Origin of the sequence: Streptococcus pluranimalium (assembly GCF_002953735.1) — a bacterium.
Taxonomy (GTDB): domain Bacteria; phylum Bacillota; class Bacilli; order Lactobacillales; family Streptococcaceae; genus Streptococcus; species Streptococcus pluranimalium.
On record NZ_CP025536.1, the window covers coordinates 1,341,101 to 1,802,473 of the forward strand.

434 protein-coding genes, 13 tRNA genes, 3 rRNA genes, 1 other RNA gene, 22 pseudogenes and 2 riboswitches (1 of these 475 running past the window's edge) are annotated in these 461,373 nt (G+C 38.3%); of the genes and pseudogenes, 99 read left to right on the plus strand and 374 right to left on the minus strand.

What is annotated here, in order from left to right; translation table 11 throughout:
* Nucleotides 1-82: 82 nt before the first annotated feature.
* The 3 genes from C0J00_RS06800 to C0J00_RS06810 form a co-directional block, all read right to left on the minus strand.
* Complete coding sequence (locus tag C0J00_RS06800; protein WP_104968161.1) at nt 83-1,264, minus strand: pyridoxal phosphate-dependent aminotransferase; 1,182 nt, start codon at nt 1,262-1,264, stop codon at nt 83-85.
* 94 nt (nt 1,265-1,358) lie between these two features.
* Nucleotides 1,359-3,806, minus strand: coding sequence for a bifunctional DnaQ family exonuclease/ATP-dependent helicase (locus tag C0J00_RS06805; RefSeq protein WP_104968162.1), 2,448 nt, complete (start codon nt 3,804-3,806; stop codon nt 1,359-1,361).
* 62 nt (nt 3,807-3,868) lie between these two features.
* Nucleotides 3,869-4,156, minus strand: coding sequence for a rhodanese-like domain-containing protein (locus C0J00_RS06810; RefSeq protein ID WP_104968163.1), 288 nt, complete (start codon nt 4,154-4,156; stop codon nt 3,869-3,871).
* 147 nt (nt 4,157-4,303) lie between these two features.
* On the opposite strand from C0J00_RS06810, the gene C0J00_RS06815 reads away from it, so the two are divergent.
* Nucleotides 4,304-5,137, plus strand: coding sequence for an alpha/beta hydrolase (locus C0J00_RS06815; protein WP_104968164.1), 834 nt, complete (start codon nt 4,304-4,306; stop codon nt 5,135-5,137).
* Between the two features lie 110 nt (nt 5,138-5,247).
* Here the strand turns inward: C0J00_RS06815 and C0J00_RS06820 are convergent, their stop codons facing one another.
* From C0J00_RS06820 to C0J00_RS06830, 3 genes are all read right to left on the minus strand, one after another.
* Nucleotides 5,248-6,204 carry an NAD(P)-dependent oxidoreductase gene (locus C0J00_RS06820; RefSeq protein WP_104968165.1) on the minus strand — a complete coding sequence of 319 codons (957 nt, stop codon included), beginning with the start codon at nt 6,202-6,204 and terminating at the stop codon, nt 5,248-5,250.
* 81 nt (nt 6,205-6,285) lie between these two features.
* Nucleotides 6,286-7,041, minus strand: coding sequence for an esterase family protein (locus C0J00_RS06825; protein ID WP_104968166.1), 756 nt, complete (start codon nt 7,039-7,041; stop codon nt 6,286-6,288).
* Between the two features lie 324 nt (nt 7,042-7,365).
* The gene (locus tag C0J00_RS06830; protein ID WP_104968167.1) at nt 7,366-8,544 is read right to left on the minus strand and encodes an ATP-grasp domain-containing protein; all 1,179 of its coding nucleotides are present in this window, start codon (nt 8,542-8,544) and stop codon (nt 7,366-7,368) included.
* 149 nt (nt 8,545-8,693) lie between these two features.
* Here C0J00_RS06830 and C0J00_RS06835 point away from each other — a divergent pair, with 149 nt between their 5' ends.
* Nucleotides 8,694-9,329, plus strand: coding sequence for an MBL fold metallo-hydrolase (locus C0J00_RS06835; RefSeq protein WP_104968168.1), 636 nt, complete (start codon nt 8,694-8,696; stop codon nt 9,327-9,329).
* A gap of 68 nt (nt 9,330-9,397) precedes the next feature.
* Nucleotides 9,398-9,619: a hypothetical protein gene (locus C0J00_RS06840; protein WP_158667321.1), complete on the plus strand. Its 222-nt coding sequence runs from the start codon at nt 9,398-9,400 to the stop codon at nt 9,617-9,619.
* A gap of 172 nt (nt 9,620-9,791) precedes the next feature.
* On the opposite strand, the gene C0J00_RS06845 is transcribed toward C0J00_RS06840, so the two are convergent.
* The 9 genes from C0J00_RS06845 to queG all read right to left on the minus strand — a co-directional run bounded on the left by C0J00_RS06845 (nt 9,792) and on the right by queG (nt 18,546).
* Nucleotides 9,792-11,159, minus strand: a complete 1,368-nt coding sequence (locus tag C0J00_RS06845; protein ID WP_104968170.1) for a sensor histidine kinase — start codon at nt 11,157-11,159, stop codon at nt 9,792-9,794.
* A complete protein-coding gene (locus tag C0J00_RS06850; RefSeq protein WP_104968171.1) occupies nt 11,150-11,809 on the minus strand; it encodes a response regulator transcription factor in 660 nt (219 codons plus the stop codon). Before C0J00_RS06850 ends, C0J00_RS06845 begins: the two co-directional genes overlap by 10 nt.
* Nucleotides 11,810-11,865: 56 nt before the next feature.
* Complete coding sequence (locus tag C0J00_RS06855) at nt 11,866-12,606, minus strand: lantibiotic immunity ABC transporter MutG family permease subunit (RefSeq protein WP_104968172.1); 741 nt, start codon at nt 12,604-12,606, stop codon at nt 11,866-11,868.
* Nucleotides 12,603-13,346, minus strand: a complete 744-nt coding sequence (locus C0J00_RS06860) for a lantibiotic immunity ABC transporter MutE/EpiE family permease subunit (protein WP_104968173.1) — start codon at nt 13,344-13,346, stop codon at nt 12,603-12,605. The genes C0J00_RS06855 and C0J00_RS06860 overlap by 4 nt, the downstream gene beginning before the upstream one ends.
* A 4-nt stretch (nt 13,347-13,350) precedes the next feature.
* Entirely contained in the window at nt 13,351-14,052 is a 702-nt protein-coding gene (locus C0J00_RS06865; protein ID WP_104968174.1) for a lantibiotic protection ABC transporter ATP-binding protein, read from the minus strand.
* Between the two features lie 291 nt (nt 14,053-14,343).
* Nucleotides 14,344-15,276: a permease-like cell division protein FtsX gene (gene ftsX / locus C0J00_RS06870; RefSeq protein WP_104968175.1), complete on the minus strand. Its 933-nt coding sequence runs from the start codon at nt 15,274-15,276 to the stop codon at nt 14,344-14,346.
* A complete protein-coding gene (gene ftsE / locus C0J00_RS06875) occupies nt 15,269-15,961 on the minus strand; it encodes a cell division ATP-binding protein FtsE (protein WP_104968176.1) in 693 nt (230 codons plus the stop codon). The genes ftsX and ftsE overlap by 8 nt, the downstream gene beginning before the upstream one ends.
* A 321-nt stretch (nt 15,962-16,282) precedes the next feature.
* Nucleotides 16,283-17,378, minus strand: a protein-coding gene (gene prfB, locus C0J00_RS06880; RefSeq protein WP_104968177.1) for a peptide chain release factor 2 whose coding sequence is annotated in 2 segments (ribosomal slippage) — nt 16,283-17,305 and nt 17,307-17,378 — 1,095 coding nt in all. Because the reading frame shifts where the segments join, the coding sequence is not laid out codon by codon here.
* Nucleotides 17,379-17,427: 49 nt separating this feature from the next.
* Nucleotides 17,428-18,546 (minus strand): tRNA epoxyqueuosine(34) reductase QueG, encoded by a 1,119-nt coding sequence (queG, locus tag C0J00_RS06885; RefSeq protein WP_104968178.1) that lies wholly within the window; start codon nt 18,544-18,546, stop codon nt 17,428-17,430.
* A 90-nt stretch (nt 18,547-18,636) separates the two neighbouring features.
* Between queG and C0J00_RS06890 the strand changes: the two genes are divergently transcribed.
* Nucleotides 18,637-19,494: a metallophosphoesterase family protein gene (locus C0J00_RS06890; protein WP_104968179.1), complete on the plus strand. Its 858-nt coding sequence runs from the start codon at nt 18,637-18,639 to the stop codon at nt 19,492-19,494.
* A 432-nt stretch (nt 19,495-19,926) separates the two neighbouring features.
* Here C0J00_RS06890 and C0J00_RS06895 read toward each other — a convergent pair whose 3' ends face one another.
* Nucleotides 19,927-22,611, minus strand: coding sequence for a cation-translocating P-type ATPase (locus C0J00_RS06895; protein WP_104968180.1), 2,685 nt, complete (start codon nt 22,609-22,611; stop codon nt 19,927-19,929).
* A 226-nt stretch (nt 22,612-22,837) separates the two neighbouring features.
* On the minus strand, nt 22,838-23,230 hold the full coding sequence (locus C0J00_RS06900) for a DUF1934 domain-containing protein (protein ID WP_104968181.1): 393 nt from the start codon (nt 23,228-23,230) through the stop codon (nt 22,838-22,840).
* A 101-nt stretch (nt 23,231-23,331) separates the two neighbouring features.
* Between C0J00_RS06900 and C0J00_RS06905 the strand changes: the two genes are divergently transcribed.
* The 4 genes from C0J00_RS06905 (at nt 23,332) to C0J00_RS06920 (ending at nt 27,976) form a co-directional block, all read left to right on the plus strand.
* A complete protein-coding gene (locus tag C0J00_RS06905; RefSeq protein ID WP_104968182.1) occupies nt 23,332-24,633 on the plus strand; it encodes an HD domain-containing protein in 1,302 nt (433 codons plus the stop codon).
* Nucleotides 24,634-24,712: 79 nt separating this feature from the next.
* Entirely contained in the window at nt 24,713-25,522 is an 810-nt protein-coding gene (gene yidA, locus C0J00_RS06910) for a sugar-phosphatase (RefSeq protein ID WP_104968183.1), read from the plus strand.
* A complete protein-coding gene (locus C0J00_RS06915) occupies nt 25,522-26,742 on the plus strand; it encodes an aminoacyltransferase (RefSeq protein WP_104968184.1) in 1,221 nt (406 codons plus the stop codon). Before yidA ends, C0J00_RS06915 begins: the two co-directional genes overlap by 1 nt.
* Nucleotide 26,743: 1 nt before the next feature.
* Entirely contained in the window at nt 26,744-27,976 is a 1,233-nt protein-coding gene (locus C0J00_RS06920) for an aminoacyltransferase (RefSeq protein ID WP_104968185.1), read from the plus strand.
* A gap of 138 nt (nt 27,977-28,114) precedes the next feature.
* On the opposite strand, the gene tpiA is transcribed toward C0J00_RS06920, so the two are convergent.
* From tpiA to ppc, 4 genes are all read right to left on the minus strand, one after another.
* The gene (tpiA, locus tag C0J00_RS06925; protein WP_104968186.1) at nt 28,115-28,864 is read right to left on the minus strand and encodes a triose-phosphate isomerase; all 750 of its coding nucleotides are present in this window, start codon (nt 28,862-28,864) and stop codon (nt 28,115-28,117) included.
* 302 nt (nt 28,865-29,166) lie between these two features.
* Nucleotides 29,167-30,363, minus strand: a complete 1,197-nt coding sequence (tuf, locus tag C0J00_RS06930) for an elongation factor Tu (RefSeq protein ID WP_104968187.1) — start codon at nt 30,361-30,363, stop codon at nt 29,167-29,169.
* A 322-nt stretch (nt 30,364-30,685) separates the two neighbouring features.
* Nucleotides 30,686-31,915 carry a cell division peptidoglycan polymerase FtsW gene (gene ftsW / locus C0J00_RS06935; RefSeq protein ID WP_104968188.1) on the minus strand — a complete coding sequence of 410 codons (1,230 nt, stop codon included), beginning with the start codon at nt 31,913-31,915 and terminating at the stop codon, nt 30,686-30,688.
* A gap of 464 nt (nt 31,916-32,379) precedes the next feature.
* Complete coding sequence (gene ppc, locus C0J00_RS06940) at nt 32,380-35,169, minus strand: phosphoenolpyruvate carboxylase (protein ID WP_104968189.1); 2,790 nt, start codon at nt 35,167-35,169, stop codon at nt 32,380-32,382.
* 165 nt (nt 35,170-35,334) lie between these two features.
* Here ppc and pepF point away from each other — a divergent pair, with 165 nt between their 5' ends.
* Nucleotides 35,335-37,134 carry an oligoendopeptidase F gene (pepF, locus tag C0J00_RS06945; RefSeq protein WP_104968190.1) on the plus strand — a complete coding sequence of 600 codons (1,800 nt, stop codon included), beginning with the start codon at nt 35,335-35,337 and terminating at the stop codon, nt 37,132-37,134.
* Nucleotides 37,135-37,357: 223 nt separating this feature from the next.
* Here pepF and C0J00_RS06950 read toward each other — a convergent pair whose 3' ends face one another.
* The 3 genes from C0J00_RS06950 to C0J00_RS06960 all read right to left on the minus strand — a co-directional run bounded on the left by C0J00_RS06950 (nt 37,358) and on the right by C0J00_RS06960 (nt 39,656).
* Complete coding sequence (locus tag C0J00_RS06950; protein WP_104968191.1) at nt 37,358-37,735, minus strand: DUF4430 domain-containing protein; 378 nt, start codon at nt 37,733-37,735, stop codon at nt 37,358-37,360.
* Between the two features lies 1 nt (nt 37,736).
* Nucleotides 37,737-38,216 (minus strand): ECF transporter S component, encoded by a 480-nt coding sequence (locus C0J00_RS06955; protein WP_104968192.1) that lies wholly within the window; start codon nt 38,214-38,216, stop codon nt 37,737-37,739.
* 306 nt (nt 38,217-38,522) lie between these two features.
* Nucleotides 38,523-39,656, minus strand: coding sequence for a 5-methyltetrahydropteroyltriglutamate--homocysteine S-methyltransferase (locus C0J00_RS06960; protein ID WP_104968193.1), 1,134 nt, complete (start codon nt 39,654-39,656; stop codon nt 38,523-38,525).
* A 193-nt stretch (nt 39,657-39,849) separates the two neighbouring features.
* Here C0J00_RS06960 and C0J00_RS06965 point away from each other — a divergent pair, with 193 nt between their 5' ends.
* The 7 genes from C0J00_RS06965 (at nt 39,850) to C0J00_RS06995 (ending at nt 44,855) form a co-directional block, all read left to right on the plus strand.
* Entirely contained in the window at nt 39,850-40,761 is a 912-nt protein-coding gene (locus C0J00_RS06965) for a glycoside hydrolase family 25 protein (RefSeq protein ID WP_104968194.1), read from the plus strand.
* 47 nt (nt 40,762-40,808) lie between these two features.
* Nucleotides 40,809-40,910, plus strand: a riboswitch (TPP riboswitch).
* A 37-nt stretch (nt 40,911-40,947) separates the two neighbouring features.
* Nucleotides 40,948-41,505, plus strand: coding sequence for an energy-coupled thiamine transporter ThiT (thiT, locus tag C0J00_RS06970; protein WP_104968195.1), 558 nt, complete (start codon nt 40,948-40,950; stop codon nt 41,503-41,505).
* A gap of 42 nt (nt 41,506-41,547) precedes the next feature.
* Nucleotides 41,548-42,492, plus strand: a complete 945-nt coding sequence (locus tag C0J00_RS06975) for a peptidoglycan recognition protein family protein (protein ID WP_104968196.1) — start codon at nt 41,548-41,550, stop codon at nt 42,490-42,492.
* A 53-nt stretch (nt 42,493-42,545) separates the two neighbouring features.
* Nucleotides 42,546-43,391, plus strand: coding sequence for a DUF368 domain-containing protein (locus C0J00_RS06980; RefSeq protein WP_104968197.1), 846 nt, complete (start codon nt 42,546-42,548; stop codon nt 43,389-43,391).
* The gene (locus tag C0J00_RS06985) at nt 43,388-43,861 is read left to right on the plus strand and encodes a YbaK/EbsC family protein (protein WP_104968198.1); all 474 of its coding nucleotides are present in this window, start codon (nt 43,388-43,390) and stop codon (nt 43,859-43,861) included. The genes C0J00_RS06980 and C0J00_RS06985 overlap by 4 nt, the downstream gene beginning before the upstream one ends.
* A 2-nt stretch (nt 43,862-43,863) precedes the next feature.
* Entirely contained in the window at nt 43,864-44,229 is a 366-nt protein-coding gene (locus C0J00_RS06990) for a YccF domain-containing protein (RefSeq protein WP_104968199.1), read from the plus strand.
* 2 nt (nt 44,230-44,231) lie between these two features.
* Nucleotides 44,232-44,855 (plus strand): histidine phosphatase family protein, encoded by a 624-nt coding sequence (locus C0J00_RS06995; protein WP_104968200.1) that lies wholly within the window; start codon nt 44,232-44,234, stop codon nt 44,853-44,855.
* A gap of 30 nt (nt 44,856-44,885) precedes the next feature.
* On the opposite strand, the gene C0J00_RS07000 is transcribed toward C0J00_RS06995, so the two are convergent.
* On the minus strand, nt 44,886-45,788 hold the full coding sequence (locus C0J00_RS07000) for an HAD family hydrolase (RefSeq protein WP_104968201.1): 903 nt from the start codon (nt 45,786-45,788) through the stop codon (nt 44,886-44,888).
* A 139-nt stretch (nt 45,789-45,927) separates the two neighbouring features.
* Here C0J00_RS07000 and lysS point away from each other — a divergent pair, with 139 nt between their 5' ends.
* Nucleotides 45,928-47,418, plus strand: coding sequence for a lysine--tRNA ligase (gene lysS, locus C0J00_RS07005; RefSeq protein WP_104968202.1), 1,491 nt, complete (start codon nt 45,928-45,930; stop codon nt 47,416-47,418).
* A 240-nt stretch (nt 47,419-47,658) separates the two neighbouring features.
* Nucleotides 47,659-47,811, plus strand: a complete 153-nt coding sequence (locus C0J00_RS10495; RefSeq protein WP_199773959.1) for a hypothetical protein — start codon at nt 47,659-47,661, stop codon at nt 47,809-47,811.
* A 16-nt stretch (nt 47,812-47,827) separates the two neighbouring features.
* Here C0J00_RS10495 and C0J00_RS07010 read toward each other — a convergent pair whose 3' ends face one another.
* A complete protein-coding gene (locus C0J00_RS07010) occupies nt 47,828-48,040 on the minus strand; it encodes a YdbC family protein (RefSeq protein ID WP_104968203.1) in 213 nt (70 codons plus the stop codon).
* Between the two features lie 216 nt (nt 48,041-48,256).
* On the opposite strand from C0J00_RS07010, the gene C0J00_RS07015 reads away from it, so the two are divergent.
* Nucleotides 48,257-48,547: a DUF3270 family protein gene (locus C0J00_RS07015; protein ID WP_104968204.1), complete on the plus strand. Its 291-nt coding sequence runs from the start codon at nt 48,257-48,259 to the stop codon at nt 48,545-48,547.
* A 188-nt stretch (nt 48,548-48,735) separates the two neighbouring features.
* Here the strand turns inward: C0J00_RS07015 and C0J00_RS07020 are convergent, their stop codons facing one another.
* From C0J00_RS07020 to C0J00_RS07095, 16 genes are all read right to left on the minus strand, one after another.
* The gene (locus C0J00_RS07020) at nt 48,736-49,161 is read right to left on the minus strand and encodes a YtxH domain-containing protein (RefSeq protein WP_104968205.1); all 426 of its coding nucleotides are present in this window, start codon (nt 49,159-49,161) and stop codon (nt 48,736-48,738) included.
* A gap of 24 nt (nt 49,162-49,185) precedes the next feature.
* Nucleotides 49,186-49,584 carry a DUF948 domain-containing protein gene (locus C0J00_RS07025; protein WP_104968206.1) on the minus strand — a complete coding sequence of 133 codons (399 nt, stop codon included), beginning with the start codon at nt 49,582-49,584 and terminating at the stop codon, nt 49,186-49,188.
* A 15-nt stretch (nt 49,585-49,599) separates the two neighbouring features.
* Entirely contained in the window at nt 49,600-50,388 is a 789-nt protein-coding gene (gene lgt / locus C0J00_RS07030; protein WP_104968207.1) for a prolipoprotein diacylglyceryl transferase, read from the minus strand.
* Complete coding sequence (gene hprK, locus C0J00_RS07035) at nt 50,381-51,316, minus strand: HPr(Ser) kinase/phosphatase (RefSeq protein ID WP_104968208.1); 936 nt, start codon at nt 51,314-51,316, stop codon at nt 50,381-50,383. Before hprK ends, lgt begins: the two co-directional genes overlap by 8 nt.
* 214 nt (nt 51,317-51,530) lie before the next feature.
* The gene (locus tag C0J00_RS07040) at nt 51,531-51,800 is read right to left on the minus strand and encodes a PspC domain-containing protein (protein ID WP_104968209.1); all 270 of its coding nucleotides are present in this window, start codon (nt 51,798-51,800) and stop codon (nt 51,531-51,533) included.
* 82 nt (nt 51,801-51,882) lie between these two features.
* Nucleotides 51,883-52,329, minus strand: a complete 447-nt coding sequence (locus tag C0J00_RS07045; protein ID WP_104968210.1) for a SprT family protein — start codon at nt 52,327-52,329, stop codon at nt 51,883-51,885.
* The gene (locus C0J00_RS07050; protein ID WP_104968211.1) at nt 52,316-54,448 is read right to left on the minus strand and encodes a Tex family protein; all 2,133 of its coding nucleotides are present in this window, start codon (nt 54,446-54,448) and stop codon (nt 52,316-52,318) included. Before C0J00_RS07050 ends, C0J00_RS07045 begins: the two co-directional genes overlap by 14 nt.
* A gap of 75 nt (nt 54,449-54,523) precedes the next feature.
* Nucleotides 54,524-55,870: a branched-chain amino acid transport system II carrier protein gene (brnQ, locus tag C0J00_RS07055; protein WP_104968212.1), complete on the minus strand. Its 1,347-nt coding sequence runs from the start codon at nt 55,868-55,870 to the stop codon at nt 54,524-54,526.
* A gap of 137 nt (nt 55,871-56,007) precedes the next feature.
* Entirely contained in the window at nt 56,008-56,661 is a 654-nt protein-coding gene (gene phoU, locus C0J00_RS07060) for a phosphate signaling complex protein PhoU (RefSeq protein ID WP_104968213.1), read from the minus strand.
* A gap of 19 nt (nt 56,662-56,680) precedes the next feature.
* Nucleotides 56,681-57,433 carry a phosphate ABC transporter ATP-binding protein PstB gene (gene pstB, locus C0J00_RS07065; RefSeq protein ID WP_104968214.1) on the minus strand — a complete coding sequence of 251 codons (753 nt, stop codon included), beginning with the start codon at nt 57,431-57,433 and terminating at the stop codon, nt 56,681-56,683.
* A gap of 1 nt (nt 57,434) precedes the next feature.
* Nucleotides 57,435-58,250 carry a phosphate ABC transporter permease PstA gene (gene pstA / locus C0J00_RS07070; RefSeq protein WP_104968215.1) on the minus strand — a complete coding sequence of 272 codons (816 nt, stop codon included), beginning with the start codon at nt 58,248-58,250 and terminating at the stop codon, nt 57,435-57,437.
* Nucleotides 58,243-59,103 carry a phosphate ABC transporter permease subunit PstC gene (gene pstC / locus C0J00_RS07075; protein WP_104968216.1) on the minus strand — a complete coding sequence of 287 codons (861 nt, stop codon included), beginning with the start codon at nt 59,101-59,103 and terminating at the stop codon, nt 58,243-58,245. The genes pstA and pstC overlap by 8 nt, the downstream gene beginning before the upstream one ends.
* 278 nt (nt 59,104-59,381) lie before the next feature.
* A complete protein-coding gene (locus C0J00_RS07080; protein ID WP_104968217.1) occupies nt 59,382-60,263 on the minus strand; it encodes a substrate-binding domain-containing protein in 882 nt (293 codons plus the stop codon).
* A gap of 214 nt (nt 60,264-60,477) precedes the next feature.
* Nucleotides 60,478-61,818: a two-component system histidine kinase PnpS gene (gene pnpS, locus C0J00_RS07085; protein WP_104968218.1), complete on the minus strand. Its 1,341-nt coding sequence runs from the start codon at nt 61,816-61,818 to the stop codon at nt 60,478-60,480.
* Complete coding sequence (locus tag C0J00_RS07090) at nt 61,818-62,534, minus strand: response regulator transcription factor (protein ID WP_104968219.1); 717 nt, start codon at nt 62,532-62,534, stop codon at nt 61,818-61,820. The genes pnpS and C0J00_RS07090 overlap by 1 nt, the downstream gene beginning before the upstream one ends.
* Before the next feature lie 136 nt (nt 62,535-62,670).
* On the minus strand, nt 62,671-63,519 hold the full coding sequence (locus C0J00_RS07095; RefSeq protein ID WP_104968220.1) for an aldo/keto reductase: 849 nt from the start codon (nt 63,517-63,519) through the stop codon (nt 62,671-62,673).
* Between the two features lie 341 nt (nt 63,520-63,860).
* Here C0J00_RS07095 and C0J00_RS07100 point away from each other — a divergent pair, with 341 nt between their 5' ends.
* The 3 genes from C0J00_RS07100 (at nt 63,861) to C0J00_RS07110 (ending at nt 66,102) form a co-directional block, all read left to right on the plus strand.
* Nucleotides 63,861-64,376, plus strand: coding sequence for an RNA polymerase sigma factor (locus tag C0J00_RS07100; RefSeq protein WP_104968221.1), 516 nt, complete (start codon nt 63,861-63,863; stop codon nt 64,374-64,376).
* Nucleotides 64,354-65,325: an anti sigma factor C-terminal domain-containing protein gene (locus C0J00_RS07105; protein WP_104968222.1), complete on the plus strand. Its 972-nt coding sequence runs from the start codon at nt 64,354-64,356 to the stop codon at nt 65,323-65,325. The genes C0J00_RS07100 and C0J00_RS07105 overlap by 23 nt, the downstream gene beginning before the upstream one ends.
* 579 nt (nt 65,326-65,904) lie before the next feature.
* Nucleotides 65,905-66,102, plus strand: coding sequence for a hypothetical protein (locus C0J00_RS07110; RefSeq protein ID WP_104968223.1), 198 nt, complete (start codon nt 65,905-65,907; stop codon nt 66,100-66,102).
* A gap of 135 nt (nt 66,103-66,237) precedes the next feature.
* On the opposite strand, the gene C0J00_RS07115 is transcribed toward C0J00_RS07110, so the two are convergent.
* The 6 genes from C0J00_RS07115 to C0J00_RS07140 all read right to left on the minus strand — a co-directional run bounded on the left by C0J00_RS07115 (nt 66,238) and on the right by C0J00_RS07140 (nt 69,700).
* The gene (locus C0J00_RS07115; protein ID WP_104968224.1) at nt 66,238-67,284 is read right to left on the minus strand and encodes an LLM class flavin-dependent oxidoreductase; all 1,047 of its coding nucleotides are present in this window, start codon (nt 67,282-67,284) and stop codon (nt 66,238-66,240) included.
* Between the two features lie 446 nt (nt 67,285-67,730).
* Nucleotides 67,731-68,147 (minus strand): hypothetical protein, encoded by a 417-nt coding sequence (locus tag C0J00_RS07120; RefSeq protein ID WP_104968225.1) that lies wholly within the window; start codon nt 68,145-68,147, stop codon nt 67,731-67,733.
* A 49-nt stretch (nt 68,148-68,196) separates the two neighbouring features.
* On the minus strand, nt 68,197-68,517 hold the full coding sequence (locus C0J00_RS10645) for a bacteriocin immunity protein (RefSeq protein WP_104968226.1): 321 nt from the start codon (nt 68,515-68,517) through the stop codon (nt 68,197-68,199).
* Between the two features lie 13 nt (nt 68,518-68,530).
* Complete coding sequence (locus tag C0J00_RS07130; RefSeq protein WP_104968227.1) at nt 68,531-68,842, minus strand: role in replication; 312 nt, start codon at nt 68,840-68,842, stop codon at nt 68,531-68,533.
* Nucleotides 68,843-68,999: 157 nt separating this feature from the next.
* Nucleotides 69,000-69,164 carry a bacteriocin immunity protein gene (locus C0J00_RS07135; protein ID WP_104968228.1) on the minus strand — a complete coding sequence of 55 codons (165 nt, stop codon included), beginning with the start codon at nt 69,162-69,164 and terminating at the stop codon, nt 69,000-69,002.
* Nucleotides 69,165-69,403: 239 nt separating this feature from the next.
* Nucleotides 69,404-69,700, minus strand: a complete 297-nt coding sequence (locus tag C0J00_RS07140; protein WP_104968229.1) for a bacteriocin immunity protein — start codon at nt 69,698-69,700, stop codon at nt 69,404-69,406.
* Nucleotides 69,701-69,902: 202 nt separating this feature from the next.
* Between C0J00_RS07140 and C0J00_RS07145 the strand changes: the two genes are divergently transcribed.
* Both C0J00_RS07145 and C0J00_RS07150 read left to right on the plus strand, forming a co-directional pair.
* The gene (locus tag C0J00_RS07145) at nt 69,903-70,049 is read left to right on the plus strand and encodes a bacteriocin class II family protein (RefSeq protein WP_104968230.1); all 147 of its coding nucleotides are present in this window, start codon (nt 69,903-69,905) and stop codon (nt 70,047-70,049) included.
* An 88-nt stretch (nt 70,050-70,137) separates the two neighbouring features.
* Nucleotides 70,138-71,483, plus strand: a protein-coding gene (locus C0J00_RS07150) for an IS3 family transposase (RefSeq protein WP_199773958.1) whose coding sequence is annotated in 2 segments (ribosomal slippage) — nt 70,138-70,579 and nt 70,579-71,483 — 1,347 coding nt in all. Because the reading frame shifts where the segments join, the coding sequence is not laid out codon by codon here.
* 356 nt (nt 71,484-71,839) lie between these two features.
* Here C0J00_RS07150 and traF read toward each other — a convergent pair.
* From traF to C0J00_RS07175, 5 genes are all read right to left on the minus strand, one after another.
* Nucleotides 71,840-73,027: a conjugal transfer protein TraF gene (gene traF / locus C0J00_RS07155; protein WP_104968231.1), complete on the minus strand. Its 1,188-nt coding sequence runs from the start codon at nt 73,025-73,027 to the stop codon at nt 71,840-71,842.
* Between the two features lie 554 nt (nt 73,028-73,581).
* Nucleotides 73,582-73,878 (minus strand): bacteriocin immunity protein, encoded by a 297-nt coding sequence (locus C0J00_RS07160; protein WP_104968232.1) that lies wholly within the window; start codon nt 73,876-73,878, stop codon nt 73,582-73,584.
* 243 nt (nt 73,879-74,121) lie between these two features.
* Nucleotides 74,122-74,496 (minus strand): hypothetical protein, encoded by a 375-nt coding sequence (locus tag C0J00_RS07165; RefSeq protein ID WP_104968233.1) that lies wholly within the window; start codon nt 74,494-74,496, stop codon nt 74,122-74,124.
* Between the two features lie 31 nt (nt 74,497-74,527).
* Nucleotides 74,528-74,725, minus strand: a complete 198-nt coding sequence (locus C0J00_RS07170) for a Blp family class II bacteriocin (RefSeq protein ID WP_104968234.1) — start codon at nt 74,723-74,725, stop codon at nt 74,528-74,530.
* 8 nt (nt 74,726-74,733) lie between these two features.
* Nucleotides 74,734-74,946, minus strand: coding sequence for a Blp family class II bacteriocin (locus tag C0J00_RS07175; protein ID WP_104968235.1), 213 nt, complete (start codon nt 74,944-74,946; stop codon nt 74,734-74,736).
* Between the two features lie 306 nt (nt 74,947-75,252).
* On the opposite strand from C0J00_RS07175, the gene C0J00_RS07180 reads away from it, so the two are divergent.
* From C0J00_RS07180 to C0J00_RS10450, 3 genes are all read left to right on the plus strand, one after another.
* Nucleotides 75,253-77,403 carry a peptide cleavage/export ABC transporter gene (locus C0J00_RS07180; protein WP_104968236.1) on the plus strand — a complete coding sequence of 717 codons (2,151 nt, stop codon included), beginning with the start codon at nt 75,253-75,255 and terminating at the stop codon, nt 77,401-77,403.
* Nucleotides 77,404-77,412: 9 nt separating this feature from the next.
* Nucleotides 77,413-78,738, plus strand: coding sequence for a bacteriocin secretion accessory protein (locus C0J00_RS07185; RefSeq protein WP_104968237.1), 1,326 nt, complete (start codon nt 77,413-77,415; stop codon nt 78,736-78,738).
* 148 nt (nt 78,739-78,886) lie between these two features.
* On the plus strand, nt 78,887-79,024 hold the full coding sequence (locus C0J00_RS10450; RefSeq protein ID WP_158667322.1) for a bacteriocin: 138 nt from the start codon (nt 78,887-78,889) through the stop codon (nt 79,022-79,024).
* Between the two features lie 80 nt (nt 79,025-79,104).
* On the opposite strand, the gene C0J00_RS07190 is transcribed toward C0J00_RS10450, so the two are convergent.
* Nucleotides 79,105-80,412 (minus strand): GHKL domain-containing protein, encoded by a 1,308-nt coding sequence (locus tag C0J00_RS07190; protein ID WP_104968238.1) that lies wholly within the window; start codon nt 80,410-80,412, stop codon nt 79,105-79,107.
* A complete protein-coding gene (locus C0J00_RS07195; protein ID WP_104968239.1) occupies nt 80,409-81,152 on the minus strand; it encodes a LytR/AlgR family response regulator transcription factor in 744 nt (247 codons plus the stop codon). The genes C0J00_RS07190 and C0J00_RS07195 overlap by 4 nt, the downstream gene beginning before the upstream one ends.
* Before the next feature lie 448 nt (nt 81,153-81,600).
* Between C0J00_RS07195 and C0J00_RS07200 the strand changes: the two genes are divergently transcribed.
* Entirely contained in the window at nt 81,601-81,825 is a 225-nt protein-coding gene (locus tag C0J00_RS07200) for a hypothetical protein (RefSeq protein ID WP_158667323.1), read from the plus strand.
* 707 nt (nt 81,826-82,532) lie between these two features.
* Here C0J00_RS07200 and C0J00_RS07205 read toward each other — a convergent pair.
* From C0J00_RS07205 to C0J00_RS07220, 4 genes are all read right to left on the minus strand, one after another.
* On the minus strand, nt 82,533-83,336 hold the full coding sequence (locus C0J00_RS07205; protein ID WP_104968241.1) for a Cof-type HAD-IIB family hydrolase: 804 nt from the start codon (nt 83,334-83,336) through the stop codon (nt 82,533-82,535).
* 12 nt (nt 83,337-83,348) lie between these two features.
* Entirely contained in the window at nt 83,349-83,957 is a 609-nt protein-coding gene (locus C0J00_RS07210; RefSeq protein WP_104968242.1) for a DUF1349 domain-containing protein, read from the minus strand.
* A 15-nt stretch (nt 83,958-83,972) separates the two neighbouring features.
* Nucleotides 83,973-84,356 (minus strand): VOC family protein, encoded by a 384-nt coding sequence (locus tag C0J00_RS07215; protein ID WP_104968243.1) that lies wholly within the window; start codon nt 84,354-84,356, stop codon nt 83,973-83,975.
* 191 nt (nt 84,357-84,547) lie between these two features.
* Nucleotides 84,548-85,516 (minus strand): magnesium transporter CorA family protein, encoded by a 969-nt coding sequence (locus C0J00_RS07220; protein WP_104968244.1) that lies wholly within the window; start codon nt 85,514-85,516, stop codon nt 84,548-84,550.
* Nucleotides 85,517-85,630: 114 nt separating this feature from the next.
* Between C0J00_RS07220 and C0J00_RS07225 the strand changes: the two genes are divergently transcribed.
* The 4 genes from C0J00_RS07225 to C0J00_RS07245 all read left to right on the plus strand — a co-directional run bounded on the left by C0J00_RS07225 (nt 85,631) and on the right by C0J00_RS07245 (nt 89,468).
* Entirely contained in the window at nt 85,631-85,762 is a 132-nt protein-coding gene (locus C0J00_RS07225; protein ID WP_104968245.1) for an SPJ_0845 family protein, read from the plus strand.
* Nucleotides 85,763-85,933: 171 nt separating this feature from the next.
* The gene (locus tag C0J00_RS07235) at nt 85,934-86,839 is read left to right on the plus strand and encodes a permease (protein WP_104968247.1); all 906 of its coding nucleotides are present in this window, start codon (nt 85,934-85,936) and stop codon (nt 86,837-86,839) included.
* Complete coding sequence (locus C0J00_RS07240; protein ID WP_104968248.1) at nt 86,836-87,651, plus strand: TIGR03943 family putative permease subunit; 816 nt, start codon at nt 86,836-86,838, stop codon at nt 87,649-87,651. The genes C0J00_RS07235 and C0J00_RS07240 overlap by 4 nt, the downstream gene beginning before the upstream one ends.
* A 467-nt stretch (nt 87,652-88,118) precedes the next feature.
* A complete protein-coding gene (locus C0J00_RS07245) occupies nt 88,119-89,468 on the plus strand; it encodes an APC family permease (protein WP_104968249.1) in 1,350 nt (449 codons plus the stop codon).
* A gap of 59 nt (nt 89,469-89,527) precedes the next feature.
* Here the strand turns inward: C0J00_RS07245 and ftsY are convergent, their stop codons facing one another.
* The 8 genes from ftsY to yycF all read right to left on the minus strand — a co-directional run bounded on the left by ftsY (nt 89,528) and on the right by yycF (nt 100,539).
* On the minus strand, nt 89,528-91,132 hold the full coding sequence (gene ftsY, locus C0J00_RS07250; RefSeq protein WP_407697203.1) for a signal recognition particle-docking protein FtsY: 1,605 nt from the start codon (nt 91,130-91,132) through the stop codon (nt 89,528-89,530).
* A gap of 100 nt (nt 91,133-91,232) precedes the next feature.
* Nucleotides 91,233-92,054, minus strand: a complete 822-nt coding sequence (locus C0J00_RS07255) for a Cof-type HAD-IIB family hydrolase (RefSeq protein ID WP_104968250.1) — start codon at nt 92,052-92,054, stop codon at nt 91,233-91,235.
* Between the two features lies 1 nt (nt 92,055).
* A complete protein-coding gene (locus C0J00_RS07260; RefSeq protein WP_233995831.1) occupies nt 92,056-92,844 on the minus strand; it encodes an HAD family hydrolase in 789 nt (262 codons plus the stop codon).
* A gap of 355 nt (nt 92,845-93,199) precedes the next feature.
* Nucleotides 93,200-96,745: a chromosome segregation protein SMC gene (smc, locus tag C0J00_RS07265; RefSeq protein WP_104968251.1), complete on the minus strand. Its 3,546-nt coding sequence runs from the start codon at nt 96,743-96,745 to the stop codon at nt 93,200-93,202.
* A gap of 1 nt (nt 96,746) precedes the next feature.
* Complete coding sequence (rnc, locus tag C0J00_RS07270; protein ID WP_104968252.1) at nt 96,747-97,448, minus strand: ribonuclease III; 702 nt, start codon at nt 97,446-97,448, stop codon at nt 96,747-96,749.
* 233 nt (nt 97,449-97,681) lie between these two features.
* Nucleotides 97,682-98,491 (minus strand): MBL fold metallo-hydrolase, encoded by an 810-nt coding sequence (locus C0J00_RS07275; RefSeq protein ID WP_104968253.1) that lies wholly within the window; start codon nt 98,489-98,491, stop codon nt 97,682-97,684.
* Between the two features lies 1 nt (nt 98,492).
* Nucleotides 98,493-99,839 carry a cell wall metabolism sensor histidine kinase VicK gene (gene vicK, locus C0J00_RS07280; RefSeq protein WP_104968254.1) on the minus strand — a complete coding sequence of 449 codons (1,347 nt, stop codon included), beginning with the start codon at nt 99,837-99,839 and terminating at the stop codon, nt 98,493-98,495.
* On the minus strand, nt 99,832-100,539 hold the full coding sequence (yycF, locus tag C0J00_RS07285) for a response regulator YycF (RefSeq protein ID WP_104968255.1): 708 nt from the start codon (nt 100,537-100,539) through the stop codon (nt 99,832-99,834). Before yycF ends, vicK begins: the two co-directional genes overlap by 8 nt.
* A 238-nt stretch (nt 100,540-100,777) precedes the next feature.
* On the opposite strand from yycF, the gene C0J00_RS07290 reads away from it, so the two are divergent.
* Genes C0J00_RS07290 through C0J00_RS07305 form a run of 4 tightly spaced genes read left to right on the plus strand, consistent with a single transcriptional unit; the run spans nt 100,778 to nt 103,774 of the window.
* A complete protein-coding gene (locus tag C0J00_RS07290) occupies nt 100,778-101,563 on the plus strand; it encodes an amino acid ABC transporter ATP-binding protein (RefSeq protein ID WP_104968256.1) in 786 nt (261 codons plus the stop codon).
* A 10-nt stretch (nt 101,564-101,573) separates the two neighbouring features.
* Nucleotides 101,574-102,401 (plus strand): transporter substrate-binding domain-containing protein, encoded by an 828-nt coding sequence (locus tag C0J00_RS07295; protein ID WP_104968257.1) that lies wholly within the window; start codon nt 101,574-101,576, stop codon nt 102,399-102,401.
* Between the two features lie 18 nt (nt 102,402-102,419).
* Entirely contained in the window at nt 102,420-103,115 is a 696-nt protein-coding gene (locus tag C0J00_RS07300; RefSeq protein ID WP_104968258.1) for an amino acid ABC transporter permease, read from the plus strand.
* A gap of 8 nt (nt 103,116-103,123) precedes the next feature.
* Nucleotides 103,124-103,774, plus strand: a complete 651-nt coding sequence (locus C0J00_RS07305; protein ID WP_104968259.1) for an amino acid ABC transporter permease — start codon at nt 103,124-103,126, stop codon at nt 103,772-103,774.
* Between the two features lie 89 nt (nt 103,775-103,863).
* Here C0J00_RS07305 and C0J00_RS07310 read toward each other — a convergent pair whose 3' ends face one another.
* From C0J00_RS07310 to C0J00_RS07345, 8 genes are all read right to left on the minus strand, one after another.
* Nucleotides 103,864-104,463: a response regulator transcription factor gene (locus C0J00_RS07310; RefSeq protein ID WP_104968260.1), complete on the minus strand. Its 600-nt coding sequence runs from the start codon at nt 104,461-104,463 to the stop codon at nt 103,864-103,866.
* Complete coding sequence (locus tag C0J00_RS07315; RefSeq protein ID WP_104968261.1) at nt 104,460-105,551, minus strand: sensor histidine kinase; 1,092 nt, start codon at nt 105,549-105,551, stop codon at nt 104,460-104,462. Before C0J00_RS07315 ends, C0J00_RS07310 begins: the two co-directional genes overlap by 4 nt.
* On the minus strand, nt 105,551-106,282 hold the full coding sequence (locus C0J00_RS07320; RefSeq protein ID WP_104968262.1) for an ABC transporter permease: 732 nt from the start codon (nt 106,280-106,282) through the stop codon (nt 105,551-105,553). Before C0J00_RS07320 ends, C0J00_RS07315 begins: the two co-directional genes overlap by 1 nt.
* Complete coding sequence (locus tag C0J00_RS07325; protein WP_104968263.1) at nt 106,266-107,162, minus strand: ABC transporter ATP-binding protein; 897 nt, start codon at nt 107,160-107,162, stop codon at nt 106,266-106,268. Before C0J00_RS07325 ends, C0J00_RS07320 begins: the two co-directional genes overlap by 17 nt.
* Before the next feature lie 250 nt (nt 107,163-107,412).
* Nucleotides 107,413-108,948, minus strand: coding sequence for an AMP-binding protein (locus C0J00_RS07330; RefSeq protein ID WP_104968264.1), 1,536 nt, complete (start codon nt 108,946-108,948; stop codon nt 107,413-107,415).
* A 122-nt stretch (nt 108,949-109,070) separates the two neighbouring features.
* Nucleotides 109,071-111,287 carry a DNA internalization-related competence protein ComEC/Rec2 gene (locus C0J00_RS07335; protein ID WP_104968861.1) on the minus strand — a complete coding sequence of 739 codons (2,217 nt, stop codon included), beginning with the start codon at nt 111,285-111,287 and terminating at the stop codon, nt 109,071-109,073.
* 7 nt (nt 111,288-111,294) lie between these two features.
* Nucleotides 111,295-111,966, minus strand: a complete 672-nt coding sequence (locus C0J00_RS07340) for a helix-hairpin-helix domain-containing protein (protein ID WP_104968265.1) — start codon at nt 111,964-111,966, stop codon at nt 111,295-111,297.
* Nucleotides 111,967-112,036: 70 nt separating this feature from the next.
* Nucleotides 112,037-112,786: a lysophospholipid acyltransferase family protein gene (locus tag C0J00_RS07345; protein ID WP_104968266.1), complete on the minus strand. Its 750-nt coding sequence runs from the start codon at nt 112,784-112,786 to the stop codon at nt 112,037-112,039.
* 161 nt (nt 112,787-112,947) lie between these two features.
* Here C0J00_RS07345 and C0J00_RS07350 point away from each other — a divergent pair, with 161 nt between their 5' ends.
* Nucleotides 112,948-113,136, plus strand: a complete 189-nt coding sequence (locus tag C0J00_RS07350) for a hypothetical protein (RefSeq protein WP_104968267.1) — start codon at nt 112,948-112,950, stop codon at nt 113,134-113,136.
* Between the two features lie 355 nt (nt 113,137-113,491).
* Here C0J00_RS07350 and C0J00_RS07355 read toward each other — a convergent pair whose 3' ends face one another.
* Entirely contained in the window at nt 113,492-114,025 is a 534-nt protein-coding gene (locus tag C0J00_RS07355; RefSeq protein ID WP_158667324.1) for an isoprenylcysteine carboxyl methyltransferase family protein, read from the minus strand.
* A 256-nt stretch (nt 114,026-114,281) separates the two neighbouring features.
* Between C0J00_RS07355 and C0J00_RS07360 the strand changes: the two genes are divergently transcribed.
* Together C0J00_RS07360 and C0J00_RS07365 are read left to right on the plus strand one after the other, a co-directional pair.
* Entirely contained in the window at nt 114,282-115,040 is a 759-nt protein-coding gene (locus tag C0J00_RS07360; RefSeq protein ID WP_104968268.1) for a tRNA1(Val) (adenine(37)-N6)-methyltransferase, read from the plus strand.
* Entirely contained in the window at nt 115,037-115,297 is a 261-nt protein-coding gene (locus C0J00_RS07365) for a GIY-YIG nuclease family protein (RefSeq protein WP_104968269.1), read from the plus strand. Before C0J00_RS07360 ends, C0J00_RS07365 begins: the two co-directional genes overlap by 4 nt.
* Before the next feature lie 148 nt (nt 115,298-115,445).
* On the opposite strand, the gene C0J00_RS07370 is transcribed toward C0J00_RS07365, so the two are convergent.
* The 6 genes from C0J00_RS07370 to C0J00_RS07400 form a co-directional block, all read right to left on the minus strand.
* Nucleotides 115,446-117,047, minus strand: coding sequence for a DEAD/DEAH box helicase (locus C0J00_RS07370; protein ID WP_104968270.1), 1,602 nt, complete (start codon nt 117,045-117,047; stop codon nt 115,446-115,448).
* Between the two features lie 944 nt (nt 117,048-117,991).
* Nucleotides 117,992-118,372, minus strand: a complete 381-nt coding sequence (locus C0J00_RS07380; protein WP_104968272.1) for a PH domain-containing protein — start codon at nt 118,370-118,372, stop codon at nt 117,992-117,994.
* 280 nt (nt 118,373-118,652) lie between these two features.
* On the minus strand, nt 118,653-119,681 hold the full coding sequence (locus tag C0J00_RS07385) for an alpha/beta hydrolase (protein WP_104968273.1): 1,029 nt from the start codon (nt 119,679-119,681) through the stop codon (nt 118,653-118,655).
* Between the two features lie 106 nt (nt 119,682-119,787).
* Nucleotides 119,788-121,332, minus strand: coding sequence for a peptide chain release factor 3 (locus C0J00_RS07390; RefSeq protein WP_104968274.1), 1,545 nt, complete (start codon nt 121,330-121,332; stop codon nt 119,788-119,790).
* 136 nt (nt 121,333-121,468) lie between these two features.
* Complete coding sequence (locus tag C0J00_RS07395; protein ID WP_233995832.1) at nt 121,469-122,143, minus strand: YwaF family protein; 675 nt, start codon at nt 122,141-122,143, stop codon at nt 121,469-121,471.
* Nucleotides 122,144-122,161: 18 nt separating this feature from the next.
* A complete protein-coding gene (locus C0J00_RS07400; protein WP_104968276.1) occupies nt 122,162-123,532 on the minus strand; it encodes a UDP-N-acetylmuramoyl-tripeptide--D-alanyl-D-alanine ligase in 1,371 nt (456 codons plus the stop codon).
* A gap of 165 nt (nt 123,533-123,697) precedes the next feature.
* Nucleotides 123,698-123,788: riboswitch (THF riboswitch) on the plus strand.
* A 78-nt stretch (nt 123,789-123,866) separates the two neighbouring features.
* Here C0J00_RS07400 and C0J00_RS07405 point away from each other — a divergent pair.
* Nucleotides 123,867-124,433 (plus strand): folate family ECF transporter S component, encoded by a 567-nt coding sequence (locus tag C0J00_RS07405; RefSeq protein WP_104968277.1) that lies wholly within the window; start codon nt 123,867-123,869, stop codon nt 124,431-124,433.
* Nucleotides 124,434-124,502: 69 nt separating this feature from the next.
* Here the strand turns inward: C0J00_RS07405 and C0J00_RS07410 are convergent, their stop codons facing one another.
* The 4 genes from C0J00_RS07410 to C0J00_RS07425 form a co-directional block, all read right to left on the minus strand.
* Nucleotides 124,503-125,549, minus strand: coding sequence for a D-alanine--D-alanine ligase (locus tag C0J00_RS07410; protein WP_104968278.1), 1,047 nt, complete (start codon nt 125,547-125,549; stop codon nt 124,503-124,505).
* A gap of 424 nt (nt 125,550-125,973) precedes the next feature.
* Nucleotides 125,974-126,570: a recombination mediator RecR gene (recR, locus tag C0J00_RS07415; RefSeq protein WP_104968279.1), complete on the minus strand. Its 597-nt coding sequence runs from the start codon at nt 126,568-126,570 to the stop codon at nt 125,974-125,976.
* Nucleotides 126,571-126,591: 21 nt separating this feature from the next.
* The gene (gene pbp2b, locus C0J00_RS07420; RefSeq protein ID WP_407697204.1) at nt 126,592-128,733 is read right to left on the minus strand and encodes a penicillin-binding protein PBP2B; all 2,142 of its coding nucleotides are present in this window, start codon (nt 128,731-128,733) and stop codon (nt 126,592-126,594) included.
* A gap of 637 nt (nt 128,734-129,370) precedes the next feature.
* Nucleotides 129,371-130,066: a phosphoglycerate mutase gene (locus tag C0J00_RS07425; protein ID WP_104968281.1), complete on the minus strand. Its 696-nt coding sequence runs from the start codon at nt 130,064-130,066 to the stop codon at nt 129,371-129,373.
* Nucleotides 130,067-130,360: 294 nt separating this feature from the next.
* Here C0J00_RS07425 and C0J00_RS07430 point away from each other — a divergent pair, with 294 nt between their 5' ends.
* Entirely contained in the window at nt 130,361-131,296 is a 936-nt protein-coding gene (locus tag C0J00_RS07430; RefSeq protein WP_104968282.1) for a dihydroorotate oxidase, read from the plus strand.
* 290 nt (nt 131,297-131,586) lie between these two features.
* Here the strand turns inward: C0J00_RS07430 and C0J00_RS10455 are convergent, their stop codons facing one another.
* From C0J00_RS10455 to C0J00_RS07440, 3 genes are all read right to left on the minus strand, one after another.
* Complete coding sequence (locus C0J00_RS10455) at nt 131,587-131,772, minus strand: hypothetical protein (protein WP_158667325.1); 186 nt, start codon at nt 131,770-131,772, stop codon at nt 131,587-131,589.
* A 5-nt stretch (nt 131,773-131,777) separates the two neighbouring features.
* Complete coding sequence (locus tag C0J00_RS07435; protein WP_104968283.1) at nt 131,778-132,239, minus strand: Fur family transcriptional regulator; 462 nt, start codon at nt 132,237-132,239, stop codon at nt 131,778-131,780.
* Nucleotides 132,240-132,487: 248 nt separating this feature from the next.
* A complete protein-coding gene (locus C0J00_RS07440; RefSeq protein ID WP_104968284.1) occupies nt 132,488-134,257 on the minus strand; it encodes a hypothetical protein in 1,770 nt (589 codons plus the stop codon).
* A gap of 283 nt (nt 134,258-134,540) precedes the next feature.
* On the opposite strand from C0J00_RS07440, the pseudogene C0J00_RS10675 reads away from it, so the two are divergent.
* Nucleotides 134,541-134,695, plus strand: a pseudogene (locus C0J00_RS10675) (tyrosine-type recombinase/integrase); the annotation flags it as partial.
* 86 nt (nt 134,696-134,781) lie between these two features.
* Here the strand turns inward: C0J00_RS10675 and C0J00_RS07450 are convergent.
* The 17 genes from C0J00_RS07450 to C0J00_RS07530 form a co-directional block, all read right to left on the minus strand.
* Complete coding sequence (locus C0J00_RS07450; protein ID WP_017769711.1) at nt 134,782-135,057, minus strand: HU family DNA-binding protein; 276 nt, start codon at nt 135,055-135,057, stop codon at nt 134,782-134,784.
* A gap of 124 nt (nt 135,058-135,181) precedes the next feature.
* On the minus strand, nt 135,182-135,772 hold the full coding sequence (locus C0J00_RS07455; protein ID WP_104968285.1) for a YpmS family protein: 591 nt from the start codon (nt 135,770-135,772) through the stop codon (nt 135,182-135,184).
* Nucleotides 135,759-136,592: an SGNH/GDSL hydrolase family protein gene (locus C0J00_RS07460; RefSeq protein WP_104968286.1), complete on the minus strand. Its 834-nt coding sequence runs from the start codon at nt 136,590-136,592 to the stop codon at nt 135,759-135,761. Before C0J00_RS07460 ends, C0J00_RS07455 begins: the two co-directional genes overlap by 14 nt.
* Nucleotides 136,585-137,424: a DegV family protein gene (locus tag C0J00_RS07465; protein WP_104968287.1), complete on the minus strand. Its 840-nt coding sequence runs from the start codon at nt 137,422-137,424 to the stop codon at nt 136,585-136,587. Before C0J00_RS07465 ends, C0J00_RS07460 begins: the two co-directional genes overlap by 8 nt.
* Nucleotides 137,425-137,536: 112 nt before the next feature.
* A complete protein-coding gene (recN, locus tag C0J00_RS07470; protein ID WP_104968288.1) occupies nt 137,537-139,195 on the minus strand; it encodes a DNA repair protein RecN in 1,659 nt (552 codons plus the stop codon).
* A gap of 15 nt (nt 139,196-139,210) precedes the next feature.
* The gene (locus tag C0J00_RS07475) at nt 139,211-139,678 is read right to left on the minus strand and encodes an arginine repressor (protein ID WP_104968289.1); all 468 of its coding nucleotides are present in this window, start codon (nt 139,676-139,678) and stop codon (nt 139,211-139,213) included.
* Nucleotides 139,665-140,492 carry a TlyA family RNA methyltransferase gene (locus C0J00_RS07480; RefSeq protein ID WP_104968290.1) on the minus strand — a complete coding sequence of 276 codons (828 nt, stop codon included), beginning with the start codon at nt 140,490-140,492 and terminating at the stop codon, nt 139,665-139,667. Before C0J00_RS07480 ends, C0J00_RS07475 begins: the two co-directional genes overlap by 14 nt.
* Entirely contained in the window at nt 140,485-141,354 is an 870-nt protein-coding gene (locus tag C0J00_RS07485; protein WP_104968291.1) for a polyprenyl synthetase family protein, read from the minus strand. Before C0J00_RS07485 ends, C0J00_RS07480 begins: the two co-directional genes overlap by 8 nt.
* Nucleotides 141,354-141,572, minus strand: coding sequence for an exodeoxyribonuclease VII small subunit (locus C0J00_RS07490; protein ID WP_104968292.1), 219 nt, complete (start codon nt 141,570-141,572; stop codon nt 141,354-141,356). The genes C0J00_RS07485 and C0J00_RS07490 overlap by 1 nt, the downstream gene beginning before the upstream one ends.
* Nucleotides 141,562-142,890, minus strand: coding sequence for an exodeoxyribonuclease VII large subunit (gene xseA / locus C0J00_RS07495; protein WP_104968293.1), 1,329 nt, complete (start codon nt 142,888-142,890; stop codon nt 141,562-141,564). The genes C0J00_RS07490 and xseA overlap by 11 nt, the downstream gene beginning before the upstream one ends.
* A 160-nt stretch (nt 142,891-143,050) precedes the next feature.
* Nucleotides 143,051-144,037, minus strand: coding sequence for an aldo/keto reductase (locus C0J00_RS07500; RefSeq protein ID WP_104968294.1), 987 nt, complete (start codon nt 144,035-144,037; stop codon nt 143,051-143,053).
* 211 nt (nt 144,038-144,248) lie between these two features.
* A complete protein-coding gene (trhA, locus tag C0J00_RS07505) occupies nt 144,249-144,899 on the minus strand; it encodes a PAQR family membrane homeostasis protein TrhA (RefSeq protein ID WP_104968295.1) in 651 nt (216 codons plus the stop codon).
* Nucleotides 144,883-145,362 carry a DUF1836 domain-containing protein gene (locus C0J00_RS07510; protein WP_104968296.1) on the minus strand — a complete coding sequence of 160 codons (480 nt, stop codon included), beginning with the start codon at nt 145,360-145,362 and terminating at the stop codon, nt 144,883-144,885. The genes trhA and C0J00_RS07510 overlap by 17 nt, the downstream gene beginning before the upstream one ends.
* Nucleotides 145,363-145,437: 75 nt before the next feature.
* Nucleotides 145,438-146,289 (minus strand): bifunctional methylenetetrahydrofolate dehydrogenase/methenyltetrahydrofolate cyclohydrolase, encoded by an 852-nt coding sequence (locus C0J00_RS07515; RefSeq protein ID WP_104968297.1) that lies wholly within the window; start codon nt 146,287-146,289, stop codon nt 145,438-145,440.
* Nucleotides 146,290-146,525: 236 nt separating this feature from the next.
* Entirely contained in the window at nt 146,526-147,260 is a 735-nt protein-coding gene (locus C0J00_RS07520) for an amino acid ABC transporter ATP-binding protein (protein ID WP_104968298.1), read from the minus strand.
* Nucleotides 147,260-147,946, minus strand: a complete 687-nt coding sequence (locus tag C0J00_RS07525) for an amino acid ABC transporter permease (protein WP_104968299.1) — start codon at nt 147,944-147,946, stop codon at nt 147,260-147,262. Before C0J00_RS07525 ends, C0J00_RS07520 begins: the two co-directional genes overlap by 1 nt.
* A 277-nt stretch (nt 147,947-148,223) precedes the next feature.
* Nucleotides 148,224-148,454 (minus strand): YkuJ family protein, encoded by a 231-nt coding sequence (locus C0J00_RS07530; protein ID WP_104968300.1) that lies wholly within the window; start codon nt 148,452-148,454, stop codon nt 148,224-148,226.
* A gap of 289 nt (nt 148,455-148,743) precedes the next feature.
* Between C0J00_RS07530 and C0J00_RS07535 the strand changes: the two genes are divergently transcribed.
* Both C0J00_RS07535 and C0J00_RS07540 read left to right on the plus strand, forming a co-directional pair.
* The gene (locus tag C0J00_RS07535) at nt 148,744-151,002 is read left to right on the plus strand and encodes an ATP-dependent Clp protease ATP-binding subunit (RefSeq protein WP_104968301.1); all 2,259 of its coding nucleotides are present in this window, start codon (nt 148,744-148,746) and stop codon (nt 151,000-151,002) included.
* A gap of 79 nt (nt 151,003-151,081) precedes the next feature.
* Nucleotides 151,082-152,427, plus strand: a protein-coding gene (locus C0J00_RS07540; protein WP_199773958.1) for an IS3 family transposase whose coding sequence is annotated in 2 segments (ribosomal slippage) — nt 151,082-151,523 and nt 151,523-152,427 — 1,347 coding nt in all. Because the reading frame shifts where the segments join, the coding sequence is not laid out codon by codon here.
* A gap of 57 nt (nt 152,428-152,484) precedes the next feature.
* Here the strand turns inward: C0J00_RS07540 and C0J00_RS07545 are convergent.
* On the minus strand, nt 152,485-152,991 hold the full coding sequence (locus tag C0J00_RS07545) for an ECF transporter S component (RefSeq protein WP_104968302.1): 507 nt from the start codon (nt 152,989-152,991) through the stop codon (nt 152,485-152,487).
* A gap of 137 nt (nt 152,992-153,128) precedes the next feature.
* Between C0J00_RS07545 and C0J00_RS07550 the strand changes: the two genes are divergently transcribed.
* Both C0J00_RS07550 and C0J00_RS07555 read left to right on the plus strand, forming a co-directional pair.
* Nucleotides 153,129-153,578 carry an NUDIX hydrolase gene (locus tag C0J00_RS07550; protein ID WP_104968303.1) on the plus strand — a complete coding sequence of 150 codons (450 nt, stop codon included), beginning with the start codon at nt 153,129-153,131 and terminating at the stop codon, nt 153,576-153,578.
* 59 nt (nt 153,579-153,637) lie between these two features.
* Nucleotides 153,638-153,940 carry a DUF1827 family protein gene (locus tag C0J00_RS07555; protein ID WP_104968304.1) on the plus strand — a complete coding sequence of 101 codons (303 nt, stop codon included), beginning with the start codon at nt 153,638-153,640 and terminating at the stop codon, nt 153,938-153,940.
* A 447-nt stretch (nt 153,941-154,387) separates the two neighbouring features.
* Here the strand turns inward: C0J00_RS07555 and ileS are convergent, their stop codons facing one another.
* The 20 genes and pseudogenes from ileS to C0J00_RS07650 all read right to left on the minus strand — a co-directional run bounded on the left by ileS (nt 154,388) and on the right by C0J00_RS07650 (nt 173,697).
* On the minus strand, nt 154,388-157,186 hold the full coding sequence (ileS, locus tag C0J00_RS07560) for an isoleucine--tRNA ligase (protein WP_104968305.1): 2,799 nt from the start codon (nt 157,184-157,186) through the stop codon (nt 154,388-154,390).
* 272 nt (nt 157,187-157,458) lie between these two features.
* Nucleotides 157,459-158,373 carry a DivIVA domain-containing protein gene (locus C0J00_RS07565; RefSeq protein WP_104968306.1) on the minus strand — a complete coding sequence of 305 codons (915 nt, stop codon included), beginning with the start codon at nt 158,371-158,373 and terminating at the stop codon, nt 157,459-157,461.
* A gap of 11 nt (nt 158,374-158,384) precedes the next feature.
* Nucleotides 158,385-159,179 carry a YlmH family RNA-binding protein gene (locus C0J00_RS07570; protein WP_104968307.1) on the minus strand — a complete coding sequence of 265 codons (795 nt, stop codon included), beginning with the start codon at nt 159,177-159,179 and terminating at the stop codon, nt 158,385-158,387.
* A complete protein-coding gene (locus tag C0J00_RS07575; protein ID WP_104968308.1) occupies nt 159,179-159,436 on the minus strand; it encodes a YggT family protein in 258 nt (85 codons plus the stop codon). Before C0J00_RS07575 ends, C0J00_RS07570 begins: the two co-directional genes overlap by 1 nt.
* Before the next feature lies 1 nt (nt 159,437).
* A complete protein-coding gene (locus C0J00_RS07580) occupies nt 159,438-160,061 on the minus strand; it encodes a cell division protein SepF (RefSeq protein ID WP_104968309.1) in 624 nt (207 codons plus the stop codon).
* 11 nt (nt 160,062-160,072) lie between these two features.
* Entirely contained in the window at nt 160,073-160,741 is a 669-nt protein-coding gene (locus tag C0J00_RS07585) for a YggS family pyridoxal phosphate-dependent enzyme (RefSeq protein WP_104968310.1), read from the minus strand.
* An 8-nt stretch (nt 160,742-160,749) separates the two neighbouring features.
* Nucleotides 160,750-162,071 (minus strand): annotated as a pseudogene (gene ftsZ, locus C0J00_RS07590) (cell division protein FtsZ).
* A 16-nt stretch (nt 162,072-162,087) separates the two neighbouring features.
* A complete protein-coding gene (gene ftsA / locus C0J00_RS07595) occupies nt 162,088-163,458 on the minus strand; it encodes a cell division protein FtsA (RefSeq protein ID WP_104968311.1) in 1,371 nt (456 codons plus the stop codon).
* Between the two features lie 155 nt (nt 163,459-163,613).
* A complete protein-coding gene (locus C0J00_RS07600; RefSeq protein WP_104968312.1) occupies nt 163,614-164,711 on the minus strand; it encodes a cell division protein FtsQ/DivIB in 1,098 nt (365 codons plus the stop codon).
* Between the two features lie 3 nt (nt 164,712-164,714).
* Nucleotides 164,715-165,791: a UDP-N-acetylglucosamine--N-acetylmuramyl-(pentapeptide) pyrophosphoryl-undecaprenol N-acetylglucosamine transferase gene (locus tag C0J00_RS07605; RefSeq protein WP_104968313.1), complete on the minus strand. Its 1,077-nt coding sequence runs from the start codon at nt 165,789-165,791 to the stop codon at nt 164,715-164,717.
* Nucleotides 165,784-167,148: a UDP-N-acetylmuramoyl-L-alanine--D-glutamate ligase gene (murD, locus tag C0J00_RS07610; protein WP_104968314.1), complete on the minus strand. Its 1,365-nt coding sequence runs from the start codon at nt 167,146-167,148 to the stop codon at nt 165,784-165,786. Before murD ends, C0J00_RS07605 begins: the two co-directional genes overlap by 8 nt.
* 173 nt (nt 167,149-167,321) lie before the next feature.
* Entirely contained in the window at nt 167,322-167,585 is a 264-nt protein-coding gene (locus C0J00_RS07615; RefSeq protein ID WP_104968315.1) for a DUF3165 family protein, read from the minus strand.
* Between the two features lie 36 nt (nt 167,586-167,621).
* Nucleotides 167,622-169,463 carry a translational GTPase TypA gene (gene typA / locus C0J00_RS07620; RefSeq protein ID WP_104968316.1) on the minus strand — a complete coding sequence of 614 codons (1,842 nt, stop codon included), beginning with the start codon at nt 169,461-169,463 and terminating at the stop codon, nt 167,622-167,624.
* Nucleotides 169,464-169,622: 159 nt separating this feature from the next.
* On the minus strand, nt 169,623-170,615 hold the full coding sequence (gene asnA, locus C0J00_RS07625; protein ID WP_104968317.1) for an aspartate--ammonia ligase: 993 nt from the start codon (nt 170,613-170,615) through the stop codon (nt 169,623-169,625).
* A 242-nt stretch (nt 170,616-170,857) separates the two neighbouring features.
* On the minus strand, nt 170,858-171,163 hold the full coding sequence (locus C0J00_RS10460) for a hypothetical protein (protein ID WP_158667326.1): 306 nt from the start codon (nt 171,161-171,163) through the stop codon (nt 170,858-170,860).
* An 8-nt stretch (nt 171,164-171,171) separates the two neighbouring features.
* A complete protein-coding gene (locus tag C0J00_RS10650) occupies nt 171,172-171,300 on the minus strand; it encodes a hypothetical protein (RefSeq protein ID WP_267894043.1) in 129 nt (42 codons plus the stop codon).
* 131 nt (nt 171,301-171,431) lie between these two features.
* Nucleotides 171,432-171,806: a rhodanese-like domain-containing protein gene (locus C0J00_RS07635; protein WP_104968319.1), complete on the minus strand. Its 375-nt coding sequence runs from the start codon at nt 171,804-171,806 to the stop codon at nt 171,432-171,434.
* Between the two features lie 16 nt (nt 171,807-171,822).
* Nucleotides 171,823-172,788 (minus strand): ROK family glucokinase, encoded by a 966-nt coding sequence (locus C0J00_RS07640; RefSeq protein WP_104968320.1) that lies wholly within the window; start codon nt 172,786-172,788, stop codon nt 171,823-171,825.
* A complete protein-coding gene (locus C0J00_RS07645) occupies nt 172,781-172,993 on the minus strand; it encodes a YqgQ family protein (protein ID WP_104968321.1) in 213 nt (70 codons plus the stop codon). Before C0J00_RS07645 ends, C0J00_RS07640 begins: the two co-directional genes overlap by 8 nt.
* Before the next feature lie 242 nt (nt 172,994-173,235).
* Nucleotides 173,236-173,697: a Dps family protein gene (locus C0J00_RS07650; RefSeq protein ID WP_199773961.1), complete on the minus strand. Its 462-nt coding sequence runs from the start codon at nt 173,695-173,697 to the stop codon at nt 173,236-173,238.
* Between the two features lie 91 nt (nt 173,698-173,788).
* Here C0J00_RS07650 and C0J00_RS07655 point away from each other — a divergent pair, with 91 nt between their 5' ends.
* On the plus strand, nt 173,789-174,442 hold the full coding sequence (locus C0J00_RS07655) for a prepilin peptidase (RefSeq protein ID WP_104968323.1): 654 nt from the start codon (nt 173,789-173,791) through the stop codon (nt 174,440-174,442).
* Here the strand turns inward: C0J00_RS07655 and C0J00_RS07660 are convergent.
* The 5 genes from C0J00_RS07660 to C0J00_RS07680 all read right to left on the minus strand — a co-directional run bounded on the left by C0J00_RS07660 (nt 174,416) and on the right by C0J00_RS07680 (nt 180,782).
* The gene (locus tag C0J00_RS07660; RefSeq protein ID WP_104968324.1) at nt 174,416-176,161 is read right to left on the minus strand and encodes an ABC transporter ATP-binding protein; all 1,746 of its coding nucleotides are present in this window, start codon (nt 176,159-176,161) and stop codon (nt 174,416-174,418) included. The genes C0J00_RS07655 and C0J00_RS07660 overlap by 27 nt on opposite strands.
* Complete coding sequence (locus C0J00_RS07665) at nt 176,151-177,941, minus strand: ABC transporter ATP-binding protein (RefSeq protein ID WP_104968325.1); 1,791 nt, start codon at nt 177,939-177,941, stop codon at nt 176,151-176,153. The genes C0J00_RS07660 and C0J00_RS07665 overlap by 11 nt, the downstream gene beginning before the upstream one ends.
* Before the next feature lie 258 nt (nt 177,942-178,199).
* The gene (locus tag C0J00_RS07670; protein ID WP_233995834.1) at nt 178,200-178,727 is read right to left on the minus strand and encodes a VanZ family protein; all 528 of its coding nucleotides are present in this window, start codon (nt 178,725-178,727) and stop codon (nt 178,200-178,202) included.
* Nucleotides 178,728-178,736: 9 nt separating this feature from the next.
* The gene (locus tag C0J00_RS07675) at nt 178,737-179,396 is read right to left on the minus strand and encodes a YutD family protein (RefSeq protein ID WP_104968326.1); all 660 of its coding nucleotides are present in this window, start codon (nt 179,394-179,396) and stop codon (nt 178,737-178,739) included.
* Between the two features lie 147 nt (nt 179,397-179,543).
* The gene (locus tag C0J00_RS07680; protein ID WP_104968327.1) at nt 179,544-180,782 is read right to left on the minus strand and encodes a hypothetical protein; all 1,239 of its coding nucleotides are present in this window, start codon (nt 180,780-180,782) and stop codon (nt 179,544-179,546) included.
* Nucleotides 180,783-180,912: 130 nt separating this feature from the next.
* On the opposite strand from C0J00_RS07680, the gene C0J00_RS07685 reads away from it, so the two are divergent.
* Nucleotides 180,913-181,707 (plus strand): peptidylprolyl isomerase, encoded by a 795-nt coding sequence (locus tag C0J00_RS07685; protein WP_104968328.1) that lies wholly within the window; start codon nt 180,913-180,915, stop codon nt 181,705-181,707.
* 57 nt (nt 181,708-181,764) lie between these two features.
* Here the strand turns inward: C0J00_RS07685 and C0J00_RS07690 are convergent, their stop codons facing one another.
* From C0J00_RS07690 to C0J00_RS07705, 4 genes are all read right to left on the minus strand, one after another.
* On the minus strand, nt 181,765-182,586 hold the full coding sequence (locus tag C0J00_RS07690; protein ID WP_407697205.1) for a metal ABC transporter permease: 822 nt from the start codon (nt 182,584-182,586) through the stop codon (nt 181,765-181,767).
* Nucleotides 182,587-182,599: 13 nt separating this feature from the next.
* Nucleotides 182,600-183,460 (minus strand): metal ABC transporter permease, encoded by an 861-nt coding sequence (locus C0J00_RS07695; RefSeq protein WP_104968330.1) that lies wholly within the window; start codon nt 183,458-183,460, stop codon nt 182,600-182,602.
* A gap of 1 nt (nt 183,461) precedes the next feature.
* Nucleotides 183,462-184,220: a metal ABC transporter ATP-binding protein gene (locus tag C0J00_RS07700; protein WP_104968331.1), complete on the minus strand. Its 759-nt coding sequence runs from the start codon at nt 184,218-184,220 to the stop codon at nt 183,462-183,464.
* A gap of 156 nt (nt 184,221-184,376) precedes the next feature.
* On the minus strand, nt 184,377-185,315 hold the full coding sequence (locus tag C0J00_RS07705; protein ID WP_104968332.1) for a metal ABC transporter solute-binding protein, Zn/Mn family: 939 nt from the start codon (nt 185,313-185,315) through the stop codon (nt 184,377-184,379).
* A 144-nt stretch (nt 185,316-185,459) separates the two neighbouring features.
* On the opposite strand from C0J00_RS07705, the gene C0J00_RS07710 reads away from it, so the two are divergent.
* Nucleotides 185,460-186,119 carry a metal-dependent transcriptional regulator gene (locus tag C0J00_RS07710; RefSeq protein WP_104968333.1) on the plus strand — a complete coding sequence of 220 codons (660 nt, stop codon included), beginning with the start codon at nt 185,460-185,462 and terminating at the stop codon, nt 186,117-186,119.
* A gap of 232 nt (nt 186,120-186,351) precedes the next feature.
* On the opposite strand, the gene C0J00_RS07715 is transcribed toward C0J00_RS07710, so the two are convergent.
* From C0J00_RS07715 to lctO, 19 genes and pseudogenes are all read right to left on the minus strand, one after another.
* Nucleotides 186,352-187,041 (minus strand): 5'-methylthioadenosine/adenosylhomocysteine nucleosidase, encoded by a 690-nt coding sequence (locus tag C0J00_RS07715; protein ID WP_104968334.1) that lies wholly within the window; start codon nt 187,039-187,041, stop codon nt 186,352-186,354.
* Nucleotides 187,042-187,050: 9 nt separating this feature from the next.
* The gene (gene macP / locus C0J00_RS07720) at nt 187,051-187,347 is read right to left on the minus strand and encodes a cell wall synthase accessory phosphoprotein MacP (RefSeq protein ID WP_104968335.1); all 297 of its coding nucleotides are present in this window, start codon (nt 187,345-187,347) and stop codon (nt 187,051-187,053) included.
* 2 nt (nt 187,348-187,349) lie between these two features.
* Nucleotides 187,350-187,901, minus strand: coding sequence for an NUDIX domain-containing protein (locus C0J00_RS07725; protein ID WP_104968336.1), 552 nt, complete (start codon nt 187,899-187,901; stop codon nt 187,350-187,352).
* Between the two features lie 28 nt (nt 187,902-187,929).
* Complete coding sequence (gene glmU / locus C0J00_RS07730; protein WP_104968864.1) at nt 187,930-189,309, minus strand: bifunctional UDP-N-acetylglucosamine diphosphorylase/glucosamine-1-phosphate N-acetyltransferase GlmU; 1,380 nt, start codon at nt 189,307-189,309, stop codon at nt 187,930-187,932.
* Between the two features lie 130 nt (nt 189,310-189,439).
* Nucleotides 189,440-190,408: a Gfo/Idh/MocA family protein gene (locus C0J00_RS07735; protein ID WP_104968337.1), complete on the minus strand. Its 969-nt coding sequence runs from the start codon at nt 190,406-190,408 to the stop codon at nt 189,440-189,442.
* Between the two features lie 133 nt (nt 190,409-190,541).
* Nucleotides 190,542-190,994 (minus strand): ASCH domain-containing protein, encoded by a 453-nt coding sequence (locus C0J00_RS07740; RefSeq protein ID WP_104968338.1) that lies wholly within the window; start codon nt 190,992-190,994, stop codon nt 190,542-190,544.
* Nucleotides 190,954-191,094 carry a hypothetical protein gene (locus tag C0J00_RS10465; RefSeq protein ID WP_158667327.1) on the minus strand — a complete coding sequence of 47 codons (141 nt, stop codon included), beginning with the start codon at nt 191,092-191,094 and terminating at the stop codon, nt 190,954-190,956. Before C0J00_RS10465 ends, C0J00_RS07740 begins: the two co-directional genes overlap by 41 nt.
* Nucleotides 191,095-191,351: 257 nt before the next feature.
* Nucleotides 191,352-192,053 (minus strand): 3-oxoacyl-ACP reductase, encoded by a 702-nt coding sequence (locus C0J00_RS07745; protein WP_104968339.1) that lies wholly within the window; start codon nt 192,051-192,053, stop codon nt 191,352-191,354.
* Complete coding sequence (locus tag C0J00_RS07750) at nt 192,046-192,282, minus strand: DUF2829 domain-containing protein (protein ID WP_104968340.1); 237 nt, start codon at nt 192,280-192,282, stop codon at nt 192,046-192,048. The genes C0J00_RS07745 and C0J00_RS07750 overlap by 8 nt, the downstream gene beginning before the upstream one ends.
* A gap of 415 nt (nt 192,283-192,697) precedes the next feature.
* Nucleotides 192,698-193,426, minus strand: a complete 729-nt coding sequence (locus C0J00_RS07755) for a hypothetical protein (RefSeq protein WP_233995835.1) — start codon at nt 193,424-193,426, stop codon at nt 192,698-192,700.
* 99 nt (nt 193,427-193,525) lie between these two features.
* The gene (locus C0J00_RS07760; RefSeq protein WP_104968866.1) at nt 193,526-193,849 is read right to left on the minus strand and encodes a PadR family transcriptional regulator; all 324 of its coding nucleotides are present in this window, start codon (nt 193,847-193,849) and stop codon (nt 193,526-193,528) included.
* Between the two features lie 15 nt (nt 193,850-193,864).
* Nucleotides 193,865-194,017, minus strand: coding sequence for a hypothetical protein (locus tag C0J00_RS10500; RefSeq protein WP_199773962.1), 153 nt, complete (start codon nt 194,015-194,017; stop codon nt 193,865-193,867).
* 124 nt (nt 194,018-194,141) lie between these two features.
* Nucleotides 194,142-195,377: an aminoacyltransferase gene (locus tag C0J00_RS07765; RefSeq protein ID WP_104968341.1), complete on the minus strand. Its 1,236-nt coding sequence runs from the start codon at nt 195,375-195,377 to the stop codon at nt 194,142-194,144.
* Nucleotides 195,378-196,068: 691 nt separating this feature from the next.
* Nucleotides 196,069-196,580, minus strand: a pseudogene (gene tnpA / locus C0J00_RS07780) (IS200/IS605 family transposase).
* A 182-nt stretch (nt 196,581-196,762) separates the two neighbouring features.
* The gene (metG, locus tag C0J00_RS07785; RefSeq protein ID WP_104968343.1) at nt 196,763-198,820 is read right to left on the minus strand and encodes a methionine--tRNA ligase; all 2,058 of its coding nucleotides are present in this window, start codon (nt 198,818-198,820) and stop codon (nt 196,763-196,765) included.
* A 390-nt stretch (nt 198,821-199,210) separates the two neighbouring features.
* On the minus strand, nt 199,211-200,875 hold the full coding sequence (locus C0J00_RS07790; protein ID WP_104968344.1) for a hypothetical protein: 1,665 nt from the start codon (nt 200,873-200,875) through the stop codon (nt 199,211-199,213).
* Nucleotides 200,876-201,023: 148 nt separating this feature from the next.
* Nucleotides 201,024-201,731: a YoaK family protein gene (locus C0J00_RS07795; RefSeq protein ID WP_104968345.1), complete on the minus strand. Its 708-nt coding sequence runs from the start codon at nt 201,729-201,731 to the stop codon at nt 201,024-201,026.
* Nucleotides 201,732-201,752: 21 nt separating this feature from the next.
* Nucleotides 201,753-201,842 (minus strand) — tRNA-Ser (locus tag C0J00_RS07800).
* A 129-nt stretch (nt 201,843-201,971) separates the two neighbouring features.
* Entirely contained in the window at nt 201,972-203,108 is a 1,137-nt protein-coding gene (gene lctO / locus C0J00_RS07805) for an L-lactate oxidase (protein WP_104968346.1), read from the minus strand.
* 245 nt (nt 203,109-203,353) lie between these two features.
* Between lctO and C0J00_RS07810 the strand changes: the two genes are divergently transcribed.
* Together C0J00_RS07810 and C0J00_RS07815 are read left to right on the plus strand one after the other, a co-directional pair.
* Nucleotides 203,354-204,181, plus strand: coding sequence for an exodeoxyribonuclease III (locus C0J00_RS07810; protein ID WP_104968347.1), 828 nt, complete (start codon nt 203,354-203,356; stop codon nt 204,179-204,181).
* Between the two features lie 75 nt (nt 204,182-204,256).
* Nucleotides 204,257-205,015: an alpha/beta fold hydrolase gene (locus C0J00_RS07815; RefSeq protein ID WP_104968348.1), complete on the plus strand. Its 759-nt coding sequence runs from the start codon at nt 204,257-204,259 to the stop codon at nt 205,013-205,015.
* Between the two features lie 881 nt (nt 205,016-205,896).
* Here C0J00_RS07815 and C0J00_RS07825 read toward each other — a convergent pair.
* From C0J00_RS07825 to C0J00_RS07905, 17 genes are all read right to left on the minus strand, one after another.
* Complete coding sequence (locus C0J00_RS07825) at nt 205,897-206,547, minus strand: HD domain-containing protein (protein WP_104968350.1); 651 nt, start codon at nt 206,545-206,547, stop codon at nt 205,897-205,899.
* 11 nt (nt 206,548-206,558) lie between these two features.
* Nucleotides 206,559-206,813: a DUF1912 family protein gene (locus C0J00_RS07830; RefSeq protein ID WP_104968351.1), complete on the minus strand. Its 255-nt coding sequence runs from the start codon at nt 206,811-206,813 to the stop codon at nt 206,559-206,561.
* A gap of 383 nt (nt 206,814-207,196) precedes the next feature.
* Nucleotides 207,197-207,267: transfer RNA gene (locus C0J00_RS07835), tRNA-Thr, on the minus strand.
* Between the two features lie 43 nt (nt 207,268-207,310).
* Nucleotides 207,311-207,382 (minus strand) — tRNA-Glu (locus C0J00_RS07840).
* Nucleotides 207,383-207,392: 10 nt separating this feature from the next.
* Nucleotides 207,393-207,466, minus strand: a tRNA-Ile gene (locus C0J00_RS07845).
* A gap of 22 nt (nt 207,467-207,488) precedes the next feature.
* Nucleotides 207,489-207,561, minus strand: a tRNA-Thr gene (locus C0J00_RS07850).
* A gap of 11 nt (nt 207,562-207,572) precedes the next feature.
* Nucleotides 207,573-207,654, minus strand: a tRNA-Leu gene (locus tag C0J00_RS07855).
* Between the two features lie 5 nt (nt 207,655-207,659).
* Nucleotides 207,660-207,732: transfer RNA gene (locus C0J00_RS07860), tRNA-Lys, on the minus strand.
* Nucleotides 207,733-207,813: 81 nt separating this feature from the next.
* Nucleotides 207,814-207,886: transfer RNA gene (locus C0J00_RS07865), tRNA-Asp, on the minus strand.
* Between the two features lie 21 nt (nt 207,887-207,907).
* Nucleotides 207,908-207,980: transfer RNA gene (locus C0J00_RS07870), tRNA-Val, on the minus strand.
* Between the two features lie 5 nt (nt 207,981-207,985).
* Nucleotides 207,986-208,101, minus strand: a 5S ribosomal RNA gene (rrf, locus tag C0J00_RS07875).
* Nucleotides 208,102-208,190: 89 nt separating this feature from the next.
* Nucleotides 208,191-211,093 (minus strand): 23S ribosomal RNA (locus C0J00_RS07880).
* 152 nt (nt 211,094-211,245) lie between these two features.
* Nucleotides 211,246-211,318 (minus strand) — tRNA-Ala (locus C0J00_RS07885).
* A gap of 55 nt (nt 211,319-211,373) precedes the next feature.
* Nucleotides 211,374-212,932 (minus strand): 16S ribosomal RNA (locus C0J00_RS07890).
* Together the 16S, 23S and 5S rRNA genes with 9 tRNA genes alongside form the textbook arrangement of a ribosomal RNA operon.
* 331 nt (nt 212,933-213,263) lie before the next feature.
* Nucleotides 213,264-213,812, minus strand: coding sequence for a ribosome hibernation-promoting factor, HPF/YfiA family (gene hpf, locus C0J00_RS07895; protein WP_104968352.1), 549 nt, complete (start codon nt 213,810-213,812; stop codon nt 213,264-213,266).
* A gap of 80 nt (nt 213,813-213,892) precedes the next feature.
* Nucleotides 213,893-214,555 (minus strand): ComF family protein, encoded by a 663-nt coding sequence (locus tag C0J00_RS07900; protein WP_104968353.1) that lies wholly within the window; start codon nt 214,553-214,555, stop codon nt 213,893-213,895.
* Entirely contained in the window at nt 214,552-215,853 is a 1,302-nt protein-coding gene (locus tag C0J00_RS07905) for a DEAD/DEAH box helicase (protein WP_104968354.1), read from the minus strand. Before C0J00_RS07905 ends, C0J00_RS07900 begins: the two co-directional genes overlap by 4 nt.
* A gap of 46 nt (nt 215,854-215,899) precedes the next feature.
* On the opposite strand from C0J00_RS07905, the gene C0J00_RS07910 reads away from it, so the two are divergent.
* Nucleotides 215,900-216,529, plus strand: coding sequence for a YigZ family protein (locus tag C0J00_RS07910; protein ID WP_104968355.1), 630 nt, complete (start codon nt 215,900-215,902; stop codon nt 216,527-216,529).
* Between the two features lie 97 nt (nt 216,530-216,626).
* Complete coding sequence (cysK, locus tag C0J00_RS07915) at nt 216,627-217,556, plus strand: cysteine synthase A (RefSeq protein WP_104968356.1); 930 nt, start codon at nt 216,627-216,629, stop codon at nt 217,554-217,556.
* 152 nt (nt 217,557-217,708) lie between these two features.
* Here the strand turns inward: cysK and tnpA (C0J00_RS07925) are convergent.
* From tnpA (C0J00_RS07925) to C0J00_RS07990, 14 genes and pseudogenes are all read right to left on the minus strand, one after another.
* Nucleotides 217,709-218,220, minus strand: a pseudogene (tnpA, locus tag C0J00_RS07925) (IS200/IS605 family transposase).
* 163 nt (nt 218,221-218,383) lie between these two features.
* On the minus strand, nt 218,384-218,743 hold the full coding sequence (locus tag C0J00_RS07930; protein WP_104968357.1) for a S1 RNA-binding domain-containing protein: 360 nt from the start codon (nt 218,741-218,743) through the stop codon (nt 218,384-218,386).
* Nucleotides 218,743-220,143, minus strand: coding sequence for a Cof-type HAD-IIB family hydrolase (locus C0J00_RS10680; RefSeq protein WP_104968358.1), 1,401 nt, complete (start codon nt 220,141-220,143; stop codon nt 218,743-218,745). The genes C0J00_RS07930 and C0J00_RS10680 overlap by 1 nt, the downstream gene beginning before the upstream one ends.
* 47 nt (nt 220,144-220,190) lie before the next feature.
* The gene (locus tag C0J00_RS07940; RefSeq protein ID WP_104968359.1) at nt 220,191-220,829 is read right to left on the minus strand and encodes a response regulator transcription factor; all 639 of its coding nucleotides are present in this window, start codon (nt 220,827-220,829) and stop codon (nt 220,191-220,193) included.
* Nucleotides 220,822-221,820, minus strand: coding sequence for an envelope stress sensor histidine kinase LiaS (locus tag C0J00_RS07945; protein WP_104968360.1), 999 nt, complete (start codon nt 221,818-221,820; stop codon nt 220,822-220,824). Before C0J00_RS07945 ends, C0J00_RS07940 begins: the two co-directional genes overlap by 8 nt.
* Nucleotides 221,817-222,515, minus strand: a complete 699-nt coding sequence (gene liaF, locus C0J00_RS07950) for a cell wall-active antibiotics response protein LiaF (protein WP_104968361.1) — start codon at nt 222,513-222,515, stop codon at nt 221,817-221,819. Before liaF ends, C0J00_RS07945 begins: the two co-directional genes overlap by 4 nt.
* A 164-nt stretch (nt 222,516-222,679) precedes the next feature.
* Nucleotides 222,680-224,563, minus strand: a complete 1,884-nt coding sequence (gene pknB / locus C0J00_RS07955; RefSeq protein WP_104968362.1) for a Stk1 family PASTA domain-containing Ser/Thr kinase — start codon at nt 224,561-224,563, stop codon at nt 222,680-222,682.
* Nucleotides 224,563-225,300, minus strand: coding sequence for a Stp1/IreP family PP2C-type Ser/Thr phosphatase (locus tag C0J00_RS07960; RefSeq protein ID WP_104968867.1), 738 nt, complete (start codon nt 225,298-225,300; stop codon nt 224,563-224,565). The genes pknB and C0J00_RS07960 overlap by 1 nt, the downstream gene beginning before the upstream one ends.
* Before the next feature lie 48 nt (nt 225,301-225,348).
* Entirely contained in the window at nt 225,349-226,671 is a 1,323-nt protein-coding gene (rsmB, locus tag C0J00_RS07965) for a 16S rRNA (cytosine(967)-C(5))-methyltransferase RsmB (RefSeq protein ID WP_104968363.1), read from the minus strand.
* Nucleotides 226,661-227,602 (minus strand): methionyl-tRNA formyltransferase, encoded by a 942-nt coding sequence (gene fmt / locus C0J00_RS07970; protein ID WP_104968364.1) that lies wholly within the window; start codon nt 227,600-227,602, stop codon nt 226,661-226,663. Before fmt ends, rsmB begins: the two co-directional genes overlap by 11 nt.
* Nucleotides 227,603-227,876: 274 nt before the next feature.
* On the minus strand, nt 227,877-230,267 hold the full coding sequence (locus tag C0J00_RS07975; RefSeq protein ID WP_104968365.1) for a primosomal protein N': 2,391 nt from the start codon (nt 230,265-230,267) through the stop codon (nt 227,877-227,879).
* 87 nt (nt 230,268-230,354) lie between these two features.
* Nucleotides 230,355-230,672: a DNA-directed RNA polymerase subunit omega gene (gene rpoZ, locus C0J00_RS07980; protein ID WP_018381389.1), complete on the minus strand. Its 318-nt coding sequence runs from the start codon at nt 230,670-230,672 to the stop codon at nt 230,355-230,357.
* Between the two features lie 25 nt (nt 230,673-230,697).
* A complete protein-coding gene (gene gmk, locus C0J00_RS07985; RefSeq protein WP_104968366.1) occupies nt 230,698-231,324 on the minus strand; it encodes a guanylate kinase in 627 nt (208 codons plus the stop codon).
* Nucleotides 231,325-231,447: 123 nt separating this feature from the next.
* Nucleotides 231,448-233,055, minus strand: coding sequence for a ribonuclease Y (locus C0J00_RS07990; RefSeq protein WP_104968367.1), 1,608 nt, complete (start codon nt 233,053-233,055; stop codon nt 231,448-231,450).
* A 421-nt stretch (nt 233,056-233,476) separates the two neighbouring features.
* Between C0J00_RS07990 and C0J00_RS07995 the strand changes: the two genes are divergently transcribed.
* Nucleotides 233,477-233,959, plus strand: coding sequence for an S-ribosylhomocysteine lyase (locus tag C0J00_RS07995; RefSeq protein ID WP_104968368.1), 483 nt, complete (start codon nt 233,477-233,479; stop codon nt 233,957-233,959).
* A gap of 28 nt (nt 233,960-233,987) precedes the next feature.
* Here C0J00_RS07995 and C0J00_RS08000 read toward each other — a convergent pair whose 3' ends face one another.
* The 5 genes from C0J00_RS08000 to C0J00_RS08020 all read right to left on the minus strand — a co-directional run bounded on the left by C0J00_RS08000 (nt 233,988) and on the right by C0J00_RS08020 (nt 238,077).
* Nucleotides 233,988-235,475 carry a cell division site-positioning protein MapZ family protein gene (locus tag C0J00_RS08000; protein ID WP_104968369.1) on the minus strand — a complete coding sequence of 496 codons (1,488 nt, stop codon included), beginning with the start codon at nt 235,473-235,475 and terminating at the stop codon, nt 233,988-233,990.
* 11 nt (nt 235,476-235,486) lie between these two features.
* On the minus strand, nt 235,487-236,644 hold the full coding sequence (locus C0J00_RS08005) for a THUMP domain-containing class I SAM-dependent RNA methyltransferase (protein ID WP_104968370.1): 1,158 nt from the start codon (nt 236,642-236,644) through the stop codon (nt 235,487-235,489).
* A gap of 68 nt (nt 236,645-236,712) precedes the next feature.
* Nucleotides 236,713-237,082, minus strand: an RNA gene (rnpB, locus tag C0J00_RS08010) — RNase P RNA component class B.
* Nucleotides 237,083-237,096: 14 nt separating this feature from the next.
* Nucleotides 237,097-237,444: a cell division regulator GpsB gene (gene gpsB / locus C0J00_RS08015; protein WP_104968371.1), complete on the minus strand. Its 348-nt coding sequence runs from the start codon at nt 237,442-237,444 to the stop codon at nt 237,097-237,099.
* A 114-nt stretch (nt 237,445-237,558) separates the two neighbouring features.
* Complete coding sequence (locus C0J00_RS08020; protein WP_104968372.1) at nt 237,559-238,077, minus strand: DUF1273 domain-containing protein; 519 nt, start codon at nt 238,075-238,077, stop codon at nt 237,559-237,561.
* Nucleotides 238,078-238,155: 78 nt separating this feature from the next.
* Here C0J00_RS08020 and recU point away from each other — a divergent pair, with 78 nt between their 5' ends.
* Nucleotides 238,156-238,755: a Holliday junction resolvase RecU gene (recU, locus tag C0J00_RS08025; protein ID WP_104968373.1), complete on the plus strand. Its 600-nt coding sequence runs from the start codon at nt 238,156-238,158 to the stop codon at nt 238,753-238,755.
* A 1-nt stretch (nt 238,756) separates the two neighbouring features.
* Nucleotides 238,757-240,976, plus strand: coding sequence for a penicillin-binding protein PBP1A (gene pbp1a / locus C0J00_RS08030; protein WP_104968374.1), 2,220 nt, complete (start codon nt 238,757-238,759; stop codon nt 240,974-240,976).
* Nucleotides 240,977-241,455: 479 nt separating this feature from the next.
* On the opposite strand, the gene C0J00_RS08035 is transcribed toward pbp1a, so the two are convergent.
* The 20 genes and pseudogenes from C0J00_RS08035 to lacA all read right to left on the minus strand — a co-directional run bounded on the left by C0J00_RS08035 (nt 241,456) and on the right by lacA (nt 257,212).
* A complete protein-coding gene (locus C0J00_RS08035; protein ID WP_104968375.1) occupies nt 241,456-242,343 on the minus strand; it encodes a transporter substrate-binding domain-containing protein in 888 nt (295 codons plus the stop codon).
* Nucleotides 242,344-242,685: 342 nt separating this feature from the next.
* Nucleotides 242,686-242,916 (minus strand): annotated as a pseudogene (locus C0J00_RS08040) (amino acid ABC transporter substrate-binding protein); the annotation flags it as partial.
* A 139-nt stretch (nt 242,917-243,055) separates the two neighbouring features.
* Nucleotides 243,056-243,772 (minus strand): YebC/PmpR family DNA-binding transcriptional regulator, encoded by a 717-nt coding sequence (locus C0J00_RS08045; RefSeq protein ID WP_104968376.1) that lies wholly within the window; start codon nt 243,770-243,772, stop codon nt 243,056-243,058.
* Nucleotides 243,773-243,872: 100 nt separating this feature from the next.
* The gene (locus tag C0J00_RS08050) at nt 243,873-244,973 is read right to left on the minus strand and encodes a nucleotidyltransferase (protein WP_104968868.1); all 1,101 of its coding nucleotides are present in this window, start codon (nt 244,971-244,973) and stop codon (nt 243,873-243,875) included.
* A gap of 10 nt (nt 244,974-244,983) precedes the next feature.
* Nucleotides 244,984-245,727, minus strand: coding sequence for a class I SAM-dependent DNA methyltransferase (locus tag C0J00_RS08055; RefSeq protein WP_104968377.1), 744 nt, complete (start codon nt 245,725-245,727; stop codon nt 244,984-244,986).
* Nucleotides 245,728-245,921: 194 nt separating this feature from the next.
* A complete protein-coding gene (gene rsfS / locus C0J00_RS08060) occupies nt 245,922-246,275 on the minus strand; it encodes a ribosome silencing factor (protein WP_104968378.1) in 354 nt (117 codons plus the stop codon).
* Nucleotides 246,275-246,790, minus strand: coding sequence for a cysteine hydrolase family protein (locus C0J00_RS08065; RefSeq protein WP_104968379.1), 516 nt, complete (start codon nt 246,788-246,790; stop codon nt 246,275-246,277). Before C0J00_RS08065 ends, rsfS begins: the two co-directional genes overlap by 1 nt.
* Before the next feature lie 2 nt (nt 246,791-246,792).
* On the minus strand, nt 246,793-247,386 hold the full coding sequence (gene yqeK, locus C0J00_RS08070; RefSeq protein ID WP_104968380.1) for a bis(5'-nucleosyl)-tetraphosphatase (symmetrical) YqeK: 594 nt from the start codon (nt 247,384-247,386) through the stop codon (nt 246,793-246,795).
* A complete protein-coding gene (locus tag C0J00_RS08075) occupies nt 247,383-248,015 on the minus strand; it encodes a nicotinate-nucleotide adenylyltransferase (protein WP_104968381.1) in 633 nt (210 codons plus the stop codon). Before C0J00_RS08075 ends, yqeK begins: the two co-directional genes overlap by 4 nt.
* A 35-nt stretch (nt 248,016-248,050) precedes the next feature.
* Nucleotides 248,051-248,371, minus strand: coding sequence for a ribosome assembly RNA-binding protein YhbY (gene yhbY / locus C0J00_RS08080; RefSeq protein WP_104968382.1), 321 nt, complete (start codon nt 248,369-248,371; stop codon nt 248,051-248,053).
* A gap of 21 nt (nt 248,372-248,392) precedes the next feature.
* Nucleotides 248,393-249,511 (minus strand): ribosome biogenesis GTPase YqeH, encoded by a 1,119-nt coding sequence (gene yqeH / locus C0J00_RS08085; protein ID WP_104968383.1) that lies wholly within the window; start codon nt 249,509-249,511, stop codon nt 248,393-248,395.
* The gene (locus C0J00_RS08090) at nt 249,511-250,038 is read right to left on the minus strand and encodes a YqeG family HAD IIIA-type phosphatase (protein ID WP_237451021.1); all 528 of its coding nucleotides are present in this window, start codon (nt 250,036-250,038) and stop codon (nt 249,511-249,513) included. Before C0J00_RS08090 ends, yqeH begins: the two co-directional genes overlap by 1 nt.
* Nucleotides 250,039-250,542: 504 nt before the next feature.
* Nucleotides 250,543-250,653 (minus strand): annotated as a pseudogene (locus C0J00_RS10740) (IS982 family transposase); the annotation flags it as partial.
* 108 nt (nt 250,654-250,761) lie between these two features.
* Nucleotides 250,762-252,168, minus strand: coding sequence for a 6-phospho-beta-galactosidase (lacG, locus tag C0J00_RS08105; RefSeq protein ID WP_104968385.1), 1,407 nt, complete (start codon nt 252,166-252,168; stop codon nt 250,762-250,764).
* A 72-nt stretch (nt 252,169-252,240) separates the two neighbouring features.
* Complete coding sequence (locus C0J00_RS08110; RefSeq protein WP_104968386.1) at nt 252,241-253,929, minus strand: lactose-specific PTS transporter subunit EIIC; 1,689 nt, start codon at nt 253,927-253,929, stop codon at nt 252,241-252,243.
* Entirely contained in the window at nt 253,929-254,246 is a 318-nt protein-coding gene (locus C0J00_RS08115) for a PTS lactose/cellobiose transporter subunit IIA (RefSeq protein ID WP_104968387.1), read from the minus strand. Before C0J00_RS08115 ends, C0J00_RS08110 begins: the two co-directional genes overlap by 1 nt.
* A 23-nt stretch (nt 254,247-254,269) precedes the next feature.
* Complete coding sequence (gene lacD / locus C0J00_RS08120; RefSeq protein WP_104968388.1) at nt 254,270-255,253, minus strand: tagatose-bisphosphate aldolase; 984 nt, start codon at nt 255,251-255,253, stop codon at nt 254,270-254,272.
* Nucleotides 255,254-255,256: 3 nt separating this feature from the next.
* A complete protein-coding gene (locus C0J00_RS08125; protein WP_104968389.1) occupies nt 255,257-256,186 on the minus strand; it encodes a tagatose-6-phosphate kinase in 930 nt (309 codons plus the stop codon).
* 47 nt (nt 256,187-256,233) lie between these two features.
* On the minus strand, nt 256,234-256,749 hold the full coding sequence (lacB, locus tag C0J00_RS08130) for a galactose-6-phosphate isomerase subunit LacB (protein WP_104968390.1): 516 nt from the start codon (nt 256,747-256,749) through the stop codon (nt 256,234-256,236).
* Nucleotides 256,750-256,783: 34 nt separating this feature from the next.
* Nucleotides 256,784-257,212 carry a galactose-6-phosphate isomerase subunit LacA gene (lacA, locus tag C0J00_RS08135; RefSeq protein ID WP_003104037.1) on the minus strand — a complete coding sequence of 143 codons (429 nt, stop codon included), beginning with the start codon at nt 257,210-257,212 and terminating at the stop codon, nt 256,784-256,786.
* 443 nt (nt 257,213-257,655) lie between these two features.
* On the opposite strand from lacA, the gene C0J00_RS08140 reads away from it, so the two are divergent.
* The gene (locus C0J00_RS08140; protein ID WP_104968391.1) at nt 257,656-258,429 is read left to right on the plus strand and encodes a DeoR/GlpR family DNA-binding transcription regulator; all 774 of its coding nucleotides are present in this window, start codon (nt 257,656-257,658) and stop codon (nt 258,427-258,429) included.
* A 203-nt stretch (nt 258,430-258,632) separates the two neighbouring features.
* Nucleotides 258,633-260,184: pseudogene (locus C0J00_RS08145) on the plus strand (IS1182 family transposase).
* A gap of 135 nt (nt 260,185-260,319) precedes the next feature.
* On the opposite strand, the gene C0J00_RS08150 reads toward C0J00_RS08145, so the two are convergent.
* The 7 genes from C0J00_RS08150 to C0J00_RS08180 all read right to left on the minus strand — a co-directional run bounded on the left by C0J00_RS08150 (nt 260,320) and on the right by C0J00_RS08180 (nt 268,097).
* The gene (locus tag C0J00_RS08150; protein WP_104968392.1) at nt 260,320-261,345 is read right to left on the minus strand and encodes a hypothetical protein; all 1,026 of its coding nucleotides are present in this window, start codon (nt 261,343-261,345) and stop codon (nt 260,320-260,322) included.
* Between the two features lie 691 nt (nt 261,346-262,036).
* Nucleotides 262,037-263,476, minus strand: a complete 1,440-nt coding sequence (gene gatB, locus C0J00_RS08155; RefSeq protein WP_104968393.1) for an Asp-tRNA(Asn)/Glu-tRNA(Gln) amidotransferase subunit GatB — start codon at nt 263,474-263,476, stop codon at nt 262,037-262,039.
* On the minus strand, nt 263,476-264,942 hold the full coding sequence (gatA, locus tag C0J00_RS08160) for an Asp-tRNA(Asn)/Glu-tRNA(Gln) amidotransferase subunit GatA (protein WP_104968394.1): 1,467 nt from the start codon (nt 264,940-264,942) through the stop codon (nt 263,476-263,478). The genes gatB and gatA overlap by 1 nt, the downstream gene beginning before the upstream one ends.
* Nucleotides 264,942-265,244 (minus strand): Asp-tRNA(Asn)/Glu-tRNA(Gln) amidotransferase subunit GatC, encoded by a 303-nt coding sequence (gene gatC / locus C0J00_RS08165; RefSeq protein ID WP_104968395.1) that lies wholly within the window; start codon nt 265,242-265,244, stop codon nt 264,942-264,944. The genes gatA and gatC overlap by 1 nt, the downstream gene beginning before the upstream one ends.
* 152 nt (nt 265,245-265,396) lie before the next feature.
* Nucleotides 265,397-265,948 (minus strand): cysteine hydrolase family protein, encoded by a 552-nt coding sequence (locus tag C0J00_RS08170; protein WP_104968396.1) that lies wholly within the window; start codon nt 265,946-265,948, stop codon nt 265,397-265,399.
* Nucleotides 265,948-266,733: a GTP-sensing pleiotropic transcriptional regulator CodY gene (gene codY / locus C0J00_RS08175; RefSeq protein WP_104968397.1), complete on the minus strand. Its 786-nt coding sequence runs from the start codon at nt 266,731-266,733 to the stop codon at nt 265,948-265,950. The genes C0J00_RS08170 and codY overlap by 1 nt, the downstream gene beginning before the upstream one ends.
* 149 nt (nt 266,734-266,882) lie before the next feature.
* Nucleotides 266,883-268,097 carry a pyridoxal phosphate-dependent aminotransferase gene (locus C0J00_RS08180; RefSeq protein WP_104968398.1) on the minus strand — a complete coding sequence of 405 codons (1,215 nt, stop codon included), beginning with the start codon at nt 268,095-268,097 and terminating at the stop codon, nt 266,883-266,885.
* Between the two features lie 175 nt (nt 268,098-268,272).
* Between C0J00_RS08180 and C0J00_RS08185 the strand changes: the two genes are divergently transcribed.
* Nucleotides 268,273-268,725, plus strand: a complete 453-nt coding sequence (locus tag C0J00_RS08185) for a universal stress protein (protein WP_104968399.1) — start codon at nt 268,273-268,275, stop codon at nt 268,723-268,725.
* A gap of 39 nt (nt 268,726-268,764) precedes the next feature.
* Here C0J00_RS08185 and C0J00_RS08190 read toward each other — a convergent pair whose 3' ends face one another.
* On the minus strand, nt 268,765-270,150 hold the full coding sequence (locus C0J00_RS08190) for a Cof-type HAD-IIB family hydrolase (RefSeq protein ID WP_104968400.1): 1,386 nt from the start codon (nt 270,148-270,150) through the stop codon (nt 268,765-268,767).
* Nucleotides 270,151-270,218: 68 nt separating this feature from the next.
* On the opposite strand from C0J00_RS08190, the gene C0J00_RS08195 reads away from it, so the two are divergent.
* Nucleotides 270,219-271,181 (plus strand): asparaginase, encoded by a 963-nt coding sequence (locus C0J00_RS08195; RefSeq protein WP_104968401.1) that lies wholly within the window; start codon nt 270,219-270,221, stop codon nt 271,179-271,181.
* Between the two features lie 555 nt (nt 271,182-271,736).
* On the opposite strand, the gene C0J00_RS08205 is transcribed toward C0J00_RS08195, so the two are convergent.
* Nucleotides 271,737-272,651, minus strand: coding sequence for an aldo/keto reductase (locus C0J00_RS08205; RefSeq protein WP_104968403.1), 915 nt, complete (start codon nt 272,649-272,651; stop codon nt 271,737-271,739).
* Between the two features lie 257 nt (nt 272,652-272,908).
* On the opposite strand from C0J00_RS08205, the gene C0J00_RS08210 reads away from it, so the two are divergent.
* Nucleotides 272,909-274,963 carry a surface-anchored 5'-nucleotidase gene (locus C0J00_RS08210; protein ID WP_104968404.1) on the plus strand — a complete coding sequence of 685 codons (2,055 nt, stop codon included), beginning with the start codon at nt 272,909-272,911 and terminating at the stop codon, nt 274,961-274,963.
* Nucleotides 274,964-275,035: 72 nt separating this feature from the next.
* Here C0J00_RS08210 and C0J00_RS08215 read toward each other — a convergent pair whose 3' ends face one another.
* The 14 genes and pseudogenes from C0J00_RS08215 to C0J00_RS08275 all read right to left on the minus strand — a co-directional run bounded on the left by C0J00_RS08215 (nt 275,036) and on the right by C0J00_RS08275 (nt 285,968).
* Nucleotides 275,036-275,461, minus strand: coding sequence for a CopY/TcrY family copper transport repressor (locus C0J00_RS08215; protein ID WP_104968405.1), 426 nt, complete (start codon nt 275,459-275,461; stop codon nt 275,036-275,038).
* Between the two features lie 603 nt (nt 275,462-276,064).
* Nucleotides 276,065-276,409, minus strand: a complete 345-nt coding sequence (rbfA, locus tag C0J00_RS08220) for a 30S ribosome-binding factor RbfA (protein WP_104968406.1) — start codon at nt 276,407-276,409, stop codon at nt 276,065-276,067.
* 247 nt (nt 276,410-276,656) lie between these two features.
* Nucleotides 276,657-278,633 (minus strand): annotated as a pseudogene (gene infB / locus C0J00_RS08225) (translation initiation factor IF-2); the annotation flags it as partial.
* 506 nt (nt 278,634-279,139) lie between these two features.
* Nucleotides 279,140-279,533: pseudogene (locus C0J00_RS10720) on the minus strand (translation initiation factor IF-2 N-terminal domain-containing protein); the annotation flags it as partial.
* Between the two features lie 18 nt (nt 279,534-279,551).
* On the minus strand, nt 279,552-279,854 hold the full coding sequence (locus C0J00_RS08230; protein WP_104968408.1) for a YlxQ-related RNA-binding protein: 303 nt from the start codon (nt 279,852-279,854) through the stop codon (nt 279,552-279,554).
* Nucleotides 279,847-280,143 (minus strand): RNase P modulator RnpM, encoded by a 297-nt coding sequence (rnpM, locus tag C0J00_RS08235; protein WP_104968409.1) that lies wholly within the window; start codon nt 280,141-280,143, stop codon nt 279,847-279,849. The genes C0J00_RS08230 and rnpM overlap by 8 nt, the downstream gene beginning before the upstream one ends.
* Before the next feature lie 15 nt (nt 280,144-280,158).
* The gene (gene nusA, locus C0J00_RS08240; RefSeq protein WP_104968410.1) at nt 280,159-281,358 is read right to left on the minus strand and encodes a transcription termination factor NusA; all 1,200 of its coding nucleotides are present in this window, start codon (nt 281,356-281,358) and stop codon (nt 280,159-280,161) included.
* A 53-nt stretch (nt 281,359-281,411) separates the two neighbouring features.
* A complete protein-coding gene (gene rimP / locus C0J00_RS08245; RefSeq protein WP_407697168.1) occupies nt 281,412-281,900 on the minus strand; it encodes a ribosome maturation factor RimP in 489 nt (162 codons plus the stop codon).
* Between the two features lie 113 nt (nt 281,901-282,013).
* On the minus strand, nt 282,014-282,460 hold the full coding sequence (locus C0J00_RS08250) for a pyridoxamine 5'-phosphate oxidase family protein (RefSeq protein ID WP_104968411.1): 447 nt from the start codon (nt 282,458-282,460) through the stop codon (nt 282,014-282,016).
* A gap of 163 nt (nt 282,461-282,623) precedes the next feature.
* A tRNA-Ser gene (locus tag C0J00_RS08255) sits at nt 282,624-282,710 on the minus strand.
* 29 nt (nt 282,711-282,739) lie between these two features.
* Complete coding sequence (gene trmB, locus C0J00_RS08260) at nt 282,740-283,375, minus strand: tRNA (guanosine(46)-N7)-methyltransferase TrmB (RefSeq protein WP_104968412.1); 636 nt, start codon at nt 283,373-283,375, stop codon at nt 282,740-282,742.
* Entirely contained in the window at nt 283,372-284,157 is a 786-nt protein-coding gene (gene ccrZ / locus C0J00_RS08265; protein WP_104968870.1) for a cell cycle regulator CcrZ, read from the minus strand. The genes trmB and ccrZ overlap by 4 nt, the downstream gene beginning before the upstream one ends.
* Nucleotides 284,158-284,212: 55 nt before the next feature.
* Nucleotides 284,213-285,247 (minus strand): ABC transporter permease, encoded by a 1,035-nt coding sequence (locus C0J00_RS08270; RefSeq protein WP_104968413.1) that lies wholly within the window; start codon nt 285,245-285,247, stop codon nt 284,213-284,215.
* Between the two features lies 1 nt (nt 285,248).
* On the minus strand, nt 285,249-285,968 hold the full coding sequence (locus tag C0J00_RS08275) for an ABC transporter ATP-binding protein (protein WP_104968414.1): 720 nt from the start codon (nt 285,966-285,968) through the stop codon (nt 285,249-285,251).
* Between the two features lie 70 nt (nt 285,969-286,038).
* On the opposite strand from C0J00_RS08275, the gene C0J00_RS08280 reads away from it, so the two are divergent.
* Nucleotides 286,039-286,455, plus strand: coding sequence for an HIT family protein (locus C0J00_RS08280; RefSeq protein WP_104968415.1), 417 nt, complete (start codon nt 286,039-286,041; stop codon nt 286,453-286,455).
* Nucleotides 286,455-286,757 (plus strand): hypothetical protein, encoded by a 303-nt coding sequence (locus C0J00_RS08285; RefSeq protein ID WP_104968416.1) that lies wholly within the window; start codon nt 286,455-286,457, stop codon nt 286,755-286,757. Before C0J00_RS08280 ends, C0J00_RS08285 begins: the two co-directional genes overlap by 1 nt.
* A gap of 139 nt (nt 286,758-286,896) precedes the next feature.
* Here C0J00_RS08285 and C0J00_RS08290 read toward each other — a convergent pair whose 3' ends face one another.
* Both C0J00_RS08290 and trmL read right to left on the minus strand, forming a co-directional pair.
* Nucleotides 286,897-289,407, minus strand: coding sequence for a GBS Bsp-like repeat-containing protein (locus tag C0J00_RS08290; RefSeq protein ID WP_104968417.1), 2,511 nt, complete (start codon nt 289,405-289,407; stop codon nt 286,897-286,899).
* Nucleotides 289,408-289,487: 80 nt separating this feature from the next.
* On the minus strand, nt 289,488-290,024 hold the full coding sequence (gene trmL / locus C0J00_RS08295) for a tRNA (uridine(34)/cytosine(34)/5-carboxymethylaminomethyluridine(34)-2'-O)-methyltransferase TrmL (RefSeq protein ID WP_199773995.1): 537 nt from the start codon (nt 290,022-290,024) through the stop codon (nt 289,488-289,490).
* A gap of 263 nt (nt 290,025-290,287) precedes the next feature.
* On the opposite strand from trmL, the gene trkA reads away from it, so the two are divergent.
* Nucleotides 290,288-291,652, plus strand: a complete 1,365-nt coding sequence (trkA, locus tag C0J00_RS08300) for a Trk system potassium transporter TrkA (protein ID WP_104968419.1) — start codon at nt 290,288-290,290, stop codon at nt 291,650-291,652.
* On the plus strand, nt 291,645-293,087 hold the full coding sequence (locus C0J00_RS08305) for a TrkH family potassium uptake protein (RefSeq protein WP_104968420.1): 1,443 nt from the start codon (nt 291,645-291,647) through the stop codon (nt 293,085-293,087). The genes trkA and C0J00_RS08305 overlap by 8 nt, the downstream gene beginning before the upstream one ends.
* Nucleotides 293,088-293,433: 346 nt before the next feature.
* On the opposite strand, the gene C0J00_RS08310 is transcribed toward C0J00_RS08305, so the two are convergent.
* Nucleotides 293,434-294,279: a DegV family protein gene (locus tag C0J00_RS08310; protein WP_104968421.1), complete on the minus strand. Its 846-nt coding sequence runs from the start codon at nt 294,277-294,279 to the stop codon at nt 293,434-293,436.
* Between the two features lie 119 nt (nt 294,280-294,398).
* Between C0J00_RS08310 and C0J00_RS08315 the strand changes: the two genes are divergently transcribed.
* Nucleotides 294,399-294,956: a TetR/AcrR family transcriptional regulator gene (locus C0J00_RS08315; protein WP_104968422.1), complete on the plus strand. Its 558-nt coding sequence runs from the start codon at nt 294,399-294,401 to the stop codon at nt 294,954-294,956.
* A 38-nt stretch (nt 294,957-294,994) separates the two neighbouring features.
* Here the strand turns inward: C0J00_RS08315 and C0J00_RS08320 are convergent, their stop codons facing one another.
* The 11 genes and pseudogenes from C0J00_RS08320 to C0J00_RS08365 all read right to left on the minus strand — a co-directional run.
* Nucleotides 294,995-295,831 carry a Cof-type HAD-IIB family hydrolase gene (locus tag C0J00_RS08320; protein ID WP_104968423.1) on the minus strand — a complete coding sequence of 279 codons (837 nt, stop codon included), beginning with the start codon at nt 295,829-295,831 and terminating at the stop codon, nt 294,995-294,997.
* On the minus strand, nt 295,800-296,615 hold the full coding sequence (locus C0J00_RS08325) for a Cof-type HAD-IIB family hydrolase (protein WP_104968424.1): 816 nt from the start codon (nt 296,613-296,615) through the stop codon (nt 295,800-295,802). The genes C0J00_RS08320 and C0J00_RS08325 overlap by 32 nt, the downstream gene beginning before the upstream one ends.
* Before the next feature lie 109 nt (nt 296,616-296,724).
* Nucleotides 296,725-298,740: an ATP-dependent DNA helicase RecG gene (gene recG / locus C0J00_RS08330; RefSeq protein WP_104968425.1), complete on the minus strand. Its 2,016-nt coding sequence runs from the start codon at nt 298,738-298,740 to the stop codon at nt 296,725-296,727.
* An 88-nt stretch (nt 298,741-298,828) separates the two neighbouring features.
* A complete protein-coding gene (gene alr, locus C0J00_RS08335) occupies nt 298,829-299,929 on the minus strand; it encodes an alanine racemase (protein WP_104968426.1) in 1,101 nt (366 codons plus the stop codon).
* The gene (gene acpS / locus C0J00_RS08340; protein WP_104968427.1) at nt 299,919-300,317 is read right to left on the minus strand and encodes a holo-ACP synthase; all 399 of its coding nucleotides are present in this window, start codon (nt 300,315-300,317) and stop codon (nt 299,919-299,921) included. The genes alr and acpS overlap by 11 nt, the downstream gene beginning before the upstream one ends.
* A 90-nt stretch (nt 300,318-300,407) precedes the next feature.
* Nucleotides 300,408-302,942 carry a preprotein translocase subunit SecA gene (gene secA / locus C0J00_RS08345; protein ID WP_104968428.1) on the minus strand — a complete coding sequence of 845 codons (2,535 nt, stop codon included), beginning with the start codon at nt 302,940-302,942 and terminating at the stop codon, nt 300,408-300,410.
* Nucleotides 302,943-303,483: 541 nt separating this feature from the next.
* Nucleotides 303,484-303,804 (minus strand): hypothetical protein, encoded by a 321-nt coding sequence (locus C0J00_RS08350; protein ID WP_104968429.1) that lies wholly within the window; start codon nt 303,802-303,804, stop codon nt 303,484-303,486.
* A gap of 2 nt (nt 303,805-303,806) precedes the next feature.
* Nucleotides 303,807-304,754: a mannose-6-phosphate isomerase, class I gene (gene manA, locus C0J00_RS08355; protein ID WP_104968430.1), complete on the minus strand. Its 948-nt coding sequence runs from the start codon at nt 304,752-304,754 to the stop codon at nt 303,807-303,809.
* Nucleotides 304,755-304,913: 159 nt separating this feature from the next.
* Nucleotides 304,914-305,816 (minus strand): fructokinase ScrK, encoded by a 903-nt coding sequence (gene scrK / locus C0J00_RS08360; protein WP_104968431.1) that lies wholly within the window; start codon nt 305,814-305,816, stop codon nt 304,914-304,916.
* Nucleotides 305,817-305,950: 134 nt separating this feature from the next.
* Nucleotides 305,951-306,400: pseudogene (locus C0J00_RS10725) on the minus strand (PTS sugar transporter subunit IIA); the annotation flags it as partial.
* Nucleotides 306,401-306,501: 101 nt separating this feature from the next.
* Nucleotides 306,502-307,879, minus strand: a pseudogene (locus tag C0J00_RS08365) (sucrose-specific PTS transporter subunit IIBC); the annotation flags it as partial.
* Nucleotides 307,880-308,184: 305 nt separating this feature from the next.
* Between C0J00_RS08365 and C0J00_RS08370 the strand changes: the two are divergent.
* Together C0J00_RS08370 and C0J00_RS08375 are read left to right on the plus strand one after the other, a co-directional pair.
* On the plus strand, nt 308,185-309,624 hold the full coding sequence (locus C0J00_RS08370; protein WP_104968433.1) for a sucrose-6-phosphate hydrolase: 1,440 nt from the start codon (nt 308,185-308,187) through the stop codon (nt 309,622-309,624).
* Nucleotides 309,625-309,626: 2 nt separating this feature from the next.
* Nucleotides 309,627-310,592 carry a LacI family DNA-binding transcriptional regulator gene (locus C0J00_RS08375; protein ID WP_104968434.1) on the plus strand — a complete coding sequence of 322 codons (966 nt, stop codon included), beginning with the start codon at nt 309,627-309,629 and terminating at the stop codon, nt 310,590-310,592.
* 435 nt (nt 310,593-311,027) lie between these two features.
* Here the strand turns inward: C0J00_RS08375 and nusB are convergent, their stop codons facing one another.
* From nusB to C0J00_RS08580, 41 genes and pseudogenes are all read right to left on the minus strand, one after another.
* Nucleotides 311,028-311,462: a transcription antitermination factor NusB gene (gene nusB / locus C0J00_RS08380; RefSeq protein WP_104968435.1), complete on the minus strand. Its 435-nt coding sequence runs from the start codon at nt 311,460-311,462 to the stop codon at nt 311,028-311,030.
* A complete protein-coding gene (locus C0J00_RS08385) occupies nt 311,449-311,844 on the minus strand; it encodes an Asp23/Gls24 family envelope stress response protein (RefSeq protein WP_104968436.1) in 396 nt (131 codons plus the stop codon). Before C0J00_RS08385 ends, nusB begins: the two co-directional genes overlap by 14 nt.
* Before the next feature lie 80 nt (nt 311,845-311,924).
* Nucleotides 311,925-312,485, minus strand: a complete 561-nt coding sequence (gene efp, locus C0J00_RS08390) for an elongation factor P (RefSeq protein WP_018379861.1) — start codon at nt 312,483-312,485, stop codon at nt 311,925-311,927.
* Between the two features lie 414 nt (nt 312,486-312,899).
* Nucleotides 312,900-314,234: an ISLre2 family transposase gene (locus tag C0J00_RS08395; protein WP_104968437.1), complete on the minus strand. Its 1,335-nt coding sequence runs from the start codon at nt 314,232-314,234 to the stop codon at nt 312,900-312,902.
* A 124-nt stretch (nt 314,235-314,358) separates the two neighbouring features.
* Entirely contained in the window at nt 314,359-314,628 is a 270-nt protein-coding gene (locus C0J00_RS08400; RefSeq protein ID WP_104968438.1) for a hypothetical protein, read from the minus strand.
* Nucleotides 314,612-314,971 (minus strand): hypothetical protein, encoded by a 360-nt coding sequence (locus C0J00_RS08405; protein ID WP_104968439.1) that lies wholly within the window; start codon nt 314,969-314,971, stop codon nt 314,612-314,614. The genes C0J00_RS08400 and C0J00_RS08405 overlap by 17 nt, the downstream gene beginning before the upstream one ends.
* Before the next feature lie 3 nt (nt 314,972-314,974).
* Nucleotides 314,975-315,358 (minus strand): replication initiator protein A, encoded by a 384-nt coding sequence (locus C0J00_RS08410; protein WP_104968440.1) that lies wholly within the window; start codon nt 315,356-315,358, stop codon nt 314,975-314,977.
* Nucleotides 315,359-315,377: 19 nt separating this feature from the next.
* A complete protein-coding gene (locus C0J00_RS08415; RefSeq protein ID WP_000184016.1) occupies nt 315,378-315,647 on the minus strand; it encodes a hypothetical protein in 270 nt (89 codons plus the stop codon).
* A complete protein-coding gene (locus tag C0J00_RS08420) occupies nt 315,647-316,465 on the minus strand; it encodes a ParA family protein (RefSeq protein WP_104968441.1) in 819 nt (272 codons plus the stop codon). The genes C0J00_RS08415 and C0J00_RS08420 overlap by 1 nt, the downstream gene beginning before the upstream one ends.
* Before the next feature lie 142 nt (nt 316,466-316,607).
* On the minus strand, nt 316,608-317,192 hold the full coding sequence (locus tag C0J00_RS08425; RefSeq protein WP_104968871.1) for a hypothetical protein: 585 nt from the start codon (nt 317,190-317,192) through the stop codon (nt 316,608-316,610).
* A gap of 19 nt (nt 317,193-317,211) precedes the next feature.
* Complete coding sequence (locus C0J00_RS08430) at nt 317,212-318,525, minus strand: CHAP domain-containing protein (protein WP_104968442.1); 1,314 nt, start codon at nt 318,523-318,525, stop codon at nt 317,212-317,214.
* A 10-nt stretch (nt 318,526-318,535) separates the two neighbouring features.
* The gene (locus C0J00_RS08435) at nt 318,536-318,799 is read right to left on the minus strand and encodes a hypothetical protein (RefSeq protein WP_104968443.1); all 264 of its coding nucleotides are present in this window, start codon (nt 318,797-318,799) and stop codon (nt 318,536-318,538) included.
* 19 nt (nt 318,800-318,818) lie between these two features.
* Entirely contained in the window at nt 318,819-320,768 is a 1,950-nt protein-coding gene (locus tag C0J00_RS08440; RefSeq protein ID WP_104968444.1) for a virulence factor, read from the minus strand.
* A gap of 15 nt (nt 320,769-320,783) precedes the next feature.
* Nucleotides 320,784-321,425 carry a hypothetical protein gene (locus C0J00_RS08445; RefSeq protein ID WP_104968445.1) on the minus strand — a complete coding sequence of 214 codons (642 nt, stop codon included), beginning with the start codon at nt 321,423-321,425 and terminating at the stop codon, nt 320,784-320,786.
* Entirely contained in the window at nt 321,425-321,730 is a 306-nt protein-coding gene (locus C0J00_RS08450) for a hypothetical protein (RefSeq protein ID WP_104968446.1), read from the minus strand. The genes C0J00_RS08445 and C0J00_RS08450 overlap by 1 nt, the downstream gene beginning before the upstream one ends.
* Nucleotides 321,731-321,891: 161 nt before the next feature.
* Nucleotides 321,892-323,025: a helix-turn-helix domain-containing protein gene (locus C0J00_RS08455; protein ID WP_104968447.1), complete on the minus strand. Its 1,134-nt coding sequence runs from the start codon at nt 323,023-323,025 to the stop codon at nt 321,892-321,894.
* Complete coding sequence (locus C0J00_RS08460) at nt 323,006-323,677, minus strand: hypothetical protein (RefSeq protein WP_104968448.1); 672 nt, start codon at nt 323,675-323,677, stop codon at nt 323,006-323,008. Before C0J00_RS08460 ends, C0J00_RS08455 begins: the two co-directional genes overlap by 20 nt.
* Before the next feature lie 102 nt (nt 323,678-323,779).
* Entirely contained in the window at nt 323,780-324,064 is a 285-nt protein-coding gene (locus C0J00_RS08465) for a BRCT domain-containing protein (protein WP_104968449.1), read from the minus strand.
* 5 nt (nt 324,065-324,069) lie between these two features.
* A complete protein-coding gene (locus C0J00_RS08470; protein WP_104968450.1) occupies nt 324,070-326,253 on the minus strand; it encodes a pLS20_p028 family conjugation system transmembrane protein in 2,184 nt (727 codons plus the stop codon).
* Nucleotides 326,254-326,373: 120 nt separating this feature from the next.
* Nucleotides 326,374-326,853 carry a hypothetical protein gene (locus C0J00_RS08475; RefSeq protein WP_017768581.1) on the minus strand — a complete coding sequence of 160 codons (480 nt, stop codon included), beginning with the start codon at nt 326,851-326,853 and terminating at the stop codon, nt 326,374-326,376.
* 100 nt (nt 326,854-326,953) lie between these two features.
* Nucleotides 326,954-330,091, minus strand: a complete 3,138-nt coding sequence (locus C0J00_RS08480) for a VirD4-like conjugal transfer protein, CD1115 family (protein ID WP_104968451.1) — start codon at nt 330,089-330,091, stop codon at nt 326,954-326,956.
* The gene (locus tag C0J00_RS08485; protein ID WP_104968452.1) at nt 330,084-330,341 is read right to left on the minus strand and encodes a hypothetical protein; all 258 of its coding nucleotides are present in this window, start codon (nt 330,339-330,341) and stop codon (nt 330,084-330,086) included. The genes C0J00_RS08480 and C0J00_RS08485 overlap by 8 nt, the downstream gene beginning before the upstream one ends.
* Nucleotides 330,342-330,581: 240 nt before the next feature.
* Nucleotides 330,582-331,016, minus strand: a complete 435-nt coding sequence (locus C0J00_RS08490; protein WP_104968453.1) for a single-stranded DNA-binding protein — start codon at nt 331,014-331,016, stop codon at nt 330,582-330,584.
* A gap of 151 nt (nt 331,017-331,167) precedes the next feature.
* Complete coding sequence (locus C0J00_RS08495; RefSeq protein ID WP_104968454.1) at nt 331,168-333,828, minus strand: SspB-related isopeptide-forming adhesin; 2,661 nt, start codon at nt 333,826-333,828, stop codon at nt 331,168-331,170.
* Nucleotides 333,829-333,900: 72 nt separating this feature from the next.
* Nucleotides 333,901-336,132: a C39 family peptidase gene (locus tag C0J00_RS08500; protein WP_104968455.1), complete on the minus strand. Its 2,232-nt coding sequence runs from the start codon at nt 336,130-336,132 to the stop codon at nt 333,901-333,903.
* Nucleotides 336,133-336,212: 80 nt separating this feature from the next.
* Entirely contained in the window at nt 336,213-336,932 is a 720-nt protein-coding gene (locus C0J00_RS08505) for an LPXTG cell wall anchor domain-containing protein (RefSeq protein ID WP_104968456.1), read from the minus strand.
* An 18-nt stretch (nt 336,933-336,950) separates the two neighbouring features.
* Entirely contained in the window at nt 336,951-338,030 is a 1,080-nt protein-coding gene (locus C0J00_RS08510) for a hypothetical protein (RefSeq protein ID WP_104968457.1), read from the minus strand.
* A gap of 10 nt (nt 338,031-338,040) precedes the next feature.
* Nucleotides 338,041-338,388, minus strand: coding sequence for a TrbC/VirB2 family protein (locus C0J00_RS08515; protein WP_104968458.1), 348 nt, complete (start codon nt 338,386-338,388; stop codon nt 338,041-338,043).
* Nucleotides 338,389-338,467: 79 nt separating this feature from the next.
* The gene (locus C0J00_RS08520) at nt 338,468-340,312 is read right to left on the minus strand and encodes an AAA family ATPase (protein ID WP_199773964.1); all 1,845 of its coding nucleotides are present in this window, start codon (nt 340,310-340,312) and stop codon (nt 338,468-338,470) included.
* A 1-nt stretch (nt 340,313) separates the two neighbouring features.
* The gene (locus C0J00_RS08525; protein WP_104968460.1) at nt 340,314-342,062 is read right to left on the minus strand and encodes a type IA DNA topoisomerase; all 1,749 of its coding nucleotides are present in this window, start codon (nt 342,060-342,062) and stop codon (nt 340,314-340,316) included.
* A 157-nt stretch (nt 342,063-342,219) separates the two neighbouring features.
* A complete protein-coding gene (locus C0J00_RS08530; protein ID WP_104968461.1) occupies nt 342,220-346,653 on the minus strand; it encodes a PBECR4 domain-containing protein in 4,434 nt (1,477 codons plus the stop codon).
* A gap of 18 nt (nt 346,654-346,671) precedes the next feature.
* Nucleotides 346,672-346,929 carry a hypothetical protein gene (locus C0J00_RS08535; protein ID WP_000902211.1) on the minus strand — a complete coding sequence of 86 codons (258 nt, stop codon included), beginning with the start codon at nt 346,927-346,929 and terminating at the stop codon, nt 346,672-346,674.
* Between the two features lie 123 nt (nt 346,930-347,052).
* Nucleotides 347,053-349,416 (minus strand): annotated as a pseudogene (mobP2, locus tag C0J00_RS08540) (MobP2 family relaxase).
* 147 nt (nt 349,417-349,563) lie between these two features.
* Nucleotides 349,564-350,019 carry a hypothetical protein gene (locus C0J00_RS08545; protein WP_104968462.1) on the minus strand — a complete coding sequence of 152 codons (456 nt, stop codon included), beginning with the start codon at nt 350,017-350,019 and terminating at the stop codon, nt 349,564-349,566.
* Between the two features lie 12 nt (nt 350,020-350,031).
* Nucleotides 350,032-350,820, minus strand: a complete 789-nt coding sequence (locus C0J00_RS08550; protein WP_104968463.1) for a DNA/RNA non-specific endonuclease — start codon at nt 350,818-350,820, stop codon at nt 350,032-350,034.
* Nucleotides 350,820-351,167 (minus strand): hypothetical protein, encoded by a 348-nt coding sequence (locus C0J00_RS08555; protein WP_104968464.1) that lies wholly within the window; start codon nt 351,165-351,167, stop codon nt 350,820-350,822. The genes C0J00_RS08550 and C0J00_RS08555 overlap by 1 nt, the downstream gene beginning before the upstream one ends.
* Entirely contained in the window at nt 351,160-351,477 is a 318-nt protein-coding gene (locus tag C0J00_RS08560; protein WP_104968465.1) for a hypothetical protein, read from the minus strand. Before C0J00_RS08560 ends, C0J00_RS08555 begins: the two co-directional genes overlap by 8 nt.
* Nucleotides 351,478-351,884: 407 nt before the next feature.
* Nucleotides 351,885-352,160: a hypothetical protein gene (locus C0J00_RS08565; RefSeq protein WP_104968466.1), complete on the minus strand. Its 276-nt coding sequence runs from the start codon at nt 352,158-352,160 to the stop codon at nt 351,885-351,887.
* A 119-nt stretch (nt 352,161-352,279) separates the two neighbouring features.
* Nucleotides 352,280-353,122, minus strand: a complete 843-nt coding sequence (locus C0J00_RS08570) for a hypothetical protein (RefSeq protein WP_104968467.1) — start codon at nt 353,120-353,122, stop codon at nt 352,280-352,282.
* 88 nt (nt 353,123-353,210) lie between these two features.
* Nucleotides 353,211-353,585, minus strand: coding sequence for a hypothetical protein (locus tag C0J00_RS08575; RefSeq protein ID WP_104968468.1), 375 nt, complete (start codon nt 353,583-353,585; stop codon nt 353,211-353,213).
* 16 nt (nt 353,586-353,601) lie between these two features.
* Nucleotides 353,602-354,606 (minus strand): hypothetical protein, encoded by a 1,005-nt coding sequence (locus C0J00_RS08580; RefSeq protein ID WP_104968469.1) that lies wholly within the window; start codon nt 354,604-354,606, stop codon nt 353,602-353,604.
* A 78-nt stretch (nt 354,607-354,684) separates the two neighbouring features.
* Here C0J00_RS08580 and C0J00_RS08585 point away from each other — a divergent pair, with 78 nt between their 5' ends.
* Nucleotides 354,685-355,641, plus strand: coding sequence for a hypothetical protein (locus tag C0J00_RS08585; RefSeq protein ID WP_104968470.1), 957 nt, complete (start codon nt 354,685-354,687; stop codon nt 355,639-355,641).
* Here C0J00_RS08585 and C0J00_RS08590 read toward each other — a convergent pair.
* From C0J00_RS08590 to uvrA, 15 genes and pseudogenes are all read right to left on the minus strand, one after another.
* A complete protein-coding gene (locus C0J00_RS08590) occupies nt 355,634-355,882 on the minus strand; it encodes a hypothetical protein (RefSeq protein ID WP_104968471.1) in 249 nt (82 codons plus the stop codon). The two genes, C0J00_RS08585 and C0J00_RS08590, sit on opposite strands and share 8 nt — an antisense overlap.
* A gap of 9 nt (nt 355,883-355,891) precedes the next feature.
* Nucleotides 355,892-356,122 (minus strand): hypothetical protein, encoded by a 231-nt coding sequence (locus C0J00_RS08595; RefSeq protein WP_104968472.1) that lies wholly within the window; start codon nt 356,120-356,122, stop codon nt 355,892-355,894.
* Nucleotides 356,115-356,561, minus strand: a complete 447-nt coding sequence (locus C0J00_RS08600) for a thioredoxin (protein ID WP_104968473.1) — start codon at nt 356,559-356,561, stop codon at nt 356,115-356,117. Before C0J00_RS08600 ends, C0J00_RS08595 begins: the two co-directional genes overlap by 8 nt.
* On the minus strand, nt 356,561-356,971 hold the full coding sequence (locus tag C0J00_RS08605; protein WP_199773965.1) for a hypothetical protein: 411 nt from the start codon (nt 356,969-356,971) through the stop codon (nt 356,561-356,563). Before C0J00_RS08605 ends, C0J00_RS08600 begins: the two co-directional genes overlap by 1 nt.
* Nucleotides 356,964-357,143, minus strand: coding sequence for a hypothetical protein (locus C0J00_RS08610; RefSeq protein WP_407697169.1), 180 nt, complete (start codon nt 357,141-357,143; stop codon nt 356,964-356,966). Before C0J00_RS08610 ends, C0J00_RS08605 begins: the two co-directional genes overlap by 8 nt.
* A gap of 16 nt (nt 357,144-357,159) precedes the next feature.
* Complete coding sequence (locus tag C0J00_RS08615) at nt 357,160-357,363, minus strand: hypothetical protein (protein ID WP_104968475.1); 204 nt, start codon at nt 357,361-357,363, stop codon at nt 357,160-357,162.
* A gap of 251 nt (nt 357,364-357,614) precedes the next feature.
* On the minus strand, nt 357,615-359,108 hold the full coding sequence (locus C0J00_RS08620) for a primase C-terminal domain-containing protein (RefSeq protein WP_104968476.1): 1,494 nt from the start codon (nt 359,106-359,108) through the stop codon (nt 357,615-357,617).
* Nucleotides 359,109-359,245: 137 nt separating this feature from the next.
* On the minus strand, nt 359,246-359,443 hold the full coding sequence (locus C0J00_RS08625) for a hypothetical protein (protein WP_104968477.1): 198 nt from the start codon (nt 359,441-359,443) through the stop codon (nt 359,246-359,248).
* On the minus strand, nt 359,440-359,655 hold the full coding sequence (locus tag C0J00_RS08630) for a hypothetical protein (RefSeq protein ID WP_104968478.1): 216 nt from the start codon (nt 359,653-359,655) through the stop codon (nt 359,440-359,442). Before C0J00_RS08630 ends, C0J00_RS08625 begins: the two co-directional genes overlap by 4 nt.
* A gap of 10 nt (nt 359,656-359,665) precedes the next feature.
* Nucleotides 359,666-360,160, minus strand: coding sequence for a modification methylase Sau96I (locus C0J00_RS08635; protein WP_104968479.1), 495 nt, complete (start codon nt 360,158-360,160; stop codon nt 359,666-359,668).
* A gap of 46 nt (nt 360,161-360,206) precedes the next feature.
* Nucleotides 360,207-360,395, minus strand: a complete 189-nt coding sequence (locus C0J00_RS08640) for a hypothetical protein (protein ID WP_104968480.1) — start codon at nt 360,393-360,395, stop codon at nt 360,207-360,209.
* Nucleotides 360,396-360,535: 140 nt separating this feature from the next.
* Entirely contained in the window at nt 360,536-360,991 is a 456-nt protein-coding gene (locus C0J00_RS08645; RefSeq protein WP_104968481.1) for a deoxycytidylate deaminase, read from the minus strand.
* 9 nt (nt 360,992-361,000) lie between these two features.
* Nucleotides 361,001-362,065: a M24 family metallopeptidase gene (locus C0J00_RS08650; protein WP_104968482.1), complete on the minus strand. Its 1,065-nt coding sequence runs from the start codon at nt 362,063-362,065 to the stop codon at nt 361,001-361,003.
* A gap of 109 nt (nt 362,066-362,174) precedes the next feature.
* A pseudogene (locus C0J00_RS08655) lies at nt 362,175-363,253 on the minus strand (PTS sugar transporter subunit IIC).
* 469 nt (nt 363,254-363,722) lie between these two features.
* Nucleotides 363,723-366,545 (minus strand): excinuclease ABC subunit UvrA, encoded by a 2,823-nt coding sequence (gene uvrA / locus C0J00_RS08660; protein ID WP_104968483.1) that lies wholly within the window; start codon nt 366,543-366,545, stop codon nt 363,723-363,725.
* Nucleotides 366,546-366,856: 311 nt separating this feature from the next.
* Here uvrA and C0J00_RS08665 point away from each other — a divergent pair, with 311 nt between their 5' ends.
* Together C0J00_RS08665 and C0J00_RS08670 are read left to right on the plus strand one after the other, a co-directional pair.
* Nucleotides 366,857-367,801, plus strand: coding sequence for a magnesium transporter CorA family protein (locus tag C0J00_RS08665; RefSeq protein ID WP_104968484.1), 945 nt, complete (start codon nt 366,857-366,859; stop codon nt 367,799-367,801).
* A 173-nt stretch (nt 367,802-367,974) separates the two neighbouring features.
* Complete coding sequence (locus tag C0J00_RS08670; RefSeq protein WP_104968485.1) at nt 367,975-368,646, plus strand: DUF1129 domain-containing protein; 672 nt, start codon at nt 367,975-367,977, stop codon at nt 368,644-368,646.
* A 145-nt stretch (nt 368,647-368,791) separates the two neighbouring features.
* Here C0J00_RS08670 and C0J00_RS08675 read toward each other — a convergent pair whose 3' ends face one another.
* The 6 genes from C0J00_RS08675 to C0J00_RS08700 all read right to left on the minus strand — a co-directional run bounded on the left by C0J00_RS08675 (nt 368,792) and on the right by C0J00_RS08700 (nt 373,054).
* Nucleotides 368,792-370,084, minus strand: coding sequence for a CitMHS family transporter (locus C0J00_RS08675; protein ID WP_104968486.1), 1,293 nt, complete (start codon nt 370,082-370,084; stop codon nt 368,792-368,794).
* Between the two features lie 9 nt (nt 370,085-370,093).
* Complete coding sequence (locus C0J00_RS08680) at nt 370,094-371,095, minus strand: isocitrate/isopropylmalate dehydrogenase family protein (protein ID WP_104968487.1); 1,002 nt, start codon at nt 371,093-371,095, stop codon at nt 370,094-370,096.
* A gap of 551 nt (nt 371,096-371,646) precedes the next feature.
* On the minus strand, nt 371,647-371,886 hold the full coding sequence (gene rpsR / locus C0J00_RS08685) for a 30S ribosomal protein S18 (protein WP_000068665.1): 240 nt from the start codon (nt 371,884-371,886) through the stop codon (nt 371,647-371,649).
* Nucleotides 371,887-371,923: 37 nt separating this feature from the next.
* A complete protein-coding gene (locus C0J00_RS08690; protein ID WP_104968488.1) occupies nt 371,924-372,412 on the minus strand; it encodes a single-stranded DNA-binding protein in 489 nt (162 codons plus the stop codon).
* 11 nt (nt 372,413-372,423) lie between these two features.
* Nucleotides 372,424-372,714, minus strand: a complete 291-nt coding sequence (gene rpsF, locus C0J00_RS08695; protein ID WP_104968489.1) for a 30S ribosomal protein S6 — start codon at nt 372,712-372,714, stop codon at nt 372,424-372,426.
* 267 nt (nt 372,715-372,981) lie between these two features.
* Nucleotides 372,982-373,054 (minus strand) — tRNA-Thr (locus tag C0J00_RS08700).
* A 1,107-nt stretch (nt 373,055-374,161) separates the two neighbouring features.
* Between C0J00_RS08700 and C0J00_RS08705 the strand changes: the two genes are divergently transcribed.
* Entirely contained in the window at nt 374,162-374,587 is a 426-nt protein-coding gene (locus C0J00_RS08705; RefSeq protein WP_158667329.1) for a LemA family protein, read from the plus strand.
* Between the two features lie 55 nt (nt 374,588-374,642).
* Nucleotides 374,643-375,791: an A/G-specific adenine glycosylase gene (gene mutY / locus C0J00_RS08710; RefSeq protein ID WP_104968491.1), complete on the plus strand. Its 1,149-nt coding sequence runs from the start codon at nt 374,643-374,645 to the stop codon at nt 375,789-375,791.
* Between the two features lie 32 nt (nt 375,792-375,823).
* Here the strand turns inward: mutY and C0J00_RS08715 are convergent, their stop codons facing one another.
* The 12 genes and pseudogenes from C0J00_RS08715 to C0J00_RS08770 form a co-directional block, all read right to left on the minus strand.
* Nucleotides 375,824-376,468: an HAD family hydrolase gene (locus C0J00_RS08715; RefSeq protein WP_199773966.1), complete on the minus strand. Its 645-nt coding sequence runs from the start codon at nt 376,466-376,468 to the stop codon at nt 375,824-375,826.
* A gap of 157 nt (nt 376,469-376,625) precedes the next feature.
* Nucleotides 376,626-377,417, minus strand: a pseudogene (locus tag C0J00_RS08720) (aldo/keto reductase).
* A gap of 77 nt (nt 377,418-377,494) precedes the next feature.
* Nucleotides 377,495-378,553 (minus strand): zinc-binding dehydrogenase, encoded by a 1,059-nt coding sequence (locus C0J00_RS08725; protein WP_104968493.1) that lies wholly within the window; start codon nt 378,551-378,553, stop codon nt 377,495-377,497.
* A gap of 19 nt (nt 378,554-378,572) precedes the next feature.
* Nucleotides 378,573-378,926 (minus strand): GFA family protein, encoded by a 354-nt coding sequence (locus tag C0J00_RS08730; protein ID WP_456154324.1) that lies wholly within the window; start codon nt 378,924-378,926, stop codon nt 378,573-378,575.
* A gap of 21 nt (nt 378,927-378,947) precedes the next feature.
* The gene (gene nmlR, locus C0J00_RS08735; RefSeq protein ID WP_104968494.1) at nt 378,948-379,301 is read right to left on the minus strand and encodes a stress response transcriptional regulator NmlR; all 354 of its coding nucleotides are present in this window, start codon (nt 379,299-379,301) and stop codon (nt 378,948-378,950) included.
* 61 nt (nt 379,302-379,362) lie between these two features.
* Nucleotides 379,363-379,923, minus strand: a complete 561-nt coding sequence (locus tag C0J00_RS08740) for a sugar O-acetyltransferase (RefSeq protein WP_104968495.1) — start codon at nt 379,921-379,923, stop codon at nt 379,363-379,365.
* Between the two features lie 220 nt (nt 379,924-380,143).
* Nucleotides 380,144-380,977, minus strand: coding sequence for an SDR family oxidoreductase (locus C0J00_RS08745; RefSeq protein WP_104968496.1), 834 nt, complete (start codon nt 380,975-380,977; stop codon nt 380,144-380,146).
* Nucleotides 380,978-380,993: 16 nt separating this feature from the next.
* Complete coding sequence (locus C0J00_RS08750) at nt 380,994-381,515, minus strand: DinB family protein (RefSeq protein ID WP_104968497.1); 522 nt, start codon at nt 381,513-381,515, stop codon at nt 380,994-380,996.
* Between the two features lie 21 nt (nt 381,516-381,536).
* Nucleotides 381,537-383,063: an ABC transporter permease/substrate-binding protein gene (locus tag C0J00_RS08755; protein WP_104968498.1), complete on the minus strand. Its 1,527-nt coding sequence runs from the start codon at nt 383,061-383,063 to the stop codon at nt 381,537-381,539.
* A complete protein-coding gene (locus C0J00_RS08760; RefSeq protein WP_104968499.1) occupies nt 383,056-383,784 on the minus strand; it encodes an ATP-binding cassette domain-containing protein in 729 nt (242 codons plus the stop codon). The genes C0J00_RS08755 and C0J00_RS08760 overlap by 8 nt, the downstream gene beginning before the upstream one ends.
* Nucleotides 383,771-384,223, minus strand: coding sequence for a MarR family winged helix-turn-helix transcriptional regulator (locus C0J00_RS08765; RefSeq protein WP_104968500.1), 453 nt, complete (start codon nt 384,221-384,223; stop codon nt 383,771-383,773). The genes C0J00_RS08760 and C0J00_RS08765 overlap by 14 nt, the downstream gene beginning before the upstream one ends.
* A gap of 3 nt (nt 384,224-384,226) precedes the next feature.
* Nucleotides 384,227-385,186, minus strand: coding sequence for a zinc-binding dehydrogenase (locus C0J00_RS08770; RefSeq protein WP_104968501.1), 960 nt, complete (start codon nt 385,184-385,186; stop codon nt 384,227-384,229).
* A gap of 504 nt (nt 385,187-385,690) precedes the next feature.
* On the opposite strand from C0J00_RS08770, the gene C0J00_RS08775 reads away from it, so the two are divergent.
* Nucleotides 385,691-386,347, plus strand: a complete 657-nt coding sequence (locus C0J00_RS08775) for an MIP/aquaporin family protein (protein ID WP_104968502.1) — start codon at nt 385,691-385,693, stop codon at nt 386,345-386,347.
* A gap of 217 nt (nt 386,348-386,564) precedes the next feature.
* On the opposite strand, the gene trxA is transcribed toward C0J00_RS08775, so the two are convergent.
* From trxA to C0J00_RS08805, 6 genes and pseudogenes are all read right to left on the minus strand, one after another.
* Nucleotides 386,565-386,882 carry a thioredoxin gene (gene trxA, locus C0J00_RS08780; protein WP_104968503.1) on the minus strand — a complete coding sequence of 106 codons (318 nt, stop codon included), beginning with the start codon at nt 386,880-386,882 and terminating at the stop codon, nt 386,565-386,567.
* A 105-nt stretch (nt 386,883-386,987) separates the two neighbouring features.
* Nucleotides 386,988-388,025 (minus strand): oxidoreductase, encoded by a 1,038-nt coding sequence (locus tag C0J00_RS08785; protein WP_104968504.1) that lies wholly within the window; start codon nt 388,023-388,025, stop codon nt 386,988-386,990.
* 97 nt (nt 388,026-388,122) lie between these two features.
* Nucleotides 388,123-388,600 (minus strand): annotated as a pseudogene (locus C0J00_RS08790) (phage tail protein).
* A gap of 6 nt (nt 388,601-388,606) precedes the next feature.
* On the minus strand, nt 388,607-388,978 hold the full coding sequence (locus C0J00_RS08795; protein WP_104968505.1) for a VOC family protein: 372 nt from the start codon (nt 388,976-388,978) through the stop codon (nt 388,607-388,609).
* A 9-nt stretch (nt 388,979-388,987) separates the two neighbouring features.
* Nucleotides 388,988-389,428, minus strand: coding sequence for a VOC family protein (locus C0J00_RS08800; protein ID WP_104968506.1), 441 nt, complete (start codon nt 389,426-389,428; stop codon nt 388,988-388,990).
* A 98-nt stretch (nt 389,429-389,526) separates the two neighbouring features.
* Complete coding sequence (locus C0J00_RS08805; RefSeq protein ID WP_104968507.1) at nt 389,527-390,372, minus strand: undecaprenyl-diphosphate phosphatase; 846 nt, start codon at nt 390,370-390,372, stop codon at nt 389,527-389,529.
* Nucleotides 390,373-390,556: 184 nt separating this feature from the next.
* On the opposite strand from C0J00_RS08805, the gene C0J00_RS08810 reads away from it, so the two are divergent.
* The 3 genes from C0J00_RS08810 to C0J00_RS08820 all read left to right on the plus strand — a co-directional run bounded on the left by C0J00_RS08810 (nt 390,557) and on the right by C0J00_RS08820 (nt 393,342).
* The gene (locus C0J00_RS08810) at nt 390,557-392,125 is read left to right on the plus strand and encodes an ABC transporter substrate-binding protein/permease (RefSeq protein ID WP_104968508.1); all 1,569 of its coding nucleotides are present in this window, start codon (nt 390,557-390,559) and stop codon (nt 392,123-392,125) included.
* Nucleotides 392,118-392,858: an amino acid ABC transporter ATP-binding protein gene (locus C0J00_RS08815; RefSeq protein ID WP_104968509.1), complete on the plus strand. Its 741-nt coding sequence runs from the start codon at nt 392,118-392,120 to the stop codon at nt 392,856-392,858. The genes C0J00_RS08810 and C0J00_RS08815 overlap by 8 nt, the downstream gene beginning before the upstream one ends.
* Nucleotides 392,859-393,222: 364 nt before the next feature.
* Nucleotides 393,223-393,342: a putative metal homeostasis protein gene (locus tag C0J00_RS08820; RefSeq protein ID WP_017768991.1), complete on the plus strand. Its 120-nt coding sequence runs from the start codon at nt 393,223-393,225 to the stop codon at nt 393,340-393,342.
* 148 nt (nt 393,343-393,490) lie between these two features.
* Here the strand turns inward: C0J00_RS08820 and C0J00_RS08825 are convergent, their stop codons facing one another.
* From C0J00_RS08825 to C0J00_RS08870, 10 genes are all read right to left on the minus strand, one after another.
* Entirely contained in the window at nt 393,491-394,378 is an 888-nt protein-coding gene (locus C0J00_RS08825) for an SPFH domain-containing protein (protein ID WP_104968510.1), read from the minus strand.
* Between the two features lie 140 nt (nt 394,379-394,518).
* A complete protein-coding gene (locus C0J00_RS08830) occupies nt 394,519-396,189 on the minus strand; it encodes a DAK2 domain-containing protein (protein WP_104968511.1) in 1,671 nt (556 codons plus the stop codon).
* Nucleotides 396,189-396,554 carry an Asp23/Gls24 family envelope stress response protein gene (locus C0J00_RS08835; protein ID WP_018380012.1) on the minus strand — a complete coding sequence of 122 codons (366 nt, stop codon included), beginning with the start codon at nt 396,552-396,554 and terminating at the stop codon, nt 396,189-396,191. The genes C0J00_RS08830 and C0J00_RS08835 overlap by 1 nt, the downstream gene beginning before the upstream one ends.
* A gap of 120 nt (nt 396,555-396,674) precedes the next feature.
* Entirely contained in the window at nt 396,675-396,863 is a 189-nt protein-coding gene (gene rpmB, locus C0J00_RS08840; RefSeq protein ID WP_062711650.1) for a 50S ribosomal protein L28, read from the minus strand.
* Between the two features lie 245 nt (nt 396,864-397,108).
* On the minus strand, nt 397,109-397,990 hold the full coding sequence (locus C0J00_RS08845) for a class II fructose-bisphosphate aldolase (RefSeq protein ID WP_104968512.1): 882 nt from the start codon (nt 397,988-397,990) through the stop codon (nt 397,109-397,111).
* 238 nt (nt 397,991-398,228) lie between these two features.
* A tRNA-Leu gene (locus C0J00_RS08850) sits at nt 398,229-398,314 on the minus strand.
* 51 nt (nt 398,315-398,365) lie between these two features.
* Nucleotides 398,366-399,286 (minus strand): alpha/beta hydrolase, encoded by a 921-nt coding sequence (locus C0J00_RS08855; RefSeq protein WP_104968513.1) that lies wholly within the window; start codon nt 399,284-399,286, stop codon nt 398,366-398,368.
* 60 nt (nt 399,287-399,346) lie between these two features.
* Nucleotides 399,347-400,951 (minus strand): CTP synthase, encoded by a 1,605-nt coding sequence (locus C0J00_RS08860; RefSeq protein ID WP_104968514.1) that lies wholly within the window; start codon nt 400,949-400,951, stop codon nt 399,347-399,349.
* A 262-nt stretch (nt 400,952-401,213) separates the two neighbouring features.
* Nucleotides 401,214-401,795: a DNA-directed RNA polymerase subunit delta gene (gene rpoE / locus C0J00_RS08865; protein WP_104968515.1), complete on the minus strand. Its 582-nt coding sequence runs from the start codon at nt 401,793-401,795 to the stop codon at nt 401,214-401,216.
* 172 nt (nt 401,796-401,967) lie between these two features.
* Entirely contained in the window at nt 401,968-403,065 is a 1,098-nt protein-coding gene (locus C0J00_RS08870; protein ID WP_104968516.1) for an iron-containing alcohol dehydrogenase family protein, read from the minus strand.
* A 263-nt stretch (nt 403,066-403,328) separates the two neighbouring features.
* Between C0J00_RS08870 and C0J00_RS08875 the strand changes: the two genes are divergently transcribed.
* On the plus strand, nt 403,329-404,591 hold the full coding sequence (locus tag C0J00_RS08875; RefSeq protein ID WP_104968517.1) for a threonine/serine exporter family protein: 1,263 nt from the start codon (nt 403,329-403,331) through the stop codon (nt 404,589-404,591).
* A 27-nt stretch (nt 404,592-404,618) separates the two neighbouring features.
* On the opposite strand, the gene C0J00_RS08880 is transcribed toward C0J00_RS08875, so the two are convergent.
* Nucleotides 404,619-405,746 (minus strand): NAD(P)/FAD-dependent oxidoreductase, encoded by a 1,128-nt coding sequence (locus C0J00_RS08880; protein ID WP_104968518.1) that lies wholly within the window; start codon nt 405,744-405,746, stop codon nt 404,619-404,621.
* Between the two features lie 93 nt (nt 405,747-405,839).
* Here C0J00_RS08880 and C0J00_RS08885 point away from each other — a divergent pair, with 93 nt between their 5' ends.
* From C0J00_RS08885 to C0J00_RS08895, 3 genes are all read left to right on the plus strand, one after another.
* Complete coding sequence (locus C0J00_RS08885) at nt 405,840-406,859, plus strand: ammonium transporter (RefSeq protein WP_104968519.1); 1,020 nt, start codon at nt 405,840-405,842, stop codon at nt 406,857-406,859.
* Between the two features lie 382 nt (nt 406,860-407,241).
* The gene (locus C0J00_RS08890; protein WP_001100856.1) at nt 407,242-407,463 is read left to right on the plus strand and encodes an AbrB/MazE/SpoVT family DNA-binding domain-containing protein; all 222 of its coding nucleotides are present in this window, start codon (nt 407,242-407,244) and stop codon (nt 407,461-407,463) included.
* Nucleotides 407,460-407,867, plus strand: coding sequence for a type II toxin-antitoxin system death-on-curing family toxin (locus C0J00_RS08895; protein WP_104968520.1), 408 nt, complete (start codon nt 407,460-407,462; stop codon nt 407,865-407,867). The genes C0J00_RS08890 and C0J00_RS08895 overlap by 4 nt, the downstream gene beginning before the upstream one ends.
* A 244-nt stretch (nt 407,868-408,111) precedes the next feature.
* On the opposite strand, the pseudogene C0J00_RS08900 reads toward C0J00_RS08895, so the two are convergent.
* The 8 genes and pseudogenes from C0J00_RS08900 to C0J00_RS10745 all read right to left on the minus strand — a co-directional run.
* Nucleotides 408,112-409,546 (minus strand): annotated as a pseudogene (locus C0J00_RS08900) (ATP-binding protein).
* Nucleotides 409,547-409,591: 45 nt separating this feature from the next.
* Nucleotides 409,592-410,749, minus strand: a complete 1,158-nt coding sequence (locus C0J00_RS08905) for a helix-turn-helix domain-containing protein (RefSeq protein WP_104968521.1) — start codon at nt 410,747-410,749, stop codon at nt 409,592-409,594.
* On the minus strand, nt 410,749-410,982 hold the full coding sequence (locus C0J00_RS10585) for a hypothetical protein (protein ID WP_233995838.1): 234 nt from the start codon (nt 410,980-410,982) through the stop codon (nt 410,749-410,751). The genes C0J00_RS08905 and C0J00_RS10585 overlap by 1 nt, the downstream gene beginning before the upstream one ends.
* A 4-nt stretch (nt 410,983-410,986) precedes the next feature.
* Nucleotides 410,987-411,454 (minus strand): DUF5986 family protein, encoded by a 468-nt coding sequence (locus tag C0J00_RS08910; protein WP_233995839.1) that lies wholly within the window; start codon nt 411,452-411,454, stop codon nt 410,987-410,989.
* A gap of 246 nt (nt 411,455-411,700) precedes the next feature.
* Nucleotides 411,701-416,065, minus strand: coding sequence for an Eco57I restriction-modification methylase domain-containing protein (locus tag C0J00_RS08915; RefSeq protein WP_104968522.1), 4,365 nt, complete (start codon nt 416,063-416,065; stop codon nt 411,701-411,703).
* Nucleotides 416,066-416,068: 3 nt separating this feature from the next.
* On the minus strand, nt 416,069-416,764 hold the full coding sequence (locus tag C0J00_RS08920; RefSeq protein WP_104968523.1) for a DNA methyltransferase family protein: 696 nt from the start codon (nt 416,762-416,764) through the stop codon (nt 416,069-416,071).
* A 319-nt stretch (nt 416,765-417,083) separates the two neighbouring features.
* Nucleotides 417,084-417,380 (minus strand): annotated as a pseudogene (locus C0J00_RS08925) (transposase); the annotation flags it as partial.
* A pseudogene (locus C0J00_RS10745) lies at nt 417,377-417,484 on the minus strand (phage replisome organizer N-terminal domain-containing protein); the annotation flags it as partial. The pseudogenes C0J00_RS08925 and C0J00_RS10745, both read right to left, overlap by 4 nt.
* Here C0J00_RS10745 and C0J00_RS08930 point away from each other — a divergent pair.
* Nucleotides 417,474-417,887, plus strand: a pseudogene (locus C0J00_RS08930) (tyrosine-type recombinase/integrase); the annotation flags it as partial. The pseudogenes C0J00_RS10745 and C0J00_RS08930 sit on opposite strands and share 11 nt — an antisense overlap.
* A gap of 140 nt (nt 417,888-418,027) precedes the next feature.
* Here C0J00_RS08930 and rpsI read toward each other — a convergent pair.
* The 5 genes from rpsI to rlmB all read right to left on the minus strand — a co-directional run bounded on the left by rpsI (nt 418,028) and on the right by rlmB (nt 421,325).
* The gene (gene rpsI, locus C0J00_RS08935; protein WP_017769585.1) at nt 418,028-418,420 is read right to left on the minus strand and encodes a 30S ribosomal protein S9; all 393 of its coding nucleotides are present in this window, start codon (nt 418,418-418,420) and stop codon (nt 418,028-418,030) included.
* Nucleotides 418,421-418,446: 26 nt separating this feature from the next.
* Nucleotides 418,447-418,893, minus strand: a complete 447-nt coding sequence (rplM, locus tag C0J00_RS08940; protein ID WP_018380541.1) for a 50S ribosomal protein L13 — start codon at nt 418,891-418,893, stop codon at nt 418,447-418,449.
* A gap of 173 nt (nt 418,894-419,066) precedes the next feature.
* Nucleotides 419,067-419,927, minus strand: coding sequence for a DegV family protein (locus C0J00_RS08945; protein ID WP_104968524.1), 861 nt, complete (start codon nt 419,925-419,927; stop codon nt 419,067-419,069).
* 113 nt (nt 419,928-420,040) lie between these two features.
* Complete coding sequence (locus C0J00_RS08950; RefSeq protein WP_104968525.1) at nt 420,041-420,556, minus strand: NYN domain-containing protein; 516 nt, start codon at nt 420,554-420,556, stop codon at nt 420,041-420,043.
* Between the two features lie 19 nt (nt 420,557-420,575).
* Nucleotides 420,576-421,325, minus strand: coding sequence for a 23S rRNA (guanosine(2251)-2'-O)-methyltransferase RlmB (gene rlmB / locus C0J00_RS08955; RefSeq protein ID WP_104968874.1), 750 nt, complete (start codon nt 421,323-421,325; stop codon nt 420,576-420,578).
* Between the two features lie 135 nt (nt 421,326-421,460).
* On the opposite strand from rlmB, the gene C0J00_RS08960 reads away from it, so the two are divergent.
* Nucleotides 421,461-422,186, plus strand: a complete 726-nt coding sequence (locus C0J00_RS08960) for a MerR family transcriptional regulator (protein ID WP_104968526.1) — start codon at nt 421,461-421,463, stop codon at nt 422,184-422,186.
* 60 nt (nt 422,187-422,246) lie between these two features.
* Here C0J00_RS08960 and radA read toward each other — a convergent pair whose 3' ends face one another.
* The 5 genes and pseudogenes from radA to C0J00_RS08985 form a co-directional block, all read right to left on the minus strand.
* A complete protein-coding gene (gene radA, locus C0J00_RS08965; protein ID WP_104968527.1) occupies nt 422,247-423,608 on the minus strand; it encodes a DNA repair protein RadA in 1,362 nt (453 codons plus the stop codon).
* Nucleotides 423,609-423,623: 15 nt separating this feature from the next.
* Entirely contained in the window at nt 423,624-424,073 is a 450-nt protein-coding gene (locus C0J00_RS08970; protein ID WP_104968528.1) for a dUTP diphosphatase, read from the minus strand.
* Nucleotides 424,074-424,143: 70 nt separating this feature from the next.
* Nucleotides 424,144-424,533, minus strand: a pseudogene (locus C0J00_RS08975) (S41 family peptidase); the annotation flags it as partial.
* Nucleotides 424,532-424,867 carry a MurR/RpiR family transcriptional regulator gene (locus C0J00_RS08980; protein WP_104968530.1) on the minus strand — a complete coding sequence of 112 codons (336 nt, stop codon included), beginning with the start codon at nt 424,865-424,867 and terminating at the stop codon, nt 424,532-424,534. The pseudogene C0J00_RS08975 and the gene C0J00_RS08980, both read right to left, overlap by 2 nt.
* 101 nt (nt 424,868-424,968) lie before the next feature.
* The gene (locus C0J00_RS08985) at nt 424,969-425,328 is read right to left on the minus strand and encodes a YbaN family protein (RefSeq protein WP_104968531.1); all 360 of its coding nucleotides are present in this window, start codon (nt 425,326-425,328) and stop codon (nt 424,969-424,971) included.
* Between the two features lie 194 nt (nt 425,329-425,522).
* On the opposite strand from C0J00_RS08985, the gene C0J00_RS08990 reads away from it, so the two are divergent.
* The 6 genes from C0J00_RS08990 to recD2 all read left to right on the plus strand — a co-directional run bounded on the left by C0J00_RS08990 (nt 425,523) and on the right by recD2 (nt 432,420).
* On the plus strand, nt 425,523-426,128 hold the full coding sequence (locus C0J00_RS08990; RefSeq protein WP_104968532.1) for an NADPH-dependent FMN reductase: 606 nt from the start codon (nt 425,523-425,525) through the stop codon (nt 426,126-426,128).
* Nucleotides 426,129-426,148: 20 nt separating this feature from the next.
* Nucleotides 426,149-427,390, plus strand: a complete 1,242-nt coding sequence (locus C0J00_RS08995; RefSeq protein WP_104968533.1) for an NAD(P)H-dependent oxidoreductase — start codon at nt 426,149-426,151, stop codon at nt 427,388-427,390.
* Between the two features lie 80 nt (nt 427,391-427,470).
* Entirely contained in the window at nt 427,471-428,259 is a 789-nt protein-coding gene (locus tag C0J00_RS09000) for a formate/nitrite transporter family protein (RefSeq protein ID WP_104968534.1), read from the plus strand.
* A gap of 78 nt (nt 428,260-428,337) precedes the next feature.
* Complete coding sequence (gene rnhC, locus C0J00_RS09005) at nt 428,338-429,252, plus strand: ribonuclease HIII (protein WP_104968875.1); 915 nt, start codon at nt 428,338-428,340, stop codon at nt 429,250-429,252.
* 10 nt (nt 429,253-429,262) lie between these two features.
* A complete protein-coding gene (lepB, locus tag C0J00_RS09010) occupies nt 429,263-429,856 on the plus strand; it encodes a signal peptidase I (protein ID WP_104968535.1) in 594 nt (197 codons plus the stop codon).
* A 62-nt stretch (nt 429,857-429,918) separates the two neighbouring features.
* On the plus strand, nt 429,919-432,420 hold the full coding sequence (recD2, locus tag C0J00_RS09015; protein ID WP_104968536.1) for an SF1B family DNA helicase RecD2: 2,502 nt from the start codon (nt 429,919-429,921) through the stop codon (nt 432,418-432,420).
* Between the two features lie 402 nt (nt 432,421-432,822).
* On the opposite strand, the gene dinB is transcribed toward recD2, so the two are convergent.
* Entirely contained in the window at nt 432,823-433,917 is a 1,095-nt protein-coding gene (gene dinB, locus C0J00_RS09020; RefSeq protein WP_104968537.1) for a DNA polymerase IV, read from the minus strand.
* 239 nt (nt 433,918-434,156) lie between these two features.
* Here dinB and pflB point away from each other — a divergent pair, with 239 nt between their 5' ends.
* Nucleotides 434,157-436,469, plus strand: coding sequence for a formate C-acetyltransferase (gene pflB, locus C0J00_RS09025; protein WP_104968538.1), 2,313 nt, complete (start codon nt 434,157-434,159; stop codon nt 436,467-436,469).
* A gap of 144 nt (nt 436,470-436,613) precedes the next feature.
* Here the strand turns inward: pflB and C0J00_RS09030 are convergent, their stop codons facing one another.
* Together C0J00_RS09030 and C0J00_RS09035 are read right to left on the minus strand one after the other, a co-directional pair.
* Nucleotides 436,614-437,549 (minus strand): serine hydrolase domain-containing protein, encoded by a 936-nt coding sequence (locus tag C0J00_RS09030; RefSeq protein ID WP_104968539.1) that lies wholly within the window; start codon nt 437,547-437,549, stop codon nt 436,614-436,616.
* Between the two features lie 6 nt (nt 437,550-437,555).
* The gene (locus C0J00_RS09035) at nt 437,556-438,305 is read right to left on the minus strand and encodes a CppA N-terminal domain-containing protein (protein WP_104968540.1); all 750 of its coding nucleotides are present in this window, start codon (nt 438,303-438,305) and stop codon (nt 437,556-437,558) included.
* A 123-nt stretch (nt 438,306-438,428) separates the two neighbouring features.
* Here C0J00_RS09035 and C0J00_RS09040 point away from each other — a divergent pair, with 123 nt between their 5' ends.
* The gene (locus tag C0J00_RS09040; protein ID WP_104968541.1) at nt 438,429-439,334 is read left to right on the plus strand and encodes a sulfite exporter TauE/SafE family protein; all 906 of its coding nucleotides are present in this window, start codon (nt 438,429-438,431) and stop codon (nt 439,332-439,334) included.
* Nucleotides 439,335-439,443: 109 nt separating this feature from the next.
* On the opposite strand, the gene gla is transcribed toward C0J00_RS09040, so the two are convergent.
* On the minus strand, nt 439,444-440,295 hold the full coding sequence (gene gla, locus C0J00_RS09045; RefSeq protein ID WP_104968542.1) for an aquaglyceroporin Gla: 852 nt from the start codon (nt 440,293-440,295) through the stop codon (nt 439,444-439,446).
* Between the two features lie 122 nt (nt 440,296-440,417).
* Here gla and C0J00_RS09050 point away from each other — a divergent pair, with 122 nt between their 5' ends.
* Complete coding sequence (locus C0J00_RS09050; RefSeq protein WP_104968543.1) at nt 440,418-442,697, plus strand: Xaa-Pro dipeptidyl-peptidase; 2,280 nt, start codon at nt 440,418-440,420, stop codon at nt 442,695-442,697.
* Between the two features lie 214 nt (nt 442,698-442,911).
* On the opposite strand, the gene C0J00_RS09055 is transcribed toward C0J00_RS09050, so the two are convergent.
* The 4 genes from C0J00_RS09055 to C0J00_RS09070 form a co-directional block, all read right to left on the minus strand.
* Nucleotides 442,912-444,573, minus strand: coding sequence for a peptide ABC transporter substrate-binding protein (locus C0J00_RS09055; protein ID WP_104968544.1), 1,662 nt, complete (start codon nt 444,571-444,573; stop codon nt 442,912-442,914).
* A 1,011-nt stretch (nt 444,574-445,584) separates the two neighbouring features.
* On the minus strand, nt 445,585-446,220 hold the full coding sequence (locus C0J00_RS09060) for an ABC transporter ATP-binding protein (RefSeq protein ID WP_104968545.1): 636 nt from the start codon (nt 446,218-446,220) through the stop codon (nt 445,585-445,587).
* The gene (locus C0J00_RS09065) at nt 446,217-448,304 is read right to left on the minus strand and encodes a hypothetical protein (protein ID WP_104968546.1); all 2,088 of its coding nucleotides are present in this window, start codon (nt 448,302-448,304) and stop codon (nt 446,217-446,219) included. The genes C0J00_RS09060 and C0J00_RS09065 overlap by 4 nt, the downstream gene beginning before the upstream one ends.
* 57 nt (nt 448,305-448,361) lie before the next feature.
* Nucleotides 448,362-448,646 (minus strand): lactococcin 972 family bacteriocin, encoded by a 285-nt coding sequence (locus C0J00_RS09070; RefSeq protein WP_233995894.1) that lies wholly within the window; start codon nt 448,644-448,646, stop codon nt 448,362-448,364.
* Nucleotides 448,647-449,048: 402 nt separating this feature from the next.
* Between C0J00_RS09070 and C0J00_RS09075 the strand changes: the two genes are divergently transcribed.
* Nucleotides 449,049-449,432, plus strand: coding sequence for a helix-turn-helix domain-containing protein (locus C0J00_RS09075; protein WP_104968548.1), 384 nt, complete (start codon nt 449,049-449,051; stop codon nt 449,430-449,432).
* A gap of 229 nt (nt 449,433-449,661) precedes the next feature.
* Here C0J00_RS09075 and C0J00_RS09080 read toward each other — a convergent pair whose 3' ends face one another.
* Complete coding sequence (locus C0J00_RS09080; RefSeq protein WP_104968549.1) at nt 449,662-450,990, minus strand: ATP-dependent nuclease; 1,329 nt, start codon at nt 450,988-450,990, stop codon at nt 449,662-449,664.
* A 170-nt stretch (nt 450,991-451,160) separates the two neighbouring features.
* Here C0J00_RS09080 and C0J00_RS09085 point away from each other — a divergent pair, with 170 nt between their 5' ends.
* Together C0J00_RS09085 and C0J00_RS09090 are read left to right on the plus strand one after the other, a co-directional pair.
* Complete coding sequence (locus C0J00_RS09085) at nt 451,161-451,820, plus strand: CPBP family intramembrane glutamic endopeptidase (RefSeq protein WP_104968550.1); 660 nt, start codon at nt 451,161-451,163, stop codon at nt 451,818-451,820.
* A 283-nt stretch (nt 451,821-452,103) separates the two neighbouring features.
* Nucleotides 452,104-452,528, plus strand: a pseudogene (locus C0J00_RS09090) (transposase); the annotation flags it as partial.
* Nucleotides 452,529-452,606: 78 nt separating this feature from the next.
* On the opposite strand, the gene C0J00_RS09095 reads toward C0J00_RS09090, so the two are convergent.
* Nucleotides 452,607-453,347 carry a MerR family transcriptional regulator gene (locus C0J00_RS09095; RefSeq protein WP_104968551.1) on the minus strand — a complete coding sequence of 247 codons (741 nt, stop codon included), beginning with the start codon at nt 453,345-453,347 and terminating at the stop codon, nt 452,607-452,609.
* A gap of 91 nt (nt 453,348-453,438) precedes the next feature.
* On the opposite strand from C0J00_RS09095, the gene C0J00_RS09100 reads away from it, so the two are divergent.
* Together C0J00_RS09100 and C0J00_RS09105 are read left to right on the plus strand one after the other, a co-directional pair.
* Nucleotides 453,439-454,332 carry a DUF2268 domain-containing protein gene (locus C0J00_RS09100; RefSeq protein ID WP_104968552.1) on the plus strand — a complete coding sequence of 298 codons (894 nt, stop codon included), beginning with the start codon at nt 453,439-453,441 and terminating at the stop codon, nt 454,330-454,332.
* Between the two features lie 186 nt (nt 454,333-454,518).
* Nucleotides 454,519-454,818 carry a YbaB/EbfC family nucleoid-associated protein gene (locus C0J00_RS09105; RefSeq protein WP_104968553.1) on the plus strand — a complete coding sequence of 100 codons (300 nt, stop codon included), beginning with the start codon at nt 454,519-454,521 and terminating at the stop codon, nt 454,816-454,818.
* Nucleotides 454,819-454,860: 42 nt separating this feature from the next.
* On the opposite strand, the pseudogene C0J00_RS09110 reads toward C0J00_RS09105, so the two are convergent.
* From C0J00_RS09110 to C0J00_RS09120, 3 genes and pseudogenes are all read right to left on the minus strand, one after another.
* Nucleotides 454,861-455,634, minus strand: a pseudogene (locus tag C0J00_RS09110) (MerR family transcriptional regulator).
* A gap of 319 nt (nt 455,635-455,953) precedes the next feature.
* A complete protein-coding gene (locus tag C0J00_RS09115) occupies nt 455,954-456,541 on the minus strand; it encodes a 3'-5' exonuclease (RefSeq protein WP_104968554.1) in 588 nt (195 codons plus the stop codon).
* A gap of 46 nt (nt 456,542-456,587) precedes the next feature.
* On the minus strand, nt 456,588-457,130 hold the full coding sequence (locus C0J00_RS09120) for a DUF536 domain-containing protein (protein WP_104968555.1): 543 nt from the start codon (nt 457,128-457,130) through the stop codon (nt 456,588-456,590).
* A gap of 131 nt (nt 457,131-457,261) precedes the next feature.
* Here C0J00_RS09120 and C0J00_RS09125 point away from each other — a divergent pair, with 131 nt between their 5' ends.
* Entirely contained in the window at nt 457,262-458,434 is a 1,173-nt protein-coding gene (locus tag C0J00_RS09125) for a BaiN/RdsA family NAD(P)/FAD-dependent oxidoreductase (RefSeq protein ID WP_104968556.1), read from the plus strand.
* 93 nt (nt 458,435-458,527) lie between these two features.
* Nucleotides 458,528-458,797, plus strand: coding sequence for a 30S ribosomal protein S14 (gene rpsN, locus C0J00_RS09130; protein ID WP_104968557.1), 270 nt, complete (start codon nt 458,528-458,530; stop codon nt 458,795-458,797).
* 136 nt (nt 458,798-458,933) lie between these two features.
* Here the strand turns inward: rpsN and C0J00_RS09135 are convergent, their stop codons facing one another.
* The 4 genes from C0J00_RS09135 to tsaD form a co-directional block, all read right to left on the minus strand.
* Nucleotides 458,934-459,959 (minus strand): threonine aldolase family protein, encoded by a 1,026-nt coding sequence (locus C0J00_RS09135; RefSeq protein WP_104968558.1) that lies wholly within the window; start codon nt 459,957-459,959, stop codon nt 458,934-458,936.
* Between the two features lie 40 nt (nt 459,960-459,999).
* Complete coding sequence (locus C0J00_RS09140; protein ID WP_104968559.1) at nt 460,000-460,323, minus strand: AzlD domain-containing protein; 324 nt, start codon at nt 460,321-460,323, stop codon at nt 460,000-460,002.
* Nucleotides 460,313-461,011: an AzlC family ABC transporter permease gene (locus C0J00_RS09145; protein WP_104968560.1), complete on the minus strand. Its 699-nt coding sequence runs from the start codon at nt 461,009-461,011 to the stop codon at nt 460,313-460,315. Before C0J00_RS09145 ends, C0J00_RS09140 begins: the two co-directional genes overlap by 11 nt.
* Nucleotides 461,012-461,092: 81 nt before the next feature.
* Nucleotides 461,093-461,373, minus strand: the end of a protein-coding gene (tsaD, locus tag C0J00_RS09150; protein WP_104968561.1) for a tRNA (adenosine(37)-N6)-threonylcarbamoyltransferase complex transferase subunit TsaD. Its footprint extends 733 nt past the window's final position; 281 of the gene's 1,014 nt are visible here — the last part of the coding sequence; its start codon lies beyond the right edge, outside the window; it ends in the stop codon at nt 461,093-461,095.

Genomic DNA, 461,373 nt, shown 5'->3' on the forward strand with positions numbered 1-461,373 from the left:
ATTATCCTTAACCAGAGCTTTTCTATGCTCTTTTAGAAATCCTTTCACTAGTCAAACCATGAAAGGATTCTTTGGTTTTTTGTTATTTTTCAGACATATAGTGATTGAGACGCTTAATCGCTTCTTTTAATGTTGCTAAATCTGTAGCGTAACTCATTCGGAGACTATAAGGAGCTCCAAATCCTGCACCTGTAACAAGAGCAACTTCTGCCTTTTCCAAAATATCATTGGTAAAGTCAGTAACATCATCAAAGCCTTTCATGGCCATTGCTTCCTTAACATTTGGGAAGAAATAGAAAGCACCTTGTGGTTTTACCAATTTAAACCCTGGGATTGCATTAATGAGTGGTTCAATGATATTTAAGCGCTTTTCAAAAGCTTGACGCATTTCCTCAACAGGATCTTGCGAACCAGTCAAAGCCTCAATAGCAGCATACTGAGCCACTGTTGTTAGGTTAGATGTTGTCTGACTCAAGATTTTAGACATTCCAGCAATGATTTCTGGATTACCAACCGCAAAACCAACACGCCACCCTGTCATTGAGTATGTTTTAGCAACACCATTAATGACCATCGTTTGTTGACGAAGCGCTTCTGATAAGGTTGAGATTGGTACAAACGTATTGCCATTATAAACCAGACGACCATAGATATCATCAGATAAAATCAAGATATCATGTTCAAGTGCCCAGTTTCCAATCGCTAAGAGTTCCTCTTTGGTGTAAATCATTCCTGTCGGATTTGATGGTGAATTGAGTAAAAAAACTTTAGTCTTACCAGTTCTAGCCGCTTCTAATTGTTCGAGAGTTACTTTAAAATGGTTCTCTTCCTTAGCTTCTACAAAAACAGGAACCCCTTCTGCCAATTCTACTTGATCAGAATAGGATACCCAATAAGGAGTTGGGATAATAACCTCATCACCTTGGTCCAAAACTGTCATAAAGTAGGCATAAAGGACAAATTTTGCTCCAGTGGCAGCTAGAATCTGATTGTGGGTGACCGTATAACCATAGAAATTTTCCATGTAAGTCGCAATGGCATCCTTCAACTCTGGCAAACCACTAGCTGGAGTATAGAAACTAACTCGATTATTCTCGATAGCTTCTATAGCTTTTTGATTGATATGTTCTGGAGTTTGGAAATCGGGTTGACCAAGCGTCAAATTTAAGATATCACGTCCTTGTGCCTTGAGCTCCTTGGCACGCGCGCCTGACGCCAAAGTCACACTTTCTTGCATCTTTAATATCCGATTAGATAATTTCATCTTGCCTCCCCGTTTCTACTCCCTCAATATGTTAACAGCATGATTAAAAGCAATCAAAAAACACATGAAAAAAGTCTTTCTTCAATACCACCTATTATAGCAGAAAATCAAGTATATCTGATAGGATTTTATCATTTTTTTCAATCCAAACCTGATGTGTCTTTCTCAAAATTTCCAAACTAGATGGACCGTAGGACTTCTCAAGGAGACGCGTGTCTAAAATAAGTGCTGCTGACTTCTGATTAGGACGTCTGCTTGTACGACCTAACGCTTGTTTTAAGCGCATCATCATGACTGGTAAACTATAGGCCGTAAAAGGATTTTTCCCTTCTTGAGATAAGCGATTAGTCATCTTTTGATTAAGAAAATCTTGAGGATTTTCAAAAGGAAGTCTCGTAATGACAAGGAGTAACTGATCATGATTGGTAAAATCAACTCCTTCCCAAAAACTTCCTGTTCCCAATAAAATAGCTGATTCTTCCGCTTCAAATCGGCGCTTCATCTGGTGGCTGCTTCCATTCTTGCCCTGGGCTAAATGCGAAAGTCCAGCTTCTTGCAAATGATTTGACACCTGCTCCAAGGTGTCTTTAGAAGTAAAAAGCACCAAAGTCGGTAGATTTAGCTGACTAAGCCGGTAGATCTTGTTGGCTAGCTCCCGATGGTAATCCTCGCCAGACAAAGCAGGAGGTACTCCTTGCGAATCAATCCAGATAGCTTGATCTACATTTTTAGAGTCTTCGATAATGGTTTCTTGATAATCCGAAAAGCCCAATAGTTGTGGCAATGACACTTGTGGGCTGATACTCAAAGTAGCAGATACAAAACTAGTCTTTTGATTTTCCGGTAAAAACGGCGAAAAATCTAAGAGAAGCTGACTAGCTCCTTTCAAATAGACACTGCGCTTTTCATTTTCCTGCCGACTATCAATCCAAATAGAATCATAGCGCCTATCCGCAATCTTATTTAATGCCTCTAAATCTGGATGGTTTAGTTCCACAATATCACGACGAATCTTCTGCCACTTATCATTTGGAACAAGCTCTTCCTTAGATTGGTGATAATCCACCACTAAATGGCTCAATTCAAATTGAAGACTCTCGATTAAACGGCGAGTCAAGAGTTGATCCGTTTCCTCTAACATGCTTTCCAACTGCGTCAAAGTTTCTAAGAGATTGACCTTGGCATGCGAAAAATCTTCTAGGGTTAAAAAGAATTTCTGTGCCTCATCAATAACCAAATGTCCTCCTTCAATCAAGCTGGGATCATCTTCCAAACGGGTTAAAAGATAAGCATGATTCGTGATTAGCAGACGGCTTGACTTAGCCTTTTCATAAGACCTAAGCCAAAAATCATCTTGAGCAAAGAGAGAGTGGGCACTGAGTTCCCCATCATGTTGGAGACTATCAAAATACCATTGCAGACGCTGTTGTTGCTTGATTTCGTTGAGGTCACCATCTTGGGTTTCCAAAAGCCATACCAAGAGCTGCATCTTATAACGATTAAGCAGACGATTGTCATCATCTTGGTCTAAGGAAGCTTTAAAAGCGTCCAATTTTAAGTAATTGGCTGGTCCTTTCAAACTCTGATAAGCAGTCCCAAAAACTTCATGGATTTTCTTAGCTTCTTGGGTCACGATTTGATCTTGGAGCAACTTTGTTGGCACAGAAATAATGAGTCTTTGCTTTTCATTCTTAGCCAACAAGGGAACTAGATAACCATAAGTTTTTCCGATACCTGCTTGAGCCTGGATAAAATGAATCTCTTTTTCCTCTTGTAAAATAGCTTGTGCAAACAGTTCTTGTTTGGGACGGCTATCAAGACCTAAGAGAGCCATGTTGGTTGTGAAATCTTGCGAAAATTTTTTCTCTTCCTCTTCAAGCTGAGGTTTTCTTATCAAGATACCTGCTACTTCTTGATAAAGAGAATGGTCATAATCCTTATCCAAAGCAACCTCATCAATCAAAAGTCGCGATTCAAAAATGAGGTGGTCAGCGTAAGACTTGATTTTTTCAAGGGTTAAGCTAGGAAGGCTAGCCATTTTATCACGAATCTTGAAAAAGAGTTGAGCAGTCGCTTGAGCATCTGCGATAGCTGTATGGGCATCCTCTAAAGGAATATCCAAAGCCCTAGTCAATTCTCCCAAAGAATACTTTTCCATGCTAGGGAAAAAGACCTGGGCTAGCTCAACCGTATCAACCCTCGGTGGACGTAATTCAAAGCCTTCCATGAAGAGTTGTTCTGATAAAAGATTGGCATCAAACTTGACATTGTGCGCCACAAAAACACAGTCCTCAATCAGCTCATAAATCTCACGTGCCACCTGTGAAAAATCAGGAGCCTTTGCCAACTGCTGGTCTGTAATACCGGTTAATTGAACAATATGTTCCGATAGCGGTTCATGCGGATTAACATCGGTTTGATAAGTCTCAATAATCTTATCCCCCTGAATAATCACAATCCCCACTTGAATAATTTGCGCCATGATGGAAGCACCAGTAGCTTCCAAATCAATCACGGCATATTTCTGCTTGGACTTAGTCATAACAGTAAAATTATACCAAAAAAGAAGCTAGTAATGGAAACTAACTTCTTTTATTTCATCATTCAAGATTCACTTCTTAATCCCAGAGCCTCTACTGCCTCTAATGTTTTGAGATTGTGTACATCTGTGTAGCCCGCCGCTTTAAGGGCTGCTTCAGCTCGGTCAGCCCGTGGCCCTAACTTGCAGTGGAGATAGATTTTCTGATCTTTTGGTAAATCAAGCTGACCTGCCTCAATCTGATCTACAGGTAAATTTTGGGCACCTTTAATGTGCTTTTCAGCAAATTCATCTCTACCACGAACGTCAATTAAAAGGGCATTGCCTTTTACAATATCATCTTTAACGGTCATTCATTTCCCCTTTCTTTCTTATCATTGTAACAAATAGATCATCTCTTTTAAAATCCTAACTAACCATTAAATAAATAATTTTAAAACCCTTTTCAACTTGAAATGTGGTATAATCAATTTCAAGATAATTCTGAAAAAGAGGATATTATGGCAAAAAGAACCCGACTTAACAATTACTATCTGGAAATGGTGGAACATCATCTTCATGTGCCTTACTACGATGAAGAGCGGCGCATCCGTGTGCTTCTCCCTAAAGATTACCACAAAGAAGATTGGGCGTCTTATCCTGTTTTATACATGCACGATGGGCAAAATGTCTTCTATAGTAAAGAATCTTTTTCTGGCTACTCTTGGAAGGTTATTCCTACCATCAAATATCATAAAGAGCTACCTAAAATGATTATCGTAGGGATAGATAATGCTGGTGATAACCGTCTTAACGAATATGCACCTTGGATGACCGATGTTGGCACAACTCCTGAAACAGCTAGTGTTGGTGGAGACGGCATGGCTTATGGTGAGTGGGTGGTTAACACCGTTAAACCCTTTATTGATAAGACTTATCGTACCTTGACTGATCCTGAGCACACGCTCCTAGCTGGGTCCTCTATGGGAGGGATTATCACAGCCTATATGGGTGCAGCCTACCCTGACGTTTTTGGTAATCTCGGGGTTTTCTCACTAGCCTCTTGGTTCAGCGAACGAGATTTTTTACGGTTTTGTGACCATCATCCATTAGCCAAATCCAGCAGGGTTTATATCCAAGTTGGGACTCTTGAAGGGGATGAAGTTGATGAAACCTTCGCTTCTAACATGAACCAACGCTACATAGACTGTACGCTTCATTACTACCAATCGCTCCTTAAATCTGGAAGCAGCATGGACAATGTCAAACTCAAAATCATGGCTAATGAAATCCACCACGAAAAACACTGGGCCGACCACTTCCTAGAATTCTTACAATTCACTTTAAAAGATTAAGTATCATCATATTTGCCACTTCCTTAACAATTTGTTAAGGAAGTTTTTTGAGCATTGACCACTGAAAAAACCGCCCTAAGTTTAATCTTTGGACGGTCTTTCTAATCTCATTAAGCATTGACTTGATTGATGATTTTTCCGTCGTGAAGATAGGAAATGATATTTTGAGCTGTTTCACGAGATAGTTTAATACGAGCATCCCAAGTGGCTGAACCAGAATGCGGAGTCATGACTACATTATCTAGTTTGATTAAGTCTGGGTGTGATCGTCCTTCTACCTCATAAACGTCTAGGCCTGCACCGGCTAATTGACCAGATTTAAGGGCAGTAATCATGGCTTCCTCATCAACTAAGGCACCACGAGCGGTATTAACTAAAAAGGCACCTTCTTTCATCTTGCTAAAGACTTCTTCATCAAAGAGACCTTTTGTGTCAGCTGTTGCTGGCGCGTGCAAACTGATAACATCTGCTTCTCTGACTAAATCATCGAAATCACGGTAGGACACCTGTAGTTCCTCTTCCTGATCCTTTGCTAAGGGATGACGTTTGTTGTAAATCACAGTAGCACCAAAAACCTGAACCATTTTAGCCACTTCTTGACCGATGCGACCAAACCCAAAAATACCGACGGTTTTACCGTTTAATCCCTGACTAAGGCCACTCGGTAAAGTGGTGTTAACCCATTCCCCATCACGGAGACGACGATCTAGAAAGGCAACATGACGCATGATTGATAGCATCAAGGTCACAGCCAATTCTGCTGTCGGTATCATGACGGCTTCAGGTGAATTAGATACCACTATACCCTTTTCTTCAGCATAGTCAATATCAATATGATCAAATCCAACACTGTGTGTTGAAATGATTTTGAGATTTTCACCTGCATCAATCATCTCCTTATCAACTGGTAATTGAGTCGTATAAAGGGCATCATAATCTGCTAAATGTTCTAAAAGCCAGTCTCTCGTATTTTCTAAAGGTGCTTGATCAACTTGAAAAACCTCTTTTAACTCAGACAAACCTTCTTCTAAGGGTTGTCCTAAAATCAGAACTTTTGCTTTTTCCATGTCAAAACCTCACTTTCTCCTCATTATTGTATCAAAATAAAAAGGGCTTCCAAAATGGAAACCCTCATTTTTCAGTTAACCCTAGCCCAGGCGACCTTCTTCTTCTAGTTTACCCATAAAGAATGGCATTTGCTTGCGCCACCATTCCCAATCATGGGCAACATCATGACCCCAATAATCAAACCAAGCTGGAAGCTCTTTTGTAGTAAAAACTTCTTCTAACCGTTTCGTATCATAGACATGAGGCTCTTCCCAAGCCCCCTGACCAACAGCAACAATCATACGATTGTTACGGTAGCGATCCAAAAACCAAGGATCATTTTGCTGCCATAAGTAGTCCAGTGGCGAATTAAAATAAATCGCCTGATCATCACCGAATTCACCAGTGAAGAATCGCGCATCATAGACACCAGACAGGGCAACAGATACATCAAATAAATCAGGGTGTTTCAAAGCAAAATTAACCGTATGGAAGCCACCCATAGAGCATCCCGTTGCTACCAGGCCACCTTGCCAGCCAGTTTCATGGCGAATTAGTGGTACTAGTTCATTAACAATATAGCGATCATAGGCATCGTGAGCAAGTGCCATATCGTGACCAGACTTACCTAGGTTCAACCATGATTCTGAATCATAAGAATCAGGCGTAAAAAACTGAACCAAGCCACGATCAATCCAAGGTTGACAAGCTTCAATCATACCAAAATCAGCATACTCATCATGGCTACCACCAGATGATGGAAAGACGACAACTGGCTTTCCAGCATGCCCATAAACATTAAAAGACATTTCGCGACCAAGTTCCCCTGACCACTGACTACGACGTTCAAATTTCATATAACAACTTTCTAATTTGTGGATAAGAGTGGGACAAAAATCGGTCATTCGCCAGAATTCGATTCCCCCTCACCTCCCTAATTTTTCAGATCCACCTCCGCACAGCTCAAACAGTCACTTCCTGACTGTTTGAGGTTGGAAATAAGGGAAGCCAAGGCTTATCTCGTTCGTTAGGGCTGTATAAGCTGATGACATCAGTAAATTAGAGCCCACCACTGCGTCTTGCTTGACTATCTAGAATGAATTGAGAGATTGGGCTTTTGTCCCAGCCTCCTAAATAACAAAGCGTTCTCGCAACAAAGAACTTCCATTTCCCGAGGAATCCTAAACCTTTTCTTGAGCATAACGGATCAAATCTCGCATGGTTTCGCGCTCAGGACAACGCCCAATAATACCGTCCTGACCCATAATCTCTGAAAAGATTCCTGGCACCGATACTATAGATACCAAATGTTGACCAAAGTATTGTCGAATATCCTCTAAACTGTGACGATATTCCTTATCCCCTCGACGGGAGATGTAAAAAACATGATAAGGACGTTTGCTTTCGGATTTAAAGTGATTTTCCTTGACCACATTGGCGTATTCTTTGAAAATATCGAAATCGTTGGCGTAGTTCCACATATCAATAGTCATCCCACCTGGTGGGCGGCAGTTCACTTCAAGTGGAATAATCTCGCCTGTTTCCTTGATACGGAAAAATTCAAAATGGAAAAAGCGCTCTTTGATATTAAAAGCTGAAACACACTTTTCTCCCAGAGTAACCAACTCAGGATTAATCTCTCTTGGTAAGAAATAATACATGTCCGTACCATTAGCAACCGTATCTAAAACAGCCTCTGAATGTTCTAAACTAGAATAGAAAACAATCTTACCATCATGATCAGCTAAACCATCAAAGGTGATAATATCTCCATCCATAAACTCTTCCATGATGTAATCCACCTGAGAAGAGCGATTGGCCAAGAAATGATCCAATTCATCACTTGTCTTTAATTTATAAGTATCAGAAGCCCCGACACCCGAATTTGGCTTAACGATAATAGGAAATCCTAGTTTTTTAGCTAACTTCTTAGCTTCCTTGTCCGTTTTAAAGGTATCCCCTGCCGCTACTTTCAGACCTTGATTACGAAAAACTTCTTTCATTTGACGTTTGGTTTTTATAGCCAACATGTCTTCGTTCTTAAAGCCAAAAACGTTAAAATCAGTACGTAATTTAGCATCCAGTTCCAACCAAAATTCATTATGCGATTCAACACGATCAATACGACCGTATTTATGGGCAAAATAAGCAACTGCTCGATAAACTTGGTCATAGTCTTGCATATCATCCACACGATAATACTCGGTCAGATGTTGTCGAAGACCTTCCGACAATTGATCATAAGGCACATCAGCGATTCCTAAAGTGTTCATTCCACTTTCATATAAACGATGGGCAAAGGTTTCAAAATTCGTCGGAAAATGCGGTGAAATCATTACAAAATTCAATTTATCTGTCATAATAACTCCTCTTAAACGGTATTAGAGTTATTTTAGCATAGTCATATCGAAAAATCCATATAGTTTTCAGAAAATAAAGAAAATAGAGAAAACAACAAAAATAATAGTCGAAAATACCCTTCAACTTATTTTTTTGATACACTAAGACTATGAAAACACATAAAATTTATAATACCGTAGCCGGCGAAAACACCTATTTATTAGAATCCGAAACAGGACTCCTGGTCATTGACCCAGGCAGTGACTGGTCAAAAATTGAAAAGCGTATCAAAGATCTAGACAAACCTGTCCTTGCCATTCTCTTGACCCATACCCACTATGACCATATCTTGAGCGTCGAAGCTGTCCGCAAACACTTCAATCAGCCCCCACTTTATGTTTCTGAAAAAGAAGCTTCTTGGTTGCAATCTCCGGTGGACAACCTATCAGGTCTCCCACGACATGACGATATGGATGACGTCATTGTAGCGCCAGCTGAGCATATCTTTGAGCTCCGTAAACACTATGTTATCGGCGATTTCAACTATACAGTTGTGCCAACTCCGGGACATTCTTGGGGCAGTGTTTCCTTCATTTTCACTGAAGAGGAAGTTATTTTTTCTGGTGATGCCCTCTTTAAAGAAACCATTGGACGAACCGATCTGCCGACAGGAAATTTTGATGACCTCATTTCAGGCATTCGTCAAGAACTTTTCACCCAGCCAAATCATTTTACCGTTCATCCAGGTCATGGCCAAAGCACAACCATCGCCCACGAAAAAAACGTTAACCCCTACTTTCAATGAGACCCTTTAAGAAAATTCTCCTAAGCTTATCCCTACTAATCTTGATAGCTATATCTGATCTCTTGATTGTGGTCAAAACTAAAACTTATCAGGCTAGCGCTAATGCTGAGAACATTCCCCAAGAGTCTAAGTCGCTTGACCACAGTCTTTACTTCAAGACAGAAGGGAACAATGATTTTCTATCAGAAGGCACACTAGTTGAGGAAGAAGCCTATGCATCCTTGGCTGTTTCTTTAAGTCAAAAAGCCAAAAGTCGCTTAACTAACAATACCACTTATGTAACAATCTAAGGTGGCAGTCATGCTGGATTTGGAGATTATGGCAGACAGGCTAAAGACGGCTAATCAAGCATGTCCAAAACCCAACAACGCCAAGAATTAGTTCAGATGATTAACAACTTTATCAAAACACACGAAAACGACACCCATTAAGGTGCCGTTTTTTAGTGAGCTCGGAGGAAGATTACAACAATGGAAATACCAATGTGACTTTCGCTCCATCTTTAGCAAGATTATTTTCTAATATTAATTCGCCGCTATGGAATGTCATAATCTGAAACGCTATGTATAACCCTAAACCGTAGTTATCCGATGAATGCCTACTTTTATCACCACGATAAAATTGTTGTACCCCATGTGCCAAATCTTCTAAAGAAAATCCCGAACCCTGATCAATTACAGATAGGTACAATTTATTTGTAGCAGTTTCTATCATTATTTCAATAGGAGCATTATCTGGAGAATATTGAATGGCATTATTTAACAGATTTTGAAAAGCTCTTTCAAAAAGCACTAAATTAATCAATAGAATATTATTGCCAACATCAATATCTTCTTTCAATAACCTTTCGTTAATTTCTACTATCTCACTTGCGATAAGCCTTACTCTTTCAATAAAATCTGTCATTGAGACTTTTTCTAGTGAAAAATCCAACTCTTTAATGGATTGATTTACCGTCATTAAAGTTTTGGTATATTCTGAAATACGGTTCATGTTTTTAATAATAAAAGAAACATACTCTGACTGCTCTTCGGTTAAATCAGTTTCACTTAATAATTCAGCATTACCTTTCACAATAGCTGTAGGCGTTTTGAGGTCATGTGTTAATGCTGATATTTGATTTCTTTTTTCCTCCTCTTGAAGCCAATTTTCTTTTAACGATAGACTCAAAGCCCGTTTCATGTTGTCAATACTATTCAAAACATCATTAAACTCTCTAATTTTTGAAAAACTAATCTCAATATCAAGATTTTGTTGAGCTATTTTCTGTGATGCTTCCATCATAGGGATTAATTGCTTTGTCATGTACTTAGCCCAGAAAAGAGTGACTAAAAAAGTGCTGATAAAACAGAAAACGATTAGTAAACTGGCAAATAAAAAGTTAATTTTAGGAAAATAATCATTCATCCAATTAATTGAATAATGCGGCTCAAGTTGATAATTGATAATAATGTAACCATCAGGTCTCTTATATTCTATAAATGATGATTTGGGCGTTGAGATTTCTTCTCTATTGTGAAAATGGATTGCCTTAATTTCATTTTCTTTAGTCATATTAGACTGAAGAATTTCACCGTCTAAATTCAGATAAATATAGCTTGCTTTATCAGGAATTAAACTATCATCAAATTTCTTTTGGTGTAAAATTGCTGTTTTATTGTCTATTATTTGATTTTCCGTTTCATTTGCAGGAATGATTAATCCCGTTTGATAAAAAGTAATAAAGCTAAGTAATGAAACTCCTATAGCTATGACTAAGCCGATCCCAACACTCCCTAAATATTTGAGAAAAATGACTTTCAGAGTTTGTCCTTTTTTATTTAATGCCATTTATAACCAATTCCCCAAACTGTCTCAATAGGATATTCTTCGTATTTTTGAAATTTAGCTCTTATATTTTTAATATGTTCCGAAATAGTAGAAGAATTACCGGTACTATCAAATCCAAAAATAGTTTCATAGATTTGTTCTCTAGAAAAAACCTGACCTTTTCGTCTAGCTAACAATTCTAAAATACGATACTCAGCCTTTGTTAGTTTGATTTTTTCATTATTCACAAATACTTCATTAGAAGATAAATTAAAGTGAATTCTACCTAAGTTTAAATTCAAATGTTTTTCTCTTTTCTCCCTTCGTAGATGTGCTTCAACTCTTGCCAATAATTCATGGACACCAAATGGCTTTGTGATATAATCATCTCCTCCATTTAATAGCCCTTCTACAATATCCTCTTCCATTGTCTTAGCTGTTAAAAAGAGGATAGGGCAGTCCACTTTGCTACGGATTTTTTTACAAAGACTAAAACCATCAATCCCTGGCATCATAACATCAAGTAAAATTAAATCAAATTTGGTCAAAGTATCGGTATTTAGGTCTAAAGGATTTTGCAAGATTTCAACAAGATGATTATTCTTTTTTAAAATATTTTTCACAAGAACCAATAAATCGTATTCATCATCAACAACTAAAATATTTGCCACTAAAACTCCTCCTAAAGCGCTATCAATTTATTATACTACATTTTCTATTTGACTCATCAATCAATAAAAGGATTTCCATCCCAATAATTAACCCATTTTACTGATCCCCAAAAAATAATCAGAGTCAAAGGAAGAGACACATAAAGCCAAGTATTTAATTCTCTATATAAATAAGTTTGATCACTAAAATTGGTGCCGACAATATAAGTAGCAGCTAATCTTGATGACCAAGTACATGGCAAAAAATACCAAATGTCATCACCAATAGCGGTCATTGAAAGTAAAGCAAGCAATGTCTCTACAAACCCTAGTCCAATTGAGACTCCGCTCCCGAAGTTCACCGATACCAATAGATGAATCATATAAATTGTTGTGGCTCCACCGGTAAGACATAACACTTCAATGAGACAGTTTATTGGAGACTGATGTCCAAAAAGCAAAGAAAAGACTGTAATGGAAAGACTGACAGAGATTAATAAATTAACCAATAACACTATTAATTTTCCGATATAAGGTTTACTCCGAGATTTTGTAGTAGATAGGATGACTTGAAATCGACCTGCATTTGCTTCCATATCTATAACTTTAGATGTTATAACGCCACAAATGATTGGAAGAACTACTCCAAGAAGGACTAAATAATTTTCTATGATAACGTCATTACCAAAATTTTTTAAACTCGTAAACTGGCTTGCCACATAGAAAATCAGAGCATATAAAATTGGTAAAAATATATGAGCTTCTAAAATCCAGGTATGCTTTAATTTTAAAAATTCTGACTTTACTATATTCATCATGATGTCACCTCCTGCTTTGAAAACCAATTTGCAGTTGAAATTGTCAATATATAAAACAGACATATTGATAAGAGACAAGGTAGCCATAATGACGTACTGGTAATCATTGGGTTTGATAGGTCTGTTGGAACACCATTTGGAAGAATATGTAAAACTGGTACCATCAGCCTAAGTCCCCAAGAATAAGGACAATACAGCCACATAGAAGTATCAGACACTAAAATTCCTAGCCCTAAACCTATGATAGCATTTCCAACAATACTAACGACAAGACCAAATTTTTTAGCTAAAAAGAAGCACCATGGTATCTGCCAAAGGTTTGTTAAAAGTAACAGTAAACTTGCAAAAAATAAAGTTACAATGCTATAGTCAGGAGACAATTCTCTTCCAACAAACCATTGAAAAATTAAGACATATAGTAAATGACATAGTGTTGCAAGACCCATATAAGTAAAAGTTATTACAATTTTTGCCACCCAAACTTTTTTTAAATTAACATTCAAAGGGAAAATGGCTCTGTAATTGAGTTTTTTATCTTCTTTTCTGTGCATCAAAGCAGGTATTAAAGCAAACGTCGCGGGCATTAAAATGACATACCACCAATTGTATGCATTAACTGTAAAATAAAAAGGCATTAATACAAAGGCATGTAGAACAGCAATGATAGGAGCAATTAAAGGTAATTTTATCAAAAAAGTACGTTTATTCTTTAAATTTTCAGCATGAATATAGCGCTTCATTAATTTACACCTCACTCTCATTAGCGATAACAGTCATAAAGAGCTCTTCTAAATTGCTGTCATGATGGATACGATCTTGATATTTTAATTCTCCCTCATGAATAATCCCTATATGTTCGGCAATATGTTCTACTTCTGCTAAGATGTGACTAGATAAGATGACTGTTATCCCTTTTTTAGGAAAACTCCTTATTAAATCACGTAATTCTTGAATACCAAGCGGATCTAGTCCGTTTGTAGGTTCATCTAATATCAGTAATTTAGGATGGTTTAACAAGGCTATAGCTATACCTAATCTTTGTTTCATTCCTAAAGAAAATTGACCACTCTTCTTTTTTCCAGTATTTTTTAAATCAACTATTGCCAGCACTTCATCGATTCTTTTATCAGGTAATCCAAGTAAAAGAGCTCTTACTTTTAAATTTTCTCTAGCTGTTAAATTCTCATACAATGCTGGCATCTCTATCAATGCTCCAATATCCGACAAATCATTTCGGCTCCAACTGTGTCCTTCAAACTGTATTTCGCCAGACGTTTTGTGAAGCATACCTGTAAGCATCTTTAAAAGTGTTGATTTTCCAGCACCATTAGGACCAAGTAAACCATAAACTGTATTTTCTTCAATTTTTATAGATATGTTATTAACAGCTCTTTGTTTTCCAAAAACCTTGCTCAAGCCTTGAGTCTCTAAAATATATCTTTCCATTTTGAAATATCTCCTTTTTTGACTTTAGTATAAAAAAGAAGTTTAAGGATTTTATCAAGAAAATAAAAAAAAACAGACAAATATTACTTTGTCTGCTTTACTCATATTTAGTTGTGTCATTTCTCATCCTCAAACCGCTTCTGATACTCATCTTCAATGATGGCATCACCTTTGTTACGCATTCATGACCTGCTAAAAGGGCTTAGGAGAGGCGCCAAAACAGCGATCGGTAGGAAAATGGTAAGGTTATCAGTAAATCTGATGGTGAGATGTCCATAAGGTCACACTTTCTTAGATTTTCAAGAAGCGTCTCATTGATAGCACTGATCCTAGTGATCCGATGATGATTCCGATAGCAACCATTGCGACCACGCCAACTGGAATAGCTAAGTCCGGTTTGTAGAGACTAAGATTTTGTTGCACAAGGCCTTTCATCAGGTAGTTATAGGCAATGATGTAGAGATAAGAACTCAAGGCTGCTGGAAGGATGGAACCAAGCAAGCCAATCCAAGCACCCTCAAAGAAGAATGGTCCACGGATGTAAGAATTCTTAGCACCTACCAAGCGCATGATTTCAATATCTCGGCTACGTGAGAAAATCGTAACACGAATAGTGTTCGAAATAAGGAAGATGGCCACTAAAATCAGGATGGCAGTTCCTACAAGTCCCCAAATACGTACCATTTTCGCTAGATTGAAAATACGGTCAGTATCAGCTCCACCATACTCAACCGAATCGATGCCACCTAGCTGTTCTGCTGCACGCGCTACTTTCTTAACATCTTCAGGTGATTTGGTCTTCACATAGTAAACATCATAAAGTGGGTTAGCGTCATCATCAAAGACTTCTGAGAAGGAATCCCCCATCTTAGCTTTCAAATCTTCTAACTGCTCATCTTTACTTGAATAATCAATAGCTTTTACACCCTCAATATCTTTCAATTGATTGTAAATCTTATGATAGTCCTTGTTGACAATTGTCTTTCCTGAACTATCTTTGACAATTTCCTGGGCATCTGTCGAATCCACATTCAAGAAAACATTGACTTGAATATTGTCCTCGATACCTGAAGCTAATTTTTCTGTATTAAGAAGAACACCTGCAAAAAGACCAACTAAAATCAAGGTAATAGATACTGTTGACATAGCTGCAAAAGTCATCCAACCATTACGTTTTAAACTCTTGATGGATGTCCATAAATGTCTGAAAAAATTTCTAATCATTATAGCCGTACTCTCCTTCCTCTTCATCACGAACAATTTTTCCATCTTCAATGGCAATGACACGATGACGCAAACTGTTAACAATTTGCGAATTATGAGTCGCCATCAAAACAGTTGTTCCCTGAAGATTGATACGCTCAAGCACCTGCATAATTTCCATAGAAATTTCGGGATCCAAGTTACCCGTTGGTTCATCTGCAATCAAGACTTTGGGATTGTTGACAATGGCACGTGCAATAGCAACACGCTGCTGCTCACCACCCGATAACTGATTTGGGAAAGAACGCATTTTATGTTTAAGACCAACAAGTTCTAAGACTTCTGTCACACGCTTCTTGATATGCTTGCGCTTTTCACCAATAACTTCCATGGCGAAAGCAACATTTTCATAGACAGTCTTACGTTCCAAAAGTTTATAATCCTGGAAAACCACACCAATAGAGCGACGCAAAAGTGGCACTTGACGTTTTTTCATTTTAGCCAAGTTAAATTCTCCAACTTTGAGAGATCCGCTAGATAATTTTTCCTCACGGTACAATAGTTTGATAAATGTTGATTTACCAGCTCCAGAAGGACCAACGATGTACACAAATTCTCCTTGATTAACAGAGACACTGACATGACGAAGGGCCGTTGTAGAGCGACGATATTTCTTAGAAACATCCTTTAATTCAATTAAAGCCATAAATTAAGATACTAAGAGCGTTAAAAGCAGACGAAAAATAGGAGCGTGACGACATATGCCTGCATATGAGGAAGGCTATCTTTTTTCACTAGCTTTTAGCTCGAGTTCATTTACATGAACCCGCATCCTTTCCTTTCTATAAGTTGTAGGAATAATGAGACAAGCCTAAGGGCTGTGCTCGATTCCTTTCGTAAGATACAAAGGGACAATTCGACTTGTCGAAAACTTCCGATGAAAAATAGGAAAACAGACGATGACTTGCAAAGTCGAGGAAGTTTTATCTTTTTTCAAGAGAAGTTAGTCCCATCTTCATATTAATCATTAATCCATACGCCACTTGAGGTAAGCGTCGATAAAGCCTTCAATATCACCATCCATGACCTTATCAACTTGGGCTACTTCAAAATTAGTACGGTGATCTTTTACCATAGTATAAGGTGTGAAAACATAAGAGCGAATTTGACTTCCCCAAGTGATTTCTTTCTTATCACCTTTGAGAGCATCCACTTCTTGCGCTTTCTTCTCCTGCTCCATTTGGTAAAGTTTAGCCTGCAACATCTTCATAGCACGGTCGCGGTTACCATATTGGGTACGATCAACTGTTGATGCTACAACGATACCAGTTGGAATGTGGGTCAAACGAACACCCGTGGACACTTTATTGACGTTCTGACCACCAGCACCACCTGAACGGAAAGTGTCCATTTTGATGTCATCATCACGAATCTCAACTTCAATTGTATCATCCAACTCAGGCATAACCTCTACGGAAGTAAAGGATGTATGACGACGTTTAGCTGAGTCAAACGGCGAAATACGCACTAAGCGATGAACACCCATCTCAGATTTCAGAAAACCATAGGCATTAGGTCCTTCAAAAGAAAGGGTGACAGACTTGATACCCGCTTCATCTCCGGCTTGATAGTCAAGCGTTTCAACCTTGTAGCCCTTGGCATTTCCAAAGCGCGTATACATACGGAAAAGCATCTCCGCCCAATCTTGTGCCTCGGTTCCGCCAGAACCTGGGTGAATTTCCATGATAGCATTGTTAGAATCGTACGGTTCCGACAAGAGAAGCGTCATCTCGTAACTAGCCATTATCTTAGCTAGCTTTTCAAGATTATCTTCCAATTCTTCTTGAACAGAGTCATCCTCTTCTAACATTTCCAAATAGAGTTCTGTCTCCTCAGACAGCTCCTCCATATTGTGGAAAGTTTCATATGTTTGCTTAAGCTCATTCAACTCTTGCGACGTCTTTTGAGCAGCAATATTATCATTCCAGAAGTCTGGCTCAGTCATTCGGTTTTCAAGAAGCGCAATGTCCTCCTCCAAACGATCTAAGTCAAAGAGACCTCCTGAAGCTAGTCAACTTCTCTTTGTTTTCTACTATTTTTTGACGCATTTCAGCGATTTCCATGATAAACTCCTTATCTGAATATAATCTTATCCATTCTAGCATAAAGCCCTTAAAATTGCCATTTCTGACGAACCAATTCTAACTCTTTGAGGCTATCTTCTTCTTTTAGAGAAAGGCTGCGCATAAAATCAAGCATAGCCTCATCTGGTTTTTTAATAATCTCACCCAGTGCCCAAATGGCTGTCGCAGTATGAATGGGATTATTATTCTTATCAATAATCTCCACAAGTTTCACCACCGCACTACGGTCATGAGCATTAGCTAAAGCAATAATAGCATTACGCTGCAAAATATTTTTCCCACGCCAGGAACCTGCAATCATGCCGAATTGTTCTTTGAAGGATTTGTTAGTCAACTCCAAAAATGGAATCAACTCAGGATGAGCTAGTTCTGGATCAATCTCACTAGCCAGAGGATTATCAATCCCACGATTATAAGGACAACAAATCTGACAAATATCACAACCATAAATAACTGTCTTAATTTTCTTACGAAACTCCATGTCCATCATGCCCTTATCTTGAGTTTGGAAAGACAAACAACGACGAGCATTCATAGTCCCATCACCGATGAGACAGGAAGTCGGGCAAGCTTCTAAGCAACGGGTGCAGTCACCACAACCATAGTCCACTTCTTGATCGGGCTCAATCTCTAAGTTGGTAATCAACTCCCCTAAGTACATATAAGAGCCAAATTCCTTAGAAATCACCAGGCCATTTTTACCGATAAAACCAATACCAGCACGTTTAGCTACTGCTGTATCCACCAGAGCACCAGTGTCGACCATGCCTTTGTATTCAAAATTCTCCGTCAACTCTTCAATCCCTTTAGCCAAGCGATTGAGTTTATCTTGAAGAACATAGTGATAATCTAAGCCCCATGAATTAGGTGTAATTTTTCCACGTTTATACTGGGTTTTAGGTGGTTTAACGGGCAGTTTATTAGGATAAGCAACGGCGATTGAGATAATGGTCTTAGCGGATTCTAAAGACAACTTGGGCTTAATGCGCTCCTCAATGACCTTGTGTTCAAAACCAGTCGTCCGGCCCTCCTCAACACCAGCTCTTAAGGTTTTCTCCAAATAACCAAAATCATCGGCAGTCGTAAACCCAATCTTTGAAATGCCAATTTCCTTGGCAAGTTTTTGAATTTCAACCTTAATATCCATACTACTATTTTAAGGAAAAATCATGTTGATAGCAAGTCAGATCAGTAACAAGTTTGTGTCAAATCGCCTTAAAAAAGATACAATAGAGACATGACAACATTAGCTTTCATGAGTGACCTCCACATTGACCTCAACAACTTTACTGACTTTGAAACCAATACCCTTATCGACTTTCTCAAAGAAGAAAGAATTGACCACCTTCATATCGCAGGCGACATCTCCAATCATCACTACCAAGTTTCTCAGCCTTTTCTAGAAACACTCAAACAGCATTTCTCTGTCACCTATAATCTTGGCAATCATGATATGTTAGATCTGACTGAAACTGATATTGAGCATTTAGACTTCAAGATTCATGAGATCAATACCAAAAAATTCCTAGCCTTCCATGGCTGGTATGATTACAGTTTTCATCCAGAGAAAACAGAAGAACAAAACCTAGCCTTCAAAAACCAATTCTGGTTTGACAGACGATTAGATAGACATACTTCTGACAGCAAGCTTACCGAAGAAACATTATCACGACTAGATGATACCCTTACGCATTATCCCGAAATTGATTTAGTGTCTATGCACTTTGTACCACACCAAAACTTTCTCATGACCCATCCAAAGTTCATCCCATTCAATGCCTTTTTGGGAAGCCAAGCCTTCCATGATGTATTCGTCAAACACCACATCAAGGACGTTATTTTCGGACACGCGCACCGTTCCTATGGCAGCCAAATGATTGACGGTATTAACTACCATTCTAGACCTCTTGGCTACAGAAGAGAGTGGGACTTAACCATCGATTATGTCAATCAACACCCTGAACTTAATCCTACAGGCACATGGAACCTATCCAAACGCTATCATTTAGTCAAAAGATTGCCAGACTACCAGAACTACACTAAAAAACAGCTCAAAGAAGAATTTCGCAAATCTGTAACTGTCTTTGATTTCTAACCTTCTGATCGTTTCTTCACCATAAAAGACACATTGGAGAATAGACTTGTGATAATGACTATAATGCCTACCCCCATAAAATCAACTAACTACTATTGTTCTTGTCATCTTCAAAAATCTAGGACCAGACAAAGAAGTTCAAACAGACCCTTATTTTCCAAGAAAATATCACTTTTCAAATGTTAAACCTATACCAAAAACCATTCAAGATAAGCCTCATGAAGTCTCTACAGACATTATCGGGAGACGACAATAGACTATCTCTTTTCCTTGTCACAATTAGCAATAGCGTAACTCTGAAAACCACGACTTTCCTCTTTAAAAGAGTTCCGTCTACTCTTGAAAATTGACTCAGCTCCAGTTATGAATTTGTTATGACTCCAATAAAAAAATCAGATTCGTCATTGAATCTGATTTTTCTATTTCTATTGATTAGATAGCATTTTTATCCATTCCCAAGGCACGTTGAACAGCTTTAACAATTTCAACAAGCACAAGCATAGCAAAACTACCAATTAAAACAACAATCCACTGTGATAATTCCAAATGCGTCACATGGAAAATCTTCTCAAGGAATGGTACTGTCAGAGTCATAACTAAGAGTACCAATGATCCAAGAATAGCCCAGTTAAAGGTTTTGTTTTTAAATGGTCCAACTGTGAAAATAGATTGGTAAACAGACTTAACATTAAAGGCATGTACCAACTGAATCATTCCAAGAGTTGCATAAGCCATAGTGAGGGCGTCTGCGTGAATTTCATGATAAGTATCATGGGCTGGATTAATGATTCCATAACCATAGACACCTAGAACGAGAGCAGCTTGGAAGAGACCTTGATAAACAACTGCTCCCAGAACACCACCTGAGAAGAAGCTTGAATTACGTCCACGAGGTTTGTGACTCATGACACCTGGTTCAGCAGGTTCCATACCAAGCGCAATCGCTGGAAGGGTATCTGTTACCAAGTTAATCCAAAGAAGGTGAACTGGCTCCAAAACATCCCATCCAAATAGAGTAGCTAAGAAGATAGACAATACTTCAGCAATGTTAGCCGATAGAAGGTATTGAACTGTTTTCTGAATATTAGAGAAGACCTTACGCCCTTCTTCAACGGCGACAATGATTGTTGCAAAGTTATCATCCGCAAGAACCATATCAGAAGCACCTTTAGAAACTTCTGTACCAGTAATACCCATACCGATACCAATATCCGCTGTTTTAAGCGATGGTGCATCATTAACACCATCACCAGTCATGGCCACAACCTTACCTTCATTTTGCCAAGCTTTCACGATACGAACCTTATGTTCAGGTGATACACGAGCATAAACAGAATATTGTTGGAAGACTTTTTGGAATTCTTCATCTGACAATTCATTTAGCTCAGCACCTGTAAAGACATGATCTTCTGTATCGTTAGGATCAATAATACCAAGACGTTTAGCGATAGCTTCTGCTGTATCTTGGTGGTCACCAGTAATCATGATGGGACGAATACCAGCTTCTTTAGCCACTTTAACCGCCGCTGCAGCTTCTGGACGTTCAGGGTCAATCATACCAACAAGACCTGAGAATACTAAATTATTTTCAACAACTTCAGTTTCTAAAGTTGGAACATTATCTTCATACTTGTAAGCCATCATAAGGACACGAAGTGCTTGCTTAGCTAACGTTTTGTTAGTAGCCAGAATAGCATCTTTATCAGCTTCAGTAATCGGACGAATCGTTCCATTCTCTTCAATTTGTGTCACACGCTTAAGCAACTGATCGGGAGCACCTTTAACAGCCACCAAATGTTTGCCATCTGCTAGACGGTGAATGGTTGACATCAACTTACGATCTGAATCAAATGGAAGTTCGCCAACACGTGGCTCTTCTTTCAACACATCACGGACATCAAAGTTATGATCCAAACCAAATTGCACAAGCGCTGTCTCTGTTGGATCACCAATCAATTTACCAGATTGATCAACTTTCGTATCATTAGCAAAGTTCATGATACGAAGCGTCATATTTGAATGTTCCAAATCATCTGTCGCATCTTGCAACTGACCATTAGTATAAATTTTTTCAACGGTCATCTGATTCATGGTTAGGGTACCAGTTTTATCAGAAGCAATAATTTCAGTTGAACCAAGAGTCTCAACAGCTGGTAATTGTCTAATGATCGCATTACGTTTTGCAAGGACTTGTGTTCCCATAGAAAGAACAACCGTTACAACCGCAGGGAGACCTTCTGGAATCGCAGCAACCGCCAATGCAACAGCAGTCATCAATGAATTCAACGGAGCTTCTCCACGGACAAAAACAGATACGATAAATGTAATCGCTGCAATAACCAAAATGGCAAATGTCAACACCTTAGAAAGATGATGTAAGTTTTGCTTCAACGGTGTATCTGATTCATCAGCGTTTTGAAGCATGTTGGCAATATGACCAACTTCTGTAAACATCCCTGTATTGGTAACCACGCCAAGTCCACGACCATAAGTAACGTTAGAGTTTTGATAACCCATATTGACACGATCACCAATACCAGCATCTTCTGCCAATTCAACAGATAGATTTTTTTCAACTGGTACTGATTCCCCTGTCAAAGCAGCTTCCTCAATTTTTAAAGAACTTGCTTCTAGTAGGCGCATATCAGCAGGTACAACATCCCCTGCTTCGAGCAAGACGACATCACCAGGAACCAATTCCTTAGAATCAACTTCTTTAACATGACCATCGCGACGAACTCGAGCTAATGGGCTTGACATAGATTTAAGCGCATCAATTGCAGCTTCTGCCTGACCTTCTTGGTAAACACCGAAAGCTGCGTTAAGCACTACGACTAACAAGATAATTAAAGCATCTGTCAAACCATGCATACCTTCTGTCAAAACTGATAGAGCTGCAGCTACTAACAAGATAATAATCATCAAATCTTTGAACTGATCCAAGAATTTTTGAAGAAGAGTACGCTTTTCAGCTTCTTCTAATTCATTACGACCGAATTCAGCTAAACGTTGCTCCACTTGTGCACTAGTTAAACCTTTTTTGCTGGTCTCTAGAGCTTCTAGAACAGCGTCTTCAGATTGAGTATAAAACGCTTGACGTTTCTGTTCTTTTGACACTTTTTTCCTCCTTGGTCTTTTACTAATAGAAAAAGACCTGTTTATTTTTTAAACAAGTCTCGCAAATTAAGACTATGCCGGAAACAACTGTTTCGAAATGACGACATAATCACGACTGTAATATCTCACAAAAGCAAGATAACAATCGTCGGCTACTCCCTTGATATAGCGTTATTATACAGAAAAAACATTAAAAAAACAAGGAATAGAGAAACAAATTCTAAAACTAGGCTTCCCACCTCAACCTCATCTGATAATCAGCTAGGGCTTCTTCTGCTTCTGGATGGGATAAAAGTTGATAATGGAGGATTAATTCTTGATCGCCCTGATTTAATGCAAACTGTGTGGTTTTGGTAACCAATCGTTGCAAGCCAACCGGCGAAGGGATTTGTGCTGGTGCAAAGGTATCTTTTTCAAATTTCATCATACTCTGAGGTTTGCTAAACCGTGTAACAGTCAATTCACTCGCATTAAATTTCAAAATAACACGCTCTTTTTCCGAATTAGTATAAATGAGATAAGAAAAATCCCCCTTCTCCTTATACTCTCCATGAGCTTCTTCGTGAACCATATCGATGTCCTGATCCATCATAATTTTGTTATCAATGATAATTTTCATAATGTCTTCCTTCATTTTGCTCTTATCATTGTACCAATTTATGAGCTTTCCAGCAATTTTTGCTATAATAAAATCAACATATGCCATTGAAAGGAAATGCTATGAAAGAAAAAGTTTTCCGCGATCCCATTCACAATTACATCCACGTCAAGGAACCTATTATCGCTCAACTGATCGATACCAAAGAATTTCAGCGTCTCCGTCGCATCAAACAAGTCCCTACAACCTCTTATACTTTTCACGGTGCTGAACATAATCGCTTTTCACACTGCCTTGGTGTCTATGATATTGCCCGTCGTATCACAGAGATTTTTGAAGCACAATACCCTCAACAATGGAATCCCGCAGAATCATTAATAACAATGGTAGCCGGCCTCCTTCATGACATTGGTCACGGTGCCTACTCTCATACTTTTGAGAGACTCTTTGAAACAGACCACGAAGCCTACACTCAGGAAATCATCACCAATTCTGAAACCGAAGTTAATGCCGTTCTTCGACAGGTGTCACCTGATTTTCCAGAGCAAGTTGCTAGTGTCATCAACCACACTTACCCCAACAAACAAGTCGTACAACTCATTTCTAGTCAAATTGACTGTGACCGTATGGATTATTTACTTCGTGATTCCTACTACACTGGTACATCCTATGGACAGTTTGATTTAACAAGAATTCTACGTGTTATCCAGCCTGTTGAAAATGGTATTGTCTTTGCTAAAAATGGCATGCACGCTGTCGAGGACTATCTAATCGGCCGTTATCAAATGTACATGCAAGTCTATTTTCACCCATCCAGTCGTGCCATGGAAGTTCTCCTACAAAATCTTCTCAAAAGAGCTAAAACGCTCTATCAAACAACACCCAACTATTTTCAACAAACAGCGCCAAATCTCATTCCTTTCTTTGAAAAGCAGTCAAGCCTATCAGACTATCTCTCCTTAGATGATGGCGTTATGAACACCTATTTTCAGGCTTGGATGACGAGTGAAGACAGTATCCTCAAAGACTTGGCTAGCCGTTTCATCAATCGTAAACTCTTAACTTCCATCAGTTTTGACACGGAAAATCAGTCGCAGTTGATTGAAATGACAAACTTGGTGAAACAGACCGGATTTGATCCCGATTATTATACAGGAGTTCATATCAATCTCGATTTGCCCTACGATGTTTATAAACCTGAAAGCGATAAACCTAGGACGCAAATAGACATCGCCGAAAAAGATGGCAGTAAACAAGAGTTATCATCGCTATCAACGCTGGTAGGAGCACTATCCGGAAATATTCACGGAGATCGTCGCTTCTACTTCCCAAAAGAAATGTTGCAAACAGATGATCTGTTCACCCAAGACAAGATCACATTTCAAAAAAATATCACTAATGGTCACCTAACCACCACCCTATAACCTAAGCTCTGCCATGACAAAATGGCAGTTTTTTAGTAAACTAGATAGGAAGCACTTTTTACGAAAAAAGGAGACGACTATGTCTATCAAACTAGTTGCTATCGATATTGATGGTACTTTATTAAACGACAATCGAGAAATCACACCTGAAGTTTTTCAGGCTATTCAAGATGCCAAAGCAGCCGGTGTCAAAATTATTATCACTACAGGACGCCCTATCGCAGGTGTTACCTCAATGCTAGATGACCTTAATCTACGTGACAAGGGCGATTATGTCATCACCTTCAATGGTGGCTTAGTTCAAGAAACTGACACAGGTTCTGATATCGTCAAAGTCCCTCTCTCCTATGAGGAATACCTTGATATCGAATTGATGGCTAGAAAACTTGGTGTTCATATGCATGCCATCACTAAAGATGGTATTTACACAGCCAACCGTAATATCGGCAAATACACTATCCACGAGGCGACACTGGTAGACATGCCAGTCTATTACCGTACCCCTGAAGAAATGGCTGATAAGGAAATCGTTAAAATCATGTTCATTGATGAACCAGATATTCTTGATGAAGCTATTGCAAACATTCCCGAAGATTTTGCCAATCGTTTCATGCTAGTCAAATCAAAGCCTTTTTATCTTGAAGTGGTTGATAAAAATGTTAGTAAAGGAAATGCTATTAAAGCACTTGCTGAACAACTAGGTATTTCTATGGAAGAGACCATGGCAATCGGTGACGAGGAAAATGACCGTGCCATGCTTGAAGTTGTTGGTACGCCAGTTGTCATGGAAAACGGTGTACCAGAGCTCAAAAAAATTGCCAAGTACATCACCAAATCAAATGAAGAATCTGGTGTTGCATATGCTATTAGAGAGTGGGTATTGAAGTAATGACATATTCTGTAAAAATTGGTATCTCTCCCGAAGAGCACGACCAGTTTGTCATCCATCATCCCTTAACAAACCTACTGCAATCTAGTTCTTGGGCTAAGGTTAAAGATAGTTGGGGAAACGATCGCATAGGGTTTTACGATAATGGGCAGCTAGTTGCTGTTGCTTCTGTCTTGGTTCAACCACTGCCGCTGGGCTTTACCATGATTTATATCCCTCGCGGACCTGTTATGGACTATGGCAATAAAGAGCTTCTAACATTTGTTCTTGAACAGTTAAAAAAATATGGTAAGCAGAAAAAAGCCCTCTTTATCAAATGCGATCCATTCATCCTCTTAGCCGATCATCACGTCAATGAAGAATTAAATGAGAAACTATTCGGTCACGATGTTATCAACAATCTAACCGATGCTGGTGCTGAATGGACAGGACGAACAGAGGATTTAGCTCAAAATATCCAACCACGTTTTCAAGCCAATATCTATGCAGAAGGTTTCTCAGAAGCAGCTCTACCTAAAAAAATCCGTCAAAGTATTCGTACTTCGCGTAATAAAGGTGTTGACATTGTTTTTGGAAGTGTAGATCTAGTTGATGATTTTGCCAAACTCATGAAAAAGACTGAAGATCGTAAACAAATTCATCTTCGTGGGCAGGATTACTACGAAAAATTACTAAAAACTTACGGCGACGATGCCTTTATTACCATGGCAAAGGTCAATCTCAAAGAACGCCTAGCCATCGCTGAAAAAGGACTCGAAGACGCTCTGGCATTACAAGCAACTTTCACTTCAGAAAATCGTCAAAATAAAGTCAAATCAACCGAGAACGATATCAAACGCTTCGAAAAAGAGATCCATTTCTTCAATGAAAAATTAGCTAGTGGTCAAGAAATAGTCCCATTAGCAGGAACCCTCTCTATTAATTACGGAGACACTTCAGAAAATATCTATGCAGGTATGGACGAAGAATACAGACAGTACAACGCTCCTCTTATCACCTGGTTTGAAACCGCAAGGCATGCCTTTGAAAAAGGAGCTAAATGGCAAAATATGGGAGGCATTGAAAATAAACTAGACGGCGGTTTGTACCAATTCAAATCAAAATTCAATCCAATGATTGAAGAATTTATTGGAGAATTTAATATCCCTGTCAATCCACTTCTATATCGCTTATCCAATACTGCCTACACACTACGTAAAAAATTAAGGAGCAAACATTAAGATGCCTGTAAAAGCATTAACTTGGGACATTTTTGATCATTTTGTTAATCAAGCCCAACATCGCAGTTTTGAACAATCTTCTGAAATGGGCTACCTTCTCGAAAAGCGAGGCTATCAGGTATCTCCTGTCGGTTATGTCGACGACAATAACCTTGTTCAAGTAGCAGCCATCTTATATAGTACACCTGTAGCTGGTGGTCTTTATTCAGAAATCCACTATGGTCCTGTATATGATGACAGTCAATACTTAAAACCTTTCCTTGAAGGGTTAAAAGCATTTGTTAAGCAACACAATACTATTGAACTAGCTGTTAAACCTTACGATAGTTATCAACATTATGATGACAATGGCAATGAAATCTCAGATAAAAACCAAGAATTACTAAATACCTTCAAAGAAGCTGGCTATGAGTTTCAAGGATTAACAACTGGTTTCAAGAGTAGTGACTGGCATTATGTTAAATCATTGGAAAACATTGAGCCCTCTAAACTCCTAAATAGTTTTAGTAAAAAAGGTAAGGCACTGGTAAAAAAAGCCAACACTTTCGGTATTAGCATCCGTCAACTAGAACGTCATGAATTAGATTTGTTCAAAAAAGTTACTTCTGCTACATCTGATCGCCGTGATTATGACGATAAACCACTTGAGTACTACGAATATTTATATGATGGCTTCAAAGATAAAGCAAAATTTCTTGTTGCCAGTCTCAACTTCCAAGATTACCTTGATCACCTAACCAAAGATCAAGATAAATTAAAAGCAAAAATTAGAAAACTCGAGAATGATTTAGAACAAAATCCAAACTCAGAGAAAAAGCGTAATCAACACCGTGAATTTAGCAGTCAATCCGAAACATTTGACACTCGAAAAGCTGAAGCAAATGATTTCATTGCAAAATATGGTGATCAAGATATCATTTTAGCAGGCAGCCTCTTTATTCAAATGCCGCAAGAAACAACCTACTTCTTTAGTGGCTCCTACCCTGAATTCAATAAATTTTATGCCCCTGCCCTTCTTCAAGAATACATCATGAAAGATAGTATTGAAAAAGGCATCCTAAACTACAACCTTTTAGGTGTCGAAGGTACTTTTGATGGTAGTGATGGTATTTTTCGTTTCAAACAAAATTTTAATGGTTATATCGAAAGAAGACCAGGTAGTTTTAATTATTATCCAAACCCCTTCAAATACAAATGCTACCAACTTTTAAAAACCATTCTAAGACGCGGCTGATTAACAGCATTTTAAGTAAGAAATACCCTTGGAAAGTTTTCACATTCTTTCCAAGGGTTATTTTGTTCTAGCTAATTTTAATGACAAAAAACAACCCAAGAAATCTTGAATTGTTTTCGAATTAGTTCTATTTTAGATTTAGAATTCAAGCAAAGCAAGGAAGCTTTCAGCTTCAAGTGATGCTCCACCAACAAGTGCACCATCAACATCTTCGCAAGACATGTATGAAGCAACATTTTCAGGTTTTACTGATCCACCGTATTGAACACGAACTTTGTCTGCAACTTCTTGACCAAAATCTGCTGCAACAACATCACGAACAGCTTTACACATTTTTTGAGCGTCGTCTTGAGTAGCTGATTTACCAGTACCGATAGCCCAGATTGGTTCGTAAGCAATAACAAGTGATGCTACTTGTTCAGCTGACAAATCTTTCAATGCTGCTGAAACTTGTGCTCCTACAAACTCTTCGGCTTTACCAGCTTCATAAGTTTCAAGAGACTCACCACAACAGATGATTGGCGTCATACCATTTTTAAAGATAGCGTGAGCTTTTTTGTTGATGTCTTCATCAGTTTCGTGGAAGTAGTCACGACGTTCTGAGTGACCAATAACAACGTAATCAACACCCATTTCTGACAATACTTTTGGAGATGTTTCACCAGTGAAGGCTCCAGCATCTTCTGAATAAGTGTTTTGAGCAGCAACTTTAAGTCCTTCAACATTAGCGTCAAGCAAGGCTACTAAGTCAACAGCTGGTGCTGCAATAGCTGCTTCTACTTTGTCAGTTGCTGGTAATTTACCTGCAATTGCCTCAACAAAAGCTTTGGCTTCTTGAGGGTTTTTGTTCATTTTCCAGTTTCCGGCAATAATTGGTTTACGTGACATTTCACATACCTCTTCTATTTTTTATAGTATGCTTACATTTTACCATAAAATCCTATATATTTAAAGGAATTGAGTAAATTTAGCTATTGTTTTCACATACTTTCAGAAATATTTTCATCTCACTAGCCTCTTCTTCTGATGACCTTTAGTATTTTCCTCTAGCTAGACAAGAACTTATAAACTGCTAACTATTATACCTCATATTCCTACTCTCAAACATAAAAAAGCACTCCCCTAAGGAAGTGCTCAATTAGAAGTTGTCTGACTCTAATTGTTATTTTGGGAAAACTTAATTGTTAAAATTAAGCTTCGATTTCTGAAACGATACCTGAACCAACAGTACGTCCACCTTCACGGATAGAGAAAGTAGTACCTTGTTCAACGGCGATTGGATGGATCAACTCAACTTCGATAGTTACGTTATCACCAGGCATTACCATTTCAGTACCTTCTGGCAATTTGATTGAACCAGTTACGTCAGTTGTACGGAAGTAGAACTGAGGACGGTAGTTGTCGAAGAATGGAGTGTGACGTCCACCTTCTTCTTTAGAAAGAACGTAAACTTCACCTTTGAATTTAGTGTGTGGGTTGATTGAACCTGGTTTAGCAAGAACTTGACCACGTTCGATTTCATCACGTTGAACACCACGAAGAAGAACACCAACGTTATCTCCAGCAAGACCTTCGTCAAGTTGTTTACGGAACATTTCAACACCAGTAACAACTGCTTTAGAGATTTCGTCTTTGATACCAACGATTTCAACTTCGTCGTTAACTTTAACAGTACCACGGTCGATACGTCCTGAAGCAACAGTACCACGTCCAGTGATTGAGAATACATCCTCAACTGGAAGAAGCAATGGTTTGTCAGTATCGCGTTCTGGTTCTGGAATGTATGAGTCAACGATTGACATCAATTCCATGATAACATCTTCTTGAGCTGTATCACCTTCAAGCGCTTTAAGAGCTGAACCTTGAACAACTGGAAGATCATCACCTGGGAAATCGTATTCTGAAAGAAGGTCACGGATTTCCATTTCAACCAATTCAAGCAATTCTTCATCATCAACAAGGTCAACTTTGTTCATGAAGACGATAAGGTTTTTAACACCAACCTGACGTGAAAGAAGGATGTGCTCACGAGTTTGTGGCATTGGTCCATCTGTAGAAGCTACTACAAGGATAGCTCCGTCCATTTGAGCGGCACCAGTGATCATGTTTTTAACGTAGTCCGCGTGACCTGGAGCGTCGATGTGAGCGTAGTGGCGAGCTTCAGTTTCATACTCAACGTGTGCAGTGTTGATTGTGATTCCGCGTTCGCGTTCTTCTGGAGCAGCATCGATAGACGCATAGTCTTTTGGTTGGTTAACTGATGAAGGCAAGCGACGTGCCAATACAGTTGTGATAGCTGCTGTCAATGTAGTTTTACCGTGGTCAACGTGTCCAATTGTACCAATGTTAACGTGTGGTTTACTACGATCGTATTTTTCTTTTGCCATTTTAGGAAAAGCCTCCAATAAAATATATTTTATAGATAGACAGTAGGCAATACGGTCTAACTTTACCCTCTTATTCTATCAAAATGTCATAGAATTGCAAGTGTTTTATACACTTTTCAGTATTTTCACCATTTTTGGGTATCTACTAAGGAGAAAGAGAGAAATAAGATGCAAGATATTACAAGTATTTAGCTACCTTCTTCTTCAACGTTTAATCTAATTATCGCAATAATTATAGAACTAAAATCATCAGGTAGCTACTTATTGAGATTGAATCATATTTCTCAGATACGCAAAAAGCTGGGATTATCCCAGCTCATTATCAGTCTTCAGACATCATTCTTTCGGATTCTTCAATGATTTCCATACGTTTTTCATTAGCATCTATATTTAATACGAGAGCTATGGCTACCGATAAGACTAGAAGACTATTTCCTCCTTGTGACAGAAAAGGAAATGTAACCCCTGTGGATGGAATTAAGCCAGAGATACCTCCAATATTAACAAAAACCTGCATCAACATCATGCCACCAACCCCGATAGCCATCATTGCATTGAAAGCATTTTTTGCTTTTACACCAACCAAAATAATTCTCAAAATTAAAAAGAAAACTAAGGCTAAAATCAAACATGCCCCTATCATTCCAAACTCTTCCATTACAATGGAGAAGACAAAGTCCGTCGTTGCCTCTGGAAGATAGCCACGTTTTTCGATGGAGTTGCCCAGACCCATTCCAAACCAACCACCATTACTCATGGCATAATAGGAATGTGCTAACTGGTGTCCCGAATCCGTCAAATCTTTAAAAGGATTGTAAAAAGCGCTAAAACGTTTGGCAACATAGCCAAAGACTGGTACTTTAGCCATTGTTTCTACACCGACTACCCCAATTATTCCCAAAAACAGTGCTGATGCTGCTGTTGTACTAAGAAAAATAGCTGAGAACCAACGATAGCCAATACCACTCACAGTAATCATAATGAGAACAGTCAAAACGATGATAGCAGCATTACCAAGGTCAGGTTGAGCTGCGACAAGACCTATTAAAAATAGACAAATTAGTCGCCAATCAGTGAAATCACTAGCATTGCGAGGCCACCAGCGTCTCCGTGTCAAAGCTTGATAATCATAGACAGCAATTGACCTCTGCCTACGACTAAATGTAAACGCTAAAAACCAGATAACTAGGATTTTTAAATATTCTGCTGGTTGAAAGCTAACCGGTCCAATAACGATCCAACCGTGTGCACCATTAACTTCTTGTGTAAAAAATCGAGCTATTAGTAAGAGAATAACCTCTATAAGAAGAACACCAGTAAGGATTTTTGAATTTTTTAAAAAATTCAATCTTAGCCGATAAATAAACAAAATAGCTAAGAGGCTAATGATCCAAAAACCCCCTTGATTAAGCATTGATTTAAAAGGATTTAATCCATAATTAACCAAGGTTGCACTGGTAGTAGAATAAACAATAATCAAGCCTAATACCGATAAAATCAAATAGGGCAAGAGTATCGAATAGTTTAGGAGATGTTTTTTTTCGATATGCATAATTTATAATCTTTCCATTAATAACACTAGCATTATATCATCTTTCTAGAAAAAGAAAAATCAGAAGCTAGTATCCTATTCTTCTAAGGCCTATATTGTTGACACTCGCGTGATAAACTAGCGATGTTGAACGATATCACTCCTACTTTTTGATATGTTAGGTAAGCAGTATTGATATTAAACACTCACAAAAAAGACTGAAACAAAATGTCACAGTCTTTACCAATGTTATAATCTTCAGGATTCAAATACCAGAAGACAATATCAAATGAATTGATTTTCTGATAAGACTTTGAAACGTCAATAAACTCAGGAACAATAAGTCAAGGACAATCGCTTATCAACAATAAACCCATCCTTGCAAACTATTCCTCTTATATCCCGAAGCATAATCAAATAAACTAGTATTTTCAGGTGCCTGATCTTTTCCTAAACAAACTAAACATATTATCTCGTTTTAGGCATCAACCTGAATTACGTAAACCAGTCGCAATACCATTGATGGTAATATGAATCAATTTTTCTTGGCTAGGATCAAGTTTGCCTGCTCTAAGACGTCTAATCAATTCAATTTGAATATAATTCAGAACATTGAAGTAAGGCAAACGGTAATTCAAACTATTTTTGAGATTAGGAAGATCTTCTATTAACTCATCATGCTTTTCAATAGCTAAAATAACATTTTTGGTTAATTGCCATTCATCTAGAATAGTTAAAAAGACATCTCTAACTTCTTGGCTTTCAGCCATTTGAGCGTATTGGAAAGCGATGTTCATATTTGACTTTGAAAGAACCATGTCCACATTAGCCAAAAGTGATTTAAAGAATGGCCATGACTGGTACATTTCTTGCAAAATAGCTAAGTTCGCTGGATCCTTATCAATAAAGTTTTGGAAGCTAGAGCCAACACCATACCAGCCAGGAAACATGACACGGTTTTGGGACCATGAGAATACCCATGGAATGGCACGAAGTCCTGAAATTTCCGTAATGGTTTTACGGGCTGCAGGGCGCGAACCAATGTTAAGGCTTGAAACTTCCTTGATTGGACTTGCTTCAAAGAAATAATCATAGAAATGAGGATTTCCAAAAACAAGATCACGGTAAATCGAATTACTGTCCGCTACAATACCTTCCATGATAGAACGATAATCGTCTATTTTGCTAGGATCTGTAATCATCCGAGTTACCATACGATCAAGGGTTGCCGAGATCAACATTTCTAAATTGTAGTAGGCTGAATCCTTGTTACCGTATTTTGTTCCAATAACTTCACCCTGCTCTGTTAAGCGAATGCGGTCTTTAATAGAGCCAAAAGGTTGTGATGTGATGGCATCATAAGATGGACCACCACCTCGACCAACGGTTCCCCCTCGACCATGGAAGAAGGTCATCTTAACACCAAATTGCTCACCAAGTTTTGTCAATTCGTTTTGAGCCTTGTAGAGTGTCCATCCAGAAGCTAAATAGCCACCATCTTTGTTAGAGTCTGAATAGCCTAGCATGACTTCTTGATAGCCCTGATGGTCTTTGAGCCATGTTTTCACAATATCAAGATTGAGGTAATCAGTCATAATGCCTTTCGCATTTTCCAAATCCTCAATGGTTTCAAATAAAGGTACAATCTGAATACGAGAACGGTCCTTATCTAGGAGTCCTACCTCTTTAAGCATAATAGCTAATTCAAGCATATCTGAAACGGTTTCTGTGTGAGAAATGATATGCTGTTTAATCACGTCTTCACCCAGACGGTCTTTCAACTCACGCGCTGTCTGGTAAATAGCTAATTCTTTTTCCAACAATTCTGACTTTGTCACATTGGTAGCTGAAAGCTGACGAGGATCTTCTACCAATTCTTTCAATAACAAGTGACATTTTTCTTCCTCAGATAAAGAACTATAGTCACTCTCGATATTAGCTGTTTTCAAAAGTTCTGCGACGCAAGCTTCTTGAACACTAGAATCTTGACGCATATCAATCGTTGCTAAAAAGAAACCAAACACATCAACAGCTTGGCATATTTCTGAAAAATCACCTTTGATTAGACTAGCCATTCCATTTTCTTCTAAGGAATCCTGGATAATTCTCAAGTCAGCCTTAAATTCCTCAACACTGATATATAAATCATTAACTAGTCTATAATGACCAGCATTAGCCAAGTGATAATCAGCGGTGTGTGGTTGACGAGACTGTTGTCCTAATTTGCTTAAATCCTTTGAAAAATCAGCTTCTGGGCCCTTCATGTCAACCAATGTATTAACCAATTTTGCTTGAATATAGCTAAACGCTTTACGATAAGGTTCGTTTTCACGAAACTCTGAATGATCCAAAGATTTTTTGGCTAACTCCAAAACACCATCTGACACAGCTGTCAAACTACTTGATAATGAAAATTGACGGTAAAGTTCTGAGATTTTTTCAATGTAGTAGGTTAGGATCACTTCACTTTGAAGGGTTGCAGATAGTCGTAAGGTTTCAGCTGTTACAAAAGGATTCCCATCTCGGTCACCACCAATCCACATCCCCATCGTGATTGGCTTGGGATTTTTAAGAGCTATACCGTTTTTAACCGCTAAAGCTTTGTATTCTTGGGTTAGCTTGGTGATCGCTTTAATCAAGGAAGATGGGTAATACTCCATGACATTGGTGATTTCGTTTTTAACTTTTAGTTTTTTCTCACGGATAATATCCGTTTGCATCATCATCTGGATATAACGGCGCATGTCTGCATACCATTTTTCCTCATTGATAAGACCTAATTTGACATCACGATGTTTCCTTAGAAGCTCATGAATATGGTTGGTCAACTCAAGCATTGTTTTACGTTGAACCTGTGTAGGGTGGGCTGTTAAAACTGGAACGACGTTTAAATGATTGATAACCTCAGCACCCTGTTCATTTTCTGCAATCATTCCCATAACTGTGGACAATTTTCCAAGGTAATCCTTGTTAATGTTATTTTGATAATTAACCTCATAAGCTAAATCAACATCTTCAGCTATATTGATTAATAACGGTAAGATACTAAAATAGCGTGAAATCAAGACCATTTCTTCGTTGTTAATCGTCGAAATAACATTCTGCAAACCTTGATAATCCTCAGCTTTTGATAAGTTTGTTAATTCTTTTATTTTAGAATAAACATCTTCGCCAACAAGCCCTTGAGTTATCTCTTCTAACAGTTGGGTTAGAATCTCAACTTCTTCTTGAATAAGAACTTGATTGCTACTGCTTTCTAATTTAGTGATGTCCACAAAACCACTCCATTTCTTTTTGGTATCTAGCCATTATCATATCATTTTTTGCAAGGAACTGCACTTGATACTACTATTTCGTCAGTTAAAATTCCTTTAAAATAATGCTGATCTTTTTGATCAGTTTCCTAAAGATTTGATATACTAAAGAAAAGGAGGCTATTTATGGAACTAAAAAAACGTTCAGAATTTCCTGAAAACGAACTTTGGGATTTAACCGCTTTATATAAAGACCGCCAAGATTTTCTTTTAGCTATTGAAAAAGCCTTGAGTGATGTCGATACCTTTACTCGTCATTATGAAAACAACTTAACATCCGTTGATGATTTCACCCAAGCACTCATGGAGCTTGAACAGATTTACATCCAAATGAGTCATATTGAAACTTATGCTTTTATGCCTCAAACAACGGACTTCTCAAGCGAAGAATTTGCTGAAATTGCTAAGGCTGGTGATGATTTTGCTACTAAAGCTAGTGTAGCGCTCAGCTTCTTTGACACCGCACTCGCTACTGCTGATTCAGCTATTTTAGATGAATTAGAAGCTAATCCTCACTTTAGCGCAGCCATTCGCCAGGCAAAAATCCAAAAGGAACACTTACTCGACCCCGAAGTAGAAAAAGCTCTCTCAAATTTGAGAGAGCTTCTGGGTGCACCGTATGATATTTATACTAAGATGCGGGCTGGTGATTTTGCCATGGACGATTTTGAAGTTGATGGTAAAACCTATAAAAATTCCTTTGTCACCTATGAAAATTTCTATCAAAATCATGAAAATGCTGACATTCGTGACAAGGCCTTCCGCTCTTTCTCAAAAGGTTTAAGAGCTCATCAAAATGCTGCTGCCGCTGCCTATCTGGCTAAAGTCAAATCTGAAAAATTGATTGCAGACATGCGAGGCTACAACTCTGTCTATGACTATCTCTTAGCTGAGCAAGAAGTGGATCGTAGCATGTTTGATCGCCAGATTGATTTAATCATGTCTGAGTTTGGTCCAGTAGCACAAAAATACCTCAAGCATGTCGCTGAGGTCAACGATCTAGACAAGATGACCTTTGCTGATTGGAAACTTGATATTGATAATGAGCTCAATCCTGAAGTCTCCATTGATGATGCTTACGATCTTGTTATGAAATCCGTCGCACCACTAGGTTCTGAGTACACCAAAGAAGTTGAACGTTATCAGACTGAGCGCTGGGTTGACTTCGCTGCTAACGAAAACAAGGATTCTGGTGGCTATGCAGCTGATCCTTATAAGATTCACCCTTATGTTCTGATGAGTTGGACAGGACGCATGTCTGATGTCTACACGCTTATCCATGAAATTGGACACTCTGGACAGTTCATCTTTTCTGATAATAATCAGTCTTATTACAACACGCATATGTCAACCTATTATGTTGAGGCTCCTTCAACCTTCAACGAATTACTTCTGAGTGATTATTTGGAAAATCAATTTGATAATGCCCGCCAAAAACGCTTCGCTCTGGCTCATCGCTTAACGGATACTTACTTCCACAACTTCATTACCCACTTGCTTGAAGCAGCTTTCCAACGTAAGGTTTATGACTTGATTGAAGCTGGAGGTACTTTCGGCGCAGAAACGCTAAACACTTTCATGAAAGAAGTCTTAACAGACTTCTGGGGTGACGCTGTCGAGATTGATGACGATGCTGCCCTTACTTGGATGCGCCAAGCCCACTATTATATGGGGCTCTACAGCTACACCTACTCTGCTGGTTTAGTCCTTTCAACAGCAGGTTACCTCAATCTCAAGAACAACGATAATGGGGCTAAGGAGTGGCTTGACCTTCTCAAATCTGGTGGTAGCAAGACACCACTTGATACAGCTATGATTATCGGAGCTGATATTTCAACTGATAAACCACTTCGAGACACTATCCAATTCTTGAGTGACACGGTCGATCAAATTATCGCTTATAGTAGTGAACTAAACGAAAACTAATAGTAACAAAGTCTTCTTAGGATATACTATTTTAAACTTGTAAGACTTTGTAGATCTAATCCAAAGTAACCCTCTCTAGATAACTCTTTGCTCTTATTTAACATTTAAATCAGCAACTTGAACAGTTAACGATCTAGCTCGATTTTCATTCAATTCTTATCGACAAAAATAAAAGTAACGGTTTCACTAGACCGTTACTTTTATTATTATCTGATAGCGTTTCTTAATTGCTTACTTCCTGATAAAATTCGATTTTATCACCATCTTTGACGATATTTTCTTCAGCACCTTTATTGGCCATTTTACCATTAACTTTGTACATCCAGTAAAGATTCTTTGCTGGATCTTGCTTATGACCTTCAATCTCTGTCACAAAACCATTATCATCTTCAACGTCAAAAGCTTCGTCAAGAGCTTCTAAAACAGAATCATCCTGATCAACGATGACTTCTTTCTTATCAGCTTTTTCACCTTCTGGTTTTACGCTAACGGTTACCTTGACTTCATCGGCTTCTGGCTTTTTATTAGCATCATCCTTTGCACAAGCTGCTAATAAAAATAGCGAACTAGCAAGTATAACTGGTTTCAACATTTTTTTCATTTTAAAATCTCCTCAAAATTTTTTCTAAAATAGGGTAAAACAACAAAGTAGATAAGGCATGATAGAGATTAAAAGAAAAACCTGCAGCAATATAAGACCACCACGGCATTCCCCAAAACACTGCCATCAGACCATCAATTATTATACCATATAAAAAAGCAAAACAAGCTGCTAGAAAAATCAGGATATGTTGATACCATCTTTTGATAATCAATAGTTTCCACAAAAGCAGAACAAGAGCAAAACTAATGATTTGAAACATGACCCATGGTCCAAAACCTAATAAAAATGATGATACTAGTATACTTAAGCTCATAACCAATACTGAAAAGAGAAGCCCTTCAACTCCTACTAATACTAAGAAAAAAGCTGTAATAGGTTGAATATTGGGTAAAGACGAAAAAATATAACGTAAAACAACACAAAGAGCTGAAAGCATTGCCACTTTGCTAATGGTTTGGATAGATAAAAAACTTTTCATACTCTTATTATCGCAAATAATCTTACGTTTGAACATAGAAAAATGAGCTTAAGAAGAGACTCAATAAAACAACTCAGAACCTGTTTGCACTCTTAGATTTCAAAGCCTATAATAAAAAGAAAATCCCTTAAAGTTCAGTTATTCTTTTGAGAAACGTCTATTGTAAAAAGGTATAGAATGGAAGTTTTGATAACGTCATTCTATACCTTTTATGCTATTAAGTGTTGACCAGTCTCACTGTCAACCAAAGATTTATTCTGTAGAACTCCTTAAGTCAAGACTTGAATTCAAATCCATCTTCTTAGGTTATTCCCAAACAGCGTCAATAACTTCCTTGACAAGCGCTAATTTCTTCCATTGGTCTTCTTCAGTTAAAATATTTCCTTCTTCTGTTGAGGCAAAGCCACACTGAGTCGAAATCCAAAGTTGCTCTAAGGGAATATACTGACTAGCTTCTTTGATTCTAGCAATTAATAGCTCCTTATCTTCCAATTCTGGAAATTTAGAAGTAACAAGCCCAAGTACAGCTACTTTGTCAGGATCTGTAAACTCTGATAGGGGAGAAAAGTCACCTGAACGTTCATTATCAAATTCTAGGAAATAGGTTTGAGCAGCCTCGTCAGCAAATAATTCTTTAGCAATGGGATGATAACCGCCTGATGAAGCCCAAGTGGAGTGATAATTGCCACGACAGACATGCGTATTCACCAAAAGATTCTCAGGGACATTTTCATACACATCATTATTAAGTTTTAAGAAAAGCGCTGATAGTTCTTCTCTAACTTCTTCTTTGCTTTGACCATTAATGCGACCCCAAGTCGTTAAGAAGTTATCATCAACAAGTACTCCCCATGTACAGTCATCAACCTGTAAGGTCTTCAAACCTGCATCAACCAAATCAGAAATAACTTGTAAATAAGCAGCTTTAATGTCTGCGTATAGTTCCTCATGATCTGGATAAATACTATTTAGTTTGGCTACATGCTCCTCATCACGAATTAACTCAAAATAAAATTGTGAAGGAGCTGGAATCGTATACTTGGCTTCTACTTCAACTTCTTTAGCATCAACATAATTTTTCAAGAAACGATAGGCCTCTACAAAAGGATGGTCTTCTCCAGAAATCTTGCCAGATAAAATAGCAGAATCTGGTTTGGTTTCTTCTCCATGAAAATGGTAACCGGAGGATGCTTGAATATGATCAACTCCTGCAAAACCCCAAAAGAAGTCCAAATGCCAGTAAGCTCGTCGAAATTCACCATCTGTAACTTTTTCTAAACCAGCTGCAATCTGTTTATCCACAAGATCCTTTATGGCAATATCCTCTACAACTTTTAAATCTTCAGAAGACAGCTGTCCTGATTCAAAAGCCTGACGAGCTTTTTGTAAAATCTCTGGTCTCAAAAAAGACCCTACATGTTCAAAATATTTCTTTCCCATAGATGATTCTCCCAATAATATTATGTCTATATTTTAGCAAAAACAATTATAGCGTTAAAATATAACTTTATTATAGTTATTTATAGTTTTCACCTATATATAGTCGCTGACAGGATGAAAAATAGCTTCACTATCGCTTTTAAAGGTAAGTTACTTTGATTTTTTATATTTTTTAAGTTACAATATAACGAAGATGAGAAAGAGAATTAAGCGAATCGTTGCGTTTACACTCTTAGGATTGCCTATTTTGATATTAATTATCGCAAAATCTTACGCCATGGTTGCTAGAACTGTTCAACTAAATGCAGCTAGGGCAACAATTCCAACTGTAAGTACTACTCCTAAGCCTAATCAAACGACAACAAGTACCGAAAAAGAAGAACCAATTACTTCCCTAAAACCCATCATTGACGTTTCTGGATGGCAGTTACCTGAAGAAATAGACTACGATACCTTGTCTGCAAATATTTCTGGCGTCATTGTTCGTGTCTTTGGAGGTTCAGGTATTGGTATTGATAACAACGCCACAAATGCCAAAGGGGTTGATAAGTCTTATAAAAAACATATTACTGAATTTCAAAAACGTGATATTCCAGTAGCAGTCTATGCTTATGTTATGGGTAAAAATGTTAAAGAAATGAAAGAAGAGGCACGTATCCTCTATGAAAAATCAGCCCCCTATAAACCAACTTACTATTGGTTAGATGTCGAAGAAAAAACCATGGACAATATGGATAAAGGGGTTGAAGCCTTTCGTTCTGAACTGGAAAGATTAGGGGCCAAGAATATCGGAATCTACATTGGAACTTACTTTATGGACGAACATAGTATCTCTATTGATAAGTTTGATGCCGTCTGGTTTCCGACTTATGGTACTGATTCCGGTCTTTATGAAGAGGATCCTCATACGTCCTTAGAGCATGATCTCCACCAATATACCTCACAAGGTTTTGTTGATGGTTTCCAAAAACCTCTGGACTTAAATCGTATTGCAACGGATAAAGACATTGGTTCTACTTACCAAAAATTATTTGGCCGAAAACCTAGCAAAGATATGCAAGAAAAAAAAAACAAACTGGTTGACAGCTTGTTTTTTTTTCGCTAGACTACTTGTAACCGGTGTCATTTTAACGATAAATCACCGAAAAATTAAATACCACAAGGGAGTGCCTTTAGGCTGAGACCACATGTCTGTGGAATCCTTATCAACCTGATCTGGTTAGTACCAGCGTAGGAATTGTGTCATTTTGTACTTGGTAAGGCTCCCTTTTTGATAAAAAGGAGTTTTTTTATGTCAAAAAATCTTAACGCTTTAGTTGAAGCTGCCATTTTTGCCGCACTCGCCATGGTTCTTTCTTTTATCCCTGATTTTGCCAATTGGTTTTCTCCTTCATTTGGGGCTATCCCACTTATTGTCTTTTCACTACGTCGTGGCCCAAAATATGGTCTATTAGCCGGTCTGCTTTGGGGACTTATGCACTTTATCTTTGGAAAAGTTTATTATTTAGCCTTTTCTCAGGTCTTAATAGAGTATATTCTCGCTTTTGTTTCTATGGGCTTAGCAGGCATTTTTGCTCAATCCTTCCAAGCAGCCATTCGATCTAAAGAATCCAAAAAAGCTATCTGTTTAGGTAGTCTTGCCAGCTTGTTAGCAGTTGGAATTCGCTATTTTTGGCATTTTTTAGCAGGGGTCATTTTCTGGGGTTCATACGCTCCTAAAGGAATGTCTGCACTATGGTATTCTTTTAGTGTCAATGGCATCGCTGGTTCATCTACTCTCATCTTGGTTATCGTTAGTCTTATTCTTTTAGTATCAGCCCAAGCTAATAGACTCTTTTTAACAAAATAATCTTAAGGTTTCTTTAACATATATTGTGTTAAAATAAAGTTTATGCCAAGATATAAAAGACGCCGTAAGACTCCAAAAACATTCAAGACTACAATCATTATCATCTCTTCGCTTATGGTATTGATGCTATCGGCATTTGGATTCATTCATTATGTAAATGCTAAAAAGCTACTGAACTATGAGACACAACAAATGGCTAGCATTGATCATCGTCATGAACTATTTGATGAACAATGGCATCGCATAACATCTCCAATGTCTTATCAAGAGACAATTACTATCACCTCATATCGTGAGAAAAAAGTCAGAGGAAGTGTTCATCTCTTTGCTGGATTCATTTTTAATGGCAAGCAGTATTATACCTTAGCTAACCAACTAACTCTTATTCAAGACAATCCTATCAACCAAGCGGTCGCTGACTTAGGCTATCCCCAAGATAATATCTCAAAACAAATCAATAAACGGTTTGCAAAGATCCCCTATTTTAATACTAGTCGTCAGCCTAAGGGGATTGTTATCCATGAGACTGGTAATGATGACTCAACACTTGATAATGAAATTAGCTACATGATAAAAAACTATCACACATCAGGTGTTTTCGTCCATAGCTTTATCAATGCTAATCAAATCATAACGATTGCCAATCCTGATTTTATGGCACAAGGTGCTGGGCCTAAGGCCAATCCTAACTATATTCAGTTTGAGATGACTAGAGAAAATAGCCCAGATGGTTTTACCAATCAGCTAGCTAATGCAGCCTATTATACTGCTAAACAACTGCATCATTATCATCTGCCAGTTACAATAGGGCAAGAGGATGGTCAAGGAACTATCTGGACACATGATATGGTGTCTAGATATCTCGGAGGAACTGACCATTCTGATCCCGTCGAATACTGGAGAGGTATGGCTAACTACTATTGGGGAGTGGATTATACTGTTGAAGATTTTACACAATTAGTTCAAGCCTATTATAATCAACTATAAAGACGTAAAAATGGTATAATCTAAGTTATACTATTTTTTATTTGGAGGCATTTATGTTTGCATGGTTTGGCCGTTTGGCTAAAGGTATTATTATTGCATTGGGATTTATTCTACCGGGTGTATCTGGTGGCGTATTGGCATCAATTTTGGGACTCTACCAAAAAATTATTGCCTTTTTGGCTCACCCTACTCGTAATTTTCTAAAAAATATTCTCTTTTTCTTGCCCGTTGGTATTGGAGGAATTCTTGGTATCGCTCTTTTCTCTGCACCACTTGAGTGGTTGCTAGCTAACCATCAAGTTCCCACCCTCTGGGCTTTTACTGGTGCTATTGTCGGAACACTACCAACTTTGTGGCAAGAAGCAACTGTTGAAGGACGACGTGACAACAAAGACTGGACTATCTTAATCATTACTTTTATCGTTTCAGGATTACTACTTTTCTTCCTCAATGATTTAGTTGGTACTATTCCAGCAAGCTTTGCTAGTTTTATCTTAGCTGGTGCCCTTATCGCTCTAGGGATTCTTGTTCCAGGTCTAAGTCCTTCTAACCTTCTCTTAATTATGGGACTTTATAGTCCTATGTTGACGGGCTTTAAACAGTTGAACCTAACAGGCGTTTTTCTCCCGATTGCTATCGGTGGTGCTGTCACTATGATTCTCTTTTCAAAAGTGATGGATCATGCCCTTGAGAATCACCACTCTCGCGTTTATCACTTTATTTTAGGTCTAGTGACCTCAAGTACTCTCTTGATTATTTTGCCAAATCCTCGTTCAGCAGAAAGCATTTCTTACGCAGGTGCAGGTCTGGGTACCTTCATCTTTTCTGTTATTTTATTTGTAGCTGGGATTGCTCTTGGCGTTTGGATGAGCCGTCTTGAAGGAAAATATAAAAAATGAGTAAGAAATCTAGAATCAAAAAGACACTAGTTGATCAAATTCTCGATAAGGCTGGTATTGACCATGATAGTCTTGTCGTCAATGCCAAAACAGGTCAGCTTCCAGAAGATATCAAGAGAGAAGATATCTTTAAAACACTGGCTTTAATTGGAGATAAAACTGGTCCAATCATTGGTATTATTCCCATCTCAGAGCATTTATCTGAAAAGAAATTAGCTAAAATCTCTGGGAATAAAAAGGTTCATATGATTCCTCAAAAGGATTTGCAAAAAACGACCGGCTATGTCCATGGCGCAAACAATCCTGTCGGTATTCGTCAAAAACATAATTTTCCTATTATAATTGATGAGATCGCTCTTGAAAAAGGAAGTATGGTTGTTTCAGGCGGTGAAATTGGTCGCTCGATTAGGATCGACAGTCAAACTTTAGCTGATTTTGTTCAAGCAACATTTGCTGATATAAAGGAGTAATCATGTCATTTATTGGAAATTTTATTTGGTTTATCTTTGCTGGGCTTTGGTCTTTTATCTCATGGTCTATTGTTGGAATCCTCCTTTGCGTAACCATCGTCGGAATCCCTCTTGGTTTGCAATGTTTTAAAATTGCCAGCTTTGGTCTTTTTCCATTTGGCAAACAAGTTGTTATCTCTAGTAGTGGGGCAAGTCTATTACTCAACATCATCTGGATGCTTCTATTTGGTTGGGAGCTAGCACTACTTCATTTAACATCAGCCTTTTTCCTTTGCATCACCATCATTGGTATTCCTTTTGCAAGGCAGAGTTTAAAACTCACACAAATCAGCCTTTTCCCCTTTGGCATTCGAGTTGTTAAGGAGTAGCAATGAAACTCTATTTTGTACGACATGGTAAAACACAGTGGAATAAAGAAGGACGTTTTCAAGGTGCTAATGGCGACTCTCCCTTATTAGAGGAATCCTACGAAACCATTACTAAATTAGGAAAACGTTTAGCTTCTGTAACTTTTGACGAGGTTTATTCAAGCGACTTAAAAAGAGCGGTGGATACTGCCCAACTAATCATGGCGCAAAATCACAGCCGACGTGATATTATCCAAACCAAGTCCTTAAGAGAGTGGCATCTCGGAAAGCTAGAAGGTCAAAAAATCAGTTTAGTTCAGTCTATCTATCCTTCTCAAATGAATGCTTTTCGGCATAATCTAGGAGTTTTTAAAGCACAGACTTTTGAAGCTGAGTCCGTTTACCAGGCAACTCATCGTTTAGCAGCATTCTTAGAGGAAACTATTGATAAGGAGTTAGAAAACATACTTCTCGTTGGACATGGAGCTCATCTAACAGCTTCCATCCGCAGTTTGCTGGGGTTTGAACCAGCCTTATTACGAGCAGAAGGTGGCTTAGACAATGCTAGTCTAACCATTTTAGAGACAGATGATTTTGAACATTATTCCTTAAAAGTTTGGAATGATACCAGTCACTATAACAACTAAAAGGTCTTTGGGACATATCCCAAAGACCTTTTAGTTTGCATATTTCATGCGTAAAATTTTCTCTTGTTTAGCATCTAAACGAAGTAAAATAACAACTTTATCAATACTCATATTGCTTTCTAATAAGCGCTCAGCAGCCATCATTAAACCATTGTTAAGTCCCATTTCAAGAATCGGGTTTTTCTTATCATTGATATCAAAGATAAACTTGTTATCAGGAAGGTCAAAAAGAACTTTCACAGCTCCATAAAGCTGCTCAAAGTTATCAATAGCCACGTCATAAACTGGCTTAGTACCTGCTTTCAAGCTACGCCCACGGTGATTAAACCACATGGCATGCCAGCCACCATTTTTGGCACCCATAACATCATTATCATAAGAATCTCCAACATAAAGGGTTGTTGCAGGACTCATATCAAACTGCTCAGCCGCCAAGTTAAAGATTTCTTTTTCAGGTTTTTGGAAACCCGTAGCTTGACTAACAATGACACGTTTGGGATCAACATAGTCATATAGACCAAGCTTTTTCACCTTCTTCAATTGATGCTCCGTTGGTCCATTTGTAATGATTCCGATTGGTACATTCTTAGACTTTAAAAAATCAAGCGTCATACGCATTTCATCAAGCATGGTAATGTTTTCCAACTCATGCTCATAGATGTCTTGGAAATGATTGCCCTCTGCTTCATCAATCTCACGATAACCAAATTCTGCAAGCGTTTCTTTGCAACGCCAAAAACGGAAATATTCTGTCGTCCATTCTCCAGCCATGACACGTGGAAAACCAATATCAGAATAGTGTCTAAAACGAATATAGGCTTGGTTCATCTGACTCATATCAAAATCAGGAAAACACTTCTCCATAGCCAGACGATATGGAGCTTGTTGGTCATAAATCGTATCATCGACGTCAAAAACAATTGAGGTTATCATGAATGCTACATCCCTTTTCTATTTTTTCAAACGTGACTATTATATCATTTTCTTTATTTTTTACCAAACCACATTCTAATAATAGTGAATTATCAAGGTTTTTGTGTTACAATAAAGTGATTATTTATTGGAGGATGTCATGTCTAAAGAACATATTGAAGCATTAAATGACCAGGAGATTGTCCGTCGTGAAAAAATGTCGGCCCTTGCTGAACAGGGAATCGACCCATTTGGTAAACGTTTCGATCGTACGGCAAATTCTGGCGAATTAAAAGAAAAATACGCTGACAAGAGCAAGGAAGACTTGCATGAGTTAAATGAGACTGCTATTGTAGCAGGTCGTTTGATGACTAAGCGTGGTAAAGGTAAGGTTGGATTTGCCCACCTACAAGATCGTGAAGGTCAAATTCAGCTTTATGTTCGCAAGGATGCTGTCGGCGAAGACAATTACGAGATTTTCAAAAAAGCTGACTTGGGTGACTTCCTTGGTGTTGAAGGTGACATCATGCGTACAGACATGGGTGAACTTTCAATTAAAGCTACAAAATTAACTCACCTTTCAAAAGCCCTTCGTCCTCTCCCTGAAAAATTCCACGGATTAACAGACGTTGAAACCATTTACCGTAAACGCCACCTTGATTTGATTTCTAACCGTGAAAGCTTCGATCGCTTTGTGACTCGTTCAAAAATCATTTCAGAAATGCGCCGTTACCTGGATGGTCTTGGTTTCCTTGAAGTTGAAACACCTGTTCTTCACAACGAAGCTGGTGGGGCTGCTGCTCGTCCATTTGTAACACATCACAATGCCCAAAATATCGACATGGTGCTTCGTATCGCAACTGAATTGCACTTGAAACGCCTTATCGTTGGTGGTATGGAACGTGTTTACGAAATTGGACGCATCTTCCGTAATGAAGGAATGGATGCAACTCACAACCCAGAGTTCACTTCTATCGAAGTTTACCAAGCCTACGCTGACTATCAAGACATCATGGACTTGACAGAAGGTATCATCCAACATGTTACCAAAGCTGTTAAAGGGGATGAGCCTGTCGTTTATCAAGAAACTGAAATCAAGATCAACGAACCATTCAAACGTGTCCACATGGTTGATGCTGTTAAGGAAATCACTGGTGTTGACTTCTGGCAAGAAATGACTTTAGAAGACGCTGTCGCAGCTGCTAAAGAGAAAAATGTGCCACTTGAAAAACACTTTACTTCTGTTGGTCACATCATTAATGCTTTCTTTGAAGAATTTGTTGAAGAGACGCTTATCCAACCAACATTTGTCTACGGACATCCTGTTGAAGTGTCACCACTTGCTAAGAAAAATGATGAAGATCCTCGCTTTACAGACCGCTTTGAGCTCTTTATCATGACAAAAGAATACGGTAATGCCTTCACTGAATTGAACGATCCAATCGATCAATTGTCACGTTTTGAAGCTCAAGCCAAAGCCAAAGAACTCGGTGACGATGAAGCAACTGGTATTGACTACGACTACGTTGAAGCCCTCGAATACGGTATGCCACCAACAGGTGGACTCGGTATCGGAATCGACCGCCTCTGCATGCTCTTGACAGATACCACAACTATTCGTGATGTACTCTTGTTCCCTACGATGAAGTAATGGTATTTAGAACTTTTGAAAGCCTCCAGCTAGACTGGTGGCTTTCTTTTCTATCAAAGAAAACAAAGCCACTTCGTTTAAAGTCCTAGTATATTGATGGATTACTTTATCTTGAGAGAAATCAAATTTCTAAGACTTACCTGTTAATCCCTTAAACTCCTTCTTCGATAAGATGATTTTCCTTTCCCACAATCATCAAACATGTTACACTAGTTGTATCATCTATAAGGAGTCGTCATCATGTCTAGAGAATATCTTGCTTATTTATCCGCTACTATTTTTATCTTATATGGTATCTTTGCTAGCAAGTGGTTATTTGTTTTTCTTGGTGCTGTTTTCATCATTATTGGAATTGCAGATCGGCTACAAGATAAAAACAAGATTGGTAAATAGAACCAATCTTGTTTTTTTACTTTTTAAATTCCTCAACCAGAACTTGAAATTCTTCATTGGTTAATGTGATGCCTTTTCCCATTTTAGAATGGTCCGGACTCCACGTTCTAATATCAAACTTGGGTTCTGCCCCATTAAAGCTGACACGGTTCAACTCTTTTGTCCATCCTTTATCATTTTCAGATAAAACTAAAAGTTTTTCAACGATTTCAAATGTAAATTCTGCCATAAAAACCTCCTTACTTATCTATTCGATATTATAAGACCATTATACCATGATTTTTCCTAAATTCAGGGCAAAATTTTAGTATTTGAATACTGCAATAAAAGGCAGTAGATTTTGTTTTAGTATCTAAATACTAAATTGTTCTTTTTATTTCAAAAAATTAGTGACAAACCCCTTTTATTATGGTATGATGATATGGAATCAAACCTAGGAGTTGTTATGGCAAGTCAATTGAATAAAAAAACTCTGCCAGATGGGCAACGTCAACAAGAGACAGAGTTAGAAAACAAATATCAAAGTTATCAAGACTTTGATCATAATAACATCAAGCTTAGAGAGTTAGCTTTTTTTGGACAAATTGCGATTTTCTCAATTTTTACTGTATTGACAGCTTTTGTTCTTTTAAGCTTCAACTTTGGACCTTATCTAGCTTTTCCAATTGCCATGTTAGTTGCCACTGCTCTAACATCAATTGTATACCAAGTGATTATTACGTTTTTAAAAAAATAGTACTTTACAACTTTTCATGTAAGGTACTATTTTATTTTTTGTATCCTGATAGGATAGACTGAGAAATTGGTTTAAAAACACCATTATGACTACTAAAAATTGAGTATCTTAAAATACAAGATATTAAAAAAGAGCAATCAAATCTGATTCTCATCGAAATCAATGATTTTATTGCTCTTGTTATATGATTAAGCTTCCTCGTCATTAGAGTAGTCGATAACAATATCGTCTACTTCTGCAGCATGTTTGACATCATCATCACCATCAACAATCTTATCTTCAAGATCCCAATCAGCAGCTTGATTCATCTTTTGAACAGCCATTTCTTTTACCAAGTTAGCTTTTTCTTTGACTTGCTCAAGGACATCCTCAGGAGTCAATTCGCCATTTTCATACTTAGCCTTATAGTCATTGAACTTTTCAACGGCTAAGTCTTTGTAACTATTAGCTTTATCTTTAGCATATTGAGTGTATTCTTCAGGATTTTCTTTGTAGTCAGTGATAAAATCACTGGCTTTTGCTTTAGTCTCTTTACCTTTGGCTGTACTAAAGAAATATGCTGCCGCTGCACCAACCGTTGCGCCAATGAGTAATGATTTTCCTAATTTGACCATATTCTTATCCTCCTAGACAATTACTTATTTATTCTTCTTTTTAAATAATTTTGCACCAACTTTACCAGTAACATATGATTTTCCAACTGTCCCCAAGACACTCCCTACACCATTGGTTTTCTGACCAATATGACGAGCTTTGACATTTAAATCAGAAACACTTTCTGACAAATCTGCAATTGCGACAAAAAGTGGATCAATCGTCGATACTTTACCATTGATATCTTCCACTAAAACATTTGCTTTGGCTAAAATTTCATTGGTTTGAAAGAGAGTGACATTAACATCACTCGTCAGTACCTTAATGGTTTCTTGAGCTTCATCAATGGTTCCTGCAACTTTTTTCAGTACCATAATCAAGTAAACAACTAGTGCAACAAATGCTAGTGCAATGATTAATACTGAAATTCCTACTAAATTCATGTTTTTCTCCTATTGTTAATTTCTGTTTTTGAGATAAAATGGGGTATCAGAACGACGTCTGCGGTAGATAAAGAGGACTAGTCCGATGATAACCAAGAGTGCTGACAACCATTGTGAGACTCTTAATCCTGCTAACATAAGACTATCTGTTCGCAATCCTTCAATCACAAAACGTCCACATCCATACCAGACCAAGTAAAAAAGACTCGGTTCTCCCTTTTTGAGCAATTTGGGTTTGCGACGTAAGCTGACAATCACAATGAAACCAATAAGATTCCAAAGCGACTCATATAAGAAAGTTGGTGTTCGATAGGCACCATCAATATACATTTGGTTTTTAATAAAATCTGGAAGATAGTTTAAGTGCTGGACAGTTTTACCAAAAGCTTCTTGATTGAAAAAATTACCCCAACGTCCCAAACTCTGGGCAATCATAACACCTGGTGCTGCAATATCCATGAAGTCCACTGTATTAATAAAATGATGCCTTGTGAAAAAATAAAGAACTATGGCACCAGCTATCAAACCACCATATATAGCAATCCCACCATTCCAAATAGCAAAGACTTCAGCAAGATGGTCTTTATAGTATGACCATTCGAAAATAACATAGTAAAGACGCGCTCCAATAATGGCGATGGGAAAGGCGATAAGAATAAAATCAAGAACTAAATCAGGATTAATCCTTTTTCGAGGAGCTTCTTTCATAGCAAGATAGACAGCCAAAATCAATCCTGTAACGATACACAAAGCATACCAACGAATCTCAAGAGGTCCCAACTTAAAGGCTATAGGATCAATCATTTGCTTCCTCATTTCTAGAAATAAGTTTAGTCAAACGATCCTCAAATGTTTTTGTTGCGTCAAATCCCATTAATTTTGCACGATGATTCATCGCGGCTGCTTCAATCACAACTGAGACATTTCGGCCAGTTTTAACAGGGATACGAACGCGGGGCACCTTCACACCTGAAAATTCAATTTCTTCATTACCATTACCTAGTCGATCAAAAACCTTATCGGCTTCAAAATTCTCAAGATAAATGGCCAACTGAACTTGTGAAGAATCCTTAACAGCACTTGCTCCGTATAAGCTCATGATGTCAATAATTCCAACACCACGAATTTCTAAAAGATGACGCAGGATTTCTGCTGGTTCTCCCCATAGAGTCTCCTCGTCCTTGGCATAGACATCAACGCGGTCATCAGCAACCAGACGGTGCCCACGTTTGACAAGCTCTAGTCCAGTCTCACTTTTACCAATACCAGAATCTCCTTGAATCAAGACGCCCATACCATAGATATCCATAAGTACCCCATGAACACTGGTACGCTCAGCTAAACAGGAATCTAGATACCAAGAGATTTCACCAGATAAACGGCTGGTTGGCACATCACTTGAGAGAACAGCAACACCATTTTTAGTAGCTGCTTGAATGATCTCTTCTTGAATCTCCAGACCACGAGAAACAATAATGGCAGGTGTTTGAGGTTTTAACATTTCACTTAAAACCTGAAAACGGTTATGTGCCGTCATAGCATTTAAGTATGACCACTCCTTCATCCCTACTAGTTGAACTCGCTCCGGTGCATAGTAATCAAAATAACCCGTCATTTCAAGACCAGGTCTTAAAATATCTGACGTTGTTATTTTTTTAGCTAGCAATGTGTCATCGCCATAGATAATATCGCACTTGATTTTATCTACCAGCATTTGAACTGTAACAGACATAAGGTCTCCTTAACTAAAGCTTTATTTCAGAATATTATATCATATTTTCAGAAAAAAGTAAGCGCTAACCAATTTACAGAAACAGAAGGCAGTCCCTACCTTTATACTTCTTGTTCAAATCCTTACCTAGCTTTTCAACAGCAATAATCCTTAAGCATGAGCCAAAAGTGACATCTTCTTAAATATTTTTATGACTAGAAATAATTTCTAGTAATCACCAAAACCATCCATCATCAGAATCTACTGGCCTAGCATTTTTTCGATGACGTTTTCCTCCGCCAAAACGCTCTCTTTCGATATCTTCTTTGTAAGGTAGAAAGATTGCTAAAACTACATAAATAATAATTGGAAATTGCGCAAAGAAACACGATACTATAAATAGAACTCTTACAAAACTAAGGTCCCAATTAAATTTATCCGATAGACCAGCGAGTACACCAGCAAACACTCGGCCACGTTTTAAACGATAAAATTGATTACCCATCCTATTCTCCTTTCGACCATCATTATGGTCTTATATTTTCATATTATCATTATAACCAAAGCCATGTAAAAACAAATCAGCCTTACGACTGATTTGCATTTTTTTCATAGCTTAACATTCCTTGACACTTGCCACAACGGTATTTTTGAAGATTCATCCGTCGTCTTCGAGGATAGACTTGTCCACAGCTTTGACAACAATAAGTATATTTAACACTGGACTCTTTAAGTTTAGGCGCATAGCGAATGCCATCAACTTGTTTTAACAAGGCTTTAAAATCATTATCTTGATGTTTGTAACCTTTCCCCTGAAAATAGAGATGATAATGGCAAAGTTCGTGTCGAACAATCTGGCGGAAAACCGCTTCTCCGTAGACCTCCAAGTGTCTCGGATTAAAATCTAAGTGACCATCATTTGGAAAAAATCGCCCACCTGTTGTTCTCAAACGCTTGTTCCAGTGAGCATGGTGCCTAAATTCCCAACCAAAGTCTTCCAGAGATACCTGTTTAACATAATCAGTTAGCATCACGAGGATCTACCAAGGAAAGATTGATTTTGTCACGATCAAAGTCTAATTTTGATACCCAAACGGTCACAATATCACCGACTGAAACGACTTGACTCGGGTGTTTGACAAAAGTCTTGGACATTTGGGAGACGTGGATAAGCCCATCGTCATGTAGCCCAATATCCACAAAAGCACCAAAATCCACAACATTACGCACAGTTCCCTCAAGTTTTTGACCAATCGTTAAATCTTTGATGTCAAGCACATCCTGGCGAAGAACTGGTGCTTCAAAATCATCTCGAAGGTCACGCCCAGGTTTAAGGAGATCTTGAATAATATCTTTCAGTGTTTCTTGCCCAAGCTCTAATTGCTCAGCTGTTTTAGCGATATTAAGGGATTGTAGCTTAGACTTAGCAGTTTCATCCAAATCCTTGATATCAAGCTGTTTGAAAAGCTCTTTAACGGCTGCATAGCTTTCTGGGTGAACACCTGTATTATCAAGGACATTTTTAGCGTTAGGAATGCGAAGAAAGCCTGCTGCCTGTTCAAACGCTTTGGCACCAAGACGTGGCACTTTTTTGATCTCTGCCCGAGATTTAATAGCACCATTTTCTTCACGATATTTAACAATGTTCTCAGAAATCGTTTTATTCAGTCCTGAGACATGAGCTAAAAGCGCTGGACTAGCTGTATTGATATTAACACCAACTTGGTTAACCACTGTATCTACAACGAAATCAAGATTTTCAGCCAATTTCTTTTGGCTGACATCATGCTGATACTGACCAACGCCAATAGACTTGGGATCAATTTTCACCAATTCTGCCAAAGGATCTTGCAGGCGACGAGCGATAGAAATGGCTGAGCGTTTTTCGACCGTTAAATCAGGAAATTCCTGACGTGCCAATTCTGAAGCTGAATACACAGATGCACCAGATTCATTCACAATAACATAAGATACCTGTGGAAAATCTTTGAGAACCTCAGCGACAAAAGCTTCACTTTCGCGACTAGCTGTTCCATTTCCAATAGCGATGATTTCAATTTGGTAGGTTTGAATCAATTCTGCTAGTTCTTTTTTGGCTACTTCGATTTTTGCCTGACCTGCTGGTGGTACAGGGTAAATGACGTGGGTCGTCATCAATTTTCCAGTTTGATCAACGACAGCCAATTTAGCTCCTGTACGAAAGGCTGGGTCAAAACCGAGAACCATTTTTCCTTTTAGGGGTGACACTAAAAGAAGATTGCGGAGGTTTTCTGAGAAGAGACTGATTGCACCATCTTCGGCACTCTCAGTTAGTTCTGTCCGAATACGGCGTTCCATAGCTGGAACGATTTTTTTCTTGCAGGCTTCTTGAACAATCTTATGGATATAGTCATTCTTCTCTTTGAAGCGGGCTTCATAAAAGCGTAGCATTTTTTCCAAATTATGCTCAAAGGCAACTTTTAAAACACCCAATTTTTCCCCACGGTTGAGGGCTAGGATACGATAACCTTGTAATTTTTCAACAGCTTCTTCAAAATCATAATAGATTTGGAAGACTTGTTTGTCATCAGCCGCTTGGTCTTTGAGTTGAGAAGTTAATTGGCTGTTAGCCCAGATTTCATTATAGGTCCATGAACGGAGCTTGCTATCATCCGATAGGGCTTCAACGAGAATATCACAAGCCCCACTCAAAGCTTTTTCTGCTGTTTCAAATCCTTCTGAAGTGAAAGCCCCTGCCTCTTTTTCTAGATTTGGAATATTTTGTAAAATGAGACGAGCCAGCGGGAACAAGCCTGCTTCACGTGCTACAGTTGCTTTGGTCCGACGTTTTTCTTTATAAGGCAAATAAAGTTCTTCAACATCCGCTAATTTTTCAGCTGCTTCAATGGCTTGTCGGAGTTGATCGGTTAGCTTACCTTGCTCTTCAATTTTTGAGAGAACTGTTTCCTTTCGTTCAGAAAGAGTGGTTAATGATTTATCCAAATCGATAATAGCCTTGATTTGAACTTCATCCAGATTACCCGTTTTTTCTTTACGGTAACGAGCGATGAAGGGAATCGTATTTCCTTCTGCTGTCAAAGCTAGAACTTGTTCAATTTGTTGTGTTTTTAATCCCAGTTCCTGGGTCATTTTACTAATATTTTGATTTTCCATAACCTATTTATTATAGCTTAAATAGAAACAATTTTCTATAAGAAAAAAGAAGGCTTCTGCCCTCTTTTCATAATCTTACGATGTTGATTTATCGAATTGTTGCCAAACCAAGCCAACGACTAATCCAATCAATGCTGGTAAAATCCATCCCATACCAAGTTCGAAAAATGGTAACACTTTTGCTGCAAAGTTGATTAAACCTTGAACTGGTGCTAAATCATGGATAAGGGCTGGTGTAGCATTCAATCCATCCACAATAGCCGCTAATAAGGTGAAAACAATCACAGAACGGTAAACTTTTGTTGATAAGGGTAGCCAGGCTGAAGCAATTCCCAATAATACCAGTACAATCGCTAAAGGATAGATAAACATCAGTACCGGAATCGAGAGTTGGATGATTTGCGTCAAGCCAACATTGGCAATAATGGCTGGAAGGATTGAAAAGACGATCAGATAGAAACCATAAGATTTACTTGGGAATAGCTCGTTAAAGGTTTCTGAGCAAGCTGTTGTCAAACCAATACAGGTCTTGAAGCAACCAAGGAAAACAATTAAGGCTAAAATAATACTTCCCATAGCACCTAGATAATGAGCGGTGATTTGCCCAAGAGCAATCCCACCGTTTTCACTAATGTCAAAGCCACCTAAACTTGTTGTCCCTGCATAGGCCAACAAGGTATAGATAAGCCCCATCAATCCCATGGCAATCAAACCAGATTTTGTCATTTCGATAGCTAATGATTTGGGTTGTGTGATGCCTTTTTGTTTAAGGGCAGTAATCACAACGATACCAAAGGCTAATCCTGCTAAGACATCTAATGTATTATAACCTTCAAGAAATCCTTTCATGAAAGGTGCTGCTTGATAGGCTTCACCAATCGTTGCTCCGCTGACTGGGGCTAAGGGATTGATAAGCACGAGGAGAAGAACAAGGCCAAGAACGAATAAGAAAGCTGGGTTAATGTATTTCCCGATAATATCTATCAACTTCCCTGGTTTCTTAGATAGCACATAAGATAGGCCAAAGAAAATGAGAGAATAAATAGCCAACATCGGTGCCTTCATACTATCGCTAAGATATGGTGCAAAAGCAATTTCAAATGACGTTGTCGCCAAACGTGGCATAGCGAAAAATGGACCAATAACAAGATATAAAGCCACTGTGAAAAAGTATGCAAATGGCTTCGTAACACGATTTGCTAAATGAAAGACACCTTTTCCACCAGAGAGCCCAATAGCCATAATACTGAGAAACGGAAAGCCAATAGCTGTCAAGAGAAAGCCTAAGTTGGCTGACCAAATACTAGCACCTGCTTCTTGTCCCATATGAACTGGAAAAATCAGATTACCAGCTCCAAATAAGATACCAAAAAGCATTGATCCGATGAAGAATGAATCTTTTCGTGATAAGGTTTGTTTCACACGAATTCCTCCTAATAAAAAAGTGTGCTAATTATAACATGAAAGTAAACTTGAAAACAAGAGTATTTTTCAAAAAAATGCCAATTTTCTAAATTTTAAACAAAAAGAAAAATCGCTTGCGCGACTTTTCCTTTGTCTTAATTTAATTCAACTAGTTCTCCTGTTTCCAAATAGACCAAACGTTCGCAAATATTAGCGACATAATCGCCAAAACGCTCCAGATGGTTAAGGATGGCCAAATACTCTGTCCCATTACGAATATGGGCATCGTGATGTTTCATCTGCGAAATCATGTCCCTTGATAACATCCAATAGGCATCATCTAATTTTTCATCTTCCTGAGCTAATTTTCGAGCTGATTTGGCTTCATGTTTAGGAAAAATTGCCATCAGCTGGTGCAACATTTCCAAGGCAGTTTGACCCATTTCTTGAAGTTTTTCTTCAAACAAGGGGAGCTTTTCTTCCTCTTTCAACCGAATCGTTGATTTAGCAATACCAGCAAAATGATCTCCCATGCGTTCTAAGTCAGAACAAGAAGCCATAATAGCAATAACAAATCGTAAATCAGATACCATTGGTTGCTGGAGAGCGAGAAGGTTGGCACAGGCAACTTCGATAGCTATTTGATAATCATTGATACGTTTGTCATCGTCGATTACAATACCAGCCAACTGATGATCATTATCCATCATAGCTAATAGAGCTTTTGAGCCATTTTCAAGGACTGCTTGACCCATTTCTAAGAAGTTATTCTCCAAAGACGTCAGTTCTAAATCAAATTGTTCTCTCATAAAAAACCTCTTCTCATTCTTAACCAAAGCGACCAGAAACGTAATCTTCAGTCCGTTTGTCTTTCGGATTGGTGAAAATATCTACCGTATCTCCAAATTCGCAAATTTCACCATTGAGGAAAAATGCTGTTTTATCAGAAATCCTTGACGCCTGTTGCATATTGTGGGTCACAATGATAATCGTGTAATCCTTCTTCAATTCTTGTACCAAATCTTCAATTTTAAGTGTTGAAATGGGGTCAAGTGCAGATGTCGGTTCATCCATCAAGAGAATATCAGGTTCGACAGCAAGGGCACGCGCGATGCAAACCCTTTGTTGCTGACCACCTGAGAGAGATAAGGCACTTTTGTTCAGCTTATCTTTAACATCCTCCCAAATGGCTGCCCCTCTAAGGCTCTTTTCTACTAAAACATCAAGTTGTTTCTTATCCGTAATCCCATGTGTTCGTGGACCGTAAGCCACATTATCATAGATAGACATGGCAAAGGGATTTGGCTGTTGAAAGACCATGCCAACACGTTTACGAAGCTGATTAAGATTCATGGATTTTCCATAAATATCTTGGTCATCAAGCACGATATCACCATCAATGCGACAACCGGGAACTAAATCATTCATACGGTTTAGCGTTTTTAAAAAGGTTGATTTACCGCAACCAGATGGACCGATACAGGCTGTGATTTGTCCCTGTGGTAAATCGATGGAAATGTCTTTTAAGGCTTGAAAATCGCCATAATACAGATCAAGGTGTTTGACGGAAAAAGTTCCCATATTAAGCGCCTCCTTTTACAAATCGACGAGATAAAAAACTAGAAATCATATTGATAATCAATACAGTAATAATGAGGACAACGCCTGTTGCGTAGGCTTCCTTGACGTGTAATCCTTCACTGGACAACATATACATGTGAAGAGCAAGTGAACGTCCAGAAGACATAAGGCTAGTCGGTGTGTTTGTTGACGTCCCTAAGGTATACATAAGGGCAGCTGTTTCTCCGACGATACGTCCGATAGCAAGGATGACCCCAGATAAAATCCCAGGCATAGCAACTGGTAGGACAATTTTAAAAATAGTTCTAAGTTTACCTGCCCCTAAGCCAAAACTCGCCTGTCGCATACTATCATTCACGGATAAGAGCGCTTCTTCTGTTGCACGGATAATAACTGGTAAAACCATAATGACCGAGGTTAAAATCCCTGATAAAAGGGAGTATTGAAAACCAAGGAATATGACAAAGAAGAGCATTCCAAAGAGACCAAAGACAATTGAAGGAATACCAGATAGAGTATCAGAAGCAATTCGAATCAATTTTACCCACTTAGAATCCTTAGGAGCGTATTCGACAAGATAGAAGCCTGCAAAAACACCGATTGGAAGAGCAAGCAATAAAGATGCAAATACTAAAATGACAGTTGATATAATAGCAGGCATGAGAGAAACGTTCTCACTAGTATAGGTAGGATTAAAAAGACTTGGTGTTAAATGTGGTAAACCATTGATCAAGATAAAACCAATGACAACAAATAGTGAGCCAAATGTTATCAAGGTAAACAGATAGACCATAGCTTTTAACAGACGATCAGTCATGATTAGATTTTCCTTTCAGATAAGCAAAGCAAGCATTGATTATCAAGATAAAGATAAAAAGTACGGCTGAGGTAGCAATCAAGGCTTGGCGATGTTGACCAGAAGCATAAGCCATTTCTAAAACGATATTAGTAGTCATGGTCCTAGTGCCTGAGAATAAGCCTGTCGGAATAATAGGCTGATTACCTGCTACAAGGATGACTGCCATAGTCTCTCCAATCGCTCGCCCAATTCCCAAAATGATAGCAGATAACATACCAGATTTTGCTGCTGGTAAAACGACTTTAAAAACACTGCGTTCATGACTTGCACCTAGGGCAAGACTACCAGAATAATAAGTTTTAGGAACTGTTCTAATAGCTGCTTCTGATAAGCTGATGATAGTTGGTAAAATCATAATACCTAATAACAACGAAGCTGTCAGAACGCCCATACCATTTCCGCCCCAAGTCCTAATCCAAGGCACTAAGAGTTGCAAACCAAAGAAACCATAAACAATAGACGGGATAGCTGCCATGAGATTAACCGAGGATTTGAGAAAACGATACAAGGGCTTGGGACAATAATAGACCATGAAAACAGACGTAAAGATTCCTGTTGGAACGCCCATAACAATCGCTCCAAAAGTAATCACAATGGAGCCAACAATCATTGGTAAAATACCAAAGCTAGCAGGACTGTTAGAAGGTGACCAGTCACTGCCAAATAAAAATTTTCCTACTCCATAATCTACAATAAAGGGAATACCGTTTCGGAAAATGAAGTAACAAATTAAGAGGATTGCTAAAATAGCTGTCGCTGCACTAGCAAAGAAGAGGCCTTTGAAAAAAGATTCTTTGAGGTGTTGTTTCACAGGCTTTCCTTTCTAAATGGTTAAACCAAAAGACGCATAACATTCGCGTTTCTTTTGCTTAACTTTACTTAATGATAACTATCCCTAGTATCAAGAACATGCATTCACAAAAGGAGAGTCTTCAGACTAGTTCTGAACTTAGATTCAGATGAAAACGTTATCTGTGAATAGATCTTCTAAAGCTAAGGAAATGCCAAGCAGCCCTGTCAAAGGCTGATTGGCTGGTGGTGTTGTTTAACTACTTTTGATGATTATTCTAATAGCAACACCTTTATAGGTTATTTATTTTCTACTTCTGACCATTCTGTTATTTTGCCAGTATAAATATCTTTGATTTGTGACATGTCAACATCGTTCACTTTATTTTCCTTGTTGACAACGAGGGCAATACCATCTAGAGCAATAGCATCATGCTGCATATCTTTGCTTTCTTCTGGAGTTAGTTCACGAGAGACCATACCGATATCAGCTGTTTTCTCTTGTGCTGCTGTGATACCTGCAGATGAGCCATTAGCTGTGATATCAATCGTTACATCTGGGTTTTCCTTTTTATAAGCTTCAACTAGTTTCTCTATTAATGGTGCTACAGATGTTGACCCGACAAGAGATAATTTCCCCGATTTTCCACCACCGCTATATGGTGTTGTCTCTGTTTTAGCTTCGATAAATTTGTTATCCGTTACAACTTTTTGCCCTTCTTCAGAATGAATATAAGAAATAAAGTCTTTTCCTAGTTCAGACAGATCATCTGACCAAACAATATTGAAAGGACGTTGAAGTTTGTATTCACCATCTAATACTGTTTCACTACTTGCTTCTACCCCCTCAACATCCAAAGCCTTAACATTATCATTTAAAGAGCCAAGGGAAATATAACCAATAGCTGCAGGATTCCCAGAAACAGTTGAAAGGACTCCCTCGGTATTGTTTTGGATAATCGCTTTTTTGCTCGTGTTATCCACTTCTTTACCGTCTTTTTCCTCTAAAACTCCTGTAATTTCCGTAAAAGCACCACGCGTTCCTGAACCATCTTCGCGAGAGACAACTTCGATGGCACCACCTGCTGATGAACCTGAACCAGCATTGTTATTGCCACAGGCTACAAGGGCAAATCCTGCCAAGCTAAGTCCTGCTAGAGTCATCATTTTTTTCATTTTCATCCGTAAACTCACTTTCTCTTTTAACAATCATTTGAAGAGACAGTCCTGTTATTTTTTGATGTTCCTCTTGTTTACATTTTTAGTATATAAGGCAAATGTAAAGAAATATTAGGGATTATTGTAAAGATTGTGTAAAGATTGAACATTTCCTTTTACAATAATATCGCCATCAAAAAAAAGACCACGATCGGTGATCTTTTTCTGATATGACACGTCATCTTCCCATACCAATCGTAATTGGTAAGCTTAGGGTAAAGGTTGATCCTTGTCCCACTTGACTGTTAACACTAATTTTTCCTCCAAGAGCTTCTGATAATTCTTTAACGATTGACAGTCCAAGACCTGTTCCACCAGTCTGGCGGCTTCGTCCTTTATTAACCCTGTAAAACCGCTCAAAAATTCGTTCGAGTTGGTAAGGACCAATACCAATTCCTGTATCAGCAACTGAAATTTCAAGTGACTTATCTTTTTCTAGTAAAGAAATCCTTATCTGACCACCTTGGTCAGTATAGCGAATGGCATTGGTTAGAAGATTGATAATGATTTGCGAGAGCATGTAGTGGTCTGTCTCATAAATTAATTTGTCTGGTAATTCTAGTTGAAAATCAAGACCTTTTTCAGCCATCTTAGGGCTCAATCCTTGTGTCACTTCTTTCAAGAAAGCAACTAAATCAAAAGAAGACAGTTGAGGCTTGCTTTGGTTGAGCTTAGAAAGGGTCAACATATGATTAACAATATGTTCTAGACGATTACTTTCTTTTTGGATGATAGAAAGAAACTCCTGGCGCACAGCCTCATCTTCATCAATTGGCATTTCTATTAATGTCTCAGCGAAACCTTTGATGGAAGTAACGGGTGTCCGTAATTCATGCGAAGCATTAGCTACAAAATCCATATTTTGCTGCTCATACAGTCGAATCGGTGTCAGGTCATAGAGAAAGACCATTACATCATGAAAATGCCCTTGATGATTTCTGATAGGAACAACAGTAACTTCTAGGATCAAATCTGTATCGCTCAATCCGACAAGTTCTTTTTTGATAACTTGTCCCTCTTCAAAAACACGATTAACCAAGACAGTAATGTCCGAGCGTCTCAAATCAGCTAGGGTTTTAAAAGATTTAGGGTCTAATCTAGGAAAGAAATTGCCCAATGACCGACTTTGCAACTCAATGCGTTTTGTTGGACTGACTACAAAAATCCCCATGGAAATGTGCTCTAAAAAAGCCTTGAAACTCAGGTCCTTATCTTGACTATCCTGGTCACTGAGCACTAAGTCTTTTTCTAAATTTTTCAAGCGCTTAGCTAGCCGTCTGAGGTCATCTGTTTCTTCTGTAAATGTAAAGAGTCGCCTTGAGCCTTCGCTGACTTGACTAACCTTATCAAAGAGCCTGTACCATTGCCAGATATGATAAAATTCCCAAACGAGACAAAGGGAAGTCAAGATGATTAAAGTATTCAAGAAAAGAGCCTGCTCTTCAATAACAGGACTAAGTAGGATTGAAAGGATTAACAAGAACAAGAATAAAAAACTCTTCTTAAGTCGCGTCTGCATCACTTGTCTCCTTCAAACTTGTAGCCGTAACCTCTGACTGTTTTGATAATGGCAGGTGCCTTGGGATTATCCTCGATTTTTTCACGTAACTTACCGATATGCACATCCACTAAACGGGTCTCCTGCCCAAAATCATAGCCCCAAATTCGCTCCAACAGGCGTTCTCTGGTCAGCGTCATACGAGGATGCTTCAAAAGATAAACCAAGAGTTCAAACTCTTTAGGCGTCAAGCTAATCTCTCGATCTGCCTTGTAAATCTGATGACGCTCCAAATAGACCGTTAAGTCTGCAACTTGAAATTTCGTATCAGACTGGTCTTCTTCTTGGAGCAATTCTGACAGTTGATTTTTCTCAGTCCGACGCAGGATTGCCTTGATCCTAGCCAGAAGTTCCCGCGGACTAAAGGGCTTGGTCATGTAGTCATCCGCCCCTAATTCCAGAGCTAAAACCTTATCAAATTCCTCTCCCTTAGCTGACAGCATGAGGATAGGGGTTTCGATACCGGCTTTTCGCAGTCTTTTACAAACTTCAACACCATCAAGTTGTGGCAACATGATATCTAAAACAATAAAATCAAAGGGCTGACCTTGTCCCAATTCTAGGGCAGACCGACCATCTTCGACAGTCGTTACCTCAAAACCTTCCTTAGCTAAATGGTAGGAAACCAAAGTGAGAATATGTGGCTCATCATCCACGATTAAAACACGCTTTTGCATACTGCCTCCTTTTGTTCATTATAACATAGAGACCATTTAAGAAAAGGAAAAAGAGCAAGAGGTCATTTCAAAATTCTGAAATGCTTACTCTTGCTCATTAAGGTGTTTAAACTGTGAAAAATTCCAAGCCTAGCTCTTAATCATATTCATGATAGTCATGGGGGTTTTGCCCTTCAACACGACCTGCTTCACCCTTGTCTAGGGCAAAAATAGCTGCCATGTCTTCGTCGCTGAGTTCAAAATCAAAAATAGCTGCATTCTCACGTTGATGGGCTGACTGGGATGCTTTAACAACATTAATAACGCCACGCTGGTAGTTCCAACGTAAAATGACCTGCGTCGTTGATTTGCCATATTTTTTAGCTAAGGTTTCCAAAGCTCCATCTTCCTTGACATTACTAATGTGGCGTCCTGTCGGACTCCAAGCTTCGGAGTGAATCCCTAATGCTTGATGGTAGGCATGAAGGTCTTCATTATTAAAGTAGGGTGACATTTCAATCTGATTAACAGCTGGCACGACACCTGTTGCTTCAATGATTTTATCCAAATGTTCTTTTTCAAAATTCGAAACCCCGATAGTCTTAACCAAACCAAGTTTTTGTGCGTCAACAAGCGCTTGCCAAGCCTCAACATAAAGACCATCCTTAGGATTGGGCCAATGAATGATATACTCATCCAGATAAGTCAGTCCAAGGCGAGCCAACTGCTCTTGAATACTCATCAGAGCATCATCATATTGATGAAACATACCTGGTAATTTAGATGTTATCACGAATTCAGAACGGGGAATCCCTGATTCACGAATAGCTTGACCAACAATCCCTTCGTTGTGATAATTGGTCGAAGTATCAATGGAACGATAGCCATTGTTGATAGCTTCCATCATTGCCAGTTTACCGACTTGCCCTTTGATATTTACAGTGCCAAACTTGATAACAGGCACTTCTCGTCCATCTCTAAGAGTTATTCTTGGAATTTGTGTCATGACATTTCTCCTTTTGATAATGATACCTCTAGTATAACAAATAAAAACTATATTTTTAAACTAAAAAATATATAGTTTAAAAATATTGCAATAACTGGTATAGGAAGGCTTTATCATATAAAATGATATTAAGAATCTGTATTCGTGAAAAAAAGCTTCTTAAATAGTCTATGATTTGGGACGTCATTGAGACAGGATGTTCTCGGAAAACTATTGTATTTCTCCAAAAATCTAACAATGAACTGGCTAAGATCAGGACTGAAAGTAAGCATTTACTTGTCAATAAAAAATCCAAGTGTAACCTTTTTAAATCTCATTCGTTATATTAGTGAAAGAAGGAGGTGAGAACCATCAAGCTTGACGCTTATGAAGCAGAAATTGTCGGATTTGCTAATGAAATCGTCTTTTATTTAACAAAATCTGGTGTAGCTATAGAAGATGCTAAAGATGTCACCCAAGACGTTTTAGTGCAGATGCTAGAAAGTGATCTTATATTACCACATGAGAAAGTCAGAGCTTGGATGTATCGAGTAGCTGTCAGAAAATATATCGATCGCTTTCGACGTCATCAGAATTATCTAGATATCTTACAAAAAGAATTTTTTAAAACCGAAAATGTCATCGAGAAAAATCCCAGCGATTTTAATCCCCTGTATGAGGCTATGATAACCTTACCTGAACAATATCGTATCATTATCGACCTTTTTTATTTTCAAGATTTTTCTATTAAAGAAATTTGCCATATCTTATCTCTCTCCGAGAGCAAGGTTAAAGTAACCCTCATGCGAGGCCGTCGAAAACTAAAACAACAATTAGAAATGGAAGGATATTATTATGAAGACTTCAATGGACTTTGAAACAATTGCTAAAAAGAGCAAGCGCAAACAACTTTGGAAAACGGTTAGTCTCAGTATTATCGGAGCCTTAGCACTAGGTGTCGTGATTGCAAAAGGGATGACTGAATTGACCAGTTACCACGGCAATCGTGTTAAAGATGACTATCTCCTTCGTTCCCAAATCGCCTATCCAAATGTGCAATATAAAAGTTGGTATTTTAACCCAACCTCCACAACTACTGGAAACTTCACCTCTGATCGTTTTAAAAATATTAATGGTATTACCGTCCCTTATGAGACTTACGAGGCCAACTATTCTATGTGGCGTAATGGTGATACAACTGAAGCAGACTGGATTTTTCAAGAATCAGATGGCAGTCCTGCTTATACCATGAAAGAAAATTACAAATCCCCAATGTTTTATAACACTAACTTTAGGAGTGAGGGTAAAAACCATAAGGTTGCTAAAGAAATAGATATAGCTAAGGACATGCAAGGGCAGGCAATTGAGGTGGCTATCACCTTTGATAAGCCCTATACGTATAAAGAATTAGCTCAGAAACTTCCTAAAAACCTCATGCTTAACTGGCTCTGGATCGGAACGTCTAGCAATTTTGACGTTTCTACTTTGCCGCCTTCCGATCAACTTGGTCTATTTGCCAATAATTCCTTATCGCAAGAAGATCTAAACTTCTTTAGCACTAACTTAAACAAGGCAATCAAAGATGGTATGTTTGCGAAAACTTACGGTACAACAACTGAAGGTAAGTCTTCTTATCATTTCAATCTAGAAACAGATGCTAAAGATTATCTCAAAAATAATCAAGATATCGATAAAGCCACTTTTAGTGGCGCTATTTTAACAGGTCGCGCTGAAAATTTTGCCCAACTAGCTTCTGAAGATTGGATTTTTGCCAGCAGCATTGGACAATCGGTCACAATCCAACCCTACCACCAACTAAGCAAATAAAGTTGATTTTTTAAAGAAAGTAAATTCAAAGGATTACAAATGCTAGCCAAAACTTCAATTGCTGGAAGATAAATACCATGACATGAAACGACTCATTGAATCTCTATCCACTAGTCTAAAAGCATTTGAAGACCACTACTCTGACTATCTTATCCTGAGACATTTCTATGGTAGTTAAGAATGGTACCAAGCCATTGAGCAGCGAGATAAAGTTCATCTAAAAGCTGACATTTTTATGTGAAGATTTGCTCTATAATCTTATCGTAGAACACAATCAATTAATTGAACGGTTCTTCGATTTGACAGCTAAGATGTATAAACATCTGTAAGGTCATTAATTCCAAAAAAAATGACACATCAGCAAACCTAAAAACGAAATATTTCTCAACCTAAACTTGATTAAATCACTATTTTGGAGACATAATGTTTTAGGTATTCTAACACTTCAATCCAAATAACATCTTCCTTTATGTCTTCTGAAGTAGCTTACGGTTGAGTTTTTGTCTTATTGTCTATCAAGAATTGACTAATGTCTGGATTTATTCTATGATAACGGTAAGATAGAAAAGGAGGTTCATTATGGCTAAAAAGGTTTTGTACTTTTCCGTTGCGGTTGCTATTGTTTGTCTGGTGTTGATGTTTCTATATGCTTGGTTAAACCCCGGTGATTTTCCCTTTGGACCGGTATTCGGTTTAGGCCTAACACTTCCTATCATGTTGGTCTCCATTGTGATTATCATCATTCAAAACATCCGAAAAGCTTCGAAAAATAACTAAAAATTCAAAAGCTATCAACCGCCAGCTCAAATTGGCGGTTTTCTTGTTTTTATCTCTGAAAAAGCTGACTTAAAGCCAAAATAAAACATACTAGCTCCCTCACCAATGAGTGAGAGAGCTAATATTTTTTTGTACTTAACGCTCTTTAAAGTAATCTCTAACAATGGGAGCTACTTCTTCTCCATACAGACGAATAGCTTCTAGCACATCTTCATGTGGCATAGAGCCAATCGGCAAATGAAGCATAAAACGGTCAAGTTCAAGCGCTTCAATTAAACCAATGATTTTTGCTACCACATGTTCTGGATCCCCCACAAACATCGCTCCGTCAGGACCGACTTGTTGCAGATAGCTCTCATAGGTCATTGATGACCAGTGAGGTCGATCTTTACCGATATTATCTGTTTCTGTTTTAGTTGGATAATAATAGTTATCAATGGCTGATTGGTTATCTTTTTCAAGCCATCCCCAGGAGTGCGCAGCAACTTTCATCTGGCTTAAATCATGCCCATGTCGACTGCCAATTTCGCGGTAAATAGCTGCTAGCTGACCAAAGGCTTTAGGATTGCCACCAATTGTCGCATAAGCGATTGGCAAACCTTTTTCTGCAATTTTAACGGTAGAATCAAGATTCCCACCTGTTGCTACCCAAACGGGAAAATCTTCTTGTGTTGCACGGGGATATACTGGTTTTTCATCAACAGACTGGGTATGTTTACCTGACCAGGTCAAGTTGGTATTGTCACGAATCTGAAGAAGCATATCTAGTTTTTCATCAAATAACTCATCGTAATCACGCAAATCATAACCAAACAAAGGGAACGACTCAATAAAGGAACCACGCCCCGCCATAATCTCCGCCCGGCCATTTGAGATAGCATCAATGGTCGCAAACTGTTGATAGACACGGACAGGGTCATTCGATGATAAAATTGTCACTGCACTTGACAAGCGAATTTGCTTAGTATTGACAGCACCTGCTGCTAAAACAATCTCTGGTGCAGAAACTGCAAAATCTTCACGGTGATGTTCCCCAATAGCATAGACGTCCAAACCTACTTTATCAGCCATTTCTATTTCTTCGACAAGATTGCGAATACGCTGACTATGACTTAACAGTTCTCCTGTTTTTTCCAATGGTGTTGTCTCTCCGAAAGTTGTGATGCCTAGTTCAATGGTCATTCAGTTTACCTCTATTTTTGATTTTAGCATTATTTTATTACTAATTAGTTATATTATCAAGAAAAAAGATTGATTAAACCCAATCTCAATCTAATATGCTCGTTTAGCTCAACCATAACCTGCGTCTAAAGTTCCTAACCGATCTTAGCTAGACAGACCTGTCAGCAGACAAACCATTCCTTTTATTGCTAACTGAAAGAACTCAATCAGGCAATAAGACTTTTTTTGAATCCAATCATTTCAAAAGTAGACTATTTCACTCCGAACTTGGAAAGAAAGCATTAAAGAATAAGCATTTTTCCGATTGTTACTAGAAGCTCGCATGATACCTAATTTTTCCAGATCAGAAAGAATTACTTTCTAGACCGTTTTTTCAATTCTCATACTATTAACTAACCATAGCAACAAAAGCGCTAGGTAGCAGACCAAGCACGGCAAAACAACGACTACTCCCCTTCTTGATAATCGTCATCACGGTCGTAATCAAATTTAAGAGGAACATTCATGAGACTTCTGATCACTCCAAAATTGATAAACAACAGTACATAATGGCTTAGAAAATAAATACTGAAGGACCATTCTGGTGATATCAATGCATAGACGATCGTCAAAATGATTAGAGCTATAAATGCCCACTTACTCTGAGTCAAATAATGACCAAACATGATAACTTCTTCTTTTAATGCTAGTTTTTCACCTCGAGTTGGCAGGCAAACCAAAAAAATAATCATATTCAAAAAGAGCATGATAAATTCCATAAACAGGATTCGCCAAAGACTTTGTTCAAAACAGTAACCCAAAACCAAAGTAATCAAACTGTTAATAGCTATAGCACATAACACTTCTTTTGTCCGATGTGACATTTTTTCTTCCTTTATAGACTGCGACTTCATACCAGAGATGAGGGTGATATTACAGTGGACCCGCTAATGACTGGGCTAGCATTAGTAGGGGAGCTAGTTGCCCACGTTTAAGGCTGGGATATTTACTCAACCATACCCCAAAATCAACAACCGACTTGGGTGCCTCATAGCGATGACCCATTAAATAAATAGACAGAGATTGACTTAATTGCGCCGCAATAGTTATTACCTCACGCTCCGATTTGGCCTCTTCTAATGTCGCGCTATATTTTGCGAATAATGAGTGTAAATCACTAGTCTTCTTCACCTGACAATCACTCAAGACTGTCATCAACTCAGTTTTTAATTCCGATTTTAATTTGCTAACCATTATTCCCTTACCTTTAAATCATATTGTATTCTTTTTGAAACGTTTTTTCCGAAACCACCCGATGATTACTGACATCAAGATAATCTCCTGGATAAGCCAGGACATACATCCCATAGCCACCAAATCCACCTGCCATTGTTCCAACAGCGCCAGTTTTAGCATTTTCAAGGGCAGAAGGTTGTAAGGCAGCCATTAGAATTCTCACATGGTCATCAACCCAGACTATAATATTTTTATCAAATGCTTCTTGAACCCAGTCTGGATAAGGTGCAATACGATTAACTTGCCAAACCACAACAGGTTCATTGCGATATAAAACTGTCATCTGAAACCTCCCAATTATTTACCAAGTCCCCACATACCAATACTCATAAATCCTCTAGCAAGATTGGACTTTTTTCACCATCATAAGCTATTTCTCGATAACATGTCGCCACATTTAGAGACAATTTCCCCCCGTTTTTCAGACCTTTCACGGATAACTAGCGCAATGATTCTGCAAGCTTCATCATACTACGACTGTCATCTGAACCTTGCTCTAAATCAGTCTTAAAGGCCACTAAACTATCTCTTTCATCTTGACTGACTGTTGGGTCTAAAATGAGATGATAAGCTTTTGTTAACAATCGTTCTCGGTTATTTATCATTACTAAATCCCCTAAATACAAGTCGTCTCAATAAGTATATCATCTATCGATAGCCTTGTTCCAATAAAATCCTGAACGGTCGGTTATCAGTCCCAAACGATACCCCTAAGGCACCCTATCACAGCGCTGTCTAAATGACAGCAAAATCGTCTCACAAAAAAGATTGGATCATTACGTTACATTACCTGTTCAGCTGATTAGATGTCTGGTTGTTTCCCTTTCATACGTCAAGTCTCCTATTAGAAACCGTAGCGAATGTGCGATAAATCTCGGATTTTCTTAAGTGCTTCTGTCTGACTATCTGTTAACGAAATCTGATTATCCTTTAGCACCTTAGAAACCGCAAGATTGAAACGACTTAAGATAAACGGCGTTGATGACTTCCCAAGCTTAAGTTCTTCTTTAAAATGCATCAGTACTTGTTCTAGTGGCTTCTTAGTTGAATCATCTTTCAAATCAATTAGTAACTCTTCAATAAGAAGTGAAGCATCCACTTTTCGCTCTTTTCCACCTGAAAACCATTTTAATTTTCCCATGATAGCATCCTCCAAATGTGAGATATAACAAGTGTACCATATCTTTAACCAAACCAATCCTATAAATCCTAAACAGTCGGTTTAATGTTGTGAATGGTATTTTTTTACCATTTAAGACGTTTCGATGACTGTTTAGGAAATAATATAAATAATGCTACAAAACATACTATAATTTTATTATCACAAATAAGGAGATTTTTTTATGAAAAAACAAACTAATAAACATTTAAAAGCAATTGATAATTTTCCAACTTTAACATCTCAAGAACTTGAACATATCGAGGGTGGGGCAAATTGGTTCTTAACCCTAATTGATAAATTGAAAGCTAATAAAAATATTCTTCCTTAATTTTTTACAAAAAACGCTTAGTTACATGTTTATCTGAACTGCACCCCAAAAGTTAGACACAAAATCTAACGATTGGGGTGCTTTTCCTATGAAGTTAAGTTATAAAGATAAACTAGAAATCTATGAGCTGAGAAAGAACGGAATGTCGTGGCCTTGGATTAGCCAACAATATGATGTTAATATTTCTAATCTCACATACATGATGAACCTCATGGATCGGTATGGCGTAGAAGTCGTTGAAAAAGGTAACAATCGGTATTATTCTCCCGAATTAAAGGAGGAAATAATAGATAAAGTCTTGATTCATGGTTGTTCTCAACTCTCAGTTTCTCTTGATTATGCCTTGCCAAATCGAGGAATACTTCCAAATTGGATAGCGCAATACAAGAAAAACGGTTATACTATTCTTGAAAAACCAAGAGGGAGACCGAGCAAGATGGGACGTAAACGCAATAAAACCTGGGATGAAATGACGGAATTAGAACGCCTTCAAGAGGAAAATGAACGTCTCCGAACTGAGGTGGCCTTTCTAAAAAAGTTGAGAGAACTTCGTTTAAGGGACGAAGCTCTAGCGCGCGAACGGCAGAAACAATTAGAGACATGGTCCAAGAAGGATTCCGACTAGACCTCCTACTTGCGACAGCTAAAATGCCTCGCTCCACCTATTATTATCAAGTCAAGCAACTGGATAAACTCGACAAGAACAAAGCAATTAAGACTGAAATTCAAGCCATTTATGATGAACATAAAGGTAATTACGGCTATCGTCGAATTTATTTAGAACTCAGAAATCGTGGATTTGTGGTCAATCATAAGAAAGTTCAACGTCTCATGACAGTCATGGGCCTAGCAGCCCGCATTCGTCGTAAGCGCAAGTATTCTTCTTACAAAGGTGGAGTTGGTAAGAAGGCTGATAATCTAATTAAACGTCAATTCGAGGGCTCTAAGCCTTGCGAGAAGTGTTATACCGATGTGACGGAGTTTGCCTTACCTGAAGGAAAACTCTACTTATCACCTGTTCTTGACGGCTATAACAGCGAGATTATTGATTTCACTCTGTCTCGATCTCCTAACTTGAAACAGGTTCAGACCATGCTGGATAAGGCATTTCCAGCAGATTCATACAGTGGAACTATTCTTCATAGTGACCAGGGTTGGCAATACCAACACCAGTCCTACCATGATTTTTTAGAGTCTAAAGGCATTCTGCCATCTATGTCCCGCAAGGGAAATAGTCCAGATAATGGCATGATGGAATCTTTCTTTGGCATTCTCAAATCTGAAATGTTTTATGGACTCGAGACATCTTATCAATCCCTTGACGAGCTTGAAGAAGCTATTATAGACTATATTTATTACTACAACAACAAACGCATTAAAGTAAAACTAAAAGGACTTAGTCCTGTCCAATACAGAACTAAATCCTTTCAATAATGAGTTGTCCAACTTTTTGGGGTCAGTACAAAGATTCTTCTCAAGTGTATCCATAACATTACTTCAGTTAAAACCTTGATATCCTTGACAAAAGGTAGAAAAGTACTGAGTTCTGTGAAATACGCAACTATATTCTTAGCTTAAATAGAATATCTAACTTTTTAGAGTCACTTCAAATGACATAGCATTCTTTTTCAATGATATTTACATAGTTTTCAAATTATTACAATTAAACAACAGATAATGCACACTGCAAAGCAATTAGCGTATATTTTTGATGATTAATCAATATTATAGGAAAATTATTAAACAACATTACTCATAAAGAGAGCAGAAAATTTAATGTTAACTTTATTCTAGTTTTTACTCTTTCGTTCAGATTCCCTATTATTTACAAGTAGTCCAATAACTGCAAAAATAAAACCCAAAAGGACTTTTAAACCGATAGATGCTTCGTTTTCTCCCGTTTCTGGTAAGTTCTTCTTGTCAAGAAATCCATCAGAGCTCGTGCTATGATATACAGTAGAATCCACATTTAGAAGTACCCAATTTTTTGGCGTTATTTTTTTGTCTAATCTATATGGCTTTTTAGAAAACTGGAAAATCTCTTCTTTAACATCTGTTTTTCTAAGCTTATTTGGTAGAATAGTACTTTCATAATCAACCTTTTCTTCAATTTGAATGTTAGTTTTATCAATAGAAGCTTCACTTCCACTCCCAGCCCTTTCTGCCTCATCAGGTAAAGCTGCTTCTTCCGAATCAGAGGTTATTAATAAATTCTTAGGAGCAATTCCTAAAAATAAATAATCATACAGCTCATGAGCATTGATTCCTCCACCAATCCATCCTGAAATAGCTACGCCATTATTAATAACCAATACAGTTGGAGTCCCTGGAATACCGATAGTACTAAACAATAAATCTCTCGCTCTGTCATCAAAATCTTCTCCATCAAGATCATAATATTCAATACTACCACCTACTAATTGGTTGAACTCTTTTAAAACTGGTGAAAATTGACGACAATAATAGCATGTTTTCCTTCCAAAATACAAGATATGAGATAAACTGTCTTCAGAAATAGATGTTTCGACATCTTTAATACTGATTTTCTTAAACTCAGAAACATTCTCCTCGTACTCCTCGCGCTCAATATCCACTGTATTATCTGAAGCTAATGTTATTTTCTCATCTACAATTGATTCATTAGAATTCTCAATAGTTTCTGTATTATCTACGGAGATATTATCATCTGATATAGTACTTGATTCAGTTAAAGTATTTGGAGCTTTGGAAATATCCATGCTGATATTATCCTCTGCTGTATTGTCTGCAATTGACTCTGCCAATTTTTCAATCTCAGAGTCACTTTTAGGCTCTGTGCTAATTTCGGTATTTGAGATATTCGATGATGCCACACTTGTATCATTTATCATGGTGACAGCTGCTGTGTTTGAATCTGCTAACACAACTGTTCCACTTAACACTCCCCCTGCAACCAAACTTACAAGAATTATTTTTTCACTTAGATTTTTCTTAATCATACCATACTCCTTTGTTTTTATAATTCTATTTTAATTACTTTTTGGACAAAAAATGACCAAATCCTAAATGGTCATCTAACTTTCCTAAATGGAAAAGCTTTGCCACTTTATTAAGTAATAAAAATAATGTAAATCGCCAAATAGTATCAGCAATAATGTCTCGATATAAAAACTCAATTATCATGTCATATTTTCTTCATCTAATTTTTAAATCATCTCTCACTATCTAACATCCCCTCTGTGTTTAAATTTTCTTCTTAAAAAACTTTCCTAACGAATAAAAATCAAGAAAACTAATTAAACGTTTTCTTGATTTTCAGATATTTTCCTTTTATGAAAGATTATATGGCATTCAGACTAGTTAATATTAATTTATTACTAGCCTTCTTAACTAATATAACGATTTCGATTTGGATATAGAAGGAATATAACACTATTTATTAACAACATTACCATTGCTATAGCATCCTCTCCTAAGATAAAAAGAGGAACAATTACTAGAGCTGAGGTAACTGCCCCTAAAAGAGCTATTTTCTTTTGTTGTTTAAAACATATTAATACCCATAACGGATATGTGATAAGGCTCTTAATTTTTTCAACATTTCTTTCTGACTTTTTGTCAAAACAATATTATTTTCACTCAACACTTTTGAAATAGATATATTCAATCGGCTTAGAATAAAAGGTACAGATGATTTTTCCTCATCCAACTCCCTTTTATAGGATATAAGTAATTGTTCTAATTGCTTGGTATCTGAATTTTTCTTTAAATCAAAAATTAAATTCTGAATTAATTCAGAAGCATTATCTTTTCGCTCTTTTCCACCTGAAAACCATTTTAATTTTCCCATGAAAGCATCCTCCAAGTTTTAGTTATACCAAGTCTATCATATCTTTAACCAAACCAATCCTATAAATCCTAAACGGTCGGTTTAATGTTGTGAATGGTAAGAAAAAGATTATTTTTGGTCAGTCCAATTGTTTAAACTAAAAAATCAAGATAACTCATTCATAGTCATCCTGATTCACAGTAATTTTCCACTTATGAAAGATTATATGAGACCTATCTAACCAATCTGGACATTGTCCCCAATCTATTTTATTGGACCAATATAACGATTTCGATTTGGATATAGAAGGAATATAACACTATTTATTAACAGCATTGCTATTGGTATAGCATCCTCTCCTAAGATAAAAAGAGGAATAACTACTATAACTGAGGCAACTGCTCCTAAAAAAGCGATTTTCTTTTGTTGATTTAAAAAGCCATAGTTTGCTTTATAACGTTTTAACATAACATAAGCCCATACAACAACTAATATATGTAAAGTTGTCAATAACAAGAAATAAACTGTTAAATCACTCGTGTCATCAACAATCGTTTTAAAAAATAAATAAAAGACTATCAAGTCAATAACCAAGCACAACACAAATCCACATCGAAGAAGACGTTTTAGTTTATCCATATTTTCCTCCATAAGTATTATAATTTTCTATTTAGCTAGGAAACATTACCCCAAGAACTGCTCCAGCCCCAGCACATCCTAAAATTACTCCTGGTTGGACGACTACTCCAGTTTGAGCACAAAGCATTGCTCCTTGAGCAGCTCCAGATATTGCTGATACATAAATATCTGCAGCTTTTTTTCCTCCACCTCTTATTTGAGATAATTGTTCAAAATTTAGTTCACCCATAACTACTCCTAACTATGTCTTGCAATTAAATAGCCAGCGCCTCCGATTTTAGCACCAGTATAAGCACAGGCTCCAGCTACTGGGGCAGCTACAATACTAGCTGAACATGCCAAATAACCAACAATTCCACCTGCAATAGCAGAACCTGCTGTAATAAGCACGTCGTTTCCACCTTCAATATTTGAAAGCGCCATTTCATCCATCACTTCAAATTGTTCCATTTTTTTGTACTCATCTGAATACCTCCTTATTTTATGTTGTGGGTCGCGACCACAAGTTCATTATAGCAGTTGTTTAAAAAAAGATTATACAAAATCCTAAATTGTCGTTGAACTTTCCTAAATAGTCATTATTAACCATTGGAGATTCTAAAAAGACCATTTAAGAAGTATTTTTTCACTATACATCCTATGCTCTCTTACCATTTAAGATGTTTCGATAACCATTTAGGATTTTTTCATTTTCATTACTTTATTTTTGATAGTATTAAATGGCTTACGATAAATTAAAAGATTAGAGGAGTTTTAATGTCAAGATACAAACGAACCTTTATCCCTCAGGTTGATGCTAGGGATTGTGGGGTGGCAGCTTTGGCTTCTATTGCTGCTTTTTATGGGTCTAGGTACTCACTCGCTCACTTAAGAGAACTCGCTAAAACCAATAAGGAGGGCACCACCGCTCTTGGATTAGTCAAGGCTGCTCAAGAAATCGACTTTGAAACACGAGCCATCCAAGCGGATGCTAGTCTCTTTGAAATGGATGATGTTCCCTATCCTTTCATCGTACATGTCAATAAGGAAGGAAAACTACAACACTACTATGTTGTCTATCAGGCTGGCAAGAAAGGGCTAGTCATTGGTGATCCTGATCCTAGTGTCAAAGTCACTAAAATGTCCTACGATACCTTCCTTTCTGAATGGACTGGTGTTGCCTTATTTATGGGACCTAAACCATCCTACAAGCCCCATAAGGATAAAAAGAATGGCTTGACCAGTTTTCTGCCCCTCATTTTTAAGCAGAAAGCTGTTATTAGTCAGATTGTCATTGCTAGCCTCCTTGTGACCATCATTAACATTGTTGGTTCTTATTATCTGCAATCTATTTTAGATGATTATATTCCCAATCATATGCTCTCCACGCTTGGGATCATTTCTGTTGGCTTGATTGTGACTTATGTTATCCAACAAGTGATGACCTTTGCCAGGGATTATCTGCTTACCGTGCTCAGTCAGCGCTTGACCATCGATGTTATTTTGTCTTATATCAAGCACATTTTTGACCTTCCCATGTCTTTTTTTGCGACTAGACGTACTGGAGAAATCACGTCACGCTTTACAGATGCCACTGCTATCATTGATGCTCTAGCGTCCACTATCCTATCTCTTTTTCTAGACGTCTCAATCGTTGTCATTGTCGGTGGGGTCTTGTTACTGCAAAACCCTCATCTTTTCTTACTGTCACTCGTTTCTATTCCAGTCTATCTTGTCATTATTTTTGCCTTTATGAAACCTTTTGAACGGATGAATAACGATGTGATGCAAAGTAATGCCATGGTCAGTTCAGCCATTATTGAGGATATCAACGGGATTGAGACGATTAAATCATTAACCAGTGAGGAAGTGCGTTACCAAAAGATTGACCGTGAGTTTGTGGATTATCTCGATAAATCTTTCATTTTAAGCAAACTGTCTACTCTTCAGTCCGCTTTGAAGCAAGGCGCTCAACTCATTCTCAATGTCCTCATCCTTTGGTTAGGGTCAAGACTTGTGATTCAAGGAAAAATCTCCGTTGGTCAACTCATTACCTTTAACACCTTGTTAAGCTATTTTACGGATCCTTTAGAAAATATCATCAACCTCCAAACCAAATTACAATCTGCAAAAGTTGCCAATACCCGCCTCAATGAAGTTTACCTAGTTGATTCTGAATTTAAAGACAACACCTTTGAAACGGATGCTACGATGCTTAATGGCGATATCATTTTTGATCACGTTTCTTATAAATATGGTTTTGGACGCGATACCTTATCTGATATTTCCCTTACCATCAACGAAAAAACAAAAGTTGCTCTGGTGGGCATTAGTGGTTCTGGTAAAACAACTCTCGCTAAAATGATTGTCAATTTTTATGAGCCTTATCAGGGAACGATTCGAGTGAATGGTAACGATCTTAAAACACTCAATAAGAAAGTGCTACGCCGCCATATTAATTATCTACCCCAGCAGGCTTATATTTTTGATGGCTCCATCCTTGACAACCTGACCCTAGGAGTTCAAGAAGGGATTAGCCAAGAAGACATTATAAGAGCTTGTGAGATTGCCGAAATTCGTCAGGATATTGAACAAATGCCTATGGGCTATCAAACGGAGTTATCAGATGGCGCAGGCTTATCCGGTGGACAGAAACAACGCATTGCCCTAGCCCGCGCCTTGCTCACAAAAGCACCAGTTCTCATTCTTGACGAAGCGACAAGTGGCTTGGATGTTCTCACAGAGAAAAAAGTCATTGACAACCTCTTAGCTCTTGATAAAACTATTATCTTTGTGGCGCACCGTCTCAGCATTGCTCAACGAGCTGAGAAAATCCTTGTCTTAGACCAAGGCAAAGTGGTAGAAGAAGGCTCCCATAGCGATTTGGTGAGACGCCAAGGCTTTTATTATCATTTATTTAGTAAATAAGGAGATTTTATGAATCCAAATCTTTTTCAAAGTGCTGAATTTTATAGACGTCGTTACCAAAACTTTGCGACCTTACTGATTTACCCGTTACTACTACTAGTTGGTTTCCTAGTTATCTTTTCCTTAATAGCTAAGAAAGAAATTAGTGTCTCAACCGTTGGTGAAATCACACCAACCAGTGTGATTGCTTCCATTCAATCTACCAGTGATAATCCCTTATCTAATCACCAACTCAAGGAAAATAAAGTCGTAAAAAAAGACGATCTTCTCCTAAGTTATTCTGAAACCATGGATGAATCCCAGAAAACAGCTCTGGAGACGCAATTAGCTAGTGCAAAACGCCAAAAAATTGGACTCGAAACCTTAAAAGCCAGTTTAAAACAAGGTGTTAACTTCTTCATTGACGATGGTGTAGATGAATTTGGTCACCTCAATACTTATCAGAGTTTTATGCTTAAAGTCAAAGAGTTAGAACCTAAGGTGACACCGTCACAACCCTATGCTAATCAATCTTACCCTAACCAAATACCGCAACAAGATGCAGAAATACCATCGCAAGAACCACAAGTACCAAGCATCCCTAACAATCAACCTGATATAACAACTGGCATACAGGAACAAGTCCCACAAAAGCCTTCTGTACAATCTCTTCAAACAGCTATGTCTACTACCAGCTCTGCTAAAATCACTCTTTTAACGCTCACAACTAATAGAAGTGTGAAGTCCAATGCATCAACTGAAGACGGTCTCATTTTAACAGAGAATGCTTCCTCAAACAGTCAATCACAAATTGATATCCTTAGGACAGAATATATCCAAAAAACGGATGACCAATTGACCACTATTAACAATCAAATTGCAGAATTAGAAGGAAAACTGCAACAAGCTGATGTTCAAGTTCAAAATAATACGATTAAAGCCCCACAAGATGGCATTGTTCATCTCCTAAAAAGTTTATCTAAAACCAGTATCATTCCCAAAGGAACAGAAATAGCGCAAATTCTTCCTGATATGAATCAAACCAAAAAGGTGATGATTACCTACTATGTCAATTCTAATGACATTGCGACGATCAAACGAGGACAAACTGTCCGTCTTAGACTGGATAAAATCAGTAGTCAAGACATCGTCCTTCTTGGTAAAGTCAAAGCTATTGATGCCTCTTCAACTGAAACCAAAGAAGGAAATCTTTTTAAAGTTAAAGCACAAGCAAAGATTTCAGAAGCTGATAGCCGCATTCTCAAATATGGCATGCAAGGAAGAGTCACAAGTATCATTGGAAAGAAAACATTCTTTAACTATTACAAGGATAAGATGTTAAATGATATGCGATAAAATCGATACTACTTACTTAAGCTATATTTAACTTGAATTTCTTAGTTTTTTATCCATTCAGAACAAAATAATAACCATTCAGGATTAAAAATCCTGAATGGTTATTTTTCGTTTATACTAGATAGCATTAAGGAAAGGAGATGTTACAATGACGTTAAAAACACCGAAAACATTTAAAATATTATCTGAAGATGACTTATCACAAGTTGTCGGAGGAAATCGCGACTTTTGGAGAGATTTAAAAAACTTTTTCAAAAATGCTCAAAAAGACCGAAAAGCCAGATAAACTTAAAAATCTCAAAAAGCACAGCTAATCATTTACGACTAGTTGTGCTTTTATCATGTTGTCAAAATGTCAAAGAGGTATTACAAGCTTATTACTAAAACTTGCCTAAATTGATAGTGTTCGCTCTTTGTTTGAAGGGTAACATTTTGATATTTTTCATTAATTTTAGTGATATTATAAAGTCCAATGCCCCGCTTAACACCTTTACTACTATTTCCATAGTCATATAAATGGGCAATATTAATAGATTCTTCTTTAATAGCATTCGTGATAATAAAATATTGCTTGCTTTTTGATTCAAAATAAGCTATCCCAATACTAGGTTTTTCAGCCTCAATAGCATTATCAAATAGAATCGAAACAATCGTGATAAAATCTAGTAATTCCATCCCTTCTTGGTTAATATCATTAGGAATTTCAAGTTTTACCAGTATATTTTTATCATCAGCTTGCGCCAATTTGGCAGCCAATAAACTTTTTAAGGCTTCCGACTTAATACTGACAAGTTTTCCAATTTCATATTTTTGAGTTCTAAATTTCTGATTGGATTCCTTTAGAACACTTTGATAAATCGATTTAATCATCACTATATCATTGGTCTGAAGCCCTATTTCGATAGTCCTCAAGATATTATTGTAATCATGGCGAAAACTTCTCACCTCTTTATAAAGATTCTCAATCTGACCGGTATAATCAACTAAATTCCTAACTTGAAGTTCTTTTTGAAAGATTAAATTCTCCTGCAATCTTGCTCGTAATTCTTTATCAAGTGCATTAATCAGCCAAATAAAAAATAACAAATAAAAAACAACGATGAATTTTCGCAGTTCCTCTGTATGAATCAGATTTTCATATTCATTATAAGTCAGTACCTGCATCAAGAGATAATAAATAAGCATCGACATATTGGCAAATTGCAATAATGATTTTTCTTTTTTTCTGATGCTTACTGATTTTAAATGACTAAAATTGTAATCAAAAATCCTCAAAAACAGTAAAACTAATAAAAATGACATGATATAGAGAATAATACTATTAGCATAATTGTCATAAAATTTCTCAGAGTCACCGAAAACTGGCAAAATTAAAAAGAATAATAACCTTCTAAAGATTTCTTTTAGGGTTAGCGGAAATAAGGCATAAAAAATGACCAATACTTTCAGGATATCTCTTCCGATAATGAAGGACAAGATAAGCATATCAAACATTGATTTAGCATAATCCAAAAGATGTACTTGGCTAACTGCTACTAAAACCCCTGTAATTAGCTGAATTCCTATATACAGTAGGGATTCTTTCAGGTGTAAACGAAATCCATTCACCTTTGTGTAAAGATATATGGGAATCCATAGGCTGAGGATAATATCAACTGCTTCAAGAATACTCACACCTCTCTCCCTTCTTTCACTATTCTCCTCAACTCTTTCACCATTGTTCGTGAAATGATGCAAGAACTGCCGTCACTAAAATAGGCTGTTCTTTCTTTGATGTCGATCTTACTAATATTTTTCGGATTGACTAGATAAGAGCGATGACACTTGATGAAACGTTTTTCTTTTTGGAGAATTTCTTGCAGTTTCCCCGTAAATTCGATACGGTCTGTGTTGGTGTGGAGGATTAATTTATGGGGTCTTGGTGAGGTCTCGATGTAGTTGATTTTAGCAAAGGGGAGTTGGACCTCTGTGTACTCCGTCTCATAGATAAAGTAGTCCTCCAAATCTACTAGCTCATTACTCTCGTTTATTTTTTCCAACAAAGATGTTAGCCTTTGCTTCAAGTCTTCTCTGGAAAGGTCCTTGTCTAAATAATCCATGGCACCGACTTGCAGCTGGAAGACAAGTGGCATCATTTCAGTATGGGTCGTGATAAAAACGATTGTAGCTAAAGGGTCCTGCTCTCTGATAGCTTGTGCTAACTGTAAGCCCGCTTGCTCATTTTGGTGAATCTCGATATCTAACAGAAAAATGTGCTTCTGCCCCTTACCATAAATAGCAGCTAATAATGATTTTGGTTCATCAAAAGAAAAGATACTACTAGTTGTTAAGTGTTTTTCTGCCAAAATATCCTCAACCAAAAATTCTAAATACGATTGCTGGAAAAGATCATCCTCCAATATGTATATGTTCACACCTACTCCTTCAGTTCATTTTTAAGTTAAATTGCTTACCACCAATTATCATTTCAAAAGTCACTAAAATATGACAATACTACCCTTATATTTTTCATCATATAGGGACTAAAACTTATATAACCCTCATCATTTTATCATAAATCATCTAATAAAATGACATGATGAGCAAAAATAAGTCATTTTTAAGTAGGAACAACCATTCAGAACAAAATAAGAACCGTTCAGGATTTGAATCAAAAGCTGAGCAATCTTCTGTTAGGATAAGACTATGAAACAAAGCAAGATATTTATTTCATCGTCGTCACTTTTAAGTTTACTCACAAGCTGCATCGTGTATCTTTATTTGGTCAATCATAAACGCCACAAACAGACGGGGGTATCAGTCACAGAGAGGATTCAACGACAGCCCCACCCTAAGGCCTACTTCATTGTCCAGTCCTATTTTATGTCAACTATAGAAATATATGATTTGTTAGACAGTATCCGTCGCTATGATGATAAAACACCAATTATTCTCATCTCACGCCATCCTGATTATGATCTCCTTTTTAAGAAAGGCTACCATCTGCTTGGACTGGTTAATCCCATTCAACATTGGTCACCAAAAGCATATAAAAAACAAATCGACCGTAGTTTAGATGGCATTTTTCGACTTTTCCCCAATGAATAAGGATTCTAAGGGATTACTATTTTCATTAGCAGCGTTTCCTTAACCAATCATTGGGCAGTTAAAAAAGTCAAGATATACTGTACTGTCTATATGACACAACAAACACCTCTATCCATGTCTCATTCTGAGAGATCAATTTCCAAAAAATACTCTTGCCAAATCTACTAGAGCATTCAAGTATAAATATAAAAGATCTTGAGCTCTTTTTAACAATAGAGATAACAACAGTCTCTCTATCGATAAGCAGAACAATTACTTAAACCAAGATTAATAAAGATAGCGATGACTTAATAGAGAATACAAGGGCGAGTGAAAGTGCAAGAAGCTTGAGACAAAAATTCTTGCCTTTTTAGATTATCGTCAAATGGATTAGCTTTCAGATAAGAGGAACTGAGACGCAGACACTCAACCCCTTTAATAAACTATTTGAGCTGTGCGGAGGTAGTGCTGAGAAGAGATCGTTTTAGCCCTATCTAGGAATGAATAGAGGGAATCGACCCCTTCGAGTTACCGATTTTTATTCCACTCTCATGAAACCATATAAAAAGCTTAGAATGACATTTCTGAACAAGATCATTCTAAGCTATTTTATATTTTAATCTTTTTGACCAGCCTTTTCTTCGGCAAAATAGGCTATTTTTTTAAGTTAAGTTTGCCCTGCTAAAAGTTAGGTTACTTGGTTAACTTCTCTCGTAAAAATGACATCATTATTTGCAAAGCAGGTCTTCAATAACCGTTAAGACACCCGATTGATCGTTAGATAGAGCTTGAAAATTGGCTACTGCCTTCACCTTGTCAGACCCATTAGCCATAGCATAGGAGTAATCAGTCATTGCCAACATTTCTATATCATTTCCGCCATCCCCAAAAGTTGCTAGCTGGTCTGAGCTGAGTCCCCATTTTGCTAAAAGATAGCCCAATGCAGCACCTTTATGCACACCCGTCGCAATTAAATCAATGTTACCATTGCCACTAGATGTTCCTGTAATCTGACCAGGAAAAGCCTTGTTAAAATAAGCATTAATGGTATCTGTCTTTTCAGGTGGAATATTAATAGATAGTTTGAGAAAGTTATCATCAGGAAGCGTTTCAAATGATGGCACTTCTTTAAACTGGTGATAATATAGTTTGAAATAATCCTTATCAGCTTGTGGCATGGAGGTTTTGACATAAGCTGACTTCTCACCTGAAAGTAATAGCTGAGACTGAGGAATTTCTTTTTCTACAAAGGCGATAACTTGACGGATAACATCTGTTGAAATCGTCAATGACTTTAAAAGAACCCCCTTCTCAACAATATAAGCACCATTGTCACCAACGATTGTCATCTGATTTTCAACATCTTTAAAAAAGGAACGGATCTGATGGTATTGATTACCCGAAATAGCCACAAAACGGACTCCTGAAGCTTGCATCTCTTCGAAAATCTTCTTAAAACGAAGACGGTCATAATCATTCTGCGAGTTTAAAAAGGTGCCGTCCATATCTGTTGCAAATACTGTTACTGTCATTGCATCCACCCCTTAATCCGGTGCTTGCCCATCATGCGCTTGCCACTGGCAAGGACCGAAATCAAAGTCACTAAAGACCGCAGTGAAACTAGACTCTTCTGGCGAGCAGGCGTAAATGCCAATATTAACAGGTCCGTCAGCTTGATGGAGATGACACACGCGCATCTGCTGGAATGTCACGCCATCAGTAGAGCATTCAATACAAAAATCCTGTTCGCGACGGCTCAAGCGATACCACATACTTTTGACATCTGTTGAAATTTCGGTAGTTGCCCAATCCGAATAGCCATGATTGGTCACCACACTACCCAGATGTTGGAAGTTGTCATTTTCGTACTCGATGGAGCCCTTAATCCAATTCTCACTATCTTGATAAAGAATCAGACCGCACTGATCAAAACGATGATGGCTATCTTCAAAATTTGTCTTGACCGTAAAAGAAAAATAAGGTTCCTCTGTTCTCATCTGAAAAAGCGGCGCATTGTCATTAACAAAATGATAATAGGTCTTCTGCCAAAGATCCGTTCCAGGCTCTGTAGTAATCGTCACCTTATCTTCCGTGACAGTATAATTTTGGGGTGGACGCGTCCACTGGAAATCCTTTAAATCAGGTTTCGTCATTAAAACACCTCATCTCTAAATAGTTAGTTCCAACTGGTTGCCTTCTTGGTCAAAAATGACCGCTTCATAATAACCGTCTCCTGTCGTTCTTGGACCATTGACCATAGGAAAGCCACTACCTTGCATCTTGTCAGCAAAGGCATCTACCGCTTCTTTTGACCCTAATGAGAAAGCCAAATGCGTTAATCCAAAGGTAGCCTTATCACCTTCTTTAATATCAGAACGATGACACAGTTCTAAACGAGCCCCTGATGAAAAGGTTAAGAAGTAAGATGAAAAACCGGATGTTGGATTGTGGTATTTCTCTGATGATTTTGCTTCAAAATAAGTTTCATAAAAATGACACATAGCTTCTAAATCTTGGCACCAAAGACCAACATGTTCTATTACTAAATTCATTGAGATACCTCTTTTATACACATTGAAAATCAAAATCTGACATTCTCAAGTTTCTCTTGATGAACTTTCGTTCTATCTGCGGCGCCTTTCCTAGTCAGGTTGTGATTTTCTTCAAGTATTAGTCTTTTCTTTTATTATAAATGAAAAACAAACAACACGATAGCATTATACTAGCGTCTTTTGATACAATACTATGATTTACGTCTCCCTTTAAAGGCCATTTTAAAGAATTGTTTGAAGCTCATCAAGAAGGATTGCCCCATCATGTAGGTCAACATTTTAGACATGACCATCCATAAGAAGACCGACAAAAGGATAACCAAAATCCATCCATATTTACTTTCCGTAAAAACTGTTGGTAGGGGAACATTAATCCCGAAAAAGCCCGTCACAACACTTGGGATAGTCATGAGTAAGGACACAATCGTCAGCATGGTCATGGTATCGTTTAGATCATTGTTTAAGATGTTATTATAAGTTGCGGTTAATTGTGCCAAAATCTCAGATGTCATCTCGGTCATCTCAACCAGCTGCTTAGCTTCAACCAAAGCATCGTCCAGTTGCTCTTTTTCTTCTTCATTTAGATGAAAATAGAGGGATTGATTCTTGATCCGCTCAATACTCACCGCATTTTGTCGACAGGCAGAAGCCAGAAAAACATTGCCTGTTTCAATATCGGATAATGCTAGAAGCCCTTGTTTAGTTGTTTTGGCACGGAGTTGCTGATTGATCACTTGGCGCTCATGGGTTAGTTTTTCAATCACTGAAAAATAAGGTGTTGAAATTTCCACAAGACTAGAAAATAAAAAATCATACAGGCTCATATCATGGTTATCTTGGGCTAAGGCTTGTAAGCGTCTGACGATGTAGTCTGTTTCTTTGGTAGACATACTGATCAAGCGATTATCTTGAGCAATAAAGGTAATTGGTACCGTTTGAAAACTGTTATCTTCCTTAATAAGCTTTAAAACATTATAAATCAAGAGGAGCTGACCCGTTTTACGGTTGTACTCCACATGAGCAAGCTCATTCTTATCAAGGGCATAAGCTGCTACTTCAGGGTCGATACCATAATCCATAGCAATTTTTTCAGCATCTCTAACTTCATCGATATCAATATCAATCCAGCTAAAGCTATCGAAATGTTCTCTTGTAATCATCAGAAACCTCGTCTTGTTGTTTTTACTAGTATATCACGCTCTTGATAATTTTTCTTCTCTCTTATTTAAGGAAATGATAGTATAATAGAAACAACATCAATTTGGAGGTGCCTTATGGCTATTTCATATAAAAAAGAAGATCAACTTGAAAGCATGTTTGCAAGCTTTGCTAAACTACCTGACAATACGGATTCAGACCCTAAAAAAGAGAAAAAAGACGATGACCAAAAAGAAAGTAAAAACTAATTTTTCTAAAATCGACCTTATTTTTTATATGGTCCTTGGTTCATTAGCTATCCTTTTAACAGATAGCCTTCTATGGTCTTTTATTGTTAATTTACTGATCATAATGGTCCTTGCATTTTGCTTAGGCGTCCTTTTCCATTATGCCAAGTCTTGGTTGAAGTGAGGTTTTTCGTGTCATTTTTTAATCAGTTGCCCGACAGTGTTCTACAATGGATGGCTATATTCATGTCCATTATTATTGAAGCACTGCCATTTGTTCTTCTAGGTGCTATTTTAACAGGATTTATCGAAGTCTATGTCACTCCTGATAAGGTTTTGAAGCATCTTCCTAAAAACCGCTTGTTACGCATTTTGTTCGGTACTTTTATTGGGGTCATTTTCCCCTCGTGTGAATGTGGTATTGTACCAATTGTCAATCGTCTCATGGAAAAAAGAGTGCCTAGTTACACAGCTATCCCTTTTTTAGCGACAGCCCCAGTGATCAATCCCATCGTCATTTTGGCAACTTATTCAGCCTTTGGGAATTCTTGGCAGTTTGTCATCTGGCGTCTAGCAGGTGCTATCTTGGTAGCAGTTGCTCTTGGTGTTCTTCTAGCTTATCTAACGGATGACGATATTAGGATACCGCCAAAAAAAGCGCCTCATTTCCACGACTATTCTGACCATAGCCAACCTAAAAAAATCTTTTATGCCCTATCGCATGCTATAGATGAATTTTTTGATACGGGTCGCTATTTAATTTTTGGGAGTCTCATTGCCTCTGCCATGCAAATTTACCTTCCAACACGAATTTTGACAACTATCGGCGGTAATCCTTTAACAGCGATTTTTGTCATGATGATTTTAGCCTTCGTTTTGTCTCTTTGTAGCGAAGCCGATGCCTTTATCGGGGCTAGCCTTCTCTCTAGCTTTGGAGCGGCACCTGTTATGGCATTCCTCCTCATCGGTCCCATGATTGACATCAAAAATCTCATGATGATGTGGAACAGTTTCAAAAAGAACTTTATCCTCCAGTTTATCGCAGTCTCTGCGATCATTGTAACCCTTTATTGTCTCGCTTTAGGAGTTTTCGCATGATTCGATTTCTAATCTTAACTGGTTATTTTGAGCTCAGTATGTATCTTTACTTGTCCGGTAAGCTGGATCAATACATCAATACTCATTATTCCTATTTGGCTTTTATTGCTATGATTCTATCGTTCATTCTAGCAGTTGTTCAACTCATGATTTGGATGAAAAGTCTTAGGCTCCATTCGCACTTGTCTGGAAAATTCGCCAAGTTGACTAGTCCTATGATTCTTGTCTTTCCAGTTTTAGTTGGATTGTTAGTACCAACAGTTACCCTTGATTCCACAACAGTTTCAGCTAAGGGATATACCTTCCCAACTGCTGTTGGTTCCGTCGGTCAGGGAGAATCAGACGATGGTACTAGAGTACAATATTTGAAGCCAGATACCAGTCTTTACTTCACGAAAAATGCCTATCAAAAAGAGATGCAGCGCGAGTTGCAAGCTTACAAAAATCTCGATACCATTGATATCAAGTCTGAGAATTATATGGAGATTATGGAACTGATTTACCTCTATCCTGACGTCTTTTCAGGAAAGCAGATTTCTTTTACAGGCTTTGTTTATAATGAACCTGGGCACGAGGGCTACCAGTATCTCTTTCGTTTTGGAGTTATTCATTGTATCGCTGATTCAGGCGTCTATGGCTTATCTACTACAGGTAATAGCCAAAGCTATGCCAATAATACTTGGCTCAAGGTTAATGGTACCATCACAACCGAATACAATAGCCAACTAGAAGAGACTCTTCCAGTGCTTCATATTGAAAACAGTCAGATTGTCTCAGAACCTGAGAATCCCTATGTTTATCGTGTCTTTTAAACATCATTTAGCAGAGCTATAATCATTAACTTATCTCTAGCTTTTCGTAGGTTGGGCAAAATTGCCCAACCTATTTCTAATGTTTAGCGAACAAAACAGTATCAGAAAGCAACACTCATCAGTAAACTTATACTCATTGAAAATCAAAATCTGATGTTGTCAAGTTTACCTTGATGAACTTTACGCCTTTCCTAGTCAGATTTTGATTTTTCGAGTGTTAGATACTGTTAAGCTAGTATCTTTCGGCTAAGAATCGTTATTAAATAAAGTGACAGTTCTTCCACTCCGTAACTTTTTATTGCGAAAAATCTTTCAAAAACAATCATTTTGTATCTCAATCATTTTAGGTTATACTAGAGTGTTGTCTTATTTTGAAAGCCATCTCATGGGCCCTATTAATAAAGGCATTCATTGTCATCATCAAAAGATGACAATGTCAATAACTGATTTTTTTGGAGGATTTTTCCATGTCGGAAATTAATCACAACCAGCCTAGTCCTGGGCTCTCTCAGGATGGTTTGGAAAGAACCATGACATTTTTCCCTGCTCTATCAACAGTTATGGGAACGGTTATTGGTGCTGGTGTTTTTTTCAAAGCCACTAGTGTCGCTAGCGCAACAGGATCAACCAGTCTCCATCTCTTTGTTTGGCTACTAGCTGGTTTGATATCACTTTGTGCAGGGTTAACTGGAGCTGAGTTGGCTGCTGCTATTCCTGAAACGGGAGGTATGATTCGTTATATCGAACGAGCTTATGGGAAATTCCCTGGCTTTCTTCTTGGCTGGGCACAAGTCATCATTTACTTCCCAGCTAATATTGCAGCCTTGGCAATTATTTTTGCAACCCAAGTCAAAAACCTGCTTGTACTTTCACCCATAACTATTTTGCCAATAGCTATTTTAACGACCTTATCCCTCACTCTAATTAATTTTTTAGGTGCTAAGGCAAGTGGAAGGATGCAGTCAATAACTCTTGTCGCTAAACTTATTCCTATTGGGGCTATTATTATCTTCGGTTTGTTTGCGGACACCAATGTTCATGTCAACATCCTACCTATAGAAGCCGGTGCTAAAACTGGAGGACTAGTTACTGCTCTTGGTTCAGGTCTTTTGGCAACCATGTTCGCCTATGATGGTTGGATTCATGTTGGGAATATCGCCGGTGAACTGAAAAATCCTGCACGTGATTTACCTAAAGCTATCGGTTTTGGAATGCTTGGTATCATGATTGTTTATGGGCTCATCAACTTTGCCTACCTAAAAGCCATGCCTCTTGCTCAATTAGCTGGAAATGATGCTGCCGCTATGCAGGTTGCCCAATATTATTTTGGGTCAATGGGAGGTAAAATCATCACAATCGGTATTCTAGTTTCTGTTTACGGGACAATCAATGGCTACACGATGACGGGAATGCGCCTTCCCTACACACTTGCCCTTGAAAATCTCTTACCTTTTTCAAAACAGTTGTCTAAATTAAACCAACATAAGGTTCCTCATATTGCTGGTTGGCTGCAAGCTATTATTGCTATTATCATGATTTGCCTAGGCGGTTTTAATATTCTTTCCGACATGTTAATCTTTGTCATTTGGATTTTCTATACCCTGGTATTTATCGCTGTTATCCGTTTGCGCAAAAAAGAGCCTAATCTTCATCGTCCTTACAAGGTTCCTTTTTACCCAATTATCCCAAGTATCGCTATTATCGGTGGCATTTTCATTCTTCTTTTGACTTTGAAGAGTCAATTCATCCTTGCTCTAGTTGGAATTCTTCTAACAGCCCTAGGAATCCCTGTCTACCTTTATAAACAAAAGAAATAACAATCGTCAAAACAAAACCATCTGAAAGTTAACTTTCAGATGGTTTTTTGCTGTTAACATTAAAGCAAGCCCTCTAGCAGACCTCGCATGAAATTTTCTGAATTGAATGAACCAATGTCATCAATCTTTTCTCCGAAACCAATCAACTTAACTGGAATGTCTAACTCTTGGCGAATGGCTAGAACGACACCACCCTTAGCTGTTCCATCAATCTTAGTCAATACTAGACCTGTCAAAGGCGTGATTTTTGAAAATTCTTTAGCTTGACTGAGGGCATTTTGACCCGTTGAAGCATCCAAAGCTAAAAGGGTTTCATGAGGTGCTTCTGGCACGACACGCTTAATGATACGTCCAATTTTCTCAAGTTCCTTCATGAGATTGTCTTTATTTTGCAAGCGACCAGCTGTATCAATCATCAAGACATCAATACCTTCCGCAACTGCTCGTTCCATACCATCAAAGACAACCGAAGCAGGATCAGCTTTTTCAGGACCAGTCACAACTGGAACATCCACACGGCGTCCCCACTCAACCAGCTGGGCAACGGCTCCTGCACGAAAGGTGTCTGCCGCAACCAACATGACCTTTTTACCCTGGTTCTTGTACTGATAAGCCAATTTCCCAATAGAAGTCGTTTTACCAACACCATTAACCCCAACAAAGAGCATCACTGTTAAATCATCTTGAAAATTAATAGTCTCCTTATAAACACCGTCTTTTTCATAGATGTCAACGAGTTTCTCAATAACGACTTGACGTAAATCTTCTGGTTTCTTAGCGTTTTCTAGTCGAGCTTCTTGACGTAAATCTTCTGTCAGCTGTGTTGCTACTGTCACACCAACATCAGACATAATCAACATCTCTTCCAACTCTTCAAAGAATTCTTCATCTACCTTACGGAAATTAGCAAAAAACTCATTGAGACGAGCAGCAAAGCCTGTTCGTGTTTTTTTCAAACTACGATTGTATTTTTCTTCTGTTGTTTCTTCGATTTCTAGTGTGCTTGCTGGAGCATTTTCCTTGGATAATTCTTGAACTTGACGTGTTGACATAGCCTCAAAGCTCAAGGTTTCACCCCGCTCGGCTGCTTCCGCAACGGCTGCTTTTTTGGCGTAATAATCAGCCATCAGTGACTCAAAACGAGGGTCATTGGATTGGGAGGCTACCTCAGTCGTCGATAGAACTTCTACCTGATTCTCAAGGACAGCTTCAGAGCTACTAGTTTCTTCAGAAGCGGATAATGTCTCTAAAGACTGACTGGTTGCTGCCTCAGTAATGTCTTCCTCAACAGTATGGTTAGCTTGCTCCTTGTCTAGTTCAACCACTATTTCATCCTTCCAATCAACAGACGGATCCGCTTGATGTTCTGGAATGCTAAATTCAGACCCTAAAGGAGTCTCAAAATCTCCTTCTTCCAATTCTTCAAAATCAAAACTATCTTTCCAGTCAATTGACTCTGATGATCTAGTTTCAGACTCAATAGCAACTACTTCAGAACTTGATTCTTTACTATCAAGCTCATCGAGAGCTGAATCCACTTGCTCTACAAAGTCATCTTCAGACGTTGGATCCTGTTGGACATCCTCTTCTGAAACGATAACAAGGTTTTCTTCTTCAGAAGTGCTAATATCTTCTTGGACAAAATTTTGATTGTCTTGTTCCACTTCATCGGTGAGACTTTCTTTGTTTTCAAGCATTTCTTGCGAAAGGTCTTGCTCTTCTTTTTTCTCTTTTTTTCCAAATAATCGGTCAAATAATCCCATTTTATTCTCCACCTAATACATATTTTTCAATGGCTTCCGCCACTCCTGAATGATTGTTGTCCTTGCTCGTTACTACATTAGCTGTTTCCTTGACAATAGGCGCTGCATTTTTCATCGCAACTCCCAGACCTGCCCAATCAATCATGGTCAAATCATTTTCTTCATCACCAACAGCCATGACATTTTCTCTATCAATGCCTAAGAGGTCGCATAATTTAGCTAAACCAGACGCTTTATGAACACCTTTTGGCATAATTTCAAAAATAATTTCGCGTGATTTAAAGGCTTCAAAATTGGAAAAAATCAGCTCAGGCATTTCCTTGATTTTAGCATCTAAAAAGTCTTTATCTGTCACAATGACAATCTTATTATAAATGATGCCTTCCGGTAAATCAGCTAATTGTTCCAAAGTTTTAAAGGTCAGTAAAGGATTAGCTTCTGGATAACGTGACGGACGACCTGGTGCAGGCAAACTATAAACAGTCCCCTCACTCAAGATATCAACAGGAAGACCCAAAGCTGATAGTTGTTGATAGATAGACTCAACTTCGTGGCGTGACAAAGCTTGTTGGGCTAAGATATGTCCATCATTTCTCTGGATTAAACCGCCATTAAAAGTCACGCTATAATCCATAGGATGGTTCAAATCTAACTCTTCTAGCAAATCACCAATAGCTTTTAAAGGACGACCTGTTGTAATCACGACTTTGACACCTGATTCAGTAGCTCTCTTAATAGCTTCTCTGTTAGCTTTTGATACTTTTTTCTCATCATCAAAAAGGGTATTATCTAAGTCTAATGCAACCAATTTTATTTCTGTCATCTCAAACCAAACCTTCCAAATAAGTCAAAACGGCATCGCTAGCATGATCTCCAATAACCTCGTCAGCTAAGGTTTTAGCTACTTCTACCGCATTGTCAGGAACCACAGCTATACCAGCAAAATCTAACAGTTCAAGGTCATTGTAATTATCTCCAAAAGCATACACATCTTGCGATGAAATCCCTTGTTTCTCACAAAGAACCTCCAAGCCAGTCGACTTATCATAGGCTTTAGGTATGATATCCATTCCATCAAAACCAGTGACAACTGCTTGAAAATCAGCTAATTTCCCATTCAAGCCTTGTGTAAAATCATGAATCTTATCCGCATCAAAGCGAGCTGTCACTTTTAAGATTTTATCCATCACAGCGGTTAAATCAGCTCTCTGAACATTAGCATAAAAATGTTGCGCCCTTTTGATATAGTCATCTGAAGCATCAAGTGGGGCATAAGCACCTTTCTCGCCAGACAAAAGATAACCCTGACAATGAGGATCAGCCTGCAATTCAGCTAAGATAAGCTGATAATCCTCAGGCACCATCTCAGCCTCAAAAATAATCTGTCCTTCATCCTCAACAATACAGCCATTTTCCGCGATAAAAGCCATCTTATTTTCAAATTCTTGGAACAATTCTTTCAAAGTTAGGAGCGACCTGCCGCTCGCGGCTACAAAGAGATAGCCAGCTTCAGTCAATTTCTCCAGAAGAACAGCAAATCTTTCCTTGTCATAAGTACCATCTGGTCTTAAAAAGGTCCCATCCATATCAGACGCTACAATTTTTTTAAACACAAGATTCCTCCAACTTCTCAATACTGATTTAACTATAGTCAAATGAATTACCTTTCAGCCAATGAACTGAGACGCAGACAGTACTGAAGTACGGCAAGTTGAAAGTGACGATGTATCAAATTTAATTCAAAAGACTATACTAAATACCTACATAATCCCTACCATTGTACCAAAAAATCCGCTTACAAGGAAATATTAGAAAAAGAGAGTGAGAAAATACTCTTGATAACTAAAAATTCGTTCAAACCACTCCAGATTTGTAAGAGGTTTGAACGAATTTCACATAGTGGGGTTAGGCATCATGCCCAACCACTTATCTTCTTTAAAAGATATCCAAATATATCAGAGATTATCCCTAATTAACACCATTAATGTTCTCTGCTTCTTTCAGTTTAACCGAAAGAATTTGTGACACACCAGATTCCTGCATGGTCACCCCATAAATACTATCGGCCGCTGCCATAGTACCCTTACGGTGTGTGACAACGATAAATTGGCTAGATTTATCAAAACGATTGAGATAATCACCAAAACGCTTAACATTTGCTTCATCAAGCGCCGCTTCCACCTCATCCAAAATAACAAATGGAATGGTTTTGACACGGATAATCGCAAAGAGCAAAGCTAGTGCTGATAAGGCTTTTTCCCCACCTGACATGAGATTAAGCGACTGGATTTTCTTACCAGGAGGTTGTACGGAAATCTCAACTCCGGCTGAAAGCAAATCACCGTCGGTCAAAATCAAGTCGGCAGAACCGCCACCAAACATCTGAGTAAAGGTTTCTTTGAAAGATGCTCTAATCGCTTCAAAGGTTGTTTTAAAGCGACTGGTCACTTCCTCATTCATCTCAGCTATAGTTTCTAAAAGCAAATCCTTAGCCTTATCGAGGTCAGCTTTCTGACCAGACAAGAAGGTCAAACGTTCCCCAACCTCATCATACTGCTGGATAGCATCCAGATTGACTGGACCCAAGGCTTTGATCGCTTTTTGTAAATCCTTGAGAGCTAGTCTTGCTTGGTTGATATCTTCCAGGGGTTCAACTTGTTCCTGTGCTTCTGAGAAAGAAAGTTGATAGGAATCAATCAAATCTTGTGCCATAGACTGTAATCTTTGTCTCACCTGCTTTTCTTGTGACTCAAGTTCAGCTTGACGGCGAATGTAAGTTTCATTTTGCTGGCTCAATTTTTGCAGGTGTTCCGCGATATCTTCTCCCTGTGCTTCCAAATCTTCCAATTCAAAGCGCAGTCGAATTTGCTCCTGTTCTAGCTTAACCTTGCGTTCTTTCGCCTCTTCTAATTGCGCCTGCCATTCTGGAATCTTATCTGCTTCTAGAGCATCATTATGATGAGCTAGACTATAAGCTAAATTCTCAGCTAGAACTTTAGCTTCTTCCAAAGATTCTTTTTGCTTTGTTAAATCACGAGATAAATATTGCCGTTCACCTTGTAGTTCACGTTCCGATAGCCTTAATTCAGATAAATGATTTTGTAATCTTTGACGCTTTTCTTCAATACTGTCCTTATCCGTCTTGATGGCTTCAATATCTTGATTCAATTGATCTTTTTGCAAACGGATGGCATCTAATTGAGTCTCTAACTCGTTCTTACGCTGACTGTCATCTGAAGTAGCCAATCCTTGCTGGTTAGCTAACTTGGCTTGATAGAGTTTATTAAGGTCAGCCACTTGACCAGCAGCTTGTTGATAAGCGAAGTCAGCCTTTTGTTCAGCAAGTCTGGCTTCCTCGCCATCTTGCTTCAATTCAGCTAGTTGTTGACGAGATGCTTCTAAAGCCTCTTTTAAGCTAGCTAATCTTTCCTCATCTGCTTTTATCTCAGCAGACATCTGGTTAATATCAGCTTCCAATTGATCCAACTCAGGTTTGACAAAAGTTGTGTTCTTTTGACGATTAGCTCCTCCGGCGAATGAGCCGCCTGGACGCAATTCCGTACCATCAAGAGTAACAATACGCACCTGATATTGGAAATCACGCGCCGCCTGATTAGCATGATCAATCGTATCAAAAATAGCTGTCATACCAAGAAGATTTCCCATGATATTAGCCAAACGACTATCATACGATACCAAATCTTTAGCCAAACCAAGAAAACCTGGTTGCTGTGGCAATTTATCTTTAAAAGCAGGCTTCAAGGAACGCTCTTTAATAGTTGTTAGAGGCAAGAAAGTAGCGCGACCATGACGTCCATCTTTCAGGAATTGGATAGCCTTCTTAGCCGTCCTTTCATCCTCTACGATGATATTTTGTGCAGCACCGCCAAGGACGATTTCCATAGCAGTTTGATGTTCTGCCTTGAAGCTCAAATGCTCACTAACAGCACCAACAATACCACCAATGCGTTCACTATTTTGTAAAACAGCCTTAACCCCAGCAAAAAACTGACTGTGACTTTTTTGAATAGCTTCTAAACTATTGCGACGAGCAGTCTTGCCTTTTAAAGCATCATACTTATCAAAGAGCGCTGCTTGATGTCCTTGATAGAGGTCATCCTTGGCTTTCACCTCTTGCAATTGCTGTCGATAATCATCCAACAAGACTTTAACAGCTTCCTTAGCCGCTTCAAAACTAGCTAAACTTTCCTTAGCCGTTTCTGTAACAATCCTACGACGTTCTTCTAAGTCCAATAACTCGGCTTGCGTCTGTTCTGACTGCTGCTGCTCCTGTAAAAGTCGATTTTCAAGAGCTGTCAATTGGTTAGACAAATCAGCCTCTTGACTCATTAGCCCAACAAACTGCTCACGTAGACTTTCAATAATTTGATCAGGAGATTGGGCAAACTCTGTCAAGTCTGCTTCTGTCTCCTTGATCGCTTTTGCTTTTTTCTGACTATCATTGATAACAAGAGCTAGTTTATCTTCAATCTCGCTGATAGAGAGCTGCAAGCTACTAATCAGCGTCTCCTGCTTCTCCAGACGAGCTTTTAAATCACTCTCTTTTTCTTGTGATTGAGATTGTTGCAGCTGATTGACTTTGATTTGTTTCTCCAAATCTGCAATCAAACTGGTTAAAGCAACCAGATCATCTTGGTGCTGTTGAGAATTCTGAGATAAATGATGACGTTTAGTCTTTAAATTCTGATTATCATTTTCAAGTTTTTGACGATCCTGATAATAAGTTTCAAGATTTTCTTTAACCTCATTTAAGCGATTCGTTAATGACTGAAGTTCCTCCTTACCTGATGAAACATCATGAACAAGCACTTGCAAATGAAGCTCCTTACGCTCTTCTTCCAAGGAAAGAAATTGCTTTGCTGTCTGTGCTTGTTTTTCTAACGGACGAATCTGCTGCTCCAACTCATAGATGATATCTTCCAGACGGTCCAAGTTATCCTGAGTTTGAGATAGTTTGCTTTCGGTTTCCTTTTTACGGGTTTTGTATTTTAAAACTCCCGCAGCCTCTTCGAAAATAGCCCGACGGTCTTCAGCCTTACTGTTGAAAATGGCTTCAACACGACCTTGAGAAATAATGGAAAAAGAATCACGCCCCAAACCAGTATCCATAAAGAGATCATGAATATCACGAAGCCGGACCTTTTTCCCCTCGATCAAGTAATCACTATCACCATTTCGGTAAATATGACGTTCAACAGAAAGCTCTTCTGGCGCATCTTTAATAAAGCCATCACTATTATCAAGCGTGACACGAACTTGCGCATAATTAAGCGGTCGACGTGTCTCTGTTCCGGCAAAAATAACATCCGGCATTTTACCACCACGTAAACTCTTAGCAGATGATTCTCCTAAAGCCCAGCGAAGACTTTCTGTGATATTTGATTTTCCAGAGCCATTTGGTCCTACGACTGCTGTCACACCTTGGTCAAAGCTAACTTTAGTCTTGTCTGCAAAGGATTTAAATCCTTGAATTTCAATTTCTTTTAAATACATCTTAGTCCTCACCTAGTTGGTGGAGTGCTTTTTTAGCAGCTTCCTGCTCTGCCATTTTTTTAGAACGTCCCTTACCATTACTCAATTCTTTGCCATTGGCAGTAACACGAACTTCAAACCACTTGGCATGGGCAGGCCCCTCTTCACCAATAACTTCATAACGAATTTTGATATCTCCATCTACTTGAAGTTCTTCTTGAAGAGCTGTCTTATAGTCCTTGACTTGTTCATACTGCCCTTTTTCAACCTTAGGAATCATCACCAAATAAAGGAAAGTCTTAACTGCTTCTACTCCTTTATCTAAAAGAAGAGCACCTAAAAAAGCCTCAAAAAGGTCTCCAAGAATAGTTTCACGCTGACGACCGCCTGACTTTTCTTCTCCTTTACCTAGTTTAATAAAGGCATCGAAGCCACAATCTTTTGAGAATCCTGCCAAACTCTCCTCGCGAACAATCATAGAACGTTGTTTAGATAAATCCCCTTCTGGCTTATTAGGGTATTTTCGGTACAAATAATCTGAGATAATCAGTTGAAGAACCGCGTCTCCTAAAAACTCCAAACGTTCATTGTGTGAAATGTTTAGGAGACGATGTTCATTGGCATATGATGTGTGAGTAAAAGCCGTATCAAGCAAGCTACAATCCGAAAATTCAATATGAAAATCCGATTTTAATTTTGCTTTTAGCTCTTCTAATTGTCCCATAAGACTCTCCTTTATTCCTTTAAAATGGGGGTACTCAAACCATGGACTTTTGATAAAACTGGGATATATCATCTCTTTGGAATAATCCAACTCGCACAGCAACTCATCATCGAGTCCTCACCTTACAGATAATAATCTAACGACAACTTTAAGTGACCACAACTTATTGTCACAGTCTTTTCTATTATACCAAAAAATAGTCTAGCCACTAGGGCTAGACTGTAAATTTGACATTAAATATCGACTAATGGCGTCGCCGTGTCTGGTGAGGTATCCAATACTTTGAAATCATGATTAACACCCAAGTCAGCTTGCATCAGATTTGACTCCATGGTCATATGAGCTAGCTCCTTGATATTGTTCTCCTTACTCAAATGTCCAAGATAAATCTTCTTAGTACGATTACCAAGCGTGTCAATCATAGCCTGAGCACCAGCCTCATTGGACAAATGTCCAAAGTCAGAAAGAATCCTTTGTTTGGTCTTCCATGGATAGGAACCCGCTCTGAGAATTTCAATATCATGGTTAGATTCAATCAAATAACCATCCGCATTGGCAACAATCCCTGCCATACGATCGCTAACATAGCCCGTGTCAGTTAACATGACAAAGCTTTTATCATCTTTCATAAAACGATAAAACTGCGGATCTACCGCATCATGACTAACGCCAAAAGACTCAATATCAATATCTCCGAAAGTCATCATTTTTTCGCGCGAAAAGATATGCTTCTGTGAATTATCTATCTTACCTAGCATATTTTTGGCATCCATAACTTCCCAGGTTTTTTCATTCGCATACAAGTCAAGATTGTACTTGCGAGCCAAAACCCCAACTCCTTTGATATGGTCTGAATGCTCGTGTGTAATCAAAATAGCATCTAAATCCTCAGGTCGTCGATCAATTTCAGCTAAAAGACTGGTAATTTTCTTACCAGTCAATCCAGCATCAATCAAAAGACGTTTCTTTGGTGTCTCCAGATAAAAAGCATTACCTGTCGACCCTGAAGCTAAAATACTGTATTTAAATCCTTTATCAGCCACCTTAGTCTTCAGTTACCTCCCATTCTTCGTCTACTTCTAAAATATTCTTTTCATACGGTAAAACGATGGTAAACGTTGATCCCTTACCGTAATCACTTTTAGCCCAAATAAAGCCATTGTGTTGTTTAACAATTTCTTTGGTAATTGCTAGACCGAGTCCAGTGCCTCCTTGGGCACGGCTTCTTGCCTTATCAACACGGTAGAAACGGTCAAAAATTAAAGGCAAGTCTTTTTTAGGAATTCCCAATCCTTGGTCAGATACCGATACAATTAATTGAGTATCAGTCGTTCGCATGCTCACCTTAATCTCCCCACCATCTGGTGAATACTTGATAGCATTGTTTAAAATATTATCGAAAACTTGGGTCATCTTATCATTATCAATCTCAATCCAAACAGGAGTCAGATCGTAGTTGCGCTTAATATCATAAGATTTTCCTGCATGTGTTTCCTGTAACTTGATGCGGTCAAAACGATTTAGGATATAGGTGATAAAAGCTGTAAAGTTCGTCAGTTCAACTTCTAATTCACTATTATTATTATCAATACGTGATAGGGATAGCAAGTCTGTAATCATCCGCATCATCCTGTTTGTTTCATCTAAAGAAACACGGATAAACCCAGGGGCAACAGCTTCCTTAAGGGCCCCTTCATCCAAGGCTTCAAGATACGACTTTACCGATGTTAGAGGAGTCCGTAATTCATGACTAACATTGGAAACAAAGAGACGACGTTCACGTTCCTCTTTTTCTTGTTCTGTTGTATCGTGTAAAACGGCTACCAAACCAGATATAAAACCACTCTCTCTCTTGATAAGAGCAAAATTGACCCTCAGCACCGTAAATTCACCAAACTCATCGACACGGTGAAGCGTTACTTCGGGTGTTTTGGTTATTAAATCATGATAAGTATACGAGGTATCTTCCAACAAAGTCATAATATTGATGGCAAGGTCACCTTCTTCTGATAAGTTCAACTGTTGCCTTGCCATATCATTAATCATAATGATATTACCACGACGGTCTGTTGCTAAAACCCCATCGCTCATATAGGATAAAATACTTGAAAGACGATTTTTTTCTTGTCCTAAATTTTCATGTGTTAGACGAAAAACCTCAGATAGATCGTTCAAATGTTCAGCTAAGTCCTTAACTTCAGCACTTCCTCGTGTTACCTGATTGACCACATACTCACCTGAAATCAAGGCTTGAACTTGCTCCGTCAATTGTTGCACACGTCGACTATTTAAAGTATCTCGAATAATTAAAAAAACATAAATCAGGACTAAAATTGACATTAGCCCTGCAATAATAACATCTCGAAATGAAAAAAGAAATTGATCAGTCATGAGCTTTCATAAAGTATCCCACTCCACGACGAGTGAGAATGTATTCCGGACGACTTGGAGTTGTCTCGATTTTTTCACGGAGGCGACGAATAGTCACATCAACTGTCCGAACATCACCAAAATAGTCATATCCCCAAACCGTTTCAAGGAGATGCTCGCGTGTCATCACTTGACCAATATGTTGCGCCAAATGATAGAGCAATTCAAACTCACGATGCGTCAGCTCGACTTCCTCTCCGTTCTTTTTAGCAATAAACGCCTCTGGTAAGATTTGAAGGTTCCCAATCTCGATTTCTGTCGGAGAGGATTGAAGAGATTCTTCTGCCACAGTTTCAATGGTCTCAACACGACGTAGTTGAGCTTTCACACGCGCCAATAACTCTCGATTAGAGAAGGGTTTTGTGACATAATCATCTGCACCGATTTCCAAGCCAATCACCTTATCGAACTCAGAATCCTTAGCCGATAACATAATAATTGGCGTGTGACTTGTTTTACGAATCTCTTTAGCTACCTCAAGACCATCCATACCTGGTAGCATCAAGTCCAAAATAACCAAGTCAGGCTTAATATCTTCAAATTTTTCAACCGCGTCATGACCATCAAAGGCTGTTTCAATAGTATAGCCTTCCTTACTCAGATTAAATTTTATAATGTCTGAGATGGGTCTTTCATCATCTACAACGAGAATTGTTTTCATAGTTTGTACCTACCTTTTTTCTGATTATAACAAAATATCCATTAAATGGAAAACTTTGACTATAAATCCCTCCATTATCACCAATCTTTATCATGTCCGCTCTTTCTTGCAGAACAAAGCCTAAATAATTTTCAGAATATTTAAAACGAGATATTGACAATATCATTTCTCTATGGTATAGTAACTTATCTATGTTATGTTTTCTGACGTAGACAATTATTATCAAAAGGAGTTTCTAATGGCACTTATCGAATATAAAAATGTTGAAAAATATTACGGTGACTACCATGCTCTTCGTAACATTAACTTAGAGATTGAAAAAGGTCAAGTCGTTGTTCTCTTAGGTCCTTCAGGATCAGGTAAATCAACACTTATCCGTACCATGAATGCTCTTGAATCTATTGAAACAGGTAGCCTAAAAGTAAACGGTCATGAATTGGCCAATGCTAGCAATAAAGACCTCGTGCAACTTCGCAAAGAAGTTGGTATGGTTTTCCAGCACTTTAACCTCTATCCGCATAAAACAGTGTTAGAAAATGTTACTTTGGCACCAATTAAAGTTTTAGGCATGTCTCGCAAAGAAGCTGAGGCCGTTGCTGAAAAATACTTAACCTACGTTAATATGTGGGATCGCAAAGATTCTTATCCAGGAATGCTCTCTGGTGGTCAAAAACAGCGTATCGCGATTGCTCGTGGACTCGCCATGAATCCTGAGCTACTACTCTTTGATGAGCCAACTTCTGCTCTTGACCCAGAAACCATCGGTGATGTTTTGGCTGTTATGCAAAATCTAGCTGCTGAAGGAATGAACATGGTGGTTGTAACTCACGAAATGGGCTTCGCCCGTGAAGTTGCTGATCGTATCATCTTTATGGCTGATGGAGAGATTCTAGAAGATACAACTGATGTTCAAGGTTTCTTCGACCATCCAAAAGAACCACGCGCTCAGCAATTCCTCAGCAAGATTATCAATCACGCTAGTGAAAAAGTCACTGCCAAGAAAAAAGAACGCAAAGCTAAATAGGAGGTGTGAGATGAAATCAATCAAACAACTTCTTATTGCATGCTTATCCCTAACTCTAGCTTTATCAGTTCTCTCATTTGTTCCAAAAGCAAAGGCTGAAACAAATGATAAACTGCTATCTTCTAAAGTGATTAAGCGGATTAAAAAAGCTGGAGTTCTAAAAGCTGGAGTCAAACAGGATGTTCCAAACTTTGGCTATTTCAGTGCTGAAACAGATAGCTATGAGGGGATGGAAATCGATATCGCACGTAAGATTGCTAAAAGTCTCGGAGTCAAAGTAGAATTTACTCCTGTTACAGCGCAAACCCGCGAAGCCGTTATTGATAACGGACAGGTTGATATCGTTATCGGTACCTATACCATCACTCCTGAACGTCAGGCGTCTTATAGTTTTAGCAACCCTTACTATACAGATGAAGTCGGATTCTTGGTTAATAAAGCTAGCAAGTACACATCTATTAAGGATATGAATGGTGCAACGATTGGAGTTGCTCAAGGATCTACAACCAAAGGTCTTATAGAAGAATATGCTAAAGCTAATGATTTACATTTTGATTACGTTCAATTAGGATCTTACCCTGAACTAGCTATTTCGCTATATTCAAAACGTATCCAAGCCTTCTCAGTTGATAAATCCATTTTATCCGGTTACCGTAGCAAGAAAACAGAAATCCTTGATCAGGGATTCAATACTCAGAGCTACGGTATCGCTAGCAAACAAAGCAACAAAGAGCTAACAAACTATATCAACAACCTCCTTTCAGACTGGTCTAAGGATGGTAGTCTGACAAAAGTCTATCAAAAATACGATTTAAAACCAGCTAAGGCTGAGGAATAAGAGAAAGGAAGGATAAATATGAATTACTTAGTAGCAAGTCCCTTTGCCCTTTCTCGCTGGGCTGACTTTTTTGCCAATTTTGGTGATTTCGCCAAAGGCTTTGCATACACCCTAGGCATGTCCATCGGCGCTCTACTTCTTTCTCTCGTCTTAGGGTTGATTTTTGGCGCCATGTCATCTTCTAAAAATAAAACCTTAAAAACTATTGCTCGCGTATATGTCGAGCTTTACCAGAACACACCATTATTAGTTCAATTCGTGGTTGTTTATTATGGTTTAGCCATCATGACAAATGGTTTCATCATGATTTCAGCTTTCTGGACAGCAGTCATCTGTGTTGGTATCTATCACGGTGCCTATATTTCAGAAGTGATTCGTTCTGGTATTGAAGCTGTGCCTAAAGGTCAAACAGAAGCTGCCTTATCCCAAGGATTTACTTACAAAGAGACCATGCAGCTTATCATTCTACCACAGGCCATTCGTACCATCTTGCCACCAATGACCAACCAAGTAGTGAATTTGATTAAAAACACCTCTACGGTCGCTATTATCTCTGGGGCAGATATCATGTTTGTGTCAAAAGCGTGGGCCTACGAGACTACTAACTATGTACCTGCCTTTGCTGGTGCAGCACTACTCTACTTCATCGTTTGTTTCCCACTAGCAACTTGGGCACGACGTAAAGAAGAAGAAAATAAGAAAGCATACAATTAGGAGGATAAATGATGTCAGTTTTAACACCAACTAATATTAACTTTATTCTTCAAGGACTTTGGTTAACCCTCTACATCTCATTCTTATCGATTGTATTGTCAACCATTATCGGTACGATTTTAGCTGTTATGCGTAATGGGAAGAACCCAATCCTTCGCTGGATATCAAGCATCTACATTGAATTTGTCCGTAACGTACCTAATCTGCTTTGGATCTTCATTATCTTCTTGGTTTTCCAAATGAAGTCAACGCCTGCAGGTATCACTTCCTTTACCGTCTTCACATCGGCTGCTCTGGCAGAAATCATTCGTGGGGGCTTAAATGGCGTCGATCACGGTCAAACAGAAGCTGGTCTTTCACAGGGAATGACCCACTGGCAAATCTTCATTTACATTGTCTTTCCACAAGCCATTCGTAAAATGTTGCCAGCCATCATTTCTCAATTCGTAACAGTTATCAAGGACACTTCCTTGCTCTACTCTGTTATCGCACTTCAAGAACTTTTCGGAAAAAGCCAAATCTTGATGGGTAAATACTTTGAACCAAGTCAAGTTTTCACCCTTTACCTCATCATCACAGCCATCTACTTTGTCATCAACTTTGCCATCTCGACCTATTCTCGTCAACTGGCTAAAAAATGGGCACAAGGGGCTGAATAATAACACCAAAACCTCCACACGATATTCATCATGTGGAGGTTTTGGTATATATAACAATAAATTACCCAATTAGGAAACATATTAATTAATTAATCAATCCAGCCTTTTTCTTTGGCTTTCGACATAGCTTCAATTCTGGAATTAACAGAGAGTTTGTTAAAAATAGAAGATACATAGTTACGAACAGTACCATTGGATAAGAACATCTCTTGAGCAATTTCTTTATTTGACTTTCCTTGGCTCACTAGATTTAAAACTCTAATCTCTTGAGTACTAAGTGGATTATCATTATGAAAAATTCCTTCCATCAATTCAGGAGAATAATCTTTTTGTCCTTTTAAAACTTTGTGAATAGTCGCCATCAACTCTGCTGTCGAACGATCTTTCAAGACATAAGCGTCAACATCATGATCCAATGCTTTTTGGAAATACCCTGTTCTTTTGAAGGTCGTTACGATAACAATCTTAGCGGAAACCTCTTGTCTAGCTTTGACTAAAACTTCTAAACCTGTCATTTTAGGCATTTCAATATCTAGTATAGCAACATCAATTAATTCTTTTCGTAGAAGCTCCAATGCTTCCAATCCATCTCGAGCCTCAAAAACAGCATCAACATCATCTTCCATCAATAAAAGTTGTTTCATGGCATCCCTTAGCATGGACTGGTCTTCCGCAATTAACAATCTCATAAAACCTTATCCTCCATCTCAATCTTAATCATCGTTGGATGCTTAGAGGAAACAATGTCAATAGTTCCTTCCATTTGAACAAGTCTCCCCTTGATAGACTGTAATTCTTCTCCAGTTATTTTAGGAAATCCTCTACCATCATCACTAAAATGCAATATAATCCGATCATCTTTCCGTAATCTTATCTGACAAGTCGATGCTTCTGCATGTTTGATAACATTTGTAACCAATTCTCTCAGTATCATGGTTAAAGCTGATTGTACTTTAGGTGATAATTGTTCATCTAAGATTTGATTTTCTACTGAGACCACTACGCCAGATAAATCCAACATTTCTGACAGAGTTTCAATTTCTTCACTAAGCGTTCTATATTTCAATTGATTAATCAATTCTCTGACATCCTTCATGGACTTCTGACTGATATCGTGAAGCTCACTCAACTCCTGTCGGACCTTATCCATATTTTTTTGTTCTAACAGTTTCATGGCTAATTCTGACTTCAAGCTAATCAAGGCAAAAGTATGTCCAAGGGTATCATGCAGATCTCGCCCAATGCGATTTCGTTCATTTTCAGCTGCTAAAGTATTGATATAGACATTCTGGCGTTCTATCTCACTTTTCATAGCTTCCTCAACTTGCATCTTATGTTGTGAATAAGTCATTGTCAATATAAAAACAGCAACGACAATAGCATTCATTTTTGAAACAAAACTATTTGAAAACAAGAGCCACCTACCAACTACTATACTTAAACAAATTAAAAAGCTAATAGCACGATAAGATTTCAAGCTATCTCCAAAGCGCCAAACTAAGAGATTACTCGGGTAGAAGAAAAACCAAATAATAGAACCTTCTATGACTAATGCCATGTATACAATATAACCTAATAAATAAATCCATAAGAGCATTAATAATGTTTGATAATCATCCTTTAGATGAACGACGACTAAGTAAACAAGAGCAAATCCAATTGTAGGAAAAATCGTCCAAACCGGATAATCAAACCAGAAAATCCCAAGTATCGGAAAAAGCAGAAAAACGAGCGCCATGTAAAAGAGAATATCATTTTTCTGACGACTTCTAAACATCAATCCACCTCCGTTCTTATTTTGATTAGATAGGTTATTCCCACTAATAATACCACATAGGCAAACATTATCAAGATAGAATTGATATTGATTACTTCCTTATCTGACCAATCGAGAACAAGTCGATTAACGTGATAAACAGGCGTCCATTTCGAAATGGTTTGCATCCAGTTAGGAAAAGTCTCTATCGGCATCCACGAACCACCGATAATGGCTAGTAAGATAAATGAAATATTACTAATGATTGACATCACTTGCTGCGACTTCAATTGAGAAATCAAGAGACCGAATGCTAAAAAAACAAGGCTCGACCCTAATAACAATATACCTGATCCTAACCACTTCTCCCATGACATGGTCACCTGACGATAAAAGGCACCAACTAAGAAAGTAACTATAATTGAGCAGATAAAATAAATTAAGACCCGAAATAATTTTGATAGGTAGTAATGACCCATGGTTAATCTAGAATGTCTAATATAACTCATCCAATGATTGGTTTTATCTTCCACTAGCATAAAAGGAAAACTAAAGAAACCAAAGCTAGACATGGAAAATCCTGTCATAGTCAACATGTAATGCCTAACAAATAACTCTTGCATCTTAGGATCTGGCGACATTTCCATTCCAGAATAAAAGATAAAAAAGCCAATTGGCATGCCTATAGCCATGATAAATACTGTCCACTGACGCCAAATTTGAATCCATTCTATTTTAAGCAAGGCTTTCATGTTCAATCTCCTTTGTTGTTTCAAATAATGTATCTAGTAAGGTCTTATTTTGAATTTCGATATCTGTAATCGCAAGACCTTCTTTATAGAGCTCATCCCAAATAACCACTAAATTTTTAGTCCTGAATTGGAAACAATCCTTTTTAAGTAACAGATCGTAACAATCTTGACGTCCTTGAATCTCATCTAAAAAACTGAGAGGTAAGGTTACCTGTTTATCTTCTTGATATCTCATTTCGTAAGGGGTTGTATCACGAATTAAACGCCCCTTATGCAGTACCAAAATACGATCCGCTGTATGTTCTACTTCTTCGATATAATGACTAGAATACAGAATACTTATGCCCTGTTCTTTTAGTTCTCCTATAATCTCCCAGAATCTTTTTCTAGTAGCTGTATCCATTCCGGCAGTTGGTTCATCTAGGATTAAGATTTCTGGCTGTCCTATCAAGCATAATATAAAAGCTAACAATCTTCTCTGACCACCCGATAACTTCCCTGCTAAATCATCATACTGTTCTGGATCAAATCCTAAGTAAGAAATGACCTTATCAATGGAAAGAGGATGACTGACTACTGAACGAAAAAATGTTATTAATTCTCTAACTTTTAAATTAATCGGGATGGTATTTTCTTGTGATAAAACAGCTATCTTCCCTTTCAATTGACCATTCGTAGGTGATAGTTGTTGGATTACTATACTCCCCTTATTAACATTCCAATCGCCAATTATGCACTTTAGTAAACTGGATTTTCCTGCTCCATTTTGACCAATCAAAGCAACACATTCTCCACGAGTTATCTCAAAAGAAATGGTATCTAAAACCTGTTTTCCTTTGATGGTTTTACTAATGTCACTTACAGAAACCAACGCTTTCATTTAAACTACCTCCATCACATTTCTTAAAGATAGTTTATCTTTTATTGAAACTCTTTTTTAGCCCTACTTGTCATGACATCACATGACATTTGTCATATTCTCAGAAAAGTGGTTAGGCAAAAAGTCTTAAAAATAGAAAACAGCTTAGAATGACGTTGTCGAGAACGTTGATTCTAAGCTGTTTTTGATTGTTAAAATTTTAATCGGAAGGAAATTTTAGCTTTTGTCCAGTTCCTTGACATATGATATCTTACAGGTTCCCCTCTTCTTTCAACTTTGCTTCCATCTGCAAACGTTGAACTTTCATCGTTGCTGTTCGTGGAATGTCTTCATAGGCCATGAGAACAGGCTCTTTCAGTAAGGGCAAATCATTCACTGCTGACCACCAAGCTTCCCAATTCATGCTTGCACCTTCAGCTAGCGCTAGGATTGGTTGCGGTCGTCCATCTCCATCACGAATGATAACCACCTCACTGAGGAAATCCAACTGGTCCATGAGCATATCTTCCAAGGCTAGATTACTATCAATCTGGTCAATGACATCAACCTGACGGTCTTTCAATAGTAAAGTTCCTTCTTCGGTTAGGCAACCGTAATCTCCAGAATCCCACCAGTCGTCATAAACATTTTCTTGAAAACGAGCATCTTCTTTATAGTAGGTAATCGCTCTTCCTTTTGAAAAAAGTTGAATGTGCCCATTTTGACCTGCCTCTAGGAGTTGTCCCTTATCGTCTGTCACACGAGCTTGTGTATATCCCTCAAGTCCTACTCCCATATCACGCGCATTGGTTTTGTCAATACCTTCCAAACGATGATAGCGTAGAATCATCGGACCACATTCACTTTGTCCGTAAACCTGCATAAAGACCGGATTGTTTGCCTTTGAAGCGATGAGAAATGCTTTCATAGTTGCCTTATTGATGGCATCAAAAGTCGAATGATAGAATTTCACACTACTAAAAACAACTGGCTTTTCTTTGGCCAAACGAGCCCATTGTACAAAGTTATTGGGATGCGTTTCAAGAGCCATAGGCTTGTAGGTTTTTAGCTGATTTTCCACTTCTGAGGCTTGGGCTGATGACAGAGGGAAAATGGGAAAGCCAAGATTAATGGCTGACGAAATACCAATATTATAACGGGAATGAACTGGAGAAATATGAAAGGCTAGAAGGCCTCGTTCCTTCATTTTGACAAAAATTGTCTGTTGCCATGCCACACGCCAGCCCATGCTTTGACCGGTGTGGCAAATCAATTTGGGAATACCTGTCGTCCCAGAGGTATGGGTCATGTATTGAATAATATCTTCTGCCAAAAGATTTTCTGAAACGGCTACTGCTTCTGTCTCTAATAGCTCTGCTACGGATATTTCCGTTACTAAGTCCTTGGCTAACATATCAGAAACTCGACCTGCAGTTTCGTCATCATAAACTATAAATGATTTTTCCAAACGCTTCGCAAAAACATCCAAGGTTGCACTAGACAGATGGTAGGATACCATGACTGGCACAGCGCCGAGGTAGGTCGCAGCAACCGCCAAAAGATAAGTCTCAAAAGAAGCACTCTTATAGAGCATGACCTTATCGCCTTTGGCAATCCCTTTCGCGGACATACGACCCGACATTTGAAGAATAGCCTCATGAACCTCTTTGTAGGTAGACTCTGCTGGCAATTGTGGAAAAGCTGCGTAGGATTTGTCTAAAATAATGGCAGTCTCAGGAAACTCTTCGGCTGCTTCCTTGAACTGTCTATAGAGATTAAGGGGACGGTAAGTAATAGTTTTAAACATATAAACCTCTTTGTGAAAAAATTATTTAGGTTTATTTTAGCATTTTAATAGCATTCTTACCAGTTGATTTCAGAATCATTCTTAAATACATCATAGGGAACCATAACATATCGCTCCCCTTCTCAACGAACCGTTTCAACTTTCCAAGTCTTTACACCTCTGTAACGAATCGCTCCTTCTTGATCGGTCCTATAAACCATCATCTTTTCTGCCTCAAAGCGTTCTAAGGTTTCATCATTGGGATGCTGGTAACGATTATTAAGACCAGCTGAAATCAAAACGACTTTTGCTCCGATATGTTTTAAAAAGTCTGGGTCAGAGGATCCTTTAGAGCCATGGTGACCAGCTTTTAAAATATCAACGGGTAAGTTAGGATATCTCATCATCAAGGATTTTTCGCCATCAACTTCTAAATCTCCCGTAAAAAGAAATCGCTTATCTAATAACTTTCCATACAAGACCAAGGAATCGTTATTCCCACCATCTCCCTGATCCCACGGGTAGAGAACTCGAAGAGAAGACCCCATAATCGCAATCTGATCCCCAGCTTGAAGCAAGCCTACTTTGATTTTTAATGATTTTAGTTCGTTTACAAAAGAGGGATTGGTCAGAGCACCTGGACTAACCAAAACTTTCTTAATACTAAACTGCTTGGCTAGAACTGCCAGATCTCCCATATGGTCTGCATCAGTGTGTGTAATCACAAGCTGGTCGATGGACGAAATCCCTCGACTTTTCAGATAGGGGATAGACGTCCGCTCAGCATTAGCTGTTTTCTGCCGCCTGCGCCACTCCTCTTTCTGAGTAAAATCAACTCGGCCTCCCGTATCAATAAGCAAGGTTTTCCCTCTGATATCCCTAATGAAAATCGAATCTCCTTGCCCAATATCTAGAACAGTCACCTCATTTTCTAAAGGTTTTTTCGTCACAGCAAACAAGGCAACTACAACAATCAAAAAACAGTACCTCAATTTTTTATCATGCCAAAAATCATGTACAACAGCTAAAGAAATAAGCATTAATAGAAGTACAGTTAAGTTAGGGCTACCAAAAACCAAGGGGCGAGGAGACAGATGTACCGTCCACTTGATAACTGATTCTAAAAAGTAAAAGCAAGGATTAAAAAAGTCTAGAGATACTATCGGACTGGCTAATAACACAAGACTTAACAAGGGTAACAAAAAGACATCAAAAATCACTGAAAAGAATGCTGTTAAAAGAATTGACAGAGGCTGAAAAGTCCCGAAATAAAATACCAACAAGGGTAGAATGCCTAGTGAAAGTACCATACTTTCTACTACTGCTTTGCGGCATCCTGACAAAGTTTCTAAATCTATGGTAGACAGTATGAAGGCATAAGCGAAAGATAGAACACCTCCTGTTGTAACCAAAAAATGGGGCGATAGCAGGAACAATATCAAGATGGTTGTTCCTAAATTATCCCATTTTCGCAAGCCAAATTGACTGAGAATGGCCTGTAATAAGCTTCGTACCACAGAAATCGTGAATCCTGTTAGACCGGCGTAAATAAAGGAAAATGGCAGAAGAACATACAAAAAATGCTCCCTCAAAAGCCCTAGACGTAAAAGGATCGTCCGAAAAATACCGACAAAAAAGCCCACCTGCATGCCAGACAGGGCAAAAAGATGAATAATCCCCAAATCCGTATAGATATCACTCATCTCGTCAAAAGACTTATCCAAATACCCCAACAAAAGTCCCGTCATATAATGTTTCATAGGCTCAGGAAAGTGTTGATTGATGTGGACCAGAAGCTTTCTCCGCCACAGTCTAACCCATTCCTCTGGGTTTTGAGGAGCAACCGTATGAATGGCGTTGACTTTCTCAACTTGAACGATCCCATAAATGCCTTCTCGTTTCAAATAAGTCTTATAATCAAAACCTTTAAAATTGCGCTGACCTTGTGGCTTCTCGACTGAAGCCATTACCTTTAAAAGGATCAGCTGATTAAGATTTTGAAAATACTCCTTTTCCAACTCCGTCTGTAATTGATAATAAAGCTGATACCTTTGCTTACCTTCTTCAGCACGCGCAGATAATAAGTCACCATCTACAGAAATGCTATCAGGTATTACACGCAAGGTCGACACTTGACTTGGGAGCTGCTTTTCCAGCTGAATCTGCTTGTTCCCCAAAAAAGTAAAATACGCAACAAATAGAGTGAGGATAATAATCGTCTGTATAATTGCCTTTTTAGAATATTGTCTGAATAAAGCGATAGCTGCAAGCAAAGCTAGCAAAAAGACAACCCAGGATTTGGTCAAGATCATAAAATAGGTCAAAGCTACTAAAAAAGCCAAATAGATTGGCTTTAACATCACTAGTTTAGTCAACAGTTACTTCCTCGCGCAGTTTTTCAAGTGTCTTTTCACCAATGCCAGAGACATTGGACAAGTCATCAACCGATTTGAACCCACCATTACTATCACGATAATCAAGAATATCCTGAGCTCGTTTTTGACCGATTCCAGAAATTGTCTGTAAATCCGCAAGAGTTGCTGTATTGAGATTAACCTTATCCGAAGTATCTCCTGCAGTTTCAATTCTACTTGTTACCGTTGTGTTCGTCGCAACAACTGAGATATTTTCCCCCTGACTTGCCACATAAACAACTGCTTCATCATTGAGTTTCTGGGCAAAGTTGACCGATTGTCGATCAGCTTCTGCTGTTACCCCACCAGCTAGTAAAATAGCGTCATTGACCCTGCTATCACTTGGCAACTCATAAACACCAGGTTTCTTGACTGCCCCTTTGATATCGACCGTAATGGTCCGTGACGACGCGATGTCACTTTCTACTGTAGTCTTCTCTGAAGAAATAGCTGCACTGCTGAGACTTTCTGACTGTCCTGACCAGGATGGCAAGAGCTCTTCCTGAGTGCTCTTTGAAGGATTTCCCAACAGAAAAAAGCAAGAAATGACCACTAAAATAAGCAATCCCATCAGACCAGCTATGACTTTATTAGCTTGGATTTTCTCTACAATATCCTCAAACATGATTCTCCTCCTACTTATTTCATTCGAAAGAAAATCAAAAAAAACTCCAGAAAATCTGAAGTTTTGATTATTATTGCTTTTTAACGGTACGTTCTGGATTCCAAATAAAGCTGGCAACAAAACTAAACACAAGGGTCAGAAATACAGCAAGGACAGCGATTATACCCAAGGGAATACGATAAATTAAAGTTAAGGGATTTCGTTTCATTTTGGTCGTTCGGAAGCTCTCGTTTTCAGCGTCAAGTCTGTCAAACTCTGCCTGAATACGGCGAGCCACCTCTACAATCCCTTCATCATTCATCCGACGAATATCTGAAATATCAATGGGATTTCCGAAATTCATGTCCACACGCTCACCATTTAGAAGACCACCAAGCGACATCGGACCAGCATAGGCAGCTGGCATAATTTTTACCTTGGCCATCTTAGCAATCACAGCAACACCACCTTTGACATCTTGTGAATGGCGACTGCCACTTGGAAACATCACAAGCGAGCGATTGGCTTTCTTGAGCATATTGACCGGATACTTAATCGCATCTTGACCAGGCTTAGCACGATCAATAGGAAAAGCACCACACATACGAATCCACCAACCAAAGATACGGTTGGTAAATAATTCCTTCTTAGCCATAAAGATAAATTCTTTCGGACGAGCCGCAAAGGCCATATAAACTGGATCCCAGAAGGTTCTGTGAGGCGCCACTAGAATATAATTTTCCTCAGCAGGTAATATTTTCTCTTCATTATGGTAGTGAGCATTGCCATTAAAAACCCAAAGCAAGAAGACCACTAAACCACGTAAATAGGCATAAAACATCTTATTTCCTCCATACAAAGTCTCCTTATTATAGCATGTTATCACCATTTGGAAAACAAGAAGACTGACAACAAATCTCATGCCCTTTTCACTTGACTATTGAAAACCTTTTCTATATCATGACAGTAAAATAAAAACTCACTAAAGGAGGTAATAGTCTTATGAACCAATTCCAAGCTTTTAAAGCCACCCTCTCTGAAGATAGCCTCAAAGCCATCTACGACGAAACAAAACTTGAAGTCGCTGGTGACAACTTGGAAGGTACTGAAAGCTTTTCTGCAGCTCTTGCCACACAAATGGCTATCAATCTTGTTGAAAAATACCACGATTGGCTCAATAATAACCCCTAGAGGCTAGGACAAAAGTCCTTGCTTTTTTAGGTTATTCCGTCAGCTAATCCAGACACAATCATTGACTGTTTGAAGGCATATAAGCCTTGACGGTTGAAAACTATGACTTGCAAAGCAAGTCTGATCTATAAGCGCTGATGTCATCAACTTTTACAGCTCTAACGAACTAAGAAAGCCTTGCTTATCAATTTTTCAACTTCAAATAGTCCCTCCCCTGACTGTTTGAATGGTTCAGAGGTAATAGCGAGACAGTCTGGTAAGAAACTGTCTTAGCCCAAACCAAAAAAGGAGCGACTACTGAGGGGAAATCGCCCCCTTCGCGTTACCGTTTTCGGTCACATCCTCTATCTTATGACTACTGCTTTAAGCGGGTATTGGGAATAATGACTTCGACTAACAGACGGTTTTCTTCACGAATGCGAAGCATTAAAGCAAGCAAATAGATTGGAAGAATAATCACTGCAGATGTCCAAGCATGTCCTAATAAACAGATTCCGAGTAATTCTGGCATGATATTTAAATAATAATTTGGATGCTTAATGGTCTTAAATAACCAATGATCTACAAACTGATGGTCATTGACCAACATCAACTTAATGGTCCAAATTGGTCCTAACAAACTTGTGACAATTCTCAAGATGGCAACTGAAAAAATCATCAAAGACAAACCTAGTAATGACGTCGTATCAAAGGAAGACTGACGACAATAAACCTCAATCGCTACAGCAAGATAAAAACTAATATGTAAAACCGTAATGGCTTTAGAAACCTTTTCACCGTACTCTTTACCGCCGTTAGCTAAAATAACCTTTTCATTTCGAATTGATAAGCGTAAAAAAACCAGTCGAATGATAAACATTAGTCCTAAAAATAAGTATATTAAAAACATAGTGTCTCCTTTTGAACAAAAATCTATGGAGAATTTTAGAAAATTTTACTTTGACTGTCAAGGTAAATATCAGCTTAAAATTCTGATAATTTTAGCGTTAGACACTTTCATTATTATAGAAATATGCACAGCAAAGAGACTTCCGATTCTAACATTCTGAATACCACATCTCTTTATCAAAATTTTAATCCAAAAATAGATACAGTCAAAAGCAAGAGGTAGCCACAGTTATCCTATTTTTTGCTATAATAAAAACATGTCTCAAATGCAATTAAAAGAAGGGGAGCGCATTGATCAGCTCTTCTCAACAGATGTTAAAATCATTCAAAACAAGGCTGTTTTCAGCTATTCTATCGACAGTGTCCTCCTATCTCGCTTCCCCAAAATTCCTTCCAAAGGACTCATTGTGGATCTCTGTTCAGGAAATGGAGCTGTCGGTCTTTTTGCCAGTACCAGAACCAAAGCCCCTATTACTTTGGTGGAACTTCAGGAACGATTGGCTGATATGGCAGAACGCTCTATCCAGCTCAATCACTTAGAGAAGCAAGTAACCATGGTTCAGGATGACCTCAAAAACCTCCTAGAACACGTCCCTCGTTCTCAAGTAGACCTCATCCTCTGCAATCCCCCATACTTCAAATCCACCGAAACCTCCAAGAAAAACCTGTCCGAGCACTATCTCTTGGCACGCCATGAAATCACCACTAACTTAGAAGAGATTTGCCAGGTATCCAGGCATGCCCTCAAATCCAATGGCCGCTTGGCTATGGTCCATCGTCCCGATCGTTTTCTGGACATTCTTGATACCTTAAGACGGTATAACTTGGCGCCCAAACGTGTTCAGTTTGTCTATCCTAAAATGGGGAAAGATGCCAATATGCTGCTGATTGAAGCCATCAAAGATGGCTCTACAGATGGTTTAAAAATTTTACCACCACTCTTTGTTCACAAAGACAACGGTGATTATACAGATGAGATTTTCGAGATATACTTTGGAAAAAGAGAGCAAAAATGACTGAAATCAAAGCCTACATGTACGTCCTAGAATGTGCTGACAAGACCCTCTACACTGGCTACACAACAGACGTTCAGCGTCGCTTGAGCACACATAATGCTGGCAAAGGTGCCAAATACACCAGAGCCCGGCTACCAGTCAAACTCCTCTATCAAGAAAGCTTCCCAAGCAAACAAGAAGCCCAAAGTGCCGAAGCCTATTTCAAACAAAAAACACGCCAGCAAAAGTTAAATTATATTAAAGAAAACTCAAAGTGAGCCTAGTACCTAAGTATCTGGCTCATTTTTTGAAAAACTTAAAAAAATACCCTGTAACGTATCTATAAAACTAAAAAACCAGCAATCCTCTCTCCTTGATTGCTGGTTTTATACGATTTTTAAATATTACTTTGATTTTTCTTACTTATTATCTCTCACCTTTATTGCGAATAACAAATCCTGTTTTCTTTTCGCTTGAGGTGTTTTTGTGTGGTTTTTTATTATCTTGGCGACGGTTGTCTTTTTTGAACTTATCATCACGACGTTTGAAGTCACGGCGACCACCATCACGATCATCACGGCGACGATCACCACGTCCACTACGGCGACGGTCATTATCACGACCACCACGGTTGCGATCGCGATTACCTCGACCACCTTTACCTTTACCACCGAAACCGCCACCTGATGGCTTGAATGGTAATGGTTTTTCGCGAGCAATTTCAACGTCAGGCATGCTATCTGGATCTTGAACAGTTAAACTCAAAACATAGAGTGCCAACTCTTCAGGTGTGAATTCTTGTGCTAACTGGATAGCATCACCCTTGAATTTTTCAAAGCTTGCACGAATAGATTCATCCGCAAAATCACGTTCGATTTTCTTAAGTGCTACTTTTTTCTTAGCTTGGAAGGCTTCTTCTGCTGTCGCAGGTTTAAGACCTTTCATCGCTTTTTTAGTCAATTTTTCAATCATTGACAAGTAACCCATCTCATTTGGTGATACAAACGTGATTGACTCACCAGATTTTCCAGCACGGCCTGTACGACCAATACGGTGAACATAACTTTCTGGATCTTGAGGGATATCATAGTTATAAACATGTGTGACACCAGAAATATCTAATCCGCGTGCTGCAACGTCTGTCGCTACAAGAATATCAATTTGGTCATTCTTGAAATCACGGATCACACGGAGACGTTTGTTTTGATCAAGGTCACCATGAATACCTTCCGCACGGAAACCTCGGAGCTTCAAACCTCGGGTCAACTCATCAACACGACGTTTGGTACGACCAAAGACGATGGATAATTCAGGCTGATCAACATCCATAAGACGTGTCATCGTATCAAATTTTTCTTGTTCTTTCACACGAACGTAGTACTGATCTACATTGACATTCGTCAATTCTTTAGCTTCAATCTTAACATGCTCAGGTTCTTTCATGAACTTAACACCGATGCGTTTGATGGCATCAGGCATAGTAGCTGAGAAAAGAAGGGTTTGACGATCGTCTGGTACACGACTGATAATCGCTTCGATATCTTCTAAGAATCCCATGTTAAGCATTTCATCAGCTTCGTCAAGAATCAATGTTTCGACATGATCCAATTTCAAGGCTTTACGTTTGATCAAATCAAGCAAGCGTCCCGGCGTACCAACAACAATATGTGCTCCTGATTTAAGAGCCTTAATTTGTTTTTCAATAGATGAGCCACCATAAACCGAACGAACTTTAACGCCTTTATCACGACCAAAGCGGAAAAGTTCTTCTTGTGATTGAACAGCTAACTCACGAGTAGGTGCAATAACAAGAGCTTGAATAACATTTCTATCAGTAGAGATTTTGTTAAGGGTAGGTAAACCAAAAGCAGCGGTTTTCCCAGTACCGGTTTGAGCTTGACCAATCACGTCTTTTCCTGCTAGTGCGAGTGGAATCGTCAATTCTTGGATAGGTGATGCTTTTTCAAAACCAGCGGTTACAACGGCTGCTTGGATATCTTCACTAAGGTTTAATTCTGTAAATTTCAAATGTTTCTCTTTTCTAAAAGCGGTGCGAAGCCACTCTATTAGGCTGGTGCAGATAATTGGCTCACTAAAAGCCCATTCAAATCCTTATGGGACAAAAATTTGGCAAATCAACGTTTTTATACTCAAAGAAAAATAAAATCTGACTAAGAAAAGAGCCACAGATAAAACTGAAGTCCATCAAGGTAAACTTGACAACGTCTGATTTTTATTTTTTTTCGATGAGTATTAAGGTTTCTAGCCAACACATCTGCTAGTAATTATGACAACTTATCTAGTGTAACACAATCATCCCTAAATTGATAGAAATTATGTTTGTAATGATAATAAACACGTTTTCATTCAATTCACCTAACTCTGTCATGGTTTTTGATATGTTAACTATAACATCAGGTGATGCCATGCATAAGCAAATAATTTTAAAAGAATGATAACTAAAACAATATAATTTAAGAGGAACACTCCTTTTTTAAACGGCGATAAAGTGCTAAAAGGAACATTTGCTAATACTATCAACCCGGTAAAGGATGCCATAAGACTTAACCAATGACAGATATAAGTAGCTTTAAACATACTAATCACTATTAAAAACAGGATTGTCCATAAAAATACCAACTTGATTTTCCTCAATGATCGATAAGCTTTGCTCGTATGTGGCATCAATAAAAAACATCCCATGATTGCAAGATTATAAAGAATTTTTAAAAATACCATTTCTAATACTTAAACCTCTCCTGATTTATGATATTTTCTCACCCAATAGCAAATTGATGCAAATGATAACTATTGGTTGATACTCTTTACTAGCAGGATTTAGTATAGCATTACTTTGCCATCTTTTCAACATGTAAACGAAATATTTGTAACAAAAATGACACATTTCTGTTTTGGGTTCCTTATTGGTTGCTAAAAATAAGAAAGTCGATACGTTAACGAATCGACTTTTTTTATTTTAAGACTGCTGCTGCTAAGGCTTGTTGGATCTGGACAATATTTTTATCGCTCTTGAACTGTAAGATTTCTGCTGGTTCCATAGCAGACGATATCCAAATTTTTAATTCTGCATCTAAATCAAAATGACCAGATGTCTCAACGGTAAATCGAGAAATGGAACGATAAGGGATAGATTTGTAAGAGATTTTCTTTCCTGTCACCCCTTGTTTATCCACTAAAATCAACCGCTTTTCTGTAAATACTATCAAATCACGAATTAATGCGAATGCCAAGTCAACTTGTTCTCCTGGTACAAGCACATCTCGTAATTGCTCTTCAACTTTATTATTATCCTTTTGCGACGCATTTCCCAAAAGACCCGAAAATAATCCCATCTGCTTTCCTCGCTTTCTTCTTAATGACACTATTGTATCAAAAATAAAAAGAGCTTTCTGATTTTTACTGTCAAAAAAATACCTGGCAAAGCCAGGCATATGAAAAAGAAAAGTTATTTACGAGAATTCTAGTATAAACAAAGAATCTTAAATATATATTAAACACGAGATGAACTACCCTTATGCTACATTTCATCAAGTAATACCAAAAAATAGAAGAAAAATTATCCTACCAAGAAATCCCTCACTAGAGTAGATAAGAGAACAAAGATTTCTCATCTTACAATAAGTTATTTTTGCTTTCCAACATACGATTAATGGTCTGACAAACTTGATTCATACCTTTTGTGGCACTTGGCCATAAACCTACCGAATTAACAAAAGGATGTACCGTATCTTCAAGTAAGGTAAAGTTATAATTTGAACCAAGCGCTTTGAGGCGTTCCCCAAATTGCATCCCTTCGTCACGCAAAACATCAAACCCCGCTGAAAAAATATGAGTTTGTGGTAACTGCTTGAGTAGCGTATCATCAGCATATTTTGGACTAATCAGAGGATTCTTGACATCGTCGTCTGGGTTGACATAATGATTCTTGTACCAATGCATCTGATTTGCCGTTAAGAAATAACCTTCTTTAAATTCTTGATAAGAATCTGTTGACATATCCGCAAGATCAATTACTGGTACCAACGGTACTAAACCTAAAGGTAATTTTTTCTGGTTCATAATTCGATCTAAAGTAACCGTAAGGGTTAGATTTCCACCAGCTGAATCTCCCATTAGGATGATGTCATCCACCTCTATAGCATGATCAAGGAATGCGTCAATAGTTTTGACTGCACTAGGAAATTGGTGTTCTGGCGCCAAAGGATAACCTAAACTAATGATCTCAGCACCTGTTTGTTGAGCCAAATAAGCACATGTGGAATCATGCGAAGTAATCGATCCAAGAACCCATCCACCACCATGGATGAAAACAATTGTCCCTTTGTGACTTCCTTGATATCTGTAACGACGGATTGGAATCCCAGCTACATTTTCATCTTGTATGTCAATACCTCGTCGTGAGACAAAGTCAGCTAACTGACCTTCACGATCAATGGTTTTGCGTCCTTCTTCAAGTGACATCGTAATAAAATCATGATTAGTTTTGTTGAGAATACTTAAGGAAAGAGCAACCGCAGGGTCTAAATGATCTCCTTTTTGGTTCACCACTGGTTTTACAGCAGCTCCCAAAACACGGGTTGGTATCTTTGAAATTAAATAAGCTCCCAATTTTAAAGGATTAAAAGGTGTTGGTTGGATCATATTTTGCTTTCTATTTGGGATTAGCTTTGAAAATCTCTCCGTCCCATTTTAAGGTTTTTGTCTGCGAACCAATCTGATCGGAAAATTATTATTTTTCTTATCTTCCCTACATTTTTTCTTCTAACTTAACATCTGGATATTTGTCTGCGAACCAGCGAAGGGCAAAGTCGTTTTCAAAGAGGAAGACTGGTTGATCGTAACGATCTTTAGCTAAGATGTTTCGGCTTGAACTCATGCGTTCGTCAAGGTCTTCTGGCTTAATCCAACGTACGGTCTTTTTACCCATTGGTGTCATCACAACTTCTGCGTTATACTCGCCTTCCATGCGGTGTTTGAAAACTTCAAACTGAAGTTGACCGACGGCACCGAGCATATACTCACCTGTCTGATAGTTTTTATAAAGCTGAATCGCACCTTCTTGCACCAATTGCTCAATCCCTTTGTGGAAGGATTTTTGTTTCATGACATTTTTAGCAGCTACTTTCATGAAAATCTCTGGTGTAAAGGTTGGTAGTGGTTCAAATTCAAACTTGTTTTTACCAACTGTTAGGGTATCTCCAACTTGGTAAGTTCCCGTGTCATAAACCCCGATGATATCACCAGCAACAGCATTTTCGACATTTTCACGAGCTTCCGCCATAAACTGGGTCACGTTTGAAAGCTTAGCGCCTTTACCTGTGCGAGGGAGATTAACACCCATACCGCGTTCAAATTCACCCGAAACGATACGAACAAAAGCAATACGGTCACGGTGACGAGGGTCCATATTAGCTTGGATTTTAAAGACAAATCCAGAAAAGTCCTTATCTAGTGGATCAATCATCCTGTCTTCAGTAGTCTTATGACCATGTGGTTCTGGCGCAAATTCTAAGAAGGTATCAAGGAAGGTCTGTACACCAAAATTGGTAAGAGCTGAGCCAAAGAAGACCGGTGTTAAATCACCTTCCAAGATAGCTTCTTGTGAAAAATCATTACCTGCTTCACTTAAAAGCTCAATATCTTCTTTAGCTTGTTCATAGAAGGGATTGTTGGCAAAAAGCGTGTCACCATCAGCGATTTCCGCAAAGCGTTCATCCCCTTTATAAAGTTCTAGACGCTGGTTATGAATGTCATAGAGCCCTTCAAAAGCACGTCCCATACCAATTGGCCAGTTCATAGGATAAGAAGCAATTCCTAGAACTTCTTCTAATTCTTCCAAAAGATCTAGTGGTTCACGGCCATCACGGTCCAATTTATTGATAAAGGTAAAGACCGGAATATTACGGTATTTGACAACTTCAAAGAGTTTTTTCGTTTGCGCCTCGATACCCTTAGCAGAGTCCACGACCATGACAGCAGCATCCACAGCCATAAGGGTACGGTAGGTATCTTCTGAGAAATCCTCGTGACCTGGGGTATCCAAAATATTGACGCGTTTGCCAGCGTAGTCAAATTGCATGACAGATGATGTTACCGAAATACCACGTTGTTTCTCAATATCCATCCAGTCAGATTTGGCAAAATTTCCTGTTTTCTTCCCTTTGACAGTACCAGCTTCACGAAGCTCACCACCAAAATAGAGTAATTGTTCTGTAATCGTCGTTTTACCTGCATCCGGGTGAGAGATGATGGCAAAGGTACGACGGCGTTTGATTTCGTCTTGAATTGACATAGTTATCCTTTTCTAGTCAGTTAAATTGATTGATTTAGATGAGTTATAGCATTAATTTTTGCTTTGACTGCAACATAAAAAGAGCTGCATCGGTGGCAACTCTTTTATTATAGCTAAATCAAGTCTGTCTAGCAAGTCAAACTCTCACTGCCAAACGTTCCACTTCCCTTGACATAAGTGCTTGAACCAGTGTTATTAATATAGCGATGACTAGACTAACAACTAAGAAGTTCACCATGCCATTTTGACTTGCCAAAACTGGTGTTTCTCGTAAAAAGCCATAATTGGCTTGCAAAACCAGGTCAGCAAGACCAATCACCATATTCATAGCAAATGTTATTTGAAGAATGTTTTTAAAAGAAAGCTGGGTAGTAGAGTTGTTCTGATAGAGATAAATCAAAGCGTTGATTAGCAAGGCCATGTGTCCAAATACATAAGACAAGATGGTCAGGTGAGGAAATGGATAGGGATCAAAAACAGGATAAGAAAGAGCACAGATAGCACCTACAATTCCCAGATAAGCAAAATAAGCCTTTAACTTCCCCTTGGGTAGAAAGAGAATGGCTAGGGTCGCAATGCGGCAATGGTAAAAAGGAAGAGCTTCTGTGATATCAAAGTGAGCTAAGAGATACCAAGAATACAAGGCAATAATCTGACAATACTGCACTCTCTTCCAAAATGTTTGGTAAGCAGGCATCTTATAACAAATCCGTGTCATACCAATAGAAAGAAGGATTAAACTCATAAGAAAACTGTAAACAACCGGTGTTACTCTCGGAGCATGACTAGCTGTTCCTGTTATGATTGACATAATGTTGAACATAGGTACCTACTTAGCATTTTCTAGACTTGCTACAATATCAGCCAACTTCATAGAGTTACTACCTTTTAGTAAAATTTGGTCATTAGGCTCTAGCATTTCTTGAATCTTTGCTAAAAGATGGCTAAATTGATCCTCTGTATCCGTCTTTTGATAATAGTAAACATGTCCTATCGGAAACATTTGACTAGCCAGTTGAGCTAAATCTGCAATATCTTGACCGTAGAATAAGACCGTATCAATATACTCAGGAGACAAACTCATAATCATTTCATTGTGAAGTTGGACAGATTGTTCTCCCAATTCTTTCATATCAGCAAGTACAGCAATTTTCTTACCCCCTTCATTTCTAGGGATACTTGAAAAGGTTTCTAAAATTAGCTTCATAGCAGTTGGATTGGCATTGTAAACATCTGATAGGATATCGGCACCGTTGGCAGCTTTTTTCCACTCGGTACGATTCTTCGTTAGTTCTAAATCTCTAAAAGCTTGATAAATATCTTGATCAGATACCATCAATAACTTAGCCACATAGGCTGCTACCATAGCATTTGTCGCATTGTATTTTCCTGTAACAGGAAGAAATACGGACTCTTCTAAAAAGTTTGTCTTAAAGGTTAGGGATTCTTTAGCTTCTTCTAATTCCGTGATATAGATATCTTCATCCGCTCCAAATCGAATGGTCGTTTGATTTTGTTGTAAATAGGGGTTAATAATCGGATCAGCTGGAGCGATCAAGATACCATCGCTATCCATGCCATCCGTAATCTGCATTTTACCTTCCGCAATCTTGTCACGACTACCAAAGAATTCTAAGTGAGCTTCCGCTACCAGTGTCACAACGCCAATATGTGGCTTGGCAATGTCTGATAGTAGTTTAATGTCACCTAGATGATCCTGTCCCATTTCCAAGACCAGCTTTTCGGTATTGTCTGGCATGTGTAAGACTGTATAGGGCAAGCCAATCTCATTATTGTAATTGCCTTGTGTTTTGTAAGTATTGTATGTTGTTGACAAGAGCTGAGCAATCATATCTTTAGTCGTTGTTTTCCCATTTGATCCTGTTACAGCAATAACATCAACACGACTACGCTCAATATAATAACTGGCGAGGGTTTGAAAAGCTGTCAAACAGTCATCAACTAAGAGATAAGGATGACCTTCAATTTCTTTCTCAGAAAAAGTGGCTAAAGCACCATTCTCAAAAGCTATCTCAATAAAATCATGCCCATCACGCGCTCCTCTCAGAGGGAGGAAGATATCGCCATCAGTAATTTTTCGCGAATCAAACTCAATCTGACTCAGGTCAACATCTTCAAATGCTGTGATATCATTTTTAGCGCCAACAACTTTGGCGACCTCATGTAATCGCAATCTCATCTTACAATCCTTCTTCTTGTTCAATAATGTTTCCATTATATCATATTTTTCCCAAAGCTCTTTCAATGAGAAGAAAGACTTCTTATCTAACTGATTTCATAAAGGCTATGATGTCTTGCTATTTTCAAGACTTATGTTATGATAGATAAGATTGTTCTTTCAATCAACAGAGTAAATGATTTGCGTTAAGTGTATGTGAATGGGATGTTGTCACATAACGAAACGAAACGTGCGATAAATCATTGCATCCGCTGTTAGTTATATCTAAGTTCCTCCTAAAAGAGGACTAGATAGATCTTAACAGCTCCACTATTTTTTAAGGAGCTTTTTTATTATGAAAACGTTATTTGCTTTTCCAAAACTAAGCGTACGCCGTTTAGCAACCATCGGGATATTACTAGCACTTAGTTATCTGATTGGTCGATTTTCCATCACCATTATCCCCAAACAATTGGTGCTTAGTTTCACTTTTATTCTCGAAAGCATTATCGGTAGTATTTCTGGACCACTACTCGCTTTTTTGACCTTGGGTATTTTTGATGTTATCGATACTCTTTTCTCTGAGAAAGCTGGCATGTTCCTCATCGGTTGGACGATTATGGAAGCTATCCTGGGCTTCATCTACGGAGCATTCTTCTATGGGAAATCATTTTCTTGGTCGTCTAAGAAAGACTGGCTTTATGTGTCTCTAGCCATGACAGTCATTACTATCCTCGGAAGTTTTATCATGACACCTTGGTTGATCCAACACTATTATCATGTCCCTATTTTGGCACAATTCATCGCAGGACGTTGGATTAAGATCTTTGAGATTCCGATTCGTATTGTAGTAACGATGACTGTCTTATCTCAATTAACGCGTATTCCAGAATACCGCAAACTCTTAAACCCCAAAAATTAAGTCTCGATCAGCGCCTCATCCTACGCTGATCTTATCAAACAAAAAAGTTTCCGATTGGAAACTTTTTTGTTATTGCAAATGACTTTCACGCTTGTCATGCATCTCTTGTGCTAAACTGACCAACTCTTCAATCAGGTCAGCATAAGCTAGTCCCATATTTTCCCACAACAATGGGTACATTGACCACTGGGTAAAACCAGGCATAGTATTCAATTCATTCAAGAAGATTTCACCAGATTCTGTATAAAAGAAATCACAACGTGATAGACCACAACCACCAAGTGCTTTAAAGGCTTTTTCAGCATAGCTACGCATTTGTGTCATGACATCGGCTGGAATAGCAGCTGGAATAGCCATGGTAATCTTGTTATCAATGTATTTAGCCTTGTAATCATAAAAAGCAACATCTTTAACTACTTCACCAGCTTCCGTCGTTTTAACTTCTGTATTTCCTAAAATACCAACTTCAATCTCACGGGCATTAACCCCTTGTTCGATCAAAATACGACTATCAAACTTAAGAGCTTCAGCAATGGCTTCACGAAGTCCTGCTTCATCTTCTGCTTTGGAAATCCCCACAGATGATCCCATATTAGCTGGTTTCACAAAGATAGGGAAACTTAAAGTTGCCAAGCTATCTGAGATAGCCGCTTCCAAATCATCGCCTTCAATGTAAACTGTGTAAGCAACTTGGGGAACTCCTGTAGATTCAAGAATCTGTTTGGTAGTGATTTTATCCATGGCCACACTTGATGACAAAACATTTGTTCCAACATAAGGCATTCCTAAAACTTCTAAGAAGCCTTGCATAGAGCCATCTTCCCCCATTGGACCATGAAGCACTGGGAAAACAACCGCATTTTCTTCATAAATGTCCGACGGCTTGATTTTTTGTTCCAACTTGATGGTCTGGTTGGTCATCAAACTTTCAGTCTCGTCAGGCTGACTGGTAAATTCCTGAGTTTTTATAAAGTCACCTTTTTGAGAAATGAAATAGGTCTTTACTTGGAATTTATCATAATTAACAGCTCGCATAACACTTTGAGCAGACAAGACGGAAACTTCACGTTCAGCCGAACGACCACCATAGAGCAATACTAATGTTTGTTTAGCCATAACAACTCTTTTCTATCATTATTTTTTATAGTATTTTCGGCAAAATCCTAAAATGCCGATACTGGTTGAACTGACGTTCCTTATTGTATAGCCCTTTGACTATAGTAAGGTCTCAATCCTTTTTATCATATCATAATTCCAATAAAAGACAAAGCCTAGTCAAAGAATTCTGACCGATTTTGAAAAAAAGTTAATTCTCAAAGCCAGTGGTTTTAATGTGACCAAAAATCACAATCACAAGCTACCTTACCCTTGCTCTTATCAAGACTTATGAAAAAACGGAACTTAGTCTGAGACTAAATTCTGTTGAGTTTCCTAGATTTCTCAGAGTAAATTCCAGTTTGGTGGGAGCTAGAACTTACTTTGAAAATTTAGCGATTTTGCAAAAGAAAAGAGCCTAGATATGATTTAGACTCTTCTCCTTTTATAGTTCTGTCCGATTTTCAATAGCCCGTAACAAGGTAACTTCGTCAGCGTATTCAATATCTGAACCAACTGCTAAACCACGAGCCAGACGAGTAACTTTGATACCTGCTGGTTTTAGGACCCGAGAAATATACATAGAGGTTGCTTCCCCATCAGCCGTCGCATTGGTCGCAATAATAACTTCATTGATGGCACCATCCATCAAACGCGTAATGAGTGTCTTTAAATTAATATCATCAGGACTCACACCATTCATTGGCGAAATCAGTCCGTGTAAGACATGATAGAGCCCATGATATTCTTGGATTTTTTCCATTGCCGATACATCTTTTGATTCTTCGACAACGAGAAGCACTGACTGGTCACGACTCTCATCGGTACAAATGTTACAAGGATCATCATCTGTCAAATTACCACAGACAGAACAATAAGTTAATTCACGTTTAGCCGCTAACAAGTTTTTAGCAAATTCATTAACATCTTCATCAGACATCCCAATCGTGTAGAAAGCTAGACGAGTTGCTGTTTTAATACCAATACCGGGTAATTTTGAAAAACTATCAATTAATTTAGCTATTGGTGTTGGGTATAACACGTTGTTCTCCTCCAAGAAATATTATTGAGCATACTGAGACACATATAAATCAATGATGTCACGAGCTATGTATTGATGAATTTTTGAGAGATAATTAGAAGAATTAGGATACATGATACCAACAGCAATTTGATTATCCTGATCATAAGCAACTAGGTTTAAATTTACCGTACTTATCGTTAGACCATTATTATCTTTTGTAAAAGTCTCTGCAGTTCCTGTCTTTCCACTAATAACAGTATGTCGTCCTCTCATATCAGAACCTGTCGCAAGACTACTATTACTATTAACGACGTCATAGAAACCTTGGCGAATAATAGCCATTTGATCTGGTGTGATATTAACTTGATTTAGGGATTTAATATCAGCCCCTTTGATCAACTCACCCAAGTTATTATCATCTCGAGCACCATAAATACCTTCTACCAGATGAGCTGCCATTCGGTTACCATTGTTAGAAACAGTTGCAGCGTATTGTGCTAATTGTAAAGTGTTGTAGTTATCAAACTGCCCAAATGCTTCTGTCAATGTATTTGATACCGTATAGTTTCTCGGCGTAAAGCCTTCTGGAACGTTAGGAAGATCAATCCCAGTTGAAGTTCCCATACCATATTCAGCATTGGCTTTTCTAAGTTTTTCCATTGTTTCCTTGTAACCAGCTTCTGTTAGTGGCATATTATAAGTATAATTTTGCCCCATCATACGCAGAGCTAGTTGGACCATATAAGTATTTGAGGAATACTCCAACGCCTGTGTCGCTGTTATAGGCATCGAACCATTTGTAAACCAAGACTTAATACTAGTACTGTCCCCAGCAAAAACAATAGGCATATCAATGAGAGTTTCGTTACCAGCCAAGACACCATTTTGCCATCCAGCTGTCAAGGTAGCTCCTTTAACAATAGATCCCGGTGTAAACACTTCGTTGATAGTACCTAGGGCATTTGTCTCTATTTTCCCACTATCTTTTTGATGTGATAAACCTGCCATAGATAAGATAGCTCCCGTTTGAGGGTTCATAGCTACTGCATAAATCCCATCTGAATAACTAGCACTTCCTGAAGCTACTTCCGGTTCATAATAACGACGAAGAATAGACTCAACTTCTTCTTGAAAATCTGAATCAATGGTTAACTTGATATTATCTCCACGACTTCCTTTTGAAGTTATCTGCTCATCAATAACTTTGCCATTCTTATTCACAGTAATCGTCTTTGATTGATGCTTTCCTTGTAAAACTGACTCGTATTGTTTTTCAAGATATGAAATTCCTACCCGATCATTCATAGAATAACCCTTTTTAAGATAGGCAGCAGCATCCTCCGTAGGAAGCCCCATTTTTTCACTAGAAATACGACCTAACAAAGGAGCTAGACCACTAGTACTATCTTCTCTATCCCAACCATCTGTTACTGTGATCCCCAACAATGTAGCAGCATTATCAGAAAGAGTCTGTTGCTGCTGCTCTGTTAAATCTCCAACGATTAATCGACTGGTATCAAAAGTAGCCGTTCCATTCATCTGACTAAAAATAGCTACTTTTTTTAACGTTTCTTCATCAAAGTCAATAGCTTGATCAGAAACTGCCGCTACAGCATTTTGATAAATTTCCCAAGAGGATAGACTATTATTAAATTTGTCATACTTTTCATCATGCGCAAGACTATCGACAACTTTATCAAAATGTTCTTTAGTTGCTAAATAATAATCAATCTTATCGCGTTTGCTTACCTTGGTTTCTGTCAAGGTAACTATCTGTGCTAATTGATTAGCCATATCCTTTAAATACTCAGCCGTCATAGTATTGCTACGTGTGAAGGTTAAAATTTTTTGACTTTTATTTTTAGCTAGCAACCTGCCTTTTACATCATAAATTTGCCCACGTTCTGTCGCTGTTGATACGGTATAAGTCGTTGTTGCTCTGATTTTTTGAACATAAAAATCTTCATTGATCAGCTGCATATTCGCAAGACGAATCACTAAAATAGTAAACAAAACAACAACCGTCAAGAAAATCAAATAAAGCCTCCTTGCAATCAAAGGGAGGTTAAGATAATTAGTTTTTAAACGGTACAATAAATGTTTCAAGCTTCTTCTCCATGGCTGACAGATACTTTTTATTTTATCACAAATATTAATTAATAACGATATTCTAAGCGTCATAATAAAAAAGATTTTAGGCATTACTAAGACAGTAGCACTAGACATAGCTACTTTGAACAGCCTTACATCAAGCTGAGGAAAATATCGCTGTTACTAGCTAAACAAGCTGTTACGCATCTTATCTAAACTTACCAAATACGATAAAATAAAGGTATCAATTTTGAATAAACTCTGATAAGCATTACAGTATAATTTCTGAGGTTCAAAACTCAAAAATGTCACAGGAATGACTGACTGTTTGACCTTACCTACTCTGCTGATACAAGTCAAGGTTTGCTCATCTAAAAGTTCATTCATACTCGAAGAAACTCAAATTCTGACTAGAAAAGGAACTGCAGATAGAGCTGAAAGCCATCAAGGTATATTTGACAATGCCAGATTTTGATTTTCAATGAGTATCATTTAGCTATGTAAAATTTAAATTACTTTGTAGCAACAAAAAAAGGCCCGAATAGACCTTTTTTACACTATAAGAACAGACTAATATCTTCTAGGTAGCTTTTAACCAAGAATAACAGTTGCTTACTATCAGGCAACTGTAGGGAGATAAACTCACTTCTTCCCAAAATGTCCACCCTTACAATAAGCCACTAACAAACAGACAAACTACGATCCTGTCTGAGATATAGCGGAAAAACTATTCACCACCAAGGTAGTATTCAGCAGTAACGTTTAATTTTTCGTCAAATTCAAATACAAGTGGTGGGAAGTTAGGGATTTCAACATCCATGATTTCATCATCGTTCAATTGTTTGATGTGTTTGACAAGGGCACGAATTGAGTTACCGTGTGCACCTACAAAGACGTTTTTACCTTCTTTAAGAGCTGGCGCAATTTTATCTTCCCAATAAGGAAGCGCACGCTCAAGAGTTACTTTCAAGTTTTCAGCATCTGGAATAACGGCATCATCAAGCAAAGCGTAACGACGGTCAGTGTGTGCTGAGTGCTCGTCATCTTTAGCCATTTCTGGAGGCAATACATCGTATGAACGACGCCAGATGTGAACTTGCTCATCACCAAATTGTTCTGCTGCTTCTGCTTTGTTTTTACCAGTCAATCCACCGTAATGACGTTCGTTCAAGCGCCATGATTTTTCAGTTGGTACCCAAAGTTGATCAGCTGCTTCAAGAGCCAAGTTAGTTGTTTTGATAGCACGCTTCAATACTGATGTGAAAGCAAGATCAAATTCGATACCAGCTTCTTTGATCAATTTACCAGCGTCAATCGCTTGTTGTGTTCCTTTTTCTGAAAGATCTACGTCAGCCCAACCTGTGAAAAGGTTAGCTTTGTTCCATTCTGACTCACCGTGGCGAGCGAAAACTAATTTTACCATTAGAGTAACTCCTTTAGATTTTACGGACTAAGGTCATCCTTAATCACCTATTCTTGGCTAATGCCAATTACTCCTATATTTTACCCAAAAATGCACTAAAAATCTAGTAAAATCACAACTTTCTCTATGATAGCGTTTCCTTTGTTTTAAATCTTCTCTTCCATTATTTTTTTTAAAACACGAACCTTTTATTTTTTTCTCCAATAAAGACTTGCCCATCTTATATCTCGATGATAGAATAGAAAAAATTTGTCCAAAACACTGTACATCTCTGTGTCAAATGAGGAGGAAATTATGGTTTCAACATCAACACAAATTGGGAATTTTTACTTTGATAATTGCTTAATGAATGCAGCAGGAGTTCGCTGTATGACCATCGAGGATTTAGAAGCTATCCGTCATTCTAAAGCAGGTGCTTTTGTCACCAAAACTGCCACTTTAGAAGAACGTGCTGGTAACCCATCACCACGTATGGCAAGTACACCTCTTGGAACAATTAACTCTATGGGACTTCCTAACCAAGGATTCCCTTATTATTTAGATTATCTCCTATCTCTTCAAAAAAACGATCCTAACCAATCTAACATCTTATCTGTTGTTGGTATGTCTCAGATGGAAACACATGTTATTCTACAAACTATTCAAAATAGTGACTATCAGGGGCTTGTTGAGCTCAATCTCTCTTGTCCAAACGTTCCTGGTAAGCCACAGATAGCTTATGATTTTGACACTACCGAAAGTCTGCTGAAAGAAATCTTTACGTACTATAAGAAACCGCTAGGTGTCAAACTGCCTCCTTATTTTGACATCGTCCACTTTGACCAGATGGCTACTATTTTAAATAAATTTCCACTTACCTTCATCAACAGTGTTAACTCTATCGGAAACGGTCTAGTCATCAATGATGAGACTGTTGTCATCAAACCTAAAAATGGTTTTGGTGGTATTGGCGGTGATTACATTAAACCAACCGCTTTAGCTAATGTCCACGCCTTCTACCAACGCTTAAAACCATCCATTCAAATCATTGGTACCGGTGGTGTAAAATCTGGACGCGATGCCTTTGAACATATCCTCTGCGGTGCTAGCATGGTACAAATCGGTTCTGCTTTCGGCTACGAAGATGTTGCTATTTTCAAACGTATTCAAGAAGAACTACAAGCCATCATGAAAGATAAAGTTTATGAAAACCTGAATGATTTCCGAGGCAAACTGCATTATCTTGATTAATAACATGATACATACGCTAACTAAAAAACGAGCGCTGAATGAGCGTTCGTTTTTTTGCATACCTTGTCATTTTTATTACTCATTTGATTTCAAAATATGAAATTAGTTTCCTTTCTCTAGATAAGTAATCATTAGCTCATTAAGTCTGAACATCTTATACAAAAGAATCTTGTTCTGTCTAATCGATTTCTTAAAGTTTGGCACTGATAGAACATCAGCTGATAAGGTTAGCTAACATGCTCGTTTTTTTAAGCATTGACTTATTTAAAAGATCATAAAAAAATAATTCCTTAAAACAAGGAATCATCTTCTGCTTCGTCTTCTTCTTGACGTAATTCATCTTCTGTTTTTGAGGATATCTCTTCTGCTTCAGCGTTTGGATCTGGTTTAAATATACTAAATACCTTAATCAGAGCAATAGCTTTAAGAATTGAAAAAACAAGCAGAATGAGAGCAATCATTTGAATAGTTGACACGTCTCTTATAACCTTTCCTCATGTTTTTTTTGACAATGATGACAAATACCATAAATCACAAATTGACTTTTAGTAATCTGATAACCTGTTTGAGAAGCCGCTTCATGTGCAATATCTGGCAACTCAACTTCTAGATCGCTAATTTTTCCACAGATTTCACAAATAACATTAATATGATCGTGTCCCTTATAATCAAAATAGGTTGTTTTATCATTGGTCACTTTAATTTCTGAGACAAAGCCTTCATCAACTAAAACTCGGAGATTATTATAGACCGTAGCTAAACTGAGGCTAGGATACTCAGGGCAAAGATCTTCATAAATTTGTTCAGCACTAGGATGATGATTAGCAGCAATCATATAAGCTAAAATCGCTTTTCTAGATTCTGTAATCCGACTATGTTTCTTACGAAAATGAGTTAAAACAGCTTGATATTCTGCTTCTAATTCCTCTGTTAGCTCAATCACTACAATCACCTCCTATCTTTTTATTGTTCTATTATACGCCATTGGTTTTTAAAAAGAAACTGCGAGCCTCATTTGCCATATTATAGATATCAAAAATTAGCTTTAAGAGATCAGGATTTCTGTATCTCAATGTCCTGTTTCTTATTTTGAGTGACGCTTTTATATTTTTTTGCTATCATCACCTGCTTGAAATGACAGGATTGAGCAAGATAAGCAGTCCAAAATAACTCCTACACATCTTTGCTGTTCTATTTCTCTTTTTTAAGAAAATAGAAACCGACTTGACTAGATCCAATAATAATGAAGAAGACAATAACATTTAATAAGAGTGACCTAGGATGATGATTTTTATCTACTACTTGCTGATTAGTAAAACGATTAAATAAAGAAAATTGAGTCAGTAAATTGGAAAATTCTCGTCGGTGACGCTTTTTGCCTTTTGAAATCGTCCAATCTCGGTCCAGGCGTGATTGATTTGTCTGTTTACTGCTAGTAAACTGATCTTCCTTTGAAGTTAGCCAATTAGTTATCACCCTTTCTCCCCAGCTTAAATGACTCATCTCTAATTTTACATTAGGCATCATGTCTATAGGAGAAGGAGCTTTTCTTTCTGAAACCAAAGTATCAGTCCTATCCTGATAGAACGATTCCTCAGATTTTGGCTTATGTTCGAGGATATTAGGAACATGTTGCAAGCGAATTTCTGAAATTAAACTGAGATCAACCAACTCATCAACCCATACAGCCGTCACTGTTTCTTCTCGATCACCAAAACTGTCTACTTCTGGTAAAGGTTTTGAGATATATAGTAAATTGCTTGCTTTTATAATATTTAAGCGATACTCCGCCGAATTCTCTCTACCATCGGAATCCTTAACTTTTAGCATAACAAGATAAGCTCCAGAATTGGAAAATTTCAGTTTATAGTCTTCTTCTTTTAATTGGATCACTTCTCCAGTTTCAAGGTTTTTATAAGATAAATCAATTTTTACTGGAAGAGCTCCAACCGCTCCTGTACCACTATCCTCTTTATCAAAGATACTGATATTAGCTAATAAATCTACCAAAATATCAGTGTTAGCTTGGATACTTTCTTTTTCTATTACTATTTTAGGCGGCGTATTAATAATCCAATCAGCTACTGTGACCGAGAAACCTTCCTCATGATAAGCCGTTACAAAATACAACTTTTTATCACTTACTGTTATCTGTTCCTTTGTTACAGGAACATAAAGAATGATGGATCCATCATCCTTATTTGTTGACTTCACTAAAAATTTTCGGCTACCTATTTCAGGATCAAAAGATAGTGATTCTGCCACCCATGATTGTGAGTTGACATCATAAAAAATCGCGATATCAAGAGATTGACTTTCAGTCGCATTGGCTTCGCTAGTGTCTTTAGGAGAGGTATCTGCAAATTGAAGTTTTAAATAATTGACATTGGAAGAAATCACAATAGGTAAATCTCTTCTTGCAGTAGAGACAGGAAAATTCGCAACAGCTATTGTTCTAGAATCAATAGCATCACCTTGATTGTAATCTAAAGAAGACCACAAGTTAAAATGGTTGAGTTCTTCGTCGGTAATTGGCTTAGGTAGAGATGAGTCCGTACTCTCACTTTTATCATCATCTTCCAATTTTGGATCATTAACTTCTGGAGTTGACTCAGAAATATCTATTTTAGTTAAGTCTCCTTCATCAACCTCACCATCAATAGAGTCTACCTCTATACCATTACTAGGAAGTGTTTGCTCATTAACAGTTTCTTTGGATATATCCGAATTAGAAATCATCACTTCGGAAACTTCTGATGGCTGGGGGACATTGTCTCTTAAATTGTTAGCAGATACTCCTTGGGTGGCAACAAATGAGGATAGTGCAGTCAGGGTAACAGCTAATAGAACATCACGAGCCGTTCTAGCTAAGATAATTTTACGGCATGACAAAAACAAGGACCCTGCTTTTGCCCTTTTTAGAATCGTTTTACTCTGGCTAGTGCTTCTTTTTCGTTCCAATGCTCCTAACTTCTCTCTATCTTAGTATAATAATTATAGCGTAATTAATCAAAAAACACTATGTAAATATACCGTGTTATTTCTTATAGTGCTCAACTACTTTTTTGAGCAATTATTTAAAGAACTAACAAACATCTTGAAAGTCCAATTTTATACTCGAAGAAAATTAAAATCTGACTAGGAAAGGAGCCGAAGATAGAACCGAAGTTCATCAAGGTAAACTTGACAAGCTCAGATTTTGATTTTCAATAAGTATTAAAAACTAATCAGTGAGATCCTCTAGCATACCCTAGTCAGTCGTTTAGTAGAAAATAAAGTTCTCCTAAAAGATATCATGAATCGTGTGTGCCTTGCAGATGCAAAAACCATAACACAAATCTACACCCACATCACCAAGAAACTTAAGGAAAACTGGCAGAAATCATGGAAAATTACTGATTTTATGCCCCAAAAATGCCCCAAACACAGAAAAAACCTACTGCACAACGCCGAAACGTTGATACAATAGGCTTTTTAGAGCTGAATTATTTAACAGCGTCTTTAAGTGCTTTACCAGCTTTGAAAGCAGGAACTTTTGAAGCTGCGATTGAGATTTCTTCACCAGTTTGTGGGTTGCGACCTTTACGAGCTGCACGTTCACGAACTTCGAAGTTACCAAAACCGATAAGTTGTACTTTATCGCCTTTTGCAAGGAAACCTTCAATTGCTTCAAATACTGCATCAACTGCTGCAGCTGAATCCTTCTTAGTCAATTCAGTTGCTTCAGCAACTTTTGCGATCAAATCTTGTTTATTTGCCATTTTGAACAAATCCTCCATAAATTTTAAGCTTAATGCTTATTAACAACATCTATCATATCGGAAAAAGCTTATATGGTCAAGTATTTAACGTTTTGAGATAAGCTATTTCCTTATTTTTATAACCTTATGGTTCTTTGAAAAGATCGAAACTAATGCGATCATTAGCTAGGTTAAATTCTGTCGCTTTTGCATAAAGACCGTTTGACAATTTAATATCTTTCAATGACAAAATGATTTCAGATTTCTTTGGTTTAATTTCCAAGAATTTCGGAATATCATAAGCATTCGTAATATAAGTCAAGACTTCTTTTTTAGGAAGTGTTAATGTACCTGCTGACACCGATGTTACTTCCAATTGCACGTTTCCATTTTTTAGTACATAAGGTTCAAAATAAACATATAGAGGAATATCATATCCTAGCAGCTTGTAAGTCCCTTGAAACAAAACCTGGCTTGAAGTGGTATAAAACTCGTATTGTAAGCCTTTAGACTGGTATTCTTCCAGAAATGCTGCAGCGGTGTTATTTAATTCTTCTCGACTGGTGATAAAACTACCTGCTTTGATAGCAGCTCCTTCTTTGGAACTTGACACTTTACTAATGGATTGTTCCCTTGGCTGTATCACTCGATAGGCTATAACACCCACAAAAGCCATATTCATTGCTAATAAAATCAAGAAAAAATACTTCCATAAATTTGCCTTATTTTGTTTCATGTGTCTGACTAATCCTCTCCATAATAGCATCGGCCATGATACCATAACCTATATTATTGGGATGAAAATGATCTTCAGTAAATAAGGCATCATTGACAACTGTTGTACGTTCACCGGAAACTGAAACAACTCCTTCTTGCCCCTCAACACCTTTGTAAAGCTGATCGTTAATCCCAACAAAATAAACGCCATCGTAATCTGCTACTAATTGTTTCGTTTGCTCATTCCAATTATCAACAATATCCTGCATTTGAGTCATTTCTGGAAAATTGAGATAAAAGGGGTTGTAGATACCGACAATGTAAATTGGTAGTTCTGGATTACCTTTTCGAGCTAGTTTGATAATCTCTTTAACATTTTTTCGATAAGCTTTGGCTCCAGGCGTAAAACTATCCGTATCTAGGTGATCTAAATTCTCACGAATAACTTTCATCACATCGTTTCCCCCAACCGTCAAGGTCATCAGGTTAGCTGTTTTAAGATTCTTTTGAATTGCCTTTTGCTTTTTCATGCGATTCAAAATCTGGCGACTAGTATTTCCAGAAATACCATAGTTACTCGTTACTGTATCATAGCGATAGGTTTCATCTAGTCGTCTAGCCAAAAGAGGGACAAATCCCCCCTGATTGGTGGTATCTCCCACTCCTTGAGTGAGGGAATCACCAATAGCTAATAGATGAAATTTTCTCTGCTTTTCCTTTAAAAAGTCAGATTTTTTTAACTGTGAATCAGAAGTAGGTATAAAAAGCCAAAAAAGGATCGTAAATAATAAAAAACTCGCTAAGAAAATAGCAAGTCCGTTTCGCAAATTCTTATTCATAGCGCACCATAACTGCAAAAGCATCCTCACCCGTATGCGTCTGAATAATAGATCCCGTTTCTAAAACAGAAATGTCTTGCTTAACCAGTCCTTGTAGTTTATCTTTAAGAGTCATTGCAAAGTCTTTTTTGCCTGAATACGAAATGGCAATTTCCGCAACTTGTCTAGCTCCTAAATCAGAGACAAAAGTATCCACCCATTTTGTAAAAGTCTTTGCACCTCGCCCTTTAATCAGAGGATTAAGAGCATGATCTTTAAGTTCCATCAAAACACGAATATTCAAAAGAGAGCTCAAAAGACCAGTCACTCGCCCAATACGTCCTCCTTTGACAAGATTTTCTAAAGTAGACACACCAATATAAAGCTCCGTCTTCTGACGAACTGATTCAATATGAGACAAAATGGTCTCCAAATCTGCACCATCTTTAGCAAGTTTAGCCGCCTCAACAACTTGGAATTTCATCGCTTGATCAGTAAAGCCAGAATCAAGAATAGTCGCGTCTACTCCAGCAATCATTGCCCCTTGGCGAGCAGCTTCAACAGTACCAGATAAGGAGTGTGTCAAGTGGATAGAAACGATTTGCTCAGCACCATTTGCAACAAGATTCTCGTAAACTTCCGCAAATAAACCAACCGGTGGCTGGCTGGTCTTAGGCAAGTTCTTACCCGCCTTCATAAGTGACAAAAATTTTCCTTCTTCTTTAAGATCTTTATCTGAAAATAACTCGCCATCAATCATTACAGAAAGCGGAACAATGGTAATATCTAACGCTTCTACAATAGATGGTTCAATTGTAATGGATGAATCTGTTACGATTTTTATCTTACTCATGTCAAAACCTATTCCAATCTTATTTCCTTGTTACGTGTTTTTTCATTATACCAAAAAACGATATTTTTAGGAATCAATGACAACCGACCATCTAGATTACAACTAAAGAGGCTTACTTTTTTAATAATTCTCTTGCTTGTTCCCTAGCTGATGCAGTAACATCACTCCCAGCAATCATCTTGGCAACTTCTTCAATCCGTTCGTCCTCATTAAGCAGGCGAACAGTAGAAACTGTTGAGGTATCATCACTTTCTTTAGAGATATAAAACTGATAATCTGCCGCAGCAATAACCTGTGGCAAATGAGAAATCGCAAGAACTTGACCGTGACTTCCAATTTTATAAATCTTTTGCGCAATAGCCTGAGCAACGCGACCTGATACCCCAGTGTCAACTTCATCAAAAACGATGCTAGTCTTATCTTCCTTACGAGAAAAGGCTGATTTTATAGCCAACATCAGACGAGATAATTCACCGCCCGAGGCAACTTTAACTAATGGTTTAAAACCTTCCCCTGGATTGGTCGAAATATAAAATTCAACCAACTCATTCCCTTCTTTGCTAAATTTTCCCTTATTAAACTGTACTTGAAAGTCTGCTTTTTCCATATAAAGCTCTCTAAGTTCAGCTTTAATCTCCTCTTCAAGAGAACGAGCAATGTTATGCCTAGCATCTGATAGTTTAGCCGCAGCGGCTAATAACTCTTTTTCCAAAAGACGAAGGTCCATTTCTAGACTCTCTGAATTAGCATCATTTCCAGTTAAGAGATTATATTCCTTAGTGATATTATCTAAATAATCCAAAACATCATCCACGCTACCACCATATTTTCGCGTAATCGTGTTTAATATATCCAGACGAGCTTCAACAGCTAGCAAACGACCAGCATCAAAATCTAGATTGTCAATAAGATCTGATAGTCCCTTGGCAACATCCTCTAAAACATAATAACTTTCAGCTAGATGAGTGGATAGTTCTTTATACTCAGGATCAAATTCTTCCAAGGTCATCATATCATTCATAGCTGAACGAACATTTGACAGACTAGACAGTTCCTCGTTATCTAACATAGTATAAGCATTGGTTAAAGTATCCGCAATCTGTTTGTGATTCATCAACTTGTCACGTTCTTGAACCAACTTTTCATCTTCACCTGATGTAAGGGCTGCTGCTTCAATCTCTGCCATTTGAAATTCGAGCATTTCAATTCGAGCCTTATGTTCACGCTCATTCTTTTGCTGGTCAAGAACACGTTTACGCAATACTCGATAGGATTCAAAGGTTTCTTGATAAGTTGCTTTAATATCGGCGAAAGCAGTATCACCAAACTCATCCAGCATACGAATGTGAAGACTCGGTTTCATCAATTCTTCTTGATCGTGCTGCCCATGGATATCAACCAGATGCTGGCCAATTGCTTTCAAGGTTGTCACATTAACCATTTGACCATTAACACGACTGACACTACGTCCATTTTGGAAAATATCACGACGAATAATCAAGTCATCTTCAAAATCAATACCGTTCTCTTCTAAAATAGCAAGCAGTTGAGGACTCTTTTCAACTGAAAATAGTCCTTCGATTTCAGCCTTGGGCTGTCCATGGCGAATAACTTCCGTTGAAGCACGCGCACCAAGCATCATGTTCATCGCATCAATGATAATAGACTTCCCAGCTCCGGTTTCACCAGTTAAGACGGTCATACCGTTATCAAACGTCAATGAAATCTCCTCAATAATAGCAAAGTTTTTTATGGAAATTTCTAATAACATGCTTGTCCTCGTTTTCTATTTCTTTTTGATTAAACCTTGAAAAATCTCTGTAAGTTCTTTAGCATTTTCGCCAGTTGTCGCAATTAAAAGCAGACTATCATCATCACCAAGTAAGCTAAAAATCTTTTCCGAATAATCTTCTAGGATAAGGCGTTTTAAATACTTTGTTGAGCCAGGGACGACAGTGATAGAGATCATATTAATTATCTCTGATTCCCCTTGAGTCACTTCTAAAATATTTTCAGCTGCTCGCTGCAAAGGGCTCATGTAACGTTGTGCAGCTTCATTTGATAGACCATAAACATAGCCACCACGGTTACTTTTTACCTTAATAATCCCAATCGTATTAATATCCCTCGAAACCGTTGCTTGAGTTGCCACAACGCCTTTGGACTCTAAAATAGCGACTAATTCTTGTTGCGTTTCAATTTCTTGTTCGCTAACAATGTGTCGAATTAATTCTAATCGTTCATTCTTCCGCATTTTTCTTAAATTCCTCATGTGCTTTTGCAACAACCTGACAGATATCCGTTAAAACCAAATTCTCAGGAGTTGCTGATTTTTCTAACAAAGCTAAAAATTCGATATTTCCGTGACCACCTTGTATCGGTGAAAAATCAAGTCCCCTAACTGTAAATCCGTAATTGACAGCAAAAGACGTTACATTTTCCAAAACTTTTTCGTGAACAACCTTATCTTTAACAATGCCATTTTTACCAATCTGCTCACGCCCCGCTTCAAATTGTGGTTTGACGAGGGCAACCACCTGACCGCCATCCACTAGGATATTAGCTAGCGCTGGCAAAATCAAATTGAGCGATATAAAACTAACATCAATACTGGCAAATGATGGTAAGCCTTCCCTAAAGTCCTTACTCTCGGCGTAACGAAAATTATATTGCTCCATCGAACGCACCCGTTCATCCTGGCGTAATTTCCAAACCAATTGATTGGTTCCGACATCCACCGCATAAACCAGTTTAGCGCCATTTTGCAGCATGACATCAGTGAACCCTCCTGTTGAGGCACCAATATCAATGGTGGTAGCATTTTCCACGGATAGTCCAAACACTTCTAAGGCCTTTTCAAGTTTCAATCCACCCCGGCTGACATACTTAAGTTTTTCACCCTTGAGTTTTAGCTCAGTGGCTTCATCAATTTTTTCACCGGGTTTATCATAACGTTGACCGTTAATAATATTGACAACCAAGCCTGCCATGACGCCACGTTTGGCTTGTTCTCTAGTATCAAACAGCCCCTGTTTATAGGCCAACACATCCACTCTTTCTTTAGGCATGAAGTCGTAACCTTTCTATGATAGGCAAAATACATCCGGCTTTAAAATCTGTTTCTTCTTCTAGGTTTTGGAAAATAGCTACCGCTTGATTGAGCGAGTCGTCCAAAATCTCATAAGATTTCTCTACACCTAAAAGAGCTGGGTAGGTTGATTTATCAGCAAGGATATCCTTATTAGGTGTTTTACCTAAAACATCAAAATCCGCTGTCACATCTAGAATATCATCGCGAACCTGAAAAGCTAGACCAAGCAATTGGCCTGCTGTACCTAATGCTAAAATGACCTTCTCCGATTGCTTGGCAATACGTCCAGCTGCTAAGAATGGGAAAACTAAGAGAGCACCTGTTTTGTTGGCGTGAATCAACTGAACTTGCTCAAGCGTCAAGCTCTGACCTTCTCCCTTCATATCAAGCATTTGCCCACCGACCATACCAAACGTTCCTGAAAAACGCGATAACATTTGGATAAGACTTACTTTGATATCCGCTTCCAAATCCGCTTCAGCAATAAGACCTGGGGCATCTAGAAAGAGCGAATCAGCTGCTAAAATAGCTGTTGCTTCATCGAACTTTTTGTGATTGGTCAAACGACCACGACGGTAATCGTCGTTGTCCATGGCAGGAAGGTCGTCGTGAATCAAACTACCAGTGTGAATCATCTCAAGAGCTGCTGCTACGTCAAAATGCGCCTCTGTCAACTTTATTCCGAATCCTTCTAGTAAATCCAATAAAATCATGGGACGAATCCGCTTGCCACCGCTATCAACGGAATAAAGAATGGCGTCAATCAGGTCTTTTGAAACAGCATTTTGGCTCTGATAATAAGTACGGATGGCTTGATCAATTTGAGTCATCTTATCCATTAGGCATCCAATTCCACTTCTGCACCGTCCGGCTGCATGACCTTAACCAGCGTTTTTTCAGCGTCTTGCAAGGTCTTTTGCAATTCTTTGGACAGAATCATCCCTTTTTGAAATTGCTCAATAGCTTTTTCTAAAGGAACATCACCATTTTCCAACTGGGTTACAATAGTTTCTAAATCTTGTAAATTCTCTTCAAATGTTTTTTTCTTACTTGGCATTTTCTACCTCTACTTCTAGCTGACCATCCTTCATTTGAATCGAAAGGTGGTCTCCTTTTTTGACATCATTAACACTGGTAATAGGTTTTTTATCTTTTTGAATAATCGCATAACCACGCGCCACAATTCTTGTCGTATCAAGTGACAAAAGCGCATCTTGAGCCTTTTCAAAACGACTAACCTTGCTGTCATAAGCACTGGTCATATTTGACATCAGCAGACGATTTAAAACAGCTAAACGTTCATCATAGCGGTTGACTTTTTCGGACAATCCAATTGTCAAGAGACGTTGATTTAAGAGGCGTTCTTGCTGCTGAGCTTGCTTAAGGTTAGTTGTCATTAATTGACTTAAACGACTGGTCAAATGGTCTAACTTTTGAGCAATACCATCATAAAGACGTTCAGGTTGTCTAAACATAACAGAAGCCCTCAGTTTGTCTAATCGGTCTCTTTGCCATTTTAACTGGCGTAAACTAGCCTGATAAGCCCGTTGCTGACGCTCACCAATCCAAGCCAAAATATCAGCCTTAGTAATAGGTGTTGCTAATTCAGCCGCTGCCGTAGGTGTAGCTGCTCGCTGGTCTGCGACAAAATCAGCTAAGGTTGTGTCTGTTTCATGACCGACACTGGAAATAATCGGCAAACGGGATTCAAAAATCGCTTCAACCACGATTTCCTCGTTAAAAGCCCATAAGTCTTCAATGGAACCACCACCACGACCAATAATCAGGATATCTAAATCTTCTCGCTGATTAGCCTCAGCAATATTAGCTGCCACTTCTTGCGCAGCACCATCGCCTTGAACCTTTGTTGGAAAAAGAAGAATATCCACTCCAGGAAAGCGTCTTGAAATAGTTGTGATAATATCCCTAATAACAGCCCCACTTGGACTAGTGACCACTCCTATTTTTTTAGGAAATTGAGGGAGCGACTGCTTGTGTCTATCGTCAAAATAGCCTGCCTCGCTTAATTTTTTCTTGAGCTGCTCAAATTGTAGAGCTAAAGCGCCAATGCCATCTGGCTCCGCCTTTTCAATAATAATGGAATAAGAACCACCAGGCTCATAGAGTTGGATACGACCGATGACATTAATTTTCATGCCCTCTTCCAGATCAAATCCTAATTTTTTGAATTGTCCAGCCCACACGGTCGCTTGTATAACCGCATGCTCATCCTTAAGCGAAAAATACTGGTGATTAGGACGACGTCGAAAATTTGACACTTGCCCCGTCAAATAAACCCGCTCTAGGTATGGATCTCGATCAAATTTCAATTTGAGATACTTGGTTAAATGACTAACTGTTAAATAATCCGACATCTATTCCCTTTCCATTTTTATGCAAAATTCTTCATTCATTATACCATTTTTCAGTCAATAAGAACAAAAGCAAACTGGATAAATAAAAGCAAAAAAGCAAGAAAAAACCTAATAACAAGATCTTTTCCTACTTTTTTAAAAACTATTCATTAATCGATCTTTACAAAGCACCGACAATCCTATGTGGTTGATAGGCTTCATCGAGATAGGCCATATCTTCAGATGACAATGCTACATCAAAAGCCCCCATGAAATCATCCAAATATTTTTCTTTCGTCACCCCAACAATTGGCGAATGAATACCTTTTTGCCACAGCCAAGCAAGAGCTATTTGAGCTCTAGAAACAGCTTTTTGCTCTGCCAATTCAGCCACACGGGCAACAATCTGACGATCTAGCTCTTCCGTAGAATCATATTTGTCGTGAGCTACCTGGTCGGTTTTACTACGAGCAGTATCCGCATTCCAATCCCTCACTACACGACCTGCTGCCAAAGGGCTGTAGGGCACCAAAGCCACTCCAGAATCTTGGCAGAAGGGAATCATTTCACGTTCATCCTCACGATAAAGCATATTGTAGTGGTTTTGCATAACAGAAAATTTGGTCCAGCCATTCTTTTCAGCGACATACTGTGCTTTTTGGAATTGCCAAGCATACATAGCTGAAGCCCCTAGATAGTGAACCTTACCATCACGCACCAAATCATTCAAAGCAGCCATGGTTTCTTCAATCGGTGTCTCATAATCCCAACGGTGAATATAAAGAATATCAATATAATCCGTACCTAGCCGTTTTAAACTAGCCTCTACTTGATTAAAAATGGCTTTACGAGACAAGCCCCTAGTATTTGGACTATCAGAATGACCATCCCCAAAGAAGAGCTTGGTCGCAATAATGACCTCATCACGCTTAGCAAAATCAGCTAGAGCACGCCCCAAGTATTCTTCACTAGTCCCTTTAGCGTAGGTATTTGCCGTATCAAAAAAATTAATACCCATATCCAAAGCTTTTTTGATGATATGGCGACTCTCTTCTTCGTTTAGTAGCCAACCAGAATGAAATCCTTTACTAGCATCCCCAAAACTCATGCAACCCAAGCATAATTTTGAAACTTCTAATCCAGTATTTCCAAGTCTTATATACTCCATGATAAACCTCCAATTATCTTAATATAGTTTTATTATACACCCTGTACTCAACTCCAAGTCAAGCGTTTTCATTATTATAGTCAAATAAATTAACTTTCAGATCAGGAACTGAATGGCAGACAGTACTGGAGTACGACAAGTTAAAAGTGACCATGTATCAAAGCTAATTCCAAAGACCATGTAACAAAAAAATCGGACCATAGTCCGACTCTTATAGCATATAAAAGACAATAGCAATATATTGCAATGCTGAAGCCAAAAGGATAAATAAGTGCCAAATCATATGGAAATAAGGACGTTTCTTAGCATAAAAGAACGCTCCCACTGTATAAGAAAGCCCACCTGCTAACATAAGTAAGCCAAAAGTAAGATTAGTTTTTTGAATAATAACCGGAAGGATGAAAACAACTAGCCAACCCATAAACAGGTAAAGAAATAGACTGAATTTTTCGTTAATTTGTTGAGCCAAAATCTTGTAAAGAATCCCGAATATCGTCACTCCCCATTGCAGAATGATAATAGTTACCCCTAACCAGCCGCCAACCAAAGAAAGAGCTACTGGAGTATATGAGCCTGCAATAGCAATATAAATCATACTGTGGTCAATAATCCTTAAAATATATTTCTGCGGTGTCCCATAGGTCATAGAGTGATAAACCGTTGACGATAAAAACATCAAGAACAAACTAATAACAAAGATAGACATACCAACAGCTGCTGTTAGATTATAAACCTGATAAGCTCTAACCGCTGTAACAGGTAGGAGAGCCAACATAATAGCTGCTCCCACTCCATGTGTGGTCGCATTAGCAATTTCTTCCCCAAACGATAAGGGATTGCTAAATTTAAAGGTTTGATTCATTATCTTTTCCTCCTAGTTCAATGGTCAATAAGCGCGCTTTATAATAGGATCTCACAGCTAAGCAAGAGTAAGCAATAATTTCTGGCACTTCTGCTTCTTCATTCATACAAATAACAAACAAATTGTACAAGTCTTCAGAGCTATAGTTCTGCCGCAAAACCTCCAAGGTTTCCCCGATTTCTTGTAGGCTAAAAACATTCTTTAAGAAAGCAATAGCAATCAAGCGAGCAATCTGATGCCGCTGATACTTTTTCTTAACCGGCTTTTCCAAGTGTCCATTCTTGACATAATTATTGACCATAGAAGAGGTAATCCCCTTAACATCTCTATCAACGCGTGTCTGGCTAACCTTGTTAACATAATAAAGCACTTGGTCTAAATAAAGTTCCAGCTCTGGCAAGTCTTCCCATAATGGTAATTTTTTTAAATGAATTTCTTCAAAAATATCACATCTAGTTTTCATAACTAGATTATATCATTTGTGTGAAAATAAACAAGAAAAAATCTTGTCCGAAGACAAGATTCTATTTTTATCTAACTATCTGATAGTTCTTAAGGCTGCTTCGTAAGTTTGTTCCAGAAGCATGGTAATCGTCATGGGACCAACGCCTCCGGGAACTGGGGTGATTAAATCAGCCAGTGGTTCAACAGCGTCAAAATCAACATCACCTGAGAGTTTTCCCTCATCATCACGATTCATACCAACATCAATGACAACAGCACCTGGCTTAACATAATCAGCTGTGATAAATTTGGAACGTCCGATAGCCACTACCAAAACATCAGCTGTTCTAGTAATGTTAGACAAATCTTTCGTCCTTGAATGTGTTGATGTGACCGTAGCATTAGCTTCCAAAAGCAGAGCTGCCATAGGCTTTCCAACAATATTGGAACGTCCGACAACAACAGCATTCTTACCCTCTAACTCAACCCCATAAACTTCAAACATCTTCATGATACCTGCAGGCGTACATGGAATCATAGCTGGTTTTCCAGACCACAAGCGACCTGTATTAACATGATGAAACCCATCAACATCTTTATCAGGATCAATCGCTAAAACGACTTTTTCTTCATCAATATGATCTGGCAGAGGTAACTGAACAAGAATACCATGAAAACGACTATCTTGATTATATTGTTCAACGGTATCAAGAAGTTCTTCTTGTGTGGTATCTTCCGATAGACGGACAGTCTCACTGAAAAATCCAGCTTTTTCAGCAGAACGCTCTTTATTTCGAACATAAATCTGACTGGCAGGATTTTCTCCAACTAGAATAACGACTAAACCTGGCACGACGCCTTCTTTCTCTCTTAAGTTAGCAACTTTTTCAGCCAATTCAGCCTGCATCTTTTGGGCAAGGCCCTTACCATCAATCAATCTTGCCATCATACACTCCTATACTTTTTGACCATTATACCAAAAAAGTCTGACAGATACCTAGCTCTAGTCTGGAAATAAATTTTCAAATCAGTCACTGCGATTAACATGTTAAAAGGTCACTCATAGACTTCAAAAACAATAGACTAACAGTATTTCAAAGCCCTTTTTCCAGATAATAAAAAAGTTGAAAAATGATCCAAATTGGATTTTTTCAACTTTAACAATTACTCGTCAATTTTATGCTATAACACCTTACTCAAGAAATTCTTTGTTCGTTCTTCTCGAGTATTTTCAAAGATTTGTTGAGGTGTCCCATCTTCAACAATAACACCACCATCCATGAAAATAACCCGGTCAGCTACCTCACGAGCAAATCCCATTTCATGTGTCACAATGACCATGGTCATACCAGACTTAGCTAAATCTTTCATAACAGCTAAAACTTCTCCTACCATCTCTGGATCAAGAGCTGATGTAGGTTCATCAAATAAGAGAACATCAGGATCCATGGCCAAGCCACGAGCAATGGCAATACGTTGCTGTTGCCCTCCAGATAAACTTGGAGAGTAAGCATTCGCCTTGTCACGAAGACCAACTTTATCAAGAAGGTCATAGGCTTTGCTTTCGGCTTCAGATTTAGATAACCCTTTTGTTTTAATCGGCGATAAGGTAATGTTTTCCAAAATACTCATATTTGGAAAGAGATTAAACTGTTGGAAAACCATTCCCATTTTTTCACGCATTTTAAAAACGTCATTCTTTTTGTCTGTAATATCCACACCTTCAAAGGTAACCTTACCCTTGGTTGGGATTTCCAGTAAGTTCATGGTTCTTAGAAAAGTTGACTTCCCTGATCCAGAAGGTCCTATGATAACCACGACTTCACCCTTATAAATGTCAAGGTCAATACCTTTTAAGACTTCGTTTTTACCGAAATACTTATGTAAATTCTCAATTGAAATCAAAGTTTCTGTCATCAGAGCGTCCCTCCATTACCCATACGTTTTTCAAGAAGTTTTAATAAACTTGACATAGCTGTTGTAACCATTAAGTAATAGAATGCCGCAAACAACAATGGCTCAACAGGAATATAAGTCGCCGCTACAACAGATTGGGCACCATTCCAAAGCTCCATTACCCCAATCGTTTGTAACAGTGAACTATCCTTGATAATCGTAATAAATTCATTACCCAAGGCTGGCAAAATATTTTTTATCGCTTGAGGTAAAATAACATAGCGCATAGCATTTTTAGGTTTTATACCAAGTGAATAAGCCGCTTCCAGCTGACCTTTTGGTACAGACTCAATACCAGCACGAACAGATTCCGAAATATAGGCACCACTGTTTAATGAAATAATGATGATACCTGGTAGTAGACGGGTAAAGTCCATATCTAAAACACCAAAACCAATCGTTGGTGCGCCATTAAAATGCATCCAAGCAAAAGCAATCATAATCTGAACAACCATGGGAGTTCCACGGAAAATCCAAACATAAATACCTGCCAACCATGCTAAAGGTTTAAAGGAGCTGCGTTTTAATAAAGCAATTAAGATACCAATAATAGTCCCAAAGAAAACGACACAAGCTGAAATCATAATCGTCACTAAGACACCGTAGTTAAAGTAGGCCCAATATTTGGGAAGGAATGAAAAATCCATAATGAACTCCTGTTAATAAAATATAAAAACAATCATAGCATATATGCGTATAAAAAACAATGTTTTTAGTATTTTTATGCAAATTTTCATTAACAGAACGATGATGACTTTAAGAAGGCTATAGAAATCAGTAACGATAGCAATAAGCCCGCAAGTATAGACTTTTATCACTGACAATTACTATCTATTTTATATAGTATCTGACAAAAAAAGTATCATCAATCTCATTTCAAAAAAAATAAGCTGGGAAATAGTTCCCCAACTCATTTCAATCATCTTAGTAAAGCAAATCGTAGATTTCCATTGCAATCAGATCAATGCTATCAAATGAATAAGTTTCTCTAGCTTCAACGTCACGCAAAGTAAAAACTGGTCCATTTTCTGGATCATTGCTAAATGCTACTTCTGCAACAACAACTCCTTCACGTTCAAAGTTACGTTTTAAATTACCACCATCTGTCGCCATAAGCTCAAGGCGGTTAATAATTCTCACTAAATGTGACTCCATATCAAACTCCTCTATTTATTATATTAGTCCTTCTTATTTTACCATAAATGAATGGCAAAGTAACTCCGAATCCACTATTTTCATAATAAAGATGATTTTCATAAAGGTAAGCAGTTAGTATTAGCACTCTTTCAATTAGAGTGCTAATTTTTAAACTTTTTACTTGCAATGTTGCTCCATAGTGCTATAATAAAAACAGATAAAGTTTGACTATATTTGACCAAAAAATATTTTGGACATTATCATTATGACTTTATTGTAAAAATCTCTCAAAAAGCGAGGTATGTCTATGCTTTGTCAAAATTGTCAATTAAACGAATCAACTATCCATTTATATACTAATGTTAATGGTAAACAGAAACAAGTCGATCTTTGCCAAAACTGTTATCAAATTATGAAAACAGATCCCAAAAACAACCTTTTATCTAATCTGGGTCGAGAAAACGCATCATCTTCTATGAATCCATTTTTTGATGATTTCTTCGGTGACTTAAATAACTTCCGTGCCTTCAGCGGTGACCTTCCAAACAGTCCTAAAACACAATCTGGTGGTCAGGGAGGAAACAATGGAATTGGAAATCGTCATCCAAATGCTCCACTAGGCGGTGCTCAACAAAAGCCTCAAGGACTCTTAGAAGAGTTCGGTATTAATATCACTGATATTGCACGCCAAGGCGATATTGATCCCGTTATTGGTCGCGATGAAGAAATCCTTCGTGTTATCGAAATTCTAAACCGTCGTACCAAAAATAATCCTGTCCTCATTGGTGAGCCAGGTGTTGGTAAAACTGCTGTCGTTGAAGGACTGGCTCAAAAGATTGTTGACGCTGATGTTCCTCAAAAACTCCAAGGAAAGCAAGTCATCCGTTTGGATGTTGTCAGCCTTGTTCAGGGGACAGGCATCCGTGGACAATTTGAAGAACGTATGCAAAAACTCATGGAAGAAATCCGTAATCGTCAAGATGTGATTCTCTTCATTGATGAGATTCATGAGATTGTTGGTGCAGGTAATGCTGGTGATGGAAACATGGACGCCGGCAATATCCTAAAACCTGCTCTAGCTCGTGGTGAGCTACAACTAGTCGGTGCTACTACTCTCAATGAATATCGTATCATTGAAAAAGATGCTGCTCTGGAACGTCGTATGCAGCCCGTCAAAGTTGATGAGCCAAGTGTTGAGGAAACTATCACCATCTTAAAAGGTATTCAACCAAAATACGAAGACTATCACCATGTCAAATATAGCCCTGATGCGATTGAAGCGGCAGCTATCCTTTCAAATCGTTACATTCAAGATCGCTTCCTTCCAGATAAGGCTATCGATCTACTTGATGAAGCTGGATCTAAAATGAATTTAACCTTAAATTTTGTTGATCCACAAGAAATCGATCAACGTCTGGTGGAAGCCGAAAACCTCAAAGCTCAAGCGACTCGAGATGAAGATTATGAACGCGCAGCTTATTTCCGTGACCAAATTGCTAAATACAAAGAAATGCAAGCGCAAAAAATCGATGACCACGATACTCCAGTCATCACTGAAAAAAATATCGAAGCCATCATTGAACAAAAAACTAATATTCCAGTCGGCGATCTCAAAGAAAAAGAACAAAGTCAATTAATTCATTTGGCTGACGACCTTAAATCACACGTTATTGGACAAGACGATGCTGTTGATAAAATTGCAAAAGCCATTCGTCGTAACCGTGTCGGACTTGGTTCGCCAAATCGCCCAATCGGTTCCTTCCTCTTTGTTGGTCCAACTGGTGTCGGTAAAACTGAACTCTCAAAACAACTAGCAATCGAGCTCTTTGGTTCAGCAGACAGCATGATTCGCTTTGATATGTCCGAGTACATGGAAAAACATGCCGTCGCCAAACTTGTCGGAGCTCCTCCAGGTTATGTTGGTTATGAAGAAGCTGGTCAATTAACAGAAAAAGTTCGTCGCAATCCATACTCACTCATTCTCTTGGATGAAGTTGAGAAAGCTCACCCAGATGTTATGCATATGTTCTTACAAGTTCTTGACGATGGTCGTTTGACTGATGGTCAAGGCCGTACCGTTAGCTTCAAAGATACCATTATCATCATGACCTCGAATGCTGGAACAGGCAAGGTTGAAGCTTCTGTTGGATTTGGAGCAGCTCGTGAAGGTCGTACCAACTCCGTTCTTAACCAACTTGGAGACTTCTTTAGCCCAGAATTCATGAACCGTTTTGACGGTATTATCGAATTCAAAGCCCTTGAAAAAGAAAATCTCCTTACTATTGTTGATCTCATGCTCAAAGATGTCAATGATAGACTTGCTACCAACGGTCTTCACCTTGATGTCACCGAGAAAGTTAAGGAAAAATTGGTTGATCTTGGCTATGATCCAAAAATGGGAGCTCGTCCACTTCGCAGAACAATTCAAGACCATATCGAAGATGCTATCACAGATTTCTATCTTGAAAATCCTTCAGAGAAAAATCTCCGTGCCATCATGACTTCTAATGGAAACATCATTATCAAATCAAATACGAAAGCTGAAGCTGTCGTAGAAGAAAACTAAAAAAAAAAGATTGTGTTAATGCATTTGAACTGCACCCCAAAAGTTAGACACAAAATCTAACGATTGGGGTGCTTTTCCTATGAAGTTAAGTTATAAAGATAAACTAGAAATCTATGAGCTGAGAAAGAACGGAATGTCGTGGCCTTGGATTAGCCAACAATATGATGTTAATATTTCTAATCTCACATACATGATGAACCTCATGGATCGGTATGGCGTAGAAGTCGTTGAAAAAGGTAACAATCGGTATTATTCTCCCGAATTAAAGGAGGAAATAATAGATAAAGTCTTGATTCATGGTTGTTCTCAACTCTCAGTTTCTCTTGATTATGCCTTGCCAAATCGAGGAATACTTCCAAATTGGATAGCGCAATACAAGAAAAACGGTTATACTATTCTTGAAAAACCAAGAGGGAGACCGAGCAAGATGGGACGTAAACGCAATAAAACCTGGGATGAAATGACGGAATTAGAACGCCTTCAAGAGGAAAATGAACGTCTCCGAACTGAGGTGGCCTTTCTAAAAAAGTTGAGAGAACTTCGTTTAAGGGACGAAGCTCTAGCGCGCGAACGGCAGAAACAATTAGAGACATGGTCCAAGAAGGATTCCGACTAGACCTCCTACTTGCGACAGCTAAAATGCCTCGCTCCACCTATTATTATCAAGTCAAGCAACTGGATAAACTCGACAAGAACAAAGCAATTAAGACTGAAATTCAAGCCATTTATGATGAACATAAAGGTAATTACGGCTATCGTCGAATTTATTTAGAACTCAGAAATCGTGGATTTGTGGTCAATCATAAGAAAGTTCAACGTCTCATGACAGTCATGGGCCTAGCAGCCCGCATTCGTCGTAAGCGCAAGTATTCTTCTTACAAAGGTGGAGTTGGTAAGAAGGCTGATAATCTAATTAAACGTCAATTCGAGGGCTCTAAGCCTTGCGAGAAGTGTTATACCGATGTGACGGAGTTTGCCTTACCTGAAGGAAAACTCTACTTATCACCTGTTCTTGACGGCTATAACAGCGAGATTATTGATTTCACTCTGTCTCGATCTCCTAACTTGAAACAGGTTCAGACCATGCTGGATAAGGCATTTCCAGCAGATTCATACAGTGGAACTATTCTTCATAGTGACCAGGGTTGGCAATACCAACACCAGTCCTACCATGATTTTTTAGAGTCTAAAGGCATTCTGCCATCTATGTCCCGCAAGGGAAATAGTCCAGATAATGGCATGATGGAATCTTTCTTTGGCATTCTCAAATCTGAAATGTTTTATGGACTCGAGACATCTTATCAATCCCTTGACGAGCTTGAAGAAGCTATTATAGACTATATTTATTACTACAACAACAAACGCATTAAAGTAAAACTAAAAGGACTTAGTCCTGTCCAATACAGAACTAAATCCTTTCAATAATGAGTTGTCCAACTTTTTGGGGTCAGTACAATTATTGACACAATCTTTTTTAATAACTCAACGATTCCAATAAGCTTGAAAATCTTTAAAAATGGATGTTTTCTCGTAAACAAAATAAACAACTATCATTGACAAAATGACAGCTAAAAGATCAAAAGGTAATTTTAAAATTGCATATTGAGGATTAGCATATACAAAAGCTCTACCCAAGCCGTAACCAATAATATCAATAAGGGCTCCTACAGACATAGCAGTCCACACACGAGCTTTACTAGCTTTTTTCATCTTCGTTCCTACTAAAGCTGAGATAGCTAAAACTTGTAAACTATGTGTTACCAGTGTCACAAACATCGGAGCCGGGTAAAAGAAAAAGTCACCTAAAAAAGAACCAATCCCTGCAACAATCATCGCTTCCACCGGAGGAAACAAAAGACCTACTAGAAAAATAATAATACCATTGAAATAGAAATGACCCCCAGGTACTGGAATCGACAAGAAACTAGCACTCAAAATAATCGTTATCGCCATAAAAAGCGCTGAAATCGTTAAGCGTCTTGCTGACATATATTATCCCCTAAATACTTTTATTTTTGTAGATAGTTATACCAACATTTTCTGAAAATGTCAAAATTTTTTAAAAACTCTTCTGGTCTATTAAGTTAATTTTTAGTATAATAAGGAAAAAACAACAGAGGAAAATTATGTCAAATCCTACATTCGGACACAAAAAAGACAATATCAACTATCAAAATCGCTATGGGGTCTACGCAGTTATTCCAAATGAAGAGCAAGATAAAATCATTTTAGTCCAAGCTCCAAATGGTGCTTGGTTCCTACCGGGTGGCGAAATTGAAGGCGACGAGGATCACTATCAAGCTCTGGAACGCGAACTCATTGAAGAACTAGGTTTTAAAGCCAAAGTTGGAGATTACTTTGGTCAAGCCGATGAATATTTCTACTCCAGTCATCGTGATACACATTTTTACAATCCTGCCTATATCTATGAGGTCACTTCTTTCGACATTTTAGGAAATCCTTTAGAAGATTTTAACAATTTAGCTTGGTTCCCTATCCTAGAAGCTAAAGAAAAATTAAAGCGTGGTAGCCATCGCTGGGGAATTGAAATGTGGCAAAAAAAATACCATAAATAATATTTTTACACAAATACGTGTTATAATAGAAGCATAGAAAGTTTTATAGGAGGATGCATATGAGACTTATCAACGTTACAAGTAGTCACCCTACGCTCGTTAAAAATCAACTCCGAAATACTGATGCAAGCCTAGTCGAAGTCTACTCCGCAGGTAATACTGACGTCATCTTTTCACAGGCACCAAAACATTATGAAATTCTTATTTCAAATAAATACCGTGCTATTAAAGATTCTGAATTAGAAGCGATTCGGGAATTCTTCCTAAAACGTAAAATAGATAAAACGATTATCTTAAAAGAACATTTAAAAACCTCACACACTGAAAATCTTATCAACATCTCTATCCCAACAACTATTTAACAAGCCACTATGGCTTGTTTTTGTTTTTCAAAAAAGTTCTTCAGAGTAAGATATCATTAGCTTGCTATACTCAGATAGCTATCACTTTTAGCTAAATAGTACTTTTCTCAAGATAGTTCTTTTCTAATATATGCTACTTTTCACTTAACTAATCAAATTTACAAATAAGAATATCGTACCGTCTTTTCGCTCACTTTTTCTAGAACTTCCTGGGCTTTTTCAAAAATAATTTTCCAAATCCAGATATAATAAGATTATCTTCTTATCAAATAGAAAGTGGATAACACTTAAATTTTGCTCTTATCATTAAAAAGGAGACAATATAAAACGGCTTAGAATCAACGTTTTTTACAACGCCATTCTAAGCCATTTTCTGTCTTTTTCTTAGTCTCTCTTATTTATTTTTTCTAGATCAGTTGCTAGAGTCAGAAAAGAGACATTTTTCCATTAAGCTTTAACTTCAAATCCTTCAGCTACTGCTTCAGGGAAATTTTCTTCGATGACTTTAGCACTAGCATCACAAACCATGACACCGTATGAACGCATACGAGTTGTTGGGTCGATGCGACGAGAGCGTTCACAAACTTCTCCTTCTGCTCGCTCAACACTGAAGGCAACACCTTCAAAAGCAACAGCATCAGCTGGTTTATCAGCTTCATCTGCAATCGTTAATTGAGATACGATCAATAAGAGTCCGATATCACTATCCAATGACGCCAACAAAGCTTTCATCTCTTCACTTGCGTAAACAGTCAAATGTGCTTCTAAAGATTTACCAATAACCTTAGCATTACGTGCCTCTTCAAGAGCTTTTTGAGCATGCGTACGGAATTCCATGAAGCCATCCCATTCTTCTAAGATAGCTTCTTGCCCTTCAAACGTTTGAGCTACTGGCATTTCTGATAGCTGAACAAATTCTTCCTCTTCATGCTCCAAGTATGACCAGATTTCCTCTGCTGTATGAGGCAAGATTGGTGTCAATAACTTAGTGATTTTAACCAAAATATCATAGAAAACAGTCTGCATACGACGACGCTCTGGGCTATTTGCTGCTTCGATATAAACCACATCTTTGGCAAAATCAAGATAGAAGGCTGATAAATCAACCGTTACAAAGTTAACAACCGCTTTGTAGATAGCCATAAAATCATAAGCTTCATAAGCTTTATTGATTACTTCAACAAGTTTGTTAAATTTGATCGTCATGTATTTATCGACAGCACCTAAGTTTTGGTAAGAAACGGCATCAGTTGAAGGGTTATAGTCATGTGTGTTTGCAAGTAAGAAACGTAAAGTATTACGGATTTTACGGTAAGTTTCAGAAACTTGACCGAGGATTTCCATAGACACACGAACGTCATTATCAGTATCAACAGACGCTACCCAAAGACGAAGAATTTCAGCACCATATTGTTTTGCTACATCATTAGGTGAAATGATATTGCCTTTAGATTTAGACATTTTTTCACCCTTACCATCAAGAACAAAACCTTGAGAGAGGACACCTTTGTAAGGTGCATGTCCGTTAACCGCTACAGAGGTAATGAGTGATGAGTTAAACCAACCACGGTATTGGTCAGAACCTTCAAGATAGAGGTCTGCTGGATATGATAGGTTCTCACGAGCATTCATAACGCCATTCCATGATGAACCTGAATCAAACCAAACATCCATGATATCTGTTTCTTTTGTAAATTCACCATTTGGTGACCCTGGATGGCTAAATCCTTCTGGAAGCAAGTCTTTTGCTTCACGTTGCCACCAAATCACAGAACCATGTTCAGCAAACAAGTCTGCAACATGATCAGTGACTTCTTTAGTCATGATAGCTGTGCCATCTTCAGCATAGAAGATTGGAAGTGGAACACCCCATGACCGTTGACGTGAAATAACCCAATCACCACGGTCACGAATCATATTATAAAGACGTGTTTTCCCCCAAGATGGGTGGAAAATTGTTTTGTCAATTTCATCAAGGATTTCTTGACGGAATTTAGCAACAGATGCAAACCATTGTGGAACAGCACGCCAGATGATTGGTTTTTTCGTACGCCAGTCAAATGGGTATGAGTGATTGATCACTTCTTTAGCAAGCAGTAAATCACCTAATTTTTCAAGAACAGTTGGTACAACTTTATCATAAAATTGACCTTCAAAATCAGGGCCAGCCAACTCATTCATGAGACCACGCTCATTTACGGTTACATAAACTTCAAGGTCGTATTTCATACCAACATTATAGTCATCTTCACCAAATGATGGAGCAGTATGAACAATACCAGTACCTGAATCTGTTGTAACGTGATCACCAAGAATCACTAATTCATCAACTGCTTCATCCCAAGGATGAGCTGTAACGATATATTCTAATGCTGAACCTTTGTGACGCTCAAGCACATCAAAAGATTCCCAACCAAATTTTTCAGCAAGTGTATCAACAAGAGCTTCAGCCACAACAAATTTACGATCATCATTGGCTGCTTTAACAACCAAGTAATCTAAGTCTGCACCAACCGTTAAACCACGTGATGCTGTAATGGTAAATGGTGTTGTCGTCCAAACAACAATATAAGTATCCGTATCAAGAACACCTTTACCATCTTTTACTTTATTGGCATAGTAAAGTGATGTTGAATCAATATCATGGTACTCGATTTCCGCTTCAGCAAGGGCAGATTCAGATGACCAAGACCAGTAGACTGGTTTAGCACCTCGATAGATATAACCTTTATCAGCCATGGCTCCAAAGACACGAATTTGATCAGCTTCAAATTTTGGATCAAGTGTAATGTACGGATTTTCCCAATCTGCTGAAACACCTAAACGTTTAAAATCATCACGTTGTTTATCAACTTGTGAAAGAGCATATTGACGACACATTTCAAGGTATTCAGCCAAATCCATCTCTTTACGTTTTACGCCCTGTTTAGCCAACACTTGTTCAATAGGAAGTCCATGAGTATCCCATCCAGGTACGTATGGGGCAGAAAATCCAGACATCGATTTGGAACGCACAATAATATCTTTTGAAATTTTATTCAAAGCATGACCAACGTGAATGTTACCGTTAGCATAGGGAGGGCCATCATGAAGATGAAAAGAAGGTTTACCTTCATTCAATTCTTGACGCTTTTGATAGATAGCCGCTTCTTCCCAGGCCGCTTGCCATTGTGGTTCTTTATTTGGAAGACCTGCGCGCATCGGAAAGGCTGTTTTTCCAAGATTTAAAGTATCTTTTAATTTCATATAAAACTCCTCAAAATAAAAGAGCTCTCATCCAAAAAGGACGAAAGCTCGTGGTACCACCTTAATTTAGAAAATACTTTAATTTGATTTTATCGTACAAGGCGCACTAAAATCAAAATATATTTTCCCTCTTGAACCGATAAGGGAGCTCACCCCTCCTAACTTACTACTTTCAGCTAGAAAGATAGAAAATGATAATCTTTTAAGTAGTGATGTCAGGACTCACACCAACTCCCGCTCGCTTTGCATTTACTTAAAAAATCGTGTTTTTCTTAATCTTCAAAATTCAATTTAAATGTTTGTGTTTCGTTTAAGTTTAACTCAGAGTCATCTTCCTCAAGGATATTAGAATTCTCAGTTTCTATTTCAGAATCTAAAACTAACTCGTTAGTCTCTTCAAAACTCAGCGACTCGTCTGACGAATCTAATTCAAAAGGAAATTCCTCAGAAGAGCTAATACCAAATAAAACATCATCTGTTAGCAATGGCGTCTGATCAGCAATTGTCTCCTCTAACTGACGGTTACTTTCTTCAACACGACGTTGTAATTCTGCCATTTCCTCAGGTGAGAATTGACGTGTCGCATCAATGGATGCCATATCAGCTACCTGTGGAAGGTCGTGATCAGTTTCAAGAACGGACTCAACAACTTCTCTAAAAGCGACATCCGAGTTTTGAATATAGGAGGCTGTCGGTTGTAATAATTCGTCCCACTCAGGAGAATTTACAAGAGCTAGATGACTTTCAACCGATGCCAACAGACGTTGATGGAAAACACGTGTTTGACGTTTTAAATCCTCAGTCTCAATAGCAACTCGCTTAGCTTCATCAGCAGCTTCACGCAACATCTCATTTGCTTTTTGTTTGGATTCTTCAAGCAAAAGTGTTGCTTGATTGTTAGCATGTGTCAAAATGTTGTCAGATTCTGTGCGAGCTGAAGTTTTAACCTTTTCAGCTGTTTCTTGCGCCAAGATTACTGACTGACTCAATGATTCTTTCATTTCATCGAAGTAAGCCAACTTTTCTTCTAGCATTTTGATTTTTGCTTCTTGTGCACGGTTTTCACGTGTTAATTTTTCAAAGTCATCAACAAGGATGTCTAAGAATTCATTAACTTCTTCTTCGCTATAACCACGGAATTTTAGTTTAAATGTTTTATCTTTAATATCAAGTGCTGTAATAGCCATTACAACCTCCCCTATTTCTGTCTAATTTTTTTGACGACCAATTTATATTTTCCTTTTGACGTTATACCATTGTCTGAAATAATACGGCATCTACCGTAACCTCTAACACTGAGTAAATCATTAACAAGTACTGTTTCAGTCGCTTTCGTCGTTAGTTTATGATTAACTTTTACTTTCTGGGACTGAATCAACTTTTGACTAGTCTGCCTCGGTAATTTATGAACTGCAGCAATGACTTTATCTAGTCTCAAACTTGACACTAGATAGAGTTGCTCTTGTCCCTCCTCCAAATGTTCAATTTTTTGATCAAATGCGACCTCTTGGAGTCTAACCGGAACCTTCGCAATTTTGCTAACATTCGTCTCAAAATAGCTAACCATAGATTTTTCAAGAAATATCTGTGCCTCATCACCGTTAACTAAAATATCTCCAAAAACAGAGCGTTTAATACCTAATTGATTAATCAAACTACCCATAATTTGAGAATGACTAAGATGGTTAAACTTTTTAGAATAATGGATGTTGAGTAAACTTATTTCAAAATCATCGACATTTAGTTGATAATAATCTGGAGCAATAATGACCCTATGATACTCCTCGGTAAGGATATCACGACTTGAATAAAATGTCAAAGTTGTTTGAGATACTAGCTCATTAACAATAACTTCCTGTCTAGGATCAAGAAAGCCTGTTAGATAGAAACTGTAAGTATTCTCAACAGAATGAATCATGTCTTGAACTTTGTCGATAAAGGTATATTCACTGACATCATAATGTTGGTAAAGGTGCTGCGATTGTTTTTCCATTAGAATAATAGTAAGTATGAAAAGAGTCTAAGTAATAATTGTAATACAAAGAAAACTGCAACAATCGTCAAATCTATTCCACCAAACTGAAGTCCTAAGCGTCTAAATGGAGCCAGAGTTGGCTCAACTATAGAAACAAGAATTTGCCCTAATTTTGTTTGATATGCTCCTGGAAACCAAGAGAGTAAAGCATAGATTACTAAAAGTGTCGAATAAATTCGTACTACTCTAACTAGAATAAAATATAGTAAAAGCATATTAACGTCGTTTCATGTCATAGTCAAAATTCACATCTTGACCAGCGTTTGGTATTGTCATCTCCTCAACATCAACAACTACAAATTGAGGTGTTAATAGATACATTGAAGAACCTACTTTTTGAAGATTACCGGATAAGACACGGCTTGCCCCATCAACAAAGTCTAAGCATCGTCGTGCTTGTGCTTCCAGCATATATTGAAAATCAATCAAAACACATTCATTACTAGCCAATAAATCAACAATTTCAGTTGCATCCTCGTATTTACGAGGGTATTTCAAAGCAATTGTCGGTTGAGCAGATACATGTTGTTGTGTTTGTTTTTGTGACTGATAATTCATCTGTTCTCTTCCATATTGATTAGTTGAAGACAAGTGTTCATGAGAATTAAGTTGAGGTGTTGAAACCACTCTTTGAGATCTCGACTGTCCTTGTCTTTGATTTGAAGCAGCTGATTGATTAGCAGATCTTGATACTCTCTCTTGTGATCCTAAAGGGTTAGAAGTTACTTCTCCTCTTCGATCAGCTTGCTGAGGTAGTGCTTCTTCAAATTCCTCGACATCACTAACCTCATCCGTATCAAAATAAGAAATCATTTTTTCGAATTTATCTTTTAATGCCATTTTAGTCTCTCCTATTGAAAGAACGCTGTACCAATTCTAACAAATGTTGCACCATGTTTGATGGCTATAGAATAATCGCCACTCATTCCCATGCTCAACTCTGTCATCGGCATATTCGTTATTTTTCTCGCTCTTATTTCTTCCTTCAACTGGTAAGTTGCTTCAAATAAACTTTCTAGCTCCGCTTGACTAGCTTCCTGTGGAGCCATCGTCATTAAACCAACTAAATTGATATTAGGTAGCTCTGCTATTTCCTCCAAAGCTTGATTGATATCATCTTGTAGAAAACCATGCTTAGTAGCTTCCCCTGAAAGATTAACTTGTAGAAAACAATTGATCACATGGTCGGCTCGCTTATCAATTTCCTGTGCTAGCTTGACGGAATCTAAAGCATGAAAATAGTCAACAAAGTTTATGATATCTTTAACCTTACGACGTTGAAGACTGCCAATCAAATGCCATGTCACTGGCTGATCCGCTAAGGCATGGTATTTATCCAAAAATTTATCAACGCGATTCTCTCCAATATGTCTGACACCAGTTTCAATCAATTGATGTGCCACTTCTGCTTCCACATACTTAGTAACTGCAATGACTTTAACATCCTGAGTTCTAGTAGATGACTTACTGAAATTTTCGACATTATTGAAAATCTCTGTTTTATTTTTTGCTAAATACATTGCCAAACTTAACGGTTTTTAAAGAATGGCGGAGTATCAAGTTCATCATCCACTTCAGAGGCTCCTGAGAAAGTTGACATATTCAACTTGCCATCCAATTCCCCTTCTGTCGGACGAGCAATATTATCTCGACGAAGATCCCAATTACCAAAAGCAGAATTTTGATTTGGTTGATTAAAATCAGTTTGAGGGGTACGTGGCGAAGAAGGCATATCTACATTTTGCGCCATATCAAAATTCATTTGACGACGATCAAAGGATGGGGTTGACTCTTCAGAGCGTTGATTATCATATTGACCAGTCGATGGTTGTGATGGCGCTTGAGTATTAAAGGTGCGAGGTGTTGAACGGATACCTGTTACTTGTTCTGTGCGATCTTGACGCACACCAGTTGCTACTACAGTAACACGGATTTCGTCTTTAAGTGTGTCATCAATAGACGTACCAAGCCAAATATTAACACCATTTCCTGCAGCTTGACCAACAATTTCAGATGCCTCTTCAGCTTCAGTAAGTGTCATATCAAGACCACCGGTAACATTGACAATTACGTCCTCTGCACCATCAATGGTTGTTTCTAGTAGTGGAGAGTATATAGCTTTACGAGCAGCCTCAACAATACGCTCCTCACCTGAACCGATACCGATACCCATAAGGGCATTCCCTTTATTGGCCATAACAGTTTTAACATCTGCAAAGTCAAGGTTAATAAGACCTGGGCTTGTAATTAAATCGGTAATCCCTTGCACACCTTGACGGAGGACATTATCAGCCTCACTGAGCGCTTCAAGAAGTGGTGTTTTCTTATCAACAATTTCAAGCAAATTATTATTTGAAATGATAAGAAGCGTATCTACTTGCTCACGCAATTCTTGAATACCTTCAATAGCAAAGTTTCCACGCTTATTTCCTTCGAAACCGAAAGGACGTGTTACGACAGCTACAGTAAGAGCTCCCAAGCTTTTAGCAATACGAGCTATAACAGGGGCCGCACCAGTACCTGATCCTCCCCCATACCTGCAGTGATAAATACCATGTCTGCGCCGGTAAGGGCTTCCGTTAAAACTTCTTCACTTTCTTCAGCGGCTTTGCGTCCAACCTCAGGTTGTCCTCCAGCACCAAGTCCACGTGTTAATTTAGGACCCAACTGAATAACTGTTTCAGCTTTCGAAGAACTTAGGGCCTGGATATCAGTATTTGCTGCAATAAATTCTACGCCAGCAAGACCTTCATCAATCATACGGTTAATAGCATTTCCGCCACCGCCACCAACTCCGATAACTTTGATGATGGCACCTTGCATAGACGCTGTATCAAATGAAAATGACATTTTTATTCCTCACTTTTTAATCAAACATACTACCAAAGAGTCCACGAACTCGATCACCAATATTCTGTTTTGGTTCGCTTGGCTTAGGTGCTTCTTGAATATTTACTTCTTCGTCAAAACGGTTTGCATCATTAAAGGCAAAATCATTTTGAAGGGGTTGCTGTTGTTGATTTGGCATCGTATAGTTTGGACCAAGATCAATAGGTTTGCGACGAAGAATTTCTTCTCCAGTAACCGCTGACTGAGCGATAATATCAACATCAGTCAAAGTTCCAACATACTCAACCAAGCCAATAACATTAGCAAACATTGGATTACGGATACCAACTTGATGTGGGACAAAAAGTTTTACTTTTGTACCAAATACCTCTTGTGCTATCTCTACGACTCCTGGTAAAATAGCGCCACCACCAACGATGACTATTCCTCCAGGAAGTTCTAGCAAGCGACCGCGTTCCAAATCTTGCTTAACACGTTCTAAAACATGTTTGATGCGAGCTGAAATAATTTCCGCAAGGTATTTTTCCGTCACATCAACTGGAGTGTCACTTCCGACAACCTCGACTTGAACACTATCTGTTGCACTAGCTTCTCTAACATTGGCATTTCCAAAGTTAAATTTCAAAGCTTCTGCTATCTGTAGTGATGTCTTTAAGACTTTAGAAATATCTTTGGTGACATATTCGCCACCTTCTGGATAGATGTTGGTGTACTGCAATTCTTGAGCTCTCATAGAGGCTACTGTCGTCTGACCACCTCCCATGTCAATAACTGTTGCACCAAATTCACGCTCTCCTTCATTTAGAACTGACTTAGTCATCGCTAACGGAGAAATGATAATATTTTCAACAGAAATACCAGCACGTTCAACTGTTTTACGAAGATTATGTAAAATTGTTGTTGGTCCTGTGTAAAGAAGACCACGCATTTCTAGGCGAATCCCCATCATACCACGTGGGTCACGAATTCCTTGAAAGCTATCTACGATGAATTCCTCAGGAACTAAAGAAATCACCTCACGTTCTGGGGTGATGCTTTTAGTTAATGCAGATTTCACAACACTTTCAACATCTTCATCTTTGATTTCTTTTGATTCGCTTGTAACAGGAATCATTCCCTGCGTAGGCTCAATTTGCAACAGATTTGCCGGCAATCCAACGTTTATTTTTTCAATTGAAATACCTGATTTTTCTTCTGCTTGTTCAATTGCTAATTTAATTTCTTTTGCTGCTGCATCGATGTCAACGATAATGCCATCCTTTACACCAGAACTTTTTACATTGCTCACACCGATAACATTCATTTCGCCATCAATGTATTCTGCAACAAGTACTTTAATCGAGCTAGTACCGATATCTAAGCCCGTAAAAAAGCCGTTTCTTGCCATTACCCAACCTCTCATTCTTTCCATTACTTACTATTCTAAAAACCACGCACGGGCGGAATTATTCAAAGCATATTATACCATAAAAAAGCACAAAATGAATAGCTTTTGTGCTTTTTGTTATACAAATGTAACTAAGTAAAATCTCTTTTCAATCTTTATTGAGCTGGTGATTCCGTTACTGTATCTTGAGAATTCGTTACTTCTTGAGGAAAATCTTCTCCTTGAGGCGCCTCCTCTGATGATCCATCATTAAGCTCTAGGCTAGGAGTTGAGTTTTCTTCAGCAACTTCTGGTGAACTAACATCTTCAACAGCGACGTATATTCCAACCTCCATATCAATAGTCCCTGGTGTTGCGACCATCTTAGAAGCTACTTGGTTATAATAAGGCAGTCTCTCCTTAAGTTTTGAAAGTGGAATAAGAACAGTATTGCCGTCATACATACTTATTCTGATCAGATCTTTTGTTGACTTAGAACTTTCTTTTGAAACAGATTTAATATTGCGACGAATCGTTTTTTTCAAGGATTGTCTAGCTTTGATAAATTCCTTGACATCTTTTTCTGTGTCTAAATTCACACTCAAAAAATGATTTGGTAAATCTTGAGCAACTTCATCAACCACAAGGCCGTTTGATAAGATTGGAAAATAACTCTCTTCTTGCTGACGATAAGCTATAATCCTATTCTCTTTGACCTTAATCTTAAAATGATTCGGTAGTTCAAAATCAAGCTTAGCTGACTTGACCCATGGATCATTTTTGACAATTGATTTTTCAATCTGGTCTCGATTTATAAAGACACTAAACAAATAATCATCAACCTTTATCCCAGAAGCTTGTTGAATCGTAGCTTCATCAGTGAAATGCTGCCCTGAAACAGTAATCTTTTTTGAGGTACTCAAAGGGCTAATCATAAATGCCGAAAACAAGAGAATAACAACATTTAGTGTCATCACAACAACAAAACGGTTACGGTGAGGATTTTTTTTCTTAACCTTTTTAGGCTTTGGTTCTTTTTTGATTTTTTCCTTACTTTTTTTCACTTTTTTAGGGTTTGACGCCTTTTCATCATCCTCTGATTTATCCCCTAAAAATTGTGACCGTCGAAGCTCCTGAAGACGCTTTTCAGCTTCTTCTTGTTCTGCCTTATCTTGCTCTTTTTTCTTTAAAAATTCCTGATTGCGTTTTTGCCACTCGGTTAGAACTGGCTTATCCTTCTCAGAATCTTTAGTCGTTTCCTTATCTTTTACCATTTTTTATCCCTTTGCCTTCTGAATAGACTCTGTCAATTTCTGGTAGAAGGCTTGTTGAGAGGTTAACTCTTGACTATTTTGCATAGCCGCTTCAAATTGCGGTGCATGAGTAAGTAATTCCTGAAGTCTTTGATTTAAAGTCACCAAAGATAAGTCTTCTTCTGACAATTGTAGAGCATAGCCTCTTTTTTCAAAGTAAGCAGCATTTTCAAGTTGGTCTCCACGACTAGCCTCTTTCCCAAGTGGAATAATAAGATGCAACTTTTGAAGAGCAACTAACTCAAAGATAGTGTTTGAACCACCTCGAGTAATAACTAAATCCGCTAAATTCATTAGGGGTTGGTATAAATCGGTGACGTAGTCAATACGAAAAAGATTTTCCTCCAAAGTATTAAGCTGAGAATCCCCAGAGATATTGATAATGTTGTACAGTGATGTCAATTCTTTCAAATGATTCGTGATAAAATCATTGAAAACCTTGGCACCAGCTGAACCACCAACAAATAAAATCGTCTTTTTCATAGGATCAAACTGGGCTTTTATCTCCTCAACCATTTGATCGTCTTGAATTGAGTAGGGTTCTACCTTAGTAATCGCACCAATATGCTCCGCTTTAGATAATGAAGCTTCTTGTTCGAATGTGGTGTACATTTTTGTCGCGAATTTATAAGCAATTTTATTAGCCAGGCCCATCGACAAGTCAGATTCATGAACAAAGACGGGAATCCCTAGTACTTTTGCTGCTATCACTGGAGGCACTGAAACGAAGCCACCTTTTGAAAAGAGAGCTTTGGGTCTTATTCTAGCAATAGTTACCAAGGATTGGAGGATACCAAACCCAACTTTGAAAATATCACCTACATTTTGCCATGAAAAATAGCGTCTTAATTTTCCTGTCGCAATAGCATGAAAAACAACATTTTCATCTAGTCGCTGGATTTCATCATATTCAATCCCGTGTTTATCACCTATGTAGTGAACTTCCCAGCCATCTTGAATGAATTTTGGAATCAACAATAAATTAAGGGTAACGTGGCCTACGGTACCGCCGCCTGTCAAAACAATTTTACCTTTACTCATGATGATCCCCTTTCAAGGACGCGACGGTCGCTAAGAATTCATCTCCGCGGACTTCAAAATTCTGGTACATATCCCAACTAGCATTTGCAGGACTTAGAAGAACAGTATCGCCGACTTCAGCCAATTCAAATGCTTTTCTTGTCGCATCAGCAACATCTTTGGCGTACTCTACAGGAATAGCAATGGATTTTGCTGTATCAGCTAACTTGTCAGCTGTTTCCCCTAAAACTATCATGGTTTTTAAGTCTTTTAAATCAGGCACTAATTCATCAAAGCTATTTCCTCGATCTAAGCCACCAGCTATCAAAATCAACTGTTGATTATCAAAACCTGACAAAGCTTTTTGAGTCGCTAAAATATTAGTTGATTTAGAATCATTGAAAAAGGTAATACCATCAACTGATCCAACATCTTGCAAGCGATGCTTAACCCCACCGAAAGTGGACAATGTTTCTTTTATAGCTTGATTGGAAATGCCTGACAACTTAGCTACAGCAATAGTTGCAAGAGCGTTTTCGACATTGTGTTCACCTGGCACACCAACTTCATCAGCTGACATAATAAACTCGCCTTTGAAATAAAGTTTCCCCTCTTCAAGGTAGGCACCATCAACCGCTTCAATCGTTGAAAAAGGAACAACTGTCGCTGCTGTTTTTTCAGCCAAGCGCCGTGCAATACCTTGATTAAAATTAAGCACAACAAAGTCATCACTTGTCATCTGATTTTGAATATTCCATTTGGCCGCAACATAATCGTCAAACGTCCCATGATAATCTAGATGACTTGGTTCAAGATTTGTAATGACAGCAATATGTGGTTTAAAAGTATCTATTCCCATTAGTTGGAAGGAGGATAGTTCCATAATTAAGGTATCATCAACTCTGGCATCTACAACTACTTCTGAGGCTGGAAATCCAATATTACCAGCTAATAGACCTGATTTGCCAGAATGATTGAAGACTTCAGCAATCATCGTCGTTGTTGTTGTCTTCCCATTTGAACCTGTAATTCCAACAATTGGAGCCTCTGAAACAAGACCGGCAAGTTCTACCTCTGTCCAAATAGGAATATTTTTCTCTTGAGCCTTTTGTACCATGGCATTAGAATAAGGAATTCCTGGGTTCTTAACCATCAAGGCAAACTCTTCATCCAACAATTCTAGTGGATGACTGCCACAAACAACCTTAATCCCCTCTTCTAATAAGGCTTGCGCAGAAGGATTTTCATCAAAAGGTTTACCATCGTTTACGGTAACAATAGCACCTAATTTTGCTAACAGACGCGCAGCTGCTTGTCCGGACCTAGCCAATCCTAGAACTAGAACTTTTTTATTTTCAAAATTTGAGATCATTTTCATATTAATATAAAACCTGTCAGTTTTTTGATAATAACTACACTTATCTCTTCTGACTATTCCTTTTTTCGTTCAATACTATTGTCTTATTTTACCTTTTATCAAGGCAATTTTCAAGGAGACTACTTTTCTTGGCTGGCAAAGAAAATCACCTAACAAGTGTCAGGTGATTTCTCTTATTTATCTTTTTTGAAAGGTAGATCTTTTGATGATAACTTTAAAATGTCTCTCAAGGCTAAAAAACCTAGAACTAGCATAATAGCGATGATGTATACTTCTCCTGGAGACTGAATCAGTTTCATAAAACTCATCCCTGCAAGGATTAGCAAAATTGCTATAGCCACCATTATTCCAATTGAATTTATGGTACTACGAATAGATTTTGGAGCCATAAAGAAATAGTAAAGAACGATGCCAAATAATACTAATAAATAAAACATACCTCTCCTTACTATTTACCTTTCAATCACTGATGTTTATTCAGCTGATTTTTTCTTTTTGTTAGCTTTATCACGCGCAGCCTTGTTCAAGATTTGCTTACGCAAACGAATAGATTCTGGCGTTACTTCCATATATTCATCATAATCCAAGAATTCAATAGATTCTTCAAGTGTCAAAATACGTGGTGTTTTGATAACTGATGTTTGATCTTTAGTCGCTGAACGAACGTTTGTCATTTGTTTAGCGGTTGTGATGTTAACACCAAGGTCATTTTCACGAGCATTTTCACCAATAATCATACCTTCATAAACTTCAGTCCCTGGGTTTACAAAGATTGTTCCACGTTCTTCAATACGCATGATTGAGTATGTTGTTGCTTTACCATTGTCAATAGAAACAAGGGCACCACGGTGACGTCCACCAATTTCACCTGGAACAAGTGGTAGGTATTGGTCAAAGGTATGGTTCATGATACCGTAACCACGTGTCATTGAAAGGAATTCTGTTGAGAATCCAATCAAACCACGAGCTGGAATCAAGAAGATCAAACGTGTTTGACCATTACCAACCATGGTCATATCAAGCATATCTCCTTTACGTTCTGAAAGGGCTTGGATGATAGCACCTTGGTATTCTTCTGGTGTGTCGATTTGCACACGTTCAAATGGTTCACATTGCACGCCATCAATTTCTTTGATGATAACTTCAGGCTTAGACACTTGAAGCTCATAACCTTCGCGACGCATGGTTTCGATAAGGATTGACAAGTGAAGCTCACCACGTCCTGAAACAATCCATTTATCTGGTGAATCCGTTGCTTCAACGCGAAGCGAAACGTCCGTTTGAAGTTCCGCAAGAAGGCGCTCTTCAACTTTACGTGATGTCACGTGTTTACCTTCACGACCTGCAAATGGTGAGTTATTAGCCAAGAAAGTCATTTGAAGAGTTGGTTCATCAATACGTAGGATTGGGAGTGGTTCGATAGCATCTTGAGGCGTTACTGTTTCTCCTACGAAGATATCTTCCATACCTGAAACGGCAATCAAATCACCAGCTTTAGCTTCTTGGATTTCACGGCGCTCAAGACCGAAAAAACCAAAGAGTTTTGTCACGCGGAAGTTTTTCGTTGAACCATCAAGTTTTGAAAGGGTAACTTGGTCACCAACTTTAACAGTTCCACGGAAGACACGTCCAATACCGATACGACCGACAAAGTCGTTGTAGTCAAGTAGTGATACTTGGAATTGTAACGGCTCATCTGAGTTATCAATTGGAGCTGGAATATGTTCAATAATGGTGTCAAAGATTGGTGCCATTGAGGCTTCTTGATCAGCTGGATTATCTGAAAGTGATGATGTCCCATTGATAGCTGAAGCATAAACAACCGGGAAATCTAGTTGATCGTCATCTGCACCAAGTTCAATAAACAGTTCAAGAACTTCGTCAACAACTTCTGCTGGACGAGCTGATGGCTTGTCAATCTTGTTCACAACAACGATTGGTGTCAAGTTTTGCTCAAGGGCTTTTTTCAATACGAAACGTGTCTGAGGCATGGTACCTTCGTAAGCATCCACGACAAGAACAACACCGTCAACCATTTTCATGATACGTTCTACTTCTCCACCAAAGTCCGCGTGTCCTGGTGTGTCCATGATATTGATACGTGTGTCATTGTATGCAACAGCTGTATTTTTCGCTAAGATAGTAATACCACGCTCTTTTTCAAGATCGTTTGAGTCCATTGCACGCTCTTCAAGCTCTTTACGAGCATCAAGTGTGTGGGATTGCTTCAAAAGCTCATCAACAAGGGTTGTTTTACCGTGGTCAACGTGGGCGATAATGGCAACGTTACGGATATCTGTTCTTAAATTTGTCATGTTTTCCTCTATAATATGTTTTATTAACTGTACAAGTATATCACAAAAAAGTTTAAAAAGCTGAACCAAGTCAAGTGTAAATGTTTTCACTTCTATTTACAATAGATCTACAGAAAAAATACTGCAAGTTAAAAAACTTGCAGTATTTTAGTTTTCTTCTTACAAAATATGTTCAAAAGCATTTCTAACATCGGTGGGCCAGACACTTGATTGCACTTCACCAATATGCTGTTTCCGCAGCAAGAACATAACTAAGCGAGATTGACCGATACCACCACCAATCGTCAATGGGAAATCGCCATTGAGTAGAGCCTTATGCCAGTCATACTGAAGACGGTCTTCATCACCTGTGATAGCAACTTGTTTTTGAAGGGCATCCTGGTCAACACGAATTCCCATGGAAGATAACTCAAAAGCCCCACCAAGTTGCTCATTCCACACAAGAATATCCCCGTTTAGACCTTTATAATCTCCCTCAGACGCTGACGTCCAATCATCATAATCTGGTGCACGACCATCGTGGGGTTGACCATCACTAAGTTCGCCACCGATGCCAATCAAGAAGACCGCACCATGCTTTTTAGTAATAGCATTTTCCCGCTCTTTAGGTGTCATGAACGGATAATCTTTGACCAAGTCTTCTGAATGGATAAAGGTAATCTTCTTGGGCAGAATAGACTCAATGTCATAACGAGCCTCAACAGCTAACTCCGTTAAACGGATAGCCTTATAAATCTGCTCAACCGTTTCTTTCAAATAAGCGAGATTACGTTGCCCACTTGGAATCACCTTTTCCCAATCCCATTGGTCAACAAATACGGAGTGTGTTGGGTCCAGAGAATCTTCATCTGGACGAAGAGCCTTCATATGAACAAAGAGGCCTTCCCCTTCACCAAAATTGAATCGCGCTAGGGTATGACGTTTCCATTTAGCAAGGGAATGGACAACTTCATATTCATCATCAGGAATCAATTTCACATTAACACGGACCGCATTTTCAATACCGGATAAATTATCCTGCATACCGTCTCCCACACGGCTTAAAATCGGACCTTGAACTTCAACAACATCAAGCTTATCCTTGAGATATTGCGTAAATGTATTTTTAACAAAAGAAATCTCTTCTTGTTGATGAATGAAACTTTTCTGCATACCATTCTCCTTACCTTTTATAATAATGAGAGTATTGTACTACTTTTTACGAGAAAAATCATCAGATTTCTTGACATTTAACGAAAAAGAGAGTGGGAAAGAACCCCTTTAACAAAAAAGAGTTCGATTTCAGCACTGCATCCATAGAATGAAACATAAGAAAAACACTCCTGTTGAAATCTAGTAAACTAGAAACAGGAGTGTTTTGTTATGGTCAAAAAGCGTATTCGGTAGAAACAAAGTTAGCCTGCATTGAGATGAAAGAGGCTGGGAAATCCAATAAGGTCACCTTGGGTATTAAAAATGATAGTCAAATCTATACTTGGCTGAAATGGTCTATCCCCAGACCGTTTCGCTCCGACCCCCGCATAGCTCAAAAAATCTGGAAGATCTTTTGAAGTTGCAGATAGATAAAGCACAGCTTTTATCTGCTGTTCTAGGTCCTTTTCCGAGCGTAAAATGCGAACGAAACAGCCATGTAACAACTGTCTTAGGATGTTAAAGCGAACTTGATATTGAGAAATTGGACTATTTGTAGCTGCTTTCAAAAACTCTTTTAGCGTTGCTCTTGTATCTTATCAGCCAGTTGCTTTGCCGAAAGAAAATCTACATCAAAATTTTCACGCAACTTTTTAACCAATGCAACAGCCGCAAATGAATGATAACGATTAGATAAATCATTCATGTTCTCATTGGCTAAAACATCTTGTAATATTTATTGTCCGAGTTGAACTCTGCGTTGATCATCTTTGCGCAAAAATAGCAAAAATAGCAAAATTAAAACAATAATCGCGATCAAGAAGATAGTTGACCAAGTCATTTCGTTTTACCATCCCAGCCTTCAAAACCATTTTCTAGAACATAAACACGTTCATAGCCTGCTTTTTTAAGGATATTAGCAACTCGAGGAATTAAGGCTCCACGATTATCATCATAGATGAGAACTGGTTTTTCCTTATTCAAAGCTCCAAGTGACGCTTCAAATTGCTGGAAAGGAAAATTACGAGCTCCTAAAATGTGGCTCTGGTGGAAACGTCCAGGTTCACGAACATCAATCAACTGACCAATCCTCATAAGCTGTTTGAATTCAGCGTTATCAACAAAGGTAACTGCTTTTTTCAAACGGAAATAATTCCAAGCTGAATAAGCAATAATCACCAAACTAATAACAATTAAAATGATCCAAATCATTTGCTAACAACCTTTCTTAGTGTTCCGTTCTTGCCAAACTGGCAGCACCAATAATACCAGCATCGTTTCCTAGCTCTGCCAATTTAATTTGTGTTGATTGACGAACTTGTGGAAAAGTGTATTTTTTAAAATTAGCTTCAACACGACGACGCAAGAATTCACCGGCTGCTGAAACACCTCCACCAATAACTACTGAATCAGGATTCAATAGATTAGAAATGTTAGCTGTGGCAAGTCCAAGATAGAAACAGACCTTATCCACAACACTATTAGCAAAATTATCGCCGCCTTGAGCAGCTTCAAAGATATCTTTACTTGATACGCCTTCGCCATTATCAATAGCTGCTTTAATGGATGAATCTCCTTCGTAACTTTCTGCTAAACGGCGAGCTACACGAACAACACCTGTCGCAGAGGCTACCGTTTCAAGACAACCAACTGTCCCGCAGGTACATTCAAATCCAGTGTCAGGTTCAACGACCATGTGTCCAATTTCACCGCCTGCACCAGCTATTCCATGGATAAGATTTCCATCAGCAATAACACCGCCGCCGACACCAGTTCCAAGGGTTACAAAAACAACATCTGGATTATTAGCACCTGCACCTACCCAGCGCTCCCCTAAAGCTGCAACGTTAGCATCGTTGTCAATAGCAAATGGAATACCTGTTTCCTTTTCAATAACAGACCCCACTTCTTGTGTTTCTTTCCAGTTGAGGTTGAAGGCACCTGTTACCGTTTTATCGTCACGATTGACAGCGCCAGGTGAACCCATCCCAATTCCAACAAAATCATCACTTGTTAGACTGTACATATCTAAACGGTGCTTAATTGATGCCACTATATCAGGAACAATATGTTTACCACCCTCAAGGATATTGGTTTCAATCGCCCATTTCTCTTGAACCTCTCCGGCTTCTGTTAAAATCCCAAATTTTATGGTTGTTCCGCCAAGATCAATACCTAATAATTTTTTACTCATTGTTCTCTTCCTTTTCTAGTTCTATACGATGCTCCCGTCTTAAAATTAATTCAGCCTGTAAGTATTGCTCACGTTCAATGAGCCCATTATCGTGAAGTCTGGCTAATTCTAATTTCATCAGTTCGATATCAAAAAGACGTTTACCGACATAGACATAAATACCAAATTGTTTAAGCAACTGCTGGACATCATAGAGAGTTTTCATAGAAGAATTTTAGCAAAATTAAGGACCTTTTTCAAGCGTTTTCGCAATCGTTTGCATTTCACCACTTAAAAAAGGCTAGGACAGAAGTCCTTGCCTCTTTAGATTATAGTCAAATAAATTAACTTTCAGACAAGGAGCCGAAACGATTTAGAAAGAAATCGTTTCAGTTCGAGCCTAGTAAGGAACAAGTGAGAAGAAATCGAAGTCTTCAAATGACCGATTTTGTCCCACTTCCTATTAGCTTACAATCCTGACGGGCGACCAAGTTCAGCTTGGAGCATCCACAATGTTTTTTGAACAGCATCTTGAGCATCTGAGAAAATACCATTTGAAGGATCATCCCCTTCCTCATCACTAACACCCAAACCTTCTTGGAAGAGTTCTGAAAGATATGAGTACACCTCAACTAATTTTTCTAGGCGTTCTGTCATTGAGTAGTCATATGAGCCAACTTCTTCTGTAAGCTTAGAATGCTCATCAAATTCTTTCAAGGTCGAATATGGGGCACCACCAATCGTGATAAGACGCTCGCTCACCACATCAAGTGTTTCATCCAATTCTTCCATTAATTCATCCATTTTAGGATGAAGATAAAAGAATCCTGGGCCACGCATGTACCAATGAGTTTGGTGAACAATTGATGCTGCTTTTGAAAGATCTGCGACAGCTTGATTTAAAACTGCTTGTGTTTTGTCATATACCATTTGAGAGGCCTCCTTTATTTTTATAACCCTATTTTAGAATCATTCTAAATAAAAGTCAAGAAAAAACTATTTTATTTTCGAATAAATAAGTATGACAATCTTAATCTTTTTTATCGGCTCTACAATTGGTTCCTTTGTAGGACTTGTTGTCGACCGTTTCCCTGAGCATTCAATCATCTCCCCTGCAAGTCACTGTATGACCTGCCAAACTTGTCTCAAATGGTATGACTTAATCCCCGTTGTCTCGCAAATACTTTCTAAAAGTCGCTGCCGCTACTGCCAAGCTAACCTTCCTGTACGATACGCCATTATTGAAGCCTGCTGTGGCCTATTAGCTTTATTTTCTTTTTGGCAAATCCTAACTCCTAGTCAAGCTATTCTCTTGGCGACTAGTCTTTGCCTATCGCTGTACGATATCAAATCACATTCCTTTCCTTTCATAATCTGGTTATTTGTTTTTATACCGATGTCACTCTTTTATCACTGGGAAAACATGACGGTAATACTCCTTTTGATTGGCTTTTTAGCAGAAATCAAAAATATCAGAATGGGCAGCGGAGACTTTCTCTTCCTTGCTTTACTTTCTTTATCTATCGGCTTTCAAGAAATACTATGGCTCATTCAGATCGCCTCAGGTCTAGGTATTTTAGCTCTAACGATAAAAAAAGATAGAGAACTAGCATTCGTTCCCTATCTCAGTTTGGCTTATCTTATTGTCTTAGTCTTCCATCATACCAGCTTGTAATTGATACATTTTCTGGTAGGTTCCTCCTAGAGCTAGAAGGTCTTCGTGGCGACCACTTTCAATGATATGTCCCTTATCTAATACGTAAATGCAATCAGCATCTTGAATCGTTGATAAGCGGTGGGCAATCGCGATAGTGGTGCGACCTTGGCGCATTTTTTCAAGAGAATTCTGCACCAATGTCTCCGTTTCAGAGTCAATATTGGCTGTTGCCTCATCCAAGATAAGCACTTTTGGTTGTGCAGCAACTGTTCTCGCAAAAGCGAGGAGTTGTCGCTGACCTGTTGAGAAGCCTGAACCACGTTCTGCGACAGCGTGGTCGTACTTGTCTGGTAACTTTTGGATAAATTGATCGGCATCAACAAACTCTGCTGCTGCTTTGATTTCCTCGTCCGTCAACTCTTTGTACATCGCAATATTGGATTTAATATCCCCATGATACAAGAATGGATCTTGAAGAACCAGTCCAACATTATCCCTTAACTCATGAGCTGGATAGTTGCGAATATCAATCCCATCGACTAGCACTTGACCGGATTGGAACTCATAAAAACGCATAAAGACATTAATAATGGATGATTTCCCTGAACCTGTCGGACCGACAAAGGCGATGGTTTCACCCTTGTTGACTTTAAAGGAAATGTCATTGAGAATCTGACGTTTGCCATCGTATGAGAAAGACACGTTCTTGAACTCTATGTTACCATCTGTCATCTTAATATCTTGAGCTTCCTGTTTTGGCTCATAACCTGCCTCATCAATCAGATCAAAGACACGGCTAGCTGATACCATCGATGTTTGCAAGACTGAGAAGTTTTGTGTCACTTCAATTAGCGGATCAAAGAGTCGATTAATGTATTGGATAAAGGCATACATCATCCCAGCTGTAATTCCTAAGTCATTCCCTCGATAACCAAAATAAGCCATTAAAACAGCATAAGCTAAGAGTTTTAAGAGACTCATGGCAGGGCGCAAGAAGAGACTGTCTAAGGACATTGAGCGTCTTGAATAATCAAAATGTTGGTCGTTGATAGCATCAAATTCTTCTTGAAGACGTGCTTCCTGACCAAAAGCTTGAATGATACGAATTCCTTCAATACTCTCAGCTAATTTTGAGTTAATTTCTCCCAGGAAAGCTCGTGTTTTGGCAATAATGACAACCGAACGTTTTCGGTAGATATTAACCAAAATAAAGATGAGTGGTAAAAAGAGAACCACAAATCCAGTCAAACGCATGTCCAAGGTTAACATGGTATACAGCGTTACAGTAAAGATGAATATGGCTGAAATGAAACTCGATAAAATACCCGAGAACATCTCACTAACCGCCTCTGTATCATTGGTAATACGAGAGACGATAGTTCCTGCTGGTGTCTGGTCAAAGTAAGACATGCCTAATTTTTCCATATTAGCAAAGGCATCGCGACGAATATCACGGACAATGCTGTAAGACACACGCGCAAAGAAATAATTCCCCAAATACTGGATAACCGTCTGCAAGAGATACATGCCATAATAACCCACTAAAACCATAACGGCAATACCTGTAATGTTAGACAGGTATTGGTCAATAAAGTGAGAAGCCACTAAGGGAATCAAACTCTTAACGACTGATGTTAATAAGAGTAAGGCTAGGGCTAAGATTGTCCATAATTTATAAGGCTTCAAATAACCAATCAATCGTTTAAAAACTTGCCATTGTTGACCTTTAGATGTCATAACCCACCTCCTCTTCTACGGCTTCTGCTAATTGTTGTGATTCGTATGTGCGTGCATACCAACCATCTTGTGCTAAGAGCTCTTCATGGTTACCACGTTCAATAATATGACCGTCCTGCATGACTAAAATCAGATCTGCATGAACCACTGCTGAGAGACGGTGGGCAGAAATAATCGTTGTCTTATCCTGACGACTAGCCTTGAGATTTTCGATAATACTGTGTTCTGTCCGAGCATCAACCGCTGAAAGGGAATCATCCAAAATTAAGATATCAGGATCCAAAATCATGGCACGACTCATGGCAATTCGTTGCCTTTGACCACCCGATAGGGAAACGCCCTTTTCACCAATCAGGGTTTCAAAACCTTCTGGCATAGCCTTAATGTCATCATAAACATGAGACAACTGCGTGGCACGTTCAACCCTGTCAATATCTAAATTGATATCTCCGAAACGAACATTATTAATAATACTTGTTGCAAATAACATCTGATCTTGAGGTACATAACCTGTTAGTTGACGAAGATCTGAAAGATTGTAATCCTTAATATCGTGACCATCTAAAATGATTTGTCCATCTGTGACATCATGTTCACGAAGAAGCAACTTAATCAAGGTTGTTTTCCCAGATCCTGTCTGACCAACCAAACCAAGCGTTTGACCTTTTTTCAAGGTGAAATGAATATCTTCTAAAGTCGTATAAGAAGCATCATCATAATCAAAATGATTGATAGCAAAAGTGATGTCCCCATTTTGAATACTTGGCACTGGATTTTCAGGATTTTGAACATCTGATTCTTGATTTAGCAGGTTTTCGATACGATCGTAAGAGACTGTCCCGCGTTGGACCATGTTAAACAAGAAGCCAATCGCCATCAATGGCCACACCAACATATCAAGATAGGTAATAAAAGTCACTAAATTACCAACGGTAACTTGCCCTTTGGAGACCATAACTGATCCCATAACCAAGGTAAGGGTGTAGGATGCTCCAATAAACAAAAGAACGAGTGGATCAAAGAGAACATCGTATTTTTTAGTGTACATGTTCTTTTTAAAAGTCATGTCATTCGTCTCTTGAAAAGAGGCTAACTCTTGTTCTCGATAGCCAAAAGACTTAGTGACCTTAATACCAGAAACGCTCTCCTGAACCTTGTTATTAAGCTCTGAGAAAGCAGCCTGAGACTCTCCAAAAGCCTTGTGCGTTTTACGTCCAAGACGACTAGTCGCATAAGCCATAAACGGTAAAGGAATGATCGCTACTAAAGTCATTTGCCAGGAAATGCTTAAAAACATGGTCAAGAGGGTCACTGCTGCAGTGACTGAGGCATCCACTGCTGACATAACCCCACCACCAGCTAAGCGTGTTAAAGCATTGATATCATTAGTCGCATGAGCCATCAAATCACCAGTACGGTACTTCTGATAGAAAGAAGGTGACATACGAGTAAAGTGTTCAAATAAACGAGACCTCATGATTTGTCCCAAGCGGTAAGATGTCCCAAGAATGTACATCCGCCAAACGTAACGCAAAGCATACATACCGACCGCTGCTAAAACCAACAAGAATAACTGCCACAATAGCTCAGATTCTTGCAAACTCTGCCTTGTAATCCTATCAATCACTTTCCCCATAATCATCGGGGGAATAAGATTAAGCACTGATACCAACATCAAGGAAATAATGCCAATCACATAGGCTTTTCTCTCAAGTTTAAAAAACCAACCTAGCCTGAGCAAAATATTCTTTGGTTTCACTTTTTTCTCCCTATTTTCCATAACTCTCCTTTTCTTCCATAGGAAAAGGGAGTGGATTGTACCCTCGATAATACTGAGGATATTTCCACTTCCCGTTTTTTGTGTTCGGTTTGATTCTATCAAAGAATCATGTTACAAGCACTTGGCCATCCTCTCAATAAGCACTAACCGGTCAGGCAGCCAATTCTATTGAAACTCCTGTATTCCCTCAAAATAGCCTTATAGAAGAGATAACACTTTTTATTATTATAGTCTTTTCAACTTTAAAATTATAGCATATTAATTCATATCGTGCTTGTTTAACAACTGCTTATTTTTCAACCACTTTACTGTTAAATAGGCTAAAAACACTCCTAAAGCATTTGTCCATAAATCATCAATTTCAAAAACCCTGTTAAACTCAAATAATAAGTCTAGCATTAACTGTGTCACTTCAATAAAAGCACTCATGCTTAAGCCTAGTAATAAAGACTTTTTAAGCCCTGACCATCTATCCCACAGTAAGTGAATACAAATCCCTAAAGGATAAAGGAGAAAAACATTGGCAATGTTTTGTCCCACAACCCAAAACTTTTCCCATAAGCTATCCAACTCATTGAAATATATAAAAGAATTGAATGGTACAAGCAATAATCTTAGGCGACCAAGATAAATAACATTCGGTGTTGTCACACCATCAATGGATGGTTGGGGCATGAAACATATCATCCCAATGAAACAGCCATAGGCTATCATTAGCATCCAAATAAACTTTCGATAATTTGCTTTTAGCTGAGCTTTTTTATTAAAAAATTGTCCTAACATCATACGATTCTTCTAACTTTTCTTGCGAATGGTAAAATGTTGAAGCTGACTGCCAGCCCTATCAGAATCTTTGACAGAACGTTCCTTCTTTTGATTCTGATTTTGCATTTTTGAACGACGTTTTCGACTTGAAAAATGCTCATTGTCATTCGCAGACTGTGAGGACTTAGCCTTCTGCTTAGATGATTTTGACTTCTTAAATTTCTTAGTCTTTTCAGTCTCTTTTCGAACAGCATTACCATCAACTACAGAGCGAGGGGATTTGCGTTTACGATTCCGTTTGCGTTTAGGAAGTTTTTCTTCCTCAAAGACAATTTCTACTGGATGCTCATTTTCTAAAATAAAATAGGCACAACCGAAAGCACAATATTCTTTTAAATAGTCATCAATCCGAGATTGTCGACTTGACTTTCGAATATTATGATCATCAATAAAAAAGCCCTTTAAACGCAATTGTTCACTAGACCAATCACCAACAAGATAATCGTACTTTAAAAGAAGCTCAGAAAAGCGTTGCCCAAATGTTTCTGGATTAAAAGCATCCTTCTCATTATGAACCAATTTAAAATTGATGGTATCATCTTCACTCTTGACCACGTCCCCAAAATGAAGAAATCTAGGCCCTGGGAATTTATTATAGTTAAGTTGCTCAGGTAAAACTTCTTTTCGCAAGAGAAATCCTTTCTATATTAGCCACTAAATGCGTCTTTCAAAATCATTTAGCTATTTTTTCTTTGTCATAATCCCTACTATTATACACTATTTAGACATTTTTGCATCTCTTGACTATACAAAAAACAGGCCCAAGCCTGTTTGTCATTACTCTTTATCTTGATCTGAATATTTATGGACAAGATAGTACTCGCCATCTTTTTCAACAAAATCAAGTGAAACATAGGTCAATTTAGAATCATCAGATTTATAATCACTATAAGTGACATTTAGCATTTTAGAAATCCCATCTCCATAGTTAGATAAGTGGACAAAGGCATCTTTAGGATCACCATATTTTTTTTGAACATCAGTCCATTTAGCGCCGCCATCTCCTGTCTCACGATCACCCTCTGATAATTTATCGTACTCTTCTTTCGTCCAATTAGACTTGTAGTTATTGTTAACCTTGATAGTCTCACTAATTCCATAAGCATTACCACTCGTTAAAATAAAGCTACCATCGTATTGCTTTTCAAAACGAAGACGTGTTTCTTTACGATTAACACCACTTCCTGATTCGTAAGTCAAGGTCATGTCATCCCCTGAAACTTCTGCATTGTTTGCTTTGCCATGGTCTTTGATAACTTCTTTTAGACTTGTGCCTTCCTTGTTATCATAACCAGCAAATTTTAGGGCTGAAAAATTCTTTTCTGTCCAATCAAATTTAGCATTTTTATCAATGTAATCATTGACATCTGTACTATCTGCCTTATCATCAGCATCATCTTCTGAATCTTTATCGTCCTCATCTGAATCAGTTTCTTTATCTTTATCAGTTTCTTGGCTTGTTTTTTGTTCATCAATGCTAGCTTGTTTTTCTTGTGAATGATGGAAAATCAAAGCCCCTAAAGAAGAAAGAAGAACAAGACCTGCTATCGCTGTCGCGATAATAGACAACAGTTTCCCTGGTTTCTTAAGGTTTAAGAAAAGAATAACCCCAGCAAAAATAAGGTTCAAGATGGAAAGCACCAAGAATGTCACCACAAATGGAGTCAGCCAAGCTGCTAGTAGGAAAACCAATGATAGTACCAATGAAACAATTGCTAAAATCATACCAAGATCAAACGATGACTTAGTCGTTCCACTAGTAGTCTGATTAACACTAGGGATTTGGGAACTAACACCACCCACGGGTTGTTTATCTTGAGGCTTATCTACCACCACTGACTTGTCATTAGCTGATGCTGTCTCGACTGAATCTGTTTGATTTTGATGAAAACCAGCAATACTCATGATTTGAGAAGGTTCAAAGCCTCCCTCTTTGGCTGCCATAAACTCATCTGCTGTTGGTTTACGTCCCACAACAGTCTCGAATAATCCTGTCCACTCTTCTTTTGTAGCCATAACTATCTCCTTTTAGTGATATTTGCCTATATTCTAACACACTTTAAATCGTTTTCATAGGTTTTTTCATTAAAATAAAGAATAATTGTGGTATAATTTCATTGATTTATACACTTAGATAGAGGTTACTATGAAAAAATTATGTCTAATTAGTTTAGTTGGTCTTGCTTTTTTAACAGGCTGTGATAAGATTGAGCGTTCCCTAAAGGGTGATGATTATGTTGATCAGAAAAATGCTCTTGAAGAGTCTAAAGAAACTAGCAATCAATATCAAAAAGATATCCAAAAAGCTTTAAAATCAGGAAAAGAAGCCTTTCCTCAACTCTCCAATAAGGTCGCTAAAGACGAGAGTCAAGTTATCCTTTCGACAAGTATGGGCGATATTAACATTAAACTCTTCCCTAAATACGCTCCTCTAGCTGTGGAAAACTTCATAACCCATGCTAAAGAGGGATATTATGATGGCCTAACCTTCCATAGGGTTATCAAGGATTTTATGATTCAAACAGGTGACCCAAATGGTGATGGAACTGGAGGTCAGTCAATTTGGAATGGTAAAGATGACAAGATTGATTCAGGAACAGGGTTTAAAAATGAAGTCACTCCGTTTCTTTTCAATCTCAGAGGTGCCCTTGCTATGGCTAATGCTGGTGCTGATACCAATGGTAGTCAATTTTTCATCAATCAAAACCCGAATAATCAAGCTGACCAGCTCAAAGAAGGAGACTACCCAGCACCAATCATTGAAGCTTATAAAGATGGTGGTAATTTAAGTCTAGACGGTGGTTATACTGTATTTGGTCAAGTGATTTCTGGCATGGATGTTGTGGATAAAATTGCTGCCGTTGAAACTGGTGATGGTGACAAACCTAAAGAAGACGTTACGATAAAAAAAATCACTGTAAAACAAGAAGCTAAGAAATAATAAATACAAAACACAGGTACTGCTTGACGATTCCATCAAGCACTACCTGTATTTTTTTCACTCGCTCTTCATGATTCTATGAACGACTGATTTTAGCAACATCATTGTCAAAAAACTCATTAAGGCTACAACTGCTGTTATGCCAGAAAGAGTGACATCAAAAAACATACCTAAATAATAGCCCAAACTAGCCAAAAGAACAGAGAAGGTAAGACTAAGTAAGGTAAAGCTCAAAAAAGTCTGTGACCATAAACTAGCTAACATAGCTGGAGCAACTAAAAAACTAATCACTGTGATAGAACCTAAACTATCAAAAGCAAGAACAATCGTTAAAGAAACCAAAAACATGAGTAAAATCTTAAGTAATATGACTTTTACGCCAACTAATCTAGCCTGCGTTTTATCAAATAAATAAAGAGACAAACGCCAGAAGGATAACAGGTAAAAGAGAGATAGACTCAAAAAAAGGACAATCCCTCTAACCAAAGCCAGAGGCATATCAACTCCTAGTAATTGACTCCTAACAAAGGGGGCAAAAAGCACTTCTCCCATCAATACCATATCTAAATCTAGATGAACATTTCTAGCAAAGAGAGAAATCAACATAACACCTAGCGCAAAAAAGAAAGTGAAGACTAGACCTGTCGCCGCGTCATGGGCAATTTTTTGACTGTGGATAGTTTCAATCATGATAATTGTTAAAACTCCAAAAACACTTGCACCTATGAGTAATAACGGTGAATAAAGGTCCTGAGTTAAAAAGAAACCCATGACAATTCCCAGAAGAATAGAATGTGATAAAGCATCTGCCACCATACTTTGATTACTAATCACTAAAATATTGCCAATTAAGCTACAGGACATAGCAATAACAATCATTATTAAGAATACTTCAGACACGACCGTTCTCCTTTTGAATATAAGTAGACCAAAGAAAAGCAAGAATTAGACAAACTGTCATACAAATAATAATAGCAGGGCCTGTAGACATCCCAGAAATACTAGAACTCATTAAGCTCCCTAACCAGGCTGAGACAAGGGCCATTATGCTTCCAAATAGTAAGCTTTGCTTATACGTCTTTCCTAAAAGTAAGCCAAAGACACTTGGGGCAATCAAAAAACTACTCATTAAGATAGCACCGACCACTTTTAAACCAACAGCAATCAGAGCTGTCATCAGAACAAGTTGCCCTCCTTTTATCAGACTAAGAGGAAGTCCACTTACTTGAGCAAAGCCTTCATCAAAAAGATAAACGATTAGTCGTTGGTAAAAAAATAAGAAAATTCCCAATACTAATAGCGATACTGCCAAGATCAAATAAAGATCTGATTTTTGAATGAAAGCAGCCTGACCAAAAAGATAAGTCTGAAGCCCTGCCTGAGAAGCGTTTTGATAATGATGATTGCCCTGAAGAAAATTTTTCAGAACCATTCCTAATCCAAAAAAAGAAGCAGATACCAAAGACAAGGCATTGACAAAGCTCTGCCGACTATAAGTATTGATGAGATAGACCAGACGATACGATAATAATCCTGCTAACATGGCACCTAACATTAAAAGCAAAGGATGCCGTGATTCAAAGACCATAAATGCCAGAATTACCCCTGGATAAGAGGCGTGACCGATAACGTCACCAATGAGGCTTTGTTGTTTCAAAACACTGATTGAACCCAATAAGCAGGATGCCAAAGCAAAAATTGACGTTCCAAAGGCTACAGTTACAAAGGAATAGTCAGTTAAAATAGCTAACATATCATCCCTCCCTCCTTAATACCGATAAGGAAGATTGAGGCGAGGCTTGATAAGCCGTTTGGTAATTCTCCTCAGTTAATACCCGATTGATATCCCCTTGATCAATCGTTTTTTTATTTAACCAGACGAGATAATCAAAATACTTGTTTAAACTATGAAGGTCATGATGGATGACAACTGATGTCTTCCCTTCTTTTTGGAAATCACTAAGTATATCCATAATCTTCTGTTCCGTCTTGATATCAACACCGGCTAAGGGCTCATCCATCAGATAAAGTTCAGCCTCCTGAGCCAAAGCTCTAGCTAGAAAAACACGCTGTCTTTGTCCTCCAGACAACTGATTGATTTGTCGTTTTTGAAAATCTAATAAGTCTAATTTTTCCAAAGCAAGTAGCGTTGCTTCTTTGTCTTCTTTTTTCGGTCTCTTAAACCAATTATTAATCAAGGGATACCGACCCATCAACACAATATCAAAAACTCTTGCCGGAAACTGCCAGTTAACCTGACTCGATTGGGGAATGTAAGCGACTTTCTGAGCTAACCATTGGGGAGAAAACTGATCTTTTCCAAGCAGGGAAATCTGCCCAGTTTCTACCTTTTCTAATTGAAGAATACTTTTAAGTAAGGTAGATTTCCCAGCACCATTTGGTCCAACAATAGCTGTACGACTACCCTTAGGAATCGTCAGACTGAGATGAGATAAAGCTTGATTTGATTGATATGATACGGATAAATCCTTAATTGAGATTGCTACTTCCATAATAGATAAGCACTCTTTTTCAGAGTGCTCTTCCTTTCCAATGTTTTATTGAGACAACTTAGACGAGTTAATAGAACAACTGTGTTCAATGATAAGCCTCAACTATCTTTTACTATAATGAATGAGAGAATCACATGCTTCTCTTCCATATCGTTTTTATTTTAATGACTCAACGATAAGATTAGTGTTGTGCTTGTACATGTCGATGTAGCTATCACCATCTTGCCCCTCAGGTGCTAGAGAATCAGAGAATAGTTCCTTACCTTCACCAGTCACAACAGCTACGTTACCACCTTTAGCAGCAACAGCTTCCTGTAGTTTTTTCATGCGCTCAGGATTTGTTGTTGATTCTGTAAAAATCGCCTTGATCTTATGTTCCTTAATTAAGTTAACAGTTTCCATCATATCGCTATTAGCCACCTCTGAATCGGTACTAACACCCTGTGGCGCATACAAGGTAAAGTCATAACGACGAGCAAAATAGTTAAAGGCGTCGTGTGGTGTCACCAAGTAACGACCTTCCTTTGGAATCATAGACAGAGCTTTCTTATTCCACTGGTCTAAGTCATCTAATTCAGCCAGATATTCTTTTGTATTTTTAGCAATATCGCTTCGATGATCCGGCACCAATTCCTTGAGTTCTTTAGAAGCCTCCTTAACTGCTTTCTTATAAAGGTCAATATCAAACCAGAAATGAGGATCTACTACTTTTTCACCATCTTCATCCATAGTTCCGATATCTTTTTTTGAAAATCCTTTGGTAACAGCTGTTCCTTTGGCTTCAAGTGCATCAACCATCTTCCCTTCAAAGTGTAAACCATGGTAAAGGACCAAGTCAGCTTCTTGTAATTTTTTCAAGTCACTTGATTTAGCCACATAAAGATGGGGATCTTCTCCTGCAGGAATAATGAGCTCACGTTTAACATAATCACCCGCTAACTGTTTAACCATATCATTCAAGAAAGACGTCGTTACAGTAACAACCGGCTCTTTATGGTTAACATCTGATGTCTGATGCCCTTCTTTTGAGCTACAGGCTGTGAGCCCTATGAGAACTAAAGCAAGAACCGATAAGTATTTTAGTATTTTTGTCATCCAAAAACTCCTTAATGATGTTTATTAAATAAATTAGGTATACTTAATTTTATAAATAGACTAACCTTTTATTTTACTTTTGTCAACAATTTACCGTAAATTTTGCTATACTTAATGTAGCAAATGAAGTAAGAAAGTAACGATATGACTCCAAATAAAGAAGATTACCTTAAACGAATCTACGAATTAGGTGAAGTGCAAGCCAAAATCACCAACAAAGAAATTGCTAGTCAGATGGGAGTTTCTGCCCCAGCAGCCTCTGAGATGGTCAAAAAAATGATCCATGAAAACTGGATCATCAAAGATAGACAAAAAGGGTATCTCATCACAGAAAAAGGGATGCTTCTCGTTTCTAGTCTCTATCGCAAACACCGCCTAATTGAATTATTTTTAATTAAAGACTTGGGTTATTCTGCAAAGGAGGTGCATGAAGAAGCTGAAATTTTAGAACACAGTGTCTCTGATAAATTTATCGATCGCTTAGAAGAAAACTTGGATTTCCCACAAACTTGTCCACACGGTGGTAGTATTCCTCGAAAAGGGGAACGTCTCAATGAAAAATACACCAAGCGATTATCTGACATCACAGAAGTCGGTACTTACTGTCTTAGACGCTACCATGATCAACTCGAACTTCTCAATTACCTTGAAGAAAACCAGTTTGCTCTATCTGACAGTTTTGAACTAGAAAAAATTGATACTTTTACACAAACCGTGACCATTCGTTTAGCTAAAAAAACACTTATTCTCCCAACAATTGTTACGAAACAACTGTTTGTTGAAAAAGTTAATCATTATACGTAAACCATAAGATATCACACGACATAATGATTTACGACAGTTGGTAGAAATTCAAATGGATTAGTTTTATGATTCTCCCTTTATAAAGGCAACTAGCAGAAATGGCTATGCCAACAATACTTAACGATCAATAAACCGTTTTATATTCTTTCTGAAAATCTTCCATAACTTGATATTGTTAAAAATTCATGACACTAAAAGACCGCCTATCACTAACGCAGACGGTCTTTTAATGTTATAGCTTTTCAAGGAAGGCTACTAATGTTTCAGCTGATTTCTTCCCAGCTTCAATGATAAATTCATCAAAGGTGATGTTGGCATCATGTGCTGCAGTGTCACTCATAGCACGTACAACAACAAAAGGTTTTCCACAGGCAGCAGCGGCTTGCGCAATAGCTGCTCCCTCCATCTCGACAGCTAGTACTTGAGGAAAATGCCCTTTAATAGCATCAATCTTATCTTGACCAGCGATAAAACTATCACCAGTAGCAATAAGTCCCACCTTAGCAGTGACTGAAGCTTCTGCTAAAACATCTTGAAAAACTTTAATAAAGGTTGGCTCAGAATCAAAATAAAGAGGCTGCATGGACATTTGTCCATAGTCATACCCAAAGGCTGTTAAATCAACATCATGGTAAACCAAGCGGTCAGCAACAACAACATCGCCAATAGCTAGACCCTCTGCTACTGCTCCAGCCGATCCTGTATTAATGACAGCATCAACCTCAAAGTGATCAGCCAAGACTGCTACTGACATGGCCGACATGACTTTTCCGACTCCTGATTGTACCAAGACCAGGTCATGATTTCCTAAATGTCCAGTATAGTATGTATTTCCAAGGACTTTTTCCTCAGACTTATCTTCAATTTTTTCCACTAATAAGTGCAATTCCTGCTCCATAGCGGCAATAATTCCAATTTTCATAATGTCTTTCTATAAATAAAAAATAGCTGCCAGCAAAAGTGCAAAGAGTAACAGGACAATCAAAAGAATACGATTGATTTTAGCTTGAAAAGCATTGCGCTTAGCATTCTCTATTCGACGACTCTTGACCACAGGTTTCTCTTTTTTAGCAGAGAAAAATCCTCTATCCCGGAATAGATCAGCTGTCTCCTCTGTCGAAATCACCCTTGTCTCCTGACCATCAAAATCAGTATCGTAGAAATCAGCCAAATCGTCACCACGATTGGCACGATCAATGATTTCATCAGTCAATAATGGTTTTCCCATAACTACTTATTCTCCATGTGCAGTCCAAAATATTGCAAAGCAATGATGGTTTTGGCATCTTGAATCTGACCAGAAGCTACCATAGCCATACAATCATCATAGCTAAGTTCTAAAATTTCAAGAACTTCATCATCATCTTGTGGTAGAGGATTGGGTACCTTTGTTAACTGATCAGCCAAGTACAGTTTGATTTTTTCATTGCAGAATCCAATGGCTGTGTAAAATTCATACAAGAAAGTCAACTCGCCAGCATAGCCAGTTTCTTCCTCCAACTCACGCGCAGCTGCTTCTTTTTCAGAATCTTCCTCACCGATTTCTAGCTTTCCAGCCGGTATCTCATAAGAAATCCCCTCAATAGCCTTACGGTATTGTTTAACCAAAATAATCTTATCTTCTGGCGTAACTGCTAGAGTTGCAACCGCACCATTGTGAAAGACTAACTCACGTTTAGATTGTCCCAATCCATTTGGTAATTCAACATCATCAACGGCGACTGTAAAAATATGACCTTCAAAAATCGTTTCACGTTTTAGCGTTTTTTCTTCAAAATCCATGATAAATCCTCAAAACCACTCTTCGAACTTATTTTTTAGTTGGGTGATGTGGTAGTTTAAGTGCGTAGAACTCTTTGTTCTCCTGACGGCTACGTCCAATAGCGACACTATCCTCAGGAACATTCCTAGTAATCGTTGATCCTGCTGCTGTTAGAGCATTATCCCCAACTTCAAGTGGAGCAATCAAGGTTGAATGACTACCAACAAAAGCATTATCGCCAATAACCGTCTTAAACTTGTTTTGCCCATCGTAATTGACTGTAATGGTACCAGCACCAATATTAACGTCTTTTCCGATTTCAGCATTTCCAAGATAAGTCAAATGACCAGACTTAGTATTTTCACCAAGTTTAGAGGCTTTAACTTCCACAAAGTTTCCGATGTGAACATTTTTAGCTAGTTCAGATCCCGGGCGGATGTGGGCGTAAGGACCAACCGTAACACCATCAGCCAAGACACTATCTTCAATCATAGAGTTAGTGATTACAGCATTAGCTCCAACCTCTGAATCTACAATATATGTGCCATTAGTTAGGACTGTTTCACGACCAATCTTAGTTTGACCTTTAAGGGTAACATTTGCTTCCACCACAACTTCTTCAGCAAGTTCAACATCAATGTCAATATAGGCGCTACCAGGATTTTGGAAAGAAACCCCATTAACCATATGCTTGTGATTGATACGACGACGCATAACACCTTCAGCTGTCGCCAAGGCAACACGGTCATTAACACCTAAACTTTCATCAAAGTCACGCAGTTTGTAGGCACCAACTTTTTCACCGGCTTCTTTGAAAATGCCAATGACATCTGTTAGGTAATATTCTCCTTGAGCATTGTTAGTGTTGATATTTTTGAGAGCTTCAAAAAGGCGTTTGTTATCAAAAAGATAAGTTCCAGTGTTGATTTCAGTAATGGCTTGTTCATAGTCGTTAGCATCTTTTTGCTCAACGATTTTAGTCACTTCCTGATCCTTATTACGGACAATACGACCATACCCAAATGGGTTATCAGCTTCAGCTGTCAAGATAGTTGCTACATTTTTATGACTGATATGATAGTCAATCAAGTTTTGAAGACTATCTCCTGTAATCAAGGGTGTGTCGCCAGCAATGACCAAGGTTTGTCCTTCTAAACCTGACAATTCTTCCTCAGCCATCATGACCGCATGACCTGTTCCTAATTGTTCTGTTTGCATGGCAAATTGTGATTGGTCGCCGAGGACTTCTTTGACCAATTCTGCCTTATGACCAATAACGGTTACGTTTTTTTCAGGTTTAATGGCTGAAACCGCACGAAAAACGTGCTCCAACATGGTAATACCAGCAACCTTATGCATGACCTTTGGAAGGTCTGATTTCATACGCGTTCCTTTACCAGCTGCTAGAATAATCGCATAGTTTGTCATTTTCATTGTTCTCATCAGACATGGGTCCGATAGCCTTTCATACATACTTTAAACCTTAATTATTATAACATAATTAAAGCGTATAAAAAAGCCAAGCTACTGGGCTTGGCTAATTCGACCACTTTTTCATTTAAGATATCGTACTATTTACAGCTTCTTCCAATACCTTCATGACCGCTAGGCTATGAGCCAGAGCTTCTTTGGCTTGCTCTACTTTTTGATGACTAAGGATATCCTCAAAGGCGACAAATTCGGCATGCATGCGATGGTGGTCACCATTGTGGTTAAGGACTTCTGGCGCTTGACCATTAGGTGCAACACTAATCTCAGGTAAGGTATTTGTGGCACCTAGCACCGCCAAGGACCCTTGATTTCCTTGAATAGTCGACTTGATTTCTGCGCTGCAATCTTTAGCACCGATACAAACTGCCTTGAATGCCCCATAATCCAGAACCAAAATCCCAGATGTATCTACACCTCTTTCCATGTTAGCCAGATACTTTACCTGCTCAGGGTGACCAAAAAGGCCAACGACAAAGTGGATATTGTAGATATTGAGATCACGAAGTGCTCCACCGCCCTTTTCAGGGTCAAAAGCAGGTGCAATTTCCCCACGTTTAAAGGCATCATACCGCGACGAATACTGCGAATAGTTACAATTGACAATCTTGATATCGCCAAGTTCTGGTAGTTGTTTTTTGATGGTTTTAAAATTCTCTAAATATTGATTGGTAATGGCTTCAAGTAGAAATAGTCCTCTTTGCTCAGCGATTGCAATCAAGTCCTCTAGTTCTGCTAAACGCAAGGTAAAAGGCTTTTCACAAATGACATGTTTACCCGCTTCAAGGGCTTTTTTAGCATAATCATAATGCAGATGATTGGGAAGTCCTATATAAATCGTGTCAACTTCTTGATTGCTCAAAACCTCATCGTAATCACAACTAGCTTGAGGAATAGCATACTTTTTCGCCAGTTCACGCGCGGTATTAATAGAGCGAGGTGTTGACATGATAGCCTTGAGTTCAATCCCCTTAATCTCTTGCAAGACTGGCAAGACTTCCTTGACAATCATACCTGTCCCTAACAATGCTAATTTCATAAAAATCCGACCTTTCTGTAACCCTTTTCCTTTTCTTCATTTTATCAATAAATTGGTCATAAATCTACTCAGTCGATATCGACTTAAAACGAAAGAACCATTGAGAGACAATAGCATTTATGAACAAGCATAATCAGTACTTTTTACCTTTAGGATAAACCACGCGAAATTCTTCCAAAACGACTTTGGAATCTTCATTAAAGGCTAAGTCTGCTTCTGCTAACCATTCTGTGAATAATTCTTCATGAACCTGACACCAATGCGCCAAACTTCTATCACCTTCACCTTCTTTGAAAGCGTGTTCAGCCGAAACATCTTTAAAGGGCACTACTGATACCTTAGTAATTTCAATGATACAAACGGCATCATCTTGACTATCTAGGACAATATCATAAGATCCGACTTTTGGTAAGGGTTCTCCCTCTAACTCATATAAATCAAAAGCCGAAGCCGTTGCTGTTTTGGTTCCGTCTAAGACTAATTGGGCCAATAAATCTGGCTCTGCTCCGAATGCCCAGGCATCCACCTCATCGCCAATATTGGGATTAATCTGTTGATACACCTGCCACATGTCTAATGCTTTCATCTTCATCTCCTTTTTTACTCGATAATAGGTTTTTGGTAAATGCTAAAAAGTTCTCAATCACTTCTTTATCCTGATCAAACTGACGAAATTGTTGCTGCAAATCCTGCAGTAGGGCCAATTGCTTGGCGATATTAGCTTCTCTTTCCCTAATTTTACCAGAAATAACTATTTTTATGGACTTCTTAAAAAGCTTAGGGACACACTAAGCTTGAAAACTTTGACAGCACACAAGCCTTGAAAATTTTCTGTCAAGTATCGAAAATACTCTAAGAAACAAATCCAAATTCATTTTCTATTTTTCCATCAAGCAGCTCCTAAAAGTTGCAACAAAAGAGATAGTTAACCTTATTGATGATCCTATTTCAAGCTCCAGCCACCATCGATTTTAACGATTTCACCTTGCATGGAAGCCAGTTTTCCCGAAGCTAACATGAGGGTTAATTCCGCAATTTCACCTGGTTCTGTCCAACGACCGATAGGCGTCTCAGAAGCTACCCAGTCTGCCATCCCACCTGGTTCAAAATCCGCAGCCGTCATACCAGTCTTAACAGCACCAGGGGCAATGCCAAAAACTTGAATCCCATCTTTAGCATAATCTAGCGCCAACTGCCGGGTAAGTCCAGCCACAGCGTGTTTGGATGAGGTATAGGCTGCACCACCTCCACCAGCCATAAAGCTGGCAATAGAGCACATAGTAATAATGATTCCTGATTTTCTGGCTACCATTTTCTCAAGATAATACCGAGTAAGCTTAACCGTCGCAAAAAAGTTAGTTGCCATGACCTCTTGAAAATCATCTTCTGAAATCTCAAGAAGGGGTTTATAATCGTCTAAGATTCCTGCGGTGTTACACAAAATGTCAACTTCAGGAACTTGCTCGTACAGCGCAGCGATGTTACCTGTCAAATCCATCTGAAAAAAATGGAAGTTAGGATGAGACAAGTCCGGTTTAGCAGACTTGTCGATCCCGTAAACCGCGTAGCCATGTTCCAAAAACAGTCGTGCTTGAGCCAGACCAATCCCTGACGCTGCGCCTGTGATGAGGACTCGCTTAGTCATTCACTTCAATCCAATCTTCAGCCAAGACGTCACAAGGTGTTGGACTCCACATGCTAAAGCCTTCGTCGTCACCAGTCACGTTGATGAGAAAATAAGGTGTTGCCTCTAGCTTTTGACCATTCACTTCGATGCTGTCAAAGAGTTGCACATAATTTTCAGCGCCGCCCCAACCAGTGCGAACGTATTTTTTCTTTGCCTTTAATTCTGGTAAAATCTCTTCAAATGTCATGATTGTCTCCTTTTAATAAACTATTGCCATTCTATCATAATTTTAAAATAAGGCTAGCATTCTTTCTTTATATCCCCCTATCTAGACTCTTTAAAAACTCTTTTTTAGTAAAGTAAGTTCTCAATCAAAAAAGCTACGAACTTTTACCCACAGTGGTCAAGTTATGATGGGAGTTACATATATGTCCGATATCAATTTATTGCTCTCTACCATCTCTAAAATCCAGCCACATTGAACCCATACTTATAAGCTGCAATTAATATTCCCATTTCCCCTTGACCCCTTTCTTTTATAAACAGTAGATGATGAAAAATGAGGCACAGCATAGTATCCCATTCCACAAACAAGCTCTGAGTTTTATAAAAAGGCTTAGAAAATACTAACCCTTTTACATATCATTATATTAGTGCTGTACTCATCTTTTATCAGCTTCTTTTGATAAACGATAACTGTTAACATAAAAGAGAAATAATCCAAACACCAAACTAGTAATTGGTAATCCGACAGACCAAATTTGACCGCTAACAACTCCTATAGCTACGAGTTTCTTGAGAACACCATTAATCAAAAACGCAAAAATAAGAAAGGAAAACACTCTAAATATTTTTTCCTTGATAGCCATCAATACTGTTGCCAAACCTACTACGACAACAAACAACCAGTCAAAAAATTCTGGAAAACGGAGGTAAATCCCTTTGTTAGCAACCATCGTAGGAAAATTAAAAGTCACATTAAAGAGAATAATTCCTCCGATAAAAATCAAACCAATCAGCCATTTGGACGGATTATCCTTAAAAAGAACCTTAGGTAGCAGAACAAAAAACATCCAACAAACCACCAAAGCGTTGAGACAAGCACCTAAAAACAGGTATAACTCTAACCTAAAATGTCCAGTCGTTGAAAATAGCATTAGCAGTCCAATCCCAAATAAAATCAAAACGGCACTCAAGTAGATACTTGCAAGTTCCTTAAATCGAACTTTTGGAGCATTCTCTAACAGTTGGTCTGCCATACCTTTGGCATCAGTTCCAAAAAAGTCAGCTGCCGTTAAACCATCAGCCTCTGCCATCTTTAAATCACTAGCCATGCTATATACCTGCTCTAAAATAGCTTTTTCATCCTTTAAAAAAGATTTAAACAGCATGTATTCTCTGATATCTTCGAAATAATCCCGGTTCTCATCTAAATAAACTATCGACAATATTGCTAATCTTATCTCGTAAGACTTGTTTTTCACTTGCCATTATATGCTCCTCTTCTGAAACTGTCCAACTTTTTCAACAAGGCTAGACCACTCCTGCCAAAATTCTGTTAGATAGATTTCCCCATCTCGTGTAATAGTAAAATACTTCCGGTCTGGACCATCTGGCGAAGGTTTTATCTGTCCCCTGATATAACCTTTCTTTTCTAATTTTTGAAGAAGAGGGTAAATAGTGCCTCCAACCATATTTTCAAAGCCAGACTGTCTCAGCTTTTGAACTAACTCATAGCCATAAATCTCTTCTTGAGCAATCATTTCTAAGACACAACCTTCTAAAACACCTTTTAATAACTGTGTTTCTCTCACATGCATCCTCCACTCTTACTCATTATGATCATCGTCTGAAATAACGCCTGTTAGGAAACAAAGTCCGATGATAGCCATTGGCAAACCTATGAACCACATCTTAGTGATAGCCCATAATATCATAGCATTCACAATAAAAATGATCCCAATTGTATGACTTGTTTTCATCATAATCCCCTTAGCTTGTTTTACCTACTAGTTCTTAATTTAAGTATAAAACATTTTATCTAGTATGTAAAGCAAAATAGTGTTTCGATAACTAAAAAAGCTGGAAAAATATCCAGCTTAATGTTTATGATCGTCCTAATAGTTTTTTGACACTATCAATAGCCTTTTTCTTGAATGGTCTTGGGTAATAACGGAAGGTTCCCATCTTACGGACAATGTAACCGTTGAAATTTTGTTTAAATCGAAGGACACCATCACTGCCATCAAATACTCCTTGAATACCTAGAAAGTTGTAAGTTGGAATGCCACGCTTAATAGCCTCCAACATGACATGTTCCTGTAGGGCAACAGGTGCATAAAATTTATTAAATTCAGGATAGGAACCACTGAATAGGTAAATCGCTTCACGATCAGTGTAGACAAAGAGGCTACCAGCCATAACCACATCTTCGGAACCATATTCCGCAATCAACTCCTTAGCTTCAGACATACGTTTTTCAAACGTCTCAGCCTGCGACTGATACTCTTTTTTCATGTTTTGGTATTTTCTAGAATCAGGATTAGCAGCTAATTTCTCCCCTAAATCTGACAGTTTAACTCCTAGATTTCCCAAATCATTTTGGAGATTGGTTAAATAATCTTGGAAATTAATTTCTGCCACCATAAACTCACAGTTATCACCAAAAGCATCATAAAAGTCTTCATAATAGTCCAAAGCCTTATCTGAATACTCACGACGCTCCGACGTTGATGACGTAATCTCTTTAAAGACAGGGAGTTCTGAGCGCTCCAAGCGGCGCAATTTGGTTCCAAATGACGCTGCCTTATTAGCTAGTGGTTTCCCTTTTTTCGAAAAAGACTTGCGCAAATTCTGAGCAGTAATGCCCTCTAAAGACTTGACATACAGCCAGTCTGGTTCACCACCTGGGTAACCTGTCTGTAAACCATCATGGCTAAATCCTAAGTTAGTCAAAGTTTCTAACAAGTCTTTACGCTCTTCATCCGCAGGCTCACCATCACTTGTGAACTCTTGATAAGTGTCGTAAGGCTTGATAATCAGTTCTAAGGCATTATTTTTTTGGGCAAACACTTGCAATTCTTTGTAAAATGCTTCAAGATAGGACGAATCCTGACTTGCAGGTCCAGTATTCATCTCCATGTGCTGACCACCAGCCATAGCCTTGCTATATAAAATTCCTGCAACTTGAATCGCACCATCAGCTTCTAAACCCATAAAATGAATAGAAAACCCACGCTTACTCAAAAGCTCTGCCATTTCCAAAGACTGTGTAAAAGAAATCTCTGAAAACTGCGATAGTGCAACTCTATACTCTTCTTTACTTAATTCTACTAATACCATCTTAAATCCTTTTCTAGAATGCTTCCTAACCATTATAACAGAAATAAGAATAAGACAGAACTCTTAAGCCGTGGATATCTTCACTCAAAATGTCTATTTAAAATGACATAAAAATCAAACAACGACCTTTAAATGGTATATCATAACATTAAAACACCCAGAGGAGACCTCTCATGCTCAATGATATCATCACATTGATTGCTATTACTATTGATCTATACTCAATGACTATCAAAATCAGATGAAACAGATTGAAAAAAGCCTTAAAAGACAAGAAAAAATAAGAGGGAAACCTCTTATTTGAGAACGTAGACAAACCTAATTTTATTTCAAAAATGTTTTACGCTGATTTACAAAAATAATCCATTTTAGCGAGCGAAGCGAGCCCAAACCGAAACTTTCCGATGTGATAAAAGTGGCTGAAACACTGTTGTTTCAGCCACTCGGAAGATTTGAAACTCTAGGTTCAAATCTTAGGCATGGAATCCTAAAGGGAGTCGCTGCCGTCCGCTATCACCTAAGGAAAGTTTCAAAAAGACTTTGTCTTCAATCATGACCACCCGTCTAACGGGTGGTTTGAACAGGGGCTATAAGCCCATATCACCAGCCAGCGTCTAAAGATGCTGGCTTTCACTTTGTTCAAGCCTAATCGCTCTTGACTCGTCACTTGCCTCTTAAAGAGGCGTTGGTATTACTTACCATCATCCCTAAAGGGATCTTCATATTCTTTTACGCTCAATTTATCTAAGGCTATATCATGTTAATTCGCCTTCTTATTTCTAAGCTCATGAAGAAATCATCCACTGGATAATTTCTTTGCTCTTGAATATATTTTTTATCGTGGCTTCGTTTAGTTCAACTGTACTCACATAATACCCCTCTGCCCAAAAATGGCGATTCCAAAATTTATATTTGAGATTATCGTGTTTGTCAAACATCATAAGTGCGCTTTTACCTTTAAATATCCTATGAAACTTGAAATGCTAATTCTTGGAGGAATACTTACTAGCATATGTACATAATCTGGCATTAAATGACCTTCTATTATTTCAACTCCCTTATAGCTACATAAACGGCGAAAGATTTCGCCTAGACTACTTCGATATTGATTGTAAATTACTTTTCGTCTATACTTAGGTGAAAATACTATGTGGTAGAACACATCCACTTAGTATGTAATAAACTGTGTGCCTTTTGTGCCATATTTTACTCCATTCGCTTTACATTAGGCTTGAACACCTTTATCGTATCGCGTTTGGAGTTTTTGGGGTATAGCCTTCGATGCGCACCCGCATAGCGGGTGGTTTATTTGTTTCGCACCTGCGGAGCGAAACAGACTTAAAGTTGTAATCTGAAATAAGAGGGAAACCTCTTATTTTTTGATATTATCCAATAACTGACCCATTTGGCACACTGCCATCAACAGTCAAGACTGTCAATTTGCCATCATGTTCTGCTGAGAGAATCATGCCCTGGCTAACATATTTTTTCATCATTTTACGTGGTTTAAGATTAGCAACGATTTGCAACTTCTTACCAACTAATTCTTGTTCATTCGGATAAAATTTAGCGATACCTGAAAGGATTTGACGGTCCTCACCATCACCAGCATCCAAGCGGAAGCGAAGCAATTTATCAGAGCCTTCTACTTTTTCCACTTCTTTGACTTCGGCAACACGGATTTCAACGGCATCAAAAGTTTCAAATTTAATCTCGTCTTTTTCCGATTTGAGTTCGATGTCTTCTGGGTTCCATTCTTTTTCTGCAGCTGGTTTACCGGCATTCATTTGATCCTTGATATAGTTGATTTCTTCTTCCATTTCCAAACGTGGAAAGATTGGTGTCCCCTTAGCAACGACTTGAACGCCACTTGGAAGACCTGATAGTTCAAGGTGTTCCAGGTCAAAGTCAGTTCCCAATCCAAGTTGTTCCATGATAGCATTTGATGTTTCCATCATGAAAGGCTGGATGAGGTGAGCAACCACACGAAGACTAGCTGCCAAGTGCGCCATGACTGCCGCCAACTGCTCCTTATCGCCATCTTCTTTAGCCAAGACCCAAGGTGCAGTCTCGTCGATATACTTATTAGTACGAGAAATGATATTCCAGACAGCTTCTAAAGCTCTCGGATAATCCACTGCATCCATATTTTGGTGATAAAGCTTGAGGTTTTCAGCAACAAAGTCAGATAAATCAGCATCAAAGTCAGTGACATTTTCCTTGTAATCCGGAATTTGACCACCAAAGTATTTGTTAATCATAGCAACCGTACGGTTAAGAAGGTTACCAAGGTCATTTGCTAATTCATAATTGATACGACCAACATAGTCCTCTGGTGTGAAGGTACCATCAGAACCAACTGGAAGGCTACGCATGAGATAGTAGCGTAGGGAATCAAGACCGAAACGTTCTACCAACATTTCTGGGTAAACCACATTACCTTTTGATTTAGACATTTTACCATCTTGCATGACAAACCAACCATGGGCTACCAAGCGATTTGGCAATGGTAACTCAAGCGCCATAAGGATAATTGGCCAGTAAATCGAGTGGAAACGCAAGATATCCTTACCAACCATGTGATTAACTTCTGGATTAACCGTAAAGTCCCAAGTCTTGCCAGAATCATCTGTCCATGATTTCGTCACGGTATTTGCCAACCAGAACTTATCAAAGTTTGCTGAGTCTGATTGCCCATAACCAAGTGCTGTCGCATAGTTAAGCAAAGCATCAATCCAAACGTAAACAACGTGTTTAGGATTTGAAGGGACTTGAACACCCCAAGTAAAGGTAGTTCGAGAAACTGCCAAATCTTCCAAACCAGGTTCAATAAAGTTTTTAAGCATCTCGTTCATACGAATGTTGGGGCTGATAAAATCAGGATTAGCCTTGTAGAAGGCAACCAATTGATCAGCGTACTTGCTGAGTTTGAAGAAATAAGACTCTTCTGAAACAAGCTCAACTTCATGACCAGACGGTGCCACACCACCGATGACATTTCCTTCATCATCACGGTAAACTTCAGCCAACTGACTTTCTGTGAAGAATTCTTCATCAGAGACAGAATACCAACCTTGATATTCCCCAAGGTAGATATCGCCTTTTTCTAAAAGACGCTCAAAGACCTGTGCTACCACCTCTTCATGATAGTCGTCTGTCGTACGGATAAATTTGTCATAGGAAATATCGAGGAGTTTCCACAATTCTTTAACACCAACAGCCATATCGTCAACGTATGCTTGGGGGGTAATACCTACTTCTTCAGCCTTAGACTGAATTTTTTGACCATGTTCATCAAGACCAGTTAGGTAGAAAGTGTCATAGTTCATCATGCGTTTGTAACGTGCTAAAACATCACAAGCAATCGTTGTATAAGCAGAGCCAATATGCAATTTCCCAGATGGGTAATAGATTGGCGTTGTAATATAAAATGATTTTGTCATTATCTCATATCCTTTCCGTGCAAATGAAACACGTCTATAGTAACACTTGATTATAGCATATTTTCATAGGATATTTCAAAGGGTTCAGAAAACTCCTACAGAAGCGATCTCTGTAGGAGAAAAAAGCCTTAGCATTAACCTTGTTGAGGTGATGCAAAGGTTATTATCATTAAAAAGGTTTAAGTCGATGCCTCCTCCAAGCAAATGTTATTTCCACAAAGACTGATGTAAATAATAAACTCTTTTGATGACACAGCAATTACAAGTGATTGAAAAAGAAGTACTGACAGCAATATAAGGCAATGTCTCCCAAATAAAGAACTTCACCCAATGTTGGTTCACCACCAGATCTCCAATCAGTAATAAACAGTAACGTTAAATCATGAAAAGTTACTCCTTCTTCTCACCTGTTTCACTAGGATTGATTTCAACACGATTAAGATAATTATCTTTGCCAAGTTCACCTTTGAAATGATCCCCAACTACTAAGAATGGCAAATCGTCCAGAGTTTTGCTAGATGCTTTTATTTTGTAAATTTTATCATTTGAGGACACATAATAAACAGTTGTTCCTGAGATAATTTGACTAGCTAAGGCATCAACTTGACCTGAAATAATGGTGGCTTTCTTACTACTGCCTAGTTGTGATAATTGATCGGTATCCACATCCGTGAATTGAGATAAGAGGGCCACCATATCATTATTGACCGTGACTTGTTGGTAATCTTCGGCATCTACCAGAGCGTATGATTTGACCAAACCAGCATCATCCTTTAGCGATACCAAATAGTAAGCTTTACCATCAAGTTTAACCAAGGTTGGTGCAGTTGCTTGATATTTTTTCTCTTGCACTTCTCCTTCAGCTGAGGCTTGAGCAGCCGATTCCGTTGCCGAAGCCAATTTATAATTAGTAACTTGGCGCGTGCGCATATTAACCAAAATAAAGCCTAAGTTTGACGAATCGGCTGTCACAGAGGTAATCCCAGTATAAAGGTAAATATCACCATCAATAGCAATGTAATTGTACAAATCCGTCGTTTCCTTAACACCTGTCTGACTAAACAAAGTATTCAAGAAACCATCCTGATAAGTATAATGGTCATCAACCCGCATCATAACATTTTCAGCAGAATAAACCCTGTCCACCCATTTTGGAATATCTTTCAATTCATAAAATCGGCTCTTTCCAGTCACGGCATCCATAAGAACAGCACCGTTAGGATCCTTGGACATCAAACCAAATCGAGGTCTAAAAGTCGTCGCTACATAATAAGGGTGTCCTTCATCATCAACTTCAAAAGATGGGTCTCCAAAAATTTTAGTTGGAAACTGTAAACGCAGATGACGCTTGGTATCCCTAAGAAGAAATTCAGAATCAGAATAGTGCATCCTCTCATCCAAACGAACTAGCTGAGCCTTACCAGTGGTCTGATTGATCTTGACATAATAATCAATACCTTCTTTACGGTTGGATAGCCACTTCCAAAAACTCTTATATTCTAAAGGAGAAACACGAAAAGGCTGATTGCCAATCGTAATCTGACGGTAAGCATCTGAAATGCCAAATTGTGAGACCTTATCAATCGTCCCCAAATAGGTATCCCCGATTTTCTTAGCAGACTTGCGATCCAACAGAGCTAGGGTTGATAAATCTGTCTCCGGAAAATCCTTGTCAAATGAAGCATTTTTAACAGAGATGACGTTAGCATAACTTTTCGCTCTAAAAAGGCGCGACTGGCTAACATTCAATAGGAAAATAAGTGCGAATACACCAATCGTTCCCACTAATACCCACTTCACAAGTTTAGGGAATTTAGGTATTGGAGCTGCAGCAAAACGCAAACCATTTTGCGACTTCTTAAGCCCCACTCCTGAAGTCTTTAACCAATCAACTTTAACGACTTTCGGCATATAGATCAGGGCTAAGGCCAGCCATATTCCAAAAAGCAAAAATGTCCAAAAAGCTTGACTAAAAATGGAAATCGGTGGTAAATAAAACCAATACCAACCTACCATAATCAATAGCCAAACAAAGCTTCGTAAGCGTTGCTTCATGAAGAACCTCCCAAATATTATTAGGTCAATTATAGCACAAAGTTCAGCTAAAGAACGCGTTTTCACTGTTTCTTTACGGACTATCTTGCAGAATCCTTACCACCAGAAAATCACAAAAAAACAAGTCCTCACCGAGAACTTGAATACCTTATAATTTCTTGAAAATATTCCTAGAGTTATATTGCGGACCATTTTTAACACCTAGCATCATATAAACATTTAAGAAGAATAGAGGAATCAAACTAAAAATTAACGATAATTCTCCTAATCGAATACTCAGGAATGTTGAACACATAGCACCTAACGAAAAAGTCACAAGGATAAACAAAATATTACGCCCATCTTTTCTAACTTTTGTATCCTTCTCGATAAAACCCTTGACCCAGTAATAAGCAGCATTCTTGATATTACCAGTCATCATCACAGTTGCAAAAGGCGTCCCCCGAATAGACTTAAAACTATCAACCTGCAATGACATAAAGAGTGCTAAAATGCTAACAATAACATAAGGATGAAATAGCTTCAATCCTAATACAGCAATCAGGCACAAACCTGTCAATATCAAGCTGGCAAACAAGTGCCAATGAAAACGATTTTTAAGAACCCAAGATTTAATAAAATAAGTCATAATCTGGCCAATCATAAAAATAATAATAGGAATTAAAAACTTAATAGCCTCAAGCAAATGCCCTTCAGCCAGCCTAACCCCCATCATCAAGAGATTACCAGTTTGAACACCAGCAAAACGACCACCCTGAGTCAAATAGGTAAAAGCATTGATAAATCCACTAATAAAGGTCACCAAAAAAGCACATAACATGCTTTCATAACTATAATAAGATTTCTGTCGAAACATTCTATCACTCATTCTAAGATACGGAGGATACAGGATTCAAACCCAGACATACTTTAACACGTCTGATAGTTTTCGAAACTATTCCCTTCATCCTAACTTAGGCAATCCTCCATCAAAATTTAAGAATATAATCATCTTTACTAAAAATAACTATTTTTCCCTTAATAGTTTTATCAAAAGTCTAACTATTCGTCAACAAGCAAAAAACCTGATGTCTCCACCAGGTTTAAGGAATACTTATTAATCCAATTTCAATTCATTTTGACTGAATGGAATAGATGAATCATAAGGATTGTGACGAAGTTTGAAATGACGAACATCTTCAATCGTTTGTGTACCAGCTAATTGCATGACCATCTTAAGTTCATCATTAATCTTCTCAAAGACTTGGCGAGTACCAACACTTCCCCCCATGGCAAGACCATAGATGACCGGACGACCAAGGGCTACCAGATCAGCTCCTGAAGCAAGAGCTTTGAAGACATGTTGTCCACGACGCACACCTGAGTCAAAGATAATTGGAACACGTTTATCCACAGCCTCTGCAACCTCTTGAAGGGAATCAAATGATGCTGGCCCCCCATCCAATTGACGACCACCATGGTTGGTTACCCAAATACCTGATGCACCTGCATCCAAGGCTCTAAAAGCATCCTCTGCACTTTGCGGACCCTTAACATAAACAGGAAGACCAGAATACTGTGCGATGAATTCCACATCCTTTGGAGAAAGAGCTTGTTTAGCTGATTTGTAAACAAAATCCATAGATTTACCAATACCTTCTGGAAGATATTCTTGAACAATCGGCATATTACATGGGAATGTGAAGCCATTGCGTTTATCCACTTCACGGTTTCCTCCAACGGTTGCATCAGCAGTTAAGACAATCGCCTTAGCACCCTGCTCTTTAACACGATCCATAATATGACGGTTAATACCATCATCTTTACTGAAATAGAATTGGAACCACTGAGGGCTACCATTCAAAGCTTGCGTAATCTCTGGAAGATCAGTTGAAGAATAAGAACTTGTCGTGTAAATTGTTCCAAATTCACCAACACCTTTAGCACTCGCAACTTCCCCTTGTTCATTAGCCAACTTATGAGCTGCCACAGGTGCCATAATAATAGGTGACGTCAATTGATCCCCATCAAATGTGACACTAGTATCAGGATTTTCAACACCTTTTAGAGTATGAGGCACAATAAGTTTATGGTTAAACGAACGAATGTTTTCGTGGAGAGTAAAGGTATCTCCTGCACCACTAGCTATATAACCAAATGCGCCTTTTGGAATGACTTGTTGAGCCATTTTTTCCAAATCAAACACATTAACAAAATCTACAGTTCCTTCGGCTTTACTTGTTTTAAAATCCATAAAAGTCTCCAATTTATTTTTTATTTGTCAGCGCTTCCAAAATATAAACATATTCTATCTATATTTGAAAACGTTGTCAACTAATTAAGCTTATTTTTAAAGGTTTTTTTGAAGTTTTCAACATTAAATTGATTGACATTTTCATATTTTCAAGTGCTTATTTTCACATATAAGTGACTAGCCTCGCTAAGAAAAATCATTTTTGTTATAATAAAATAACTAATTTTATAGAAAAGGATAGATTCATGAAACTCATTTCTTGGAATATCGATTCCCTAAACGCTGCCTTAACTAGCGACTCTTCCCGTGCCCTTTTATCACGAGCTGTTATTGACATCTTGGTCAATGAAGATGCAGATATCATTGCCATTCAAGAAACCAAATTATCATCTAAAGGACCAACGAAAAAACATTTAGAAATACTACTTGAGTACTTCCCTAACTATGTCAATGTCTGGCGCTCTTCTGAAGAACCTGCCAGAAAAGGTTACGCTGGTACAATGTTTCTCTATAAAAAAGAACTTAACCCCATTGTAACTTTCCCGACAATCGATGCACCAACAACAATGGATCTCGAAGGTCGCATGATTACCCTTGAATTTGATGATTTTTTTGTAACACAAGTCTATACGCCAAATGCTGGAGACGGCTTAAAACGTCTTGATGATAGACAAATTTGGGATGCAAAATATGCCAGCTATCTCGCTGAGCTTGACAAACAAAAACCAGTCCTTGCAACAGGAGACTACAATGTCGCTCACAAAGAAATTGACCTAGCTAATCCAAACTCTAACCGTCGCTCTCCTGGCTTTACCGATGAAGAACGACAAGGCTTCACAAATCTCTTAAACCATGGATTTACCGACACTTTCCGCCATATCCATGGTGATATCCCCAACGTATACAGCTGGTGGGCGCAGAGAAGTAAAACAAGTAAAATCAATAATACTGGATGGAGAATTGATTATTGGTTAACATCAGATCGAATCGCCGATAAAGTAACGAAATCAGAAATGATTTCTTCAGGAGAACGTCAAGATCATACTCCCATCATTCTAGAAATTGATTTGTAAAACAAAAATTTTTCTTGTATCTTATTAAGAAATCATATAACAGAAACAGATAAACTTGAAATTGTGAGGCATAAGATGAGAGAATATACCATTAGAGGAACAAATCATAAAATTCGATACAACGATTTTCCGGGTGCACTAACACCTATTATCTTTATACATGGATTAGGATGTGCAGGCTCCTTTGATTATGTAGAAGTAATCTCCCACATGCAGTCTAAACACCGAATCATTTTAATTGATTTATTGGGTGCAGGTTACAGTGATAAACCATTATCTTTTGACTATACGATTGATTCACATGTTAAATACCTAAAAGAATTTGTTGACGATCTTAATTTGGAAGAAATCATTGTGTTTGGACATAGTCTAGGTGGGGCTGTCGCAATAGAATTATGCCATTTATTAAAAAACCGAATCAAAGCTCTCATACTCAGTGAATCTAATTTAGATCCAAGCAGTCACAACTCAGCAAGTTTTGAAATTGCTAATTTAAGTGAAAACAATTTTGATAAAATATTTGAAAGAAAACTTACAGATTATGAAACATTAGGAAATACAATGTGGGTAGCTACTTTAAAAAATTGGTTACCAAAAGCTGCTTTGGAAATTTCTAAAAATGCCGTCCAGGGTGGAAAAATATCATGGAGACAGCTTCTATATCAATTCGAATTTCCTAAATATTTCATTTTCGGGGAGGAATCACTGCCTGATGCAGATTTAAAAAAACTAAAAGAACATGATGTGACAATTGAAATTGTTTCGCATGCCGGACATTCAATGGCTTGGGAAAACCCTGCAGGTCTTGCACAAGCTATCAAAAAATGCTTATAAATTCCAGCTTATCGAGTTAAACTTTCGACATGCTTCAAAAATATTTGGTTATTTAGAGATTTTGTCGAAATTCTATTTTCTTATCAACTTTATCTGACGAGATCTTAAAAAAATACTCTTAGCGTCCATTTTTAAGACATCCATCTCTTCTTATAAGACCGTAAATGTTCCTTCCTCTAGACCACCTTAATCTGGACAAGTTAAGCAGCAAAATAGAGAGCCATATCTTTCTGATTTGCAATGGACTTAACTTGATTCTTTAGAGTTAGTTTGAAAGTGAGAAGTAGTTTCAACTGCCTCTCTACTACTATAAGAATAATCTTACAATATTTATAAATATCATTGAAAAACTTGTTCGCCGCAAGTTTTTCTTTTTTCTTACTGAAAATCATCCATTCTGCTGAGCGATAATATTTTTTCCTATCGAACAAAGTATTTTTCCTTTTTATCATACAAGGTTCTGACTTAAATCTAATCGTGATGACATAACAACCTGTACTATGATTTGATCAGTTGATAACCTTCCCACTCATAGCATCTATGGCGACTTTCTAAAAATCATAGTAATCAAAGAATGAGTAGAGTAATTTAAGAAAAGTAACGCTATTATAGATCGTCTCTTTAGATTTGGCATGTAGAGGTAATCTTCTCTGTTTTTTTAGAATAAACCACTCTCCTAACAATCTCATTTTTAGTAAGAGTAAATAAAGATAGGCTGTTTAGTTTCATTTTTATGATTTGAACATAATGAATGATTACAAAAACAGCTGCCTTGTTCCTCTTTTAAATGAAGAACAGGACCGCTGTTTAAACTTTATTATTTTATTATCCACTTGGACAGAACAGTTCTAAAATCTGCCATTAAGTACTGCATCTTAATCTTACAGAGTTCCATCCCATTCAGCATAAAACTCATTTAAAAATGTTTCCATAAAGCTATGCCGATTTTCTGCCAGAGATTTAGCTGTGGCAGTATTCATCGAATCCTTTAAGAGCAATAATTTTTCGTAAAAATGAGCAATAGCTGTGGATTCCTGTTGGCGGTACTCCTCTAAGGTCATTTCTTTGCGAATCTTAGTGCCAGGTACATGGATTAAATTTCCCTTACTACCTGCATAAGCCATCGTTCGTGAAATACCAATAGCACCAATGGCATCCAGACGATCTGCATCTTGAACAATTTGCCCCTCCAAAGACAAAACCTTATCTTTATTCAATCCAGCTTTAAAAGACATATTGAGAATAATGTCCAGTACAGAAGATTTTTCGCTTTCTGAAACATCATTATCAGATAACCAATCAGACACTCTCTTTACACCAAGATAGTCAGATTCATTCAATTTATCATCAGCAATATCATGCAACAATGCTGCTAATTCACAAATAAAAAGATTCGCATTCTCTTCACGGGCAATCCTAAGAGCTAAATTTCTAACACGATCAATATGCCACCAGTCATGTCCAGAAGAATCGTCACCTAATATTGATTTGACAAATACCTCTGCCTCCCGAATAATAGTTTGTTGAGTCATCGACAAATACCTTAGTAGGAACGTTTTCCAAAAATATCATCAGGAATATCATGAAAACCTTTACCTTCTTCAAAATTTTGAAATTTTCCTTGAAGAAAACGATAGGCATCTAAACGACTCTCATAACGAATAACAGCATCCTTAGCTCGCTCATCATTATCTTCTTCCCACACCTGCTGACTAGCCTTCATAGCACCCTCATTTATGACAATTTGAGTATTAACCCAGTCCCTAAAATCCTTTAAAAATTGTTCTTCTTTAGACATAAACTACTCCCAAAAACTTAAACTAATAGCATTATTATAACATGAATCATCTGCAAATCATAAAAATTCTAAATCTATAAAAATATATAGGACAACCTGATCAATCAGAAAAATAATCTTCAATAAATTAAAAAACAACTCTTGAGTTAGAAACAAAAGTAAACAATACACACATTTAAAACTAAGTTTCCGAAATTATTATCTGTTGACTACTGGTTTTTAAGTTGATTATTTCAAGAACTCTATAGAAGTGAAAATCTTCATATTTCTTATATGCTAAGTTATTTTTAAATTTTTATTGAATATTACTTTCTCGTATATACTAAAAAGTATGCTTATAAAAGAAAAGAAGTATCTAGAAAGATACTCCCAATCTATTATTCTGCCACCACCGAGAATTGAACTCGGAACTGAGCATTACCATTGCTCTATTATACCATTTAACTATAGCGGCAAAATACTAACAAAACAGGTTAGATCAACTAACCTGTATAAAATAGTCCGTACGGGATTCGAACCCGTGTTACCGCCGTGAAAAGGCGGTGTCTTAACCCCTTGACCAACGGACCATATTATAAATGGGCACGAGTGGACTCGAACCACCGACCTCACGCTTATCAGGCGTGCGCTCTAACCACCTGAGCTACGCGCCCAATTCAAGAATATTAAATTCTATGCCGGCTACATGACTTGAACACGCGACCCTCTGATTACAAATCAGATGCTCTACCAACTGAGCTAAGCCGGCTATTTCCTATATGCGGGTTAAGGGACTTGAACCCCCACGCCGTTAAGCGCCAGATCCTAAATCTGGTGCGTCTGCCAATTCCGCCAAACCCGCCTATATGACCCGTACTGGGCTCGAACCAGTGACCCATTGATTAAAAGTCAATTGCTCTACCAACTGAGCTAACGAGTCTTTATCAATTTTATGGCATAATATTGGAAACTTCGTTTCCTCTATCTGCTGATTGAAATCTCAATTTCCTCTCGATTTCAACGGTCCCGACGGGAATCGAACCCGCGATCTTCGCCGTGACAGGGCGACGTGATAACCGCTACACCACGGGACCTATTAAGTTTTACCTTAACTATGGGAGTTAACGGGATCGAACCGCTGACCCTCTGCTTGTAAGGCAGATGCTCTCCCAGCTGAGCTAAACTCCCTATTCGCTAAGCAACTACCATATCTAACAGGGGGCAACCCCCAACTACTTCAGGCGTTCTAGGGCTTAACTACTGTGTTCGGCATGGGTACAGGTGTATCTCCTAGGCTATCGTCACTTAACTAATGATTGATAATCCAATCAAAATTGAATACCTATATTCTAACAAGAAACCTACTCGCTGTCAATATTGACTCTTTGTTATTTTCTTTTGGATAAGTCCTCGAGCGATTAGTATTAGTCCGCTTAATGTGTCACCACACGTACACTTCTAACCTATCTACCTGATCTTCTTTCAGGGCTCTTACTAACATAACGTTATGGGAAATCTCATCTTGAGGTGGGCTTCGCACTTAGATGCTTTCAGCGCTTATCCCTTCCCTACATAGCTACCCAGCGATGCCTCTGGCGAGACAACTGGTACACCAGCGGTAAGTCCACTCTGGTCCTCTCGTACTAGGAGCAGATCCTCTCAAATTTCCTACGCCCGCGACGGATAGGGACCGAACTGTCTCACGACGTTCTGAACCCAGCTCGCGTGCCGCTTTAATGGGCGAACAGCCCAACCCTTGGGACCGACTACAGCCCCAGGATGCGACGAGCCGACATCGAGGTGCCAAACCTCCCCGTCGATGTGAACTCTTGGGGGAGATAAGCCTGTTATCCCCAGGGTAGCTTTTATCCGTTGAGCGATGGCCCTTCCATACGGAACCACCGGATCACTAAGCCCGACTTTCGTCCCTGCTCGAGTTGTAGCTCTCGCAGTCAAGCTCCCTTATACCTTTACACTCTGCGACTGATTTCCAACCAGTCTGAGGGAACCTTTGGGCGCCTCCGTTACCTTTTAGGAGGCGACCGCCCCAGTCAAACTGCCCGTCAGACACTGTCTCCGATAGGGATTACCTATCTGGGTTAGAGTAGCCATAACACAAGGGTAGTATCCCAACAACGCCTCCATTGAAACTGGCGTTCCAACTTCTTAGGCTCCTACCTATCCTGTACATGTGGTACAGATACTCAATATCAAACTGCAGTAAAGCTCCATGGGGTCTTTCCGTCCTGTCGCGGGTAACCTGCATCTTCACAGGTACTAAAATTTCACCGAGTCTCTCGTTGAGACAGTGCCCAAATCATTACGCCTTTCGTGCGGGTCGGAACTTACCCGACAAGGAATTTCGCTACCTTAGGACCGTTATAGTTACGGCCGCCGTTTACTGGGGCTTCAATTCATACCTTCGGATTACTCCTAAGCACTCCTCTTAACCTTCCAGCACCGGGCAGGCGTCACCCCCTATACATCATCTTACGATTTAGCAGAGAGCTGTGTTTTTGATAAACAGTTGCTTGGGCCTATTCACTGCGGCTGTCTAAAGACAGCACCCCTTCTCCCGAAGTTACGGGGTCATTTTGCCGAGTTCCTTAACGAGAGTTCTCTCGATCACCTGAGGCTACTCGCCTCGACTACCTGTGTCGGTTTGCGGTACGGGTAGAGTATAATTAACGCTAGAAGCTTTTCTTGGCAGTGTGACATCACTCACTTCACTACTAAACTTCGCTCCCCATCACAGCTCAACGTTATAGGTATAAGCATTTGACTCATACCACGCCTCACTGCTTAGCCCAGCTCTTCCAGTCGCTGGGTTGAGTTAGCCTACTGCGTCCCTCCATCACTATATACTCTAGTACAGGAATATCAACCTGTTGGCCATCGGATACACCGTTCGGTCTCTCCTTAGGTCCCGACTAACCCAGGGCGGACGAGCCTTCCCCTGGAAACCTTAGTCTTACGGTGGACAGGATTCTCACCTGTCTTGCGCTACTCATACCGGCATTCTCACTTCTATGCGTTCCAGCGCTCCTCACGGTACACCTTCTTCACACATAGAACGCTCTCCTACCATGACCTAAATGGTCATCCACAGCTTCGGTAATATGTTTTAGCCCCGGTACATTTTCGGCGCAGGGTCACTCGACTAGTGAGCTATTACGCACTCTTTGAATGAATAGCTGCTTCTAAGCTAACATCCTAGTTGTCTGTGCAACCCCACATCCTTTTCCACTTAACATATATTTTGGGACCTTAGCTGGTGGTCTGGGCTGTTTCCCTTTCGACTACGGATCTTAGCACTCGCAGTCTGACTGCCGATTATATCTCATTGGCATTCGGAGTTTATCTGAGATTGGTAATCCGGGATGGACCCCTCACCCAAACAGTGCTCTACCTCCAAGAGACTTAACATCGACGCTAGCCCTAAAGCTATTTCGGAGAGAACCAGCTATCTCCAAGTTCGTTTGGAATTTCTCCGCTACCCACAAGTCATCCAAGCACTTTTCAACGTGCCCTGGTTCGGTCCTCCAGTGAGTTTTACCTCACCTTCAACCTGCTCATGGGTAGGTCACATGGTTTCGGGTCTACACCATGATACTATGTCGCCCTATTAAGACTCGGTTTCCCTACGGCTCCGTCTCTTCAACTTAACCTCGCATCATAGCGTAACTCGCCGGTTCATTCTACAAAAGGCACGCTCTCACCCATTAACGGGCTCGAACTTGTTGTAGGCACACGGTTTCAGGTTCTATTTCACTCCCCTCCCGGGGTGCTTTTCACCTTTCCCTCACGGTACTGGTTCACTATCGGTCACTAGAGAGTATTTAGGGTTGGGAGATGGTCCTCCCAGATTCCGACGAGATTTCGCGTGTCTCGCCGTACTCAGGATACTGCTAGGGCTATACAAACATTTTAAATACGAGGCTGTTACTCTCTCTGGCTGACCTTCCCAGGTCATTCTTCTATGTCGTCTAGTCCCACGTCGCAGTCCTACAACCCCGAGGAGTAAACTCCTCGGTTTGCCCTCCTGCCGTTTCGCTCGCCGCTACTAAGGCAATCGCGTTTGCTTTCTCTTCCTGCAGCTACTTAGATGTTTCAGTTCACTGCGTCTTCCTTCAGCTAGTCTTAACAACTAGTGATGACAGGCATTACCTGCCGGGTTCCCCCATTCGGACATCTCTGGATCAGCGCTTACTTACAGCTCCCCAAAGCATTTCGTCGTTAGTCACGTCCTTCTTCGGCTTCTAGTGCCAAGGCATCCACCGTGCGCCCTTATTAACTTAACCTTATCTTTGATCTTACGATCTAAACTCATTAAATACTTACAGCGTTTCGGTTTATTTTCTTGTTACTTTCTACAATTATCTTTCGATAATCGTGGAATTTGATATAGATATTCAATTTTCAATGGACTATCTTAACATCTGTCTGATGTTAATGGAGCCTAGCGGGATCGAACCGCTGACCTCCTGCGTGCAAAGCAGGCGCTCTCCCAGCTGAGCTAAGGCCCCACAAAGACCTCTCAAAACTAAATAAAGATCCCAAACGTGCTTCCGTTTTCCTTAGAAAGGAGGTGATCCAGCCGCACCTTCCGATACGGCTACCTTGTTACGACTTCACCCCAATCATCTATCCCACCTTAGGCGGCTGGCTCCTAAAAGGTTACCTCACCGACTTCGGGTGTTACAAACTCTCGTGGTGTGACGGGCGGTGTGTACAAGGCCCGGGAACGTATTCACCGCGGCGTGCTGATCCGCGATTACTAGCGATTCCGACTTCATGTAGGCGAGTTGCAGCCTACAATCCGAACTGAGATCGGCTTTAAGAGATTGGCTTACTGTCACCAGTTCGCTGCTCGTTGTACCGACCATTGTAGCACGTGTGTAGCCCAGGTCATAAGGGGCATGATGATTTGACGTCATCCCCACCTTCCTCCGGTTTATTACCGGCAGTCTCGCTAGAGTGCCCAACTAAATGATGGCAACTAACAATAGGGGTTGCGCTCGTTGCGGGACTTAACCCAACATCTCACGACACGAGCTGACGACAACCATGCACCACCTGTCACCGATGTACCGAAGTAAAATCCTATCTCTAGGACGGGCATCGGGATGTCAAGACCTGGTAAGGTTCTTCGCGTTGCTTCGAATTAAACCACATGCTCCACCGCTTGTGCGGGCCCCCGTCAATTCCTTTGAGTTTCAACCTTGCGGTCGTACTCCCCAGGCGGAGTGCTTAATGCGTTAGCTGCGGCACTGAGTCCCGGAAAGGACCCAACACCTAGCACTCATCGTTTACGGCGTGGACTACCAGGGTATCTAATCCTGTTCGCTACCCACGCTTTCGAGCCTCAGTGTCAGTTACAGACCAGAGAGCCGCTTTCGCCACCGGTGTTCCTCCATATATCTACGCATTTCACCGCTACACATGGAATTCCACTCTCCCCTTCTGCACTCAAGTTTAACAGTTTCCAAAGCGTACATTGGTTGAGCCAATGCCTTTAACTTCAGACTTATTAAACCACCTGCGCTCGCTTTACGCCCAATAAATCCGGACAACGCTCGGGACCTACGTATTACCGCGGCTGCTGGCACGTAGTTAGCCGTCCCTTTCTGATAAGCTACCGTCACAGAGTAAACTTTCCACTCTTACTCCCGTTCTTCGCTTATAACAGAGCTTTACGATCCGAAAACCTTCTTCACTCACGCGGCGTTGCTCGGTCAGGGTTCCCCCCATTGCCGAAGATTCCCTACTGCTGCCTCCCGTAGGAGTCTGGGCCGTGTCTCAGTCCCAGTGTGGCCGATCACCCTCTCAGGTCGGCTATGTATCGATGCCTTGGTAAGCCGTTACCTTACCAACTAGCTAATACAACGCAGGTCCATCTCATAGTGAAGCAATTGCTCCTTTTAAATTAACAACATGTGTTGTCAACTCTTATGCGGTATTAGCTATCGTTTCCAATAGTTATCCCCCGCTATAAGGTAGGTTACCTACGCGTTACTCACCCGTTCGCGACTCAATCAATTCAAATGTAGCAAGCTACGGGAGAATCAATTGCGTTCCACTTGCATGTATTAGGCACGCCGCCAGCGTTCGTCCTGAGCCAGGATCAAACTCTCATTAAATAGTTTGAGCTATGCTCAGTCAGTTACCATCTGACTTATTTTTCTTCTTGACAGGTTACTTTCGTAACCCGCACGTTTGGTTTCTTTATCCAGTTTTCAAAGGTCTTATCGCCCCCTTCGAGGCAACTTCTATATTCTAGCAACTGTGGTTGTAAATGTCAACAAGTTTTTCTTATTTTTTTAAAAAATTTTTTCATTCAAATGAGTTACTAAAATAACAACTTTTATATCATACACTATCTCTCAATAGCTTGTCAACAAGTTTTTGTAAAAAAATCAAAACCACCCGTAAAACAGGTGGTCGGATCTATACTAATCTTCAAGTTTTTTGCTATTTAGCTTCAATTAAGCCATACTCTCCATCTTCACGTTTATATAAAACATTAGTTTGACCATCTTCTGAATCAGTAAAAATAAAGAAGTCATGTCCTAGTAAATCCATTTGAAGGATGGCTTCTTCAATATCCATCGGTTTTAAATCCACATGTTTTGTTCTAACAACACGTGTTTCTGAAACTTCCTCAGCAACTTCTGTTTCAAACTCACTTGTAAATACTTGTGCTGTAGGTACTTTCTCACGATGTTTCTTAGCAATTTTAGTTTTATTTTTACGAATCTGACGTTCGATTTTATCAACAACTAAATCAATTGAACCATACATATCTTGTGAGACATCTTCCGCACGCAACGTTACTGATCCAAGCGGGATAGTCACTTCAACTTTAGCTGTTTTTTCACGATAAACTTTTAGATTTACTCTAGCATCTAATTCTTGTTCTTCGTTAAAATATTTTTCAATCTTTGCAACCTTTGATTCGACATAGTTACGGATTGCATCTGTCACTTCGATGTTTTCGCCACGGATACTATATTTAATCATAAGATACCTCTTTCTTGCGCTTGAAGCGCTTTCTATACTTATATTATATCGCTTTCATGAAAATTTGCAAGCTTAAATGGTCATCTTGCCAAACTAAAACTAATGATTTCTTTGACGCCAATATCTTGTAAGGCTTTCTTTGCTAGAAATATGGTTTGCCCTGTAGTATAGATGTCATCTACAAGAAGAACTTTCTTCGGTATTTTAATATCCTGTTTTATTTTAAATACTTGTTCTGAGCTTAATCTTTCCTTCTTAGTTTTAGTTGTTTGTGAATCAATATCCTTTTTTTCAAGTATTCTTTCATAAGAAATCTCTGCTGCTTCCAGTAGGGCTTCGACTTGATTAAATCGTCTGGTTGCCATTCTTTTCTTACTTAAGGGAATTGGAACAACTGTAAAATCTTTGTATAATTTTAATGTTTGTTTGATTTCCTCTGCAAATTGCCACGCCATCAGATAGTCTCCTTGAAACTTAAATACTGAGAAATAGGTCTTCATCGCTTGATTATATCTATAAATACTTTTATGCTTAACCGAATTTCCTTTTGTTTCCCAGTCCAAACAATCTTGACATTTTTCTAAAGTTGTTTTTTGGTAACACGAAAAACAGGATTCTTCGTCAATTTTTTCAAACTGCTTTAGACAATCTTCACAAGTTTGAAAGCTTCTTCTTTTTAAAAATAGTACTGAAGTGAAACATCGCTTTTCACTGATATTTTTATAACAAAACTGACACGTCACTTGAAGCCTCCCAAATTATTCATCTGTCGAATTTCTTTTTTAGTCTTTTTGATAGCCCTTGTAAGCCCTTCATGAAAGAAGAGTAGATCTCCTGTCGGTCTCTCTAATGACCGTCCTACTCGACCACCTATCTGAATAAGACTAGAGCTAGTAAATAATTTATGATGAGCTAGTAAAACAAAGACATCCACTTTAAGAAATGTCACTCCTCTTTCTAAAATTGTCGTTGATATGAGAACTCTTAAATCACCATGTCTGAACATTTCTACTTCTTCTAATCTATCTGGACTATTACTAGAGACAAAACCTATAGAAACTTTGGGATATTGTCGACAAAGAACTTTCTTTATTTTCTTTCCAAAAGCAATATCTGGTACAAAAATTAAAAGCGGGTAGCCTGTTTGAAATTGCCTCTCTAGATATCGTTTTAGTTTCAATGGTATCTTACCAGAGTCAACCTTTTTCTCCAGTCCAGTTAGCCAAATATTCCGTGGTTCAATTAAGGGATTCCCATGAAATCTTCGCGATAAAGTTCGTTTTTTTAAGATTCCTTTTTTGACTTGTTTATCTAATTCTTCTGTCGAAGTTGCTGTCATATAGATGGTTAGACCATCTGCTTTTTTCGCTGTTCTAACAGCATGATAAAGTATCTTATTATCGACGTAGGGAAAGGCATCTACTTCATCAACTAATATAAGATCAAAAGAGTGGTAAAACTTTAACAGCTGATGGGTAGTTGCAATAATCAAAGGGGAGCCACTATATGGTTCAGAATCACCATGTAACAAATCAATATCACAAGAAAAATCCTTGCTGAGTCGCTTGTATAATTCAATACAAACATCTATACGAGGACTGGCCAAACAAACTTGTCCACCTTCATCAATCACTCGAGCGACTACTTCATAGATCATTTCCGTTTTTCCAGCTCCTGTTACGGCATGTACCAAACTATCCTTTCTATCCTCAAGTGATTGCACGAGACTACCTGAAATTTCTTTTTGATAACTAGTTAATTTGCCTTTCCATTGTAAAGCATTTCTTTTTGGGAAAGTTTTCGGTGGAAAATAATAGAGATGTTCATCTTCCGTCAATCTACCTAATAAAATACAGGAGCGACAATAACGTGTCCCATCCGGCAACTGCCAGTCAGTTGTAATCTTTTCTGAACATCTATTACAAGTAAGATTCCCATTTTCTTGAGTGAAAGCAGGTATCTTTATGGCTTCTTCTCTTTCCTCTGCCGTGATACTAGAACCTGCAAACCAGCAACCACTTTTTTCTTTTAGCGTTTTCATCACTTATTTATTCGAAGTTATCTGAAGCTTATGGTAAAATTTTTTTATGAATTATAAAACAATCACATCAAATCACATTACTGAAGAAGAGATTAAGAAATCACGCTTTATCTGCCACCTTAAACGTGTCACAAGTGAAGAAGAGGCTCGTGACTTTATTGCAGCTATCAAAAAAGAGCATTACAGAGCCAATCATTCTTGCTCTGCAATGATTATTGGCGAAAATAGTGAAGTCAAACGTTCCAGTGATGATGGTGAGCCTAGTGGAACTGCTGGCGTTCCTATGTTAACTGTACTTGAAAAACAAGAGTTGACCAACGTCGTTGCTGTTGTTACACGGTATTTTGGAGGAATTAAACTCGGTGCTGGCGGTCTTATTAGGGCTTATACAGGTAGTGTCGCCCAAGCCCTCAATGAGATCGGTTTAGTAACTGTCAAAGAACAAGTTGGCTTACAAGTGATTTTATCGTATCCGCAATACCAAACCTTCGCTAATTTTTTAGAACAAGAAAATTTAGAAGAATTTAACACACAATTTCTTGAGTATGTGACCAGCGATATCTATACTGACGAAGATAGGTTGTCTGATCTTCAATCTGCTTTAACGGAATTTTATCAAGGTAAGATCTCTTTCCAAAAAATCGATTCCAAAATTGTTGAAGTTCCTACTCCTTAATGATAAACGTTCCTTATCGCTTTGATAAGGAATTTCTATTTTACAACTTTTTAACTAGCCTTTATACTAGTAACCAAAACCGTTAGGAGCTAAAAGTATGTCAAAGATTTACAATCATATCACTGAACTTGTTGGGCAAACACCTATCGTAAAGCTCAATCGCCTTGTTCCAGAAGATGCCGCTGAAGTTTACGTTAAAATTGAAGCTTTTAACCCAGGATCCTCTGTCAAAGATCGAATTGCATTACAAATGATCGAGGATGCTGAAAATGCTGGAACGATTAAACCTGGAGACACTATCATTGAACCGACTTCTGGTAATACTGGCATCGGATTGTCTTGGGTAGGAGCCGCTAAAGGTTATAAGGTTGTCATCGTCATGCCCGATACTATGAGCCTTGAACGTCGTCAATTAATTCAAGCTTACGGTGCTGAATTAGTATTAACCCCAGGTAGTGAAGGTATGAAAGGGGCTATTGCAAAAGCTAAAGAATTAGCAGATGAGCGTCAGGGTTGGGTTCCTATGCAATTTGCTAATCCGTCAAATCCTAAAGTTCACGAGGAACAAACTGGTAAAGAAATCATCGATGCTTTCGGCGAAACAGGACTTGATGCTTTTGTATCAGGTGTCGGAACAGGTGGAACTATTACTGGTGTTGCGAATACATTGAAAAAAGTCAATGCTAATATTACGATTGTAGCAGTTGAAGCAGATGAATCTGCTGTGCTCTCTGGTGAGAATCCTGGACCTCATAAAATCCAAGGAATCTCTGCAGGATTTATCCCTGATACTCTTGACACAAACGCTTATGATCAAATCATTCGTGTTACATCTGAACATGCTTTAGAAACTGGACGAACAGTAGGTGCCCAAGAAGGCTTCTTGGTGGGAATTTCTTCTGGTGCGGCGATTTTTGCAGCTATTGAGAAAGCTAAAGAATTAGGCAAAGGTAAAACAGTCCTAGCAATTTTACCTGATAACGGTGAACGTTATTTATCAACAGCTCTTTATAAATTTGGTGAATAAAGTATTACAATCATGACTACCTGTCTAGCGGGTGGTTTGAACAGGGACTATAAACCCACATCATCAGCCAGCGTCTAAAGACGCTGGCTTTCATCTTGTTCAACCCTAATAAGCTTTTGACTCGTCACTTGCCTCTTAAAGAGGCGTTCTTATTACTCGCCATTATCCCTAAAGGGATCTTCATACTCTTTTACGCTCAATTTATCTAAGGCTATATCATGTTAATTCGCCTTCTTATTTCTAAGCTCATGAAGAAATCATCCACTGGATAATTTCTTTGCTCTTGAATATATTTTTTATCGTGGCTTCGTTTAGTTCAACTGTACTCACATAATACCCCTCTGCCCAAAAATGGCGATTCCAAAATTTATATTTGAGATTATCGTGTTTGTCAAACATCATAAGTGCGCTTTTACCTTTAAATATCCTATGAAACTTGAAATGCTAATTCTTGGAGGAATACTTACTAGCATATGTACATAATCTGGCATTAAATGACCTTCTATTATTTCAACTCCCTTATAGCTACATAAACGGCGAAAGATTTCGCCTAGACTACTTCGATATTGATTGTAAATTACTTTTCGTCTATACTTAGGTGAAAATACTATGTGGTAGAACACATCCACTTAGTATGTAATAAACTGTGTGCCTTTTGTGCCATATTTTACTCCATTCGCTTTACATTAGGCTTGAACACCTTTATCGTATCGCGTTTGGAGTTTTTTTTGGGGATAACCTTCGATGCGCACCTGCGGAGTGAAACGGACTTAAAGTTGTAAACAAAAAGACTCTACTGACATTTTTAATGTCGATAGAGTCTTTTTTTATTCTTCTCTTTTTAGAAAACGCAGACTTTCATCAATCCATTCTGATAATTTATCATTTAAAGGTTTGAAACCTGTCCGATGACGATTACTTGAAAAGCGGTGACGATGCATCATTTGGTGGCGATCTTCCTCCAAAGTCCTCATTGAGAGACTCGCTTTTTGAGTATATTCATCAACATCCAAGACCTGCACAGTAACCTCTTGACCAATCGATAAACACTTATGAATGTTATCAATAAATCCTGTTTTTATCTCAGAGATATGAATTAAACCTGTAATATCATTTTCTAATTGGACAAAGGCACCATAGGGCTTTATGCCTGTGATGGTCCCCTTGAGTTTATCTCCAATATTCATTAATCCACAACCTCAATTGATTCAATAATGACATCATCAAGTGGTTTATCTTGCGCACCTGTTTCAACAGCTGCAATTTTATCTAAGACATCATAAGATGCTTGATCTACTAACTGTCCAAAAACCGTATGGCGACGGTCTAAATGTGGTGTCCCTCCATTTTCGGCATAACGCTCAGCAATAGCTTCTGGCCATCCCCCACGAGCCAATTCCTTAGCACTATAAGGGAAGTTTACATTTTGAACCACAAAGAACTGACTACCATTCGTATTAGGACCAGCATTTGCCATTGAAAGAGCTCCACGAAGGTTATAGAGTTCTTCTGAAAACTCATCTTCAAAACTCTCACCATAAATCGATTGTCCTCCCATACCAGTTCCAGTTGGGTCTCCCCCTTGAATCATGAAATCCTTAATGATACGGTGGAAAATAATCCCATCATAGTAACCATCTTTTGCCAAACCTATAAAGTTAGCAACCGTTTTAGGAGCATGCTCTGGGAACAACTTAACAACTAAATCACCATGATTTGTTTTAATTGTTGCAATAGGACCTTCTACATTTTCTAAATCCAACTGTGGGAAGTGTAATTCTTTTTCTACCAAACCTAATTCCTCCAAGGCATGTAAAATGCCATCTTCTTCTACTTTTTCAGTAACGTAATCTGCTTTTTCTTTTAATTCTGGAACAGCATTACCCATGGCGATCTTAAGACCAACATGGTCAAACATCTCCATATCATTTGGCCCATCACCAAAGAATAAAACATTTTCTGGTTTTAAGCCTTCTTTTTCCAAAACGTAATCCAAACCGGAAGCTTTGGAAATCCCCAACTTCACTGTATCGGATGAGTGTATATGCCATGGTACCAGACGCACTTGCTGCGCCAATTCATCAGGCAACACCAGCTCTGAATTATTCTCAGCAAAGGTCCACATGTGGTAAACATCGTTGTTCAGATGAAAATCCGGTTCAACATCTAAGAGTCCATATACGGGAATCATGGCATGATCAATTAACTCTTTACGGGCTGATACCACTGGTTTTTCTTTCCCTGCAAAACCATAATCAATCCCAATTTCTTGGCACCATGTGACAAAAGATTCTATAATCGTTTTATCTAATGGTAAATTAGCCACTTCCTCACCTTTTCGATCAATGACATAAGTCCCATTAATCGTGACAAAATAATCAGGTTCTAGGTCACGAATTTCTGGAACCACACCATAAATCGCACGGCCACTAGCAATACCTGTTAAAATTCCCTTTTTTTTCAAAGATTTGAAAACCTTTGTTATCGACTGAGGCATATAACCAGTATCTTTAATACGTAGTGTATCATCAATATCAAAGAAAACTGCTTTTATCTTTTTGGCCTTATATTTCGTTTTGATATCCATTCTTTCCCCTTACTAAAAATACTATACTTATTATTGTATCATATTTTTTAATCTTCTTGGGGCACCAAATGATGTCTGAAAGCATACACCACTGCTTGCGTCCGATCATCAACTTGTAGTTTGGCTAGAATGTTAGAAACGTGAGTTTTCACCGTTTTTAAAGAGATGAATAATTCATCAGCTATGGTTTGGTTATCGTAACCTTTGGCTAATAAATACAGGATATCTCTTTCTCTAGCAGTGAGATCCTCATGCAGAGCAGGATGCTCGTCGTGAAGTTTCATCTTTTGCTCAACTTCTGTTTCAATAGCCAGTTGACCTTCAGCAACTTTTCGAATCGCATTGAGAATTTCTGGCGCATTGGACGTTTTTAACATGTAACCTTTGGCACCTGCTTGAATAACTGGGTAAATTTTCTCATTATCAAGATATGAAGTCAAGACTAATATTTTCGCTTCTGGCCATTCCTTTAGAATTTGTAAGGTCGCCTCCACTCCGTCCATCTCTGGCATAACCAAATCCATCACAATAACGTCTGGACGTAAGTCAAGAGCTTTGCTTATTCCCTCTTGACCATTACCTGCTTCTCCAATCACTGTAATATCTTGTTGAAGATTTAAAAAACTTTTCAAACCCATTCGTACCATCTCATGGTCATCAACTAATAATACGCTTAAATTACTCATCTACTTCTCCTACTAGTGGTAAAACCACTGTCATCGTAACACCTTGATTGGGTGCAGAAATCATCTGGAAACTTCCTGCCATATCTGAAACACGATCTTCCATATTTTTCAAACCATAACTAATTCTCTTAGCTTTTTCAACATCAAACCCTACGCCATTATCAATCATCTTTAACTGAATCGACCTAGGTGTCTGATAAAGATAAATATCCAGTTGACTTGCTTTTGAATGTTTTAGAGTATTACTAATAAATTCTTGAATAATACGAAATAAGTGATCTTCAATTGGCTTTGGCAAAACTTGTAAATTTTCTTTAAAGGAAACTTGAATTGGACTCTTATCTTTTATCTCCTGCAAAATCATCTCTAAGCCTTGTTTAAGAGACTTACCTTCTAGCTCAGTAGGACGCAAATGAAGTAGCATAACACGCAAATCATTTTGCGCATTTGTTAAGATATCTTCTGTATTTTTCAACTGTTCTTGTAAGGCCTCTTGGCTCATACTTGACAGGCTGTATGAGACCCCTGATAAAATCATGACAGCTGCAAACAACTCTTGACTCACAGTGTCATGTAAATCTCTTGCAATACGCTTTCTTTCTTCCTGTATGATACTTTCTTTTTGAGAAAGAGCGACATTTTCAGTATTTTGCAGTTGCTGAGTTAAGGTCATTGTTTTTTCAGATAACTGATTGATCATTTTTCCCAATTCATCATCTCCTGCCTGAACCGGTTGATTATGAACGATTCGTCTTAAACTTTTAAAAACATGGCGATGGGCATGATAATTAAGCAAGGTTGACACAAAAATTAACATAATTGTTAACGAAATCGTCAACAAAACAATAGAAAATATAAACTGATTTAGCCTTTCAACATCCATAACAACATCTTTTAAGGATATAGAAAAGGAGTCCAAAATCAATGAGACGATTGAAAATATAATAACTAGTGCATAAAGAAAAAGTAGAATAATATGAGATTTTCTCATCGGCTCATCACCTCTGTATCCCCTGCAAAGTTACTAATAACGATTTTCACACTACGGTTACTCTCTTCATAATCATCGCTTCTTAATTTGATTGTCTCATTTCTCAAATCATATGCTTTATGATCAAAAAAGGCTACTGATCCATAAATAGAACTCACCGTCAAACTAACAGAAACATCTATAGGCACAAGAATTTTTGTAGGCCCATATACCTTTCTGATGAGAATGACATTATCTTGATTCCTTAAAATCACTTTAGACAAATCAATAGTGTCATTCCCACTAATACGAATCACATCAATATCATCAAAATAATAAGTATCAGAAGTCAAATCATCCTCTTGACCAAACCATTGATTACGATACTTAGTTAAGGTCACCGGTCTTGTTTCAAACGATAATTCAGCCAGTCGATTATTTTTTTGAACCTGTGAAAAATGATTGATCATAATATAAATTAACCCTACTATCATTGCTAAAATAATAAAAGGATTGAGCATCATAATCAAGAAAAATATCAATAAACACGCTGTCAAAATGAAATTAATCTTATCGGTATTATTATAAAACTTAAGTGCTAATAAAGTTAAAATAAGAATCGCTATGAATCGTGGTATGTCATCTGATAAAATGGTCATCATCGCTAAAAGTAATAAGATAGCTTCGACGATTAAAAAAAATTGAAATTTACGCATAAAACCTCACTTTTATCACTACAAATAAGTTTACCACAAGTTTCGAAGTAGAGCATCAGCCTAAAGACTTACAAAAAAAGTATTTCTAATATGAAATACTAGAAATACCTGATTTGAATCATCATATTGATTTGTTACTAAATTACTGAAGAATAATGACCTTATTAGTCAGTAGTTTCTGGTTGGCTGTTTGCATCACCTGTTGCTTCCGTTGAATGGTTGGAACTAGAAGAACTACTTGATGAAGAGGTCTGATTACTACTATCCGTATCTATCTCCTCAGAAGATGATGACGGTTGCGTCGATGATGGTTCAGGAGTTGTTAGATATAATGTTACCGTTTCTCCAGATGAGAGTTCAACAGACGTCCCTGCATATGGGTATTGTGCATAAACCGTTGCCGATGACGACGGTTGATCTGAATCTGTCTGAATCTGAGAAGCTTTAAATCCTAGGTCTAATAAAGCATTCTTGGCATCTGCATAACTGTAACCAACCAAAGTTGGTATTGTTACTGTTGAAGCTGTTGCTACTTCAAAAATAATCTTATCATTACCTGAAGGGTTAAAATCTTCGCCAGCTTCTGGAGTCTGACTAACAATTTCTCCCGGTTCATACTGATTATTTGTAACTTCTTTTTTGACAATTTGATTTTTAGACAAACCATAATTTTCCGTCAAATCACTAACAGCATCCCTATATGACATCCCGGTATAATCTGTCATAACAAAGCGTTTAGAACCTTTTGAAACTAGTAAATCAACTTCGCTTCCCTCTTTTTGAGTGGTTCCTGATTTCGGTGTTGTTGAAATGACCTTTCCTTCCTCAACACTGTCACTTTCTTTACGAGAAACAGCTCCTACAGTCAAACCAGCCTCTTCTAGAGTGGCTTGAGCTTCTTGGATTGTTTGCCCTGAGACATCAGGAACTGTTGCACTATCATTGCTACTTGACATAAAGAAGAATGCAAAACCGGCTAGTAATAAAACGAGGGCCAAAATGAAAAATCGGAATAGACGTTGCCAAAAAGGTTTCTTAGACTTTTTAGATGACGGCGGTGTAGAGGCGTCTTTTTTAGAAGCTTCCTTTTCTTTAGGCACTTCAACACTATCCGAAGCAACTGCTGCTTTAGGTGCCTCTTTAACAGGTGAAGGCTCAATTTTAGGTAATGTCTTAGTATCTGTTGTATCTTGAAAAACTAACTTTGATTCTCTAGCACGGCGCGAATCTAGGGATGTCCCTAAATCTTGATACATATCTGTCGTTGATACATAGCGATCTCCGAGCTTTTTAGCAGTTGCTTTGATAACAACATTCTCCAAAGCTTGTGGAACATTTCGATTTTCAAAAATAATCGATGGCAAAGGTTTTTGAAAGTGTTGCAATGCAATCGTAACAGCACTATCACCATCAAATGGGATATGACAAGTCAACATTTCAAACAACATGATACCCATAGCATAAATATCACTTTGTATCGTTGCTTTAGAGCCTCGTGCTTGCTCTGGTGACAAGTAATGAACACTTCCTAACATCGAATTTGTCTGTGTCAAACTTGTCTCTGCAAAGGCTACAGCAATCCCAAAATCAGTTACCTTAGCTACTCCGTCTTTTGTCAAAAGAACATTCTGTGGTTTCAAGTCACGATGAACAATTCCTTTTTGATGAGCCAGCTGCATAGCTGATAACACCTCACTCATGATACGAACTGTCTCAGTATTAGAAAGAGGTGCATGATCTTGAATATACTTCTTTAAATCTGAACCATTAACGTATTCCATGGCAAGGAATTGTTGTCCATCTTCTTCGCCGATATCTCTGATAGCTACAATGTTAGGATGATTTAATTCAGCCATCGCACGCGCTTCTCTCTGGAAACGCGCGACTGCAATTTGATCTGTTTGATAATTGGTTCGAAGCACCTTAATCGCTACTTCTTCATTATCCAAAATCAAATCATGTGCCAAATAAACATCAGCCATGCCACCGCGACCGATAGATTTTAAAATACGATAACGCCCAGCAAATAATTTGCCGATTTGGATCATTAAGCATCCTCCTCGTTATAAGCAACCAAGACAACGGTAATGTTATCAAGACCACCTGCTTCATTTGCCGCCTCGACCAAGTTTTCTACCTTCTCTTGAAGCATCTTATCTGATAAGATAATCTCTAATTTATCTTGACGATTTACCATGTTGGATAAACCATCACTATTAACTAAGATAAAATCACCTGATTGAAGAGGTTGGATTCCAAGATCGATGTCTAGTGGGCTAGCCTGTCCGATAGATTGAGTAATAATATTCTTTTGTGGATGGACTGCTGCTTCTTCTTCTGTTAGTTGACCAGCTTTTACCAATTCGTTAACCAAAGAGTGATCACTTGTTAATTGTGTATACTCTCCATCACGAATTAAGGCTATGCGAGAATCACCAACATGAGCATATAACACAACATCTTGAACAAAAGCTAAAACTTCAATTGTTGTTCCCATTCCACTGAACTCTTCTGTAGCACCTAATGCATGAATCTTTTGATTCTCTGCTTCAATTGCTACTAACATCCAGTCGCGGATTTGCTCAAGATCAGTATAATCGGTATCTGCCCATTGACTACCTAGATCTGTAACAGCCATCTCACTAGCAATATTTCCAGCGCGATGCCCACCCATGCCGTCAGCTAAAACGACAAGTGTCACATCGCTCTGATTTTTGTATTGATTTACAAAATCTTGATTATTGGAACGTTTCCTTCCAATATCAGTTAAAAGTGAAATTTCTATCATCTATATGCCTTTCTGACGAATGCCAGCTTTCCTCCTACTAAGTCACTAGGCTTTTTTACGCAATTTTGCAATAAAGAAACCATCGGTATGATATTGTTCCGGCGTAATTAACAAACAGCCATCCACTATAATATCTTTCTTATCGTGATCTAAAGCTACTTGCTCAAAATCAGGATGACTAGCCAAAAAAGCCTTAATAACTTCTTGGTTTTCTTCTCTGAAAATAGTGCAAGTACTATAGGTCATTATACCACCTTTACGCAAGGTTTGACAAACACTAGACAGAATCTCTAATTGAACTGCCTGCAAACTAACAAAATCCAGACTATCCTTATTGTATTTAATATCTGGTTTTCGACGGATGAGACCAATCCCTGAACAAGGTGCGTCAACTAAAATTTTATCAAAACTTTCTACTGGAAAGGCCTTTGCAACTTCTCTAGCATCCAATTGTTTGGTTTCAATCTTATCAGCTAGTCCAAGTCTTTTTGCATTTTCTTGAATCAGTGCCAATTTATGATCATATAAATCTAGCGCAGTAATTTTCCCAGACGATAAATAAGAAGCCATGTGTACTGTCTTGCCACCAGGAGCAGCGCAGGCATCTAAAATCAATTCTGGACCTTTAATATCAAGGGTCGGAGCTACTAATTGACTGGTCTCATCTTGAATAGTAATAGCACCATTTTGAAAAGCAAGGCTTGAAGCAAAATGTCCTGATGATTTGGTCAAGCCAACTGGTGATAAGGACGAATAATCTGCCTGGAAATTTTCCTTGAATTCTTCAAGTCGATGAGGTTCTGTCACACGGATACTCGCCTTATTCCGCTCAAAGAGACTGGCAAAGATTTTTTCTGCTCGCTCTTGACCATATTGTTTGATGAGTTTTTTTACTAACCAGACTGGAAGGGAATATTTAATAGAATAACGTTTATTAACACGCTTAATAGTGTCAATATTTGGTAAATCAACTGAGGTTACTTTACGAAGAACAGCATTGATTAATTTCTCAGCTCCTCTATTGTTACCACGATTTTTAGCGATAGCAACCGCATCATTAACGACCGCATGAGCAGGTAACTTATCCAGATAAATCAGCTGATAAGCACTAAGCATGAGCAAGTCATAAACCCAAGGATCCAATTTATCTCTATCTTCGATAAAATGCGCCAAATACCATTCTAGGGTGATTTTACGTGCAACAGTCCCATAGACAATCTCCGTAATCAATCCCTTGTCTCTATCATCATAGTGACGATTATTAAGTAAGCTATTGAGAGCAATATTTGAATAAGCTTCTTCGTGAAAGACTTTCTCTAGGGCAATTAAGGCGCCTCCACGCGCCATTTTTTTCCAATCATTCGCCAAAGCTATCACCAACTTCTAAATCACGTCCAAGACCATTGAGAAAATCTGAAATAGCCATCTGTGGTTTTCCAAAAGGTTGGACACGTTTGAGGGAGAGAGCACCGTTACCTGTTGCCACAACAAGAGTTTTTTTGGTCTTTTCAATAATGTAACCCGGCTGTCCTTGTCCATCAACGCGTTCAACTTCATAAATCTTGAAACGTTTACCATTCCAAAGAGTATGAGCAATAGGCCATGGATTTAAACCACGGATAAGATTGAAAATCTCTTGATTAGATTTGGTCCAATCAATGCGCTCTTCCTCAGATGAAATATTCGGTGAGAAAGTAACCTGAGTCTCATCTTGTGGTTCTGGTTCAATATTACCAGCGATATAGTCTGGCAAGGTCTTCAAGAGCAGATCACGTCCAAGAATGGCTAATTTTTCAAACATGGTTCCCAAATTATCCTCATCAGTGATAGGAATGGCAGCCTTAGCAATCATATCCCCCGCATCCATTTGACGAACCATTTCCATGATGGTAATCCCTGCTTCCTTATCACCATTGATAATAGCGTATTGAATAGGAGCTCCACCACGGTACTTAGGTAACAAAGACCCATGAACGTTAACAGCAAAATCAACCGAGTCTAGAAGTTTTCCTGGTAAAAATTGTCCAAAAGCCGCTGTCACAATACCATCTGCACCAAGAGCCATAATATCTGACATCTCTTGACTGCCAGATAACTTTTCTGGCTGATAAACTGGAAGGTTATGTTCTAAAGCAACTTCTTTTACCGGAGTCATTTTAATTTCTTTTTTACGACCAACAGCACGGTCAGGCTGAGTGACAACAGCTAAAATGTCATATGAACCATCAGCGATGATTCCTTTTAAAACAGTTGCTGCTAAATCAGGGGTTCCCATGAAAATTAATTTTGATTTTGTCATATTGTTTCACTTCTACTTTCTGATAATCCTACTTATTTTACCATAAATCCAATAAAAATGAGATTAGGCAGTAGCCTCTGTTCTTCAATCATCATTAAGAAAATGGGCTATCAAATCTATTTTTTGAATGATCAATTTTTAAGACGACGCATGGTAGGCTAACATTGCTTACAGGACTTCGTAAAAAAACCATACGTCTGTTGTCACCTACATAAACATTTCTAACTTGAAGGACTATTTGAATATCTTTCACATAAACAAGTTCTGTAATCTCTCACATCATATTTTGCGGTTCATTATCAATAGTCACACGAAGTTGCTTATTTTCTGGTTTTTGGGTCCATTCTAAAAGAGCATTTAGTGCTGTTTCTAGTTGTTCCTCAAAGCGATACTTGATGATAATCTGATAATGAAATGTATTATGGGTTCTAGCGATCGGTTTAGGTGTTGGTCCTAAGAACCTGACATTGTCTGACAGATGACCTTTTAAACCTTTGAAAACATCGTAAGCTTTACGAACGGCTTCTTGTTCCTCCTGGTGAGATAAAGTAATACCCACTGTGTAATAGTAGGGTGGATAGCCCATCTTCTGACGAATCTTCATTTCATAGGCATAAAAACCTTCAAAATCTTGTTTCTGAGCAAAACGGATAGCATAATGATCAGGATTATAAGTCTGCACTAAAACTTCGCCTGCTTTATCAGCTCTGCCAGCCCGCCCAGCTACCTGCGTTAAGAGCTGAAAAGTTCGCTCACTTGCCCTAAAATCCGGTAGGTTAAGTGAAGTGTCAGCATTTAATACCCCAACCAAAGTGACATTCGGAAAATCCAAGCCCTTTGCAATCATCTGTGTCCCCAAGAGGATATCAGCTTCATGATTCCCAAAGGCTTTAAGAAGGTTTTCGTGGGCTCCCTTGCGACGAGTCGTGTCCACATCCATTCGTAGGATCCTGGCTTTTGGCAAGAGTTCTTGTAATTCATCAAAGGCCTTCTGAGTCCCTGTACCGTAGTAACGAATGCTCTTACTCTGACAGGACGGGCATTCCCGAGGAATAACCTTTTGAAAATCACAATAATGGCACTTCATAGTTTTGGTATCCATATGAAGAGTCAAAGAAATATCACAATTAGGGCATTCATCTACGTAACCACACTCACGGCACATAACAAAACTAGAATAACCGCGTCGGTTGAGCATAAGAACAACTTGCTCTTGTTTATCTAGCTTTTCTTGGATTTTTTCAATTAATGCAGGTGTAAAATTGCTGGTTTCCTGTTGACCAATATAATCTCTGAAATCAACAACGTCAACCTTAGGAATTCTGGCATTAGGATTAGCTCTCTCAGTAAGTTCTAAAAAGTGATAGACACCTTTACTTGCTCGAGCCCTCGTTTCAATAGCAGGCGTTGCTGAACCTAGCACTAAGGCTGCTCTGTGAGTTTTAGATCTTAATAGCGCCACATCTCTGGCGTGGTAACGAGGATTAGATTCCTGTTTATAGGTAGCTTCATGCTCTTCATCGATAATAATAGCACCGATATGATCAAGTGGTACAAAAATAGCTGACCTTGCTCCAACCACAACCTTGGCTTGCCCGGATTTTATTTTTCGCCATTCATCAAATTTCTCACCATCAGAAAGTCCCGAATGCATGATAGCCACTTGCTCACCAAATCGAGAAATAAAGCGATTGGTCATCTGTGGAGTCAAGGAGATTTCGGGAACAAGAACAATAGCTGTCTTTCCCATTTTTAAAACACGATCAATCACATGCAAATAAACTTCCGTTTTCCCAGAACCTGTAATCCCTTCTAGGAGAAAAGGCTTTGTATCTTCTTGACCGATAGCTTGTGAAATAGCATCAACAGCCTGAGCTTGCTGGTCATTTAAGGCAAGAAAATGACTGCTTTCAACCGACTCAAAATAAGCTGCTGATCGCTGCACTACTTCTTGACGTTCGATGAGAGCACCTTTTTGAATGAAATAATTGACCACATCTCTTGAATATTGTTTATTAAGGTCACTAGCTTTTATAGAAAAAGAATCGTCTTGTGCTAATAACCAAGCTTTAGCTTCCTGACGCTTTTTGGCTCGTTTAGAAATGTCCAAGTCAGCCAAAACCGACTTATCCAAATCTAAGAATTTTTCAGTCTTGACCTTCTTTTTATCACGAGCTAGGTAATCCACTCGTATACGTTTAGCTGCAATGAGACGATTAACCTGTTTTCGTTTGTTTTCTGGAATATCTGAATAAGAAAGACTCTCACATCTTCCAAAAATAGTTTCTTTATCACGATGTGATAATTCCTCACTTGGCTGAAGACGCTTATCATATTGCGAGTTGAGAAGGCTGGGAATCATGCTTTTAAGCAATGTGATTTTATAAGAAAAGACAGCCTTTCGCATAACATCTGCTAACCGTAATTGTTCTGGATTCAAAACAGGTTCCAAATCTAGCAAGTCTGCAATAGATTTTAACTCTTGAGGATCAGCATTGTTTTCTAGCGAAACGACAAAACCTTGCAAAAGTCTATTACCTTTTCCAAAAGGCACATGGACTCTTGAGCCAACTTGTATTAGCTCTTCAAACATTTCTGGCACTGAATAGGTGAACGGTTTATCCGTTTGCATCAAGGGCACATCAACAATAATTTGAGCTTGCATAGGTCTCCTTTTGAACTAAGCGATAGTGAATAATCGGATTGTTAGTATTCCTCTGAAAATTGAAAAAAGCTAAGATTGCAATCAACCTTAGACTTTTTGTCCCTCTTCTTGTTCTTCTTTTGCGATTTGTTCTTTAATTTTGCGTTCTTCCTCTTCTTTAGCAAGACGCTCCACTTCTGCTTTTCGACGAACAGATTCACGTTTTGCGACTGGATCTGGATGGATGGTTACATAGCCAGCTTCAATCTCTTCCAAAGCACGAAGTGTTGATTTTTCAGATTTGAATTCTTTAGTTGCTTTGGCACCAGCTTCTAATTCATGGGCACGTTTAGCTTGTAAAATAACCAAAGAGTATTTTGAAGGCACTTTATCCAATAATTTATCAATCGAAGGTTTTAACATCATAAGCGTTTTATCTCTTTTCTAAATCCTATTTACTTGCACTTGTTTTCGCAATCATCTTATCATAGCGACCAATGACACGTTCTACACGGAAATGTTCTGCTTCTATGATACGCTTAACCCGTTCCGCAGCGAGTGGCACTTCATCGTTAACAACGGCATAATCATACTCTCGCATCAAGGCAATCTCTTCGCGAGCACGATCAATACGGCGAGCAATGACTTCTTGACTATCTGTTCCACGACCAACTAAACGACCTTCCAATTCTTCCAAATCTGGAGGTGTTAAGAAAATAAAGACGCCATCTGGCACTTTTTGTTTGACTTGAATAGCTCCTTGAACTTCAATTTCAAGAAAAACATCAATTCCCTTATCTAAAGTTTCATTAACATAGGTTAGTGGTGTCCCGTAATAGTTACCAACATACTCCGCATACTCTAACATTTGCCCTTGACGAATAAGTTCTTCAAACTCTTCACGGGTTCTAAAGAAATAATCAACACCATCAACTTCGCCGGGTCTTTGAGGACGTGTCGTCATTGACACTGAGTATTCAAATTTGTGATCTGGTGTCGAAAAAATCTCTTGTCTAACTGTTCCTTTTCCAACACCTGATGGTCCTGAAAAGACAATTAACAAACCACGTTCAGACATCATGTTCTCCTTAGAAGTATTTTCTATCTATTATACCAAATAGGTAAGATATTTCAAGTTAATTGAACAGCTTTTCCAATTGGTCAGCCATACGAAAAAGAGAGGTTTTCCCTCTCTTTTATACTATTTGGCGTAATCAATAGCACGGAACTCACGGATAACCGTAACCTTGATATTACCTGGATAATCCAAATTATTTTCAATTTTTTCTCTTACTTTATGCGACAAAATCGTCACCTGATCATCGCTTAGCTTCTTAGGATGAACCATAATACGAATTTCACGACCAGCTTGAAGAGCGAAACTATTTTGAACACCATCAAAGCTTGAAGCAATCTCTTCTAAGTCACGTAAACGTTTGATGTAGTTCTCCATTGACTCATTACGAGCACCTGGTCGAGCTGAACTAAGGGCATCTGCCGCAGCAACTAGGACTGCAATCACACTATCTGGCTCTACATCACCGTGATGGCTGGCAATAGTATTGACAACAACTGGGTTTTCTTTATATTTACGAGCAAACTCAGTTCCAATCTCAACGTGACTACCTTCTACTTCTCGGTCAATAGCCTTACCCATATCATGCAAGAAGCCTGCACGACGAGCAAGTGAAACATTTTCACCCAATTCACCTGCCATGATACCAGCTAGCTTACCAACTTCAACAGAGTGGCGAAGGACATTTTGTCCAAAGGATGTTCTAAACTGCAATCGTCCCATAATCTTGATAAGATCTGGATGAAGATTAGGAGCGCCAATTTCATAGGCAGCCTCTTCACCATATTCACGGATACGATTATCTAATTCTTGACGATTCTTTTCAACCAGCTCTTCGATACGAGCAGGATGAATACGACCATCTGAAATCAAAGCTTCCAAAGTCATGCGAGCAATTTCACGACGGATTGGATCAAAGCCAGAGAGAACAACCACTTCAGGTGTGTCATCAATAATGATATCAATCCCTGTTAGACTTTCGAGTGTGCGGATATTACGTCCTTCACGCCCAATAATGCGTCCCTTCATACTATCATCTGGCAAGTGAACTGTTGTAATGGTTTGTTCAGTAACGTACTCACCAGCCATACGCTGCATCGCTTGCGACAACAAGTCTTTTGCCATTTTATCAGACTTATCTTTGATTTCTTGTTCCGATTCGCGAATCTTAGTTGCAATTTCTTGCGTTAACTTAGATTCTGTTTCCATCAAAATGACTTCACGTGCTTCAGCGATAGTCATATGTCCTACACGCTCCAACTCTTCACGTTTCTCATCTTCTAATTTACTGATTTGATTTTCACGTTCATCGATATGTTTAGATTTATCAAAAAGGCTTTGCTCTTTAGATTCGAGTGTTTTTTCTTTTGTAGCTAAATTCTCATCCTTGCGGTCAAGTGAATAAGCTCGTTCTGTTAAACGATTTTCTCTTTCTTTCAGCTCTTGTTTATCAGCTTTAAATTCCTGATCAACTTCTTCTCGATATTTTCTAGCTTCTTCTTTTGCTTCTAGGAGAAGTTCTTTTTGATGAGCAATGCTTTCTCTTTCAGCTGCTTGACGAATGGCTTGAGCTTCCATTTCTGCTTTCCCTCGCAAATTAACAGCATCCTGTTCAGCATTCAATAATGTCAATTCCGCTGCTTCTGTTGAAGACTTCATCTTCATCGTCATGATAGCGTAACCAACAGCTAAACCAATGAGGGCAAAAATCAATGTTATAATAACTTGCAACATCTTATTTACCTCAAAATTCTAAGGTTTCAATCTAGTCAAAACCACTTTTAAGTCTATCATATTTTAAGACTTTATACAATGAAAAATTAGAAGGATTTAACCATCTTATTGCCATAATCATTGCTTTAAGATGAGTAAACTGTTTAAGACTAGCAAGATTTCTGAACTAAGAAAAGTAAGAGAAGATTAATAGCCTTCATCGCAAAAATCTCTCAGTAAGCATTCGCACAGCTCGATGATAAGTCTTTACCCTTATTCTCAGATTTACAGAAGGAATAGCCGCTATTTTTGTCATAAGTGATCTTCAGATAACTTATGAAACCACACTAAAATCTTGTGCTAACGCAAACTAGAATGCTTCATTAACGGCTCTCTCTTAGTATTTATGGTATGATAATCTTAGAAAAAAATGGAGGCGCTTATGTCAAAAGAAGTTATTGTTGAAAGTTTTGAATTAGATCATACTATCGTTAAGGCACCTTACGTACGTCTTATCTCTGAAGAATCCGGTCCTATTGGGGATATCATTACTAACTTTGATATTCGACTTGTTCAACCGAATGAAGATTCCATTCCAACTGCTGGCTTACATACTATTGAACATCTACTAGCCAAGCTTATCCGTGAGCGTATTGATGGACTCATCGACTGTTCTCCTTTTGGATGTCGTACTGGATTCCACATGATTATGTGGGGAAAACAAGACGCAACAGAAATTGCTAGTGTCATCAAATCTTCCCTTCAAGAAATTGCGAATGTCACCTCATGGGAAGATGTGCCAGGCACAACTATTGAATCATGTGGAAATTATAAGGATCATAGTTTATTTTCTGCCAAAGAATGGGCAAAACTAATTCTAGAAAAAGGAATTTCAGATGATCCCTTCACACGTCATATCGTCTAAAACAAAAAAGAGGAAAAATCCTCTTTTTTTAATAATCTAAAGCATCAGCGTTACCAGGCTTATTACCAACAAAGTAACCAGTTTTAGCATTGATTGAGAACAAATAAGTTCCATCAGGTTTAAACATATTGTAGTAACCATTGCCATTAATAATATTAACACGCTCAAGGATATAGTTATTCCCTGAAATATTTCCACGCGCCTGAGCTTTTCCAACAACCGTTTCTAAAATACCAGGAGCAAAGTTCCATGCAGCATTTCCAGAATCTGCGATAGCTGTGTTATTATAAGGAACACGACTAAGATGTCTCTGAAGACTACTACTATCATAATTCGAGATTCCATAAGAAGATGTCGTTGGTGCAGTCGGAGCTGGGGCTACTGACTGACTAGCCGGAGCTGGGTTAGCATTTTGACTTTCCGTTTGAGAAGCAGCCGCAGCTTCTTCAGCTGCTTTTGAAGCACTTTCACTAGCTGCAATACTTGATTGGCGACTAGCTTCTGCTTCTGAAGAACTGCTGTCTTTAATACCTTTCAATTCATCTCGACCTTTTTTAACTGCTTTTTGTAAGAGATTATCTAACGTAGCATTTCCTGTGTTTAACGTTTCAACTGATAAGTCATCAAAGTTAGCATCTGCCTTAGGTTTCGCCGAATCGACTAATTCTCCATCAACAATAACATCTTTGTCAAACTTCGCATTGACAGCCTGAATACCATCAATTTGCTCTTTTAAGTTATCATATTTTTCCTTGGCAGCGTCATAGAATTTTGTACCTTCTAATTTTTTAAGGGCTGCTTCTAACTCAGGAAGTTTTCCAAATTCACTATTTTTAAGTTTAAGCGCCTTGTCATCAATGAAGAAACCATCATACATCTTGCTAAAGGCTTCATTATCTTTAATAGCCTGTGCTGATGCATTTTTCCCAGATGAATCCAAAGGTTTATGGTTGCTGCTTGATGCCTTTGAAGAACTTGGACTTGTCTCTTTTTTATTGAAGTGATTCACAGCAAAGACCGTTCCAAAAATGGCTAAAAGGAGTGCTAATAAACCTAAGAAGATAGGTAATTTCCTCTTATAGAACGGCTTATCATCCAAATCACTCGAATTTCTCAAAATAGAATCATCTTCAGCTTCCTCCGACAAAGTAATCCCCTCTTGTTCGTCAGTCTTAGCATTATTTGAATTTTGCGCCACAACGGTTGCTGCTGTAGTATCTGTACTAGTAGTTACATCCGTTATAGCAGCTTCTGATGCCACCGCTCCATTTTCAACTTCTTCTCGTTGCTTTTTGATAAAGTCATCCAAAGTGGCCGTATCCAACTCTTCCAAATTAACTTCTCTAGTTTCAAATTTTTGAGAAGCTACTTCTTCACGATGTTGCTTAATGTATTTATCTAAGATGCTGTCTTCGTCTGTTACACCAGCTTTAATCTCAGCATCTTTTCTGACAGCCTCACCAATGGTTAAATCTTTTGCTTTGTCAAAGTCTAAGTTGTCATTTTCTTTACTCATACAAGTCCTCTCTAATTAGCCTCTTGACGTTTAACACGTTGGCCAAAATATTGATACAAATCAACTTTCAAAGTACCATTATATAATTTTCGTTTTTTATCAGCCTGACTACCGTATTTGGTTTCAAAAGCTTCATCACTGGTCAAAATAAATTTGCTCCATGTCTTTAGTGGTGCAAAGGTTTGACCCATTTCATTATACAAGATGTCGATAGCTTTGTCATCAAGGAGTCGCTCACCATAAGGTGGATTAGAAATGATAACACCGTTGATTTTATCGGTTTTTAGGTCTTGAAGACGCATTTGTTTCAATTTGATAACATCTGCAAGTCCAACCTCTTCTGCATTCTTTTTAGCGATTTCAACCATTCGGCCATCAATATCAAAACCTGAAATGTCCAGTTCAATATCATAATTAGCTTCTGATTCTGCCTCATCTCTCATCTCTTGGACCAAATCCTTAGATACCCAGGACCAGCTTTCAAAAGCAAATGTTCTATTAAAGCCTGGCGCGATATTCATACCAATCATCGCAGCTTCTATGCAAAATGTTCCTGATCCACAGGTCGGGTCTATCAAAGGCTTATCTGGGTACCAATTACTGAGCATAAGGATAGCTGCTGCCATATTTTCTTTAATCGGAGCACCACCTTTTTCAACACGATAACCACGTTTGAAAAGGCTAGAACCTGTCGTATCAATCATAATCGTTGCCACGTCTTTCAAGATCGAAACTTCAATTTTATATTCAGGTCCATTTTCCATCAAAGGAACACCTTCTGGGCGATGGTAAATCTTTTGCAGTTTTTTAACAACTGCTTTTTTAGTAATCGCTTGAACACTTGGTTCATTATGCAACTTTGATTTAACACACTTTGCCTTCGAAATGGGGAAGGTCGATCCTAAAGGCAAATAATTATCCCAATCTAGAGAAAAGACACCTTGGAATAACTCTTCAAAGGTTTTAGCTGGAAATTTTCCAACAACAATTTTGATACGGTCAGCCGCACGGAGCCATAAATTTGTCTTGATAATAGTTTTAACGTCACCTTGAAAACGGACTTTACCATTTTCAACTTGGCACTCAATCCCCAAGTCTCTGATTTCACGTCCTACGACCGCTTCAAGTCCAGCTGCTGCTGTGGCGATTAATTCAAATCTTTCTTTCATTAGTACTTCTTTCACTTTTTACTGTTAAATAAAAGCTAGCCTAAGCTAGCTAAACCTATTATGTAATTTTCTATAAGCCATGTTTTGTTCAGAAGTTGACTAGGAACCAACTTCCTCGATAATCATCTGTCTACTGCTGTTGCAGTCAAGATAGTTCTGTTCGTCTTCCAGCTATCTCATGCCCCGACCAAAGTTTGGGTTGCTAGCTTGAGGGGTTTACCGCGTTCCACTTTCTAGGTTTCCCTAGAAACTTCGTCACTGTGGCACTTTCAAGGTTACTTTGGCATATCAAGGACTTAGCCATTTTACCTGCCGTAACGTATCATCATACGTCCCTAGGCTTATTTTTTCGCCTAGCACAAACACTACCGGCATCACAGCCAGTGCTAGCATGGACTTTCCTCATAGTATCAAAATACTACGCGATTATCCGAAAATCACACAGGAATATATTATTCCGTAATTTGTTTACCAAAAACTTCTTTTTCCAAACGACTAATACGCTTCAAAATATCAAAGTTAGTCACAGGACTTTCTGATAACTGTTGAATACTATCTGAAGTTCTCTGACCAAAGTTGACACCAGCTCTACTTGCTTGTGGCTGAGCTGTAACTTTTTTCAGACGTGCCTTCAATTGTTCGTTTTCTGCTTGAAGATCTTCGATCATGCTCGCATAGGCTTCATAGTCTTTAATAACATCATCTAAAAACTCATCAACTTCTCGCTGATCATAGCCTCGCATTACTTTTTTAAATTCTTTTTCAAAGATTTTTTTAGGGGTATTGATAATACTGGTCATTCTCTTGTCTCCAACACTCGTCATTCTATTGATACGATAATCATTTAATCATAAAATATCATACAGAAAATAGAATTAAAAAGCAAGCATTTCCCTCTATCATCAAGCTATTTGTTACTCATTTTCCATAGCAATGTCATTTAAGTCATCAAACCGTAATTGAGTGACTTTATAATCGGATTCCAGTATCATATTGTACAGGTATTTCAAATTTGTTTCATTGTCAGCATCATAAAATAAATAGGCTTGGTCTGTATTCGCAATTAAAAATTGATGATATTGCTTCAATTGTCCGGGATTTTCATAAGCCTCAAAACTATATTTTACAAAATCAACTTGTTTAAAAGTAGCTAGTTTAGTTTGATTAGCTTCGTTCCAATCTTCTCCTTGATTGGCAAAACAGAATATTGTTGCTAGCTTTAAATTATAATCGTCTTTCATCTCATTAGCAACTTCTAACACCCAAAATTCAAAGCCTAAATTGCCTGTAAAAACAAGCCATTCCAATCCTTCTGAACAGAATCGTTCTAAGTCTCTCCTGATAGCTTTTTTAATGATTAAAATACGTTCATCATTTTCCTTAAAAATTCCTAAATCAAAGCTGCGATAACCAGACACTAAAAGAGTGGTCATAATTTTGTTGTCCTCTCAAAAATATGATATAATGGTACGTGTTTATCTTACCATTATTTGAAATACTTTAGGAGAAATATGGTTAATTATCCTCATGGGATTGCTAAAAAAACACGACAAGTCTCTCCTTTAAAAAAGGAGTCTACAATCAACTTTGCCAATCGAGGGATGTCTTTTGAGTCGGCTATCAATGCTACCAATGACTACTATCTAGCCCATGGTATTGCGGTTATCCACAAAAAACCGACACCTATACAAATTGTTAAAGTTGATTATCCTAAAAGGAGTCGGGCAAAGATTGTCGAAGCTTATTTTAGACAGGCATCAACAACGGATTATTCTGGTGTTTATAATGGTCATTACATTGACTTTGAAGCTAAAGAAACCCGGCAGAAAACGGCTATGCCTTTGAAAAATTTTCACGATCATCAAATTGATCATATGAAACGCGTCATTGATCAGAAAGGTATTTGCTTTGTTTTAATGCATTTTTCAACCTTAAAACAAACTTACTATTTGCCAGCTCAACACTTGATAGATTTTTATCAAGTTGAGAGTGGTAAGAGGTCCATGCCTTTGACTTTTATTCAACAACACGGTTTTGCTATAACCTTAGCAAGCTTTCCTCAAGTTCCATATCTTGATATTATTGAACAACATTTTTTAGGTGGAATATAAAATGAATTACATTTCAAAAATCGCCAAATATATCCTTTTAGCAATGGCTGGACTAGCTATTTTAGGAGTCGTTATTGGTGGTCTCCTCTTTACTTTTTATGCTAGTACAGCACCCAAATTATCTGAAGCTAAGTTAAAATCAACAACTTCTAGTCTTATTTTTGATAGCGAAAATAATCTCATCGCTGACTTAGGAGCTGAAAAGCGTGAAAACGTAACAGCTGATAACATTCCACTTGATTTGGTCAATGCTATCACTTCTATTGAAGACCATCGTTTTTTTGAACATCGTGGTATTGATATTTACCGTATCCTAGGAGCAGCTTGGAACAACTTAACAAGTAACACGACACAGGGTGGCTCAACTCTCGATCAGCAACTTATCAAGTTAGCCTACTTTTCTACCAACAAGTCTGACCAAAACCTAAAGCGTAAAGCGCAAGAGGGCTGGTTAGCCTATAAAATGGAAAAAGAGTATACAAAAGAAGAAATCCTAACATTCTATATCAATAAAGTATATATGGGGAATGGTAACTATGGGATGTTAACAGCTGCCAAGTCATACTTTGGAAAAGATTTAAAAGACTTGTCCATTGCTCAAGTAGCTCTATTAGCTGGAATCCCCCAAGCTCCTAGCCAATACGATCCTTATACTAATCCCGAAACAGCTAAACACCGTCGAGACACTGTTCTATCAGAGATGTATGAATTGAAAAAAATTACTAAAGAACAGTATGACACTGCTATCGCAACACCTATTAATGATGGTTTAAACGAACTTAAAAAAGAGGCTAGCTATGAGCCTTACTTCGATAACTATCTTAAAGAAGTTATCAATCAAGTTAAAGAGAAAACTGGAAAAGACGTCTATACAGCTGGCTTAAAAGTCTACACCAACGTTAATTCTGACTTCCAAAAATTCTTATGGGATATTTATAACACTGATACCTATGTGTACTATCCTGATGATAAATTCCAGGTAGCCTCAACTGTGATGGATGTTACAAACGGTAACGTTGTTGCACAATTGGGTGGTCGTAAACAAGAAAATGTTTCCCTCGGAACCAATCAGGCAGTTCTTACCGATCGCGATTGGGGGTCAACAATGAAACCAATTACCGATTACGCACCTGCTCTTGAAAACGACATCTACTCAGCTACTTCTGCAAATATTCAAGATAGTTACTACACATGGCCTGGAACGGACCAACAAGTCTATAACTGGGACCGTAAGTACTACGGTAATATGACTATTCAACGTGCTATCCAGGAGTCTCGTAATATTCCTGCTATCAGAGCACTTGAAGCAGTTGGCTTGAAAAACGCTCAAAACTTCCTCAAAGGTCTAGGGATTAATTATCCTGAATTGCATTATTCTAATGCTATCTCAAGTAATACAAGCAGTAATAGTCAAAAATACGGCGCAAGCAGTGAAAAAATGGCTGCTGCCTATGCAAGCTTTGCAAACGGTGGTACCTACTATGAGCCTATGTATATCAATCGTATTGAGTTTAACGATGGTACGAAAGAAGATTATGCTGCACCTGGCAAACGTGCAATGAAGGCTACCACCGCTTATATGATGACTGATATGATGAAGTCTGTACTCTCTTATGGTATAGGGACCAATGCCGCTATTAGTGGCCTATATCAAGCAGGTAAAACTGGAACTTCAAACTATGCTGATGATGAATTAGCTAAGATAGAAGCTGAAACTGGTATCTACAACAGCGTTGTCGGTACTATGGCCCCTGATGAAACTTTCGTCGGCTACACTAGCAAATATTCTATGGCAGTATGGACTGGTTATAGAAATCGTTTGACACCTTTATACGGTGGAATGCTTGACACAGCGACAGATATCTATCGAACAATGATGTCCTACATTACAGGGGGATACAGCGAAGATTGGATTATGCCTGACGGTCTTTATAGAAGTGGTAGTTACGTTTACCTCAGTGGCTATACTGGAAACACTAACCTAGGTAACTACAACTACAATACTTACGGTACCAATAATACTTTTGGAACCACTAATGGTAACTACCTTAACGAAAACAGCTCTAATAGCAGTTCTATCCCTTCTTCCTCTGATGCTACGGCTAATCCTGCTTCTGAATCTCAGAACGGAAACACCGATAAGGAAGATAGCCCTCAAACAGATAACCAATCAAATCCAAATCAAGGTGGAAATCCTGGAAACCAAGATAAGGACGACTAATCGCTTATAGTACCGCATGTGATAACAATATAAATTACATGAAAATAAGGAAAAGCCCTTACTAGTGTTCATCTCACTAGTAAGGGCTTTTCCTTGATAACTTTTATAGAAAAAATTGATAAAAGCGAGGCTATCGTGAGATAGTTCTCCCATTCACTAATATCATATAACATTTTGACAAAGAGACAAAGATTCAGCTTAAAACTTTTAAAAAACAAAAACTGGCTTAGAATAAACTTATCAAGAAACTTTGATTCTAAGCCAGTTTATATTATTCAGTTTTTAACATAATATCTAAAGTCTACCTTGCTGCTCCGATTCTATTTGTTATAACAGAAAAGGCAAGATACTTACCTTCACTGGTTAAAGTAATAACAAAATTAGGAATAAATAGAATTAAGTCCCAAATTATCAGACCTAATCTCTGAACAATATATTTGGACTAAGATGAGTACCTTATGACTTAATCGCAATATTTCCTAATTTACCTTCAATATAAAATCATCTGGATCAGATACTATTTTGCTACTTTTCCCCTTTGTAGCATGTGGTAAGGACAATTTAAGATGGTCTAAGTGATTATCTTCCACCAAGTAGCGCCTCGATAATTTCGCCATTGTACCGTCTCTATAGAGAGTTAGTAAGCGTTGATTAACAAAGCGATGAAGCTCCTTTTCTTCTCTAGAAAAAATATAGTGTACAGGGGTATGATCAAATTTAGGGAGACCGACAGTAACTTGCTGGAGATTACTAAAGCGGTTATCTTTGATTAAATGGTTGGTTGCTAATTGATCAAATAGTTTAAAATCATAGTCCCCACGATTGAGACTATCGAACATACTAGTAAGACTCTCATTAGTATACTCTAATTGAACAGGAGTTTGAGGATTCTCCTCATTATATTTTTCCCAAAAATTAGCCGTTGTCGTTCCATGAATAACCCTTGTTCTCTTATTGGTAAGATCTTTAAATTGCTTGATACCACTGTTTTTATTAACTATCAAAACAGTACTATTATGTGCAGTTGCATAAGAATATAAAAAATAATTTTGACGCTCATCCGTCCTGGCAATTGAGCTAGCTCCCATTTGATAGTTATTTTCTTTAATTCCAGCAAAAATAGAAGACCACTCTGTTTTACGAATTTTTAGCTGATAAGTGTTAGAATCTTTAAAAATTTCTCTTGCTAACTCAATTTCATAACCTGTTAGTGCCTCATCTTTTATATATGAGAATGGTTTTGTTGTACCGACAGTTGCCAAGGTCACCGTTCTACGCTGAGGTTTCCAACATTCTATCAGTAAAAATCCTAGCAGTGCTATGATAGTAAATCCAAGATATAAACCCATGACTTTTTTTAATTTCATTCTGCCTACTTCTATTTTAAAGGTTATTCATATTTTAGCACGCTATCGAATTTTTAACAATATTTTGTCATATCTCATTAACGAAAAGACTCTGGGATGTACTGTCCACCAATAATGGGACATCAGAAAAATACTTTTATACACCCGCTTTTCTTATCCAGCTGCGGTACTTTATTGCTGTTCCACCTTCAAGCGTAATTGCTCCACGTCAGATGGCTGTTCTAGCCCAAAGTTAGAAATGAACAAGTGATAGGAAATCCAATTGTTCGAGTTACTGATTTTCGTCCTACTCTCCTATTTTTTTAGTACTAGGAGTTGCGAGAAGTAAGGTAGTTACCGCCTAAAAAGGTATTTATCGGCACGTTCCTTAGTATAACTAAGGTTATTTGCCGCAACTTGATAATGACCACTGTCTAAACCAACAAAAATACTTTCCCAAGTCGTCTTTTTAAAAGAAAAGAGGCGGATATCTCCTGCAGTAGCCACAACCACTTCCTTCTCCTTGTCATGAGCAAAAGGTGCTACAAGTAAACTTCCTACAACAACTAATCCTAAAATAATATTTTTCTTCATACCTTATCTCCATTCTAATAGTCACTAACAACTTAGTTGATATGATACCAAAGACTCTGGACGATGACTAATCCTATTTTTTATGGTAAGTTATCATAAATCTTTCTAACAAAAAAGAGGCTTGAGCCTCTCTTCTTTATTAGAAATCTGCCACGTTGTGGTAAACTTTTTGGACGTCATCATCATCTTCCAGCGCATCAACTAGCTTTTCAAAGGTTTCTAAGTCTTCTCCCTCAAGCGTCACTTCGGATTGTGGAATCATTTCAAGTTCAGTCACTTGGAATTCTTCAATACCTGATTGGCGAAGAGCTTCCAGACCATTGTGAAGATCTGTTGGTGCTGTGTAGACAGTGATAGTTCCTTCGTGCTCTTCGACATCGTCTACTTCGACATCTGCTTCAAGCAATTGCTCAAAGATAGCATCAGCATCATCGCCAGTGAAGACAATAACACCTTTTTTATCAAACATATAGGATACAGAACCTGCTGCACCCATGTTGCCCCCATTTTTACCGTAAGCTGTACGAACATTAGCCGCTGTACGGTTAACGTTTGACGTCAAGGTATCGACAATAATCATTGAACCATTTGGTCCAAAACCTTCATAACGACCTTCTACAAACGTCTCATCTGTATTACCTTTAGCCTTATCAATGGCTTTATCAATAACGTGTTTTGGTACTTGAGCTTGTTTGGCACGATCGATAACAAATTTCAAAGCTGAGTTTGTTTCTGGATCTGGATCACCTTGTTTAGCAGCAACGTAGATTTCGACACCAAATTTAGCGTAAACTTTAGACGTTGCGCCGTCTTTAGCCGTTTTCTTTGCAACAATATTTGCCCACTTACGTCCCATGGGATTCACCTCTTAAATTTATATGATTTTGGCCTATACTAAGGACCAATGACTTTACTATTATAGCACTTTGGCGGGATTTCGTAAAATATCATCCTAGTCACTCATCTGGTTCAATCCCCAAAGGGATACGCCCTAAATTCTGCTCAATGATATCTGGATGTCCCAATCGATAAATAGTATCAGCCCGTTGACTCGTTTCATCCCAAGGAACCTTACCGATGCGGCTGATAATTTCCACAGACTTTTTCACACCTTTTAAATGTTCTTGCCCTTTTTGGGAAAATCCTAACAGTCGAACAGCTTCAGGAATTGGTTTTTCCACAGCATTGACTAAAATGTAGGTCAACACCCGTCTAACCCTGGCTTTCGTAAACCGTTTAGTAGCAACTTTAGCCACAAGATCTTCAAGCGAGGAAGCTGATTGGATAACTGATTGTATCCGACTAGCCAATTCGTCATTCACTTGAAAGACTTTGGTCAAATCAGAATGCGTGAGAACCTGGTATTTTAACAAGGGAAAATAGTTATCCCAAGACACTTGTGGACAAGCCTGTAATAAGTCATAGTTAGGCACGGACTTTTCCACAAAAGCAGGGTCATTTCTGTGCAGGCGAATAGCAGTTGCTGAAGCAATCGTCTCGGATTTGCTTTCTGAGTGGAAACCAGCGCCTAGGCGCTTAATAGGCTGTAATTTGATCTTTCTAACTGCACATGCCTTAGCATAAGCCAATCCCAAGATGTGATTTGGCGTATTGCCAGAAAAAGAAATCCCTGTAAAGTGCTCCCACATGTCTTGACTTTTTTGAGGATAAGATAGGTGATCTGGCAGACTAGCCAGGTAATCCTTCATGGCAGCTTGCTTGGTCGCATAAGTCTCAGCCATCTGATTATAATCAATCATTTCTTCCGTTCCAAAGGTCAGCTGATTAATACCCAACTTTGCAAGAATGGCAACCGCACCGTCAGCGAAATAGTCGGCAGACTGGACGGAAACGAGAAAAGGAAGCTCCACCACGAGGTCCGCACCATTTTCCAAGGCCATCTGCGCCCTGGTCCACTTATCAACAAAGGCAGGCTCCCCACGCTGCATAAAATTACCAGACATTGCAACAATTTTGAGCCCTTCTGCTTGCTCTAAGAGGTATTTATGTCCATTATGGAATGGATTAAATTCAGCGATGATACCGGTGATTGTCATAAAAACCTCGTTATTTTTGCGCCACAAAAAACCATCTCTTACTTGTCTCAGTTGGCTCTTTATCTTCAAAATCGGCATAGAGTTTGAAGGATTTGAAGCCAGCTTGTTCAAGTAGAATGTCATAGGTTAAGACTTCGTAAGTGCGTTCGTCATGGACTTCGTCAAAGCGAGTGAAACGGCCATCCTCATCTTGGATAAAGAAGGTTAACTCATGTACGACTGAGTGTGGCGCTTCATCTTCAAAAGAATCCCAAACCATGGCAAAGTCTTCCGCATTTTCGTGATAAGAGTAACCCGGGAAAATCTCATCAATTTGATAGGTTGAGTGCACATCAAAAATAAAAACACCGTCTTCTTCTAAACTGTCATAAACTTGCTTGAAGACATCTCCAACTTCAACCTCGTCCTGCATATAACAGATAGAATCTGAATAACAGGTCACAAAATCGAATTTACCAGCTCTTGATAAATCCAGCATATTGCCTTGTTGGAAAGCAATCTTTTGCTTGGCTGATTCAGCTCGCTTTTGGGCAATATCTAACATTTCTTGACTCAAGTCTAAACCAGTTACATCAAATCCTGCTTGCGAGAAACGAACAGATTGAATTCCAGTTCCACAGGCTAATTCTAGTAATTTTTTGCGATGGTTTGATTTTGGTAAATGACGGAGCGAAAAGTCCGTCCACAAGTCATAAAGAGAGTCATCCATGATAGCATCGTATACTGATGCAAATTTTTCGTAATTTTTGTTCATGATACAACGTGCGGCCGTAGGCAAAGACACAGTAAAAATAGGAGATTAACACAGTACACAGTGGTTTTGGATACAAGCCAATCTATCTTTTTTACACTGTCTTCGTCTTTAGCGTGTGTTCAAATGAGAACCTCCGTGACCGCCTTCCTTTCTGTCAATTCTCAAAAACCTTGCCTGAAAGCAAGGTCTAAATATTATGCAAGATATGCTGCGACATCTACTTCCGGAGCTTCATGCCAGAGTTTTTCAAGATTGTAATGGAAACGTTCATCTTCTGAGAAGATATGTACAACGACATCGTTGAGGTCAAGAAGAACCCAACCTGTCTTGCTGTCGCCTTCAATATGACTAGGGTCTCCACCAGCTTCTTTGACTTTTTCACGAATGTTATCTGCAATCGCCTCTAATTGACGGCTATTGGTTGAGCTAACAATGACGAAATAATCCGTCACACTAGTCAATCCTGCTAAATCAAGGGCAAGAATATCTTCCCCACGTTTTTCATCAGCTGCTTTGACAACTAATTCAAGTAATTCTGTTTTGTTCACTATTTTTCCTCTTTTATTAATTCTTCTAAAAAATCAACTTCGGCAAAACGATCTGCCCATATATTTTCGTAATGCTCAATCAATGTTGTTGCTTCTATGTCTTCTGCCTCAAAAGTTGTTGTACCATTTTCAATGACAAACATAGTATATCCGTATTCAAAAGCTACTTTTATGGTAGTATCCACACAATATTCTGTTTGCATTCCTGCTATAATTAGCGACTCTATCCCCTGTTCATCTAAGTAAGCTTTCAATCCAGTATTTTTAAAAGCACTATTATAAGACTTTGAAATCTTTTTTTCCGCTTGCTTAGGTGCAAGTTCTGAATAAATCTGCCAACCGTGAGAACCTTCTATAATGTCATCATCCTGATGTTGGATAAAAATAACCTCTATTCCAGATTCTCTAGCCCAGCTTATTGCACGCTTCCAAATAGCAATCCTTTCCGTGATTTGATAAGGATTTGCTTCAACCAAAGCATTCTGGACATCAATCATCAATAAAGCTTGCTTCATCCTTAATCTTCCTTCATGTACTTGACAAAACTATTGTAAGTTTCGATGGTTTTTGGGTAAATGGGCTGTGCTTTTTGAGCTAGAAAGGCTACGGTGTTAATGGTTTCATAAGCCACTGCTTGATCGAGATTTTGCTGTGCAATCTCTCGTGCTTTAGCAACCAAGGGGAAATCACGGTTATGTTCAATGTAATCTGCCACATAAACAATCTTATCCAAAGTTGTCATGTCAGCAGCACCAATGGTATGAATTTCAATGGCACGTAGAATCTCTGGATCAGTTAAACCAAGTTCTTCTTGGATTTTATATCTACCAACCACACCATGCCAGACATTGTTATTCCAGTTTTTTAAATCAGGATCAAGCTGGTATTTATCAATCAAGTCTAAAAATTCTTGGTCTGAACTTTCTTTGGCATAATCGTGTAGTAGCCCTGCTAAGCCTGCTTTGACTTGATCGTAATTGTTTAAACGGGCTAGCTCTATAGCTGCCTGCTCGACGCCTAGAACGTGTGTGAATCGTTTGGCACTCATCGCTGACTGCAGTTTTTCCAAGAGTTGGTCTCTATGATAAGCTGTGTAGGATTGGTAACTCATCGGTAAAGTCCTTCTGCTTCGATATAATCCAAGACTGGTTTTGGAAGGAGGTAGTTAGGCTGGCGATCTTTCTTTATGAAATCACGTATCATGCTTGAAGAAATGTCCATGAGCGGAACGTCAACCCAGATAACCGGATAAGAGGTTCCTGCCTTGTATTTGGGGCGTTGAACACCAACAAACTGAACCATTTGGATAAGCTCATCAATCTTATGCCACTTGGGTAGGTAGTCAACCATATCGGCACCAATGATAAAGTAATAATCCACGTCGGGATTCTTCTCTGTAAGGAGCTTCATAGTTTCATAGGTATAGGAAATGCCTTTACGTTCAAGCTCAATGGTCTCAATATCCAAGCCTTGCACATCTTGAATAGCCAACTCCAACATTTTAAGTCGGTGTTTCTCATCAATAGTCTCTTTGTGATCCACGTGAGGTGGCTCAAACTCAGGCATGAGGTAAACCTGATCCAAGCCTAATTGCTGGCGAACCTGGTCTGCGACTACCAAGTGAGCGTTATGAACAGGGTTAAAATTTCCCCCTAAAATACCGACCTGTTTACGGTCAGTTTCTTTTTTCTCTTCTTCTAGCTCCACTTTGGTAAAGGGAGTTAAGAGCTCAATAGGCATAGCTACTCCTTACACGATACGTTTGATTTCTTACTCTAGTTTGCTTTTAAGGCTTTCACTTTTGGTGAGAGCTTACGATTTTCTTTTTTGGCTGATTCTTTAAAGAGGATTAGGATACGACCAATTTTAAGAACGGTATCGCAACCAATTTCATCTTCGAGCGTTTCAGCTACATCATGAATGTCTTCGTCTGTGTTTTGAAGAAGGGTTACCTTAATCAATTCACGCGCATCTAAAGCGTTACGAACACTGGTTTTAATTTGGTTATTTAAACCATTTTTTCCAATTTGGACAATAGGTTTTAGGGAATGCGCCTCTGATTTTAAGAAGGCACGTTGTTTACTTGTTAGTGACATAAAATCTTTCTTTTCTATCTATTAAATCAAAGCTTTGCGAACAAGCACTGACACCCCTTCTGGTGCCCAGGCCGCAACAACTGTCGGATTTTCAGCAGTAGTATTGACACGAATCCAACCAAGTCCTGAAAAGACGATATCTGTCTTATCTTTGATGGTAAATTCATGGCGAACTAATTTTGGAAAATCAGCTTTTTCTTTGTTAGAAGGTGGGGTCAAAAGACTACCAGCATGCTTGTCATAAAAAGCATCTGCCCCTTCTAATTTCGTACGGTGTAATTCTAAATTATTATCAAAATAAGCGGTAAAACCTTGCTTTTGCCCTGAAACAAAATCAAATCGTCCTAAACCACCTAAAAAGAGGGTTTGCCTTGAATTTAGCTGATAAGTCTTGGGCTTGATTTCCTTTTTAGGACTGATGTATTTAAGGTTTTTAGCGGTCAAATAATGCGCCATTTGGTGACGGTGAATAATCCCTGGCGTATCATAGATGTAAGTACCATCATCCAGCGGAATTTCAATCTTATCAAGGGTTGTTCCAGGGAAGCGTGATGTGGTAATCACATCTTTATCCCCTGTGATTTCTTGAATAATAGCATTGATAAGAGTTGATTTACCAACGTTGGTTACCCCAACAACAAAGACATCACGTCCATGGCGATATTTTTCAATAGCCTCAATCAAATCACGAATAGCTGTTTTATTTTGCGCACTAGTCAAGACTGTATCAACAGGTCTAAAACCTTCTTCGTGAGCCCTTTCCGTCAGCCATTGTGTGACTTTACTATCTTTGACAGACTTAGGTAAAATATCTTTTTTATTGCCAACAAGAAGGACATCATTCCCAGATACAAAACGAGGCAAGCCAGGAATGACTGAGCCATTAAAGTCAAAAATATCAATGACATTAACCACTAGGGCATCACTATCACCAACTTCATGCAAGAGTTTTAAAAATTCATCGTCTGAGATATTAACATCAACGATTTCATTGTAGTGACGTAGTCTGAAACAACGTTGACAGTATAACTCACCAGTTTCTAGTCCTTTTTCTAAAGCACTTTTCGGTGTATAACCTGCTGCTTCTTTGGTCTCAGTTTGAATTTTGGCTCCGCAGCCAATACACATTAAATCTTCCATTAAATTCCTTTTTGATAGATAATTTTCCCGTATTTGGCTTCTAGTTTAGCCCAGACACGGCGTTCACGTGCACGGTTCACTTTTGTATTCCAAGCGTCTGATGGCACAATCGGTTTCACAAGAATCGAACGAATACCTGCACGATGTGCTGCACGAATATCCGTCATCAATTGATCACCAACCATAACAACTTCTGATTTGTTAAAACCATAGCGCCCTATTGCAATATCAATACCACGGGTGAAAGGCTTTAAGGCACGACTGACAAAGTCTACACCAAAACGCTCCACCGCTTGTTTAACACGTGCATGATTATTGTTAGAGACCACAACAACTGGAATGTCAGCTTGTGTCATTTCATCCAACCAAGCTCTTAGCTCATCTGTACCATCAGGATTATTCCAAGCAATCAAGGTATTGTCCAAATCTACTAAGACCGCACGAATACCCTGGCGGATTAAATCGTCCGCCCGCAAATCATAAACAGCCTCAACCACATGGTCCGGCCTATAATCTTCAATAGCCAATCTATTCTCCAAAAAATATAATATTACTCTTTATTATAGCATACTTTAAAGGCTTTGGGAAAATGCCAAAGTTCTTTTTATAGAAAGTCTAGTTGCTCTTACTTAATACAAAAAATCATGGATTTCAACCAAAGTAGTTGCAACTTTTATAGTCAAATATCATTAACTAATGATTGATACGCCAACTATAATAAGCTTGAAAAAGTATCAATGAAAATACGGTGCTATCAGGAAAATAGTTATAAATATTATACGTCACACACTATTCTTTAGCTAGTTTATCTTGGAATCTAAAACAAAAAAACTAGCTCATTTTTAAAAAATGGGCTAGTTTTTGCTCGTTTAAATGACTTAGAAACTTCTGAGTTAAGAAGGATTAAATATTAATAATGCTACTGAAAAGTAAATTTAAGTTGGGCTTCTGGGTCAATCATCTTGAATAAATTATTATAATAATCTATTGCAGATTCTTTGATCATACTGTTACTCGTGGTGCTAGTTAAGTTTCAACGAATCAGGGCAGTAGGTACGATAAAATTGAGAACCGATTTGAGCTAATTGTTTGATATTCCATTATAAATGATGGAATTTATCGGTATACTGTAAGTGGCTCATTGGGACTACCTCCTGTTTGTTTTGTCACTTACAGTATAGTCCTTTGGGGCTTTTTATTGTCGTTGAAACTTAACTAGCACCACGAGTATTAAAGAAGTATCTACAAAATCATTCAATCACTTGAGTTTCTGCCATTTTTTTATACCAGTAGGCACTCTTTTTAGGATAACGTTCTTGAGTTTCAAAATCGACATAGAAGAGACCGTAGCGTTTTTCATAGCCATTTGACCATGAGAAGACATCCATTAATGACCACATAAAGTATCCTTTAACATTTGCACCATCTGCAATCGCATCGGAAATAACTTCTAGGTGTTTTTTCACATAATCGATACGACCATCATCATAGACTGTATTATCTACAAACTCATCTTTATAGCCAAGACCATTCTCTGTGATATAAATTTTCTTGTAGTTAGGATAATCAGCTTTAACACGCATGATTTGGTCATATAGTCCTTGTGGGAAGATAATCCAGTCCCAGTCAGTTTTTGGAACATCAACAGGAGCCTCTCTGCGACCAACTCCTTTGATTTGGTATTTAGAGCTGCCTTTTTCCCCTTTACCATTATGAATGATTTCAGTCTCACCATCAAAAGCTTGCATCCAATCACTCATATAATAGTTAATACCAAGGAAATCATTCAAATCTTTTGCGGCGTCTAGTGCGGCAAAATCTTCCTCACGAAGATCAAGTTCACCGCCATTCACCTCAAGGATATGGTTAACACCTTCCATTGTTTTATCTGAATACTTACCAAGATAAGTAGCATCAAGGATAAATTTATTATGGATGATATCTTCAAGTTCAGCTGCTCTAACATCATCAGGATTGTTAGCGTTAAATGGATACTTAGTTGGAAGTGCATGGACAACACCAATTTCACCTGAATAGCCACCATCTTTAAAGAGTTTCACAGCGCGAGCATGAGAAACCATCATGTTATGGTGTGATTGGAAAACTTTAGCAAGATCATATTGAATACCTGGAGGGAATTTACCAACTAAGTATTGGCCATCACCAATTGGTCCAATTTCGTTAAATGTTGTCCAATAGTTAACTTCTGGAAACTCTTCGAAACAGAAAGCTGCATAGGCAACAAAATGGTCAATATTGTCACGGTTTAAAAAATCACCGTTTGAATGCAAAGCTTCTGGTGTATCAAAATGATGCAAAGTAACAAACGGTTCTACACCACGCTTATGACACTCTGCAAAAAGATTGTGGTAGTATTCTACTCCTTTAGGGTTAACTTCTCCTTTTCCTGTTGGAAAAATACGAGACCAGGCAATAGAAATACGGATGCCGTTGACACCAAATTCTTCACTAAGTTTCAAATCGACTGGATAACGATTGTAAAAGTCACTTGCTGGTTCAGCAGTATACCAATAATTGTCTTCTAAGTATTTATCCCAAGCTACTGGCCCTTTGCCATCTGTGTGGGTAGCACCTTCAGCTTGGTAAGCAGCTGTAGCACCACCAAAAACAAAATCTTTAGGTAATGTTTTAGTCATGATATACCTCTTCTAAATTTTCATTTCACTATAAAGGAAGATTGAGTACCTCCAACCTTCCCTAGTGAAATATTATTTTTCCATCTGTTCTTTAACGAAGTCCAATGCACCTTGACCATCGCGAGTCAATTTGATGTATTGAGCCCCTTCTGTTTTAGCTAATTTAATATCAAGCTTATCAGTTTCCACTTTCATATCTTCATAGTTAGAAGCTACTTGAGGTGCAAGGATAACAAGTTGATATTGTGGTAAAATCTCACGGTGAGCACCATAACTTCCTGCTGCTGCAGTGACAGGTGCACCATATTCTTTTGCTGCTTTATTCAAAGCATTTGCTAATAAACCACTTGTACCACCACCGGCACAAAGAACGAGAACATTAGTTTGATCAGTGATTTCTTTAGCTGCTGATTTTTCAAGAATAGCATCAGCTTTCTTAGTGTCAAAGTTTGCTGCAACTTTTTCTTTAAGGGCATCTGATGAATTCGTACCTGCTGCTTCTTCAGCAAGAATTTGCTCATCATATACTTTCAAGAATGGGTAGTAGATGATGACATCAACTACTATTAACAAAGCTGCCAAAATGAATGCTAGTACTTGGAAGTTTGTACCAAGGATAAGACCCAATGGAGCTGGTGTTGTCCAAGGCAAGTTTGCAGTGAAACTATTCATTCCAAGCGTGTCAATGAAGAATTTGAAAATCCATACATTGACAATTGGTGCTAAGATAAATGGGATAAAGAAGATTGGGTTCAAAACAAGTGGAGCACCGAACAAGATAGGTTCGTTAACGCCGAAGAATGTTGGAACAACTGATGCACGTCCAATTGCTTTGTTACGTTTTGATTTTGTTAACCACATGAACATGAATGGAACAACAAGTGTTGCACCTGTACCACCCATGGTAACGATGAACATTTGAGTCCCTGAAGTCAAGATCTTGTCCGCATGTTCACCAGCTTGAAGTAACTGAAGGTTGGTTTCAGCATTTGCGTAAGTGATCGCTGCAATGGCTGGTTCAACAATAGAAGGTCCATGGATACCAACAAACCAGAAGAAAGCAAATGCACCGAAGATAATGGTAATTCCAACATAACCATCTGCTGCTTGGAACAATGGTGCAAGAAGTTTACCAATTGACTCCGCAACATTAACGCCTAATGTAGCATGAACAATCAATTCAATGATATAAAGTAGTACAACTGATAACGTAAATGGAATCAAATCCTTAAATACTTGAGAGATATTTGGTGGTACCTCTTCAGGCATGCGGATTGTAACATTGTTTTTCACACAGACTTTATAGACATTTACGGTGATAAAGGCTGCAATGAAGGCTGTTAACAAACCTTTCGTTCCCATAAATCCAGTTAAGAAATCACCGTCTTTTGCTGGATTAGCTGCCATAAGTAGAAATCCTACAATAGCAGCGAGCATGGTTGAAATAAAGTTAATCTGGTTAGTGCTAGGCAATGAACGGTTCATTGAATCGGTTAATGCTTTCGCAGTTGTACCAGCCACGAACAAGCCTAAAATACCCATTGAGTAATTGTATGGCGTCATCAAGAGATTCTCAATGTCTTTGCTCCAATGGAAACCCCATGCATTTGGAACATAAGCAATCAAGATAAAGATACTTGAAAACAAGATGACTGGCATTCCAGCGATGAAACCATCACGAATAGCACGAAGATAGATGTTACGAGATATTTTCTCGAAGAAAGGTTTCCCTTTCTCAATCTGAGCAATTAATCCATCCATTATTTTGCTCCTCTCTTATAAAGTTCAATCATGTGTTTCATTAAATCTTGTAATAAAATGGTAGTCATTAAATGATCTTGACCATGCATAAGAGTAACACTATATGCCAAATCTTCTCCCGCAGCTTCTTTTTGTAGAAGACTTGTTTGAGCATTGTGGGCATCGTTTAAGCATTCGCTACCTGCAGCAATCAATTCTTTTGCTTTGGCATAATCCCCATCTTGCGCCGCTTTAAGCGCTTCCAAAAAATTTGAACGGGCTTCTCCAGCATATGCTACGATTTCAAAACCTAAAAGAGTAATTTCTTCTCTATTCATTGTAGTTTCCTCCGATAATAATGTTAAATTTTTTCAGTCCAAGGACTTGCAGTTTTATCTAGTACTTTGTTTAACTCGTCAATATTTTTGAAACCTTCTGTACGCAACCACTCACGAGCTGCTTCCGGACCTTCTTCGATATAGACTTTTACAGAACCTGCCCAAGTAGCACGTCCACACAAGACACCGTTGAATTTAGCACCTGATTCTGCTGCAAATTCCAAAGTATCTTGGAACAATTTAGCAGAAACACCAGCACTCAAATAAATGTATGGTAAATCAGTAGAAGCTTCTTGGTCACGGAAGGATTGAGCTGCTTCTTCTTTTGTAAAGAGAACCTCACCACCTGCAAAGCCTTCTACAAATTTCATATTAACTGGAACTTCGACTTTCAAGACGTCAACACCAAAGCGTTCTTCTGAGAAGACTTTCATTGCTTCATTAACTTTATGAGCTTTAACTTTTGCAAACTCAGGGCTAGCATTGTCAGAGATTTTCTCATCATAAGTTAGAATTTCTAGGTAGAATGGAATATCTTCTGCTCGGCATTCAGAACCAATACGTTCAATGTAAGCTTTTTTCTGCTCATTGACGTCTTTATCTCCATCAACATCATAATATAAAAGAAACTTAACCGCTTCTGCTCCAGCCTCTTTAATACGTTTTGCAGACCAAACATCTAAGCAATCAGGTAAGCGACTAGTTGTTGTTGCATCGTATCCTGTTTTCTCATATGCCAATAACAAGCCTGCTTCTTCTGAACGTACACGACTTGCTGGCAAGCCATATTCAGGATCAAGTAGAATTGAGGAGGCAAATGGCGTAAGCTCTTCAGAAACTAAACTTTTAAGTTCTTCGATTTGTTCTACTGTTGGCTCTTCAGTTTGATGTTGAGCCATCATACGTTTGAGAGCTCCACGTTGGTCAAAAGCTAAGGCAGAAATAACACCATCTACACTTAGTTTTTCCATGCTTTTGCGTTTGTTTTCAGTTAAAGTAATTGTCATTTTTTATACCTCTTTGACTTTAATAGATTGATATAACTTATCGTAATTTTCCAAGTTAACATGACCAGTTGTTTTTTCCTGCGCATTTAACATACCTAAGACATTTGCTTTTGTTAATAAGGCTCGATCATCTTCATCATTCGCTAAACTTGAAGCGATGCCTGCTACCGTAGAATCCCCTGAACCTACAGCGCTTACAATTTGGATTTTAGGAATATCAACTTTATAAAATGTATCCTTGTGCTTTGCAAATACGCCATCAGCACCAAGAGAAACGATTATCCATTCAATTCCATCAAATAACTTATCCTGTAAGACTTCTTTTAAGGCATCAAAATCTTTTGTTATTTCTTTTCCAAGAAGTTGAGAAAGTTCTTCAAGATTAGGCTTGATAACTGTTGGTTTACTATCACCTTTTAGTACTGCTTCTAAAGCATTTCCAGAGCAATCTAGAACAGTCTTCTTACCATTAAGATTGGCAATACCGATTAACTTCTGATAGTAATCATCTGGCATACCAGCAGGCAGACTGCCTGACATTGTCACTACGTCAACATCATTCAGTAAATATTTGAAATGATTAGTAAAGCCATCAATTTCATCTACACTTAACAGCGGTCCTTTTTCTAAAATCTCAGTTTGATTACCTTCTTGTAATATGGCTATACATGTTCTGGTATCACCTGAAATTTTATAGAAGCGACTTAAAATCGAATCAGGAAGATGATTAATGATAAAATCACCGCTTTCTCCACCAATACAACCAGTAGCTTTGACTGTTTCACCGAATTCATTAAGAACTCGGGAAACATTCAAGCCTTTACCACCGGGTGTCTTTGTAACGTCTACAACTCGATTGACAGTATCAAATTTTAGCTCATTCAAAGGGTAGGAGACGTCAATAGCTGGATTTAAAGTAACTGTTAAAATCACAATAGCTCCTTTTTCTCTATATATCCCTATAGTAATTTATTCAAATATTAGTCGTGATATTCATCACGGTCCCATTTTTCTAGGAATTCATCAAAGAAGTGTGGGTTATTTTGATCTTGGCTAGCATGTTGCAAGCTATCAATTTTTTCAATCAATTTTTTATTTTCTTCAGTTGGTTTGTATTCAGCCGCTAAGAAGGCATCGATAATATCATTCATCAACAAACCACCAATGATTTTTCCACCAAAACCAATAACGTTTGCGTTAAGTTCTTCTTTTGAGTAGATAGCAGATGTCATATCTCTAACGAGTGCTGAACGAATACCAGGAACTTTGTTTACAGCATTCGTAATACCAACACCAGTACCACAGATAACAACACCTAGTTCTGCTTCACCACTTGCTACTGCTTCACCAACTTTTTTACCAAAGATTGGATAGTGTGTGCGGACATTATCGTATGTACCGCAATCAATGATTTCATGACCTTGTGATTTCAAATAATCAACAACAGCGATTTTTTCATAAGTAACAATATGGTCACAACCTACAGCAATTTTCATTTTTGTTCTCCTTGTTTTAACCTATTTCAATCAATTAGCACATTTTATTAAGCATGTCGACACGAACTTGATGACGTCCACCATCATATTCACCTTCAACAAAGCCTTTGACAATGTTCTTTGCAATTCCTGGAGCACTAATTTCAGAACCGAGAGTGATGATTCGAGAATTGTTATGTCCTCTTGTCATGTATGCTGAACGCTCATCTGATACTTCAGCTGCCACCATTCCTTTAATTTTAGTAGCCACCATGAAAGAACCAACACCATATGCATCAATTACAATACCCAAGTTATCTTCGGATGCATTAACTTCTTTTGCAACAGCGAGAGTTGTATCAACAAAGTCACGAACTTCATTTTCACTGACATCAACGACTTCGTATTTACCTTCTTTAAGGTAATCTTTGATAACTTCTTTAAGTTCTGTACCTGCTTTGTCAGCACCGATAATAATTGCCATTTTATTTCTCCTATGATTTAGAATAAGTAAATGCGGAAAACCTACGTAAATAGTTAATTAACGATTTGCAAAATCCTTTGAAATAACGCTTACATTATTTCTATGACCTTATAATACACCTAGCTAACACAAAAGTCAACACTTTTATGTTTATTTTTTAAAAAAATAAACAACCATTGTTTGTTTTGTTTGTTTTTGCGGTTCGGAATTGATATTTTATGTTTTTCTTCATACATTGGAATTCGCATTTGAAGCAATGAATTATCAAAAAAACTAATAACTCTATCTTTATTATTTATGGTGAGCGTTTCATATAAAACATTTTAAGTTTTATTTGTCTTTGCTTTTTCAATGTTTTTTGTTTGTTTTGTTTGATTTTTCTGTTGTTATTATGTTATGATACCTTTAATAGTTATATCATAAGAAACTGATAGGAGGTAAGAATGAAAAAGAAAGAACGTCATGAAAAAATTCTCGATATCTTAAAAGTTGACGGTTTTATTAAAGTAAAAGATATTATCGATGAAATGAACGTGTCTGACATGACTGCTAGAAGAGATCTTGATACATTAGCAGATGAAGGATTACTTATTAGAACCCATGGAGGTGCTCAATTTTTAGATAGCACTTCTACCAAAGAGGAAGGTCACGAGAAAACACACATCGAAAAAAAAGTTTTACAAACTAACGAAAAAAAACAAATCGCACAAAGAGCTAACGATATTATTAAAGATGGTGAAACTGTCTTTATTGGACCAGGAACAACTTTAGAGCATCTAGCTGTCGAATTAAAAAATAGGAATATAAGAGTTATTACAAATAGCCTTCCTGTTTTTCTGATTTTACATCCGAGCACTACTATTGACTTGATTTTAATTGGCGGTGAGTGTCGTGAAATTACTGGTGCTTTTGTTGGGTCTATTGCTATTAATAACCTAGAATCACTAACATTTTCAAAAGCTTTTGTCAGTGCAAATGCTGTTTATAATAATTCTATTGCTACATACAGTGATCTCGAAGGAGAAGTTCAAAGGGCCGCCTTGAATAATGCTGTTGAGAAAATCCTTCTAGTTGATAGTACCAAGTTTGAAAGTTATGACTTCTACAACTTCTACCAGCTCGAACGAATGGATTTAATTGTGACAGATAAAAATGTGACAACAGATATTATAGAAAAATACGAGAAATTCTCTAAAATCGTTATTGCGGATAAGTAATAACAAATTTCAAAGTATAAACTAGGCACTTCTTAAGTTATTTTAAGAGGTGTTTTTCATTTATAAGTCAAAATAGTAAAACTAAATCCCTCTGTCATACAGGGGGATTTCAGACTGAAGACAAAGTCTCTAGGATTGATTTTCTAGGGGCTTTTTAGTGTTTTTAGGAATATAATAAAAGAAAACGCTTGTGAGGTCTCCTTATGTTTCACAAAGAAAAGCCAGGCTACAACCGGAGCCAGTATGGGTTCTATACCCTTGATCAACTCGTACCAGAAGATCACTTTCTTCGTCAAGTCGATAAACTCGTGGATTTTGACTTTATCTATAATCTAGTGGAAGATACTTATTCATCTGATACTGGTCGTCCTAGTCTTGATCCTGTGATGTTGGTTAAATTCCCTCTGATTCAGCGTTTCTATGGCATTCGATCCATGTGTCAGACCATCAAAGAGATTGAAGTGAACACTGCTTATCGCTGGTTTCTTGGCTTGACTTGGGATGACAAGGTGCCCCATTTCACGACGTATGGGAAGAATTATAGCCGTCGTTTTCAGGATAAACAAGTGATTTTTGAGATTTTCAGCTACGTTCTCACCCAAGCACTGAGTGTTGACTTGATTAACTCGGATGAGATCTTTGTGGATGGGAGTCACATCAAAGCTGCCGCAAACAACCATAAGTACCGCAAAGAATTGGTTGAGCAACAAACTAAGTTTATGAGTGACCAACTTGACATTGAGATTGACTTAGATAGAAAAAAGCACGCAAAAAAGTCGCTAAAGCGCGCTAGAGCGCGCTAGAGAAAGCGAGGCTAAAGAAAAGAAAATCTCAACAACAGACCCAGAAAGTGGCTGGTTTCATAAGGGTGAGCAGTGAAACTGTCCAGTGGACAGTTTCAGCCTGAGCCTAAAAACGTGAGCGCGAAGGGAAGTGTTCGCCTATTCTGCTCAAGTGGCCTGTGACAAATATGGCTGGGCGTTGGCCTATAGTATTGAGGCTAAGAATGTTCACGACAGTCAGGCTTTTCCTGCACTTTTTGCCAAGCTTGAACCCTTTCACCCTCAATTTATTATCGCTGACTCTGGCTATAAGACGCCAAGCATTGCCAAGTTTTTGTTAGACAAGAATATTACGCCAGTTTTCCCTTACACGAGACCTAGAGGCAAGAAAGGCAAGTTAAGACCGAAAGATTTTGTTTACGATGACCATTTCGATTGTTATCTTTGCCCTGAACATCAGGTGTTGACGTATCGTACCACGACTAGAGAAGGTTATCGTGAGTACAAGAATGGCCCTAGCATCTGCATTGTTTGTCCCTTATTAAATGTCTGTACTGAAAGCAAAAACCACCAGAAAGTGGTCACTCGTCATATTTGGAAGGATTATTTGGGGATTTGTGAGGCTATTCGCCACCAAAGAGGCATGAAGAAAGGTTATCAAAAACGCAAAGAGACCATTGAGCGACTCTTTGAGACGGCTAAGGAGTACCACAACCTCAGATATACAAGAGAGAAAGGCAAGTCCAAAATGGAGGATAAGGTTGGACTGACTTTGGCGTGCTTAAATCTAAAAAAAATGGTTAAAATGATGGCAGCGAGACCTTTTTATTTTGCCCTCAATGGCCTTATTTATAAGATTTTTCCAATCCGAACCCATTTTTCTAGAAACAAAAGAAAAACAAACCTCAAAAATGAAGTTTGTCTTCGGTCTGATATATACATTGCTGTCAAGGCATCTATAGATTGTTTTTGACAACTTTTGATCTACCTCCTTATGATAGAACATGTCATTTTTGGGATAAAAAAGAAGCTTTCACTTCGATTGATTTTTTTCATTTATTCAGGTCATATAAAAAACAGCCCGAAGGCTGTCTCTTTTATATAACCCTTAACCTTTAGCTTGTTTGGCTAAGTCTTCAAGTTTTTTCACTTGTTCATCTGTTAAATATGCTTTTGATTGTGCGATAAAGGCTTCAATAGTTTCCTTAGAAGTATTATCTAAGTCAGCTTTAATACCTTCGTACAACTCATTGAAATCTTGATCTGAAAGTTTTTGATTATCCATCAAAAGATTTTCCAACTCTTCTTTGCTGAGAATATCAGAAGATTTTGGTGCTTTAGGAGCTTTATAAGTTACCTTTTTAGCGTTAACATCAACATCAACAGACTTAATGGCTGTATCCATCCCTTTTGCATAAATCATTGATACGCTAGTCTTAAGATTACCATCTTTTCCAAGGGTCAAGGTTGCTTTAGATTTATCCGATAGAGAAGCTTTAGCTAGGTTAACATAAGTTTCGAGTTGTTCTGCTGTCTCTTTGTTGTCATCTAACTGCTTCAAGGCAGATTTATAAACTTTGAAAAGTTGATTCATCGTCAAAGTAACTGTAACATTATCACTATCTTTTTTGAAATGTTTTTCATCAACCTCATCCAACCATGATAAATCAACTTCTTTATCTTTAGTAGCTTCTTTCAAAGATGGCATTTTCTCACCAGACATTTCTTCGATATCAATGAATTTGCCCTCAGCATCTTTGATATCAACATTCTGCATAGCAAGCATTGGCTGCACACTCATGTAAGCTTTATCGTCTTTATAAATCATCTCAAAGTCGGAAAATTTATCATCAATTTTTGATAAATCAACAGAAATACCCATGACATTTTTATCTAAATCTTGACTAATCTTAGCATCAAGTGTTTTACCAACAATGTCATCAAGTCCTTCTAATCCTACTGCGTTCTGCCCAGGCTTCAAATCCTTCACTTTGATTTTATAATCAAAGGCTGCCTTTTTCTCACTTTGAAGTGATTCTAAACGAGATTTAAACTCTTCTTTGGGACTTTTTGCACAGGCTACTAGTACAAATACTAGAGACAAGAGCAAGAGAGTATACCTAAACTTTTTCATTTTTTATCCTCCTTTTATGAAAAGGTTTTCCAATATTGTATCATTTTCTTAAAAATACTGATAGTAGATACTGTAATATTTTACAATTATTTAATAAAACACGATAAATAATTACCTCATCTCTAGAAATGTCAAAAATAGTACCACCTTTTTTACAATTGAGATTTTCTCTTCAGATGCTTTAAAGCATTAATGTATCGTATTCTTTCAAGCATCTAAAAACACATAAAATGAATCTAAAATATCCAATAAATTCAAAAGAGATGTTATTTACATAAAAATAAGAAGCTGGAGCTAATCCAACTTCTTAATAGATCTTACTCTAAAACGAGCAGTAATACTGTATTGCCCTTTTTCAGGTAACAAAACCTGTACTCTCCTCTATGATAAGGGTTTACTCCAGACAAATTTCTCTTTGTAGCATTCAAAGCAACCATTATCTCTGAAGGCTCATCATCAGTTACAAACCGATAATCGAAAAAAGTTAGTTGATTATTAAAAAGTCTAATATCGTAGCGTCCCCTCGATTATTTTCGACGAATGTAAGCAGGCAGCACCAAATCTTCATTAAAACGTTGAACTTGTCCAATCAAATACATCCTATAGAAAACAGTGATGCAATAAATAGACCTAAGAGAATAAGAAAGAGAAAAAAGCAATATTCTAAATAGAGGGCTCTTTAAGCTTTAGCTTAATCCAACAATTTTTGCAGTTCTTGAGCCAAAAGCTTAAGAGCAACTTGTGGATTGGCTTGCCCTTTAGTTGCTTTCATCAAGAATCCTGTGAAAGCTTTGTCGGCATTACGTTTACCTGATTTGAAATCAGCTACAGCTGCTTCATTATCCGCAAAGACTTGGTGGATAATTGGAATCAAAACATCAGGGTCTGAAATCTGAACCAATCCAGCTTTTTCAACGTATTCACGTGCTGAACCACCGTTTTTAGCCAAATGAACAAAGACTTTCTTGGCGATTTTAGATGAAATCGTACCATCTTCAATCAAAGCTAACATCTCAAGAAGATTTTCTGGCGTCAAAGCAATCTCTGATAAGGTTTTGTTCTCAGCATTGAGGAATTGCGCCACTTCACCTTGTAACCAGTTAGAGATTTGTTTAGCATCGCCACCTTTCGCCACAGCCGACTCAAAGAAGTCTGAAGTTGCTTTGGTTGCTGTCAATTGACTAGCATCGTAGGCTGTCAAACCGTATTCTGCTGTGTATTTTGCACGACGCTCTTTTGGAAATTCTGGTAATTCAGCACGAATTTCTTCAATCCAGTCATTGTCAATTTCGTAAAGAGGTAGGTCAGGTTCTGGGAAGTAACGGTAATCAGCCGCTCCTTCTTTGACACGCATGAGGATGGTTTCTCCAGTTGCTTCATCATAACGACGTGTTTCTTGTTGGATTTGACCACCTGAACGCAGAATCTTAGCCTGACGCTCAATTTCATGTTGCAAGCCTTTACGAACGTAGTTGAAAGAGTTAAGGTTTTTCAACTCAGTCTTGGTACCAAAGGCTTCTTGACCATAAGGGCGAAGGGAGATATTGGCATCAACACGCATTGATCCTTCTTCCATCTTAACATCTGAAATACCTGTGTACTGAATGACCTCTTTAAGAGCAGTCAAGTAAGCATAGGCTTCTTCAGGTGAACGCATATCCGCTTCTGAAACAATCTCAATGAGTGGAACCCCTTGGCGATTGAGATCAACATAAGAGTAACCATCTGTTCCGTGCGTATTCTTACCAGCATCTTCTTCCAGGTGAGCACGTTCGATACGGATTTTCTTGGTTGAACCATCTTCTAATTCCACTTCAATCCAACCATTATAACCAATCGGTTCATCAAATTGAGAGATTTGGTAAGCTTTTGGATTATCCGGGTAGAAATAATTTTTACGGTCAAAGTGCATTTCTTGATGAATGTCCATGTTTAAAGCTAATGATGCTTTAATGCCTGCATCAATAACACCTTTATTGATAACAGGAAGAACACCTGGGAATGACCAGTCGATGATGTTAGTATTAGCATTGGCTTCCTGGCCAAAGTGCGCTGATGACGGTGAAAAGATTTTAGAATTGGTGTTCAACTCAACGTGAACTTCAAGTCCGATAATGGTTTCAAAATTCATTAGTTGTCACCTCCAAAAATTTTAGGTTGTTGTTTATGATAGTCAGTTGTTGCTTCAAAAGCTGCCGCAGCTTGGTAAATGGTTTCTTCACTGTATTTTGGACCAATCAATTGTAAACCAACTGGCAAACCATCGACAAAACCTGACGGGATAGAAACCCCTGGAAGTCCAGCCAAGTTAACTGGGATCGTTAACAAGTCAGCCAAGTACATAGACACTGGGTCTTTAGATTTATCGCCAAAACCAAAGGCTACGCTTGGTGTTGTTGGACCCAAAATCAAGTCGTAATCCGCAAAGACTTTATCAAAATCACGGATAATCAAGGTACGTACTTGACCTGCTTTTTTGTAGTAGGCATCATAATAACCAGATGACAAGCTAAAGGTTCCTAGCATAATACGGCGCTTCACTTCATCCCCAAAACCTTGGCTACGTGTATTGACATAGATTTCATCAAGGTTTGTCGCATCTTCTGCACGGAAACCGTAACGAATCCCGTCAAAGCGTTGCAAGTTTGAAGAAGCCTCAGATGAAGCGATAATGTAATAAACTGCTACGCCATACTTGCTGTGCGGAAGGCTAACTTCTTCTACAATAGCACCAAGTTTTTCAAATTGCTTAGCTGCTGCTAGGATATTTTCTTTAATTTCTGGATCAATTCCTTCTCCCAAGTACTCTTTTGGAAGAGCAATTTTCATACCTGTGATGTCTTGACCAATCTTACTGGTAAAATCAGCCACTTGGTTTTTCGTAGAGGTCGCATCCTTAGTATCGTAGCTAGAAATGACATTCAAGAGTTGTGCATTTTCTTTTACCGTTGGTGCAAATGGTCCAATTTGGTCCAATGAGCTACCAAAGGCAATCAAACCAAAACGTGACACCATCCCATAAGTCGGCTTCATCCCGACAACCCCGTTGAAGGCTGCTGGTTGACGAATCGAACCACCGGTATCAGAGCCAAGTGACAAACGCACTTGTCCAGAAGCTACAGCAGCTGCCGATCCACCTGATGATCCACCAGGAACCTTACTTTGGTCCCAAGCATTTTTAGTTTGTTTAAAGTAAGATGTTTCGGTTGAACCACCCATAGCAAATTCATCCATGTTGGCTTTACCAATAACAATCATATCCCTACCATAAGCATTGGCAACGGCTGTCGCATCAAAGATTGGCTCGTAATTATAAAGCATTTTTGAAGAAGCTGTCGTCAAAATCCCTTTGGTTGAAATATTATCTTTTACTGCCAAAGGAATACCACTCATAACATTGTCAGCATCAATCCCTTTAGCATCAAGAGATTGAGCTTGTTTGAGAGCTTCTTCTTCCGCAATCGTCACAAACGATCCCATAACCTCTTCACGAGATTTAATATCTTCTAAAGTAGCTTTCGTCAATTCAGTTGCAGAAATTTCCTTTTTTACAAGGAGGTCGTGCAACTCTTCAATCGTCTTATCATGTAATGACATTAGGCATCTCCTCCTTCTTCAAAGATGGCTGGAACTTTAATGAAATAATCTTTTTCTTCAGGAACATTTTTAAAGAGCTCCTCACGTGGTTGGCCAGCCACAGCCACATCTTCACGCATAACATTTTTTCGGTCAGCCATGGTAGTTGTTACAGGTATACCTTCTGTATCTACTTCGTTTAACAATTCAACCATGTCGACAATTTTTGTCAAACTTTGAGCAAATTCACTAGTTTCTTGATCAGTGAAGCTCAACTTAGACAACTTGGCAACATGACGTACTTCTTCTTCAGAAATTTTCATTGTTTTCTCCTCTATCGTTTTGTAGCTCATCTCAATCAAAATGATGAATACTACATCCAGTCTATCCGTTAAATTATACCACAAAAAAGGAGATAGTCCTATCTCCTAAAATCAAGAAAATCACCCTGTCTAGAAAAGACAAGGTGATCACCTTAATCGATAATCTTAGCCCCTAAAACATGTTCAAAGTGTTCCAGAGCCCATTGATTTCTTTCTACTGTCAGACTAGCTACTGCTGACTTGGATACTTCAATCTGATAACCGAGGTTATAAGCATCCACTGCCGTGTGTAGTACACAAATATCTGTCAAAACCCCTGTTAGTACCACTGTATCAACGCGACGTTCACGCAAACGAATATCCAAATCTGTCCCAGCAAAGGCTGAATAGTGACGCTTGTCCATCCAGAAAACCTTGCTATCACCTTTAATAGAATCATAAAAAGGTGCCAAAGCTCCGAACAAGTCTCTACCAGAAGTCCCCTCGATATTATGAGGAGGAAACAGCTTAGTCTCAGGATGAAAGTCATCGCCCTCATCGTGACGATCAATCGCAAAAAAGATATAGTCACCATCAGCATAAGCTTTTTGAGTCAAAGCAAGAAGTGAAGCTTCAATCTCCTGAGCTGGTTTCCCAGCAGTTAGTTTACCTTTGTCTGCTACAAAATCAACCGTATAGTCGATTGAAATCAGTGCTTTTGTCATTAATTGTAGTCCTTAATTTTATCAAAGATACCTTCGTTAATAACCTTGAGATAAGTCCCTTTCATACCAAGTGAGCGACTTTCAATAATTCCAGCACTCTCAAGTTTACGAAGGGCATTAACGATAACAGAGCGTGTAATACCGATACGGTCCGCAATAACAGAGGCTGTCAGACGGCCTTCTGTACCATCAAGTTCACTAAGGATGGCTGCTACTGCTTTCATTTCTGAATAAGATAGAGTGTTAATTGCCATATTAACAGCTGTTTGCTTACGGATTGTTTCTTCAAGATTCTCTGTTTGAAGGTTCAATAATTGGATACCTACTACTGTTGAGGCAATTTCGGCAAGAATCAAATCTTCATCTTTGAAATCTTGGTCATTGCGCCAGATGATAAGCGTTCCTAGACGCATACCGCCACCATAAATTGGGGCCAAAGTTGTTAAACCATCTGGAAAATCTTCTTGGAGTTCTACTGGAAAGATACTAAGATCGTGGGTAACCGGTAAGTTAGCCTCCGTGTCATAAACACGGCTAGCCGCTTTAACGTACTCATCAATCAATTTTTTCTCTTCGAACATGGCTTCAACACGGTCATTGTTGGTTTTATATTTTAGAGCAAAACCAAGGATAGCACCACCACCATTGATAATACATACATTACAGTCAATGATGTCTCCAAGTTGAGTTGCCATCAGGTTGTATGGTAAATCACCTTCAAGACTATCAACGGAGCGTTGAAGAATAGAAGTGATTTTACGAGTTTGTGACAATAAATTAGGCATGATAACCCTTTCTAATTTGAAAAATATATTACGTGCTATTATAACAATTGCAAACCAAAAAGGCAAGTAATTATCTGAAAATTACTTACAATAGTGACAAAAATACACAATTATTATTTTACCGTCATCTAATTACCATTTTGTTAACGTCAACGACGGTATTGTCTCAGAAAGCGCTCCATTTTAGTCTGGATTTCTGCTAATTCTTCAACTCTTGGTAGGTAAACAATACGAAAATGATCTGGGTCCTTCCAGTTAAAGCCGCGACCATGAACAAGCATGATTTTTTCTTGCTTCAAGAATTCCAAAACAAACTGTTCATCATCTGGAACATTGTACATGCTCTGGTCAATTTTAGGAAACAGATAAAGTCCAGCCTGAGGTTTAACAGCAGACAGACCTGGAATGTCATTAATGGCTTTGGTGACAAATTCTCTTTGCTCATACAAGCGTCCACCTGGCATTAATAACTCATCCACGGATTGGTAGCCACCCAGTGATGTTTGAACAACCTGCTGGGCTAAGACATTTGAGCAAAGGCGCATATTGGAAAGCATATTTAAACCTTCAATATAACCTTGAACATGATCTTTTTGACCTGAAAGAACCATCCATCCAACACGAAAACCACAAATACGATGTGATTTTGATAAACCATTCATGGTAACCACAAACAAGTCCGGTGCCAAAGTAGCAATCGGAATATGCTTAGCCTCGTCAAAAACCATTCGATCATATATTTCATCTGAGAAGATAATCAAATTGTGGCGGCGTGCAATGGCAACGATTCCTTCTAAAACATCTTTAGGGTATAAGGCACCTGTAGGATTATTAGGATTAATAATAACAATTGCCTTGGTCTTTTTAGTGACTTTAGCTTCCATATCTTCCAGATCAGGATACCAGTACGCTGCTTCATCACAAATATAATGCACTGCATTTCCGCCAGCTAGACTAACTGATGCCGTCCACAGTGGATAATCGGGCATAGGTACCAAAACCTCATCACCGTTATCAAGCAAACCTTGCATGGACATGGTAATCATTTCTGAAACACCATTTCCAATATAGATATCATCAATATCGACATTTGGAAACTGCTTAGTTTGACAATACTGCATAATCGCTTTACGGGCCGGGAAAATCCCTTTACTATCAGAATAACCCTCGCTATCGCGCGCATTTATAATCAAATCTCTAATCACTTCATCAGGTGCTGTAAAGCCAAATTCTGCAGGATTGCCTGTATTCAATCGGAGAATCCTTTCCCCATTAGCTCTCATACGATTAGCCTCATCAAGAACAGGTCCACGAATATCATAAGCAACATGTTCTAATTTAGATGATTTTTCAAAAGTCTTCATTTTGTTACCTCACGTTTTGCTATTATATCGCAATTTTTAGAAAATAACACGATTTTTCATTTATCTGTATTAAATTTTTTGCCAAGATAGATTTTTCAGAAAACATGCATAAAACGCTTTCATTTTCGAGATAAATGAGTTATAATAAAGGTATAGAAATTAGGAGGTCACTGTTATGTCTCATCAATATGAAAAAATACTAGTTGCCATCGACGGCTCTAAAGAGTCTGAACTCGCCTTTGAAAAAGCTGTTAATGTTGCCAAACGAAATGAGGCTGGACTCTTGCTGACCCATGTTATTGATACAAGAGCTCTTCAAAGTGTCGCTACATTTGACGCAACTGTTTATGAGAAATTAGAGCGTGAAGCCCATGAATCTCTAACAGATTTAGAAAACAGAGCTCGAGCGGCAGGTGTCCAGGACGTCCGTCAGATTGTAGAGTTTGGCAATCCTAAATCCCTTCTTGCCATTGATATTCCTGATAAAGAAGGAGCTGATTTAATCATGCTTGGTGCCACAGGTCTTAATGCCTTTGAGCGCTTACTAGTTGGCTCATCATCTGAATACATTCTTCGTAACGCCAAAGTGGATATCTTAGTTGTTCGCGATAAGGATAAAGTTTTGTAATAAGATCAAAAGACCTTCTAGTCTAATGACTAGAAGGTTTTATTGTGTTCGTTGTAGGGATTTTTGAATTTGACGATCCAATTCTTTTTTAATAGCTCGCTCTGGCGCAAACTTGTCTTCCCAATGATCAGGTTTTAAAATTTTATGAGTTTGAGGATCAAAATGAGCTTTACCGTCGGGGAATATTTTCCCCATATTGGCTTCATGGACAATATCAAAGAAAGGTTTAGGATCAACCCCCATTAAGACAAATGAACCATAAGTAAAATAAAGAATATCAGTCAAAGCATCCACTTCACCCACTAAAGGTGTTTCTGGATGCGGTTTACTTTGCACTTTTTGCGCTGCCTTATCCACTGCTGCATGCAGATTCAAAATCGACTGGGTAAAATCATGATGATCTCCCTGACTAGCTGCATAGAGGAATTCAACAATCTCTTCTACCTTGAAGTTTGCACGATTGCCTCCCTCGGTAATACTATAAAGACGAGGCGTGTGATTAACCGATCCGTCCATAAGCAGATGGAAATCCTTGGCCTTATTGAAGTTATCATCACGGCTCTTAAAGCCTTCCTCAGGATCCAAATGGATTAAGCCATGATGGGCTAGCGCTTTTGAAATACCATCACGATTGTTACTATCTGTCGTATAATCCGCAATGGATTTGAGCTCGTCCTGACCATTCCCCATCGCAACACCGATACCAACCCCTGTCAGCATCTCCATGTCATTTTCTGAATCACCGAATGCCATAACCTCATCAAGGTCAAAATCAAAGATATCTCCCACCCTCTCAATACCTTTAATTTTAGATTGACCATGAGAAATCAAATCGATGGAATATGGGCTAGATCGTGTAATCGTAATCTGCGGAAACTTATCACGCAGTTTTTGACCTTCCCCTTCTGTTGCGACTAAAACAATCTGAAAGACTGGTTCTCGCATGATGGTTTTTAGATAGTCCATATTTTGAGGTTTTATCCGACGAATAATTTTCTTAAAACTATTTTCAACTGTTTTGGTTAATTTTTTGGGAACCAGTCGGCTGACAATTTGTCCAAAAGTGCTAGTTCCCATTTCAATTAGCCCTGAACCGACTAAACCAGAAGCTGTGCCTAACGAAATCTCACGTTTTTTATCCCCTGCATAACGAATCACACGATAAATGAGTGACTTGGGGAGCTGATTTTGATAAAGAATTTTGTCTCTGGTAAAGATATACTGACCGTTGTAAGTCACCGCAAAATCAAGACCAAGATTGTCCATAAAAGGTTGCACAAAACCAGGTCCCCGCCCAGTTGCCACACCGACAAGAATCCCTTGTTCTTTTAAATTTTTAATAGCTAATACAGTCGCTTTCTCAACACGCTTATTATCATTTAAGAGGGTGCCATCAATATCAAAAAAAACTGCCTTGATTGCCAACTTAAGTCTCCCATTTTCTGAATTATGTTAGAATAAATTATAACATAATTTTGAAAGAAGTTTTTTTAATGACTAAAAACATACTCGTTCTCCATACAGGAGGTACTATTTCCATGACGGCTGACGAAATGGGAAATGTCAACTCATCTACCGACAATCCTATGAACCATGTCGCCGTTGAACTGGATGATTACACCATCACAAGCATTGATATTTTTAATGTCCCAAGCCCTCACATCACTGAACAACATATGTTCGAACTCTATCATAAGATTAGAGCGATTGGTAATCAGTTTGATGGGGTTGTTATCACCCATGGTACTGATACACTAGAAGAAACAGCCTATTTTCTCGATACGATGAACCTACCTAATATCCCAATCGTCATCACTGGGGCGATGCGATCATCCAACGAACTAGGAAGTGACGGTATTTACAACTACCTTTCCGCACTTCGAGTGGCTGGTAATCAGAAAGCTATCGGCAAGGGTGTACTGGTTGTGATGAATGATGAAATACATGCAGCTAAATATGTCACTAAAACCCATACGACTAACGTTTCTACCTTCCAAACACCAACCCACGGTCCTTTGGGCATCATTATGAAAAGTGAAATCCTCTTTTTCCAAACGGCTGAGCCGCGTGTTCGTTTTGACCTCGAATCCATCAATGGAACAATCCCTATTATCAAGGCCTATGCTGGTATGGGAGATGGGATTCTCAGTTTGCTGAGAGCTAGTCATATTGATGGTGTCGTTATTGAAGCGCTTGGTGCTGGTAACTTGCCACCAGAAGCAGCCAAATCACTGACTCTATTAGCTAAAGAAGGCTTACCTGTAGTTCTCGTCTCAAGATGCTTCAATGGTATAGCAGAGCCAGTCTATGCTTACCAAGGAGGAGGCGTTGACTTGGCTACTAATGGCGTCATGTTTGTGAAAGAACTCAACAGCCAAAAGGCTCGTCTGAAACTACTCATCGCCATCAATGCCGGATTAAAAGAGGAAGCATTGAAAGATTATATTGAAGGATAGTTTGTCCAATCTAATAGAGAAACTAAGCAAAAACGCTATTCGAAAAAAATCAGTCATCTTTTATAAAAAAACGCACCATCTCAAGTTTTTTGAATAACTCAAGATGATGCGTTTTTATGTGTCAGAAGGTTCTTACCAAAATCATTCTTAACAAACTAAATTATTTAAGAAGACGACTATAATAAAACAAGGATATGAGACTTCCTACACCAACGAGACTTAGCCAAAGAAACTTACTAAGATAAAATGTTGGAACGACAAAGGAAAACACTGATATCAATAAGGTTGAGCTAATGATGAAACCTAGACAAGTGAAACACTTAACCCAGAATCGCAAATGTAGTTGAAATATCTCTAAACCAAATGATAAACCTATGGCTGGTGCCATTGTAATAGACTCTGAAGACAAGACATCTTTTCCATCCCAAAAAACAAATAAGCCGTCTAAAAATAAATTCACCGTGCTAAATATCAAGAGATTTAAACCACAATGTAACCAAAATCTTTTATGCTTGAAGAAAAACACATTGTCGGATTCAGACATAAAGCAGCTCCTTAAGGCAAAATATGCCCCGCTTTGATATAAATTTCATACCATTCTGGACGTGTGAGGTCTACTTTTTCTGCATCTGCTATACGCGTGATACGCTCAGGATTCATGGAACCAACAATCGTTTGAATGTTAGCTGGATGTCGAAGAATCCAAGCAACAATAATAGCTTCATCGGATACGCCATATTTTTCAGCAAGAGTTGAAATGGTAGCGTTCAATTCTTTATAGTCAGGATTACCAGAGAAAAGTCCTTTTGAGAGATCAATTTGGAATGGTGACCAAGCCTGAATTGTTACCTTGTTAAGTCGGCAATAGTCAATAATGCCACCATCACGGTCATTTGCTCCCGATGTTGTCATATTAACTTCTAAGCCAGAAGAAATCATCGGCGCGTGAACTGGTGATAGTTGCAATTGGTTAACCGCTAATGGCTTATCTAAATAAGACTGCAAAAATTCCATTTGACTACGATTTTGGTTGCTGACACCAAAATGACGAACCTTACCAGTTGATGTCAAGTGATTAAATGCTTCCGCTACTTCTTCTGGTTCCCACAAGGTATCTGGACGATGAAGAACTAAGAAATCAAGGTAATCCGTTCCTAAGCGCTCTAAAATACCATCAACCGAGGCTAAAATATGCTCTTTTGAAAAATCAAAGAATCCTTTGCGAATGCCACATTTTGATTGTAAAATGAGGTCTTCACGGTTCACATCAAGGTTTTTCAAGGCATCACGAAAACGGATTTCAGACTCCCCTCCACCATAAATGTCCGCATGATCAAAGAAATTAATCCCATTGTCAACTGAGGTTGCAATAACTTTTTCTGCTTCTTTGACATCTAAAGCATTCATACGCATCGCACCTAAAGCGATACGTGAGCCTTTGACACCAGTTTGTCCAATATCTTGTAACATAGCTACTCCTTTAAAAGACTAATTTTGTTTTAAAAAAGTATAGCATTTTTTAAAAGAATTTTCAGTATAAAAACAAAATACAATATTCAATAGCCTATAAAACATACTGAGAAAACGTTTCAAAACCGTCCTTTTTTCAAAGTCCAACGAAAAATAATTCGCTTTTCATTCAAAAATATCTTGAATTTTCCTGATTGCCATAGTAAACTAACTATGGATACTGTTTACTATCTTCACTAATGAATCAAGGAGTTACGATGAATAAGAAAGTTGCTTTAAAAAGTAGTATGTTAGCTGTTGTTGCTGGTTTTGGGCTGATGGCTACCAGTGTTTATGCCGACCAAGAAGCTATCCAAATCTTAGGAGTTAATGATTTCCATGGAGCACTAGACACTACTGGCTCAGCTTATATGCCGGATGGTAAAGTTTCCAATGCCGGTACCGCTGCACAGTTAGATGCTTACATGGATGATGCTGAAAAAGAATTTACTGCAGAAAATCCAGATTCTACCTCACTTCGTGTTCAAGCAGGTGATATGGTAGGCGCTAGTCCTGCTAACTCTGGTTTACTTCAAGATGAACCAACGGCTAAAGTTTTCAATCAAATGGGCTTTAACTATGGAACTATTGGTAACCACGAATTTGACGAAGGATTAGATGAATACAATCGTATTATTAAAGGTGAGGCTCCAGCTGCTGATGCTGGTTTCAATAAGATCGTTTATGATTACCAACACGTCCCAGCTACACAAGAAATTGTTGTCGCTAACGTTGTTGATAAAGTAACAGGCGAAATTCCAAACAACTGGCAACCTTATGCTATTCAAGATGTTACCATCAACGATAAGGTTGTTAAAGTAGGATTCATTGGGATTGTTACTAAAGAAATTCCAAATCTAGTTTTACGCCAACATTATGAACGATATGAATTCCTAGACGAAGCTGAAACTATTGCGGCTTACGCTTTGGAACTACAGAAAAAAGGTGTCAAAGCTATTGTTGTCCTTGCTCACGTCCCTGCAGTCAATAATGGTGATGTCGTTGAAGGTGAAGCAGCTGACATTATGAAACGTGTAACTGAAATTTATCCAGATCACAGTGTTGATATCCTCTTTGCAGGTCACAACCACCAATATACCAATGGTGTCGTAGGCAATACTCGTATCGTTCAAGCTCTGTCACAAGGTAAAGCCTATGCTGATGTTCGAGGAATCCTAGATACTGATACACAAGATTTTGTTGCTGTCCCAGATGCTGAAATTATCGCTGTGGCTCCTGGCATTAAAACTGCTAGTGAAGACATACAAGCCATTGTGGATGAGGCTAATACCATTGTGAAACAAGTAACCAGTACTAAAATTGGTACTGCTGCAACTTCTGACGTCATTAGCCGTGAGGTTAATGAGTTTAAAGAAAGTCCTATCGGAAACCTTGTTACAGACGCTCAACTAGCAATCGCTAACCAAGAATCAGATATTCCCGTTGATTTCGCAATGACTAACAACGGTGGTATCCGTTCAGATCTAGTAGTTTCTGAAGATGGCACGATAACTTGGGGAGCTGCACAAGCCGTCCAACCTTTTGGTAATATCCTTCAAATTGTCCAAATGACTGGTGAGGATATCTATAAAGTTCTAAACGAACAGTACGATGGTAAGGAAAATTATTTCCTCCAAGTGGCTGGTCTTAAATACACCTTTACTGACAATCCTGAAGGTGGTGAAGAAACACCTTACAAGGTTGTTAAAGCCTACAAAGACAATGGTGAAGAAATTGATCCAGGTAAAACATATACTCTTGTTATCAACGACTTCCTCTTTGGTGGTGGTGATGGTTTCGAAAGTTTCCGAAACGCAACCTTAGTTGGAGCTATCAGCCCTGATACAGAAACTTTCATCGAATATATTCGCCAGCAAGAAGCCAATGGTATTAAAATCACATCAGGCATCAAAGGTGTTAAAACTTACTTAGCTGAAGTACCAGTTGATATCGTTGAGCCAGATGATGATACTCATGTAACACCTGAACAAACAAATACATCAACTTTCCCTTCAAATCAGCCTTCTAAGGCCCTTGTTCTAGGACAAGAACAAACAGGACAAATAACAAGCGTTAACGTTTCAAGCTCTCGAAACAAAGCAATCGTCCTTACTCTAGGAAACCAAAAAGCTGCGCTTAAAGCAGAAAACCATTATGGTAGTAAGAAAAGTAGTCTTCCAGAGACGGGAGAAGCTACTTCTGCAAGCTTTATCTTAGTTGGTCTCAGCATCCTAGGAATAGCTGGACTAACTGTAAAACGTAAAAACAGTTAAACTACTTGGTAAGTAACCCTAAACTATCAATAAAAATAATCCTCCTTGAATAGTCAGGGAGGATTATTTCTATTAATGATGTTGGCAAGAGCATTGCCCTGGCAGACACTGACAGACAACCTTATCTACTGCGCCAGATTTTTTTATATTTAATAATTTTTCAAGATCATCAATATCTGCCAAACTCATAGGGGTATCTGCCACTAACTTTTCAATCAATGTCTTATGATTAACGACACAAATTTTAGCGAATGTGTCTGAAACACAAGTCCATTGCCCCATTTCTTCTGAAATCAAGGCTCTGTACCAGAAACGTCTTCCCTCACGACGACTAGCCAATAATTCCTTATCGACTAAGCGAGTTATCAGGGTCTTTATCGTTGAATCCGACCAATCATGATTCTGTTGCAAAACATCAATAATATAGGAACTGGTAACCTCTTCCGACGCCCAAGCAACCCTCATGACCTCCCATTCAGCATTTGAAATGTGTGACATGACACTCTCCTTGTTGACAATTGTAAATAAAATTTTATCCTATCCTATTGCAAGAGTCAAGTTCTAAAAACTTGATTAGCCAATACCCTCATCATTTCTCTAACAGGGATGTGCAGATTAGATTAATCTTGTATATTGCTAAACGAAACATTTTTAGTCATTAATTGTCTCTTTTTATTAAAATAGTTTAGATTTATTGGGCTTCAGTATCTGAAAATAGTTTGCTTTCTCTTGTAAATACTGTTGACCTTATTTATATTAGACTCAGTGATAGATTCACTAAACTAAAGGTTCCGATTTTGGTATTATCAAACACTGATATCTAAGCTATCAATAGGTAATTAAAAAATACTACTTCTTCAAATACAAAGACCAAAAATAGCACATAATTAAAGGTATAAATGACATTCTCAAAAATGTGATCTATACCTTTTAAACAAATTATTTTTTGAATTAAGAATCTAATAAGCTAGTTTGTCTCAGTTCCTACTAATACTCGGAGACAATCGAAATCTGATCAGGAAAGGTACCTCAGAGAGAACTAAAGTTCATCAAGGTAAACTTGACAACATCAGATTTTGGTTTTCAATGGGTATAACTAACTTAACGATCTAACTGACGTAATAATTCATCAATTTTATTACCATATTCGATAGATTGATCTTTTTCAAATGATAAATCAGGAATTTTATACATGTGGAGGTTTTTACCTAGTTCACGTTTTATCGTTCCTGTGGCTTTTTCTAAACCAATTTGTGCTTTTTGATTGTCAGAAGCTAGTTCACTGTGGATAGTGTAGTAAACTTTTGCCGCTGATAAATCACCCAACATTTGAACATCAGTGATGGTAACATCTTGGACACGTGGGTCACGAACTTTAAGACGCAAGATTTCATTGACTTCACGTTTGATTTCCATACCAACACGATCAACACGATGATTTGCCATAAGTTTCTCCTTTCAAATCATTAAGACAAAAGAGACTGGGATAAAGTCCAATCTCTTTATGTAGAGTCCGCTATAACTTTCTCTAAGATAGTGGCTGAGAGTGTACTATCTTGTACAGTTCTGAGGAAATTTAACTCCAGTCAACCACTACTGAATGATTGCTGCACTCACTTTTTATCCTCTAAAACAGACCTCGCCCCTTTATTTAATGGTTCATTGTAAGAGCTGTTAAAGATTCGAACAGTGTTTATTTTCTAACAATCTCTTCCATGATGTAAGCTTCAATAGTATCATCAACTTTAAGATCATTGAAGTTCTCAATCATGAGACCACCTTCTTGGGCATTTCCGACTTCTTTAACATCATCTTTATAATGTTTCAAGCTAGCTAGTTTGCCATCGAAGATAACCACGCCATCACGGATGACACGAGCACTTGAATCACGTGTGATCTTACCATTGATAACCATAAATCCACCGATAGTACCCACTTTAGAAACTTTAAAGGTTTCGCGGATAATCGCTTCACCAAGAACTTTTTCTTGATACTCTGGATCCAATTTACCTTTCATCGCTTCTTCGACTTCTTCGATAACTTTATAGATAATGCTGTGAAGACGAATTTCAACGTCATCGGCATCGGCTTGTTGACGTGCCTGTGGTGTTGGACGAACGTTGAAACCAATGATAACAGCATTTGATGCTTCTGCCAAGGTAATATCAGACTCATTAATAGCACCTACTGCTGAGTGAACGACATTGACACGGACACCTTCTACTTCGATTTTAAGAAGTGAAGCTGCCAAGGCTTCTACAGAACCTTGTACATCAGCTTTGATGATAACATTAACAGTCTTAACTTCACCTGCTTTAAGCGTATCAAAGAGATTTTCAAGACTAACTCGTTGCGTATTTTGACGTTGTTTCATAAGGGCGCGTTTAGCACGTTCTTCACCAGCTGCACGCGCTGCTTTCTCATCAGCGTAAACAGCAAAGTGATCACCTGCCATTGGTGTTTCATTCAAGCCGGTAATAGAAACAGGTGTTGATGGTTCAGCTGTTTTAACACGGCGACCAAGGTCATTTACCATAGCACGAACACGTCCAAAGGTGTTACCAACAACGATTGGGTCTTGAACATTAAGTGTTCCTTGTTGTACAAGAAGGGTCGCAACAGCACCTTTACCTTTATCAAGGCGAGCCTCAATAACAGTACCGATGGCACGAACGGTTGGATCGGCTTTCAATTCTTCCATTTCAGCTACAAGGAGGACTGTATCAAGCAATTCGTCGATATTTTGACCGAATTTTGCCGAAATTTCAACAAACTCAGAATCGCCACCCCAGGCTGTTGAGATGACACCGTGCTCAGCTAATTCTCCGATAACACGTTCTGGGTTAGCACCTGGTTTATCAATTTTGTTAATGGCAACAATGATTGGAACTTCTGCAGCTTTTGAGTGATTGATTGCCTCGATAGTCTGTGGCATAACGCCATCATCCGCGGCTACAATCAAAATGGTAACGTCTGTAACAGATGCTCCACGTGCACGCATTGATGTAAAGGCTGCGTGACCTGGTGTATCTAAGAAGGTGATTTTCTTACCGTTTGTTTCGATTTGATAGGCACCGATATGCTGAGTGATACCACCGGCTTCTCCAGTCGCAACACGTGAGTTACGAAGAGTATCAAGAAGGGTTGTTTTACCATGATCAACGTGACCCATGATCGTAACAACAGGTGCACGTTCAATCAACTCATCTGGATTAAGATAATCCTCATCTGCAAAGAAACGTTCAATATCAGCATCATCTACTTCAACTTTAGCACGTGCTTCAATTCCATAATCAACCATCAAGAGTTCAATGGTGTCACCATCTAATGATTGGTTCTGGGTAGCCATAACTCCCATCATAAAGAGTTTCTTAACAATTTCTGCAGGTTCACGTTTGATACGTTTTGCAATTTCAGCAACCGTCATCCCTTCAGTATATTCAAATTCCTTAGGTAATTCATGGAATTTACGCTCTGTTACTGGCTTTGGAGCACTGTTAGCATTACGATTGTTTTTACCTTTTTTATTTTGTTTATTTTTATTCCAGTTACTATTTCTTTGATTTCTCACTTGGTTTTGATTCGTCCAATTTTTCTTATTTTTACTTTGCTTAGGACCATCTTCATTATGATTTGAAAAATCACGCGATTTTTCAGGACGACCCTGTTTTTTGCGACGGTTGTCTGATTGACTCGAAACAACTTGCGTTGGCATATCAGCAACCTGAGGTTTATTTGAAGCATCTGCTACGAGACGAGCATTATCTTGAGCTTGTTGTTCTTTTTCTTTTTCAATCTCAGCCTGTTTAGCTTTACGAGCCTGTTCTTGGGCCAACTGAGCCTGGCGTCGCGCTTCTTCTTGTTCACGGAAACGTGATTCACTTTGACGTGAGTACTCAGCATTTTGTTCAGCTTTTAGAGCAGCAGCACGTGCTTTAAAATCGATTTTTGGTCCAGATTGCCGCTGACGATTCTGCGAGCTGCTGTTATTGAATCGATTCTCATTGCCTCGATTGTTACGGTTTGATTGGTCGTAACGTCGGTCATTATTTGGACGATTATCTTGTTGACGTCCTCCTTTAGGATGACCTTGTTGATGACGACCATCTTGACGGCGATCATTCGAGCGGTTATCACGACGCTTTTGACCACTCCCGTTTCCGTTATTTCGACTTTCACCTTTACTACGACGATCTGCTTCAGCCTTAGCTTTGGCTTCACGTTCTGCTTTGAAGTTACGACTTTGTGGACGTGGTTTTGCAACCACTGTTTCTGCTACTTCAGCTTTTGCATGAGATTCCTCAACTTTTGGAGCAGTTGTTGTTTTTGGTTTATCACTTACCACTGGTTTAGTAACTTGCTGAACTTCAGTTGTACTAGACACTTGTTTTTTAGTTGCCTTTGGTGTTGAAGTACCTTTGAAGGCTGCTGTTAGACGCTCAGCATCGTTACCTTCTACACTTGATGCGTGACTTTTAACAGCCATGCCCAATTCCTGAGCTTTGGCGACAACTTCCTTACTTGCGACACCGACTTCTTTCGCAATTTCATATAAGCGTTTTTTTGACACGTGACGTCCTCCTATTCCTTATGCCATAAGAGTCCTCATTTTCTTTGAAAATCCAGCATCAACAATAGTAACAACCTTCCTAGGTTTTCCTACTGCCATGCTTAATTCCAGTGTATTAAACACTGTGGAGACTTCTATTTGATAGTATTTACTTTTATCTGTAATTTTTTTAGTCAAATTATCACCAGCATCGTTGGCTAGAAAAATTAATGTTGCTTCCTGATGTTGAATGGCTTTAACAACCAATTCCTCACCTGATATAACTTTTCCAGCTCGCTGTGCTAGTCCGATTAAATTGGCTAATTGTTGCTGATTATTCAAGACCGAGCTCTCTTCTTTTTACCTTGTGGTCAACGTAAGCAATCAACTCATCATAGAATTCATCAGAAACTGCTGTTTTAAAACTGCGATCAAAGACCCGTCTTTTCTTAGCTTCTTGGGCTTCTTGATTATCTAGTTTAATATAAGCTCCGCGACCATTCGCTTTTCCAGTTGGATCAATAAAAATGTCTCCCTCCTTGTTTTTCACAATTCGGAGCAAGTCACGTTTATCAATTACATCACCAGAAACAAGAGACTTTCTTAAAGGTATTTTACGTGTTTTAGCCATAAACACCTCTATTTATTATTCTTCGTTAGATATGTCGTCAAGTGGCATGACATCCACATCTTGTTGGTTTACTTCAACTGACTCTTCAGTAGAGACAACTGCCGCTTCGTCTGCCAAAGCTTGCTGAGCTTCCATTTCTTCGTATTCAGTTGCAGACTTAATGTCAATGCGGTAACCTGTTAAATGAGCCGCTAAGCGAACATTTTGACCACGACGACCAATAGCCAGTGATAATTTGTTATCAGGTACAACAACAGTTGCACGTTTGCTGTTTTCTTCGTCGAAGAGAACCATATCAACTTCAGCAGGGGCAATAGCATTGTAGATAAACTCTGCTGGATCTTCAACCCACTGGATAACATCAATGTTTTCCTCAACAGGTACTTCAATGCCTGTTTTAGCATCAATACGGGTTGGATGGAATTTGCTGATAACCTTCTTAATGTTTGAACCACCACGACCAACAATCGTACCGATAGCATCAACATTAGGATTGTGGCTGCGAACTGCAACTTTTGTACGATCCCCAGCTTCACGAGAAACACTCATGATTTCCACTGTACCATCAAAGACTTCGGGGATTTCTTGCTCCATAATGCGTTTGATGAATTCAGGATGGCTACGACTAACGAAAACATTGACACCTCGAGGATTGTTTTCTACCTTGTAGACATAAACTTCAATACGATCATGTGATTTGAAGGTTTCACCTGGGATTTGGTCTTGATGCGACAATTGTGCTTCAAGTGATCCAAGATTAACGTAGATAAAGCGTTGGTCAAAGCGCTCAACTGTACCTGTCATGATTTCACCTTCATGCTCCTTGTACTCGTTGAAAGTCACTTCACGCATTTGCTTGCGCATTTTTTCCATGATGGTTTGTTTAGCTGATTGCGCTGCAACACGACCAAATTCAGTCACAGACTCTTCAAAACGAATCTTATCACCTAATTCATAAGCTGAACTGATGGCTAAAGCGTCTTTTAAACTAATCTCAAGTCGACTATCAAAAACTTCATCGACAACTTCACGAACCGTATATACCTGGAAATCAGCAGTCTTTTCATTGAATTCAATAACACAGCTTTCCGCCTGACCATAGCGGCGTTTGTAGGCTGATTTCAAGGATTCCGTTACGGCATCAATGATATCTTCTTTATTAATGTGCTTTTCTTCTTCCAAAATACGGAAGGCTTCTAACATTTCTTTACTCATGCTTGTCTCGCCTTAATAATTAAGGCAATTCCTTTCTTTTCTGAATGATTAGGTTATAGTTTTACCGCTAAGCGGGCTTTGGCAACCGTTTGATAGGGAATATCAACAGTTTTATGCCGCGTCTTATCCAAGTAATCAATGGTCAGATTTTCACCATCAAAGGCGAGTAAATCTCCCTCAAAAACTTTGACTTTATCGATAGCTTTATAAAGACTAACATTAACATAGGAACCGACTGCGTTTTCCAATGCTTCCTTAGTTTTCAGTGGACGTTCTAAACCTGGACTAGACACTTCCAAAAAATATTGTTCTGGGAAGGGATCTGGTTTTATGGTATCTAGTAGCGGACTGATAACATCGGTTAATTCTGCCGTATCATCTACAGAGATACCACCAGGTTTGTCAACAAGAATACTAAGGACATAATCGCCACCCATTTTGCCATACTCGACATCAACCACCTCGTAAGGAGCCTTGATATGAGGCGTAACCAACTCAGTTACCTGTTCAACTATTGTTGCGATAATAATCCCTCCTTGCACAGACAAGAGGCGAAGTAATAACCTCGCCCCTTTCTCATTATTTTAATTAATCATATCACAATAGCTAGCAACTTGCAAGTCTAAAGAGTCCAGAATGCTTGTTCTCTCAGTATCTAATCTTCCTTAGCTAAATCGCCATTAATATCAAAGGTATACTTATGACCTTGTGTTAGACTTTGATAAAATCCTTTACCTTCATATAGCTGAAAAACACGAACATTTTCCCTTTCCTTATGATTAGGATAAACTTGCTCGACAAATGGATTTCCTGCTAAAACCTCTTCTAACTTTTCTTCCCCTAATTCACGTACTCTTCCTTCAACGCGAATCACTTGGATTAAGTAATCCTCTTGATGCATGCCCGTTATGGCAATATTAGGGTTTCCTTGTAATTGCTTATAAAATCGAGTTGTGGGACTTGTCATGAAAAAAATCCCCTTTTCATTTGCCAAGCCAATGTGAATAAAGCGAGCATGAGGGTGTCCTGCCGAATCCGTAGAGGCAATCACCGATGGAGACATTTTAGTTTCCAACAAATTCAAAATTTCTTTAACTTTCATAGCTACCTCCTTTTTTTGAAACCGTTTAACTTGTTACTATTATAACATAATCGAAAATAAAAAGAAGCAAAGATGAAAGATTCCTAGCTTCTTTAGTCTTTATTGAATTTGGTAGGTGAATGGGGGCGAATACCCCAAAACCTTGATATACCAATGCGATAAAAGGAGAGGAGGGGATTCGAACCCCCGAGCCCCGTTAAGGACTACACGCTTTCCAAGCGTGCGCACTCGGCCACTATGCGACCTCTCCATCAAAAAGCGGAAATTTCCGCTTAACTATTAAAATTGTGCTTCAACCCGGTAAATCACTTGACCTTTTTCAGAGAACTTCTGCTCGTACTCGGTCATCACATTACTTTCATAGTTACTAGCATGTAAATCTAGCCAAACCTGCTTCAAGGTCATACCATATTGAGAAAAACTAGCTAGGCTATATTCAAATAAGCCACGGTTATCGGTCTTGAAATGAATTTCACCGTGTTCTGGCAAGATTTGCTGATAGGTCTCTAAGAAAGTCTTGTACGTCAAACGGCGTTTTTCATGTCTTGTCTTAGGCCATGGATCTGAGAAATTCAAATACATAAGAGCCACTTCACCATCTTCAAAATAATTGGTTAAGCTTGAACCATCAACACGAAGCAAACGAACGTTTGGCGCCTGACTTTCAATCACTTTATCTAAAGCATAACTGAGAACAGAAACTTGGATATCAATACCAATGTAGTTAATATTGGGATTCTGCAAGGCCATTCCCGTAATGAAAGCACCTTTTCCAGAACCAACTTCAATATGGATAGGATTGTCATTACCAAAAACCAGATGCCATTTACCTTTTGCATCTTCAGGATTTAAAATAACGTATTGGGGATGATTTTCTAAATAGTCTTCAGCACCTTTGCGCTTACGAACTCTCATTTGAATAACTCTCTAAATTTTCTAAGGGCGTAAATTTCACGGTTGACACGCTCCATATCACGATTATCAAAATACTGCTGAATCTGCGATAAGTAGGACAACTGACCATACCAATATACCTTATCCATCACAGCTTTAGGATTGTCGTAACCATAATAAACCAACCAATCTGACCAAGCCACACGTGGAACATAGTGACTAAGAAGATGTCCAATATCATACATAGGGTCAGTTAGACGAACAGAATCCCAGTCGACAAGATAAATCACACCACTGGTTGTAATAATCCAATTATTGTGTCTGACATCACCATGAACGATAGTGGCATCATCACGATCAAAATTTGGTAAACTTTGTTTCAACCCTTTTACGATAGTCTGAATAAAAGTATTCTCACGTAATTGAAGCGGCATTTCACGCTCCAATTTTGCAAGGAGTTCATAAGGGTTTTCAATTTGATACTTAAGCTGTAACAGTTGATTAGCCAAATGCTTTGATTTATGCAAGCGCAATAAAACTTGAACAATCTGCTTGCTCATCATATCTTGTTTGAGCAAAATGCGACCATCAAGCCATTCTTGTGCACTCATCATATCACCATTCCCCAACCGTTTAGCCCAAAGTAATTGTGGTGCAATCTGCTCTTTAGCTAAGGCTGCTAAAATTGGTGTGGTGTTCTTTTTGACAAAAACACGTTCTCCAGATGGGTAGGTTCCCATATAGGCTTTGTTACTTTTTCCACGCATGGGTGTCAATGTTAAATCGTTATCAATAACTGTCACCATACCCTCCTTTTTTCCTACCATTTTAGCTCTTATTTTACTTGTTTTTTAAGACTTAGTCAACAAACATCTTCAGCTTATTCGGAAGATAAACCAAGCTCAGAACGAGCATAATAGGAATAATCCCCAAAAATCTCCAGTCTAACGCTACTAAACTTAATTGAATCAAACCAATACCTAGCGAAAGTTTTAGTAATAGGGTTTTAAAAGCTTGTCGTTGAAGCTCGCTTTCTACTGGATATAATCGCGCCATGATTTGATAATCATACACTCGGTAAAGTCCAAGAAGTTGGAAAAGCAAGAGATAATTAAAAAGACCTACTAAAGCTAGCCCCCACCAATTTGGCAAGAGTACTCCCAGAACCAAACTAATAAGAAGTAACCTCAGGCTTAGCCAAAAGTAGTCCCCATTCCTAAGATAGGCTCTCGCATACAATTCTAACCAAACATTTTGTGTTGTTGTTTTTGTTAACAATCCTATCAGTGGATTGAGATATTTTCTTGGTTTTGTCGTACTAGAAATACCTTTTACAGTTGTAAACAAGGCAAAGAAAGTCAAAATCCTTTGCTGTCTCTGTTTTTCATAGCGAATGAGTTTTGTAAAATCAAGCAAATGTCCCCTGTAAAATCCTTTAAAATCATGATATATGCGAATCCCTCTCAGTATAAGAAGCACTACAACATAGCCAATGAGCTGCCATAATGACCAACCGGATAAGAGAAAAATAGGAGACAATAATAAGGTGACAAAAAGCTGAAATATCCCCCATAAGATAAAGGATTTTCTTGCAGCATTTTTTAAATTCCTTTGCAAAAATGTTTCCTGAAGTAAGAGAAATACCTGGTCTGCAGATACCAGATAGGTCGCTATCCTTCCTAAAAACGTTAGGGCAAGTGTTACTAAAATGGAGAGAACGACGGGAAACATAGAACCTTTGGGAAAATCGTTAACCAGATTGGTATATTGAACCACCAAAAAGCCCAAAAGAAACATCAGAACTAAAACAAAATGGTCATTAAAAACATAGCGTAGATACTTAACACAGCGCTGATTAAACTCTAGTCGACGCTTTTGAATAATCTTTTCCATCTTAATTCTCCTGCGTCAATTGCATATAAATATCAGTCAAATCAGCTGTCGGTAGACTAAATTGTTTTCGTAACTCTTCTAGACTACCGTTAGCTAGAATCTCACCATGATGGAGAATGACAAAACGGTCACACATTTTTTCAGCAGAATCCAGAACATGAGTACTCATCAAAACAGCTGTTCCTTTAGATTTTTCCTCTGCAATAATAGTCGTCAAATCTCTAATAGCTAAAGGATCTAATCCCAAAAAAGGCTCATCCACAATCAATAAGCTTGGCTCAATCATGAGAGCTGCAATAATCATTACTTTCTGCTTCATCCCTTTTGAAAAATGAATGGGATACCAGTCTAATTTGTCCTCTAAACGAAAGAGTTGTAACAGCTTTTGTCGTAATTCCTGCTGCTCACCTAAACCATAAGCTAACGCAACTGTATCCAAATGTTCTTGTAAGGTCAACTCTTCATATAAGATTGGCGTCTCAGGGATATAACCTATTTTGCGACGGTAACTTTCTGGATTTTCTAACAATTGCAAGCCATCCAAAGTCACACTTCCCTGATAAGGTTGCAAAAGTCCAATGATTTCACTGATAGTCGTTGATTTCCCTGCTCCGTTAAGCCCAATTAAGCCAACAACTTCTCCTGAGGAAACCTCAAAAGAAATGTCCTTTAAAACAGGTATATTAACGTAGCCACCAACTAAATGATCAATTTTTAGCATGACGATTCTTCCTAACTTTGATATACTATTCTTAATTATAACAAATTCAATCAAAAAGGTGGTTTTACATATGGCAAATTGTATTTTCTGTCAAATTATCTCTGGTACAATCCCATCATCTAAAGTATACGAAGATGAAAAGGTACTTGCCTTCCTAGATATTACACAAACAACAAATGGCCACACTTTATTAATCCCTAAAGAACATGTTAAAAATGTTCTTGATATGACTGAAACTATGGCACAAGAGGTTTTCTCACGCTTACCTAAAGTTGCTCGAGCTGTTCAGAAAGCGACTGGAGCTAAAGGAATGAATATTATCAATAACAATGAAGAAGTTGCTGGTCAAACCGTCTTTCATGCTCATATCCATCTAGTACCAAGATTTGATGAAAAAGATGGTATTGATATTAAATACACCACTCACGAACCTGATTTTCAATCGCTAGGAAAATTAGCTGAACAAATTGCGAAAGAGGTAGTCTAATGGGACTTAAGAAAACACTAGCTGCTAGCGCCATAGCCTTCCTAGCTTATAAAACCTTTCAAAAGCGACATGAGCTATCCGAAACTTACAGCACCGAAAAAGCTCGCTTAGCTAGTATGAACAAAGATAAAGATAATATCCAAAAGCAGTTAGCCATCATTAAAACTGAATTAGCTAAAATAAATGAAATCGGTGAAGACACACATCATAAAGTACGCGTTTTCCAAAAAGATTTAGAGCCAAGATTGGAAATAATAAAAGAAAACACGAACCACATACAGAAAAAACTTGATAAAAGATAATCCTAAAAATCAAACACACATAGAATCTTGATATTAAAACCTTGATTCTATGTGTGTTTTTCTATAATAATTGATTCAGTATTCAACTATATAATGTATAATGCTTTAAACAGTGAGCTATTTTAAGTACTCCCAAGAGTTATATATGAGAGATTTTAAAGAATGGTAACCCTAACACAGTGTCGTCTTTGTCAGTACTCTTTGTATCAAACAAATAAGACATTGCATACCAACCAGATAGAGATTTTGTATAAGGATCAGTGACATGGACCATTCCATTATTATAACCTTTTAATACAATTTCATGGGATCCACCTGATACAAAAACATTATTCTGAACACCTGCAAGAATGTAATAACCTTCTCTAAGTGCTGATACAATACTATTGTAAGATGACAAATTAGTAGCTTTTAATCCCCAAGCTTCTGATGCTTTAACAATCCCTGGTGCACGAGTTCCAGGTACAAGGCGATCAAATTCATTAGTATTATAGTATAACCAATCTGCTACAGTTGTTGGCATTACTGTTTTACCAGTTAAGGCTGAGAAAACCATACTGAGCGAGGTCGGTACACACCCTGTGTCTCCCATTGTATAACGCCCATAATATTTTGATGACCAACGTGAATCTCGCTGATTGTAATAAGGCATTGGATAATCTTTCGCAACCACTCCACTAATAGTCGTGGTTGAAGCTGATAGGGCTGATAAGCTGCTATTTCCCAATTCATAATAAACATGCACATGATATTTACCGTTAGTATAGCCGTGTTTGGCTAAGGAGGTTGTGGCGATGTAGGTGCCGTTAGACTGTCTTGTGGCTACTTGCCATTCAAGGTCATCCTGTCCACTAGCATCCGACCAGACCGCAACACGAACGGATTTCAAGCCATCACGTGCACTCACCTGACTAATAGTTGTCTGAAAGGTATTCGTTGTGTGATTAACACTTGAAATGCTGACACTGCCTGTTTTACTTGGCAATTGCGCAATAGTTGCCGTTGTTTTAGCTACAAACACTGGCTTGCCTGTCTCGTAGGAATAAGCATGAATATGATAAAGACCTGTGGATTTATGGTTGCCATAGAGCGCTAAAGCCTCTCCCTTGGTGTCCGTCGCATACCATTTGATATCATCTTGTCCGCTGGCATCTGACCAGACCGCAACACGAACCTTACTAAGGTCTTTCACGGCCGTTGAGGCAACACTTAAGGCAATCCCCGTTGAGGTTAAACGAGCTGACACGGTTTGACTAGCAGCTGGCCTTGTAAAGCGATGATCCCCTAAATTAGTCCCAACACGACTACCATCTTGATAGGTGGTGTAAACGTGAATGGTATAGTCATCGCTGGTGTTAGACAAATCACGCATGTTAACCGTCACTTGCGCGGTTTGATTAACAGCGTTAGCTTGGTACCACTTGAGATCGTCTTGACCACCTGTCTTAGACCAAGCAGCAACGGCGATACTTTTGATAGCTTTTTCGACAGTGGTCACTGTCACTGTTGCCGTCGTGTCTGTCTTGGCAGAAATAGAGACCTTGGCCAAGCTTTGTTGCGGAACTGCTTTGGCAACCCGTTCAAAGCGTGTTGAGGCAATCGCAATCTGTTGACCCGTGATGGCACTAACCCCATAGGCATGAACATGATAGGTGCCAAAGTCATTGTTATGATGTGCCGTATCAATATGAGCTTCATAAATACCAGAAGAAACTTGACTGGCAGAATACCACTTGAGGTCATCTTGACCATTTTTGTCGGACCATACCGGTACTTTGACCGCACTGATACTTGATGGAACACCCTCTAAACGAACCACATAATGGTTAGGAGAACTTTCTGTGATTTTAGGGGTTAACCAAGGTTTAGCAACCGTTAGTTGACCACCTTCCAAACCAATCATTTTCCCTGAGCTATTCTTATAGGTATGAACATGATAAAGACCATATTCTTTATGTTTAGACAAATCAACATAGGCAGCTCCTATCTGATCTGCGGTATACCAAGTGATATCATTACGACCATTAACATCTCCCCAAACGGCGTATTGAATTTTTTCATTGCTGGCGATAGGTCCGTTATATTTCAAGGTCAGGGTCTTCTGATTGACCACTTTAGCGACTAAGACTTCTTCTGAATGCCCATTACCTGCTGCTGCACCAGGCAGGTCACCGTTACTAGAGCTGACAGCGGTACTAGTAAGAGCACTAGCTCTTTCTGGAGAAGATGTGCTTCGAGACACTGTAGGTTCAGTGACGCTTTCAACATGAGTAGCTGTTGCACTAGCACTTCTTACTGAGGAAGAGGATTGCTCAGAAGCAGCCGCAAAGCTTTCTACTAGAGTCGCCTCTGATGAACGAACTGAGGATGCTGGTGACTCTGACTGAGTCTTGTTCACTGACAAATCAGTACTAGCAAGTGTCGGCTCACTGGTCACACGGCTGTCTGTCTCTGATGAAGCTGGTGCTGTGTCAGGAGAAGTTGGTGCTAATTGAGCTGGCTGATTGAGCCCAACCCAACTACTGACGGACGAACTCGTCGTGTGATTAGCACTCTCTTCTGCTAACACACTAGGTGATAAAATCAGACCTGCTGATGTGATACCGGCAATGACCCATTGTTTCTTAGACTTATACATCTTCTTTTTCATGGTTTAATCTCCTAATTGATAATAATTAAAGTATACCACTGTTCGTAATGACTTTAAATACTTTAATAAAATTAAACAAGCTATTTTAATTTATCATTGTTATACGTATGTGTTTTTTCTAAACCTTGAAAATCTTGCTGACGAAGCGCTTCATAGACAATCATACAAACAGTATTAGAAACATTCAGACTTCTAACGTGCTCATCATTCATAGGAATTCGCAAAGCTTTTTCAGCATTTTCTCTCATAAAATCTTCTGGCAAACCAGTATCTTCTCGTCCAAACATAAAGTATTGATTGATAGGCTGATTATAATCGACATCCGAATATGTCTGGTCCGCAAATTTAGAAATCAGATAAACAGGACCATTTCGCTTTTCCATAAATTCTTCTATAGAGTCATAGTAATAAATATCCAATTTATCCCAATAGTCCAGACCTGCACGTTTCATTTTTTTATCATCAATAGGGAAGCCCATCGGCTTAATAATATGTAGTGGACTATTTGTCGCTGCACAAGTTCTGGCAATATTGCCAGTGTTTTGCGGAATTTGTGGTTGAAAAAGCACGATATGATTACGTCCAGTTGACTGCTTTTTATGATTCATTTCTGTCATCATCTACTCTCTCCTTGATTTTGCCCATAAAAATAACCACGCTACCCGGAGTCAAGCTCAGCAGATAGCGTGGTTGGTGTTGACTCGTTACCTTAAATCATAACAGGTTTGATTTAAACCAACGAATAGCTTAATAGTAAGTATAACACTTTCATCACTAGTGTCAACTATTTTTTCTTAAATTTATGATAAAATCCCTTTACTAAGATGCTTTTTTGACAAAAAAAGGGTATTATAGGATGTAATTGTTATGGAGGAAAATCATGCGAATAATTCTAGTCGGTGGTGGTAAAGTTGGTGCTGCCCTTTGCCGTTCGCTAGTTGAAGAAAATCACGATGTCGTTTTGATTGAGCAAAAAGAGAGTGTCTTAAAACATCTCACCAAACGATACGATATCATTGGACTACTTGGTAATGGTGCCAATCATAAAATTTTAGAACAAGCTGACATTCAGGATTGCGATATTTTCATTGCAATGACAGATAAGGATGAAGTCAATATGATCTCAGCTGTTCTTGCTAAACAAATGGGGGCCAAAGATACTATTGTTCGTGTCCGTAACCCTGAGTACTCAAATACTTATTTTAAAGAACGGAATTTCTTAGGATTTTCTTTAGTGATTAATCCTGAACTTTTGACTGCACGCTATATCGCAAACAGCATTGACTTTCCTAATGCTAAATCCGTAGAGCATTTCGTCAATGGGCGTGTCATGCTTATGGAGTTTTCTGTTTCTGATCAAAGCGTCCTAAGTCATATGTCACTTTCGGAATTCCGTCGAAAATTTGGAAACATCGTTATTTGTGCTATCCAAAGACAAGATACCATTCTAATCCCTGATGGCAATGATCGTATTTTACCAGGCGACCGTATTTTTGTGACAGGAAGCCGTGTGGAAATGGTACTTTTCCATAATTTTGTTAAACATAAACTCATCAAAAATATGATGATTATAGGTGCAGGTCGTATCGCCTACTACCTACTTTCGCTGTTACGAAACAACAAAATTAACTTAAAAGTGATTGAGCGTGATGAAAAGCACGCTCAATGGCTAAGTCAAGAATTCCCCCATCTCAACATTGTTGTTGGAGATGGAACAGCTAAAGATGTACTTTTAGAAGAAAGCGCTGCGAGCTACGATGCCGTTGCTACCTTGACAGGGGTAGATGAAGAGAACATTATTGCTTCACTTTTCTTGGAAAAAGTTGGGGTACAAAAAAATATTACCAAGATCAATCGGACTAGTCTCCTCGAAATTATTGACCATAACTTTGTATCTTCTAGTATTGTTACTCCAAAAAGTATCGCTGCTGATGCAGTCATGCATTTTGTTCGTGGACGCGATAATGCCCAAGACTCTAACTTGGATGCCATGCATCATGTAGCAAACGGTCGTATTGAAACCCTTCAATTTGAAGTTCGGGATAAAAACAAGATGGCAGGGCAACAATTATCCAACATCAAATTAAAAGATAATGTCTTGATTGCCGCTATCATCCGCAAAGGGAGAACTATCTACCCAACTGGTGAAGACATTCTTGAAGTTGGCGATAAGATTGTTGTGATTACCTTGCTAAAAAATATTACCAAAATCCATGATTTAATGAAGGGGTCTCGTCATGAATAGAGCAATGGTCCGTTTTTTATTGTCAAAACTCCTCATTATCGAGGCGGGATTGCTCTTAGTTCCATTAGTCATATCTGTCATCTATCAAGAAGATTGGTCTATCAAGTTAAGTATTCTCTATACGATTGGATTACTATTATGTTTAGGCGGCCTCGGAAGTTGGTCAAAACCGCAGAACCATCATATTTATACCAAAGAAGGAATGTTGATCGTTGCACTCTGCTGGGTATTCTGGTCTTTCTTTGGAGCGCTTCCCTTTGTGTTTTCAGGTCAAATCCCAAGCATAATAGATGCTTTCTTTGAGGTTAGTTCAGGCTTTACAACAACTGGGGCAACCATCTTACCAGATGTTTCTGTTTTATCTCACTCCCTTCTTTTTTGGCGAAGTTTTACCCATTTAATCGGAGGAATGGGGGTGTTGGTTTTTGCACTTGCTATCATGAGCAATAGTAAAAACGGTCATCATGAAGTTATGAGAGCTGAAGTTCCTGGTCCTGTCTTTGGTAAAGTCGTTGCGAAACTAAAAAATACGGCTCAAATCTTATATTTTATCTACATGGGCATGTTCCTTGTTTTCACGCTCATTTTATGGCTATGCGGTATGCCACTGTTTGATAGCATTATTACTGCAATGGGAGGGGCCGGTACTGGTGGTTTCGGAGTATACAACGACTCTATTGCTCACTATAATAACCCACTCATTACCTATGTTGTTGCTTTTGGTGTGATGCTTTTCGGAATTAATTTCAATCTATATTATTTGATATTGATGAGAAAGTTCAAGCTCTTCTTTAAAGATACTGAACTGCGTCTCTATTTAGGGATAATTCTTGTTGCCACAATAGTAATCATCTTAAATGTCAGTCACCTCTACACTAATATCAATCAAACAGTTAGTTTTTCTTTCTTCCAAGTAACAAACGTGATTACCACAACTGGTTTTGGAATTACAGACTTAACAGCTTGGCCACTATTAGCACAATTTATTCTCCTCTTATTGATGTTTCTAGGAGGTTCAGCAGGTTCGACTGCTGGTGGATTTAAGGTCATTAGAGCCCTAATCATTTCTAAAATTGTTAAAAATGAAGTGCTAAGAACACTTTATCCACGCCGCATCATGTCTCTTCATATCGGTGAAAATATTATCGATAAGGAAACACAACACAGTGTCCTAAAATACTTGGCTATTTATATTATCATGTTTGTTTGTTTGCTCTTTTGTTTAAGCATTGATCATCAAAAAGACTTTATGGTCGTCGTTAGCGCAGCCGCATCGACTTTTAATAATATTGGTCCAATGTTAGGAACTGCTGAAACCTTCGATATCTTTAGTCCATTCTCAAAGCTACTCATGAGTCTAGCCATGATTGCGGGGCGTTTAGAAATCTACCCTATGCTTCTTCTGTTCTTAAAACGCACTTGGTCAAAATATTAACACTTGATAAATCAAATACGGATCAATCAACAATATAATAAGGCTTGGTTACATTTCCAAGCCTTATTTTTTTATGAATATAACTTTAATAAATCTCCATGATTCTAGTCTACAACTCCCAGAGGCTAGCTAGAGAAAAACAATTCATTACTAACAAGTCCGTTCTTAACCGACGAAGATCATCATCTCTTACAACTTTAATGATAGCAGAAAACTTCGTTTACTCTTTAACATCTCAAAACGCACTCTTAGACTGTGTAAACTGTATAGAGAGCTAAGGCTTCTAAACCTCTTGATATAAACAGCAAGGGGTCGTTATCAATCATCGTTGCTGGCACCTTTTATGTTAAAAAGCTTCATAGCCCATCAAGATACCACCCTCTTCTGCATAAAAACTACAAAGCCCAGAGGTTGGAACAATCTGCACGTCAGCTTCAGGATAGTCTCGCAAAATCATTTCTCTAAGTTGTTGACAGATTTTATCATTATAACAGTGTGCTATTACTACACAACCACCTTGATAACCTGCTTTGACCATTTCTTGATATGAAGCTGACACTGACTTTTTCTGACCTTTGGCCTTTTGTAACAGTTCTAACTTACCTTCTGGATTGGCTTCTCCTACCATCCGGATATTCAAGAGTCCAATAACCTTGCCAAGAACCTTGTTCAAACGACCATTTTTGACCAGATTATCAACCTTTGCAAGCACAAAAATCAGTTTCGTTTTCTCTTGATAAGCCTCAATTTCAGCTACAACGTCTTCAAAACTTAAATCAGAAGCAATTAGTTCCTCCATCTTGTGAACTAACAAGTCCATTTCGCCACCTGCTGATAAGCTGTCGATAACGTGAATCTTAGTATTTGGATTTTCTTCTAAATACATTTCTTTAGCTATTTGAGCACTATTTTGACTACCAGATAGGCCTCCTGTTATCGTAATAACTAAAATATTATCCGCCCCTTCAAAAGCTTTCATATACGCATCTGGACTAGGACAAGCAGAAGTAGCTGCCGCTTTTGTTACCTTGAGGAGTTCAAGCATATCCTCAATGTTCAACCCGTCATCATCTATAAATAATTGGCTTCCAATCTGTAACGTTAAAGGCACTCTCACAAAAGAGACATTCTCTGATAATCCTTGTAAGGTTACCAAATCACAGCCTGAATCTGCTACAATTTTCCAAGTCATACTCTATCTCCTTAGTCATTATTTTGACATACAAACTATTTTATAATAAAATTATATCATTAAACATCTTGAATTGATTCCAATTTTTCATCGGATGTTACAAAAAGAAAGGATTTGTCATGGCTAAAAAAGTTATCTCTACTGCTTCTCTTAAGCCGTTACAAATAGCCAATAAAGAAGCTAAGCAAGTCACCAAAGAAGCTATTGAAGAAGCTCTGTTACTTCTTATGGAAGAAAAGCCTTTACACGCCATTTCCATTTCTGAGCTTACCAAAAAAGCTGGTGTCTCCCGAAATGCCTTCTATCGTCATTATCAAAACAAGGAAGCTTTATTCCATAAAATGATTAAGCGTGCAACGCTAAAGGTCGTTAAAGGTTTACAACGTTTCAACTTCCAAACCGAACGTTATCAAGCTTGGTTATATTTATTTAAACAAGCTAAAGAAAATGCTCGTCTTCTCAACATTATCTTAAAGTATAATCTACTACAGTGGATTTACGATATCATTATTAATCGTTTGAGTAAGTTTAGGAAGTCAAATAATAGTAGACAGAACCAATATAGTCATTCTTTTTGGAGTCAGGCAGTCCTATCTGTCTTAGGGCGTTGGATTACCGAAGGAATGGTTGTTCCAGAAGAAGAAATGGCAGCCATGAACTTACCACTTTTAGTCTAAAAGTTAAAAGCTAGTTGTGTCGGACAACTAGCTTCTTTTTATATCACATAATCATAAATCGCTTTGGCAACTCCTGATTCTTGATTGGAGGAAGTGATAGCATGAGCACGCGCTTTAACCTCATCTGAAGCATTATCCATAGCTACAGCCAGACCAGCAAAATCAAACATTTCCAAATCATTATTGCCGTCTCCCAGTACCATGATTTCTTCTGGAGATAGCTGCAAGCCTTCTGCTAAATCTTTCAAACCTCTTCCCTTATCCACTCCTTGCGGTAGAGCTTCATAGGCATAGTCCATACTACGAACCGTAGCTACTTCTTTTGATAACAAGGCATCTGCTTTAGCTTGAAAAGCATCCATGACAGACTCTTCTCCCATGAAAACAGCAACAGCAACTGGAAGATCTAAGTCTAAAAAGGATTGAAAATCGGTATGATAGAGTTTAGAATTCTCAATCTCTGCATCACGAATAGCTGCTGGATAGAGTGCTCGTCCTAAGGCATAATTAGCTTCTTTAGTAAAGAAGACAAGATTAATCCCAGGCTCATTATCAAAAATACTCACAGTATGTTCCAAAGCCTGTCTTGAAAGACTGTGCGTGGCTAAAGTAGACCAGTCATCGGTCTTAAAAAGCCATGAACCATTATTAGCAATAACATAGTCTTCATCTAAACCAAGCTCCTCGGCATAAGGTAAAATCCCTGACTTAGGACGTCCTGTACAAATAACAATATGCACACCAGCCTCACGGGCTCTTTTAATAGCCTCTTTATTCTCAGCGGTTACCTGTTTGGCTTCATCCAAAAGGGTACCATCCATATCAATAGCAACCAATTTAATCTTAGGCTTTGAGGACAAATTCTCTAATGGCATAGGCAACTCCTGCTTGATCATTTGTTAAGGTAATTTTATCAGCGTGGGCTTTAACAGTATCAGACGCATTATCCATAGCGACTGCCAAACCTGAAAAATCCAGCATTTCAATATCATTATTCCCATCACCGATGGTCATGATTTGACTAGGGTCCAATTCTAAACGTTTGGCTAGTTCTGCTAAACCAGCCGCCTTGTTAGAGTGCTGAGGCAAAACTTCATAGAGAAAGTCTTGGCTGCGCACACCAGTATAACACTTAACAATAGCTTCTTCATGTTGGTTCTGAAAGGCATCAATGGCTTCTGGATTCCCCACATACATGGCATTGTAGACTGGCTCTTCAATCGTTGAAATAGCTTCTTTTCCGATTGGTTTTAAAGTCGTAAAAACGGAATCGGCATCCGCTTGAGCAATATCCGAAGCTTTCTCTCCAACGAAGTAATAATCGCCATTGGTTGTCAAAACCATATCAACTTCTAAATTATCATCCACGTAAGACTGTAGCCCTAACATATCAGAATCACTCAAGGCTTGTCCATAAAGGGTTGACCAGTTGAGAGTTTCGTGCAAGGAACAACCATTATTCAAAATAACGTATTCTTCCTCATGAAGTCCTAGCTGGTCAAAGTAAGGCTTGACACCTGCTTGGGAACGTCCCGTACAAATCACAATTTTAAGTCCTGCAGCGACAGCTTCTTGTATAGCGTCAATATTTTCCTGTGGTAATTTCTTCTGGCTATCTAAGAGCGTGCCGTCCATATCGATAGCGATTAATTTGATCATCCTAAACCTCTTTTCTATGTCATCACATACTATTAGCATAGCAAAATTTTGATAAAATCAAAAGTAAGTCCTGTCATCAAAAAAGAACCCTTTCGAGTTCTTTATCATTCTAATCAAACTGGCCTTCTTTTTTTAATTCTGTCAAGAGCACTTCCCATCTTGGATCCAACATCCATTTAGGATCTTTGACAATCTCTGCAGAAATACGTCTGGCTTCTTCTAAAATATTGAAGTCCTCTACAATATCTGCCGTTTTAAATTCAGGGAGTCCAGATTGACGAGTTCCAAAAATTTCGCCTGACCCACGCATTTTCAAATCTTTTTCTGCCAAAACAAAACCATCATTGGTCTCACACATGGCTAACATACGGTCTTTTCCTGTATCATTTTTAGGATTAGCAACTAGAACTGCATAGGATTGCTTGTGTCCACGGCCGACGCGCCCGCGGAGTTGGTGTAATTGGCTAAGGCCAAACCGGTCTGCGTCCATAATAATCATAATAGTTGCATTTGGAACATTAACCCCAACTTCGATAACCGTTGTAGATACCAATACCTGACTCTTAGCTGCTTTAAAGTCCAGCATAGTTGCCTCTTTTTCATCAGCTTTCATACGCCCATGCATCAAGTCCACTCGGAAATTATCTCCAAAGAATTGTGCCAACTCAGCATGTAAAGCAACAGCGTTTTTTAAATCAAGCGCCTCTGACTCTTCAATTAAGGGAGAAATCACATAGGCCTGAGCACCTTGAGTTAACTCATCCTTCATCCAAGTGAGGACCGAATCCAGCTGCTCATGCTTGACCCATTTGGTCACAATCGGTTTACGCCCTGCTGGTAGTTCATCAATGATCGAGACATCCATCTCACCAAAAGTCGTGATCGCAAGCGTCCTTGGGATGGGGGTCGCTGTCATCATAAGAACATCTGGATTTTCTCCTTTTTCACGAAAAATACGCCGCTGATTGACACCAAAGCGGTGCTGCTCATCCGTGATCACCAGACCTAGTTTGTGATAAGATACAGCATCTTGAATAAGAGCATGAGTCCCGACAATCATATCCACCGAACCGTCAGCGATTGCTTCAAGCGCCGCACGCTTAACAGCTGCTTTCATGCTAGAAGTCAAAAGAGCAATGTTAAGGTCCGGGAACAATTCTGTCAAGCTAGAAAAGTGCTGTTCAGCTAGAATTTCAGTTGGGACCATGAGTGCTGATTGGTAGCCGGCTGTATAACTAGCATACATGGCTAGACTAGCAATAACTGTTTTCCCAGAACCCACGTCTCCTTGTAAGAGACGATTCATATGAGCACCTGACCTCATATCAGTTAAAATCTCGTTTAAGCTTCGCGACTGTGCTCCCGTCAAAGGAAAAGGTAGACTAGCCACTTTGTCATCAACTTTCGTTTGGTCAAAAGCAAGGGCTAATCCGTTGGTTTCGGATTTATTCTCAGCTTTTAAAACCTGCAAATTAAGTTGAAAATAAAAGAGTTCCTCAAACTTAATCCGACGTAGAGCTTGCTTGTAAGCTTCCAAATCCTTAGGAAAATGCATGGCTGCTACCGCTTCTTGACGGCTCATCAAACGGTATTTCTTTAGCAAGACTTGGGGTAAATTTTCCCTCAAAGACGCTAACAATTGGCTATCAAAGGCTGCCTTAATAGCTTTTACCAGAGCAGTTTGCGAAACACCTTGAGCAACATGATAAACTGGTTGCATGTCATCCTCTACCTGGGCTAATACCTTCATACCTGTCAAGGCTGATTTTTTGGCATCCCATTTTCCAAAAATAGCGATATCACTTCCCATTTCAATCTTATCAGCTAGATAGGGTTGATTGAAAAAACTGACTGCGATAACCGCTTCATTTTGTTTGATTTTAAAGGAGAGGCGATTGCGTTTAAAACCATAATACTGAACATTAGCTGGGGTCACTACCTGACCTGTAATAACAGCTTTCTCCCCGTCCATAAGTTCAAAAACAGACCGACTTTTAAAATCCTCGTAGCGAAAAGGGTAGTATAAAAAGAGATCTTCAATCTTATATAAGCCTAGTTTGGTAAATTTTTCTGCAGATTTGGGCCCAAATCCCTTTAATTCCGCAATTGGTGATTGTAAATTCATATCTCTATTATAACAAAGGGAGCCTCAATTGGCTCCCTTCAATCTTTCTTAATCCTTTAGACATAAAATGTTAATGCATTCCAGAGACTCAATATTCTCTTGGTACACGATCGCTGAGTAAACAAAGCACTTCATAATTAATCGTCCCACGCTTTTCAGCGACATCGGTTGCCGAAATCGACTGATTACCACTTTTTCCTATTAAAATAACCTTAGTACCTAGAGGGTATTCCTTTGGTAAACGAATAGTCGTCTGGTCCATAGAGACCCGACCAACGACTTGGCAAAACTGACCATCAACTAAGACGTCAAAGCCTTGCATGTCACGTGTCCAACCATCCGCATAACCTATCGGAAGAGTACCAATCCACTCGATTTGCTCAGAATGATAGGTACCTCCATAACCAACAGCTGTACCAGCCGGAACTTCTTTGACTTGGACTAGAGCGGATTCTAAACGCAGTGCAGGCTCAATGTGATAAGGCATTTCTAAAGTCCTACCACTTGGGTTAAGACCATAAATGACTAAACCTAAACGAACAGCATTAAAAACAGTATCAGCATGCCAAATACTAGTTGCAGAATTACTCGCATGAACCACTGGCGGACAATGATCCAAGGATGTCACCAAGTTATTGAAGAAATCTAGCTGTTGCTCAAATTGTCTTTGGTCAGCTTCATCTGCGGTCGCAAAATGAGTGAAAATCCCTTCTACAAAAACACCTTGCTCTTTTAGTTCAGCAATCAATGTTTCTGCATCCGTTTGTTTTCTGACACCAATTCGTCCCATACCAGAATCAATTTTGATATGACAAGTAATCCCTGATAAATTTGTTCCTAACTGTTTAGCCAAATGTAACCATTCCAAGCTAGCTATAGTCAGGGTCAGTCCATAATCTTTGGCTAGATAAACTTCCTCAGGCAAAACAACTCCTAGAACCAGGATCGGTTTTTTTACTCTAGCTTGGCGCAATTCGATAGCTTCGTCAACATTTGATACGCAGAAACCATCAACCTGACTTTCAACCTGATGAGCAACGGCAACTGCTCCATGCCCATAAGCATTAGCTTTGACCACTGCCCATACCTTAACCTGATCTGGGAGATGATTGGCAACTGTCTGTATATTCTTCGAAATAGCTTTTAAATCTATAATAGCTTTTGTCGGTCTATGTAAACTAGAAATCATTCGACTCCTCCAATCTTTCACCTGACATCAAGGGTGTTGTATTTTCTAAAATAACACTTGCTTGAACAAAGCCACTGCTATGTGAAATAGAAAGATGACTACGACCTTTAAAAGGTGAACGATTAAAGTATGGTTTTCCCAATTGATCTGATAGGATCTCAATATCTTGAAAGGAAATTTTTCCAATGCCCGTTCCATAGGCTTTAGAAAATGCCTCCTTTGCTGACCAGCGACCAGCCAGAAATTCCACCTGGCGTTTTCCTTTTAGAGAATGAAAAATAGCTATCTCTTTCGATGTTAGCACTCTTTGTGCAAAGCTATTTTTTTTGTGATAGGCTCTTTCAATTGCTGAAATATCTTGTAAATCTATGCCATGTCCTACTATCATTACAGCTCTTTCCTAAAAAGAGAGTAAGCATCTGGCAGCACACTGTCAAATCCTTACTCCACATTGTTTTACGATTAACTTAAGAAAAATCTAAAATTGTGAACGCCCGTGACAATTCTTAAATTTCTTACCTGAATCACATGGGCAAAACTCGTTTCGGCCAACATCATTAAAGTCAATTGCCTGCATTTGAGACATGTCAACGCCTTGCTTAGCAGCAATATTCTTAACAGCAGTTGTTGTCGCATGATCGTGAGCTTGCTCACGTTCTTGTTCATGAATTTGCGCTTTCATCATGGTTCTTGTGACGTCAAATTCAATAGCACCTACCATATCGTTGAACATACGGAAACCTTCTGTCTGATATTCAACAATAGGATTATTCTGAGCATAACCGCGAAGTCCCACTGAGTTACGCAACTGATCTAAGGCATCAATATGGTCTGTCCATTTATTATCAACCACCATTAAAATCAAGACTTTTTGGAATTCGATGATCGCTTGTTCATCTGGCAATTTGGCAATTTGTTGATCATAAATACGAAGCGCATGATCGTAAAGGTTTTCTTTGATGGTGCTAAATTTCTCACCTTGCAAGTCTGATAAACTAATTGACTCTTCAGGTAAAATATTATTTTGAGCAAAGGTCAAAATAGCTTCATAAGCTTCATTTTTAGGCATACGGCTATGCCCATCAACAGCACGATCAATCGTACGTTTAATCATGGCCTTAATCTCTGGACCGAGATCACGTGTAGCCGTGATAACATCATAACGATTAGCATAGATAATTTCACGTTGCTCACGCATAACATCATCATACTGAAGAACTTGCTTACGAGTATCGTAGTTGTTCCCTTCAACACGTTTTTGTGCAGCTTCAACTTGACTAGTAAAGACACGTGATTTAATAACGATATCTTCGTCTTGATCAGCATTAAAGCGTTCCAAGAAAGCCTTAATCCGATCTGTTCCGAAACGACGAAGGAGTTCATCTTCTAATGATAGGTAAAATTGTGACTCGCCTGGATCTCCTTGACGTCCTGAACGTCCACGAAGCTGGTTATCAATACGGCGACTTTCATGACGTTCCGTACCAATAACACAGAGACCACCAAGTTCACGAACGCCTTCTCCCAACTTAATGTCAGTACCACGTCCAGCCATATTGGTTGCAATCGTTACCGCTCCGCGTTGACCAGCATTCATAATGATTTGCGCTTCCTTAAAGTGGTTTTTTGCATTCAAAACTTCATGCGGAATACCTGCTTCAACAAGGTTTTTTGAAATCAATTCACTGGTTTCAACCGCTACTGTACCAACCAAGACTGGCTGTCCTTTCGCATGACGCTCTTTTATGTCTGCGATAACTGCGCGGAACTTAGAGTCTAAGGTAGGGTAAAGAAGATCGGCATTATCAATTCGCTGAATTGGACGGTTGGTTGGAATTGGAATAATGCGCATATTATAAATTTCGCGGAATTCCTCTTCCTCAGTTTTACCAGTACCTGTCATACCTGCCAATTTTTTGTACATACGGAACATATTTTGGTAGGTGATAGAGGCAGACGTTTTTGACTCATCCTGAACAGGCACACCCTCTTTAGCCTCAATAGCTTGGTGAAGTCCATCAGAGAAGCGACGACCTTCCATTGTACGACCTGTAAATTGGTCAACAATCAAGATTTCTTGATCTTCGCTAACCACATAGTCGATATCCAAGATCATAATGTAGTTAGCTCGAAGAGCGTTATCAATAAAGTGGGTTAACGCAACATTCTCCAAATCATACAGATTTTCAAGTTTGAAGAATTTCTCCGCCTTATCAATCCCTGAATCCATAAGTCCTATGGTCTTACTTGGTACATCAATCGCATAATCTTCACGTTTTAACGTTTTTACGAAACGATCGGCCATATAGTAAAGTTGGTTTGTTTCTGAACTTGCTGGGCTAGACACAATCAAAGGTGTTCTTGCTTCATCAATAAGTACAGAGTCAACCTCATCAACTAAGGCAAAATTAAGTGGTCGCTGAACCATGTCTTCTTGACGCACAACCATGTTATCACGCAAATAGTCAAATCCAACCTCAGAGTTGGTTGAGTAAGTGATATCACAAGCATATGCTTCACGTTTTTCAAGTGATGACTTCGCTGAAAGGTTGATACCAACAGAGAGACCTAACCAACTGTACAGTTCCCCCATCTCTGTTGCATCACGTGTCGTAAGGTATTCATTGACAGTAATAACATGAACCCCTTTTCCAGCAAGAGCATTGAGGTAAACAGGCATCGTTGCTGTTAATGTTTTTCCTTCACCGGTACGCATCTCGGGAACGTCACCGTGATGAAGGACAATCCCCCCCATAATTTGTACATGGTATGGGTATAATCCCAATACTCGTTTCGCTCCCTCACGAACAACAGCAAAAGCCTCCGGTAGGAGGTCATCTAACGTCTCTCCATTTTGATAACGCTTTTTAAATTCTTCTGTCTTGGCTTGTAGGGCAGCATCTTCCAAGGCTGCCATTTCATCAGCATAACTCTCTACTTTTTTGGCTAATTTATCAAGTTTCTTTAATTCACCTTTATCATTTTCAATGATGTCACGGATTATATTTGCCATCTTTATCCCTTTCGAAAATCTTATCTCCTCATTCTAGCATAATAGATAGAAAATTTCAATGACACAAACCTCTCGAAATGCAATATTCTCCTACTAGAATCTCCTTGTCACACCATAGCATTTATCACCCATTCCTTTTTTTGAACGACATTAATAAGCATTAGTAACTTTTCATTGTACTTACTATTAAAGAACTCTTATATCCCTATAATCTTTTTTGAAATTCTCATATCAGCTGTTACACTTCTTACCTCTTAACAAGAATGGCATTAATAATCAGTCTGTCTTAACAATTTAGTATCTCCCCTCCTACAACATGATACCTCAATTTCATTTCCATCATAGAAGCGGAGTAGCTTAGACCATCACTTTTGCGCTTTTCTATATTTTTTCAAATAAAAACATGTAGAACATATTTACGTAACACAGAAACGAAATAGCACTAAAAGTATTGTAATTGCAAAAGAGTCCAGCATTCAGAACACAAATGCTAAACTCTCTTTTATATTATTTAAATGTTATTATTGCCATAAACTACTTGTCATTTCTCTGGAAACACATTTTTAAAGCGAGACAAGATTTTAAGCATGCTTTCTTGAAAAAAAGGAAGATTTTCTTCTGTTGCGTATACCGTCATTATAGGATTTACCACAAAATCCGCAAAGTATCGATAGCCTATGTTATTACCTTGATAAGTAAATTTCAGCAATGGATGAGGCGTCTTATCTCCACAGGGGCCTGGCTCTGATATCTCTAAAGCATAAAGGTCTTCACCATAGGACTTTACCTGAAAATACTTTCCATCGTAAAAAATGGCTTCGGCTGGAAAATCTAGCAGCAACCTCTCAAGATAAGCGTTCATCTTCATCCTCCTACATGACTAACAACCATCTCCATTTTACCATCAAACTGCCAAGACTTTACTTGGTTAGGGATAATAAAATGATCTCCTTTACGAATGCAAAAAATCCCATTGTCAACAGTAATATGGCCTTCTCCTGCAATAACACTCACCAGCAGATAAGGAGCAACTTGTTGCATTGCAACAGATTGTGTCACTTTCCAATGATAGACTGTAAAAAAGGGATTAGCTACTAACAATGTTGATGTAAGACCACCAACTGCAATCTTAGCAGGAGTGGTGTTTTGCGGTTGCCCAATAGTCATGACATCCACCGATTGTTTTAGATGAAGCTCTCGAAGATTGCCTTGGTCATCCTTTCGTTCAAAATCATAAACTCGATAGGTAGTATCACTAGACTGCTGAGTCTCTAGGATCATAATTCCCTTACCAATAGCATGCATGGTGCCACTTGGTACATAATAAAAATCGCCCGCCTTAACCGGAATTCGTGACAGAAGATGTTCCCAATCACCTGAGCTAATCATCTGGGATAATTCTTCCTTGGAGCTAGCATTATGCCCATAAATAATCTCTGCACCTTCTTCAGCAGACAGGATATACCAGCACTCTGTTTTTCCTAACTCTCCTTCATGTATCATGGCGTAGTTGTCATCTGGATGAACTTGTACACTCAACCAATCATTAGCATCAAGAATCTTTGTTAACAATGGAAATACTGAGCTATTTGGATTTCCAAAAATATCTGGTTGTTTTCGATAAAGCTCATCTAAGCCCATCCCCTTAAATGGGCCATTTTTTATCCTAGAGACACCGTTTGGGTGCGCAGAAATTGCCCAGCATTCACCCGTATGATCCGACGGAATCTCATAGCCATATTCTTGGGCAAGGCGACTACCTCCCCAGATTTTTTCTTGCATCACTGGCGTTAAAAATAAAGGCTTAGCCATGTCATTTCCCTTTCACTATTAGTTATTACTAGACATAAATCAGGGTCATTATACCCCTTTTTCAATAACGATTCAAGATAAAGTCCGCTGCTTTCATAAAATCTCTGCCCAAGCCTTACCATTCCACATCAAAAAAATCTGGCCGAAACCAGATTTCATCTAAGATACACTATAGCTAGTCTTACGCTCTGCGACATCTTTCGCAAGTGCAAAATTACCTAAGGTTGCTGATCCATTTTCTGCGACAGCAGGTGTTACGATGTATTCAGACACATCAGGAACTGGTAGATAGCCGTTGAGCAAAACGGTGAATTTCTCACGCACACGACGCAACATATGATCTTGAGCCATAACGCCACCACCAAAAACAATGACTTGTGGACGATAAAGAACCGTCGCTTGAACAGCAGCCTGTGCAATGTAATAAGCTTGAATATCCCAAACTTCTGAGTTTTGTTCAATCAATTCACCACGAATACCTGTACGCGCTTCGAGTGATGGACCTGCAGCCAATCCTTCCAAACAGCCATTATGGAAGGGACAAGTGCCTTGAAATTCATTAGCATAGTCGCGTGGATGACGTGGTACATAGACATGTCCTGCTTCCGTATGACCGACACCCCCAACAAATTCGCCACGTTGAATCGCACCAGCTCCAATACCAGTACCAATAGTGTAGTAAACCAAGCTGTCAACACCTTTACGGACCATAGCTTCACCATAGGCTGAGCTATTGACATCTGTCGTAAAGTAGAAAGGTACTTTAAATTCTTTAGAAATCAGTCCAACCAAATCAACATTCGACCAATGCTCTTTAGGTGTTGTTGTAATGTATCCATAAGTATCTGAATTGAGATCAATATCAATCGGACCAAAAGAGCCGATAGCAACACCTTGCAAATCATCTTCATAACGTTTGAAGAATTCTACTGTACGCTCAATGGTTTCATAAGGTGTCGTCGTTGGAAATTGTGTTTTTTCGACAACTTGGAAATTCTCATCACCGATAGCACACACAAACTTCGTACCACCAGCTTCCAAGCTTCCATATAATTTAGGCATAATATCTCCTCTTATCACTCATTTTCTAATGTCATTATAAGCGAATCTGCTATTTCTAGCAAGATACGCCTTAATATCCTCAAACAAGAAAATACCCTAATCTAGGACTAGAGTATCTTCTCAAAGGTTTAGGATTATTTGACAGCAACTAGCTTGTCGCCCTCAGCAACTGTTCCTGATGCTACTGGGTTAACTTCAGCGTAATCGGCTGTATTTGTCACAATAATCATTGTTGTGCTGTCAAGACCTGCTGCCGCAATATCGTCAAGATTGAATGTCCCAAGAACATCGCCCTTCTTAACTGTTTGGTTAGCTTTAACTTTTTGGTCAAACCCTTTACCATCCATTGAAACAGTATCAATACCGATGTGGATAAGAATTTCTGCACCATCATTAGATTTAATCCCGTAAGCATGACCAGTTTCAAAAGCGATTTGAACGGTACCATCTACTGGAGAGTAAACTGTATTATCAGTTGGCTTGATGGCAATCCCTTTACCCATCGCCTCTGACGCGAAGACAGGATCGTTAACAGAAGTCAATGCGACAACCTCACCATTAAGCGGTGACACAATCGTTTCTTCCTTAGCAACAGCTGGAGCTGGAGCCGCAGATACTTTTGGTTGTGTTTTGAGGTTTTCAGATGGTGCTGTATTTGAAGCTGCATTTTGAGCAACAGGCTCTTCGTCTTTGTAACCAAAGAAATAAGTTAGAACAAAAGCAAGAGCTGTCGTTGCAAGCACCATGATGATGTATTTCAATACTTGACCATTGAGGTAAAGAAGAGTACCCGGAATGATAGTGATACCAAAACCAGTACCAGCAAGTTTAAAGATTGATGCTAACCAACCACCAGCTGCACCTGCGATAAGACCCATGATAAATGGCTTACCAAAACGTAAGTTGACACCAAAGATAGCAGGTTCAGTAATCCCAAGACCAGCTGAAAGTGCTGCAGGGAAAGCAAGAGCTTTCAATTTTTTATTTTTCGTTTTGACACCAACGGCAAGCGTTGCACCAGCTTGTGCTGTCATGGCTGCTGTAATCAGTGCATTAAAGGCATCTTTACCATCTGCTGCGATCAACTGTGCCTCAAGTAGATTAAAGATATGGTGTACACCAGTCACAACGACAACTTGATGCAAGCCACCAATAATCAAACCAGAGAGTCCAAACGGCAAGGCTAATAAGAATTCTGTTGCTGCGAGGACGTATTCTTCAACCACGTGGAAGACTGGTCCAATCACAAAAAGTGCCAAGATTGACATTATCGTAAATGTCAAGAATGGTACGACAAGAAGATCTAAAACATCAGGAATGATCTTGTGAAGTTTCTTCTCAAGTTTAGCACCCAACAGACCTACGAAGAAGGCTGGGAGAACTGAGTTTTGGTAACCAACAACTGGGATAAATCCAAAGAACTCAATTGGTTTTGCTGCTCTAGAAGCAACATCCCAAGCATTTGGAAGAGCTGAGTTTACCATCATAAGTCCCAAGACCAAACCGATAACTGGATTACCACCAAACACACGGAAGGCTGACCATGAAATCAAGGCTGGGAAGAAAGCAAAGGCTGTATCTGTTAAAACAACTGTATAAGTGTAGAAGTTTGTTGATGAAAAGGCTTCTGAAGTTGTTCCAAACATACCCAAGATAGTATCGTTATTGATAGCACCACGGATACCCATGAACAGACCAGTCGCTACAATCGCTGGAAGCAATGGTACAAAGACATCACCAAACGTACGGATGGCACGTTGGAAAGCATTACCTTGTTTGGCAGCTTCTTCTTTTTGCTCACCGGTAGATGATGTTGGAAGACCTAAAGCAACAACTTCATCATAGATTTTATTAACAGTACCTGTACCAAAAATGATTTGATATTGGCCTGAGTTAAAGAAAGCTCCTTGTACTTTCTCAATTTCTTCTGTTTTGGCTTTATCGATTTTTGACTCATCGTTAACCATCACACGAAGACGTGTTGCACAGTGGGCTACACTTTTAACGTTATCGCGACCACCAAGGGCAACGATGACTTCTTCTGCAATTTGCTTGTTATCCATTTGCAAAAAGACTCCTTTTATTATAATTTTCTATTAAGTTTAGTGAAAGCGTTTCACATCACACTATCATTCTAGCACGTTTTTAAAATATGTCAAGCGTTTTGCAGAAAATGTTATTTTTAGCAGTAAAACGTTGATTTTTAATGCGAAAACGTTTACTATATAATTGACATAATATGACAGTCAAAACAAATCGTTGTAACTGTCTATGACTAATAAATAAAGAAAGGATGTGTTCCGTTCGACAACCGTCAATCGAACACAGAGCTACTAGTACCACTGCTTAGCTCTTATATATCTTACTTATGAATTTACCTACAGAAATCCGCTATCGTCGTTATGAAGATTGGACAGAAAACGAAAAACATAAGATTATTGAAAACAAAGCCAAATCTCCATGGCTTGCCAGCTACCACTTAGAACCTAAAACTGGGCTTCTGAATGATCCAAATGGTTTTTCTTACTTCAATGGCAAGTTCCAACTCTTCTATCAAAACTGGCCATTTGGTGCTGCCCATGGTTTAAAACAATGGGTTCATACAGAGTCCAGTGATCTTGTCCATTTTAAAGAAACTGGAATCACTTTAGAACCTGATCACGCTCATGATAGCCATGGTGCCTATTCAGGTTCTGCTTATGAGATCGATAGCAAACTCTTCCTTTTCTATACTGGTAATGTCCGTGATGAGGATTGGGTTCGTGATCCTCTACAAGTAGGTGCCTGGATGGATAAAGAGGGGCATATCGAAAAATTCGAAAAAGTCCTGATCCAACAACCTCAAGATGTCACAGAACACTTCCGGGACCCTCAAATCTTTGACTACCAAGGTCAATTTTATGCTATTGTCGGCGCTCAAAACCTTGATAAAAAAGGCTTCATCAAATTATATAAAGCTACTAACAACGATGTTACTAACTGGGAGTTTGTTGGCAATCTCGAATTCGGCGGTACTGGTTCAGAATACATGATTGAGTGTCCAAACCTTGTCTTTGTTGATAACAAGCCAGTCCTTTTATACAGCCCTCAAGGTTTAGACAAATCTGAACTTGACTATGACAACATCTATCCCAATACTTATAAAATCTGTCAATCGTTTGACACAGAAAACACTGAACTTGTAGGTGCCTCTCCAATTTATAATCTCGACTATGGATTTGAAGCCTATGCCACGCAAGGGTTCAACGCCCCTGACGGCAAAGTTTACATCGTCAGCTGGATTGGATTACCAGACATAGACTATCCGACTGATCAATACGATTATCAGGGAGCTATGAGCTTAGTTAAGGAATTAACCATCAAAGATGGCAAGCTTTACCAATACCCTGTGCCTGCCATGAAAGAGTTGCGCTCAGAAGCAAAACCTTTAGCAAATCTTGACAGCACTAACAACACTTATGAATTGGAAGTGACTGTGCCTTCCGATTCTAAGACTGAACTTATCCTCTTCGCAGACCAAGAATCTAACGGACTAAAAATCACTATTAACACTAAAGAAGGACAATTGCTTGTCGATCGTTCCTCTGCTGGTCAACAATACGCTATTGACTTCGGTCGTACACGCCAATGTGATATCGACCCATCTGAAACGAAACTCAATATCTTTGTAGATAAATCAATCTTTGAGATTTTTGTTAATGATGGTGAAAAAGTCTTTACTGGTCGTGTCTTCCCAAATCAAGACCAAACTGGTATTCACATTCAGGAAGGACAAATTAGCGGAAGCTACTTTGATTTAGGCGTTTAATTATGGTTGCAAAACTCACAGACGTTGCGCAGTTAGCCGGCGTTAGCCCAACGACAGTGTCTCGTGTGATTAATAAAAAAGGCTATCTTTCTCAGAAAACCATCGACAATGTCCATCAAGCCATGCGAGAACTAGGCTATAAACCAAATAATCTAGCCCGTAGTTTACAAGGGAAATCGCCCCAATTAGTAGGTTTGATTTTCCCTAATATTTCCAATATCTTCTTTGCACAACTTATAGAGCATTTAGAAATCCAACTCTTTGAAAAGGGCTATAAAACAATCATTTGTAATAGCCAACACAATCCCGTCAAAGAAAAAGAATACTTGGAAATGCTAGCAGCTAATCAAGTTGATGGGATTATCTCATCGAGCCACAATCTCGGTATTGAGGACTATGAAAAAGTTGAAGCTCCAATCGTTGCTTTCGATCGCAATCTAGCTCCTCATATCCCCATTGTCTCTTCTGATAATTTTGAAGGTGGAAAATTAGCGGCACAACTGCTTAAAAAGGCAGGCTGCAAACATCCCATCATGATTACAGGTAACGATAACTCTAATTCACCAACCGGATTACGCCAACTAGGCTTCACCTATGAACTTGGAAAAGAAACGCCTGTTTGTCGTATCCCACGTGAACTGTCTACTTTGAGAAGAGAAATGGAGATTCGCTCCATCATCGCTAAAGAAAAGCCAGATGGAATCTTTACTTCAGATGATTTAACAGCTATCCAAGTGATTAAGGTTGCCCAACAAATGGGAAAACAAATCCCTGAAAACTTAAAACTTGTTGGATATGATGGGACCGATTTTATCGAACAGTACTATCCACAGCTAACAACTATTAAGCAACCTATCGAAGATCTATCCAGTCTCATTGTCGATGTTTTAATCAAAAAAATAGCTAAAGAAGAGACTAGCCGAGACTATATCTTGCCAATAAGTTATTCAAGTGGAAATACCATCTAATAAATAGCAGAGAAGCTAAGTAAAACTAAAACGTTAAAACTTCTAATAAAAATTGAACAATACAAAACAGCTTAGAATAGGTTTTTTGAAGGCCTTATTCTAAGCTATTTTATATGTTTAAGGCTTTTTCTAATCTTCTTCAACGATAAGCCAAGATAACAAGCCTTAAGCTAACGACTGTATTGTCAAAATTTAGTAGCTAGAATTTTCTAGAGTAGCAAAAGCTTGAAAATAATCTTGTCAAATATACTTCTTCCATACTCTCTAGACTAATTCTTTTTTAAAAAGGAGTTATTTTTACCTAACTACTACTAATCTCTATTTGTACCCTTATTTTAGGAATAATCAAAAAAAACGACTCTAATAAAGAGTCGGAAAATCATTTACATATAACTGGCAAATCCTTAGACAAGAAACCATTCAGAACGTAATGCATCAATCATTTACAAACTGGCTCAATACGCCATTGATAAATTTAGCTGATGTTTCGTCTGAGTACTTCTTAGCAATCTCAATGATTTCGTTTAAAGCAACACGATCGGGTGTTTCATCAAAGTACTTGATCTCATACAAGCCAAGACGAAGCATGGTCTTGTCCGTTAAAGTTAGGCGTTCAAGTGACCAACCCTTACGTAACTTTTCTGAAATCAAGGCGTCTAACTCATCTTTGTGGTCTACAACACCATTTACCAGATTCAATAAGAAAGCTGGCACTTCAAGTGTTCCATCACTGTCTACCTCTTTATCATGCAAATAGGCAGATTCAGAGGCTTGTAAAAAGCCACCACCAAACTCCATGCTAAAAAGGGCTTGAAAAGCACGCTCGCGGAGGTCACGTCTTGAGCCAGTAAAACTACTAGTTTTGCTCATTCAAAAAATCCTCGCTGAAAAGACTGTTCAAATCAGGTTTTGGTGTCTTTTCAGGGACAATTCCAACTACATGAACATTTACTTGGGCAACTGTTACTTCAGCCATATCATAAACCGCTGTTTTAACAGCTTTTTGTACGGCAATAGAAACAGCTGGCACATTGACACCATATTGAAGATAAACATAGATATCAGCAACAACATCACCGCTCTCGTCATTCTTCAAGTAAACACCACGACCAAGACTCGCTTTACTTAGCGTATCAGCTGCTTTTTTGTTGTGCAATGAGTGAACACCATCAACCTTAGTTGCAGCAATCCCAGTAATAACTTCCAATACGCGTGGTGAAATAACAATTTCACCAATATTTTCAGTAATCATAGCTTTTCCTTTCGTCACTATCATTAAAGCAAGGTTTTTCAGGTTTGAAAATCCTCAACTATCAACTTTTCTAACTTGGCTTAGGCACGTGAAACGTAGGTACCTTCAGCAGTGTTAACAACAAGTTTTTGACCAACTTCGATAAAGTCTGGAACGTTAACCACAAGACCTGTTTCAAGCGTTGCAGGTTTACCTGAACCAGTAACAGTTGCACCTTTGATAGATGGTTGTGTTTCAACAACAGTCAACTCAACAGTAGTTGGTACTGTTACACCGATAACTTCTGTTCCGTAGAATTGAATTTTAACTTCTTCATTTTCTAAAACATAAAGCAACTCATTTTCAACATTTGCTACTGGAATTTCGTATTGGTCGTAACTTTCAGTATCCATGAAGAAGGCAGTATCATCCATTTTGTAAAGGTATTGAGCAGGACGTGTTTCAATGATAGCTTGCTCAAATTTTTCGTCCGGACGGTAAGTTGTATCAAATGTTGATCCTGAACGAACATCACGCAATTTCATACGCATGATTGTGTTACCTTTACCAGGTTTGTGGTGACTTGCATCCAAAACTTTGATCAATTTGCCATCAGATGTTACAAAAGTCATACCAGCTCTAAGCTTACTTGCTTCAATCATTCTATTAATACCTCTTTGTAAAAATTATTTATCACTTCATTTTAGCACAAATACCAGCTTTTGTAAAAACTCAAATGATTTTGTATGCGGTAGAATTTTTTAGAATGAGCAATTCCATATTATAAAGAGAACTTATTACCGATATGTAAAGAAAAAAACTGAACAATTTTCTTGCTCAGTCCTTGACAGTGATACCATTATCCTGTATCATTAATTAGAGACTGAGTAAGAAGTTGGGTTCTTACTCGGTAAGGCGGAAAGTGTTAGCGCACTTTTCGTCTTTTTTATTCGATTAAATTAACTAAATTATAGCACACTTACACACACTAGGCAAGTGTTTTTTTAGGATAGTAGCACAAAAAGCCTTTCTTTTGAAAGGTTTTTTCTTATATAACTTATTATTTATCTTTTTATCTATTTATTAAATCGTAACCCTTGCTTTCGTTCTCGCTTTTTCAAATGATGCAACTTATATTCTCGTTCAATCTGATTAAGCTTGATTTTAATAGAACCGGCAGAAACATTCTCTAATTCAATCATTTTTTGATATTCCTCTCTCCAGGTGCCAAAAAATAAATCTCTAAGTTGATTTTCATAGTTAAGAACAATAATACGGCTCATTGTCTCCGAGCCCCAAACAGTCCAATACATCCCCCTCTTTTTCATTCTGTACGTTATTTTACGATGCTGAGACTCCATAATACCTATTCCTGCATGGCTAAGGCCCCTTAATTCAGCTGGTTTAGTGTATTGAAAATTGTTAAGAAGCTTGCGCTTAATTTTTTCAAACTCCGCCATCTCCTCTTCAGTTAATATCAATGATTCTGTCGTATCTAAAACAGTACGTAACTTTTCTTTATTATGTTCTTTGATTGCCTGAAAAGCACCATCTCTCAGTTCATCTGAATAAGATTTAAAGAAAGTTTTTATATTTTGATTAATATGATACTCATCCCAAAAATGTTCGTGACGTTTGACTCTCAAAGCCTTAGCCATCTCCTTAAAAACATATGGAGTGTATCCATGACCTCCATCTGAATTAGTAATAAGTATTGTATTTTCAGTTATATCATAATTATTATAAAGATAATCTAACACTTGATCTCTAACTAAACGATTATCCAATCCAACAAACTCTTTCTTATCTTTCAATTCAAATCGATTACTTCCAACCTTATGACTGCCTGTATGTACGACAAAATGAGACAAGTCGTAGTTCTTATTATCTGTATCAGTGTCACGGGCTTTTACCATCACTCCATCGCCTTCAATATAGATAATATCTATTTTAACTCTTTCTTGATAGTCGCCATTCTCATAGAATCGATAAGCGTCTCGTTCCTCCAGTAAACGATCACAAAGCTTAACAGCTTGAACTACGGTAGGTTTCGTAATAGTAATATAATAGGTCATCTGAATAACCTGGATGACTTTCTCATAAGGCATCATTGATGATAGTCTAGCAATTTGATACATAAATTCCCAAGAGAATCTTACATTCTTTTTGAGCCCTAACTTTTCATCGACTGGAACTACCCACTTATCTCCTTTTTTCCATCGGCGACGGCGGTAGGTGAATTCTCCAAACGTAAAAGCTACTGTTCGCTCCATAGAATGAATGCAAGTATATCTTCTAGCCTTCATAATGGGAACCATTTCTTCATCATATTTACTAATAAAATCATAAAAATCAGATGCATTTTGAGCAATAAGTTGTTCTTTTAGCTGTCGTTCATCAAAGGCTGCCATTGCCCCTCTCCTTTTTTTAAAATAACGATAACTATTTTAAAGATTCATTGGCTTCTTTTCAAATTTATTTTAATTCTGAATTACAAAAAGCCCTTCCAATGAGATGATGGAAGGACTTCTACGTTTAATTATTATTCAGTAATTCTAAGATTTTCGATTTGTAATAAACTTCCCCAGGGGGAAATCTAATACCATGATATTCATACGGTTGATCATTAACTACTTCATAGTATTCTTCATGAATCGAATGAAGAAATTTACTAATTTCCTCCATGCTATCACAGGCTCCCCTTTCCTCAGCTTTAACACGATAGCTATTTACCTCATCAGTACAGAGCCGTAGAACAGGATGAGAACCATAAAATAATTCTGAAATGTTATTTCCTTTTTCCATAAACAAGTTCCCTAGTTGTTAGCTTTTTAGCCTCTTTAAAGGCTTTTATCTGTTCATCAATAAACATCCACGTTATAAAGACAAAAGGAACTCCTATAATCATAACGATTCCTGCTTCCAAAAAATCAGCAATGAACGAAAAGCCACCTGAGAAATGAACTCCTAGGGTAATCAAAAGAACTGGTAGAAACAATACAGGAACAAATTTTAACGCTAGTAATCCAATAACTAACAAGAAAAACATGTTCAATCCGATTGTCTGATAGAAGATATAAAGAGCTATTGCTGCTATCAACCACCAAAAAGTCTGAATAAGTTTTTTGATTGAAACAAAAATAACCATCGTTTACCCCCAAATATAATGAGCTAATTTATCAGTCAAATAGATACGATTAGGCTGTCCATTACCTGCTTTGACTTCTTCTATCAGTCCGTAGTGACATAACTGCTTCTTTAAAGAAATGATGGTTTGCTTACTCTGATTCAGAAGTTCACACAAATCTTCAACTTTAAAATTGACATAGGTATTCCCATTTTCATCATATCCTTTTTGGATAAAATCAAACGGTTCTCTTAGTCGATTTAAAAGAAAAGAGTACACCAAAATTCCCTTATGGTTTAAACCCTTAAAATCCTCATTTTCAAAGAGAACTTTAGGGACATATACTTGTTCAGAATCTAAATTAATTAGTTGTGGGTCTAAGTCAGATAATGTTGATAAATATGCCATGATGATAATCCTTATTTTATTAATTTTTAAGTTTTCGTTGCATCTTCTCCCATTCCTGGATAATTAACTTTTCCAGATAGTCAGATGCAGATTTAGAACCGTAAAAATTGACGAGCTCTTCTAGTTTATCGTAGCGCACATCGTGGTGTAGAGAAAAAGGATAGCGCCCTTTTTTATTGTAACTATCGGGTGACTTTTGAGCCGACACTTTACGAGGTTTTTGAACTCGTTTTTTAGATGGCTCCTTGTCAAAAGTTTCTTTTAATTGGGCAAAGCGATTATTTGTCATTAGTCATCCTCTCCTTCCAGGACTTTTAAGATATTTTGATAGACATACTCTATATTATCATAAAACTTCTGATGATCTTGTTTTTGTCTTTCTGTCATGTAGTCACGTTGCTCAAAGACACTTTGGTTAATCACCAAACTCTTAGCAACTAGTTCTTTCTTTTGAATAGATCCCAAGTAAGCCTCATCTTCTTGAACAACATCCAAGAACTGTTTGCAAGTCTCGGTCACATTAATTCCGTAATATTCAATTTTGTTTCCAATAAGATAGGCTTCTGCTTTAACATAGCTTTTTTTGCTAATCACTTCAACTGCTTCACTTTTAATAAAATCGACAAACTTTTTAAGTGCAAGCCAAGCACGAAAACCATTTGTAGACGCATCTGTCACTCCCAGGACAATATCAGAAACAGCAATAAAATTGGCTGTAACAAGACTTTCATCATTATGCGTATCAATCAATATAATATCAAATTGTTCAGACAGTTCATCATAATGTTCACTGAACCACATAAATAGCTGAAGATATTTATTATTTCGACTTGATAAGTCTAGCTGCTCATCAGTTAGCCGTTCATCTCCACGAATCAAACTAAGATTATCATTAATGTGACAAATCTCATACTCTCCTGTAGTGAAGATATCATAAATTGTCTTTTCACTTGTTACATCGAAGGAATGCGTTAAATTACATTCTCTTGCCCCATCAATCAACAAAACGCGCTTATTTTTGATACGTGATAACCAATCCCCCTCATTATAGGTATGACTACTTTTTCCACCGCCGCCTTTATCTAAATTTGTTGTTTGAATCTTCATAAAACACTCCTTTCGAACACTTTTTAATTATCTATCTAGTTATATAACTTTGTATATATCTATTTTAAATCTTGCGACAGTTTTTGTCAATAAAAAATACACAAATTGTTATATAACTTTTTGTGTATCTGTTTTCTATTAACTATCCAAAAGTACCTCCAATATTGCCTCCAACATAATTGTTCAGCTGAATTTGATTAACAGTAGTATTGAAGTTCCCTACAAAGTAACAGTTATCTTCTCCATCCTTTGTTAGCACGATAAGAAATTGCACAACATCATCATTTTCTGATTTCGTTACTTCTAACCGAGAAACTTGATATTGATATTTATTAACCAAAAGGGCCATTGCTAAAGTTTTAACCATGCCATCTTGACTTATAGAGAGATGATTTTCCAACGTACCATTAATTTTCGATAAATGTCCTACTTTCTTAATATCATTGACAGCTACATCAAAAGCTTTGGCTACTTGTTCCTTCTGCTGCGTACTACTTTCCGTAAAAGGGTGTTCTAACTTTAATTTAGCTGTTCTGTAGTTCTTTTCATCTATTGTTTCTGGTTCTTCTCTTGAAGAGGAGCTTTGCTCTAAAGGGTTTGCTTGTTCCCTTCTTGGCTCTTGAATTTTAGTGCTTGTTATATTTCTATAAATAACCACTCCTGAGAAAAAGAGAAGTAATCCAATTACAATAACATAAATCATATTTTCTTTCATCCAGTCTTTCATTAAGATATCCTCTTTAATTTCAAAGTTTAGGTTCTTGACCATCTGGGTAGGCAAAAGTTGTTATTTCTGCTTTTTGTTGCTCAGGGGTCCAGATACGGTAATTCCAAGTGTTAGGTTTATGGAAAAAGTCAGCTCCTAATAATGGTGTATTCTGTTCTACAATAAGAATTGAACCATTTTCAAAAACATGACAAACAATTCCTGTATGTCCATAACCGCCACCGCCATTTTGCGTCGAAAAGATGGCGCCTTTTTTCGGTGTTGTTTTAACACTATTTCCAAATATTCTAGCCCATGCAGCCGCCTGATCTTTACCGTTACCAATAACTGTTCCAGAATGCCCCCACAGCCTATTCCCCAAGCTAACTGTCAAATCAACACATTGTCCTGAATTTTCTACCCAGCCACTACCTGCATAAATTAACCCATGTTTTTTGGGATCAATAATATACTGTCTCAGACTATCTGGAATATTATCAGGACTATACCCCCAAGCTGTTGCATCAGTTGGAACTTTTCCTGTCCCGTCAGTAGCATCACCTGAAGAAGAATCACTACAATCCTTGCTGCTACTTGTAAAAGTATCAGATGTACTATTATTACCAGCAGAAACTGTTGATGCCTTATAAGGCTTGTCCCCATGTGCACTAATTGCTTCTTTATCCAGCCATTCATACTGTTTACCAAGCTTATGATACATATCAATCAGCTTAGTTTTATAAGTACCATCTGTCGCCCAGCCACCATCCGCAATTGCACTTAGTGTGGCCACACCGTCAATATTATTAATAGCCTTATTATAGAGAGTTTGGTGAGCCATAAACTCTGCTTTACCTACAATACCAGCATCATAGCTAGAGAACCATGTATATGCACCTCCAGTTCCATCACCAACATTAGCTCCTGGTTTAGTCCCAGATAGGTCAACACTATCCTCACCATAGGTTGCAATAGTTACTGGGAAATTGCTCCTGCTAGAGGTTTTAACTCCTCCCATGTTGTGAGCCTTCCAAAATGAGGTTCCATTGGGATTAGAGAAGTTAAAGCCATTTTCAATCATTGTCTGTGTAATTGACGCTGACGGTAAAAATCCTCCTGCTTTCCAGGAAAGAATATAAGCCTCTTTATGTTCCTTGACAAACGAATCGATAGACGCATCACCTGAAGATATAGATGATTCTGTAGAGGTAGCTCTCGCAACTTCAGTCGTACAATTCCTTTGTGAACTACTTACGGTTCCTAACACCCCCGCTAATATAGTAACACCTATACTTATAACAAATAATAAAGAGACTAGAGGGGCAATGACTTTCAAGAAAACTATTTTTTTCATGAACGTCCTCCTACCAGAGACCAAGGATCGTCTTTATGATAGCGTAAAATATCAAGAAAATGATGAAACCAATTCCAGCTATCTTTAAACTTTTTAAAAACTCTTGATCTCGTTGTCTTTGAGCAGCTAAACGTTCAGGATCAGATTCCCCTTCAGAAGCAAAATAATTTCTAATTTCCTTACTCTTAACTTTTCGTATCGTCACATAATTATTAATTGCTTGCTTTCGTTTGGCAATTAACCCTAATTTATTAGTTGTATTCTTTTTTGACATCCTATTTTCCTTTTTGTTCTTATTGAATACCGCCATAGCGTTGAACTTCTGGAGTTAACAGTTGTTGATTAAACACTAAGTTTCCCACTCCAGCAATATTCATAAATAACTGTCCTTTTACCAAACGTGGTAATGTTTCCAACTCTGATTGATTCATAGAACCTGAAAGAGCGTTAGCAAGTAAGGGAACACTGGTTTCATCCGTTTGTGCAAAAACACGGTACTGCATTAGACCAAAAATACGTTGAACAGCTGTTACATATGGATCTTTATGACTACCTACTCCTGACTCAAAAAGGATTCCTCGAAGAGAATTCACTGACAATACCACACCTGCAAAGTTCTCTCCCATGGAATCAATCATATCCGCTAGCAACTCCACACTACTTTCGTATTTAGGATTAATAAGTGTTTGAGCTTCACTAATATTAACAATATAATGCTCCATATCCATTTCTGTCAGACTAGAATTCGATTTCAGAAGTTGCTTGCAGCGTTTTCCGTTATTGACAATATCAGCTGAAAGTAGAGACAAAACGGAGAAGATTTGAGCATTTAACAAGTGAGGGGTTCCTTTTAAGCCTGAGAAATCGAAGGTAACCACCTGTTCAGAGGAAATATCCTGAAACTCTGTAATTCCTTCAAACATTTCTGCATTGGTTGTTAAGAGTTCATTGAATGTCTTAAAGATTCGATTGACTGACTTTATTTCGATATCATCAGGATTGTTTTGCGCCATCAAACTACGCTTATAATCGTCCGCAAACAGAATAAAGTCAGACAAAATAGGATACTCTTCATTGACCAAATCTGTCGCTTTTAACTTCTCTGGATTCAGTTTAGGATTACGAGCCCACAAACCTTCTTCAATGTAAAACTCATTAAGCATATCTCCTAAAGTTGTTAAGTCATCTCCTGAAGCTTCATTATTAAGTAGTTTAAAAATACTCTTTAGTTTCTCAATATGAAGCTTGTAGGATTTTTTCTTATCAATTTCTGTCCCCGCTTCATTTGTCACTGTTGGAAATACCTGAAAAATATTAATTCGATTAGCTTCACCTGATAAATCCAGAATAAGTCCATGCTGTTGCCTTGTTTGATCAAGGAAAGTGCCATTGGCATCAAAGTTACGAATATAATGTCCTTTGGCATACAGTCCGTCGGTATGCTTGAGTAAAAATGAGCGCTGACCCATTTTAGGGTTTCCAGAAAGAATCATGAACGACCGTGTGCGACGATCGTCTCGTTCTAGGAAATTGAAATTAACGGCTCCTCTGGTTGGTGTCCAGCCCAGGTAAACACCTCTCTGATCCTCTAGCTTAGTGTGATTAAAGAAATAGCCGCCTGCCAAATCATGTGCTTTTACAGGAAGGCCACGCCTATGATTTGGTAAATCTATCTGATATTGTGCTGGAATAAACGGTGCATGATACTCAAAATCTAATTCACCTGAAAGTATGGTTGACTTGAAGTTTGATGTCTTATCTTTGATATCCTCCACCTTCTTAAAGAGTTCCTCCTTAGTCGATGCGGAAGAATAATTCCGAACATACATTCCTAACATTGCAATATTCTTTTTAGTAATCTCTCTATCTAGTTGAGTCAGATCTCTAATTTCATCTAGTTCCTGTTGGTTATCAACGATTTTACTGTTACCTGTAATTCGAGTTGATTTTTCTTCAATAGAGTCTTTTATTTCCTGCTTCAGTTCCTTATTATTAGCTCGATAAAGTGATAAGAAAGAACGAGTCCCTGGAATTAACATGAGGTCCGATAACCAGAAACGATCCAAATCTTCTGAAGGATACTCATAAAAATGAAGTGCTGTATGATACCCATCGCCACTCATCCAGGAACGATCATCTTTTTTGAAATCAATATTTCCCTGTGGTTGAATCTGGCTGAGAAAAGCCAGGTCATAGCCTTGTGCTCTTAATTGCCGCTGTCTACGCTTTGATAATTCTGGCATAGTATTTTTACCTCCTTAAACTTTTTCATTCATATTATTAAATTGCTTAATGATTTGTTCCTTTTTTACCCTAGTGATTTCACGTGGAACAAAATCATTATTGCCATAAGATTTCGCCTTTCGAACCAAGTCATCTAACTCTGTTGTTGGTGCAAAGAGCCACAGAATGAACTCTGTGTTGTAAATTTCTTGTTGAATACTCTCCTCAACCTGAATCTCATTGATCAGCAAGGCCTCACGATCAAGAAGCTGCAAGTACCGACGTGAATCAGGTAATAGTTTTGCCTTTTCTTGACGCACGAGACTCAAATGATGGCGAAGATCCATAATCTGGGTGTCTGTATTAGTCGGCAAGGTCGTGGTTTCAATTTGAATATCTGTATTGAAATCCGTTAGCCACTTCTCAAAGTTATCAATGGTACGCCGAATTTCATTGTAAGAGAGTGATCCTAAATCCTTCCCTGGAATCTCCATCAGTTGAAGATAACCATAATCAACCAACTGAAGATAAGCTTGACGGTTATCAATAATTGATTTAACATCAAGCAATTCAACACAGGAATGAAGATCAAAATATTCTTGACTTTGCTTTTTTTCCTGTCTACGCCCCAATGGTCGCTTGACTTCAGACTGGGATTGTGTTTGTTTAATTGCCATTAACGTTTAACTCCTCTCTGGTAATTTAAGCTGATATAGCGTTTTCGTCGTCTTCTGAAAAAGAGAAGCATGCTATGCCAATTTTTCTTTCCTCCATTAGCCGGCAATACTAGGTAAAGACACATAAGTGGGGTCAAAATAATAAAGACAAGCAACTGTGCCCATTGACTCGTTGGGAATATCTTAGTACCAATAGATAAAGCAGCAACTGCTGAACCTCCCACAAAAACAATGTCTGCCACAAACAACCCTATAATTTTCACTTTGGCATAGATGTCACGTGGGACACCGTATTTTTCATCCATTTATCTAACTCCTTTTTTCTTTATAGTTCTAGTTTAAGAGATAATAAAAATTCCTGCGTTAAGAGGACAAACTTATATAACCTAGAGATAACAGTTCTTTATTTATATAAAAAGTTATATATCTTTATAGATAAAAAAAGAAGCCTCAAAATTGAGACTTCTCATTTAACTATTCTTAATACTGGACCTTTTTTTGACAATTGCTCATTATCATTAATAGAAATATCTAGTGATTTTTCTAACTCATCTTTAGGTAGCGATAAGTTAGAGATTAGTTCATTTTTTTGTAGAATATCATTCTTAATAATTAAGTCAAATACTTTGCGGTAAAGACTAGGTTTCTCAGGAATCAATTCATCGTCCAAAGGTTCACACTTCTTCCATTTATTAAAAGCAATTTTCTTAAACAAATATAACTTTTGATCATCATTGATTAACTCTAACTGGTAGGTTCTCATAATCATTGATTGAATGGAAACCTTCCAATATTTCTTTAACTCAATATAAAAGTCTAAATTAGTAGATAATAACGATTTTAAAAAACTACTCTCAGGTAACAATAAGCAAGAAGCAAAATGGTTCGCCTGCTTCTCAATAATGTTCTTTAATTCCTGAGAAGTATAGTCATGAATGCTTTCAATGTCCCCATGAAGTAAAATATGACCTAATTCGTGTGCAATATTGAAACGACGACGTACAGCAGATTCTCCATTATCTGTCAACATAATAAATGGTCTATCTTCAATCCACTCTGATACTGCATCCAGTTTGTCATCAGACATGTTGGACTCAACAATAATAATGCCATTAACTTCCGCAATTTCAGTCAGATTAGAAATTGGTAAATCTTTACCTAATCCCCATAATTCTCTTAATTCTTTAGCCTTTTCCTCAATATCTTTGTTCGTAATATCATAAATATTTTTCATCAAAATATCCGGTAGAGTTAGTTCAGGAAAATTAACATACCGAGATAGCAAATCATAAATTTCCTTTTGAAATTCTAACCTGACCGCCTGCATATCTCTTGCTCTTTTAGTGGCCGCAGATTGACTACGAAAAAAAGTAGCTCCTTCATAAAACCTTTTAGGCTCAGAAGTGAAATAGGTATATGGAAAATCTAGCTCAGCAACAATTGTCATTAACTTACTTGCTCCTGGATGAGTTTTCCCTAATTCATAATTAGAAATCATTTGTCTAGATATTCCTGTGCGCTCAGCCAATTCTTTTTTTGATAATCCTCTGGCTATTCTAGCCTTTGTTAATTTAGAGGGATTAAATATTCCTTGTTCCATTTACTTCTCTCCTAAGAAGCTCTTCTGATAGATCCGTTAAAGTCAAATCTAATTTCTTTTGAGTAGCTTGTTCTTGATCTACTGAAGAAACAATCCGTTGAGCATTCATAATGTCTACTTTCTCAATCCATTGCTCTGTATCAACATTTGGTAATCCTAACTGAACAAACTGAAGACTATGGTTTTTCCCACCATATGTCAAAAGAATAAACGGTGGATTATCAGCATCATAACGCTTATTAATATCCTCTTGAGTTGTAAAGAGATTAAATTGTTTATTTTTAATACTAGCCACACTTCTATGAAGAGCTTTTTTCGGCATTGTTTTTATACTTCTGGTTTTTACTGGTGAAATAATGGCTCCTTTTGTCTCAATCATCGTATAGGTGTAGCCGTTCTTTTTATTATTCACTGCCGATAACATTTGCACATCTGTTCTCATTGATGAATCTTCTAAAACTAAGCGCAACGCTACATCAACTAATGCTTGTCGTATATGACCATAAGTTTTTCGCATTTCAGGATGTCGCAATACAGGAGTAGCATCAATCAGCTCCCATAAAAAGCGATAAGCTTCTTTGATACTGTATGCTAATTCACCGGCTAATCGTGGGTCACATTCTGCTTCTAAATGAGTTCTTAAAATTCCCATCTTATCTCCTTACTATTAACTTTATATATACTATGTTAATAGTTTACCTTTTTTTTAAAAAAACGTCAACACTAAAACATACTTTAACATACAAAAGAAGCCTCAAAATTGAGACTTCTTAACCATATTGAAAAATGCTTCTTCTGACAAAATAGTAATTTTTTGCCCTTCTTCTATCCTAGATATTGTAGCTTCATATTTTTTAGACCGTTTATCTGGTTCAAAAAGATCTAATTGCTTGTGACCTGTAAGCAGAATATTGGTTTGGGCAGAAACATACCCTTGAACAATCGCTCCATTTCGCTCTAAGAACATAATCACATCTTGTCGACTCATTGGACGTAAACTTCCTGTAATCACAACAACCTTACCTGCAAGATCACACATAGAGTCTACTCTTCATTATCATCATTTTCAGCACCTCTAATATGAGATTGGCCTTGCATACGCTGACCCGCATGCTGCATTTGTTGATTCATATGATTCATCTGTTGCATTGATTGTTGGAAGTTACGTTTAGAGGATTTTGCTTCTTTAGATTTTGAGGACGCTTCGTGAGTAACATTTGGAAGCTGGGGATTCTCAGTTGGCTGTAGTGCTTCTCTAGATGGTAAGGTTGGCTCACTAACACCATTGAATGCTTCACCTACAGGTTCTGTGGGAGTTGCTGTAGGATCTGTAATGCCTCCACCACTTGGACCACTATCAGCATTCTCAAACATTCCAGAATCGTCTGAGAATAGATTTTCTCCTCCATATTGACCTGAAGGATTTAAACTAAATTCGCCTTCGTCATTGAATCCTGGACGTGGGGGGACCGCATCATTCTTCAGACCCTTGTAAACAGCATCATGAGCAGCTTGATCTTTTTGACCTAAATTATCAGCTACGTCTCCTGCAAAGTCTTTAGCTTTTCCGACAGCTCCTTTACCCATAACCTCAGCTAAATCTACCATGTTGCTGACACCACCTTTGGCTGCATTCCAAGCACCTTGATCCCTAGCAGCATTAACAGCTCCTCGAATGCCTCCTCCAGTTGCTGCTAAACTATTTCCAAGAACCTTACTTCCCGTTGCAACAGCACCTGGTACTTTACTAGCAACATTCATTCCTATACCACCAAGTCCCATTGCTGCATGCCCTAAGGAACCAGCTCCAGAAGCAAAGGCATTGCCCATCATCATAGCTCCTAAAAGTTGTTGCGCTGTGTCGCTATGACCTGTTGAAACACCAAGCCAACGCTCAATCATTGATACTCCCTGCATGGCCGCAAGGAACACTCCGATATAAACGATACAAGCTGCTAGACATTGTTCCCACATGTTAAGTCCGTTAAAGAAACCACCTGAGAGTTTTGTCACTGCAGAAACTGACAATGTTGGTAAATCTCGACAAATCTCTAGGACTACTCGCATGATAACGACTTCAAAGAAGATACCTGCCAATGCTCCTCCCATTGTCCGTAACAACTCCTTATACTTTTTAGAGCTAGATAAGGAACTATAGCCTTGTAAAGGTGAAATCATCGCCTGAATGATAATATCAAAAACGGATTTGACCAACTTGATAGCCATCGCAATTAAGAGTACAATCAGAATCACATACTGCATGAACATCCCCATCCAGTTGACTTTGTATCGTAGATAGACGGGTTCAAAAGCGTTTAGTTCACCAACGATACGATGTTCAGTAATAGTTTCAACTCCATCCTGGTTAGTATTCAACTTATGTAAAAACAACCCTTTTATACCATTAACACCAAATTTCTTTTTATACTGATCTTCCATATCTTTTAGCAAACCCGAATTTGAGGCTCCATAAGTCGCTCCAAAATCAATCCGTGTCGCAAAATTGGTCGTATCCCTCTTATCTGGACTGTCCGTGATCTGGTTGACAGGTGTAGAGCCTTCTTTGGGTGGTTTAATGTACCCATAATCATCTAAGTGAAAGAGCTCTGTTGAGAAATCATTATCAATCAGGACTTTAAGGTCCACCACATTGTTCTTCATGGGCTGAATAGCCAATGAGGAATAATGCTTACTCCCTTCTGGATCCTCGCTAGAAATCGTTTGGATATTCATGGCATCTTGCGCCATAACAGAGGAGACGGTCGTCAGAGCTAGCGGCAAAACGGCCGTGACCATGGTTACTAAGAGGAAGTTTGTAATCACTCCCTTATATTTGACAGGCTTGGTAAAGACACCTGTGATAGCCGAGACAACAAGAATCAGACTAAAGAGAGTCGTGCCGATTACCTGGAACCAATAGAAAAACTGACCTATAACCGTATTGTTATCACCTAAGTAGCCAAAGAGACCAGAGAGCTTGAACATATTGTTAAAGACATGTTCCAAACTAGCTGTAATCGAGTACAAAGCCTTGGCAATACCTCCTGGGATATAGGCTAAGAAGGAGAGGAAGGCGGGCGTTGGTTCCAGATAGTTACTCCAGTATCTGTAAAAGGAAGCCATTTTCTCCGCATTTTCGCCCGTGATATTCCCGTTAGTTTTCCCATTTATATCTAAAAAGCCTTTTTCTAGGGCATTGACCAAATCTGAATAAGTGTCATATGTCAAATGAAGGTACCTACTTTCTGTTATATACCTCCATCATAAGGGATAATTAAAATTCCTGCGTTAAGGGAAAAAATGACAAAAAGACATCAAAAAAAAGCCTCAAGTTTGAGACTTTTTCGCTTATTCAGATGTTCCTGAAAAATCATAATAACCAAAGCTACGCTGGTTACGACGTAACTCAAATATACGAATTTTTTTACCACCATCAGAGAGAGAGATTTGATAAGCAGCTTCTGCATCATCTTTGACAGGATTCTTTTTGCTACTGATAATAATTGTAAAATTATCAGTTCCCTTCAGTTGATTTTCCAACTCGTCAATAACACGTTGTGTTCCTGAAGGAATATCTTTTTCAGATAGAACAGAAAAATAGGTCATATGTCCTTGACTATTCGTAATGCTGTTCTCTTTTTTATTGAAAGTTAAGACATCATCACCTTCATTAAATGGATATTCATAGCCTGGATTCTCAGAATTTCCTACATAACTATCCTTCAATTCTGTCTTAATGATATCTTCAGCTGATTTTTGACCACAGGCTGCTAGAAGAATGAGTGCGAGCCCTAACGTCACCAGACTTAACCATTTTTTCATTTTCATACCAACCTTCTCCTTGTCTTTTACTTACTCACATTATATCAGAAATAGGATTTTTTGCAACAAATTATACACTTTGTTATACAACTTTTTATTTATCTTCTTACATCACATCATCCACAAAGAAGAGATCGTCGTCCTCTTCCTCATCAAAAACTTCTGCAATGACAGCATAGGTTAAATCGGCTGGAGAAGCGAATTGAGCCTGAGCTAAAGGTTTAGAGGGTTGCTGCCTCGTTGCTAATTGAGGGACTTCTCCGTTGCTTCTCATACGGTCTGTTAAAGCCTGTCGCCAATCAATAATCTTATTGAAGGTACTTTGTGCCCCTACGGCTATATCCTGAAGATCAAGCTCTCTGTGCTCACTTTCGACTGGAATATCAGCCAATGTCATAGAGTGATCAAACTCTTCTTGAAGGAACATATAGCGATATGGGAAAGCTGTCTTCTCATGGAGGAAAATTGGATCTGTCGTAACCTTACGTCCCGCATTGTCTCGACCTTTGACACCACGAAGAATAACCGCTTCTCCTTCTTGAAGTTTAGCCAACTGGGTAGGGGTCAGTAGTTCCTGTTTGGGATTTTCGATAGACACATTCGGATTCGCTTCATCTAAAATATTGCTGGATCGTCTGCGACGTGTAATGGTACGTGATCCTAAATCCTTACTGAAGCGACTATTGGTTTTATCAGAAGTAGATTTCACGTAGATTTTAAGCGAACAGTTGTCTTGAATAGTCGCTGCGACATTCTCGCCGTATTTATCAACTAACTGTTCCAGGTTTTGAATCCAGAGATAGTAAAGAATGTTTTGGCCAAGACCAATTGAAATCTTAGTATCCATATGAGGAATAGCTGGAATATTGGTAAACTCATCTAGGATATGAAGAATTCGATTAACACACTTCCGACCATTTGACAGGGCCAGCTCATAGTTGGCGTTAAACAGTTGATCCAAAAACAGAGAAACAATGCTGTTATACTCGGTCCTATTTGGTGGTGTTACTAGGTAAATCACCTTAGGATTATCCGAGTAAATCAAGTCAATATCTTCTTCTTGGAGAAGGGTATTTTCTTGTTTGTTCAGGACAGTAACCTTGATGCAGTCCAAAACTGGCTTTCTCGTATACTCATCAAGTTTGATAATTTTACCACGTTTCTGATAAACTTTCTCAGCTGAGAATTGGAAGACATTACTACGGATTGCTGCATCACCATTGTTTTCATGATCAAAGTCAATGGTTACCAAGAACTGATCAGGAAGTTTGGGGTCAATCACATAGGTAAGATAGCCTTCTCCATCAATAAGAGCTGTTGCTGCGTTTACGTGAGTAACTTGTCTGGTTGTTTTACCCCAAACTGATTGACTGGTAATCGTGACCTTAGCGGTCTTATGAGCGTATTCGTTGCGCATAGCTACATTAGAACTGGAGCGGAATTTAACAGACAGACGACGTGGGAAACCAACTGATTCTAGATCAATCGAATTCTTAGATGTGAGTTTTGCAATGTTATCTTGCAAGAATAGGTTAATACCAGACATCATGCTGGAGAAGACGTTTCCTTTAGTTTCTTCTGAAGCAAAGTCAGATGACCTGAAGTTAAGGTCGGCCATATCTCGAAACTTAGAAAACTGCTCTTGATTAATTTTACGCAAATTATCAAAGTAAACTGTGATTTTCGATTTCTTCTTAACTTGCTGATCTCGATCTGGATTCTCAATGATTTCTCCAAAGTCATTAACAAAGACTTCTTCAGAACCCAAATCGGTTAAGAATTTGGCAATGTTACGGACTGTAACAGTATCCCAGGCATCCGTTTCACCATTCTTGAATGTTTCATTAGCTCGGTCAATCAGAGCCATTGCAATCGCATTAAAGAGGGAAATAGAGGTATCTTCCCAGTATTTAGCATTGCCGTTGCCAACACCTGGTTTCGTTTTACGATAAATCGCTTCAGCAACCGCATTGACCCGTGTCTGTGTCATTTCATAGTACCCCTTCTTAGCTGCTGCTATTGCAAGTGCTAGAGGGTTATAGGACATGGACCAGTCCATATTTTGGAAAGATAGGACATTAACATCATAGCCACGTCTGCGCATAGTTTTATAGGAAGACTGATAATGCTCTCCCTTGGGATCGGCAAGAACCATAGATGGTTGAATTTCAGCACGACTATTGATATCCATAGTCGTTGTAATATGACCTTCACCCTTACCAGAGCGTGTCATACCAATACCAAGCATATTAGTAGTGCTGTCATCGATGTAATAATCACCTGAAGCTCTCGCATAAATCCCTAGTATCCTTTCAGCATTCGTCATATATCGGCTAAAAGTACGGTTTTGCCAAAGCATCTGTGACCCGAGAGTCAAACCTGTGAGACTCCTTCTTGTCTCATGGAGAACAGGAACACCACCTTCACCTGAATAAGTTTCTGTCTTGTTAGGAACTTTCTTATATTGCTGATGAATTTCTTTGACTCTCGCAAAGCGATCATCCCCTTCCTCATTATGGTTGTAATCACGGTACTGTTCAAAGTTCACCCAAGCAGAACGCCAGGCAATGACTAAACCAATAAGGAAGATTGGTAATGCTAGGATTGGTGCTATAAAAAATACTCTAGCATTAAATAAATTCTGAATCAGCAAGCTGTCAACGTTAAAGGTAACTACTTGGCTACTATCTCTTAACGTCATGAGCGAAAAATACAGAAATCGAATGGCTGCTCTTAGCACAGTTACCAGATAGCTTGTCAGAATCAAAGCAATAAAGCTGAATCCCAAACCCATGATTACAAAACTACGATAGTTTTTGAAGTAGAGCAAAGGCTTCATTTCCTTGTCGAATCGCTTCCTGTCTTGCTTCACAAAAGGTAATTTATAAATAAGTCTAAAGAGAAGGTTGCCAATTAGCAAGAACAAAAATGAAGGAATAGCTGTCGAAAGTCGCTTCATAAGATTCCAAAACTGTTTACTCTTACCTTTCCTAGCTGACTTCCAGTCAATTTCATGACGATACTTCCAGAAATGACTTAGTTCATTTCCTTTATTTACTATACATTCTCTATCATCTATCAAACCTCTTATCAACTGGATAAAATCCCTAAGCGGTTCCCTCACAACTTTTATTCCCTGGTAAGCAAGATATCCTACAAGACTCACTAAGAGAAAAGCATTGAATTGATTGACTTTAGCTAATTGAATAAGCGTGTAATAAATGGCTTCTATCCAACTAAACATAGCGCTCACCTCTGATATCTTCTAAAAAACGCTTGGTTTTCTCCCCATAAAAACTTGAAAAGAGAAAAATTTTAAATTGTAACCGAGGCGAAGCAAGTTGGTAGCGTTCCAGATAGGAACTGACCCCTTGTTCAATCCCTAGTTTAACTGTACATCGATGGCAGCTTCTACTTTGCTTTAGATAGTTTTCTATCTGAAGAGAATCAGCCATCAATTCATCTAAATGATTATCTAGTTGTTTTCTTGCCATAAGCAATTATCCTTTCTTTTTTGATTATGAATACACTTTTAGTGTAAGAGATAATGAGAATTCGTGTGTTAAGGGTCAATTCAAAGAACCGCACCAAAAGTTATATATCTTTTTATCTCTTATTTCGAAGTCATCACCATCTTATTTATAAGTAGTTCCAGTTCAAGTAAAAAGCAGCACTTGATTTTTAATATCTCGTACTGCTTTTATTTTATTGTAACTTCCAATCTCAAATTAATTTTAGAATGGCTCATCTGCATCTACTGGTTCTGGATAAGAAGAAGTTGGTGATGGAACTGACTGTGAACTGTTAAAGTTATTTTGCTTACGTCTCTGGGCCGCTTCTTTACTTTCTAAAAACGTGATACCATCATGTTGACTTGGTGCAATGTATTGATAACTACGACGTTGCCCTTGATCATTCGTATAAGTTCGTTGAACAATCTCTCCCTTTACAATAATAGGGGAACCTTTTGACAGACTTTGTGCCATAATCTCAGCTTGCTTCCCGTACACTTGAACATGGAAAAAACTAGTTAATGGCTTGTCATCATTCCCCTTTAAACTCGAATCACAGGCGAAGTCAAACTTAAAACTGACATGTCCATTAGCTGTTCTACCAACTGCATCAACTGGAATATCTGATACACGTCCATTAGCAATAAATTCTTGCATGTTTTTCCTCCTTTGTGAAAGCAGTTACCTACTCAACCTAACAACCGAGAGACTGAGAGAGAGATTATTGTAAAACGTGTTTAGGAGACATCTCTCAGTTGCTAGACTGAGCAGGCAAAGCCTGCTTTTTCAGTTGCTTAAGCCTTTTAGCTTAGTTTTCTTCTTTTTTCTTACGAAGACCAAGTCCAGCCAAGCCAAGTGTCATCACACCAAGCGCAGTCGCTAAGAGTGAAGAGCTAGTTGCTTCCCCTGTTTGAGGAAGAGTCGCAACGCTTGCACCTTGAACTGGTGTCTGTGGTGTTGGTGTGTTTGGTTTTGATGGTTTTGGATCTTCTGGCGTATGAGTGACCACTCGGTTTGATTTAACTGGGTTGCCATTGACATACAAGGTGTAGTCATTGTAAACATCACCAGCTTTGATACGTTTCACAACGATAAAAGCATCTGCGCCAAATTCACTCGAACGAGCGACCTGTTCAAGGAAATCTTTCTTGAAGGCTAACTCATAACGACCTGTTTCTTTGTTATAGACTGTTTCAGTATACTTAGCTAAATCAGTACCCTTTTTGATTACTGAGCCATCTGCTAAGGTAATATCAACCTTAGCAATGACACTATCTTTTAAGTAAAGATCGTGGCTATGTTGCAATTGATCCACAAACTTGTACTCAAAGAGGCCATAAGAGCGACCTGTTGGCACAACCCAACCTTCTAGTTCGTAAGTGACTTCATCACCAACTTTAATCGTACCATTATTGATCGATTTTCCGCCTTGCTTATCTAGCACGTCTTTGTGGACTTCAGGTTTTGGCAGATGGTTAACGACGAGATTACCTAGATAGCCATTACCAAAATCAATTTGAGCCACACCATTGACAATATCACCTTCTGTAAAGCTTTGGTTGACTTTAAAGGATAGGTTATAGGTGATATCTAAGCCTTTTTGCACGTAAGCTGTAAAGAAGCTTTCTGGATCTTTAGCAACCCACATGTAAAATTCGCCGACTGGAGACAAACCACTATTGTTTAGAATAGCTTGTAGTTTCTCATCTAGGGCTTCTTTAGAAAGCACATGGTGCATCTCAAGGAGTTGTGACACATCATCACCGTTTTCGGCTGTGATACTGTTAACGACCATTGATTTGCCATCAAGGGCTTCATCTTTATAATCATCAATAAAGATAAAGTTTTTAAGGATATCCTCGGCTGATGCTGTCATACCCTTATATTGACTAAAATCATGTTTAGCCACATAATTTAACTCGCTATTAGGCAACACTGATAAACCATTAATAGAATTGCCATCACTATCGATAACATCTTTTGACGGATTGGCAACTGGAACTGTGACAGGGTGTACCGCTACGCTTACAGATACTTTTTCAGGGACTGGTACATGTGGTTTAACCGTTGGTGTTTTTGGTGTAAACACTTCAGGAGTGAAGGTCAATACCTCAGGCGTCACATACTTAGGTGCTTCTGGTCGAGCTGGCACTGGTTTTTCAGCTTCTGGTCGAGCTGGCGTATACGTTGGCTCTTCTGGTTTTTCTGGGAGAGCTAACGCCTTATAAGTCAAGGTCGCATAAAGACTAGAAGGTGCTTCATAAACCCAGTTAGGTACCGTTTTTAGGAACATGACTTCAGCAGAAGTTTGACCGTCTGAAAGAATAATTTCTTTGTTTAGGGCAAAACTCTTATTGATGTTTTGAACACCGATAGATGATAAACCATCAAAATTACGAGTATAGAGGGTATTACCTGCTAAATCTTTGTAAGAAGCAGAAATATTACGGTTAACAGCTGTTGTCTTTCGTGTTAAATCTAACTGCCAAGTGTTTAATTGGACTCCAGTAATGGTCACAATCACTTTTTGAGTCGCTTCGTCAAAGCGTTTGGTAAAGATCAACTTCCCTGTTACCTTGGTATTGGCAAAGACACCATCTGTATCTGATTGCGGCTCTGTTAGCACAAAGGTACCATCATTATTAACTGTAACAACATCCGTTGTTCTTTGACCATACGAATTGAGGACTTCTGATTTACCGTAGCCCTTGAAGGTCACTTGATTACCTGCAAGGGTTTGACGATCCGCAAGTACTTTTTCATAGGCTTTTAACTTCGTCTCATAGTCTGCTTTGAGTTGCGCATTCCGTGCTTCCGCATCAGATTGAGCTTGAGTATTACGATCTGCCACTGCTTTATTGTGAGCTTCGACAGATTCAATCTCAGCTAATTTTTTCTCATAGTCCGCTTTAAGTTGGGCATTTGTTTTGTCCGCTTCCTGTTTAGCTGATTGGTTAGCTTGATCAACCTTGGCTTTTTTTTCGGCATTTTTAGCATCTACCGCAGCTTGTCCTGCTTTGTTTTCAGCTTCAACACGTTCTTTTTCAGCTTGATTCTGGGCATCAATTTGGGCATTTTGAGCCGTTGCCTCTTTAATCGCTTGTGTATTAGCGTTGACTTGTTCAGTCGCTTCTTTAACAGCTTGTGTTTGCTGGTCTAAATCAGCTTGAGCGCTTGCTTCATTGGTGTGCGAAACTGTTGGCTCGGTTGTTACCGTAACACCTGCCGCTTCTGCTTCAGTCACAGCCTTATTAAGTTCTGGTGAAGTCACCGCCTGCGGTTGATTAGTCGTTGGCTCCGTTAACGTCGTCACAACTGTCGCTTCTGCTTCAGCTGGTGCAACCACTTCGTCCGCTGAGGCTTGGCTTGCGCCTCCAAATGCCAAAGCACCTGCTAAGGCAATACCACATACCAAACCGTATGCTTTTGATTTACGAAAAAATCCGTGTCCTTGTGTGTGTGAGTTCATCTCAATCTCCTTTAAAAAATATTACTTTAAACCTTTTTATGACGTGCTTAGGTCAGTTGATTACTAAATAAATTAAGCCTTACGTTTCAAACCAACTAGTCCTAATAAACTGATAAGACTAAAACCTGCAATTCCCAAAGCAGAACTTTGCTCTCCTGTTTCAGGAAGAGCGTCGTCAGAATGGTTTACTAGAGGACGATTGGCCGTCGCTGTGCTTGCTAGGCTACGTGCTTCTGTAGAAGGCTTCACCTGATGGGATGGAGTTCCATTGATAATACCAGTTACTTTTCCTGTTTCATCCACAACTGGCACCATCTGACCACCATCTGAAACAACTTTCTGATAGTCAGTCTTTAATTGGGTGTAATGGTCTTTGGCTAGACTAGCTTGATAAGCACTTAATACGGTCATGTAATGCGTTTGTGCTTCAGAGGCTAATGTCTTAAAGGTTTCTAGCTGTGATTGAGCTTGTTTTAATACCTCTGTTTTCTGAGCTAAATCTGTTTTAGCAGCCATTAAGACTTCTTGAGCTTTAGCTAATCGTGCTGGAGCATCTTCCAATCCTGCTAGTCTTGTTTCTTGTTGTGTCAAAGCTTGTTTGGCTGTTTCTAGCGTCTCTTTAGCTTTTAAGACAGCTTCTTCCGCTGCTGTTGCCGTAGCTTTTAACGTTTCCAATTTAGCTTGACTAGCAACTAAGACTTCCTTAGCCTCGCTTAAAGTTGTTTCTTTGAGCGATAGAGCCGTTTGGGCTTCTTTAAGGTTTGTTTCTTTTTGTGCTAATTCTTGACTTGCTAAACGGACGGCTTCTTGAGCTTTAACCACATTAGCTTCAGCCTGACTTAAATCAGCTGTTGCTTGATTAAGCGCCTCCTGCGCTCCTGGTACTCGTAGCGCTGTCGATTGTAGCTTGGTTAAGGTTGCTTTAGCGTCTGCTAGTTGACGACTAGCCGTTTGAACAGCTGATGATGCTTTCACTTTTTGAGCCTCTAGCTCTGCCATTTTTTGAGTGATAATCTTGAAGAACGGTGCCCCTAAAGCACGATCATCTTTATCTTGACTTTGTTCTGCCCAAAGACTCGCTACAGGATACCAACCAATATTAGCTCTGTTATAAGGATCATATACATAAGTATTACCGTTAGAGTAACCTCTTAGAACGACTTCATGACTATAGCCTGGACCCCAAGGGGAGAACTTGTTATTTTGTACAGCTCCCATCACATGATGTCCTGCCTGAAGAGCTTCTATAATGGCAGATTGACTAGCTAACTGAGTCGGCACAAAACCAAAGTGTTTTGTAGCAGCGACAATCCCGTGAGCACTTGTACCTGAGAAGGTCTTATTAAAATAGTTAGTATTGTTATACAAATAGTCAGCAATTTGCGTTGGGGTAATCCCTCGTCTCGCTAATTCTGTAAAGACCATGGCAAGCGACGCTGGAACACAACCTGTCGCTGCAAAACTGCCATTACCATAATAAGATGCCCAAATAGCGTCACGTTGATTGTAGTAAGCATGATCTTGTAAGCTGGTTGATACTTGTTCGTTAGCCATTTCAGTGACCACTTGTTTTAACAAGGTATCCGTTTCTGTTTTGGCTAATGTTTTTTGATCAAGGTCTGCTTGTGCTTCTTGACGTTTAGCCAAAAGAGCTTCATCAGCTGTCTTTGCCTCTTCTAGTTGCTCTTGTGCTTCCTTGACCTGATTGTTTTTTTTGGTAAGGTCTGCTTGAGCAGCCGTCAAGTCTGTTTGAGCTGAGGTCTCATCAATCGCTTGGTTAGCGACCTCAACAGCTTCTTGAGCATCGTTAACCTCTTTTTGGGCATTAGCGACAGTGGTTTGATTGTTAGTGACAATCGTTTCTTGAGAAGCAACCGCTTCTTGAGCCGTGGTAGCTGTAGCTTGTGTCTCTTCTAGCTGTTTTTGAGCAGTTGCTAGGTTCTGAGTAGCTTCAGCAACGGCTTCTTTTGCCTGCGTAATCGTTTCAGGATTGGCTTGATTAGCTAGTTCTTGCGTTTCACTAACAGCAGTCGTGGCATTCCCAAGAGCTAATTGTGCCTGGTCTTTAGCGTTTTGAGCGTCTTTAACGACTGTCTCTTGATGATTCACACTCTCCTGGGCTTGATCAAAAGTAGCTTTCGCTTCAGCAACTGCTTCTTGTGATACCTCCGCTTGTGGCTGGGTTTCAAGGCTAGTGACATCAGTTGTAGGTGTCGGTGTCACCTCATCTGCCTGAGCAATTCCTGCCGTTGCAACAGATACCGTTGCAACAGCTAAACCTGCCATCACTTTTTTATGGGTCATAAGGTCTCCTTTTAACTTTTAAATGAATTAGTTAAGCCGTTTTATGACGTGCCCAGGTCAGTTAATAAGCATTAATCGTTTTAGTTGTTTTGGACTTTTTTCTGTTTCCAGACAAGTGCGCCTGTCAGTGCCATTAGAGTTCCTAAGAGCGATAAGCCAAGTGTCTTAGCGTCTCCTGTGTGCGGTAGTGTCACTTTTGAGCCGTCCTTTTTTGTGACCGTGATGGTCTTGTCCTCATTGGTTTTAGCACCAATAGTTTCTGGGGCAACTTCTGAGCCATCAGACAAGATAACCTTACCTGCCTTAGTACTTACGATTGAGACACCCGCAGCTGTTTCAACGGGAGCTTCAGAGCTAACGGTAGAGACTACTTGACCAGTTGATGGAGACACTTGTCCTTCTGTGGGCTGTGCTGGCTGAGAAACTTCAGGTTTTGAGACAGGTTTCTCAGTAGCTGGTTCCGTATCTTGCTTTTCTTCCGTTTTTGGTGCTTCTGGTGTCACCTCAGGTTGGCTTGACTCCTCTGTAGTAGGAGTTGTCGTTGGATCCGTTGGTGCAGGGACTGGTGTTTCAGGCGTTGGTTCAACTGGAGTAGTTGTATCAACGGGTCCTTCTGTTTCAGGAGTAGGCGCTGGTTCTGCTGGAACATCAACAGGTTGATTTGGCTCTGTCGGTGTCACAACGACCGGGGCTGTCGTTGGATCCGTTGGTGTTGTAGCCTCATCAGCGCTAGCTAGTGTTGATACTGACAATAAAGCTGATGATAAGAGTAATGTTGCTAGTAATGTTTTTTTCATCATAAATAGTTTCCTTTTCTATCATTTCGTGTTGGGATATTCTGATTCTTTAGGTTCTATTGTAATCAGATATCCATACTTAGCGGATTTAGAATACCTTAATGTAAATTCCAAACGTTTTGTTAATGTTTTATTGTTCTGCATCATAGTAAGAACATATGTTGGTGTGTACTCATTTGTTTTTGAGTCATACTCCAAATCTTCTAAAATCACAGATTGCAACGTGCCTTCTTTTGGTACAGTATATTTAGCATCTCCATCAGAAAGAAAATCCCCAAGGTTTTCTTTCTTACCAGAATAATAGTTTGGTAAGAAGTAACGACTGAAAACATCTATTTGATGTTCCTCATCAGCTATTTTCTGAACACTTTTCAATTCTTGATGCAAGTAGGTAACTTGTTCATTTCTCTTAGTTAATTGATTATGTGCAATAACCGACGAGACGATTCCTCCAACAGATAAAGCTGCTATAAGTCCCATAAATATATAAATCTTCTTCTGAGAAAAGCGATTGTGAGAGTGTTGTGTCTCACTACTTGAAGATCGAGATACAGGTTGCCTATTTACTACAAAAGTATTATCTAATGTAACTTGCTCTCCTTCTTCTGGAAAAAGCGGTAACGCTGATTCCTGAATACCTAAACTTGCTTTGTATGCTGGGTAAATTTGATTAATAAAATACTCCCGCTTTTCTTGATACGTATAAGATTGAAAATCTTGACCTATCATGATAGATTGAATCAGCGGTACGAGTAAATTCTGATACTGTGGACCAATCATAAATGGACTGGCAAAAACTTCTCCTTCAGAGACAGCCTCTTTTCCTTCTAGATGGCAAATAGCTACTTTTTTAAGACTTATATGACCATAAGCCTCTCTTAACGATTGAAATAATAATTCTGCCTGATGAAAAGTTACATAAGGCAATGAATCTTCAATAGTATGTTGGAAGGTAGCTAGATACTGTTGATCTAACCCCTCTATAATCCCAAGCAGTTCACTATCGTCAGCTGGAGATTTGCTATCTTCCCACATTAATTCAAGAAATAGATCATCTGTTACCAAGCATTTATTGTTTTTCTTAAAAGGGATAAATGCCATAGCAACCACCTTAGCTTTTCACAAAGTTAAAGCCCCACTCAACAATACTTGGACCAGCAGAAACAGCAATAATTGATACTGCGATTGCTACCCAGTGTTTTTTGATTGCAGCTTTAACATCACGACCACCAAAACCGTAGATTAAACCAGTGACAACAACGGCTAATCCCAAAGTTACAATACCAATTCCTTGTACTTTAGTAATCCCTTGACCAGCTAGCGACTCCGTCTTACCGAAAGGATCATCCGCATAGGCTGTATTCGTCAGAACTCCTGATAGAAAAAGTGATAGACTAAGCAAATAGCTTTTTCCTTTAGTCTTCACCTCATTTACATAATTTGTCAATTCATTCCTCATAGAAATCCTCCTCATATTTTGTTGACATTATTAGTGTAAGAGATAATGAGAATTAGTGTGTTAAGGGAAAAAATTATTTTCAGCTGAAGAGAGACTCCGCTTCTCTCTCGCTGTCTCTCTCAACATCTAGTTGAATTTGTCTCAAATCTTTTCGATGATGGTCATCTGGAGCATCCCCTTCAACCCATAAATGTATGTTATATGATTGCTTATTTTTATCCAATGATAGACTCTTTGCTGAAATAGAAGCTAATACTTTTCGCTTAATCAACCGCTCTAATGGACGTGCACCATTTTTCACATCCGTTCCCACATCAGATAAATATTGAATCAAACTAGGTTCATAGGAAAGCGTTAAATGTTGGCGCTTCATACGATCTGCTATCTCAGATAGATTTTTTTCTGCAATTTCTTCAATCACATCACGTTCCAAAAGATTGAAAATAAGTTTGTTTTCAATTCGATTGAGAAATTCTGGGCGAAACTCATTTTGAAGCTCACTATTCATAGACTTTTCAAATTGTTGCCAATCACGTTCGGTTAGATTTTGGAAACTCCCTTTTAATTCCCATTTATTAATGATTTTTTTAGCTCCAATATTAGTCGTCATAATGACAATAGTATTTTTAAAACTAATCAAGCGACCTGAGCTATCTGTTAAGCGACCATCATCTAGCACCTGAAGAAAGAGATCCATAACCTCACTATGTGCTTTTTCAATCTCATCTAGCAACAGAACGCAATATGGTTTCTGTTTTACTCCTTCAGTCAATTGTCCCTTTGTTCTCGTCTCACGATTGCCGATTAGTTTAGTCACATCTTCCTTCTGTTTATATTCAGACATATCAAACCGTATCATAGACTCTTCATCATCAAAGAGTGCTTCTGCAATAGCTTTCGCTAGTTCTGTCTTGCCAACACCTGTCGGACCAAGAAACATAAATGATGAAATAGGTTTATTCTCATCTTGTAAACCTGCTTGAGCGATAGTTACAGCATCCACAACGGCTTCAATAGCATCTTCTTGTCCCTTGACACGATTCATCAATTTTTCCTTCAAACTGTTTAAGCGTTCCTGATCACCTTTTAGGATTGTAGTGACAGGAATACCAGTTTTATCCTTCAAAACTTGGGCAATATCTTCTTCTGTAATCCTAGTTTTCCCCTCAGCTGAAGCAATAGTAGCAGCTTCATCAATCAAATCAAAGGCTTTATCTGGTAAAAATCGGTCTGTAATGTATCGAACAGACAAACGGACAGATTGTTCTACAGCTTCAGAAGAAATAGTGATTTTATGAAATGATTCATAGATTACTTTTGCTTGATCAATGATTGATATAGCTTGTAGAATAGTTGGTTCTTCTACCATGACTCGTTGCATCCGACGTTCCAAGGCTCTATCAGTCTCTACGTAGGCATTAAACTCATCTAGAGTGGTGGCTCCAATCAGCTGAATATCACCACGTGCCAAAACAGGTTTAATCACATTTCCTGCATCGAGCGCTTGTCCGTCCTGACTACCTGCTCCTACAATCGTATGAATTTCATCTACAAAAAGAAGATTATGGCCTCGTGTAGCAACCATTTCTTCAATAATCCTCTTAAACTTGGCAATAAATCCAGCATCATCTTCACTCATCAAACTAGAGAGTTCTAAAGAACGAACCGTTAAACCTCTTAAAGCATTTGGAACTTGGTTTCGTAGAATGGCAAGTGTGAGACCTTCAACAATAGCTGTTTTACCAACGCCTGCTTCACCTACCAAGATAGGGTTATTCTTGGTTCGTCTGAGAAGAGAGATGATGACGTTATGAACTTCTTTATCTCGTCCATAGACCTGGTATTCATCTGATTTTTGAGCTACTTTAGCTGATAGATTGTCGGTGTATTGATCAAGATATGGAGTCTTCACTTCATTTTCCACTTCAATCACTCCTTTCTTTTGCAGTAGCAACCTGGTTCGCCAACTTTTCTTTTATGGCATCGACAAACTCACGTGGGTTAATCTCACCTTCACCAACTTGAGACAGAAACAACTCCCATCCTCCTGTCGTTTCAGGACTGGCAAATTCGTTATCATAAAGATAATGAATCAAGAGATAGGCTTTATTTGTTGGAAATAGTTGGCCTGTCTTTTTGTCTTTAGTCACGTAGCCTCTATCCTGGATTGTTTTTAACATAGCTGCTCTGGTTGCCTGCGTACCTAATCCATACTTTGGTAAAATGTCACTAATCAATTGACTCTCGGTAATTCTCTTAGGCGGTTTAGTCACTCCTTCAATAATGATTGTTTTGGTTTCAATCTGATCTCCTACACGATAATTAGGTAACTCTACATCTCTTTTCAGCTTTTGGTGACTATAAGCTGCCCACCCTAGATCAATCATATGACGACCTGTCGTTTTGAAAACCAATCCCTGGTTTTCTACTTCAATCGTTGTCGTTAAATAGCGACAATCTGCCGCAAACATCAGTAATGTTCTACGGACAACCGCTTCATAAATCAACCGCTCATCTGGTTTCAAAGTTACTAGATTAGGAATATTTTCAGTCGGTATAAGGGCATAGTGGCTTGTTTTTGCCACTTTTTCAGGATTAACGTAACTTTCCCTTGGTTCTAAATTTACTGCCTCAAAAGAGCAATTAACAACATCTTGATAGCTCTTCAAGTGGTGTTTCAGATAATCAAATTCCTCTTCAGTAATAAAGCGAGTATCTGTTCTAGGATAAGACAAGTATTTTTTTAGATAGAGACTTTCAATTAAACTTTCTGTTTTGGTTGGTTCAAACCCCCACTGTTTAGCAGCCAAACCCTGAATATCCGATAAATTAAACAAATGTGGTGCTACTCTTTGATTTTCCTCTGTTTCAACTGAAGAGATTGAGGAGACTGATTGAAGTTGTCTTGAAGCAGCTAAGACGATATCACTATCAAAATATTTCTCTTTATTTGAAAAAGTAATTCCTAAATCTTTATCCTCTAAACGAAGTTTCCAATAAGTTTCTGGTCTGAAGTTTTGAATAGCCAATTCATTCTCACAGATTAAACGTACTCCTGGAGTTTGAACACGCCCAACTGATAATGTATTTCCCTTTCCTTTTGGAAGTCGTCCCCTATTTTGCAATTCTAAAGTGACTAAGGGTGATAAGTTCATCCCTACTAGCCAATCTGATTGTGCACGTGCCTCAGCTTCCAGATAGTAGTTATAAGTCTCTAGCGGTTCCCTTAGATTTTGAAAGGCTTTTTGTAGTACTCTTGTTGTCAATGAATTGACCCATAAGCGTTTGGTGACTTTTTTCTTTCCATCAGGAATATGAGACAGAATTGAGTAAGCAATTCGCTCTCCTTCACGGTCTGAATCCGTACCTATAATGACTTGAACAGCTGATGTCACTTCCTGGTAAATCTGTTTGAAGATATCTTTAGAAGTTTTATCTTGTTTCAAGGTTTGCTTAAAAGAAACGTCAATCAGTGGCAACTTGGTTAAATCCCAATTATCTTCTGGTAATCCGTATTCAAATAAATGCCCTTCCGCAGCAATAATGTGAACTTCATCTGAAAAATAAGGGGTTTGTTTAACAATGTGTACTTTACCTTTTTTACTAGCCGAACCAAGGCTTTCCGCATACGCAGCAGCCTGATTTTCTTTTTCAGCCAGAATAACCGTGACCATATATATATCTCCTTTTTTCTTGATAGTTCTATCTTAAGAGATAATGTAAATTCCTGTGTTAAGGGAATAGGTGAAAATCAGAACACAAAAAGTTATATAACTTTTTGTATTTTTTCTTGTATAAAAAAAGCACTCTCAAACGAGAGTACTTTATAAATCAATGACTAGGCCCTTTGATTGGGGCTTTAGGAAAATTTAGCGCTTGTCCTCGATTCTTCCCTTGAAGAGGTTTGGTATGAACTTCTATTTGCTTCAGTATCTGAGAGGTTGTTTTATGGACTCGTTTTAAGGAATCTGCTAATTGTTTATCATCTAAGATTTTTAGATTATTTGTCCAACCTGCCATATAGTCAATAGCTTTTTCAGAAGTATCTAGTCCAAAATGTTTTGAAAGCAGATGACTAGTCATCTCAGCTTCAAACTCTTTTTGTCCTTTCGGTAGTTCCTTATACTGGTCTACCAGTTTTGGATTATGAAGTGTTGCATGAGCCAGTTCATGGATCGTGGTAGCAATTTTTTCTCCAGGAGTATTATCTGGATTGATAAGAATGAGTTGTTCTCCAGGATAAAAGGCTCCTTTTGCATTTCCTAAAACATGGGCCTCATCTTTCATCATCTTAACACCTATACTTTCCGCATAATCACACAAACCTTCCAGCACCTCTTTGGTCTTAACTTTATCCATGTTAAAGTTGTAATGGCGGTTTGGCATGGCTTTTGGATAGCTTTCTGGTTTCAGCGTTGTTTGGGACAACTCAAAGACCTTGTAGGTGGTGAAACGTGGATAACTTGTTTTAGGATCTCTTTCTTGAAATTGACGAACAGGAAGTTTACCATCTTTCACCAGGGCTTTCTCTTGTGGAGTTGCTTCAGAAAGTTTTTTGAATTTTGGATTACCTTTATCATTTTTAAGCTGTTGTCCATTTTCATCAAGAACTGGAATCATCTTGACCATCAATGGTCGAAACAGTGTGATTTGAGACTTTTCTCCTGTTTTGACAGACAATCCTTGGTGTACCACTTCTTTGGTTTCACCAGTTCTTTTATTTGTGTAGATTGCCTTTGTCTGGATGACATCTTCTGGCTTAACTCCTAGAGCCTCTCCCATCGCTTGCCATTGGTCATAGGTTGCGACTGCATTCGCCCCACGCCATTGTTCATGAATGAGGGCGACATTACGAGGGGATAACTGCGGGAATTTACTCATGAAATCCATATATTCCAGCAAGTCTTCAGGTGACTGGGTGTATTCACGAATTTTTTGGAAGGCGTATTCACTGATTTCATAGGCAGAGGCATTGGTATAATCAAATGGTTCATCAGGTATCACAGTATAATCCTGTTCTCCTTCTTTGACTTGATTTTTAGTTGATTCTTCAGCCATAATCTCTTCAATTCTTTGGTCCAAACCAGCCTTCATTTCTTGATTAGGAGACTGAAAACTTTCTCTATGGCTACTCGCTTCATCTTGAAGAACCTCTTGTGTCTTCAAGCTCTGCTCATTGGCTTCAGTAGCAATCTCCAGATTCACTTCCTGGTTTTCCAGCTGAGAAAGAATCTTTTCATCGATGGCTGCTAACTCAGGTTGTCCTTCTAAACGACGATATCCTAACCCCAACAAGCGTGAGATAGGTTCCGTTTCATCACCAATATCATAGCGGATATTATCTTTGATTAGTATGCCTCCAGGAGCGTACACATCAAATCGAACATTAGTAAACTTAGTATCATCTGTTTGATTCCCTGTTCCCACACTTTCCTGATGACGTTCATATAAAGATTTATTCTGCTTGTAAAGCTCTTCAGCAAATGTTTGATATTCTACAAGCTCCGTTTCCTTAAATGGAATCTGAGGGCTATTTGCCCATGTTTCTGACCTTTGAAGACGTACATGGTAAGTTTCATTATAAATACGATCTTGATTCCACTCTTGATAGAAATGAGATGATTTATCAACTAATTCTTGTTGATCTGCAGCTGCAATCACAGCAGTAAAGTTCCCATCATGAATATCAGAAAGTTCATAATATTGCTTCCATGCTGCTTTTGACTCTTCAGGCATATCTGTTCCAAGTTTTCTAGGGTCTCCAACATTATATGCAGCATCCAGAACTTGTGTGAATAATTCAGCTGAAATAGTATCATTTTTAACTTTTTCCTGAGTCAATTCAATTGCTTCTTCGTATTGCTTATTTTCTAAAATGGATAACATTTCTTGACCGCCATCTTCGACATACTGTTCATTGATTGACAGTTGATCAATTTTCCCAGCTCTTTCTCTATAGACACCTAAAATAATGTTTTCTTCAGCTGATTGAGCTAATTGATTTTTCAATCCTGTACGTAGCTTCATCAAACTAGCAGGAAAAGTGGTATTATCAACAGTCCTAAGTGCCAAAATAATATCCTCGTCCCCAGATTTAATAGCTTTATCTAAATCTAAAGAATGAAGTTTTGGAACTTCAGACAGATCACCAAAATAAAAGGAATCCGATTCTACAATCGCTGGTAATTCAGGCAAGACTTTTAACTTATCGAACGCTGCACCTTTATTGGCTAAGAGGATTGTATCAAAAGCACCATTACCATTAGCAAAATCTTCCAACGTTTGTTCTGCTGACTGACCTTCCTTGTAAGGGAACACTCCTGTTAAGTGTTGGAATTTATCTTTGTCAAATAACACTTGAAGTGTCTGAATAGAATTATTTTCTTGATAAAAATAATAAATTTTACTATCTGATAATTCTTTTAGATACCAATTTGCAACTTGTTGTAGCGTACCAGCATAACGATTCAATTTTACTAAATCCTTATCACTAATAACATGATAATGACGCCTATTAATTGACTGTCCATCCTTGTTTATGCTAAAATGTAATAAAGGCTGAGGCTGAGTTTGACCTGGTAACAAGTCATTCAAAGGTTGCGATTTATTCGCTTCAGGTAGAGGTGCTGCCTCCTGATTTTCAGGAAAATCCCCGATTGTACCCTCAGCATTTTTTTGTTGTCCAAAAATAATATCCATCTCTTGATTATTTTCAAGAGATTTTTCTTTTTGTCCTAAGCCAGCTGAAGATAACAACTCAAAATCCGTACTTCGATTTTCTAAAAGTTGATGTTTAGAAATAATTGTTTTAAGTTCACTATCATAGTGATTAAGGACCTTATCCCAAATTTCTGGTAGGTTAGCTTGTAGTTGTGTTAGAAACTCCACTTTTTCCAAACCCGAAAATTCGTGATTAGAAAGATAATCAAGAATACCGTCTCTATCTAAGACATGCCCTTCCAATGATAGATACCCTGTTGCTCCATCATTAATTGACTCTTCAACATAGAGGTCTGCCCCAGCTACTGGATATTTTCTATCTTCAAGCATGCCATGGAACTCCTCTAAAACAAAATCTTCAACCTCCAAATTATGAAGCTCTTCATCATGCCACAGATAATAAGCTGTATCTTCCTTTGTAATATCTGCAATGAGTTCATCTACTTGGATCTGGTAATCTTCAACTATTTCTGACTGATCTATTTTAGAAATTTGATTCGACAGTGAGCTTTTTAGAGTATCATTCCAATCCATCTTTTCCTGTCCATGTTGTAAATTTGGTAATGCTTCAGTAACCATCGCTCCTTTATCACGTATAGAGCTAACAAAGTTTTGACCAGCTTCATCATTGTCTACTGCCAGAGTAATCCAATCTGCATGTTTTCCATCTGAAAAGAAATTATTGTCAATCGCCGTCTCCAAACCTTTAGCTAATTGATCATGGCTCCATCGTAGCGGACGACCTGAAATATCCGACTGAAGCTGTGCTAAGTGCCTTCCAACTACAGATTCTTTTAAACCATCCATTGACACTAACCTTACATCTTGAAGATTATCTTTGTTCAATTCATAGTAAGACATCAAATCAATAGCACTTTCCGCAAAAACAAGACGCTTAGCCTGCCCAATATCCACATGCATACCTGTAATACCATCTGAGTTTCGGACGATATTCTTAGCATAACCACGTTCTGGCCACTTCTCCCAGTTCTCTTCAATACCTTGCAGCGTAGCCCCTACAATTTCACCTGAGAAATCAAATGATTTAAAAACAACTACTGACTCAATACTACCATTAACCTTTGCATTGGCTTGAGCGAGAACCCCCTTCTCTAAGAAGAAGTTAATCGTTTCATCGGACAGACCACGTTTCTCCTTCAAATAGCTTCTAGCTGCCTCGAATGGTTGTTCGTAAGGAGCTAGATAGTAATTGAAAGATTCCTGAGTTCGCTCTATGATCTGAAATTCCTTAAAGGTCCCATCATTGAGGTAATCAATCGCCTGGTTAAAGTTGACTTCTTTCATGGTCTGCACCAGGGCAATAACATCACCACCTTGGTGACGTGAAAACCAGTTCCACATGTTTTTTTCAGGTGAAAGGACCATTGAATCATGTTCTTTCCAACGATAATCACGGCCTGATTGGACTAATTCCATATGAAGTTCATTGGCTACATCCAGAATATCACGAGACCTGGCATGTTCCACTCTCTCACGACGACTTTTTCCACGTGACGATGACTGTTGAATGTGTTCGTCTGACATAAAAACTCCTTTCATTCACTAAAAACATTCATATTTTGGCTGATATGGTGCTATTTCAGAAACAATAAAAATTTCTTTTGGTAAATGAATCAATTCTCCAACCGAAAAATGTTCAAACTGTTTTATATTATCCTGAAAATTGAGTTCTAATTCCAAATCGCCATTTCTTCCTTGTCCGGAAAAAAGAATTTTCTTTTGAACATCATCAATAGCCCTTACTAACCATTCAGCTTCAAAATCAAAATCCTCTTCTGAAACTCCTGGGAAATGTAACATTGTCTTCACCTCCTTTTCTACAGTTACTTTTAGTGTAATTGATAATCATGATCCTTGTGTTAAGAGGACAAATCATGGGAATTTTTCAGTAAAAAAAGCCATTGATAGTCCATCAATGACTGATTATCGTTGAGCTTGTTTGCGCTCTTCTTGCTCTTCACGTTCATCACTTCTAGCACGTTCCATAAGCGCTTTTTTACTCGCTTGATGTTACCGCTTCAGAGAAGCTGTCAATTGTCTCATAAAATCTGTATTTACTCTACCTCTTCCCTGTGACTGTTGCAGTTGAGTTTTTTTAATAACTTTTTGCTCTTGTAATTGCTTAGAGACTGCTTGAGTAATTTGGTTATTTTCTTCATTTGGTTGTAATTTAGCATACAAGCGTTTCAACTCTGAAAAACCTTGGGCATTGGCTATCTTCATCTCTTTGATAGCTGATTCATCTGATAGTTTTTCCATCTGTTGATTTCTTGTGTTAATCTGATATTTCAATTGAAAAATAGAAATGTGCGTCTGAAGATCCTCAACATAAGCCTCTTTTGAGGTTGACAACCCTTCCAGAAGCGTAAGAATACTATCATCTTGAAGTTGATTGACAAGCCCTATCTCTGATCTTAGTTGCCTAATAGGAAGCTGTATTGTCCCAGCAGTAGCTTTATTAATAGGTAAAGCAACACTATCCTCAAACTTACCTTTTAATCGCTGCTTCAGCAACTGCTCATCTTCAGATAACTTATAGTTAGGAGTAAGCTGTAATTGTATAGCTTGCAATTCTTGAGTTATTGACTGTTTTTTGAAATCTACAAATGGTTGATCAGAAGCTAGTGGCTGTATCTGTTCTAATAGCTTTTGGCGAACCTGCAATTCCTTTTGGCTAGTTTCTAACATACTAAGTTTCAACGCATACCGAAAAGTTCCTAATTCACGACGTTCTTTCTCTGTTGGATTAGGGTTTAACTTAGCAGCTTCTACCAAATCTTTTAACTCAATTGATGATAGTAAGGATAAATCTTTTAAGGTCAAAGTCTTCATCTGGATATTTTCTGTTAGCTGACTGACATCATAAACATAATCCAACACAAATTCTGGCTGACCGATTCCATTGCCATGTTTATCATAAGATTCATAGACTGGCTTTATAATTTCAAGAGGCTGTTCTCCTGCTTTTTTCAAATAACCTAGTTTTTGCCAAGATTTGAGACTTTTTATGACACTCGCTTCTGGTAATTGTTCTAAGATTTTTTTCTGATTCACATCAGAAAAAGTCTCCAAATTTTTTTCCAGATGAACGTCTTGAATTTGAGGTGCTGCCTCTCTCAACGATCGTAAGATATTATTGGCCAAACGTTCTCTTAAATCCATTACACGACGTGCTAAATGATGTTCTAAATCATAACCTTTTGACTCAGCTAAGATCCGAATTGTTTTTCCATCAACCTTTCGGATTTTTTCATAAACTTGATTTTTTTCAGCTGAATAGACATCTTCATAAGTTTCTAGAAATCCCTTGGTCTCTTCTAGAAATTCTTGGTAGGCAGCACTTCCTTCATTCTGTAAGTACGAATCTAAATAACGATCAAGAAAAAACTTACTCACAGCAAAATCTCTAGCATTAGAACCATAACGCCACTTCTTGTTGAGAGGCAAATGATTGTAGGCCTGTTCCAAAAAATTTTTTTCAGCTGAAGAGATAATTTTATCTTCCTGATACACTGACGATATCAAGTTAGCCTTCAGGTTAGCTAAAATCTGTTCTTTTCTGATAAGGTTTGACCGTGTTTCTTCTTTCAGAAGTCCATGATAGATACCACTCTTAAATCGGTTGATTGTTTTCTGAGAAAAATTTCCTTTGTATTCCATCCGTCCACGTGGCTGATAGAAAATTTTTTCACGATTAGATTCAGCCTCAGATAAACCAAAGTGAATATGAACGTTATCAGTATTCAGATGGATATTCCCCCACCAAAAAGCAGAATCAGAAAGTCCTTCTTTTTGAATAAGTGTCGGCATCATGTCACGCATAACAGCTTTAATCACCTTTTGATCAACTTGACCAGTTGCAACATCATATAAACCTTGTTCCGCCAAAAAAGCATTATCAAATGAAACAACTCCCTGCCAAAGTAAAGAACCATTTTGATAGGCTGTTTCTAATTGTTTTTTTAGCTCTCTTAACCGCTGCTTTTGAAGGTAGTCTGCTTCCTGAGTAAAGACCGCTGTCAACTCTTCTGACTGTTCTTCTGTTGCATAGGAACGGTTCATGTAATCTATATATTCTCTAAAATTCAACTGTGTTTCAGGCACAGATTTTTGAATACGATTCATCTCATCTTTAGTCAGCCCTTCTACCATTTGTTTGTTCGATTCTAAAAATAACTCTTCATCAATTTTAACGGCTTCATCACGATTAGTATAATCCACATACTGAGTATTAGCTTCTGTATATTGAAGCATAAACGTGATATTAGGACTAGACAATACATTCATCACTTATGCTCCTCTCTTAATCAAAATAAGCCATCTCTTATTAATTTCAAGTGAGCAATATGAGTAGGTAACCCTGATTGCTTCACTACTTCATGAAAGTCCCCTGTTTCTAAATATATATCAATAATGTCTGTCATTTACTGCTCCTCAATACGAGTGTTTAATTGTCTGTCCTCGACTAACATCTTCTTTTATAATGTCATCAATACGTGCTATGAGTTCATTTTGTTTAGGATCAAAATGAGAATAAATAGACTCTAAATCTTGAATATCAAAGTTACTTCCTTTTGTGATAGTATGGAAATTAGTTAATTCCAAATAAAGTAACTGATCCATCTGGCGACGAATTGACTTTAATAGTTTTTGTTCATCTGAATGAGTCAAATTTTTTTCCAGACGAGAGATTCGCTGAGAAAATGATTGCTTCTCTCCTGTTTCTAAAAATAGTTTATGGAAGGCATGAATCACTTTAACAACAGTGGCTGAATTACTAGGGTTTTGTCGATTCGGGCTACCTCCTATTTCCTCTTCAAAGTAATTTTGTATTTCCATAAACTTTTGTAGTGTCTCTTCGTTAAAATAGACGTTGATTCTTTTAGTCATTGCTTCTCCTTACTATAATTTTTTGGAAGTTCCTGTCAGGTAGTCAATATCATATCCTGGTTGAACATTAAAGATATAAATATCAAACGATACCTTATCATCTTCTACACTCTGTGCTTCCATACGAATACCACGAGCAACTAATTCTACATTTTTGAATAGTGGCGTTACCCGATATCGAACATGATGACCTGTTTTCTTAATATAGTTTGCGACCATATTTTCATAATAGACCATAGATGATTTTTCATCATCAAAGTTTGCATTAAGAGCACGTGTTCCTGTAAATAGATTTTTCACATTGATATTCTCACCAGTTAATTGAAAACCAATCAGATGAGAACGATTATACAAATAATCTTGTTTACCATTAAACTTGATTTTTTTATTTTTCCAGCCAGTTGGTTTTACCGACGAAATATCTTCACGTTCATTTTTGGGCATCAACTCTTGGCCCAACATTGCTTCAACAACCCCAACACGATTTAAAAAATCTAGGTTGCTATATTTTTCCCATGAACCATTTTCTAGGCTCAACTCTTCAGATGTAAATTGAGCTTTATCATTCACAACTATCACTTGATGTTGACCATCAAAGACTTTTGCTTTCAACTCTTCATTTTGTGTTTGATGAGCAGAACCTAAATTACTATTTTTTTCTTCAGGAGAATCAGAAATATTTAATTGAGTAGCCAGATCATTTTGAGTTAAGACACTTTTTAAAGATTGAAAATTTTGTGGCTGTACGATAAATATAGCAATAAATAAAATACTGACTAATAGGAATTTATTCTTTTTCATCAACGACCTCCTACTTCTCTTTCAGATTCAAGCGCATCAACATCATCCATAAATTGTAACCAATCCGTTGTTAACTCTTCAACAATATCTTGCTTGGCACTGTAAGCTAATAACTTGATTTCATTTTTTAGTAACAGTTCCAATATCTGTGACTGTTGTTTTTTAATATCTGCCAGAGTTTCCGCAAACTTATTATCGTACAAATCCAATCCATCATTTTCAACAATTCGCTGCAGTTGAGCAAGCATGAATTCATTAAAAGACGGATACTCATATTCTTCCGAAATCATATGTAACTGCGTAAATACTTTTTCAGGAACATTACGGATAATAAATTTTTTAGTCACTACTTTCCACCTCACCCTCATACTCCAGCCATCTTGAAATATGATCAGCATAACGGTCTATTTTTATTTCAAAATCAGATAGTATTTCTGTCTGTTTTTGAGTCAAAAGTAAAACATGCTCTGATGTCAGATTCATATTTTCTAGATACGCAAGATAGTTTGATTCAACCAAATTGAACTGTTCCTTTTCAATTTTTTCACGGCACATAGCCACTAAAAATTCATTAAATGATTTTCCTTTTATCTCTTTCGCAAGTGCCTTTAAATAATCTCCTTCTTGAGTAGATAATCCTCTAATTAAAATATCCATATTACCTCCTTTTAATAATAGTGAGTAATTAAAAAATGGGCCACTTCTTTTTTCTTTTAACGAGGCAAAAGCTAAAAGAAGCAAAAAAGAAAACCTCAACCTCGCAACGTCACGAACCAAAATGGTTCTACTTTTGCGGTTTTTCCACACACAAACACACACTATGACGGCTAATGCCTTTTGGAGTGTTTCATGCTAAAAAAGAGCATAAGGGAAACTGATATCACGTTCCGTGATATGTTGATAGTATCAACGTTTCCAATGATAACAATTTTCTCGGCTACGCCTACTTACACACACATAGGTTACACACAATCCACACACTTAGGTACAGCATTATAGCCACAAACACACACAATGTCTAACTGATAAATTAAGATACTTTTTCAGCTGGAAAGAGAGAATTTTTAACTGTTTTGTCCTTCTTCTTCTCGTTCTTTTTTAGCAGCCTCACGTCTTAATTTTTCCTCTTCTTTGATAATTAAAAGTTCTGTTTTTAAGTTATCTAGGATTGTTTCATAAGACTGATTTTTGTCCTTTTTCAATTGAATTTGAACGTAAATTTTACCAATTTTCTTTTGAAGATTTTCTTCAGCAAGTTTTCGTTCATTTTCTAAAGAAGCAACTTTTTTCTTTGCCTCTTCTAATTCCAAATCAATTTTTGTAAGATCTTTTTTTGCCATAAAATAGCCTCCTTTTTGTAATAAATTTAGTATAAGAGATAACAACAATTCCTGCGTTAAGGGAACAAATCATTAGCAAAAGAAAACTCCCTAATCTATATAATCAGGGAGTAATAGTGTTAGTGTTTCGCACTCAAATGACCTTCTGCTTGTTTGGTAAAAGCTGACTTTCGGCTGAGTCTAAACTGTATTAAACGATGGTGAAAATCGAATTTACCTTCATAATCTCCGAAAGGATGGACAGTAAAAGTAGGGAAATAAATAGTATCATAATCTACAAAAGTCCGTTTATTTTCTTCTCCAAATGGAGTAACCTCATGGTGTATAGCTGTTATTATTTCTCTGTTTAAATAGCTCAGTTCAACACATTCTTGATAAGGTAATTTGATTGCATTTTGATTGATAATCGTCATTCGTTTGTTTTCATCTTCTTCATCAGCATCTACGTATATATTAGATGACGGAGGAAAATCATCTGTTAATTTTCGGATACCTAGATAATCTTTATTAATGACATTTTTAAAAAGAAAAGATCTAAATAATCTGGGTTGAACTAACATTACAATACCAGCAATAACTCCGCTAATGCACCATAATGAAAAAAGACGATTAACCATAGCTTCTGTCAAAATATTTTCGTTAATATAACTGTTGCCAGCTAAAAAAGATAAGTACATTAATCCTATCAGAAGAGCTAATCTCATCTTTTTTAATCTACTTGACAATACTACTTGAATAGTATCAATAACAATCTTGACAATAACTATAAATTCTAAAACTCTCAACGTAAAAAATTGAATATCTTGTGGCATATAATAAGTCAACATACCTAAAAAGATAGCTGATAAAACATAAAACTGACTTGTAGAGATAAAGATAATGAGACGGTTTATGCCACAAATTAATGAGAGCTTGATACCATTTTTATTTAGCTTTTTCCATTTTTGAATATATTTTTTCATTTGTTAAAGTATCTTTCTTTTGATTAAGTTATATTTCCAGAATAATTTTCTGAAGAAAATTTGATAAATGGGACAATTCTATCTTACATCAGTTATGCTCCAACTTATTTCCTGCAAAAGAAGTGATAACATCTCGAATTTTAATAAAATTATTCCAGAGTTCCCCATCAAATTCTTTTAAATCTATTTGGTAGATATGAGAATGAGTTTGTGGAATATTTATTTTTATTGTTAATATAAATGATTGATCATCGATAGAAATTTGGTCAATACTTTGGTACATACAAAAAAACATTTTATTTCTAAAACTTGGACGACCCCTATAGGTTATTCCATGTTCATCAATGTCTAGGATAATCCATTTTTGTTTTTTTAAAATACCTTTTGTACTTGTAAATACAATACGATGTTTTCTAAGTGTTTGCTGTTCTTTGGTTGCAAGTTTAGTATATGTTTTTTGCATGATTCTATCCTCCTAATTACTTCATTTTTACGGTTTGAATTGGATTTGAAAATTCAAAAGTTCCAGTTTTTACAGCAACTTCTTTCTTCTTCAAACTCTCAATCTTCACTTGTACTTTTTCAATATTCTGAGTAGCTATTTCAATAGACCTATTCTTAGTTTCCATATTACTTTCAATCGTTGCAATATCCTTTTGATTAGATTCCAAGTCATCACCTGATAGATAACCTGCCTCTTTAAGTAATCCATTTTTCCGAGACTCATCATCCTCAATAGAGTCTTTTAATTGCTTAATAGAGTTATTCAATTTTTCAATCTGTCCACTTTGGAAAGTCTTCTCTGCTCTAATTTCTGATAAAGCAAATTCTTCACGAGTGACACTTTTAATTTTCTCTTTTTTCAGTTTACTATTTTGAGTAGTTACATAAAATTGAACAATATTAGCACCACTATTCTCTTTTGTTTTAACGGGAGTTTCTTGTTCATCTGAAGGACTGGAAATATCGACATCAATTGAACTAGTCGCAACAGTCTCATTAGTAATATCAATCGCATAAGCTCCAAAATGTTCTGGAACATTTCGAATAATGACAGAAATTTTATTATCTACAATTGGCACGATTTCCATTGTTGTATCAGTTGTCTTATTCTGTGCGTATAGATTCCATTTAAGACGTTTAGTATCGATGCCACGATCCACTGGAGATGTTGAATCTTTTGTCTCAAATTGAAGAACAATAATGCCTGTTTCAGGAGAATAACCTTGACTAGATAGCCTAATTTCTCCTGTTCCATTCTCAAATGTTCTCTTTGTTTTGAGCTGTTCATCAGTGTAAGTCTGTCTTTGTGGAGAGTAAATCGCCCCTAGTAACAAACCAATCCAAGCTGCAAATAGCAATGAAAAAATAACTAACTTACGTTTAATCACATTGTTTTGAAACCAACGTTGAGTTGCTATAAATGGTTTAGCAAGTGGACTGAATTTTATGGTTTTAGTCCACCGTTTAATCGTATCTATCATAAGTGACACGTCCTTTCTAATTTGAGATAATAAGTGTTAAAATAAAGATAATAAATTATCATTGAGAGGTATAAATTTATGAGTTTTCCATCTGCTTATAACCTTGAGTTAAAAACTGATTTATCTGCTAAGGAGGCCTATGATTTTTCTCGTACTCCAGTTGGTTCAACTTATCATTTGACTGATGCCAAAAAGTTTCAATGTGGTGAAAAATGTTCCTTCAAATTGACCTTAACAAACTTCAACAATCCAGACTTTGACAAAACACCTTATTTTACTCCTGGAGCACGTAACCAAGAACATGATTCTAATTATTGTCAACGCATGATCGAACATTACCATCAAAGAGAACAAGAGGTAACAACAGAAAACCACGGTTCGTTTTCTCGTGAGAAAAACAAACTCATTATCGATCTAGATCTTGTTAAAGGGTCACTGGCTACTATCACTAATCCTAAACAAAACGATGAAAACAGCCCTTCATCTGAAACAAGTGATACTGAGGTTGCACATCGACACTCTCGTACATCTTCTACCGCTGATACCAAAACTTTTCGGAGTCATGTCAAACAACTTACTGCCCTTATACGCTATTTTTTAGAATACCAATCAGGCGAAAAATTCACATTTTACTCTAAAAATAAACAAGAAATTCAACTGGAAAGGTACTTCGTCAATCTAGCAGAAGCTACCAAAAGAGGAATTAACTTGGAAGATGTTCACATCTACTATGATACCGCCACAGTAGATTATCATTTGAATAAAGATAACCCTGATAATAGTTATTTTTTAATCAGATTTCATCATGTCTGCTCAATTGATAACGTCAATAACCGTCCAACAATAATCATCAATGAAACCAAGTCTCAACATCATGGAGTAGGTTATAAGATAAAGATATTAAAACGTGCAGCTAAAGATGGTGAGCCTTTAAAAGTGTTCTTTTTTGGAAGTTTTATAAAACATCCAAATAGAAAATTTATAAATCCAAACGTTAGCCCAATTGATATTTTAGATTATCTTGTCTTTAGCTAGTTGCAATAAGAAAATCATCTAACTCCTCTTTAGAAAACTCTATTATTTTATATGAAGCTATAAATTCAAAGACTGATTGCATATGTGCTTCAGTCTTATTTTTAGCTTCCTCATAGGATAAAAAGGGTTTAGCTTGTTTTATTTCATCTGTCCACCCAATACTTCCATCTTTCCTAGGAATAAGCCAAACAGTTTGAAAAATACTGATTTCTGCCAAAACCAAATAATATTTTTGTTCCATTTTGTCCTCCTAAATACAATCCATCTTTTCTGGAGCCAGCTCCAGCGTTAACCACAAGGCCTCACTTTCTGAAATATGTGTCAGCTTTCCCCCTTCATCATTGAAACGCAACAAGGTAAAAATATCATCAGAAAGTTTGCCTAAGATAACCATTCCTTCGGTTGTTTTCGCACGCCACAATTCATTGTCAAATTGAAAAGCTGTTTCTGCCCACTTACTGAGCTTAGTTTTTTTATTCATCTAGTGCCTCCTTAATGCTCTTCTCGTCAGCTGTAATCTTGCCTTGTTTATCCTTAGCAGCATAATGATAAATATCTGACTTCCCATCTCTTAGTGTGAGAAGTGTTGCTGCTTTTTCAATATGGTATTGTTTCACTAATTTTTGACCAGTTTCCGATTCCACATCGATATAAAATGTCGGATAGGAATTCTTTTCAGCTGCGTTTATAACTGCTTTTTTTCCTACCGTACAGTAAGGACAAGCTTTTCTATAAAAGACAAGGTTAACATTTTGATCAACCGTAGCATCTACATAAACTTGCTCTGTAAGGTGTTTATCGTAGTCTTTGACAACGTAATCAGTCCATATAGTCTGTACACCAATAACTGTGAAGAATAATATGCTTATTACTCCTACTGTGCCAAAAACCATTTTAATCCATTTAAATCTATCAACCACTATCCTTGATCTCCCTGAATAAACTCGAATAAATCTCCTTGAACATAGCTAACTTTAGCCAATCGCTTAATCTCTAATTTCAAGTTATCAAAGGTCTCCATCATGGTATTAAATTGTAAAGGATCGAACTGTTTATACAGAGCAACAAGCGGTAACATAGGAAAGTGGTCCTTCTTCTCACTTTGAATAAATTCCAGAACTTGTTTTTCTCCCTCAATAACGGCATCAACTCTAATCAGCCCAGGTATGCTTGTAATGGCATCTCCATTTTGGTAAAAGGTCAAAGCAATATCTCCAGCTTTCATTGACTCAAACTCGGGAAAGTCATCTGTAATCTTAAAATAATAAGCTAATGGTTCCTGCCCTAAACCTGTTAGATAATAGCCTCGTAAAACTTTGATATTACCCATAATGTTCCTCCTCTTTGTCATCAATGAAAACAACTTCAATCAATCTATTTCGTTTATGTTCCAAAGTGATAAGCTGTTCCCACTCTCGCTTAGTATGCTTTATTTTCCATAATGGTATCACTCCAAAAAGGAGCAGTCTCCCAGTATAAAGAATTTCATCTTTTCTTTTCACGATAACTCATCCTTTCTTAACAAACTCTATGAACTTTAAACGGTGCTTGATAATAATTTGGATAGTGAATAACTTTCTTAGTCTTCTGAACTGGTAGAGGAATATGATAATGCACCTGCATATACTGACAAGCTAATCCTCTACTCTCAAAGACTAATAAATTTCCCTTACTGTCATAGAGATAGTCTCCATCTTCAAAACTAAAAATAACATATCCCATTTATTCTTCTCCTCTTCTAGTTTGTTCTACAATTACCTTATAACTACTTTCAAGTTCCATATTATAGCCATCCACCCCAACAAAATAATGCCGTACAGAAAATAGCTTCAACTAATCTAACTAAAATAATCCATATAAAATCCTCTCTTTTTTAGTATCCAAATACCAATGCATATTAGTTTTATAAGCCTATAAACTTTGCTCTCACTATCAGAGATATAAATGTAATGGCAGTTTGCGGGTTTTATCACTCAACCAATATCAGCTTCAAATAGAGACAATTGTCTTGCTTGTTTAAGCGCATTTTTAGCTCCTTCTATTATTCTTTGAGTGAATCCTATGCTTTCTTCAAAGAAAGCAGCAATACTAGTAAAATAAGCTTCCTGACGTTCTTTTTTTACCTGGATAAGAGAAAGGACAATAGCTTTAACAGAAGCTAATCTAATCCCACCACCACGTCCAGGCTTAACCGTAAAGAAAATCTTATGATCAGCTTTAAGAGCTTTAAGAACTTTATCTAATGAACGCTCAGGGATATTTAACTCTTCCCTGATAGATTTCTTAGTGGTTTGAATGAAAGGATCTTCACACTGATAAAAACTTTCTAAGTAAGCCATAACATCAGCTTTCCACTCATGGAGATGACTATGCTTACGATCAGAGCGTTTCTTTTTAAATTTATACCACTTTTGTTTTACAAATAATTCTGAAACTTTCAGATTCTCATTAACCCATGCTTTACAAAGAAGTATTATATAATCACGACTGGCAGCCTCATATTTACCGGAATAAGCTGAAGAAATAATCTTTGAAACTTCGTCTGAAGAGAGCTGTTCAGCCAATTGTCCATTAAAATCAGACAAAACACTCTCACAATCGCTCTGAGAGACACCTGATGAGAAGTTAGCAAGTGCTAAAGTAAATAGCACGTTGTTTCTTCCCATTAAAGCTTTATTTCCCTTAATATCGGCTTCTCTCATCAGTAACTGATACCAGGGTTCATCAACTTGTCTAACACCTTCAGAACCAGCGATAACCGTTAAGTTTGGTTTCTTACTTGGGAATGGAAGGTCCGATTGTTTCATTGACCAATCGAGCCACTCCTGGAAGGAATAGGTGTATTCTTCATGGAAAAACTCAATATTATCCGTTCGTGGCATACGTGCAATTCCAAAATGGTTACAAGTCATATCAACTGGTAAGGTCTGATTGAAATGGTTTCTCAAGTTTTGAGAGATAGCCTTGGCCACCTTGACAACTCGAAACTGTGAATGAGTTGTTACATAGGCAGGTTCCTCAAGAACGAAATAAGCTTGATAGCCCTTGTCTGATTTTAGGATTAGCGTAGGCATAAATCCTAAATCGATAGCAGCTGTTAAAATATCTCCAGAAGTCATCTCTTCAGTTGAAGATGTGATATCAAAATCAATATAAAACGTATTGATTTGTCTCAGATTATTTTCAGCATGGCCACGTGTAATCTGAAGTTTCTTGTCAGTGTAGGTACCAAACCGATAAGCGTTAGGTGTCCAGTGCGTAAAGTTATCCTGGTTCTCCATAATGGCTTCCATTGATGTCAGAACAATACCACGTGCCTTGACCATATTGGCCTTGGAACGGTAGGCAAAGATAGCACCACGGTTCCCCTCTTCAGCTGGAGAGATAGGTTTTAGATGACTATTTCTAAACTTATAGTTTCTTAAACTATCTCGTAGAATTAAGTTATGAATGTCTGTTAGGTTCATTTGCTTCCTTGTTTTGAATTAATTTTTTGAAAAATCATTTTTAGAACGATAGTAACCCTTGGTGTGCTACGAAAGCATAGAATTCATTCTTCGTAAACGCTTTTCTTCTCTTCTTTCACTCCTTGTTGGATTGTTTTTCATTTGGATACTTCACTTTCTTTATCAAATATCCTAATAGCTCCTTGTAAATCACTCAAAAAGTCTTCATAGTCTGACAGCGTAGCATTCGTTTGCTTCAAGAGATAATATTGGCTCTTTGAAAGTTCAGCAAGAGACGGACTGTAATTTTCTAACTCTGTTATACAGACTTCAATTTGTGCTGTAATAGTCCTCATTCTACTAACTCCTCTGGTATTAGTTTTGTTTCTTTCGCATGGTTCTGTCCTTCAGCATAAGCTTCAAAATCAATCTTACTCACTTCATAATATTCACCTGTTGGATCCATAACTTCAACGAAATCTGCTTTCGGATTCTCTAACAGTTTTTTGATTCTCAGCTCTGAAGAACCCTTTCTACTACTTACTATTTCTATTTTTTCTTGTATCATAACGGCTCCTTTAGTTAACTTTCATACTCCGTGGAAGAGTTGAATTTGGAAAACAATAACCTTCCTGCAAATCTTGTTTTATATAAAATTCAGGATCTCGAGTCATTACATAATCACTTCTCTTACGACCTCGTATTAGTTGCTTATAAGATAAAGGCAAACGTTTTTCAATCTCTTTAAATTTAAATCCTAACCTCAGATATGTTGTCACAATGTTATGAACATGTTCTTTAGATTCTTTATTTCTAACTCTATTACGAATATCGTCATCCTGATTCTCCAACATCAAACTTTTTTGGTATTGAATATACAATGTTCTCATTTGTTCTATTTTATTTTGCCACTTCAAGTTATAAGGCTGACCAGAATACTTGTTTACCAATTTAGCAACAGGCTCTTTAAACTTCATCTGAACAGAGTCAAACTCTCCTAAATCAGTCAGAGGATCAATAAAACCCAATGGCTCACTATTGATTAGCTGATTATAAAATTCATTTCTAATCATCCCGCATATCCCCCTTGTATCATCTCTTAACTACTGCACTAAGGTATTAAGAAGTATTAAAGATATCCACTGTTTCAAACAAATTTAGTTGATAGAATTCAGCATAATTTCCTTCATCAGCAGATATACAAACCTCTTTTTTCTCAGCTGCTTCTGGAGTCATTTCTTGATCATGATTAATCACTTCAAAAATTTCTAAAGTATCAATATCCATAATGATTTCTAACCCTTTCATTGTTCGGCTCCTTTCTTATGAGATTTTAAACGAACAAAAAGGAGAACAGATTTCTCCGTTCTCCTCATAATTTAGGATTATTTACTATTCTAAAAACTCTTACCACTTACATGATTTTTCATTACTTTCACAAGAGGCAACTAGTCGTCTTTTGTTCCCAAGCTTAATTCTGGGACATCGTGCTGGATGTAGGCAACACCTTTTTTCTCCAAGAGCTCAATAGCGAAAGGATGCGGACGGTAATTAGCCTTATATGTGATTTTCTTGATACCTGCTTGGAGCAAGGCCTTAGTACAGTTCAAACATGGAAAATGCGTCACATAAATTTCTGTACCATCCGTTGAAATCCCTTCTTTGGCACACTGAATCAGAGCGTTCATTTCAGCATGAACCGTTCGGATACAGTGCCCATCTTCCATGTAGTGGCCAGCTTCATCGCAGTTATCGGTATCTGAAACGCCGCCATTATAACCCGTCGCAATGATACGGTTATTTTTGACCAAAACAGCACCAACAAAGGCTCTATCACAGGTTGAACGCTTTGAAATCAACTCAGCATTAGCCATAAAATAATCTTGCCAAGATAGTCTTTTCATCTTCTTCTCCTACTTGATGACAATCAATTCTTTAGGGGCTTGGGTCAATACGTCGCAACCAGTCTCTGTAATCACCAAGTCATCTTCGATACGCAGTCCATATTGATCAGGAAGATAAATCCCTGGCTCATCCGTCACTACCATACCAGCTGCTAACTTATCATCACTGCCACGGAAAAATGGATTTTCATGGATATCCAAACCAATACCATGACCAATACCATGTGTGAAGAATGGTCCATAACCCGCATCTTCTATCATCTGACGAGGAATGGCATCGAATTCTTTATGTGTCATACCCGCTTTAGCTTGATCAATCAAGGTCTGGTTGGCTCTCAAAACGATATCATAAATCTCACGCTCTTGGTCTGTTACATACCCAATATGGATAGTACGCGTCATGTCACTAACATAGTGCTTGTAATAGCATCCAAAATCAAGGGTTAGAGATTCTCCCGACTGAATCACCTTATGACCAGCAACACCATGAGGCATGGCTGAGCGGTAACCCGAAGCTGCGATCGTTTCAAAAGAAACGCCTGAAGCGCCATACTCTCGCATACGAAAATCAAGGAAGTTTGCTACCTGCATCTCCGTTGTTTGCCCAGGTTTTATGAATTCTAAAACGTCGATAAAAGCCTTGTCTGAAATCTGGCAGGCTTGCCGAATGGTTGCAATCTCTGTGTCATCCTTAATCACGCGCAAACCTTCGACAAAATCCGTCTGAGGCAACCAAGTCGTATCTGGCGCTAAACTAGTTAACTCTCCATAAAAGGCATAAGAAACCTGGCTATCAAAGCCAACTCTTGTGAGTTTATCAGCCTTGATGATGTTAGTAATTTCAGCCAAAGCCGTACGGGTCTCGATAATATCAAAACCTTCAACCACTTCTTTGGCAATCAAGGTGTAGCGGGCATCCGTCATGAAAATGCGACGGTTACGAGTGATAAATACTGTACTCTCTGTCCCCCAAAATCCCGTTAGGTAATAAATATTATTTTGCCCTGTTACAAGAAAACCATCTAAACCTGACTGCCTTAACTTATCTTCAAAACGAACAACCCTAGACTCCATGAAAACCTCCTTAATATTGACTTATCAATGACTTTATTTTATCAAAAAACTTCCATTGTCTTCAATAAGATAATGGAAGTTTTAAGTAATCAAATTTTTAGTATCTGTATTATTCAGCTTCTTGATATTTGAAGACCACATTTGTTTGATAAAGTTTTGTCAATTTATCAAATACGAAATATGATGCTAGCGCTGCAACAGCAGGAATAACAAGCCAAGCTAAAACAGTAACTGCAAGCGTATTTCCAGCTTTAAGACCTGCCAATGGTCCAACCAAGCCAACAAGCCCAAAGCCTGCAGAAGCTGGTGTCCCTGTAATATTAAAGATCGGAACAGAAAGACTTGAAACAATAGCTGTGGTTACAACTGGAAAGAGAATGACTGGATACTTGAATAAGTTAGGCATCATCATTTTCATTGAGCCCATAGCGATACCAAGTGTGACACCTGAATTATTAGTTTTCCAAGAATGAACAATCAGAACAAGCGTTGTACTTGCAACTCCCATCGCCGAAGCTCCAGCAGATAAGCCGAAAAGTCCTACCGCAATTCCAATTGAAACTGTCGATACTGGTGAAATAATCAAAATGGCAAATGTTACAGCAATAAGCATACTCATTGCATATGGCTGAAGCGTTGTAAAGTAGTTAATCATCGTACCAATTGCTAGCGTCGCTGAACTAACTGTTGGTAACGTATAAAGTCCGACCAAACCAGCCAAACTTCCAATCACAAGTGGTGTCAAAACGAGCTCCGCTGATCCAAAGCGTTTCTTAATGACTTTAACCATCAAGATGGCAAGAGCAGCTGTCAACATGGTGTTGGTGATATTTCCTTGACCATTTCCAATCAAAAGAGTAGCTGCCTCTCCAGCTTTATCAAAATAAGTCTGACTATCTTGCGTGATCACACCCGAACCAACAAAAGCTGCTCCTGCAACGGTCATGCTACGTAGTGAGTCCAAATGGAATTGATAAGAAATAATGGCACCAATAATGAGTGGTGTTGCTAGTTGGAAAATCTTTACAACTGTAACTAAGCTAACTCCCAGGGTAAATCCAGGAAAGTATTGCAGAATTGGGCTAAGATGGCGTTTGGAATCAGACCAATAATGATCCCTAGCGCTGTACCATTCAAGACTTTAAAAAAGAAGTCTTTGGGTGAAACATGAGAAAACTGTGCATCCATATGCATACCTCCTAAAAGCCCCATTTGCTGGGATGTGCTTTCCATTATAACCAGAGATTTTCTTAAAGTCAACACAATTTTATAAATTTTCTGATTTTTTCGCTAATTTAGATAATTTCATAATACGTAAGCGTTTTAAAGACTCAAAAACAAAATAGCTGCTCTGCAAAAAACTCCTTTTAAGGGATTAAACTTCCTAAAATCCAAGAAAAAGCATTCCATCATACTACTATATGGACCACATTTTCATATCAAGCAACGACATTATACTCATTGAAAATCAAAATCTGATGTTGTCAAGCTTAGCTTGATGAACTCTCATTCTATCTGTGCTCCTTCCCTAGTCAGATTTTTATTTTCTTGGAGTATAAAATAAAAAAAGTTCAGTTCTGTTTACATCAGAACTGAATCCTTTTATCTATTAGATTTTCATTGTTTGAGCAAAACAGCTGGTTTTTGTTTCCGCCGCTTATAATTTTGTTTTTAGGTAGTTCCCTGTGTAAGAAGCTTCTACCTGCGCGACTGCTTCTGGTGTTCCTGTGGCGATGATCTGTCCACCACCGACACCTCCTTCTGGCCCTAAATCAATGATATGGTCTACTGTTTTGATAACATCAAGATTGTGTTCAATAACAAGAACCGTATTTCCTTCATCCACAAAACGATTTAAAACAGTAATCAAACGAGCGATGTCATCGGTATGAAGTCCCGTTGTTGGTTCATCCAAAATATACAATGACTTACCTGTTGAGCGTTTGTGCAGTTCACTGGCTAGTTTCATCCGTTGCGCCTCACCACCAGAAAGAGTAGTTGCGGGTTGACCAAGCGTTACATAGCCTAGCCCAACATCCTTGATCGTTTGAATTTTACGAGCAATTTTAGGAATAGCTGCAAAAAATTCTACCGCATCATCGACAGTCATCTCTAAAATATCCGCAATAGTCTTGCCTTTATAGTGAACTTCCAAGGTTTCAGAATTGTAGCGAGTTCCATGACAAACTTCACATGGAACATAAACATCCGGTAAGAAATGCATCTCAATCTTGATAATGCCATCACCCGAGCAGGCTTCACAACGGCCACCTTTAACGTTGAAGGAAAAACGACCTTTTTTATAGCCTCGAATTTTAGCTTCATTGGTTTGTGCAAAGAGGTCTCGGATGTCATCGAAGACACCTGTATAGGTAGCTGGATTTGAGCGAGGAGTCCGTCCAATTGGACTTTGATCTATGTCAATCAAGCGCTCAATATGCTCTATGCCTTCAACCGACTGATGCTTTCCTGGCTTATCAGCATTACGATTTAATTTTTGAGCAATGGCTTTTTTAAGAATGCTGTTGACCAAGGTTGATTTACCAGAGCCAGATACCCCTGTCACCGCAATAAATTTCCCCAATGGGAATTTAGCATCGATGTTTTGAAGATTGTTTTCACTAGCTCCTTTAACTTCGATGAAGCGTCCATTACCTTGACGGCGTTCCTCTGGTACAGGGATGACTTTACGACCTGATAGGTACTGACCAGTGATGGATTTTTTGGATTTTGCCACTTGTTTTGGAGTGCCTGAAGCGACGATCTCACCACCAAGCGCACCCGCTCCTGGTCCCACATCGATCAACCAGTCCGCTTCCATCATGGTATCTTCATCATGCTCTACTACAATTAGGGTATTGCCGAGGTCACGCATTTTTTTCAAACTAGAGATCAGTCGATCGTTGTCCCTTTGATGAAGTCCAATAGATGGTTCATCAAGGACATAAAGGACGCCACTTAAATTAGACCCGATTTGGGTTGCTAGACGAATACGCTGACTTTCCCCGCCGGATAAGGTTCCTGCCATCCGAGACAAAGTTAAATAATTAAGCCCAACATTATTCAAGAAAGTCAAACGATCTGTAATTTCTTTGAGAATAGGACGAGCAATCATTTCGTCATTTTGTCCAAGGGTTAAGCTAGACACTTGTTTGAGATGGTCTTCGATAGAGAGTTCTGAAATCTGACCGATAGTCATCCCATCCGGTCCACCAATACGAACAGATAGCGCAGCATCATTGAGGCGATAGCCGTGGCAAGTCGAACAAGTCAACTCATTCATATACTCGCGCATAACGCCACGTGTGTACTCTGAGTTGGTCTCATGGTAGCGACGATTGACATTGGTAACAACACCTTCAAAAGGTAGGTCAATGTCACGCACACCACCAAAATCATTTTGATAATGGAAGTGGAACTCACGGTCACCAGATCCATAAAGAATCACCTCTTTATCCGATTCAGCAAGAGCCTCCCATGGTGTATCCATATCGATACCAAAAGTTGTCATGGCTTGTTCCAGCATGGTTGGGTAGTAATGTGATGAAATTGGATTCCAGGGTGCAAGTGCCCCTTCTCTAAGGGTTTTAGAGGTATCAGGTACAACCAAGTCCAAGTCCACCACTAGCTTCATACCGAGACCATCACAGGTTGGACAAGAGCCAAATGGCGCATTAAAAGAGAAGAGACGAGGTTCTAACTCGGGAACGGTGAAACCACAAACCGGGCAAGAGTAATGTTCTGAATAGAGCAATTCATTACCATCCATGGTATCAATCATGAGGTAACCATCCCCCAAACGAAGGGCTGCTTCCACGGAATCAAAGAGACGAGAACGAATACCGTCCTTATTGACCAAGCGGTCAATGACAACTTCGATATCGTGCATCTTGCTCTTAGAAAGTTCTGGTACTTCGGTCACATCAAAAATCTCACCATCCACACGAACACGAACATAGCCATCTTTTTGGATACGTTCAAAAATCGTCTTATGCTGCCCTTTTTTTCGACGAACGATTGGAGCCAGAATTTGCATCCGAGTTCTTTCGGGCAATTCTAACACTTCGTCAACAATCTGTTCAACAGATGAGGCTGAGATAGCACCATGCCCATTGATACAATAGGGAGTTCCCACACGCGCATAAAGTAAACGGAGATAATCGTTAATTTCCGTTGCTGTACCAACGGTAGAGCGAGGATTTTTGCTGGTCGTTTTTTGGTCAATCGAAATGGCTGGACTGAGACCGTCAATCGAATCCACATCAGGCTTTTCCATATTGCCTAAAAACTGTCTAGCATAGGCAGACAAACTCTCTACATAGCGACGTTGCCCTTCTGCATAGATGGTATCAAAAGCCAGGGAGGATTTTCCAGAACCTGATAAACCTGTTACCACAACTAGCTTATCACGAGGAATCTCCACATCTATATTTTTTAAATTATGAGCACGCGCTCCATGAATAACTAATTTATCTTGCATAATTTATGACGCCTATTTGGCTCAATTCCTTTCCCGAGATACCTGCCTCAAAATATAAAGAAAACTAGCAACTTGCTTTTACATCTAAAAAGCCTAAAATAAACTTTTTCTTCTGTATCACTTTTAGAATACTTATGATAACAGATTTAAAAAACACGTCGTTCGCTTTAGTTCTTCTAAACGTTACTCTATTATAACAAAATCAGAATTTTTTACGGTAAAAAGAATCGTCAAACCCTGCTTTTTTTTAAGGCTAAAATAGAGTATAATAGATAGGTATGGCTAGATTCTAATACAAGGAGGGAATGCACATGAAACAAATGTTTCTGTCAACTGGAATTGATTTCAAAGAGATTGATACATTCGAGCCTGGCGCTTGGATTAATTTGGTCAACCCTTCCCAGGAAGAATCTCATCAAGTTGCTGAACGCTTCAATATCGATATTACCGACTTACGAGCACCCCTTGATATTGAGGAAACATCTCGTATCACTGTTGAAGATGATTATACTTTGATTATTGTCGACGTCCCTACCTACGAAGTGCGCAACAATAAGAACTACTATATGACCATTCCCTTGGGAATTATTGTCGCCGAAAATGCTGTTATTACGACTTGTTTAGAAGAATTGTCTATCTTTGATCAGTTCAAGAATAATCGTGTCAAAAGTTTTTATACCTTTATGAAGACACGCTTTATTTTCCAACTTCTCTATCGCAATGCTATTCTCTTTCTAACCGCCTTGCGTTCGATTGACCGTCAAAGTGACCGCATCGAGGCGCAACTGGAAGACGCAACACGAAATGAACAGCTTATCGATATGATGGAATTGGAAAAGTCCATTGTCTATCTAAAAGCCTCACTAAAAATGAATGAGCGAATCGTTAAAAAACTTTCCAGCAGTACCTCAAGTCTCAAAAAATACGTTGAAGATGAAGACTTGCTTGAAGATACTTTGATTGAAACGCAACAGGCCATCGAAATGGCTGGCATTTACGAGAATGTCTTGAATGCTATGGCTGAAACATCTGCCGCTATCATCAGTAACAACCAGAACACTATCATGAAAACCTTGGCACTCATGACCATGGCTCTAGATATCCCAACCGTTATCTTCTCAGCTTATGGAATGAACTTCCAAAACAACTGGCTACCTTTAAATGACCTACCACATGCCTTCTGGTACATTGTTTTTATTGCATCTGTTCTTAGTCTAATGGTTGTGATTTATTTTATTAGGAAGAAGTGGTTTTGACCTGTTACATGTCATTGCGACAAAAGTCGTTAATGTCATGACGGAAGTTTCTATTTTGAAATTTCCTAAACAGCTCACTAGATTTTCGACAAAACAATGTTAGTTACTACTGGCACTTGACTAAAAAAACTGTGACATTTTACAATGCTTACTCCATTTCTGAAAGGATTATCATGGATTTAAACAATCTTACTCACAAGAACCAAGAATTTATTCACATCGCTACTAAACAGTTGATTCAAGATGGTAAATCAGATTCTGAAATCAAAACGATTTTAGCAGATATTCTACCAAGTATTGAAGAAAATCAAAAAAATGGCATCCCTGCCCGATCTTTCCTTGGCGCTCCAACTACCTGGGCTGCTCAATTCACAAAAACAGAAGAAGAGGAAAAAATCGCTGCACAAGAAGCTAAAAACACTAATCCTTGGCTTATGTGGATGGATGCTTCTCTCTTTTGGTTTGGCTTTCTTGGACTCATCACTGGTTTTCTGACATTTAGTGATAGCAAACACCAATCCTATGGTTTATTAACTCTCATTGTGGTTGGTCTTGGTGGCGGCGCCTTTCTTTACGCAACTTATCACTACGTCTACCGTCATATTGGGAAAGAAAAAACTCAGCGCCCAAGCCTTTGGAAAAGCATCGGTATCTTAGGGCTCCTCATGATAGGCTGGTTAGCTTTATTTGGTATAACTGCCTTTTTACCTGCAGCCATTAACCCACAATTACCTCCATTTTTACTCATTATTCTAGGTGCAATAGCCTTTGCTGTACGCTACTACTTCAAGAAAAAATATAATATCTTAAGTGCTATGTCTGCACAAGCAACACCTAGAAGATAAAATTAAAAGAGAGTGGGACAACAAACAGTTAAGTAGCGGTGTAACAGTTAATCATATCAGTCCTTTGAAGCCCACTCGACCACTACGTCTTGTTTAGCTAACTGAATAACCTAAAAAGGCTGGGAAAAATTCCCAGCCTCTTTTTCTATACTAATCCAAAGATGACTGACATCATCAACATCAATAAAGCAACTATCCATAAAGGAAGAAAGCTATATTTAATGTGATCTTTTAACTCCAAGTCTGTCAAACTAATCGCCAAATAGGTTGCTGGTACCAGCGGGCTGATCAGCAAGGATAAATTTTTTCCGATTAGCATAGCAATCCCCATCGTTAAAGGTGGAATGTCATAATTCTCACCTACTTGAATCGCTAATGGCATCAAGCCATAGAAGTATGAGTCCGTTCCTAACATGGTTCCTAGTGGGAAGGCAAGAATACCCATTATAAATTGGAGTTGACTTGCCAAACTAGCTGGGATGATTTTCAAGAGAGGTACTACCATAGCTTCTAGCATACCACTCTCACTAAGAACCCCAACCATAATTCCTGCCGCTAACATAACTGAGGCAACATCTAAGGCTGATCCAGCGTGCGCTTTAACACGTGCTTTTTGATCCTTTATGTTAGGATAATTTAGCAAAAGAACAATGGTACAACCAACCATGAAAACAAAATAAGTTGGAAATTTATCCCAAAGCAAAACAACAAGGATAATCAACATCAACAACAAGTTCAATTTCGTAAGCTTTGGTCGTTTTAAGGCACTCTCCTCTTTTGTTAAAACTTGCCCATCTTGAGATTCTACAGATTCCGTCACTTGAGACAAACGTTTGGATTCTCTAAGCATCATAACAATTGCTAATCCAACAGTCATAACAATTCCTAATATTTGAAGAGGAATGAGCAAATGCCATAGATCCGTTGTATCCATTTTAAGCACTGCTGCTGCTCTAGCAACAGGTCCACCCCAAGGCAGAAGGTTCATAACCCCCATACCACAAGCAGTTATCAAGACTAAGAGATGTGGTCTAATGCCTAACTTCCGATATAATGGCAAAAGTGCTGGAATGGTTACCAAAACTGTTGTCACCGTGGCACCATCCAAATGAGAGAATATAGCAATAGCAGCTGTTACGATAGCCACTAATATAAGATGATTCCCTGTCCTTTTGACCAATTTATCTACAATAGCATCGAACATGCCTGTATCAGATAAGACTCCGAAAAAAGTTACCGAGAAAATGAAGAGAACAGCCATTTCACTAACCGTTGAAATCCCACTCTCCACAAATGCAACAACTTCTTTAATCGAGAAACCAGCTAAAAAGGCCGCAATTGTTGGAACGACTATAAAGACAACCATTGGTGTTGTTTTTTCTTTAAACAAGAGAAAAACGATGGTTAACAACATAAGAAATCCGATAATAGCTAGCATAGAACCTCCTCACAATCTGTCAATAATAGCTTTAGTAAATGCTGAGGTGCCCAAGCTACCTCCCAAATCAGCCGTTCTCAGTTCCTGGTGGCTAAGCGTCTCGTCAATCGCTTGTCTGATTCGTTCTGATACATCGAATAATTCTAAGTAATCGAGTAATAAGAGACCTGAATACAAAAAAGCCAAAGGATTCGCCTTGTCTTGTCCTGCAATGTCTGGAGCAGAGCCATGAACAGCCTCAAAAATAGCAACATCGTCACCAATATTAGCACCAGCAGCGAGACCAAGCCCACCTACTAACCCCGCACATAAATCAGATAAAATATCACCATAGAGATTCATGGTAACAATCACTTGGAATTGCTCAGGATTAGTCACTAGTTGCATACACATGTTGTCAACAATAATTTCTTCCATAAAGATACCAGGATAATCCTTAGCTACTTGACGAGCAGTCTCTAAAAACAAGCCGTCTGTCAACTTAAGAATGTTAGCCTTATGAACAACCGTCACTTTTTCTTTGCTATGTTTTTGGGCGTAATCAAAGGCTGCTTTTATGATCCTATAACTCCCCTTTTGACTGATGCGTTTGATGGCTACGGCTACATCTTTGTCCTCAGTCTCATAGGATTCTTCACCGATATAAAGTCCTTCAGTATTTTCTCTAAAAATGGTTAAATCTAAATTTTCATATTTTGTCTCAACACCATTTATCGATTTAATGGGACGTATATTAGCATAGAGGTCGTATTTTCGTCTCAATCCAACATTCATACTTGAAAAACCATAGCCGATGGGTGTTTCTGTAGGTCCTTTTAAAGCTACATTTGTCCTTTCAATACTCTGATAGACATCCTCTGGAATCAATACTCCTGTAGTATCATAAACAGCTTTACCAGCTTCAACTCTTTCAAATACAATTGGTACTTGCGCTGCTTCAAAAATCGCTACTAAAGCATCAGCTATTTCTGGACCAATACCATCTCCTGGGATTAATGTTACCTTTTTCAAGACGAAACCTCCTAAGCTTATTTTTTGTTATTCTAGCTTAAAAACATCTGAAAGTAAATACGTTTTCAATAAAAAAACACAAAATATTCAGATTTAACCGATTTTTTAACATCCATTGTTAACCAAGCATAAACACTGTATAGCATTGATATTTAAAGGTTTTTCTACTTAATTCTTAACTCTTTTTTTGTAACAAAGTATGTTTGATTTTAAATAACTATTCAAATGATTATTTTTATTATCCAACTTTGGTTAGCGCAAAATAATATCCCTATCTGCAAAAAATCATAAGTAGTTCAACTTATGATTGCCGTTTGAAAAAAGTCTAGTTTCACTGAGAAAGAAACAATCTAATCACATGATTGTTCAAAAAAATACTATCAGCCAAAGATTTTCAAAAAACAATAAGTCTTTTGAATAGAATACGCATTTCAGCGTTTAAGGATTGCAGTAATAGATAAAATGGTTAGGTTAGTTGTCTCATTGATCACCGATTCATGGCCGTATTGAAGAATCAAAAAACCACTTCCCAAAGGAAGTGGCCTAACGAATTAGTCTTCGTTAACGTAAGGCATAAGAGCCATAACGCGAGCACGTTTGATTGCTGTTGTTACTTTACGTTGGTTTTTAGCTGAAGTTCCTGTTACACGACGAGGAAGGATTTTCCCACGTTCTGAAACGAAACGGCTAAGAAGTTCTGTATCTTTGTAGTCAACGTATTCAATTTTGTTAGCTGCGATATAATCAACTTTTTTACGGCGTTTGAATCCGCCACGACGTTGTTGAGCCATGTTATTTTCTCCTTATATTATAGTGTTAGTGTTCATCCTAGAACGGTAGATCGTCATCTGAGATATCCATTGGGTTTGAGTTACCAAACGGGCTCTCGTCTCGACCAAAGTTTGGTGTTTGTGATGAAGATGAGAAAGCATCGTTTGATGATTGGTTATTATAGCCACCACCATTGTATGAACTTTGTGAACCACCTTCACGTGTAGCACGGCTTTCCAACATTTGGAAATTATCCGCAACAACTTCTGTTACGTAAACACGTTGGCCTTGTTGATTTTCATAATTACGCGTCTGAATACGTCCAGTGATACCGATTAAGGCACCTTTTTTAGCCCAGTTAGCCAAATTCTCGGCTGGCTGGCGCCAAATCACACAATTAATGAAATCAGCTTCACGTTCACCGTTTTGACTCTTGAAGTTACGGTTAACTGCAAGAGAGAAAGTAGCTACTGCTACATTGCTCGGTGTGTAACGAAGTTCTGCATCTCTGGTCATACGACCAACAAGTACTACATTATTAATCATAAACTACCTTCTTACGCTTCGAGGTTAACGATCATGTGACGAAGAATGTCAGTGTTGATTTTTGAAAGACGGTCAAACTCGTTAAGAGCAACAGCATCTTCAGCTTCAACAGTAACGATGTGGTAAAGACCTTCGCGGAAATCTTTGATTTCGTATGCAAGGCGACGTTTTTCCCAATCTTTTGATTCAACGATAGTAGCACCGTTGTCAGTCAAGATAGAATCAAAACGTTCTACCAAAGCAGTTTTTGCTTCTTCCTCAATGTTTGGACGAATAATATAAAGAATTTCGTATTTAGCCATTGATATTTCCTCCTTTTGGACTAATGACCCCAAGACCTAGCAAGGGGTAAGTGAGGTATTCTCACAAGTTATTATTATAGCAGTTATAGTATCAGATAGCAAGGATTTTCTTTAGACAAAGATCATTTTAGCGATTTTTTCAAAATAATGAACAAGCAAAGCAACTATTAACTTTTGAAGGCGCAGTTTCATCAGCTTTTGCCGTATAATCCTTGAATAGGATAACAAAAATAAAAACTGGGACCCTCATCCCAGCTTCCTCAGATTTGCCGATTGCAGGGCTCGAACCTGTGACCTACGCGTTACGAGTGCGTTGCTCTACCAACTGAGCTAAATCGGCTTAACACCCTTATTTTAGCACTTTGGATTATCTTGTCAATACTTTCACAAAATAAAAAGATACCTACTGCACGCTTGTAAGTATCTCTTCAATGTGTAAAATATTTGTCTAAAATATAATTCTCCTTTCGCATGATTGACTTCATAAGGAGTATCTTACGTTATTACATTTCGTTTTAACTTTGTTTTTTATATTCTGGATAATATTTTTCCTCCTCTAATCTTTCACTAAAGGAATTTGTCTCCGTTTTTATAACGGCTAATATTAAATCTTAGCATCGTTCGCCTCGTATTAATCAATCCATTAACCTGAGTGACTTTCGACGATTTCAACTTAATTGTCACCGTTCTTGTAACGTCCAATATCAAAAGTTAGCATAGGCGTTCCTCCCTATTGTCCTGAAACAAGTTTGAGTTTACGATTTTATATATGCACACCCTGAGTGACATTAACGACAGTTATTATAATTAGCACATCCTGAGTAACGCGACGACAGTTATTGAGCTCAATTAGTGATTTATCACCACTTTTATCTAACTAAAACTAATACAAACTTCTCTCTCAGAGAAAGTATCAATATCTATTTACATTGGATTCACTCCTTAAGCTATTTTCTGCAATAGCCTAAGTTGTCTCCGTTTTTATAGCGTCCTTTGTTGAATTCCATCATGAGTATTACCTCCTAATTGAAAACAAGTTCTAGAAACTTCGTAAGTAAAGAGTTTTGGCCATTTCTTATACTTATGGTTTCATCAGTGATCACTTTGATATGCAAAAATGTAAAGTTGTAACGTGTAACGTTTGCCTACTATTTATCCGGAGACTTAAGTATCTCCGTTTTTGTACCGTGCGACATGTGGTTTCATCATAAGATTCCCTCCTATAAATCTGTTTCTTCTGTCATCCTTCTTTATAGTTTTATTATATTGTATGCGCTTTCTTTTGTCAAGAAAAAACTTTAGTTACTCTATTTTTTTATTGATTGTTTTATGATATACTAACGGAAAATTAACTTGCTATTGATTGACTATTTCTTTTTGTTGAGGTATTTTGTTGAGAGTTCCAATCCGTATTCCTAAATTTTCATTATGGTCTTTTTGTTTTCAAATGGGGATATTTCTTCTATTGTACTTTATTCCTTGGGCCATTATTATGCCTGGTGATGATTCCCTTTTTCAATTAGTTGGTGATCTGTCTATTTTTATCCTATCTGCTACTTCAGCGACTGCTAGATTGTATTTCCGACAAAAAAGTTATATCACACAGCTAGAACAAGCGACTTATCACGCTGCTAATAATATTGATTTAATCAGACAACATTTGAACAGTCTAAAACATGACTCCCATTCCTATGAGGGCAACTTGCCGTCGACTCTAGTCAGTCAAATTCACCGTTACGAGGATCATTTAACCACCTCAAAGATGGCCTACAACAAAGCTGTAGAGGATTATAATTTAGCTATTACAGTCATGCCTTATCACGCCATCAAGAAACCTCAACCATTAGACTACTTCTCAGATTTTCTTATCTAAGCACCGCAAGGTGTTTTTCTCTGTTTAAAAACGACTTCTTTGCTACAATAGAAACATGTTAGATTTAAAAGATTATGGTATTGAGATGTGGGATGAGAGTAAGATTGCTTCTTTTCGTCGTACGCTCATGACTTGGTACGATCAAGAAAAAAGAGATTTACCTTGGCGTCGAACGAGCAACCCCTACCACATCTGGATTAGCGAGATCATGTTGCAACAGACTCAGGTTGTCACTGTGATTCCCTATTATGAACGTTTTTTAGATTGGTTCCCAAAGGTTGAGGATTTGGCGAATGCTCCCGAAGAAAAATTACTAAAGGCATGGGAAGGATTAGGCTACTACTCACGAGTGCGAAACATGCAAAAGGCTGCCCAGCAAATCATGACTGATTTTGATGGGATTTTTCCATCGACTTATGACGATATAGCTTCTTTAAAAGGGATTGGTCCATATACGGCAGGTGCCATTTCAAGTATTGCTTTTAATCTGCCTGAGCCTGCTGTTGATGGTAATGTCATGCGCGTTATGGCTAGACTTTTTGAAGTTGACTATGATATTGGTGACACCAAGAATCGGAAAATTTTCCAAGCCATTATGGAAATACTGATTGATCCTGAGCGGCCTGGTGATTTTAATCAGGCATTGATGGATTTAGGGACTGATATCGAATCTGCCAAAAATCCACGTCCTGATGAGTCGCCTATACGTTTCTTTAATGCAGCTTATCTCAATGGAACTTACCATAAATACCCCATCAAGTTACCCAAGAAAAAACCAAAACCTTTGGAAATTCACGCTTTTATCATTCGCAATCAAGAGGGAGAATTGCTCCTTGAAAAAAACATACAAGGACGTTTACTGGCTGGCTTCTGGTCATTCCCACTATTGGAAACCTCTTTTATCGGTAAACAGACTAGTCTTTTTGAAGATGATCAATCACTTCTAGAAACCCATTCTCAAAAAGATAGTTTTGAAGAAGCTTATGCTTGTCAGCCGACCTGGACCGAACGCTCGTTTAAACAAGTCAAACATACCTTTAGTCATCAAAAATGGAACCTGACCTTGTTTGAGGGGATTCTTAATAAGGATGACTTGACTTTAAATGAACACCTGCATTGGGTTAAACTAGATGATTTAAACAGTTATCCTATGGCTACTCCTCAAAAAAAGATAGTAGCAGAATACTTAGCTAATAATAGATAAACAAACAGCCTTCCCAATGGAAGGCTGTTTTTCTAATCAAGAAACTGAAACAGTTGATCGAGAGTTTCAATAGCGGCATCTGCTTGGCTTTGATCGACTCCAAAGCGTTCGTCTTTGAGTGCGATAACCTTTAAGCCTGCTCTTTTACCAGCTTCTATGCCTTTTTGACTATCCTCAATAACCAATGCTTCTGATTTATCGATTCCTAAATGAGCTATAGCAGCTTCATAAATAGCTGGATGGGGCTTACTTTCTGGAAAATCTTCACCAGATAAAACGACCTCAAAAGTCTGATAGAGATCAGAACCTTTGAGAGCACTTTCGATATCAACCATAGCTGAACTAGAAGCCAGTGCTAAACGATAGCCCTTACCTTTTAAGCTAGTAAGTGTCTCTCTAGCTCCTGACATGATTAAATGATTAAAGGGAGCAGGATTAGCAAGCTTATAAGCGGAATAGGCCTGTTCTAACTCAGGAATATTCCACTTATCATAATCTTCTCCCAGCACTAACTGCCAAGTTTGTTTGACATTGCCACCAATGAAGTCCTTTGGTTCTAAGTGATCAATTCGGATGCCCTTTTGGTCCAAGAATCTTTTTCGTCTGTCAAAATAAAACAGCTCTGTGTCAAAAAGGACACCATCCATATCAAAAATCACTACTTTTATACTCATCATATCACCTCAAGTCCATTGTAACATAAGAAAACCAGATAGCTTAGCCATCTGGTCTAGGAGATTATGATTGAGTGAGCTAGTCACTCGAAAAAGAAAAGTTTTAGGATATTTAGAGTATATCTAAGTAAACTTAAAGTTTCCTTAAGCTTTAAATATTTTATTTTCTACTAAAAACTGGGAAATAAGTAAATTCACCATAATCTTTAAAATCAATAGTTTTAAGGACTTCTAAATCTTCTGAACTAATAGTAAAATCCAAATCCATATTTGAAGCCATGTGGTCTGGATTTTCTGTTTTTGGCAGAGCAACCAAATCCAGTTGAAGCACGTCTTTGATACAAAGTTGAGAAACTGATACGCCGTATTTATCTGCCATGGCAACAATGGCTTCATTTTCATAGCTTCAGCATGGGCGATTGGTGAATAGGCTTGGACAAGGATGTCATTGGCTTTACAAAAGCCAATTAAGGCATGAGGGGTGTTGCCAACGTGAGTTAAAATTTGATTGACAGCTGTTTCTACAGTACCCTTGTCCAGGATATTTTGCAAGTCAGCTTCTTGGAAATTAGAAACACCGATGGATTTAACTTTCCCAGCTGTTTGAGCATCCTCTAGCGCACGCCAGGCTTCAAGATTGCCTTCATCAAAATTCTTATCTGTTTCACGCCATTCATCCCAAGGTTGAGGACTATGGATAATCATCAAATCAATATAGTCAAGCCCTAATTTAGCCAATGACTCATCGATAGAGGCCGCTGTGCTCTCATAAGTTTTTGGTGCTCGGCTGCGACTTTGGTTGTTAGGAAAATTTCCTCACGCACAAGGCCAGATTCACGAATGCCTTGCCCACTTCGGCTTCATTGCCTTAAGCTTGTGCGGTGTCGATATGACGATAGCCTAGCTCGATAGCTCTTTTGACAGCTCCTGCTGCTTTTTCCTGGCTAATCATCCAAGTTCCTAATCATAAAGCTGGAATTGTCACACCATCATTCATTGTAAAGTGTGTCATAGATGATACCTCTTTTCTTAGTCGATGATTAACATTGACTTAATGGTCTTTCGGTCAGCCATATCTTGATAGGCTTGGTTGATGTCTGAGAGTTGATAAGTTTCTGTAAAAACTTTACCTGGATTAATTTCTCCATCCAAAACGGCCTTCAATAAGAAATCTTTATCATAGGTTGTTACTGACGCTGAACCTCCTCCAAAGGAAATGTTTTGAGCAAAGGTCGATCCAATTGGGCGATTAGCATAGTGTGGGACGCCAACATAACCGACACGTCCCCCATTATGGAGAACACCAATAGCTTGCTCCATGGCACTTTCTGTTCCAACGCATTCTAAAGCAGCATCTGCGCCACCACCTAGAATATCACGAACCTTTGCAATGCCTTCTTCACCGCGCTCTGCGACAACAGCTGTTGCACCAAGTTCAAGTGCCAATTGTTGGCGATCTTCATGTCGACTCATGAGGACAATTTGAGATGCTCCTCTCATCTTGGCTGCAATAACAGCACATTGTCCAACAGCACCATCTCCAATAACGACGACTTTATCACCTTTTTGAACGTTGGCACAGCGTGCAGCATGGTAACCCGTTGGCATAACATCGGCAAGTGTTAGAAGAGATTTTATCATACCTTCTGAATAATCACTCGGTTGTCCAGGAATTTTGACCAACGCCCAGTTAGCATAGTGGAAGCGAATGTATTCGGATTGAAATCCAGTAGACCAATTTGTTGGCATTTCGTGATTGTCACAAGTGCCATCAAAACCAGCACTACATGCATCACATTCCCCACAACCATGTGTAAATGGCACGATAACAAAGTCACCAGGAATTAGAGTCGTAATATCAGATCCAACTTCTTCGACAATTCCTAAAGCTTCATGACCAGAATTTTCAGAATGACCTGCCTTATCATCTCCGTGTGAATAGGACCATAAATCTGAGCCACAAACACAAGCACGAACGACCTTGATAATCACATCATCAGCGGCTTGAAGTTGTGGTTTTTCAACCTCTTCAATGATCATTTTTCCAGCTGATTCAAAAATTGCTGTTTTTGTTCTTCTTGTTGTCATTATAAGTATTCCTTTTCTATTATTCTTCTTCTCTCAACCAAGCCCAATCTGGATCTTGGTGAATATGCTTATGGGGAAGGTCTGCTAAGTCTTGCGAATTGTCCAGTAAGTCAACCTTTAGGGTGATGATATCTACTTGCTCATCTTTGACATGATAAATCTGACTGTGACAGTTCTGACAATAATAGCGAGTCTTCCCTGGTGACGATTGATACGTACTTAATCTGCCACTTCCTTCTAAAATAGTAACTTCTTTTCTATCTACCATGGCGGTAATGGAAAATGCTGAACTAGTAGCTTTCCGGCAAAATGAACAATGGCAATAGACCAACGGACCTGCAATTTGCTCTACTTGTATAGACGACTTATCCACATAAACAAGATCCTTTCAACATCAGTATTTTCCTTCCTTGTAGCCTTGGATTTTATCCTCAAGACGATGGAGCGCCTTACCTAAATCATCATATCGCTCTTGCATTTTGTCATATTCATCTTGCAAAATCTCTAGCCTTGCTTGGCGAGTACTATCCCCTTTTTGAAAAAGTGACATGTATTCGATCAAGCTCTCAACGGAAACACCTGACGATCGAAAGCATTTGACAAATTCTAGGGCTTCTATGTCAGTTTTTTGAAAATTCCTGATACCAGACGCTGTCCTTGTAATAGGAGGTACTAGACCGATACGTTCATAATAACGAATGGTATCCGCAGAAAGTCCTACTTCTTCAGCTGCTTTTTTGATGTTCATCTTTTGCTCCTTTACGTTTTTAGTCTATGATAAACCTTGACGTTAACTTCGAGTCAAATTCTTAAATCTTTTTAATGACTTGAGCAGGGACTCCTGCGACGACTGTATTTGCCGGTACATCCTTGGTGACGATTGCTCCTGCTGCGACAACGGCGTTTTCTCCGACAGTAACACCTGGCATAATTGTCGCGTCAGCCCCTATCCAGCAATTTTGCTTGAGGGTAACTGATTTTAGTTCCAATTTGTGGCGGTCACTTGGATTTAAAGGATGGTTGACCGTTAGAATCTTAACCCGCGGAGCAATTAGGACATCGTCCTCAATCGTGATACCACCTAGGTCGGTCATGAAAACATCCATATTGACATAGACGTTTTTGCCAAAAGTGATGTGGCGACCAAAGTCCGTTTGAAAGGGAACATTGACAATGGTTGTCGGGTCAATCGGCTGACCAGTGATTTTCTCTAGCAACTCTCTAGTGGAATCGTAGGTTTGGACATTGGTGTTCAATTCTTGGACAAGTGGTTTATTCTCAACTTGAATCTGACTGATCAACTGACGCAAACCATCTGTTTCAGGAACCATTTTCCCGGTATTAAGATAAGGTAAGAATGCTTTTTCCATAAGACCCTCCTAAGATGATGTTAAGGCCATTATAAACCTTGAAGTATACTCCAAGTCAAGAAAAAGGGAGTGGGAAAGAACTCCCGATAATAAAACAGAGTTCGTCTTCCCACCCCCGCACAGTTGAATAAGTCTGGTTCGAAGCATAGAATGCGAGCGGAACAGCCATTCAACCACTGCGTTAGGATCTTAGAACAAACTCTATTTAGTGAGACAAAATTCATGCCAAGTCTCTTAAAAATTCTCTTAATGATGTCGCTGGGCGGCCTAGAATGTTTTCAATGTCGTTTGAGACGACTTGGAGTTCGCCTTTTGCGATTGCTGTATAGGTGGATACCCAACTATCGTATTCCCAGTCTTCTGCTGGCCAAGCTTTTCTAGACTCATAAGCTTCTTCAACGGTTTCTTCTATATATGTGATATTTTTCTTCCAAGCTCTGCCTACAATATCAGCTATTTCTGCCATAGATAAGCATTCAGGACCGGTCATATCAAGAACTTGATTGTCAAAATTTTGAGGATTTTTCAAAATAGTTAAAGCAACCGCTACTACATCGTCACGCACTACTGCAGAAACTTTACCAGACCCCGCTGGCCCTTTGATTTCGCCATATTCTCGGCAAAGATCCACAAAGAAATCCATGTAAAAATTGTCTCGGATAAAGGTATAGGTAAACCCTTGTTCTTGAATATAAGCCTCCGTTGCTGCATGATCACGCGCTAGGGTAAAAGTCGCGTCCGCAGCAGCTTGGTAGAAACTGGTGTAGACAATATGCTTGACCCCTGCAATTTTAGCAGCATCGATAAGGTTTTTATGCTCCTGCAAACGATTAGCAGATTCTCGTCCAGATACCATAAAGAGGACATCTGCACCCGTCAAGGAATCGATGGTCGTTTGACTCGTATCATAATAAGACTCGTGGACTGTCATGTGTTCTAAATCCTCAACAGCTTGAGGACGACGAGCTAGTAATCTTGCTGAGATGCCTGCTTGCGACAACTCACGTGCTAATTGACCGCCCAATTTCCCAGTTACACCTGTAATAGCTAACATATTCTAATCTCCTTACTTAATCTGTCAAGCCCAATAAGCGTCTGGCATAGAGGACTTGTCCTGAGTGCATGGTGACATCATCTATGGTTGATACCAATCGTACCCCACGAGTGACAGCTGGTGTCCAAGATTCATCCACGATATCGTCCAAACTTTCCTCAGTCAAGCTACTGATGTAAGTTACTGCTTGCTCTTTAGCTGCGGAAAAATAGGCAAAGAGATGCTCAAAACTGTCTACTTTAATGGTTTGCGCTTCTTCTAGTGTATGGATCCAGCTAGGATTTTTCGTTCTATTTTCTGGTAATCTTTCCTGCCAGCCTTGATGATAGAGCCAGTCGGTTCCAGCGAGCTCTGCAATCTGAACATCCAGCACCAAGGCCGTGTGCCAGAGTAACCAAGTCATTGATTTTAGTTGTGGGGCTGTATCTGCAACTGGAAAACGATTTGCCTGCTCAACCGTTACGCCATCAAAGGCACGCTCGAAGCGCTCATAAGTGCGGTTAAGGTTGTCGATGAGTAAATTTTTAAAAGTTGTCATCTGCTTCCTCCTGTGTTTCTCCTACTTCTTCACCAAGCCTTCTTTCACCAAGTAAGCATGCGCTACATCTGCTGCACTTTTACCCTTGACATCAACTTGGTAGTTCATATTCGACATCTCAGTCTCAGTGATTTTGCCAGCCAGTTGATTAAGTATGGTTTTCAATTCTGGGTGCTCTTGCAACAATTCTTCTTTCATCAGTGGGGCTCCCTGATATGGCGGAAAGAGCTGTTTATCGTCTTCTAAAACGACCAGATTATATTCTTTGAGCTGACTATCCGTTGAATAGGCATCGATAAGATTGACATCACCAGTCTGGATAGCTTGGTAACGTAGGGCTGGCTCCATGGTATTGACCTTGAAAGTAAGTCCATAAAGACTTTGAAGTCCTGGGTAGCCATCTGGTCGGTCGTTAAATTCTAACGAAAATCCTGCTACTAATTTATCTTGAACCTTTGCCAAATCCGAAATCTTAGAGAGCTTATTTTCTTGGGCAAAACCCTTAGTCACTGCCAAGGCATAGGTATTCTGATAGACCATGGGTTTTAGCAGAGCCAAACCATCTTGTTTTTTAATCCCATCACGAGCTGCGGTGTAAACTGCTTTTGGCTCATTCGAAAGTTTCGGAGGATTTTTTAAGAGACTCCCCGTCACCGTCCCCGTAAATTCAGGATAGATGTCGATATCACCCGACTTGACCGACTCATAAAGGAAGCTGGTCTTGCCAAAACTAGGCTTGAGCTCGACCTTGAGATCACTTTGATCCTCAATCAGTTCCTTGTACATATTAATCAAAATTTCCGGCTCAGCTCCCAGTTTTCCCGCAATGGCAATCGTATCATCTTGATGACTAAGATTTTTGACCATAGCTGGCGCATAGGTCGCAAGGAGTCCAAATACCATAGCCGCAAAGGATAGCAAGATGGTTCTTAGCTTGGCTTTTTCCAAAAATTTCAAGACGGCGTTGAAAAGAATGGCTAAAATGGCCGATGAAATCGCCCCGATTAAAATGAGCGAGCTGTTGTTACGGTCAATTCCTAACATGATAAAGGAACCAAGCCCACCTGCTCCAATCAGAGAAGCCAGTGTGGCTGTACCGATAATCATGACTGCAGAAGTCCGAATCCCCGACATGATAATGGGCATACTGATGGGAAGAATAAAGGTTTTCAACCGCTCCCAGCGATTCATCCCAAAGGCTGTCCCCGCTTCAATCAGACTTGGGTCGATGCTGGCAAGGGCGGTCACTGTACTCTGCATAATTGGAAAGATAGCGTAGATAACCAAGGCCACTACTGCAGGTAGAGTGCCGATTCCCATAAAGGGAATAAAGAGCCCCAAAAGTGCTAGAGAAGGAATGGTTTGAAAGACCCCAGTCACTTGTAAGCTAGCTTCAGCCCAGCTTTGTCTCTTGCTGAGGAAAATAGCTAAGGGCACTGAAAGCAGAATGGCTACCAGCAAAGCAATGAGCGAAATCTGCAAATGCTCCACTAAGGCTATCAGCCAGTCACCAAATTTGGCTTGGAAAGTCGTGAATAAATCAGTCATGGCGCACACCTCCAAATAATTCGGCGACAAAAGCATTAGCTGGTTGCTCAAGGATTTCTCCTGGCTCTGCCAATTGAACTAACTCCCCTTGATTGAGGACAGCAATACGATTTCCCAAGCTCAAGGCCTCACGAACATCATGGGTGACAAAAATGGTCGTCATCCCAAATTCTTGGTGTAACTCTTTGGTCAGAATCTGTAACTGCTCACGACTAATCGGATCCAAGGCTGAGAAGGGTTCATCCATCAGTAAATACTGGGGTTCATGGATAATGGCCCGCACAATACCCACGCGCTGCTGTTCTCCACCAGACAAATCCTTAGGATAACGGTCTAAATAGTTATCTGGTGTCAATCCCACTCGGTCCAATAGGTAATTGGTTCGTTCCTTGATACGCTCTGGGGACCATTTTTTCATCTTAGGAATGAGCGCGATATTTTCAGCAACAGTCAAATTAGGAAAAAGGGCAATCTGCTGCAAAACATAGCCCATAGACAAGCGGAGCTGACGCATGTCCAACTGATTTTGCTGGGTACCATCGATGATGATTTTGCCATCCGTTAAATCAATCAAGCGATTAAGCATTTTTAAAATGGTCGTTTTCCCTGAGCCCGAGGGACCAACCAGCACCAAAAATTCACCATCAGCGATGCTAAAACTCTGGTCCTTAAGGACAATCTTGTCTCCGAAGGACTTGCTGACATGGTCAAATTGAATCATAAACCTTCTCCATTTCTTGTTTAAGTGCTGCAGTGTATTTGCGAGTGAGCTTGTTTAACAGATCTTGTTCCTCATTGCTTAAAATCTGAAAAGAGGCTTTTTCCATCTGTTCTAAAGGCAATATCACTTTTTGAGCATAGGATTGACCAAGTGGTGTTAACCTAATAAATTTATGACGTTTATCGTCAGGATTTTCGATCAATTCAAGAAACCCCTTTTTGCCCCAAGACTTTATCGTAGCATTGACGACTTGTTTACTTGATTGTGTCTTTCGGACTAAAAACTGCTGAGTGATGTTTTTTTCATTTCTTTTAGGATAATGGTAAAGCCACAAAAGCATCTGTAAGGATTTACTTTGTAAACCATTTTGCCTAGCATAATAGTCATATGTAGACATTAAATCATCGAAAGCTCTAATATATGATTTTGTTTGTATCATGGATTACACCTCATTTCTGACAACAACTTTTCCGATCGCCTTTGAACTTTCTAAATAAGCATGAGCCTCCGAAATACAATCTAGAGTGAAGATTCTTTCAGGTCTGACGTCAATGCCAGATTTTTCAATATAATTAAGTAAAGCTTGAAGAGTATCCTTAGAAACATTCCCAGAATAAAAGGTGGTTAAATAAATATTCTTTTGTAAATCAAAGGTTGGGTCAAATTTTTCTAAATACCACTGTCCACCTAATAAACCAGTATTACAAATAATACCATTCATCGCCATATGACTGATTGAATTCTTGATGACACTAGAACCAACTAATTCTAAAACCTTATCAAAGATAAGATCTGTTTTAAGTTCGCCGTCTTTTTCCAGAATAATGTCATCATAACCGAAAGCCATCAATCGGTCTGCTTTTTCAAGGTGGCGAACAGATCCCATAATTCTAACTTGTGAGTAAGTTGCCTTGACTAATTTTGTAAAGGCGATTCCTACTCCCGAGGCTGCTCCTCTAACTAAAATAGTATCATTTTTTTCTATTCTCAACTGTTTCATGGAGCCAAAAGCTGTAAAATAAGTCTCTGGCACAGCCGCCAGATCTTCCCAACTTAACTTCGTTTGAATTGGGTAAATCTGATTATTAGGCAACAAGACATATTCTGCATAAGAACCATCAAAATCACGTCCCATTTCTCCCATTATTGAAATCACTTTATGTCCTACAGGTAATACAGCTTCATCACTTGTTTCTAAAATACTCCCAACACATTCGATACCTAAAATTCTAGGAAAAGAGACACTAGACGAATAACCGTTTCTCGTGAAAATTTCTGAACGATTAATACCAAATGCTTCAATTTTAACGAGTGACCAACCTTCTTTTATTTGAGGAATCGGTCTTTCGGTAACCTCTAAGACACTCCTGTCACCCGGATGATTAACTACAACAGCTTTCATGACGACACCTCTTTAGTCAAAAAAATTTACTATTTACATTTAGTATAGCTAACATTGTTATCATAGTCAATTTTTTTGACTATGATAATATCGAAATATGGCACACTCTTTCATCTATAATCATGAAGCCCAAGCCTATTCTTACAAACTCCTAGCAGACATTGCTAAAGACTTATAGACTCATCTTGACAGAATCAAAGATAAGCCTTAGAATTGCTCTTTCTCAAGAACGTCACTCTAAGCTATGTTCTTCTTTAAGATTTTTTCCAGATTCATCTTTAAGTAAATAAGTTACTGAAACATAAATTCCATCCACAATGAACATCAAGATACATCTCCTATCCTAAGAAAACCTGGATATTCTATAATATGATTGCGCTATTTCTAATTGATAATAAAGTCATTGCCGAGGAAACTTCTTTCCCAGATTAGATATATTCACAAACGTTTTTCTTGTCATTTTCATGAAAACACCCTAAAATTATTAGTTATTGGAGGAAAATTATGAAAAAATTCACTGCCGAATTAATCGGTACTTTTATCCTTGTCTTTGTTGGGACAGGGGCTGTTGTCTTTGGTAATGGTACAGAAGGTCTTGGACACCTTGGTATTGCCCTTGCTTTTGGTCTGTCTATCGTGGCAGCTGCTTATTCTATTGGTACTATCTCTGGTGCTCACTTGAACCCTGCAGTATCTGTTGCTATGTTTGTAAACAAACGTATGGATGCTAAAGAATTGGTTAACTACATCGTCGCTCAAGTTATCGGTGCTATCATCGCTTCAGCAGCTATCTTCTTCTTATCAGGTGGTGCAGACAGCGGTCTTGGTTCAAATGCCTACACAGAAGTGAGCACAGCAGGTGCTTTTATCTTCGAATTAATCACTAGCTTTATCTTTATCTTGGTCATCGTAACCGTTACTTCTGCTACAAAAGGCAACGGTAAAATCGCTGGTCTTGTGATTGGTTTAACATTGACAGCTATGATTTTGGTTGGTTTGAACATCACTGGTCTTTCAGTTAACCCCGCTCGTAGTTTGGCGCCAGCTCTATTTGTTGGTGGTAAAGCACTTGCTCAACTTTGGGTCTTCATCGTCGCTCCTATCGTTGGTGGTATCCTTGCAGCCCTTGTTGGTAAAAACCTTCTTGATACAGAAGCATAATTTAATCATACCCAAAAACCATCTGTCTTGCAGGTGGTTTTTATGAGCCTTAATAATGCAATCTCAGTACACCATACAAATTCATAAGATTTTCTAGTAAGATAGAATCAAACAAACACTTTACGAAAAGATCTAGCTCTTGTACTCAGAGATTAATCTTCTCTAATATCATCAATAGCCAGCAAAAAAACGAGCACTCGGCTCGCTTTTTTGTTTATTAAGCATTTAATTCAGCAACAATTGCTTTGATCTGATCTTTAGTATGAACACCTGCAACTTGTTTAACCACTTGTCCATCTTTTTTAAACAAAAGTGTCGGGATTGACATAATGCCAAATGATTGTGCAGTATTCGGGTTTTCATCAACATCCATTTTGACGATTTTAAGCTCATCCTCGTCAAATTCTTGAGACAATTGTTCCAAAATAGGAGCTTGCATGAGACATGGGCCGCACCATGTTGCCCAGAAGTCTACCAAAACGAGACCTTGAGCTGTTTCCTGTTCAAAGGTTGCATCTGTTACAACTTGAGTCATATCTTACCTCTTTCTGTTAGGAAATAGTAGCACTAGTTTCCTTTAAATTAATGTAAAGCCATTTTAACGAAATCTTAAGAAAGTTACAACTATTTACTACGATAGTTATTTTACTTGCCCACGTCTGTAGGAATCATTATACACTTTGAAATCATGGTCATGTAACGTAACTGCTGCATCTGCCAACCAGTTGACGTTACGAAGAAGACCACGTCCAAGCAAGATTAAATCAGCCTGACCACTCTGTAATAAATACTCATCCAATTCTGGGCTATTTAAAAGTCCAACAGCGGTTACGGGGATAGACACAGCTTCTTTCATCTTAGCAGTGAATCCAGCTTGATAACCACCATGAATTGGAATATTAGGCCGGACATCCATTAACCCACCTGTAGAGATATCCAAGCAAGCAACTCCGAGTTCTTCCAACCATTTACCAATTTGTTGGTAGTCTTCTATTGTGTTTTGAACACCAGTTTCATCATAGGCTGACATGGATAGGCGTACCCAGATTGGTTTTGAAAAGACAGCTTTAACCTCTTCAACCACTTCTTTCAAGAAGCGGAAACGATTTTCAAGGGAACCACCATAATTGTCAGTACGTTGGTTACTTTGAGGTTCTAAAAACTGATTAATCAAATAACCATGCGCTCCATGAAGTTCAATCATATCGTAACCAGCTTTGTCAGCACGTTTTGCAGCTTCGACAAAAGCTGTTTGGACACGTTCAATGTCTTCTAGAGTCATTTCACGAGGGTCTCTATAATCAGCACCATAGCCGATAGCACTTGGTGCGATAGGGTCAATTGCGTCATGCGCTTTACGACCACCATGTCCCAGTTGGACACCAACTTGAGCCCCTAGATAGTGCAAATCTGCCACCATCTGAGACAGGGCATCTGCTTGCTCGTCCGTCCAAAGCCCCAAATCACGATTGCTCAATCGCCCATCAGCTTCCACCGCTGTCGCTTCCTGAATGATGAGCCCGACACCAGAAATAGCACGCGCCCCATAGTGAGCACGGTGGAAGGCTGTTGGCAGACCATCTTCCTCATGCACCTCATACATACACATTGGTGGCATAACGACACGATTTTTTAAGGATAATCCTGCAATTTCAGCAGGTGAAAGCAACATAGTCATTTTTAATATCTCCTTATCTGTCTACATTTGTCATTATTCTAGCATAATGTTTTTAAAAAATCAGTCTTTTGATACAAAAAAACCAGCACAAGGCTAGTTAGTTTTTCTTAATACGAGCTTCTTGGTCATCTTTGATGGTAAAATAAGAGCTGCGAATAGTTCCAACTCATTTGAATTTTTGACAAGCAAATTTGAATTCCACTAAGTCAGTGGGTCTATCCATTCTGTCTAAGAGTTTAAACCCGGCTGCACGTTTTTTAGGATTGTTAGGTTTACAAAGAACATCAATCGCCTAACCACCTTCATAAAAGACATAAGTCCAGATAATCTCTTCTTCCAAATAATTTAGGGAAATTTCAAGCGATTTAGCCGCAAATACCAAATCTCGCTCTTCTTTCAAGAGGCAGTGATATCAACCATCAATTCAGGAATCTAATTCACTGACTTAGTCTCAAAAGTCACCTTAAATTTATTCCAACAATAGCAGGCTTTATTGGCACGAAGACAGCCAAAGCATTCGCAACTGGTGTTGCCTCAAACCTTTCTATCGATACCGTTTTAAAATCAATAATCACAGTAACTTACACTCCTTTAACAGCAAAGTAAATCCCACTTGGACTAGCAAAATGAAAGGTCTTAAAAGGCGTTTCAGCTATTGGACTACAAGTCTCTGTCAACTCAGAAATCCTAGCCTGTAATGCTTCAATAGCTTCTACTTCAAATAACACACTCGGAACGTTTGAGAGCACTTCTGGTGATACTTGAGCGATAAATTCTTTAGCAAAGACAGTTATCGTTACCGTTGCCTCTGCATGAGGTTTCATATCAAAAGTGTCAAATCCCATCATTTTAGATTCATTCACAATGACAAAACCTGCGGCAGACCAAAAAGTCTTCTCAGTTTGCACATTATCCACATAAAGCATTAAACCTAGATTCTTTGTAAATGTCATACGATCACCTTAAAAATTGACAGTTTCAGAGACAAACCCAGGAATATCTGTATTAACCTGCCATGTCATCCCAAATTTATCAACCACGATTCCATAAGCTGGACTCCATGGTGTCTCTTGCAGTTCCATATCAATAGCTTGTGCACCGTCAGCTAATTTTTCGAAAAGTTCTTTAGTCTCTTCAGCATCATCAAGTTGAATACAAGCTGTCATATGAGTACCTTGTACGTATTCATGACCAGATCCGTTATCTGACAACTGTAAACGAATGCCATTGATGTTCAAATTAGCATTCAAGACAAGGTCTTTATTTTCTTCAGGTGTATCTGGAATGGCTTGACCAAAAGTGGTACAACTCACTACTTCTGCATTAAACACGTCTTTATAAAAGTCTACTGCTTCAAGACCATTGTTATTAGTAACAAGGTAGAGTTCAAGTGCTTTAATCATGGGAAAATTCCTCTATTTTTCTATATGATGATTTATCATAGCACTATGTAGAGATATTGACAAGAAAAATCTCTTACCAGACGATAAGAGATTATTTCTTATGATAAGATGACTCCTTTTACTAGTGTATAAAGAATCAAAATGAGACCTAAAACAATACGATATTTACCAAACACCGTAAAATCATGTCTCTTAACATAATCTGTTAAGAACTTAATGGCATAAAGACTGACAACAAATGCTGTCACACTAGCCACTAAAAGGATTGAAACCTGAGGGATGCTGAGGACATTACCATCAATGAAAAACTTAATAGCTTTTAAGCCACTATATCCAAACATGGTTGGAATAGCTAAAAAGAAGGTGAAATCAGCTGCAACAGAACGACTAGTCCCCAGAATGATGGCCCCTAAAATCGTTGCTCCCGAGCGGCTCGTCCCAGGTACAATAGCCAACACTTGAAAGACACCTATTAAAAGGGCTGTTTTATAGGACATTTTGGCTAAATCAGTTACTTTGGGTTCTACTGTCGCATTACGCTTTTCAATATAAATAAAAGCAATCCCATAGACAATCAAGGCGATAGCTACTGGCAACATATCATTAAAGTGACTTTCAAACCAATCATCAAAAGGTAAGGCAATAATAATGGATGGAATACAAGCGATAATAACTTTTAGCCAAAGTTGCCAAGTCAGCTGAATGTCTCGCTTCGTTTTCCCAGGTTGAAAAGGATTCAAACGCTCAAAGTAAATCACAATAACCGCTAAGATAGCCCCCAACTGAATCACTATATTGAACATGTCAACAAAGTCTTTCGATTGGTTAAAAGTAATAAATTCTTGAACCAAGATAAGATGACCTGTACTAGATACAGGAAGCCACTCAGTGATACCTTCCACAATACCATAAAAAATGGCTTTTAAGATCTCTACGATTAGCATGATAACTCCTTTATTTAAACTTATTTTCCATTATAACAAAACTTAACCAAAAAAGAAGGATTAGATGGCAATTTTAAATCTATCATTGCATTATTATTCGCCAATTTTAGGGATTTTCATATTGAAATAGACTCCTCTTTCCTGTAAAATGGATAGGACACAATAAAAAAATGAGGAGTCTTTCATGAAAAAGATCTTTTTAAGCTGTTTTGCAGCTTTGTTCCTTTTGTTCGGAGGAGTTACAAAAGCGCAAGCAGATGAGTACTTGCGTGTCGGTATGGAGGCTGCCTATGCACCATTTAACTGGACACAAGATGATGACTCAAATGGTGCTGCGCCAATCGAAGGTACCAACCAATACGCCAATGGCTACGACGTCCAAGTGGCACAAAAAATTGCTAAACGTTTGGATAAAAAACTCCTTGTTGTTAAAACCAAATGGGAAGGTCTCGTACCAGCTTTAACATCAGGAAAAATCGATATGATTGCTGCAGGTATGAGTCCTACTGCAGAACGTAAAAAAGAAATTGCTTTCTCAGATAGTTATTATACTAGTGAGCCTGTTATCGTGGTTACTAAAGATGGCAAGTTCGTCAATGCTAAATCAATCAAAGATTTCAAAGATGCTAAAGTTACTGCTCAACAAGGTGTCTGGCATGTTGACTTACTTCCTGACCTAGAAGGCGCTAATCCACAAACACCGATGGGGGACTTCTCTCAAATGCGTCAAGCCCTATCATCAGGCGTTATCGATGCCTATATTTCTGAACGTCCTGAAGCTTTGACAGCTGAAGAAGCTAATAGCAAATTCAAAATGCTAACCTTAAAACCCGGTTTTGAAGTTGACGAATCAAATGCCGCTACTGCTGTCGGTATGCGCAAAGGTGACAAGCGTATATCACAAGTTAATGAAGTCCTTGCAACTATTTCTGAAAATGATCGCATCAAGCTCATGGACAGAATGATAGCGGAACAACCTTCAGATAACAGTAATGAAACTGCCCCTAAGAGCTTCTTTGCTCAAGTAGCTGATATTATTAAAAACAACTGGAAACAGCTGCTTCGTGGTACTGGCATCACACTCTTGATTTCCATTCTTGGTACTATTATTGGTACTATTATTGGCCTTTTAATCGGCGTTTACCGTACTGCTCCTAAAGCCAGCAACAAAGCACTTGCCATTCTTCAAAAACTCTTTGGCTGGTTGCTAAACGTTTATATTGAAATCTTCCGTGGAACACCGATGATCGTACAAGCCATGGTTATCTACTATGGTACTGCCCAAGCCTTTGGTGTATCACTTGACCGTACTCTTGCTGCCATTTTCATTGTTTCCATCAATACGGGAGCTTATATGAGTGAAATCGTTCGAGGTGGTATCTTTGCCGTTGACAAGGGACAATTTGAAGCAGCGACTGCACTAGGATTCAATCACAATCAAACCATGCGTAAGATCGTCCTACCACAGGTTATCCGTAATATCTTACCAGCTACTGGTAACGAGTTCGTCATCAATATCAAAGACACCTCTGTCTTGAACGTTATCTCTGTTGTCGAACTTTACTTCTCAGGTAATACTGTGGCGACCCAAACTTATCAATATTTCCAAACCTTCACCGTTATCGCTGTCATCTACTTTGTATTGACCTTTACGGTAACACGCATCCTCCGATTTATCGAACGTCGTATGGATGTCGACACGTATACTACTGGTGCTAACCAAATGCAAGTTGAGGAGGTAGCTCATGACTAACCCAATTTTAGAAATCAAACATCTCAAAAAATCATTTGGTAATAACGAAGTTCTCAAAGATATCTCTTTAAGCATCAACAAAGGTGAGGTTATCTCTATTATTGGTTCATCTGGTTCAGGTAAATCAACCTTCCTTCGTTCCATCAACTTGCTAGAAGATCCAACAGAAGGTAGCATTATTTATCATGGTGAGAATGTTTTAGAAAAAGGCTATGATCTGACGACATATCGCGAAAAACTCGGTATGGTTTTCCAATCCTTTAATCTTTTTGACAATCTCAACGTCTTGGAAAATGCTATTGTAGCACAAACAACTGTTCTCAAACGCAGTCGAACTGAAGCAGAAGCAATCGCTAAAGAAAACCTTGAAAAAGTTGGTATGGGAGAGCGCTACTGGAAAGCTCGTCCAAGTCAACTATCAGGTGGGCAAAAGCAACGTGTTGCTATCGCTCGTGCCCTATCAGTCGATCCAGAAGCTATCCTATTTGACGAACCAACTTCTGCTCTTGATCCAGAGATGGTCGGCGAGGTTCTAAAGACCATGCAAGACTTGGCTAAATCAGGTTTGACCATGATTATTGTAACCCATGAGATGGAGTTTGCTCGCGATGTCTCTGACCGTGTCATCTTCATGGATAAAGGTGTTATTGCTGAAGAAGGTTCCCCGCAACAAATCTTCGAAAATCCACAAGAAGAACGTACTAAAGAATTCTTGAGACGTTTCTTACAATAAGACTATTAAAAGAGTTGACCCTGTCAGCTCTTTTTTCGTACATCAAAACCAAATTATTTTCCAAAACACAGTTGCAAATTGAGGAAGTACATCATATTCATCACGACAATAAAGCGGCTAAAAATATCATAAGATTAAACAATTTAGATGAAAGGCTTCAAGAAAATTTGAATCTATTCCATTTTCAACCTAAAGACTAGGATTCACTGCTTTTATCAGCTAGAATAAACTTGTCTTTCCTATGTGTACGTTAATAAAAAATAAGAAAAATCCCCATATATTCAACAAAATACTTTACCGGTTAACTATTTTATGTTATTATAAAATAGTCATTGCAATGAATACTTTTTATAAGGAGGAAACTATGGCAGAAAAAACTGATCTTTCATCAGCCTACCGTCGTCTTAAAAGTCCGAACATCAAGACACGTAAACGTGCTCTTAAAATTATCCACGACTTCAAACGCAGAGGCAAAAGTAATTAATACTTTAAATCTCTTATAAGGGAAACACCTACTATCCCTCAATAACAAACAGTGGTCAGACACTTCATTTAGGTGTTTTATCCCTTCTAATACGATTATTTAACAGATGCAAAAGCCAAGAAGCTAGACTTCTTGGCTTTTGCTTTTCTTATTTACTTGCTTTTAGCGCAGATAAAATTTGTGTACGAATATCATCAACACCATTAGGTGTATTTGGCAAGAAAATAGTTTGGTTGCCATTTGCCGCAAAAGTATTGAGTGTATCTAAGTATTGATTAGTTAAAAGAATCGACATGATTTCTTCTTCATTCAAACTAATATTGGCATCCTTAAGTTCTTGAATGGATTCAGCCAAACCATCAACGATTGCCTTACGTTGTTGGGCAATACCTACACCATGAAGACGATCTTTTTCAGCTTCTGCTTCTGCTGCTGTCACAATTTTAATCTTATCAGCTTCAGCTAATTCTTGAGCAGCTACACGTTTGCGTTGAGCAGCATTGATTTCATTCATAGACTGTTTAACTTCAGCATCTGGTTCAACCTTAGTAATCAACGTTTTGACGATAATATAACCATAAGTTGACATTTCTTCAGCAACTTGATGTTGAACTTCAAGGGCAATTTCATCCTTTTTCTCAAACAATTCGTCCAAGGTTAATTTAGGAACTGATGAGCGTAAAGCATCTTCGATATAAGACTTAATCTGCGCTTCAGGTTTCATCAATTTGTAGTAAGCATCAATGACATTTTGTTCATTAACACGGTACTGAGTCGCAACATTCAAGGTTACAAAAACATTATCTTTAGTCTTTGTTTCAACAATAATCTCACTTTGAAGCAAACGCAGTTGCACACGCGCTGCAATTTTATCGATACCAAATGGCAATCTGATATGGATACCACTGGTCGAAATCGTTTGGTATTTACCAAAACGTTCAATAATAGCAACAGACTGCTGTCTAACCACGTACAGAGTGCTGGCAACGATCATTAAAATAATAATCAAAATGATAAAAGGAAAAATAAATCCCATAATAACAGTTCCTCCTAAAAACCTTTAATACTGTCATTATATCAAGTTTGAAAGCCGAGTCAAATAACTACCTATTTTCTGTGATTTTTTCTACAAAAAGCAAACATTAAAAGCCTCACCAAAAGCGAGGCTTACATATATTATTCGACACTCATTAAGTATGGGTAGACCGGTTGACTTCCAATATGGATTTCAACTTCTATATCCTCATGAGCTTCTTCAAGTTTTTCAGCAATTGACTCAGCCAAAGATTCTTCACCATCTTCACCAACGTAAATGGTTACAATTTCACTATCTTCATCAAGCATTTTTTCAAATGTAGACAAGAGAGCTGCTTCCATATCTGGTGTAGAGACAAGGATTTTACCATCAACCATTCCTAAAATATCATTTTCATGAATTTCAAGACCATCGATTGTTGTGTCACGAACTGCTAGTGTAACACTTCCACTCACAACGTCAGAAAGACTTGCTGACATGGCTTTGGTGTTATCTTCTAGAGTTTTAGATGGGTCAAAAGCTAAAAGACTTGTTAGACCTTGTGGCACTGTACGTGTTTCTACAACAGCTGCTGGGATATCCACAACTTCCGCTGCTGATTGCGCTGCCATGAAAATATTTTTGTTATTCGGCAAGATAATGACATTTTTAGCATTCACTTCTTCAATAGCCTTAACAATATCTTCTGTTGAAGGGTTCATGGTTTGTCCACCAGAAATAATATAATCAGCTCCTTGCGCCTTAAAAATTTCTGCAAGACCATCTCCAGCTACAACAGCAATAACACCATACTCTTTGGCTTCTTTTGGAGTTGCTGTTGCCTCTGAATTTGTTTTTTCAAGTACTTCGTCATGTTGATTACGCATGTTATCAACTTTTACTTTGACAAGTGAACCGTATTTCAATCCTTCTTGCATGACAAGACCAGGATCCTCAGTATGAACATGGACTTTGACAATCTCATCATCATTCACAACAAGAAGTGAATCTCCGATACCACTCAAATAACCTTGGAATTCTTCATAATTGAATTCTTTAACATAAGTAGGACCTTTACCAAGAGCTACCATGATTTCAGTACAGTAGCCAAAAGTAATATCTTCAGTTGCCACATGACCAGCTACAGATTTATGGTGTTCTGCATTAATCATTTGGGACATTGTTGCAGGCGTTGCTTTAAAATCTTCAGAAGCGATGTATTCACCAGTCATAGCTGCCAAAAAGCCTTCATAGATATAAACAAGACCTTGACCACCTGAATCAACAACACCAACTTCTTTAAGAACTGGAAGCATATCAGGTGTTTTAGCAAGCGCTGCCTTAGCACCATCAAGAGCTGCACGCATAACTTCTGTAGCATCATCTGTGCTCTCAGCTTTTTTCTTAGCAGCGGTAGCCGCACCACGTGAAACAGTTAAGATAGTTCCTTCCACAGGTTTCATAACAGCTTTATAAGCTACTTCCACACCTGATTGGAAGGCATCTGCTAAAGCTTTACCGTCTAGTTCTTCCAAATCTTTGATACTTTGTCCAAAACCACGGAAGAGTTGTGATGTAATAACACCAGAGTTCCCACGTGCCCCCATCAAAAGACCTTTTGAAAGGATCTGACCAACTTGACCAACTGTAGCTGCATGTTTATCAGCGACTTCCTTAGCACCATTATCCATGGTCATTCCCATGTTGGTACCAGTATCTCCATCTGGAACTGGAAAAACATTTAGGGAATTAACATATTCAGCTTGTTTACCCAGACGAGTGGCCGCTGCTTGGACCATTTCTTGGAATAAACTTGTTGTAATATTTGACACTACTCTTCTCCTACAACCTTAATATTTTGAACATAAACATTCACCGTTTCAGCTGAAATGCCAAGTTGATTTTCTAAATTAAACTTGACACGTTCTTGAATGTTTTTGGAAACTTCACTGATTTTTACACCATAACTCATCACAGTGTAGACATCAACTGAAATTCCTGCTTCTGTCGATTTAACAACAACACCTTTTGCGTAGTTTTCTTTACGAAGAAGGGCTTGAAAATTGTCTTTAATAGCACTCTTACTTGCCATGCCAACAACGCCAAAAATCTCTGTTGCTGAACCTCCAACGACTGTTGCAATAACATCGTCTAAAAGTTCAATTTGACCATCTTTTGTATTGATTTTTACAGTCATATTCACTACCTCAAAAAGTTTTTATCACTTCATTTTATCATAATAGAGTCACTTTGTAAAAAAAGACCTTAATTATGAAAATGAAAAAGCCAGATGATTGGCACCTAGCTTCTTTAATTATTAAACGCGCTCAACTTTACCTGATTTAAGGGCACGAGCTGAAGCCCAAACTTTTTTAGGTTTACCGTCAACAAGAACAGTAACTTTTTGAAGATTTGGTTTTGCAGTACGTTTTGTTTTGTTCATCGCGTGTGAACGGTTGTTAGCTGACATAGTCTTACGACCTGTAAAATAACATACTTTAGCCATTTCGTGTTTTCCTCCTACGTAGAATATGTTTGGATGTGCTAGCACCACATACCTTACTATTATAGCAGAACCACAAAAACAATACAAGATATTTTTAAAATTCTTTTGATAAGATAAATTCTGAAAGTTATATGAAAGTTCTAAAATAGCTTAATCCATTACCATTGTTCCCAAATGACTAAGATTGAAACATAAAAAAATGGATTTCTATCCGAAACCCATTTGATATTAATACCTGCGTTACATTACGCTTTGTTTGCTGATCCAAACACGTCAATACGTTCTTCAACAGCACCTTGAACAGCTTTCATACCATCTGCCAAGAATTTACGTGGGTCGAAGAGTTTTTTAGCGTCATAACCAGCTTCGTCTGCATCGTAAGCACGTGAGAAGGCACGTGTAGCATTAGAGAAGGCAATTTGACTTTCAGTATTAACGTTAACTTTAGCAACACCAAGGCGAATAGCTTCTTGGATTTGCTCATCAGGAATACCTGAACCACCGTGAAGTACGATTGGGAATCCTGGTACAGCGTCTGTCAATTTCTTCAAGTGGTCAAGATCAAGACCTGTCCAGTTTTCTGGATAAGGACCGTGGATGTTACCGATACCCGCAGCCAAGAAGTCAATTCCAGTTTCAACCATAGCTTTAGCATCTTCAACTGGTGCAAGTTCACCGCTACCAACGATACCATCTTCTTCACCACCGATTGTACCAACTTCAGCTTCTACAGAAACACCTTTTGCGTGAGCCAAAGCAACAACTTCTTTAGCTTTTTCAAGGTTTTCTTCGATTGGAAGGTGTGAACCATCAAACATGATTGACGTGTAACCAACTTCGATACACTCAAGTGCATCTTCGTAGTGACCGTGGTCAAGATGGATAGCAACTGGTACAGTGATACCCATTGACTCTACAAGGTTCGCAATAAGTGATTGACATACTTTGTAACCACCCATGTATTTAGCAGCACCCATTGAAGTTTGGATAAGAACTGGAGCTTGTTTGCTTTCCGCTGCACGCAAGATAGCTTGTGTCCATTCAAGGTTGTTAGTGTTAAATCCACCTACAGCATAGCCGTTGTCACGAGCCGCTTGGACGAATTTTTCTGCTGAAACGATTGCCATTATAAAGGCCTCCTCTATATTTTTGGGGATTATTCCCCTTTACGTTCTATATTCTAGCATAAATAAGGCTAAAAAACCAGTTTTCTTCTAAGTTAAGCGTTTTCTTAATTGAAAGAATGAGAAATATATCACTTATTATCCCTCTTTTTTATGGCTCATTGAATCATTTCAATAGATTACTATTTAAATTTTTTGAGCTGACAAAAGAAAAAAACCAAGTCAACGACCTGGTTTATGATGCGGAAAGGGGGACTTGAACCCCCACGACCTAAAGCGGTCACAGGATCCTTAGTCCTGCGCGTCTGCCAATTCCGCCATTTCCGCTGTTCTTAACAACAAAAATTATTATATCAGCTGTTAAGAAATGTGTCAACACTATTTTTGATATTTTTTCAAAAAATCTTCAATTTTTCGGCGGTAGGTTTCAGGATCTTTTTCAAAAGACTGAGCATGCTTAGCACCTTTTACAATATAGAGTTCTTTTGGACCCTTACTTGCTTCAAAGTTCTCATAAACCATGTCTGTTGGAACAAACTTATCAGCATCACCATGGATAAACAAGGTTGGTAAGTCATTTTTAGCCAACTGTTTCATAGAACTTGCTTCCCCATAAGTAAATCCTGCTACCAGTTTGGAAATACCTGATACTCCGTATAGGATGGGAAATTGGGGTAAATCGTACATATCTTTGGCTTGATAAGAAAGTTCATCCCAAACACTAGTATAGCCACAATCTTCTATTATAGTGGTAACTTGTTCTGGCAGTTTTTCACCACTAGCCATCATGACTGTAGCTGCTCCCATAGAAACCCCAAAGAAGGTGATTTTTTGGTTAGGATTGTCTGCAATCAGACCTTCTGTCCATTTTATGACATTGTCTTTATCCTTCCATCCATAGCCTATGATATTCCCTTGGCTTTCACCATGAGCAACGTTATCTGGCATTAAAACATTGTAGCCCAATTGATGAAAAAGATAGGCATAAGGTTTCATGTCTGATTTGTCATTCGTAAATCCATGTACCATAAGGACAGTCTTGTTTGACTTTTTCTTAGCAGGCACATACCAAGCTACTTGATTTAACCCCTGATTACTCATACGACGTTTTTCCTTAGGCAAGTGATTGAAAGCTTGCTCGTCTTTGTATAAGGAACTTTCCAGACCACGTGCTTTATTGTTGATGAAGTCTTTTTCAGCCCGGACTTGTGCCACATAGAAGAAGTAGCCACTAGCGCCAGCAATAATCAATAATAACAATGAGAATAAAGTGATGAGAATAATAATCCATTTTTTCATAGTCTTATTGTACTGAGAATTTTCCAAAAAGAAAAGTGGGAAGGGAGCTACTGATGATTGTTAGCCTTTTTGATTCACTGCTGCTGTCACGAAGGCTGTGTATAGTTCTTCAGCGTGGTTTGGACGACTTTGCAATTCTGGGTGATATTGTGCTGCTACAAAGAATTTATTTTCTGGGATTTCAATAATTTCCATAAGACGGTTATCTGGTGATACACCTGAGAAGACAAACCCAGCCTTTTCAAAGTCTTCACGGAATTTGGTATTGAACTCATAACGGTGACGGTGACGACGTTGAACCACTTCTTGATTGTTGTAAGCTGCCGCTGCTTTGGAACCTGATTTCAATTTACATGGGTAGAGACCTAGACGGAGCGTTCCTCCCATATCCTCGATATCGATTTGGTCACGCATGATATCAATAATTGGATATGGTGTTTCTGGGTCTAATTCTGCTGAGTTAGCACCTTCCATATTAAGGACATGGCGAGCAAACTCAACACAAGTTAACTGCATTCCTAGACAAACACCTAGCATCGGAACGTCATTTTCACGCGCATAGCGAATGGCTTGAATTTTTCCTTCTGTACCACGTTGTCCAAAGCCACCAGGAACGATAATACCATCCGCATCACCAAGTAGCTCTGCAACATTATCGGTTGTCACATCATTGGCATTAACCCAGTTAAGATCGATAGCTGAGTTATTGACATAACCTGAGTGCTTAAGGGCTTCAACCACTGATAAATAAGCATCTGGTAATTCAACGTATTTTCCAACCAAGGCAATTTTAGTCGTTTTCTTGAGGTTAAGAACCTTGTCAACCATGGCTGACCATTCGCTCATATCTGCTTTTGGTGCATCGATTTTCAAGTGGTCACAAACGATTTGGTCCATCCCTTGTGCCTGCATGTTAAGGGGAACTTGGTAGATATGCTCAACGTCCATAGATTCGATAACAGCTTCTGGAGCGACATCACAAAATTGTGCCAATTTATTTTTAACACCTTGCTCAACAGGTTGTTCTGTACGAATAACCAACATATTTGGCTGGATACCAAGCCCACGAAGCTCTTTAACAGAGTGTTGCGTTGGCTTGGTCTTCATTTCACCTGCTGCTTTGAGATAGGGAAGCAGGGTTGTATGGATATACATAACGTTATCTGAACCCACATCAGCCTTCATTTGACGAAGCGCCTCAAGGAAAGGAAGGCTTTCAATATCTCCTACTGTACCACCAACTTCGGTGATAATCACATCTGAATCAGTTGTGGTTGCAGCGCGTTTGATTTTTTCCTTCAAAGCATCCGTAATATGTGGAATAACCTGAACAGTCGCTCCAAGATACTCCCCTTTACGCTCCTTTCGAAGCACTTCACTGTAGATTTTACCCGTTGTTACGTTTGAGTATTTATTAAGGTTGATATCGATGAAACGCTCGTAGTGACCAAGGTCAAGGTCAGTTTCTGCACCGTCATCAGTCACATACACTTCTCCATGTTGGTAAGGACTCATTGTTCCTGGGTCAATATTAATGTAAGGATCAAACTTTTGAATGGTTACTTTAAGGCCACGATTTTTCAATAAGCGACCAAGGCTAGCTGCCACAATCCCTTTACCAATAGACGATACCACACCACCAGTAACAAAAATATACTTTGTCATTAACGAGAAACTCCTTCGTTCTAAAAATAAATAATGACGACAACTAATCTCCTAAGCGAAATCAATTGCGCCAAGCTCACTATATAATAGGGTAGGTTGATGAGAAAAAATAATAGTAAGTCATAGCTAAACTACATCTTTTCTCAATCAAAAAAATAAAAATACTCCCTAGTCATAACTAGGGAGCTTTGTCTGACCTCTAAAGAGGTGCCCATAAACTAATATAAATAAATTTTAGAGATTTGTCAACAGAATGTGACCCTTATTCTTCCGTTTCATCATCGTCTGAAAACTCGTCATCTTCTTCATTCAAATCAACATCTTCTTCAACAACGTCGTCATCAGCGATGATTTCATTTAGCTCAGAATCATATGACTCAACCTCTGATTTTTCATCATCTGGATTGTCATCGTCATATTCGATTGTTTCTGACTCAACAATGTAATCTTCATCTTCTGGATCATCATCGTTGTAGTCGATAGCGTCTTCGTCGCCATCCATGAAGGCATTAACACGTTTTTTCTTACGTTTTGGTGCATCGTCGCCTTCTTCTTCAAAGGTAAGGATTTCTTCATCAATTTCATCAATCGCATACCATGAACGAAGACCCCAACGGTTATCACCCAATGGAATAAAACTTCCATCGATATTCAAATCTGAGTAGAAATACGGGAGTGACTCACGGATTTCAGCATCCGTTTTTCCAAGGTAGACTTGGATCTCATTCACCATGTCGCTGAAATACATTTCGTTATCGCGACCACGTTCTTCTAAAATTGCACGAGCAACTTCAATCATTGAAAGTTCGCTCTTTTCTTGACCAGCAAATACTTCTAATTCCAAGGTCTATTCTCCTTATGTTATCATTCCTTTCTATTTTACGCTAAAAATAGTCTTTCGTCAAAACTTTTATTATGAAATTCTTTACAAATAAATCAATTGTCTCTTTTGATATTATCTATCGCCATTTAACCAAATCCACTTTATTATGGTGTGGAAGTTCTGAGAGTCTCTTTTAGACTGATAGTAAGGTTTGTCCTACCTGATTGGCCTTGAGAATAGCTGCTGTAAAGCGATCTGTTTCAAATGGTGTATGCTTATATTCATTGGTCTCTAGAGCTAGATTAAGCACAGCTGCAATATCACTCTCAGCTAACCCAATCTCAGCTAATGTTACTGGTAATCCAAGCGATTTATTGAAATGAGCCACCTTGCTTAATTCTTCTGTCTCACCAAAGTAGGCATGAAGAACCATGACACCAAAGGAAACCACTGCTCCATGAAGATGCTCACCTTCACGCTTGACGGCTGTCGTTCCGTTATAAAAGGCATGGGCATGGCAAGAGTTGAAATAAAAGTCTGGTTGATTGACCAAGTTTGAGGCATAACCTGTAGAGACAAGGATAGCGAGGGCAATTTCCTCAACTGCTTTTGATGGCTTATGATTTTCAACGTCTTTTAAACCTTCTTGACCATACTCATAAAAAGCATCCTTAGAAGAAAGAGCTACAGCGCGTCCTAGGACACCTGTATGTGATAGAACACCACCTCTTTGTTCATATTCGTAAGCAGCACGCTCAACTTCAGGAGCCTTGGAAATCCCATCACCAATGCCTGCCCAGAAATATTTAACTGGTGCTTCTGCAATTACCTTGGTATTGATAAAAATATGCACTGGCGTTTCAGGGTAGCCATATTTGAGTAGACTGTGGTCATCCTTATAAATAACAGTAATAGCTGTTCCTGCTGAGCAGTTGGAACAAATAGTTGGGAAGGTCATAATATCTTTTCCCAACTCATGAGCTACCATTTTAGCAGTATCCAACGCACGCCCACCACCAAATCCAAAGATAATATCGGCACGAGCTACATCGGGATTTGCAACCAGTTTATCAATATTAGATTGCGTCGAATCCGTCCCATAAATAAACTGACCCGTCACTTCGTAGCCATTTACTTTTAGGATTTCTACCACTTGGTCTGCAGAACTTGCCAGAGCCTTTTCTCCGCCAATGAGCGCTACACTCCTGACGTGATAAGATTTCAGAACTTGCGGAATTTCCTGAAAACAATCTACTCCGTAACTGTAATTAGACATATTATTGGTTGTCATAACACTCCCCTCGAAAGTTATTTTTTGAATTATCTAAAAATTCAAAATGTTAGTCTCTATCTTACCACTTATCCTTATAAAATCAAGGGCTTTTTAAATTTTTTAAGGAATTTCCTTTCAAGCATTGTCAAAAAACTAGCGAGCTTTTATAATGGTAGGTACCATTTATCTAAAACAAAATAAAACAGCAAAAGCAAAGATGACTTCTAAGCGTGATTGCGCCTACCGATAACACATTTCAAGAAAGAGGAGCCTAAGCATAAATGAAACGACGTCCAGTTGCCACCCTAAAAAATGAAATAGATGCCGTCCTCTTTGCCGGGCGCATCCTCATGGAATCCGGAGCCGAAGTTTTCCGTATTGAAACCACCATGAATCACATTGCTGATTCTTTGGATATTGAGCAGTTCGAAGTTTACGTGGTCAACCAAGGGATTATCGCTTCAGGTACCAACCAACTTGGCTATCAAGAATCAAAAGTCATGAACGTCAATGAGACTGCTATTGACTTAGGAAAATTGGAGGCTGTCAACGCCCTTTCCAGAAGCTTATCAAAGAAGAATAAAGTTACGCCCTCATACGTCTTTCAGCGTTTAACAGAAATCAATGATAGTTCACTATATTCTATCTGGACTATTTTAGCCGCCTATTTCTTTGGTGCCGGCGGTTTCTCCCTAGCTCTGGGGAGTTCTCCTATTGATTCTTTCACCGCTGCTATTGCCGGACTTCTGGCTGGTTGGTTTATCCAAGTAGGCGCATCCCGTATTCATACGCCGTTTTTAACAACGATATTGGCAAGTGCTATCGTCAGTTTATCCGTCAACTTATTTTATTTTCTCGGACTTGGTGAAACGCGAAGCATCATCATTCTAGGTGCTTTGATGATTATGGTCCCTGGGGGATTCTTCGTTAATGCCGTTCGTGAGATTTCCCATAATAATTTCTCAATCGGTTTTACCCTGCTAATGTCAGCCCTAATGACCTGTATTTCTATCTCAGCTGGGGTGGCTGGTATGACAGAAATCCTCCCTTTTGCTGATCAGATGACAGGAACTTTTTCAACTGAGACAGTAACAGCTATCGGTTTCTTGATTAGAACACTAGCGGCAGGCATTGGTACGGTTGCTTTTTCAATCACCTACAATGTTCCTAAACGTTATTTACTAGATATTGGTATCATCGGCGCTATCTCTTGGTTACTCTACATGATTTTGAAAGAAAATTTTGGCATGGATATCGTTGCCGTATTTATTCCTGGACTCTTTGCCACCCTGGTTTCAAAAATCCTAGCTGCTAGACGGAAAACACCTATGACTATTTTCCTATCAACCAGCATGTTCCCTCTGATTCCTGGGTTAAGTTTTTATCGTGGGATTTACTTTATGTTGACGGGATCAAATGAGCTAGCCATGACCCATATGAGGACATCATTTGTCACAGCTTTTGCTATTACCATTGCCATCAGTATTATTCAGCAATTCCCACTATCACTCTTTAAAAAACGAAAAAAACAAGTTAGCTCCTAAGGAGTTAGCTTGTTTTTTGATACTTATTTAGCAATCACAACGGACATCACAACAAGATAGGTCATTTAAAGACATCTGATTGTCTTTGTAGAAGTCTAAAACAACTGGGTCTAAAGTCCATTTTTCACGCTTGGCAATCTCCCTAATCACTGGGATAAAGCGTTGGCGGAATTTATAAATGTAACAGAAAATCACGTCTTTTTGGCGCAAGCTAGGCCCAATAAGAAAGACATTGTGACACAAAGTTGATTCATCCTTCTCGTTTACCATAGGAATACCATCTTTAGTGAATTGGAACAAATCATCCCCTAAAATCTTCAAAATACAAGTTCGAAAACCTGTTGCTAGTACAGGCTGGTGCTGAGATTCAGCATACGTCCCATCCTCAAAGTGCACTCGATAGGTGCCCGACTCTTTTTCGATTGAAGTTACTGTCTTGTCTTCATATATATGGGCATCCCACACCTTGTTTTTATCAACTTCAGCCAACTTTTCCTGAGTGATCGGTGACAAACGAATACTAGGATCTGGTGCTACTTGAGATTTCCCAAAGTCCTCAGTATAAAGCGAAACACTGTTACCCATGGCAGCTAGGCTCGTAAAGGCATCACAGCCACTCTCGTTACCACCTAAGACGATAAAAGGATCTTCAGACTGAAGGTAAAAACTATCTACCTCACCATAGTGGATAGCCAATTCCCCACCTTCAATCTCTCCACGATAAGGGTTTTGAAACTCTCCTGTCGCCATAATCAGATATTTAGCCCGATAGGTGCCACGATTTGTTTCAATCTGATAGCCTTTTTGAGAGCTTGTTATCAAGGTCACTTCGGTCTGCGTTTCAATCCTTAAGTCATAATGCTTAGCCACAAGGTGGAGATACTCTGCGTATTCTCTGCCTGAAAGGTGTTCCTTTTGAAACGAAAAGGCTGGTGATGTATCAGGTACGACAGCGTTGATATCTGGAAATCCAAAGCCATTTGTCGTAAAGGATGGCGTGATAAAACGTGTGGTGCGTGGCCATTTGAGGAAACTATCACCAATACTTCCTTTCTCTAAAATCAGGTAATCCTCAATTCCTAACTGTTGCAAAGCAGTTCCAAAGCCTATACCTGCTGCTCCTGCACCTACAATGATAATTTTATAATCTTTCATTTCTTACTCCTTGACAAGTTAATGTTTTCATCGTAAAATACTTAACCAGTTAACTATATTAACAAATCCACTGAAAAATGTAAAGGAGTAAAGATGTTTCTCTTAATATGCAGCCTCATGATGTGGCTAATGATTTTCGGCCTTGGCCTTATGTACGTTGGTTATCTTTCACCAAAACTAAGTAATCGTATCCTGTTTCAATACACCATCACTATGCTTTGGACTAGTTTCCTTTGGATAGCTTTTGCTTATTTTATCAGTTTTCAAGGTCAACTAGATAGTGTTTTTCTCTCGCACCATCTTCCTACAAACCTCATGCTAGAACTCTTTTGCCAGCTCTGCTTTGCCTTATATGCTGTTGGCATGATGATTGGTGCCACAATTGATCGCACCAAAACTCACCATCTGATTCTTTTAAGCAGTGCTTGGCTCCTCCTAGTTTACTGTCCATTAGCTTATTTGATCTGGAATCCTGCTGGTTGGTTGACTCAGCTAGGTGTGGTCGATTTTTCTGGCGGTCTCGTCGTCCATCTCTCAGCAGGGCTTTCTTCCCTTGTCTTGGCAAAACTTCTAGGAAATACACCTCACGAGCACAACAATAATCAGCATCTCCCTCTTTATCTCGGTATGCTTTTCATCACCTTTGGCTGGTTTAGTTTCAACATGGCACCTGTTGGTCAGCTCAACGGCAAGAGCGTTCTGATTGCCATTAACACCCTGGTCGCTATCATCAGCGGCGGATTAGCATGGAGCTTTCTTGCTAAATGGCATAAGGCGACAAATCTTACGGTAGCCACGCTAAACGGTGTCATTGTCGGACTTGTGACGAGTACTTCGGCTGTCGGCATTGCCAATCCTCTAGAGATGATGCTAATCTGTGGGGCAGCCAGCAGCCTGACCTACCTGATGATGACTTGGATACAAAAGACTCTGTTGCTTGACGATGTGGTCGACTCCTTTGCCATGAACGGACTAGGAGGCCTACTCGGAAGTCTGGGCGTCATCGCCATTGCTCCTGAAACAGTACTTCCCCAAATCATCGGAATCCTTGTGACAATTGTCGTCTCAGGTATCGTCACACTTGTGGTAGGGAAAGTGGTTTTGAAGAAATGAAAAATTCTCCCATTCTGACAAAATGGGAGAACTTTATATGTTTCCTTCAAAAAAACACCCCATGGTGTGAACCATGAAGTGTCTTGAAACGTTGATATATCGCTGATAATTAACGTTTTGAGAATTGTGAAGCTTTACGAGCTTTCTTAAGACCTGGTTTTGGGTGATAAAAGTCAAATAGCTGTAAAAGGCTATTAAATCAAGCTTTTAAAGCCCATTTTCATTACAAATAGATGCTTTTAACCCAATCTTACAAATAAGAGATTACCATTAGATTACCAAAAATCTGTTTTCGGAGCTTATGTAGTTAAGAAACAATGTGTATTCACTTTACTTTTTTGTAAGTTCATTTTATAATGTATATACAAACGGAGGTAGAACCATGAATGTTATCTTGAGAAAAACAGGAAATAGTACTGTCATTACAATTCCCAATAAAATTAAAGAAACTCTTGGAGCAGAAATTGGAGAAGAAATTGAATTTGTCACTTCAGGAAATAACGTCATCATTCGTAAAGCTGAGCCAAAATTTGATTTTGATAAGGAACTAGAAAAAGCCATGAACCAATACGATGAGCTTTTGAAAGAATTGGTGGATAGATGAGATATCTAACTGCTGAAGATATTATCAAAATCAATGTCATGGTTATTGGCAAATATTCTCCTAATGAACCTGTTGGCATTGCTGATCCAAACAGTCTTCGAATGATTGTTGAACAGCCTAAACAAGAGATTTTCGGCAAAGTTCTCTATCCAGATATCTACAGTAAAGCTGCTATTATCTGGATAAATTTGATTAAAAAACATCCTTTTTATAATGCCAATAAACGAACTGCTGTTCTTGCCTTGCATATGTTTCTAGCAATGAATGGTTACCAATCCAATCTTTCCTTACAGGATGGGCTTGAAAAGACAGTTGAAATTGCTACCTTTCAAAGAGATTTTGAAGATTTAAAGAAAACAATTATTCAATTCCTCAAGCAAGATGGAAACATAACAAAATTATAATTAAAAAGTGATTATCAGCCTTTCGTTGAAGACCACTTTTATGTTCTATTGTATTCTACTGTATTCTACTGTATTCTACTGTATTCTACTGTATTCTACTGTATTCTACTGTATTCTACTGTATTCTACTGTATTCTACTGTATTCTACTGTATTCTACTGTATTCTACTGTATTCTACTGTATTCTACTGTATTCTACTGTATTCTACTGTATTCTTTATTACTAATAGTATCCTGACTGCAATCATTTATCAACTAAAAGATAATATTGATTGCGGTCATTTTTACTTGATCCAAACCAAGTAATGATTTCTAAATCACGAAGATGATGTAACATTTTAACAACAAATGCTCGACTTCTTCCTGTTAATTCAATCGCCTTTGCTGTTGTCATTTTATCACCAGAATTATACATGTAGTGAACGATAGCTTGTTCATCAGCATTTAGAGTTCCAAAATCAAAAAACTGTTTTTCCAAACTGTCTCGTGTTCGTAGATGTCGACTAACAATGCTATTTTCAAGGATTAGAACTACCTTATTACCTGGCTCTGAATATTTAGGTTCATGAAGAAAAGCTGATTCCATTTCAGAATAGATACGCTTAACACCCTCGTTCATTTCACGAACCCAACCAAATTCAGTCAGGGTTCTCGCAATCCAAGGATTTCTTGAAAAACGTTCATGCTTGATATTGTCAACGGTGACGATATTGGGTAATTTCCCTGGGCTGTGAATCTCTAAGCGATCATCGAACATGAGTACACGAATGTGATCTCCATAGACAGAGTAATCACGGTGAGTTACTGCATTGACAACACCTTCAAACCAAGCAAACTCAGGATATTCAGGCAATATTTGAAATTGACCATTATCGTCTAAGTACTGAAATTCCCGCAACTGAGTACGGATAAAATCTCGAACTTTTATAATCAGTACTGGCAAAGCATCATCAAAAGTCACTTCTTTGATGACATTAAAGCTACTGCCTGTCCCCATATCCGTGCCATCAAACCTCTGGAAGCGAACACGAGCTTGCGGGAAGAATGCTGACGGATACTTTCCAAAAAGCAAAATAGCGGCTTTAGTCAATTTTCCATTAACCAAAAAAACGTCTAGCTTTGAGAATTTCCTCTGTGGAGCGCTCTGATAAATCAAAGTGACTTTTGAAATCCTGTACGATAGATTCATCAATATCTTCCAGACTGGCGTCTGGCACCACTTCATCTTCAAAGAAACGTTGTCCCTTGTCATAGCTGAGCTGAGTGCGTTGCTCGTAGCTCAACTTGACTGTTTCATTACCCTGACGAAGATAAACATCATCATTTGGTGCTGCAATCACACGATTTGATGACAATTCCACAGAGATAACTAAAACGAAATCTTCTTCACCCTTATGATTGATTACAGGGATTTCCTCAAAGGATAAATCTAAAGGAGTCTCACGCATCTCACGGTCAATCTTTTTGAAATCGTCTATGGGATAAGCCCTGCCGTCCTTGAAACCAGTGATAATATTTTCCTGTTTCTCGTCCTCAATACCAATAACCAGTTGACCGCCATCCGCATTGGCAAAAGCAATCAAGTGCTGAAGCAATTCCTGAGGCTTTTTGCGCGCTGATTTTCTATCCAAATATTGACTCTCTGGTGAGAATTGGTAGTGGAAGAGGGTTTGATTCATGTATTGCTCCTTAAACAAATAAAAGAGTTAATTAAAATCTAGGGCTTATAAAGTCCCACCTTTTAACTGAACAATATTATTTCTATCTTGAAATAATCTCTCCCTTGGAATATCCATGAGCTCTGAGAGGATTTCTATAGGAAGAGGATAACCGTATTTTAGATTAAATCGCTGTACGATCGATTGCTTCTCAAATAAGCCAGCATCCGTTAATAATTTATATGCTTGTTTAGCAAGGATTGGTCGTGGCACCGGAACGCTTGCATCCTCAGGTTCTTCTCTTCGCCAGCCTCTGGCACTCATTCTTTTTTGTAAGCGAGTATATTGTTCCGATGTCAGTAAATTTAAATCCTTGGCACGGTAGACCATACTAGCTATAGACACATTCCATTTTGACTTCAATTTTAAATAATGTCCAAGATCTTCTTCATGACCTTTTATATCTTTAGAAAAGGCAGAGGCAGGTAACAGAAAACTGGAAGCAAATCTATTAGCTTCTTGCTCCATTTTTCTATATTCAGTATTGGATAATTCTTGTGGATGTACTATTTGAGCATGCAAAGCCCAATGCCCTAACTCATGAGCTAAGCTAAACTGTTGTCTAAAAAAATTATTATTATCTTGATCAATTAAAATACAGTAGTACCGTTCAGAATTTGCTCCTGTTTTCAATTCAACAAAACTTCCAAAAGCATCTACTTTTTCAGACCTTGAATTAATTATTGCAATATGAAAACCGTGTGTTTCTAGTAACCTTAGAACACTGAAAATTGGTTTGTCACCTAATCCCCAATTCTCTCTTATCTGACTAGCCACCTCCTCAGGCGAGGCATTTTCTCGGCTTTCAAATTCTGCTAATTTGGGGAAATCAACATAATCTTCAAAAAAATTTGCCAAGAGTGCCAATGCTTTTTTTAACATCTCACTGGACTTCTTCTCTGCTTGTGAGGAGGTTAATTTACTCCTATAAAAAGTCCCAAAGTCACTAGTCAAAAATTTATCTTTTGTTTGATAATATGACAATGGAAATCCTAATTCAAAAATTATTTTTTGCAATACTTCTGAGCTCGGCTTCGATAAATTTTTTTCGTATTTAGAAATCATTTGCTTAGAAACTCCAATATTATCTGCCAATTGGCTAATTGAATACTGTCTAAAATATCTTGATTCTCGTAGTCTATCCCCATTAAATTCTTGAACCATTATAAAATTCCTTTTAATTTGGATTTCAATGTGACAAGCTGAGGCTCATCAACTGAATTATTAACCTGCTCATCATGTATAACTTCAGTTGTAATTGTACCAACCGAACTTGGAAGTAATTGCGAAACATCTGCAGAACTAACCAATAAAAATTGTGGGGTGTAGTCTGCTAGTGAAGCACTTACAGCCTCCTGACCTACATAATCAACAACCAAAAATCTAATCTTAGTCACTATATCACAGTCCTCTCCAAGCATCCTCGTCAAATCTGCTTCTTTTCAATTCAGAATTATCAGTATCAAAAAGAGATAACTGTTTCACTTCCTGTTCAGGGTAAAGCCCCTCATTTTTTAAGAGCAAACTTAAAGAATAATGGGTAGAAATTCCTTTTTTAAAATATTGATTACGAATTGTCCTAAAATTATTTTTTGAGAAGAATGCTATTAATTCACCCGTCTCAATATTTAGTATCGGATCAAATTGCCAAATCCCCCTCTTGATATGCAAAACTTTCCAAATACTACTATTTTTAAATAAGTCTCGTAGCATATCTGATCTTCGTCCCCAAACATTCTGAAAAATTCCATTTTGACTTGTTTCTGAGATAGCAGCTTTAAAATCCTGCTCAAGATTTCTAGTAGTAAAGCTCATTACATCTAAACACTTAGCAATAACTTCCTTGTCAAAATCATTAGTCTGATTCATCTATTCACCCCAATTCATTTGTTATTTTAAAGTCATTATAGCAGATAAAAGGGACAAAAAACAAGAAAAACCACCACAAAAGTCAACCGTTTTTGTGGTGGTTTAAAAACTACCCCATCTCCTTCACTTTACTTTCAATAAAGGCAATTTCATCATCTGAAAGTCCTTATTTTCGATAGAGTTACCCGTCTAACTCAGCGATTGATTGTGACCAATCAATGTCCGAATTCGACGTTTCCTCTATTTCTAGTCCATTCTTCTAACATTCGCTTTCAGTTCAGCAATAATATTGTCTGGAACATTAAAATAATAATAAAGCTGTCTTTCAATCTCTTCAACCGACTTCGACCAATCTATTTGAGAATAATCATTAAAATCAAACCAAGGAACATTGCTCCAAACCTCTTTCGATTGATTGTGTTGAGTTACCTTGAGTGTTCCTAGCATCGCACGAGCTATATCTGTTTTGATGTACTTCCAACAGTTTTCAGCTTCCACTTCAGTATCAAATGCACCAAAAGAAATAAAGGTTTGTGTATGACCCACGAGTGGGGTACCCACGAGTGGGGTCGATAGAACTTCGCCTATCGCCCCACTTCCGTTGGAAGCGGGTAAAAACACTTTGTATTTATTCAGATTAGGATGTTCTTCAATTAAATCGCTATCAAGCCAATTTGTAACACGCTCATTATTGATACGTCCGTATATCCCAATTTGATTATCTGATTGTTTTTTATCCGAGAATATCTCTGGTAGTTTCTCGAAAATATTTGATCCAATCGATTTTTCTTCTGCTAAAGAAACTCTTCCCTTCAATTCTGGATAACGATTGTAAAGGCTACTACTAAATTTATAACTACTCTTACCATAAAGATATTCATTAAACGATTTCTTAACTTTATTGCGTACTAAATGCAACAAGTCATTTAGCCATTCAATCGGTGTGAAGGTCTCAATAGCACCAAAGTTTTGATTAACATCCCGATAAGTAACGGCTACCCCACCCTTGATATCTGTATTTGGAAAGACTTCTTCTGATTTTTGAGCGAAGTAAACCACTTTAAGATGTTCGTCTTCTAACATTTTCTGATTCCATACCTTTGGAGTCTGACCAGCATTAAAGAGAAAACGAGCTGGTGTAATCAGAACTGCCTTATCTGCGACTTCATAAGCTAAATCCATAAATTTATGATAGATTGGCTCGTCACGGGCTACCTCTCCAACTCCTTCATTTTGATACGGAGGATTTCCAATTACTACATCAAATTTCACGTTTCTAAATGCCTCCTCCACTTGAGTTTTTCCTTTGTCTAGGTCTGTTTTTAGGGTATCCGTTAGGTTTTCAATATAGGTTACATTGGTTTTGTAATTCCGATAACCGGTCAATGTGCGTTCGGTGATGGTTTTTGCCATTGGTGTTTTCGCAATAGCATAGATATTATTTGCTAAAATCTCTTGATAGACCTGGTCAGCTTCAAAATGATTGTCATCATTTGCCGCCACTCTTTGATAATACAGGCTAATAGCACTGTGAAGAGGATAAAGACCAGTCTTCGAGTTAATATCTAAGATCTTTGTTTCTTTTTGATAGATGGATGATGTGACATCATTTTCTACCCAGTGTAGGTTTGAAGTCGCTCCATCTGTTACCGACTCAAAATTATCATCATAGAAATTCAAGCCACCTACTGATTTTATCACTTGAAGATTGACTACACGCCACGGTGTCAGCACCGTTTCCTTATCAGGATTTTTGAAGGTGCCAAATAGCTCTGCGATATGCTCTGCACGTTCGATAAAGTCCATGTCATCAAAGGACTTGGCACGTTGGCGGATGATGCGCCCAGCCTCAATGAAGACCTCCGCATCATAATACTTGGAAATTTCACTAAACATTCCCTTAGTGAAACCTTTTGGCATGAACTCTTTCCACGATTCATCATCCACCTGCTTGATAAAGTCTTGAATGGTAATATCTTTTGATAAATCGACCGCCATGCCGTAAATCATCATTGGAATACGGATAGAAACCCCGCGTAAAATAGAAATCATATTCTTACGTTGTTTCTTAGCTTCGTTTTGCTTTTCGATGGCTTCTAGCTCTTCTGGTGTCCGTTTGGCTTTTGGTTTCTTCTTGGCTCGCTCAGCTTGCTCATGCTCTTCAGTTGTCAATCCATTTTCATTGATTACAACTTTTTTAGGTGTTTTTTGACTCTGTGTCTTACCAACGATAGCATTTAGTTTGGTAAACATGCTTGCATCATCAGCGGTTAAAGTTAAAAGATTGTCATTATATAGACTGTCATCTTCGAAACCTGACCGCACTGCCTTTTCAGCATAAACTTTCTTGAGCTGTGTCAGCATTCTATCCACATCGTAGGTCTTCATTCCATTGTCTGAAGCCCCTAAGATTGGCATAAAGTTTAGAAGACGAGCCATAGCTTGCTTTTGTGCTTGCGTATTTTTCTTCCCTACACCTGAGTTAATCTGAGCACTCTCCGCCATGACAGTCAGGGCTCTATCAGGAGCAAAATCAAAGACATAACAATTTGTCTTCATTCCCAATTTCTCATGAGAAAAAGGCGTCTGAGCACGAAAGGCAGCTTGTAGGTAATTCATGGCACTATTGGTATTTGACAAAAACAAGACCGCTGTCCACTCTGGGATATTAATACCTGTAGTTAGTTTACGAACCGTCAGGGTAATCGTTTTTGTCTGCGAAGGGTCTTTACCAATAGCAGAACGAACTTTCTCTATGTCCGCATCGTTAGCAATTCCATCATCGCTACTTGCTCCTCGAACAACATTAACAATTTTATATTCTTTCCCGAAAATAGGGTGTTCTTTAAGCAAGCCCTCAAAAGCATTAGCTTCCTTAACACCTGGCATGAGCCAAAGCGTATGACGCAACTCTTCACGATAAGACTTCGTTGAAAAAGGGTAGTTCGTACGACTATCTGAATGTGTGATATTATCTAAGAATTGGCGAACCTCTTGCTTATAAACAAGTTGGCCATCCTCAGCCACACGGAAAAATTCCCTAAAGTTGAACGATTTACTCTCATCAGAAAAACGTTCCTTATGCTTCATTTCAAAAGTGTACATCGATACTTTTGGCAAAGTTTCATAAGGATTTGGCTCACTTGGACGTTCTAATTCCCACTTCTTCTTGGCCTGTTGTTCCATGACATAGTCCCAAGTATAAACTTGCTCCTCGTCAAATTGATCCAAAAGATTGAAAGGTGTCCCAGATAGTTCAAGTATCTTAGTATGTTCCTTGACGAGTTCTTTCATTACCGAATCACTAAGCTCTGTCTGGGTTCCCTCGTGCGCCTCATCAATGATAATCAAATCCCAATCCATATCTGCAAAATCTTTCAGATTGGTTTGTCCGCCATTGTACCGAAGCAATTGGATTGAAGCGAAATACACAAAAGGTTTCTCACCTCGCTTCAGATTTTCAAGCGTTTCTCCTTGATTGACTGAACCATAATCATACCCATCGGCGCTCATCTTCATTTTCTTGAAATCATCAAACCAAGAATCCGCCACAACAGGACGATGAGTCATGATGAGCACTCTTTGAAAGGCTTCATTCTTGACTAATTGCAAGGATGTCAGGGTTTTACCAAAACGCATTTTAGCATTCCAGAGCATCCTATCTTTTTTCTTAAAGACTTTTTGCGTCTGCTCGACCGCTGCCTCTTGTTCTGGACGAAGGGTGATAGCTGGTTCTTCAACAAATGATTCTTTGGCAGTAATATTTAGATAATTTCTACCTTCTTTAACAGCTTTAATAGCATCCTTAGCTGTCTCTAAATCCGTCTTGAACCACTCTGTTCCTTCCAGTTGTTCAGCCTGTTTAATCCCTGAACGCTTCAAGACATTATGCACATCATAATCATGGAACCAAGATTTTGTCGACTTTTTATAAGCAAGTTCTACCCACCCAAGTGTATAGGGCAATCCTGAAGTTTTCATATATTGATTGATACGTTTCGGTGCAACTGCTCTTAAGAAATCACTATTAGGAGACCAGTCCGTCTCAATATCATCCGAAGAAACGCTACCTTCACCAATTTTTTGTGTACCTTCAAAAGCATTGAACAACACACTTTGATTATCAACCGTCTGAATATAAATAAATTTTCTTTCAGCAGTTCGGTACATTTCTTGTGCCCTTGGTTCTAAGAATCGACCAATAGCACTTGCTTTAATATCTGGATTGATATAAGTCAACATGACCCAAGCAAGAATATCAAACACCTGTTCTAATGATTTTAAAGCATTCTCTTTGGTTGCATCTGCTGGATTTAAAATATGAGCAGAATTATTCCCTTTTCCCTTGATATCATAAAAGTGATCGACGATTGTTTTATTGGGAATAAAGTCTCTTATCTCTCTTAGTACGTCATTAAAGGTGGCACGTTCACGAATATCTAAATATTCTCTATCGGCAACCAACCTCGCTGTATTCTCAGCAACTTTTCTTACCTTAATTAGCGTGCCTTCATAGTCTCCGTGTGTATAATTTTCTTCAGCCATATTTATGGTTCTAAAAAGCTCAGCTGTATCCATATCAATTGCCAAAAATTCAAAATTTGAAATCATAGCCTAATCTCCTAGTAAATACACTTTTTGAATGTTTATTTCTTCTACAACTACCGCATTTCCAACAATATCATCCTCTAATTTAAATTCATCATCTATATCAAAAAAACTCAATTGTCCTTCCACAATAGTCCGATCATCTTCAACATCTTTACCTAAAAGCTCTGATAATGCAAAAGGAATTTTCCTTACCAAACTAGGATGACCTTTGACAAGCTGCCATTCATTAAACCAAATAGGTTCTCCTGTAACAGGATGTTGCTGAGTCAAGGTATTTCCTCTAACAATATTTTTATGGATAAGATAGTGAGCAGATTTATAAATATCACTCTTACTAGTCAGTTTGACACCAAAAGTTCGCTCATACCAATCTAAATAATACAGAAACATTCGTGAGCGTGCGACTTCTAAATTATCTTCTAGAAATTCAATACCGTAAATGGAAGAAAGAGCTATTAAAGATTTCGTCTTCCAGTTGCGTTCGTCATACTGTTCCACCACAGTGGCTAACTTTCTCTCTAAAATAGCTTGTAAAAAATTCCCATCTCCAGCAGAAGGTTCTAAAAATGTTGCGGATATATTTTCGCAAGCCTCTTTAACACCTGGCGTGTCTAGCATTTTTTGAACCATCCAAGATGGCGTAAAGACTTCACCATGCTTTTGCACACGTTGTTTTGATTTGATTAAGTTCTCTTCCAAAACCTACTCCTTGAAACCGTTTATCTTCTTTTCTTATTATACCATTTTCTAACTTTATCTCGAACTATTTCTCAAAGGGTCTGGGGATTCTCCCCAGATATTAAAAATATCAGGAAAAGTGTCAGTTCGACCGTTCCTGATGTTTTATTTATTGCGATAGTGTGTATACACTATCTGAGCTCGCAAAGACCTAAAATTATGTTTTTGTATCAATTCTAAATTCCCCGTGCCAGACACGGTAGCTGACATTGTCAGACAATCATTTTTTAGAAGGACATAAGAAAACCGCAGATAAATTCCTGCGGTTTCATTTACTTATTTAATGTTTAGTAGACTTCTTTTTCAGGTTAACTGAGAGTCCCTTTTCCAATTCATCCAATAATTGAGTTATCAACTGACCAAGTTCTATAAAATTCTGTTGTGAAATATATCCAACCTGAGTTGACAACTTGGCAATCCCATTAATTGATCTGCCAATCTGAATGAATCGCTCTGTCAGTTGCTCATACTCTGGAAAATTAATCGTCCATGATTCAATCTCTTGGTTAAATAATTTCTTTCTGGCAAAAGCGGAAAAGTTTGACTCTTTTTCATTAGCCATTAATGCTAACAATCGTTATATCTATCCGCAATCACTTGCAAAAGGGAATAATACTCTGGTTTGAGATAAGTTGTTGACTGATCTTCTGTCTCTCTAGAACAATTATCTAGCATACGCTCTATATACCTTGATGATGAAACCTGTTCTATCCTCAACAAATGGAAACAGGAAACTAGCAGAGAAAAGTGGCAATTATCAGTACAGCCTCTTTCTCTCGACAAAGAATTTATGTTGACATACTGCAACCGAGATGGTGAGATAGAACCCTTACACGCTGACTACATCAACAACATTCTCAAGCGAACCATTCGTCAACAAAATCTCAAGAAAATCAGCCCACATGGGTTTAGACACACTCACGCAACCTTGATGATTGAAATGGGAATTGACCCAGTCAATACTGCTAAACGCTTAGGCCATGCAATCAGCCAGATGACTTTAGAAACTTATAGCCATGCCACAAAAGCTGGTGAAAAACAATCCATTACAAAATTCGCAGAATACCTCGATAAAGCTAAATAACCTTAGCTTTCTTTTTCCACTAAAATTTAACCAGGTCTTAAGAGATTACCAAAAAGATTACCAAGCCCACTTTTCCATAAAAAAAAGCACTTTGCAAGAGACTTGCAAAATGCTTGTGAACGTTGATATATCGCTGATAATTAACGTTTTGAGAATTGTGAAGCTTTACGAGCTTTCTTAAGACCTGGTTTTTTACGTTCAACCATACGTGCGTCACGTGTAAGAAGTCCAGCGCGTTTCAATGAATCGCGGAAGTCTGGGTCTACTTGAAGAAGCGCACGTGCAATACCGTGACGGATCGCACCTGATTGACCACCGTATCCACCACCGTTAACGTTAACGAAAACGTCGTATGAACCTTCAGTTGAAGTCACTGCAAATGGTTGGTTGATAACAAGACGTAGGTCTGCGTGTGGGATGTATTCTTCTACATCTTTTTGATTAACTGTGATTTTACCAGTACCTGGTACCAAACGAACGCGTGCAACCGCATTTTTACGACGACCAGTACCTGCATATTGTGCTTGTGCCATGTTTATGTTGCTCCTTTCCTCTTAGATTAGATAAGTCCTGAGATATCAAGTACTTCTGGTTGTTGAGCAGCGTGTGTGTGCTCAGCACCTGTGAAGACTTTCAATTTCATACCTTGTGCGCGTCCAAGAGTGTTATGTGGAAGCATACCTTTAACTGATTTTTCGATCAAACGCACAGCGTTTTTAGAACGAAGTTCACCAGCAGAGATTTGTTTCAAACCACCTGGATACATTGAGTGAGTGTAGTAGATTTTATCAGTTGCTTTTTTACCAGTTAATTTAACTTTTTCAGCATTGATAACAATCACAAAATCACCTGTATCAGTGTGTGGTGTGAAAGTTGGTTTGTTTTTTCCGCGAAGTACGCTAGCAACTACTGCAGAAAGACGTCCAAGTGGCACATCAGTTGCGTCAACAACGTACCATTTGCGTTCAACTTGGCCTGGCTTAGCCATGAAAGTTGTTTTGTTCATGATTTCTCCTATACGAATTCGTAATATTTGTTTACAAGTGTTGGTGGGTGTTCCGTCCCACGCAAAGGTATTTGGAAGGTTCCGGGGCCTTTCAAATGGGGTAAACAATACCGTTTAATATCATATCAAAAAACACTGACTTAAGTCAAGTGTTTTTTCTTTTTATTTCAAGTTCATCGCTCTCTCTTTCCTACTGAAAATAGAGCCAGGGTCCCAGGTCCAACATGGGCTGCTATAACAGGTCCCAAAGGGAGTTGGAGAACGCGCTCCACGTCGTCTTTCTCCAATAGCTTATCCTCAATTTCTTGAGCGGCTTCTGGGTCATTGGCATGGGCAACTACAACTGTCCCCAAATCCAAATCTTGAACCGATCTGTCAATCATTTCTCGAATACCTTTTTTACGACCCCTAAGCTTGACTAAAGGAGCTAATTTTCCTGCTTCATCAATCCACAAAAGAGGCTTAATATTAACCAAGCTACCAACAATCGCAGAACTTTTAGAAAGGCGACCACCTCGCATCAAATGATAGAGATCATCCACTAGAAAGTGACTATACAGACGTGGAGCAATAGACTTCATTTCAGAAACAACTTGTTCTAAAGATAATCCTTGATCACGTTTTTCAGCTGCTAACATGACTAAAAAGCCTTCACCACCTGCCGCTGCCAAGGTATCGACAATTTCGATACGAGCTTCGGGATATTCTTCTAAAATCATATCACGCGCCATGACAGCAGATTGATAAGTCCCCGATAAAACAGATGAAAAAGCCATGTACAAGATGTCATTACCTGCTTCAACTTCTTGTTTAAAACAAGCTTCGAAAGTACCGACGTTAATCTGACTAGTTGTCGGCTTCCCGCCATCTTTCATAGCATTCAGCAAAACTTCTGAAGTTATGCGATTTTCTCCAACCGTTTCATAAGTTTTTTCATCAAGGGTAATGGTCAATCCTAAAACTGTTACGTCCTTGTTTTTAGCCCAAATATCATCAATATCCGCTGTAGAATCAGTTATAAGTTTAAAAGTCATTGCATTCTCGCTTCAAATAGTTTTATTTTCAAAGTTTTTTAGTATTATAACAAAAAAACCACTCAATGAGTGATTTCTTCAAAAATTTTCTTAACACATTACGATATATCTGCTTATAATTCGTCCAAGAGATGCTGCAATTGAGATAATTGCTGTTCATCCCATGGTCTCAACTTTGGGGTCTTCATATCAATGTTTTGCGACATCTTGTCCAAATCGGATTTTACCGTATTAACCCTCTCTTCTAACTCACGCGCCGGCACACGAAGTGCCCCTTGAGAAAAGACAGTCCATTGCTCATTAAGGTCGCTAGTTGCAACTTCCACCAGATTGATGGGGTTGTTAAGCTCAGCTGCTAACCGCTCAATATAGCTATCAGCCGTCTCATCTTCTTCCGTAAAAATAACCTCAACCCGATACTGATCATAACGCTGACGGCTACCCGGCACAAACTGCGCATCAAAGACACAAGTAATATCTAAATTTTCAAAGTTAGCGTAATTATTAAGTTTGCGCAATAGCACATTACGAGCATCGTCTAACTGATTTTTCTTAAAGAGCTGTCGTGTCTCCTGCCAAAAGGCAATCATATTATAGCCATCGACCAGGAGAATACGTTTTTTAACCATCTCTTTCTCCTTTTCTCGCTTAAATCTTGTTTCGGAAAACCTCGTACATGAGCACTGCTGCCGCCACACTAGCATTCAGACTTTGCACATGCCCATCCATGGGGATGGTGACCATTTCGTCCACTTGTTTTTTGATGTTTTGGGAAATCCCTTTACCTTCATTTCCGATAATCAAGGCAAGTTTACCACTGGTATTCCATTTGTGGGATGGGGTACCATTCATATCCGTTCCAAAAGTCCAGAAACCAGCTTCCTTAAGCTTATCGAGGGTTTGACTAAGATTGGTCACACGAGCAATCGGTACATGTTGAACCGCTCCAGTAGAGGTTTTAGAAACGACTGGCGTGACACCGACAGCCCTGTGTTTAGGAATAATAACCCCTGCCACCTTGGTCGCGTCAGCTGTTCGCAAAATGGAACCAAAGTTATGAGGATCCGTCAAGCCATCCAAAATCAAAATCAAAGGATTCTCTTCGCTTTCTGCTTTTTTGAGAATATCATCCAGCTCAGCATAAGCAAACTCTGATACCCGAAGGACAAATCCTTGATGAACCGCACCATCTGTCATCTCAGACAAGCTTTTCTTTGGTGTCCAAGAGATAGAAACCTTTTTCTCTGCTGCAAGAGCCTTGATTTTATCGACATTTTTCCCTTTGAGGTCATCTTGGATATAAAGTTTATTCCCAGTATTAGCTTCTAGGCTTTCAGTGACCGTATGGACACCGTAAACCATATCATTTTGTACTTGTTCTCTATGTTTTTCTTTCATAAAACCATTATAGCATGGATAGAAGGAAAAGAGCATTTTCCAAAAACCAAACTTTTTTATACTATTTTATCCAAAACACTTGACTACAACGTTACGTCATAGTTTATCATTGCAATAGTGAGAGGAGGAAAAGATATGAAAACCATAAAAGAAGTTAGTAAAATGGCAGGTATTAGTGTTAGAACGTTGCAATATTATGATAAAATTAGTCTCCTAAATCCAACGAGTTACTCCAGTGCTGGATATAGATTGTATAGCGATAAGGACTTAGAAAAGTTACAACACATTTTATTATTCAGAGCTTTGGAATTTCCCTTAAAAAGTATCAAGGAAATCCTCAATAATCAGCAATTTGATAAACAGAAAGCCTTGGAACAACAAATTAAGTTGTTAACCTTGAAGAAAGAGCACCTAGAAACACTAATTACCTTCGCTGAAAGTATTAAAGAAATGGAGATAAACATTATGGACTTTACAGCATTCGATACAAAAAAAATAGATGAATACACCCAAAAAGCTAAGGCATTTTGGGGTCAGACAGACGAATTCAATGAATTTACCGAGAAGCAAGAGAATCGAAGTATCAACGACACCAATATTGTCAATCAACAGTTCATGATGATTTTTGTAGAGTTTGGAAAAATCAAAACAAATAATTACGACTCAAAAGAAGCGCAAACTTTAGTCAAAAAACTACAAGACTTTATTACAAATCATTTTTATCATTGTTCAAACAACATCTTGCTCAGTCTTGGTAAAATGTATATAAATGACGGTGATTTCACGCAAAATATCGATGCGTTCGCAGGAAAAGGGACTGCGCTGTTTGTAAACAAAGCTATTGAATGTTACTGCCAATAATATTTTATAATCTGAAAAGCACCTACTAAATATAAGCAGGTGCTTTTTTAGTAGATACTCTTAAGCAAACACTTTTTTCAGAACTTCTCCGACGGTTGAGACACCGATAACTTGGATATTATTCGGGATATCAATGCCCTGGAGGGAATTTTTAGGGGCGTAGATTTTGGTGAAGCCCAACTTGGCAGCTTCATTGATACGTTGTTCGATGCGGGTTACGCGACGAATTTCACCTGTTAAGCCAATTTCGCCGATAAAGGATTCTTGTGGGTTGGTTGGTTTTTCTTTGTAACTTGAAGCAATGGCTACCGCGACAGCAAGGTCTATTGCTGGCTCATCCAGTTTTACGCCACCCGCTGACTTGAGGTAGGCATCCTGATTCTGCAGCAGCAAACCGCATCGTTTTTCAAGAACCGCCATAATCAAGCTGACCCGATTAAAGTCTAGCCCTGTGGTCGTACGTTTGGCATTTCCAAAAACAGTTGGTGTCACAAGAGCTTGAACCTCCGCCAAAATAGGACGAGAACCCTCCATGGTAACGACAATAGCTGATCCTGTCGCTCCATCTAAACGCTCTTCTAAAAAGACTTGGCTAGGATTTAAAACTTGAACCAAACCACCCGACTGCATCTCGAAAATCCCAATTTCATTGGTTGAACCAAAACGGTTTTTGACGGCACGAAGGATACGGAAGGTATGATGGCGTTCCCCTTCAAAATAAAGCACCGTATCTACCATGTGTTCCAGCATACGAGGTCCGGCTAGAGTTCCTTCCTTGGTTACATGACCAACGATAAAGGTAGCAATATTATTGGTCTTAGCTAAATTCATCAGCTCTGCAGTAACCTCTCGAACTTGAGAAACAGAACCTTGCACACTTGAAACTTCAGGGCTCATGATGGTTTGAATAGAGTCAATAATGAGAAAATCTGGCTTGATTTTTTCAATCTCCGCTCGGATATTCTGCATATTGGTCTCGGCATAAAGGTAAAACTCATTATCAATATCACCTAGACGTTCACTGCGTAGCTTTATCTGCTCTGCTGACTCTTCCCCAGAAACATAGAGCACTGTTCCACGATTGGCAAGTTGTGTTGATACTTGGAGGAGTAGCGTTGACTTCCCAATACCGGGATCACCACCGATTAAGACAAGACTGCCTGGAACAACACCCCCACCTAACACTCGGTTAAATTCGTCCATGTCCGTTTTAGTACGGGCATAGTTGATAGAATCCACATCTTTTAACTTGGTTGGACGTGTTTTTTCACCTATTAGACTGACGCGAGCATTTTTGACCTCTTGTACCTCTACTTCTTCGACAAAGGAAGACCAAGCCGAACAGTTGGGACAACGTCCTAAGTATTTTGGTGAATTATAACCGCACTCTTGACAGACAAAACTCGATTTTTTCTTAGCGATAATAAGCCTCCTTGCCTATTTTCCTGTACTTCCGAAACCACCTGTACGCACACCTTCTGCATCGTCGCCATCAGCTACTAAGAATGGTGCAAAAACGCCTTGAACAATGCGGTCTCCCTTGTCTAAATGTACCATTTGATCTGAAATATTTTGCATTTGGGCAAAAATATGTCCCTCATTGTTGGGATTATTATAGTAGTCTCCATCAATCACACCAACAGAATTAATTAAAATAAGCCCTTTTTTTCGAGGATTAGACGAGCGATCATACAAATAAAGCACTTCACCATCTTGCATATAGGCTTTAACACCTGTTGGTACCAACGTCATCTCACCTGGTGCAATATCAATTGCTTCTGCAACTTTCAAATCATAACCTGCTGCATGAGCTGTCTCACGCTGTGGGAGTAGGTCTTCTTGCCCCTCAAAGGCTGTAATCAATTCAAATCCACGTACTTTAGTCATTTTCTCTTCCTTATCTTTAAAAATTCATTCTTCATTATAAAATATTCGAAAAACAAAAGCAAAGACTCTGTTAATCATTAGCATCATCTTCTGTATCTTGCCCAAGGTAGGCGAGAGCAGTTTTGATATCTACATCTTCTACCAAGTGCTGTCTGGTCCATGGAATGACAACATGTGGTTCGACACCCACGTCCGTCATCCCTTTGCCAGAATCAATCGCTAAGGAGCGTGACGTCGGGTAGAGCATTTGATAATCTTCAAAATCAAGCATACAACAGTTAGAGTAATCCAAAATTCCCATAGTTGGACGCCCCATAACTCTTACTTTGGGCATCGCCTTCATCATGAGAACAAAATTATCGCCTGACGATCCACAAGTAACATCTGATAATATAATGACTTTTTCAGGGGCATTCATCTTACCCTTATAATGGCTAAGAAAATCATCGCCATCTTCTTTATAGATACTGAACATATAAACTCAGATCTTGTTTTTCAAAAATTTGGTCAATGTAATGGTGGTAATTGTTTACAAGGACTGAAAAATCTGACCGAGCCAATTTTGGTTGCGTGATTTCCTCTCGCAACAAGAATTTCAAAGCCGCAAAATTGGTAATTTCCAATTTTTTAAGTAAGCGTGAAATGGATGAGTGCGAGACAAAACAAGCATCTGCCAACTCTTGACTAGTCATTTGTTGAATCTTATCCAAATTCTGATCAAGATAGGCTACAATTTCCCTATCTTGAATCGTTAAACGATTATCATACGTATCTTTACGCTCCAACCAATTCATAAAACCTCCCTAACGATTTAAAAATCATGACAAGGTAAAAATAACTTTTTGACATCATAATCATAGCCAAAATAGTTCAGCATCACTACAACTCACACCTCTTACTTATCTGGAATAACCTTAAACAAATAGTAAGTGATAAAGATCGTTAAAGCAAAAAGGAGTAACTTCACTGGTAGTAACGGCGCTAAATAAATCGATATCCCCATAAGCAGATAGATTTGCCAGATGATTTTCTTCTTACGTTCTTTGGCAATCGTCTTTGTCTCAGCATAATCAGCAACATAAAATTGATAAAGTTTACTCCGACGCAGTTTCTCCTCAAACCTTTTGGAACTTCTAGCAAAACAATACCCAGCCAATAAAAGCAGAGGCGTTGTCGGTACAATCGGCAGTACAATTCCAAGGAAACCTACTAGAAGACTGATAAAACCTAATATTAAATAAATGATCTTTGTCATAAGAACCTCACTTACTCCCTATTGTAGCAAATCCTAAGACATGAAACCAGCCACTTCTTTTTGTTATAAAAAACACAAGCGTTTTTGTTGACTAAATAACAAAAATACTATCTCAACTTGACATTTTTTGCAGAAAGCGATACCATTAATTTGTGAAAACTTTTGTTTTTTCTAGATAAACTAAGGAGATGTCAATGAAACTTATCGGACTGGTAGGAACTAATTCCTCACAATCAACCAATCGTAAGCTTTTACAATACATGGAAAAGCACTATGCCAACAAAGCTCAGATTGAACTCATAGAAGTAAAAGATTTACCAATCTTCAACAAACCCGCTAATAAAAAATTACCCGAAGATGTTTTAGCAATAGCAGACAAGATTGAGGAAGCTGATGGCGTCATCATCGGTACACCCGAATATGATCACTCAATCCCAGCTGTACTTATGAATGCCTTAGCATGGCTTTCTTACGGTATTTTCCCACTTCTAAACAAACCAGTCATGATTACTGGCGCTTCCTATGGTACGTTAGGGTCATCTCGTGCTCAATTACAACTACGCCAAATCCTCAATGCTCCAGAACTCAAAGCTCATGTGCTCCCTGATGAATTTCTCTTATCACATTCTTTACAAGCTTTTGATGCCGAAGGAAACCTATTCGATCTTGAAACCATTCAAAAACTTGATGCTATTTTTGATGATTTTAGATTATTTGTCAAAATAGCCGGTAAGCTATCTAATGCACAAGCTTTATTACATCAGGAAGCTGAAAACTTCGATTGGGAAAGCTTAAGTTAATCAGAGAGGAAATAGGAACTATGAAATTTGTTGGAATCGTCGGTTCAAATGCCGATCAATCATACAACCGCATGCTCTTACAGTTCATGCAACGTCATTACAAGATCAAATGCGAAATCGAAGTTTTAGAGATCAAAGATGTCCCAATGTTCAACCAAGACGAGGACCAATCAGATAACTTTGCTTTGCGTTATCTTTACAATAAAATCACACGTGCCGACGGGGTTATTATCGCCACACCTGAGCACAACCACACTATTACACCAGCTCTGAAAAGTACCTTAGAATGGCTATCTTTTGGCGATTTACATCCTTTCGAAAACAAACCTATCATGATTGTCGGTGCTTCTTACTACGATCAAGGAACATCGCGCGCCCAAGTGCATTTGCGAAAAATCCTTGAAGCACCTGGAGTCAACGCTTATGCTATGCCTGGAAATGAATTTCTGCTAGGTAAAGCTAAAGAAGCTTTTGACGACAAAGGAGACATTATCAACCCAAGTACCGTCGATTTTTTAGGCTCTTGTTTAGATAATTTCATTAAGTATGTCGGCGTCGTTAAACAATTACAAAAACCAAAACCCATCGAACCAGAAGATTTATATTGTACAGGAACAATTGATACAACCATTACAGGGATCGATCCTGATGATCCCGATTGGCTAGATAAGGCCGCTGAAAAAGTTCAAGCCGTTGAAGGAGATACCTACGTCAAGCTAGATAATGGTCTATTAACCGTCAACCAGCTCAACATGTTCCTTAATGCAATGCCCTTTGAGTTAACCTATGCGGATGATAACAATCAGTTCTTATACTATAACAACCAACACCAAGAAGCTTCTACAATGCTTGGCAAGCGTGTTAAGGAACAAGTCGGTAATCGCCTTGCCACCGTCCACGGAACACTACCTCCCGCACGCATGAAAAACGTGGAATGGGTAGTCGGAAGCCTTCGTAACGGTAACGAAGAATATGTTCGTACAATCGTCCCTGGAACACCACCAGAAATCATTAATACCCACAATTATCAAGCCATGTACTATCCAGATGGTTCCTATGCTGGTATTAATGAAATCATCTTTAACTTTAAGCCTTGGTTAGATTGGTATCTTGAAGCAACTGGACAACACCTAGCTGGAGGAAAAGCTCCTGCTGGTCATCCAGCCCCTGCTACTGACGCTACTTCTGGAGCTTCTGATGCAGGTAGCCATGATAGTGGCGCCGGTGAAGCAGACGCTGTCTCTGGAGCTTCTGAACATTAAGTCATTTAAGAACGGGAGGTTTTCCCTCCTGTTTTTTCGCTTTAAAAGTATGATCACTTTATCACAAAGGGAGATTTTATATGTCATTATTTCAAGAAAAAGTTTTAGCAGCTTGCGCCAAAAAGCAAGCACTTTTCGATGAAAGTTTGGGACGCTATGCCTTACGATCACTGTTTGCAGGAGCTTTTTTAACCATGTCAACAGCTGTCGGTATCATTGGAGCGGACGTTATTTCAAGTCAGTTCCCAGCTCTAGCTCGTTTTGTTTTTACCTTTATCTTTGCTATTGGTCTAGTCTATGTTTTAATTTTTAATGGCGAACTAGCTACTTCCAATATGATGTATCTAACAACTGGATCTTACTACAAGGCTATTTCCTGGAAGAAGACGACGATCATTTTACTCTATTGCACCTTTTTCAATCTGATTGGCGCTATCTTTCTGGCTTGGCTGTTCAATCAATCCTTCTCCTATAGCCTGCTAACGGATAAATCTTTCGTTATCAACGCTGTCCAAATTAAACTAGCCAAAACCGACTGGATGAACTTTATCGAAGGTATTACTGCTAATATGTTTGTTAATATCGCTATCCTAGGCTATATGCTATTAAAAGAAGAATCTGCCAAGTTTTTTATAGCCATATCAGCTATCTTTATGTTTGTCTTTTTGATAAACGAACACCTAATCGCAAATTTCGCCTCTTTTATGTTAGCTGGCTTTAGTCCAGTTAAACACATCGAAGGATTTACCCTCCTAAATATTTTGCGTCAATGGACTGCCGTCTTTTTTGGTAATTGGATAGGCGGAGGACTGTTCATCGGCATTGCTTATGGTTGGTTAAATAAAAGCCAAACAAATCATGTAGACTAAAGTCATTTCTCTTAAGAAGATTGAAAAATCTTCTTTTCTTTTGCCCTTTTTTATAGGGGATATGGTAAAATGATTGCTATGAATACTTTGGTTTTCCAATTATCCAAAACACTTATCCAAGATCTCACTCAACGCTTAAGCCCCTACCAAACTAGCAATAACAATCCTTATGTCACTTTTTCTGCAAAATATATGGATGCTACTTTTCTTGCCTATACTTCAGGCAAACTAGTGATACAAGGTAAAGGCGCCAATTCTCTAGCAAAATATCTTGAATTAAATACAGATTCTTCTAAAGACAGCTCATCTAGTACCTCCCTCAAATCCGGACAAGACTTTCCTATGATTGGAACTGATGAGGTAGGAAACGGCTCTTATTTTGGTGGTATCGCTGTTGTTGCAAGCTTCGTAACACCTGATGATCATGCTTTTTTAAAATCACTTGGTGTTAATGATTCCAAACAAATGACCGACCAAAAAATCCAAGCCATCGCTCCTCTTCTAGAAAAAAAAATCCCTCATCAAGCCTTACTATTGACGCCACAAAAGTACAATCAGGTTGTTGGAAAAGGCTTAAAACACAACGCCGTTTCGGTTAAGGTAGCCTTACACAATCAGGCGATTTATCTACTTCTTCAAAAAGGAGTCCAAGCAGATAAAATCGTTATAGATGCTTTTACATCGCCTAACAATTATCAAAAATACGTTACCAAAGAAGCCAATCAAGTCAGACAAGCTATTACTCTAGAAGAAAAAGCAGAAGGAAAATACCTAGCTGTTGCTGTCTCATCCATCATTGCTAGAGCCATGTTCTTGGAAAATCTCAAAACCTTAGGTGAAGAGGTTGGCTTTCAATTACCAAGTGGGGCGTCTGCCAAATCTGATAAAGTGGCTAGTCAATTATTAGCTGCTTACGGAATGGAAAGCCTAGCCTACACTGCTAAGTTGCACTTCGCTAATACCCAAAAAGCACAAGCATTACTAAACAAATAAAGGATTTATCATGAAACGTTTTCTTAAAGAATGGGGATTCTTCCTCCTCTTTCTTACAGTATTTTTACTCAGTCGTTGGTTCATCTGGTTTCCTGTAACCGTCGAGGGGCATTCTATGGATCCAACTCTAGCAAACAAGGAAAAATTAATTGTTATTAAAACAGCTGACATCAATCGTTTTGATATGGTAGTTGCTAACGAAGTTGAAAATGGAGCTAAAAAACAAATCGTTAAGCGTGTCATTGGATTACCAGGGGATACCATCACCTATAAAAACGATAAGCTCTTCGTTAACGGTAAGGAAACAAAAGAAGCTTATCTTGCGGACTACCAACAACGTTACCAAAAAGATAAACTTCAAAAAACATATGCTTATAATTCTTACTTTCAATCCTTAGCACAAGCCAGCAATGCTTTCACACAAGATACTTCTGGAAATACAAATTTCACTGTTAAGGTCCCTCAAGGTCACTATTACCTCTTAGGAGACGATCGCATCGTTTCTAAAGATAGCAGATCTGTTGGAACCTTCAAGAAAGAGACGATTGTCGGCGAAGTTAAATTTCGCTATTGGCCATTTACCGAAATTGGCCTATTGAAATAAACCATAGAGAGGCAGGACTTTGATCCCAGCCTCTTTTCCTACTACTGACAAAGGAAATAAATATGACAAGCTATTTTTCTGGTACCATTGATCGCATCATCTTCGAAAATGCCAGCAACTTTTTTAAGATTTTACTACTGGAAATCGACGATACTGATAGTGACTACGATGATTTTGAAATCATCATCACGGGAACCATTGGTGATATTATCGAAGGAGAATCCTACACCTTTTGGGGCGAACTGGTCCAACACCCTAAATATGGTCAACAGCTCAAAGCTGAGCGTTATGAAAGAGCTAAGCCAACAGCCTCAGGACTGATCAAATACTTTTCCAGCGACCATTTCAAAGGAATTGGTCGTAAAACTGCCGAAAAAATCGTCGAGATATACGGTCAAGAACCTATCGATAAAATCCTTGAAGACCCCAGTCAGTTGAATAGCATTACTGGTTTATCCAAGGTCAATCGAGAAAATTTCCTTGCTAAGCTCAAGCTCAATTACGGCACCGAACAAATCCTAACCAAGCTTGCCAAATACGGCTTGTCGTCTAAACTCGCCCTTCAAGTTTTCAACCAGTATCAAGATCAAAGCATCTCTACTGTCGAGGAAAATCCTTATCAGCTAGTGGAAGATATTCAAGGTATCGGCTTCAAAATAGCCGATCAACTGGCTGAGCAGTTAGGAATTGCAGCTGACGCACCTGAGCGTTACCGCGCAGGACTTGTCCATACCTTGACCGAAACAGCTATCCAAACAGGAAATACCTACACCGAAGCACGGGAGCTTCTTGAAATGACTCTTTATCTGCTAGAATCCAGCCGTCAGATTGAGTTAGATCCAAGTCTAGTCGCTGCTGAATTAACCCATCTCATTGAAGAAGATAAGATTCAAACCATTGGAACCAAAATCTTCGATAATACGCTTTACTATGCTGAAGAAGGTATCCACAAAAACCTGACACGCCTATTAAACAATGAGGAAAAACTTGACTTTCCACAGGAAATCATCGCCCAAGAAATCGAACGCGTCCAAGAAAACTTGAAGCTCACTTACGATGATATTCAAAAAGAAGCTATTGAAAAAGCCCTGACAAATCGTATTTTCATCCTAACAGGTGGACCTGGAACAGGGAAAACAACCGTTATCAATGGGATTATTGAAGCTTATAGTAAGCTCCATAAGATTGATATCCATAAAAACGAGCCCCCTATTCTACTAGCGGCTCCTACCGGTCGAGCTGCTCGTCGCATGAATGAATTAACTGGACTCCCTTCTGCCACTATCCACAGACATCTTGGTTTGACTGGGGATGGAGACGATTATCAAGCTTTAGATGATTATTTGGATGCTGATTTAATCATCGTGGATGAATTTTCGATGGTGGATACCTGGTTAGCTAATCAGCTCTTAAGTGCCATCTCCGCACGCAGTCAGCTCATTATCGTCGGAGATAGTGACCAATTACCATCTGTTGGCCCAGGTCAAGTCCTAGCTGATTTATTAAATGTTAAGGCATTACCCCAAGTGCGTTTAGAAAAGATTTTCCGTCAATCGGATGATTCTACTATTGTTACCTTAGCCAGTCAGATACGCCAGGGACAACTACCAAACGATTTTACCGAAAAAAAAGCCGATCGCTCCTACTTCGAAGCACAGGCTTTTCACATTCCACAAATGGTGACTAAAATTGTTGCCTCAGCTGTTAAAAGCGGGATTGACCCACAAGAAATCCAGATTCTAGCTCCCATGTATAAGGGAGATGCCGGGATCAATAACCTCAATAACCTCTTACAAAATCTACTCAATCCCCTTGATGATGGTTTGGAATTTAGCTTCAACGATCAAACATTTAGGCAAGATGATAAAGTTTTGCATCTTGTTAATGATGCTGAAAACAACGTCTTCAATGGTGACATCGGCTACATTACCGATCTACTTCCCGCCAAATACACCGATAGTAAACAAGATGAAATCACCATCCAATTTGATGGCAATGAAGTCGTCTATCCTCGTAATGAATGGGGAAAGATCACCCTCGCGTATGCTATGTCTATCCATAAGTCACAAGGGAGTGAATTTCAGGTCGTCATCCTTCCAATCACACGTCAGAGCGGACGAATGCTCCAACGTAACTTAGTTTACACAGCCATCACCCGCTCCAAGAGCAAGCTCATCTTGCTAGGCGAAGTCGCCGCTTTTGATAAGGCTATCCACACAGAAGGAGCCGTTCGCCAAACCTGGTTGATCCAACGCTTTGAACAAGAAGAACAACCCAATCAAACTGTGCACAACTTATCCACAGATCTAGTAGAAACAACTACTACTACTGGGGATAAGAGCTCCTCAATCCCCCTTAATAAAACCAATAAACCCCTTGATAATACTGACTTTGTTGAAAAATCCACAACTTATCAACAAGCTGTGGATAAAAATGTTCATAACCCTATGGATAAGGTGGAAAACTATCGCCTAACAGTCGATAATATCCTAAGTATCGATCCCATGATTGGGATTACAGAAGAAGACCTCAATCAATTTTTTAAAGCAAATATAGCCAAATGAATGAACTTTCAGACAAACTCAAATCCTGTGAGATTTTACTAGAGCTCACACTAAATTAGCGTTTTGCCAATCTCATTGTCGAAATTAAGATACAGACACCTTGAACAGTAAGAAGGGGGACTGTGTGAGATTGGGAATTGGGGAAACAAGGTTTCCCTCATTCGTTAGAGCTCTAAGACACTGCGCATCGCTTAACTGCCTGAATAACCTAAAAAAGCAAGAACTTTCGTCTAGCCTCTTGTCTATCACAAGCAAGACTTGTCACATAGATTAGGGCAAGTCGAACACCTAAAGTCTCCTGAGCTACCTAAGTCCAGAAATCAGAAAACCAAGAGTAACAAGATTAATTTCAAAGACTATACTAACAAGGGCTAACCATCTACTGATGATTAGCCCTTTTATTTAAAACAAACTCTCTTCAATACTCATCCCATCTAAGAGACCTGTCACAGTAACGCCCAAGAGTCGAATCCCAGTTGATAAACTCTCAAGCTCATCATAAATACGATGGGCTTCCTGCTCAATAACATCAAAAGATTGACTAGCTTCAGGTAAAGTATGCCGTTTGGTTAAGGTTGTAAAATCAGCATAACGAACCTTGATAACAACAGTCTTCCCTAACTTTTCATGTTTAACCAAAGTGTCCGCCACTCGCCTAGCATTTTTAGAAAGTTCAGCTTTGATATCTTCGTCATTGTAAAGGAGTTTACCGTAGGTTCGCTCACTCCCAATGGACTTACGGATACGATTAGGCTTCACTGGAGAATCCGATATGCCACGCGCCTTTCGATACAAATCATAGCCAAAACGTCCAAAATGATCAATCAAGGTCATCTCCGACAATTTAAGTAAGTCTTTACCCTTTTCAACGCCTAAAGCATGCAGCTTTTCCACAGTTTTTTTGCCGACACCGTGAAATTTTTCGATAGGTAATGCTTCTAAGAAACGTTGCGCATCCTCTGGTAAAATCAAGGTTAAGCCAGCCGGTTTCTGAAAATCAGATGCCAGTTTAGCTAAAAATTTATTATAGGACACACCTGCGGAACAGGTTAAGTGTAGCTCATTCCAAATATCATGTTGGATAAGCTTGGCAACCTTCACAGCAGATTTAAGATCAAGCTTATTAACAGTGACATCTAAATAAGCCTCATCAATAGACATAGGCTCGACTAAGTCAGTATAGCGTTTAAAGATCTGTCTAACCTGCATACCAACCTCGCGATATTTGGCATAATTCCCAGATATAAAAACAGCCTGTGGACAACGTTCATAGGCTTCTTTAGAACTCATCGCCGAATGAATCCCAAACTGCCTAGCCTCATATGAACAAGTCGACACTACACCACGCCCCCCAGTTTCCCTAGGATCTTTAGCAATGACAACAGGTTTTCCTCTTAAATCAGGATTATCTCGCACTTCCACCGCAGCAAAAAAGGCATCCATATCAATATGGATAATTTTTCGACTGGTATCATTGACAAGCGGAAAAATCAGCATCAGACAACCTTTCTATAATAAACTTGACACATTCTTATCCTAAATTATACCTTTTTCTGATAATTTCTGCTAAATTTACAAATTTATAATACAGTTAAAGGGATACTTCACAATCTGTACTAGAAAAGAAAAACATCCGTGTCAAGAAATATGCTTGTGAAATCGTTTTCTGGTTGATATAATAATATGTGTAAGGTGTAACAGCTTATTTTGTTACTAGAATTAAAGGAGAAATTCAAATGGCAACTGTCAAAACGAATACAGATGTTTTCGAAAAAGCTTGGGAAGGCTTTAAAGGAACTGATTGGAAAGAAAAAGCAAGCGTTGCTCGTTTCGTACAAGCAAACTATACTCCTTATGATGGAGACGAAAGTTTCTTAGCTGGAGTTACTGAACGCTCACTTCATATCAAAAAAATCATCGAAGATACGAAAGCAGGGTACGAAGCAACTCGTTTCCCAATGGACACACGTCCAACTTCAATTGCTGATATCCCAGCTGGATTCATCGATAAAGAGAATGAAGTCATTTTTGGTATTCAAAATGATGAGCTCTTCAAGCTTAACTTCATGCCAAAAGGTGGTATCCGTATGGCGGAAACTACTCTTAAAGAGAATGGTTATGAACCAGATCCAGCCGTGCATGAAATCTTCACAAAATACGTAACAACCGTTAACGATGGTATCTTCCGTGCTTACACATCAAACATCCGTCGTGCACGTCATGCACACACAGTTACTGGTCTTCCAGATGCTTACTCACGTGGACGTATTATTGGGGTTTACGCACGTCTTGCTGTTTACGGTGCTGACTTCTTGATGCAAGAAAAAGTTAACGACTGGAATGCTATCACAGAAATCGATGAAGAATCAATCCGTCTTCGTGAAGAAATAAATCTTCAATACCAAGCTCTTGGTGAAGTAGTTAAACTTGGTGATCTTTACGGAGTTGATGTTCGACGTCCTGCTGAAAACGTTAAAGAAGCTATCCAATGGGTTAACATCGCCTTCATGGCTGTCTGCCGTGTGATCAACGGTGCTGCTACATCTCTTGGACGTGTGCCAATCGTTCTTGACATCTTTGCAGAACGCGACCTTGCTCGTGGAACATTTACAGAATCAGAAATCCAAGAATTCGTTGATGACTTCGTGCTCAAACTACGTACTGTAAAATTTGGTCGTACAAAAGCTTACGATGCCCTTTATTCAGGTGACCCAACATTCATTACAACATCAATGGCTGGTATGGGTAACGACGGTCGTCACCGTGTGACAAAAATGGACTACCGTTTCTTGAACACACTTGATAACATCGGTAACTCACCAGAACCAAACTTGACTGTTCTTTGGACTGACAAGTTGCCATACGCATTCCGTAAATACTGTATGGCAATGAGCCATAAACACTCTTCTATCCAATACGAAGGTGTCACAACCATGGAAAAAGATGGTTACGGTGAAATGTCATGTATCTCATGTTGTGTATCACCGCTTGATCCAGAAAATGAAGAACAACGCCACAACATCCAATACTTCGGTGCTCGCGTTAATGTTCTTAAAGCGCTTCTTACAGGTCTTAACGGTGGATACGATGATGTTCACAAAGACTATAAAGTATTTGAAATTGACCCAGTAACAGATGATGTTCTTGATTTTGACACTGTTAAAGCTAACTTTGAAAAATCACTTGACTGGTTGACAGATACATATGTAGATGCTCTTAACATCATTCACTACATGACTGATAAATACAACTACGAAGCTGTTCAGATGGCCTTCTTACCAAGTCACCAACGTGCTAACATGGGATTCGGTATCTGTGGATTTGCCAACACAGTTGATACATTATCAGCTATCAAATACGCTACTGTTAAACCTATCCGTGACGAAGATGGCTACATCTACGACTACGAAACTATTGGGGAATTCCCACGCTGGGGTGAAGATGATCCTCGCTCAAACGAATTGGCCGAATGGTTGATTGAAGCATACACAACTCGTCTACGTAGCCACAAACTCTACAAAGACGCTGAAGCAACTGTATCACTTCTTACCATCACTTCAAACGTTGCCTACTCTAAACAAACAGGTAACTCACCAGTTCACCGTGGTGTCTACCTCAACGAAGATGGTACTGTAAACACCTCTAAAGTTGAATTCTTCTCACCAGGTGCTAACCCATCTAACAAAGCTAACGGTGGTTGGTTGCAAAACCTTAACTCACTTGCAAGCCTTGACTTCTCATACGCTGCTGATGGTATCTCATTAACAACTCAAGTATCACCACGTGCTCTTGGTAAATCATTCGACGAACAAGTCACAAACTTGGTAACCGTTCTCGATGGTTACTTCGAAAACGGTGGTCAACACGTTAACTTGAACGTTATGGATCTCAACGACGTTTATGAAAAAATCATGGCTGGTGAAGATGTTATCGTTCGTATCTCTGGATACTGTGTAAACACTAAATACCTCACACCAGAACAAAAAACAGAATTGACACAACGTGTCTTCCACGAAGTTCTTTCAATGGATGATGCTATCCAAGCTTAATATCAAAAAACCTTGCCTTAGGGTAAGGTTTTTTTGTGCCTTTAAAATCCCTATAATAGCCGCAAAGAATTTACCCATTACAGTCTTATAGAACCAAAAAAGTCAGTTCACTCAGAACTGACTTTTATGATAGTCTTAAAATCCTTAATCAAGACGAGCTAATGTCTCTTTCATGACAGCCATTAACTCTTTTCGTTTGGCAATCCATTCTGGACGATCATCCTTTTCATAAGTTCGATTAGTTAGGAAAATGACCGCTTGTTGTTTTTGACGATTAGCCATAATAAAGGGACCTGTATAACCCGTATGGTCAATCCACTCGCCTTCTAAATTCCAACCTAAAGCGCGTGTTTTTCTATCCGAATGGCTGAGATTTTTCCATAAATTTTTGGCGAAATCATCTTTTAAATAATGTTCCAAAAACTTCTCTAAGTCCTTAACAGTTGAAAAGAGACCTGCAGACCCAGCATGCTCCTCTAAAACTTTAGCTTTAGGGTCATGAACCAGACCGTCAGTCACACCTTTTACAGTAGGAACAGCACCTAATCTTGGACCAAAACTAGTCTGTTTCAATCCCCATGGTGCAAAAATTTCCTGATCAAAAAGCTGAGCAAGCGTTAAGCCAGTCATCTCTTCTAGCATAAACCCTAATAAAAGAAAGTTGATATCAGTGTAAAGAAAATCTTTCTTATCCGTCACTGTAATCTGATTGATTGCCTCTTTCAGTGCTACAGCATTTAACTGATCACGATTTGGAATAAAAGGATCAATCCCTGATGTATGTGTTAAAAGTTGACGAATAGTGAGTTCATCTTGTTGAAAAGCTGGATAATAATAAGACAAAGCCTTATCAATCATTAGCTTATCTTGATTCACTAAGAAAGCGATCATGGTAGCAACACCTACAACTTTAGAGACACTCGCCAAATCATAAACCAAATCAGGTTCGACTGGATGGTCCCCATCAATCGTCCCTATATAAAACTCCTGCCACTGTCCACTATCAAAAATAGCCAGACTAGCACCATGATAGAGATCTTGAGTCATTTGTTGATTGATTTTTTCGAGGATTTTTTTCATAGACCTTTATTTAGTAAACCAAATTTCAATATTACTTGGATCTGAAACAACGACTACGCGAGCCTTCTTATCAATGTAAGGAGACAAACCTTTGTCAACCAAATAATCATATAAAGCAACCAAATCATACTCTTCTGATACTTGGAATTCAAAGAATTCAATATCCCAAGTAATTTGAGGTTCAATAGTCAAATCTGGACCTTCTGCTGTCTCAAAAGTCAATTTAAAAGGAAGGTTTCCTTCAAAGACGTCTTGGTAGAATGCTTGACTAGCACTTGAATTGGGAACGTTTAAAACAACTTCTTCCACATGGAAATCCGATAAACCTTTAAATTCCGGATCAAGGTCAACTTCAACAGAAGTCACTTGTTCCAAATCTTCAATAGCATTCTCAGCATGAATTAAGATGGCATCTCCTTGAGGAGATACCGTTTCAAAAGCATATCCTTCTTCACCCTTAAATAGATGGCGAGCTTCAGCACCTCGTGCCAGTAACTGCGCTATCTCAGAAGCCTGAGCTTTGATAACAATACAATTTAACTTCTTAGTACCTTCAACCGCCCTTGTCCGATAAGTTGGAGATTCTTCTATGGTAAAGCGAATTTCTTTAGATGCATGACCAGATAAAAAAGCCAAGGCATTTTCTTCACTAACTAGCTTCATGCCAAGATTTTTTTGTAAGAATTCTAAATTTAAATCTTTTTCTTTTACCCTTATTACTGGTGTCTTAAAGGTAATACCTGTAAATAATGACATAATGTCCTCCTCACTCCTAATTATTGTATGCGAAAATATCTTTTTTGACAAGAAATTATATGTAAGTTAGAGATTTTGATGAGGGTTATTTACATTTCAAGATTTTTTCAGTAAACTGGTAGAATGGCTGAAAATATTATCTTACATCTCATACAAATTTTCTTGGTAGTAGCCATTATTACCATCACAAGTTACCTCATTTTTCATATTAAAAAACATCGTATTAATCCATTTAAACGTTTTTGGATGGGCTTTGGGATTGGTTTAATCACCGATCTTCTCGATACACTGGGAATTGGGTCATTTGCTACGACAACAACTTTATTCAAAGCGACTAAGATGATTGACGATGATAGTCAACTACCAGGAACCATGAATGCCGTTCATGTTATCCCTGTTCTCATTCAATCACTTTGCTTTATCCTAGTCGTTAATGTCGAGCCTCTAACACTCGTTAGTATGGCTGCCGCTTCCTTTGTCGGTGCTCTCTTTGGAACAAAACTCACTAAAAACTGGCACACACCAACCGTCCAAGCTATACTAGGTACACTTCTTATCATTGCTGCATTTATCAGTATCTACCGCATGTGGACTAATCCTGGCGCCGATATTGTTGACAGCGCCCACGGTCTAGAAGGCATTTGGTTAGTCGTCGGTATCGTTTTCAATCTCATCATCGGTGTCTTAATGACTATGGGGCTTGGTAATTATGCTCCTGAGTTGATTTTTTTCTCACTGATGGGATTAAGCCCTGCTGTCGCAATGCCAGTCATGATGCTTGATGCTGCTATGATTATGACTGCCTCCACAACCCAGTTTGTAAAAAATAATCGTGTTAGTTGGAATGGCTATGCCGGTATGGTTTTTGGAGGGATTGTTGGTGTTTTAATCGCTGTTGCTTTCCTGTCAAATCTCAACCTCAATAGTTTGAAAGTGCTTGTCATCGTCATTGTACTCTTTACAGGAAGCATGTTAATTCGCTCATCCTTAAAACCTCAACTCAAGGATAAACAAAGCAGATACCATTAAACGATATAAAGGACGACCAACTTTGATAGATTTTCCTAAAAAGTAGTTGTCCTTTTCATCAGCTAAACAAAAAAATCCCTGAAACAGTTTCAAGGATTTTTTATTTAGCTTATGCGTAAAGTAATTTGTAAAGCGCTACTGCTGCGATACTTGCAAGGATTGGAGCCAAAACTGGAACCCATGCATACCACCATCTTGAGCCACCTTTGTGGTCTCCAAGAACTGATTTTGGTAGGAGATGGTGCAACAAACGTGGACCGAAGTCACGCGCTGGGTTAAGACCAGGACCAGTAGGACCACCAAGACTAGCAACAAGTGCCATAACAAGGAAACCAAGAGCCATATGAGAAACAGCTTGTCCAGCGTTAAGGTGTGCACCGATTTGTACTTTAGCTGTAATATCTGATGTATTCAAACCTTGTGTTGTAGCAAATTGAGCAACTTCTGCACCAAAGAAATTTTTGGTCATTGCCATAGCACCCAAAAATAGAACGAATGATCCGAAAAATTCATTAATGAAGCCGTTAATTTGCGCACCTTTACGAGTGTCGACAACATCAGTATCAAGAGCTGAAATCGTTGAGAAAGAACCCAAGATATGACCTGAATTTTCAGTAGCTAAATAGTAAGGACGGTAAGCTGCCACAACAACTGCTTGACCTGCCATAGCACCAAGAATTTGAGCAATGATATAAGGAGCTACTTGTGCCCATGGGAAGTAACCAGAAACCGCTAAACCAAGTGTGAAAGCTGGATTGATGTGGTTACCAGAAACATTACCAAACATAAGAGCAGGGATCATAACACCCATACCGTAACCAACTGCAATGGTTAACCAGCCACTCGCATGACCTTTTGTGCCTTTAAGTTCCACATTGGCAACAGCTCCATTTCCTAAAATAATAAGAAAAGCTGTTCCAAGAAATTCTGTAATATATTTTACAGTCCATGTAACATCCATGATTTTAAATATCCTTTCGAATTAGTGAATTTTTTATTTTTCGACATTCACCATTTTATCAAGTATAATGGATAAAGTAAAGCTAATCTCAAAATTAAAACGTTTACTTAAGGAGATTGTCTATGAAATACAACCAATATAGCTATATTCCAACCCCATCAAATCAAGTCTACCAAGAAATGAATGAGTTGGGCTTTTCCATCTCTCCAGAAAAGTCTTTAAAAGCCAATCTGGAAGCCTTCACACGTAAAATCCTATCCTTACAATTCCAAGATACCGACTATGCCTTATCGACTATGATTGCAGACTTTGACTGTGACCTCCTATCATTTTTTCATAGTCAGCAAGACTTGACTGAGAAGCATTTCAATACTATCGCTCTTCAATTGCTTGGATTTGTCCCAAACGTTGACTTTACAGACGTAGCTAAGTTTGTTGAGGAAATTGCTTTTCCAGTGTCATTCACCGAAGGTGACCGAGCCCTATACCACCTCTTAGCCACTCGCACTCAGTCTGGTAATACGTTGATTGATAGCCTAGTTGCTAAAAACTTGATTCCTATTACCAATGACTATCACTATTTTAACGGAAAAAGTCTGGCAACCTTCGATACACATGATGTCATTCAGGAAATTGTCTACGTAGAATCAGGGGTTGATACCGATAACGATGGTCAAATCGATCTCGTTAAAGTTTCTATTATCCGACCTAAAACTAGTAGGAAACTACCTGCTATGATGACAGCTAGTCCCTATCATCAAGGTGTGAATGAACCAGCTAGTGATCGTTTAACACACAAAATGGAAGGGGAGCTTCTCAAAAAAGAGAAGGGGAACATTTCTGTCGAAAAACAAGACATCACCCTTCTAACATCAGACAGCGATGCCAAAGAAGTACAAGAAACCGAAGAAACCTTCTTGTATCCAAATAGTTACACTCTCAATGACTATATGTTAGCACGTGGTTTTGCCAATGTTTATGTATCAGGAATCGGTACCATCCAGTCTGATGGCTTTATGACGACTGGCGATTACTATCAAGTGCAGGCCTACAAAGCCGTTATAGACTGGTTAAATGGACGAGCACGTGCCTTTACCAGTCGTGACCGAAAACGCAGCATCAAAGCCGCTTGGACAACTGGTAAGGTAGCAACAACAGGACTTTCTTACTTAGGAACCATGTCAAATGCTTTAGCAACAACAGGAGTCCAAGGGCTCGAAGTAGTCATTGCCGAAGCAGGTATTTCTTCATGGTATAACTACTATCGTGAAAATGGTTTGGTTACAAGCCCAGGAGGCTATCCAGGAGAGGATCTAGATACACTAACAGAGTTTACCTACTCACGTAACCTGGCTGCTGGAGACTACCTTCGTCAAAATGATAAGTATCAAGAGTTTCTTAAAGAACAAAGCGCAGTCATTTCCCGTGAAACTGGCGACTACAGCCAATTCTGGCATGATCGTAACTACGTCATTCACGCTGACAATGTAAAAGCCCGTGTCGTCTTTACCCATGGAACACAAGATTGGAATGTTAAACCGATCAATGTTTACAATATGTTTAACGCTCTACCAGACCATGTTTCTAAACATCTCTTTCTACATCATGGCGCCCATATTTATATGAATGCTTGGCAATCCATTGATTTTAGAGAATCGATGAACGCTCTTTTAAGTCAACTTATTTTGAAACAAGATAGCCAATTCGATTTACCAAAAGTTATCTGGCAAGATAATACGGTAGAGCAAACATGGCAAACTCTTGATACATTTGGTAGTAGCCAAAATGAAAGTTTAGCGCTTGGTTCTGGTCAACAGATTATTGAAAACTGCTATGATGAAGAAGAGTTTACTCGTTACGGCAAAGATTTTAATGCTTTTAAAGCTGATTTATTCGATGGTAAAGCTAATGCCATAACACTTGATTTAGAAATTCCTAAACACTTCCGTATCAATGGCCGCATCAAGCTTAACCTTACAGTCAAATCAAGCACTGATAAAGGGCTTCTTTCCTCTCAAATCTTAGAACTTGGTAGTCAGAAATACCTACAAGCGATCCCTACACCTAAAGGAAATAGTGTTGATAATGGTCGTTTCTTCCAAATGGAAGCTTTGCGAGAGTTACCTTTCAAAGAAACTAGCTCGCGCGTTATTACCAAGGGGCATCTTAACCTTCAAAATCGCTATGATTTACTAAGTATTGAAGAAATCAGTCCTAATCAGTGGATGACCTTCTCACTGGAGCTACAACCAACCATCTATGACATCAAAGATGGGGCAAAACTGCGTGTCATTTTATACACCACAGACTTTGAACACACTATTCGAGATAATTCAGATTATCAACTGACCCTAGATTTAGACCAGTCTTCTATTCAGATACCAATTGATTTAATCAGTTAATTTAGCCTAAGTAGCTACAAGCAACTCATCAAAATCAAGAAGACCTGACTGACTTCTTTTAAATTCAAAAGGCATAGATTCAATGTTTTTAACAACATCATTCTATGTCTTTTTCTATGTTCTAAAATGTCTATCCACCTTCTGTGCATTGCCACATCACACTTGATGCCCTCAAAAAATCACCCCTTGAATCTTCAAGGGATGAAATCTAACTTTATTTATGCGCGTGAACGAAATCTACTGTTAAACCAGTTGAATTACGTACCAATTCTTTCACATCTGGATTTTGAAGTCCTTGTGAATTGAGGTAGTAAATTGGGTTATAAAGTGCATTGTCATACAAAGCTTTTTCAGCTGCTTTGTAGTTCTCAGCTGCTTTTTGTGGATCCATAGCATTTTCAGTAATAGCTGATTTATAAGCCTTGTCATAATCAGCATTTGATGATTTACCATAGTTATAAGCAGCATCTGATGTGAAGAGCCCGTAGAAAGTTGATCCTTCTGGATAGTCACCACCCCATGAAACAAGAGCAACTTCAAAGTTTTGATTCTTAGTATCTTCTAAACGTTGTTTAAAGGTTACAAATTTTTCTTCAACAGTCAATCCAGGTAGAGCTTCTTCCCATGTACTCTTGAGATAATCAACTGCATTCTTGGCTGCTGGTGAATCTGAATCTGCTGTAACTATCAATGTTAAGGAATCTTGTCCCAACTCTTTTAACCCTTCTTCAAAGAGTTTAGTTGCTTCTTTAGCATCGTATTGATAACCAGGTGCTACAAATTCCGTTAAATCGTCACCATTTTCTAAAGTTTGAAGACCAGTTGGAACAAGTGCAGTCGCTGGAATTGACCCCGTATCCACTGCTGCTTCTACAATTCCCTCACGGTCTGTCGCTAAGTTAAGAGCTTGACGAACCTTATCATTCATCAATGCTTTAACGTTACCTGTTTGATTGTAAACCATGTAAGTCGTACGGGCTGCTGGTACATCAACCACATCTTTGTTTTTCTTGTTGGCGTTATAGATAGCTGATGTTCCTGAAATATCAGCAAAGTCCAAATCACCCTGTTTATACATTTGAACAGCTGTATCAGGTTTTTTAATCACCTCAACGTTGACCGTTTCAGTTTCTACATTTTTGGCATCCCAATATTCTTTATTCTTAACGAGTTTAAAACCACCATTTGAACCATTCCAGCCCTCAACCTTATAAGGTCCAGAATATAGCATATCCTCTGATGTTGTTGCATAATCCTCACCAGCTTTTTCCACAAATTCTTTTTTCTGTGGCAAGAAGTTAGAGAAGGCAAGGTAGTTCATAAATTGCGGTGCAGGATTGGTCAAGGTAAAGATAACCTTGTTACCTTCAGCTTTGACACCAAGTTTGTTGAGATCTTTTTCCTCACCACTGTTAATCTTATCAGCATTTTCCAAGTGAGCCTCAACTGCTAAATAAGCATACTCTGATGCCGTCTTAGGATCAACAATACGTTGCCATGAATAAACGAAATCTTCCGCAGTCAAGTCACTACCATCTGACCACTTAAGACCATCACGAAGGGTTGCTGTATAGGTCAAGCCATCTTCAGAAACATCCACTTTTTTAGCCAAGTCAGGACGTGTCCCATTTTTACCATCCAAACGCAACAAGTTACCACCAGAGTTACCAATAGCGACGTTTGAATATTGGTCTGTATTTTTAGAAATATCCAAAGTTGAAATATCCGTTGGAACATACCAATTAATCGTATCCTTGTCACCTTCAGCTGACTTTGAAGAACCACCATTACCACATGCTGCTAAAACAGCAACAGAGGCAAAAGCAATAGCTCCATATCCTAAACGCTTCCAAGTAGCTTGCTTAACTAATACCATACTCATAACTCCTATCATTCATCTATCTCACTATAAAACAGACGAAATTTTCTAAAAATTGTTATGTTAGCTAGTTTAACACAAGTTTTTTAAAAAAGGAATACTTTTTTGACAATTTTCTGAATTTTATTTCGATTTTATATTTAAACAATAAATAGTCGTATAAATGCACATATCATACTGACATGACTTCTTAGTTGTATAAGAAAACATTTTCCAAGATATTTCAGTCATTTTGTCCTGAAGCTCAAACATGATATAATACTAGATGATCAGTCATTACATGACATTCTGATCCAGTTTGGATCACTATGATAATTAAACAAGGGAAAAACCCTTGATACGAAAGGAATATAGAAAATACTATGATGAACATGCAAGACTTGTTCCACGATTTTTTAAATATTGCAATCGTTAGAAATGTTAATTTAAAGCCTTTCTTGATTTACTAAATTAAACTAAAATCACTTAAAGTTTTATCAATAAGACAAAAAATAGACAATAGCAGTATCTTCCTTGTAATCAAAATGACACTATCATACATATGTGATAGTGCTATTTTTGATAATAGTGGCTTGTCTAGGATACTCTGTAAGTGCTCCGTAGTAAAATATCTAACAATCCTCTTACTCCTACAGTATACTAGTAGAAATAGAATTGAAGGCTATTGTAATGACACAACCAACCTATTGTTCCTTTGAAAATCCAATGAGAGTGGCGATTCCTTTCCTTGGTTATGGGGTGTAAGAACTGGATTTTTCTCAAAGCTTTGATGGCGCTAAGCGCCATGATCTTAACACATGACTTATCTTCCTAACGAGGAAATCCTCGTAAATACGGACGTTCTAGAGGCTTGTTTACCGTGGATAGAAAGTATTCAAAACAAGTGTAAGTAGAAAAGCATTCCAGAGTCAATCCTGACTTTGGAATGCTTTTCTATTACCTCGTTATTGGTCGCTTACCTTCTTTTTATCATTACCAAAACATTATTTCTAAATTCTCCTCTTAACTTTAAATTTTGATATTAATAATACGATCACATTCATTCGCGACCTCCAAATCATGTGTTACTATAACTATAGTTTTTCCATTTTGATTCATTTTCTTTAATAATTGTATGATACTGTCTCTATTTGTTTTATCAAGCGAACCGGTTGGTTCATCTGCGAGTACCAAAGAAGACGGTTTCAAAAAGACCCGTGCTACAGCTATTCGTTGTTGTTCGCCACCTGATAACTCCGAAACTTTCGAATCTAACTTTTCTTCTAGACCAAGCTTAGCTAATACAGCTTTGATTTTATATATTTTTTCTTTCTTACTGCAATTAACATATTTTAAAGCTAACAATAAATTATATCTTACTGTTTCGTTATCAATTAAAGCAAAATTTTGAAACAGGTAACTAATCTCTTCTCTTATTATCTTTTGTGACATTCTAGAATTTATTTTTATATTTTCATTTCCCCCAAAGGAATAGGTTCCAGAAAATTCATCATCAATTAGCCCTATAATATTAAGCAATGTCGTTTTTCCACTACCACTTGGTCCAACAAGTGCTACAAACTCACCTTTCGATATATTTAAAGAAAAATTATTAAATACTTCCTTATTTCCTATTTTTTTATATAAATTAATAATTGATATCATATTTCCCCTCTCTTCAATTGTTCAGATAGTTTTCTTTGTTCATAATGATAAGCTAGAGATAACACTAATAACACATCTAAAATCACATAGAGAATATAGCTCACAAAGACAGTAAAGGTTACTTTACTAAAAATAAGTATAAGTAATGAAATCATATGCATCGTTCCAATAATCACTAAGAATGAAGCATATCGATCAACTAATTTCCATCCTAAAAATTTCATCGTATTTTGATACTGATGACGGCAAATAAAACCAATTAAAATCATAAAATAGGAAATCGCAATATTTATTAAGATTAGAATAAATAGCATGAATAAAAAATTATTTCTACCTGCTCTTAAAGAATCAACCATATTTTGCCGAATATCATGCAATGTCGAAAATTTTATTTTGGTATTCTCATCATAAGTAGTAACAATTCTGTTTGCAGTTTGAAAATTCTTTTTTGATTTTGGAATCTTCAATGGATTACTAATTCCAGTATTCGTAAGGTAAGCTGCTTCCTCAAATAATAAATTGTCACCCACTACAGATATAATTGGCTCTTTAAAATTCTGAGGTATATTTTCATTATACGGAAATAAATCAACATGCTTTTTATAATAAATAATGTCAACTGGAAGTTTATTAACATCTGTATTTTTCTGCTCGTCATAACTTAATTGCGACCGATAAATATGTCTCACAAGTTTTGTGAGATTCGTTTTTTGATAACTTTCTGGAACTAAAAAGAGTTTCTTATTGTCAGTTATTTTAGAAGAAAAGCCATGAGCTTTTAAATAGTTATGATTAACATATAATATTTCTACCTTATTAAACCCTTTAATACGATAAGTTTCATAAGCATTTATATAGTCACTTTTGATATATTGTGCACCTGTTTCTCTTTCCAATCTATGATATATGGTCGTAAAATAGTCATTAGCTTTAGACTGGTTAGATTGCATAGCTTGCCACAATTCATCGCTTGGAGAATAATTTTCTATGGTTATAAAATGACTCCCATTTCTATCCCATCGTTCCTGATAGGTCATTTGTTTATTCATATCCATTAGTGTTTTAGAAATCGTTACAAACCCAACCAACACAGATAACGTTATTAAGCCTTTAAAAAAGTAATTCAAAAACATTCCAATTTTAAATCCAGAAAAACCCTTTAACATTTTTGGTATGGTAACTCTCTCAATGACAGTATAAACAAGTAAGCTGGATATTAAATAAGTAAATAATAGAAAAAGCTGCCCCCAGATTAAGCTCATAAATAAATATTGCGGATAGGTATTCAAAAAAAGAAGACAACTCACATCAAATAAGATCGCAGAAAATAAAATAATAAGAACATTCGGAATAGTATACTCAAGAAAAATGTTCATACTAGTAAAACCAATTAATTTCTTCACTCCAATTTTCTTTAATTGTGTTAGCGGTTGATAGGTAGCACTAAGAAGCAACATTAGTATTGAAATCATAAATATTACTACTGTAATAAGAAATACTTGATTAACGTAATCAACTTTCGAACCAAAGTTCTCATCCAAAAGATTCTTTTTACTAATACCAAAATGAGAACTTAAATCTGAAATGAGCTGATCTTTGTCAAACTCATAGGTTGATACAACAGCATATTTCCCATTTATGGAATGAGTTTGATCGGAAAAATAGTGTGATAACAATTGAAGTGATATTGGTTTTGCATTTAAAAAAGTCTCTATATCACCGAGTTTGTTTTCGACATCCATGTTGGAATATTTTCCAGAAGGATTAGAAGAAAAATCTATTTTGTTAATGCCAAAATTTTTTGATGGAAAAGTTGATTTATAAATCAAAGCAGACTTTATAACTTCTGATCCATTGTTATCTGTTTTAACAATAGATACCTTATATTTCTTTGTTAACTGATAAAAATAGTCCATCACCTCAGCAGGACTTTGCTTTTGATTTGTTAAATAAAATTTAACAGTATAAAGTCCATCTTCTATATTATTGATACGATTTATTTCATTTGTTCGAAAAACATTGACAATGATTAAACTAAAACAAATTGTGAGTAACACGCAACAAGTCTTTACTATTTTACCCATATACCACTCCTTCTAAGAGAAAAAGTCTTCTAGTACTTAGACTAGAAGACTCTCTGCTTAAAAACCATAAAAGTATTCTAAACCAGTAGGTGGGATTTTAGTAATGGATGCCTTCGCCCATAAACCAGCACCTTGACGTTGAGAATTTACTAGTTTTCCATTTTTAACGCTAGCAGTATGACTACGACTCGGATGATGGTAATTAGAATAACCATAGGTTCCGGTATAACCAACACCGTAGTTCCAAGTACCGCCGTCAACAGATGCAGCAAAAGCTGTTCCCGAAACTAAGAATCCACCCACTAATAACGAAACAACAAATAATTTTTTAATTTTTCCAATCATATTGCACTCCCCTTAAATAAAAATTACTTTAATGGAATATCTTTATTTAAAACATCGGAATCACTCCTCTCCTCTCATTTTGAAAAAACCACATATTTGAAAACGTTTTCTATATAATGTATTCTATTATTTTTTTTGCTTTATGTCAATATTTTATGTAACTGTATATGCAATAAATGAATTTTCTAAAAGATGATAAAGAAAAAATCAATACATGCCTCCAAAATATAAAATAAAAGCTTGGGGCAAAAAGATTCCTAGAAAATCCCTAAACTATCAAAGAGCGCATCAAGCTTTTCTGAGTAAAATCAGTTATATAGCTTAATTTTTTATTTTGATTTTCAAAAAATATGCTATACTTTTGTTAGATTATAACCTAACAAAAAACTAGGAGGTGCTATGTTTTCAGAAAAACGTCTAAAAGAACGGCGAACTGCTTTAGGCTATTCACAAAGTCAGATTGCTAACTACTTGGGAATTAACCGAGCTTCTTACAATCAATGGGAGTCTGGAAAAACAAAACCTAATCAAAAAAATCTAGAATTAGTCTCTGACTACTTAGGAGTTGAAAAAGCGTATTTTGAATCAGAATACCCCATTGTTTCATCTTACTTACAACTCACCCCAGTGAACCAAAAAAAATTAGAAGATTATGCTAATGTATTACTAGATGTTCAAAATAGAGTTATTGAGCGATTTCCTATACAAGTTATTAATGATATTAGACTATCAGCTGGTTCTGGGGAAATGGTTGGAGATGAATACGCAAGACTTGTTCCATGATTTTTTATGTCTTGTAATCATCAGAAATGTTGATTTTAAGCCTTGTAAATTTTGCTAAATTAAACTAAAAACACTTAAATTTATATCAATAAGACAAAAAATAGACAATGGCAGTATCTTCTTTGTAATCTAAAAACCGCTTTACTTGATGAAGTAAAACGGTTTTTGTTTTGTTAAATTATTTTCCAATTATAACTGATATTTCTTGAAGGGCAACCTTTTATCACTATTAGATAAAAACAGTTCTAATAAATTTCCTAGCTTCATCATAAACATCTGCACTAATATCTTCATATTTCGTAAATGTTTTTTCAACCCAGTTATTTCCATGACCACTTATATCTGGAACAAATCTTTCTATTTCACCACACTCTAGAACATAAATATTATTCTCTTTTAAGAAGTCAACGATTTGTTTAAATAATCTTACACAATCGCCTTGCGGAATTACGGCTTTTCCCCCAGTTTTTAAAAGTTTCAAATTATTAACATCTCTCAATAAAGATTTCATTTGTTCTGCCGTTTTTGATGAGATATACTTATCTTCATTGAATAGTGAATTAATTTCAGCTCTTATTACTTCTTGTGTTTTGACTTGGGAATTCGTTTCTTTTTGAAAATTCTCTAAAAATTTCTTATGTTGTACTGCTATTTCATTGTAACACTCAGGGATAGCAGAATTTAACAATTGCTTTAAGCTATCTATATTATTTATTAAATCAATATCAGCTATAATCCGATAATCAATGTTAAGCTCTTTCAATAACGGTACTATTTTTTTTAACTGCTCTTTTCCACCAACTGCACAAAATAAAGTATTTTGGTAAATTGTCAACTCCTCATGTTCTAGTATTGCAGAATAAAATTTACAATCACTCTCGTTCTCACATAGTACAACTTGATTATAAAATAATCCATTAAGAATGTTGGTATATTTCAGATTTTTATCACTAGAAATCCTATTAATACTATCATTATCAACTAAGTTAAATGTATTATAATTGTCAAGCCTATCTATTTTTATTATTTTTACTCTTGAAGAATCCTCTTCTAGGACACCTCTAATAAAATCAATATTATGCGTTGAAATAAACAATTGTTTACCAGTAGACAACTTAACCATGTTTTTCCCTAATATTTTTGCTTGAGGTGGATGCAAAAAAGTCTCAGGTTCATCAATTAGAAATAATGAGTGCTCACTCACAATTACAGACGATAGAATGGCGACAGCAGTTCTTATCCCATCTCCTTGATTGTGTAAATCTTCAAATGACCTCAACTTATTTACTTTTTCTCGACTATTTGAGTCAATTGCATCTGCAATGGCTTGACTTTCACCGATTTTATATTTCTTAATCAAATGACCGTCTACATAATCTTCATAAACTTCAACTGAGCTTTGAAAACCTAAATCCAGAGCTTGGTTTAGGTCAGTGATTAAATCAAAATCTTTTTCTAGTTTTTGAACAATATTCAAACTTTGATTATCAACCACTAAATTAAAATTTATTGGTCTAGTGAGACTTAAGCGATTCTCAGTGGATAAAAATGAAAACATTGCTTTATAATAATCTTTTTCATCTGAAATATTAGTAAAAGAGTGCTCGTCAAAAGTATGAGAATTGCTATCTCGGTACTTTGTCCTCTACTTCCTTGACATAAATAACAATTGTGTTTATATTGGAGATACAACAATACAATACAGTATATGAAAGGAATGCCATATCTATGACAATTATCAAAAAAATGACTTATCTGGCTGCCTGTCTCCCATTATTTGCTCTCTTTATTTTACCTGACATAGTTATGTCTAAATCATGGACAAATCAGCACACATATCCCTTATATCAAACAATGCTAGGTTGTAGCTTGGTTATACTAATTGTTTATCTTGCATATCGTCTCGCTAATTATTGGAATCTGATTCAGTTTAATCGTCGTTTTTTTAATTGGAAAACCCTTATTCTGCTAGGAATTACTTATGCTATAGCTACCCTGATCAATCAAATAGGTACTGCTTGGTTAGATGCATTGGGTTCTTCAGCTTCTTCGAAGCATCAGGAAATGCTGGAGACTTTGAAAAGAATGCCACTCATCTTTAACTTTTTATCCATGGCTGTTTTACCATCTATGTTCGAGGAACTCATTTCTCGAGGTATCCTCATGAAAAAAATATTTGGTTTTGGACGCCTCAAATGGATTGGACTCGTAGTCTCTAGTTTGATTTTTGCAGCTCTTCATGGACCAGCAAATCTACCAAGCTGGTTGATGTACACTGGCCCAGGTTTTTTGATGGGCTATCTCTATCTAAAAACAGATAATTTAGCTTATCCTATTGCTCTACATTTTATTAATAATGTAACTACTATTATAACAATCTATCTCTAAATCCTACCGCCAACTCAACCCTTACTTCTTCAATTAAAAACAAACAGACCATTTAAAAAAATCGTCTGTTTGTTTTTTTTATGACCTATTGTGATAATTCCATTATAATGTTGTTTCAATAATGCAACCATAATATGTTCTTTTCATTCCAAATCACTTTTCTTCTCAGCCCAGTCTTTTTAAATTATCATTAAAAAACCAACTTGGATGTATACTATAAAAGTAGACAAAACTTTGTGTGTTACAATCTGTTTTAAAAGACACAAAAACAAAAGGACAACCTATGTCAACATTTAAACGCTACGATGAAGAATTCAAACAATCTCTTGTCAACCTTTATCAAAATGGAAAAACTCAGTCTGAACTCTGTAAAGACTATGGGGTATCCGCTTCTGCGCTTGCAAAATGGATCAAACAATATTCTCAAGTCAAACTCGAAGATAATTCTGTACTTACCTCCAAGCAAATAAAAGAGCTACAAAAACGTAATGCGCAGCTTGAAGAGGAGAAACTTATCCTAAAAAAAGCAAGTGCCATATTCATGCAAGACTTAAAGTAAGACTCCTCGCTGTCTATCGGTTACGCTTTGAACACGCCACAACAACCTTGTGTCGTGTTTTACGTGTCAATCGCTCCACTTACTATAAATTTCTAAAACATAAGCCCTCAATTTCCAACCTTTTTCTTTTAATTATATCAAAATTGATTTCAATATTTTAAAATTCAGAAAATAAGAAAATCAATTTTATATTTAATAAGGTAGGCATAAATTCTTTTATAAAATAATCACTTAATATTATTTGTAACAAACTTAGCAATCGATTTCGAAATATACTCCGCTAATCCATCACCAAATTTATCAATGTTTTTTCTAAATTCTAGATTATTATAATAGGTGTTACCAATTATGCCAAAAACCTCTAAAGTGCAATCAAAAGCATATTTATTTAATGTATCATAGAGTTCTAAACAAGTATTTTGCACTTCCTTCTCTTTTGGTCGTATCTCTCTATCCATTGCTTGTGCAAACTTTATAAAAATATCGTTAAAGTATTCATTAACTTCTAATTCTATACCTTTTTGTCTCTTTGAAGTTTCAATCATAACTTCTTTACCAAATTGTTCTAACGCTTTACTTTGATATTCAATATTATCTAACAACGTGAAACCATCAAATTTATTGGATGCTCGATTCTCAAGTCTTAATTTCTTTGCATCAATTGTTCTTTGTATATTCTCCATAAGAACTAAAATTTTATTTTTCTCATCGGCTAGCATTTCTAATTGAGATTGTAATACTTTGATACTATCAAAATCTTTTTCATTCATTATTTTTCTTATTTTTTCAAGAGAAAATCCAAGAAATCTATAGTATCTAATTATTTTTATCTTTTCAATATCTTCATTTGTGTAATATCGATATCCATTTTCAGATTTATCTGCCTTTAATAGTCCAATTTGGTCATAATGATGAAGGGTTCTAATGGTGACTCCTGAAATTTGTGCTGCTTCCTTTATTAAATACATATCTTCTCCTCACATTATTCTATCATAAACACTTGACTTTAACGTAGCGTCAAGGTATATAATTTTTTTACTAACAAAAGGAGAAAATACTATGCAGCTACATTTAATCGAGTCTGATAAAATTTATAAAAAAATTTTAGAGACAACAATTGAAAAAAGAGATGAGGTTTTTAAACAAAACCTACTAGTTCCTTTTAGAAAGAAATTTGAAAAGCAACATATTTCATTTGATGAGAATGTGCCTTTTAATGTTATGACCTTAATGAGTTTTATGCATAAGATGCCGAAGGATCTTGTAGAAGAAGATATTTCATTCATCAACCGTTTTGATGAAAACTTCTGGGAAAATATAACAACTGCCTTTCATCGTTCAATAGAAGCTTTCACATCTCAAGATGTAAAATTACCTGTAGAAGACTATTATCTAACAGCGTTATTAGGGAATCCTAGTAGTCCAATGATAGCTATTAATGAAAACTATAGCGGTGATGGTGGAATTCCAGGTTATATTTTTCTTTCCCTTGTTCCAAATGATTATACAATAAATAGAATACCATCTGCAGTTGCTCATGAATGTAATCATAATATTAGATATCAATTTATTGAATGGGGTAAAGGTCCACTTAAAGAAATGATTGTGTCTGAAGGTCTCGCCGAAAACTTTGCTGAAAAAATGTATGGAAAAGAAAATATTGGACCATGGGTTACAAAGAATGATATAGATACCTTAAATAAAGTTATTAAACCAATACTAAAAGAAAATCTTCATATAGATAATATGCAAGAAGCAATGCCTTATCTATATGGGGATGAAATAACTAAAATGCAGGGCGGTAAAACTGTTGGACTTCCTTATGCATCTGGTTATACATGTGGCTATTATCTCATTAAATATTATTTACAAAAAACTGGATTATCTATTGAAAAAGTAACATTAAAAACTGCGGATGAAATTCTAAGTGAAGTAGATGAATTTTGGACTTAAATTTCATAATTGTATTGTAATTTCAATTACGATAGATTCAACATCCATATTAAAAATGACTATCTGAATACAAACAAGCTTGTTAATTCAACCACTTCTTCCAATCTTATCTCAAGCCTATGACACTTTTCCTTTCCTATGCTATAATGTTACGGTAATCACTTTTACTAAGGAGAATAAAACCTCATGATGAATATGCAAAACATGATGAAGCAAGCACAGAAACTCCAAAAGCAAATGGAGAAGAAACAAGAGGAGCTTGCTGCTACTACTTTCACTGGCAAATCAGCTCAAGATTTGGTTGTTGTTGAGTTTTCAGGCGATAAAAAATTAACCAACATCAATTTCGCTGAAGCTGTCGTTGATCCTGAAGATGTCGAAACACTTCAAGATATGACAACACAAGCTATCAACGATGCCCTTAGCCAAATTGATGCAGCGACTCAAAAAACAATGGGTGCCTTCACTAACAAATTACCATTCTAAACCTCATAAAAAGCCCTTTCCACTGTGGAAAAGGCTTTTTTACTATCTTTTTAACGACGCCTCTTTGGCTAATTCTAGACAAGAAGACTTCGTATGACAATGAGGAACAAGTGAGTTTACGTGTTTTTGGCGTGTGACCTGCCTTGGAAAAGTCCCAATAGGACGGTTGAAAAGTTTTATGACAGACAGGACAAAGATAAATGACTTGTCTTGAAAAATAATAGCTCGACCATAATAATCCTACAATATAGACTACTCCAATAAACCAGGCAAAAGGTTTCAGCCAAGTGATTTTTGGGAATTGTTGGGCTAGGAAGATGCTGATAATCAGTAAGAAAACGAAAGCAAACGTTGTTGCTAATATTTTTAACTGTAGACGACGGTGTGCTTTTTGATTTGACATGATGAGTGACATGTCTTGTAAACTATCAACAGCAACATCTTCTTGCTTTTCTAGCTTGTCAAGCAGATTGACAGCCGTGTCAAGTTTAAGAGTTTTTTGGTCAATCTCTTGCTTGAGGTCTGAAACGTGACCTTCCAAAAGTAACTGTAACACTTGATCCGAGTGCTCTTCAACTAGCATTTCTTGGATATCCTTAATCGAAAAATCAAGGTCTCTGAGAAAACAAATCCATCTCAGTCGCTCCAAATCTGACTCAGAATACCGCCTGCGACCACCTTCTGTGAGGTCACCCTGCGACCACCTTCTGTGAGGTCACTAGGTATCAGGATACCACGTTGATCGTAATACTGAACCGTACGAATCGAAACACCAGCTAGTTTAGCCATTTCTCCTGTTGTATAGGTTACAGACATCTCTTCACCTCCTTTAATAGTGATACAGAAAATGACTAGCTATAAGATTTTCCTAGCAGGCGAACTCTGTCCTGTTAATTTATCCTATAAAAAATAATCACCTATTTCTCTGTTCACCCATATACTAGCACATGACCCAAGGTCACGAGCAAGGGGTAACCTAAGGTGATTTTTTATTTTTTAGAAAAAGAAAAAATAGACTAGGCGACGAAGCCATCGTTAGAACTAACTTGTTTCTTTCTTACGTTCAAGCAACAACCTGAAACAAGTCAACGATGCATCGTTTTAATTTTTAAAGTGTATAAGGTTGACATCTCTGTCAATCAAACCATCCACCCAAAGCAGCAAAAGGATTATCACCATGACTTTCTTCCTGCTCTTCTAAGTAAGACTTGTTACTATCAAACTCTAGAAATCTTTCATAAACAAGAGCTGTCATACGTGCATCTTCCAAGCTGTCATGACCTTTTCCTTTAATCCCTAAAAAGTCTGCTACCGTCTGTAATTTGAGATTAGCAATACCGTTCAAATCACTACTTCTACGCTCAAACGCCTCATCATACAAATCAACAACATAGCTTGATGCCACATCCAGACCATTCTCAGCTAAAATCGGCAAATCAGATTTATGAGCATTATAACCAATAAGAGCAGCTCCACGGATGAAGTCTGCAAAATCTGACAATACTTGTTCTAGCTTGGGGGCATGTGCAATTTTTTCAGACGTAATACCTGTCAAACCATTGATAAAACTTTGTAAGGGAACCTCACTATAGACGTAGCTGTCAAAATGTGCCACTTCCTCATGATTAACAAACTTAACTGCCGATAACTGAATGATATGACTAACGTCATTAACCGTGTTGAATTCTAAATCAAAAGCTACATATTGATCTAAGTTTTCCATCGTTTTCTTTCCTCTATTCTAAAAAAGACCCTTTCGGGTCGTTCATTTATTTATTCTTTTTAAACACGCGCGCAAAGAGCCCTCTTTTAACAGCTTCTTCGTGTTTCTCTTGGATTTCTTGGGCTTCATTTCGAGCTTGATTTGCTTCTTCTTTAGCTTCTTCAAGTTCCAACTTCAAGGTTTCCTTGTCCTGCATAGCTGTCAAGGTCAATTGCTGTTGTTGATCAATTTGTTTGTCTTTCTCAGCAATCTGAACATCCTTAACCCTCATCTGCTCATCTTTAGCAGCTATCTGAGCATCTTTGGCTTTCAACTGCTCATAAAGACGCGTAATTTCAGAATTCTTTTCATCAATCAAGAGCTCTAAAACTTCACGCTGTTTCGTCTCCTCATCAATAGGGTCATCTTCAAAAATCGTCTTTTTGTAAATTTCCTCCAGCTTAATAAGCCCACTACGATTGACGACTGTCACGCCCTTATCATTTTTTTCCACATCCTCTTCTGGAAGTGTCTTGATTCGATTGTTAACCGCTTGACGACTAACACCTAAAATTTCAGCTAGTTCACTGACTGTCTTTTCAATAGCCATCTGATCCTCTTTTACTCTTTACTTATAAAAATAGTATCACAAAGGCTTTTTGATGTCAATTTAGGTCCTACATCAAGTCTAAAAAGATCTTATCCTGCATTTCTCACGTCAACTTATGCTAAAATAAAAGCATGACACATTTTGATACGATTATTATTGGTGGAGGGCCTGCAGGTATGATGGCAACTATCTCAAGCAGCTTCCACGGGAAAAAAGCACTCCTTTTAGAAAAGAATCGCCGACTTGGTAAGAAGCTAGCAGGTACTGGAGGAGGCCGCTGCAATGTCACAAACAGTGGAACACTTGAAGACTTAATAGAAGGTATTCCAGGTAACGGGCGCTTCCTCTACAGCGTCTTTTCCCAGTTTGACAACCATGATATTATTGCCTTTTTTGAAGACAATGGGGTTAAACTTAAAGAAGAAGACCACGGTCGTATGTTTCCTACAACGGACAAATCGCGCACCATTATCCAAGCTCTCGAAAATAAAATTTCAGAGCTCGGTGGTCACATCAAAACACAGTTTGAAGTCGTTTCTGTTAAGAAAAAAGACGATATCTTTACGGTAAAATCTGCCGACACTGAATTCACTTGCGACCAACTGATTGTTACAACAGGTGGTAAAGCATATCCATCAACTGGCTCTACGGGTTTTGGACATGATATTGCTCGTCATTTTAAACTTGAAGTTACCGATATCGAAGCAGCGGAAAGCCCACTATTAACAGATTTTCCACACAAACCCTTGCAAGGCATCTCCCTGGATGACGTAACCCTATCTTACGACAAGCACATCATCACTCACGATTTGCTCTTTACCCACTTTGGCTTGTCAGGGCCTGCAGCTCTGCGACTCTCATCTTTTGTTCGTGGTGGGGAAATCCTCTCATTGGATGTGCTTCCTAAAATGACAAGAGAAGAAATCAGTCAATACCTCACAGCAAACCGTGATAAGTCTATCAAAAATGGACTGAGGGGACTCATTCCTGAACGTCTGGCCGAATTCTTCTCTGAAGGATTGCCCGAAAAAATCAAACAAATGGATCCAAAGCAAACTGAAAGCTTGATTGATAAACTCAAGGAAACCAAGATCCCTGTCACTGGTAAGATGAACCTGACTAAGTCATTTGTCACTAAAGGTGGCGTCGATCTCAAAGAAATCAATCCCAAAACCCTTGAGAGTAAGAAGGTTCCAGGCTTGCACTTTGCTGGTGAAGTTCTTGATATCAACGCCCACACAGGTGGCTTCAACATTACTTCTGCCCTTTGTTCTGGTTGGGTGGCTGGTGCCCTTCATTATTAATCCTTAAAAAGTAACAAGTTTTTCTTGCTACTTTTTTTCTTTTTTGATAAACTTTAATAGTTAACCAGTTAACTAATATTAGAGGAGGATAATATGGCAAAAAAATCTAAAATTGCTCGTTATGAAAAACAATTACAATTAATTGAACAATACGCTGACTTACGTCGGGAACTAAAAGAAAAGGGAGACTATGAAGCCCTTCGTAAACTACCACGCGATTCAAATCCAAATCGTTTGAAAAACCGTGATAAAATCGATGGCCGTCCACACGCTTACATGCGTAAATTTGGAGTTAGCCGGATTAACTTCCGTCAATTAGCCCATAAGGGGCAACTCCCTGGCGTCAAAAAAGCCAGCTGGTAACTTCGATCGATGATAAGCTTAGGTTCATAGAGATTCCAACTTTCTTTACTAAAAACCATAGCTTTGTCATCCTTGCATACAAAAGTTTTTATCACAAAAAGGTGTTGAGTATGTGCTCAACACCTTTTTGGTTGGTTTATAGAATTGCCGTTAAGGCATCAATATCTTCCTGAGTGGTTGACCAGCTAGTTGCAAAGCGAACAACAGTGTGTTGGTCATCGTATTTTTCCCAAATGCTGACCACTACTTTTTCTTGAAGCTCTTTCAATTTATTATTTTCCACAATCACAAATTGTTGGTTGGTTGGACTTTCTAGGTAAAAACGATAGCCCTTCTCTTTAAGAATTGTTTTCAATTGCTCCGCAAAGTTTAAAGCCTGCTCACCAATCTTCAGATACAAATCATCTGTAAAGAATTTGTCAAACTGAAGACCAATGAAACGCCCTTTAGCTAATAGTGCACCGTGTTGTTTCACAATGGCTGAAAAGTGCTTAGGCATATTGTTTTTGGTATAAATCAAGGCTTCTCCCATGAGAGCTCCTAGCTTGGTACCACCGATATAAAAGACATCACAAAGTTCTGCTATATCCTTGAGGGTCACATCTGTCCCCTTTGCCGGTAGAGCGTAGCCAAGGCGTGCCCCATCAAGGAAAAGCGGTATCTCATACTGGCGACAAACGGCTGATAGATCTACCAACTCTTCCTTGCTATAGAGAGTACCGTATTCTGTCGGATGGGTAATATAAACCATCCCTGGGAAAACCATGTGTTCAAAGGTTTCATCGTTGTAAAAATCCACCAAGTATTCTTCTACGGCTTTTGCAGTGATTTTTCCGTCTTGCTGTGGCAGTGTGATAACCTTATGACCAACAAATTCGATAGCTCCAGCTTCGTGTGTCGCAATATGACCTGTCTCAGCTGAGATGACACCTTCATAAGATTTTAATAAACTGTCAATAGCAACTTGATTGGTTTGAGTTCCACCAGCTAAAAACTGTACTTGAGCCTCAGGACAAGCAATCGCTTGACGGATTTTCTCTGTGGCTTGAGCAGTATAATCATCAAAACCATATCCCGCTTGGTTAACATCATTTGTTTCCACAATCGCTTTTAAGAGTTCTGGATGAACACCTTCATTATAGTCATTTTCAAAATGTAACATAGCTACCTCTTTTCTTACCAAAATTGTACTAAAAATTCTCTTAAAATACCAAGCGTAGGACAGCCATGATGACAATTCCTGTCACAACAGATAACAAAATATTTTTACTTTTAATAGCCACCCAAAAAGTTGGAATCACCACTAACATCTCCAACCAGTGAAAATGAGGAAGATGGCCCTTTTGCTCATTAACTAAACTGGATAAGGTTAAGGCAAAAATAATACTAATCGGCAAGTAATTAAGAAAGCGAATCAGTGGTTCAGGAAGTCCCTTATACTTTGTCAAAATAAAGGGTATAATACGCGGAATCCAAGTAACAATGGCACCCAGTAAAATACCTAATAAAATCATCTTAGTTGTCATCAATCATCACCCCCACTGTGCATCCGATTAGTGTTGCTACTAACACAGCCATTGATTCAGAAAGGACAACCGTTAAAAATAAATAAGAGATCGTTACGGAACCTAGAATCATCGCTATCTTTTGGCCAGCTAGCCAACGCAACATCCCAGTTAACTGACTCTCAAAAATAGAGACAAACATGGCTACCAAAGCAAAATCTAAGCCTAGTGACGTTGGATCCGGGATGTAGGAACCAATAAGTGTCCCTAGGACAACAGCCAGAATCCAAGTGACATACGCAATGATATTATTTCCATGCATCCAAGATGTTGAAATATCTTTTCGATGAACTTGCTCACTTAACAATACGCCATAACTTTCATCCGTCAAGAGACTTCCAATGCCGATCCCTTGTTTCAAGGAGATTCCCTTAAAAATAGTTGTCACGTGTAAACTCATTAATAGATGGCGTAAATTAATGAGGAAAATCGTAATGGTTAGTGACACTAAGCTAGCATTAGCCAAAGCTAACGCTGCAAAGGCAAACTGTGCCGATCCTGCATAGATAAAAATACTCATCAAACCCATTTCCCAAGCCGTTAAACCACTACTAGCACCAACGACACCACAAGCAAGACCGATAGAAACATAACCTACTGCTGTGGGCAAGGATGCTCTTGCTCCTCTAAAAAATTCTTGTCTATCCATAAGCCTCCTTTTTTGAATTTTCAGAATGTTTGTCAATTATAACAAAAACACAACTTGAACTCAAGCTGTGTTTCTAGATTCTTAGGATTCAAAAGTAGGAAATGCTAGACTAGGTTTGGCATTCAAATCAAGACCTGCTGTATGCTTCAATTCATATTCAACAGCTGCCGCAAAAGCTATCATACCAGCATTATCTCCACAAAGTCGAAGTGGTGGAATGATAACATCAACATCTGTCATTTCCTCAGCAAGACGCTCCCTAAGACCTGCATTAGCGGCAACACCACCAGCAACAACCAAGGTTTCAACTGGATACATGTCCAAAGCTTTTTTGGTTTTTGCCAATAGAACATCCATAACAG

Bases quoted from the DNA above. Each gene is read 5' to 3' on its own strand.
- C0J00_RS06800 (WP_104968161.1), bottom strand. From the start codon at position 1,264: ATGAAATTATCTAATCGGATATTAAAGATGCAAGAAAGTGTGACTTTG.
- C0J00_RS06805 (WP_104968162.1), bottom strand. From the start codon at position 3,806: ATGACTAAGTCCAAGCAGAAATATGCCGTGATTGATTTGGAAGCTACT.
- C0J00_RS06810 (WP_104968163.1), bottom strand. From the start codon at position 4,156: ATGACCGTTAAAGATGATATTGTAAAAGGCAATGCCCTTTTAATTGAC.
- C0J00_RS06815 (WP_104968164.1), top strand. From the start codon at position 4,304: ATGGCAAAAAGAACCCGACTTAACAATTACTATCTGGAAATGGTGGAA.
- C0J00_RS06820 (WP_104968165.1), bottom strand. From the start codon at position 6,204: ATGGAAAAAGCAAAAGTTCTGATTTTAGGACAACCCTTAGAAGAAGGT.
- C0J00_RS06825 (WP_104968166.1), bottom strand. From the start codon at position 7,041: ATGAAATTTGAACGTCGTAGTCAGTGGTCAGGGGAACTTGGTCGCGAA.
- C0J00_RS06830 (WP_104968167.1), bottom strand. From the start codon at position 8,544: ATGACAGATAAATTGAATTTTGTAATGATTTCACCGCATTTTCCGACG.
- C0J00_RS06835 (WP_104968168.1), top strand. From the start codon at position 8,694: ATGAAAACACATAAAATTTATAATACCGTAGCCGGCGAAAACACCTAT.
- C0J00_RS06845 (WP_104968170.1), bottom strand. From the start codon at position 11,159: ATGGCATTAAATAAAAAAGGACAAACTCTGAAAGTCATTTTTCTCAAA.
- C0J00_RS06855 (WP_104968172.1), bottom strand. From the start codon at position 12,606: ATGATGAATATAGTAAAGTCAGAATTTTTAAAATTAAAGCATACCTGG.
- C0J00_RS06860 (WP_104968173.1), bottom strand. From the start codon at position 13,346: ATGAAGCGCTATATTCATGCTGAAAATTTAAAGAATAAACGTACTTTT.
- C0J00_RS06865 (WP_104968174.1), bottom strand. From the start codon at position 14,052: ATGGAAAGATATATTTTAGAGACTCAAGGCTTGAGCAAGGTTTTTGGA.
- ftsX (WP_104968175.1), bottom strand. From the start codon at position 15,276: ATGATTAGAAATTTTTTCAGACATTTATGGACATCCATCAAGAGTTTA.
- ftsE (WP_104968176.1), bottom strand. From the start codon at position 15,961: ATGGCTTTAATTGAATTAAAGGATGTTTCTAAGAAATATCGTCGCTCT.
- queG (WP_104968178.1), bottom strand. From the start codon at position 18,546: ATGGATATTAAGGTTGAAATTCAAAAACTTGCCAAGGAAATTGGCATT.
- C0J00_RS06890 (WP_104968179.1), top strand. From the start codon at position 18,637: ATGACAACATTAGCTTTCATGAGTGACCTCCACATTGACCTCAACAAC.
- C0J00_RS06900 (WP_104968181.1), bottom strand. From the start codon at position 23,230: ATGAAAATTATCATTGATAACAAAATTATGATGGATCAGGACATCGAT.
- C0J00_RS06905 (WP_104968182.1), top strand. From the start codon at position 23,332: ATGAAAGAAAAAGTTTTCCGCGATCCCATTCACAATTACATCCACGTC.
- yidA (WP_104968183.1), top strand. From the start codon at position 24,713: ATGTCTATCAAACTAGTTGCTATCGATATTGATGGTACTTTATTAAAC.
- C0J00_RS06915 (WP_104968184.1), top strand. From the start codon at position 25,522: ATGACATATTCTGTAAAAATTGGTATCTCTCCCGAAGAGCACGACCAG.
- C0J00_RS06920 (WP_104968185.1), top strand. From the start codon at position 26,744: ATGCCTGTAAAAGCATTAACTTGGGACATTTTTGATCATTTTGTTAAT.
- tpiA (WP_104968186.1), bottom strand. From the start codon at position 28,864: ATGTCACGTAAACCAATTATTGCCGGAAACTGGAAAATGAACAAAAAC.
- tuf (WP_104968187.1), bottom strand. From the start codon at position 30,363: ATGGCAAAAGAAAAATACGATCGTAGTAAACCACACGTTAACATTGGT.
- ftsW (WP_104968188.1), bottom strand. From the start codon at position 31,915: ATGCATATCGAAAAAAAACATCTCCTAAACTATTCGATACTCTTGCCC.
- pepF (WP_104968190.1), top strand. From the start codon at position 35,335: ATGGAACTAAAAAAACGTTCAGAATTTCCTGAAAACGAACTTTGGGAT.
- C0J00_RS06950 (WP_104968191.1), bottom strand. From the start codon at position 37,735: ATGAAAAAAATGTTGAAACCAGTTATACTTGCTAGTTCGCTATTTTTA.
- C0J00_RS06955 (WP_104968192.1), bottom strand. From the start codon at position 38,216: ATGAAAAGTTTTTTATCTATCCAAACCATTAGCAAAGTGGCAATGCTT.
- C0J00_RS06960 (WP_104968193.1), bottom strand. From the start codon at position 39,656: ATGGGAAAGAAATATTTTGAACATGTAGGGTCTTTTTTGAGACCAGAG.
- C0J00_RS06965 (WP_104968194.1), top strand. From the start codon at position 39,850: ATGAGAAAGAGAATTAAGCGAATCGTTGCGTTTACACTCTTAGGATTG.
- thiT (WP_104968195.1), top strand. From the start codon at position 40,948: ATGTCAAAAAATCTTAACGCTTTAGTTGAAGCTGCCATTTTTGCCGCA.
- C0J00_RS06975 (WP_104968196.1), top strand. From the start codon at position 41,548: ATGCCAAGATATAAAAGACGCCGTAAGACTCCAAAAACATTCAAGACT.
- C0J00_RS06980 (WP_104968197.1), top strand. From the start codon at position 42,546: ATGTTTGCATGGTTTGGCCGTTTGGCTAAAGGTATTATTATTGCATTG.
- C0J00_RS06985 (WP_104968198.1), top strand. From the start codon at position 43,388: ATGAGTAAGAAATCTAGAATCAAAAAGACACTAGTTGATCAAATTCTC.
- C0J00_RS06990 (WP_104968199.1), top strand. From the start codon at position 43,864: ATGTCATTTATTGGAAATTTTATTTGGTTTATCTTTGCTGGGCTTTGG.
- C0J00_RS06995 (WP_104968200.1), top strand. From the start codon at position 44,232: ATGAAACTCTATTTTGTACGACATGGTAAAACACAGTGGAATAAAGAA.
- C0J00_RS07000 (WP_104968201.1), bottom strand. From the start codon at position 45,788: ATGATAACCTCAATTGTTTTTGACGTCGATGATACGATTTATGACCAA.
- lysS (WP_104968202.1), top strand. From the start codon at position 45,928: ATGTCTAAAGAACATATTGAAGCATTAAATGACCAGGAGATTGTCCGT.
- C0J00_RS10495 (WP_199773959.1), top strand. From the start codon at position 47,659: ATGTCTAGAGAATATCTTGCTTATTTATCCGCTACTATTTTTATCTTA.
- C0J00_RS07010 (WP_104968203.1), bottom strand. From the start codon at position 48,040: ATGGCAGAATTTACATTTGAAATCGTTGAAAAACTTTTAGTTTTATCT.
- C0J00_RS07015 (WP_104968204.1), top strand. From the start codon at position 48,257: ATGGCAAGTCAATTGAATAAAAAAACTCTGCCAGATGGGCAACGTCAA.
- C0J00_RS07020 (WP_104968205.1), bottom strand. From the start codon at position 49,161: ATGGTCAAATTAGGAAAATCATTACTCATTGGCGCAACGGTTGGTGCA.
- C0J00_RS07025 (WP_104968206.1), bottom strand. From the start codon at position 49,584: ATGAATTTAGTAGGAATTTCAGTATTAATCATTGCACTAGCATTTGTT.
- lgt (WP_104968207.1), bottom strand. From the start codon at position 50,388: ATGATTGATCCTATAGCCTTTAAGTTGGGACCTCTTGAGATTCGTTGG.
- hprK (WP_104968208.1), bottom strand. From the start codon at position 51,316: ATGTCTGTTACAGTTCAAATGCTGGTAGATAAAATCAAGTGCGATATT.
- C0J00_RS07040 (WP_104968209.1), bottom strand. From the start codon at position 51,800: ATGGGTAATCAATTTTATCGTTTAAAACGTGGCCGAGTGTTTGCTGGT.
- C0J00_RS07050 (WP_104968211.1), bottom strand. From the start codon at position 54,448: ATGGAAAATCAAAATATTAGTAAAATGACCCAGGAACTGGGATTAAAA.
- phoU (WP_104968213.1), bottom strand. From the start codon at position 56,661: ATGAGAGAACAATTTGATTTAGAACTGACGTCTTTGGAGAATAACTTC.
- pstB (WP_104968214.1), bottom strand. From the start codon at position 57,433: ATGGGAACTTTTTCCGTCAAACACCTTGATCTGTATTATGGCGATTTT.
- pstA (WP_104968215.1), bottom strand. From the start codon at position 58,250: ATGACTGATCGTCTGTTAAAAGCTATGGTCTATCTGTTTACCTTGATA.
- C0J00_RS07080 (WP_104968217.1), bottom strand. From the start codon at position 60,263: ATGAAAATGAAAAAAATGATGACTCTAGCAGGACTTAGCTTGGCAGGA.
- pnpS (WP_104968218.1), bottom strand. From the start codon at position 61,818: ATGCAGACGCGACTTAAGAAGAGTTTTTTATTCTTGTTCTTGTTAATC.
- C0J00_RS07090 (WP_104968219.1), bottom strand. From the start codon at position 62,534: ATGCAAAAGCGTGTTTTAATCGTGGATGATGAGCCACATATTCTCACT.
- C0J00_RS07095 (WP_104968220.1), bottom strand. From the start codon at position 63,519: ATGACACAAATTCCAAGAATAACTCTTAGAGATGGACGAGAAGTGCCT.
- C0J00_RS07105 (WP_104968222.1), top strand. From the start codon at position 64,354: ATGAAGACTTCAATGGACTTTGAAACAATTGCTAAAAAGAGCAAGCGC.
- C0J00_RS07110 (WP_104968223.1), top strand. From the start codon at position 65,905: ATGGCTAAAAAGGTTTTGTACTTTTCCGTTGCGGTTGCTATTGTTTGT.
- C0J00_RS07115 (WP_104968224.1), bottom strand. From the start codon at position 67,284: ATGACCATTGAACTAGGCATCACAACTTTCGGAGAGACAACACCATTG.
- C0J00_RS07120 (WP_104968225.1), bottom strand. From the start codon at position 68,147: ATGTCACATCGGACAAAAGAAGTGTTATGTGCTATAGCTATTAACAGT.
- C0J00_RS10645 (WP_104968226.1), bottom strand. From the start codon at position 68,517: ATGGTTAGCAAATTAAAATCGGAATTAAAAACTGAGTTGATGACAGTC.
- C0J00_RS07130 (WP_104968227.1), bottom strand. From the start codon at position 68,842: ATGACAGTTTTATATCGCAATGAACCTGTTGTGGTTTGGCAAGTTAAT.
- C0J00_RS07135 (WP_104968228.1), bottom strand. From the start codon at position 69,164: ATGATAAATAACCGAGAACGATTGTTAACAAAAGCTTATCATCTCATT.
- C0J00_RS07140 (WP_104968229.1), bottom strand. From the start codon at position 69,700: ATGGGAAAATTAAAATGGTTTTCAGGTGGAAAAGAGCGAAAAGTGGAT.
- C0J00_RS07145 (WP_104968230.1), top strand. From the start codon at position 69,903: ATGAAAAAACAAACTAATAAACATTTAAAAGCAATTGATAATTTTCCA.
- traF (WP_104968231.1), bottom strand. From the start codon at position 73,027: ATGATTAAGAAAAATCTAAGTGAAAAAATAATTCTTGTAAGTTTGGTT.
- C0J00_RS07160 (WP_104968232.1), bottom strand. From the start codon at position 73,878: ATGGGAAAATTAAAATGGTTTTCAGGTGGAAAAGAGCGAAAAGATAAT.
- C0J00_RS07165 (WP_104968233.1), bottom strand. From the start codon at position 74,496: ATGGATAAACTAAAACGTCTTCTTCGATGTGGATTTGTGTTGTGCTTG.
- C0J00_RS07170 (WP_104968234.1), bottom strand. From the start codon at position 74,725: ATGGGTGAACTAAATTTTGAACAATTATCTCAAATAAGAGGTGGAGGA.
- C0J00_RS07175 (WP_104968235.1), bottom strand. From the start codon at position 74,946: ATGGAACAATTTGAAGTGATGGATGAAATGGCGCTTTCAAATATTGAA.
- C0J00_RS07180 (WP_104968236.1), top strand. From the start codon at position 75,253: ATGTCAAGATACAAACGAACCTTTATCCCTCAGGTTGATGCTAGGGAT.
- C0J00_RS07185 (WP_104968237.1), top strand. From the start codon at position 77,413: ATGAATCCAAATCTTTTTCAAAGTGCTGAATTTTATAGACGTCGTTAC.
- C0J00_RS10450 (WP_158667322.1), top strand. From the start codon at position 78,887: ATGACGTTAAAAACACCGAAAACATTTAAAATATTATCTGAAGATGAC.
- C0J00_RS07200 (WP_158667323.1), top strand. From the start codon at position 81,601: ATGTCAACTATAGAAATATATGATTTGTTAGACAGTATCCGTCGCTAT.
- C0J00_RS07205 (WP_104968241.1), bottom strand. From the start codon at position 83,336: ATGACAGTAACAGTATTTGCAACAGATATGGACGGCACCTTTTTAAAC.
- C0J00_RS07210 (WP_104968242.1), bottom strand. From the start codon at position 83,957: ATGACGAAACCTGATTTAAAGGATTTCCAGTGGACGCGTCCACCCCAA.
- C0J00_RS07215 (WP_104968243.1), bottom strand. From the start codon at position 84,356: ATGAATTTAGTAATAGAACATGTTGGTCTTTGGTGCCAAGATTTAGAA.
- C0J00_RS07220 (WP_104968244.1), bottom strand. From the start codon at position 85,516: ATGATTACAAGAGAACATTTCGATAGCTTTAGCTGGATTGATATTGAT.
- C0J00_RS07225 (WP_104968245.1), top strand. From the start codon at position 85,631: ATGGCTATTTCATATAAAAAAGAAGATCAACTTGAAAGCATGTTTGCA.
- C0J00_RS07240 (WP_104968248.1), top strand. From the start codon at position 86,836: ATGATTCGATTTCTAATCTTAACTGGTTATTTTGAGCTCAGTATGTAT.
- C0J00_RS07245 (WP_104968249.1), top strand. From the start codon at position 88,119: ATGTCGGAAATTAATCACAACCAGCCTAGTCCTGGGCTCTCTCAGGAT.
- C0J00_RS07255 (WP_104968250.1), bottom strand. From the start codon at position 92,054: ATGACAGAAATAAAATTGGTTGCATTAGACTTAGATAATACCCTTTTT.
- smc (WP_104968251.1), bottom strand. From the start codon at position 96,745: ATGTATTTAAAAGAAATTGAAATTCAAGGATTTAAATCCTTTGCAGAC.
- rnc (WP_104968252.1), bottom strand. From the start codon at position 97,448: ATGGGACAATTAGAAGAGCTAAAAGCAAAATTAAAATCGGATTTTCAT.
- vicK (WP_104968254.1), bottom strand. From the start codon at position 99,839: ATGACTGATCAATTTCTTTTTTCATTTCGAGATGTTATTATTGCAGGG.
- yycF (WP_104968255.1), bottom strand. From the start codon at position 100,539: ATGAAAACAATTCTCGTTGTAGATGATGAAAGACCCATCTCAGACATT.
- C0J00_RS07290 (WP_104968256.1), top strand. From the start codon at position 100,778: ATGGCACTTATCGAATATAAAAATGTTGAAAAATATTACGGTGACTAC.
- C0J00_RS07295 (WP_104968257.1), top strand. From the start codon at position 101,574: ATGAAATCAATCAAACAACTTCTTATTGCATGCTTATCCCTAACTCTA.
- C0J00_RS07300 (WP_104968258.1), top strand. From the start codon at position 102,420: ATGAATTACTTAGTAGCAAGTCCCTTTGCCCTTTCTCGCTGGGCTGAC.
- C0J00_RS07305 (WP_104968259.1), top strand. From the start codon at position 103,124: ATGATGTCAGTTTTAACACCAACTAATATTAACTTTATTCTTCAAGGA.
- C0J00_RS07310 (WP_104968260.1), bottom strand. From the start codon at position 104,463: ATGAGATTGTTAATTGCGGAAGACCAGTCCATGCTAAGGGATGCCATG.
- C0J00_RS07315 (WP_104968261.1), bottom strand. From the start codon at position 105,551: ATGTTTAGAAGTCGTCAGAAAAATGATATTCTCTTTTACATGGCGCTC.
- C0J00_RS07320 (WP_104968262.1), bottom strand. From the start codon at position 106,282: ATGAAAGCCTTGCTTAAAATAGAATGGATTCAAATTTGGCGTCAGTGG.
- C0J00_RS07325 (WP_104968263.1), bottom strand. From the start codon at position 107,162: ATGAAAGCGTTGGTTTCTGTAAGTGACATTAGTAAAACCATCAAAGGA.
- C0J00_RS07330 (WP_104968264.1), bottom strand. From the start codon at position 108,948: ATGTTTAAAACTATTACTTACCGTCCCCTTAATCTCTATAGACAGTTC.
- C0J00_RS07335 (WP_104968861.1), bottom strand. From the start codon at position 111,287: ATGTTAAAGCCAATCTATTTGGCTTTTTTAGTAGCTTTGACCTATTTT.
- C0J00_RS07340 (WP_104968265.1), bottom strand. From the start codon at position 111,966: ATGTTTGAGGATATTGTAGAGAAAATCCAAGCTAATAAAGTCATAGCT.
- C0J00_RS07345 (WP_104968266.1), bottom strand. From the start codon at position 112,786: ATGTTTTATGCCTATTTACGTGGTTTAGTGGTCTTCTTGCTTTGGGTT.
- C0J00_RS07350 (WP_104968267.1), top strand. From the start codon at position 112,948: ATGAACCAATTCCAAGCTTTTAAAGCCACCCTCTCTGAAGATAGCCTC.
- C0J00_RS07355 (WP_158667324.1), bottom strand. From the start codon at position 114,025: ATGTTTTTAATATACTTATTTTTAGGACTAATGTTTATCATTCGACTG.
- C0J00_RS07360 (WP_104968268.1), top strand. From the start codon at position 114,282: ATGTCTCAAATGCAATTAAAAGAAGGGGAGCGCATTGATCAGCTCTTC.
- C0J00_RS07365 (WP_104968269.1), top strand. From the start codon at position 115,037: ATGACTGAAATCAAAGCCTACATGTACGTCCTAGAATGTGCTGACAAG.
- C0J00_RS07380 (WP_104968272.1), bottom strand. From the start codon at position 118,372: ATGGGATTATTTTCGGGTCTTTTGGGAAATGCGTCGCAAAAGGATAAT.
- C0J00_RS07385 (WP_104968273.1), bottom strand. From the start codon at position 119,681: ATGATCCAACCAACACCTTTTAATCCTTTAAAATTGGGAGCTTATTTA.
- C0J00_RS07390 (WP_104968274.1), bottom strand. From the start codon at position 121,332: ATGTCAATTCAAGACGAAATCAAACGCCGTCGTACCTTTGCCATCATC.
- C0J00_RS07395 (WP_233995832.1), bottom strand. From the start codon at position 122,143: ATGTCAATCATAACAGGAACAGCTAGTCATGCTCCGAGAGTAACACCG.
- C0J00_RS07400 (WP_104968276.1), bottom strand. From the start codon at position 123,532: ATGAGATTGCGATTACATGAGGTCGCCAAAGTTGTTGGCGCTAAAAAT.
- C0J00_RS07405 (WP_104968277.1), top strand. From the start codon at position 123,867: ATGAAAACGTTATTTGCTTTTCCAAAACTAAGCGTACGCCGTTTAGCA.
- C0J00_RS07410 (WP_104968278.1), bottom strand. From the start codon at position 125,549: ATGGCTAAACAAACATTAGTATTGCTCTATGGTGGTCGTTCGGCTGAA.
- pbp2b (WP_407697204.1), bottom strand. From the start codon at position 128,733: ATGACGCTTAGAATATCGTTATTAATTAATATTTGTGATAAAATAAAA.
- C0J00_RS07425 (WP_104968281.1), bottom strand. From the start codon at position 130,066: ATGGTAAAATTAGTTTTCGCTCGCCACGGTGAGTCAGAATGGAACAAA.
- C0J00_RS07430 (WP_104968282.1), top strand. From the start codon at position 130,361: ATGGTTTCAACATCAACACAAATTGGGAATTTTTACTTTGATAATTGC.
- C0J00_RS07450 (WP_017769711.1), bottom strand. From the start codon at position 135,057: ATGGCAAATAAACAAGATTTGATCGCAAAAGTTGCTGAAGCAACTGAA.
- C0J00_RS07455 (WP_104968285.1), bottom strand. From the start codon at position 135,772: ATGAAACAAAATAAGGCAAATTTATGGAAGTATTTTTTCTTGATTTTA.
- C0J00_RS07460 (WP_104968286.1), bottom strand. From the start codon at position 136,592: ATGAATAAGAATTTGCGAAACGGACTTGCTATTTTCTTAGCGAGTTTT.
- C0J00_RS07465 (WP_104968287.1), bottom strand. From the start codon at position 137,424: ATGAGTAAGATAAAAATCGTAACAGATTCATCCATTACAATTGAACCA.
- recN (WP_104968288.1), bottom strand. From the start codon at position 139,195: ATGTTATTAGAAATTTCCATAAAAAACTTTGCTATTATTGAGGAGATT.
- C0J00_RS07475 (WP_104968289.1), bottom strand. From the start codon at position 139,678: ATGCGGAAGAATGAACGATTAGAATTAATTCGACACATTGTTAGCGAA.
- C0J00_RS07480 (WP_104968290.1), bottom strand. From the start codon at position 140,492: ATGCCTAAAGAAAGAGTGGATGTGTTGGCCTATAAACAGGGGCTGTTT.
- C0J00_RS07485 (WP_104968291.1), bottom strand. From the start codon at position 141,354: ATGGATAAGATGACTCAAATTGATCAAGCCATCCGTACTTATTATCAG.
- C0J00_RS07490 (WP_104968292.1), bottom strand. From the start codon at position 141,572: ATGCCAAGTAAGAAAAAAACATTTGAAGAGAATTTACAAGATTTAGAA.
- xseA (WP_104968293.1), bottom strand. From the start codon at position 142,890: ATGTCGGATTATTTAACAGTTAGTCATTTAACCAAGTATCTCAAATTG.
- C0J00_RS07500 (WP_104968294.1), bottom strand. From the start codon at position 144,037: ATGGAGTATATAAGACTTGGAAATACTGGATTAGAAGTTTCAAAATTA.
- trhA (WP_104968295.1), bottom strand. From the start codon at position 144,899: ATGAATCAAACCTTTAAATTTAGCAATCCCTTATCGTTTGGGGAAGAA.
- C0J00_RS07510 (WP_104968296.1), bottom strand. From the start codon at position 145,362: ATGAAAACTAGATGTGATATTTTTGAAGAAATTCATTTAAAAAAATTA.
- C0J00_RS07515 (WP_104968297.1), bottom strand. From the start codon at position 146,289: ATGGCAAGATTGATTGATGGTAAGGGCCTTGCCCAAAAGATGCAGGCT.
- C0J00_RS07520 (WP_104968298.1), bottom strand. From the start codon at position 147,260: ATGACAGAAACTTTGATTTCAATTGAGAATTTACATAAGTATTTCGGT.
- C0J00_RS07525 (WP_104968299.1), bottom strand. From the start codon at position 147,946: ATGGATTTTTCATTCCTTCCCAAATATTGGGCCTACTTTAACTACGGT.
- C0J00_RS07530 (WP_104968300.1), bottom strand. From the start codon at position 148,454: ATGGAGTCACATTTAGTGAGAATTATTAACCGCCTTGAGCTTATGGCG.
- C0J00_RS07535 (WP_104968301.1), top strand. From the start codon at position 148,744: ATGCTTTGTCAAAATTGTCAATTAAACGAATCAACTATCCATTTATAT.
- C0J00_RS07545 (WP_104968302.1), bottom strand. From the start codon at position 152,991: ATGTCAGCAAGACGCTTAACGATTTCAGCGCTTTTTATGGCGATAACG.
- C0J00_RS07550 (WP_104968303.1), top strand. From the start codon at position 153,129: ATGTCAAATCCTACATTCGGACACAAAAAAGACAATATCAACTATCAA.
- C0J00_RS07555 (WP_104968304.1), top strand. From the start codon at position 153,638: ATGAGACTTATCAACGTTACAAGTAGTCACCCTACGCTCGTTAAAAAT.
- ileS (WP_104968305.1), bottom strand. From the start codon at position 157,186: ATGAAATTAAAAGATACTTTAAATCTTGGAAAAACAGCCTTTCCGATG.
- C0J00_RS07565 (WP_104968306.1), bottom strand. From the start codon at position 158,373: ATGGCTATTACAGCACTTGATATTAAAGATAAAACATTTAAACTAAAA.
- C0J00_RS07570 (WP_104968307.1), bottom strand. From the start codon at position 159,179: ATGGAAAAACAATCGCAGCACCTTTACCAACATTATGATGTCAGTGAA.
- C0J00_RS07575 (WP_104968308.1), bottom strand. From the start codon at position 159,436: ATGCTTTTACTATATTTTATTCTAGTTAGAGTAGTACGAATTTATTCG.
- C0J00_RS07580 (WP_104968309.1), bottom strand. From the start codon at position 160,061: ATGGCATTAAAAGATAAATTCGAAAAAATGATTTCTTATTTTGATACG.
- C0J00_RS07585 (WP_104968310.1), bottom strand. From the start codon at position 160,741: ATGTATTTAGCAAAAAATAAAACAGAGATTTTCAATAATGTCGAAAAT.
- ftsA (WP_104968311.1), bottom strand. From the start codon at position 163,458: ATGGCAAGAAACGGCTTTTTTACGGGCTTAGATATCGGTACTAGCTCG.
- C0J00_RS07600 (WP_104968312.1), bottom strand. From the start codon at position 164,711: ATGGTAAAAGATAAGGAAACGACTAAAGATTCTGAGAAGGATAAGCCA.
- C0J00_RS07605 (WP_104968313.1), bottom strand. From the start codon at position 165,791: ATGAGTAAAGGTAAAATTGTTTTGACAGGCGGCGGTACCGTAGGCCAC.
- murD (WP_104968314.1), bottom strand. From the start codon at position 167,148: ATGAAAATGATCTCAAATTTTGAAAATAAAAAAGTTCTAGTTCTAGGA.
- C0J00_RS07615 (WP_104968315.1), bottom strand. From the start codon at position 167,585: ATGTTTTATTTATTAGTATTATTTGGCATCGTTCTTTACTATTTCTTT.
- typA (WP_104968316.1), bottom strand. From the start codon at position 169,463: ATGACAAATTTAAGAACAGATATCCGTAACGTTGCCATTATCGCCCAC.
- asnA (WP_104968317.1), bottom strand. From the start codon at position 170,615: ATGCAGAAAAGTTTCATTCATCAACAAGAAGAGATTTCTTTTGTTAAA.
- C0J00_RS10650 (WP_267894043.1), bottom strand. From the start codon at position 171,300: ATGAATGATTTATCTAATCGTTATCATTCATTTGCGGCTGTTGCATTG.
- C0J00_RS07635 (WP_104968319.1), bottom strand. From the start codon at position 171,806: ATGATTTGGATCATTTTAATTGTTATTAGTTTGGTGATTATTGCTTAT.
- C0J00_RS07640 (WP_104968320.1), bottom strand. From the start codon at position 172,788: ATGAGTAAAAAATTATTAGGTATTGATCTTGGCGGAACAACCATAAAA.
- C0J00_RS07645 (WP_104968321.1), bottom strand. From the start codon at position 172,993: ATGAAAACTCTCTATGATGTCCAGCAGTTGCTTAAACAATTTGGTATT.
- C0J00_RS07650 (WP_199773961.1), bottom strand. From the start codon at position 173,697: ATGGTATATGACAAAACACAAGCAGTTTTAAATCAAGCTGTCGCAGAT.
- C0J00_RS07655 (WP_104968323.1), top strand. From the start codon at position 173,789: ATGACAATCTTAATCTTTTTTATCGGCTCTACAATTGGTTCCTTTGTA.
- C0J00_RS07660 (WP_104968324.1), bottom strand. From the start codon at position 176,161: ATGACATCTAAAGGTCAACAATGGCAAGTTTTTAAACGATTGATTGGT.
- C0J00_RS07665 (WP_104968325.1), bottom strand. From the start codon at position 177,941: ATGGAAAATAGGGAGAAAAAAGTGAAACCAAAGAATATTTTGCTCAGG.
- C0J00_RS07670 (WP_233995834.1), bottom strand. From the start codon at position 178,727: ATGATGTTAGGACAATTTTTTAATAAAAAAGCTCAGCTAAAAGCAAAT.
- C0J00_RS07680 (WP_104968327.1), bottom strand. From the start codon at position 180,782: ATGGCTACAAAAGAAGAGTGGACAGGATTATTCGAGACTGTTGTGGGA.
- C0J00_RS07685 (WP_104968328.1), top strand. From the start codon at position 180,913: ATGAAAAAATTATGTCTAATTAGTTTAGTTGGTCTTGCTTTTTTAACA.
- C0J00_RS07690 (WP_407697205.1), bottom strand. From the start codon at position 182,586: ATGATTGTTATTGCTATGTCCTGTAGCTTAATTGGCAATATTTTAGTG.
- C0J00_RS07695 (WP_104968330.1), bottom strand. From the start codon at position 183,460: ATGTTAGCTATTTTAACTGACTATTCCTTTGTAACTGTAGCCTTTGGA.
- C0J00_RS07700 (WP_104968331.1), bottom strand. From the start codon at position 184,220: ATGGAAGTAGCAATCTCAATTAAGGATTTATCCGTATCATATCAATCA.
- C0J00_RS07705 (WP_104968332.1), bottom strand. From the start codon at position 185,315: ATGACAAAAATACTAAAATACTTATCGGTTCTTGCTTTAGTTCTCATA.
- C0J00_RS07710 (WP_104968333.1), top strand. From the start codon at position 185,460: ATGACTCCAAATAAAGAAGATTACCTTAAACGAATCTACGAATTAGGT.
- C0J00_RS07715 (WP_104968334.1), bottom strand. From the start codon at position 187,041: ATGAAAATTGGAATTATTGCCGCTATGGAGCAGGAATTGCACTTATTA.
- macP (WP_104968335.1), bottom strand. From the start codon at position 187,347: ATGGGAAAACCATTATTGACTGATGAAATCATTGATCGTGCCAATCGT.
- C0J00_RS07725 (WP_104968336.1), bottom strand. From the start codon at position 187,901: ATGGATTTTGAAGAAAAAACGCTAAAACGTGAAACGATTTTTGAAGGT.
- glmU (WP_104968864.1), bottom strand. From the start codon at position 189,309: ATGACAAACTATGCGATTATTCTAGCAGCTGGTAAAGGAACGCGTATG.
- C0J00_RS07735 (WP_104968337.1), bottom strand. From the start codon at position 190,408: ATGAAATTAGCATTGTTAGGGACAGGTATGATTGTCAAGGAAGTCTTG.
- C0J00_RS07740 (WP_104968338.1), bottom strand. From the start codon at position 190,994: ATGAAAGCATTAGACATGTGGCAGGTGTATCAACAGATTAATCCCAAT.
- C0J00_RS07745 (WP_104968339.1), bottom strand. From the start codon at position 192,053: ATGACTAAGCGAGTCCTCATCACAGGCGCAGCGTCAGGGATTGGTCTG.
- C0J00_RS07750 (WP_104968340.1), bottom strand. From the start codon at position 192,282: ATGACATTTGAAGAGATTTTACCAGAATTAAAGGCAAAGAAAAAATAC.
- C0J00_RS07755 (WP_233995835.1), bottom strand. From the start codon at position 193,426: ATGCTGTTTAAATCTTTTTTAAAGGATGAAAAAGCTATTTTAGAGCAG.
- C0J00_RS10500 (WP_199773962.1), bottom strand. From the start codon at position 194,017: ATGAAAACAAGTCATACAATTGGGATCATTTTTATTGTGAATGCTATG.
- C0J00_RS07765 (WP_104968341.1), bottom strand. From the start codon at position 195,377: ATGGTATTAGTAGAATTAAGTAAAGAAGAGTATAGAGTTGCACTATCG.
- metG (WP_104968343.1), bottom strand. From the start codon at position 198,820: ATGACAAAATCATTTTATATTACAACGCCAATCTATTACCCATCTGGG.
- C0J00_RS07790 (WP_104968344.1), bottom strand. From the start codon at position 200,875: ATGAAGCAACGCTTACGAAGCTTTGTTTGGCTATTGATTATGGTAGGT.
- C0J00_RS07795 (WP_104968345.1), bottom strand. From the start codon at position 201,731: ATGTTTCGACAGAAATCTTATTATAGTTATGAAAGCATGTTATGTGCT.
- lctO (WP_104968346.1), bottom strand. From the start codon at position 203,108: ATGGATTTTAAAACAAGTAAAGCCGAAGGAACTGTAGATTTTGTTAAT.
- C0J00_RS07810 (WP_104968347.1), top strand. From the start codon at position 203,354: ATGAAACTCATTTCTTGGAATATCGATTCCCTAAACGCTGCCTTAACT.
- C0J00_RS07815 (WP_104968348.1), top strand. From the start codon at position 204,257: ATGAGAGAATATACCATTAGAGGAACAAATCATAAAATTCGATACAAC.
- C0J00_RS07825 (WP_104968350.1), bottom strand. From the start codon at position 206,547: ATGACTCAACAAACTATTATTCGGGAGGCAGAGGTATTTGTCAAATCA.
- C0J00_RS07830 (WP_104968351.1), bottom strand. From the start codon at position 206,813: ATGTCTAAAGAAGAACAATTTTTAAAGGATTTTAGGGACTGGGTTAAT.
- hpf (WP_104968352.1), bottom strand. From the start codon at position 213,812: ATGATTAAATATAGTATCCGTGGCGAAAACATCGAAGTGACAGATGCA.
- C0J00_RS07905 (WP_104968354.1), bottom strand. From the start codon at position 215,853: ATGAAAACGCTAAAAGAAAAAAGTGGTTGCTGGTTTGCAGGTTCTAGT.
- C0J00_RS07910 (WP_104968355.1), top strand. From the start codon at position 215,900: ATGAATTATAAAACAATCACATCAAATCACATTACTGAAGAAGAGATT.
- cysK (WP_104968356.1), top strand. From the start codon at position 216,627: ATGTCAAAGATTTACAATCATATCACTGAACTTGTTGGGCAAACACCT.
- C0J00_RS07930 (WP_104968357.1), bottom strand. From the start codon at position 218,743: ATGAATATTGGAGATAAACTCAAGGGGACCATCACAGGCATAAAGCCC.
- C0J00_RS10680 (WP_104968358.1), bottom strand. From the start codon at position 220,143: ATGGATATCAAAACGAAATATAAGGCCAAAAAGATAAAAGCAGTTTTC.
- C0J00_RS07940 (WP_104968359.1), bottom strand. From the start codon at position 220,829: ATGAGTAATTTAAGCGTATTATTAGTTGATGACCATGAGATGGTACGA.
- C0J00_RS07945 (WP_104968360.1), bottom strand. From the start codon at position 221,820: ATGAGAAAATCTCATATTATTCTACTTTTTCTTTATGCACTAGTTATT.
- liaF (WP_104968361.1), bottom strand. From the start codon at position 222,515: ATGCGTAAATTTCAATTTTTTTTAATCGTCGAAGCTATCTTATTACTT.
- pknB (WP_104968362.1), bottom strand. From the start codon at position 224,563: ATGATCCAAATCGGCAAATTATTTGCTGGGCGTTATCGTATTTTAAAA.
- fmt (WP_104968364.1), bottom strand. From the start codon at position 227,602: ATGACAAAATCAAAATTAATTTTCATGGGAACCCCTGATTTAGCAGCA.
- C0J00_RS07975 (WP_104968365.1), bottom strand. From the start codon at position 230,267: ATGCAAGCTCAAATTATTGTTGATGTGCCCTTGATGCAAACGGATAAA.
- rpoZ (WP_018381389.1), bottom strand. From the start codon at position 230,672: ATGATGTTAAAACCTTCGATTGATAAATTATTGGATAAAGTGCCTTCA.
- gmk (WP_104968366.1), bottom strand. From the start codon at position 231,324: ATGTCTGAACGTGGTTTGTTAATTGTCTTTTCAGGACCATCAGGTGTT.
- C0J00_RS07990 (WP_104968367.1), bottom strand. From the start codon at position 233,055: ATGTTGCAAGTTATTATAACATTGATTTTTGCCCTCATTGGTTTAGCT.
- C0J00_RS07995 (WP_104968368.1), top strand. From the start codon at position 233,477: ATGTCAAAAGAAGTTATTGTTGAAAGTTTTGAATTAGATCATACTATC.
- C0J00_RS08000 (WP_104968369.1), bottom strand. From the start codon at position 235,475: ATGAGTAAAGAAAATGACAACTTAGACTTTGACAAAGCAAAAGATTTA.
- C0J00_RS08005 (WP_104968370.1), bottom strand. From the start codon at position 236,644: ATGAAAGAAAGATTTGAATTAATCGCCACAGCAGCAGCTGGACTTGAA.
- gpsB (WP_104968371.1), bottom strand. From the start codon at position 237,444: ATGACCAGTATTATCAATACCCCTAAAAAAATCTTTGAAAAAGAATTT.
- C0J00_RS08020 (WP_104968372.1), bottom strand. From the start codon at position 238,077: ATGACCACTCTTTTAGTGTCTGGTTATCGCAGCTTTGATTTAGGAATT.
- recU (WP_104968373.1), top strand. From the start codon at position 238,156: ATGGTTAATTATCCTCATGGGATTGCTAAAAAAACACGACAAGTCTCT.
- pbp1a (WP_104968374.1), top strand. From the start codon at position 238,757: ATGAATTACATTTCAAAAATCGCCAAATATATCCTTTTAGCAATGGCT.
- C0J00_RS08035 (WP_104968375.1), bottom strand. From the start codon at position 242,343: ATGAAATTAAAAAAAGTCATGGGTTTATATCTTGGATTTACTATCATA.
- C0J00_RS08045 (WP_104968376.1), bottom strand. From the start codon at position 243,772: ATGGGACGTAAGTGGGCAAATATTGTTGCAAAGAAAACGGCTAAAGAC.
- C0J00_RS08050 (WP_104968868.1), bottom strand. From the start codon at position 244,973: ATGACAATCACCGGTATCATCGCTGAATTTAATCCATTCCATAATGGA.
- C0J00_RS08055 (WP_104968377.1), bottom strand. From the start codon at position 245,727: ATGAACAAAAATTACGAAAAATTTGCATCAGTATACGATGCTATCATG.
- C0J00_RS08065 (WP_104968379.1), bottom strand. From the start codon at position 246,790: ATGAAGCAAGCTTTATTGATGATTGATGTCCAGAATGCTTTGGTTGAA.
- yqeK (WP_104968380.1), bottom strand. From the start codon at position 247,386: ATGAGTTACCAATCCTACACAGCTTATCATAGAGACCAACTCTTGGAA.
- C0J00_RS08075 (WP_104968381.1), bottom strand. From the start codon at position 248,015: ATGCCTATTGAGCTCTTAACTCCCTTTACCAAAGTGGAGCTAGAAGAA.
- yhbY (WP_104968382.1), bottom strand. From the start codon at position 248,371: ATGTCACTAACAAGTAAACAACGTGCCTTCTTAAAATCAGAGGCGCAT.
- yqeH (WP_104968383.1), bottom strand. From the start codon at position 249,511: ATGGAAGATTTAATGTGTATTGGCTGCGGAGCCAAAATTCAAACTGAG.
- lacG (WP_104968385.1), bottom strand. From the start codon at position 252,168: ATGACTAAAACATTACCTAAAGATTTTGTTTTTGGTGGTGCTACAGCT.
- C0J00_RS08110 (WP_104968386.1), bottom strand. From the start codon at position 253,929: ATGGATGGATTAATTGCTCAGATTGAGAAAGGGAAACCTTTCTTCGAG.
- C0J00_RS08115 (WP_104968387.1), bottom strand. From the start codon at position 254,246: ATGAATAGAGAAGAAATTACTCTTTTAGGTTTTGAAATCGTAGCATAT.
- lacD (WP_104968388.1), bottom strand. From the start codon at position 255,253: ATGACAATTACTTTAACTGAAAACAAACGCAAAAGCATGGAAAAACTA.
- lacB (WP_104968390.1), bottom strand. From the start codon at position 256,749: ATGAAAATTGCTGTAGGTTGTGACCATATTGTTACTTATGAAAAAATC.
- lacA (WP_003104037.1), bottom strand. From the start codon at position 257,212: ATGGCAATTATTATCGGTGCTGACAAAGCAGGTACAGAACTTAAAGAA.
- C0J00_RS08140 (WP_104968391.1), top strand. From the start codon at position 257,656: ATGAAAAAGAAAGAACGTCATGAAAAAATTCTCGATATCTTAAAAGTT.
- C0J00_RS08150 (WP_104968392.1), bottom strand. From the start codon at position 261,345: ATGAAAAAGTTTAGGTATACTCTCTTGCTCTTGTCTCTAGTATTTGTA.
- gatB (WP_104968393.1), bottom strand. From the start codon at position 263,476: ATGAATTTTGAAACCATTATCGGACTTGAAGTTCACGTTGAGTTGAAC.
- gatA (WP_104968394.1), bottom strand. From the start codon at position 264,942: ATGTCATTACATGATAAGACGATTGAAGAGTTGCACGACCTCCTTGTA.
- gatC (WP_104968395.1), bottom strand. From the start codon at position 265,244: ATGAAAATTTCTGAAGAAGAAGTACGTCATGTTGCCAAGTTGTCTAAG.
- C0J00_RS08170 (WP_104968396.1), bottom strand. From the start codon at position 265,948: ATGACAAAAGCACTGATTTCAATCGACTATACGGTTGATTTTGTAGCA.
- codY (WP_104968397.1), bottom strand. From the start codon at position 266,733: ATGCCTAATTTATTGTCACAAACTCGTAAAATCACTTCTATTCTTCAA.
- C0J00_RS08180 (WP_104968398.1), bottom strand. From the start codon at position 268,097: ATGAAGACTTTTGAAAAATCATCTAAATTAGAACATGTTGCTTATGAT.
- C0J00_RS08185 (WP_104968399.1), top strand. From the start codon at position 268,273: ATGTCTCATCAATATGAAAAAATACTAGTTGCCATCGACGGCTCTAAA.
- C0J00_RS08195 (WP_104968401.1), top strand. From the start codon at position 270,219: ATGACTAAAAACATACTCGTTCTCCATACAGGAGGTACTATTTCCATG.
- C0J00_RS08205 (WP_104968403.1), bottom strand. From the start codon at position 272,651: ATGTTACAAGATATTGGACAAACTGGTGTCAAAGGCTCACGTATCGCT.
- C0J00_RS08210 (WP_104968404.1), top strand. From the start codon at position 272,909: ATGAATAAGAAAGTTGCTTTAAAAAGTAGTATGTTAGCTGTTGTTGCT.
- C0J00_RS08215 (WP_104968405.1), bottom strand. From the start codon at position 275,461: ATGTCACACATTTCAAATGCTGAATGGGAGGTCATGAGGGTTGCTTGG.
- rbfA (WP_104968406.1), bottom strand. From the start codon at position 276,409: ATGGCAAATCATCGTGTTGATCGTGTTGGTATGGAAATCAAACGTGAA.
- rnpM (WP_104968409.1), bottom strand. From the start codon at position 280,143: ATGGCTAAAACACGTAAAATACCTTTAAGAAAGTCTCTTGTTTCTGGT.
- nusA (WP_104968410.1), bottom strand. From the start codon at position 281,358: ATGAGTAAAGAAATGTTAGAAGCCTTCCGTATTTTGGAAGAAGAAAAG.
- C0J00_RS08250 (WP_104968411.1), bottom strand. From the start codon at position 282,460: ATGAAAGTTAAAGAAATTTTGAATTTGTTGGAAACTAAAATGTCTCCA.
- trmB (WP_104968412.1), bottom strand. From the start codon at position 283,375: ATGAGAGTTCGTAAGCGCAAAGGTGCTGAAGACTATTTAGAAAATCAT.
- C0J00_RS08270 (WP_104968413.1), bottom strand. From the start codon at position 285,247: ATGGAAAAGATTATTCAAAAGCGTCGACTAGAGTTTAATCAGCGCTGT.
- C0J00_RS08275 (WP_104968414.1), bottom strand. From the start codon at position 285,968: ATGCTAAAAATTGATCATTTAGTTGGTGGCTACGTTAATATACCTGTT.
- C0J00_RS08280 (WP_104968415.1), top strand. From the start codon at position 286,039: ATGGCAAATTGTATTTTCTGTCAAATTATCTCTGGTACAATCCCATCA.
- C0J00_RS08285 (WP_104968416.1), top strand. From the start codon at position 286,455: ATGGGACTTAAGAAAACACTAGCTGCTAGCGCCATAGCCTTCCTAGCT.
- C0J00_RS08290 (WP_104968417.1), bottom strand. From the start codon at position 289,407: ATGAAAAAGAAGATGTATAAGTCTAAGAAACAATGGGTCATTGCCGGT.
- trmL (WP_199773995.1), bottom strand. From the start codon at position 290,024: ATGACAGAAATGAATCATAAAAAGCAGTCAACTGGACGTAATCATATC.
- trkA (WP_104968419.1), top strand. From the start codon at position 290,288: ATGCGAATAATTCTAGTCGGTGGTGGTAAAGTTGGTGCTGCCCTTTGC.
- C0J00_RS08305 (WP_104968420.1), top strand. From the start codon at position 291,645: ATGAATAGAGCAATGGTCCGTTTTTTATTGTCAAAACTCCTCATTATC.
- C0J00_RS08310 (WP_104968421.1), bottom strand. From the start codon at position 294,279: ATGACTTGGAAAATTGTAGCAGATTCAGGCTGTGATTTGGTAACCTTA.
- C0J00_RS08315 (WP_104968422.1), top strand. From the start codon at position 294,399: ATGGCTAAAAAAGTTATCTCTACTGCTTCTCTTAAGCCGTTACAAATA.
- C0J00_RS08320 (WP_104968423.1), bottom strand. From the start codon at position 295,831: ATGCCATTAGAGAATTTGTCCTCAAAGCCTAAGATTAAATTGGTTGCT.
- C0J00_RS08325 (WP_104968424.1), bottom strand. From the start codon at position 296,615: ATGATCAAATTAATCGCTATCGATATGGACGGCACGCTCTTAGATAGC.
- recG (WP_104968425.1), bottom strand. From the start codon at position 298,740: ATGAATTTACAATCACCAATTGCGGAATTAAAGGGATTTGGGCCCAAA.
- alr (WP_104968426.1), bottom strand. From the start codon at position 299,929: ATGATTTCTAGTTTACATAGACCGACAAAAGCTATTATAGATTTAAAA.
- acpS (WP_104968427.1), bottom strand. From the start codon at position 300,317: ATGATAGTAGGACATGGCATAGATTTACAAGATATTTCAGCAATTGAA.
- secA (WP_104968428.1), bottom strand. From the start codon at position 302,942: ATGGCAAATATAATCCGTGACATCATTGAAAATGATAAAGGTGAATTA.
- C0J00_RS08350 (WP_104968429.1), bottom strand. From the start codon at position 303,804: ATGAACGCTTATCTTGAGAGGTTGCTGCTAGATTTTCCAGCCGAAGCC.
- manA (WP_104968430.1), bottom strand. From the start codon at position 304,754: ATGGCTAAGCCTTTATTTTTAACGCCAGTGATGCAAGAAAAAATCTGG.
- scrK (WP_104968431.1), bottom strand. From the start codon at position 305,816: ATGCCTAAATTATATGGAAGCTTGGAAGCTGGTGGTACGAAGTTTGTG.
- C0J00_RS08370 (WP_104968433.1), top strand. From the start codon at position 308,185: ATGAATTTACCTACAGAAATCCGCTATCGTCGTTATGAAGATTGGACA.
- C0J00_RS08375 (WP_104968434.1), top strand. From the start codon at position 309,627: ATGGTTGCAAAACTCACAGACGTTGCGCAGTTAGCCGGCGTTAGCCCA.
- nusB (WP_104968435.1), bottom strand. From the start codon at position 311,462: ATGAGCAAAACTAGTAGTTTTACTGGCTCAAGACGTGACCTCCGCGAG.
- C0J00_RS08385 (WP_104968436.1), bottom strand. From the start codon at position 311,844: ATGATTACTGAAAATATTGGTGAAATTGTTATTTCACCACGCGTATTG.
- efp (WP_018379861.1), bottom strand. From the start codon at position 312,485: ATGATTGAAGCAAGTAAGCTTAGAGCTGGTATGACTTTTGTAACATCT.
- C0J00_RS08395 (WP_104968437.1), bottom strand. From the start codon at position 314,234: ATGGCAGCCTTTGATGAACGACAGCTAAAAGAACAACTTATTGCTCAA.
- C0J00_RS08400 (WP_104968438.1), bottom strand. From the start codon at position 314,628: ATGGAAAAAGGAAATAACATTTCAGAATTATTTTATGGTTCTCATCCT.
- C0J00_RS08405 (WP_104968439.1), bottom strand. From the start codon at position 314,971: ATGGTTATTTTTGTTTCAATCAAAAAACTTATTCAGACTTTTTGGTGG.
- C0J00_RS08410 (WP_104968440.1), bottom strand. From the start codon at position 315,358: ATGGCATATTTATCAACATTATCTGACTTAGACCCACAACTAATTAAT.
- C0J00_RS08415 (WP_000184016.1), bottom strand. From the start codon at position 315,647: ATGACAAATAATCGCTTTGCCCAATTAAAAGAAACTTTTGACAAGGAG.
- C0J00_RS08420 (WP_104968441.1), bottom strand. From the start codon at position 316,465: ATGAAGATTCAAACAACAAATTTAGATAAAGGCGGCGGTGGAAAAAGT.
- C0J00_RS08425 (WP_104968871.1), bottom strand. From the start codon at position 317,192: ATGAAAGACTGGATGAAAGAAAATATGATTTATGTTATTGTAATTGGA.
- C0J00_RS08430 (WP_104968442.1), bottom strand. From the start codon at position 318,525: ATGAAAAAAATAGTTTTCTTGAAAGTCATTGCCCCTCTAGTCTCTTTA.
- C0J00_RS08435 (WP_104968443.1), bottom strand. From the start codon at position 318,799: ATGTCAAAAAAGAATACAACTAATAAATTAGGGTTAATTGCCAAACGA.
- C0J00_RS08440 (WP_104968444.1), bottom strand. From the start codon at position 320,768: ATGCCAGAATTATCAAAGCGTAGACAGCGGCAATTAAGAGCACAAGGC.
- C0J00_RS08445 (WP_104968445.1), bottom strand. From the start codon at position 321,425: ATGGCAATTAAACAAACACAATCCCAGTCTGAAGTCAAGCGACCATTG.
- C0J00_RS08450 (WP_104968446.1), bottom strand. From the start codon at position 321,730: ATGGATGAAAAATACGGTGTCCCACGTGACATCTATGCCAAAGTGAAA.
- C0J00_RS08455 (WP_104968447.1), bottom strand. From the start codon at position 323,025: ATGGAACAAGGAATATTTAATCCCTCTAAATTAACAAAGGCTAGAATA.
- C0J00_RS08460 (WP_104968448.1), bottom strand. From the start codon at position 323,677: ATGGGAATTTTAAGAACTCATTTAGAAGCAGAATGTGACCCACGATTA.
- C0J00_RS08465 (WP_104968449.1), bottom strand. From the start codon at position 324,064: ATGTGTGATCTTGCAGGTAAGGTTGTTGTGATTACAGGAAGTTTACGT.
- C0J00_RS08475 (WP_017768581.1), bottom strand. From the start codon at position 326,853: ATGAAAATGAAAAAATGGTTAAGTCTGGTGACGTTAGGGCTCGCACTC.
- C0J00_RS08480 (WP_104968451.1), bottom strand. From the start codon at position 330,091: ATGTTTAGTTGGATAGAAGCCATTTATTACACGCTTATTCAATTAGCT.
- C0J00_RS08485 (WP_104968452.1), bottom strand. From the start codon at position 330,341: ATGGCAAGAAAACAACTAGATAATCATTTAGATGAATTGATGGCTGAT.
- C0J00_RS08490 (WP_104968453.1), bottom strand. From the start codon at position 331,016: ATGCAAGAATTTATTGCTAATGGACGTGTATCAGATATTCCAGTTGAT.
- C0J00_RS08495 (WP_104968454.1), bottom strand. From the start codon at position 333,828: ATGAACTCACACACACAAGGACACGGATTTTTTCGTAAATCAAAAGCA.
- C0J00_RS08500 (WP_104968455.1), bottom strand. From the start codon at position 336,132: ATGACCCATAAAAAAGTGATGGCAGGTTTAGCTGTTGCAACGGTATCT.
- C0J00_RS08505 (WP_104968456.1), bottom strand. From the start codon at position 336,932: ATGATGAAAAAAACATTACTAGCAACATTACTCTTATCATCAGCTTTA.
- C0J00_RS08510 (WP_104968457.1), bottom strand. From the start codon at position 338,030: ATGGCATTTATCCCTTTTAAGAAAAACAATAAATGCTTGGTAACAGAT.
- C0J00_RS08515 (WP_104968458.1), bottom strand. From the start codon at position 338,388: ATGAGGAATGAATTGACAAATTATGTAAATGAGGTGAAGACTAAAGGA.
- C0J00_RS08525 (WP_104968460.1), bottom strand. From the start codon at position 342,062: ATGGTCACGGTTATTCTGGCTGAAAAAGAAAATCAGGCTGCTGCGTAT.
- C0J00_RS08530 (WP_104968461.1), bottom strand. From the start codon at position 346,653: ATGTCAGACGAACACATTCAACAGTCATCGTCACGTGGAAAAAGTCGT.
- C0J00_RS08535 (WP_000902211.1), bottom strand. From the start codon at position 346,929: ATGTTACATTTCCCAGGAGTTTCAGAAGAGGATTTTGATTTTGAAGCT.
- C0J00_RS08545 (WP_104968462.1), bottom strand. From the start codon at position 350,019: ATGACTAAAAGAATCAACGTCTATTTTAACGAAGAGACACTACAAAAG.
- C0J00_RS08550 (WP_104968463.1), bottom strand. From the start codon at position 350,820: ATGAAAAAGAATAAATTCCTATTAGTCAGTATTTTATTTATTGCTATA.
- C0J00_RS08560 (WP_104968465.1), bottom strand. From the start codon at position 351,477: ATGGATATTTTAATTAGAGGATTATCTACTCAAGAAGGAGATTATTTA.
- C0J00_RS08565 (WP_104968466.1), bottom strand. From the start codon at position 352,160: ATGGCAAAAAAAGATCTTACAAAAATTGATTTGGAATTAGAAGAGGCA.
- C0J00_RS08570 (WP_104968467.1), bottom strand. From the start codon at position 353,122: ATGAAAAAATATATTCAAAAATGGAAAAAGCTAAATAAAAATGGTATC.
- C0J00_RS08575 (WP_104968468.1), bottom strand. From the start codon at position 353,585: ATGCAAAAAACATATACTAAACTTGCAACCAAAGAACAGCAAACACTT.
- C0J00_RS08580 (WP_104968469.1), bottom strand. From the start codon at position 354,606: ATGATAGATACGATTAAACGGTGGACTAAAACCATAAAATTCAGTCCA.
- C0J00_RS08585 (WP_104968470.1), top strand. From the start codon at position 354,685: ATGAGTTTTCCATCTGCTTATAACCTTGAGTTAAAAACTGATTTATCT.
- C0J00_RS08590 (WP_104968471.1), bottom strand. From the start codon at position 355,882: ATGGAACAAAAATATTATTTGGTTTTGGCAGAAATCAGTATTTTTCAA.
- C0J00_RS08595 (WP_104968472.1), bottom strand. From the start codon at position 356,122: ATGAATAAAAAAACTAAGCTCAGTAAGTGGGCAGAAACAGCTTTTCAA.
- C0J00_RS08605 (WP_199773965.1), bottom strand. From the start codon at position 356,971: ATGGGTAATATCAAAGTTTTACGAGGCTATTATCTAACAGGTTTAGGG.
- C0J00_RS08615 (WP_104968475.1), bottom strand. From the start codon at position 357,363: ATGGGATATGTTATTTTTAGTTTTGAAGATGGAGACTATCTCTATGAC.
- C0J00_RS08620 (WP_104968476.1), bottom strand. From the start codon at position 359,108: ATGAACCTAACAGACATTCATAACTTAATTCTACGAGATAGTTTAAGA.
- C0J00_RS08625 (WP_104968477.1), bottom strand. From the start codon at position 359,443: ATGAGGACTATTACAGCACAAATTGAAGTCTGTATAACAGAGTTAGAA.
- C0J00_RS08630 (WP_104968478.1), bottom strand. From the start codon at position 359,655: ATGATACAAGAAAAAATAGAAATAGTAAGTAGTAGAAAGGGTTCTTCA.
- C0J00_RS08635 (WP_104968479.1), bottom strand. From the start codon at position 360,160: ATGATTAGAAATGAATTTTATAATCAGCTAATCAATAGTGAGCCATTG.
- C0J00_RS08640 (WP_104968480.1), bottom strand. From the start codon at position 360,395: ATGAAAGGGTTAGAAATCATTATGGATATTGATACTTTAGAAATTTTT.
- C0J00_RS08645 (WP_104968481.1), bottom strand. From the start codon at position 360,991: ATGAAAAGACTATCTTGGCAAGATTATTTTATGGCTAATGCTGAGTTG.
- C0J00_RS08650 (WP_104968482.1), bottom strand. From the start codon at position 362,065: ATGGAGTCTAGGGTTGTTCGTTTTGAAGATAAGTTAAGGCAGTCAGGT.
- uvrA (WP_104968483.1), bottom strand. From the start codon at position 366,545: ATGCAAGATAAATTAGTTATTCATGGAGCGCGTGCTCATAATTTAAAA.
- C0J00_RS08665 (WP_104968484.1), top strand. From the start codon at position 366,857: ATGAAACAAATGTTTCTGTCAACTGGAATTGATTTCAAAGAGATTGAT.
- C0J00_RS08670 (WP_104968485.1), top strand. From the start codon at position 367,975: ATGGATTTAAACAATCTTACTCACAAGAACCAAGAATTTATTCACATC.
- C0J00_RS08675 (WP_104968486.1), bottom strand. From the start codon at position 370,084: ATGCTAGCTATTATCGGATTTCTTATGTTGTTAACCATCGTTTTTCTC.
- rpsR (WP_000068665.1), bottom strand. From the start codon at position 371,886: ATGGCTCAACAACGTCGTGGCGGATTCAAACGCCGTAAAAAAGTTGAT.
- C0J00_RS08690 (WP_104968488.1), bottom strand. From the start codon at position 372,412: ATGATTAATAATGTAGTACTTGTTGGTCGTATGACCAGAGATGCAGAA.
- rpsF (WP_104968489.1), bottom strand. From the start codon at position 372,714: ATGGCTAAATACGAAATTCTTTATATTATTCGTCCAAACATTGAGGAA.
- C0J00_RS08705 (WP_158667329.1), top strand. From the start codon at position 374,162: ATGGGGATATTTCTTCTATTGTACTTTATTCCTTGGGCCATTATTATG.
- mutY (WP_104968491.1), top strand. From the start codon at position 374,643: ATGTTAGATTTAAAAGATTATGGTATTGAGATGTGGGATGAGAGTAAG.
- C0J00_RS08715 (WP_199773966.1), bottom strand. From the start codon at position 376,468: ATGATGAGTATAAAAGTAGTGATTTTTGATATGGATGGTGTCCTTTTT.
- C0J00_RS08725 (WP_104968493.1), bottom strand. From the start codon at position 378,553: ATGACAACAAGAAGAACAAAAACAGCAATTTTTGAATCAGCTGGAAAA.
- nmlR (WP_104968494.1), bottom strand. From the start codon at position 379,301: ATGAACATCAAAAAAGCAGCTGAAGAAGTAGGACTTTCTGCGGATACC.
- C0J00_RS08740 (WP_104968495.1), bottom strand. From the start codon at position 379,923: ATGGAAAAAGCATTCTTACCTTATCTTAATACCGGGAAAATGGTTCCT.
- C0J00_RS08745 (WP_104968496.1), bottom strand. From the start codon at position 380,977: ATGTTAGCTATTACAGGTGTAACTGGGAAATTGGGCGGTCAATTAGCA.
- C0J00_RS08750 (WP_104968497.1), bottom strand. From the start codon at position 381,515: ATGACAACTTTTAAAAATTTACTCATCGACAACCTTAACCGCACTTAT.
- C0J00_RS08755 (WP_104968498.1), bottom strand. From the start codon at position 383,063: ATGACTGATTTATTCACGACTTTCCAAGCCAAATTTGGTGACTGGCTG.
- C0J00_RS08760 (WP_104968499.1), bottom strand. From the start codon at position 383,784: ATGATTCAATTTGACCATGTCAGCAAGTCCTTCGGAGACAAGATTGTC.
- C0J00_RS08765 (WP_104968500.1), bottom strand. From the start codon at position 384,223: ATGATACAAACAAAATCATATATTAGAGCTTTCGATGATTTAATGTCT.
- C0J00_RS08770 (WP_104968501.1), bottom strand. From the start codon at position 385,186: ATGAAAGCTGTTGTAGTTAATCATCCGGGTGACAGGAGTGTCTTAGAG.
- C0J00_RS08775 (WP_104968502.1), top strand. From the start codon at position 385,691: ATGAAAAAATTCACTGCCGAATTAATCGGTACTTTTATCCTTGTCTTT.
- trxA (WP_104968503.1), bottom strand. From the start codon at position 386,882: ATGACTCAAGTTGTAACAGATGCAACCTTTGAACAGGAAACAGCTCAA.
- C0J00_RS08785 (WP_104968504.1), bottom strand. From the start codon at position 388,025: ATGACTATGTTGCTTTCACCTGCTGAAATTGCAGGATTATCCTTAAAA.
- C0J00_RS08795 (WP_104968505.1), bottom strand. From the start codon at position 388,978: ATGACATTTACAAAGAATCTAGGTTTAATGCTTTATGTGGATAATGTG.
- C0J00_RS08800 (WP_104968506.1), bottom strand. From the start codon at position 389,428: ATGATTAAAGCACTTGAACTCTACCTTGTTACTAATAACAATGGTCTT.
- C0J00_RS08805 (WP_104968507.1), bottom strand. From the start codon at position 390,372: ATGCTAATCGTAGAGATCTTAAAAGCCATTTTTTATGGTATTGTGGAA.
- C0J00_RS08810 (WP_104968508.1), top strand. From the start codon at position 390,557: ATGAAAAAGATCTTTTTAAGCTGTTTTGCAGCTTTGTTCCTTTTGTTC.
- C0J00_RS08815 (WP_104968509.1), top strand. From the start codon at position 392,118: ATGACTAACCCAATTTTAGAAATCAAACATCTCAAAAAATCATTTGGT.
- C0J00_RS08820 (WP_017768991.1), top strand. From the start codon at position 393,223: ATGGCAGAAAAAACTGATCTTTCATCAGCCTACCGTCGTCTTAAAAGT.
- C0J00_RS08825 (WP_104968510.1), bottom strand. From the start codon at position 394,378: ATGGGATTTATTTTTCCTTTTATCATTTTGATTATTATTTTAATGATC.
- C0J00_RS08835 (WP_018380012.1), bottom strand. From the start codon at position 396,554: ATGACTGTAAAAATCAATACAAAAGATGGTCAAATTGAACTTTTAGAC.
- rpmB (WP_062711650.1), bottom strand. From the start codon at position 396,863: ATGGCTAAAGTATGTTATTTTACAGGTCGTAAGACTATGTCAGCTAAC.
- C0J00_RS08845 (WP_104968512.1), bottom strand. From the start codon at position 397,990: ATGGCAATCGTTTCAGCAGAAAAATTCGTCCAAGCGGCTCGTGACAAC.
- C0J00_RS08855 (WP_104968513.1), bottom strand. From the start codon at position 399,286: ATGAAAAAATGGATTATTATTCTCATCACTTTATTCTCATTGTTATTA.
- C0J00_RS08860 (WP_104968514.1), bottom strand. From the start codon at position 400,951: ATGACAAAGTATATTTTTGTTACTGGTGGTGTGGTATCGTCTATTGGT.
- C0J00_RS08870 (WP_104968516.1), bottom strand. From the start codon at position 403,065: ATGACAACCAATAATATGTCTAATTACAGTTACGGAGTAGATTGTTTT.
- C0J00_RS08875 (WP_104968517.1), top strand. From the start codon at position 403,329: ATGAAACGACGTCCAGTTGCCACCCTAAAAAATGAAATAGATGCCGTC.
- C0J00_RS08880 (WP_104968518.1), bottom strand. From the start codon at position 405,746: ATGAAAGATTATAAAATTATCATTGTAGGTGCAGGAGCAGCAGGTATA.
- C0J00_RS08885 (WP_104968519.1), top strand. From the start codon at position 405,840: ATGTTTCTCTTAATATGCAGCCTCATGATGTGGCTAATGATTTTCGGC.
- C0J00_RS08890 (WP_001100856.1), top strand. From the start codon at position 407,242: ATGAATGTTATCTTGAGAAAAACAGGAAATAGTACTGTCATTACAATT.
- C0J00_RS08895 (WP_104968520.1), top strand. From the start codon at position 407,460: ATGAGATATCTAACTGCTGAAGATATTATCAAAATCAATGTCATGGTT.
- C0J00_RS08905 (WP_104968521.1), bottom strand. From the start codon at position 410,749: ATGGTTCAAGAATTTAATGGGGATAGACTACGAGAATCAAGATATTTT.
- C0J00_RS08910 (WP_233995839.1), bottom strand. From the start codon at position 411,454: ATGAATCAGACTAATGATTTTGACAAGGAAGTTATTGCTAAGTGTTTA.
- C0J00_RS08915 (WP_104968522.1), bottom strand. From the start codon at position 416,065: ATGATTTCAAATTTTGAATTTTTGGCAATTGATATGGATACAGCTGAG.
- rpsI (WP_017769585.1), bottom strand. From the start codon at position 418,420: ATGGCACAAGCACAATATGCAGGTACTGGTCGTCGTAAAAATGCGGTT.
- rplM (WP_018380541.1), bottom strand. From the start codon at position 418,893: ATGAACAAAACAACTTTCATGGCTAAGCCAGGCCAAGTTGAACGCAAA.
- C0J00_RS08945 (WP_104968524.1), bottom strand. From the start codon at position 419,927: ATGACTTTTAAACTTATAACTGATTCTACAGCGGATATTGATGATATT.
- C0J00_RS08950 (WP_104968525.1), bottom strand. From the start codon at position 420,556: ATGGTTAAAAAACGTATTCTCCTGGTCGATGGCTATAATATGATTGCC.
- rlmB (WP_104968874.1), bottom strand. From the start codon at position 421,325: ATGAAAGAAAAACATAGAGAACAAGTACAAAATGATATGGTTTACGGT.
- C0J00_RS08960 (WP_104968526.1), top strand. From the start codon at position 421,461: ATGAAAACCATAAAAGAAGTTAGTAAAATGGCAGGTATTAGTGTTAGA.
- C0J00_RS08970 (WP_104968528.1), bottom strand. From the start codon at position 424,073: ATGACTAAAGTACGTGGATTTGAATTGATTACAGCCTTTGAGGGGCAA.
- C0J00_RS08980 (WP_104968530.1), bottom strand. From the start codon at position 424,867: ATGAATTGGTTGGAGCGTAAAGATACGTATGATAATCGTTTAACGATT.
- C0J00_RS08985 (WP_104968531.1), bottom strand. From the start codon at position 425,328: ATGACAAAGATCATTTATTTAATATTAGGTTTTATCAGTCTTCTAGTA.
- C0J00_RS08990 (WP_104968532.1), top strand. From the start codon at position 425,523: ATGAAACTTATCGGACTGGTAGGAACTAATTCCTCACAATCAACCAAT.
- C0J00_RS08995 (WP_104968533.1), top strand. From the start codon at position 426,149: ATGAAATTTGTTGGAATCGTCGGTTCAAATGCCGATCAATCATACAAC.
- C0J00_RS09000 (WP_104968534.1), top strand. From the start codon at position 427,471: ATGTCATTATTTCAAGAAAAAGTTTTAGCAGCTTGCGCCAAAAAGCAA.
- rnhC (WP_104968875.1), top strand. From the start codon at position 428,338: ATGAATACTTTGGTTTTCCAATTATCCAAAACACTTATCCAAGATCTC.
- lepB (WP_104968535.1), top strand. From the start codon at position 429,263: ATGAAACGTTTTCTTAAAGAATGGGGATTCTTCCTCCTCTTTCTTACA.
- recD2 (WP_104968536.1), top strand. From the start codon at position 429,919: ATGACAAGCTATTTTTCTGGTACCATTGATCGCATCATCTTCGAAAAT.
- dinB (WP_104968537.1), bottom strand. From the start codon at position 433,917: ATGCTGATTTTTCCGCTTGTCAATGATACCAGTCGAAAAATTATCCAT.
- pflB (WP_104968538.1), top strand. From the start codon at position 434,157: ATGGCAACTGTCAAAACGAATACAGATGTTTTCGAAAAAGCTTGGGAA.
- C0J00_RS09030 (WP_104968539.1), bottom strand. From the start codon at position 437,549: ATGAAAAAAATCCTCGAAAAAATCAATCAACAAATGACTCAAGATCTC.
- C0J00_RS09035 (WP_104968540.1), bottom strand. From the start codon at position 438,305: ATGTCATTATTTACAGGTATTACCTTTAAGACACCAGTAATAAGGGTA.
- C0J00_RS09040 (WP_104968541.1), top strand. From the start codon at position 438,429: ATGGCTGAAAATATTATCTTACATCTCATACAAATTTTCTTGGTAGTA.
- gla (WP_104968542.1), bottom strand. From the start codon at position 440,295: ATGGATGTTACATGGACTGTAAAATATATTACAGAATTTCTTGGAACA.
- C0J00_RS09050 (WP_104968543.1), top strand. From the start codon at position 440,418: ATGAAATACAACCAATATAGCTATATTCCAACCCCATCAAATCAAGTC.
- C0J00_RS09055 (WP_104968544.1), bottom strand. From the start codon at position 444,573: ATGGTATTAGTTAAGCAAGCTACTTGGAAGCGTTTAGGATATGGAGCT.
- C0J00_RS09060 (WP_104968545.1), bottom strand. From the start codon at position 446,220: ATGATATCAATTATTAATTTATATAAAAAAATAGGAAATAAGGAAGTA.
- C0J00_RS09065 (WP_104968546.1), bottom strand. From the start codon at position 448,304: ATGGGTAAAATAGTAAAGACTTGTTGCGTGTTACTCACAATTTGTTTT.
- C0J00_RS09075 (WP_104968548.1), top strand. From the start codon at position 449,049: ATGTTTTCAGAAAAACGTCTAAAAGAACGGCGAACTGCTTTAGGCTAT.
- C0J00_RS09080 (WP_104968549.1), bottom strand. From the start codon at position 450,990: ATGTTTTCATTTTTATCCACTGAGAATCGCTTAAGTCTCACTAGACCA.
- C0J00_RS09085 (WP_104968550.1), top strand. From the start codon at position 451,161: ATGACAATTATCAAAAAAATGACTTATCTGGCTGCCTGTCTCCCATTA.
- C0J00_RS09095 (WP_104968551.1), bottom strand. From the start codon at position 453,347: ATGTATTTAATAAAGGAAGCAGCACAAATTTCAGGAGTCACCATTAGA.
- C0J00_RS09100 (WP_104968552.1), top strand. From the start codon at position 453,439: ATGCAGCTACATTTAATCGAGTCTGATAAAATTTATAAAAAAATTTTA.
- C0J00_RS09105 (WP_104968553.1), top strand. From the start codon at position 454,519: ATGATGAATATGCAAAACATGATGAAGCAAGCACAGAAACTCCAAAAG.
- C0J00_RS09115 (WP_104968554.1), bottom strand. From the start codon at position 456,541: ATGGAAAACTTAGATCAATATGTAGCTTTTGATTTAGAATTCAACACG.
- C0J00_RS09120 (WP_104968555.1), bottom strand. From the start codon at position 457,130: ATGGCTATTGAAAAGACAGTCAGTGAACTAGCTGAAATTTTAGGTGTT.
- C0J00_RS09125 (WP_104968556.1), top strand. From the start codon at position 457,262: ATGACACATTTTGATACGATTATTATTGGTGGAGGGCCTGCAGGTATG.
- rpsN (WP_104968557.1), top strand. From the start codon at position 458,528: ATGGCAAAAAAATCTAAAATTGCTCGTTATGAAAAACAATTACAATTA.
- C0J00_RS09135 (WP_104968558.1), bottom strand. From the start codon at position 459,959: ATGTTACATTTTGAAAATGACTATAATGAAGGTGTTCATCCAGAACTC.
- C0J00_RS09140 (WP_104968559.1), bottom strand. From the start codon at position 460,323: ATGACAACTAAGATGATTTTATTAGGTATTTTACTGGGTGCCATTGTT.
- C0J00_RS09145 (WP_104968560.1), bottom strand. From the start codon at position 461,011: ATGGATAGACAAGAATTTTTTAGAGGAGCAAGAGCATCCTTGCCCACA.